This window comes from Bradyrhizobium sp. SZCCHNS30572, assembly GCF_032484415.1.
In the GTDB taxonomy this organism is placed as follows: domain Bacteria; phylum Pseudomonadota; class Alphaproteobacteria; order Rhizobiales; family Xanthobacteraceae; genus Bradyrhizobium.
The window spans coordinates 1-457663 of the sequence record NZ_JAUESY010000008.1; the positions used below are offsets into that span (position 1 = coordinate 1).

414 protein-coding genes, 1 tRNA gene, 2 other RNA genes, 5 pseudogenes and 1 riboswitch are annotated in these 457663 nt (G+C 66.2%); of the genes and pseudogenes, 183 read left to right on the plus strand and 239 right to left on the minus strand.

Annotated features, from left to right (window positions below; genetic code table 11):
* Positions 1 to 775 precede the first annotated feature (775 nt).
* Positions 776 to 1390 carry a heme-binding protein gene (locus tag QX048_RS22515; RefSeq protein ID WP_315752801.1) on the plus strand — a complete coding sequence of 205 codons (615 nt, stop codon included), beginning with the start codon at positions 776 to 778 and terminating at the stop codon, positions 1388 to 1390.
* A gap of 270 nt (positions 1391 to 1660) precedes the next feature.
* Here the strand turns inward: QX048_RS22515 and QX048_RS22520 are convergent, their stop codons facing one another.
* Together QX048_RS22520 and QX048_RS22525 are read right to left on the minus strand one after the other, a co-directional pair.
* A complete protein-coding gene (locus QX048_RS22520; protein WP_315713232.1) occupies positions 1661 to 2437 on the minus strand; it encodes a cyclase family protein in 777 nt (258 codons plus the stop codon).
* 50 nt (positions 2438 to 2487) lie between these two features.
* On the minus strand, positions 2488 to 3477 hold the full coding sequence (locus QX048_RS22525; protein ID WP_315825200.1) for a fumarylacetoacetate hydrolase family protein: 990 nt from the start codon (positions 3475 to 3477) through the stop codon (positions 2488 to 2490).
* 98 nt (positions 3478 to 3575) lie between these two features.
* On the opposite strand from QX048_RS22525, the gene QX048_RS22530 reads away from it, so the two are divergent.
* From QX048_RS22530 to QX048_RS22550, 5 genes are read left to right on the plus strand one after another with little or no spacing between them, the layout of a single operon-like run.
* Positions 3576 to 4511, plus strand: a complete 936-nt coding sequence (locus QX048_RS22530) for an ABC transporter substrate-binding protein (RefSeq protein WP_315825201.1) — start codon at positions 3576 to 3578, stop codon at positions 4509 to 4511.
* Complete coding sequence (locus QX048_RS22535) at positions 4511 to 5209, plus strand: GntR family transcriptional regulator (RefSeq protein ID WP_315825202.1); 699 nt, start codon at positions 4511 to 4513, stop codon at positions 5207 to 5209. The genes QX048_RS22530 and QX048_RS22535 overlap by 1 nt, the downstream gene beginning before the upstream one ends.
* Before the next feature lies 1 nt (position 5210).
* The gene (locus QX048_RS22540) at positions 5211 to 6014 is read left to right on the plus strand and encodes an ABC transporter ATP-binding protein (protein WP_315825203.1); all 804 of its coding nucleotides are present in this window, start codon (positions 5211 to 5213) and stop codon (positions 6012 to 6014) included.
* Positions 6011 to 6778, plus strand: a complete 768-nt coding sequence (locus QX048_RS22545; protein WP_315825204.1) for an ABC transporter permease — start codon at positions 6011 to 6013, stop codon at positions 6776 to 6778. Before QX048_RS22540 ends, QX048_RS22545 begins: the two co-directional genes overlap by 4 nt.
* A complete protein-coding gene (locus tag QX048_RS22550; RefSeq protein ID WP_315752795.1) occupies positions 6775 to 7542 on the plus strand; it encodes an ABC transporter permease in 768 nt (255 codons plus the stop codon). Before QX048_RS22545 ends, QX048_RS22550 begins: the two co-directional genes overlap by 4 nt.
* 494 nt (positions 7543 to 8036) lie before the next feature.
* Here QX048_RS22550 and QX048_RS22555 read toward each other — a convergent pair whose 3' ends face one another.
* The 11 genes from QX048_RS22555 to QX048_RS22605 form a co-directional block, all read right to left on the minus strand.
* Positions 8037 to 8216 carry a hypothetical protein gene (locus tag QX048_RS22555; protein ID WP_315825205.1) on the minus strand — a complete coding sequence of 60 codons (180 nt, stop codon included), beginning with the start codon at positions 8214 to 8216 and terminating at the stop codon, positions 8037 to 8039.
* 347 nt (positions 8217 to 8563) lie between these two features.
* Positions 8564 to 9955, minus strand: a complete 1392-nt coding sequence (locus QX048_RS22560; RefSeq protein ID WP_315825206.1) for a M20/M25/M40 family metallo-hydrolase — start codon at positions 9953 to 9955, stop codon at positions 8564 to 8566.
* Between the two features lie 126 nt (positions 9956 to 10081).
* Entirely contained in the window at positions 10082 to 10429 is a 348-nt protein-coding gene (locus tag QX048_RS22565; RefSeq protein ID WP_315825207.1) for a RidA family protein, read from the minus strand.
* A gap of 7 nt (positions 10430 to 10436) precedes the next feature.
* Complete coding sequence (locus QX048_RS22570; RefSeq protein ID WP_315825208.1) at positions 10437 to 11570, minus strand: FAD-dependent oxidoreductase; 1134 nt, start codon at positions 11568 to 11570, stop codon at positions 10437 to 10439.
* Positions 11567 to 12973: an NAD(P)/FAD-dependent oxidoreductase gene (locus QX048_RS22575; RefSeq protein WP_316191425.1), complete on the minus strand. Its 1407-nt coding sequence runs from the start codon at positions 12971 to 12973 to the stop codon at positions 11567 to 11569. Before QX048_RS22575 ends, QX048_RS22570 begins: the two co-directional genes overlap by 4 nt.
* Entirely contained in the window at positions 12970 to 13266 is a 297-nt protein-coding gene (locus tag QX048_RS22580; protein WP_315713257.1) for a (2Fe-2S)-binding protein, read from the minus strand. The genes QX048_RS22575 and QX048_RS22580 overlap by 4 nt, the downstream gene beginning before the upstream one ends.
* Positions 13267 to 13299: 33 nt before the next feature.
* Positions 13300 to 14436: an FAD-dependent oxidoreductase gene (locus QX048_RS22585; protein WP_315825210.1), complete on the minus strand. Its 1137-nt coding sequence runs from the start codon at positions 14434 to 14436 to the stop codon at positions 13300 to 13302.
* Between the two features lie 11 nt (positions 14437 to 14447).
* Entirely contained in the window at positions 14448 to 15257 is an 810-nt protein-coding gene (locus QX048_RS22590) for an ABC transporter permease (protein ID WP_315713261.1), read from the minus strand.
* Positions 15254 to 16135 carry an ABC transporter permease gene (locus tag QX048_RS22595; RefSeq protein ID WP_315713263.1) on the minus strand — a complete coding sequence of 294 codons (882 nt, stop codon included), beginning with the start codon at positions 16133 to 16135 and terminating at the stop codon, positions 15254 to 15256. Before QX048_RS22595 ends, QX048_RS22590 begins: the two co-directional genes overlap by 4 nt.
* Positions 16132 to 17175, minus strand: a complete 1044-nt coding sequence (locus QX048_RS22600) for an ABC transporter ATP-binding protein (protein WP_315713265.1) — start codon at positions 17173 to 17175, stop codon at positions 16132 to 16134. Before QX048_RS22600 ends, QX048_RS22595 begins: the two co-directional genes overlap by 4 nt.
* 116 nt (positions 17176 to 17291) lie before the next feature.
* Complete coding sequence (locus QX048_RS22605; RefSeq protein WP_315810557.1) at positions 17292 to 18323, minus strand: ABC transporter substrate-binding protein; 1032 nt, start codon at positions 18321 to 18323, stop codon at positions 17292 to 17294.
* A gap of 220 nt (positions 18324 to 18543) precedes the next feature.
* On the opposite strand from QX048_RS22605, the gene QX048_RS22610 reads away from it, so the two are divergent.
* Positions 18544 to 19473 (plus strand): LysR substrate-binding domain-containing protein, encoded by a 930-nt coding sequence (locus QX048_RS22610; protein ID WP_315810558.1) that lies wholly within the window; start codon positions 18544 to 18546, stop codon positions 19471 to 19473.
* A 124-nt stretch (positions 19474 to 19597) separates the two neighbouring features.
* Here QX048_RS22610 and QX048_RS22615 read toward each other — a convergent pair whose 3' ends face one another.
* The 4 genes from QX048_RS22615 to QX048_RS22630 form a co-directional block, all read right to left on the minus strand.
* Positions 19598 to 20584, minus strand: coding sequence for an FAD:protein FMN transferase (locus QX048_RS22615; RefSeq protein WP_315810559.1), 987 nt, complete (start codon positions 20582 to 20584; stop codon positions 19598 to 19600).
* Complete coding sequence (locus tag QX048_RS22620; RefSeq protein WP_315825211.1) at positions 20565 to 22769, minus strand: PepSY domain-containing protein; 2205 nt, start codon at positions 22767 to 22769, stop codon at positions 20565 to 20567. The genes QX048_RS22615 and QX048_RS22620 overlap by 20 nt, the downstream gene beginning before the upstream one ends.
* A 16-nt stretch (positions 22770 to 22785) precedes the next feature.
* Complete coding sequence (locus tag QX048_RS22625) at positions 22786 to 23256, minus strand: DUF2271 domain-containing protein (protein WP_315752777.1); 471 nt, start codon at positions 23254 to 23256, stop codon at positions 22786 to 22788.
* Positions 23257 to 23494: 238 nt separating this feature from the next.
* The gene (locus QX048_RS22630) at positions 23495 to 23911 is read right to left on the minus strand and encodes a PepSY domain-containing protein (protein ID WP_315825212.1); all 417 of its coding nucleotides are present in this window, start codon (positions 23909 to 23911) and stop codon (positions 23495 to 23497) included.
* A gap of 161 nt (positions 23912 to 24072) precedes the next feature.
* Here QX048_RS22630 and QX048_RS22635 point away from each other — a divergent pair, with 161 nt between their 5' ends.
* Together QX048_RS22635 and QX048_RS22640 are read left to right on the plus strand one after the other, a co-directional pair.
* Positions 24073 to 24735 carry a response regulator transcription factor gene (locus QX048_RS22635; RefSeq protein ID WP_315713274.1) on the plus strand — a complete coding sequence of 221 codons (663 nt, stop codon included), beginning with the start codon at positions 24073 to 24075 and terminating at the stop codon, positions 24733 to 24735.
* The gene (locus tag QX048_RS22640) at positions 24732 to 26057 is read left to right on the plus strand and encodes an ATP-binding protein (RefSeq protein WP_315825213.1); all 1326 of its coding nucleotides are present in this window, start codon (positions 24732 to 24734) and stop codon (positions 26055 to 26057) included. The genes QX048_RS22635 and QX048_RS22640 overlap by 4 nt, the downstream gene beginning before the upstream one ends.
* Before the next feature lie 568 nt (positions 26058 to 26625).
* Here the strand turns inward: QX048_RS22640 and QX048_RS22645 are convergent.
* The 8 genes from QX048_RS22645 to QX048_RS22680 form a co-directional block, all read right to left on the minus strand.
* Positions 26626 to 26701, minus strand: a tRNA-Lys gene (locus QX048_RS22645).
* Between the two features lie 165 nt (positions 26702 to 26866).
* Positions 26867 to 27472: a Spy/CpxP family protein refolding chaperone gene (locus QX048_RS22650; protein WP_315769039.1), complete on the minus strand. Its 606-nt coding sequence runs from the start codon at positions 27470 to 27472 to the stop codon at positions 26867 to 26869.
* A 149-nt stretch (positions 27473 to 27621) separates the two neighbouring features.
* Positions 27622 to 28947, minus strand: a complete 1326-nt coding sequence (locus QX048_RS22655) for a TRAP transporter large permease subunit (protein ID WP_315825214.1) — start codon at positions 28945 to 28947, stop codon at positions 27622 to 27624.
* Complete coding sequence (locus QX048_RS22660; protein WP_315713280.1) at positions 28944 to 29510, minus strand: TRAP transporter small permease; 567 nt, start codon at positions 29508 to 29510, stop codon at positions 28944 to 28946. The genes QX048_RS22655 and QX048_RS22660 overlap by 4 nt, the downstream gene beginning before the upstream one ends.
* Positions 29511 to 29632: 122 nt before the next feature.
* Positions 29633 to 30649, minus strand: a complete 1017-nt coding sequence (locus QX048_RS22665) for a TRAP transporter substrate-binding protein (protein ID WP_315713282.1) — start codon at positions 30647 to 30649, stop codon at positions 29633 to 29635.
* 299 nt (positions 30650 to 30948) lie between these two features.
* A complete protein-coding gene (locus QX048_RS22670; RefSeq protein WP_315769043.1) occupies positions 30949 to 32526 on the minus strand; it encodes a 2-isopropylmalate synthase in 1578 nt (525 codons plus the stop codon).
* Between the two features lie 112 nt (positions 32527 to 32638).
* Complete coding sequence (locus QX048_RS22675; RefSeq protein ID WP_284423887.1) at positions 32639 to 32764, minus strand: hypothetical protein; 126 nt, start codon at positions 32762 to 32764, stop codon at positions 32639 to 32641.
* Positions 32765 to 33074: 310 nt separating this feature from the next.
* Positions 33075 to 33320, minus strand: coding sequence for a hypothetical protein (locus tag QX048_RS22680; protein ID WP_315752770.1), 246 nt, complete (start codon positions 33318 to 33320; stop codon positions 33075 to 33077).
* A gap of 332 nt (positions 33321 to 33652) precedes the next feature.
* On the opposite strand from QX048_RS22680, the gene QX048_RS22685 reads away from it, so the two are divergent.
* Positions 33653 to 34387, plus strand: coding sequence for an alpha/beta hydrolase (locus QX048_RS22685; RefSeq protein WP_316183929.1), 735 nt, complete (start codon positions 33653 to 33655; stop codon positions 34385 to 34387).
* Between the two features lie 9 nt (positions 34388 to 34396).
* On the opposite strand, the gene QX048_RS22690 is transcribed toward QX048_RS22685, so the two are convergent.
* Positions 34397 to 34897 carry a hypothetical protein gene (locus tag QX048_RS22690; RefSeq protein ID WP_409999194.1) on the minus strand — a complete coding sequence of 167 codons (501 nt, stop codon included), beginning with the start codon at positions 34895 to 34897 and terminating at the stop codon, positions 34397 to 34399.
* A 134-nt stretch (positions 34898 to 35031) separates the two neighbouring features.
* Between QX048_RS22690 and QX048_RS22695 the strand changes: the two genes are divergently transcribed.
* From QX048_RS22695 to QX048_RS22710, 4 genes are all read left to right on the plus strand, one after another.
* Positions 35032 to 36591, plus strand: a complete 1560-nt coding sequence (locus QX048_RS22695; protein ID WP_315825216.1) for a serine hydrolase — start codon at positions 35032 to 35034, stop codon at positions 36589 to 36591.
* A gap of 249 nt (positions 36592 to 36840) precedes the next feature.
* Positions 36841 to 38292 (plus strand): HAMP domain-containing sensor histidine kinase, encoded by a 1452-nt coding sequence (locus tag QX048_RS22700; RefSeq protein ID WP_315825217.1) that lies wholly within the window; start codon positions 36841 to 36843, stop codon positions 38290 to 38292.
* A gap of 349 nt (positions 38293 to 38641) precedes the next feature.
* Positions 38642 to 40936 carry a TonB-dependent siderophore receptor gene (locus tag QX048_RS22705; protein ID WP_316159271.1) on the plus strand — a complete coding sequence of 765 codons (2295 nt, stop codon included), beginning with the start codon at positions 38642 to 38644 and terminating at the stop codon, positions 40934 to 40936.
* 17 nt (positions 40937 to 40953) lie between these two features.
* The gene (locus QX048_RS22710) at positions 40954 to 42129 is read left to right on the plus strand and encodes a PepSY-associated TM helix domain-containing protein (protein ID WP_315825218.1); all 1176 of its coding nucleotides are present in this window, start codon (positions 40954 to 40956) and stop codon (positions 42127 to 42129) included.
* Between the two features lie 10 nt (positions 42130 to 42139).
* On the opposite strand, the pseudogene QX048_RS22715 reads toward QX048_RS22710, so the two are convergent.
* Positions 42140 to 42703 (minus strand): annotated as a pseudogene (locus tag QX048_RS22715) (HXXEE domain-containing protein).
* Between the two features lie 122 nt (positions 42704 to 42825).
* On the minus strand, positions 42826 to 43116 hold the full coding sequence (locus tag QX048_RS22720; RefSeq protein WP_315713297.1) for a hypothetical protein: 291 nt from the start codon (positions 43114 to 43116) through the stop codon (positions 42826 to 42828).
* Positions 43117 to 43297: 181 nt separating this feature from the next.
* On the opposite strand from QX048_RS22720, the gene QX048_RS22725 reads away from it, so the two are divergent.
* A complete protein-coding gene (locus QX048_RS22725; protein ID WP_315825219.1) occupies positions 43298 to 43903 on the plus strand; it encodes a TetR/AcrR family transcriptional regulator in 606 nt (201 codons plus the stop codon).
* Positions 43904 to 43909: 6 nt separating this feature from the next.
* On the opposite strand, the gene QX048_RS22730 is transcribed toward QX048_RS22725, so the two are convergent.
* A complete protein-coding gene (locus QX048_RS22730; RefSeq protein WP_315825220.1) occupies positions 43910 to 44146 on the minus strand; it encodes a hypothetical protein in 237 nt (78 codons plus the stop codon).
* Positions 44147 to 44269: 123 nt separating this feature from the next.
* Between QX048_RS22730 and QX048_RS22735 the strand changes: the two genes are divergently transcribed.
* Positions 44270 to 44995, plus strand: a complete 726-nt coding sequence (locus QX048_RS22735) for a Crp/Fnr family transcriptional regulator (protein WP_315825221.1) — start codon at positions 44270 to 44272, stop codon at positions 44993 to 44995.
* A 69-nt stretch (positions 44996 to 45064) separates the two neighbouring features.
* Here QX048_RS22735 and QX048_RS22740 read toward each other — a convergent pair whose 3' ends face one another.
* The 4 genes from QX048_RS22740 to QX048_RS22755 all read right to left on the minus strand — a co-directional run bounded on the left by QX048_RS22740 (position 45065) and on the right by QX048_RS22755 (position 50016).
* Complete coding sequence (locus QX048_RS22740; protein WP_315713304.1) at positions 45065 to 45418, minus strand: hypothetical protein; 354 nt, start codon at positions 45416 to 45418, stop codon at positions 45065 to 45067.
* Between the two features lie 170 nt (positions 45419 to 45588).
* Positions 45589 to 46221 carry a CAP domain-containing protein gene (locus QX048_RS22745; RefSeq protein WP_315825222.1) on the minus strand — a complete coding sequence of 211 codons (633 nt, stop codon included), beginning with the start codon at positions 46219 to 46221 and terminating at the stop codon, positions 45589 to 45591.
* A 171-nt stretch (positions 46222 to 46392) separates the two neighbouring features.
* Positions 46393 to 47394, minus strand: a complete 1002-nt coding sequence (locus QX048_RS22750) for a transporter (RefSeq protein WP_315825223.1) — start codon at positions 47392 to 47394, stop codon at positions 46393 to 46395.
* 414 nt (positions 47395 to 47808) lie between these two features.
* Positions 47809 to 50016 carry an arylsulfatase gene (locus QX048_RS22755; RefSeq protein WP_315752760.1) on the minus strand — a complete coding sequence of 736 codons (2208 nt, stop codon included), beginning with the start codon at positions 50014 to 50016 and terminating at the stop codon, positions 47809 to 47811.
* Between QX048_RS22755 and QX048_RS22760 the strand changes: the two genes are divergently transcribed.
* On the plus strand, positions 50009 to 50266 hold the full coding sequence (locus QX048_RS22760) for a hypothetical protein (protein WP_315752759.1): 258 nt from the start codon (positions 50009 to 50011) through the stop codon (positions 50264 to 50266). The genes QX048_RS22755 and QX048_RS22760 overlap by 8 nt on opposite strands.
* Before the next feature lie 124 nt (positions 50267 to 50390).
* Here the strand turns inward: QX048_RS22760 and QX048_RS22765 are convergent, their stop codons facing one another.
* Positions 50391 to 50633 (minus strand): hypothetical protein, encoded by a 243-nt coding sequence (locus tag QX048_RS22765; protein ID WP_315713314.1) that lies wholly within the window; start codon positions 50631 to 50633, stop codon positions 50391 to 50393.
* A 330-nt stretch (positions 50634 to 50963) separates the two neighbouring features.
* Between QX048_RS22765 and QX048_RS22770 the strand changes: the two genes are divergently transcribed.
* On the plus strand, positions 50964 to 53258 hold the full coding sequence (locus QX048_RS22770) for a tetratricopeptide repeat protein (protein WP_316200746.1): 2295 nt from the start codon (positions 50964 to 50966) through the stop codon (positions 53256 to 53258).
* 120 nt (positions 53259 to 53378) lie between these two features.
* On the opposite strand, the gene QX048_RS22775 is transcribed toward QX048_RS22770, so the two are convergent.
* Positions 53379 to 53720, minus strand: a complete 342-nt coding sequence (locus QX048_RS22775; protein ID WP_315713316.1) for a YqfO family protein — start codon at positions 53718 to 53720, stop codon at positions 53379 to 53381.
* Between the two features lie 205 nt (positions 53721 to 53925).
* Here QX048_RS22775 and QX048_RS22780 point away from each other — a divergent pair, with 205 nt between their 5' ends.
* Complete coding sequence (locus QX048_RS22780; protein WP_315825225.1) at positions 53926 to 55173, plus strand: multidrug effflux MFS transporter; 1248 nt, start codon at positions 53926 to 53928, stop codon at positions 55171 to 55173.
* A 15-nt stretch (positions 55174 to 55188) separates the two neighbouring features.
* Here the strand turns inward: QX048_RS22780 and QX048_RS22785 are convergent, their stop codons facing one another.
* Complete coding sequence (locus QX048_RS22785; RefSeq protein ID WP_315825226.1) at positions 55189 to 56985, minus strand: ShlB/FhaC/HecB family hemolysin secretion/activation protein; 1797 nt, start codon at positions 56983 to 56985, stop codon at positions 55189 to 55191.
* Between the two features lie 127 nt (positions 56986 to 57112).
* On the opposite strand from QX048_RS22785, the gene QX048_RS22790 reads away from it, so the two are divergent.
* Together QX048_RS22790 and QX048_RS22795 are read left to right on the plus strand one after the other, a co-directional pair.
* Positions 57113 to 58357, plus strand: coding sequence for a FecR family protein (locus QX048_RS22790; protein ID WP_316200745.1), 1245 nt, complete (start codon positions 57113 to 57115; stop codon positions 58355 to 58357).
* 149 nt (positions 58358 to 58506) lie between these two features.
* Complete coding sequence (locus QX048_RS22795; protein ID WP_316200744.1) at positions 58507 to 61272, plus strand: EAL domain-containing protein; 2766 nt, start codon at positions 58507 to 58509, stop codon at positions 61270 to 61272.
* 252 nt (positions 61273 to 61524) lie between these two features.
* Here the strand turns inward: QX048_RS22795 and QX048_RS22800 are convergent, their stop codons facing one another.
* From QX048_RS22800 to QX048_RS22820, 5 genes are all read right to left on the minus strand, one after another.
* A complete protein-coding gene (locus tag QX048_RS22800) occupies positions 61525 to 62445 on the minus strand; it encodes a polyphosphate kinase 2 family protein (RefSeq protein WP_316200743.1) in 921 nt (306 codons plus the stop codon).
* A complete protein-coding gene (locus QX048_RS22805; protein ID WP_315825229.1) occupies positions 62442 to 63158 on the minus strand; it encodes an NUDIX hydrolase in 717 nt (238 codons plus the stop codon). The genes QX048_RS22800 and QX048_RS22805 overlap by 4 nt, the downstream gene beginning before the upstream one ends.
* Before the next feature lie 3 nt (positions 63159 to 63161).
* Positions 63162 to 64175: an ABC transporter substrate-binding protein gene (locus QX048_RS22810; protein ID WP_315825230.1), complete on the minus strand. Its 1014-nt coding sequence runs from the start codon at positions 64173 to 64175 to the stop codon at positions 63162 to 63164.
* Positions 64176 to 64397: 222 nt separating this feature from the next.
* Entirely contained in the window at positions 64398 to 65183 is a 786-nt protein-coding gene (locus QX048_RS22815; RefSeq protein ID WP_315769078.1) for an ABC transporter permease, read from the minus strand.
* A 219-nt stretch (positions 65184 to 65402) separates the two neighbouring features.
* Positions 65403 to 66209: an ABC transporter ATP-binding protein gene (locus tag QX048_RS22820; protein WP_409999198.1), complete on the minus strand. Its 807-nt coding sequence runs from the start codon at positions 66207 to 66209 to the stop codon at positions 65403 to 65405.
* 141 nt (positions 66210 to 66350) lie between these two features.
* Here QX048_RS22820 and QX048_RS22825 point away from each other — a divergent pair, with 141 nt between their 5' ends.
* A complete protein-coding gene (locus QX048_RS22825) occupies positions 66351 to 67145 on the plus strand; it encodes an ABC transporter ATP-binding protein (RefSeq protein WP_315825465.1) in 795 nt (264 codons plus the stop codon).
* Positions 67142 to 68698, plus strand: a complete 1557-nt coding sequence (locus tag QX048_RS22830; RefSeq protein WP_315825232.1) for a glycine betaine ABC transporter substrate-binding protein — start codon at positions 67142 to 67144, stop codon at positions 68696 to 68698. The genes QX048_RS22825 and QX048_RS22830 overlap by 4 nt, the downstream gene beginning before the upstream one ends.
* A gap of 133 nt (positions 68699 to 68831) precedes the next feature.
* On the opposite strand, the gene QX048_RS22835 is transcribed toward QX048_RS22830, so the two are convergent.
* A complete protein-coding gene (locus tag QX048_RS22835) occupies positions 68832 to 69029 on the minus strand; it encodes a transposase (RefSeq protein ID WP_409999195.1) in 198 nt (65 codons plus the stop codon).
* A gap of 158 nt (positions 69030 to 69187) precedes the next feature.
* Positions 69188 to 69898 (minus strand): glutamine amidotransferase-related protein, encoded by a 711-nt coding sequence (locus tag QX048_RS22840; protein ID WP_315825233.1) that lies wholly within the window; start codon positions 69896 to 69898, stop codon positions 69188 to 69190.
* 80 nt (positions 69899 to 69978) lie between these two features.
* Between QX048_RS22840 and QX048_RS22845 the strand changes: the two genes are divergently transcribed.
* Positions 69979 to 70857, plus strand: a complete 879-nt coding sequence (locus tag QX048_RS22845; RefSeq protein WP_315769082.1) for a LysR family transcriptional regulator — start codon at positions 69979 to 69981, stop codon at positions 70855 to 70857.
* A gap of 86 nt (positions 70858 to 70943) precedes the next feature.
* Here QX048_RS22845 and QX048_RS22850 read toward each other — a convergent pair whose 3' ends face one another.
* The 3 genes from QX048_RS22850 to QX048_RS22860 form a co-directional block, all read right to left on the minus strand.
* Positions 70944 to 71339 carry a rhodanese-like domain-containing protein gene (locus tag QX048_RS22850; RefSeq protein ID WP_315713332.1) on the minus strand — a complete coding sequence of 132 codons (396 nt, stop codon included), beginning with the start codon at positions 71337 to 71339 and terminating at the stop codon, positions 70944 to 70946.
* Between the two features lie 126 nt (positions 71340 to 71465).
* Complete coding sequence (locus QX048_RS22855; RefSeq protein WP_315825234.1) at positions 71466 to 73175, minus strand: sulfatase-like hydrolase/transferase; 1710 nt, start codon at positions 73173 to 73175, stop codon at positions 71466 to 71468.
* A 191-nt stretch (positions 73176 to 73366) separates the two neighbouring features.
* Complete coding sequence (locus QX048_RS22860; protein WP_315825235.1) at positions 73367 to 74299, minus strand: DUF2380 domain-containing protein; 933 nt, start codon at positions 74297 to 74299, stop codon at positions 73367 to 73369.
* 189 nt (positions 74300 to 74488) lie between these two features.
* On the opposite strand from QX048_RS22860, the gene QX048_RS22865 reads away from it, so the two are divergent.
* Both QX048_RS22865 and QX048_RS22870 read left to right on the plus strand, forming a co-directional pair.
* Positions 74489 to 75886: a histidine kinase gene (locus tag QX048_RS22865; RefSeq protein WP_315825466.1), complete on the plus strand. Its 1398-nt coding sequence runs from the start codon at positions 74489 to 74491 to the stop codon at positions 75884 to 75886.
* The gene (locus QX048_RS22870) at positions 75883 to 76524 is read left to right on the plus strand and encodes a response regulator transcription factor (RefSeq protein ID WP_315713335.1); all 642 of its coding nucleotides are present in this window, start codon (positions 75883 to 75885) and stop codon (positions 76522 to 76524) included. The genes QX048_RS22865 and QX048_RS22870 overlap by 4 nt, the downstream gene beginning before the upstream one ends.
* Before the next feature lie 31 nt (positions 76525 to 76555).
* Here QX048_RS22870 and QX048_RS22875 read toward each other — a convergent pair whose 3' ends face one another.
* Both QX048_RS22875 and QX048_RS22880 read right to left on the minus strand, forming a co-directional pair.
* Positions 76556 to 76858 (minus strand): hypothetical protein, encoded by a 303-nt coding sequence (locus tag QX048_RS22875; RefSeq protein WP_315825236.1) that lies wholly within the window; start codon positions 76856 to 76858, stop codon positions 76556 to 76558.
* Positions 76858 to 77715, minus strand: coding sequence for an SDR family oxidoreductase (locus QX048_RS22880; protein WP_316200742.1), 858 nt, complete (start codon positions 77713 to 77715; stop codon positions 76858 to 76860). The genes QX048_RS22875 and QX048_RS22880 overlap by 1 nt, the downstream gene beginning before the upstream one ends.
* A gap of 542 nt (positions 77716 to 78257) precedes the next feature.
* Between QX048_RS22880 and QX048_RS22885 the strand changes: the two genes are divergently transcribed.
* The 3 genes from QX048_RS22885 (at position 78258) to QX048_RS22895 (ending at position 82685) form a co-directional block, all read left to right on the plus strand.
* Positions 78258 to 79370: a DUF2336 domain-containing protein gene (locus QX048_RS22885; protein WP_315752746.1), complete on the plus strand. Its 1113-nt coding sequence runs from the start codon at positions 78258 to 78260 to the stop codon at positions 79368 to 79370.
* A 271-nt stretch (positions 79371 to 79641) separates the two neighbouring features.
* Positions 79642 to 79860: riboswitch (cobalamin riboswitch) on the plus strand.
* Between the two features lie 95 nt (positions 79861 to 79955).
* Positions 79956 to 82031: a TonB-dependent receptor plug domain-containing protein gene (locus QX048_RS22890; protein ID WP_315825238.1), complete on the plus strand. Its 2076-nt coding sequence runs from the start codon at positions 79956 to 79958 to the stop codon at positions 82029 to 82031.
* A 75-nt stretch (positions 82032 to 82106) separates the two neighbouring features.
* Positions 82107 to 82685: a hypothetical protein gene (locus QX048_RS22895; RefSeq protein WP_315825239.1), complete on the plus strand. Its 579-nt coding sequence runs from the start codon at positions 82107 to 82109 to the stop codon at positions 82683 to 82685.
* 85 nt (positions 82686 to 82770) lie between these two features.
* Here QX048_RS22895 and ilvC read toward each other — a convergent pair whose 3' ends face one another.
* The 7 genes from ilvC to miaA form a co-directional block, all read right to left on the minus strand.
* Positions 82771 to 83790, minus strand: a complete 1020-nt coding sequence (gene ilvC, locus QX048_RS22900; RefSeq protein ID WP_315713342.1) for a ketol-acid reductoisomerase — start codon at positions 83788 to 83790, stop codon at positions 82771 to 82773.
* A 150-nt stretch (positions 83791 to 83940) separates the two neighbouring features.
* Positions 83941 to 84543, minus strand: coding sequence for a LysE family translocator (locus QX048_RS22905; RefSeq protein WP_315713343.1), 603 nt, complete (start codon positions 84541 to 84543; stop codon positions 83941 to 83943).
* 228 nt (positions 84544 to 84771) lie between these two features.
* Complete coding sequence (locus QX048_RS22910) at positions 84772 to 85461, minus strand: class I SAM-dependent methyltransferase (protein WP_315825240.1); 690 nt, start codon at positions 85459 to 85461, stop codon at positions 84772 to 84774.
* A gap of 3 nt (positions 85462 to 85464) precedes the next feature.
* Positions 85465 to 86007 (minus strand): acetolactate synthase small subunit, encoded by a 543-nt coding sequence (ilvN, locus tag QX048_RS22915; protein WP_315713345.1) that lies wholly within the window; start codon positions 86005 to 86007, stop codon positions 85465 to 85467.
* A 214-nt stretch (positions 86008 to 86221) separates the two neighbouring features.
* The gene (locus QX048_RS22920) at positions 86222 to 87205 is read right to left on the minus strand and encodes a threonine dehydratase (protein WP_315825241.1); all 984 of its coding nucleotides are present in this window, start codon (positions 87203 to 87205) and stop codon (positions 86222 to 86224) included.
* A 215-nt stretch (positions 87206 to 87420) separates the two neighbouring features.
* Complete coding sequence (locus tag QX048_RS22925) at positions 87421 to 89190, minus strand: acetolactate synthase 3 large subunit (protein ID WP_315713347.1); 1770 nt, start codon at positions 89188 to 89190, stop codon at positions 87421 to 87423.
* Positions 89191 to 89725: 535 nt separating this feature from the next.
* Positions 89726 to 90643 (minus strand): tRNA (adenosine(37)-N6)-dimethylallyltransferase MiaA, encoded by a 918-nt coding sequence (gene miaA / locus QX048_RS22930; RefSeq protein ID WP_315825242.1) that lies wholly within the window; start codon positions 90641 to 90643, stop codon positions 89726 to 89728.
* Positions 90644 to 90646: 3 nt separating this feature from the next.
* Here miaA and serB point away from each other — a divergent pair, with 3 nt between their 5' ends.
* A complete protein-coding gene (gene serB, locus QX048_RS22935; RefSeq protein ID WP_315752739.1) occupies positions 90647 to 91537 on the plus strand; it encodes a phosphoserine phosphatase SerB in 891 nt (296 codons plus the stop codon).
* Between the two features lie 304 nt (positions 91538 to 91841).
* Here the strand turns inward: serB and QX048_RS22940 are convergent, their stop codons facing one another.
* Positions 91842 to 92003: a hypothetical protein gene (locus tag QX048_RS22940; RefSeq protein WP_315769106.1), complete on the minus strand. Its 162-nt coding sequence runs from the start codon at positions 92001 to 92003 to the stop codon at positions 91842 to 91844.
* Between the two features lie 14 nt (positions 92004 to 92017).
* Between QX048_RS22940 and QX048_RS22945 the strand changes: the two genes are divergently transcribed.
* The 6 genes from QX048_RS22945 (at position 92018) to arsH (ending at position 95620) form a co-directional block, all read left to right on the plus strand.
* Positions 92018 to 92287 (plus strand): hypothetical protein, encoded by a 270-nt coding sequence (locus QX048_RS22945; RefSeq protein ID WP_315769108.1) that lies wholly within the window; start codon positions 92018 to 92020, stop codon positions 92285 to 92287.
* Positions 92288 to 92741: 454 nt separating this feature from the next.
* The gene (locus QX048_RS22950; RefSeq protein WP_315713353.1) at positions 92742 to 93038 is read left to right on the plus strand and encodes a metalloregulator ArsR/SmtB family transcription factor; all 297 of its coding nucleotides are present in this window, start codon (positions 92742 to 92744) and stop codon (positions 93036 to 93038) included.
* Complete coding sequence (locus QX048_RS22955) at positions 93035 to 94087, plus strand: permease (RefSeq protein WP_315769109.1); 1053 nt, start codon at positions 93035 to 93037, stop codon at positions 94085 to 94087. The genes QX048_RS22950 and QX048_RS22955 overlap by 4 nt, the downstream gene beginning before the upstream one ends.
* A 16-nt stretch (positions 94088 to 94103) precedes the next feature.
* On the plus strand, positions 94104 to 94340 hold the full coding sequence (locus tag QX048_RS22960) for a thioredoxin family protein (RefSeq protein ID WP_315713355.1): 237 nt from the start codon (positions 94104 to 94106) through the stop codon (positions 94338 to 94340).
* On the plus strand, positions 94325 to 94840 hold the full coding sequence (locus tag QX048_RS22965) for a heme-binding protein (protein WP_315752734.1): 516 nt from the start codon (positions 94325 to 94327) through the stop codon (positions 94838 to 94840). Before QX048_RS22960 ends, QX048_RS22965 begins: the two co-directional genes overlap by 16 nt.
* Before the next feature lie 78 nt (positions 94841 to 94918).
* A complete protein-coding gene (arsH, locus tag QX048_RS22970) occupies positions 94919 to 95620 on the plus strand; it encodes an arsenical resistance protein ArsH (RefSeq protein ID WP_315769259.1) in 702 nt (233 codons plus the stop codon).
* A gap of 884 nt (positions 95621 to 96504) precedes the next feature.
* On the opposite strand, the gene QX048_RS22975 is transcribed toward arsH, so the two are convergent.
* From QX048_RS22975 to QX048_RS23025, 11 genes are all read right to left on the minus strand, one after another.
* Positions 96505 to 98007, minus strand: coding sequence for a Do family serine endopeptidase (locus tag QX048_RS22975; RefSeq protein WP_315752480.1), 1503 nt, complete (start codon positions 98005 to 98007; stop codon positions 96505 to 96507).
* Between the two features lie 232 nt (positions 98008 to 98239).
* Complete coding sequence (locus QX048_RS22980; protein WP_315713359.1) at positions 98240 to 98446, minus strand: DUF2065 domain-containing protein; 207 nt, start codon at positions 98444 to 98446, stop codon at positions 98240 to 98242.
* A 120-nt stretch (positions 98447 to 98566) separates the two neighbouring features.
* Positions 98567 to 99505 carry a protease modulator HflC gene (gene hflC, locus QX048_RS22985; protein ID WP_315825243.1) on the minus strand — a complete coding sequence of 313 codons (939 nt, stop codon included), beginning with the start codon at positions 99503 to 99505 and terminating at the stop codon, positions 98567 to 98569.
* Positions 99502 to 100629, minus strand: a complete 1128-nt coding sequence (hflK, locus tag QX048_RS22990; protein ID WP_315713361.1) for an FtsH protease activity modulator HflK — start codon at positions 100627 to 100629, stop codon at positions 99502 to 99504. The genes hflC and hflK overlap by 4 nt, the downstream gene beginning before the upstream one ends.
* Positions 100630 to 100879: 250 nt before the next feature.
* Positions 100880 to 101392: a dihydrofolate reductase gene (locus QX048_RS22995; protein WP_315752478.1), complete on the minus strand. Its 513-nt coding sequence runs from the start codon at positions 101390 to 101392 to the stop codon at positions 100880 to 100882.
* Complete coding sequence (locus QX048_RS23000) at positions 101389 to 101874, minus strand: GNAT family N-acetyltransferase (RefSeq protein ID WP_315825244.1); 486 nt, start codon at positions 101872 to 101874, stop codon at positions 101389 to 101391. Before QX048_RS23000 ends, QX048_RS22995 begins: the two co-directional genes overlap by 4 nt.
* Positions 101875 to 101877: 3 nt before the next feature.
* Entirely contained in the window at positions 101878 to 102672 is a 795-nt protein-coding gene (locus QX048_RS23005; protein WP_315713364.1) for a thymidylate synthase, read from the minus strand.
* 271 nt (positions 102673 to 102943) lie between these two features.
* Complete coding sequence (locus QX048_RS23010) at positions 102944 to 104458, minus strand: tripartite tricarboxylate transporter permease (protein WP_315825245.1); 1515 nt, start codon at positions 104456 to 104458, stop codon at positions 102944 to 102946.
* A 7-nt stretch (positions 104459 to 104465) separates the two neighbouring features.
* Positions 104466 to 105245, minus strand: a complete 780-nt coding sequence (locus tag QX048_RS23015) for a tripartite tricarboxylate transporter TctB family protein (RefSeq protein WP_315713366.1) — start codon at positions 105243 to 105245, stop codon at positions 104466 to 104468.
* A gap of 97 nt (positions 105246 to 105342) precedes the next feature.
* Positions 105343 to 105876 (minus strand): chromate transporter, encoded by a 534-nt coding sequence (locus tag QX048_RS23020; protein ID WP_315713367.1) that lies wholly within the window; start codon positions 105874 to 105876, stop codon positions 105343 to 105345.
* A complete protein-coding gene (locus tag QX048_RS23025) occupies positions 105873 to 106469 on the minus strand; it encodes a chromate transporter (protein WP_315713652.1) in 597 nt (198 codons plus the stop codon). Before QX048_RS23025 ends, QX048_RS23020 begins: the two co-directional genes overlap by 4 nt.
* Positions 106470 to 106563: 94 nt before the next feature.
* Here QX048_RS23025 and ssrA point away from each other — a divergent pair.
* From ssrA to QX048_RS23060, 7 genes and pseudogenes are all read left to right on the plus strand, one after another.
* Positions 106564 to 106918: a transfer-messenger RNA gene (ssrA, locus tag QX048_RS23030) on the plus strand.
* 261 nt (positions 106919 to 107179) lie between these two features.
* Complete coding sequence (locus QX048_RS23035; RefSeq protein ID WP_315752475.1) at positions 107180 to 107710, plus strand: SspB family protein; 531 nt, start codon at positions 107180 to 107182, stop codon at positions 107708 to 107710.
* Between the two features lie 96 nt (positions 107711 to 107806).
* Entirely contained in the window at positions 107807 to 109231 is a 1425-nt protein-coding gene (gene fumC, locus QX048_RS23040) for a class II fumarate hydratase (RefSeq protein WP_315713369.1), read from the plus strand.
* A 238-nt stretch (positions 109232 to 109469) separates the two neighbouring features.
* Positions 109470 to 109655, plus strand: coding sequence for a DUF4169 family protein (locus QX048_RS23045; protein ID WP_315713370.1), 186 nt, complete (start codon positions 109470 to 109472; stop codon positions 109653 to 109655).
* Complete coding sequence (locus QX048_RS23050; protein WP_315713371.1) at positions 109655 to 109942, plus strand: ribbon-helix-helix domain-containing protein; 288 nt, start codon at positions 109655 to 109657, stop codon at positions 109940 to 109942. Before QX048_RS23045 ends, QX048_RS23050 begins: the two co-directional genes overlap by 1 nt.
* 107 nt (positions 109943 to 110049) lie before the next feature.
* Positions 110050 to 110325, plus strand: coding sequence for a ferrous iron transport protein A (locus QX048_RS23055; protein ID WP_315713372.1), 276 nt, complete (start codon positions 110050 to 110052; stop codon positions 110323 to 110325).
* A gap of 20 nt (positions 110326 to 110345) precedes the next feature.
* A pseudogene (locus tag QX048_RS23060) lies at positions 110346 to 112214 on the plus strand (ferrous iron transporter B); the annotation flags it as partial.
* On the opposite strand, the gene QX048_RS23065 reads toward QX048_RS23060, so the two are convergent.
* Positions 112203 to 112991 (minus strand): NAD(P)H-dependent oxidoreductase, encoded by a 789-nt coding sequence (locus QX048_RS23065; protein WP_315713374.1) that lies wholly within the window; start codon positions 112989 to 112991, stop codon positions 112203 to 112205. The pseudogene QX048_RS23060 and the gene QX048_RS23065 sit on opposite strands and share 12 nt — an antisense overlap.
* A gap of 90 nt (positions 112992 to 113081) precedes the next feature.
* Here QX048_RS23065 and QX048_RS23070 point away from each other — a divergent pair, with 90 nt between their 5' ends.
* A complete protein-coding gene (locus QX048_RS23070; protein WP_315825246.1) occupies positions 113082 to 114005 on the plus strand; it encodes a LysR family transcriptional regulator in 924 nt (307 codons plus the stop codon).
* 1 nt (position 114006) lies between these two features.
* Here the strand turns inward: QX048_RS23070 and QX048_RS23075 are convergent, their stop codons facing one another.
* From QX048_RS23075 to QX048_RS23135, 13 genes are all read right to left on the minus strand, one after another.
* The gene (locus QX048_RS23075) at positions 114007 to 115878 is read right to left on the minus strand and encodes a bifunctional sugar phosphate isomerase/epimerase/4-hydroxyphenylpyruvate dioxygenase family protein (protein ID WP_315825247.1); all 1872 of its coding nucleotides are present in this window, start codon (positions 115876 to 115878) and stop codon (positions 114007 to 114009) included.
* On the minus strand, positions 115875 to 116612 hold the full coding sequence (locus tag QX048_RS23080) for an ABC transporter ATP-binding protein (RefSeq protein ID WP_315713377.1): 738 nt from the start codon (positions 116610 to 116612) through the stop codon (positions 115875 to 115877). Before QX048_RS23080 ends, QX048_RS23075 begins: the two co-directional genes overlap by 4 nt.
* 10 nt (positions 116613 to 116622) lie before the next feature.
* On the minus strand, positions 116623 to 117366 hold the full coding sequence (locus QX048_RS23085; protein ID WP_315825248.1) for an ABC transporter ATP-binding protein: 744 nt from the start codon (positions 117364 to 117366) through the stop codon (positions 116623 to 116625).
* On the minus strand, positions 117363 to 118361 hold the full coding sequence (locus QX048_RS23090; RefSeq protein ID WP_315713379.1) for a branched-chain amino acid ABC transporter permease: 999 nt from the start codon (positions 118359 to 118361) through the stop codon (positions 117363 to 117365). Before QX048_RS23090 ends, QX048_RS23085 begins: the two co-directional genes overlap by 4 nt.
* Entirely contained in the window at positions 118358 to 119233 is an 876-nt protein-coding gene (locus QX048_RS23095; protein ID WP_315713380.1) for a branched-chain amino acid ABC transporter permease, read from the minus strand. The genes QX048_RS23090 and QX048_RS23095 overlap by 4 nt, the downstream gene beginning before the upstream one ends.
* Positions 119234 to 119304: 71 nt before the next feature.
* A complete protein-coding gene (locus QX048_RS23100; protein ID WP_315713381.1) occupies positions 119305 to 120444 on the minus strand; it encodes an ABC transporter substrate-binding protein in 1140 nt (379 codons plus the stop codon).
* 79 nt (positions 120445 to 120523) lie between these two features.
* The gene (locus QX048_RS23105) at positions 120524 to 121405 is read right to left on the minus strand and encodes a shikimate dehydrogenase (protein WP_315713382.1); all 882 of its coding nucleotides are present in this window, start codon (positions 121403 to 121405) and stop codon (positions 120524 to 120526) included.
* Between the two features lie 121 nt (positions 121406 to 121526).
* Positions 121527 to 122468 (minus strand): LysR family transcriptional regulator, encoded by a 942-nt coding sequence (locus tag QX048_RS23110; RefSeq protein ID WP_316200741.1) that lies wholly within the window; start codon positions 122466 to 122468, stop codon positions 121527 to 121529.
* Between the two features lie 31 nt (positions 122469 to 122499).
* Positions 122500 to 126273: an AsmA-like C-terminal region-containing protein gene (locus QX048_RS23115; RefSeq protein ID WP_315752463.1), complete on the minus strand. Its 3774-nt coding sequence runs from the start codon at positions 126271 to 126273 to the stop codon at positions 122500 to 122502.
* A gap of 168 nt (positions 126274 to 126441) precedes the next feature.
* A complete protein-coding gene (locus tag QX048_RS23120) occupies positions 126442 to 127674 on the minus strand; it encodes a cytochrome P450 (RefSeq protein ID WP_315713385.1) in 1233 nt (410 codons plus the stop codon).
* Positions 127675 to 127746: 72 nt separating this feature from the next.
* Positions 127747 to 129048 carry an MFS transporter gene (locus tag QX048_RS23125; protein ID WP_315752462.1) on the minus strand — a complete coding sequence of 434 codons (1302 nt, stop codon included), beginning with the start codon at positions 129046 to 129048 and terminating at the stop codon, positions 127747 to 127749.
* Positions 129049 to 129845: 797 nt separating this feature from the next.
* Positions 129846 to 130658, minus strand: coding sequence for a class III extradiol ring-cleavage dioxygenase (locus QX048_RS23130; protein WP_316200740.1), 813 nt, complete (start codon positions 130656 to 130658; stop codon positions 129846 to 129848).
* Positions 130659 to 130872: 214 nt separating this feature from the next.
* Positions 130873 to 131307 carry a DoxX family protein gene (locus QX048_RS23135; RefSeq protein WP_316200739.1) on the minus strand — a complete coding sequence of 145 codons (435 nt, stop codon included), beginning with the start codon at positions 131305 to 131307 and terminating at the stop codon, positions 130873 to 130875.
* A 102-nt stretch (positions 131308 to 131409) separates the two neighbouring features.
* On the opposite strand from QX048_RS23135, the gene QX048_RS23140 reads away from it, so the two are divergent.
* From QX048_RS23140 to QX048_RS23155, 4 genes are all read left to right on the plus strand, one after another.
* Positions 131410 to 132327: a LysR family transcriptional regulator gene (locus QX048_RS23140; protein WP_316200738.1), complete on the plus strand. Its 918-nt coding sequence runs from the start codon at positions 131410 to 131412 to the stop codon at positions 132325 to 132327.
* A 42-nt stretch (positions 132328 to 132369) separates the two neighbouring features.
* Positions 132370 to 134073, plus strand: a complete 1704-nt coding sequence (locus tag QX048_RS23145; protein ID WP_316200737.1) for a SulP family inorganic anion transporter — start codon at positions 132370 to 132372, stop codon at positions 134071 to 134073.
* Positions 134074 to 134272: 199 nt separating this feature from the next.
* Positions 134273 to 134503 (plus strand): hypothetical protein, encoded by a 231-nt coding sequence (locus tag QX048_RS23150; protein ID WP_315713391.1) that lies wholly within the window; start codon positions 134273 to 134275, stop codon positions 134501 to 134503.
* A 267-nt stretch (positions 134504 to 134770) separates the two neighbouring features.
* Positions 134771 to 135043, plus strand: coding sequence for a GCG_CRPN prefix-to-repeats domain-containing protein (locus tag QX048_RS23155; RefSeq protein ID WP_315713392.1), 273 nt, complete (start codon positions 134771 to 134773; stop codon positions 135041 to 135043).
* A gap of 176 nt (positions 135044 to 135219) precedes the next feature.
* Here the strand turns inward: QX048_RS23155 and QX048_RS23160 are convergent, their stop codons facing one another.
* Positions 135220 to 136641 carry an FAD-binding oxidoreductase gene (locus QX048_RS23160; protein ID WP_315713393.1) on the minus strand — a complete coding sequence of 474 codons (1422 nt, stop codon included), beginning with the start codon at positions 136639 to 136641 and terminating at the stop codon, positions 135220 to 135222.
* Positions 136642 to 136713: 72 nt separating this feature from the next.
* On the opposite strand from QX048_RS23160, the gene QX048_RS23165 reads away from it, so the two are divergent.
* Positions 136714 to 137220, plus strand: a complete 507-nt coding sequence (locus tag QX048_RS23165) for a thioesterase family protein (protein ID WP_315825254.1) — start codon at positions 136714 to 136716, stop codon at positions 137218 to 137220.
* A 16-nt stretch (positions 137221 to 137236) separates the two neighbouring features.
* Here the strand turns inward: QX048_RS23165 and QX048_RS23170 are convergent, their stop codons facing one another.
* A complete protein-coding gene (locus QX048_RS23170; protein ID WP_315825255.1) occupies positions 137237 to 138775 on the minus strand; it encodes a helix-turn-helix domain-containing protein in 1539 nt (512 codons plus the stop codon).
* 159 nt (positions 138776 to 138934) lie between these two features.
* Between QX048_RS23170 and QX048_RS23175 the strand changes: the two genes are divergently transcribed.
* On the plus strand, positions 138935 to 139774 hold the full coding sequence (locus tag QX048_RS23175; RefSeq protein WP_316200736.1) for a class I SAM-dependent methyltransferase: 840 nt from the start codon (positions 138935 to 138937) through the stop codon (positions 139772 to 139774).
* 133 nt (positions 139775 to 139907) lie between these two features.
* Here the strand turns inward: QX048_RS23175 and QX048_RS23180 are convergent, their stop codons facing one another.
* Positions 139908 to 141125 (minus strand): alpha/beta hydrolase, encoded by a 1218-nt coding sequence (locus QX048_RS23180; protein WP_316191432.1) that lies wholly within the window; start codon positions 141123 to 141125, stop codon positions 139908 to 139910.
* A 282-nt stretch (positions 141126 to 141407) separates the two neighbouring features.
* Positions 141408 to 142907 carry an amidase gene (locus tag QX048_RS23185; protein WP_315825467.1) on the minus strand — a complete coding sequence of 500 codons (1500 nt, stop codon included), beginning with the start codon at positions 142905 to 142907 and terminating at the stop codon, positions 141408 to 141410.
* Between the two features lie 260 nt (positions 142908 to 143167).
* On the opposite strand from QX048_RS23185, the gene QX048_RS23190 reads away from it, so the two are divergent.
* From QX048_RS23190 to QX048_RS23205, 4 genes are all read left to right on the plus strand, one after another.
* Entirely contained in the window at positions 143168 to 144007 is an 840-nt protein-coding gene (locus QX048_RS23190) for a roadblock/LC7 domain-containing protein (RefSeq protein ID WP_315825259.1), read from the plus strand.
* Positions 144008 to 144067: 60 nt separating this feature from the next.
* Positions 144068 to 144829, plus strand: coding sequence for an MBL fold metallo-hydrolase (locus tag QX048_RS23195; RefSeq protein WP_315825260.1), 762 nt, complete (start codon positions 144068 to 144070; stop codon positions 144827 to 144829).
* Between the two features lie 64 nt (positions 144830 to 144893).
* Positions 144894 to 145595: an OmpA family protein gene (locus tag QX048_RS23200; RefSeq protein WP_315713401.1), complete on the plus strand. Its 702-nt coding sequence runs from the start codon at positions 144894 to 144896 to the stop codon at positions 145593 to 145595.
* Positions 145592 to 146236, plus strand: coding sequence for a hypothetical protein (locus tag QX048_RS23205; RefSeq protein ID WP_315713402.1), 645 nt, complete (start codon positions 145592 to 145594; stop codon positions 146234 to 146236). Before QX048_RS23200 ends, QX048_RS23205 begins: the two co-directional genes overlap by 4 nt.
* A gap of 83 nt (positions 146237 to 146319) precedes the next feature.
* On the opposite strand, the gene QX048_RS23210 is transcribed toward QX048_RS23205, so the two are convergent.
* Positions 146320 to 146493: a DUF1328 domain-containing protein gene (locus tag QX048_RS23210; protein ID WP_006614063.1), complete on the minus strand. Its 174-nt coding sequence runs from the start codon at positions 146491 to 146493 to the stop codon at positions 146320 to 146322.
* Between the two features lie 291 nt (positions 146494 to 146784).
* Here QX048_RS23210 and QX048_RS23215 point away from each other — a divergent pair, with 291 nt between their 5' ends.
* From QX048_RS23215 to QX048_RS23250, 8 genes are all read left to right on the plus strand, one after another.
* Positions 146785 to 149385, plus strand: coding sequence for an ATP-dependent helicase (locus tag QX048_RS23215; protein WP_315825261.1), 2601 nt, complete (start codon positions 146785 to 146787; stop codon positions 149383 to 149385).
* A gap of 73 nt (positions 149386 to 149458) precedes the next feature.
* Positions 149459 to 150589: a hypothetical protein gene (locus QX048_RS23220; protein ID WP_315825262.1), complete on the plus strand. Its 1131-nt coding sequence runs from the start codon at positions 149459 to 149461 to the stop codon at positions 150587 to 150589.
* 281 nt (positions 150590 to 150870) lie between these two features.
* A complete protein-coding gene (locus QX048_RS23225; RefSeq protein WP_315825263.1) occupies positions 150871 to 151797 on the plus strand; it encodes a hypothetical protein in 927 nt (308 codons plus the stop codon).
* Positions 151798 to 151948: 151 nt separating this feature from the next.
* Complete coding sequence (locus QX048_RS23230) at positions 151949 to 152365, plus strand: hypothetical protein (RefSeq protein ID WP_315713404.1); 417 nt, start codon at positions 151949 to 151951, stop codon at positions 152363 to 152365.
* A complete protein-coding gene (locus QX048_RS23235; RefSeq protein ID WP_315713405.1) occupies positions 152365 to 153036 on the plus strand; it encodes an OmpA family protein in 672 nt (223 codons plus the stop codon). Before QX048_RS23230 ends, QX048_RS23235 begins: the two co-directional genes overlap by 1 nt.
* A 243-nt stretch (positions 153037 to 153279) precedes the next feature.
* Entirely contained in the window at positions 153280 to 153831 is a 552-nt protein-coding gene (locus QX048_RS23240) for an Mpo1-like protein (protein ID WP_315825264.1), read from the plus strand.
* Entirely contained in the window at positions 153831 to 154856 is a 1026-nt protein-coding gene (locus QX048_RS23245; protein WP_315825265.1) for an NAD-dependent epimerase/dehydratase family protein, read from the plus strand. Before QX048_RS23240 ends, QX048_RS23245 begins: the two co-directional genes overlap by 1 nt.
* 41 nt (positions 154857 to 154897) lie before the next feature.
* Positions 154898 to 155521 (plus strand): isoprenylcysteine carboxylmethyltransferase family protein, encoded by a 624-nt coding sequence (locus QX048_RS23250; RefSeq protein ID WP_315752449.1) that lies wholly within the window; start codon positions 154898 to 154900, stop codon positions 155519 to 155521.
* A gap of 5 nt (positions 155522 to 155526) precedes the next feature.
* Here the strand turns inward: QX048_RS23250 and QX048_RS23255 are convergent, their stop codons facing one another.
* Both QX048_RS23255 and QX048_RS23260 read right to left on the minus strand, forming a co-directional pair.
* A complete protein-coding gene (locus QX048_RS23255; protein WP_315825266.1) occupies positions 155527 to 156573 on the minus strand; it encodes an alpha/beta fold hydrolase in 1047 nt (348 codons plus the stop codon).
* 120 nt (positions 156574 to 156693) lie between these two features.
* The gene (locus QX048_RS23260; protein ID WP_409999196.1) at positions 156694 to 157425 is read right to left on the minus strand and encodes a hypothetical protein; all 732 of its coding nucleotides are present in this window, start codon (positions 157423 to 157425) and stop codon (positions 156694 to 156696) included.
* Positions 157426 to 157709: 284 nt separating this feature from the next.
* On the opposite strand from QX048_RS23260, the gene QX048_RS23265 reads away from it, so the two are divergent.
* The gene (locus QX048_RS23265; RefSeq protein WP_315752447.1) at positions 157710 to 158630 is read left to right on the plus strand and encodes an ABC transporter ATP-binding protein; all 921 of its coding nucleotides are present in this window, start codon (positions 157710 to 157712) and stop codon (positions 158628 to 158630) included.
* Entirely contained in the window at positions 158627 to 159388 is a 762-nt protein-coding gene (locus QX048_RS23270; RefSeq protein ID WP_315713411.1) for an ABC transporter permease, read from the plus strand. Before QX048_RS23265 ends, QX048_RS23270 begins: the two co-directional genes overlap by 4 nt.
* 14 nt (positions 159389 to 159402) lie before the next feature.
* Here the strand turns inward: QX048_RS23270 and QX048_RS23275 are convergent, their stop codons facing one another.
* Positions 159403 to 159753, minus strand: a complete 351-nt coding sequence (locus QX048_RS23275) for a hypothetical protein (protein ID WP_316165961.1) — start codon at positions 159751 to 159753, stop codon at positions 159403 to 159405.
* Between the two features lie 317 nt (positions 159754 to 160070).
* On the opposite strand from QX048_RS23275, the gene QX048_RS23280 reads away from it, so the two are divergent.
* On the plus strand, positions 160071 to 160859 hold the full coding sequence (locus tag QX048_RS23280; RefSeq protein ID WP_315713413.1) for a L,D-transpeptidase: 789 nt from the start codon (positions 160071 to 160073) through the stop codon (positions 160857 to 160859).
* Positions 160860 to 160912: 53 nt separating this feature from the next.
* Here QX048_RS23280 and QX048_RS23285 read toward each other — a convergent pair whose 3' ends face one another.
* The 4 genes from QX048_RS23285 to QX048_RS23300 all read right to left on the minus strand — a co-directional run bounded on the left by QX048_RS23285 (position 160913) and on the right by QX048_RS23300 (position 167206).
* On the minus strand, positions 160913 to 161938 hold the full coding sequence (locus QX048_RS23285) for an ABC transporter permease (protein ID WP_315752444.1): 1026 nt from the start codon (positions 161936 to 161938) through the stop codon (positions 160913 to 160915).
* A gap of 12 nt (positions 161939 to 161950) precedes the next feature.
* A complete protein-coding gene (locus QX048_RS23290) occupies positions 161951 to 163453 on the minus strand; it encodes a sugar ABC transporter ATP-binding protein (protein ID WP_316165959.1) in 1503 nt (500 codons plus the stop codon).
* Between the two features lie 13 nt (positions 163454 to 163466).
* The gene (locus tag QX048_RS23295; RefSeq protein WP_315713416.1) at positions 163467 to 164420 is read right to left on the minus strand and encodes a sugar-binding protein; all 954 of its coding nucleotides are present in this window, start codon (positions 164418 to 164420) and stop codon (positions 163467 to 163469) included.
* Positions 164421 to 164926: 506 nt separating this feature from the next.
* Positions 164927 to 167206 (minus strand): fused MFS/spermidine synthase, encoded by a 2280-nt coding sequence (locus QX048_RS23300; protein ID WP_316200735.1) that lies wholly within the window; start codon positions 167204 to 167206, stop codon positions 164927 to 164929.
* A gap of 200 nt (positions 167207 to 167406) precedes the next feature.
* Here QX048_RS23300 and QX048_RS23305 point away from each other — a divergent pair, with 200 nt between their 5' ends.
* Positions 167407 to 169008 carry an NAD(P)/FAD-dependent oxidoreductase gene (locus tag QX048_RS23305; RefSeq protein WP_316191434.1) on the plus strand — a complete coding sequence of 534 codons (1602 nt, stop codon included), beginning with the start codon at positions 167407 to 167409 and terminating at the stop codon, positions 169006 to 169008.
* 175 nt (positions 169009 to 169183) lie between these two features.
* Here the strand turns inward: QX048_RS23305 and QX048_RS23310 are convergent, their stop codons facing one another.
* Positions 169184 to 169348 (minus strand): Flp family type IVb pilin, encoded by a 165-nt coding sequence (locus tag QX048_RS23310; protein WP_315713419.1) that lies wholly within the window; start codon positions 169346 to 169348, stop codon positions 169184 to 169186.
* Between the two features lie 267 nt (positions 169349 to 169615).
* Between QX048_RS23310 and QX048_RS23315 the strand changes: the two genes are divergently transcribed.
* A complete protein-coding gene (locus QX048_RS23315; protein WP_316191435.1) occupies positions 169616 to 170512 on the plus strand; it encodes a 50S ribosomal protein L11 methyltransferase in 897 nt (298 codons plus the stop codon).
* A gap of 56 nt (positions 170513 to 170568) precedes the next feature.
* Here the strand turns inward: QX048_RS23315 and QX048_RS23320 are convergent, their stop codons facing one another.
* On the minus strand, positions 170569 to 170751 hold the full coding sequence (locus tag QX048_RS23320; RefSeq protein ID WP_315713421.1) for a hypothetical protein: 183 nt from the start codon (positions 170749 to 170751) through the stop codon (positions 170569 to 170571).
* 243 nt (positions 170752 to 170994) lie between these two features.
* Between QX048_RS23320 and QX048_RS23325 the strand changes: the two genes are divergently transcribed.
* Together QX048_RS23325 and QX048_RS23330 are read left to right on the plus strand one after the other, a co-directional pair.
* The gene (locus QX048_RS23325) at positions 170995 to 172818 is read left to right on the plus strand and encodes an aminopeptidase P family protein (RefSeq protein WP_316191436.1); all 1824 of its coding nucleotides are present in this window, start codon (positions 170995 to 170997) and stop codon (positions 172816 to 172818) included.
* A 120-nt stretch (positions 172819 to 172938) separates the two neighbouring features.
* A complete protein-coding gene (locus QX048_RS23330) occupies positions 172939 to 174216 on the plus strand; it encodes a multidrug effflux MFS transporter (RefSeq protein WP_316191437.1) in 1278 nt (425 codons plus the stop codon).
* 192 nt (positions 174217 to 174408) lie between these two features.
* Here QX048_RS23330 and ligA read toward each other — a convergent pair whose 3' ends face one another.
* The 10 genes from ligA to murC all read right to left on the minus strand — a co-directional run bounded on the left by ligA (position 174409) and on the right by murC (position 189235).
* Positions 174409 to 176556 carry an NAD-dependent DNA ligase LigA gene (gene ligA / locus QX048_RS23335; protein ID WP_315713424.1) on the minus strand — a complete coding sequence of 716 codons (2148 nt, stop codon included), beginning with the start codon at positions 176554 to 176556 and terminating at the stop codon, positions 174409 to 174411.
* Between the two features lie 107 nt (positions 176557 to 176663).
* Positions 176664 to 178337 carry a DNA repair protein RecN gene (gene recN / locus QX048_RS23340; RefSeq protein ID WP_315713425.1) on the minus strand — a complete coding sequence of 558 codons (1674 nt, stop codon included), beginning with the start codon at positions 178335 to 178337 and terminating at the stop codon, positions 176664 to 176666.
* 125 nt (positions 178338 to 178462) lie between these two features.
* Positions 178463 to 179353: an outer membrane protein assembly factor BamD gene (locus QX048_RS23345; RefSeq protein ID WP_315713426.1), complete on the minus strand. Its 891-nt coding sequence runs from the start codon at positions 179351 to 179353 to the stop codon at positions 178463 to 178465.
* A 391-nt stretch (positions 179354 to 179744) separates the two neighbouring features.
* A complete protein-coding gene (gene lpxC / locus QX048_RS23350; RefSeq protein WP_315713427.1) occupies positions 179745 to 180704 on the minus strand; it encodes a UDP-3-O-acyl-N-acetylglucosamine deacetylase in 960 nt (319 codons plus the stop codon).
* A gap of 346 nt (positions 180705 to 181050) precedes the next feature.
* Complete coding sequence (gene ftsZ, locus QX048_RS23355) at positions 181051 to 182889, minus strand: cell division protein FtsZ (RefSeq protein WP_316200734.1); 1839 nt, start codon at positions 182887 to 182889, stop codon at positions 181051 to 181053.
* Between the two features lie 90 nt (positions 182890 to 182979).
* A complete protein-coding gene (ftsA, locus tag QX048_RS23360) occupies positions 182980 to 184299 on the minus strand; it encodes a cell division protein FtsA (protein ID WP_315713429.1) in 1320 nt (439 codons plus the stop codon).
* Entirely contained in the window at positions 184296 to 185345 is a 1050-nt protein-coding gene (locus QX048_RS23365) for a cell division protein FtsQ/DivIB (RefSeq protein ID WP_315825272.1), read from the minus strand. The genes ftsA and QX048_RS23365 overlap by 4 nt, the downstream gene beginning before the upstream one ends.
* Before the next feature lie 288 nt (positions 185346 to 185633).
* Positions 185634 to 186635, minus strand: coding sequence for a D-alanine--D-alanine ligase (locus QX048_RS23370; protein WP_315752434.1), 1002 nt, complete (start codon positions 186633 to 186635; stop codon positions 185634 to 185636).
* Positions 186636 to 186705: 70 nt separating this feature from the next.
* Positions 186706 to 187629 (minus strand): UDP-N-acetylmuramate dehydrogenase, encoded by a 924-nt coding sequence (murB, locus tag QX048_RS23375; RefSeq protein ID WP_315825273.1) that lies wholly within the window; start codon positions 187627 to 187629, stop codon positions 186706 to 186708.
* A gap of 202 nt (positions 187630 to 187831) precedes the next feature.
* Positions 187832 to 189235 (minus strand): UDP-N-acetylmuramate--L-alanine ligase, encoded by a 1404-nt coding sequence (gene murC, locus QX048_RS23380; protein ID WP_315825274.1) that lies wholly within the window; start codon positions 189233 to 189235, stop codon positions 187832 to 187834.
* A 358-nt stretch (positions 189236 to 189593) separates the two neighbouring features.
* Between murC and QX048_RS23385 the strand changes: the two genes are divergently transcribed.
* Positions 189594 to 190331: a carbonic anhydrase gene (locus QX048_RS23385; RefSeq protein ID WP_315769162.1), complete on the plus strand. Its 738-nt coding sequence runs from the start codon at positions 189594 to 189596 to the stop codon at positions 190329 to 190331.
* Between the two features lie 4 nt (positions 190332 to 190335).
* Here QX048_RS23385 and QX048_RS23390 read toward each other — a convergent pair whose 3' ends face one another.
* Positions 190336 to 190995, minus strand: coding sequence for a hypothetical protein (locus QX048_RS23390; RefSeq protein WP_315825275.1), 660 nt, complete (start codon positions 190993 to 190995; stop codon positions 190336 to 190338).
* 15 nt (positions 190996 to 191010) lie between these two features.
* Between QX048_RS23390 and QX048_RS23395 the strand changes: the two genes are divergently transcribed.
* Complete coding sequence (locus tag QX048_RS23395) at positions 191011 to 191223, plus strand: hypothetical protein (protein WP_315752429.1); 213 nt, start codon at positions 191011 to 191013, stop codon at positions 191221 to 191223.
* Here the strand turns inward: QX048_RS23395 and murG are convergent.
* The 9 genes from murG to rsmH form a co-directional block, all read right to left on the minus strand.
* Positions 191220 to 192323, minus strand: coding sequence for an undecaprenyldiphospho-muramoylpentapeptide beta-N-acetylglucosaminyltransferase (gene murG, locus QX048_RS23400; RefSeq protein ID WP_315825276.1), 1104 nt, complete (start codon positions 192321 to 192323; stop codon positions 191220 to 191222). The genes QX048_RS23395 and murG overlap by 4 nt on opposite strands.
* Before the next feature lie 45 nt (positions 192324 to 192368).
* Positions 192369 to 193520 carry a putative lipid II flippase FtsW gene (gene ftsW, locus QX048_RS23405; RefSeq protein ID WP_315752427.1) on the minus strand — a complete coding sequence of 384 codons (1152 nt, stop codon included), beginning with the start codon at positions 193518 to 193520 and terminating at the stop codon, positions 192369 to 192371.
* Positions 193521 to 193604: 84 nt separating this feature from the next.
* A complete protein-coding gene (gene murD / locus QX048_RS23410; RefSeq protein WP_315825277.1) occupies positions 193605 to 195005 on the minus strand; it encodes a UDP-N-acetylmuramoyl-L-alanine--D-glutamate ligase in 1401 nt (466 codons plus the stop codon).
* A gap of 1 nt (position 195006) precedes the next feature.
* The gene (gene mraY, locus QX048_RS23415; RefSeq protein ID WP_315713440.1) at positions 195007 to 196113 is read right to left on the minus strand and encodes a phospho-N-acetylmuramoyl-pentapeptide-transferase; all 1107 of its coding nucleotides are present in this window, start codon (positions 196111 to 196113) and stop codon (positions 195007 to 195009) included.
* 186 nt (positions 196114 to 196299) lie between these two features.
* Positions 196300 to 197676, minus strand: a complete 1377-nt coding sequence (murF, locus tag QX048_RS23420) for a UDP-N-acetylmuramoyl-tripeptide--D-alanyl-D-alanine ligase (RefSeq protein ID WP_315825278.1) — start codon at positions 197674 to 197676, stop codon at positions 196300 to 196302.
* Positions 197673 to 199133 carry a UDP-N-acetylmuramoyl-L-alanyl-D-glutamate--2,6-diaminopimelate ligase gene (locus QX048_RS23425; protein WP_315769170.1) on the minus strand — a complete coding sequence of 487 codons (1461 nt, stop codon included), beginning with the start codon at positions 199131 to 199133 and terminating at the stop codon, positions 197673 to 197675. The genes murF and QX048_RS23425 overlap by 4 nt, the downstream gene beginning before the upstream one ends.
* A gap of 70 nt (positions 199134 to 199203) precedes the next feature.
* Complete coding sequence (locus QX048_RS23430; RefSeq protein WP_315752422.1) at positions 199204 to 200952, minus strand: penicillin-binding protein 2; 1749 nt, start codon at positions 200950 to 200952, stop codon at positions 199204 to 199206.
* Positions 200949 to 201341: a hypothetical protein gene (locus tag QX048_RS23435; protein WP_315713444.1), complete on the minus strand. Its 393-nt coding sequence runs from the start codon at positions 201339 to 201341 to the stop codon at positions 200949 to 200951. Before QX048_RS23435 ends, QX048_RS23430 begins: the two co-directional genes overlap by 4 nt.
* 3 nt (positions 201342 to 201344) lie before the next feature.
* On the minus strand, positions 201345 to 202340 hold the full coding sequence (rsmH, locus tag QX048_RS23440; RefSeq protein ID WP_316165941.1) for a 16S rRNA (cytosine(1402)-N(4))-methyltransferase RsmH: 996 nt from the start codon (positions 202338 to 202340) through the stop codon (positions 201345 to 201347).
* Between the two features lie 555 nt (positions 202341 to 202895).
* Here rsmH and QX048_RS23445 point away from each other — a divergent pair.
* On the plus strand, positions 202896 to 203747 hold the full coding sequence (locus QX048_RS23445) for an N-acetylmuramoyl-L-alanine amidase (protein WP_315713446.1): 852 nt from the start codon (positions 202896 to 202898) through the stop codon (positions 203745 to 203747).
* A 4-nt stretch (positions 203748 to 203751) separates the two neighbouring features.
* On the opposite strand, the gene QX048_RS23450 is transcribed toward QX048_RS23445, so the two are convergent.
* Together QX048_RS23450 and QX048_RS23455 are read right to left on the minus strand one after the other, a co-directional pair.
* Complete coding sequence (locus QX048_RS23450; protein WP_315825280.1) at positions 203752 to 204996, minus strand: RNA polymerase sigma factor; 1245 nt, start codon at positions 204994 to 204996, stop codon at positions 203752 to 203754.
* Between the two features lie 34 nt (positions 204997 to 205030).
* Positions 205031 to 205384 carry a YciI family protein gene (locus tag QX048_RS23455; protein WP_315713448.1) on the minus strand — a complete coding sequence of 118 codons (354 nt, stop codon included), beginning with the start codon at positions 205382 to 205384 and terminating at the stop codon, positions 205031 to 205033.
* 139 nt (positions 205385 to 205523) lie between these two features.
* Here QX048_RS23455 and rnpB point away from each other — a divergent pair.
* Positions 205524 to 205965, plus strand: an RNA gene (gene rnpB, locus QX048_RS23460) — RNase P RNA component class A.
* A gap of 47 nt (positions 205966 to 206012) precedes the next feature.
* Here rnpB and QX048_RS23465 read toward each other — a convergent pair.
* The 3 genes from QX048_RS23465 to QX048_RS23475 form a co-directional block, all read right to left on the minus strand.
* Complete coding sequence (locus QX048_RS23465; protein WP_315752418.1) at positions 206013 to 207830, minus strand: ABC transporter ATP-binding protein; 1818 nt, start codon at positions 207828 to 207830, stop codon at positions 206013 to 206015.
* Positions 207831 to 208104: 274 nt separating this feature from the next.
* On the minus strand, positions 208105 to 209694 hold the full coding sequence (locus tag QX048_RS23470) for a DHA2 family efflux MFS transporter permease subunit (RefSeq protein ID WP_315825281.1): 1590 nt from the start codon (positions 209692 to 209694) through the stop codon (positions 208105 to 208107).
* Positions 209695 to 209893: 199 nt separating this feature from the next.
* A complete protein-coding gene (locus QX048_RS23475) occupies positions 209894 to 211222 on the minus strand; it encodes an HlyD family secretion protein (RefSeq protein ID WP_315825282.1) in 1329 nt (442 codons plus the stop codon).
* 194 nt (positions 211223 to 211416) lie between these two features.
* On the opposite strand from QX048_RS23475, the gene QX048_RS23480 reads away from it, so the two are divergent.
* The 3 genes from QX048_RS23480 (at position 211417) to QX048_RS23490 (ending at position 214444) form a co-directional block, all read left to right on the plus strand.
* Entirely contained in the window at positions 211417 to 212055 is a 639-nt protein-coding gene (locus QX048_RS23480) for a TetR/AcrR family transcriptional regulator (RefSeq protein WP_315752415.1), read from the plus strand.
* Between the two features lie 751 nt (positions 212056 to 212806).
* The gene (locus QX048_RS23485) at positions 212807 to 213382 is read left to right on the plus strand and encodes a hypothetical protein (protein WP_316159281.1); all 576 of its coding nucleotides are present in this window, start codon (positions 212807 to 212809) and stop codon (positions 213380 to 213382) included.
* Between the two features lie 312 nt (positions 213383 to 213694).
* On the plus strand, positions 213695 to 214444 hold the full coding sequence (locus QX048_RS23490; protein ID WP_315825284.1) for a hypothetical protein: 750 nt from the start codon (positions 213695 to 213697) through the stop codon (positions 214442 to 214444).
* Positions 214445 to 214889: 445 nt separating this feature from the next.
* On the opposite strand, the gene nikR is transcribed toward QX048_RS23490, so the two are convergent.
* On the minus strand, positions 214890 to 215375 hold the full coding sequence (gene nikR / locus QX048_RS23495) for a nickel-responsive transcriptional regulator NikR (protein ID WP_315825285.1): 486 nt from the start codon (positions 215373 to 215375) through the stop codon (positions 214890 to 214892).
* A gap of 198 nt (positions 215376 to 215573) precedes the next feature.
* Between nikR and QX048_RS23500 the strand changes: the two genes are divergently transcribed.
* Together QX048_RS23500 and QX048_RS23505 are read left to right on the plus strand one after the other, a co-directional pair.
* Complete coding sequence (locus tag QX048_RS23500) at positions 215574 to 217931, plus strand: TonB-dependent receptor (protein ID WP_315825286.1); 2358 nt, start codon at positions 215574 to 215576, stop codon at positions 217929 to 217931.
* A gap of 333 nt (positions 217932 to 218264) precedes the next feature.
* Positions 218265 to 218879, plus strand: coding sequence for a class I SAM-dependent methyltransferase (locus tag QX048_RS23505; RefSeq protein ID WP_315825287.1), 615 nt, complete (start codon positions 218265 to 218267; stop codon positions 218877 to 218879).
* Positions 218880 to 218980: 101 nt separating this feature from the next.
* On the opposite strand, the gene QX048_RS23510 is transcribed toward QX048_RS23505, so the two are convergent.
* Positions 218981 to 219247, minus strand: coding sequence for a hypothetical protein (locus tag QX048_RS23510; protein ID WP_315713457.1), 267 nt, complete (start codon positions 219245 to 219247; stop codon positions 218981 to 218983).
* A gap of 278 nt (positions 219248 to 219525) precedes the next feature.
* Positions 219526 to 220710 carry an extensin family protein gene (locus QX048_RS23515; RefSeq protein ID WP_315825288.1) on the minus strand — a complete coding sequence of 395 codons (1185 nt, stop codon included), beginning with the start codon at positions 220708 to 220710 and terminating at the stop codon, positions 219526 to 219528.
* Positions 220711 to 221173: 463 nt separating this feature from the next.
* Here QX048_RS23515 and QX048_RS23520 point away from each other — a divergent pair, with 463 nt between their 5' ends.
* Positions 221174 to 221929 carry a DUF2147 domain-containing protein gene (locus QX048_RS23520; protein ID WP_315825289.1) on the plus strand — a complete coding sequence of 252 codons (756 nt, stop codon included), beginning with the start codon at positions 221174 to 221176 and terminating at the stop codon, positions 221927 to 221929.
* Positions 221930 to 222007: 78 nt separating this feature from the next.
* Here QX048_RS23520 and QX048_RS23525 read toward each other — a convergent pair whose 3' ends face one another.
* Together QX048_RS23525 and QX048_RS23530 are read right to left on the minus strand one after the other, a co-directional pair.
* A complete protein-coding gene (locus tag QX048_RS23525) occupies positions 222008 to 223375 on the minus strand; it encodes an ATP-binding protein (RefSeq protein WP_315713461.1) in 1368 nt (455 codons plus the stop codon).
* Entirely contained in the window at positions 223362 to 224132 is a 771-nt protein-coding gene (locus QX048_RS23530; RefSeq protein ID WP_315713462.1) for a response regulator, read from the minus strand. The genes QX048_RS23525 and QX048_RS23530 overlap by 14 nt, the downstream gene beginning before the upstream one ends.
* A 226-nt stretch (positions 224133 to 224358) precedes the next feature.
* On the opposite strand from QX048_RS23530, the gene QX048_RS23535 reads away from it, so the two are divergent.
* Genes QX048_RS23535 through QX048_RS23545 form a run of 3 tightly spaced genes read left to right on the plus strand, consistent with a single transcriptional unit; the run spans position 224359 to position 229120 of the window.
* On the plus strand, positions 224359 to 225834 hold the full coding sequence (locus tag QX048_RS23535; RefSeq protein ID WP_315713463.1) for an efflux transporter outer membrane subunit: 1476 nt from the start codon (positions 224359 to 224361) through the stop codon (positions 225832 to 225834).
* Between the two features lie 41 nt (positions 225835 to 225875).
* A complete protein-coding gene (locus QX048_RS23540; RefSeq protein ID WP_315713464.1) occupies positions 225876 to 227159 on the plus strand; it encodes an efflux RND transporter periplasmic adaptor subunit in 1284 nt (427 codons plus the stop codon).
* Positions 227159 to 229120, plus strand: coding sequence for a MacB family efflux pump subunit (locus QX048_RS23545; RefSeq protein ID WP_315825290.1), 1962 nt, complete (start codon positions 227159 to 227161; stop codon positions 229118 to 229120). Before QX048_RS23540 ends, QX048_RS23545 begins: the two co-directional genes overlap by 1 nt.
* A gap of 46 nt (positions 229121 to 229166) precedes the next feature.
* On the opposite strand, the gene QX048_RS23550 is transcribed toward QX048_RS23545, so the two are convergent.
* Genes QX048_RS23550 through cyoA form a run of 7 tightly spaced genes read right to left on the minus strand, consistent with a single transcriptional unit; the run spans position 229167 to position 236113 of the window.
* Positions 229167 to 229700 carry a response regulator transcription factor gene (locus tag QX048_RS23550; RefSeq protein WP_315713466.1) on the minus strand — a complete coding sequence of 178 codons (534 nt, stop codon included), beginning with the start codon at positions 229698 to 229700 and terminating at the stop codon, positions 229167 to 229169.
* A complete protein-coding gene (locus tag QX048_RS23555; RefSeq protein ID WP_315752399.1) occupies positions 229690 to 231042 on the minus strand; it encodes an ATP-binding protein in 1353 nt (450 codons plus the stop codon). The genes QX048_RS23550 and QX048_RS23555 overlap by 11 nt, the downstream gene beginning before the upstream one ends.
* Positions 231043 to 231088: 46 nt before the next feature.
* A complete protein-coding gene (locus QX048_RS23560) occupies positions 231089 to 231922 on the minus strand; it encodes an SURF1 family protein (RefSeq protein ID WP_315825291.1) in 834 nt (277 codons plus the stop codon).
* Positions 231922 to 232281 (minus strand): cytochrome o ubiquinol oxidase subunit IV, encoded by a 360-nt coding sequence (gene cyoD, locus QX048_RS23565; protein WP_315752397.1) that lies wholly within the window; start codon positions 232279 to 232281, stop codon positions 231922 to 231924. Before cyoD ends, QX048_RS23560 begins: the two co-directional genes overlap by 1 nt.
* Positions 232278 to 232907, minus strand: coding sequence for a cytochrome o ubiquinol oxidase subunit III (cyoC, locus tag QX048_RS23570; RefSeq protein WP_315825292.1), 630 nt, complete (start codon positions 232905 to 232907; stop codon positions 232278 to 232280). The genes cyoD and cyoC overlap by 4 nt, the downstream gene beginning before the upstream one ends.
* Positions 232904 to 234913, minus strand: a complete 2010-nt coding sequence (gene cyoB, locus QX048_RS23575) for a cytochrome o ubiquinol oxidase subunit I (RefSeq protein WP_315825293.1) — start codon at positions 234911 to 234913, stop codon at positions 232904 to 232906. The genes cyoC and cyoB overlap by 4 nt, the downstream gene beginning before the upstream one ends.
* 24 nt (positions 234914 to 234937) lie before the next feature.
* Positions 234938 to 236113: a ubiquinol oxidase subunit II gene (gene cyoA / locus QX048_RS23580; protein ID WP_315825294.1), complete on the minus strand. Its 1176-nt coding sequence runs from the start codon at positions 236111 to 236113 to the stop codon at positions 234938 to 234940.
* 154 nt (positions 236114 to 236267) lie between these two features.
* Here cyoA and QX048_RS23585 point away from each other — a divergent pair, with 154 nt between their 5' ends.
* A complete protein-coding gene (locus tag QX048_RS23585) occupies positions 236268 to 237578 on the plus strand; it encodes an MFS transporter (protein WP_315825295.1) in 1311 nt (436 codons plus the stop codon).
* A gap of 4 nt (positions 237579 to 237582) precedes the next feature.
* Here the strand turns inward: QX048_RS23585 and QX048_RS23590 are convergent, their stop codons facing one another.
* From QX048_RS23590 to QX048_RS23620, 7 genes are all read right to left on the minus strand, one after another.
* The gene (locus tag QX048_RS23590) at positions 237583 to 239295 is read right to left on the minus strand and encodes a thiamine pyrophosphate-binding protein (RefSeq protein ID WP_315825296.1); all 1713 of its coding nucleotides are present in this window, start codon (positions 239293 to 239295) and stop codon (positions 237583 to 237585) included.
* Between the two features lie 28 nt (positions 239296 to 239323).
* Entirely contained in the window at positions 239324 to 240202 is an 879-nt protein-coding gene (locus QX048_RS23595; RefSeq protein ID WP_316200733.1) for an AEC family transporter, read from the minus strand.
* Between the two features lie 98 nt (positions 240203 to 240300).
* Positions 240301 to 241854 carry an AMP-binding protein gene (locus tag QX048_RS23600; protein ID WP_315825298.1) on the minus strand — a complete coding sequence of 518 codons (1554 nt, stop codon included), beginning with the start codon at positions 241852 to 241854 and terminating at the stop codon, positions 240301 to 240303.
* Between the two features lie 81 nt (positions 241855 to 241935).
* A complete protein-coding gene (locus QX048_RS23605) occupies positions 241936 to 242568 on the minus strand; it encodes a hypothetical protein (RefSeq protein WP_315825299.1) in 633 nt (210 codons plus the stop codon).
* Positions 242565 to 243095, minus strand: a complete 531-nt coding sequence (locus QX048_RS23610) for a c-type cytochrome (RefSeq protein WP_315713478.1) — start codon at positions 243093 to 243095, stop codon at positions 242565 to 242567. The genes QX048_RS23605 and QX048_RS23610 overlap by 4 nt, the downstream gene beginning before the upstream one ends.
* A 67-nt stretch (positions 243096 to 243162) precedes the next feature.
* Complete coding sequence (locus tag QX048_RS23615) at positions 243163 to 244941, minus strand: PQQ-dependent dehydrogenase, methanol/ethanol family (protein ID WP_315825300.1); 1779 nt, start codon at positions 244939 to 244941, stop codon at positions 243163 to 243165.
* A 91-nt stretch (positions 244942 to 245032) separates the two neighbouring features.
* Positions 245033 to 245557, minus strand: coding sequence for a copper chaperone PCu(A)C (locus tag QX048_RS23620; RefSeq protein WP_315825301.1), 525 nt, complete (start codon positions 245555 to 245557; stop codon positions 245033 to 245035).
* A 140-nt stretch (positions 245558 to 245697) separates the two neighbouring features.
* Here QX048_RS23620 and QX048_RS23625 point away from each other — a divergent pair, with 140 nt between their 5' ends.
* Positions 245698 to 246411 carry a GntR family transcriptional regulator gene (locus QX048_RS23625; protein WP_315825302.1) on the plus strand — a complete coding sequence of 238 codons (714 nt, stop codon included), beginning with the start codon at positions 245698 to 245700 and terminating at the stop codon, positions 246409 to 246411.
* 100 nt (positions 246412 to 246511) lie between these two features.
* Entirely contained in the window at positions 246512 to 247198 is a 687-nt protein-coding gene (locus QX048_RS23630) for a GntR family transcriptional regulator (RefSeq protein ID WP_315825303.1), read from the plus strand.
* Between the two features lie 121 nt (positions 247199 to 247319).
* Here the strand turns inward: QX048_RS23630 and QX048_RS23635 are convergent, their stop codons facing one another.
* The 29 genes from QX048_RS23635 to QX048_RS23775 form a co-directional block, all read right to left on the minus strand.
* Positions 247320 to 248687: a sensor histidine kinase gene (locus QX048_RS23635; RefSeq protein ID WP_315825304.1), complete on the minus strand. Its 1368-nt coding sequence runs from the start codon at positions 248685 to 248687 to the stop codon at positions 247320 to 247322.
* Positions 248662 to 250119: a sigma-54 dependent transcriptional regulator gene (locus QX048_RS23640; RefSeq protein ID WP_315713484.1), complete on the minus strand. Its 1458-nt coding sequence runs from the start codon at positions 250117 to 250119 to the stop codon at positions 248662 to 248664. The genes QX048_RS23635 and QX048_RS23640 overlap by 26 nt, the downstream gene beginning before the upstream one ends.
* A gap of 8 nt (positions 250120 to 250127) precedes the next feature.
* Positions 250128 to 251168 (minus strand): hydrogenase expression/formation protein HypE, encoded by a 1041-nt coding sequence (gene hypE / locus QX048_RS23645; RefSeq protein ID WP_315825305.1) that lies wholly within the window; start codon positions 251166 to 251168, stop codon positions 250128 to 250130.
* Positions 251165 to 252292 (minus strand): hydrogenase formation protein HypD, encoded by a 1128-nt coding sequence (hypD, locus tag QX048_RS23650; RefSeq protein WP_315825306.1) that lies wholly within the window; start codon positions 252290 to 252292, stop codon positions 251165 to 251167. Before hypD ends, hypE begins: the two co-directional genes overlap by 4 nt.
* Entirely contained in the window at positions 252289 to 252525 is a 237-nt protein-coding gene (locus QX048_RS23655; RefSeq protein WP_315713487.1) for a HypC/HybG/HupF family hydrogenase formation chaperone, read from the minus strand. The genes hypD and QX048_RS23655 overlap by 4 nt, the downstream gene beginning before the upstream one ends.
* Entirely contained in the window at positions 252525 to 254792 is a 2268-nt protein-coding gene (gene hypF, locus QX048_RS23660) for a carbamoyltransferase HypF (RefSeq protein ID WP_316191439.1), read from the minus strand. Before hypF ends, QX048_RS23655 begins: the two co-directional genes overlap by 1 nt.
* Entirely contained in the window at positions 254789 to 255766 is a 978-nt protein-coding gene (gene hypB, locus QX048_RS23665; RefSeq protein WP_316200732.1) for a hydrogenase nickel incorporation protein HypB, read from the minus strand. Before hypB ends, hypF begins: the two co-directional genes overlap by 4 nt.
* Positions 255766 to 256107, minus strand: coding sequence for a hydrogenase maturation nickel metallochaperone HypA (gene hypA / locus QX048_RS23670; RefSeq protein WP_315825309.1), 342 nt, complete (start codon positions 256105 to 256107; stop codon positions 255766 to 255768). Before hypA ends, hypB begins: the two co-directional genes overlap by 1 nt.
* Positions 256100 to 257206, minus strand: a complete 1107-nt coding sequence (locus QX048_RS23675) for a nickel-dependent hydrogenase large subunit (RefSeq protein ID WP_315825310.1) — start codon at positions 257204 to 257206, stop codon at positions 256100 to 256102. The genes hypA and QX048_RS23675 overlap by 8 nt, the downstream gene beginning before the upstream one ends.
* Positions 257203 to 257706 carry a [NiFe]-hydrogenase assembly chaperone HybE gene (gene hybE / locus QX048_RS23680; RefSeq protein WP_315825311.1) on the minus strand — a complete coding sequence of 168 codons (504 nt, stop codon included), beginning with the start codon at positions 257704 to 257706 and terminating at the stop codon, positions 257203 to 257205. The genes QX048_RS23675 and hybE overlap by 4 nt, the downstream gene beginning before the upstream one ends.
* Positions 257703 to 257915, minus strand: a complete 213-nt coding sequence (locus QX048_RS23685) for a rubredoxin (RefSeq protein WP_315752372.1) — start codon at positions 257913 to 257915, stop codon at positions 257703 to 257705. The genes hybE and QX048_RS23685 overlap by 4 nt, the downstream gene beginning before the upstream one ends.
* On the minus strand, positions 257912 to 258775 hold the full coding sequence (locus QX048_RS23690) for a hydrogenase expression/formation protein (RefSeq protein WP_315769239.1): 864 nt from the start codon (positions 258773 to 258775) through the stop codon (positions 257912 to 257914). The genes QX048_RS23685 and QX048_RS23690 overlap by 4 nt, the downstream gene beginning before the upstream one ends.
* Positions 258772 to 259218, minus strand: a complete 447-nt coding sequence (locus tag QX048_RS23695; protein WP_315769264.1) for a hydrogenase accessory protein — start codon at positions 259216 to 259218, stop codon at positions 258772 to 258774. The genes QX048_RS23690 and QX048_RS23695 overlap by 4 nt, the downstream gene beginning before the upstream one ends.
* A 237-nt stretch (positions 259219 to 259455) precedes the next feature.
* On the minus strand, positions 259456 to 259746 hold the full coding sequence (locus QX048_RS23700; protein ID WP_315825312.1) for a HypC/HybG/HupF family hydrogenase formation chaperone: 291 nt from the start codon (positions 259744 to 259746) through the stop codon (positions 259456 to 259458).
* 22 nt (positions 259747 to 259768) lie between these two features.
* On the minus strand, positions 259769 to 260356 hold the full coding sequence (locus QX048_RS23705) for a HyaD/HybD family hydrogenase maturation endopeptidase (RefSeq protein WP_315825313.1): 588 nt from the start codon (positions 260354 to 260356) through the stop codon (positions 259769 to 259771).
* Positions 260357 to 260370: 14 nt separating this feature from the next.
* The gene (cybH, locus tag QX048_RS23710; RefSeq protein ID WP_315825314.1) at positions 260371 to 261114 is read right to left on the minus strand and encodes a Ni/Fe-hydrogenase, b-type cytochrome subunit; all 744 of its coding nucleotides are present in this window, start codon (positions 261112 to 261114) and stop codon (positions 260371 to 260373) included.
* Between the two features lie 13 nt (positions 261115 to 261127).
* Positions 261128 to 262918 carry a nickel-dependent hydrogenase large subunit gene (locus QX048_RS23715; protein WP_315713498.1) on the minus strand — a complete coding sequence of 597 codons (1791 nt, stop codon included), beginning with the start codon at positions 262916 to 262918 and terminating at the stop codon, positions 261128 to 261130.
* Between the two features lie 21 nt (positions 262919 to 262939).
* A complete protein-coding gene (locus QX048_RS23720) occupies positions 262940 to 264031 on the minus strand; it encodes a hydrogenase small subunit (protein ID WP_315713499.1) in 1092 nt (363 codons plus the stop codon).
* A gap of 233 nt (positions 264032 to 264264) precedes the next feature.
* Positions 264265 to 265704, minus strand: a complete 1440-nt coding sequence (locus tag QX048_RS23725) for a nickel-dependent hydrogenase large subunit (protein WP_315825315.1) — start codon at positions 265702 to 265704, stop codon at positions 264265 to 264267.
* Positions 265701 to 266717 carry a HupU protein gene (locus QX048_RS23730; RefSeq protein ID WP_315825469.1) on the minus strand — a complete coding sequence of 339 codons (1017 nt, stop codon included), beginning with the start codon at positions 266715 to 266717 and terminating at the stop codon, positions 265701 to 265703. The genes QX048_RS23725 and QX048_RS23730 overlap by 4 nt, the downstream gene beginning before the upstream one ends.
* 15 nt (positions 266718 to 266732) lie before the next feature.
* On the minus strand, positions 266733 to 267854 hold the full coding sequence (locus QX048_RS23735) for a HoxN/HupN/NixA family nickel/cobalt transporter (RefSeq protein WP_315825316.1): 1122 nt from the start codon (positions 267852 to 267854) through the stop codon (positions 266733 to 266735).
* 176 nt (positions 267855 to 268030) lie between these two features.
* On the minus strand, positions 268031 to 269347 hold the full coding sequence (locus tag QX048_RS23740) for a trypsin-like serine protease (protein ID WP_315825317.1): 1317 nt from the start codon (positions 269345 to 269347) through the stop codon (positions 268031 to 268033).
* 147 nt (positions 269348 to 269494) lie between these two features.
* On the minus strand, positions 269495 to 270202 hold the full coding sequence (phoB, locus tag QX048_RS23745; RefSeq protein WP_315754964.1) for a phosphate regulon transcriptional regulator PhoB: 708 nt from the start codon (positions 270200 to 270202) through the stop codon (positions 269495 to 269497).
* Positions 270203 to 270218: 16 nt separating this feature from the next.
* Positions 270219 to 270935 (minus strand): phosphate signaling complex protein PhoU, encoded by a 717-nt coding sequence (phoU, locus tag QX048_RS23750; RefSeq protein WP_315713504.1) that lies wholly within the window; start codon positions 270933 to 270935, stop codon positions 270219 to 270221.
* 30 nt (positions 270936 to 270965) lie between these two features.
* Positions 270966 to 271787: a phosphate ABC transporter ATP-binding protein PstB gene (gene pstB, locus QX048_RS23755; protein WP_315713505.1), complete on the minus strand. Its 822-nt coding sequence runs from the start codon at positions 271785 to 271787 to the stop codon at positions 270966 to 270968.
* A complete protein-coding gene (pstA, locus tag QX048_RS23760) occupies positions 271784 to 272665 on the minus strand; it encodes a phosphate ABC transporter permease PstA (protein WP_315713506.1) in 882 nt (293 codons plus the stop codon). Before pstA ends, pstB begins: the two co-directional genes overlap by 4 nt.
* A 3-nt stretch (positions 272666 to 272668) precedes the next feature.
* Positions 272669 to 273667, minus strand: a complete 999-nt coding sequence (gene pstC, locus QX048_RS23765; RefSeq protein WP_315713507.1) for a phosphate ABC transporter permease subunit PstC — start codon at positions 273665 to 273667, stop codon at positions 272669 to 272671.
* 97 nt (positions 273668 to 273764) lie between these two features.
* Positions 273765 to 274775, minus strand: a complete 1011-nt coding sequence (pstS, locus tag QX048_RS23770; RefSeq protein ID WP_315713508.1) for a phosphate ABC transporter substrate-binding protein PstS — start codon at positions 274773 to 274775, stop codon at positions 273765 to 273767.
* 949 nt (positions 274776 to 275724) lie between these two features.
* Positions 275725 to 276654 carry a LysR family transcriptional regulator gene (locus QX048_RS23775; RefSeq protein WP_315752365.1) on the minus strand — a complete coding sequence of 310 codons (930 nt, stop codon included), beginning with the start codon at positions 276652 to 276654 and terminating at the stop codon, positions 275725 to 275727.
* Positions 276655 to 276771: 117 nt separating this feature from the next.
* On the opposite strand from QX048_RS23775, the gene QX048_RS23780 reads away from it, so the two are divergent.
* From QX048_RS23780 to QX048_RS23820, 9 genes and pseudogenes are all read left to right on the plus strand, one after another.
* Positions 276772 to 277098 (plus strand): Dabb family protein, encoded by a 327-nt coding sequence (locus QX048_RS23780; protein ID WP_315713510.1) that lies wholly within the window; start codon positions 276772 to 276774, stop codon positions 277096 to 277098.
* A gap of 68 nt (positions 277099 to 277166) precedes the next feature.
* A pseudogene (locus tag QX048_RS23785) lies at positions 277167 to 278069 on the plus strand (NAD(P)-dependent oxidoreductase); the annotation flags it as partial.
* Between the two features lie 13 nt (positions 278070 to 278082).
* Positions 278083 to 278967, plus strand: coding sequence for an intradiol ring-cleavage dioxygenase (locus tag QX048_RS23790; RefSeq protein ID WP_315713511.1), 885 nt, complete (start codon positions 278083 to 278085; stop codon positions 278965 to 278967).
* 63 nt (positions 278968 to 279030) lie between these two features.
* Complete coding sequence (locus QX048_RS23795; protein WP_315825470.1) at positions 279031 to 280425, plus strand: FAD-linked oxidase C-terminal domain-containing protein; 1395 nt, start codon at positions 279031 to 279033, stop codon at positions 280423 to 280425.
* Positions 280422 to 281945: a sugar ABC transporter ATP-binding protein gene (locus QX048_RS23800; RefSeq protein ID WP_315825318.1), complete on the plus strand. Its 1524-nt coding sequence runs from the start codon at positions 280422 to 280424 to the stop codon at positions 281943 to 281945. Before QX048_RS23795 ends, QX048_RS23800 begins: the two co-directional genes overlap by 4 nt.
* On the plus strand, positions 281938 to 282888 hold the full coding sequence (locus QX048_RS23805) for an ABC transporter permease (RefSeq protein WP_315713513.1): 951 nt from the start codon (positions 281938 to 281940) through the stop codon (positions 282886 to 282888). The genes QX048_RS23800 and QX048_RS23805 overlap by 8 nt, the downstream gene beginning before the upstream one ends.
* Entirely contained in the window at positions 282885 to 283862 is a 978-nt protein-coding gene (locus tag QX048_RS23810; RefSeq protein ID WP_315752361.1) for an ABC transporter permease, read from the plus strand. Before QX048_RS23805 ends, QX048_RS23810 begins: the two co-directional genes overlap by 4 nt.
* Before the next feature lie 38 nt (positions 283863 to 283900).
* The gene (locus QX048_RS23815; RefSeq protein ID WP_315713515.1) at positions 283901 to 284875 is read left to right on the plus strand and encodes a sugar ABC transporter substrate-binding protein; all 975 of its coding nucleotides are present in this window, start codon (positions 283901 to 283903) and stop codon (positions 284873 to 284875) included.
* Positions 284876 to 284941: 66 nt separating this feature from the next.
* On the plus strand, positions 284942 to 285229 hold the full coding sequence (locus tag QX048_RS23820; RefSeq protein ID WP_315752359.1) for a YciI family protein: 288 nt from the start codon (positions 284942 to 284944) through the stop codon (positions 285227 to 285229).
* A gap of 156 nt (positions 285230 to 285385) precedes the next feature.
* Here QX048_RS23820 and QX048_RS23825 read toward each other — a convergent pair whose 3' ends face one another.
* From QX048_RS23825 to QX048_RS23855, 7 genes are all read right to left on the minus strand, one after another.
* Positions 285386 to 286279: an NAD(P)-dependent oxidoreductase gene (locus QX048_RS23825; protein ID WP_315713517.1), complete on the minus strand. Its 894-nt coding sequence runs from the start codon at positions 286277 to 286279 to the stop codon at positions 285386 to 285388.
* Positions 286276 to 286680, minus strand: a complete 405-nt coding sequence (locus QX048_RS23830) for a carboxymuconolactone decarboxylase family protein (protein ID WP_315713518.1) — start codon at positions 286678 to 286680, stop codon at positions 286276 to 286278. The genes QX048_RS23825 and QX048_RS23830 overlap by 4 nt, the downstream gene beginning before the upstream one ends.
* Before the next feature lie 210 nt (positions 286681 to 286890).
* Positions 286891 to 288351: an aldehyde dehydrogenase family protein gene (locus QX048_RS23835; protein WP_315769591.1), complete on the minus strand. Its 1461-nt coding sequence runs from the start codon at positions 288349 to 288351 to the stop codon at positions 286891 to 286893.
* Between the two features lie 360 nt (positions 288352 to 288711).
* Positions 288712 to 289689: a HEAT repeat domain-containing protein gene (locus tag QX048_RS23840; protein ID WP_315825319.1), complete on the minus strand. Its 978-nt coding sequence runs from the start codon at positions 289687 to 289689 to the stop codon at positions 288712 to 288714.
* Positions 289690 to 289691: 2 nt separating this feature from the next.
* Complete coding sequence (locus QX048_RS23845; RefSeq protein ID WP_006609939.1) at positions 289692 to 289925, minus strand: ferredoxin family protein; 234 nt, start codon at positions 289923 to 289925, stop codon at positions 289692 to 289694.
* A gap of 21 nt (positions 289926 to 289946) precedes the next feature.
* Positions 289947 to 291689 (minus strand): fumarate reductase/succinate dehydrogenase flavoprotein subunit, encoded by a 1743-nt coding sequence (locus QX048_RS23850; RefSeq protein ID WP_315713521.1) that lies wholly within the window; start codon positions 291687 to 291689, stop codon positions 289947 to 289949.
* A gap of 111 nt (positions 291690 to 291800) precedes the next feature.
* Positions 291801 to 292574, minus strand: coding sequence for a ferredoxin--NADP reductase (locus tag QX048_RS23855; protein ID WP_315825320.1), 774 nt, complete (start codon positions 292572 to 292574; stop codon positions 291801 to 291803).
* Between the two features lie 254 nt (positions 292575 to 292828).
* Between QX048_RS23855 and QX048_RS23860 the strand changes: the two genes are divergently transcribed.
* From QX048_RS23860 to QX048_RS23885, 6 genes are all read left to right on the plus strand, one after another.
* On the plus strand, positions 292829 to 293119 hold the full coding sequence (locus tag QX048_RS23860) for a gamma-butyrobetaine hydroxylase-like domain-containing protein (RefSeq protein ID WP_315713523.1): 291 nt from the start codon (positions 292829 to 292831) through the stop codon (positions 293117 to 293119).
* A gap of 74 nt (positions 293120 to 293193) precedes the next feature.
* Positions 293194 to 293979, plus strand: coding sequence for a Crp/Fnr family transcriptional regulator (locus QX048_RS23865; RefSeq protein WP_315752353.1), 786 nt, complete (start codon positions 293194 to 293196; stop codon positions 293977 to 293979).
* A 163-nt stretch (positions 293980 to 294142) separates the two neighbouring features.
* Positions 294143 to 295558, plus strand: a complete 1416-nt coding sequence (locus QX048_RS23870) for an ABC transporter substrate-binding protein (RefSeq protein ID WP_315825321.1) — start codon at positions 294143 to 294145, stop codon at positions 295556 to 295558.
* Positions 295555 to 296442: an ABC transporter permease gene (locus tag QX048_RS23875; protein ID WP_315825322.1), complete on the plus strand. Its 888-nt coding sequence runs from the start codon at positions 295555 to 295557 to the stop codon at positions 296440 to 296442. Before QX048_RS23870 ends, QX048_RS23875 begins: the two co-directional genes overlap by 4 nt.
* Positions 296439 to 297311, plus strand: coding sequence for an ABC transporter ATP-binding protein (locus QX048_RS23880; protein ID WP_315825323.1), 873 nt, complete (start codon positions 296439 to 296441; stop codon positions 297309 to 297311). The genes QX048_RS23875 and QX048_RS23880 overlap by 4 nt, the downstream gene beginning before the upstream one ends.
* A 312-nt stretch (positions 297312 to 297623) precedes the next feature.
* Positions 297624 to 298382, plus strand: a complete 759-nt coding sequence (locus QX048_RS23885) for an SDR family oxidoreductase (RefSeq protein ID WP_315825324.1) — start codon at positions 297624 to 297626, stop codon at positions 298380 to 298382.
* 13 nt (positions 298383 to 298395) lie between these two features.
* Here the strand turns inward: QX048_RS23885 and QX048_RS23890 are convergent, their stop codons facing one another.
* Both QX048_RS23890 and QX048_RS23895 read right to left on the minus strand, forming a co-directional pair.
* Entirely contained in the window at positions 298396 to 299421 is a 1026-nt protein-coding gene (locus tag QX048_RS23890) for a LacI family DNA-binding transcriptional regulator (protein ID WP_315825325.1), read from the minus strand.
* 18 nt (positions 299422 to 299439) lie between these two features.
* Complete coding sequence (locus tag QX048_RS23895) at positions 299440 to 299706, minus strand: hypothetical protein (protein ID WP_315825479.1); 267 nt, start codon at positions 299704 to 299706, stop codon at positions 299440 to 299442.
* Here QX048_RS23895 and QX048_RS23900 point away from each other — a divergent pair.
* From QX048_RS23900 to QX048_RS23920, 5 genes are all read left to right on the plus strand, one after another.
* A complete protein-coding gene (locus tag QX048_RS23900) occupies positions 299645 to 300784 on the plus strand; it encodes a sugar ABC transporter substrate-binding protein (protein ID WP_315825326.1) in 1140 nt (379 codons plus the stop codon). The two genes, QX048_RS23895 and QX048_RS23900, sit on opposite strands and share 62 nt — an antisense overlap.
* Positions 300785 to 300860: 76 nt before the next feature.
* Positions 300861 to 302402, plus strand: a complete 1542-nt coding sequence (locus QX048_RS23905; protein WP_315713530.1) for a sugar ABC transporter ATP-binding protein — start codon at positions 300861 to 300863, stop codon at positions 302400 to 302402.
* Complete coding sequence (locus QX048_RS23910) at positions 302399 to 303379, plus strand: ABC transporter permease (protein WP_315713531.1); 981 nt, start codon at positions 302399 to 302401, stop codon at positions 303377 to 303379. The genes QX048_RS23905 and QX048_RS23910 overlap by 4 nt, the downstream gene beginning before the upstream one ends.
* Entirely contained in the window at positions 303376 to 304356 is a 981-nt protein-coding gene (locus QX048_RS23915; protein WP_315713532.1) for an ABC transporter permease, read from the plus strand. Before QX048_RS23910 ends, QX048_RS23915 begins: the two co-directional genes overlap by 4 nt.
* A 461-nt stretch (positions 304357 to 304817) precedes the next feature.
* A complete protein-coding gene (locus QX048_RS23920; RefSeq protein WP_316191440.1) occupies positions 304818 to 305801 on the plus strand; it encodes a phosphatase PAP2 family protein in 984 nt (327 codons plus the stop codon).
* Positions 305802 to 305875: 74 nt separating this feature from the next.
* Here QX048_RS23920 and QX048_RS23925 read toward each other — a convergent pair whose 3' ends face one another.
* The 7 genes from QX048_RS23925 to QX048_RS23955 all read right to left on the minus strand — a co-directional run bounded on the left by QX048_RS23925 (position 305876) and on the right by QX048_RS23955 (position 313761).
* Positions 305876 to 306571 carry an ABC transporter ATP-binding protein gene (locus QX048_RS23925; protein WP_315713534.1) on the minus strand — a complete coding sequence of 232 codons (696 nt, stop codon included), beginning with the start codon at positions 306569 to 306571 and terminating at the stop codon, positions 305876 to 305878.
* Positions 306571 to 307320 carry an ABC transporter ATP-binding protein gene (locus QX048_RS23930; protein WP_315752344.1) on the minus strand — a complete coding sequence of 250 codons (750 nt, stop codon included), beginning with the start codon at positions 307318 to 307320 and terminating at the stop codon, positions 306571 to 306573. Before QX048_RS23930 ends, QX048_RS23925 begins: the two co-directional genes overlap by 1 nt.
* Complete coding sequence (locus QX048_RS23935; RefSeq protein WP_315825328.1) at positions 307317 to 308609, minus strand: branched-chain amino acid ABC transporter permease; 1293 nt, start codon at positions 308607 to 308609, stop codon at positions 307317 to 307319. The genes QX048_RS23930 and QX048_RS23935 overlap by 4 nt, the downstream gene beginning before the upstream one ends.
* Positions 308606 to 309553 carry a branched-chain amino acid ABC transporter permease gene (locus tag QX048_RS23940; RefSeq protein ID WP_315752342.1) on the minus strand — a complete coding sequence of 316 codons (948 nt, stop codon included), beginning with the start codon at positions 309551 to 309553 and terminating at the stop codon, positions 308606 to 308608. Before QX048_RS23940 ends, QX048_RS23935 begins: the two co-directional genes overlap by 4 nt.
* Before the next feature lie 117 nt (positions 309554 to 309670).
* Entirely contained in the window at positions 309671 to 310903 is a 1233-nt protein-coding gene (locus QX048_RS23945; RefSeq protein WP_315825329.1) for a branched-chain amino acid ABC transporter substrate-binding protein, read from the minus strand.
* Between the two features lie 246 nt (positions 310904 to 311149).
* Positions 311150 to 312421: a serine hydrolase domain-containing protein gene (locus QX048_RS23950; protein WP_315825330.1), complete on the minus strand. Its 1272-nt coding sequence runs from the start codon at positions 312419 to 312421 to the stop codon at positions 311150 to 311152.
* A 119-nt stretch (positions 312422 to 312540) separates the two neighbouring features.
* Positions 312541 to 313761 (minus strand): ABC transporter substrate-binding protein, encoded by a 1221-nt coding sequence (locus QX048_RS23955; RefSeq protein WP_315825331.1) that lies wholly within the window; start codon positions 313759 to 313761, stop codon positions 312541 to 312543.
* Positions 313762 to 314043: 282 nt separating this feature from the next.
* On the opposite strand from QX048_RS23955, the gene QX048_RS23960 reads away from it, so the two are divergent.
* Positions 314044 to 314736 carry a TetR/AcrR family transcriptional regulator gene (locus tag QX048_RS23960; RefSeq protein ID WP_315713541.1) on the plus strand — a complete coding sequence of 231 codons (693 nt, stop codon included), beginning with the start codon at positions 314044 to 314046 and terminating at the stop codon, positions 314734 to 314736.
* A gap of 51 nt (positions 314737 to 314787) precedes the next feature.
* Positions 314788 to 316833 carry an acetoacetate--CoA ligase gene (locus tag QX048_RS23965; RefSeq protein WP_315825471.1) on the plus strand — a complete coding sequence of 682 codons (2046 nt, stop codon included), beginning with the start codon at positions 314788 to 314790 and terminating at the stop codon, positions 316831 to 316833.
* A gap of 21 nt (positions 316834 to 316854) precedes the next feature.
* Here the strand turns inward: QX048_RS23965 and QX048_RS23970 are convergent, their stop codons facing one another.
* The gene (locus QX048_RS23970) at positions 316855 to 317760 is read right to left on the minus strand and encodes a ribonuclease Z (RefSeq protein WP_315825332.1); all 906 of its coding nucleotides are present in this window, start codon (positions 317758 to 317760) and stop codon (positions 316855 to 316857) included.
* A 232-nt stretch (positions 317761 to 317992) separates the two neighbouring features.
* Here QX048_RS23970 and dinB point away from each other — a divergent pair, with 232 nt between their 5' ends.
* The 17 genes from dinB to QX048_RS24055 all read left to right on the plus strand — a co-directional run bounded on the left by dinB (position 317993) and on the right by QX048_RS24055 (position 337067).
* Complete coding sequence (dinB, locus tag QX048_RS23975; protein WP_315713544.1) at positions 317993 to 319105, plus strand: DNA polymerase IV; 1113 nt, start codon at positions 317993 to 317995, stop codon at positions 319103 to 319105.
* 164 nt (positions 319106 to 319269) lie between these two features.
* Complete coding sequence (locus tag QX048_RS23980) at positions 319270 to 320091, plus strand: sulfurtransferase/chromate resistance protein (protein WP_315825333.1); 822 nt, start codon at positions 319270 to 319272, stop codon at positions 320089 to 320091.
* A complete protein-coding gene (chrA, locus tag QX048_RS23985; protein ID WP_315825334.1) occupies positions 320088 to 321479 on the plus strand; it encodes a chromate efflux transporter in 1392 nt (463 codons plus the stop codon). Before QX048_RS23980 ends, chrA begins: the two co-directional genes overlap by 4 nt.
* A 51-nt stretch (positions 321480 to 321530) precedes the next feature.
* On the plus strand, positions 321531 to 322445 hold the full coding sequence (locus QX048_RS23990; protein WP_315752338.1) for a DUF1259 domain-containing protein: 915 nt from the start codon (positions 321531 to 321533) through the stop codon (positions 322443 to 322445).
* 262 nt (positions 322446 to 322707) lie between these two features.
* Positions 322708 to 323376, plus strand: coding sequence for a Crp/Fnr family transcriptional regulator (locus tag QX048_RS23995; RefSeq protein WP_315752481.1), 669 nt, complete (start codon positions 322708 to 322710; stop codon positions 323374 to 323376).
* A gap of 88 nt (positions 323377 to 323464) precedes the next feature.
* A complete protein-coding gene (locus tag QX048_RS24000; protein ID WP_316200731.1) occupies positions 323465 to 323668 on the plus strand; it encodes a DUF2892 domain-containing protein in 204 nt (67 codons plus the stop codon).
* A gap of 70 nt (positions 323669 to 323738) precedes the next feature.
* Positions 323739 to 324626 (plus strand): MBL fold metallo-hydrolase, encoded by an 888-nt coding sequence (locus tag QX048_RS24005; protein WP_316200730.1) that lies wholly within the window; start codon positions 323739 to 323741, stop codon positions 324624 to 324626.
* A 151-nt stretch (positions 324627 to 324777) separates the two neighbouring features.
* A complete protein-coding gene (locus QX048_RS24010) occupies positions 324778 to 325119 on the plus strand; it encodes a hypothetical protein (protein WP_316200729.1) in 342 nt (113 codons plus the stop codon).
* 177 nt (positions 325120 to 325296) lie between these two features.
* Positions 325297 to 327411 (plus strand): protein-disulfide reductase DsbD family protein, encoded by a 2115-nt coding sequence (locus QX048_RS24015; protein ID WP_315752334.1) that lies wholly within the window; start codon positions 325297 to 325299, stop codon positions 327409 to 327411.
* A complete protein-coding gene (locus QX048_RS24020) occupies positions 327408 to 328046 on the plus strand; it encodes a DsbA family protein (RefSeq protein ID WP_315752333.1) in 639 nt (212 codons plus the stop codon). The genes QX048_RS24015 and QX048_RS24020 overlap by 4 nt, the downstream gene beginning before the upstream one ends.
* A 497-nt stretch (positions 328047 to 328543) precedes the next feature.
* Positions 328544 to 329446 (plus strand): LysR substrate-binding domain-containing protein, encoded by a 903-nt coding sequence (locus QX048_RS24025; RefSeq protein WP_315713553.1) that lies wholly within the window; start codon positions 328544 to 328546, stop codon positions 329444 to 329446.
* 134 nt (positions 329447 to 329580) lie between these two features.
* Positions 329581 to 330525 carry a 5-dehydro-4-deoxyglucarate dehydratase gene (gene kdgD, locus QX048_RS24030; RefSeq protein ID WP_315825338.1) on the plus strand — a complete coding sequence of 315 codons (945 nt, stop codon included), beginning with the start codon at positions 329581 to 329583 and terminating at the stop codon, positions 330523 to 330525.
* Between the two features lie 156 nt (positions 330526 to 330681).
* Positions 330682 to 332037: a glucarate dehydratase gene (gene gudD / locus QX048_RS24035; RefSeq protein WP_315825339.1), complete on the plus strand. Its 1356-nt coding sequence runs from the start codon at positions 330682 to 330684 to the stop codon at positions 332035 to 332037.
* A 53-nt stretch (positions 332038 to 332090) separates the two neighbouring features.
* Positions 332091 to 333539, plus strand: a complete 1449-nt coding sequence (locus QX048_RS24040; protein ID WP_315713556.1) for an aldehyde dehydrogenase family protein — start codon at positions 332091 to 332093, stop codon at positions 333537 to 333539.
* Positions 333540 to 333686: 147 nt separating this feature from the next.
* Entirely contained in the window at positions 333687 to 335228 is a 1542-nt protein-coding gene (garD, locus tag QX048_RS24045; protein ID WP_315825340.1) for a galactarate dehydratase, read from the plus strand.
* A 174-nt stretch (positions 335229 to 335402) separates the two neighbouring features.
* Positions 335403 to 336197, plus strand: coding sequence for a class II aldolase/adducin family protein (locus tag QX048_RS24050; protein ID WP_315825341.1), 795 nt, complete (start codon positions 335403 to 335405; stop codon positions 336195 to 336197).
* A gap of 291 nt (positions 336198 to 336488) precedes the next feature.
* On the plus strand, positions 336489 to 337067 hold the full coding sequence (locus tag QX048_RS24055; protein WP_315825342.1) for a hypothetical protein: 579 nt from the start codon (positions 336489 to 336491) through the stop codon (positions 337065 to 337067).
* Positions 337068 to 337786: 719 nt separating this feature from the next.
* Here QX048_RS24055 and QX048_RS24060 read toward each other — a convergent pair.
* Positions 337787 to 339235 carry a PLP-dependent aminotransferase family protein gene (locus tag QX048_RS24060; RefSeq protein ID WP_315825343.1) on the minus strand — a complete coding sequence of 483 codons (1449 nt, stop codon included), beginning with the start codon at positions 339233 to 339235 and terminating at the stop codon, positions 337787 to 337789.
* 64 nt (positions 339236 to 339299) lie between these two features.
* Between QX048_RS24060 and QX048_RS24065 the strand changes: the two genes are divergently transcribed.
* Entirely contained in the window at positions 339300 to 340022 is a 723-nt protein-coding gene (locus QX048_RS24065) for a pyridoxamine 5'-phosphate oxidase family protein (RefSeq protein ID WP_315825344.1), read from the plus strand.
* A gap of 323 nt (positions 340023 to 340345) precedes the next feature.
* Here the strand turns inward: QX048_RS24065 and QX048_RS24070 are convergent, their stop codons facing one another.
* The 7 genes from QX048_RS24070 to QX048_RS24100 are packed head-to-tail and all read right to left on the minus strand — an operon-like array spanning position 340346 to position 346936.
* Positions 340346 to 341392: an ABC transporter substrate-binding protein gene (locus QX048_RS24070; protein WP_315825345.1), complete on the minus strand. Its 1047-nt coding sequence runs from the start codon at positions 341390 to 341392 to the stop codon at positions 340346 to 340348.
* On the minus strand, positions 341389 to 342561 hold the full coding sequence (locus QX048_RS24075) for an FAD-dependent oxidoreductase (RefSeq protein ID WP_315825346.1): 1173 nt from the start codon (positions 342559 to 342561) through the stop codon (positions 341389 to 341391). Before QX048_RS24075 ends, QX048_RS24070 begins: the two co-directional genes overlap by 4 nt.
* Entirely contained in the window at positions 342545 to 343939 is a 1395-nt protein-coding gene (locus QX048_RS24080; RefSeq protein WP_315825347.1) for an FAD/NAD(P)-binding oxidoreductase, read from the minus strand. The genes QX048_RS24075 and QX048_RS24080 overlap by 17 nt, the downstream gene beginning before the upstream one ends.
* Positions 343932 to 344225, minus strand: a complete 294-nt coding sequence (locus QX048_RS24085) for a (2Fe-2S)-binding protein (protein WP_315754390.1) — start codon at positions 344223 to 344225, stop codon at positions 343932 to 343934. Before QX048_RS24085 ends, QX048_RS24080 begins: the two co-directional genes overlap by 8 nt.
* Positions 344226 to 344229: 4 nt before the next feature.
* A complete protein-coding gene (locus tag QX048_RS24090; protein ID WP_315825348.1) occupies positions 344230 to 345024 on the minus strand; it encodes an ABC transporter permease in 795 nt (264 codons plus the stop codon).
* 5 nt (positions 345025 to 345029) lie between these two features.
* Positions 345030 to 345884 carry an ABC transporter permease gene (locus QX048_RS24095; RefSeq protein WP_315825349.1) on the minus strand — a complete coding sequence of 285 codons (855 nt, stop codon included), beginning with the start codon at positions 345882 to 345884 and terminating at the stop codon, positions 345030 to 345032.
* Positions 345881 to 346936: an ABC transporter ATP-binding protein gene (locus tag QX048_RS24100; RefSeq protein WP_315713567.1), complete on the minus strand. Its 1056-nt coding sequence runs from the start codon at positions 346934 to 346936 to the stop codon at positions 345881 to 345883. The genes QX048_RS24095 and QX048_RS24100 overlap by 4 nt, the downstream gene beginning before the upstream one ends.
* 176 nt (positions 346937 to 347112) lie before the next feature.
* Here QX048_RS24100 and QX048_RS24105 point away from each other — a divergent pair, with 176 nt between their 5' ends.
* Entirely contained in the window at positions 347113 to 347934 is an 822-nt protein-coding gene (locus tag QX048_RS24105; protein WP_316200747.1) for an IclR family transcriptional regulator, read from the plus strand.
* Between the two features lie 191 nt (positions 347935 to 348125).
* On the opposite strand, the gene QX048_RS24110 is transcribed toward QX048_RS24105, so the two are convergent.
* From QX048_RS24110 to QX048_RS24135, 6 genes are all read right to left on the minus strand, one after another.
* Complete coding sequence (locus QX048_RS24110) at positions 348126 to 349136, minus strand: CobW family GTP-binding protein (RefSeq protein ID WP_316193648.1); 1011 nt, start codon at positions 349134 to 349136, stop codon at positions 348126 to 348128.
* Positions 349133 to 350737 carry an amidohydrolase family protein gene (locus QX048_RS24115; protein WP_410052181.1) on the minus strand — a complete coding sequence of 535 codons (1605 nt, stop codon included), beginning with the start codon at positions 350735 to 350737 and terminating at the stop codon, positions 349133 to 349135. The genes QX048_RS24110 and QX048_RS24115 overlap by 4 nt, the downstream gene beginning before the upstream one ends.
* A gap of 229 nt (positions 350738 to 350966) precedes the next feature.
* On the minus strand, positions 350967 to 351797 hold the full coding sequence (locus QX048_RS24120; RefSeq protein ID WP_315754404.1) for an ABC transporter permease: 831 nt from the start codon (positions 351795 to 351797) through the stop codon (positions 350967 to 350969).
* Positions 351798 to 351878: 81 nt separating this feature from the next.
* A complete protein-coding gene (locus tag QX048_RS24125) occupies positions 351879 to 352910 on the minus strand; it encodes a PotD/PotF family extracellular solute-binding protein (RefSeq protein WP_315754406.1) in 1032 nt (343 codons plus the stop codon).
* A 29-nt stretch (positions 352911 to 352939) separates the two neighbouring features.
* Positions 352940 to 354004, minus strand: coding sequence for an ABC transporter ATP-binding protein (locus QX048_RS24130; protein WP_316174327.1), 1065 nt, complete (start codon positions 354002 to 354004; stop codon positions 352940 to 352942).
* Positions 354004 to 354828, minus strand: a complete 825-nt coding sequence (locus QX048_RS24135; protein WP_316174329.1) for an ABC transporter permease — start codon at positions 354826 to 354828, stop codon at positions 354004 to 354006. The genes QX048_RS24130 and QX048_RS24135 overlap by 1 nt, the downstream gene beginning before the upstream one ends.
* A gap of 454 nt (positions 354829 to 355282) precedes the next feature.
* On the opposite strand from QX048_RS24135, the gene QX048_RS24140 reads away from it, so the two are divergent.
* From QX048_RS24140 to QX048_RS24165, 6 genes are all read left to right on the plus strand, one after another.
* Positions 355283 to 356173 (plus strand): ABC transporter substrate-binding protein, encoded by an 891-nt coding sequence (locus QX048_RS24140; protein ID WP_316174330.1) that lies wholly within the window; start codon positions 355283 to 355285, stop codon positions 356171 to 356173.
* A 350-nt stretch (positions 356174 to 356523) separates the two neighbouring features.
* Complete coding sequence (locus QX048_RS24145; RefSeq protein WP_316174331.1) at positions 356524 to 358164, plus strand: amino acid ABC transporter permease/ATP-binding protein; 1641 nt, start codon at positions 356524 to 356526, stop codon at positions 358162 to 358164.
* 54 nt (positions 358165 to 358218) lie between these two features.
* Complete coding sequence (locus QX048_RS24150) at positions 358219 to 359460, plus strand: acetamidase/formamidase family protein (RefSeq protein WP_316174332.1); 1242 nt, start codon at positions 358219 to 358221, stop codon at positions 359458 to 359460.
* A gap of 281 nt (positions 359461 to 359741) precedes the next feature.
* On the plus strand, positions 359742 to 362075 hold the full coding sequence (locus QX048_RS24155; RefSeq protein ID WP_316174333.1) for an acetamidase/formamidase family protein: 2334 nt from the start codon (positions 359742 to 359744) through the stop codon (positions 362073 to 362075).
* 192 nt (positions 362076 to 362267) lie between these two features.
* Positions 362268 to 362651, plus strand: a complete 384-nt coding sequence (locus QX048_RS24160; protein ID WP_315825472.1) for a RidA family protein — start codon at positions 362268 to 362270, stop codon at positions 362649 to 362651.
* A gap of 137 nt (positions 362652 to 362788) precedes the next feature.
* Positions 362789 to 364384 carry a gamma-glutamyltransferase gene (locus QX048_RS24165; protein ID WP_315825359.1) on the plus strand — a complete coding sequence of 532 codons (1596 nt, stop codon included), beginning with the start codon at positions 362789 to 362791 and terminating at the stop codon, positions 364382 to 364384.
* A 61-nt stretch (positions 364385 to 364445) separates the two neighbouring features.
* Here the strand turns inward: QX048_RS24165 and QX048_RS24170 are convergent, their stop codons facing one another.
* Complete coding sequence (locus QX048_RS24170; protein ID WP_315825360.1) at positions 364446 to 365399, minus strand: threonine/serine dehydratase; 954 nt, start codon at positions 365397 to 365399, stop codon at positions 364446 to 364448.
* Between the two features lie 55 nt (positions 365400 to 365454).
* On the opposite strand from QX048_RS24170, the gene QX048_RS24175 reads away from it, so the two are divergent.
* Positions 365455 to 365757 (plus strand): helix-turn-helix transcriptional regulator, encoded by a 303-nt coding sequence (locus QX048_RS24175; protein WP_315754417.1) that lies wholly within the window; start codon positions 365455 to 365457, stop codon positions 365755 to 365757.
* 63 nt (positions 365758 to 365820) lie between these two features.
* On the opposite strand, the gene QX048_RS24180 is transcribed toward QX048_RS24175, so the two are convergent.
* The 4 genes from QX048_RS24180 to kynU are packed head-to-tail and all read right to left on the minus strand — an operon-like array spanning position 365821 to position 369890.
* Positions 365821 to 366942, minus strand: a complete 1122-nt coding sequence (locus tag QX048_RS24180) for a hypothetical protein (RefSeq protein ID WP_315825361.1) — start codon at positions 366940 to 366942, stop codon at positions 365821 to 365823.
* 59 nt (positions 366943 to 367001) lie between these two features.
* Positions 367002 to 367826, minus strand: coding sequence for an alpha/beta hydrolase (locus tag QX048_RS24185; protein WP_315825362.1), 825 nt, complete (start codon positions 367824 to 367826; stop codon positions 367002 to 367004).
* Positions 367827 to 367860: 34 nt separating this feature from the next.
* Complete coding sequence (gene kynA, locus QX048_RS24190; RefSeq protein WP_315825363.1) at positions 367861 to 368700, minus strand: tryptophan 2,3-dioxygenase; 840 nt, start codon at positions 368698 to 368700, stop codon at positions 367861 to 367863.
* A complete protein-coding gene (gene kynU / locus QX048_RS24195) occupies positions 368697 to 369890 on the minus strand; it encodes a kynureninase (protein ID WP_315825473.1) in 1194 nt (397 codons plus the stop codon). The genes kynA and kynU overlap by 4 nt, the downstream gene beginning before the upstream one ends.
* Positions 369891 to 370128: 238 nt before the next feature.
* Between kynU and QX048_RS24200 the strand changes: the two genes are divergently transcribed.
* Positions 370129 to 370533: a DUF4864 domain-containing protein gene (locus tag QX048_RS24200; RefSeq protein ID WP_315713584.1), complete on the plus strand. Its 405-nt coding sequence runs from the start codon at positions 370129 to 370131 to the stop codon at positions 370531 to 370533.
* A 10-nt stretch (positions 370534 to 370543) separates the two neighbouring features.
* On the opposite strand, the gene QX048_RS24205 is transcribed toward QX048_RS24200, so the two are convergent.
* The 4 genes and pseudogenes from QX048_RS24205 to QX048_RS24220 form a co-directional block, all read right to left on the minus strand.
* Positions 370544 to 370939 (minus strand): thioesterase family protein, encoded by a 396-nt coding sequence (locus tag QX048_RS24205; protein ID WP_315713585.1) that lies wholly within the window; start codon positions 370937 to 370939, stop codon positions 370544 to 370546.
* A 217-nt stretch (positions 370940 to 371156) separates the two neighbouring features.
* Positions 371157 to 371363: pseudogene (locus QX048_RS24210) on the minus strand (tautomerase family protein); the annotation flags it as partial.
* 124 nt (positions 371364 to 371487) lie between these two features.
* Positions 371488 to 373047 (minus strand): histidine--tRNA ligase, encoded by a 1560-nt coding sequence (gene hisS / locus QX048_RS24215; protein ID WP_315754427.1) that lies wholly within the window; start codon positions 373045 to 373047, stop codon positions 371488 to 371490.
* Between the two features lie 363 nt (positions 373048 to 373410).
* Positions 373411 to 374490 carry a branched-chain amino acid aminotransferase gene (locus QX048_RS24220; RefSeq protein WP_315825364.1) on the minus strand — a complete coding sequence of 360 codons (1080 nt, stop codon included), beginning with the start codon at positions 374488 to 374490 and terminating at the stop codon, positions 373411 to 373413.
* A gap of 346 nt (positions 374491 to 374836) precedes the next feature.
* Here QX048_RS24220 and QX048_RS24225 point away from each other — a divergent pair, with 346 nt between their 5' ends.
* From QX048_RS24225 to QX048_RS24235, 3 genes are all read left to right on the plus strand, one after another.
* A complete protein-coding gene (locus QX048_RS24225; protein WP_315754431.1) occupies positions 374837 to 375385 on the plus strand; it encodes a MarR family winged helix-turn-helix transcriptional regulator in 549 nt (182 codons plus the stop codon).
* On the plus strand, positions 375382 to 376113 hold the full coding sequence (locus QX048_RS24230) for a response regulator transcription factor (protein ID WP_315825365.1): 732 nt from the start codon (positions 375382 to 375384) through the stop codon (positions 376111 to 376113). Before QX048_RS24225 ends, QX048_RS24230 begins: the two co-directional genes overlap by 4 nt.
* 126 nt (positions 376114 to 376239) lie before the next feature.
* Positions 376240 to 377628 carry an ATP-binding protein gene (locus tag QX048_RS24235; RefSeq protein ID WP_315713591.1) on the plus strand — a complete coding sequence of 463 codons (1389 nt, stop codon included), beginning with the start codon at positions 376240 to 376242 and terminating at the stop codon, positions 377626 to 377628.
* A 13-nt stretch (positions 377629 to 377641) separates the two neighbouring features.
* On the opposite strand, the gene QX048_RS24240 is transcribed toward QX048_RS24235, so the two are convergent.
* The gene (locus QX048_RS24240; RefSeq protein WP_315825366.1) at positions 377642 to 378625 is read right to left on the minus strand and encodes a VOC family protein; all 984 of its coding nucleotides are present in this window, start codon (positions 378623 to 378625) and stop codon (positions 377642 to 377644) included.
* Between the two features lie 140 nt (positions 378626 to 378765).
* On the opposite strand from QX048_RS24240, the gene QX048_RS24245 reads away from it, so the two are divergent.
* The 5 genes from QX048_RS24245 to QX048_RS24265 all read left to right on the plus strand — a co-directional run bounded on the left by QX048_RS24245 (position 378766) and on the right by QX048_RS24265 (position 384332).
* A complete protein-coding gene (locus QX048_RS24245; RefSeq protein WP_315754435.1) occupies positions 378766 to 379557 on the plus strand; it encodes a DNA-binding transcriptional regulator in 792 nt (263 codons plus the stop codon).
* Positions 379558 to 379626: 69 nt separating this feature from the next.
* Complete coding sequence (locus QX048_RS24250; RefSeq protein WP_315825367.1) at positions 379627 to 381150, plus strand: bifunctional 3-(3-hydroxy-phenyl)propionate/3-hydroxycinnamic acid hydroxylase; 1524 nt, start codon at positions 379627 to 379629, stop codon at positions 381148 to 381150.
* A gap of 31 nt (positions 381151 to 381181) precedes the next feature.
* The gene (locus tag QX048_RS24255) at positions 381182 to 382033 is read left to right on the plus strand and encodes a fumarylacetoacetate hydrolase family protein (protein ID WP_316200728.1); all 852 of its coding nucleotides are present in this window, start codon (positions 381182 to 381184) and stop codon (positions 382031 to 382033) included.
* Between the two features lie 82 nt (positions 382034 to 382115).
* Entirely contained in the window at positions 382116 to 383321 is a 1206-nt protein-coding gene (locus QX048_RS24260) for an ABC transporter substrate-binding protein (protein WP_316200727.1), read from the plus strand.
* A gap of 18 nt (positions 383322 to 383339) precedes the next feature.
* A complete protein-coding gene (locus QX048_RS24265) occupies positions 383340 to 384332 on the plus strand; it encodes an NAD(P)H-quinone oxidoreductase (protein ID WP_316187097.1) in 993 nt (330 codons plus the stop codon).
* 46 nt (positions 384333 to 384378) lie between these two features.
* Here QX048_RS24265 and QX048_RS24270 read toward each other — a convergent pair whose 3' ends face one another.
* Complete coding sequence (locus QX048_RS24270; RefSeq protein WP_315754445.1) at positions 384379 to 384927, minus strand: DUF3617 domain-containing protein; 549 nt, start codon at positions 384925 to 384927, stop codon at positions 384379 to 384381.
* An 83-nt stretch (positions 384928 to 385010) separates the two neighbouring features.
* Positions 385011 to 385316, minus strand: coding sequence for a hypothetical protein (locus QX048_RS24275; protein WP_316166178.1), 306 nt, complete (start codon positions 385314 to 385316; stop codon positions 385011 to 385013).
* 168 nt (positions 385317 to 385484) lie between these two features.
* Between QX048_RS24275 and QX048_RS24280 the strand changes: the two genes are divergently transcribed.
* The 4 genes and pseudogenes from QX048_RS24280 (at position 385485) to QX048_RS24295 (ending at position 388249) form a co-directional block, all read left to right on the plus strand.
* Entirely contained in the window at positions 385485 to 385949 is a 465-nt protein-coding gene (locus QX048_RS24280; protein ID WP_315713599.1) for a hypothetical protein, read from the plus strand.
* Positions 385950 to 386081: 132 nt separating this feature from the next.
* Positions 386082 to 386786 (plus strand): annotated as a pseudogene (locus QX048_RS24285) (ribonuclease T2 family protein).
* Positions 386787 to 386920: 134 nt separating this feature from the next.
* A complete protein-coding gene (locus QX048_RS24290) occupies positions 386921 to 387781 on the plus strand; it encodes a 23S rRNA (adenine(2030)-N(6))-methyltransferase RlmJ (RefSeq protein ID WP_315713601.1) in 861 nt (286 codons plus the stop codon).
* Positions 387782 to 388033: 252 nt separating this feature from the next.
* Complete coding sequence (locus tag QX048_RS24295; RefSeq protein ID WP_006612991.1) at positions 388034 to 388249, plus strand: cold-shock protein; 216 nt, start codon at positions 388034 to 388036, stop codon at positions 388247 to 388249.
* Positions 388250 to 388505: 256 nt separating this feature from the next.
* Here QX048_RS24295 and QX048_RS24300 read toward each other — a convergent pair whose 3' ends face one another.
* Positions 388506 to 389141, minus strand: coding sequence for a porin family protein (locus tag QX048_RS24300; RefSeq protein ID WP_315713602.1), 636 nt, complete (start codon positions 389139 to 389141; stop codon positions 388506 to 388508).
* A gap of 243 nt (positions 389142 to 389384) precedes the next feature.
* Here QX048_RS24300 and uvrC point away from each other — a divergent pair, with 243 nt between their 5' ends.
* Positions 389385 to 391448, plus strand: coding sequence for an excinuclease ABC subunit UvrC (gene uvrC / locus QX048_RS24305; RefSeq protein ID WP_315825373.1), 2064 nt, complete (start codon positions 389385 to 389387; stop codon positions 391446 to 391448).
* 12 nt (positions 391449 to 391460) lie between these two features.
* Here uvrC and QX048_RS24310 read toward each other — a convergent pair whose 3' ends face one another.
* Positions 391461 to 391949 (minus strand): MarR family winged helix-turn-helix transcriptional regulator, encoded by a 489-nt coding sequence (locus QX048_RS24310; RefSeq protein WP_315713604.1) that lies wholly within the window; start codon positions 391947 to 391949, stop codon positions 391461 to 391463.
* A gap of 51 nt (positions 391950 to 392000) precedes the next feature.
* Between QX048_RS24310 and QX048_RS24315 the strand changes: the two genes are divergently transcribed.
* The 10 genes from QX048_RS24315 (at position 392001) to QX048_RS24360 (ending at position 401379) form a co-directional block, all read left to right on the plus strand.
* Positions 392001 to 392954: a zinc-binding alcohol dehydrogenase family protein gene (locus QX048_RS24315; protein ID WP_315713605.1), complete on the plus strand. Its 954-nt coding sequence runs from the start codon at positions 392001 to 392003 to the stop codon at positions 392952 to 392954.
* Between the two features lie 104 nt (positions 392955 to 393058).
* Positions 393059 to 393394, plus strand: coding sequence for a GIY-YIG nuclease family protein (locus QX048_RS24320; protein ID WP_315825374.1), 336 nt, complete (start codon positions 393059 to 393061; stop codon positions 393392 to 393394).
* Between the two features lie 255 nt (positions 393395 to 393649).
* Complete coding sequence (gene pgsA / locus QX048_RS24325) at positions 393650 to 394291, plus strand: CDP-diacylglycerol--glycerol-3-phosphate 3-phosphatidyltransferase (RefSeq protein WP_315754456.1); 642 nt, start codon at positions 393650 to 393652, stop codon at positions 394289 to 394291.
* Positions 394288 to 394539: a molybdopterin converting factor subunit 1 gene (gene moaD / locus QX048_RS24330; protein WP_315754458.1), complete on the plus strand. Its 252-nt coding sequence runs from the start codon at positions 394288 to 394290 to the stop codon at positions 394537 to 394539. Before pgsA ends, moaD begins: the two co-directional genes overlap by 4 nt.
* A 19-nt stretch (positions 394540 to 394558) precedes the next feature.
* Entirely contained in the window at positions 394559 to 395023 is a 465-nt protein-coding gene (locus tag QX048_RS24335; protein ID WP_315713609.1) for a molybdenum cofactor biosynthesis protein MoaE, read from the plus strand.
* Positions 395023 to 395988, plus strand: a complete 966-nt coding sequence (gene prmB / locus QX048_RS24340) for a 50S ribosomal protein L3 N(5)-glutamine methyltransferase (RefSeq protein WP_315825375.1) — start codon at positions 395023 to 395025, stop codon at positions 395986 to 395988. The genes QX048_RS24335 and prmB overlap by 1 nt, the downstream gene beginning before the upstream one ends.
* A 306-nt stretch (positions 395989 to 396294) precedes the next feature.
* A complete protein-coding gene (locus QX048_RS24345; protein ID WP_315754462.1) occupies positions 396295 to 397638 on the plus strand; it encodes an aspartate aminotransferase family protein in 1344 nt (447 codons plus the stop codon).
* A gap of 455 nt (positions 397639 to 398093) precedes the next feature.
* Positions 398094 to 398654 carry a phage holin family protein gene (locus QX048_RS24350; RefSeq protein WP_315825376.1) on the plus strand — a complete coding sequence of 187 codons (561 nt, stop codon included), beginning with the start codon at positions 398094 to 398096 and terminating at the stop codon, positions 398652 to 398654.
* Positions 398655 to 398970: 316 nt separating this feature from the next.
* Positions 398971 to 400509 (plus strand): EAL domain-containing protein, encoded by a 1539-nt coding sequence (locus QX048_RS24355; RefSeq protein ID WP_315825377.1) that lies wholly within the window; start codon positions 398971 to 398973, stop codon positions 400507 to 400509.
* Positions 400510 to 400524: 15 nt separating this feature from the next.
* Complete coding sequence (locus QX048_RS24360) at positions 400525 to 401379, plus strand: TIGR01459 family HAD-type hydrolase (RefSeq protein ID WP_315713614.1); 855 nt, start codon at positions 400525 to 400527, stop codon at positions 401377 to 401379.
* Between the two features lie 69 nt (positions 401380 to 401448).
* Here QX048_RS24360 and QX048_RS24365 read toward each other — a convergent pair whose 3' ends face one another.
* Positions 401449 to 401844, minus strand: a complete 396-nt coding sequence (locus QX048_RS24365) for a response regulator (protein WP_006613531.1) — start codon at positions 401842 to 401844, stop codon at positions 401449 to 401451.
* 267 nt (positions 401845 to 402111) lie between these two features.
* On the opposite strand from QX048_RS24365, the gene QX048_RS24370 reads away from it, so the two are divergent.
* From QX048_RS24370 to QX048_RS24420, 11 genes are all read left to right on the plus strand, one after another.
* Complete coding sequence (locus tag QX048_RS24370; RefSeq protein WP_315825378.1) at positions 402112 to 403092, plus strand: bifunctional riboflavin kinase/FAD synthetase; 981 nt, start codon at positions 402112 to 402114, stop codon at positions 403090 to 403092.
* 327 nt (positions 403093 to 403419) lie between these two features.
* Entirely contained in the window at positions 403420 to 406434 is a 3015-nt protein-coding gene (gene ileS, locus QX048_RS24375) for an isoleucine--tRNA ligase (RefSeq protein WP_315825379.1), read from the plus strand.
* Between the two features lie 192 nt (positions 406435 to 406626).
* Positions 406627 to 407124 (plus strand): signal peptidase II, encoded by a 498-nt coding sequence (gene lspA / locus QX048_RS24380; protein WP_315713617.1) that lies wholly within the window; start codon positions 406627 to 406629, stop codon positions 407122 to 407124.
* A 202-nt stretch (positions 407125 to 407326) separates the two neighbouring features.
* The gene (locus tag QX048_RS24385) at positions 407327 to 407992 is read left to right on the plus strand and encodes a hypothetical protein (protein ID WP_315713662.1); all 666 of its coding nucleotides are present in this window, start codon (positions 407327 to 407329) and stop codon (positions 407990 to 407992) included.
* Positions 407993 to 408159: 167 nt separating this feature from the next.
* On the plus strand, positions 408160 to 409545 hold the full coding sequence (locus QX048_RS24390; protein WP_315754473.1) for a pitrilysin family protein: 1386 nt from the start codon (positions 408160 to 408162) through the stop codon (positions 409543 to 409545).
* On the plus strand, positions 409545 to 410924 hold the full coding sequence (locus QX048_RS24395) for a pitrilysin family protein (protein WP_315825380.1): 1380 nt from the start codon (positions 409545 to 409547) through the stop codon (positions 410922 to 410924). Before QX048_RS24390 ends, QX048_RS24395 begins: the two co-directional genes overlap by 1 nt.
* A gap of 1179 nt (positions 410925 to 412103) precedes the next feature.
* The gene (gene arfB / locus QX048_RS24400; RefSeq protein WP_315825381.1) at positions 412104 to 412523 is read left to right on the plus strand and encodes an alternative ribosome rescue aminoacyl-tRNA hydrolase ArfB; all 420 of its coding nucleotides are present in this window, start codon (positions 412104 to 412106) and stop codon (positions 412521 to 412523) included.
* Between the two features lie 221 nt (positions 412524 to 412744).
* Positions 412745 to 413062 (plus strand): c-type cytochrome, encoded by a 318-nt coding sequence (locus QX048_RS24405; protein WP_315716717.1) that lies wholly within the window; start codon positions 412745 to 412747, stop codon positions 413060 to 413062.
* 1 nt (position 413063) lies between these two features.
* Positions 413064 to 413459, plus strand: a complete 396-nt coding sequence (locus tag QX048_RS24410) for a VOC family protein (protein ID WP_315716702.1) — start codon at positions 413064 to 413066, stop codon at positions 413457 to 413459.
* 49 nt (positions 413460 to 413508) lie between these two features.
* The gene (locus QX048_RS24415; RefSeq protein WP_315716701.1) at positions 413509 to 414057 is read left to right on the plus strand and encodes a gluconate 2-dehydrogenase subunit 3 family protein; all 549 of its coding nucleotides are present in this window, start codon (positions 413509 to 413511) and stop codon (positions 414055 to 414057) included.
* A 36-nt stretch (positions 414058 to 414093) separates the two neighbouring features.
* Positions 414094 to 415662 carry a GMC family oxidoreductase gene (locus tag QX048_RS24420; RefSeq protein WP_315716700.1) on the plus strand — a complete coding sequence of 523 codons (1569 nt, stop codon included), beginning with the start codon at positions 414094 to 414096 and terminating at the stop codon, positions 415660 to 415662.
* A 196-nt stretch (positions 415663 to 415858) separates the two neighbouring features.
* On the opposite strand, the gene QX048_RS24425 is transcribed toward QX048_RS24420, so the two are convergent.
* Positions 415859 to 416170: a ribbon-helix-helix domain-containing protein gene (locus QX048_RS24425; RefSeq protein ID WP_315716699.1), complete on the minus strand. Its 312-nt coding sequence runs from the start codon at positions 416168 to 416170 to the stop codon at positions 415859 to 415861.
* 198 nt (positions 416171 to 416368) lie between these two features.
* Between QX048_RS24425 and mutL the strand changes: the two genes are divergently transcribed.
* The gene (gene mutL, locus QX048_RS24430) at positions 416369 to 418222 is read left to right on the plus strand and encodes a DNA mismatch repair endonuclease MutL (RefSeq protein ID WP_315825382.1); all 1854 of its coding nucleotides are present in this window, start codon (positions 416369 to 416371) and stop codon (positions 418220 to 418222) included.
* Between the two features lie 222 nt (positions 418223 to 418444).
* Here mutL and rsmD read toward each other — a convergent pair whose 3' ends face one another.
* Positions 418445 to 418999: a 16S rRNA (guanine(966)-N(2))-methyltransferase RsmD gene (rsmD, locus tag QX048_RS24435; RefSeq protein WP_315825383.1), complete on the minus strand. Its 555-nt coding sequence runs from the start codon at positions 418997 to 418999 to the stop codon at positions 418445 to 418447.
* A 9-nt stretch (positions 419000 to 419008) separates the two neighbouring features.
* Positions 419009 to 421189, minus strand: a complete 2181-nt coding sequence (locus QX048_RS24440) for a pseudouridine synthase (RefSeq protein WP_315825384.1) — start codon at positions 421187 to 421189, stop codon at positions 419009 to 419011.
* A gap of 131 nt (positions 421190 to 421320) precedes the next feature.
* Between QX048_RS24440 and QX048_RS24445 the strand changes: the two genes are divergently transcribed.
* Complete coding sequence (locus QX048_RS24445; protein WP_315825385.1) at positions 421321 to 421767, plus strand: nucleoside deaminase; 447 nt, start codon at positions 421321 to 421323, stop codon at positions 421765 to 421767.
* A gap of 21 nt (positions 421768 to 421788) precedes the next feature.
* Here QX048_RS24445 and QX048_RS24450 read toward each other — a convergent pair whose 3' ends face one another.
* The 8 genes from QX048_RS24450 to QX048_RS24485 form a co-directional block, all read right to left on the minus strand.
* Complete coding sequence (locus QX048_RS24450) at positions 421789 to 423081, minus strand: cytochrome P450 (RefSeq protein WP_315825386.1); 1293 nt, start codon at positions 423079 to 423081, stop codon at positions 421789 to 421791.
* Entirely contained in the window at positions 423081 to 423797 is a 717-nt protein-coding gene (locus QX048_RS24455; RefSeq protein WP_316191451.1) for a class I SAM-dependent methyltransferase, read from the minus strand. The genes QX048_RS24450 and QX048_RS24455 overlap by 1 nt, the downstream gene beginning before the upstream one ends.
* The gene (locus QX048_RS24460) at positions 423794 to 424288 is read right to left on the minus strand and encodes a hypothetical protein (RefSeq protein WP_315825388.1); all 495 of its coding nucleotides are present in this window, start codon (positions 424286 to 424288) and stop codon (positions 423794 to 423796) included. The genes QX048_RS24455 and QX048_RS24460 overlap by 4 nt, the downstream gene beginning before the upstream one ends.
* A 50-nt stretch (positions 424289 to 424338) precedes the next feature.
* A complete protein-coding gene (locus QX048_RS24465) occupies positions 424339 to 427569 on the minus strand; it encodes an AAA family ATPase (protein ID WP_315825389.1) in 3231 nt (1076 codons plus the stop codon).
* Between the two features lie 116 nt (positions 427570 to 427685).
* Positions 427686 to 428969 (minus strand): phosphoribosylamine--glycine ligase, encoded by a 1284-nt coding sequence (gene purD, locus QX048_RS24470; RefSeq protein ID WP_315825390.1) that lies wholly within the window; start codon positions 428967 to 428969, stop codon positions 427686 to 427688.
* A gap of 69 nt (positions 428970 to 429038) precedes the next feature.
* Entirely contained in the window at positions 429039 to 429353 is a 315-nt protein-coding gene (locus QX048_RS24475; RefSeq protein ID WP_315716689.1) for a transcriptional regulator, read from the minus strand.
* 4 nt (positions 429354 to 429357) lie between these two features.
* The gene (locus QX048_RS24480; RefSeq protein WP_315753434.1) at positions 429358 to 429906 is read right to left on the minus strand and encodes a hypothetical protein; all 549 of its coding nucleotides are present in this window, start codon (positions 429904 to 429906) and stop codon (positions 429358 to 429360) included.
* A gap of 13 nt (positions 429907 to 429919) precedes the next feature.
* A complete protein-coding gene (locus QX048_RS24485) occupies positions 429920 to 430846 on the minus strand; it encodes an alpha/beta hydrolase (RefSeq protein ID WP_315825474.1) in 927 nt (308 codons plus the stop codon).
* Positions 430847 to 431039: 193 nt separating this feature from the next.
* Between QX048_RS24485 and xseA the strand changes: the two genes are divergently transcribed.
* On the plus strand, positions 431040 to 432656 hold the full coding sequence (gene xseA / locus QX048_RS24490) for an exodeoxyribonuclease VII large subunit (RefSeq protein ID WP_315825391.1): 1617 nt from the start codon (positions 431040 to 431042) through the stop codon (positions 432654 to 432656).
* Between the two features lie 7 nt (positions 432657 to 432663).
* Here xseA and QX048_RS24495 read toward each other — a convergent pair whose 3' ends face one another.
* Positions 432664 to 433494: a dienelactone hydrolase family protein gene (locus QX048_RS24495; protein ID WP_315716686.1), complete on the minus strand. Its 831-nt coding sequence runs from the start codon at positions 433492 to 433494 to the stop codon at positions 432664 to 432666.
* Between the two features lie 201 nt (positions 433495 to 433695).
* Between QX048_RS24495 and QX048_RS24500 the strand changes: the two genes are divergently transcribed.
* A complete protein-coding gene (locus tag QX048_RS24500) occupies positions 433696 to 433923 on the plus strand; it encodes a DUF2093 domain-containing protein (RefSeq protein WP_315716685.1) in 228 nt (75 codons plus the stop codon).
* On the opposite strand, the gene lpxK is transcribed toward QX048_RS24500, so the two are convergent.
* The 6 genes from lpxK to QX048_RS24530 are packed head-to-tail and all read right to left on the minus strand — an operon-like array spanning position 433893 to position 439460.
* Positions 433893 to 434918: a tetraacyldisaccharide 4'-kinase gene (gene lpxK, locus QX048_RS24505; protein ID WP_315825392.1), complete on the minus strand. Its 1026-nt coding sequence runs from the start codon at positions 434916 to 434918 to the stop codon at positions 433893 to 433895. The two genes, QX048_RS24500 and lpxK, sit on opposite strands and share 31 nt — an antisense overlap.
* Positions 434911 to 436218 (minus strand): 3-deoxy-D-manno-octulosonic acid transferase, encoded by a 1308-nt coding sequence (locus QX048_RS24510; RefSeq protein WP_315753428.1) that lies wholly within the window; start codon positions 436216 to 436218, stop codon positions 434911 to 434913. Before QX048_RS24510 ends, lpxK begins: the two co-directional genes overlap by 8 nt.
* Positions 436211 to 436951 (minus strand): lysophospholipid acyltransferase family protein, encoded by a 741-nt coding sequence (locus QX048_RS24515; protein WP_315716682.1) that lies wholly within the window; start codon positions 436949 to 436951, stop codon positions 436211 to 436213. The genes QX048_RS24510 and QX048_RS24515 overlap by 8 nt, the downstream gene beginning before the upstream one ends.
* 17 nt (positions 436952 to 436968) lie before the next feature.
* Positions 436969 to 437208 carry a DUF4170 domain-containing protein gene (locus tag QX048_RS24520; protein ID WP_009031572.1) on the minus strand — a complete coding sequence of 80 codons (240 nt, stop codon included), beginning with the start codon at positions 437206 to 437208 and terminating at the stop codon, positions 436969 to 436971.
* Between the two features lie 58 nt (positions 437209 to 437266).
* Entirely contained in the window at positions 437267 to 438070 is an 804-nt protein-coding gene (locus tag QX048_RS24525) for a 3'(2'),5'-bisphosphate nucleotidase CysQ (RefSeq protein ID WP_315753464.1), read from the minus strand.
* Position 438071: 1 nt separating this feature from the next.
* Positions 438072 to 439460, minus strand: coding sequence for a TldD/PmbA family protein (locus tag QX048_RS24530; RefSeq protein ID WP_409999197.1), 1389 nt, complete (start codon positions 439458 to 439460; stop codon positions 438072 to 438074).
* A gap of 284 nt (positions 439461 to 439744) precedes the next feature.
* On the opposite strand from QX048_RS24530, the gene QX048_RS24535 reads away from it, so the two are divergent.
* Positions 439745 to 440269: a DUF6101 family protein gene (locus QX048_RS24535; protein ID WP_315825394.1), complete on the plus strand. Its 525-nt coding sequence runs from the start codon at positions 439745 to 439747 to the stop codon at positions 440267 to 440269.
* Here QX048_RS24535 and ubiA read toward each other — a convergent pair whose 3' ends face one another.
* The 3 genes from ubiA to QX048_RS24550 form a co-directional block, all read right to left on the minus strand.
* Positions 440270 to 441202, minus strand: a complete 933-nt coding sequence (gene ubiA / locus QX048_RS24540) for a 4-hydroxybenzoate octaprenyltransferase (RefSeq protein ID WP_315825395.1) — start codon at positions 441200 to 441202, stop codon at positions 440270 to 440272.
* Positions 441199 to 441876, minus strand: a complete 678-nt coding sequence (locus tag QX048_RS24545) for a hypothetical protein (RefSeq protein ID WP_409998679.1) — start codon at positions 441874 to 441876, stop codon at positions 441199 to 441201. Before QX048_RS24545 ends, ubiA begins: the two co-directional genes overlap by 4 nt.
* Positions 441877 to 442142: 266 nt before the next feature.
* Positions 442143 to 442577 carry a hypothetical protein gene (locus QX048_RS24550; protein ID WP_315716677.1) on the minus strand — a complete coding sequence of 145 codons (435 nt, stop codon included), beginning with the start codon at positions 442575 to 442577 and terminating at the stop codon, positions 442143 to 442145.
* A 208-nt stretch (positions 442578 to 442785) separates the two neighbouring features.
* On the opposite strand from QX048_RS24550, the gene QX048_RS24555 reads away from it, so the two are divergent.
* The 6 genes from QX048_RS24555 to QX048_RS24580 all read left to right on the plus strand — a co-directional run bounded on the left by QX048_RS24555 (position 442786) and on the right by QX048_RS24580 (position 448760).
* Positions 442786 to 443538, plus strand: a complete 753-nt coding sequence (locus QX048_RS24555; RefSeq protein WP_315825396.1) for a 16S rRNA (uracil(1498)-N(3))-methyltransferase — start codon at positions 442786 to 442788, stop codon at positions 443536 to 443538.
* Positions 443539 to 443657: 119 nt separating this feature from the next.
* On the plus strand, positions 443658 to 444818 hold the full coding sequence (locus QX048_RS24560; protein WP_315825397.1) for an ATP phosphoribosyltransferase regulatory subunit: 1161 nt from the start codon (positions 443658 to 443660) through the stop codon (positions 444816 to 444818).
* Positions 444815 to 445792, plus strand: coding sequence for an ATP phosphoribosyltransferase (gene hisG, locus QX048_RS24565; RefSeq protein WP_315753420.1), 978 nt, complete (start codon positions 444815 to 444817; stop codon positions 445790 to 445792). Before QX048_RS24560 ends, hisG begins: the two co-directional genes overlap by 4 nt.
* Positions 445793 to 445862: 70 nt before the next feature.
* Positions 445863 to 446906 carry a glycosyltransferase family 2 protein gene (locus tag QX048_RS24570; RefSeq protein ID WP_315716673.1) on the plus strand — a complete coding sequence of 348 codons (1044 nt, stop codon included), beginning with the start codon at positions 445863 to 445865 and terminating at the stop codon, positions 446904 to 446906.
* Entirely contained in the window at positions 446903 to 447745 is an 843-nt protein-coding gene (locus tag QX048_RS24575) for a ChbG/HpnK family deacetylase (protein WP_315716672.1), read from the plus strand. The genes QX048_RS24570 and QX048_RS24575 overlap by 4 nt, the downstream gene beginning before the upstream one ends.
* Positions 447746 to 447956: 211 nt before the next feature.
* Entirely contained in the window at positions 447957 to 448760 is an 804-nt protein-coding gene (locus QX048_RS24580) for a DUF2076 domain-containing protein (protein ID WP_315716671.1), read from the plus strand.
* 88 nt (positions 448761 to 448848) lie between these two features.
* Here QX048_RS24580 and QX048_RS24585 read toward each other — a convergent pair whose 3' ends face one another.
* The gene (locus QX048_RS24585; RefSeq protein WP_315825398.1) at positions 448849 to 449640 is read right to left on the minus strand and encodes a L,D-transpeptidase; all 792 of its coding nucleotides are present in this window, start codon (positions 449638 to 449640) and stop codon (positions 448849 to 448851) included.
* Between the two features lie 307 nt (positions 449641 to 449947).
* Here QX048_RS24585 and QX048_RS24590 point away from each other — a divergent pair, with 307 nt between their 5' ends.
* Positions 449948 to 450727 (plus strand): protein phosphatase CheZ, encoded by a 780-nt coding sequence (locus QX048_RS24590; RefSeq protein WP_315716668.1) that lies wholly within the window; start codon positions 449948 to 449950, stop codon positions 450725 to 450727.
* Positions 450728 to 450839: 112 nt separating this feature from the next.
* Here QX048_RS24590 and QX048_RS24595 read toward each other — a convergent pair whose 3' ends face one another.
* Positions 450840 to 451349, minus strand: a complete 510-nt coding sequence (locus QX048_RS24595) for a hypothetical protein (RefSeq protein ID WP_315716667.1) — start codon at positions 451347 to 451349, stop codon at positions 450840 to 450842.
* A 330-nt stretch (positions 451350 to 451679) separates the two neighbouring features.
* Here QX048_RS24595 and groES point away from each other — a divergent pair, with 330 nt between their 5' ends.
* The 3 genes from groES (at position 451680) to QX048_RS24610 (ending at position 455072) form a co-directional block, all read left to right on the plus strand.
* Positions 451680 to 451976 (plus strand): co-chaperone GroES, encoded by a 297-nt coding sequence (gene groES, locus QX048_RS24600; protein WP_008961387.1) that lies wholly within the window; start codon positions 451680 to 451682, stop codon positions 451974 to 451976.
* Between the two features lie 121 nt (positions 451977 to 452097).
* On the plus strand, positions 452098 to 453741 hold the full coding sequence (gene groL, locus QX048_RS24605; protein ID WP_315716666.1) for a chaperonin GroEL: 1644 nt from the start codon (positions 452098 to 452100) through the stop codon (positions 453739 to 453741).
* A 140-nt stretch (positions 453742 to 453881) separates the two neighbouring features.
* On the plus strand, positions 453882 to 455072 hold the full coding sequence (locus QX048_RS24610) for a hypothetical protein (protein WP_315825399.1): 1191 nt from the start codon (positions 453882 to 453884) through the stop codon (positions 455070 to 455072).
* 340 nt (positions 455073 to 455412) lie between these two features.
* Here QX048_RS24610 and QX048_RS24615 read toward each other — a convergent pair whose 3' ends face one another.
* Positions 455413 to 455772, minus strand: coding sequence for an META domain-containing protein (locus tag QX048_RS24615; RefSeq protein ID WP_315825400.1), 360 nt, complete (start codon positions 455770 to 455772; stop codon positions 455413 to 455415).
* Positions 455773 to 455970: 198 nt separating this feature from the next.
* Positions 455971 to 457635, minus strand: a complete 1665-nt coding sequence (locus QX048_RS24620; protein ID WP_315825401.1) for an L-lactate permease — start codon at positions 457633 to 457635, stop codon at positions 455971 to 455973.
* Positions 457636 to 457663 lie beyond the last annotated feature (28 nt).

The window sequence follows — 457663 nt, forward strand, 5'->3', positions numbered from 1 at the left end:
GCTAGGATGGAAAACTCCAGCAGAAGCGCTTGACGAGCTGCTGTCACGAATGAAAACACTTGGTGTTGCGACCACCGATTGAGCCCGCCACCCGGCCTTCCCTGCGCGATGGGTGAACGTCTGCTCCGAGCTCTCCCCGGGGACCGGCTTGTTTGCCCCCGTCACCTGCGCAACCCGTCAGGTCGGCATCAGGCTTGGCGCCAGCATCGGGGCGCCAGGACCACACGGCTTGAACGTCCGCGAGCTGACAGTCGTCTTGCGCAAAAGCGCCTGACAGACCCGCGGCCACCGCTCCCCGCCTCAACGTATCGTGACGACGCGTACGCCCCTCTGCATGAGGCGGGATGGAGGGAGGAGAGCACATCTTCCGATAAAACGAAAGTTGGAAATTTTTACGCCGAGATCTGGACAGAGGCGATCGCGCTGAGCGCGCTGCGGAATTTTCGTTTTCGGCGCAGGCACGATCTGGATCATGAGAGGGGTTGCGGGGCGGCGCATCTTGTCGCGCCCGAGCCCGAGTCGCCCGACGGGCATGCACCGCCATCGGCACGCGCGTAGCCCGGATGAGCGCAGCGACATCCGCGGGTCCCCTACGCCTCGTGCGATCCCGGATATCGCTGCGCTCATCCGGGCGACGCTACAGTCGGGCGTCGAAGGACGACCGCAGGCGGGCAGCCGGCACGTGATCTGCCGGACCTTCGCTCGCGTTTCCTCGTTATTCAAACCTGACGGCGCAACCGCCATGACCGAGCCGACACCACCGAGGAGACGCCGCATGCTGATCTGGCTCGCAGGCGCCACCGTGCTTGTCCTCGCCGGCGCCGCCATTGCCGCAGGGCCGCTCATGAGCCGGGTCGAACATCCCAGATACGACGTCGTTTCGCGCGATGGCGACTTCGAAATCCGCGCCTATGCACCGATGATCATCGCGCAGGCCGAGGTGCAGGGCGCGCGCAAGCCGGCGATCGAGGAAGGCTTTCGCATCATCGCCGGCTACATTTTCGGCGCCAACCGTGCGAAAGCCAAGATCGCGATGACGGCACCGGTGCAGCAGCAGGCCAGCGCCACCATCGCGCCCGCCGATGGCGTCGCCAGCGACCGCTGGAGCATCAGCTTCGTGATGCCCTCGAACTGGTCGCTCGACACTCTGCCGCCGCCGGCCGATGCCCGGATCAAGCTGACGGCCCAGTCTGCGCAGCGCATGGTCGCGATCACCTTTTCGGGCTCCACCTCCGACGGCATCATCGCTGACAAGACTCGCCAACTGCGCGACTACGCGCAGCGCAAGGGGCTGACCGTCACCGGATCGCCGCTGCTCGCGTTCTACAATCCGCCCTGGACCCTGCCGATGCTGCGGCGGAACGAGGTCATGCTGGCGTGTAGTTGCTAATGCGAGATGAGAGAGAGCGGCCTGATTTTGTAGTTAAGGTCGGCTCGCAACTGTCACCACGACGCGCAACGAGCTCCCTCTCTGGCTTTGCCGAGCCCTCTCCTCGGTCATTCCGGGGCGCGCGCAGCGCGAACCCGGAATCCATCCTTCAGCACGTCGCGCGGCTCGATGGATTCCGGGCTCGTCGCGCTGGCGCGCGCCGCCCCGGAATGACGCGAAGATCAAACGCGCCAGAACCCATGTCGTGACTTCAATCGGAGATTAGCCGCCTCACCCCTCGATGATCGCCACCGCCCGCGTCCATCCGGCCGAGGCGCGCTCGATCTTGACCGGGAAACACGACACCATGAACCCCGTCGACGGCAGTTGCTCCAGATTGTGCAGCTTCTCAAGATGGCAATAGCCGATGTGGCGTCCGGCCTTGTGGCCTTCCCAGATCAGCGCGGCATCGTGGGTCTCGGCGTATCTCTGCGCGGTGAACACGAACGGCGCGTCCCAGCTCCAGCCGTCGGTGCCGGTCAGGCGCACGCCGCGCTCGAGCAGATACATCGTCGCCTCATAGCCCATGCCGCAGCCGGAATTGACGTAGTTGGCCTGGCCGAAGCGCGCGCCGGCCGAGGTATTGACGACGACGATCTCGAGCGGCGACAGCGTGTGGCCAATGCGCTTGAGCTCATCCTCGACATCCCTCGCGGTCACCACATAGCCGTCCGGGAAACGACGGAAGTCGAGCTTCACGCCCGGCTGCAGACACCACTCCAGCGGCACCTCGTCGATGGTCCAGGCGCGCTCGCCACGATTCATCGTCGGATGAAAATGCCAGGGCGCATCGAGATGCGTGCCGTTGTGGGTCGAAAGATTCACCTGCTCGACCGCCCAGCCCTGCCCGTCCGGCAGATCCTCGGCTTTCAGCCCGTCGAAGAACTGCAGCATGCGCGGCAGGCCCTGCTGATGGTCGATATAGGTGATGGTCGGATGATTGCCGGGCGGATCGGCGGGCACGTCGTTCTGCAAGGGCACGGAGATGTCGATCAGTCTGCGGGCCATGGGCGGTCCTCTCGCTTTGTCGTTATTGGTTGTTGTCGTCGGCAGCAGGATCAGACGTCCTGCCGCTCGACCTTGTTCTTCAGGATGCCGATCTTCTCGACCTCGAGCTCGATCACGTCGCCATGCTCGAGATACCAGCCGAGCTCGAGACCGCAGCCGTTGCCGACGGTGCCCGAGCCGATGAACTCGCCGGGCATCAGGGTCTCGTCCTTGCTGATATAGGCGATCAGCTCCTCGAACGAAAATAGCATGCCCTCGCTGACGCCACGCGAGCGGACCTCGCCGTTGACCCGCGCCTCCATCTTCAGGCGATAGGGATCGCCGATCTCGTCGGGGGTCACGATCCACGGCCCCATCACGTTGCCGCCGTCAAAGCTCTTGCCTTTGGAGGGGCCGAGCCGGCCGTCCATCTCGATGCGCTGCGTGTCGCGCGCGGAGAAGTCGTTGAAGATCGTGAAGCCGAAGATGTGATCGCGCGCCTTCGCGGCCGGAATATCCTTGCCCTTGCCCCTGGTGATGATGCCGAACTCCAGCTCATAGTCCATCACCTTGCTGTAGCGCGGCCATTTCACCGTCGTGTTCGGGCCACGCACGCTGAAGCGGTTGGTGATGTAGAAGATCGGGACCTTGCGATAGACCTCGGGCAATTCGCCGAGCGGCTCGGCATCGATGCGCGCGAGCTCCTGCGCGTCGCCGCGCTGCCGCGCCGCGAGCTTTCGCTGGCCGCGCGGCGCCTGCAGGATGTGCAGCGGAAACGACATGCCGTCGCGCATCTGCCGCGGCTCCGGCACCGGGGCCAGCAGCTCGGTGCCGCCGACGTCGCGCGAGAGGCTTTCGTCGCCGCCATGGCGCTCGACCAGCGCGCGTGCTGCGTCGAGCGCGGCTTCGCCGGCATCGATCAACGACAGCATCGAGCCGAACGCCGGATTGCTCTTGCCAGCGCGATCGGCGGCCGCGGCGAGGTCGAAAAGCTTGGAATCGCCGCCATGGACGACGCCGATCCGCTCCCCGCCTTCCGCCCGAAATGTCGCAAGTTTCACGCTGGCCTCCCCTTGTGTTCTGTCTGAAAATATACAAACATAGAAAATATCGATAAACAAGAGGCGTCCGAGAGACGGGCGCCCGGGGGGAGTCAAGGATGCGTCATCGGATCATCAGTGCTGCGCTCGGATCGGTGCTGGCCACGCTTGTGCTCACATCTGCGACACGCGCCGAGAAGATCCAGATCGGCTGCACCGCCACCTCGGACTGCGCCTCGGCGATGGTCGCGGTCGATGAGGGTCTCTTCAAGAAGCACGGGCTCGACGCGGAGATGGTGCTGATCGGGATCAACTCGAACATCCCCGCAGCCATCCTCTCCAACTCGATCCAGATCGGCGGGCCGACATCGACCGTGTTCCTCCAGGCCGCCGACGGTGGGCTCGACCTCGTCGCGGTCTCCGGCGCCTCGATCATGAACAAGACCTCGAACGATGCGGTCGCCGCCTTCGTGCGCAACGGCATCACCATCACTGGGCCGCAGGACTTCAAGGGCAAGAAGGTCGGCGCCCCCGGCATCGGCGCCTTCCTGCACGTGCTGTTCGTGAAATGGCTGGTCGAGAAGGGCGTCGATCCACGAAGCGTCAACTTCGTCGAGGTGACGTTTCCGACCATGGCCGACACCATCAAGTCGGGCGGCGTCGATGCGGTGCTGACGGCCGAGCCGTTCGTGACGCGCATGACCAATGCCAGCCTCGGCACGGTCGGCGCGCGCTACGCCGCCGAACTCGCCCGCACCGAGCCGATCATCTTCTATGCGGCCTCGCGCGAATGGGCCGAGAAGAACCCGGAGACGGTGAAGAAATTCCGCGCCGCCATCGCGGAGGCCGCCCCAATCGTGAACAATGATCGTGAGAAGGCCTCGGCCGCCATCGCCAAGTTCACCAAACAACCGCTGGAGCTGGTCAAGCTGACGGCGCCGAACTACGCCGAGCCGGTGCTGAAGCCCGAGCAGCTGGCGTGGTGGATCGACGTGATGTCGGCGCAGAAGATGCTGCAGACCAAGCTCGACCTCAAGACATTGATCCTCAACTGATGACGGCAACGAACCCGATCCTGCAGACTGAGCCGACGAGCGGCGACACGCTCAGCGAGCGCGCCGCCGCGCTGATCGAGCGCGACATCGTCGCCGGCATTCTGGCCCCCGGCTCGCGTCTGGGGATCGTCGAGCTCGCCAGGCGCTACGAGATCGGGCCGACGCCGCTGCGCGAGGGGCTGTCGCGGCTGGTATCGCGCGGCCTGATCGTCGGCATCGGCCAGCGCGGTTTTCGCGTCGCCGAGGTCAGCCGGGACGATCTCGTCGACATCACGCGCATGCGCACTGTCGTGGAGAAAGAGGCGCTGCGGCTGGCGATGCAGAGCGGCGACGACCAATGGGAGGCCGGCATCATCGCCGCGCTCCATCAGATGCGCCGCTACATCCAGCGCATGCAGAGCGAGTTCCGCGAAGGCGCGCCGGAGTTCGATCGCTTGCACAAGGCGTTTCACACCGCGCTGCTGGCGGCCTGCGGATCACGGCGCCTGCTCGCCGCTCATTCGGATCTCTACGACCAGGCCTATCGCTACCGCCGCGTGATGATGCGCAGCTTCGAGGATGGCAGCGGATTCATCAAGGAGCACGAGACGCTCGCCGACCTCGTGCTCGCGCGCAATGCCGCCGCGGCCCAGGCGCGGCTTGAGGCACATCTGTGCTCGACCGTCGATATCGTCTATCCGCATCCGAAGGGAGCCTGAGATGGCAGAGCCTGCCCTTGCATTGGTGCAATCATCTCCCTCGCCTGCGCGCGCGCAGATCGCCTTCGACGATGTCGCGCTGGTGCTCGGCGGCAAGACGATCATCGACACGATCAGCCTGGAGGTCGGAGCTGGCGAGATCCTGTGCGTGGTCGGCGCCTCCGGCTGCGGCAAGACCACGGCGCTGCGGCTGGCGGCCGGGCTGTACCAGCCGACCGGCGGCAGCGTGCGCTTCGAGGGCGAGGCGATGCGCGCGCCGCGGCGCGAGATCGCCGTCGTGTTCCAGGACTATGGCAAGGCGCTGCTGCCGTGGCGCACCGCCGCCGGCAACATCTCGCTGGCCTTGGAGACGATCGGAATGCCCTCCGCACAGCGCGAGGCGCGCATCGCCGAGTTGCTCGCCAAGGTCGGGCTCGCCGGCCATGCGGCCAAATATCCGACCGAGATGTCGGGCGGCATGCAGCAGCGGCTGCAGATCGCGCGCTGCCTCGCGCAGGATCCGAAGGTGCTGCTGATGGATGAGCCGTTCGGCGCGCTGGACGCGATGACGCGCCAGGGACTGCAGGACGAGATGCTGGCGCTGGTGGCGGCGACCGGCGCCACCGTCGTGTTCGTCACGCATGATCTCGAGGAGGCGATCTATCTCGGCGACCGCGTGGTCGGCCTGCTGCCGCATCCCGGCCGCGTCGGCTTGGAATTGAAGATCGGCCTGCCGCGGCCGCGCGACCAGTTGGCGACGCGCGAGCATCCGGAGTTCCTGCGGCTGCGGCGCGAGTTGTTCGACTTCATCAAGGCGAGCGAATGACGATGCCGGATCGCATCAAGCCCGTCCTGCTGCCGTTCGCGGCACTGCTCGCGTTCGAAGCTTGGATGCGGCTCGCCGGCGTGCAGAGCGACTCGCTGGCGCCGCCGAGCGCGATCGCGCTCGCCTTGCTGGGCGCGCTGACCGACGGCTCGCTGCTGGCGGCGACGCGCGACACGCTCGCCTCGGTGTTCGCCGGCCTCGCGCTCGGCGGCACCATCGGCCTCGTGCTGGGCATCGCGCTCGGCCTGTCGCCTATCTTCAACCGGCTGATGGAGGTCACGATCGAGGCGATCAGGCCCATTCCTTCAGTGGCGCTGCTGCCGATCGCGCTGATCGCGCTCGGCTTCGGCTATCGCATGGAGATCGCGATCGTCGCCTTTGCCTGCGTCTGGCCGGTGCTGATCGTGACGCGTGCCGCGGTGGGCGGCATCGAGCCGCGGCTGATCGAGGTGGCGCGCGTGCTGCGGCTGACGCAGCGCGATCGCATCAGGAAGATCGTCATCCCCGCCGCCCTGCCCCGCATCTTTCTGGCGTTCCGGCTCGCCGCCGGCATCGCGCTGATCGTCGCGGTCACGGTGGAGATCGCGATCAACCCGCTCGGCCTCGGCGCCGCCATCATGACCGCGCAGCAGGCGTTGCGGCCCGATCTGATGCTGGCCTATCTGGTATGGATCGGCGTGACCGGGTTTGCGCTCAATACCGCGCTGATGGCTGCACAACAAAGCTTGTTCGAGCGCGCGGCCGCGATGGGAGACCCCGCATGAAGTGGTCGGTCGCCGCCTGGCGCCTCGCCAGCTTCGCCGTCGCCGCCGGCATCATCGTGCTGTGGCAGTGCGCCGCCGATCAGCGGCTGATATCACCGGTGTTTCTTCCCAGCCCCGACCGCGCCTGGGCGGCGCTGCTGCGCGGCTTCACGAGCGGCGATCTCCTGACCAAGCTCACGGGCACCCTCACGCATATGGCCTATGGCTGGCTGCTCGCCTCCGCCGCCGGCATCGCGCTCGGCGCCATGATCGGCTCCTCGAAGGCGATGCGCATCTACGTCGCACCGACCCTGGAGCTGCTGCGGCCGCTGCCGGTCTCAGCGATCATTCCTGTCGCCATCGCCGTTCTTGGACTGAGCCAGGGCATGGCGCTGTTCGTGATCGCGTTCGGCTCGCTGTGGCCGCTGCTGCTCGGGACGATCCACGGCTTCGCCGCGGTCGAACCACGACTCTACGAAGTCGCGCGGGTGCTGCACATGTCGCGGCTCGCCGTGATCTTCAAGATCGCGCTGCCATCGGCGGCACCCGACATCCTCGCCGGCATGCGGCTGAGCCTCACGGTCGCGCTGATCCTCGCCGTCGTCTGCGAGATGCTCGCCGGTCTCGACGGCCTCGGCCAATGGGTGCTGCTGTCGGCGCGCTCGTTCCGCTCGGCGGATCTGTTTGCCGGCGTGATGCTGCTCGGAATCATCGGCTACACGACCGCGCTCGCGATGGGCGCGGCCGAGAGCCGGCTGCTGCGCTGGCAGCACGCGCGGCGCTGAGGCTCCGGTCGCACGCGCCCGGTCGGCGACGCGGCGTGGGGCGATCTCGATCTCACACTGTCGCGGAGATATCACCGGCTTGGAGGAGCGCGACTGGACCGAACGCCCATGGGGCCGGTTGCGGGGCCAGAGCACCACTCCCCTCCCCCCCTGAAAGAAAGAGGCCGCCGACACACGAAGTGCAGGCGGCCCAAGTCCAGGGAGGAAACGCCCCAAGAAGGGCTAGTTTTTACTTACTAGATCAGGAGAGTCGTGGGTATCCGGATGATACCGGAGGTTGTCATCGCGCTGACGGGTTCCATATCCCGACCGAGATACCGCCAGGTTGCGCCGCCTGACGCTCCTCATACCCAACAAATTCCGTGACCTTCTCGGCATTGGAGTCGACCCACTCTGCCATCGGTCCTCCTCCTGCAACGACTGCTCGCGCGGCGCGCGGACCCTCGACACCGGCGGCACGGCACAATGCGAGCCGCGGCTTGTAGGTGGCGATCTCAAAAGTCTCGAACGTTGTTGGCGAAGGTGTCCTTCAGGAACTCGTCGCCGAACATCGCATGTTCGCTCGCCGCCAAGAGCGAGACCTTCTCAGCGCCACATGGTCGGTATGACAAGATGCGCGCCATCGGACCGTTTCCGACTGAGAGCGCCAGGGCTTTGTGCAGCCTCATCGACATTGGGCGCAGGCTCGATTGCTGGCGCGTGGTCGAGCTGGATCACAGGAACCGCGGCGGGGTGTTCCGGAGCGCTGCGCTGATCGCGCGCGCAAGGGAAAGCGGAACTTGCCGAATCACTCGGCTGGTCAACGGGGTCGTGCATGTGGCAGCTCCGAGCCCTGAAGCGGCGATTACTAATCCCTTCCGAGACTAGGCGATATCAACTGCGTTAATCCATGCGCGATCTCGCCGCGTGCGGCCGATTCACCCGCAAGGCGGCGGACGACCGTGTGCTTGCCATCCGTTCGTGGCTGCTCGATGACGTCTCCCGCACTGCACGCGGAATCGTGATGGCCGTTCCGCCGGCATCAGCGCACGCGCGCGCCGACGCGGTCGAGCAGTGCCGCACCGGTGCGGATGCCATTGTAGAAGCAGTCGATCGTCATGTTCTCGTTGGGCGCGTGATTGGCCTCGTCGGCATTCGCATAGGGAACGACGAAGGCGGGAATGCCGAGGATCTTGGTGAAGACGTAGTCCGGCAGACTGCCGCCGGTGCACGGGAATTCGAGCGGTGTAAGGCCATGCGCGAGCGCGATGGCATCGCGCACGATCGCGCCAAAGGGCGAATCGAGCGGCACGCGCGACGGCAGCATGCCGCCGCGCCGGATGAACTCCACCTCCGGCGCATGGCGCTTCACATGCGCCTCCACCTTCGCCAACACGTCGTCCGGCGTCATCGCCTCGACCAGGCGGATGTCGCATTTGGCGAAGGCCTCGCAGGGCAGCACGGTCTTGCTGCCCGGTCCGCCATAACCGCCGTGCAAGCCGTTGATGGTCAGCGTCGGATGGAACATCAGACGTTCGTAGTAGCCGCGATCGGGCGGCGCATCGAGATGGCTGAGACCGAGGCTCGCCTTGGCGGCATCGAGGTCCAGCGGCAGGCGCTTCACGGCAGCAATGTCCAGCTCGCTCGGCGGCACGATTGCGTCATGCAGCCCCTCGATGGTGATCTCGCCCGCGGCATTCTTCATCGTCCCGAGCAGGTGGACCAACGTCCAGATCGGATTCGGCACGATGCCGCCGAGGTTGCCAGAATGCACGTCGCGGCTGGCGTGCTTCGCGCGCAGCTCGAACGAGCACATGCCGCGCACGCCATAGGTCATGGTCGGCCGCCCCGAGGGGTGCATCGGCCCGTCCGCGGTGACGACGAAATCGGCCTTCAGCCCGTCGCGATGCTCAGCGACGAAATCGGCGATGCGTGGGCTGCCGATCTCCTCCTCGCCTTCGAGCAGAAAGATCACATTGCAGGGCAGCTCGCCATGCACTCGGAGATGGGATTCGATCGCCATGAGCTGCGCGAAATGCTGCCCCTTGTTGTCGCCGATGCCGCGGGCATAGATGCGGCCATCGCGGATGGTCGGCTCGAACGGCGGACTCAGCCACAGCTCCAACGGATCCGGCGGCTGCACGTCGTAGTGCCCGTAGAGCAGCACGGTAGGTGCGCCCGGCTTCTTCTGCCAGCGTCCGAGCACCATCGGATGCCCGGCGGTCGCGATCGTCTCGGCGTCGAGGCCCATCTCCTGCAGCATGGCGACCAGCAGCGCGGCGACCTCGGTGATGCCGATGTTATGAGCGCTGATCGAGGGATGCCGGACATAGTCCATCACGCGGGCCAGGAAATCCTGCTTTTGATTCTCGATGTGAGCGAACACTGCCTTCAGGCCAGCAGATGGACGCGGCAGGCTACGCTCTTCATTCATGATGTCGGCTTTCGGCGCGTGCGGTGGACGGACAGGCTCATGTTCGATCGAATTGGACCGAAAAGCAAATCACGCGCGGAGCGAGCCCCGCGCGTGATCGATTGACCGCTCGATGCGGCGCGATGCTCAACCCTTGACGGCCGCGACCACGATCTCGATCAGCGCGCCGCCGCCGAGATCGGAGACGCCGACCGTGGCGCGGACCGGCAGATCGTCGCCGAAAAACGCAGTCCAGGCCGCATCCATCTCCTTCTTCTTCGACAGGTCGGTGACGAAGATCTGGCCGGAGACGACGCGCGACCTGTCGGTGCCAGCTTCCTTCAGGAAGCCGTCGATCTTGCCGAGGATGTTGCGGGTCTGCTCACCCATCGACACCGAGGTATCGTCGGCGATGGTGCCGCCGATGAAGACGAAGCCGTTGGCCTCGACGATGCGGTGGTGGATGGCGGAGCGGATCTTGCGGGTGATCGTCATCATGTCCTCATGTGGATGGTGAAGGGATGGAGTTCTGAAAGCGCGCGATGCTGAGATCGCCGATGCGCGTCTGGGTGCCGCCGTGCGCGATGAGCTCGGCCATCACCGCGCCGGCGCCGGGGCCGAGCTGGAAGCCGTGCGCCGAGAAGCCGAACTGGTGATACAGCCCGTCGTGAACGGCGCTCGGCCCGAACACCGGAATGTCGTCGCGCATGCGCGCCTCGATGCCGGCCCAGGCGCGCACGATGGTCGCGCGGCGCATCACCGCGAACAGCTCCGCGACGGTGCGCGCGCTCTCCGACAGCTTGCGCCAGTCGAGCACGGTCTCGTTGCGGTCCTGGTCGGGCGTTGCAAGATGGCCCCCGCCGATCAGCACCGTGCCGTTGGGGAACTGCTTGAACGACAGCTTGCGGCCGCGCAGGATGACGACGGGATCGATGAAGTGCGCGACGGGCGACGTGATCATCAGCATCGGCGCGATGGTCTCGACCGGCACCGGCTCGCCGCACTGTTCCGCAATGCGGCCGGCCCAGGCGCCGGCGGCATTGACCAGCACCGGCGCGGCAAAGCTCTCGGAGCCGACGTCGACATGCCAGAGCTTGCCGTCCTTGCGGATGTTCGTCGCGGCCACGCCCTCGCGAATGAGCGCGCCGAGCTGCTCCGCCTTGCGGCGGAACGCCGTCGTGGTGCGCGCAGGCTGCGCCGCGCCGTCGCGCCGCGACACCACGCCGCCCGGACAGCTCTCCGCCACCGCCGGCACGAGGCGACGCAATTCCGTGCCGTCGATCAGCTCCTCGTGGCTGAAGCCGCGTGCGTTGAGATCGGCGACGCGGGCGCGACAGGCGTCGAGCTCCGCGTCGTTCTCGGCGACCAGCACCTGGCCGAAGCTTTCGAAGCCGCAATCATCATCGACCAGGTCGCTGATGTTCCCCCAGATGCCCATCGAGCGGATCGACAGCGGAATCTCCGCGACGTCGCGCATGAGTTGGCGCACGCCGCCGGCATTGACACCGGAGGCGTGACGGCCGGCATAGTCCTTCTCGATCAGCACCGGCTTCAACCCGGCCAGGCATAGATGCAGCGCGGTCGAACAGCCGTGGATGCCGCCACCCACGATGATGGCATCCGTCTTCACCGTCATCCGCGCACCACGGCCTTGGTGGCCTCTTCGGTCTTCGGCAGGCCTGCGAGCTCCGACAGCATGATCGGCTTCACCGGCGCGCGCAGCCGGTAATAGCCGATCTCCTGCGGGGTCTTGCCGCGCGCCTCGGCCATCAGCTCGGTGACGGTGAGGCCACACAGCCTGCCCTGGCACGGTCCCATGCCGGTGCGGCGATAGGCCTTGAGCTGGTTCGGCCCGGTGGCGCCGATCGCGACGGAGTCGAGCACGTCCTTGGCGGTGATCTCCTCGCAGCGACATACGATGGTGTCGCCTTGCGGGATACGGAACTGTTTTGCCGGCTGGAACAGAACGTCGAGGAAGGTCCTGCCGCGCTCGGCGCGGGCCAGCTCCGCAGACCTATCGATGACCTTTGCGTGCGGGCGAAGCGCCTTGATCGCATCCCCGGCCGCCCGCCGGCCGCGCACCACGGCCGCCTGCGCGCCGCCAATGCCGGCGCCATCGCCGGCAATGGCGATGCCGGGAATGGAGCTGTTACCAAGGGCATCCAGCACGGGAGTCCAGCACAGCTGCAGCTCGTTCCAGCGATGCTCGACGCCGGCGGCCATCGCGAGATTCACATTGGGGACCACGCCCTGATGCAGCAGCAGCAACTCGGCCGCCAGCGTCTCGCGCCTGCCGCCCGCTGTGGCGTAGCTGACCGCCGAGAGCTTGCCCTCGCCCTCTGCCACGAGTTCGGTCACGCCGCTGGTGACGCGCACCTTCGCGCGCACCTCGCGCATCATCGCGAGCCCCTTGCCGAAATAGGGCGAGGTCAGGAACGCGAGGGCATGAGGCAGCGCCGCGATGTAGTTGGCGCGCGGGGTGGTGTCGAGAATGCGATCGATGCGGCCGCCGAGGCGCAGGATCTGCGCCGCGAGCAGCCACAGCAGCGGCCCCTGCCCGGCCAAAATCGTCGGGCAGTCAGGCACGAGGCCGGAGGATTTCAACATCGTCTGCGCCGCGCCCGCGGTCATCACGCCGGGCAGGGTCCAGCCGGGAATCGGGAACGGACGCTCCTGCGCTCCGGTCGCGATGATGACCCGCTTGGCCTTGATGAAGGCCGAGCCGCCGGCCACCGAGACGCCGATCTCGAGATTGCGATCGAGGCTCCACACCGTGGCGCGATGAATGATCTCCGCATCGCTGTCGCGCGCGGCTTTCACGAGCTGCTTGCCGGACCAATAGTCCGCGCCGAGCAGCGCTTCGCTCTTCAGAGGCGTCGCATCGATCGCACGCCAGACCTGGCCGCCAGGGCCGGCGTTCTCGTCGAGCAGCAGCGTCGACAGAGCGGCGCCAGCCGTCATCTCTGCAGCAGCGAGGCCCGCAGGACCGGCGCCGATCACCACGGCGTCATATTCATCATGCTTCGGCGCGGCGCTCATTTGCCGATCTCCCGCTTGCCCTTCTGGACTTCGATCTGCATGCCCTCGGCGACAGGCACGAGACAGCCTTGCCGGTTACCGACCCCATCGATGGTGACGAGGCAGTCGAAGCACACGCCCATCATGCAATAAGGCAGGCGCCTCGCGCCGCTGACCGCGGTGGCGCGCCGGACGTCGAGGCCGGAGGCGAGCAGCGCCGCCGACACGGAGTCACCCTCGCGCGCGGCAACCGGCTGCCCCCCGACATGGATCGTCACCGATCCCCTCGCATCACCCTCAGTTCGTTTGAACATCATCGTCTCCATGGCGCCTTGCGCCGTCATCCCTCAGTAGTAGCCACTGCCGCCCGCTCCCGCTTCGCTGTCGAAGCGGCTGGCTGTGAATGCACCGACCAGCTCCGGCTCGAGCGCGCCGTCCTTGACCATGCGCGCGATGTCGAAGGCGTGGTTCGCCGCGAGCGTCACGCCGGAATGGCAGCAGGCGACGAAGGCGCCCGGGTGGCTCTCCGACTGCTCGTAGATCGGAAAGCCGTCCTTCGGCATCACGCGGATGCCGGTCCAGCTTCTGACGACGTTGAGCCGCGCCAGATGCGGGAAGGTGCGCTGGGCGCGATCGGCCATGACCGCGTTGACGGAAAAGTTCTGCACGCGGTCGTCGAGCTCGTCCTCCTTGCTGTCGCCGATCATCACCGTGCCCTCGTCTGTCTGGCGGATCGTGGTCAACGGATGCGGCAAGAACGGCATCGTGCGCTCGGTCACGACGATCTGGCCGCGCGTCGGCCCCATCGGCGCCGACAGCCCGACCATCGGCGCCAGGGTCTGGTTGGCATTTCCTGCCGCGAGCACGACCTTCGCCGCGCGGATCTCGCCTTGCGCCGTCGTCAGCCTGAACTCACTGCCGTCCAGCGCGATCGCACCGACCGCACGCTCCGGCAGATAGTCGACGCCGAACTGCTTCATGCCGGCGTGCAGGGCGCGGAAGGTGCGCAGCGAATTCACGTGACCGTCATAAGGGCAGAAGCTGCCGCCCGAGACCTCCGGGCCGATCAGCGGCAGCATCTTCTTCACCTCGGACGCCGGCAGCATCTCCATCTGATAGTCGGCGGCGCCGACCTGGTTGTGCATGCGCGCGACGAGCTGGGTGCGCTGCTCGTACTCGGCCTCGCCGAGGGTGAGATGAAAGCCGCCGTTCTGCTGCAGCACCACGTCGAGACCGGTCTGCGCCTTCAGCTCCTCGGCGAGCTTCGGCCACGCCTTGGAGCCGCGCACCGTCCAGCCGGTGTAGGCGGGCATGCCCAGGCCCTTGCTCTGCACCCACACCAGCGCGAAGTTGGCGCGCGAGGCACGCTTGGCGATGTCGCCCTCGTCGAGCACGGCGACGCGCTGGCCGAGCCGGCCGAGCCCCCAGGCAATCGCAGAGCCGAGCAGGCCGCCGCCGACGACGGCGACGTCATAGTCTCTCATCGTAGTATCTCCTATCGTCCTGCGTCGCCGCCTTTGGCGGTGAGCACGCGGTCGAGGCCATAGACGCGATCGAGCACGATCAGGACGGTCATGGTGATCGCGATGACGCTGGCCGACACCGACGTCACCAGCGGATCGATGTTGTCCTGGATGTAGAGGAACATGCGCACCGGCAAGGTCTCGGTGCCGGGCGTCGCCAGGAACACGGTCATGGTCAGATCGTCGAACGACTGGATGAAGGCGAGCATCCAGCCGCTCACGATGCCAGGCAGGATCGCGGGCAAGGTGACGCGGCGAAACATGGTCCAGCCGTCGGCACCGAGCGAGACCGCGGCCATCTCGATCGACCGGTCCATGCCGGTCGCGGCCGCAAGCGTCAGCCGCAGCGCGAACGGAAACACCACGACGACATGGGCGATCACCAGCGCCACGAACGTGCCGCCGATGCCGACCGACGTGAAGAAGCGCAGGAAGGCGATGCCGAGCACGACGTGCGGGATCATCAAGGGCGACAGGAACAGCGCCGACAGCGCGTCACGGCCGCGGAAGCGATAGCGGCTGATCGCCAGCGCCGCCGGCACCGCGAACAAGAGCGCCACGCACGAGGACAGCGCGCCGAGCCACAGGCTCACGCCGAAGGCGTGGACGAATTCCGGATAGTCGGCGAGCGCCCTGAACCAGCGCAGCGAGAAGCTGGTGATCGGGATCGACAGAAAACCTTCGGGCGTGAACGCGACCCAGCACACGACGACGATCGGCGCCACCATGAAGACGACGAACACGGCATGGAAGATCAGCGCCAGAGGGCCGTTCCGGCTCATCGGAACACCTCCTGATAGCGGCGCTCGATCAGCGCGTTGGAGCCGACGACGATCAGGACGAGCGCGATCAGCAGCAGCACGGCGACCGCGGCGCCGAGCGGCCAGTTCAACGTATTGAGGAATTCGTCATAGGCGAGCGTCGCCGCGACCTTGAGCCTGCGGCCGCCGATGATCGCCGGCGTCGCGAACGCGCTGGCGGACAGCGAGAATACGATGATGGCGCCCGACAGCACGCCCGGCATGATCTGCGGCAGCACGATGCGGCGGACCACCGTCAGCGAGCTTGCCCCCAGCGACAGCGCCGCATTCTCGACCTGCGGATCGAGCCGCTGCAGCGCGGTCCACACCGCGAGCACCATGAACGGCATCATCGCGTGCGCCAGCGCGATCACCATGCCGGTCTCGGTGAACATGAACCTGATTGGTGACTCGATCAGGCCTGATGTCATCAGGAGCTTGTTGGCGAGCCCGTTGTTACCGCCGAACAGGAGCGCCCAGCCGAGGGTGCGCGCAACGACCGAGATCAGCAGCGGGCCGATGATCACCAGCAGGAAGAGACCCTTCCACGGCCCCTGCATGCGGTTGAGGATATAGGCCTCCGGTACGCCGAACACCGCCGTGATCAAGGTCGCCAGCACCGCGACGCGGAAGGTGCGCCAGAACATCTCCGCGTAGTAGGGATCGTCCACGATCTCGCGCCAGTTCTTCAGGATGAAGACCGGCTCGATGCCCTTGTACTGGCCCCAATCGTGGAACGACAGCATCACGGTCATCGCCAACGGGATCACGACGACGCCCAGGAACAGCATCAAGGCCGGCAGCGCCAGCGAAAGGCCGGCGCGCGTCTCCGACGAGTTGGACGCGATGGTCGCGCTCATGCTGCAGCCTTCGCGGCGCGCAGGCTCATGTCCGAGACCTGCCAGACGAGATGCACCGCTGCGCCCTGCTCCGGCTGCGGCTGGCCGTCATTCTGCCGGATCACGATGGCGGGCCCGCATTCGGTGTCGCATTGGAACAGCCAGTGATTGCCCTGGAAGATGCGGCTCGTGATGCGCCCTGCAAGCCCGGCGTCGCCGAAGTTGATGCGCTCGGGCCGGACGCTGACGGCGACGGCGCCGGCCACGCCGGCCGGTGCCGGTGCACTCCACGATCCCGCGACCAGTCTGGCCTGCCCGGAGGCGCAATCGACCGTCGCGGCAAACTCGTTGGTCTTGCCGAGAAACTGCGCGACGAAGGCGGAAGCCGGCTGCTCGTAGACCTGCTGCGGCGTGCCGATCTGCTCGATCCTGCCCTTGCTCATCACGACGATGCGGTCGGACAGCGACATCGCCTCGATCTGGTCATGGGTGACGAGGATGGTCGTGGTGCCGAGATCGCGCTGGATCTGGCGCAGCTCGATCTGCATGTCCTCGCGCAGGCGCGCATCGAGGTTGGACAGGGGCTCATCGAGCAGCAGCAGGCTCGGCCGGATCACCAGCGCGCGCGCGAGCGCCACGCGCTGCTGCTGGCCGCCGGACATGCGGCGGGGATGACGGTCCTCATAGCCGGCGAGGCCGACCAGCGCGAGCGCCGATCGCACGCGCTCCTCGCGTTCCTTGCGCGCGACTTTGCGCATCTCCAGGCCGAACGCGACGTTCTCGGCGGCGGTCATGTGAGGAAACAGCGCGTAGCTCTGGAACACGATGCCGAGGCCGCGCTTCGCCGGTGGCACTGCGACGAGATCCCTGCCCTCGAGGCGGATCGCGCCGTGTGAGGGATCGAGGAAGCCCGCGATCATCTGCAACGTGGTGGTCTTGCCGCAGCCCGAGGGGCCGAGGAACGAGATGAACTCGCCCTTGGCGACGCCGAGGCTGAACTCTTCGACGGCCGCGTTGGGGCCGAAGGATTTGCCGACGCGATCGATCTCGAGGAAGGACATGCTTTGGATCCAGATGGGCGAGGAATACTGGCGCCCCGCGCACGATGCACTTCCCTTCCCCCTTGCGGGGAAGGGAGAACACCGTCGTCAACGAGAGGCTCGCAACAAACAACCAGTCAGCGCTCGACTTCGCGATTCCAGCGCTTGGTCCATTCCTCGCGCTTTTCGTTGACCACGGTCCAATCGGGCGCATAGACCTTGGCGGCGCGTTCGCCGATCGGCGCCATCGCGCCCACGCCCTCGGGGACCACGACGGACTTCACGACCGGGCCGTAGCCATATTCCTTCAGCATCGTGAGCTGGATCTTCGGATCGAGCAGCAGCTTGATGAAGCTCGAGGCGAGCGGCGAGACCGACGGCTTGGCGATCGGACACGCCGTCGTCAGCAGGCTCACGGCCCCTTCTTTCGGATAGACGAAATCGACCGGGAAGCCGGTGTTGGCAAAGCTCTGCACGCGACCGCTGCCCCACACCGCGATGACCGCCTGCCCCGATTGGAACAGCTCGGTCATCTTGCCGGGCGACGGCTCGTAGGCCAGCACGTTGGGATTGATGTCATTCTTGAAGATCTTGAAACCGGCATCGACATTGCTCTCGCTGCCGCCGTTCATCTTCGCCAGCATCAGGAGCACGTTGAGGCCGTAGGTGTTGTTGATCGGCGGAATGACGAGCAGCTGCTTGTATTTCGGATCCTTGAGATCGTTCCACGAGGTCGGCGCGGCCCAGCCTTTCTCCGCAAACACCTTCTTGTTGTACATCAGGCCGGTGGCGACGAGGCCGATGGCGACCGCCTTGTCGTCCTTGAAGCGCGCGACCTCCAGCAGATCGCCGGGCAGTCCGGCGACCTTGTCGCAGAAGCCGAGCTGGATCGCCTGGTACATCGGGCCGTCATCGACGATCGCGACGTCGATCTGCTGGTTGCCCTTCTGCGCCTGCAGCTTGGCGAGGGTGTCGGTGGAGTTGCCAGCGACGTATTCGACCTTGACGCCGTTGGCCTGCTCGAACGGCGGGATCACCTCCTCGCGGATCGTCTTCTCGAACGAGCCGCCATAGCCGGCGACATAGAGCGTCTTCTGCTGAGCCCAGACCTGCGAGGCTGAAGCCAGAACGGCGACGCTGACCGCCATCAGGAGTTTAGGGTGCTTCATCGGACCGATCTCCATCATCTTAGATATGAGACGGTATTAAATAACCATCCCAGGGAGATCGGGCTTGGCCGATGCATCCGCAGTCCAGAAAACCCGGAGCTGACGAGCCTAAAAAACGAGCCACCCCTCACCCTGCCAAAAAAGATCGCAGCAGAGGCTTTGATCGTCCAATGAATAATGGCACCGTATTCATACGCGAATGTTATGGACGTGAGGACGTATGGCGCGGATCAACTCGCGGCAGGTCGAAGCCTTCCGGGCGATGATGCTGAGCGGCAGTGTGACGGAAGCCGCCAAGCTGATGGCGGTGACCCAGCCGGCGGTCAGCCGGCTGCTGCGCGACCTGCAGGCGCTGCTCAAGATGGAGCTGTTCGAGCGCCGCGGCACCGGCCTGGTGCCGACCGCGGCAGCGACGGCGCTCTACATGGAGGTCGAGCGCTCCTTCGTCGGGCTCGATCGCATCACCGCAGCCGCCGAGGAGATCCGTGGCCGGCGCACCGGGACGCTGCGCATTGCCGCGCTCCCCGCGCTCGCCAATGGCTATCTGCCGCGGCTCGCAGGCCACTTCCTGCAGGAACGGCCGAACCTCAACCTCGCCTTCTTCGGCGTGATCTCGCCGATCGTGATCGACTGGGTGCTGAACGCGCAATGCGACGTCGGCTTTGCCGAGGTGCCGATCGCCCATGCCGGGCTGCCGAGCATCAAGCTGCCGGCGCTGCCGCGCGTCGCCGTTCTCCCGGCAGGCCATCGGCATTGCGCGAAGACGATCTTGGTGCCGCGCGACTTCGAGGGGGAGACCTTCATCTCGCTCTCGTCAGGCTCCACCAGCCGGCATCTGATCGATCAGATCTTCCATCGCGAGGATGTCAGGCGCGTGCTGCGGGTCGAGACGACGCTGTCGGAAATCATGTGCGGGATGGTGTCGTCGGGATTGGGCGTCTCGATTTGCGATCCGTTCACCGCGCGCGAATTCGACGGCCGGGGCGTGGTGATGCGGCCATTCACGCCGCGCATCGATTTCGAATTCGCCGCGGTGTTCCCGCCGCAGCGCAGCCCCTCGCCGGTGGCGCTGGACCTCGTCGAGTCGGTGCGACAGACCCTGGAAGAGCTCGGCCGAGCATCGATCCCTGGAGAAACCGATGAAGGTTAGCTGGGCGAACCTAGAACCCGCTGATTGAGCGGCGTGTGATCTGGTCCTTGCTGAGAGCCACCAAGGCCGACGCCATCGCCACGGACCAGAACGCGGGAATGCTTGTGATTGAGAGTCTGCCGGTTTACGGGCTCATTTCCTGCCGCGCGCCCCGAGGCTCATAGAACAAGGGACCGACAGGAATCTCCAAGAACGTCTCGTTCTGCCGCTGGATGAGCAGTGCATCCAGTCCTTGCTTCTGCGCCAGCGCCTTGCCTTGCTCCGGACCGAGAACCATGAGCGCAGTGGCCCAGGCATCGGCGTCCATGCAGCTAGCGGCAACGACTGAAACTGACGCAATTCCATTTTCTACCGGACCGCCGCGCGATCGGTCCATCGTGTGAGAGAGGCGCTTTCGCCCGATATCGACCCAGCGCCGATAGTCGCCCGACGTCGCGACCGCCGCATCACGCAATTCGATCACGCCGAGCGGCCCGCGCCGTTCATAGTCAGGCGCTTCCACCGCTACGCGCCACGGGGCTCCGTCTGCCTTGGCGCCCCGCGCTTTCAACTCTCCATCGAGCCCGACCAGCGCATTGGAGACGCCGAAGATCTCAACCACGCGCATCATCTCGTCCACGGCAAAACCCTTGGCGATGCCAGAAAGATCGAGGGCGAAGTGGCTGTGTTTGCGCGCCCTTCGTCCCGGCACATCCAGTTCGAGAACAGTGTGGGTTGGTGGCAACCGCTCGCGAAGAGCCGCGCGAAGCGCTTGCGCGTCCGGCGCTGAACAGGGAGGTCCGAAACCCCAGGCATTGACGAGACTTCCGAGCCCGACGTCAAAGGCGCCGCCCGAGGCGCGTCCGATTGCAACTCCCCGCTCCAAAACCCGCATGAGTTCAATCGGCAAGGATTCCCAGGTGCCCGGCGACGCTGCATTGAGACGCATCAGGTCGCTGTCCGGCTTCCATGTGGACATCTGATGGTCGACGCAATCGACGGCGTGAGCCAATGCGGCTTCCAGCGCGGCAAGATCGGTCGACGGCGGTGCATAGAGCAGCGCCGACCAGCGCGTTCCCATGGTGGCGCCGCTCAATACATGACGGAGCAGGTCAGTAGACATCTTCAACATACCTCCCTTGGGCTTTGAGTGCGACAGGATCCAGACCGAGGGGCGCCAATACGTCCGCCACCGCCTGCATGACGTCCGCTGCCATGTCGCGCCCGCCACAGACCATGACCTGCGCCCCGTTGGCGACGAGTGCGCGCAGGCGATCGGCGTCATCGCGCAGGCGATCCTGCACATAGCCGCCGCCCTTCACGCGCGAGAAGGCAGTGGTGAGGCTCGTCAGTCGTTTCTCACCCAGCCAGCCATCGATTTCGCGCTCATAAAGAAAGTCCGAGGCAGGATCGCGCCCGCCGAAATAGAGATGCATCGGCCGGCGCCCGCCGTTGGCACGAACAAATCCTGCCAGCGGACCTATGCCGGTGCCGGCGCCGATCAGGATCACCGGTTTTCGTCCATGTGAAGGACGGAAAGCGGGGTTTGCCTTCAAGAAGGCCTCGACCTTGTCGCCCGGCTGAAGGCCGTGAAGCAGACCGGAGCAAAGTCCGCCCGGACGCTTGCGGACGCAGATTTCGACGAAGCCATCACGGGTCGAACTTGCCAACGAATAGTAGCGCGGCAAGTTGCAGTCCGGCGGCAGAATCGCGATCAAGTCGCCTGCGGCGAAGCGCGGCCAGGCATGCCCTGTGAGGCGCGCGAACATGCCGCTTCTTGGCAGCGCGAAGCGCAGCACACAGGTTGGCGCCTGCACCTCCGCGCCGTAATCGACGCGTTCGATGAGCGTCAGCGTATGAGTACGCGGCCGCTCCGGCACATGTATCAGCACAAGGTCTTCACCCATGACATCCGACAGGGCCTCGCCCCACCGTGCAAACTCTTGCCCGGACTGGCGGTCGATCGTGTCCAGCGGCATCAACGATCTCGAGCCTTTGCGCGCCAGGGCCGCTTCGACGTCGCGGGCGAATTGACAGAATTGCGGGAATTGCCGATCACCGAAGCCGAGGACTGCGACCGGAAAAGGCAGTGGCGCGGAGATCGCGTCGAGGCGTTTGAGGAACGCGCCGGCCGTCGCCGGTGCTGCGCCGTCGCCGTAGGTTGCCGTCAGCAGGAACATGCGCTGCGTCGACGGATAGGATCGTAACAAGCTGTCCATCGGAGCGACGTGAATCCTGTGCCCGTTGGCCGTCAGCGCGGCATGCAGCGTGCGGGCGAAGCCCCATGTGCTGCCGCCCTCGCTGCCGACCAGGATCACGGTGTCGGCATCTTGGGCGGGAACGTTGTCGGTGATGGGAGCGTGAGCGTGCTTCCTGCTCGACCACACCACGGCTCCGCTTAACCCGAGCAGCGGCACGCCGAGGGCGCTGACGCCGAGCAGCAATCCAAGCCACCAGAGCCCTTGCCCGGTGTGCAGCATGTAGATGAATTCGTAGATCTGCCGGGTGACCGAATTGTCCTGCCAACCCAGCAGCTCTCCACTGACCGGGTCGACGTAGCCCTCGCCTGCAGCCGTGGCTAGCTGGAAGAGATCGTTCGGATTCGCGGGGTTGGGAAACGTCAATTCACGCAGTTGGGAAAGATCGATGCCGCGCAAAGCCTGAATTTGCTCGACCGGAAGAGCTTGGCCGCGGCTTGTCACGCTCGGAAATGCGGACACCTGTGCCGTGCCGTCCGGGATCAGTCCGAACGTCGTGAGCGACAGATACAGCGCCGTCATCGCCGACAGCACGAGCCCGAAGGCCACCAGCCGACCGAGATCGGTATGCAGGCGTTGCATGCCGCCGCCGCGGGAGCAGCCGAGAATGTGCCGCCACCCGCCCATGCGCCGGGCCGTCATCTGCAGACCTGACAGCGTCAGGACAAGCATCGCGAATGCGCTCGCGCCTGCGGCCATGCGTCCGCCATCGCTCAGAAAGAACGAGCGGTGCAGGTTTGTCATCCAGCTCTCGAACGGGGAGCGCACGTAGTCCGAAACCGGCTTGCTGCTGGAAGGGTCCACCACGCTCGCGGCCGGGCCCGCTGGTCCGGAGTAGAAGGCGACGACCTTGCCGGAGGTCAGTCGCTTGATCTGCTCGACGCCAGGATATCTGTGGGCGATCCGGCCGGCGAGGTCGGCGACGCTAATGCTGTCTGGCGATATCGCACCAACTCTCTCCCAAGCCGGGATCACCGACAGCACCGCTCCGCTCAGGACAAGCACCATCAGCGGCAGGACGACGGCAAAGGCCAGGCCCCTATGAATCCAGCGCAGCATCACACCCATCCTAAGGCTACATGTCGTAAGCGAACGAGCGGATGTAGGTGCGCCCTGCCAGCGGCCGGCCTGCGCCCGCGGATGTCAGCGGAACGACCACCTCGGACGGGCTGTCGCGCATGTCCTCGGCGGCGGCGTCGATATGCAGCTTGTAGCCCGCATCGAAGAGCGCATCCGCAAGGTCGAGCGTGATTTTCAGCGTACGGCCGGCTCCGACGCTTGCGCCGGTGATGCCGTTGATATCGGCAAGGTTTCCACGAGAACTGCGCTCCCAGCCGCTGAGATGGCTGTAATATTTGGACTTGGAGCCCGCCATCCACAGCGTGCCTTTGTAAGCTCCGGTCGCGTCGGTCACGTAAAGCGCCAAATACGCGCCGTTCCCGCCGTAGTTGTTGAGCGTCGTGGTCAACGTGACAGGTCGCGCCATGGCCAGCCCGGGGGCGGTCAGCGCGGTGGTCAGGGCAAGGGCGGCAATCATCGATCTCATTTCTGTCTCCGACAGTGGCGTTTCTATCGCGCCATAACTGAATGGCGCGGCTGACGTGCTCCTGAAGGCCGATCCGATTCTGCTTCAGGTCGCCGTCAGGTTGGCGCTCTCTGCAAAAGCAAACGCCCCGCACGACGCGGGGCGCGCTAGAACGCGATGTCGCGTTCGCTCGATTCAGGCGATGTCCGTCGGTCGGGCCAGCCTTTTGCGTCCCACGATGCTCGTCGCTTCCGGACCGCTATTGAACTTGGACCTTGGGGGTCGTGCCGCCCTGAATAAGTCCGTTGGGGGGCGGCGCCGTAGGCGCGGCTGCTCGTCCTGGTCCCGACTGATCGCCTCGCCGGTCTCGGTCACCTTCATCATGATCCTTGTCGTGCTCTCCGCGTTTTTGCTTCACGCGGATCACAGCCAGAGATGCAGGATCAACCTTTGCCTCGATGGCGCGACCGCCTTCGTCCTGTCCCCTGATCTCATAGCATCCATCGTCGATCTTGATTCTGCGCACCGTCCAGCCGCGCGCTTTCGCCATTTGTTCGACCGCTTCGCGCGGCTGCCATTGCGCCATGGGCGCGCTGCAATCGTCATCATCGGCCAGCGCCATGCCGGGGGTCAGCGTCCCCAGCAGAATGGCGGCAATCAACACTGTCCTGCTCACGTTCTCTTGCTCCCGCTTCAAGGCTCCTGCCTGCCTTCTTCTTGAGCCGGATTCCTGACGTTGACCTGAAGACGCCGCGACTTTTGCTTCAGGTCAACGTCAGAATCTCCCCTATGATTATCTCTAACCTCACAGGTCGACGGGGTGGGCGGAATGACCCGATGCGGATATTGCTGATCGAAGACGACACGATTCTGGGGGCGGCAGTACGCGACCAGATTGTGTCGGATGGCCATTCCGTGGACTGGGTGACCCGCTTGGATGCGGCACGGGAATATCTTGGCACCGCGGCCTATGACCTCTTGCTCCTGGATCTCATGCTGCCGGACGGCCGCGGTATCGGACTGCTGCGCGATCGACGCGCCAAGGGCGACGTGACGCCGGTCATCATCCTAACGGCGCTTGATCAATTGTCCGACCGGATCGAAGGGCTCAACGCCGGCGCAGACGATTACATGATCAAGCCCTTCGATCTCTCGGAGCTTACGGCGCGGCTGAATGCCGTCGCTCGCCGCTATGCCGGCAATCCGAACCCGCTCATCCGAATTGGCGATCTTCAGATCGACCTGGCCGCTCGGTCGATGACGCGTGCAGGAAAGAGCATCGCCCTGACAGCGCGGGAATGGGTGCTGCTCGAGGCTTTCTTGCAGCGTCCACGGCAGGTCTTGTCCAAATCGCTGCTCGAGGAACGGCTCTATTCCTTCGGCGAGGAGATCGAGAGCAACACCATCGAGGTCCATGTCAGCCGGCTTCGCAAGAAGCTCGGACACGCCGTCATTGAGACCGTGCGAGGTCTCGGCTATCGGCTGGGAACTGCCTCATGAAAGGCCCGCGTAGTCTGCAGTGGCAGATCTCGCTGTGGCTCGGGCTCGGCGTCGCACTCCTCTGGATTGTTGCAGCCGTCGTGACCGGCCAAAGGCTGCGTCACGAAATGAACGAAGTATTCGATAGCGCGCTCGAGGAAACGGCTCAGCGGATTCTTCCACTTGCGGTGCTCGAGATCCTTGGCCGTGAGGCAGACGGCACGTCTCAGCGTATCGCTACGCTGAGGCAGCACGACGAGTACTTCACTTATGTGGTCCGTGACGAGCGCGGCACCGTCCTGCTGCGCTCGCACGGCGCCGACGACGCGATCTTTCCTCCTTTCTCCAGAATGGGGTTTGTCGACACCCCAACCCATCGAATCTACTTCGACACTGCAGTGCGAGGCACGATGACGATCGCGGTGGCGGAGCTGCTGACACATCGCCGCGAGGTCGCGAACCAGGCGCTCCTCGGGCTTGCCTGGCCGTTGGGATTGCTCATTCCCCTCAGTCTTCTCGCCGCATGGGGCGTCGTGCGCGTTTCGATGACCCCGGTCAGGCGCCTACGAAGCGACATTGAAGCGCGCGGCACCGGCGATCTGTCCTCGGTTCCAGCCGCGGGACTGCCCTCCGAGATCGGACCGATCGCCGACGCCGTGAACGGCCTCCTGGAGAAGCTTCGACGCGCCCTGGAAGCTGAGCGAAGTTTCACGGCCAATTCCGCGCACGAACTCCGTACACCGGTGGCTGCCGCGCTCGCGCAGACGCAACGGCTCATCGCCGAGACCAGGGACACCGCGGCCCGAACCCGGGCCCAGCAGATCGAGGTGGCGCTGCGGCGGCTTTCGCAATTATCTGAAAAGTTGATGCAACTCGCGAAGGCGGAGGGTGGACGGCTTCAGGGCAAGGAGACGACCGACATCGCATCGGTTCTGAAACTGGTCGTCGGGGAGATGATGCGCGATCCGGCTGCGGCCAGTCGGCTCGCCGTCAACATTCCTGCTACGCCGGTCCTTTTCGATATCGATACAGATGCCTTTGCCATTCTAGCGCGCAATCTCATTGAGAACGGCCTCAAGCACGGAGCGCCCCACGCGCCAGTCGTTGTAGCTCTTTCCAACACTGGCGTGCTGACCGTTACAAATGAGGGAACAGCCGTTCCGCCGGAGTTGCTGGAACGCTTGTCTCGCCCGTTCGAGCGTGGCAGCACCGATGCTGACGGCTCGGGGTTGGGCCTCGCCATTGCAAAAGCCATCGCCTCCGGAGTTGGGGCCGAGCTTGTCCTGACATCCCCTTTGCCTGGAGCGGAGGGCGGCTTCCAAGCGAGGTTTTCCGCGCAGTGAGTTCATGGGCGGCTCGTCTATGGTTTTTCGAGGAATTGGGAGCAGATTGGGATGTGGCAACTGGGGCCAACTAGCAGGCGGGCGGCGAATCACGCGCGCGTGGCGGCGAGCTCTTCGAGAACCGCTACGGTAGCTGTCGGGCTTCGGCTCGGCGGCGTCATCTGATTGGCCACCTCGGCGCGCGCGAGTGGCGCATCCTGGCTCCCCAACGGTCCGCAGGTCATGGCGAAGGGTCGCTTGTGTCGTTGCGGAAGAACGACGCGAGGTGCCGACACCCAGGCGTCTGATCCGTGTCGCCCATACCGGCTGGTCGGCGCCGATCCAGAGGACAAGAGTTGGGACGCCGGAGCGAACGCTCGCGGCCATGGTGCCTGAGGTGCACCCCGACGGCACCAATCAACGTTCAAAGACATTGAGGCTGGACGCCACCGAAGATCGCGGCTGGCTAGCCGTACGTCCCCTGGTTCGCCTTTCAAACTATTGAGAGCAGATTGTCGAAAAACACCGTCTGAAAAACCGTTAGTTTTTCAACCTCAGACGGTGTTTCGGCATAAGTCTTTGAAAGGCTTGGTGGGCGCACTAGGGCTCGAACCTAGGACCCGCTGATTAAGAGTCAGCTGCTCTACCAACTGAGCTATGCGCCCGGATCTTGCATCCGGAGAAAGCCTTCCGCGAGAGCCGGTCGTTTAGCAAAGCGATTCCAGGATGTCCAGCGATCCCTGAGCATTTTTCGGCACTTTCGATGCAGAAAAACCGCCGGCGGGCGGCGGTTTTCCCCAAATGAAATCAGAAGGATCGTCAAACGGCTGTCAAAGCCGCCCGGACTCGCGTTCCTCCTCGGACCAGCCCATGTGGCCCATCGGTCCCGGGCCGAAGCGATGCTCGCCGAAGCGCGGACCGTCCTCCATGCCGCCCTCGCCGCGCTCCATCCAGCGGTGATGGCGCAGACCGTCCGGTCCCATCATGCGCCCCATCGGCCGGGTCAGCATCGACAGCCGGCGCTTCTGGCCATCGTCGAGCGTCTTGTAGAGCGGGTCGGCGGCGTCGGCGACCTTCTTCATCGCATCCGCCGTGACCGCCATGGTGTCGGCACGCTCGCGCAGCCGCGCCACCGGATCGACATCCTTGTCCTGCGCCTCGTCGGCTGCCTTCATCCGCGCGTTGGCACGATCGAACCGCAGCTTGACGAGATCGCGCACCGCGCTCTCGACCGGCGGCCACAATTTCTCCTGCTCCGCCGTCAGCTTCAGGCCGGCATGGACGGAAGCGATGCGCGCATCGAGCATGGCGGCGCGATCTTCCGGATTCATGCGCGCATGATGCATGTGATCATGAAACCAGCCGCGCTGGGCGTAGACCGCGGTCGAGCCGGCGATGGCGAGCACGGCGACTGCGGCGATGGTGAACCTTCTCATGCCAACCTCCTTGGAAACTCGGATCAGCATGAGCCTGCCGTTCCGCGCCTTCAACTTACAGTTTGGACAGAGTGTACGACCTTACGAAGATGTAATTGCTTCAAATACCTTTCTGTTTTTGCAAATCAGTTTCAGTTTGTTGCCGCGCCTCAAAGCATCCCCAGCATGCGCGGCAACCACAGCGAGATTTCCGGCACGTAGGTGACGAGCGCGAGGAAACCGAGCATCGTCAGCAGCCAGGGCATGACGGCGATGGTCAGTTCGGTGATGCCCATCTTGGCGATGCCGGACGCCACGTAGAGGTTGAGCCCGACGGGCGGGTGGCACATGCCGACCTCCATGTTGACCACCATCAGGATGCCCAGATGCACCGGATGGATGCCGAGCTTGACCGCGACCGGGAACAGGATCGGCGCCATGATCAAGACGATCGAGGTCGCCTCCATCACGTTGCCGGCGAGCAGCAGGAGGATGTTGACGACCAAGAGGAACACGATCCAGTTGACGCCAGCCGCCGCCATCCAGTTGGCGATCTGCTGCGGGATGTTCTCATTGGCCATCAGGAACGAGAACAGCACGGCATTGGTGATGATGTAGAGGATCATCGCGCTCATGTTGGCCGAGCCGAGCAGCACCTTCGGCACGTCCTTCAGCGACATGTCGCGATAGACGAACACCGCGATGACGAAGGCATAGACGGCGCTGACGGCCGCGGCCTCGGTCGGCGTGAACTTGCCGGTGTAGATGCCGCCGAGCACGATCACGATCAGCAGCAGGCCCCAGACGCATTTGCGGAAGGCCGTGAAGCGCTCGGCCCAGCTCGCCCGCGGCATCCGTGGATAGTCGTTCTTCCAGGCCCGGTAGAACGTCGTGAAGCCGAGCAGGCTCGCCAGCATCAGCCCGGGGATAACCCCGGCGATGAACAGCTGACCGACGGAGGCCGAGGAGACGCGATGACCGGCCGGATCGAGCGCGATGCTGCCGCCGGTCGCGACCGCATAGACCACCATCACGATCGAGGGCGGGATCAGGATGCCGAGCGCGCCTGACGTCGTGATGACGCCGGCGCCAAAGCGCTTGGGAAAGCCCTGTTTCACCATTGCAGGCAGCATGATCGAGCCGATCGCGATCACCGTGGCCGGCGACGAGCCGGAGACGGCCGCGAACAGCGCGCAGGCCATGACGCCGGCGAGGCCCAGGCCGCCATACCAGTGTCCGACCATCGAGGTCGCGAAGTTGATCATCCTTCGGGCGACGCCGCCATGCGTCAGGAAGTTGCCGGCCAGGATGAAGAACGGGATCGCCATGATCTCGAAATTGTCGATGCCCGTGAACAATTTCAGCGCGACCGATTCGGTCGGCACGTTCGTCATGAAGAACACGAACGACAGCACCGTGAGGCCGAGCGCGATCGAGATCGGCATGCCCGTCAGCATCAGGAAGATGAGCAGGCTGAAGATGAGGAGGCTGCTCATCGCGCGGCCTCCACGCCCGTCGTCTCGATGCCCTCGACGGCCGCATGATCATGGTGCGGCAGCTCGTCGTGGCGGAGATAGTGCCAGGCGACCTGCAGGAAGCGGAAGCACATCAGATAGGAGCCGAGCGGGATGCAGAGATAGACCAGCCAGCTCGGCAGCTCCATGTCGGGCGTCACCTGGTCGGTCTGCGACAGGCCGTAGACGAACTTGGCGCCCATCGTGCCGATGATGGAGGTGAACAGCGCTCCGCACAGCAGGCCGAACAGGATGGTCACCTTGCGCAGCGATGGCCGCATCATGTTGACGACGACGTCGACGCCGACATGGATGCCCGTGCGCACGCCGTAGGCGGCGCCGAACTTGGCCATCCACACGAACATGTAGATGCAGAGCTCCTGTGCCCAGGACAGGTCGATCGGAAACAGGATGGGATAGAGGAAGGGCACGCCGACCAGATAGCGGTGCAGCACGGCCACGAAGATGATCGAGGTCGCCGCCGCGATCAGGAATGCGATCAGGATCTCCTCGAGCCGATCGAGGATGCGCAACAGAAAGCCCAAGTCCCCTCCCCCACAATCAAAACGTCCGCGGCGCTTGGCTGCGCCGTCTGCCTTCTTGCGCGCCGAGTGCTTCGCCCCCTCGGTGCGCGGGCCATTGTCCGCGCACCGCTCGTCTCACGCCATCAGTTGGTCGAGCCGCGCGTCTCCTTCAGGAACTCGTCGATCAGCGGCTGGCCGACGCGCCCCGCGACGTCCTTGTACACCGGCATCATCGCCTTGCGCATCGCCTCGTCCTGGGCCGGCGTCAGCTTGACCAGCTCGGTCTTGCCGGACTTGCGGATCTCCTCGAGCGCGTCGTCGTTCTCCTTCGCCGACTGGTTGTTGCCGTAGGCGGTCGCTTCCTTCATCGCCTTCTCGCAGGCGGCGCGGATATCCGGCGGCAGGCCGTCCCAGAACTTCTTGTTCACGACCACGACGTAGCCGATGTAGCCGTGATTGGTCAGCGTGATGTACTTCTGCACCTCGTGCATCTTCTGGGTATAGATGTTCGAGGGCGTGTTCTCCTGGCCGTCGACGACGCCGGTCTGCAGCGCCTGGTAGACTTCGGAGAAGGCCATCACCTGCGGGATGGCGCCGAGGGTGCGGAATTGCGCGTCCAGCACCTTCGAGGACTGGATGCGGAACTTCAGACCCTTGTAGTCGGCGGGATCGACGAGCTTCTTGTTGGCGCTCATCTGCTTGAAGCCGTTGTCCCAGTAGGCGAGCCCGATCATTCCCTTGGGCTCGAGCAGCTTCAGCAGCCTGGTGCCGAGCGGGCCGTCGGTCACCTTCCGCAGGGTGGCGAGGTCGGGCAGGATGTAGGGCAGATCGAACACCTCGAATTCCTTGATGCCGATCGGGCCGAACTTGGAGTTCGAAGGCGCCAGCATCTGCACCGCGCCGAGCTGCAGCGCCTCGAGCTCTTCCTTGTCCTTGTAGAGCTGCGAGTTCGGATAGACTTCGACCTTGACCTTGCCGTCGGTGTATTTCTCGGCCAGCTCCTTGAACTTGTCGGCGGCGAGGCCCTTCGGGGTGTTCGAGGCCACCACGTGGCTGAACTTGATCACGATCGGATTGTCGGCGGCGAGGGCCGGACCGGCCAGAGCGAGCACCGCGAGCGAGGCGGCGGTGGCGATCACATGGCGAAACTTGAAGTGCAAGGTGTCCTCCCGACGTTTCGGGGGACATTGCAATGACGCCCCCGCTTTGTATGCCAAGGACATTGTTAGCGGGTCGACGGCCGGAATGCCATTGACCGTTAGCCGCAGAGGCGGGGATTCCCATGCCGCAGCGCAAAAATGGTGGTGACTGTCATTCCGGGGCAGCCGCGCAAGCGGCTGAGCCCGAAATCCGAAGGTTATTGGCGCGGGCGCAAGCCAAGCTCGGGATTCCGGGTTCGACGCTGCGCGTCGCCCCGGAATGACGAAGCAAGGTTCGGCCCCAACCGACGATCGTGAACTCAGCTCGCAGCCGCAGCCGAGGCGCCCGCGCCCTGCGCCACGTCGCGCTGGCGCTTCATGACCAGCTTGTTGAGCGCCCCCAGATAGGCCTTGGCCGAGGCCACCAGCGTATCCGGATCCGCCGCGCGCGCGGTCATCGAGCGGCCGTCCTGCGACAGCCGCACCGAGACCTCGGCCTGCGCATCGGTGCCCTCGGTCACGGCATGGACCTGGTACAATTCCAGCTTGGCCTCGTGCGGCACCAGCGACTTGATGCAGTTGAAGACGGCATCGACCGGCCCGTTGCCCTCGCTCTCCTCGATCTTGGTCACGCCGTCGACGTCGAGCTTCATGGTGGCGCGCTGCGGGCCGCGGGTGCCGGCAATCACCGACAGCGACAGCAGCTTGATGCGGTCATGGGCGCTCACCATGCCCTCGTCGATCAGCGCCTCGATGTCCTCGTCATAGATGTGCTTCTTGCGGTCGGCCAAAGCCTTGAAGCGGACGAAGGCGTCCTCGACCTGGTTGCCCGCCAGCTTGTGGCCCATCTCCTCCAGCTTGTGGATGAAGGCATGGCGGCCGGAATGCTTGCCCATCACCAGCGAGGTCTGCTTCACGCCGACCGTCTCCGGCAGCATGATCTCGTAGGTCTGCGCGTTCTTCAGCATGCCGTCCTGATGGATGCCGCTCTCATGCGCGAACGCATTGCGGCCGACGATGGCCTTGTTGTACTGCACCGGGAACGAGGTCGCGGCCGAGACCACCTTGGAGGCGTGGGTGAGCTGCGTGGTGTCGATCTTGTTCCAGTACGGCAGCTTGTCGTTGCGCACGCGCATCGCCATCACGACCTCTTCCAGGGCCGCATTGCCGGCGCGCTCGCCGATGCCGTTGATGGTGCATTCGATCTGGCGGGCGCCGGCGCGCACGCCGGCCATCGAGTTGGCGACCGCCATGCCCAGGTCGTTGTGGCAATGGACCGAGAATACCGCCTTGTCGGAGTTCGGCACGCTCTCGCGCACGCGCTTGAACAGGTCGTAATACTCCTCCGGCACGGCATAGCCGACGGTATCCGGAATGTTGATGGTGGTCGCGCCGGCCCTGATCGCGGCCTCGACGCAGCGGCACAGGAAGTCGAACTCGGTACGGGTGCCGTCCTCGGACGACCATTCGACGTCGTCGGTGTGGTTGCGCGCGCGGGTCACCGAGGAGATCACCAGTTCGTAGACCTGCTGCGGGTCCATCTGCAGCTTGTACTTCATGTGCACCGGCGAGGTGGACAGGAAGGTGTGGATGCGGCCGCGCCTGGCCGGGCGGATCGCCTCGGCGCAACGGTCGATGTCCTTGGCGCCGGCGCGCGACAGGCCGCAGACCACGGCGTTCTGGGTGCGCTTGGCGATCTCGTTGACGGCCTCGAAGTCACCGTCGGAGGCGATCGGGAAGCCGGCCTCGATGATGTCGACGCCCATGCCGTCCAGCATGGCGGCGATGTTGAGCTTCTCCTCGAACGTCATGGTGGCGCCGGGGCACTGCTCGCCATCGCGCAAAGTGGTGTCGAAAATGACGACGCGGTCCTTGTCGGACTGAACGGGATTGGACATCTGCTTTCCTCGAACTTTTCGGGTGGTGCGCGTGGCTTCCAGAGGCGCTGAAGGGTGTTTCGGTGTCGAAGCAGCCCCCTGAGTGCCCAGGCGCATCCCGCCCAGCCGGCCCTCAGGGGCAGCTAAGAAGCAGAAGCTCGATCGCGCCGATCAGGTCGGCGGGCTGCAGCGCGGCGAGCGCGATCGTCCGGGCGTCTGCCCCGGCGATGGCCTCGATCTCTGCGCTGCGAATCAGCATTGCCAAACCCTTTGCGAGAACACGAAAACTGTGCGGCAAAACCGTTGACGGTTTGTTGCCGAGGTGCCCTCGACAGCGCTTTTACTGGGAATGGGAGGGTCTCGCAACGCCGAATAATGGTCAGGAGGGGTGACGTATTCGGGCAGTCCCGCGCCGCTCTCCCTATAAATCTCTCCCTATGAACAGTGTCATCCCGGGCAAGGCCGCCAACGCGCCAGCGTTGGTGAACGCCGACCCGGGATCCGTACGCCGCGGCGGATTTGGCTGGGCGAGCTGGAGCGGCCATCCTGCCTCGCAGATCTCCCTGGGGTTATGGATCCCGGATCGGCGCACGCGTGACCGCGCGCTTGTCCGGGATGACGGTGAGGGTGTGGTTGTCGGCATCTGCACCAGCACGCATTTCACGCTCCCGCGACACATCCGTGCCCGAGTTGTTCACCCGCATCGTACCCTCTTCCATCAGAGGGTGCAGGGAAGACCGGGCGTCTGCCGACACCCGCGGCCCCCGTGCGATAGAAAATGCACGGGGCAGGAACCACAGGATCGGCCAGGACATCCCGGCCTTCCCTGCGCAACGGCTTTACGGCTTACTTCGCGCTCTCCCTGGGGACCGGGCTTTCTTGCCCCCATCATCCGCACCGCTGCTTCGCGCAACGGCACGAACTTGACCTCAGCATCGGGAGGCCAGGACCACACGACTTCGCCGTCCGCAAAACGCCGGTCGTCCACCGGCGCCTCACGGCCATCGCTCCCCGCACTCCACGTATCGTGACGACGCGTACGCCCCTCTTCGATGAGGCGGGATGACGTAGAGAAGCACGTTTTCTGAAAAAAGGAAAGAGGAAATTTCGTCGAATACGAAGATCGAGCGTGTGGTACCATGACCTCATGACAAACCGCATCTTCGTCCACGGCGTGCCGGACACGCCCGCAATCTGGGGCCCGCTGATCGCGGCGCTCGGCGAGACCGTGGCAGTGCCTGCCCTGCCCGGCTTCGACGGCGATGCACCTCCGGGCTTCGCCTGCACCAAGGACGCCTACGCCGACTGGCTGGTCGCGCTGCTGGAAGCGCAGCATGCGGCGGTCGGGCCGCTCGACCTGGTCGGGCATGATTGGGGCGCGCTGCTGGTGCTGCGCGCGGCATCGCTGCGGCCGGGGCTGGTGCGCTCCTGGGCGGTCGCTGGCGGCGCACTCGATCCGGACTATCGGGGACATCGCATCGCGCGGATCTGGAATACGCCCGTGCTCGGCGAGATATTCATGGCGGTGTCGTCGCAAGCTGCCATGGCACGGATGTTCCGGCAGAGCGGATTGCCATCGGAGCTGGCGGCGCGCGAAGCCACGGCATGGCAGGCTCCGATGCGCCGGGCGATCCTCGCGCTGTATCGCTCCGCCGACGGTCTGTGCTTCAAGGGCGACTGGATCGCGCGGCTCGAACAGCTGCCGCGGCGTGGACTGGTGATCTCGGGCACACAGGATCCGTTCGTGCCGCTCGACACGCTCAGCCGGTTCGCGCAAGCGCACGGCGCGCGGCTTCATGTCGAGCCGGACGCCGGCCACTGGAGCATCGTCGAGCGGCCGCAGAGCATCGCGGCCGCGCTGCGGGCGTATTGGGCGGAATGAGCACCAGTCCTATTGCGACAGGGCTGAGACCAGCGCATCGCCGATTACATTGGCAATCTCCTGCTCGTGGCCGGGGTATGCGCGAAACACGTATTGTTGCCCGAGGAGTTGAGTTTGCTTCTCGACGTCCCAAATCCGAAGCGAGACTTTGTGACGGCCATCGCTGAGGAGCGCGGCATTGCCGACCAGCACGAGATCAAAGTGCAGATCTCGCGATTTCTCGAATTGCGGCAGCAGAATATCCGGATGACCTGGGCTTGCCATCGGGACAGGCTCTTCGACGACCCGGAGCGACGGCATTGCGTGGAATCGCGCGCGTAGCGCGCTCGTCAGAAGGGCGGCATCATCTCCCGCCTCAGGCGTCATCGCATGCAGCTCGGGCACCGCGATCACGCGTTCGCCTTCGGCCGAAGCAGGTCGCGCCAGGACCGTGAGCAGAGCCGCGACGGCAAATGCAACACCAAGAAAAACGTCATGAAAACGTCGAAGTATGCCGGCCTGCATGGTCACTTCAATCCTCATCTCAATCTACGCCCGAGCAATGGGCCGGCTCTTCGACGTGCGCGCCGGCTATCACACAATCTTTGATGGATTGCGGTCCTCTGATACCATAACCTGAAAGTCGCTCATCGGAGACATTCGACATGGCGCGTCTCAAGACCGGACTTTGGTTGTTCTCAGCGCTGCTGGTGGCCCGGCTCTTCTCCAGCGCAGCCTTCGCCGAGGACTTGAGCCTCGCCCGCTTTCCTCAATCCGACTGGGCGACCGCCACGCCTGAGGACGAAGGGATGGATTCGGCGGCCCTCGCAAAACTCGTCGCTTCCGGTAAGGCGATGAGGTTCGACAGCCTGCTGATCGCGCGCCACGGCCGGGTCGTGCTCGATGCGTCCTATGCACCGTACAACGCCGACGAGCCGCACATCATCAATTCCGCGACCAAAGCCGTGGTCTCGACGCTGATTGCGATGCTGCTCAAGGACGGCGTGCTCGACAGTCTCGATCATCCGGTGCTCGACTTCTTCAAGGATCGCAAGATCGACAATGTCGACGCGCGCAAGCAGGCGCTCACGGTGCAGCACCTGCTCAACATGACCTCCGGGTTCGACTGGGACGAGGGTTATAGCGGCGGCGCCGAGACATCCCTCTACGAGATGGGCCGGAGCCCGGATTGGGTGCAGTACATCCTTGACCGGCCGATGGCGCAAGCGCCCGGCGAGACGTTCTACTACAACAGCGGCAACTCCCATCTGCTCTCCGCGATCGTCACGAAGCTCACCGGCAAGAGCGCGGAGGATTTCGCCCAGGAGAGGCTGTTCGGGCCGCTCGGCATCACCGAGCACCCCTGGTTCAAGGATTCCATGGGAATTTCCGCCGGCGGTTTCGGGCTGGCGCTGAAGCCGCGCGACATGGCCAAGATCGGCTACCTCTATCTGCGGCGCGGCCGCTGGGGCGAGCAGCAATTGCTGCCGCCGGACTGGATCGAAGCCGTCAACCACGCCACCGTCAGCATGAATGCGAAGTTCGATCCGGGGCTCTCCTACGCCGATCAGTTCTGGGCCCTGCCGGACAAACACGTATTCATGGCGGTCGGCTACCACTGCCAGGTCATCATGGTACTGCCCGACCGCGACATCGTGGCGGTGATGACCGCGCGCGAGTTCTGTCCATTCCGCAAGCTCGCCAACACCATTTCGGCGACTGTGACATCTGACAGCGCCCTGCCTGCGGCGCCGGAAGCGGCAGCCGCGCTCGCCGCTGATGTCCGCGAGGTCGCGACGGAAACCCGAGGCCCGGTCGGAGCCGTGCCGGAGATGGCGGCTTCCATCTCGGGCAAGACCTACAGCTTCCCGCCCGGCCCGCTCGGCATCAACACGATCAAGCTGGACCTCACGGGACCGGAACCGCAGGTCACCTGGGACATCCCCTCGCGGGACCGCGCCGGAGGCACGGTGCATCTGCAGAGCCCGATCGGCCTCGATGGCCTCTATCGCAAGACCGCGCCGCCCCATCCCTGGCAGCCCTTCACCTACCGGGCCATGAAGGGCAGCTGGATCGACGCCACGACCTTCATGATCGACGCCCAGTTCATTGGCCAGGGCGAGGAGCGCAATTGGCGGCTCAGCTTCGACGGCGACAAGGTGATGTTCCGAACGAAGGGCCGCTACGGCAAGGACGTCGTGGTCGAGGGTCATGCGGCGCCATGAGTCCTCGGCGGCTCTGCGCAGCCTGACGAAAGTCGAGCGCAAATGCTGCAGCACTGATCGGCTCCGTTCGGCTGGGCGGAGACATGCCGCACGGCGAGAATTGGAACAGTTCTCATAGCGCTCTGCGTGCCGCGGGCGGCGGATGCGATCTCCCGTCGTTTTCTCAAACAGATCATCTCGTGTATGTCTGCCCTCCCGCCGAGGCTCTCACTCCGCGGCGGGGGATCGTTTTTCGATTGCGGTGGCATAATGTTGGGATTGCTGGAGCGTCTGGGTCTCCGTTTCGAGGATACCGTCGAGGAGCGGCGTTTCGTCGACCATTACGTCCGCGGCAGCACCGGCTGGACGCAGATCGCGATGCTGCTCGGCGCCCTCACCTTTGCCGGCTACACGCTGTGGGACTGGGTGCTCTATCCCGAGATCGTGCCGACCACGTTCGCGATCCGCGGCGGGACCGCCGCGCTGGTGCTGCTGCCGCTGACGGCTTTGCTGTCGACGCCGGCGCGCCGATGGGCCGAGCCGATTCACCTGGTCTATTGCGTGATCCCCGGTTGCGTGCTGCCGACGATCTACTGGGTGCTGCCGTCGGGCTTCACTTACTCCGCGGCCGGCATGATCATCGTCATCCTGTTCGTCTCCACCATGCTGCCGTTGCGCACCGGCTCCTACGCGATCTTCTGTGCAACGAGCTGGAGCGCGCTGGCGGTGGCCGAGAGTCTTGCGACCGAGCCGCTGCCGCCCGGCCTGCGCTTCATCGATCATTCGCTGGTCGGCAATGCCTGCCTGCTCTCGCTCTATGCCGTCGGCGCGCGCGAGTACCAGGCGCGCAAGCAGTTCCGCACCGCGGAGGCGCTGCAGCGGGAGAAGGAGCGCTCCGAGGCCTCGCTGCGCGATCTGCATGCCACGCAGGCCCATCTGGTGCAGGCGGAGAAGCTGGCCTCGCTCGGCCAGCTCGTCGCCGGTGTCGGCCACGAGGTCAGCACGCCGCTCGGGCTGGCGCTGACCACGTCGACGGCGATGGAAGACGACGTCGAGGCGATCGCGCGCATGCTTGGCGGCGGCCCGGTGCGGCGCTCGGATCTGGCGAGGGGCGTCGCTCGGCTGCAGCAGGGCCTGCATTTGACGACGCAGAGCCTGCACCGCGCCTCCGAGATGGTGCACAGCTTCAAGCAGGTCGCCGTCGACCAGGCCAACGAGGCGCTGCAGACCTTCGAGCTGCAGAGCTGGATGACCGATCACGTCGCCAAGCTCCGCCCGCTGCTGGCGCGCCAGGGCCTGACGGTCGTGCTCTCCTGCCCGGAGGGCATCGTGCTCACCAGCTATCCCGGTGCACTCGGACAGGTCATCAGCATCCTCGCCTTCAATGCGGCGACGCATGCCTATCCCGGCGACATCAGCGGCGTCTTCACCGTGGAGGTCGCACAGCCCGGCGACGATTCGGTGCGCATCGTCTGCGCCGATCAGGGCGTCGGCATGCGCGACCAGGTTCGCGGGCGGGTGTTCGACCCGTTCTTCACCACGCGCCGCGAGAAGGGCAATGCCGGCCTCGGCCTGCACATCGCCTTCAACCTCGTGGCATCCACACTCAGCGGCCGCATCGAGCTCGACAGCCAGCCGCAGCAGGGCACGCGCATCACGCTGGACATTCCGCTGATCGGACCAGGCAAGCCGGCCGAGCTGGAACTCACCGCCGCACAATAGGCTCGGGGCGCGCCCGCATCAACGACCGGACCCAAGCGTTGAGAGTCCTCGGTACGCAGTCCCGGAAAACGAGACCACCAGCGCTCCGTCCGCAGCTTGGGTCGGGCGCTTATCGCGCATCATATCGTGCACGATCATGGATCACTCCGCGTCGATCGTGATCATCAAATGCGCAATGCCGCAGAGACGCCGCGACCTGCGCATCTCCGAACCAATTAGAACAATTCAACACCGCATGGCTTAGAGCAATTCAATCCGGCGTGTTGTGTCTTTCGCTGCACTGCGTTGCTAGACGTCGCATCAAGCTGACCGTTCCCTCGAACGGTGCGACGTGGAAGTGCAGTAGACGATGACGAAGTGTGAAGGCCGGCGCGATGCGCGCGCTCGTACCGGCATGCGTGGCGCGATTGCGCTCGTGAGTGCTCTGACCGCAGACCTCCTCTGGTCCCCCTCTCCCGTGTTTGCGCAGGCGACGCTGCCGCCGGTGACGGTCGACGTGCCGGCGCCGAAGCGCAAGCCTGCGAGCGCCGCGCCGCAGCGCCAGGCGCGCGCGCTGCCGTCACGACGCGCGATGCCGCCGCCGCCGATGCCGACACGCGCGGAACGCGCCGCGGCAGAGGCCGTACTCCTCAACGCCGCCAAGCTCAACTACCGCGCCATGCCGAGCGCGACCACGCTGCGCAGCGGCGCCTCGCCGCTCGACACCGCGCAATCCGTCAACGTCGTGCCCGAACAGGTGATCAGGGACCAGTTGCCGCGCAACATCGACGACGCGCTCGCCAATATCAGCGGCGTCACCCAGGCCAACACGCTCGCCGGCACGCAGGACGCGGTGATGCGTCGCGGCTTCGGCGACAACCGCGACGGCTCGATCATGCGCAACGGCCTGCCGCTGGTGCAAAGCCGCAGCCTCAATGCGGCCGTGGAGAGCGTCGAGGTGCTGAAGGGCCCGGCCTCGCTGCTCTACGGCATCATGGATCCCGGCGGCATCGTCAACACCATCAGCAAGCGCCCCGAGCTTTATCAGCACGGCTCGGTGACGCTGCTCGGCTCGGCCTATGCCAACAACAGAACCGGCGCCGACGGCACGATCGACGTCACCGGCCCGATCGGCGACGGCGGCCTCGCCTATCGCTTCATCGGCTACGGCGTCAGCGAGGATTACTGGCGCAATTTCGGCCGCCATCGCGAGATGCTGGTGGCGCCGTCGCTCGCCTGGTACGGCGACACGACCACGGTCCAGCTCAACTACGAGCATCGCGAGTTCATCGCCCCGTTCGATCGCGGCACCGCCTTCATAAATGGCGCACCGCTCGCGATCCCCGCGACGCGGCGGCTCGACGAGCCCTTCAACAACACATGGGGGCAGTCCGACCTGGTCCAGGCCTCGGTCGAGCAGAAGCTCAACGACGATTGGAAGCTCACCGCGGCCTACAGCTACAACACCGAGAGCTCCAGCGCCAACCAGCTGCGCATCACCACGATCGATGCGAAGGGCAAGGAGACCCGCAGCAACGACGGCACCTGGGGCTCGCTCAGCCGGGTCAGCTACGGCACGTCCTACATCCAGGGCGCCTTCTGGCTCGGCGGCCTGCGCAACGAGGTGCTGTTCGGCGGCGACGCGCAATATCGCACGATCTATCGCCAGGACCTGATCCGCGACAAGGTCACGAGCGTGTTCAATGTCTACAACCCGGTCTACGAGCTGATCCAACCCGGCACGCTGGTCTCGGCCAGCGACAGCGACCAGACCGACAAGCTCGGCCAGTATTCGCTGTTCGTGCAGGACACGCTGCATCTCACCGACAAGCTCTCCTTCGTCGGCGGCGTGCGCTACATGGACTACGAGCAGATCGCCGGCCGCGGCCGGCCGTTCAAGGCCAATACCAACGTCGCCGCCGACACCGTGCTGCCGCTCGGCGGCGCCATCCTCAAGCTCAACGAGCAGGTGTCGCTCTACGCCAGCTACACCAAGAGCCTGAAACCGAACTCGACCATCGCGCCGCTCACGGGCGGCGTGGTGCTCGGCTCCAACATCGCACCGGAGCAAGGCACGGCGTGGGAGACCGGCTTCAAGTTCGATCTCGACAAGCGGCTGTCCGGCACCGTCGCGGTCTACGACATCGACAAGCAGAACGTGCTGGTGTCGCAGACCAATGCCAGCAACGTCGTCGAATACACCACCGCCGGCAAGGTGCGCTCGCGCGGCGCCGAGGTCGACGTCACCGGCAAGATCGCCGAGCACTGGACTATGATCGGAAGCTACGGCTACACCGATGCCAGGGTCACGGACGACCCGGTCTATCGCGGCAACCGCCTGCAGAACGTCGCGCTCAACACCGCCTCGCTCTACCTCGTCTACGATTTCGGCACGGCGCTGCCGGGCCAGCTCAGGCTCGGCGGCGGCGCGCGCTATGTCGGCGACCGGGCCGGCGACGCCGCCAACAGCTTCGTGCTGCCGTCCTACGTCGTCGCCGACGTGTTCGCGAGCTACGAGACCAAGCACCATAACCTGCCGGTGATCTACCAGCTCAACGTCAAGAACCTGTTCGACAACGTCTACTACCCCTCGGCCAACAGCGCGCTGACCGTCGCGGTTGGCGATGCGAGGCGGGTGTCGCTGTCAGCGACGGTGAAGTTCTGAGCCAAGGAGAAGCGTGCGTGACGTCCTTCAGCATCAAACCCGCGCTGCTGCAGATCCACTCTGTCCTGGGTCTTGCGGCCGCGCTGATCCTCTCCCTCTTGGGCATCACCGGCGCGATCATGGGTTTCGAGGACGAGATCCAGGCCGGTCTCAACGCCAAACTGTCCCACGTCGCGCCGCGTACGGAAGCGCCGCTTTCGCCCGCCGAGCTGGTGGCGCGGCTGCAGGCTGATCCGGCGCTCGGCAAGGTCTCCGCGATCACGCTGTCGCGGGATCCCCTGGCGGCCGTGCGCGTCCGCTTCGCGCGCAATGAGGATGGCGGCCGGCCCTCCTCGCTGCTGGTCGATCCCTATGACGGCCGCGTGCTCGGTGAGCCCCGCGGCGAGGCGTTCTTCGCCACCGTGCGGAGGCTGCATCGCTGGCTGCTGCTGCCGGGCGACGGCAACGGCGCCGGCCGCCAGATCACCGGCGCCGCGGTGCTCGGCCTCGTCGTGCTGCTGATCACGGGCGTCGTGCTGCGCTGGCCGCGCCGGGCGAGCAGCGCAGCACTCTGGCTGAAGCCGCAGCTCGGACTGAGCGGACGCGGCCTGCACCGCTCGCTGCACAGCGTGATCGGCACATGGGTGCTGCCGGTGTATCTGGTGATCGCGCTGACCGGGCTGTCCTATTCCTACGCCTGGTACAAGGACGGCCTGACCTGGCTGCTCGCGCCGGCGACATCAGGAGCGCCGATGCCGGGCAAGGCTCCGCGCGAGGGTCGCTCCGGGTCTGCGGACGCAAAGCCTGTCGCGCTCGATCTGGCCTGGTCCACGTTGCGTGAGCAGATCGGGGATCGCTTCGCGGTGATGCAGCTCACCTTGCCGGCGGGCGCCGGCGCGGCGGTGCGCGTGCGCGCCTGGCCGAGCGAGGCGCATGACGGCCGGCGCGACGAATTCCGTGTCGACGGCGCGACGGGCCGGCTGCTCGCGGCCGAGCGTTACGCCGACAAGACCGCCGGCGAGCGCGTGCTCGCCCGCATCCTGGATATCCACCGCGGCAGCATTCTCGGCTGGCCCGGCCAGCTCGCCTTCATGCTCGCCGCCGCGCTGATGCCGCTGTTCGCCGTCACGGGCACGCTGCTCTATCTGTCGCGGCGCCGCTTGCGGCGGCCGACGCAGTCGGCACGCGCTGTCCAGCTCGTTCCCGGCGAATGAGGCCGCGCGCTCAGGCTGCGGCGCGGACATGCGACGCGCGCCGGATGGCGTTGGCCGCGATGATGACGTGCAGCAGCAGCGACAGGCCGAAGCCGAGGGCGTGCTGGGCAGCCGTCGCCGGGATGGTGAGGACCGTCACGAGGCCGAGCGGAATGAACAGCACGATGCCGGTGACGAGGCCGGGATTGTAGCCACGGAAGCGCAGCGCCGGGCCGATATGGCCGAGCGAGTTGACGAGCATCAGATAGGGCGCGACCAGCGCCCAGGCCGGGCCGGCGATCCAGGCGACGTAGAGCGCAATCAGGTCGATGCCCCAGACCGCGCCGCAATTGACCTAGAGCACGTCGATCGTGGTCAGCGCCTCGCGGCCGCCGAACATCACGGTGTTGACGAAGCTGCGGAAGCGGTCGCCGGTGTGCTCCTCGACCTGGTGGATCATGTAGCCCGGCGAATGCAGGAAGATCAGCAGCAGCGCGAGCGGCCAGTCGGCCGCCAGCAGCGGTACCAGCGCCAGCAGCGCTGCGGCCATGAACACGGCACCGGCCACCCAGTGACGGAAGAGAAGGTCCAGCATCAGCGAGTGATGCGCGAGTCGGCTGATCTTGCCAAGCCGGGTTGCCCCGGACACCGCCGCGCCGGGAGGCTGCGGCGTGATGTCCTGTCGCAGCCTCCAAACCTTTCGGGGCGCGGCGCGACCTACTTGAGCAGCACCAGGCATTCGCCGGCCGGCGTGGCGTTGGCGCGGGCGGTGTCGCGATCGAACTTGCCGGCCATCACCAGCGGCCTGACACGCTCCACGATGACGTCCTTGACGACGCTGTCCGGGCCGATGGCCGGCGCGGCGACGTCGTAGATCTGCTTCGCCACGGGCGACAGCTTGGCGGCACAGCTGTCGGCGGCGGCGCGGTTGCCGGCCAGCGCGGCCTGCGACAGAAGACATTGGGAGACGGCGACGAATGTGACAAACGGGAATGCGACGCGCAGCATGGCAATCAGTCCTTCGTTCAAATGAGGTTCAGCCCGGCGCAAGCAGGCTCGGTCCGGAGCACATCCACTCAGTGTCCGGCCGCCCGCATGCGGGCTCTGATCTAACCCGAGCCGGCAGCAACGCCTACTCGATTTCGCCCGTCCGCCAGCCGAGGTCCAGACCGTGCAGCAAGCTCCTGAAATGCTTCGAAAAACCCCGGTGCAGAAGCGCACGCGGCAGACCCTCGACGTGATCTTCGAGGCAACCGCTCAACTTCTGCAGAGCGGCGGCGGCAAGGGCCTGAGCACGAACGCCATCGCCGAGCGCGCGGGCTTCTCGATCGGCACGCTCTATAGCTATTTCAGGGACAAGACCTCACTGTTGCGTGCGCTGGTGCTGCGCGAGTTCGCTCGACAGGAGGCGGAGTTCGGGGAGGCGCTGGAGGCGCATCGCGGGCTTGGACGCGAGGCGATCGTGCGCGCGGCGGTGCGCCAGGGCTTCGCCCCGTTCGCCGGCCGTCACCGTGTGCGGCGCTATCTTCTCGTCCTGTTGGGCAACGACGCGGAGCTGCAGAAGGCGCTGCACGAGATGGTGGACCGCATGACCGAACGGCTGATCGCGACGGTGGGATTGCGGAGCGAAGCGATGCCGGCCGCGCGCCGCTTCATCCTGGTCCGCGCTGCGCTGGGCCCGATCCGGGCTGCCGTCATGCGCGAACATCGCCTCGTCGGCACACGCGAGCTCGAGGACGAACTGGTGCGGCTGATGCTGTTCCTGCTGGAGCCGGATCCCGCCAAATCGTCATGAGGGCCGTCACGAGGGGCCGTCGGGCTTGGCGGCCTCCAGCCGCTCAGCGAGCTTCTTCAAGGCCTCCTCCGACGCCGGCCGGCTCTGGAACTCGCGGATGGCGCGCGACAGCTCCTGATCCGACATCGGATGAGCCGGCTGCTTGATGCGGCCGTCGGCAAGGGCGGCTGCGATGGTCTCGATATGCGGCCCCGCGCCACCGAACAATCGGCGGAGCCGGTTGAGGAACGCGATGTGGGGCACAGCTGTTCTCCCGATGCGGCGACCGGCAACCTTCGACCGCATCTGCTGACGGCGACCTTAGTCGGTAACGCCGGCTCCGTCGTCTCATTTGATACACAACCCCGCCCGGACGGTAGGATTTTCATGGATGCGGACCGGATCGTCACCAACAAGCTCAGGGAGCATTCGAAACTGTCCGGCGAGGACATCGCCGAGATCCGGAATTTCAGCTCCGCTTTGCGCGAGCTCGCCGATCAGGAGGACCTCATCCGCCAGGGCGACGAGCCGGACCGTTCCGTCGTCGTGATCTCCGGATGGGTGGCGCGCTATCACCTGCTGTCCGGCGGGCAGCGGCAGTATCTCTCCTTTCACATGCCCGGTGACTGGCCCGACGCCCAGTCGATCTTCCTCGACTGCATGGATCACGCCGTCTGCGCGATCGGGCCGGCGGTGGTGGCGAGCGTTGCGCACAAGGAGCTGACCCGCGCGATCAGCCGGCGGCCGACGCTCGGCTTTGCGATCTGGCGCGAGACGCTGATCGATGCGTCGATCTTCCGCGAGGCCATCACCAACAACAGCGCGCGGAGCAAGCCGGCGCGCATGGCGCACATGTTCTGCGAGCTGTTCTATCGCGCCCGCGCGCTCGGCCATGTCCGGCACGATCAGTTGCGGCTGCCGGTCAGCCTGGTGCAGCTCGGCGAGGCACTGGGCATCGCGATCGCGACGGTCAACCGCACGCTGGTCGAGCTGCGCGCCAGCCGCGCTGTCGATTTCCGCAGCGGCCTGCTGACGGTGCACGACTGGACGCGGCTATGCGCGATCGGCGAGTTCGATCCCAGCTATCTGCACCTGAAGAAGCAGCCGCGCTGAGGCACAGGTCTCAGCGCGGCCACTCACGTGGGCTCGCGACTCCCACCTTTAACGGTTGCGCGCGTCAGCTCAGGCGACCTTGGTGATGAGCTTGACCACGTAGGCGTAGGGCCCGTTCGGGCTCTTCTCGGCGATCCAGGCGCAGTGCCAGTCGGAGCCGTAGCGCAAGCCCGTGTCCCATCCCGAGCCGCCGCCGTGCTCGTTGTCCCACGACCAGGCCTTGCGGTCCTTCTGAGGATCGGAGGGGAAGCTGCTGCCGCTGTAGACGGAGATCTGCCCCTGCTGCGCGCGGAACGGCGAGTTCGTGCTCCACTTGAGCCACAGATTGCCCTGCTCCTCGTAGGACGTGAGCGACCATTGGTAGGACGCCGAGACGGTCTGCGGATTGGTGCTGGTGGCCGAGGTCTGCTCAATGACTGCCATGATGGTCTCCTTACAAAATGAGATGAAAAATCTTCACAATAGTGGCTGCCCAAAAGACAACCATTGATTGTATATCTGATAAAGCTCACCCCGACAACGTGCGCTGTTCGCACAACGCCGTGATCGCGCGGCAGGCGTGGCGTCCAGCCGAGGCCCACCGATCCCCGCACTCAGATGCAGAGACCGATCACCTTGATGCTGAGGTGGCAGTCCTTGGAGGCGGACGCCGGCGGCTTGGCGCCCCAGCGCGTCGCCGGCTTGGCGTCGCCTTTCGCGGATCGGGTCGCGGCCTGCGCGACGACGGCCTTGGCCTTGCTCTTCGGAGCGCCCTTCGGCCTGTCGGTCTCGTAGTCGCCCGCGATCACCATCGCCCAATAGGTGCGCTTGCCGCTGGCGTTCTTTGCGCTGGCGATGCCGACCTTGGTCGCCTTGGGAAGCAGCAGGTTCTTGCGGTGCCCCGCCGAGTTGATCCACTGCCCCAGCGTCTTGTCGAAATTGTCGTAGCCATAGGCGATGTTCTCGGCCGCGCGGCCGGCCTTCGACGGAGCCACACGGCGGGTGAAGGGACCGAGCACCTCGTGGCTGAGATCGTCCTTGTCGGCCATCGCGCGCGCTTGCTCCATCGCGATGCGGTCGAGCGTCGCGTCGCGCGTCACGCGGCCTTCGCCATGCGCGAGCCGAAACGCCGAGATCTGATCGGCCGGCGCGGAGTCGCCGGCAAATGCCGCATGGGCCGACAGCGCCAGCAGCGCTGCAACCAAAACCGCGCGAAAGCCGCGCAACGTGAAACGAAGCTCCCGCATGCTAGGACACGTGCTCATCAATCCGGAGTAGGTAACGGTCGCTCGATCCCGCTTTGATCCGAAGCGACGGACGTGCTGGACCGCCGCGGAACCACCCGATATGACAATGCCGGAATTCAGTCCAATGCGGGCGGTCGATACTTCTCTATTCTATTTCGACACTTTTCTATTCTATTTCGACACTTTGTGCCAAGTCGGCGCAATCGTGCTGGCGGGCGCGGCCTCCGAGATCGAGAACGTCAGCCACGTGTTCCAGCCCGACGGCCGGTTGGCGGCGTCGAACTCGCCATATCCCTTCAGCCCCAGGAACGCCTGATTGCTGCCGATCTGGAAAATATATCCGATCTGCGGGCCAACGCCGAGGACGCGCGAGCGGAAGCCGCCGAGAGCGGCGGGCTGACCGAAGTCGTCGGTAATCTGCTGATAGGCGTAGCCAACGAAACCGACGAAGACCTGCTTCGACAGGAACTGCGACACGCCCCAGTCGAGATGGAAATCGATGCCGCTCTGGTACCGGGTATCGGGATTCTTGAAATTGTAGGTCAAGCCCCCGACGGCCGAAAATTCCGTGCCGGTCGCCGGGTTCAAATAAGTGTAGCCGCCGCCAAAGTCGATGGCGCCGTGACCGATGCCGATATTGGCCAGCCGGTTCCGACTGTAGTCGCCGACGGGAATATCGCCGGCGCCGTAGACCATGGTGTTGTGGACGCCGTTATTCCACTTCAGCTTCACGGTCGGATAGAGATCTCCGTAAGAGACGAGTGCGTCTTCGAGGAATCCGGTGCGCGTGCTGACGATCGGACCGGCAACCGTCGTCAACGTACCGGCGATGCTCGCGGAATTTCTGCCGTAGACGCTGGCCAGCGTCGCCGACAACTGGCCGCCGAGTACGGGCGTCGCAAACGTGTAGGTCGGCGCGATGAACATCAGATCGGCCTGGCCGCGCAAAGCCAGATTGAGATCGATGTTGACGGTTGGAGAAAATCGTCCGACCTGGAACTCGCGCGACGCCGCGGCCGCGCCTGAGGCACCCACGCTCGTATGGTAGTAGATGGCAGCCACCGACCAGCCCGGCGTGGCAGGCGTTGCGGCGAGGCTGCCGTACAATCCCGGCAGCCAGAACGAGATGCCGCTCTCATCGGCATGGGCGACCAGAGGCGAAAAAGAAGCCACCGCGGCGGACGCGAAAACGCCGCTCAGCCACAATCGCAGGAAGCCGGACCTGCGTCCCGATCTATCGCGCTGCAATCGTAATCCCCCCACGCTCCCATTTCAGGCGGCATGCCTGAGTTGTCGTCGACGACTACGGCTTGTCGTCGCTCATCCCCCGTCCGGTCTTGTCGTAGACATTGAAAAACTCGTCCGACATGATCGTAGCGATGCCACTTATGGGTACCTCGGTCAGATCTTTCTCAAGCGTCTTGATCCGGAACTTCCACCCGAGAACCTCGGCTCCACGGTGCTTGCATTCTGCCCGACGGCCCCCCCTCAGCTTGAGGCCAGAAGGATCGTCGCCAGATTGGCTATTTGCATTGCACGCTCCTTCTCAAGGGACCGATCACTGACCTGGCGAGCACGAAGAGCGCATCAATCGGACAGTCCTTTCTTCAAAGCCGCTGCCTTGCGGGCTTGGACGGCTTCTTCATTGTCGGCCTTCTTCATACCCACTAGATCGATCGTCACCTTGCCGATCTTGCCTGTGAACTTGAACGGCACCTTGTAGGCCTCGGTAACAGGTGTGCCTTCATCGGCACCGACGTCTGCGCCTTCGTCCGCGGAGTAGAAGCAGCATTGGGTTCGTTCGATCCGGCCGGTCGCGACGGTCTTTCCGTTCACGAGGATCGTACCCACGCCACCCTTGCCCAGGCCGCCACCGTCATAAGCGAACTCAAAGCGCAGTGCGGCTTTGCCTGCCGGAAGAGCCTGCTTGGCGGTTACGGTGTATCGCTGCAGACCGAGAAAATTATACGTGTAGGTCGGCTTTCCGTCCTTCAGGTAGAAGGTCCAGCCACCGAACCGTCCGGCCTGAGCGATGATGACGCCATTGGCTCCGCCCTTCGGGATGTCCAGATCGGCAGTAATGGCGTGCGATTGGTTCTTCAGGTTGATGAAGACATTCTCCGTCATCCCGATCATGCCTTCGTAAACCGTCAGGCTGGTGCGGCCCGCCATCAGGTCGGGACGTCCGACCAGCGCCGCGTTGGTGCGCTCCAGGGTGCGGTCGTCGAGCGGCAGCACGTTGTATTTCACTGCTTCCTTCAGGAACAGCTCCTGCATCTCCTTCAGCTTGTCCGGATTTTTGGCAGCCAGATCGTTGCTCAGGCTGAAGTCCGATCGCGCATCGTAAAGCTCCCAGATATCCTGCTGGAGCGGCCGCCGCGGCTTGGTTTCCCAAGCCGCCCGGTGCACAGTGCCGGCAAGCCAGCCGTCGCTGTAGATCGCGCGGTTGCCGAAGATTTCGAAATACTGCGTCACATGTCTGCTCGGCGCCTTGGCGTCGGCAAAGCTGTAGGCCATGCTTACGCCTTCAATGGGAGTCTGGACCGTTCCATTTACGCTCTTGGGCTCAGGCAGCTTCGCTGCTTCGAGAATGGTCGGCACGATGTCGATGACGTGATGCCACTGCGGACGAAGCTCACCTTTCGCCGCGATCCCCTTCGGCCAATGGACGACCATGCCGTTGCGGGTGCCGCCATAGCTCGAGGCCACTTGCTTGGTCCAGGTAAACGGAGTGTCGCCAGCGACCGCCCAGCCGGCCGCGTAATGGCCGTAGGTGTTGGGACCGCCGAGTTCGTCATAGTGCTTCAAGACGTCCTGGACGGTTTCCTGCACTCCATTGAAATAGGTCATCTCGTTGTACAGGCCGTTCGCGCCGCCTTCGGCGCTCGCGCCGTTGTCGCCGACGATGTAGAAGATCAACGTATTGTCGAGTTGGCCCGTTGCCTTGATGGCGTCGATCAGGCGGCCGATCTCGGTGTCGGTGTATTCGCCAAATCCGGCGAATACTTCCATCTGGCGCACGAACAGCTTCTTCTCGTCAGCGCTCAGCTTGTCCCAGTCCTGGATGGCGTCCGGCTTCGGGGCGAGCTTGGTATCGGGTGGCACCACGCCGAGCTTGATCTGCCGCGCCAACGTCTCCTCGCGCAGCTTGTCCCAACCCTGATCGAACTTGCCCTTGTACTTGGCGATCCATTCTTTGGGCACCTGATGCGGGGCATGGGTGGCGCCGGGTGCAAAATACATGAAGAACGGCTTGTCCGGCGTCAGCGATTTCTCCGACCGCATCCAGTCGATCGCCTTGTCGGTCATGTCGGTCATGAAATGATAGTTCGGGTCCGTCGACGGCTCGACCTGGGTCATGCCATCGTAGATCAGCGGCGCCCATTGATTGGTTTCGCCGCCCATGAAGCCATAGAACTTGTCGAAGCCCTGGCGCGTCGGCCAGCGGTCGGTCGGGCCAGAGGGACTGACCTCCCATGCCGCGGTCTCGTGATTTTTGCCGAAATGCGCCGTGCTGTAGCCGTTCAACCGCAGCATCTCCGCGACGGACGCGACATTGTTGGGACGCTGACCGGTCTGTCCCGGGAAGGACGTCGCGGTTTCCGCGATCGAACCGAAATTGTTCATGTGATGGTTGCGGCCGCTGAGCAGCGCCGCGCGGGTCGGCGAACAAAGCGCCGTGGTGTGAAACTCGTTGTAGCGGAGACCCTCGTTGGCGAGGCGGTCGACCGTCGGCATCCTGATCGGGCCGCCAAATGCGCTCGACTGGCCGAAGCCCATGTCGTCGATGAGCACGATCAGTACATTGGGTGCACCGGCCGGCGCCTTGACTTCAAACCGCGGCGGCGGCGGCGCATCGCGCGCATCGAATACGGTGCTGTGTGGAGGGTTCGGTTCAGGAATCGGCAGAACCGATCGCTCGGTCGGCAACACAGCACTCGGCGGCGCCGACTGTTGGGCCAATGCTGGAAGCACGAGTAGCGTCGTCAACGACAGCACCGACGCAGCCAACTTCATTCGCTTCATGATCACTGCCTTTGGATGAGACAATTGACAAATGAGACAATTGACACGGCTTCTCGCTGCCGGAACGATCCTGCCCGCAAACCGCGCGGGCAATGACGTTCGGCCGGCCCAACCGGCTCGCGGAGAGCGATAATTCTATAATTCTAGCGTCTGCCGACGCGATTGACCGGCCCGCCTCGATTCATCGGCGTTCCCCGCACGCGCACGCCTGGGGCCACCACGGCGCGCGCCACCGGGCGGGGCCGCAGCACGACGCCGGGCCTGACGACGCAGCCGACGGGATACTCGACATACTGACAATACACCACGGCACTTGCCCTTTCGGTGCTCGCGGCTACGAACCCCGTCACCAGCAACAGCCCTGTCAGGGCAACTGATAATTTCATCTTGGCATCCTCCCATCAGATAATTCATCATCGGCCCCTTCCGGGAGGCACACCTTGATGCAGGTCAAGCAACCTTGGCAGACATTCCTGCATGTGCGGAGATGACCGACGGAGCAGCTTGATCGCAAGCTCACCAATTTGGGGCGTGAGGTACAAGCGTTGACACGCAGGCCGCCAAAAGCCGGCACGAAGGGACCGCGGAAGGGATCCGCCGCGGCCCCATCACCGGCTGCGCCGGCGGATCGGCTTGCTTCCGGCGAAACGGCCTTCTCCAGGCGCGCGATCTGGATAGCAGTAGCGGTCACGATCGCGCTCGTGCTGGTGGTCGGCATGGTTTTTCATCTCCTCAAGGCCGACGGACCGGCCTCCACGGCGCAGGCCCCATTCGTCGCCACCTATGTGGGCAGCGAAAGCTGCGCCGGCTGCCATCAGGCGGAAGCCAAATTATGGGATATTTCGCAGCACAAGGCCGCGATGGCGCACGCGACCGACAAGACGGTGCTCGGCGATTTCAACAAGAGCTTCGACTACTTCGGTGTGCATTCCCGCCTCTTCCGCGATGGCGGAAAATTCATGGTCGAAACCGACGGGCCCGACGGCAAGCTTGCCGTGTTTGAGGTGAAGTACACGTTCGGTGTCGATCCGCTGCAACAATATCTCGTCGAGTTTCCAGATGGGCGCATCCAGGCGCTGCCGATCGCATGGGACGGCCGGCCCAAGGACAAAGGCGGCCAGCGCTGGTTCCATCTCCATCCCGAGGAAGAGATCAAGCATGACGACGTCCTGCACTGGACCAAGCTGAACCAAAACTGGAACTTCATGTGCGCGGAATGCCACTCGACCGGCGTGCGCAAGCATTACGACGCCGCGACGGATCGCTTCGCGACGACATGGGCCGAAATCAGCGTCGGTTGCGAGACCTGTCACGGTCAGGGCTCCGCCCACGCCGCCTGGGCTCATGACAAGCAACGCTGGTGGCCGTTCGGCAAGCACGAGGATCCGAGCAAGGGATTGCTGGTCCGTTTCGACGAACGGCGCGGCGTCACCTGGCCGATCGATCCGCGGAGCGGAAATGCGACGCGTTCAGCCGCGCCGGCCGCGTTGCGAAAGGAGATCGAGACGTGCGGGCTATGCCACGCGCGCCGTGCCGGCTTCAGCGAGGACTGGGCACCCGGTCAATCGCTGTCCCAGACCCATATTGTCGAGGCGCTCGCGCGGACCACTTATCATGCCGATGGCCAGATCCGCGATGTGGAGGAGCCCTACAACTATACGCCGTTCAAGCAGAGCAAGATGTTTGCCGCCGGCGTGACCTGCAGCGATTGTCACGAGCCGCATGGCGCAAAGCTCCGAGCCTCCGGCGAAGGCGTTTGCCTACAATGCCATGCGTCCGAAAAATACGCCGATGCGAAGCATCGCCATCACGCGGGCGCCGATCCGGCGCCGACCTGCATGTCGTGCCACATGCCGGCGCGCACCTATATGCAGATCGACCTGCGTCACGATCACGCCTTCCGCGTTCCGCGCCCTGATCTTTCGGTCGAGCTGGGGACCCCGAACGCCTGCAACGACTGCCACAGCGACAAGCCGGCGCAATGGGCCGCCGCCGCGATCGAGCAATGGTTCGGGCCCGACCGAAAGGGCTTCCAGACCTATGGGCCCGCGTTCCGCGCAGCACGCAGCGACCAGGCCGACGCCGCCGCGCTGCTTGGCCTTCTGGCCGCGGACAGGAACGCGCCGGCCGTGGCGCGTGCGAGCGCGCTCGGCGAACTCGCCTCGCGCATCGCTCCGGCGAGCATTGCGGCCGCACGGGCAGCCCTGGCCGATCCCGATCCCATGGTGCGGATCGGCGCGCTGGACATGCTGGAAAACGTGCCTGCCGGCCAGATCTGGCCGCTGGTTTCGCCGCTGCTCACCGATCCCGTGCGTGGCGTGCGGATCAGGGTCGCCTCCCTGCTCGCTTCCGTTCCGACCGCAAGCCAGCCGCTGCCCGATCGCGCACGCTTCGATCGGGCGGCACACGAATTCATCACGGCGCAGCGCGCCAATGCCGAACGGCCCGAGGCCCGCACTGCACTGGCAAACTTCCTGGCCTTGCGCGGACAGACCGGGGACGCAGAGACCGAGTACAAGGCAGCCCTCAGGCTCAGCCCGCACTATGCGGCGGCGGCCATCAATCTGGCCGACCTCTATCGCCAAATTGGCCGCGACGGCGACGGAGAAACCGTTCTGCGCGGAGCAATTGCGGCATCACCTACCGACGCGACCGCGCATCACGCACTCGGCCTGACCTTGACCCGGCTGAAGCGGCACGACGAGGCGCTCGCCGAGTTGCGCAGAGCAACCGAACTCGAACCGGGTCGCGCACGCTATATCTATGTCTACGCGGTGGCGCTGCATTCCGGCGGGCGAGCCGACGAGGCAATGACGGTCCTAAAGGAAGCTCTGGAAAGCCATCCCAATGATAGGGACGTGCTGTCCGCTCTGGTTTCGCTCAGCCGCGCGACAGGCGATGCAAGGGCGGCGCTGGGCTACGCCGAAAGGCTCGCAATCATGACACCGGACGACCGGAATCTGGCGGCGTTCATCGGCGAGATCAGGCGGCAGATTGACAAGCCAAACTAAGATAGCTGGCTCTCCTGCTTGAGCTCACAAAGGGCGCCCGAGAACCTCGAATGGAGCGAGCGCGAAATCGACGCTGAAATGACCAGGGACGCAACAAAGTCGAACGGCTCCTCAATGAGATCAAGCACTGTCGGCGGATCGCAACGCAACCACCTCGATCGGGTAGACATCGATCGCCGGCTCCTCATAGGGATGCGCAGCGCGGATCGCCTGTAGCACGGCTTTCAGCCGGTCCTCGGCGCAGACGGTCTCGATGCGCTCCTCCTCGACCGTCTCGAGCTGGCCGACCGCGCCGACGGCCGGGTTGGCGCCTGCCAGCGGACGAAACCGGCCCACGCCCTTCGCAGTAAACGAACAGTGGTCGTAATTGCCGATGCGGCCGGCGCCGGCCTCGCCCATCGCGCGGCGCACGGCGTCGCCCGCCGCTTCAGGGACATAGACGACGATCTTGTAGGTCTTCATGCTGGCCTGGATCCGGACGTCGATCACACGGCCGTTACCATCGCGTCGCCGCTGGCGCAATTTTCAGCGGGTCACAACCGGTCACAATCGCGAAAGCGCCGGCGCCGGTGACCAGCCATTCCGAAACACGCCTTGTGCGGCGCAGCAAACCCGATACTTATCGGTGATCTCTCCCGCATTCTCAACACCATGGAAGGCCCGCGCCTTGGCTGATACCAGTGCCGACACCATCGAGATCGTCCGTCACCGGCCGATGGGCTTCACCGAATTCGTCATCGTGGTCGCGGCGATCATGGCGCTCAATCCGCTGGCGATGGACATGATGCTGCCGGCGCTGCCGAACATCGGCGCCTCGTTCCATATCGACGTCGCCAACCGGCTGCAGACGGTGCTGACGGCGTTCGTAATCGGCTTCGGTCTCGGCCAGTTCGTGATCGGCCCGCTGTCCGACAGCTTCGGCCGGCGCCCGGTGCTGATCGGCGGTATGGTGCTGTATGCGGTCGCCAGCCTGTTCGCGATCGCCGCGCCGTCCTTCGAGATGCTGCTGCTGGCGCGCGCGCTGGAAGGTCTCGGCACCGCGGCGACGCGGGTGATCGCGACCTCGATCGTGCGCGACTGCTATGCCGGCCGCCGCATGGCGAGCGTCGTCTCGCTGGCGATGATGGTGTTCATCGCCATTCCCGTGATCGCGCCGTCGTTCGGCCAGGCGGTGATGCTGCTGACGCAGTGGCGCGGCATCTTCGTCGTGCTGACCTTGTACGGCATCGTCACGCTGCTGTGGACCGCCGCACGGCTGCCCGAGACGCTGCCGGAGAGCGAGCGCAAGCCGTTCTCGGTCAAAGAGATCGTCGGGGCCTTCCGCAACACCCTCACCAATCGTCAGACGCTGGGCTATGCGCTCGCCGCGAGCGGCATCTTCGGCGCCGTGCTCGGCTACGTGCTGTCTTCGCAGCAACTGTTCACCGGCGTCTACCATCTCGGCCACTACTTCCCGCTCGCCTTCGCGGCGATCGCGGTGACCATCGCGGTGGCCGGCTTCCTCAACGCCCGCCTCGTCGGCCGGCTCGGCATGCGCATGATCTCGCACGGCGCGCTGGTCGGCAGCGTCGTCATCGCGCTGGCCTGCTTCAGCGCGGCGGTTCTCGGCATGCTGCCGCTGTGGCTGTTCATGACGCTGTCGGCCGGCATGATGTTCTCGTTCGGCCTGATGTTCGCGAACTTCACAGCGCTGGCGATGGAGCCGCAGCGCGCCAATGCCGGCACCGCGTCTTCGCTCTACGGCTCGATCACGACCCTGCTCGGCATGGCCGCCGGCGCCGTCGTCGGCCAGGCGTTCGACGGCACGGCATTGCCGTTCGCCGCGGGCTTCCTGGCCTGCACGACGAGCGCGCTCGTCATCGTGCTGATCACCGAGAAGGGCCGGCTGTTCCACGGCCAAGGCAAGCCGGTCTGACCGCCGCCGAGGTCCTCAAATGCACGGCCCCTGCCCGCGCTGCGGGCACAGCTTCAGCACGCTCGACAGCGTCAACAGCAGACGCGCGCTGCGCGTCGTGTTGCCCGGCGCGCGATAGCTGAGCGGCGCGGCGACGCCGAGATCGGCGCGCCAGTCGTTCGGGAAGGTAAAGCGCACCCCGGCACCCGCCGAGGTCAGCGCCACTCCGTCGGACGGCCGGAAGCCGTCGTTCCAGGCGAGCCCGGCATCGAAGAAGCTGTAGAGCTGATAGCTCGTGAGATACTGCCAGTTCGGTTTCTGCTCGAAGCGGACCTCGAACGTGCCGGCGACGCCATTGTCGCCGCTGATCTCGGCGCTGCCATAGCCGCGGCCATAGGCGAGGCCGCCGAGATAGAACTGCTGCGAATTGTACAGCGGACCCGAGGCGAGCTGGCCGGCGGCGGCGAGCTTCAGCGACCACGCCTCGGACAAGGTCTGATAGCGCGCGAACCAGCCGTTGAAGACCGAGAAGCTCGGCGAGGCGCCGGCGCGCGAGGCGAGGGGATCGTCGAGCGGCGTCGCCCCGAACGCGTTCAGGCCCTGCCGGTAGGCCAGCGTCAGGTAGCTGTCGCCGCCGACATCATCCTTCCAGCGGTAGTCGGCGGTGAAGGTCAGCGTCCGGATGCGATCGCGATACCAGATGCCGAACAGGTCGCGCTCGGTCACGTCGCTGAAGGCGGCCGCGAGATTCAGTTTCAGCGAGGCGCGCTGCGACTGGATCGGCGCGATACCGCCGCGCAGCTCGAGCGTCTCGGTCACCGTGTTGTCGTTGAACAGCCGTCTCCGGTCGCCCGGCCGGACCTCGCTGTAAAGCGCGGAGGCGCCGACATAGGCGCCGTCGGTGCCGACCGGCACCTCATAGGACAGCCGGCCGAACGCGAGCTGGCGCGGATCTCCCGGCGTCGTCGACAGGTTGGCGGTGAGCGTGTCGCCCGGCAGCAGATAGGAATTGAAGGCGGCCGTGGCGTAGTTCTGCCAGGGACCGACGGTCGACGAGCCGAGATTGTCGACGCCAGCGAAGCCGTAGACGTGCCAGGTCTGCAGCTCGATCACCAGGCGGAACCGACCGGTGGTGCCGCCGATCTCCTCCAGCGCGGAATCGACCAGACGGACGCCGCCGCGGCCGTTGATCAGCAGCAACTGCCGCTCCAGTGTCGCGAGCCGGGACGGCTGCTCGGCCAGCACCGGGCCGAGCATCGGCCTGATGCCGAACTCTTCCGCGCCGGCGCCCTTCAAGGTCACCTCGGTGATGCTGCCTTCGATGATCTGGATGCGCACCCGGCCATCATGGATGTCCTGCGGCGGTATGATCGCACGGCTGAGATGGTAGCCGGCGGCGCGGTACTGATCGCTGATCGCGGTCGTGATCGCCGCGAGGTCGGCCTGCGACACCGGCTTGCCGAGATAGGGCTGATAGCTCGCGGCGAGCTGCTCGGCGGGCAGCGCGGACGCCCCCGTCAGCGTGACGCCGCGCATGGTGAACAAGGGCTTGCGATCGCCGCCGCCCTGGGGCGCGAATTGCGGCGCACGCGGCCGCGGCGGCGGCTGCGTCGACCGCGACTGCTGCTCGTCGAAATATCGCTCGGTCTGCCGCGGATCGAAGCTCGGCTGGCCGACCTGCTGCGCATGGGCCGTTGCTGCAAACAGCAACGCCGACAGGGAAATGCCGGCGGCGATCGCGGTTCCGTGCAGCCGTCGCGAGCCGTGCGGTACGGCCGCGAAGTCGCGCCAACCCGCAGTCCTCCCAGTTCCGTCGACACAACCAGCGCGCATGCCTCGTTTTTAGTTTGTTAAGGTCAACGAAGCGTAAATGCGTGAGGAAAACACGGCTGCAACTCCTAAGGGTCTCTTGAAACATTTCGATTAGTTTCAAAAGCCGCCAACGATGCGAGTTCGTGCCATGTCATCCAAGCGCTTCCTGATACCGGGACTGATCGCCGCGTGCCTTTTCGGTGCGATGCCGGCCGCATTCGCGGCCGACGGTGAGCCGTGGCTGGTGAGCAAATCGTCCGGTGAGGTCTGGGTCACCACCCAGGGCGCAGCGCAGGTCTCGCTCGGTCGCGAGGACCCGCTGAAGCCAGGCGATACGATCCGCACCGGGCCGACCGGCCGCGTCCGCCTGACCCGCGGCGCCGAGACGATCGTGATCGCGCCGAACTCCGAGGTCGGCCTGCCCGCCGCGCCCAAGGACGGCATGGCGACGACCATCCTGCAGCGCGCCGGCTCGATCCTGCTCGACGTCGAGAAACGCAACGTCCAGCATTTCGAGGTCGAGACGCCCTATCTCGCCGCCGTGGTCAAGGGCACGCAGTTCAGCGTCACGATCTCAGGCCGCAGCACCAAGGTCGAGGTCAGCCGCGGCCAGGTGCAGGTGTCGGATTTCAAGACCGGCCAGATCGCCCAGGTGATGCCCGGTCAGGCCGCCACCGCCTTTGCGACCGGCCGCGCCGGCCTGAGCCTGTCCGGCGCCGGCACCTTCAGCCCGATCGAGCAGGGCCGCCCGCGCGCCTCCACGATCGATCGTGTTCCGGTGCCGCGCGACGGCCTGCAGGCGCCGCGCGAGGCCAAGGGCAGCGTGATCCACGCGCTGAACGCCGACGGCTCGGCCGCGCGCCCCGGTACAACGGTCGCCGCTCAGCAGCATTCTGCGGCCGCCTTCGGCAGCGCAAAGCCCGGCGTGGTGCGGATCTCGTCATCGATCGGCGAGGTCAACCTGAACATCCAGAAGGCGACACGCGGCCTCGCCCACGGCGCCCACACGCCGGCCGCCGGTGGAGGGCGAAGCACCGCCTGGAATGATGCGCGCGGCAACAGCGGCAATGCGACGGGCAACTCGGCCACCGCAAGCGGCACGTCGGGAGATTCCTCGATAGCAGCCGCCGTCACCGCGGCGGTCGGTTCGCCAAGCGGATCCGCCAGCGCCAATGCCGCCGGAAATGGCGACGCCGGCAACGGCAACGCCAACGGTGGCAGCCGCGGCAGCAACAATGGCGGCAATGGCAACGGCAACAACGGCCAGGGCAACAGCGGCAACGGTAACAGCGGTAACGGAAATAGCGGCAACGGTAACGGCAACAGCGGCGACCATGGCAATGGCAATCATGGCAACGGCAATGCCCACGCTTACGGCCACAGCAAGAATTAGGGAGTCCCGATCGAGCGTAACGCCTGCGTCATGCGTCGTCATGGGGGAGCTCGGGCTTGCAGGGTTCCATGGCTCTGCGGTCGGAGCGGGATGAAGTTGGGATCACGAACGCGGGCGTCAACGTGGCACGCAGACATTCGGGAGAGGGCATGCTCAGGCGGTTCATGCCGCATATTCTGGTGGTCGTTGCGCTGCTGACGGTCGGCCTGTCCGGCAGCCACGAGTTGTTGAGCAACGCCCTCGTCGATCTGCGCTTACGCCTCGACAATCGCCCCGCCAGCGGCGAGATCGCGGTCGTCGCGATCGACCCGCGCTCGATCGAAGCCATCGGCGTCTGGCCGTGGCCGCGGACCCAGCATGCGCATCTGCTCGAGCAGTTGCAGCGGGCCGGCGTCCGCGACGTCGCCTTCGACGTGGATTTCAGCACGCCGTCCGACGCGGCCGGCGATCAGGCCTTCCTGACCGCGCTCCAGAATGCCAAGAGCTCGGTCGTGCTGCCCACCTTCAGGCAGCTCGCTGCGGCGGGGAAGGACACCGCCATTCACCTCAACCGGCCGCTGCCGCAGTTCGAGCAGCTCGCATGGTCGGCCTTCGTGAACATCGAAGTGGCGCGCGATGGCCGCGTCAGAAGCTACGCTTTCGGCGAATATTGCGAGACCGGCGGCGCGAAAACTTTCCTGCAATCCATGGGTGCGTTCCTCGCCGGCAGCGATGCGGTCAAGGACAGCTCTTTCCTGGTCGACTACGGCATCGATCTGTCGTCGCTGCCCCGGGTTTCGTATGTCGATGTCGTCCGCGGCGACGCGGCGGCGCTGTCCAGGCTCAAGGACAAGCGGGTGATCGTCGGCGCGACCGCCATCGAGCTCGGTGACTATTACAGCGTGCCGAACGGCCGCGTTCTGCCCGGCGTCATGCTGCAGGCGCTGGCGGCCGAGTCCATCATTCAGCACCGCACCCTGCTGTCGACGTCGACGACGGCCGCCGTAGGCGGCCTGCTGCTGATCGTCATCATCATGCTGGCGAGCTGGCGGCACCTCTCGGCGGCGCGGCGCGCGCTGCTGATCGCCATGATCAGCGTCCTGATCGAGGCCGTGGCGCTGCTGCTGCACGACCGCTACGCCCTGGTGCTCGACACCTCGCTGCTGCAGATCGCGCTGGTCGCCTATCTCGCGGCCACGGCCCTCGACGAGATCGGCTTCCGCGGCCTGCTGCGGCACGTCGCCGAGAGCCGTTTCGAGCGTATCGCGATGTCGATCGGCGACGGGCTGGTCTGTACCGACCGCGACCGGCGCATCACGGTGTGGAATCCGGGCGCGGTCGCGATCTTCGGCTATGGCGCCGACGAGATCATCGGCCAGCCCTTCGCGCGCCTGCGCGCCGACGGCAGCGATACGCATGACCTGTTTCCGCAGCAGGAGGCGGCGCTGCCGGCGACGTTGCTGCCCGGCGGAGCCACGATCGAGTTCGACGGCCGCCGCAAGGACGGCGAGGTGTTTCCGGTCGAGGCGAGCTTCTCCGCCTGGCAGGGCGCCGACGGCCTGCAATATGGCGTGATCCTGCGCGACGTCTCGGTGCGCAAGCGCAAGGCGGAGCGCATTCGTTACCTCGCCGAGCACGACACGCTGACCGGCCTGGTCAACCGCAACACGCTGCAGAGCGAGCTCGCCGCCATGATCGAGACCGCGGATGCCGCGGCCGACCAGGTCGCGCTGCTGGTGATCGGGCTCGATGCCTTCCAGCGCATCAACGACACGCTTGGCCACGCCTACGGCGACAGTGTCTTGCGCGCGGCGGCCGAGCGGCTCCGCACCGAGATCGGCGGCATGGGCCGCGTCGCCCGGCTCAGCGGCGACGAGTTCGCCGTCGCCATTCCCTGCTCCGCCGTCGGCGGCACCGTGGCCGAGCTCGCCGATCATCTGTCGCATTTGTTCGAGGCGCCGCTGGACGCGGGCACGCGCCAGCAGCGCGTCAAGGTCACCCTCGGCATCGCGGTGCATCCCGAGGGCGGGCACTCGGCAGACGAGCTGCTCAGCAATGCCCACCTTGCCCTCTGTCGCGCCAAGATGGACCGGCGGGGCAGCCATGTGCTGTTCGAGAGCGCCATCCGCCACGAGCTCGAACAGAGATTGACGTTGGAGGCCGAGCTTGCGCTCGCCGTCGAGCGGAACGAATTCGAGCTGTTCTACCAGCCGCAAGTGGAGCTGTTGAGCGGCCGCGTGATCGGCGCCGAGGCGCTGATCCGCTGGCGTCACCCCACCCGCGGCCTCGTGCCTCCCGGTGATTTCATTCCGGTCGTCAACACCTCGCATCTGTCCGAGGCGGTTGCGACCTGGGTCATGGCGACCGCCTGCCGGCAGGCGCGGGAGTGGCAGCTCGCCGGCCACGACATCCGCGTCGGCGTCAACCTCTCGCCGTCCCAGTTCCAGTCCGGCGACCTCGCGGCCTTCGTCAGCAAGCTGCTCACGTCGACCGGCCTGTCGCCGCGCCTGCTCGAGCTCGAAGTCACCGAGGACATCCTGCTGCACGACGAACCCGGCGTGCTGCAGACGTTCAACCGGCTGCAGGCGCTCGGCGTCAGCCTGGTGTTCGACGATTTCGGTACCGGCTATGCGAGCCTGAGCTACCTGAAGAAATTCCCGCTCGACGGCCTGAAGATCGACCGCTCCTTCGTACGCGACGTGCTGACCCAGGCCGACGACGCGGCCATCGTCGGCTCGACGGTCAGCCTGAGCAAGCAGCTCGGGCTGTCCGTGATCGCCGAGGGCATCGAGAACGCGGCGACGGCCGAGTTCCTGCTCCGGCTCGGCTGCGAGCAGGGCCAAGGCTATCACTTCGGCAAGCCGATGCCGGCGGCGGATTTCACGCAGCGGTTCCTCGCGGCGGACGACGAGATACGCCAAGCCGGCGCGGCGTGACGCTCAGGTCTCACGCTCGAAGCCAACGCAGGTCAACCGCTCTCTCCGCCGTCATTCCGGGGCGCGCGCAGCGCGAGCCCGGAATCCATCGCCACAGGCGGTCGTTGGTGACAACGGCGCGCTGTTGCACGGACCTTGCCCCATCGCAGGCGATCGAGGTTATGGATTCCGGGCTCGCGCTGCGCGCGCCCCGGAATGACGAGAGAGTGCAGGTGCGCCTCGGCTTCTCGCCTCAGCCCGCGCCTTACGCCCTCACCCTTTCTTCCCGCCCTTGCCTTCGCTCTCGAGCGCCTTGCGCACCGCCTTGAACTCCTCGCGCGAGCCGGCATCGACGCGCGGGAAGTGCAGATCCAGGCTTTCCAGCGCGGCGACGATGGTCGAGCCAATGACGACACGGGCGAACCATTTGTGATCGGCCGGCACGACGTGCCAGGGCGCGTAGGGCGTCGAGGTGTGGCGCACGATATCCTGATAGACCGCCTGGTAGCGATGCCACTTCGCGCGCTCGGTGATGTCGCCCATCGAGAACTTCCAGTTCTTCGCCGGCTCCTCCAGCCGGTCGAGGAAGCGCGCGCGCTGCTCCTCCTTGGAGATGTTGAGGAAGAACTTCAGGATCACGGTGCCGTTGCGCGACAAGTAACGCTCGAAGGCGCAGATGTCCTCGAAGCGCTCGCGCCAGATGTTCTTGGTGACCAGCCTCGGCGGCAGCTTCTCGGCCTTGAGGATCTCCGGATGCACCCGCGTGACCAGGCATTCCTCGTAGTAGGAACGGTTGAAGATGCCGATGCGGCCACGCTCGGGGAGCGCGATGGCGCTGCGCCACATGAAGTCGTGGTCCAGCTCCTTGGAGGTCGGCTGCTTGAACGAGGTGACCTCGCAGCCCTGCGGATTGACGCCCTCGAAGATGCTCTTGATCGCGCTGTCCTTGCCAGAGGCGTCCATGCCCTGCAGCAGCACCAGCACCGACCAGCGGTCCTGTGCATAAAGCCTTTCCTGAAAATCGGCGAGCCGCGTCCGATTCTGCTCGATGATCGCCTCGCCCTCCTCCTTGGCGAGGCCGCCCTTGACCTTTGTCTTGTGCGATTTGAGGTGAAACTTGTGCCCGCCATCGATCCGGAACGGCGAGATGAAACCATCGAGCTCATCGCCCAGCGTGCGCGGTTTCTTGCTCATGAGGACGGCTCTCCGGGGCTGAATTGCGTTTCGAGGAAGGCGGTCACGAAGCGCGGCATCGCCGCAGTCAGATCATTCCGGCTTCGAACCAGCCGTATCGAGCAGAGTTCCGGCTCGTCCTGAACCGCGAGATTGGCCTCGATGCGGCGCTGCAGAGCCTCGCCCACGTCAGAGGCGTCGAGCACGCGCATCAGCGCGATCGACGCGCCGGTCACGACACAGTCCCAATGCGCCGCGGCCTGATAGTCCGATGGCGCGAGTCCCGTCTCCTCCTCGACCTCGCGCGCGACGTTGGCGGCGAGATCGAGCACGCCGTCGCTGACGTCGGCGAGATCCGGCGTGCCGGCGGGAAAATACAGCCGGCCGGCATTGGCGGTATGCGCGCCCATCTCGCCGAGCACGAAGGCGCCGTCGGCGGCACGCAGCGCGCCCATGCCGAAGCCGTTGAAGGCGGTGCGATCCGGAAAGCCCCAGTCGCGCCACGCCAGCAGGCTGGCGAAATCGGTCTCGAAATAGCTCGCGGTGAACCGGCTATCCGCGAAGCGCGGGTTGCGCCCGAGCAGCACGCGGCCGTTCCACAGGCCCGGCCTGGCGCGCCGGCATTCGGCGAAATGCGCCGCGATGTCGTCGCGGCGCTGTTTCGCGAACGGCCAGTCCCACGGCTCGACCTTGAGGTCGAGCGTGGTGACGCGGTGGATGACGACGTCCGTCATCCGCTATTTCGCCTCCTTCGCCTGTTCGACGAACTTGTTGGTGAAGGTCTTGCTGACGTCGACATTGGCCTTGGCGACATCGGGCGAGCCGGTGCTGAACACGGCGAGCACAGCGTCGGCGCCCTTCGGATCCATCTTGCCGGTCTGCGAGTACATCGGGATGGTGTTCTTGAGCGCCGCGAGATACAGCGCCTTGTCCTTGCCGACGAGTTCCTCCGGCATCTTCGCCATGATTTCCTCCGGCGTGTGCGAATGGATCCAGCCCAGCGTCGCCACGATGGCGTTGGTCAGCGCCTGCGTCTCCTTGTCATGGCCGGCGATCCAAGCCGCGGTCGAATACAGCGCGCCGCCGGGATACTCGCCGCCGAACACCTCCAGCGTGTCGTGCTGGGTGCGGGTATCGCTGAGGATCTTGAGGTCCGGATGCTTGCCCTGCAGCACGGTGACCGAGGGATCGAGCATGACGGCCGCATCGATCTGGCCCTGCTCCATCGCGGCCACCGCGGTGGCGCCGAGACCGACGCCGATCACCGCGGTGCCCGACGGATCGAGACCGTTCTTCTTCAGCATGTACTTTAGGAAGAAGTCGGTCGAGGAGCCCGGCGCGCTGACGCCGACCTTCTTGCCGGCGAGATCCTTGACCGAGCTGATCTCCTTGTTGTGCGACGGCGCCACCACCAGCACGAGACCGGGATAGCGGTCGTAGACGACGAAGGACTGCATCTCCTGCTTCTTGGCCGCGAGATTGACGCAGTGATCGAAATAGCCGGAGACGACGTCGGCGCTGCCGCCGAGCACGGCCTTCAGCGCATCCGAGCCGCCCTTGAGGTCGACCAGCTCGACCTCGAGCCCGGCCTTCTCGTATTCGCCGAGCTGCTTGGCCAGCACGGTCGGCAGATAGCACAGGCAGGCGCCGCCCCCAATTGCGATCGTGACCTTGGTGGCAGCGCTGGCGAGACCAGTGCTCAACGTCAGCGCCAGCAGCGCGCCGGTGACCCGGCTCAACATCTTGTTCATGTGTTTCCTCCGTTCATGTTGTCAGTCAGGTTGGGCATGTCGGCGTAGATTGAGAAGGCCGCCCAAAACTCCGCTGTCGTCCCTGCGAAAGCAGGGACCCATACCGCGTGATGTTCCGGTTGGAAAAGACTGGTCGTCCCGCGTGCCACAAACGCCGCCCTGTGGTTATGGGTCCCCGCTTTCGCGGGGACGACAGCGGCGGGTGGCGCAGCAGCCCGGCCATCATCGGCCCTCGGCGGCGTCAGGCCGCCACACCAGCAGCCGCCGCTCCACAAGCGTGACGCAGATGTCGATCAGGATGACGAATGCCGACAGCACGAACATGCCGGCGAAGACGCCGGCGACGTCGAAGATGCCTTCGGCCTGCTGGATCAGATAGCCGAGGCCGGCCGCGGAGCCGAGATATTCGCCGACGACAGCGCCGACGACGGCGAAGCCGACCGACGTGTGCAGCGACGAGAACATCCACGACAGCGCCGACGGCCAATAGACGTGGCGCATCAGTTGCCGCTCGCTCATGCCGAGCATGCGGGCGTTGTCGCGCACCACGGTCGAGACCTCCTTCACGCCCTGATAGACGTTGAAGAACACGATGAAGAACACCAAGGTCACGCCGAGCGCGACCTTGGACCAGATGCCGAGCCCCAGCCACAGCGTGAAGATCGGCGCCAGCACCACGCGCGGCAGCGCATTGGCCATCTTGACGTAGGGATCGAACACGGCGGCGACCAGCGGCTTGCGCGCGAACCAGAAGCCGACCAGCACGCCGCCGAGCGAGCCGATCGCGAACGCCAGGATCGACTCCCACAAGGTGATCGCGAGGTGCTTCCAGATGGCCCCGGTGGCGAACCATTTGATCACCTGCGCGAACACGTCGACCGGATTGGAGAAGAAGAACGGCGGAAGCCAGATGCGCCCGAACACGGGCACGGTGGCGAGCAGTTGCCACAGCGCAATCGCGACGACCGCGACCAGCAATTGCAGCGCGAGCAGACCGAGACGCGACATTACGCTACTCCGCGCCCGCGGTGACAGAGACAAAGCGCGAGCCGCACACGCCGCTCCGCTCCCTCCCCCCTTGTGGGGGAAGGCTGGGGAGGGGGGTACTCCAACCAACAGTCTTTCCGGGGTACCCCCCTCCCCGACCCTCCCCCACAAGGGGGGAGGGAGTGCACTGTCCAAGTGGAAACAGCGAGGCTCTCATGATCGAACGAGTCACTGCTCCCATCACACCGCCTCCGCCTGCTTGTAGGTCTTCTCGACCTCCGCCTTCAGCGTTTGCCAGATCTCGCGATGCAGCTCGTGGAACTCGTGCTTCATGCGCACCTCGAAGATGTCGCGCGGACGCGGCAGGGTCACGTGCCAGTCGCCGATGATGCGCGAGGCCGGGCCGGCCGACATGATGACGACGCGGTCGGCGAGCGCGATCGCCTCCTCGAGATCGTGGGTCACGAACAGCACCGCCTTGCGGTCGGCATTCCAGAGATCGAGCAGCAGATTGCCCATGATCTGCCGCGTCTGCGCGTCCAGTGGCCCGAACGGCTCGTCCATCAGGATGATGCGCGGATTGCGGATCAGCACCTGGGCGAGGCCCACGCGCTTGCGCTGGCCGCCCGACAGCATATGCGGATAGCGGTTGCCGAATGCGCCGAGGCCGACCGAGGTCAGCCATTGCTGTGCCTTGGCGGCCGCATCTTTCGACGGCGTGCCCGCGACCTCGAGCCCGATCGCGACGTTCTCCAGCGCGGTCTTCCACGGGAACAGCGCATCGGCCTGGAACAGGTAGCCGGCGTCGCGATTGAGGCCGGCCAGAGGCTGGCCGAAGATGCGCACATGGCCGGCGGCCGGCTTCAGCAGTCCGGCCGCCACGTTGAGAAGGGTGGATTTGCCGCAGCCGGTCGGCCCGACGATGGCGACGAACTCGCCATCGGCGACGCTGAGATCCGCCGTCTCGACGGCGGTGTAGGTGCGTCCGCCGGCGAGACGGAATGCCACCGTCGTTCGCTCCAGCGCGACCGCGGCGGCGGTGGGCATCGTCACGTCCAAGTTCCTCCCCCGAGAATGGCCGGGACGGCTTAGCCGCTTGCGCGGCGAAGTTCAACGCGGCGGCCGGACGTGCTAGGTCGTCTGACTGAGCCCAAGGCCAACCTTAAGGCCAACATTCCGCAAGGCCGCATGCCGCGCACGCCGTTCATCGTCTACACCAACGTCCGCAAGAGTTTCGCCGGCCCGGCAGGCGCCGTGACCGCGGTCGACTGCGTCTCGCTGGAGATCGCCGAGGGTGAGTTCCTGGCGATCGTGGGCGGCTCCGGCTCGGGCAAGACCACACTGCTGCGGCTGACCAACCGCCTGATCGAGCTGGACGGCGGCGCGATCCGGATTGCCGGCGAGGATATCGCCGGCCTCGATCCTGTCAGCCTGCGTCGCCGGGTTGGCACCGTGTTCCAGAGCGGGGCGCTGTTTCCGCACATGACGGTTGCCGCCAATATCGGCATCACCCCCAGGCTGCTGGGTACGCCCGCGAACGAGATCGCCGCCCGTGTCGACGAGCTGCTCGACCTCGTGCGGCTCGACCGCAAGGCGCATCGCGACCGGCTGCCGCACGAGCTGTCGGGCGGCCAGCGCCAGCGCGTCGGCGTCGCCCGCGCGCTCGCGGCGCGGCCGAAGATCGTGCTGATGGACGAGCCGTTCGGCGCGCTCGATCCGCTGACGCGTGATGCGCTCGGCAGCGACTACCGCGCCCTGCATGAGCAGTTCGCTCTGACCACGATCATGATCACGCACGACATCACCGAGGCGCTGCTGCTCGCCGACCGCATCGCGGTGATGCGCGGCGGACGCCTGATCGAGATCGGCACGCCGGCCGAGCTCGCGGCCAGCCGCGACCCCTACGTGATGGAGCTGATGACGACGCCGCGCCGGCAGGCGGCGCGGCTGGCCGCGCTGCTGCCCGAAAGCGGCACAGTATGAGCGCACTGTCCGATCCACGCTTCACCGAGGCGCTGTCGCATCTCACGGATTATCTCGGCAGCCATCTGCGCGTGAGCCTCGCCGCGCTGGCGCTCGGCCTTGCCGTGAGCTTTCCGCTGGCGCTGCTCGCACGCAATCGCCCTGCCCTGCGCAATCTGCTGCTCGGCGTCGCCAGCGTGGTGCAGACGGTGCCGGGACTGGCGCTGCTGGCGCTGTTCTATCCGCTGCTCCTGGCGCTGACGGCACTCACCTTGCGCTGGTTCGGGCTCTCGTTCTCGGCCTTCGGCTTCCTGCCGGCCATGCTGGCGCTGGCGCTGTATTCGATGCTGCCGGTGCTGCGCAACACCATCACCGGGCTGAACGGCGTCGACGCAAGCCTGATCGAGGCCGCCAAAGGCGTCGGGATGACCGAGCGCCAGGCGCTGACGATGGTGGAGCTGCCGCTGGCGCTGCCGGTGATCATGGCTGGCATCCGCACCGCTGCGGTGTGGGTGATCGGCACCGCGACCTTGTCGACACCGATCGGCCAGACCTCGCTCGGCAACTACATCTTTGCAGGTTTGCAGACCCAGAACTGGGTGCTGGTCGTGTTCGGCTGCATTGCCGCCGCCGTGCTGGCGCTTGCCATCGATCAGTTGCTGGCGCTGATCGAGGATGGCCTGCGCAGGCGCAGCCGTGCCCGTGTCGGGCTTGGCACCGCAACCATCGCGCTCATGGTCGGCGCGAGTCTCCTGCCCTCGCTGGCCGGCGGCTCGGCGCGCTACGTGATCGGCGCCAAGACCTTTACCGAGCAATATGTGCTGTCGGCCTTGATCAGCGAGCGGCTGCAGGCAGCCGGTCTCTCGGCGACGACACGCGCCGGGCTTGGCTCCAGCGTGATCTATGAGGCACTGAAGAACGGCGACATCGACGCCTACGTCGATTACTCCGGCACGCTGTGGACCAACCAGTTTCACCACAAGGAGCAGTTGCCGCGCGCCGCGCTGCTCGATGCACTGAAGCAGGGTCTCGCCAAGGACAAGGTCACCCTGCTCGGCGAGCTCGGCTTCGAGAATGCCTACGCGCTGGTGATGCCGCGCAAGACGGCCGAGGCGCTCGGCATCCGCTCGATCGCCGACCTCGCGCGCCACGCCAGCGACATGTCGATCGCCGGCGACTACGAGTTCTTCTCGCGCCCGGAATGGGCGGCCCTGCGCGACGCCTATGGCCTCGCCTTCCGCGCCCAGCGCCAGATGCAGCCCGACTTCATGTATGCCGCGGCCGCCTCCGGCGAGGTCGACGTCATCGCCGGCTACACCAGCGACGGCCTGATTGCGAAATATGATCTCGTCGTGCTCGACGATCCCAAGCAGGCGATCCCGCCTTACGACGCGATCCTGCTGCTGTCGCCGAAGCGAGCCGAGGACCGCGCGTTGCAGGATGCGTTACGACCGCTGCTCGGCCGCATCGACATCGCGACCATGCAGCAGGCCAATCTGCGCGCCTCCGGCAGTGACGCGGAGTCCTCGCCGCCGGCGGTGGCGCGCTGGCTGTGGAGCAAGATGTCGAAGTAGGCCCCACAGTCTCGCCGCGTCATTGTGAGCGCAGCGAAGCAATCCAGGGCGTCACGAGGACTCTGGATTGCTTCGGCTCGCTCGCAACGACGGTGGTGGTTGGCGCAACCTCCACACGCACTAGGGTCAGGACTCATTGATCGAGCCAGAAGATAACAGTTGCCGCGATACAGATGGCGCTGAAGAATGTGTGAGCGCAGCGGTCGTAACGCATGGAGAGACGTCGCCAGTCCTTAAGTCCGGCGAACATATTCTCGACCTTGTGACGCTGCCGATACAGGGATTTGCAATATGTTAGGGCGACCTGCGCCCAGCCCGCGGCGGAATGCAAGGCTCTATTCCTCGCTTAGCGAGAGCCGCTCGGAAGGCATCGCTGTCATAGCCCCTTGTCGGCGATCAGAGTCTCAGCCTCTGGCAAGCGAGGAGAGACCAGAGCCGCACCTTACGATATTGCGTCGAACGGATTGCCGACATCGCGAGAACCGCACCTCATCGGTTAGATTCCATCGCAGCCCTCATAAACTCCAGGATCACCGGGTGAGGCTGGGTGACGCTCGAAGTCAGCTGAGGTACATAGAGAGTAGCAATGAAGAAGCGATGCGCAGGGATAGTCAGAATCCTCGCTTCGCCGGATGCGTCCGTGCCAATGATTCTCAATCCTGCGTCATGTAGCTTCTGCTGATGCTCCGGGTTCAGTCCGAAATTGCAGTAGTACTGCTCGCGTGGATTCTTCCCCCCGTAGATCGCATCTGCGAGGCTGCCCGGCTCGATTTTGACTTCCATCGTCTGCCCCACGAGCGAGCACGATAATGGTGTGATGAAGAGGTTGGAGGCGTAGGGATCATATTCGGCGTGCGCGGCGTCTTCGAAGCCCATGACATTGCGACTGTATTCGATCACAACGTGCTGGCAGCCCCCGCAAGTCCCCAAGAGCGGAACGCCGCTCTCGCGCGCGTAACGAATTGCATTGATGGCTCCGAGAAGGCTCTTGTATGGGCTCCCGGGAACAATCCAGATCGCATCAAAACGCCGAAGCTGTTCGGCTGCCCCGGCCTCCAGCTGGACGGTTGAGATCCATTCCGCCGTAATTCGTCCCTCCAGCGTCAGCCGAGCATGCTCAATCGCATCGTTGGTTGCGGTGTGAGGCAGGAAGGAAGGGGTGAATTCGCCAACAAGCGCAATCGCTATGGCGTCGGACATGATCGCTCTCCGGCTGTAGTTCCGCCTTGTAAGAGCATGCCGGTCATGTATATGTAAAATTACTTCGACAGCAGCTGCATATGACAATTACTAATATATCTCTCGCTCACCTTCGGGTGCTCAGCAGCGTCGTGGATTGCGGCACCTTCTCGGCTGCAGCCACAGAGATCGGCCTCACCCAGTCAGGGGTCAGCCAAAGCATCAAGCATTTAGAGGCGGTATTGGGCGGGCAGCTGCTTATAAGGCATCGTGACGGAATCAGAATCACCGAACTTGGTCGGGCAGTGCTCGCCGACGCCCGGGCTGCACTTCAAGCCGTCGAACGCATTCGACAAACCTGCAGCGCGGTCAATGGATTGCTCGCGGGGCATATACGCATCGGCAGTGTATCGAGCGTTGCAGCGCGGCTTCTGCCGGCTCGACTCGCGGAGTTCAAAAGGATGTACCCACGCATCACGGTCAGTCTGATCGAGGGGACCGATGCGGAAGTTTGCGAATGGGTTGAGAAAGACATCATTGATCTCGGCCTGACGGGAGAGACGACGCCGGCGGTGCAGCCCATCGTCATCATGGAGGATGAATTTGTTGTCGTCGTCGCATCAGACCATCGTCTTGCCAGCCGGGGGCAAATTAGCCTGACAGATGCGGCCGACGAGCCATTTTTGATGTCCGCGTCCGGCTGCGAGCCCGCCATTCGTCAAATATTCGATCAAGCTAAGATCAATCCGCCGATTGTGCTGCGGGTGCGAGATGCCGAAGCGCTCGTAAACATGGTCAGCCAAGATATCGGCATAACCATCATGCCACAGCTCGCCATTCCCGCCGATAGCAGGGCCATTGCACAGATTTCCATTAAACCGCGTCGTAGGCGTCAAGTCTTTGCGATCACGAGAAGTGGCGCTCCCAAAGTGCCGGCGGCAGAGAGATTGAAGGCCATGCTTTCGAATACGAAAGGTTGAAGCCGGCCATCTCCCTGTGGGATTGAGCCGCTCGCCCGAGCGTTCTGTCGGTTAAATGGGTCCTGACCCTAGTGAGCAGTTTACGCTTACATCCCCGGTTCGATCGGCTTCTCCACCGCGCCGCCATTGTCGGCCCAGTCCTTGAAGCCGCCCACGTTGAACACCTTGTCGTAGCCGAGGTCTTTCAGCGCCTTGCCCGCCAGCGCGGCACGGCCGCCGGAGGCGCAGTACAGAATGACGCTCTTGTCTTTGCTGAAATTCTTGTCGTGATAGGGCGAGTCCGGATCGGCGCGAAATTCGAGCATGCCGCGCGAGACGTGGTGCGCGCCTTCGATCTTGCCGCTCTTCTCGACCTCCGGCGCATCGCGCACGTCGAGGACGAGCGTGTTGCCCTTGCCGATCATCGCCTGCGCCTCGGCCGGCGTGATCTTGGGGACCACCGCGTTGGCGGCGGCCATCAGTTCTTTGACGGATGTGGACATGTCGAACCTCTCGCTTACACGGAGCGCACGGGGTAGCCCAACGCGGCCGTTCCGACAATCCTCCCATGGAATGACGGATCGATCGCAATCCCGTGAAGCCACCGACCCGTCGCGGGCGGTGAGAGTCTAGAGCCCCCGGATCAGCTCGGCATCGATCAGCATGCGGTTGAAGCGGCGCGCCTCGGCGCCGTCGCCGCAGGCGTAGAACACGCCCTTGCAGCGGAGCATGATGTCCTTCTGCTCGGCGAAGGACGGATCGAGCGGAATGCCGGCCGCCTCCAAGGTGACCAGCGGCAGATAGGCGGCGTCGATCCGGTCCATCACGACCGCGCTCTGGCGCGGCTCGAAATTGACGGCATCGACGGCGTAATAGGTCTGATAATAGCGCGGATCATAGCTTTCGAGCTTCTCGCCGATGCCGGCCTCGTCGAGCTTGGGATCGAGAATGTGCGGCGAGAACTCCGGCTGGTGATCGCCGTAGCGCACGATCAGGAACGGCTGGTCGCCGAAGCGCTTCTTCAGGCTGGCGAGGAAGCGCTGATAGTCCGTCGCGCTCATCGCCTGGCGGCGCAGATACTCATCGATCGAAGGCACGTTGCCGGGCGCGCGCCAGGACGGCGTCAGGTCGGGCCGGAACGTCGTCTCCCACGGGAAATGGTTGGCGGCGAGATAGACGAACATGAACAGCGGCTTTCCGCGCGGCCGGTGCTGCATCAGATCGAGCGCGGCATCGTAGAAGAAGCCGTCGGGCTCGACGCCCTTGGCGCCGAGATCGCGCGCGTCGAGGAAGCGGTCGACGCCGACCGTGGTCTGGAAGCTGCGCGCGCTCATGAAGGCGCCCTGCGCGGGATAGAGCGACACCGTGTCGTAGCCGCAATTGCGCAGCGCCAGCGGCAGGCCGCGCTCGACCCGGCCGGACGCGATCCGCGTCACGAAATAGGCGAAGCGGCCGAACGAGCGCGACGACAGGCCGGCGAGCACGTTGTACTCGGTGAACCAGCTCGGCCCACCATTGCTCTCGGCCATGAACTGCCGCGCCTTGCCGTCGAACGACTTGAAATGGCTGCCATAGCCCGCTGGTACCTTGATGCCTGGCGCCGAGCGGATGTCGAAGCTGGATTCGTCGTGGATCAGCACGATGTTCGGCCGGCGCGCGGCCGGATGACAGGAATCCGGGACAAAGGCAGCCAGACTTCGATCAGCGGTGGCGTCGGATTCCATGAAGCCGTTGGCGAGGAAGTCCGACACCGCCGTGACGCCGGAGCGGGCGAATTTCGACAGATAGCCGTCGTCATAATAGCCACGCCAGGTCTCGTCGCGCCAGTTGAGCGAATACAACGTGAGCGCAGCAAGGCAGGCGAGCTTGCCGGCCAGCGCCGGCAGCCGCGCGATCCGGAACGGGTCGGCCCACCACAGCAGCCCCATCAGCGGCAGCACGACGGCGGCCGCCACCAGCACCGACAGCTTCAGGTTCGGGAAGATCGTGAACAGGAACGCCGCGCTGTCGTGGTCGATCAGCATCACGTCGACGAAGTTCGCCGTCATCTGGACCACGGCGTGCTTGAGCTGCGACAGCAGCACCAGCACCACGACCATGGTCAGCGCCAGCGCGCCGGACACCGCAGGCCGCCGCAGCAGCACCAGCCAGAAGCCGTTCAGGATGCCCCAGGCCAGCACGAAGCCGAGCCGCGAGCCGAAATCGGTCTCGGTGTGCAGCATCAGGGCCAGCGCCGCGACATGCGGCGCGGCGACGGCGGACAGCCGGACCGCCGCGGAGCGCGTTGCGCTCGCCGCGGCGAGCGTGGTGATCGGTTGGTCGTTCGGGGTCAGTGACATCAGGCGATCGAAAGCAGGCGCCCTTCGTCGGCGCATGCCGACAGATCAAGGAAGGCTATCCTGTCATCCGACCGTAATGAAATCGTCACAAATCACAACAGCCCGGATTTGCACGGAGGGCGACGTGTCGTCTCGCGCCGCGACGAGAGGTGGCATCACTGCCGTCCTCGCGTACCGATCCTCGCCCTTTTTCAATTCTGGGTAACGGTCTCGAGCAGCCGCTCGCGCACCAGACGCACCGCGCCGCGGCTCCAGGAATAATTGGCGCCGAGGCGCAATCCGCTGTCACCGGCGGCGACGAGCGCGCCACTGTCGGCCTGGCGGACACGAAAGCCGATGATGTATTCGGTGCGGCCGATCCGCCGGACGATGCCGAGCAGCGATTGCTGGGCGCCGACGGCGCGGGCCGCCCTCGCTTCGCAATCGTCGCACTCACGCACCGGCTGCCCCAGCTTGATCTCGCCGGCCGCGTCCACCAGGCGATAGCGCCCGGACTGCGCCAGCAACTGCCGCACCGCGTCGGTCGCCTCCCGCAGCCCCTTCTGGTCGGATTCGGTCTCGCCGAGCGCGGCGCCCGCGCTGGTGTCGTCGAGCTCGAACGGCAGCAGCGCCAGCCGGATCGGCTCCGGCGGCGCCAGTGCGTCACGGACCTGGCGCGAGACGAACATCTCGGCGCGCTGCCAAGCCTCGTCACTGTCGCCGCGGAAGGTGAAGATCTTGTCGAACAGGACCCGATGGGAGGCGACGTCGATGGCCGATGCGCGCGCCCACTGCACCAGGGTGGAGAGCTTCTGGACTCCACCGGTGATCACGACGGTGGCGCCGGCCGCGGCCGCCATCTGCAGCCGGGCCTCCGGGGACGCATCGGTCGGACAGGACGGTGCGCAGGACGGGCTGACCGGCCGCAGCCGCGCGTCGGCGGCGACGTCGCGGCGGAGCGCGGCGATGAACGCATCCAGCCGCCGCTGATGCGCTGCGGTCTGATCGACCGGCTCGCCAGACGTGTCGAGATAGCTGAAATCGTCGACCAGCACGGCCGGGACATCGGCGGAGGCGGCGCGGACCGGGCCGGCCGCGAAGGCAAGCGCGAGAACGAGACAACGGACGACGCGACGGTTCGACATGGGATCCCCCTGCAACGATGTCTGGCGGTCGGAAGCTAGACGCCGCCGTGCCATCGCCGCAGCGGCCACGGTCCCGGCGAGGCACGGGAAAAATTCACGACCGCACCGTCCACCGGGCCGCGGCGCTTTTGGCCCGGACGGTTCTGCCGTTAAATGCCGGCCGGCTGGGCTGTCATGGACACACCGAAGATGTGGACCCGCTACGACCTCAAATACCGCCTGACCCTGCGCATCTCGGTGGTCTCGGCGCTGTGCTTCGCGGCGATCTGCGCCTATGTGCTGTTCGACATCGACCGCTCGGTGCATGTACGCAATGAGCGGATCGCCGAGATCACGGCCCGGACGCTGCAATTGCAGCAAAGCAAGATGCATTGGGTCGCCAGTCCGCCGGCCGGCTTTCCCGACCTCGATGCGGTCGCGGCGGCGGCGATGCGACCGGGCCTGTGCATCGCCTATCGCGGCGTCGACGGCGTGATCGTGCAGCGCATCTGCGGCGGCGCCGAGGCGCAGACGGACGATCCGCCCCGCGCCTTCGCGATGCTGTATCGGCGGCTGTTCGATCCGGGCCGCGAAGCGGCACGGCCGGTCAGGTTTCGCGACGAAACGACGGGCGATGCCGTCGTCTGGATCGACGCCGGCGTCATGACCGCCGACGCCTGGCGCGAGCTCAGCCGGCTGCTGCCGGTGCTCGGGACGGCGCTGGTGCTGCTGTGCGCGCTGGCCTACGCCGCGCTGGCCCGCGCGCTGCGCCCTACCCGGCTGATCCGCACCGGGCTGGAGCGGATCGCCGCCAACGATCTGTCGGCGCGGCTGCCGCCGTTCGACCTCGCCGAGCTCTCGGCGATCCGCGCTGCCTTCAACCAGCTCGCCGAGGGGCTGGAGACGGCGCTGGCCCAGCGCGGCGAATTGACCCGGCGCCTGATCGCCTTGGAGGACGACGAGCGCCGCCACCTGGCGCGCGAGCTGCATGACGAATTCGGCCAGTCGCTGGCGGCGATCCGGGCGCTCGCGGCATCGATCCGTCACAGCGCGGCGCAGGATTGCCCCGCTCTGGTCGGCGAATGCGACGGCATCGCGCGCACCGCGAGCGACATGATGGAGCAATTGCGCGGCGCGCTGATGCGGCTGCGCCCGCCGGACGTCGACGAGCTCGGCCTCGCCGGCAGCCTGGAGGGCCTCGTCGCCGGCTGGAACAGGCGCCAGCACGGCCGCACCGTTTTCGAGATCAGCCTGTCGGGCGACGTCGACCGACTGCCGGGCATCATCGCCACCAATATCTACCGCATCGCGCAGGAGGCGCTCACCAATGCCGTCAAACACGCCGACGCGACGCGGGTGCGGTTGCAGTTGACGCTTCAGGAGGGGCCGGTCAGCGCGACCCTGCTCACCGTCGAAGACGACGGTCTTCTCGGCGAAGCTCCCGACAAGCCGGGCATGGGCCTGCTCGGCATGGGCGAGCGCGTCGCCTCGATGGGAGGCCAGATGAGCTTCGCCGCCACCTCCGGCGGCGCGCGCCTCCACGTCGAGATTCCGGTCCCGGCCCTCTCGCCTGCGCCGACCCAGCCGGAAACGGCATGTGCGGCATGACGACCCCCGCCGGCACCATCCTGCTGGTCGACGACCATGCCGTGGTCCGCGAGGGCTACAGGTCGATGCTGCAGAAGCAGCCGGGGCTGCGCGTGGTCGCCGAAGCCGCCGATGGCGCCGAAGCCTACCGGCTGTTCAAGGAGGTCAGGCCCGATCTCGTCATCATGGACCTGACCATGCCGGGCGTCGGCGGCATCGAGGGCATCCGCCGCATCCGGCAATGGGATCGCGGCGCGCGCATCCTCGTCTTCACCATGCATGAGAATGCCGGCTTCGCGGTGCAGGCGATCCGCGCCGGCGCCCGCGGCTATGTCACCAAGAGCAGCCCGCCGGAGACGCTCGTGCGCGCCGTCATGGACGTGCTCGCAGGCCGCATCGCGATCAGCCCCGACATCGATCACGAGCTCGCGCTCAGCCGCCTCGCCGGCGAGCGCGCGGCCGCCGACGTCCTGTCCGCGCGCGAGTTCGAGGTGATGCAGATGCTGCTCGCCGAACGCACCACCGACGAGATCGCGTCAGCGTTGCATCTCAGCCCGAAGACGGTCGCCAACCTGCACTCGCTGATCAAGGACAAGCTCGGCGTGGCCAGCGACATCGAGCTGGTGCGGCTGGCGCTGCGGCAGGGCCTGCTGACCTGAGCCCGCAGGGCTTACATCCCCGCAAGGATTGTCAGGAGTCGCCAGCGTTGCCCTGCGGCGTCGCTGCCGCTTCCGGCGCCGTGACCGGATCGTCGATCAGGTGAAATGCGCGCCCGAGCCGGCGCTGCACGCTCATCACGGCGCGGTCGACGTCGCTGATCAGGCTGTCGCCGAGAACGACGTGCGGGATCTCCCAGTTGCGGCCGCTGCGCACGTCGAGCGCATGAACGGCCGGCACACGTGCCGTCTCGCAGCCCGGCTGCGCGCGAAGTTCCTCCTCGACCAGGCGGGTCAGCTCCGCCTGGGTCTTGCCGATGGTCGTCATCGCCGGCATCAGGGCCTGATCGCGGGCATCAGGCCGAGCCGCTTGGCGATGATGCGATCGACGGTCCGTTTCGGAAGCACCCGCACGATCCATTGCCTCATGGCATCGGGCGCGATCTCGTAGCGCACCTTGGGCGCCGGCAAGGTCAAGGCGTCGGCCACCCGCGCGGCGATGGTCTCGGCCGGCAGCCCGGACTGGCCGAGATGCAGCATGAAGGCGCGGATCTTCTGCAGCGCCGGGAAGAACGGCGAGGCCTGATACGGCGACAGGTCGACTTCGTCGGCCTTGGCCCAGATCGGCGTCTTCACCGCGCCCGGCGCGATGACGATGACGTCGATCCCGAACAGCATCAGCTCACGGCGCAGGCTCTCGGACAGCCCTTCGACCGCATGCTTGGAGGTCGAATAGGGCGCCATCAGCGGGTTGCCGTTGCGGCCCGCGACTGAGCTGATCATCACGATCCGGCCGCGCTCTCCCGTCATGGCTGGATCGGCCCCGAGCAGCGGCGCGAACGCCTGGGTCGCGATGACCGGGCCGATGACGTTGACCTCCATCTGATGGCGGAACTGCGCGATCGGCAGCTCCGTCACGGGACCGGCGACGGCGATGCCGGCATTGTTGACGAGACCGGCGAGCGTCTCGCCCTTGAGCGCCGCTCGCACCTCGCCGGCGGCCGCGTTCACCACCGCCTCGTCGGTCACGTCGAACAGCAGCGGCATGAAGTTGGCGCCGAGCTCGCCGCGCAGACGGTCTGCGTCGGCCTGCTTGCGAACGCTGCCGAACACGCGAAAGCCGCGCGCGAGCAGGAGCTTCGAACAGGCGAACCCGATGCCGGTGGATGCGCCGGTGACGACGACGGATTTCATGGTGACCTCAACGATTTGCGCGGCGATTATCGCACGAGATGCGGCAGGATGCTGGCGCTGATTTTTCGCGCGAGGTCATCGCCCGCCGAGCCTGCCCCGGAACATCGGGTGACGCCACGCATCGCACGGCGCGTCGGCAAAATGGCCGCGGCAAGAATGGGATTTAAGTTTCAAGGCTTGGGAGGATGACAGCTGACGTGAGATCGAGGGCAGCGAGCAAGTTGGATGAAGGAAGGTTTGTGACCTTATGAGATCATTAACCTTTCCGCTTCGCTGGCCTGTCGTCGCCGCGTCTGCGGGGAGGTGTTCGCACCTCATTCCATCGCCTGTCCGGCGAATCTCCGGAAGACCGGGCTCCAGCCCGTCATCCCCCCTATATGTATCGTCTTAATTTTCCGTATCCGTGTTTCTCCGGAGTACTACGCCTTCGGCCCCTAACGCATTGTTATCGCCCGTGCCGAAAACTGCTCCGGCCGAAAGCCTTGCAGCGGATCACAATCGCGTTGCTGTCGCTCCGGCAATCCGGACAAACGAGCGCGATCGTGTCACAGCCAGAACAGCTTCCGCCTTCAGAAGACTCCATCATCACCGAACTCGAAGAGGCCGTCCGCAGCGGCACCTCGGCGAAGCGCGTCAACACGCTGCGCCAGGTCACCAACCTGTTCCTGCATGACGGCGAACGCCTCAGCGAGGACCAGATCAAGGTATTCGACAACGTGCTGTGCATGCTGGTCTCGCGGGTCGAGACCCGCGCGCGAGCCGAGCTCAGCAAGCATCTCGCGCCGGTCGACTACGCGCCCGTCGAATTGATCCAGCAGCTCGCCCGCGACGACGAGATCTCGGTGGCCGAGAACGTGCTGATGCACTCGAGCCGGCTCACCGAGCATACGCTGGTGGAGGTCGCGGCGACCAAGGGCCAGGATCACCTGATGGCGATCTCCAGCCGTCCGCATCTGACCGAGGCGGTGACCGACATCATCGTCGACCGCGGCGAGCGCCGGGTGATCCGCAAGCTCGCCAACAACCAGACCGCGCGCTTCTCCGAGTCCGGCTATTCCGGGATGATGGCGCATGCCGAGGACGACGACGAATTGTCCGAGATCATCGGGCTGCGCGTCGACCTGCCCACCAAGCACCTGCGCGACCTCCTGCGCCGCGCGACCGAAGCCGTGCGCGCCAGGCTGATGGCCTCGGCGCCGCCGGCGTTGCAACAGGAGATCAAGAAGATCCTCAAGGCGATCGCCGACGTTGCGCGCAGCGACGGCGGCCTGGTCGGGCGCGACTTCACGCTGGCCGAAGAGGCCGTCAAGCGCATGAAGGGGCTGAACGAGCTCAACGATGCCGCCATCGCCTTCTTCGCCGAAACCCGCCGCTTCGGCGAGGTTTCCGCCGCACTCGGCCTGCTCAACAACGTCCCGACCGAGATGATGGCCAAGGTGCTCGAAGGCCCGCGCACCGATATCGTGCTGATCCCTTGCCGTGCCGCCGGGCTGGCCTGGTCGGTGGTGGCGAAAATCCTGACCCACCGGCCGATCAAGCACGCCATCGACAGCGACACGCTCAAGCTCGCGGAACGCGACTACGGCCGCCTGTCGCTCGACACCGCCCAGCGCACGCTGCGATTCTGGATGGTGCACAACAAGGTCGAGAAGTGAGCGGGTGCTCACAAGGCGCAATCCTCATCAGCAACGACTCGCACTCCGCTGTCGTCCCTGCGAACGCAGGGACCCATACCGCGTGATGTGAATTGGCGGAAAATGTCTTGATCGTCGTCCTTCGCCACACGACCGCCGGTGGCTATGGGTCCCTGCGTTCGCACGGACGACAGCTATGGTTGTCGCAGGCGGCCGGGCATCACCGAGCCGACCGGCCAGCGTTATCGCCAGGAGATCGCCCGGCGCCGGATTGACTTTGGTGCGTCCGCACTCCTACGGTGATCGCGACGGTGCCCCTCGACCGGGGCTCAAAAGGGAATGCGGTGCCGGATGCGTCTCGCAAGGGACGTGACCGAAGGCCGCAGCTGCCCCCGCAACTGTAAGCGGCGAATCTCGCGTCAAAGGCCACTGGGAAATCTCGGTCCCGGGAAGGCGACGTGGAGGTGACGACCCGCGAGCCAGGAGACCTGCCGTCAGCCGTGGTCACACGCGAGGATGCCGGTCGGGGCGTTATTGGCATCGTTTTCAGGCAGGCCTGCAAAGGGCTGCATGAGACCTCGTTCGCGGTGACGTGCCACTGACGTCATGCCGAGGTTCCTCGTGTCCCCCGTTCCCCATGCCAGGCGCAGTCGCGCCCTTCTGTCGTCGTTCTGCGTCCTCTCGTCATTCGCCCTGCTCGGCCCCTCGCCCACAGCAGCGCAGCAATCCGCCTCCCCCGACCTTCTGCCCCCGGTTGAGGTCGACCCGCCGCGCGAGCCGATCGCTCAAAAACCAGCCATCCCCCGCAGAACCGGCAACGCCCCGCATCAGCAGGTGCCGGCGGCAAAGCCGGCCGCGCCAGCCGGAACCCCCGTCGCCGTCAGCCCGACCGGCGTCGTCACGCCAGTGGCCCACGTCGCGAATGCGATCACCGTGGTGACCGACAAGGACATCGCCGCGCAGCAGGCCCGCACCGTGCCGGACATCCTGAGCACGATCCCCGGATTGAACGTGGTGCAGGCCGGCGGCCCGGGCGGCCAGACCAACGTCTTCATGCGCGGCACCAACGCCAATCACACCAAGCTCTTCATCGACGGCATCGACGTCGGCGATGTCACCAACGGCAATGGCGCGTTCGATTTCGCGCATCTGCTCGCCGCCGACATCCAGCAGTTCGAGGTGCTGCGCGGGCCGCAGAGCGGGCTCTACGGCTCGGATGCGATCGGCGGGGTGATCTCGGTGATCACGCGCAAGGGCGAGGGCCCGGCGCGCGCGACCGCCTCGGTCGAGAGCGGCTCGTTCAAGACCTTCAACCAGTCAGCCGGCGTCAGCGGCTCACAAAACAATATCAACTACGCGATCAATGTCGCGCATCTGCACGCCGGCGACGTTCCGGTGACCCCGTGGCAGCTGCTGCCTGCGGGGCAGAAGGCGATCGGCAATGCCTACGACAACGTCACCGCCTCGGCCAAGCTGGGCGTCGACCTCAACGAGGCCTGGACGCTGAACTCGGTGATTCGATACACCGACGCGACGCTGCTGTTCACCGGCGACAGCGGCTTTCCGAGCTTTCCCGACGCGGCCCAGAGCAACCACACCGTCCACCAGCTTGCAACACGCCAGGAAGCCGTGTGGTCGCTGCTCGGCGGCCGCATCCGGAACTACTTCGGCGTCAACTATGTGAACGACCGGTCGTCCGACCTGACGGCTGGCAACCCGGTGGCGGCGGTCGCGACCGGCGAGCGCATCAAGTATGACTGGCACGCGGTGACCGAGCTGGCGCCGCATAACAATCTCGTCGTCGGCCTGGAGCAGCAGACCGAGCGGCTGAAGACCGCCGACCTCTCGGCCGAGAATGGCAACAAGGCCGGCTTCGTCGAGCTGCAGACCGAGTTCGTGAAGCGCTGGTTCGTGGTGGCGAGCCTGCGCAACGACGTCAACGACCAGTTCGGCGGCCATGGCACCTACCGGATCGCGCCGGCGGTGATCCTGCCGGTGACCGAGACCAAGCTGAAGGCGAGCTACGGCACCGGCTTCAAGGCACCGACCCTGAGCCAGTTGCACCAGGATTTTCCGGCGTTCAACTTCTTCGCCAATCCCAACCTCCGGCCGGAGCAGAGCACCGGCTACGACGCCGGCTTCGAGCAGCCGCTGTTCGACGATCGTCTCCGCTTCGGCGCGACCTACTTCCACAACAGCATCACCGACTTGATCAATTTCAACGCGACCTTCACCTCCTACGCCAATGTCGGCCTCGCGACCACCGAAGGCACCGAGAGCTTCGTGACCGCTGATCTCACCGACCGGATCTCGCTGCGTGCGGACTACACGTTCACCCGCGCGGTCGATGCGGCCACCGGCCTGCAGCTGTTGCGGCGGCCGAAGGAGAAATGGAGCGCCACCGCGACATGGGGGCCGATCGATGCGCTGACGCTGTCAGCGACGCTGCTGCACATCGGCGACTGGCTCGACGTCAGCCGCGACGGCATGACCACCGGCCTCGTCGCGCCCGGCTATACGGTCGTCAACCTGCGCAGCGACTACGCGCTGTCCGACCAGGTCAAGCTGTTCGGCCGGATCGACAACCTCTTCAACCATCACTACCAGAACCCGACCGGATTCCTCGCGCCGGGCTTCGGCGTGTTCGGCGGCATCCGGGTGGCGAGCTTCGGCGTGCAGTGACGCCGCCGACCAACCTCCCGGCGGCTGACAGAAGCTGCCGAAATGGACTACAATCGCAACAGAAGGAGATGTTCCATGACTCTCGACGTCCTCGCCCGGCCTGGTTCCGAGGCTCGCCTCGCGCCCGTTCCGCAACGGCATGCCGCTGCGTTCTGCTTCGCGCTGCTGACAGGGGCCTGCGCGCTGGCAAGCTTCGTGTTCGCCTGCGCGACGCCGTTTGCGGCCTTCGCCGTGATCGCCGCCGCCATGCTGCCGCTGCGCGCGGCGCTGCCGGTGATGCTCGGCGCCTGGCTGGTCAACCAGGGCATCGGCTTCGGCGCCCTGCACTATCCGGTCGATGCCAACACCCTGGCCTGGGGCGCCATGATCGGCGTCGCGGCGCTCAGCGCCACCGTTGTGGCCCGCATGGCCCTGGCGACCTTGCGCACAGCACCAGCGACGGTTGCGCTTGCTGTCGCGCTCCTCAGTGCCTACGCCGCCTATGAGCTGGTGCTGCTGGCCGCCACGCCGGCACTCGGCGGCGCCGCGAGCTTCGCGCTCCCGATCGTCGCCCGCCTCGGCCTGACCAGCGCCGCCTGGCTCGTCGGCCTCGTCGCCGTCAGCGAGATCGTCCGCCTGCTGACGCCGGTGGCGTCGCGCCGCGCGGCGTCCTGAACGCGCCGGCGGGCCTTCAACGACCCCAAACAGAAACGGCGGGCCTCTGCCCGCCGTTTTCATTTCTCGGTTTCGCCGCAAGACCTCAGTTCTTGCTCTTGTCGACCAGCGCGCCCTTCTTGATCCAGGGCATCATGTCGCGCAGGCGGGCGCCGACTTCCTCGATCGGGTGCTGGGCAAGCTTGGCGCGGGTCGCCTTGAACGAGGTCTGGTTGACCTTGTTCTCCAGCATCCAGTCGCGCGCGAAGCGGCCTGACTGGATGTCGTCGAGCACGCGCTTCATCTCGGCCTTGGTCTCCGGCGTGATGATGCGCGGGCCGGTGACGTACTCGCCGTATTCGGCGGTGTTGGAGATCGAGTAGTTCATGTTGGCGATGCCGCCTTCATAGATCAGGTCGACGATCAGCTTGACCTCATGCAGGCACTCGAAATAGGCCATCTCCGGCGCGTAGCCGGCCTCGGTCAGCGTCTCGTAGCCGGCCTTGATCAGCTCGACCAGGCCGCCGCACAGCACCGCCTGTTCGCCGAACAGGTCGGTCTCGCACTCTTCCTTGAACGTGGTCTCGATGATGCCGGCGCGGCCGCCGCCGATCGCCGAGGCGTAGGACAGGCCGAGGTCATGGGCATTGCCCGAGGAGTCCTTGGCGATCGCGATCAGGCAGGGCACGCCGCCGCCGCGCTGGTACTCCGAGCGGACGGTGTGGCCGGGGCCCTTCGGCGCGATCATCAGCACGTCGAGATCGGCGCGCGGATCGAGCAGGTTGAAGTGGACGTTGAGGCCGTGCGCGAACACCAGCGCGGCGCCCTGCTTCATGTTGTCGTGCAGGTGCTCGCGGTAGATGTCGCCCTGCAGCTCGTCCGGGGTCAGCATCATCACGAGGTCGGCCCACTTCGCGGCCTCGGCGACTTCCATCACCTTGAAGCCGGCGCCTTCGGCCTTCTTGGCGGAGGCCGAGCCCTTGCGCAGCGCGATCGCGACGTCCTTGACGCCGGAATCCTTCAGGTTGAGCGCGTGGGCGTGGCCCTGGCTGCCATAGCCGACGATGACGACCTTCTTGCCCTTGATCAGGTTCAGATCGGCGTCGCGATCGTAGTAGACACGCATTGTCGTTTCCTCTTTGAGATGGCCGGAATTGGCTGGAAAGTCAGACGCTTGGGTGAGGCACGGGCGGCTGCGCCCGGACGAAATCCGGCCCGTGTCTAGAGCATTTTGGCCCTGCTTGGAAACCCCGATCTCGCATGGCGGCAGTCTCCCTCATGCGTCCATGAACACGGGATAGAGCGAGGCCAGGAGCAGCACCGCCATCAGGATGTTGAAGGCGCGGACCGCGCGCTCGGAGCTGAGCAGCGGCCGCAGCGCGGTGCCGAATAAGGTCCAGGTGATGGTCGAGGCGACCGCCATCACGAAGCTGATCGCGACCTGCAGCGCCACGTTGGCCGGAAAGCTGGCGATCGCGGCATAGGCGGTGATGGTGCTGATCACCATCACCCAGCCCTTGGCGTTGACCCATTGGAACAGCGCCGCGCCCCAGAACGACATCGGGCCGCGCGGCTTGGCGTCGTCAGGCTCGGCCGATCCTGACAAGGCGATGGCGACCGCGAGGTAGATCAGATAGGCCGCGCCGAGATATTTCAGCACGTCCTGCAGCAGGGGATAGCGGATGAACACCGTCGCGAGGCCGAAGCCGACCGCGCCGACCATGAAGGCGAAGCCGAAGCTGACGCCCATCATGTGCGGCACCGTGCGGCGGAAGCCATGGGTCACGCCCGATGACAGCAGCATGATGTTGTTCGGCCCGGGCGTGAACGCCATCACGAAGGCGAAGGTGACAAAGGCGATGAGGAGCTGCTGGGACATCTAATGAGCTCCTGCCACACGACGACTTTTCACCCTCCCCTGGAGGGGGAGGGGCGCCTCACATCGTGCGAAGCAACGATGTGAGGCGGGGTGGGGTGATCTCTCCACGCGCGAGCTTTTGCGGCGGCCCACCCCACCCCGATCGCGCATTGCATGGGCGATCGACCCTCCCCCTCCAGGGGAGGGTGGCAGCGTGGCCACCTCACCGTCGTGCAAAAACATCAGCGCCTAGCCCTGCCCCGCCGGCTTCTGCAGCACGTAGGTGGCGTGCATCGGCGCATGGTAGTCGGCGGAGACCGTGACGAAGCCGACCTCGGCCAGCATGCGCTCCATCACCCAGGCGAAGGTCGAGTTCTCGTCGCGCATGTGGGTGATGACGCTGTCGCGGGCGAGGTCGTGGTTCTTGATGTTGAAATCCGCCCACTGCTCGACCGAGCGCTCGACGCCGTCGGGCATGCTGACATAGACGATGTCGCGCAGGAAGAACTGCGCGCCCGGCTTCAGCGCCGCGAAGATGCGCGCCAGCGCCACCGCCTTCCAGAAGTCCGGCAGATGATGCAGCGTGAACTCGCTGGCGATCAGGTCATACGAGTTCGGCTCATAGGCGAACGACAGCAGCCCCGCCGAATGCATCCGCACCGCGGTCCGGCGGTCGCGGGTGTAGATCCGGGTCAGCGCCAGCATCGCCGGCGAGATGTCGATGGCGTCGACGACGGCGCCCATCAGCGCCGCCTCGGTCGCCAGCACGCCGTTGCCGCAGCCGATGTCCGCCACCCGCCAGCCCGGCTTGACGCCGAGCATCTTCAGAGCAGCGCGCGCGCGCTCGTCGGCATCATCGCCCGAGCCGTAGATCGAGGCGACGGCATGATCGAGCCCGATCCGGTTGCGTTCGTTGTAGTACCAGTCGCGCGCCAGCATGGCTCACATCCCTTCCGATCCCCGCCCGATCGCCGCAATGCCGGTCCTGGCGACTTCCACCAGGCCGAGCGGACGCATCAGATCGATGAATTGCGTGATCTTGTCGGTATTGCCTGTGATCTCGAACACGAAGCTTTCCGTCGTGGCGTCGATCACCCGGGCGCGGAACGCATCCGCCAGCCGCAGCGCCTCGACCCGCGGCTCGCCGGTGCCGCGCACCTTGACCATCGCGAGTTCGCGCTCGATCGCGCGCTTGGTCAGCGTCATGTCGACGACGCGGTAGACCGGGATCATGCGGTCGAGCTGGTGCTTGATCTGCTGGATCACCATCGGCGTGCCGGTGGTGACGATGGTGATGCGCGAGAGGTGCTTCTGGCTCTCGGTCTCGGAGACGGTGAGGCTCTCGATGTTGTAGCCGCGGCCCGAGAACAGGCCGATGACGCGCGCGAGCACGCCCGGCTCGTTCTGCACCAGCACCGCCAGCGTGTGCGTCTCGTTCGGATCGTGACGGTCTTCGAGGAAATAGGCTGACGCTGGCTGGTTCATTGGTGTCCCCGTGATAGTTCAACCGTCATGGCCGGGCATAGCAGTCTGCCTTGCGCAGACTGCGTAAACTTGTCTGCGCTCCCGGCCCTCCACGTCGAGCGTCGAGCGCGCGGTTCGTGGATGCCCGGGCCTTCGCCGCGCCGAAGCGGCTTCGGCCGCGCAGGCGGGTCAAGCCCGGGCATGACAGCGGTGTTTGTGGCGAGTTGCGAGCTCCTCATGCGGCCCCCGCTTCGGCATGCGTGGCCGCCGGCAGCACCCAGCGCCTGAACAGGTCGAGATCGATGTTGCCGCCCGTGAGCACCAGGCCGACGCGCTTGCCGGCGAGCCTGCCCTTTTCCTGCAAGGCCGCCGCAAGCGGTGCCGCGCCGGCACCTTCGGCGAGATTGTGGGTGTCGGTCCAGAGAATGCGCACGGCCTCGGCGATCTCGGCGTCGCTGACCTGCACGATGCGCGAGGCGCCTTTCAGGATGATGGCGAGCGCATCGGCATCCGGGCTGCGCGTCGCGAGACCATCGGCGTGGGTGTCGGCACTGTTGGTCGTCACCACCGTCCGCGCGGCGAACGACAGCGCGTAGGACGGCGCCTCGGTCGACTGCACGCCGACGATCTCGGTCTTCAAGCCCAAGAGATCGCGCGCCAGGATGCAGCCGCAGATGCCGGAGCCCTGCCCGATCGAGACGTAGAGCACATCGAGGTCGGGCGCCGTGCGGAACAGCTCCAGCGCGTAGGTCGCGACGCCGCGCACGAGATCGCGATGGAACGACGGCACCATGTGCAGGCCGTCGCGCGCCGCATGGCGGCCGGCCTCCTCGCGCGCCTCTTGGAAGTCGCTGCCGTGCTCGATCAGCTCGGCGCCGAACGCCGCCATCGCGCGGTTCTTCTCGGCCGAGTTGCCACGCGGCACGTAGATCGTCACCGGCAGGCCGTTGCGACGGCCGGCAAACGCGACGCTCTGCCCATGATTGCCGCGCGTCGCGGTGATCAGGCCGCGGACGTCCGGCCGCGTGCGCTTGAGGTTGTCGACATAGACCAGCCCGCCGCGCACCTTGAAGGCGCCGACCGGCGTGTGGTTCTCGTGCTTCACGACGACCCCGGTCCCCAGCCGCGCCGCCAGCAACGGCCACGCATGCGCCGGCGTCGCCGGCACCGCGGCGCCGACGATGGCATGGGCGGCTTCGAGCTCAGCGAGGGTGAACATGAGAACTCCCTGACGCATGGGCACAATGCGGCCGCGCAAGCAGATGAGCTCCCTCGCCCCGCTTGCAGGGAGAGGGAGATTCTCCGCGAGGCCGACTGCGTGGAGAGGCCCCCTCACCCGACGCTGCGCGTCGACCTCTCCCCGCAAGCGGGGAGAGGTTAAGAGAGAGACTGCCGGACGCGCGTGCCATCACCGCACCATCAAACCTATCAGACTCACACCAGCGCCTTGCCGCCCGCGAACGCGGCGGCCGGATCGCTCGCCTCCGCCGGCAGGATCATCTCGTTATGCGCCTTGCCCGACGGAATCATCGGGAAGCAGTTTTCGAGCGCCGCGACGCGGCAGTCGAACAGCACCGGCTTCTTGACCGAGATCATCTCCTTGATCGCGCCGTCGAGATCGCCGGGCTTGCTCACCTGCAATCCGACGCCGCCATAGGCCTCGGCGAGCTTGACGAAATCCGGCAGCGCCTCCGAGTAGGAGTGCGACAGGCGGTTGCCGTGCAGCAGCTGCTGCCACTGCCGCACCATGCCCATGTACTGGTTGTTGAGGATGAAGATCTTGACCGGCAGCTCGTACTGCACGGCCGTCGACATCTCCTGCATCGTCATCTGCACCGAGGCGTCGCCGCCGATGTCGATGACGAGGCTGTCGGGATGGGCGACCTGGACGCCGATCGCGGCCGGCAGGCCGTAGCCCATGGTGCCGAGACCGCCCGAGGTCATCCAGCGGTGCGGTTCCTCGAAGCCGTAGAACTGCGCCGCCCACATCTGGTGCTGGCCGACCTCGGTCGTGATGTAGGTGTCGCGGCCGCGCGTCAGCTCGAACAGCCGCTGGATCGCGTATTGCGGCATGATGACGTCGCGGTTCGGCCGGTAGGCCAGCGAGTTGCGCGCGCGCCAGACGGCGATCTCCTGCCACCACGACTTGATGTCGGGCTTCTTCGCCTCGGCCCTGAACACCTGCAGGATGTCGGCGAGCACGTCGCCGCAATCGCCGATGATCGGCACGTCGACGCGGATGTTCTTGTTGATCGAGGACGGATCGATGTCGATGTGGATCTTCTTCGAGCCGGGCGAGAACGCATCGGTGCGCCCGGTGATGCGGTCATCGAAGCGCGCGCCGACGCACAGCATGACGTCGCAATCATGCATCGCCATGTTGGCCTCGTAGGTGCCGTGCATGCCGAGCATGCCGAGCCAATTGGTGCCCGACGCCGGATAGGCGCCCAATCCCATCAGCGTCGAGGTGATCGGGAAGCCCGTGACCTCGACCAGCTCGCGCAACAGCCGCGAGGCCTCCGGCCCCGAATTGATGACGCCGCCCCCGGAATAGATCACCGGCCGCTTGGCGCCCGCCAGCAGCGCCACGGCTTTGCGGATCTGCATCGCGTCGCCCTTCACGCGCGGCGAGTAGGAGATGTGGACGTCGGACTTGCGCGGCGGATGATAGGTGCCGGTGGCGAACTGCACATCCTTCGGCACGTCGACGACGACCGGTCCCGGACGGCCCGTGGTCGCGACATAGAACGCCTCGTGCAGCACCTTGGCGAGATCGTTGACGTTGCGGACCAGCCAGTTGTGCTTGGTGCAGGGCCGGGTGATGCCGACGGTGTCGCACTCCTGGAACGCGTCGTTGCCGATCAGATGCGTCGGCACCTGGCCGGTGATGCAGACCAGCGGGATCGAATCCATCAGCGCGTCCGCCAGCGGCGTCACCATGTTGGTGGCGCCGGGGCCCGAGGTCACCAGCACGACGCCCGGCCTGCCGGTCGAGCGCGCATAGCCTTCGGCGGCGTGGCCAGCGCCCTGCTCGTGGCGGACCAGGATGTGCTCGACCTCGCTCTGCTGGAAGATCTCGTCATAGATCGGAAGCACCGCGCCGCCAGGATAGCCGAAGAGGTGCTGCACGCCGTGGTCGATGAGCGCGCGCACGATCATCGCGGCGCCGGTCATCTGGTTCGGATCGTGGCTCTTGTCGGTCATGGTGGGCTCCGGATCGCTTCTGTCAGCGGCTGGTCGGTCTTGGTCAGTCGGTTTTGGTCAGTCGGTTTTGGTCACTTGGGTCAGGGTCATTTCGGTCGGATCGCTGGCTTCCAGGCAATAAAAAAGGGCCCTGGAAGGCCCTGCGCACCGCTCGGAATTTGGATGGCCGCTAGCCATCCCCGGCGGTGCGCCTGGGTACGACGGCGATAAGGAGGATGGAAATAAAGTTGCGCATGATGCCGAGCGAGCTTCCCAAAGGTTGCGCGAAACATAGCCGGCGATGCCCCAATGTCAAGGCAAAGCCGGCCCGTCAGCGCGATTTTGCGATGTTAACGCGGAATTTTCCGTTCGGCGAGCGGTAATTTGGCGGTTGGCCTCCGAAACGAGGCAATAGGCTGGATGAGAGTACGGGCTCCATCTCCAAACGAGGTCGTCATTCCGGGGCGCCCGGAGGGCGAGCCCGGAATCCATACTCACGATCGTGGTTATGGATTCCGGGCCCATCGCTTCGCGATGTCCCGGAATGACGATGCGGCTAGAGTTTGACGACCCATCCCTTTGCCGCCTCCGGGCTCATCCACTCGAACTCCGGCAGTTGGTGTCGAAACCAGGTGAACTGCCGCTTGGCATAATGGCGGGTGTCGGCCTTGCCGATGGCGGCCGCCTCCTCCCGCGTGATCTCCCCTCTGATATAGCGGATCAGCGCCGGCACGCCGTGGGCCTTCATCGCCGGCAGCAGCGGATCGAGGCCGCGCGCGGCCAGCCGCTCGACCTCCTGCACCGCGCCGCGCTCCAGCATCAGATCGAACCGTGCATCGATCCGCGCATACAGCGCCTCGCGCTCCGGAGCGATGAACAGCGCCCGATAGCTGCCCTCCGGCAGCAGCGGCGGAGTGGCCTCGGCATGCCAGTCGGCCAATGGCCGACCCGTCGCCTCGATCACCTCCAGCGCCCGGGCCACGCGGGCGCGGTCGCGGACGTTCAGCCGCGCGGCCGCCGCCGGATCGCGTCGCGCCAGCTCGGCATGCAAGGCCTCGACGCCGTCGCGATCGAGCCTGAGACGCGCCGCGTCGCGCACCTCATCCGGCACGGGCGGCACCGCGGACAGCCCTGATGTCAGCGCCTTGAAATACAGGCCAGTGCCACCGATAAAGATCGGCAGCCGCCCGGCCCGTTGCACCTCGCCCAGGATCTCCGCGGCATCCCGGACATAATGGCCGGCCGAGTAGTTCACGCTGGCATCGACATGGCCGTAGAGCCGGTGCGGCACGGTGGCCTCTTCGTCGCAGGTCGGCCTTGCCGTCAGCACCCTCAGATCGCGGTAGACCTGCATGGAATCGGTGTTGATGACGACCCCGCCCGCTTTTTGCGCAAGTTCCATCGCCAGCGCCGACTTGCCGCTGGCGGTCGGCCCTGCGATAAGCACCGCTTTGTTGATCCCTGGCAAAGTCACCTGATGTCTCTCGTCGCCACCTTCATCTGCAATCCCGCCGATCCCGCGCTTGATACCACGATCGTGGAGGCCTTCCTGGCCGTTCTGCCCTCGCCGGGCACGCCGCGCTGGCTGTTCGACGAGGTCGCGATCGACATCCCCTTCGCCCACGACGGCGAGGTCCACAAGCTCGAGGCGCGTCTGCGCGACCTGCGCGGCGACATGCCGATCGACATCGTCGTGCAGGCGGAAGCCGTCAGGCGCAAGAAGCTTTTCCTCGCCGACATGGACAGCACCATGATCGGGCAGGAATGCATCGACGAACTCGCCGATTTCGCCGGGCTGAAGCCGCGCGTCGCCGCCATCACCGAGCGCGCCATGCGCGGCGAGATCGCGTTCGAGCCGGCGTTGCGCGAACGCGTCGCATTGCTGAAGGACCTGCCGGTGAGCGTCGTCGACGAAGTCCTGACCAAGCGCATCAAGCTGACGCCGGGCGGCCGTCATCTGGTGATGACCATGCGCGCCAACGGCGCCTATACCTGCCTGATCTCCGGCGGCTTCACGCTGTTCACCAGCGCCATCGCGGCCAAGATCGGCTTCCAGGAGAACCGCGCCAACGAGCTCATCATCGATGGCGGCAAGCTCACGGGCGAGGTGCGCGAGCCGATCATCGGCCGCGACGCCAAGCTCGCCACCCTGATCGAGCTGCGCGAGGCGTTCGATCTCGACGAGATCGACACCCTGGCGGTCGGCGACGGCGCCAACGACCTCGGCATGATCGAGGCGGCCGGTCTCGGCGTCGCCTATCACGCCAAGCCTGCGGTCTCGGCCGCAGCCTCGGCCCGCATCGACCACGGCGACCTCACCGCTCTGCTCTATGCCCAGGGCTACACGCGCGATCAGTTCGTCGACTGACGAGACTGCGGCCGCGCGGCAGGCCAATAGCCGCGCGAGCCTTTGCGCAATACAGCGCCCTCCCCTGGTTGTGAGAGAGGACGCGTTCATGGGCAGCCGCGATCCCGTCATTGCGAGGGCAGCGGTTTTGCGAACGCTCGAAGATCGCAATCGCATTGCTCCTGTGCGAATCGCCGCCCAAGCAAAGCCGTTACCAAAGCCCTGCCTTCATCGGCTCTCGATCAGCGCATCATCAGGATTTTGTTTCAATCCAGCGCACTCGCACGCAACTCCATTCCAATCTCATTTCAGATCGCAAATCAGATCATTCGCCTTCCGCATCAAGGCGGGACGCGAACTGCCATTTTAACCGCATCACCAATCCATGAATTGTCAAATCATGCTGCAGCGCATATAAAGCTGACAACGCTAGGGAGTGTCCAAGGAAGCGAAAGCGATTGCAGGCCATGCAATCGATCATCGTCACAGAAGGACCTCCCGATGACCATCAAGCACATCATTCCCGGCTCTCTTCTTGCCCTCGCGCTGCTGAGCGGCGCCGCCGTTGCCGGCGAGCTGCCGAGCTACGAAGTCGGCGCGCTGCCGGCCACCCCGCACCAACTCTCCGTCGTCGGTGCATCCGCCGCGCAGCAGACCATTGCGGTGAATGCCGACAGCGCCGCCTCGCCGCACCAGCTCGCCGTGCTCACCCAGCACCACCGCAGCGCTGCGCTCGTCGCTCCGATCACCGTGGGCAGCGTCCGCAACTAGGCAACGCGGGCAACCCATCGTCGGATAGGTAGCGCGCGTCTCGCCGAGCGAGGCCGCGCTCCCTGTTCGAGATAACGCGTGGCGTCGCGCGTGGTAAAGATCCCGGACATCCGCGCCGGGCAGCCCAGACGCCCAGCCCGCTGCACCTATTGGGTCTTCGACGCCAACGCTCTCCGCCTCCGTACCCGGCGCGGCGGCCGCGTCGTCGAGCCCAGCCGCACAGTCACATTCCGGCCGCCGGCGGCAAGACCATCCTGCGCGTGAATTGACCCGACGCCAGCCGGCTCGCCCGATTTCCCAACCGGGATCTCGCAGGGCGTCGCCGCGCGGGCCACGCATCACCAGCCATTATCAGCCTGACGCCACGCGCCGCGCCGATGGCCGGTCAAATCGCACATCCGCAATCATTATATGCGCTATTGCGCAAATACGAAAATACGAATATATTGCCGCCATGTCCGATCCCGTCCCGCTGCTCGCCGCTCTGGCCGAGCCGACTCGTCTCGCCGCCCTGCGCATCCTTTGGGACGGCGGCGAGCACTGCGTCTGCGAGCTCATGCGGCAGCTCCGAGCCAGCGCATCGCGCATGAGCCGGCACATGTCCGCCCTCAAGGCCGCCGGTCTCGTCATCGACCGGCGTGACGCCCAGTGGGTCCGGTATCGGCTGAGCCCTGACCTGACGCCCGATCGCCGCGCCATCCTCGACGCCGTCATGGCGGCCATGCCTGAGCCGAACAGGAGTGCAGCATGAAAACCGAAGCTTCGACCTATCCTGACGGGTCGGCATCGGCTGTGATCTGGATCATCGCGACGGCAGCTGCGATCGCATTGTGGTTCGCGGTCTACTGGCAGCTGGAAGCGTTCTCGGCATGGCTGGTATCGTCGCTGCCGGTGTCCCGCGACAGCCATCTGGAAGAAGCCGCGCGGTTCTTCGTGTTCGACGCGCCCAAGGTCCTGATGCTGATGACGCTGGTCGTGTTCGGCATGGGCGTCGTGCGCAGCTTTTTTTCAGCCGAGCGAACTCGCGCATTGCTCGCCGGCAAGCGCGAGGGCCTCGGCAATGTCGCGGCTGCGATCCTCGGCGTATTCACTCCCTTCTGCTCGTGCTCGGCGGTGCCGCTCTTCGTCGGCTTCGTCTCGGCTGGCGTCCCACTCGGCGTGACCTTCTCGTTCCTGATCGCGGCGCCAATGGTGAACGAGGTCGCGCTCGGCCTGCTGTTCGCGCTGGTCGGCTGGAGGATCGCCGCGATCTATCTGGCCTTCGGCCTGGCGGTCGCGATCGTGGCGGGATGGATCATCGGACGCCTGCATCTCGAAGGCTGGCTCGAGGCATGGGTTCGCAACGTGCGCGCGGGACAGGCGGATCTGCAGCCGGATTCGCCGACCGCCGCCGATCGGATCCGGGCCGGGATCGATGCGGTGCGCGACATCGTCGGCCGCGTCTGGGCATGGATCATCATTGGCATCGCGGCGGGCGCATTCATTCACGGCTATGTCCCGAACGACCTGCTCGCCTCGATCATGGGCAAGGACCAATGGTGGTCCGTGCCGGCCGTGGTGCTGATCGGCGTGCCGATGTACGCCAACGCTGCGGGCATCATTCCGGTCGTCGAGGCGCTGCTCGGCAAGGGTGCGGCGCTGGGAACGGTGCTCGCCTTCATGATGAGCGTCATCGCGCTTTCGTTTCCCGAGATGCTCATTCTGCGCAAGGTGCTGACGCTCCGGCTGATCGCTGTCTTCGCGGGCGTCGTCGCCGCCGGCATCGTCGCCGTCGGCTATCTCTTCAACGCCCTGTTCTGATGAAAGGACAAGCCCCATGAAGAACGTCAAGATTCTCGGCTCCGGCTGCAAGCGCTGTGTTCAGACCGCAGCAATGGCCTCCTCTGAAGCAAGCAAGCTCGGCATCGAGATCGAGCTGGAAAAGATCACGGACTTCGCCGACATCGCCCGGTTCGGCATCGCCTCGACGCCGGGCGTGGTGATCGACGGCAAAGTCGTCCATGCGGGCGGGCTGCCGAAGGCCGAGGACATGGCGAAATGGCTGTCGGCGTGATGGCGTTGCGTCCGCTGCTCGCAGCGGTCCTCCTGCTCGGCCCGGCTGTCGTGGCGCGCGCCGACGAACCGACGTGGACGCGGCGCATCATCGCGCCGGACACGGCGCTCAAAGCGGCACAGGCGGCGCTCGCGGAGTGCCGCAAACGCGGCTGGCAGGCTGCCGTGACCGTGAGCGATCCGTCGGGGCTCGCGCTGGTCACCCTGCGCGACCGTTTCGCCGGCTGGCATACCCTTGAGGCCGCGACGGGCAAGGCGAGGACGGCCGCGAGCTGGCGCGAGGCGACGAGCACGCTCGCAGCCCGGCTGGCACGACCGGACGCCGCGGAGCGGGCCATCGTCAACGTTCCCGGCGTTGTCATGGTCGGCGGCGGCATGCCAATAGAGGCCGCTGGCCAGCAGGTCGGAGCGATCGGCGTATCCGGCGCGCCCGGAGGCGACAACGACGACATCTGCGCGAAGGCCGGCATCGAAGCCGTCGCTGCGGACATCGCGTTCTGAGCGCTTGTACCGGCGTATCGCGAACGAGGACGGCCAACGCCGATCATTTTGCCGGAGGATACCGCGTTGTCTGACACGATGCCTCAATTGGACGAAACCTCATTCCGTGCCATCGACCGCGCGAAGCTGCTGGAGCCTGCGCTCTCCTCCCACCCTCCGCGAATCCTGCTGCTCTACGGATCGCTCCGGCAACGCTCGTTCAGCCGGCTGCTGACCGAGGAAGCGGCGCGCATTCTCGTGCGCTTCGGCGCGGAGACTCGGACTTTCGATCCGCGCGGCTTGCCGCTGGTCGACGACGCCGAGCCGGACCATCCGAAGGTCCGCGAGCTGCGCGATCTCGTGACCTGGTGCGAAGGCATGGTGTGGTGCTCGCCGGAGCGGCACGGCGCGATGACCGGTGTGATCAAGACCCAGATCGACTGGATCCCGCTGTCGCTCGGCGCCGTCCGGCCGACGCAGGGCAAGACGCTGGCGGTGATGCAGGTTTCTGGCGGCTCGCAGTCGTTCAACGCGGTCAATCAGCTTCGGGTGCTCGGCCGCTGGATGCGCCTGATCACCATTCCGAACCAGTCCTCGGTGCCCAAGGCCTTCGCGGAGTTCGACGACGCGGACCGCATGAAGCCGTCCCCCTATTACGATCGCCTCGTCGACGTGATGGAAGAGCTGGTCAAGTTCACGCTGCTGACGCGCGACCGCGCCGACTATCTGGTCGACCGCTATTCCGAGCGCAAGGAGAATGCCGAGGCGCTGTCGCAGCGGGTCAATCAGCGGTCGCTCTGAGCCGGCGCTCCCGGGAGTTCGCGGATGGCGGCCACCAACTTCTGATAAAAATAATTACCTTGCGTATTTACGGAATTCATGATTGTATCCGCGCATCCCGCCTCACTGCGGAGGGGCGTTGCGCGCGATCGTCACGACACGCGAGGCGGGGAGCGATGGCCGCGAGAGATCGCAGCGTCTTCTCACGAGGGCGCGGACGAACGATCGCTTGCGGACGTGAAGTCGCAGCGTCCTGACACCCCGATGCTGGTGTCACGTTCGCGACGGCGCTGAAGCGCCGCGCGGACAATGGTGGCCAACAAGCCCGGCGCACCAGGGAGACTGCGTATAAGCGTGAAGACCGTCGCGCAGGGAATGCCGGTTGAATCGGCTTTGCCTGTGGTACCTGCCGCCTGCATTTTTTTTCGCAGGCGGGCCATGGGTGAGGCCTTCACCCGGCATTCCCTGCGCCCTCTGCATTCTCGCGAGGGACGAACTGATCGCAGGCCTCGGGCGCGATGCGCCGCGAGACTGCAAAGCTATGTCGATCGCTGTTTGAGCCGTGAATTCGCCTTGCGAACCGTCGTCGTCCCGGACAAGCCACGGCGCGCGCCAGCGCGTCGGGGCGCCGATCCGGGATCCATACGCCGCGGCCGTCGTGACGAGCAAACAGCCAATGATCAGCCCGCCCCAAACTGCTCCCTGGGGGCTATGGTCCCGGCTCGAGGCCGGGACGACAGCGGAGTGTGGAGCTGCCGCAGGGTGGGCAAAGCAGCGCCCGCAGGCGCAGCGTGCCCACCACCGTGCCGCGAGCTCGGAGCCGGATGGGTGGGCGCGGCGCGGGAGAGAGCGCCTTAGCAGGCGCACCTCACGGCGCGCCTTTGCCCACCCTACTGCATCGTGCCCTACTGCAGGCTCAACGCCACGAAGCGCAGCTCGCCGTCGGCGTTGGAGACGAGCAGCAGCACCGACTTCTTGCCGTCCTTCTTGAGCTGGTCGACGCGCTTCTTGATATCGGCGCCCGAGGTCACCGCCTCCTGGGCGACCTCGACGATGACGTCGCCGGCCGACAGCCGCTTCTCGGCGGCGTCGGAGGCCTGGTCAACACCGGTGACGACGACGCCCTTGACGCTGTCCTTGATCTTGTAGCGGGCGCGCAGGTCCTTCGACAACGCGGCGAGATCGAGCCCGAGCGCCTTCTGGGTCACCGGCTTCTCGGCCGGCTCGTCCTTCTTGATCGCCGCCTGCTGCACCTTCTCGGTGTCCTCGAGCCGGCCGAGCTTGACCTTGAGCGTCTGCTCCTGGCCCTTGCGGATGACGATGACGTCGACCTCCTTGCCGACGGCGGTGTCGGCGACGATGCGCGACAGGTCCTTCGGCTCCTTGATGTCATGGCCGTCGAACTTGACGACGACGTCGCCCGGCTCGATGCCGGCCGGCTTGGCCGGTCCCTTGTCGTCGACGCCGGCGACCAGCGCGCCGCGCGCCGGCTTGATGTTGAGGCTCTCCGCGATCTCGTCGGTGACGCCCTGGATGCGCACGCCGAGCCAGCCGCGGCGCAGCTCGCCGAACTGGCGCAACTGGTCGACGACGCCGGCCACGGTCTTCGAGGGCACCGCGAAGCCGATGCCGATCGAGCCGCCCGACGGCGAGATGATCAGCGTGTTGACGCCGATGACCTCGCCCTCGAGGTTGAACAGCGGGCCGCCGGAATTACCGCGGTTGATGGCGGCGTCGGTCTGGATGTAGCTGTCATAGGGCCCCGACGAGATGTCGCGGTTCTTGGCCGAGACGATGCCGGCGGTGACGGTGCCGCCGAGACTGAACGGGTTGCCGATCGCGACCACCCAGTCGCCCAGCCGCAGCTTGTCGGAGTCGCCGAACTTGACCACCGTCAGCGGCCGCGGCGGCTTGAACTTGAGCACCGCAAGGTCGGTCTTCTTGTCGACGCCGACCAGCTCGGCCTTGATCTTGGTGCCGTCGTTGAGGATCACGTTGATCTCATCGGCATCGGCAATGACGTGGTTGTTGGTGACGACAACGCCCGAGTCGTCGACGATGAAGCCCGAGCCCAGCGAGTTGGTGCGGCGCGGCGAGTTGTCGGCACCGCCCCGGCCGCCCGGACCGCCGCGGCGGTTCTTGAAGAAATCGTCGAAGAACTCCTCGAACGGCGAGCCGGGCGGCACCTGCGGATTGGCGTTCCGCCCCTCGGACGAGCCGCCCTTGGGCTCGACAGTTTGCGAGGTCGAGATGTTGACGACGGCGTCGATCACCTTTTCGGCGACATCGGCGATCCCCTCCGGCCCCCGCGCCGAGGCCGGGGCCGGCGCGAGCGCCCAGCCCGCGGCAAGGACCGCCGCGGTCAGGATCGGGCGCAGTCGACGGCTGAAAGCAAGGGTTGCGGTCATCGGGCGGATCTCCAGAAAAGTCGGCAAATTCAACTGTTACAGTGCGCCGGAACCGGCGGGGGACGCAAGCACGCCGGATCGGACCGCAGATTCATCATTGAGGGCGACCTAATACGGCAAAATGGCGCAGCCATCGCCTCACAATGGCGTTGGCCGGGCAGCAGACCGTCATTGCAGCGGTCGCGCCTCGTTCCTGTGCGACGGGGCACGCAAACGCACGACAATCCACCGCTCAGATCGGCCGCCGGATCACCCAGATCAGGACCAGGCCGGCCACCGCCGAGCCGATGCCGACTGCGCGCAGCACGTTGTCGGGCGTGGTCATCGCGGTCTTCATGGCCCGCCGCATCCACTCCGGACTGGCCGCGAACAACAGGCCTTCGAGCACGAACAGGATACCTAATCCGATGAGGAAATCGGAAAACGCAATGGACCTCATCGGACCCGGACCTCCCGTTCGATCTTCTTGATATGTAACGGGGCGAAGCAACGGCTTCGCCCCCTCCATGTCAACTCTTATTCGCCCCGATCAACGGCCCCGGCATCGAGGCAGGCGCCATCAGGGCTTGGGCGCCGGCACCGCGACGGCCGCCGTCGAGCTGGCGGTGGACGGCGTCTCCCCCGCCGGCTTCCCCGAGGGGTTGGCGAAGTAGCGGAAGAACTCCGAATCGGGCCGCAGCAGGAAGCGGGTGTCGCCGGATTTCAGACCGTTCTCATACGCCGCCATCGAGCGGTAGAAAGCGAAGAAGTCGCGGTCCTTGCTGTAGGCCTCGGCGAACAGCCGGTTGCGTTCGGCATCGCCGGCGCCGCGGGTCTGCTCCGCCTGCGAGTTGGCCTCGGCGACGATCACGGTGGCCTCGCGATCGGCCTTGGACCTGATCTCCTGGGCCTTCTGGCCGCCGAGCGCCCGGAACTCCTCGGCCTCGCGCTGCCGCTCGGTCTTCATCCGGTTGTAAACCGCCTGGCTGTTGGCCTCCGGCAGGTCGGCGCGACGGATTCGGACGTCCACCACCTGGATGCCATAGGCGTCGGCCTCCTTGTCGAGCTGATCGCGGATCTTGCGCATCAGCGCCTCGCGCTCGTCGCGCACGACTTGCGTGAAGGTGACCTCGCCGAGCACGCGGCGCAGCGCGGCGTTCAGCAGCGTGCCGAGCTGGACGTTGGCGGTCTGGATCGAACCGACGCTCTGGTAGAACTGCAGCGCGTTCTTGATCTTGTAGCGCGCGAAGGCGTCGACCACGAGTCGCTTCTGGTCGAACGCGATCACCTCCTGCGAGGGGTTCTCGAGGTCGAGGATGCGCTTGTCGATCGAGATCACGTTGTCGATGAACGGTGCCTTGAAGTTCAGACCGGGCTCCGTGACGACGTCGACCGGCTTGCCGAACCGCACCACCAGCGCCTGCTCGGTCTGGTTCACGGTGAACAGCGAGCTGTAGCCGATGACGACGAGCACGAGCACGGCGACGAGCGCGACGATGCCTGCAACGGGGGACCTCATCGGACGCCTCCCTGCTGAGCGGCCGGCGCCGGACGGCGCGGCAAGAGATCGCCGAGCGGCAGCAGCGGCACGGGGCCGCCGGTGGCGCCGCTGTCGAGCACGAGCTTCTCCGAGCCACCGAGCACGCGCTCCATGGTCTCGAGATAGATCCGTTCGCGGGTCACGTCGGGCGCCTTCTTGTACTCGTCATAGACCTTGAGGAAGCGCGCGCTCTGGCCCTTGGCCTCGGCGATCGCCTGCTCCTTGTAGCCCTCGGCGACCTGCAGGATCTGCGCGGCACGACCGCGCGCATCCGGCACCACCTTGTTGGCGTAGGTCTGGGCTTCGTTCTGGAGACGCTCGAGGTCGGCACGCGCCGCCTGGACGTCGCGGAATGCCTCGATCACCTGGGCCGGCGGATCGACCTTCTGCATCTGCACCTGGGTGATCTGGATTCCGGAGCCGTAATTGTCGAGCGTCTTCTGCATCAGTTCCTGCACGTTCTGCTCGATCACGGTGCGGGCACCGGTGAGGATCGGCTGGATGTTGGAGCGGCCGATCACCTCGCGCATCGCGCTCTCGGCCACCGCCTTCACGGTGCCCTCGGGGTTCTGGATGTTGAACAGGAAGTCGGCCGCGCCCTTCGGCTTGATGCGCCAGAGCACGGTGACGTCGACGTCGACGATGTTCTCGTCGCCGGTCAGCATCAGGCTTTCCTCGGGGACATCGCGACCGCCGCGGCCGCGCCGGCCGGGATCGTCATTGGCGGTGATGCCGATCGAGATCGAGTTGACGCGCAGCGCCTTGGGCAGCAGCACGGTCTCGATCGGGTAAGGCAGGTGATAGCGCAGGCCCGGCTGCTCATCACGGACATATTTGCCGAAGCGCAGCACGACGCCGAGCTCCTCGGACTGCACGCGGTAGATGCCGGAGGCGAGCCAGATGATGATGGCGCCGAGCACGATCAGGAGCACGCCCGCAGTGCCGAAACCGCCGCCCGGCACGAACTGCTGCAGCCGGTCCTGGCCGCGCCGCAGAAGATCTTCCAGGTCGGGCGGCCTTGGACCGACCGGTTGCGGTCCCGAGCCCCAGGGCCCCTTCGGACCCTGACCCCACGGGCCTCCGCCCTGATTCTTCCACGCCATCGATCGATCTCCTCCGAGAGGCTGAGTGTACACCAACGCCGGCCCCGACGGTCGCCGGGTTATAAGGGACGGCCCCGCCCCTTACAACGTAGCGCTCCAGCTAAGCCCGAACCGGGTTTTGTCAATGTAAACAGGGTCGGAAGCGCCGGTTTGCCGCGGCCTCAGCTCCGCCACGCCGTCAAACTGCGCGACTTCATCATTAACGGATGGTCTTGAGGGGGCCGACGCGTCGATCCGACCGGCGAAACGCTCACCGCCGCCGGCGATAGGTGACGTAGGAGAATTCGGCCTGATCGTCGGGCCCCGAGGCATGGCGCTCCCGCGCCACCTCTTCCCATTGGGCCGGGTCGATCGCCGGAAACACGGTATCGCCAGGCGGGCTCGCATGCACCTCGGTGATCTCCAGCCGGTCGGCGACCGGCATCGTCGCAGCAAAGAGCTCGGTGCCTCCGATGACCGCGATCTCCGCGGCTGAACGCCGCAGCGCATCACCACGCGCGATGCCGAGCGCTTCATCGACGGTATGGGTCACGATCGCGCCCGGCGCGCGAAACTCGGCATCGCGGGTGACGACGATGTTGGTGCGGCCCGGCAGCGGCCGGCGCGGAAACGAGACGAAGGTCTTGCGGCCCATCACGATCGGGCGGCCCATGGTCATCGCCTTGAAGCGCTGCATGTCGCTCTTCTGCCGCCACGGGATCGCACCGGCGGCGCCGATGATGCCGTTGTCGGCGACCGCGACGATCAGCACGATCTCGATCACGGCGCCCTCTCCGCCAGTTGAGCCAGAGCTTCGCCGGTCACCTTGCATAGCGTCCACTCGTCCATGAGCTCGGCGCCGAGCGATTTGTAGAAAGTGATGGAAGGAGCATTCCAGTCGAGCACCGACCATTGCAGCCGCGCCCAGCCCTTTTCGACGCAGGTCCGCGCGAGGTGACCGAGCAAGGCCTGGCCGATGCCATTGCGGCGAAACGCCGGCCGCACGAACAGGTCTTCGATATAGATCCCTGGCTTGCCGGCAAACGTGGAGAAATTGACGAACCAGACCGCGAAGCCCGCCACCGCGCCGTTCCATTCGGCGAGATCGCAGAACAGCGTCGGGTGCTCACAGAACAGCGCGCCGGCGATGCCGGCCTCGCTCGCGCCGACCTCGTGCGATAGCTTCTCGTAGTCGGCGAGCTCCCGGATCAGCGCGAATACGCTTCCGATGTCGTCAGGCCGGGCGCTACGGATCGAAACCGGCATGCGTCAGACCGCGACCTCGGCCTTGATATGCGGATGCGGATCGTAGCCGGCGAGCGCGAAGTCCTCGTAGCGGAAGCCGAAGATGTCCTTGACGTCCGGATTGAGCGTCATGGTCGGCAGCGGACGGGGCGCGCGCGTGAGCTGCAGGCGCGCCTGCTCGATATGGTTGGAATAGAGATGCACGTCGCCGAAGGAGTGCACGAATTCGCCGGGCTTCAATCCCGTCACCTGCGCCGCCATCATCGTCAGCAGCGCATAGGATGCGATGTTGAAGGGCACGCCGAGGAAGACGTCGGCCGAGCGCTGGTAGAGCTGGCACGACAATCTGCCGTTCACGACATAGAACTGGAACAGGCAGTGGCACGGCGGCAGCGCCATCTTCTCGACGTCGGCCGGGTTCCAGGCCGTCACGATCAGCCGGCGCGAATCCGGATTGCGCCTGATCATGTCGATCACGTTCGTGATCTGGTCGATATGACCGCCGTCCGGCGTCGGCCACGAGCGCCACTGATAGCCGTAGACGGGGCCGAGATCGCCATTGGCGTCGGCCCACTCGTCCCAGATGGTGACGCCGTTGTCGTGCAGATATTTGATGTTGGTGTCGCCCTTCAGGAACCACAGCAGTTCGTGCACGATCGCCTTGAGCGGCAGCCGCTTGGTGGTCACCAGCGGAAAGCCGGCCGCAAGGTTGAAGCGCATCTGGTGGCCGAACACCGACAGCGTGCCGGTGCCGGTGCGGTCGTGCTTCTCGGCGCCGTCGGACAGGATGCGTTCGAGCAGGTCGTGATACTGGTGCATGGTGCGCGCTGGCGGCCTTTCGCAGAAGGCGGCGAATTTAACGACAGGGATCGCCCGGCCCTAGCCTCGACTCGGCCCGGCCGCTAATTATACCCTGAAAAATGTCGGCCACCGCTGCAAACGACAAGGGCGGAACCGCACGTTCCGCCCCCCCTCCCGATCCATGGCCGTTCCGTACCCAGCTCGCGTGCTTGAGGACCGCGGACCATTTGACGATCTCGCCCTTCACCAGCGTCCCGAGCGCCTCCGGCGTCCGGTCCGCCGACGCAGGTCAGCCTTCGCTCTCCACGAAGACCTCGTCGCGCTTGCGGCGCAACGTCGGCAGCACCGCCAGCACCAACAGCCCCGCCGCGATCGCGAGCAGCACGGCCGACAGCGGCCGCGTCAGGAACACCGACCAGTCGCCGCGCGAGATCAGCAGCGCCCGGCGCAGGTTCTCCTCCATCAACGGGCCCAGCACCATGCCGAGCAACAGCGGCGCCGGCTCGAAATCATGCTTGATCAGCCAGTAGCCGACGAGGCCGAACGCGCCCGCCAGGACGACGTCGACCGGCGCGTTGTTGACCGAATAGATGCCGATCGCGCAGAAGATCACGATCGACGGGAACATCAGCCGGTATGGCACGCGCAAGAGCCGCACCCAGATGCCGACCAGCGGCAGGTTGATGATGATCAGCATGAGATTACCGATCCACATCGAGGCGATCATGCCCCAGACCAGATCGGGCTGCTTCTGCATCACCTGCGGGCCCGGCACGATGCCGTGGATGGTCATCGCGCCGACCATCAGCGCCATGACCGCATTCGGCGGAATGCCGAGCGTCAGCAGCGGAATGAAAGAGGTCTGCGCCGCCGCATTATTGGCGCTCTCCGGCGCCGCGACGCCCTCGATCGCACCGCGACCGAACCGCGACGGATCTCGCGCGATCTTCTTCTCCAGCGTATAGGCCGCGAACGAGGCGATCACCGCACCTCCGCCCGGCAGGATGCCTAGGATTGAACCGAGCACCGTGCCGCGCAGGATCGCCGGCGCGGAGTCCTTAAGATCCTTCCTGGTTGGCATCAGGCCGGTGATCTTCTTCTGCACGAGGTCGCGGTCCATCTCCGCGCCGGCATCGAGATTGCGAATGATCTCGGCAAAGCCGAACACGCCCATCGCGACGGTGGCAAAGCCCAGGCCGTCGGCGAGCTCGGGAATATTGAAGGCCATGCGCGAGACGCCGGTCTCGATGTCCGAGCCGACCGTCGACAGCAGCAGGCCGAGCACGATCATTGCGATCGCCTTCAGCACCGAGCCCTTCGCCAGCACGACTGCGAAGATCAGGCCCAGCACCATCAGCGAGAAATACTCGGCCGGGCCGAACGCCAGCGCGAGCTTGGTCAACGGCGCGCCGAGGATCGCAATCAGCACGGTGGCAACGCAGCCGGCGAAGAATGAGCCGATCGCGGCAATCGCCAGCGCTGGACCGGCACGGCCCTGCTTCGCCATCTGGAAGCCGTCGAGCGCGGTCACCACCGACGTCGCCTCGCCGGGAATGTTGACCAGGATGGACGTCGTCGAGCCGCCATACTGGGCGCCGTAGTAGATGCCGGCCAGCATGATCAGCGCGCCGACCGGCGGCAGGCCGAAGGTGATCGGCAGCAACATCGCGACGGTGGCGATGGTCCCGATGCCCGGGAGAACGCCGACCAGCGTGCCGACCAGCGCGCCGATCAGGCACATCAGCAGATTGATTGGCGACAACGCGACGGCGAAACCGTGGGCGAGATTTGCAAACAGATCCATCACGCCCTCACTGCAAAAGGAAACGCGGCAACAGCGGCATCGGCAACCCCAGCACGTAGGGGAACAGCAGCGCGCAGCCGCCGGTCAGGCAGATGCCGACGATCAGGGCCTCGCGCCAGCGCGTCTCGGGGCTGCCGATCGCCGCGATCAGGAAGCTTGCAAGCCCCGTGACCAATAGTCCGAGCGGGCGAATGGAGACGGCGAAGGTCAGGATCGCGAGCGAGACGAACAGCGGTCCGCGCCAGTGATAGGTCGCAAGCTGCGCGCCTTCACTCACGACGCCGATCACGGCCACGGCAGCTCCGAGCCCTAGCAGCAGCAGACCGAACATCCGCGGCGCAGTTCCGGCACCGAACGAGAAGCCGCGCATGCCCTGCAGGTCGCTGGAGGCCCACAACGCGAACAGCGCGATCGCCATCAGCACGACGCCGCCGAAATAGTCCTGCGGCGCGCGTGGACGTACCATGAATGTGAACACCGCGACCGCGATCAGCGGATAGGTGTAGATGAGAGCCAGCAGAACATCGGAAGACAGCGAGGTCTTGCCGCTTGCGGCATATTGCTGCGCCAGGCTCGGGATCGCCATTGACAAGGCCGACGCATGGGCTCCAATGACCTGCAGCGGACCGCGTCCGGAGAGTGGACCTACAAGACCGGCCAAGGCGATCAGCAGTTCGATGATCTGTGGCGCGAAGGCAAGGACCAGAATGATCGATGCGCCGGTCACGCTGCGGGCGGCCGACATGCCCGCCGTTTCGCCCGACAATTGGCCCGTGGTCTCGGCCATGCCTCGCCCTCCCCGATCGGCCTTGATGGCCGGCACTGTTTTCGTTCGGCGGCCCGGAGCAAACCGGTCGCGCTTCTATTTTGCCTAGCGACTTTCCCTAGAGAAGGCCAGCAAAACCAAGACAGCCGCCCGCGGCGAGCAGCCAGAGCGGATTGAGTCGCGTCATAGATGCAACGACTGCGGCAAGGACCGTCAGCGCGAACGCCCGCCACGTCTGGTCGGAAGCCTGACCGAGAATCCATGCGCTCGCCGCCATCAAGCCGATCGACAACGGCACCAGCGTCGCCTGCAGCATGGCGGGCCAGCGCGCATCCCGCGCATTCGAGAGCCAGCGGCTGACAAAATAGGAGAGCACGGCGGTGGGACCGCACATCGCGATCGTCGCGACCGCCGCACCTGCCACGCCTGCGACCGAATAGCCGATCAGGGTGACGATCAGAACGTTGGGCCCGGGCGACAATTGCGAGAGTGCGAACAGATCGGCGAACTGTTTGTCCGTCATCCAGTGCCGGGCCTCGACTGCAACACGTTGCAGTTCGGGAATCGCCGCCACTGCGCCGCCAACCGCAAACAGCGAGATCAACGCAAAGGTCCAGAACAGCTGGAACAACGGATTGTCGTCCCCGCTCATCGTGCCGACCGCGTCTTGGCATAGGTGACGGCTAGGCTGAGCGGCACGGCCACCAGCAGAACCTCCTGAAGCGGCAGGCGCGCCAGCCCGATCGCCACGAACACGCCAGCCACGACGGCAACGCCCGCCACGTCGCTCTTCTTCAGGAGCGGCGAGATCATGCGAAACACCACCGACGCCAGCAGACCCACGGCCACGCAGGACACGCCTGCAAGCGCCCGTCGCCACGTGTCGGCTTGTCCAAAATGACCGTAGATGGCACCGAGAGAGGTAATCAGCAGCATCGGTGGTCCGAGCAGGCCTGCAAAGGCAGCGATTCCACCCGCGACACCGCGCAATCGCGCGCCGAACACCACGGAGAAATTCACGATGTTCGGTCCGGGCAGGAAATGACAGAGCGCGAAGGTCGCGTTGAACTCCTCCGCCGTCATCCAGTGATGCTCATCGACGATCGCACGCCGCGCGAACACCAGCACGCCGCCGAAGCCCGACAGCGACATTTTCGCGAATGCGAAGAAGAGCGTGCGGAGGCTGGGCGGGTGTCTGGCGATGTCGGCAGCGGGAGAGGCAACCTGCGCAGCTTCGGGAGGCATGCCGCACTGTAGGAGGACGAAAACCAGACTGCCAAGGTCGAACCAGAGGTTCCCAGCAGCCGCCCACATTTTTGTCGCGCGCCGCGGCGTTTCGGCCCTGTGCATCCGCCGGCCGGCGGCCTATATAGGGGGTGCCGGCTTGCCGGCTATGGAAATAAATCGCCGTCGAAATAAACCATTCGGACCCGGGGGCGGTACCCGGCGCCTCCACCAAAGCCCACCGACGGATGGGTTTTGGCGGGGGCGAAATAGGATCGACGAGGGCGTAAAGGGCGAGCTTTTTCCCGGTATTGTTCCGCCGTTATCGGGCTACTGCAATAGTTGCCAACGACAACTTTGCTCCGGTTGCTCAGGCTGCGTAACGCAGTTTGAAAGACCACCTTAAAGTCCTAACGGGTTAAGCTCCGTTAGGCGGGGTTCGGAGGCACCTGGCAACAGAAGCCTCCACTTTCACTTGCCCCGCTTTGGCCGGTCTCCCCGTCGCGGGCCGTGCTGTCCCCAGTTTTTTGGCGCGTCATCCGTTCATTCCTCCGTTGACCGGACTTCCGCCAGCTTCTACCCGTTCCCATATCTGGCGATCGACCGGCATGGCTGCTGACCTCGGCACCGATGCCGGGTACGATGTGACTGACGCGAGTCGGGAATGCTGCTGCCTGCCGGGCGCGGCCGCTCGACACGTCGGGCGCAGCCCTCACGATACAGGACCGATCATGGCGACGGATCATATTCGATACGATGTGCTGGCGCGCGACGCGTTGCGCGGGGTGCTGCGCCGGGTGCTGACCGACGCTGCTGCCCATGGTCTCCCGGGCGAGCATCATTTCTTCATCACCTTCGTGTCCAAGGCCGAGGGCGTGAAGCTGTCGCCGCGGCTGCTCGCGCAATATCCGGAGGAGATGACGATCATCCTGCAACACCAGTTCTGGGATCTGGTGGTTTCGGAGGATCGGTTCGAGGTCGGCCTGTCGTTCGGCGGCATCCCTGAGCGCCTCGTGGTGCCGTTCCACGCGATCAAGAGCTTCTTCGATCCGTCGGTGCAATTCGGACTGCAGTTCGAGCCGTCGGAGGCGATTGCCGAGACGCCGCCAGCTCCGAAGCTGCCGGCCGCACCGGCGCCATCGGCCATCGCCGGTCCGCAGCCTGCGACACCGGCCGAGACCAGCGACGACAAGCCGCTCCCGCCAGCCTCGCCGGGAGAAGGCGCCGAGGTCGTGCGCCTGGACCGTTTCCGCAAGAAGTAGGCGCATTCGCCGCGCGCGGAACGCCGGTTGGACCACGAGATTGAAGCATGCTTGAACCGGTCGACGCCGGTTCACCACCAATCATGGGCATGCTTCATGGCACATTCAGCAAATCCATCATCGCACGGAGCGACGCGCACGGAGACCGACAGCTTCGGCCCGATCGAGGTCGCCGCCGATCGCTATTGGGGCGCGCAGACCGAGCGCAGCCGTCAGAATTTCCGCATCGGCCACGACCGCATGCCGATCGGCATCGTGCACGCGCTTGCGCTGGTGAAGATGGCCGCGGCCCAGACCAACCGCGAGCTCGGCCAGCTCGAGCCGCGCATGGCGGACGCCATCGTCCAAGCGGCGCAGGAGGTCATCGACGGCAAGCTCGACGACCACTTTCCGCTGGTCGTCTGGCAGACCGGCTCGGGCACCCAGAGCAACATGAACCTCAACGAGGTGATCGCCAATCGCGCCAGCGAGCTGCTGGGGGGCGAGCGCGGCACCAAGAAGCCCGTTCATCCGAACGACCACGTCAACATGAGCCAGTCGTCCAACGACTCGTTCCCGACCGCGATGCACATCGCCGCAGCGCGCGCGATCTCGGGCCATCTGGTGCCGGCGCTGTCGGAGCTGCTGGCGGCATTGCGCGCCAAGCAGGAGGCGTTCGCGGACATCGTCAAGATCGGCCGCACCCACACCCAGGACGCCACGCCGCTCACGCTGGGGCAGGAGTTCTCCGGCTACGCCGCGCAGGTCGAGAGCGCGATCGCAAGAATCGAGATTGCGGCGCGGGATCTCCTGCCGCTGGCGCAGGGCGGCACCGCCGTGGGCACCGGCCTGAACGCGGATCCGAAGTTCGCAAAGCTGTTCGCCAAGCATGTTGCCGACATCACCGGCCTGCCCTTCACCAGCGCGGCCAACAAATTCGAGGCGCTCGCGTCCAACGACGCCTATGTGTACACCCATGGTGCGCTGAATGCGGCGGCCGCCGGCCTGTTCAAGATCGCTAACGACATCCGCTTCCTCGGCTCAGGCCCGCGCTCCGGATTGGGAGAATTGATCCTGCCGGAGAACGAGCCGGGCTCCTCGATCATGCCGGGCAAGGTGAACCCGACGCAGTGCGAAGCGCTCACGATGGTGTGTTGCCAGGTGTTCGGCAATCACACGGCGATCACCATGGGCGGCAGTCAGGGTCATTTCGAACTGAACGTCTACAAACCATTGCTTTCACATTGCATGATGCAGTCCATACAATTACTAGGTGATTCAGCACGTTCATTCAGCGAACATTGCGTAACCGGTATTCAGGCCGACGCTGCTCGCATTCGCGAGCTGATGGAGCGCTCGCTGATGCTGGTGACAGCGCTTGCGCCGAAGATCGGCTACGACAACGCTGCCAAGGTCGCGAAATCAGCGCATCAGCGCGGCACCACGCTGAAACAAGAGGCCTTGCGGCTCGGTCTCGTCTCCGAGGACGAATTCGACCGCCTCGTTCAACCCGAGAGGATGACAAGGCCGGGGCGAGCGTAGCGGTAGCCCCGTAGTACTACGGGGGGTGATGCAATTCTCGCTGTTAACCCCTAAAGGATACTCTCGACTACAAGTTCTGCTGCGTTTGTTGAGTAAACAAATCCCGCTCGCAACGACGCGAATGGCCATCGAACTATCAGGGAGCGATGACATGATTGTCTGGAGAACGCCTGGGCTCATCCGCGCAATGCGCATGCTCTCGTCGCGACGTTCGATGGCTTAGATGATTGGAGCAAGCATGGGTGATGTCATCAACTTGAAGCGTTTCAGAAAGCGCGTGGAGCGCGATCAGGAAGCGAAGGTCGCCGAAAGCAACCGCGCTCGCTTCGGCAGGACGAAGTCCGAACGCGCAACTGACGCCCAACGCGACAAGCGCGCGAACGAATTACTCGATCAACATCGTATCAATGGCGAGGACGCGTGATGAAGTCGCCCGTCGTAAAACGTTCAATCGTGGTCGCAGGCCACAAGACCAGCGTCAGCCTCGAAGAGGCCTTCTGGAACGGCATGAAGGAGATTTCGGGTCTCCGTAACATGACCCTGTCCGAGCTGGTCGGAGAGATCGACAACAATCGCCAGCAGGGCAACCTGTCCTCGGCGATCCGGCTGTTCGTGCTCGACCACTTCAAGAGCCGCGCCGCAGCGTCTTCAGGCCTCGAGCCGAAGGCGGCGGTGGACACCCGGCACACGGCAGCCGCCGCGGCTCCTTGAGGCAGATCAGACGGCGATCCGCCCGGCCTGTTTAAAATCGCTCTAAGATGCCGCGGCATTTAACATGCCGCGCTTGACCTCTTGGCACGCGATTGAAAATACAGGCTATGAGCGAAATTTGCGATACAAGGCCGCCTCAGCCGCTCGGTCTCGCCCGGCGAGGCTATACCGGAACAATCCAGCATCTGGCTGCGGGCGGCGCGAGCTCGTCCCTGCCGGACGTCGAATTGGAGAGCCGGCTGATCGAACTGGGCTTCGTCGAGGGCGCCCGGGTCGAAATCCTGCATGAGGGGATCGTCGGGCGCGATCCGATCGCCGTGCGTGTCGACAACATCACCGTCGCGGTCCGCCGGCGCGAGGCCATGGCCGTCATCGTGGCATAGGCCGCGCGGAAAGCGTCGTCATGGAAAGCCCTCTGCTGCATCTGGCCCTGGTGGGTACGCCCAACAGCGGCAAGACCTCGCTGTTCAACGCGCTGACGGGAAGCCGCCAGAAGGTCGCGAACTATCCCGGGGTCACGGTCGAGCGCAAAGAGGGCGCCTTCGTCACCCCGCAGGGCCGCCAGGTCTCGCTGGTCGACCTGCCCGGCACCTATTCCTTGCGCGGTCGCAGCCCTGACGAGGAAATCACCAGGGATTTCGTGCTGGGACGTGCCACCGGCGAGGTCCTGCCCGACCTGGTGTTGTGCGTTGCCGACTCCACCAACCTCAGGTTGACGATCCGGCTGCTGCTCGAGCTCAAGAGCACCGGCCGGCCGCTGGCGCTCGTGCTCAACATGTTCGACATCGCCAAGCGGCGCGGCGTAACGGTCGACGTCTCCGCGCTGTCGCAGGCGCTGGGCGTGCCGGTCGTGACGTCGATCGCCGTGCGCAAGGGCGGCACCGACGACCTGCTGCGGCTGACCGACGAGCTCCTGGCCCAGGCGGCCGCGGCCACCGGAGAGCGCGCCAACACCTGGCGTCCCCTCACGGTCCCGGAGCTGCGCGCCACCCAGCGCGAGGCCGACCGTATCATCGCGGAGACGGTCAGCCTGCCCGAGCGGCCCGATACCTGGACCGCCCGGATCGATGCCATCGCGCTGCATCCGGTCGGCGGCCTGCTGATCCTGCTGGCGATCCTGTTCGTGATGTTTCAGGGGGTGTTCGCCTGGGCCCAGCCGCTGATGCAGGTGCTATCGGCGGCTTTTGATGCGCTCGGCCAGCTCGTTCACGACGAGCTTCCCGAAGGCCTGCTGCAGAGCTTCCTGCAGAACGGGGTGATCTCCGGCGTCGGCAGCGTCATCGTCTTCCTGCCGCAGATCATCATCATCTTCCTGTTCATCCTGCTCCTGGAAGATTTCGGCTACATGGCGCGCGCGGCGTTCCTGATGGACCGCATCATGGGCGGCGCCGGGCTGCATGGCCGCGCCTTCATCCCGCTGCTCTCGAGCTTTGCCTGCGCCATTCCCGGCATCATGGCGACGCGCGTGATCGACAACCGGCGCGACCGGCTCACCACGATCCTGATCGCGCCGCTGATGACCTGCTCGGCGCGGATCCCGGTCTATACGCTGATCATTTCGGCCTTCATCCCGCCGACCAAGATCTGGGGCCTGGTCAACCTGCAGGGCCTGGTGATGTTCGGGCTCTACGCCGCCGGGATCATCAGCGCGCTGCTGGTGTCGTTCCTGGTCAAGTTCTTCCTGATGCGCGACTACCAGCCGGCGCCGTTCATGCTGGAGCTGCCGGACTACAAGATGCCGCGGTTGCGCAGCATCGCGATCGGCGTCTACACCCGCGCCAAGATGTTCTTGCAGCGCGCCGGCACCACGATCTTCTCGATGATGGTGCTGATCTGGTTCCTGGCGTCGTTCCCGCAGCCGCCGGAGGGCGCGACCGAGCCCGCGATCAATTACAGCCTCGCGGCGATGATCGGCCAGGCGATCGCCCCCCTGCTCTCGCCGGTCGGCTTCAACTGGCAGATCGCGGTGGCGCTGGTACCCGGCATGGCCGCCCGCGAAGTCGCAGTCGCCGCGCTCGGCACCGTCTATGCGATCGAAGGCGGCAAGGAGGCCGCCGAGCAGATCGGACAGGTGCTGGCCAGCAAATGGAGCCTCGCCACGGCGCTGGCGCTGCTCGCCTGGTACATTTTCGCCCCGCAATGCGCCTCGACGCTCGCCGTCATCCGCCGAGAAACCGGCAGCTGGCGCTGGATGGCTGTCACCTTCTTCTACATGTTCGCGCTGGCCTATGCGGCGGCGTTCGCGACCTACCACATCGCGTCAGCGCGCGGCGTCGACATGCAGCGCGAAGCCGCGCGCGTCCGGCGCGCCGAGCTCAGGACGAAGCTGCATCGACGGGATCAGATAGTCGCCGTGGTTCTGCCGCCGGTACGGAATCGGCTGATCCGTGAACAGCGTCCGCATCCGCGCGCGCAGTCGGTCAGCGATCTCAACAAATCCGGCCTCGTCGATCCGGCTCGCCTTGTGCGCCACGAAGGCCGGCAGCACGTCGAAGCCGGGATAGAACAGGATGCCATGGTTGATCGGAAACAGGAGATCGTCGATCGGCCCGTTGATGCCGCGCGCCGAATAGTGCTCCTCCCAGCCGCCGGTGGTCACGACCAGCATCGCGCGCTTGCCGGCAAACACACCCTCGCCATAGCGGTTGCCCCAGCGCTTGTCGCTGTGCTCGCCGACACCATAGGTGAAGCCGTAGGAATACACCCGGTCGACCCAGCCCTTGAGAATCGCGGGCATCGTGAACCACCACAGCGGGAACTGCAGGATGACCGCGTCGGCCCACAAGAGCTTCTCTTGTTCGGCCCTGACGTCGTCAGTGAGCGTGTGCGTCTTGAAGGCCTCGCCCGACGCGGTGGCAACGTTGAGGCGCGCATCCGGCGGCAGTTGCGGAAAGTCGGCGCGATCCGCAGCCGCCTTCCAGCCGATCGCATAGAGATCCGAGACCCTGACCTGATGGCCTTGAGATTCGAGCTCGGCAACCGTGACGTCGCGTAGGGCACCGTTGAGCGAGCGGGGGTCGGGGTGGGCGAAGACGAGCAGCACATTCATGGCCTTGATCCCTTTGCTGGAACAGCCGGAACATAGACGCGCGCCCACCTATCCACTATATGGCATATATCGATAACATTATGCTGATTTATGGATAAGTCAGGCATCAGCCTCATCAACATGCGCAGTTTCGTCCGGGTTGCCGAGCGCGGCAGCCTGTCGGCCGTGGCGCGCGAGCTCGGGCTGGGCCAATCCACCATCTCGCGTCACCTTCAGGAATTGGAGGATGCGACCGGCGTGCCGCTGCTCAGCCGCACCACCCGGCGCGTGACCCTGACCGACGAAGGCAGCCGCTATTACGCGAACTGCGTCCAGATCCTCCGCCTGATCGACCAGGCCGGCGACGAGGCACGCGGTGCGCGTGGCGCCGCCGCCGGCACGATCCGGATCTCCTGTACGGCGGCCTTCGGGATCCTGCACATCACGCGGCTCGTCTTCGCGTTCCAGGATCGCTACCCGGACATCGCGATCGATCTCAATTTGACCGACGAGCGCATCGACCTCGTGCGGGAGGGTGTCGACATCGCACTGCGTCTCGCTCCGCTCACCGACAGTTCTCTGAAGCTGCGGTCGCTCGGCTACTCGCACCGGCTTCTTGTCGCCTCGCCGGACTATCTGGCGAAACGCGGCACGCCGCGCACGCCGCAGGAGCTGATCGGGCATGACGGCATCCGCATGACCAACGTCGCGGGCAGCGAGTCGCTCGTCGTCATGGGACCCGACGGAGAACGCCATGAGGTGCCGTTCAGAGGCTGCTTCCGCACCAATCACGGACTCGCGGTTCGAGAGGCCGTGCTGTCCGGGCGCGGAATCGGCGGGAGCCATGCGTGGCTGGTCGACGACCTCATCGCGGCTGGCAGGCTGACGGTCATCCTGCCCGACCACCGTCTGCCATCGACTCCCCTCAACATGCTGATCGTCCCGGAGCGCGCCGGCATCGCGCGCGTGCGGCTGCTGATCGACTATCTCGCCGAGGAGATCGTCGGCCTGCCCGGCATCCGGCCCGAGCCCTGAGCTAAAGCCGCGGCATCGCGTCCGGCCGTACCTCGCGGGCCTGCGCGGCCAGCCGGATCGCGGCATTGGCCGCACCGAAGCCCTGATAGTTGCGCCGCTGCACGATCTCGAAGAAGAAGCGCTCCTCGAAGATATGGGTGTAGACTTGGAAGAACTCGGCGTCGCCGTCGCGGTCGTACAGGATCTCGTTGGCACGGAGCGCTGCGATCGTCTCGGGCGCAAGATCATACTTGGCTTCGAGATCGTCGTAATAGTTGTCGGGAATGTCGAGGAAGCCGGCACCACGGGCGCGCATCTCGGCCACGGCCGCGAAGATGTCGTCGCAGGAGAACGCGATGTGCTGGACGCCGGAGCCGAAGAACTCGGAGATGAAGCGCGACGACAAGGTGCGCGTCGCCGTGGAGCCGTTGAGGATGAAGCGCAGGCTGCGATCGCCGTTGACGATCGCCTGGCTCTGCACGAGGCCTCTGGGATCGGCGATCTCCATCTGCGGCAGGCGGGAGAAGTCGATCAGCCCGGCATAGAACAGCAGCCAGGACAGCATCTCCTCATGCGGCATCGACTGGGCGATGTGATCGACCGCGACGAGACGGTCGGTGCTCTTGTCGCTGGCGACGGCTTCGAAATCGACGTCCCAGTGCCGCCCGTGGGTATCCAGGAAGTACAGCAGGCTGCCGCCGACACCATGGATCGCCGGGATCTCCAGCTCGCCCGGCCCGACCGGCTGGGTGAAGGTGCGCGTCTTCAAGGACTGCGCCCGCGCCATGGCACGAGCGGCACTGTCGACGTCCAGCGCCAACGCGCAGACACCAGCCCCATGCGTGACGTAGTGTGAATGCGCAAAACTGGCCGGCTCGCAGTTGATCACCAACTCGATTGCGCCCTGGGACCAGCGCTGCACCGCCTTGCTGCGATGACGCCCCGTCTTGCGGAAGCCAAGCTGTCCGAACAGTCTCGCCAGAGACTCCGCTTTGTCCTCGCTGACCGCGAACTCGACGAAGCCGATGCCGTGGCTCTTGACCCGAGGCTCGAAGCGCGCGGCCGATGACGCCGGCGTCTTTCCAGCGAGGTCGTCCTGCAACAGCAGCAGCGAGCGCATGCCATCGAGCGCGGTGCGCGGCGCCGAGCCGGCGCGGAACTGATCGTTGAAGATCTCCAGCGACAGCGGCCCGGAATAGCCGGTCGCGGCGACCGCCTCCATGAACGCGCCTACCGGCAGATCGCCCTGCCCCGGAAAACTGCGAAAATGCCGGCTCCAGGACAGCACATCCAGTTCGAGCTTCGGCGCATCGGCAAGCTGCACCAGGAAAATCTTGTCGGCCGGAATCGCGCGGATCGCGTTGGTCGGCAGCGCCGGCGCCAGCGCATGAAAGCTGTCGAGGATGACGCCGATCGCCTTGTGATCGGCGCGGCGGACGATTTCCCAGGCATCGCGATAGTCATGGACGTGGCGGCCCCAGGCCAGCGCCTCGTAGCCGACGCGCAAGCCGCGCTTCGCGGCGCGCTCGCCGAGCTCGTGGAAATCGGCGGCGGCCCGGTCGATGCCGCCGAGCGAGGCCGGCGACACGCTGCTGCAGATCAGCAGCAGATCGGTGCCGAGTTCCTGCATCAGGTCGAACTTGCGCTCGGCGCGGATGAAGTTGCGCGCGCGCTGCGGCTCCGGCATGCCCTCGAAATCGCGGAACGGCTGATAGGCGCAGATCGCAAGTCCGAGGTCGCGGCACATCTGCCCGATCTCGCGCGGCCGCATCCCGAACGCGACGAGATCGTTCTCGAAGATCTCGACCGTATCGAAGCCGGCGGCGGCGATCGCCTTGAGCTTCTCGTCGAGCGCGCCTGAGATGGAGACCGTTGCGATCGAGCGCTGGTTCATGCCGCCGTCTCCTCCATCGCGCCGCCCAGGAACAGCTGGCCGATGCGCGGATCGGCCAGCACGCGGTCGGCCTTGTCGATGATGCGGGTGCGGCCGAGCTCGAGCACGATGCCGTAGTCGGAGATCTCCAGCGCCGAGCGCGCATTCTGCTCGATCAGGAGCACCGAGACGCCGCGGTCGCGCAATTGTTTCAGCATGTCGAAGGTCTGCTGCACCATCAAGGGCGACAGGCCGATGGAGGGCTCGTCGATCAGCACGAGCTGCGGCTCGAGCAGAAGCCCGCGCGCGATTTCGAGCTGCTTCTGCTCGCCGCCTGACAGGGTCGAGGCCTGCCGGTCCGCCTTCCTGCGCAGCACGGGAAAGACGTCGAGCGCCGCCTCGACACGGGCGGCCAGATCGAACTCGCGCGGTGCGGCCACGCCGCCGAGCTCGATATTGTGACGGACCGACAGCTCGCCGAAAATGTTGCGGCCCTGCGGGATGTAGCAGATGCCGGCGCCGAGCAGCGCGCGCTGGCTCAAGCCGGTGACGTCGCGGCCCTTGAAGACCACCTTGCCTTCGCGCAGCTTGAGCAGGCCGAAGATCGCCTTGAACACGGTCGACTTGCCGGCGCCGTTCGGACCGATGACGGTGGTGATCGAGCCCGCCGGCACCGAGAAGGTCGTGCCGTTGAGGATCGTCATCTTGCCGTAGCCGCCGACGAGGTTCTGGACGTCGAGAATGGGATCGCTCATCGCCGTCTCCTCAATGTCCGAGATAGGCTTCGATCACGGCCGGGTTGGCCCTGATCTCGTCGGGCTTGCCGATCGCCAGCACCTTGCCCTCCGCCATCACCATGACGCGCGAGCACAGCGACATCACGAACTCCATGTTGTGCTCGATCACCACGAAGGTGGCGCGGCGTTCGCGGTTGATCGCGATCAGCCGCTCCTTGAGGTCGCCCAGCATGGTCGGGTTGACGCCGCCTGCAGGCTCGTCGAGCAGCACCAGCCGCGGGCCGCCCATGAAGGCCATGGCGGCATCGAGCAGCTTCTGCTGACCATAGGACAAGCCACCGGCCGGCTCGTTGGCGAGATGCTCAAGCTTGAAGAAGCCGATCATCTGATCGGCCGTCTCCGTGAGCCCCGCATCCGACGGGCCGAACAGGCGCGACAGCATGCTGCCGCGATGCTCCTGGCCCGCGAGGATCAGATTGTCGCGCACCGACAGTTTCGGGAACACCTGCAGCAGCTGAAATGTGCGGCTGACGCCGAGGCGGTTCAGCTCGGACGGGCGCTGGCCGGTGACGAGCTTGCCGTCGACCCTGACCTCGCCCGCGCTCGGCACCAGCTGGCCGAGGATGCAGTTGAACAAGGTCGACTTGCCGCAGCCGTTGGGGCCGATGAGACCGAGGATTTCGCCCTCGTGCACGTCGAAGCTGACGCCGTTGACGGCGGTGATTCCGCCGAAGCTCTTCTTGACGTCGCGTACGTCGAGAACTGCGGTCATCGCACGGCCTCCAGCTTGGACTGAGCCGCGGCCCGCAACGCGGACGCCGCCTGGGTTCGCCGTGAGCTGAGATAGCGGTCGAGGATGCCGAGAATGCCGCTCGGCGAATAGATCAGCAGCACGATCACGGCGGCCGCATAGAGCATCAGATAATAGCCTTCCGCGAAGCGCAGCCACTCCGGCAGCAGCACCGCGATCATGGCGCCGAGGAACGGTCCCAGCATGAAGCCGGCCCCGCCGACGATGACCATCATCAGGAGGTCGAGCGAGAGCTGCAGGTTGAACGGTACGGGATCGACATATTGCGTCAGCGGCGCATAGAGCACGCCGGAGATGCCGCCGAGCACCGAGCCGATCGCGAACGCCATCAGCGTATAGCGGCGCGTGTCGATGCCGAGCGATTGCGCCCGGATCGGATTTTCGCGCAGCGCCATGAAGGCGCGGCCCCAGGGCGAGCGGATCAGCCACCACATCGCGAGCGTCACGAGGCCGAGGGAGCCGAGACAGAGATAGTAGAACGGCAGCGGCTTGCGGGTCGGGAAGCCGAAGATGTCGGGACGTGGAATGTTGCTGATGCCGTAGATGCCGTTGGTGAGCCAGCTCTCGTTGCGGAACACCAGGAACGCCAGCGTCGAAAACGCGAGCGTGACGAAGGCGAGATAGTGATGCTGAACGCGCAGCGCCGGATAGCCGAGGAGCCAGCCGACGATGAAGCAGATCAAGATGACGAGGCCGAGCGCGGCAATCAGCGGCCAGCCATGCGTGGTCAGGATCGCCGCCCCATAGGCGCCAATGCCGACGAAGGCGCCCTGCGCCAGCGACACCTGCCCGGCGTAGCCAAGCGTAAGGTTCAATCCCATCGCTGCGATGGTCATCACCGCCCACTGGCTCAGGATGTACAGGCCGTAGCGGTTGAAGTTCATCGGGATGATGATCAGACCCGCAATGACCACGACGGCCAGCGCGACGAGAAGCAGTCTGCTGTGCTTGCTCATACCGTACGCTCCTCGGCGCGTCCGAGCAGGCCCTGCGGCCGGAACAGGATGACAAGGATCAGCAGCACCATCGGAACGGCGGCGCGATACTGGGTGGAGACGTAGGCCGCGGCGAGGTTGTCAACGACGCCGATCAGGAGACCGCCGGCGATGGCACCGCGCACCTGGTTGAAGCCGCCAACGATCGCGGCGATGAACGCCGCCTGCCCGAGCACCTCGCCGCTGGAGAACTTCGCGAGATAGATCGGCGTGATCAGCAGCGACGCCAGCGCGACCAGCACGGCATTGATCAGGAAGGTCAGGAGGATCATACGCTCGACGGGCACGCCGATGATGCGCGCCACCGTGGGATTCTGCGCGGCCGCCTGCATCTGATGGCCGAGCGAGGTGCGGTTCAACAGCGTGGTCAATCCGATGACCGCGAGGATCGCGACGGCGAGCACGCCGAGGCTCTGCAGCGAAATCGCCCGGCCCAGGACGGTGACGTCACCTACCGGCACGATCGAAGGGAAAGGCGAGGCCTCGGCGCTGAAGAACTGCTTCACCGCCTCCTTGATCCCGACCGCCAGCGCCATGGTGGCGATCGCCAGCGGCAGCACGCCATGCCGCAGCATCGGATCGACCAGCAGCATCTTGAAGGCGAGACCGAGCAGAAGTGCCGACAACAGGATGCCGACGAGAACCGCGAGCCAGAACGGCGCGCCGAGATGCATCACCGCGAGCATCAGGAAGGCCGGCAGCATCACGAACTCGCCCTGGGCGAAGTTGATGGTCTGCGAGGTCTGCCACAGCAAGGTGAAGCCGACGGCAACGAGCGCGTAGATGGCGCCGGTGGCGAGACCCGCCACGATCAGGTCGAGCAGATTGGACATCGTTTCCCCCTAAGCCTTTGGGTGACGGCGGCACTGGCATCCCCTCCGGCGCCGCCGGTCGACCGTTGTCCTCAGTTGAGCTTCGGCAGCACCTGCTTGACGACCTGCTTGCCTTCGACCACCTCGACCAGGAAGCCCTGGCGATCGATGTCGCCATTCTGATCGAAGGTGACGTCCATCAGGATGTTCGGCTCGGCCGATGTCTTGATGGTCAGGCCGTGCAGCGTATCGGCAAACGCCTTGGAGTCGACCTTGCCCATCTTCTCGGTCGTGGCCTTGACCATGTAGATGGCGAGATAGCCCTTCAGGCCGTTATGGTCGGGCACGTAGTTGTACTTCTTCACGAAGCGGTCGCGGAACGCCTTGATGGCCTCGACCGGCGCATCGGTGGTGAGGCCGACATGGCCGCGAGCCCCGTTGGCCGCATCACCGGCGAGCTCGATGACCTTCTGGCCGACCAGCGTGGTCTCGCCGATCAGCGGCGCCGTCACGCCCTGGCGCTTGATCTCCTTGAGGATGCGCGCGCTCTCTTCCTCGTTGACATAGATGAAGACGGCATCCGGCGCGGCCGCCTTGATCTTGCTGACGTCGGCGGCGAAGTCGGCCTGGCCGGCTTCGGTCGACAGGTCGGCCGCGACCTTGATGCCGAGGCGGTTGAACTCCTTGGTGATGACGTCGCGTCCGCCGCGGCCGAAGTCGTTGTTGACCCAAACCACCGCCACCGACTTCGCCTTGATCTCGTCGTTGATGTACTTGGCGACCTTCGGCATCGACGATTGCTGGCCGAACGAGGTGCGGAACAGGAACTTGTTGCCGGCCTGCGTCAGCTCGGCCGCCTCGCCGCCCATGATCTGCGTGATGCCGGCTTCGGCCGCCAGCGGCGCCGTCACCTTCACCGATCCGGAATAGCCGGGCCCGAGCAGCACATAGGGCTCGGCGTCGAGCGCCTTCTGCACCTGGGCACGGGCGACGCCGGGGTTCGACTGCGAGTCGGCGTGGCTCACCTCGATCTTGCGGCCGAGAATGCCGCCCTTGGCGTTGATCTCCTCGACCGCGAGGTCGATGCCGTTCTTCCAGTTGGTGCCGACGGTCGCGCCACCGCCGGACAGCTCGGCGACGTTGGCGATCTTGATGGGGGCACCGGACTGCGCGTAGGCGGCTCCGGACAGCAGCACGGCCGAGCACAGTCCGGCCAGGATGATCGATCTCACGTTGTTTCCTCCTCTGCTTTAAACGCTTGTTTGCGTTTCTTGCTTGAACGACTTGTTCCGCCGCGTATTGGCGGTCGGCTCAGGCGGCGTCAACCGCCGGATATCTCTCCGCCATGTGATTGTCGAAGGCCGCCCCCATCGCCTCGGTCGAAGGCACAAGGTCGGTGAACAATTCGAAGGCGTCCGCGGCCTGGTAAATCGCGAGCTCGCGGCCGAGCAGGACCTGAGCGCCCTTGGCCCTGGCGGCTTTCAGCAGCGGAGTCCAGAGCGGAGAATAGACCGCGTCGGCGACCCAGAGGTCGGCACGCAGCAAGTGATCCGGCACCGGCGTACCGCGGTTCGGCAGCATCCCGATCGGTGTGCCGTTGACGACAGCCACCGCTCCCTGAAGCGCGTCTTCGACGCTGTCGACGACAGTCACCGTGGTGCCGGCAGGCAGCAGGCTCGCGAGCTTCGCGGCGCGCGCCCGCTCGGTGTCATAGATCCGCAGCCCAGCGACTTTGAGGTTCGCAAGTGCGAAGGCAATCGCCTTGCCGACTCCGCCGGCCCCGATCAGCGCCACGACGCCGCGATGGCTCTGGCTGACCAGCGGCGCCACCGCGCGCTCGAAGCCGGTGGTATCGGTGTTGTGGCCGATCAGCCGGCCGTCGCGGACGACGACGGTATTCACGGCGCCCATCGCCGCCGCCTTCGGCGCCAGCTCGTCGAGCAGCTCGACCACGGCTTCCTTGTAGGGATAGGTCACGTTGACGCCGGCAAAGCCGAGCCGGCGCACGCCCTCCAGCAGCATCGCCAGTCCGGCACGATCCGCGCCGGCGACCTCGATCAGCTGATAATGGCAGCGCACGCCGAGCGCCGCCGCGGCGTGCTCATGCATGGCGGGAGAGGCCGAATGCGCGATCGGGGCACCGATCAAGCCGGTCAGGAATTTTCGGGCTTTGAGCGCGGAAAGATCAGGCACGTTCGCTTTTGTCTCTTGCTGCTGTGACGTGCGAGCGCCGCACGCGCGGATTTCGTTGCAGACGATAGCGCGTCCGCTCGCTAACACAATTACTCAAATATCGGCTGAACCTAACATCATGTTATTTTTTGCCGCCACCGGATTTCGCCGGTTTGGCCACCTGACGTCGGCCGGGCTCCAGCGCGCGCATCTCCGCGCGCAAGCAGTCGATGAAGTGTTCGGCGTAGAGCGACAGCGGCGTACCGCGCTTGACCGCGATGTAGGTGTCGAACCGCGTCGGCTCGGCGATCTTGATCAACTCAATGCCGGGATAGCCGCCATGCGCGACCGTGAACTGGTCGATCACAGCGATGCCGAGCCCGGCCTTCACCAGCGCGCAGACTGTGGTGCCAAAGCGCGCCTTGATCGAGATATTGTAGCTGAGTTTGTTGCGCGCGAAGATCTCGGCCATGATCCGGCCGTAGGGGTCGTTGGGATCGATGCCGATCAGCGGATAGCGCGTCATCTCGGCAGCCGAGACCTGTTTGCGGCCGGCGAGCTCGTGTCCCGGCGGCACGATGCAGAACAATTCGCCTGAGGCCAGCGGCAGGAATTCGAGCCCGGAATGATCGAGCCGGTAGCTCATCGCCACGCACTCGCCCTTTCCCAGCATCAGATAGTCGATCGCCTCCTCGATCTTGAGGACGTTGATGTCGATGCCCAAATCAGGATAGCGGCGGCGGACGCGCTCGATCGCGCGCGGCACCATCACCTGGGAGATGCTGGGCACCGAGCCGACGCGCAGTTCCGACAGCGCGCCACGGCCGATGTTGGAGATGATGTAGCTGAGATCGTCGACCTTCTCGTAGACGCTGTTGATCTGCTCGAAGATGTTCTGCGCCTCGGGCGTCGGGAAGTAGCGGCCGTTCTGGCGCTGGAAGAAGCGGATGCCGAGCGAGCGCTCGGTGTATTTCACCAGACGGCTGACGCCCGGTGCCGACACCTTTAGCAGGCGCGCGGCGCCGTTGATGGTGCCCGTCACCATGACCGCGCGAATGACCTCGACCTGTCGCAAGGTCATCATCGGCGCGGTCTCCGCACGCCGTCAGCCGGCATCATGGACTGCCCGGCGGCGTCAGCACGACCGGCGGACGCGGCACCGGCCGTGGGCGCGGCGGCAGCGCACCCGGCGCGGGCTTGATCTCGACCGGCGGCGGCAAGGGCGCGACCTGCGGCTGGCTCGATGCCATCGGTGCCGCCGGCTGAGGCGCAGGGGCGGGAGCCGAGAGCGGCGGGGTCAGCGGCGGCACGACGGCGCGCGGACCACCGAGCTTGGTGCGCGGCTCGCGCCGCGGATCACGACCGGGCAGCGGCACGTCGGCCGCGCTCGGTGCCGCCGGGCCAGCCTCGGGTGCACCGGGCAGCGACGCCGTCGACGACGGATAGGCCGGCGGCACCTCGCCGCGCGCGATCGCATCCAGCCGCCGCGTCTCGCGATCGATGGCACGCACCGCCAGCCACGACGACAGCGAGGTGACGTCGACCGCGCGCGTCAGCGCCTCGGACGTCCCGACCACGAACAGCTGGATCTCGGGACGGCTATTGGCATTGCCGACCGTGCTCGTGCTCAGGCTGACGCGAATGTCGGCCTGATCGGCCGGAATGTCGAAGCCACCGGAGACGATGGCACGGGCGCCCTGCGCTTCGAGCGTGGTGGCGCCGACACGCAGCCGGCCATCGCGGATGATGAAGGGGATCTGCGCAGCCGTGACCGGCAACGTCCCCGATGCCAGCACCGGCTCGATCACCTGCCGCAACTTGCCGTCGTCGCTCACCTGGCCTGCGTCGGCCGCGCGCAACGCCGCATCGAACGCCCGCGGGTCGAGATTGGGGAGCGCCGCATTGTCAAGCGTCACCGTGCCATTGCCCGAGAGCGCATTGATCATTGCCTGCACGCTGCGTCCTTCGGCGGCGAGCGTCATCTGCGCCGAAACCTTGCCGGCCGGCATCTTCAGGCTGTGATAGCGTAGCGCGTTGCCGTCAATACCGGCCAACTCGACGCGGCCGTTCAGGACGAGACCATTCGCGTTGGAGCGCGCATCCACGGTCGCGTTGACGTCGCCGCCGCCGAGCTTGCCCTTGAGATTCTCGATGGTCAGCGACTGGCCGTCGCTCTTGATGGCGCCGCCCAGCGGACGCAGATCAGTGCCGTTCAGAATGGCGCCGCTGAGGGCCTGAAACGAGACGCGTCCGCGCCATCCCTTCAAGAGACCGGCGCCCAAAGGCTCGGCCGACTCACGCCCGGCCCCGCCGATCAGCACCGAGAACACTTGCGGCACGTCGAGCGCGTCCAGCCCGAGTTCGCCGTCGATCTGCTTGTCGTCATCGAGCACCAGCGCGAGCCGGCCACGCAGCCGCGATCCGCCGACCGTGCTGTCGATGTCGTCGAGCGTCACGCGATTGTTGGAAAGACCAAGACGGCCGAACAGCCGGATGTTCTGCGCCGCCGGATCCTGCGGCTTCAATCCGAACAACGGCGACAGGTTGGCGCTGCGCAGGCGCAGATTGACGTTGGCCTTGGCGGTGTCGCCCCAGGGATCGACGGAGCCTTGCGCATCGCCATCGAGACCGGCGCCTGACAGCTTCGCATTCACCCGCAGCGGCGTCCGCCAGCTGCCGGTCACGCTGGCGTCGAACTGGGCCGGACCGTTGCCCGCCGCCGCGACGCGATCGAGTCCGAGCAGCGCCAGCACGGCACTGCCCTGCTCCGACGACACCCGGCTCTCGATTCCAAGCTCGGTTCGATCGATCGCATCGAGCTCGAAGCTGCGCAGCGCCGCCGCCGACGGTTTTGCCGTCAGCGTCGCCGAGCCCTTGAGTTGCGGCGCGTCGAGATCGAGCACCGCCTTGGCCTGGCTGCGATCGGCATTGGCCGGATCCTTGGCGAGATCGAGCGTGAGCTTCAGCCGGGCGGCACCGGCAGGCGTGCCGAGCGCATCGAAGCGGGCGGCGATCTGCGGCGCCAGCGGCTGCACCAGCGCAGTGATCTCCTTGAGCGAGCCGGCCATCGAGGTCACCACCAGCCGCCCGGTTGCATCGGCGCGATCGAACCGGCCGGAGCCCTCGCTCGTCACGCCGCTGCTTTGGCCGAACTTGATCTGGTCGATGGCGATGGTCTTGGGATCGTAGGAAAAGCGCGCGGTGAGCGGACGCAGCTCCTGGCCGCTGAGCTTGGCGCGGCCGACGTCCAGCGCCACGCTGGCCTCCGCCGGCCACTCGCCGGTAACGCCGACCAGCGAACGGGTCACGGCCATCGCCGCGTCGAGATCGAGCCGATCGCCCTTCAGCACCGCCTCGAAACGCGAGCCCGGCCCCGCTGGCCGGTTGACGAGGGCGACGCGTCCATCAACGGAGCCGCCGTCGATGTCGGCCTTGAGGCTGTCGATCGCGACCCGCTCCGGCGCCACGTTGAGGTCGCCACGCAGCCGCAGCGGACGCTGCGTGCGATAGCTGCTGTCGCTGCGGCCCTGCAGCCAGGCCACCAGCGTGTCGGGCTCCGACGATTCGAGATCAAGCGCGCCGGTGAAGCCCGATGTGACCGAGGTCGAGATGCCGATGGTCCGGAAGGTCAGCCGTGTCGAGCCGGGCGCGCGCAGATCGACCTTTTCGAGGCTCCATGCCGAAGGCTCGTTGTGGAGGTCGGCAGTAAAGTTCTGCACCGGGCGGCCGGAAAGCATGATCTGCTCGGTCGCGAACTGCACGTTGGCCGGCATCGGCAGGGTCGGCAGTTGTGCGATCCAATTGCGCAGCGCCGGCAGCACCAGCGCGGGCGCGATCGCCCGTCGATCCTTGATGTCGTCACCGCCGGCCAGGAGCTTGTCGGCATCGAGCTGGCGTGCGGACAGTGAGGCTTTCAGCACGGGGGCGGCGCCGAAACGGACGTCGCCGCTGCCCGCGAATTTGAGCGAGCGATCCTCCTGGCCGAAGCTGACCTCGATCTGGTCGAGCTTGGCCGACGCCTGGTCGCCGACGATCTTGGTGGCGATGCGCCAAGGCGTCGCGCCGGCCTGGTTCAGCGGACCCGCCTTGGCCTGTTGAGCCTGCTTTGCGGATGGCTCCTTCACAGGCTGGGCGGGCTTGTCGTTGTCGGCGCCCTGCTCCTTCGGGGGCGACGACAGCGTCAGCGCGCCCTCGAACTTCGGCGAGCGGTTGGGGAAGCTGATGAGGCCTTCGATGTCGGCCATCACGGGACGCTCGCCCGGGTCGATGTTGAGGTGGACGCGCAGGCCGTTGGAGTCCTTGTCCTGGCTCGACGACACCCGGAACGGGTAGCGGCCGCCGCGGATCGACACCGCGCCATCGCCGCGCAGCGAACCGGCCAGCGAACGCACGTCGCCGGAGAAGACGATGTCGGTCAGTTCCAGCGTCGAGCGGCTGGCCGCGTCGTGCAGCGCGACACGGCCGGTGAGGTTGAGCCGGTCGATGGCGAGCGCGGCCAGATCGAAGCGGCCGGAGGCTGCCGGCAGGTCGACCTGACCCTTGGCATCGAGGCCGAGATCGGCCGCCATGCCGCCGATGGTAAGCTCGTTCGCCCGCCACTGCCCCCGCATGAGGTCGCCGAGGCTGAATTCGACGTCGAGCTTGTCGGCGCGCAGCTTGCCGAGGTGGTTGGCGCCGCCGAAGGTGACCTGGCGCAGCCGCAGCGTCGGCGTCGGCAAAAGCCGTGCGTCCAGCGCACCGGCGACCCGCACGGGCACGCCAATGATCTTGCCCGCCTCGGCCTCGAACTGCGGCCGGAACTGGTTCCAGTCGACGAAGTACGGGCCGATCAGCGCAGCAAGGAGCGCAAGGATGAAGGCAATCGCCAAGCCGAGCAGGGTCGTCTGCACGGGGTCTCCCTCAAAGGACAACGCTCCGGCGTCCCAACCTTAAAACCAATGCGGCCGCGGCCCACTGGCATCGATACCGGAGCGCTGCATCATATAGGATTAAGTATGGCGAAGTCACAGCGCTGTCGGTCTTTCCGGGGCGTTGGACAACTCCGTTGACGAAGATGGTTACCAGTGGGCCGGCAGCCGTTTGAGGCCGCGCAGCACGAAGGTCGGCCGCCAGTCCGGGTTGTCCGGATCGTCCAGCTTCAGCTCCGGCAGCCGCCGCAGCAGGGTTCCGATGGCGATCTCGGCCTCGATCCGGGCAAGCTGCGCGCCCAGGCAATGATGGATGCCGCCGCCGAACGACAGCGGCTTCACGTTTGGCCTGGTGATATCGAGCTGCTCCGGATTGTCCGGATACACCGCGGGATCGCGGTTGGCCGAGCCGAGCAGACACAGCACGCTCTCGCCCGCAGGAATCCGCCGGCCGCCGAGATCCTCGATATCCTCGAGCGCGACCCGCCCGGTGAGCTGCACCGAGGAATCGTAGCGCAGGAATTCCTCGATCGCGTTCGTGATCAGCTCCGGCCGCGCCTTCAAGAGCGCCAGCTGCTCCGGGTTGCGGTGCAGCGCCAGCAGGCCGTTGCCGATCAGGTTGACCGTGGTCTCGTGTCCCGCGCCGAACAGCAGGATGATGTTGGCGGTCAGTTCCTCATGGCTGAGCTTGGCACCGTCCTCCTCGGCCTGCAGCAGCTGCGTCGTCAGGTCGTCGCCCGGATGTTTCCGGCGCAGCTCGAACAGGTGCTGGAAATACGCCTTGGACACGGCATTGCCGGCATTGCCCTCGGCAATCTCGGCCTTGGACAGCGGCACCGGCTCGAGCAGGCGGCCGCCCTCGCGCGAGCTCTTGTAGAACGCCTCGCGATGCTCCTCGGGAATCCCAAGCATGTCGCAGATGACGGTGACCGGCAGCTTGAACGCGAAGTCCTCGATCAGATCCATCCGGCCCTGCGGAATCACCGCGTCGAGCGTGCGGTCGACGATCTCCTGGATGCGCGGCCGCATGTCCTCGACCCGCCGCGCCGTGAACGCCTTCACGACGAGGCCGCGCAGCCGGGTGTGGTCCGGCGGGTCCTGCTGCAGCATCCAATGCCGCATGCTTTGGAACACCGGCTCCTGCATGATGTCGGGGCCGTAGCGCCGAATCGAACGCGCGACGAAGTCCTTGCCGAAGCGCTTATCGCGCAGCACTAGGCTCGATTCCGCGTGCCGGCTGGCGAGGAACGCGCCGAACGGCGTCACATGCATCGGATCGTTGTCGCGCAGTTGCGCATAGAAGGGATAGGGATCGCGGATGAACTCCGGCGACAGCGGATTGAACAGCGGCGCGGCCTTGGCGGCCTGGACATGCTCGTTCATGGGGTTCCTCTCCCTGGATTGGCCGATTAGCTCACGGCCGCGGCGCGATGGCAAGTCGGCCCCGATCACACATCATGCCGCCGCCCCCGCCGTCTTTAACCTGTGCAACTGGCCGGCGACGAGGCGGACCCGGCGGGGGGCCGCGATCCAGATCGCCGCCGCCGAGACGAAGGCGCCGAGGAAGGCGATCACGAAGCCCGGCGTGTAGCTCAGGGTGTAGTCATACAGCACGCCGGTCACCCACGGCCCCGCTGCGCCGCCGCACAGCCCGATCAACATCAGCGTTCCGAAGATGCTGCCGAAATGCGCCCCCTGGAATATTTCCAGCGCGACCGCGCCCATCACCGAGGTCAGGCCGTAGCCCAGCGCGCCCTGCGTCGCCACCATGACGTAGATCAGCACCAGCGACGGCGCGGCCTTGAGCGCGATCAGCGCGGCGAAGCAGATCGCGAAGCCGAGACAGCCTAATCCCCACACCGCCTCGCGCCCCAGGCGATCCGACAAATGGCCGAGTGCGATCTGGCCGGGTATCCCGAGCAGGCTGACGGCCCCGAGCGCCCACACCGCGACGCTCGAGCTGAAGCCGATCTCGAGCAGGTATTTCGTCTGGTGCACCTGCACCGCGTACCAGACATAGAGCCCGAAGAAATAGCCCAGCGCGAGCCACCAGAACCGGCCCGTGCGCAGCGCGCGCGACAACGTCCAGTCGGTGCCGGCCCAGGCGGCGTCGACGACGTTGGAGACCGGCTTGGCCGCGTGGGCGAGCGGCGCGGCGTCGCCGTCGGGGCGCAGGCCGATCTCCTCCGGCTTCTTGCGCAGCAAGAGATTGATCGGCGCCAGCACGACCAGCACGACGATGCCCATCGCGGTGCAGGCCGTGCGCCAGTTGGTCTGCGCGATCATGTGCTGCACCCACGGCAACAGCGTCATCGAGCCGACGCCGACGCCGGCGAAGGCGATGCCGATCGCCAGCCCGCGGCGGCGAATGAACCAGTTCGGCAGGAACAAGGACTGGCCGGAATAGCCAAGGCAGACGCTGCCGGCGCCGACCATCACGCCGATGGTGAGGTACAGATGCCAGGGCTGCGTGGTCAGCGGCGCGAGCAGGAGACCGCCGGCCATCAGCACGACGCCGAGCTCCATTACGGCCCGCGGGCCGGTGCGATCCATCAGCCGTCCGATCAGCGGACTGACGATTCCGGAGGCAACGAAGCCGAACGAGAACGCGCCGGCGGTGACGCCGCGGTCCCAGCCGAATTCGGCGAGAACAGGCGGATAGAACAGCGAGAACGCCGTGCGTGCATTGACGCCGACGGCCATCGTCACGAAAGTCACGGCGACGATGACCCACCCATAAAAGAACGGCAGGCGCATTGTTGTTTCACTCCCTGGTGCATCCTTCGCATCATCTGCATGCGGAGGGGTCAAGGATTTTCTACGCCGCGCCATCCCGTGTCAGTTACCTCCGAGGTCATGTGTGCGGCGCACAGATTGGAGGCAGCTCCTCTCCTCCGTCATGGCGAGCGCAGCGAAGCAATCCAGACTCGTGCCGCGGAGAGATTCTGGATTGCTTCGCTGCGCTCGCAATGACGATTGTGGCGATAGCTTGAATCCATCGATCGAACAGACGCGCGTCTGCAATTCCGCGGCATGACATGCCCGGGCTGTGCAACGTCCGTTCACCCTCATCAATCAGGAGGGCGCAGGGAAGGCCGGGCGCTGGCCGCGCCCGTGGCCCGCCTGCTCAAAAAATGCAGGCGGCAGGTACCACAGGTTCAGCCGAGATCGCCCGGCCCTCCCTGCGCGATAGTCTTCACGCTTATATGCAGGCTTCCTGGCGCTCGGCTTGTTGGCCGCCATGCGCGACAACGCGTTTCACGCGTTGCGCGGTGATACCAGCGTCGAGGTATCAGAACCCTGCAACTTCACGTCCGCAAGAGCTTCGTTCGTCCGCACATCGAAAGGACATGCTGCGAGTTCTCGCGGCCACCGCTCCCCGCCTCGCGTGTCGTGACGATCGCGCGCAACGCCCCTCCGCAAGTGAGGCGGGATGCGCGGAAGGATCGCGGTGATTTGCCCGACGACGCAAGCGAAATCGTCTGCGACAAAGTAACCCGTCGGGCAAAATGAGCCCGACGGGCAGATGCAGATCGAACTAACAAGTCAACGGCTCACGCCGCAGCCTTCGCCTCGTCTGCGCCGTGGAACGCATACACGTCCATGCGCAGCACGCCGTAATTGGCGCTGTTGTGCAGGCGCTCCACGCGGGCGCCCTCGCCGGCGGCGCCGAGCGCGGCGAACAGCGGCAGGAAGTGCTCGTCGGTCGGATGGTTGTCGCGCGCGTGCGGGGCGAGACGGCGGTAGTCGACGAGATCATCGACGCGGCCCTCGATCGCGGCCTGGTGCACCCAGTCGGCGAAGTCGACCACCCAGGACGGCGCGGGATCGTCGATGTCGAGCCGGCGCTTGCGGAACTCGCCGAGATTGTGGGTGAAGCTGCCGCTGCCGATGATCAGCACGCCCTCCTCGCGCAGCGGCGCCAGCGCACGGCCGAGCGCGAGATGATGCGCAGGGCCCTGCTCGGTCTGGATCGAGAGCTGCAGCACCGGAATGTCGGCCTGCGGGTACATCAGGAGCAGCGGCACCCAGGCGCCGTGATCGAGGCCGCGCTCGCGGTCGATGCCGACCGGCAGGCCGGCCGCCTGCAACCGCGCCGCGACGGCCTGCGCGAGATCGGGCGCCCCCGGCGCGGGATAGCGCAACTGATAGAGCTCACGGGGAAAGCCGTAGAAGTCGTAGATGGTCTCGTTGGAGGCCACCGCATTGACGGCGGGGATGTCGGTCTCCCAATGCGCCGAGATCACCAGGATCGCCTTCGGCCGCGGCAGGCTGCCGCCGAGGCCGACGAGGAAGTCACGGGCGGCCGAATCCGTGAGCGGCAGCATCGGCGAGCCGTGCGACAGGAAGATGCTGGGCAGGGTCATGTCATGGCTCCTCGGGCGATATAGGGATGTCCACCTGTCAACCCAACCCACAGCCGTCGTCCCTGCGAAAGCAGGGACCCATACCGCGTGATCAGCATTTGAGGCAGGCTGCGCGTCGACCAGCGTGCTCGACCCAAGTCCGCTTGTGGTTATGGGTCCCCGCGTTCGCGGGGACGACACTGAGATTGTCGCGGCAGTCAACCAACCATGACGATCAGTGTGCGCTGCGGAGTTGACCGCCGGCAAGGCCGCTGCGAAGGCTGCCCAGCGCATAGGCGCCGTCGCCGAGCAGGGCCTGGATCACCAGCGTGACGGCCCAGAACGCCGGATACTCCCAGCCGCCCTTCGGATTGTTGAAGAAGAACCCGGCAGAGCCATGCACGGTGAAGATGGCGCCGAGCAGGATCGGCACGGCGGCGAGCGCGACCCAGCGGGTGGCGATGCCGAGGATCAGGGCAATGCCGGCCAGGATCTCGACGGCGATCACGAGATAGGCCAGCTCGGGCGGCAGGCCGATGCTGCCGAAGAACTTTGCGGTGCCGGCCGGGCTGAAGACGAACAGCTTGAGGCTGGCATGGGCCAGGAACAGCCCGCCGAGAGTGAGGCGGAGCAGGAGCGCGGCATAAGGCGCAGTACGGGAATCGATCATCGGGACCTCCGTGGGGACTTCCCGCCATATGGATCATTTCCCCTCAGACGATAATCCGCTACAATGGAAAATAAGTTCACACTCCAAGAGTGAGATGATCCAGTGTTGGACCGGCTGACCGGACTGGAGGTGCTCTCGAAGGTGGCCGGCTGCGGAAGCCTGTCGGGCGCGGCCCGCGTGCTCGGCATGTCGCCGACCATGGTGACAAAACACCTCGCGGCGCTGGAGACGCGACTCGGCACCAAGCTGTTTCACCGCACCACGCGCCGGCTGACCATCACCGAGGCCGGACGCCGCTATCTCGACCTTGCCGAGCGCGTGCTCGGCGACTTCGAGGCGGCCGAGAGCGCGATCGCGGCCGACCGCGTCGAGCCGCGCGGGCTGTTGCGCCTCAATGTCCCGCTCGCCTTCGGCACGCGCCAGATCGCGCCGCTGCTCGCCGGCTTCGCCGCGCTCTATCCCGGCGTCAGCGTCGAGCTCGGCCTCAACGACCGGCTGGTCGACCTGATCGAGGAAGGCTGGGATATCGCGATCCGCATCGGCACGCTCAAGGACTCCAGCCTGGTGGCGCGGCGGCTGGCGCCGTGCCGGATGATGGTGTGCGCCGCGCCGTCCTATCTCGCCGTGCATGGGACACCGCGCACCACGGCCGATCTCGCCGGTCACAACTGCCTCGGCTATACGCTGGCGGCGGCCGGCCCGTCGCGCTGGCGCATGGGCGGCAAAGCCGCGGTCGATGTCACCGTGAGCGGCAATCTGCGCGCCAACAATGGCGATGCGCTGCTCGCGGCGGCGTTGGCCGGACAGGGCGTGATCTACCAGCCGACCTTCATCGTCGGCGACGACATCCGCGCGGGCCGGCTGGTGCCGCTGACGCTCGAGGTGCCGCCCTCGGACCTGCTGGCGGTGCACGCCGTCTATCTGCCGGACCGCACGCCGTCGGCCAAGGTGCGCGCCTTCATCGACCACCTCGCCGCGGCGTTCGCGCCGGAGCCGCCCTGGGATCGCGATCTTGCGTGAGCGGACGAACAACTCGACCGTGATGCGCTCGGAGGCATCGACATGATCGAGCAACCACGCCACGACGGCAACCATCATTGGCCGATGCTCCGCTCGCTGCGAGGCTGGCGGATCAGCGCCCTGCCCGCCGATCTCGCCGCCGGATTGACGCTGGCGGCGATCGCGATCCCCGAGCAGATGGCGACCGCCAAGCTCGGCGGCTTCACGCCCGAGACCGGCTTCTTCGCCTTCATGGCGGGATCGCTGGGGTTCGCGCTGTTCGGCGCCAACCGCTTCCTGTCCTGCGGCGCCGATTCCACGATCACGCCGATCTTCGCCGGCGGCCTGGCGCTGCTCGCGGCCAGCGGCACGCTTGAATACGGCAGCCTCGCTGCGGCGCTGGCGCTGCTGGTCGGGGTCATGCTGGTGCTGGCCGGCGGCTTCAGGCTCGGCGGCATCGCCAACCTGCTGTCGGTGCCGGTCACCGTGGGCTTCCTGGCCGGCATCGCCGTGCACATCATCGTCTCGCAATTGCCGGGCGTGCTCGGCCTGCCGTCACCGAACGGGCCAACGCTGGCGCGGATCGCCACCCTCGCTGGCGAACTCGGCAAGGCCAACGGGTACACGATGCTCATCGGCTTCGGCGCTCTCGCGACCATCACGGTCTGCGAGCGGATCAGCGCCCGCATTCCCGGCGCGCTGATCGCGCTTACGGCCTCGACCTTGTTCGTGCTCTCGGCCGGGCTGCGGGGACGCGGCGTGCCCGTCATCGGCGAGATCGCCGGCACGGTGCCGATGCCGTCCGTGCCGCTGATCGGGCCGGAACAATGGGCGAAGCTGGTTCCGCTCGCCTTCCTGATCGCGGTCGTGGTGATGGTGCAGACGTCGGCGACGACGCGCTCCTTCCCTTCCGATCCCGACCGCGCGGCCGACGTCGACCGCGACTTCCTCGGCGCCGGTGCCGGCAGCCTGCTGGCCGGATTGTTCGGCGCGTTTCCGGTCAATGCGAGTCCACCGCGCACCGGCATCGTGGTCGAGACCGGCGGCCGGTCGCAGGTCGCGGGCCTGCTCGCCGCTGGGATCGTGCTGCTGCTCGTGCTGTTCGGAGCCCGGCTGCTTGCGAACGTCCCGGAGGCAGCGCTCGGCGGCGTGCTGCTGTTCGTCGCGCTGCGCATCATCCGCGTCGCGCAGATCACAAGCGTCTATCGTGCGTCGAAGGGCGAGTTCCTGCTCATCCTGGCCACCGCGGTGGCCATCGTCGCACTGCCGATCGAGCAGGGCGTCGCGCTCGGCATCGCGCTGTCGCTGCTGCACGGCATCTGGAGCACGACGCGCGCCCACCTCATCGCCTTCCAACGCGTGCCGGACACGACGATCTGGTGGCCGGCGCATCCGCAGATCAAGGGCGAGGAACTGTCCGACATCGCCGTGGTCGGCTTCCAGGCCCCGCTCAGCTTCCTCAATGCGGCGACGTTCCGCGCCGACATGCAGCGCCTGCTGCGCAGCCGCAAGCCGCGGTTGGTGGTGTTCGAGGCCAGCGCCATCGTCGAGATCGATTTCACCGCCGCGCAGACCCTGCGCGACGTGATCCATATCTGCAACGAGGCCGGTATCGTGTTCGCGGTGGCGCGGCTGGAGTCGCTGCGGGCCCAGGCGGCCTTCGAACGGTTCGGCCTGTACGATGTGCTGCCCCGGGAGCGCGTGTTCCACAGCGTCGATCACGCGCTGCGGAAGCTGCGCAGCAGTGCCTCGGATGTGCACGCTTGAGGGAATGGCGGCACGAGCGCCGCCGTGGTCGACGACGACCCCGGCGCCAGGCGGACGCTTGCGCTCTGCGCAGTGACCTCGTGATACAAACCGTTACACGTTGCGGCGACGGTCGACATATGCCCGCTAAATTCATCGGCGAGACAACCGCCTCACGAGGCCCGGCGCGTCGGCCGCGGCGAGAGAGGAATCATCGATCATGCACAAGCTGCTTCCGCTGCTGTTGATAGTCATCTCCAGCACGACCGCCCAGGCTCAGGACAGGAGCGCCATGCGCCAGGCCTGCGGCGACGATGTGCGCACGCTCTGTACTGGAATCATGCCGGGCGGCGGCCGCATCAAGCAATGCATGATCGAGAAGTTCGACAAGCTCTCCGACGGCTGCAGGACGGCGCTGAAGGACGCAAAGGCGCAGCAAGGCGGAAAATGATGCTGCCTGCGACGAAAGCCAGCGGGACACGCCGCCGATCGTTCATGTTCCTTGCAGCGAATGTCTGCTAGAAGACCGCACGATGGCATCGACACTGCAGCGATGCGCCACATGATCGGCAGAGCTGCATCGGGCGACCGGCGTCGTGGAGAGCTCTATGGTACTGGGAAGAGGTTTCGCGACCTCGAAAAAATTGCGAAACCAAAATTTGCCCGACGACGTCTAAGGACTGCACTGCTTCGAAACCAACGAGAGGACCGCACTGCAATGCGCAATCTGTTCACCTCCGCCCTGCTCGCCGCGACCGTCATGTTGGGCGCGTCGGCCGCGCAGGCCTTCACGCTGCCGGCCCAGCCGGCTGCTCCGGACAGCAATGTCGAGCGCGTCGCCGGCGGCTGTGGTCCCGGCTGGTTCCCCGACCGCTGGGGCCGCTGCCGGCCCGCCCCGCGCGTCTATCGCCCCTACGGCTACGGCGTCTACGGCCCGCGCACCTGCTGGGTGCGGCCGACCCCGTGGGGACCGCGCCGCGTCTGCCGTTGATCTGCACGGAAACAAAGCGCCGCCGCGTGTCGAACGCGGCGGCGTTTTCTATTTGGTGAATCGTGATGCATTCCGACATCTCCCGCGAGCTGGGAGATGTGAGCAGCGGCCCTATGTGAGCAGCGGGCCTGCACGCCGAACCCAAATCCGAAACCCAGCTCGGCTTGGATTGCCAATCAGCGCGCCGGGATGATCTTGCCTGGATTGAAGATGTTCTGCGGATCGAGCGCCTGCTTCACCGCGCGCATCGCATCGAGCGCTTCCGGGCCGAGCTCGGACTCGAGATATTTCTGCTTGCCCTGGCCGATGCCGTGCTCGCCGGTGCAGGTGCCGCCCATGGCCTGCGCGCGCTCGACGAGGCGATGCATGAACTCGTCGCCGCGGGCCATCTCGTCGGCGTCGTCGACGTCGCACATCAAGGAGCAGTGGAAATTGCCGTCGCCGACATGGCCGACGATCGGTGAGGTCAGCCTGAGACGCGCGAGGTCCTCCTCGGTCTCGGTGACGCAGTCCGCGAGCCTGGAGATCGGCACGCAGACATCGGTCGCGACCACGCCGACACCGGGCCGGATCGCCTTCACGGACCAATAGGCATCGTGACGCGCCTGCCACAGCTTGGTGCGATCCTCCGGCTTGGTGGTCCAGGCGAAGTCGCCGCCGCCGCACTCCCTGGCGATCTCGGCAAAGTTCTTCGACTGCTCGGCGACCTCGGCCTCGCTGCCGTGAAACTCCAAGAGCAGCAGCGGCGTCTCCGGCAGGGTCAGCTTGGAATAGGCGTTGCAGGCCCTGACCTGCGCCGCATTGAGCAGCTCGATGCGCGCCACCGGAATGCCGGTCTGGATCGCGAGGATCGTCGCCTGGCAGGCGCCGCGCACGGTCTCGAACGAGCACGACGCCGCGGCGATGGTCTCGGGAATGCCGCGCAGCCGGATGGTCATCTCGCAGATGATGCCGAGCGTGCCCTCGGCGCCGATGAACAGGTGCGTCAAATCGTAGCCGGCCGCGGACTTCTTGGCGCGGGTGCCGGTCTTGATGATCTCGCCGTCGCCGCGCACGACCTTCAGCGCCAGCACGTTCTCGCGGATGGTGCCGTAGCGCACCGCATTGGTGCCGGAGGCCCGCGTCGACGCCATGCCGCCGAGGGATGCGTCGGCGCCGGGATCGATCGGAAAGAACAGGCCCTGGTCGCGCAGATATTCGTTCAAGGTCTTGCGGGTGATGCCGGGCTGGATCACGCAGTCGAGGTCCTCGGCATGCACCTCCAGCACCTTGTTCATATCGCGCATGTCGATGCAGATGCCGCCGGCCGGCGCATTGACCTGGCCCTCCAGCGAGGTGCCGGTGCCGAACGGAATGATCGGCACGCCCTTTGGCGCACAGATGCGGACGACGTCCTGGATGTCGGCGGTCTCCTGCGCCAGCACCACGCCATCCGGCGGCTGCGTCGGCAGCCAGGTCGTGGTATGGCCATGTTGCTCGCGCACGGCCTGCGAGGTGATGAGGCGGTTGCCGAAGCGGGCCGCGAGTGCGTCGAGCGCGCTCTTGAGCGCCTCCGGCGCGGGCCGCTTCAAATCGTGATGGGGGATCGTCGTCGCCACTGCTTCCTCCGAAAGTTGGGCGGACCGTGGCAAAGGACGCAACAGGGGTCAAGGGAGCAAACGGAAGAGCCGATGAGCGATAATGCAGTGCCCATACAAGCCGGCGCGGGGCCGTTCCTGTCGTCCATCATGCAGATCGAGCCGCAATGGATCGACTACAACGGCCATCTCAACATGGCCTATTACAACGTGATGTTCGACCGCGCGATCGACCAGCTATGGGCCGAGCTCGGCATCGGACCGGCCTACATGAAGGAACGGCAGGGCTCGACCTTCATCACGGAGTGCCACGTGCGCTATTTGCGCGAGATCCATCTGGGTGATCCGGTGCAGGTCGCGGTCTGGCTGATCGGTGCCGACGAGAAGCGGCTGCACACGTTCGAGGAGCTCCGCCACGCCGACGAAGGCTGGATCTCGGCGAGTTCGGAGGGCATGTCGGTGCATATCGACATGACCAAGCGCAAGGTCGCGCCGTTTCCGCCGGACATCCAGGCCAACATCGCCCGCGTGCTGCAGGCGCATGCCGCGCTGCCGCAGCCCGACGGGCTCGGCTGCGCCATCGGCATGCCGAAGAGATGACGGTGACCGGCCGCCGCTACGCCGGCAGGCCGGCGTCGGACAATCCCTCGAATACCCGGGCCGAATAGGCGTCCGGTAGCGGCGGCATGCCGCGCTGGACCTCGGCCAGGGTCAGGTCCGGATAGCCGGCACGCAGCGCCTGCAGACTGCGCAGGGCCGCGGATCGCTCGCCCGCCAGCACGTGGGACGGGCACATGGTCCGGTGCACCCACAGCGACGACGGGTGCTCGCGGAGGCCGCGCTGCTGCCAGCGCGCCGCCTCCGCGTAGGTCCCGGCGGCGAAATGCGCGCAGCCGATTCCAATGATGGCGTTGAAGGCGAGCGGGTCCTGCGGCGCGAGATCCAGCGCAATCCGAAAGCGCTCGATCGCCGACACGGCATCGCCGCGATAGACATCGAGCCAGCCGCTGCGGCTCCAGGCCCAGGCGGCACCGCCATCCAGCGCGAGCGCCCGACCCACCACCTGCTCGGCCTCGGCGAGCTCATCCAGCAAGGTGAGCGCGTTGCCGAGCACGCACAGCACGGTCGCATCCGCGAGCTCGGTCGGCACGCGCTGCGCCAGGGCGCGACCAAGCTGCCGGTCCTGCCCGGGCGCGGTGCCGAAATGATAGACCGCGCGCTGGCCGTAGGCCCAGGCCGCGAGCGCCGTGGCCAGGGCATGGCGGGGATCGCGGGCGATGGCCTGATGCAGCAGCTCGAGCGCACTGCGGTTGCCGTCGGCGTCGAGCGACAGCACGCCGGGCATGGCGCGCAGCGCGAGATCCTGCGCGGTCAGATCCTCATCCGGTTTGCGCAGCGCCCGATCGATCTCGGCGCGGCGCAGGCTTTGCAGCAGCGACGCCGCCACGCGGGCGGCCAACCGTTCGTGACCGTCGGCCTCCCACCGCAGCATGACCTCGCCGCGATGCGCCCATATCAGCCCGCCGCTGTCCTGGTCGATCAGCTGCAGCAGCAGCCGTGACGCGCCATCCCGACCCTGGAGCGACGCGTTCATGCGGTAGCGCGCCGCGCGCGGCTGGATCGTCACGGCAAATCCCGCGCGGGTCAGCGCCAGCGTGAGCTCGGCCGCGAGGTCGTCCGCCAGCTCGCGCACGCTCGGATCGGTGGCGATCATGGCGAAGGCAATGGTCGGCCGATCGCGCACCGGCGCAATGGTGGTGCGCGACGCGGCGAGCTGCGCCATCAAGACCGCCTGCCGCTTCAGGGTTTCCGACGGCGTCTCGCCGTGGCAGCGACGATAGCCGGCGGCGAAGCGGCCGTAATGCGGGAAGCCGCAGCGCAGCGCGACGTCCATCACCTTCCCGCCGGCGCGCCCCTGCAGAAACTCGACGCGGGCGCGCGCGTAGCCGATCTCCTGCCGGACCATTTGCGGCGACCGGCCGATCGACCTGACGAACTGGCGCTGCAAGGTCCGTCCGGAAACGCCGGCAATCTTCGCCAGATCGGCCAGCGTCCAGCGCCGCCCGAGGTCGTCGTGCATCGCTTCGAGCGCGCGGCGCACGCTGCGTGGCAAAGGCTGCCGCGCCGCCAGGGGAACCTGATCTCCGTCCATCATGCGACGACGTCCAATTGCCTATGGGTCATCGGCGGCGCTCGAAAAGTTCACGATCCGGATGGCCGTGTCGCGATCTGGATAGCGCTGCCCGAGGCCTGCCGCGTACGTCTCCACACACCAGCGCGCGCAACAGCGCTGCATTCTCCGGAGGAGACCATCATGACCGCATCAGCTGCAATTCAGGCCGGCGTGACCGCAGAGCCGGATTTCACCGCGCTCAAGGCACGCCAGCACAGCGCGTGGTCGTCCGGCGACTACGCCATCGTCGGCAACACGCTGCAGATCGTCGGCGAGGAACTCTGCGAGGAGCTTGACATCCGCGCCGGCCAGAAGGTGCTCGACGTGGCCGCCGGCAACGGCAACGTCACATTGGCTGCGGCGCGGCGCTGGTGCAACGTCGTCTCGACCGACTACGTGCCTGCCCTGCTCGACCGCGGGCGCCAGCGTGCCGCCGCCGACGGCCTGTCCGTGCAGTTCCAGGAGGCCGATGCCGAGGCGCTTCCGTTCGGCGATGGCACATTCGACGTGGTGGTCTCGACATTCGGCGTGATGTTCACGCCCCGGCAGGAGCGCGCCGCCGCCGAGCTCACCCGGGTGTGCCGCAGCGGCGGCAAGATCGGCCTGGCCAATTGGACCCCCGACGGCTTCATCGGCCAGTTGTTCAAGACGCTCGGCAAATATCTGCCACCGCCCGCCGGCGCCAGATCGCCGGCGCTGTGGGGCACCGAGGCACGCATCCGAGAGATGTTCGCCGATGCCACCGACATTCGCTGCCATCGGCGTCATTTCGCGATGCGCTACCGCTCGCCTGAGCATTTCGTCGACGTGTTCAAGACCTACTATGGTCCGGTGCTCAAGGCCTTCGCTGCGCTTGATGGCGACCGCCAGGCCGATCTCAAGCGCGACATGCTGGCCCTGATCGGGACGCTCAATCGCGCCGAGGACGGCACGATGGTGGTGCCGTCGGAGTATCTCGAAGTGGTCATCATCAAACGCTGAGATCGTCAGCTCTGCACCACCCAGTCGGGCAGGCGCGCGAACCAGGGCTGCGCCTGTTCGAGCTGGCGGGCGGGCTGCAGCAGCCTCGTCTCGTCGCCGAGCCGGCCCATGCGGGCGCGCCTGCGTCCCGCGCTCAGCTCCCGCCGGCCGCCCTCTTCTTCGCAGCACCGGACTTGGCGACGCGCGCCTTCGCGGCGCGCGGCTTGGGACTGGTGGCCCTGACCGCCAAGCGGGCCTGCGGCCGAATGCGGTAGCGTCCCGACCCCACCGGATCGCGGTTGCTGACCTGGTTCTGCGGCACGCCCTGCAGCACCTGGACGATGTCGTCGCGGACCACCGGGAAGATCCGGTAATACTGGTGCTGCTGCGGGTCCTGCTCGAACGTCGTCACATCCGAGCAATCGATCGCGGTGACCTTGTCGCTGACGCTGCCCATGTTGTCGGGACCGTCGCTGCCGAGCCGCGGACCGTTGAATTTCGTGCCCGCGCTCAGCGTATTGAGCACCCAATCCTTGGTCGAGTGATAGACCGTGACGCTGCTCGCGGTGCGCGGCAGATATTTCAGCTTCGCCGGGTCGTCGAACGCGTCCGCGTCCTCGTCGGCCGCCGCGAGCACGACCTTGTCGAAGGTCCTGCGCAATCCGGTCAGGGACGGCTGCGTCCCGCCCATCCGCACCATCGCCGGAACGCCGCCGGCCATGGCCGCGCCGGCGACCGGGTCGGGCATCTGCATCAAGGCCTGCAACGCGTTGCGCAGGACATAGACGCCCATGCTGTGACAGATGAGATGAATGCTCTGGTTGCAGCGTTCACTCTCGGGCAGCCCGTCGACGAAATCATAGAGCCGCCGCAGCGTGCGTGCCACGGCCGGGCCGGATGCCGCCGCCGTCTTGCGATCGTGCTGGTAGTCCACAAAGGGCAGCGGCACGCCGACCAGCGAGGCGACCGACGGCCAACTGAACACGAACATGTTGGCGTCGATCCCGTAGAACGCCGAGATCCACCCGGCGCGTTCGATCGAGTCGACGAAGCTGTTGCTGAAGCCGTGAATGAACGCCAGCGTCGGCCGCGCCTTCGCCAGCATGTCGGTGCGCAGGGCGCCGAAGATCGTATTGCTGCCGAGGACCGCACGGGAGCCTTGCGGAAAGATCAGTTGCTCGTCCTCGACATGAAGCGATCCAGGCACCAGGGCATAACTCGATGCCTGCAGATCGACCGCGATCTCGGCCCGGCCATACCTGATGTTCAAGCCGTTGACGGGACCGAGCTCGGAGCTGAACCCGGTAATCTGATTCGTGCCTTCAGCCGTGATCGGTTGCCTGTTGGTCGCGAAATAGACTGTGACGTTCATGATCCCGCCCTCTGAAAGTATCGCCAACGTGCATGGCACGGCACCGGACCAGCGGACCGTCGGAAGCGACGCGGAGTAGTTTCCGCACGACGGCAGCGACGTGCGATGTGCCGGGTCCGAAGAACGTGGCCGTCCGAAGAACGTCGCCGAGCCGGCGCGGCTTAGGCGACCGCGCTCCACCTAAGATAGAACACCACAAACAGCGCGCACGCAATCGCGATGGACGTGCACGGCGTCGTGCGACGCACGACCGCGCCGCTCGAACCGGCCCGCCGGGTGTGGTCAGCTCTGCATCACCCAGTCCGGCAGGCGCGCGAACCAGGGCTGCGCCTGCTCGAGCTGGCGGGCGAGCTGCAGCAGCCTCGTCTCGTCGCCGAGCCGGCCCACGAACTGCACGCCGAGCGGCAGGCCGTCGGCGGTCCAGTGCAGCGGCACGCTCATCGCCGGCGTGCCCGTGAGATTGGCGAGCTGCGTGAACGGGACATATTGCAGGCTGTCGCGGGCGATCTTGTCGATCATGCCGTCGAGCAGGCCCCAGCGCGTCATCAGCCCGAGCAGGCCGATGCGGTCGAGCATGTCGAGCAGGGTCTGCTCGGCGGTGCTCGGATCGCCCTCGCCGTGCCGGATTGGCGGATGCGCGAGCGTCGGCGTCAGCAGCAGGTCGTAGCGGGCATGGAAGCGCGCGAGCGCCCGCGCGAACTCGTTCCATTTCAAGAGCTGCGTCGTCAGCGCGCCGGCCGAGATCGCGCCGCCGAGCGTCGACAGCACCCGCGTCAGCAGCTCGAACTCCTCGCGCCTGGCGCCCTTGCCGCGCGCGTCGGCGACCAGCGCCGCGACCTGGCCGAAATAGATGTGCAGGAACGCTGTCGCGAGCGCGGCGCCATCGATGTCGGGCGAGGCCTCCTCGACCTCGTGACCAAGGCCCTGCAGCAGCTTCACGGCGTTGTCGACCGCAAGCTTCGCCTCGGCATGCACTTCGGTCCCGATCGGCGACGCCACCGTGTAGCCGATGCGCAGGCGGCCGGGATCGCGGGCTACCGCGTTGGCGTAGACCACGCCGGGCTCGGCGGTGAGAAAGGGATCACCGGGCTCGCCGCCCGCGATGACGTCGAGCGCGAGCGCGGTGTCGCGGACGCTGCGCGACAACACGCCCTCGCTGGATGCGCCGAACCAGTACTCGCCGAAGCCGGGCCCTGACGAGATCAGCCCGCGCGATGGCTTCAGGCCGAACAGGCCGCAGCAGGCGGCGGGAATGCGGATCGAGCCGCCGCCGTCATTGCCGGCGGCCATCGGCACGACGCCCGAAGCGACCGCCGCCGCAGCGCCGCCGCTGGAGCCGCCGGGCGTATGTGCGGGATTCCAGGGGTTGCTGACGCGGCCGAAGGCGCGGGAGTCGCTGACGCCCTTCAGCGCGAGCTCCGGCAGGTTGGTCTTGCCGAAGATTACGAGGCCGGCCTCGAGATACCGCCTCACGACCGAGGCATGCTCGCCGGCGACGAATCCGGATAGCGCCTTGCTGCCATAGGCCGTCGGCAGGCCCGCATAGTCCTGGGCGCAGTCCTTGATCAGGAACGGTACGCCGGTGAGCGGGCCGTTGGCGGGCTTGGCGAGCTGCGCGCGGGCCTCGCGCTCCATCAGCCTGCAGACGGCGTTGGTCCTCGGCTGGGCCCGCTCGTTCTGCGCCAGCGCGAGCTGCAGCAGCTCCGCCGCATGGGTCTCGCCGCCCTTCACCGCGGCGGCAAGCGCCGTCGCATCGCGCTGCACATAGTCCCGGACGTTCACATTGCCCTCCCCGCGCCGCCATTCGTCGCCGTGATCGTAGCTGATTCTGGCTGCGACCGAGGCGCAGTTGCGCCGAACGCGGCGGCAATACGGCGCATTGGCGGCAATCGTGGCCACACGATGATCTGCTGCGGTCGACTTGAGGGCGGGATTACGCAGTCTGGTCCTGATTTTAGTTAATTTGATTCAGATCATTCGTCCTGTCCCTTGCACCGACCTAACCTTATGCATCGTTAGTTGCGTAGAGTGACGAGAGAGCGATGGGACGCCTCGCAAGCCTGCTGAGCCGAGCGCACGGTCCGCATGAGGATGCGGCAGCCCTGCCCGTGACCACCGCCGACTACTTCATCCTGCTGTCGCGCGCGATGGAGAGCCTGCCGGATTCCACCCCCGAACGCCGCGCCGAAGTCTACCAGTCGGCCCGCCAGGCGCTGGTGACCCAGTTGCAGGCGATGGATCCGCCGGTCTCGCGATCACGCATCAAGGCCGAGCAGCGCGCGCTCGACGATGCGGTTGATACGATCGAGACACGCGCGCTGACGGCGCCGGACGGCAGTCCGGAACAGACGACGACGCTGGTCCCGGATGACCCGCTGTATCCCTCCTTCGTTACTGCACAAATCGACATTCCGACCGCTTCCGTTTCAACAGCTCAAGATGATGACCAGGACCCCGCCATGGCTCAAACCCAGTTTCATTCCAAGTTTGCCCCGCGCGCCGTCGAGGAGAAGCCGATGTCACGACTCGATGAAATCAACCGGGTTCTGCGCAAGCTGCAGAGCGACTCGTTCGGGGTCGAGGCCTGCGCGCTGATCTCGGAGGACGGGCTGATGATCGCGAGCGTGCTCGCGGCCGACATGGAGGAGACGCGGGTTGCCGGCATGACCGCGACCTTGCTGTCGCTCGGCGGCCGCGCCGCCATGGAGCTCGGCCGCAGCCATCTGCAGGAGGTCATCATCCGCGGCGAGTCCGGCTATGCCGTGCTGGTCAGCGCCGGCCGCGGCGCGCTGCTGCTCGCGCTCACCAACGAGAACAGCAAGCTCGGGCTGACCTTCTTCGACATGCGCGAAGCCGTCAGATCGCTGCAGAAGGTACTGTAGCGCACCGTCGTCCAATGAGCCGGCGCGCTGCGATGGCGCGGCGCCGGCGGGAGTAGTTTCATGGCCAATACCGTCCTCTACGACGACGGCGTTCACAAGAACATTCTGCTGGAGGATTTCGGCGCCGGCGACCACGCGGTGCAGGCGAACCAGCATCTGATCATCCACGACCGCGTCGGCATGCTGCTCGATCCGGGCGGCCACAAGGTCTATTCCAGGGTGCTCAGCGAGACCTTCAGCGAGCTCTCGGGCGGGCGGCTGAAATATCTGTTCCTGTCGCACCAGGATCCCGACATCGTCGCGGCGATCAACGGCTGGCTGATGACGACCGACGCCGACGCCTACATCTCCGAGCTGTGGACCCGCTTCGTGCCGCATTTCGGCTTCGACCACATCGTTGCCCACCGGCTGAAGCCGATCCCCGACGAGGGCATGGTGTTCGATCTCGCGGGCAGCAGGCTGTACGCGCTGCCGGCGCACTTCCTGCACAGTGAGGGCAATTTCCAGCTCTACGATCCGATCTCGAAGATCCTCTATAGCGGCGACCTCGGCGCCTCGATCGGCGTCGACTACACCGTCGTGCGCGACTTCAAGGCGCATACGCGCTTCATGGAGGGCTTTCACCGGCGCTACATGGTCTCCAACCGCGTCATGAAGGCGTGGGCGCAGATGGTCAGCACGCTCGACATCGAGATCATCGCCCCGCAGCACGGCGCGCTGCTTCCGGATGCTACGATGTCGCGCCAGTTCATCGCGTGGTGCGCGGGGCTCGAATGCGGCATCGACCTGATCACGCCGAAATTCAAGGTGCCCGTGGGCTGACATGCTGGCGCCCTCCCCGAACTCCGCTCTGCCTTCGACCGCCATGCGCATCGATGCGTGCACCGTGGCCGGCGAGGAGGCGCCGGTCTGGCTCGCCGCGGCCTTCGCCGTCGCCGGCACGCTGATCGCCGTCATGTCGGCAGCGCTCTGGCAGCAAGGCACCGCCACGCCGCCGGTCGCGACGGCCGCAATGCCGGTGACGGCCGTGCCGCAGCGCGACGCCCCCGTTGCCGACGCGGCACCCAAGCGACGGGAGGCGCGGATCGTCGACCCGGCACCGGTCGCGACGCCGCCGATGCCGCCCGCGATCGCTCCCGCCGTGATCGCTCCACCGACACCGCCGGTCGCCCCGGCAGCGCCCCCGGAGCCCCAGACACCCGCGAAGCCCTCCGCCGAGTGCTTCGCGCCGCTGGCGGTCGGCTTCGAGCGCGGCAGCGCACGACCGAACCCTGCCGACATGAAGCGGTCGCTGGCGATCCTGCAACGCGCGCTCGCGCGCCACGGTGAGGCGACCATCATCATCGAGGGGCATACCGATGCCAGCGGCACCGAGGATCTGAACGTGCTGCTCAGCTATTCGCGCGCCAAGGAGATCGCGGCCCAGTTGAAGCGCGAGGGCCTCCCCGCGCAGCGGATGTCGGTGCGCGCGGCCGGCGCCGGCGAGGCGCGCGGCGATGCCCAGGCGGTCGCGGGCGACCGCAAGGCCGTGCTGCGCATTGCGGGCGTCGATGATTGCAGTCAACTCACAGCGACGAAGCGACCATGACGATCTATGCCATCGTGAGCGGCCTCGGCGCCGCCATTCTGCTCTTGACCTCGGGCTATCTGTTCGGCGCCCGCCAGGGCGCGCTGTCCCGCGAGCTGTTGCGCCGGCAGGTGCAGATGCAGGCGGCCAGCCTCGACCAGTTGCAGGAGCAGAGCAGCCACGACGCCATCGAGCGGGAGACCAGCCTGCGCAGCGCGATCGAAGATGTGCTGGCGCCGCTGGTCGAGCGTGAGCGCATCTCGCTGGATCTGGCGCAGCTCGCGAGCCGGCCGGGCCGGCGCCGCGAGCTGGTGCCGCTGCTCGACCGCATCGCCGAAGTCGGCCGCTTCCAGACCGTGCTGCTCACCAACGAGGAAGGCTTGCCGCTCGCGGCCAATACGACCGCACACCGCACCGAGCAGCTTGCGGCGGCGGCGACGCGGCTTGCGCTCGTGGCGGAGAAGATCGCCGACGAGACCCACATCGCGCCGTTGTCGGTGATGCTGCGCGACGCCTCGGAGGCGACGACGCTGTGCCGGATCTTCCGCGTGCAGGACCAGACGCTCACTCTGACCGCGCTCTCCAACGATACGCGCCTCGCCTCCGTGGCGCTCGATCCCGCCCTCGCCAAGGTGCAGGTCGCGCTGACGGCCCCGGCCTGACACCTCCTCAAAACGCAAAGGGCGCCGCACCTCTTGCGAGGCACTGCGCCCTTCGCCGACCTCATTGTCAGGGATGAGGCCGACTACACGCGGCTGCGGCCGCGGGCGAGGCCCACGACGGCCGAAACCAGAAACAGCACGATGGCGATGAAGAAGATGATCTTGGCGATCTCGATCGACGCACCGGCGATGCCGCCGAAGCCGAGGATGCCGGCGATCAATGCGATAACCAGGAAGGTGACAACCCAGCCTAACATGACACGACCTCTGTCTCTCGATTGCGGTTCAAAGCGACGCGGAGCTTGCGCCGTTGCCAGGACAATCGTGGCTCGGAACAAAGGTTCCGGGCGCGCGGGCCGCTAAAAATTCGCGATTTGCCGGAACAAACGCCCATCGAAGCTGGAGCGGCGTCCGTCTGCCCCGAATTAGGGCTGTAAAATGCCCCCGCCGGCCCCATATAGCCGTCAATCCCTGCTATGAGGGCTCCTTCCTGCAGACCTCGTGATGCCGTCATATGATGCCATCCGAGGGACGAGACTGATTCGCTGATGACCGAGCCCAACCGCGTGAGCCCCTTTCCTGCGCCTGACCACCAGCCCGTTGCCGGCGGCATCGCCGCGCGCGCCCGCGCCGCCGCGACCGGTGGCGCGCGCTATCTGGCCGGCCTCAATCCGGAGCAGCGCGAGGCGGTCGAAACGCTCGATGGCCCGGTGCTCGTGCTCGCCGGCGCAGGCACCGGCAAGACCCGTGTGCTGACCACGCGCATCGCGCATATCCTGAGCCAAGGCCGCGCCCGGCCGAGCGAGATCCTGTCGGTGACCTTCACCAACAAGGCCGCACGCGAGATGAAGACGCGGCTTGCCGAGATGCTCGGACAGGCGGTCGAGGGCATGCCCTGGCTCGGCACCTTCCACTCGATCTCCGGCCGCATCCTGCGCAGCCATGCCGAGCTGGTGCAGCTCAAGTCCAATTTCACCGTGCTCGACGTCGATGACCAGATCCGCCTGCTCAAGCAGTTGCTGCAAGCCGAGAACATCGACGACAAGCGCTGGCCGGCGCGCATGCTGGCCGGCCTGATCGACGGCTGGAAGAACCGCGGCCTGGCGCCGTCCCAGGTGCCTTCGGGCGAGGCCGCCGTGTTCGCCAACGGCAAGGGCGGCAAGCTCTATGCGAGCTACCAGGAACGGCTGAAGATCCTCAACGCCGCCGATTTCGGCGACCTGCTGCTGGAGAGCATCCGGCTGTTCCGCGAGAACCCTGACGTGCTGCGGCAATATCAGAGCCGCTTCAAGTTCATCCTGGTCGACGAGTATCAGGACACCAACGTCGCGCAATATCTGTGGCTGCGGCTGCTGTCGCAGGCGCCGAGTTCGTCGCGTGCCGTCGCCCCATCCTCCGTCATTCCGGGGCGGCTCGAAGAGCCGAACCCGGAATCCCGCGCTGAGGATAACCAACTGCGAGATTCCGGGTTCGCACCTGGCGGTGCGCCCCGGAATGACGACGCCGCGCAGGGCGCCACGCCGCCGCTCAAGAACATCTGCTGCGTCGGCGACGACGATCAGTCGATCTATGGCTGGCGCGGCGCCGAGGTCGACAACATCCTGCGCTTCGAGCACGACTTCCCCGGCGCCAAGGTCATTCGCCTCGAGCGCAACTACCGCTCCACCGGGCACATCCTCGCCGCCGCCTCGCACCTCATCACCCACAATGAAGGCCGGCTCGGCAAGACCTTGCATACCGAGGACGTCGAGGGCGAGAAGGTCACCGTCACCGGCGCCTGGGATTCCGAGGAGGAAGCGCGCGGCATCGGCGAGGAGATCGAGGAGCTGCAGCGCAAGGGCGAGCATCTCAACGACATCGCGATCCTGGTGCGCGCGTCCTACCAGATGCGCGAGTTCGAAGACCGCTTCGTCACGCTCGGCCTGCCCTATCGCGTGATCGGCGGCCCGCGCTTCTACGAGCGCGCCGAGATCCGCGACGCGCTGGCCTATTTGCGCGTCATCAACTCGCCGGCCGACGACCTCGCCTTCGAGCGCATCGTCAACGTGCCCAAGCGCGGGCTCGGTGATGCCACGGTGCAGATGCTGCACGACCACGCCCGCAAGCGCCGCATCCCGCTGTTCGAGGCGGCGCGCGCGGTGGTCGAGACCGACGAGCTGAAGCCGAAGGCGCGCGGCTCGCTGCGCGGGCTGATCCTGCAGTTCGAGCGCTGGCGCGCCCAGCGCGAGGTGACGCCGCATACCGAGCTCGCCGAGATCGTGCTCGACGAGAGCGGCTACACCGAGATGTGGCAGAAGGACCGCTCGGCCGATGCGGCCGGGCGACTGGACAACCTCAAGGAGCTCGTCCGCTCGATGGAGGAGTTCGAGAACCTGCACGGCTTCCTCGAGCACATCTCGCTGGTGATGGACCGCGAGGGCGCGGCCGACGAGGAAGCGGTGTCGCTGATGACCTTGCATTCGGCCAAGGGGCTGGAGTTCGACAACGTGTTCCTGCCGGGCTGGGAGGAAGGGCTATTCCCGAGCCAGCGCACGCTTGACGAGCAGGGCCGCGCCGGGCTGGAAGAGGAGCGCCGCCTCGCCCATGTCGGCCTGACCCGCGCGCGGCGCCGCGCCAAGATCTATTTCGCCACCAACCGCCGCATCCACGGCACCTGGACCACCACGATCCCGTCGCGCTTTCTCGACGAGCTGCCCGCGGCGAGCGTCGAGATCACCGAGTCGAAGGGCGGCTCGGGCTGGGGCGGCGCCGGGGGCTACGGCCCGTCGCGCTTCGACAACGTGGAATCGTTCGGATCGAGCTATTCCACGCCGGGCTGGCAGCGCGCGCAGGCACGTCGGCCGGGCGCAGCGCGCGGTTCGTCGGAGGGCGGCTTCAAGGAAGAGCCGTCGCCGTTCTCGGGCCGTGATCCGTTCGGCAGCGGCTTCGGCGGTCATTTCGGCCGTGGCAAGCGCGGACCGATGACCATCGAGGGCGAGCTGGCGGCGAAATCCACCGGCACGACATCCGAATTCGCCCTCGACGACCGCGTCTTCCATCAGAAGTTCGGCTATGGCCGCGTCGTCAAGATCGACGGCAACAAGCTGACCATCGCCTTCGACAAGGCCGGCGAAAAGCACGTCGTCGACAGCTTCGTGCAGCGGGCGTGACCCCGCGCGAGCGGCGGTGCTTGCTGAAGTTCGGGCCTAAAGCTATGATTGTAAAATTTCATGGCATAGCTCCATGGCTGCACCTTTCACGCCGAATGACATTATTGCGTTGGCCGTCGATGCCGAGCGAGGGACGGCTCCGGAGCTGATCATCGGCAGCTTCAAGCGACTGGTTCAGGAGTATGCCTTCCAGAGCGCCCATTGTGATCCGGACGAACGGCTGAGTGTTGCTGCCGAGCATGCCGGATACCTCACGACCCGGAGCGGGTCCTGGACGGTCTACGTACCTTGGCCGCTTGCGTTTGCATTCCCCAGCGCGATCACCCTCGACGGGCTCGTCAGCGTGGCGGAACGAAGCATGTTGGAGGGACGCGGGAACGTCGTCTTGTCCGGCTCCACGACGTTCGCTGGACGGGTGGCCGCGCTGGGGGATGTCGACCTTGCCCAATACATCTTCGACGATGGCAGCGAGATCGCCAATCGTGTCGAACGTCTCATGCGTCGTGATGGTCCGACCATTCTGGTTCGGGTCAAATTCGATCGAGAGTATCAGGCTCCGTGGGAAGACCTCATCACCGCGTTGGGTCGGCTGCGTTCGCTGGCGACCGAAAGCGAGCGGATCAAGCTCGACTTCGTCGACGGCGTCACGCCATTTGGCGTGATGCCGGTATCGAACGTCGTGCTGCCTTCCGATCCGTCCGATCGGAGCAAGGGTGCGGCCAGCCGCAGCTTCGTCTTCCAGGAGGCCGTGCTCACAGCCGACGGCAACCCGCCCTGGCCGCTGGTCGTCCCCGAGGAGCTTCTGCGCTATCTCAAGTTTCTGCTCCGCGACATGTTGGCTCACCGACAGGCGGGCAAGCTCGTCAAAGCGCTCAAGCGCGCGCTCTCCTTGACCCGAATTCTGGGTTTGGCGGAGCTAGGAGACCGCGCCGAGGCCGTGCTAGCCTCACGTTCTGCGGCCGGACTGGCGCAGGAGAGCTGCATGGCGGAACTCGAAGCGCTCTGGCCCTACCTGAATGCCGATCAGCAGGCACGTCTCGATGCCAGCTTGAAGGAAAAGAAAGGACTAGCAGCTAGCATTGTGGAAAGTAAGGGACTACCTACTCAGTGCTCGTCTCTGATCGATGAGCTGATGGAGAAAGTGAAGCAGTTTCTCGCTCATGAGGGCGTCTCTTTCGCGTCCTGGGCAGATGGTGGGTCATGACCGCAGGTGCCAAGATCGAGCAGCTCCTCGAACTGACCGGCACGCCTCCCGAACGGCGCGCGGGGGCGCGGAAGAACTACAACAGCCTCGTTGAACGCGAGGGCGAACAGGCCATCGACCAGCGCATCGCGGAGTTCGAGGCGATGCATTCTCAGGTGACGGCGTGGCGGGAAAGCCGGCGTCCAGCGGCAGCCGCAGCGACCGCGTCCGCCGACGTTCGCCAGCCGACCAGGACGAGACATGACGTCGGCTCACATGTTGCAGCTCCGGCATTCCTGAACATGCTCGCCCGCGAGAAACTGCTGGCCAGGCGGCTGGAAGGCTATATCGACGCGCTGATGGTTCACGTCGATCATCTTTGGGCCTCGCAGCGGCTCGCCGATATCGACCAGATCGCCACGCTGGGACGAGAGGCGGGATTCCTCACGATCGAACCGGCCAATCCATTCGGAACCAACCGGCTGTTTTCGGCACGAACGTCGGCCAATCTCGTCCGGTTGATCGAAGCGCTGGCAGACAAGGGGCCGTCGAACGCCGAACACTCTCTGTTCGAGAAGATCGAAGATCTCGTTCGATCGATCGAGAGCGCAAGCCCCGTGCTGGCGATCCGGCGCATCGATACTGACCAGACACTTTCCGGTCTGGGCAGGATTGCCGCTTTCGCGAACGATCTGGTCCCCGATGCGATCTTCACGCTGAATCGCGGCGGCGCCTCCGTGGGGCGGTTCGTCAAGGAGTATCTGCGGCTGGACATTCCCGTCATCCCCCTCGAGGGTGACAGCACCGGCGTGAGATTGGCGTCCAGCTTCATCGGCCCTCCCGTCCTGTTCAAGCCGCTGGTGATCGATGATGTCGCACGCAGCGGTCGCACGGTGGCTCAGGCGTTCGATTGGATCGGTCAGAACTACCCGTCGGCAGCTCCCAGGGCCACGACCATCGCCGCATCCTTGGACGCTATCGAGCTCGTGGGCCAGGCCTGTCTGCTGACGTCGAACCCGATGGAGCACGGAGCGATCGAGCTGCCATATGATCCGCATGCCGGCTTCGCGATCGAAACGCTCGGGCGATACACGGTCTATGTCTTTGGCGCCAACGCCACGTCCCCCGAAAACCGCCTGGTGGTTTCGACGGACATCGTCGACAAGCTCGTTGCCGAGCAGGGACGGCTCTTCGCCGAGATGGATCGCGTCCTGAAATCCACTTTTTGACCGACGATCGCTCCAGAGGCCGGTCATTTGCAGCCGAACGCGCCTGCTGAACGTCTCCGAGACTGGCAGATTTGGCCGCTTCATCAACGTCCCACAGCTTCGCCGCTGTTAGGCCTTGACCGTGGCAGCTCGCGTCGTATGAGATGACTGCATGGTCCGGGGATACATTCTGTTGAGTGTTGCGGTCGCGCTGTGTGTGCCCTCGCTGGCGGCGGCGCAGACGATGAGCTTTGGCGATTCCGCGGGGCTGATCGCGTCGAGCTGCGGCGCCGACATCACCGCCAATTGCCGCGGCGTCAATCTCGACTCCAACCGCCTCAAGGAATGCCTCTCGCGCAACCAGGACGTCGTCTCCGCGCAGTGCAAGGCGACCTATTTCAAGGCGTTCGAGGCGATCCAGAAGCGCATCGCGGCACGGGTCACGGTCGCCAACGCCTGCCAGCGCGAGATCGTCAAGCTGTGTGGCGGCTCCACGAAGGAGACGAGCAAATCGATCCCGTGCCTGATGACGGCCAACGGCGTGAGCGCGCGGTGTCAGCAGGCGATGGGCGAAGCGGGGTATCGCTGATGCGGCGGACCGCGAGATCATTGCTGTCAGGGCCGATCGTGGCTTCGCTGATGGCCGCGAGCGCGCCCGCTTGGTCGCAGGAGCCGGGTCGCGAGGACATCGTGCGCCAGCTCGGCCGCTTCGAAACCGCACCCACGCTGGATCTGCCGGCGCTGAAGCAGCAGACGCAGGAGCGTTCCAGGTCGCGCGGGCGCAACGAGCCACCGCCGCAGAAGCGTCCGCCGATCGCGCCGGAGCTGATGAATCTGCCGGCCTTCAACGTCGACATCCAGTTCGACGTGGACACGCCGATCGTGCGCCCGGAATCGTACCAGACCGTCGGGCGGATCGCCGATGCGATGGTGTATTCCGATCTGCTGCCCTACACCTTCCTGATCGTCGGCCATGTCGAGGCCAACGGCAAGCGCGAGGCCAACGTCATCCTGAGCCAGCGCCGCGCCGACGCGATCCGCGACATCCTGGCGAACACCTTCAAGATCTCGGTCAAGCGGCTGCAATCGATCGGACTTGGCGAGGAGCAGTTGCTCGACCCGTCCAAGCCGACCGCCGCCGTCAATCAGCAGATCCAGATCATCCCGATCGCAAAGACCGTAGAAGAGGCCGCGCCGCCGCCTTCGGCCCCTGCCCCGGCAGCGCCCCACAAGCAGGCCCCGCGCAAGCATCGCAGTTGATGCAATTGAGACCTGCGCTGAGGCCATGAACCCAGCGCGCTGCAGGTGCGACTGTTGTCTCAGCAGGTTGCCGATACGCTATTCCCGACAGGCGCCAATGGAACCTGTTTTCAAGTCGGGTCGCGCGGCAATGCTGCTGGGCCGTGATTGCCGGGTTTGTCGATGCAGCCGCTTGATGGTATAGCCCCCTCTTTGCGGCCGTCGATTGAGCGACGGTCGATCTCATTGACGAGCGAGCCAGCCATGAACGCCATGTTCCGACGCCAGATGGTCGACTACGTCGAATACCATCGCGATCCGCGCAACGGCCTGATGCATGTGTTCGGGATCATCCTGTTGTTCCTGGGCGCCGTGCTGCCCCTGAGCTTGTGGCATTTCGACGCGTTCGGCATCCGGATCGGCCTCGGCGCCGTGCTGGCGCTGCCCGTCCTACTCTACTGGCTGCTGCTCGATGCCGCACTCGGGGCCGGCATCCTGGCCTTCGCCGTTCTGTTCCTTGCTGCGGCCATGATGATCGCCGATCACGTCCATGGCGTCGCCTTCTGGGCGCTGTTTGCCGCGCTCATCATCTTCGGCTTTGTCTCGCAGGCCGTGGGCCACAAGGTGTTCGAGCGCAACAATCCATCTCTGCTGGATCATCCGGCGCATCTCTTTCTCGGTCCGATGTTCGTGATGGCGAAATTGTACATGGCGTTGGGTCTGCGGCCTTCGGTGTCCGACCTCATCGCGCCGGACTGGTCGCCGGATCGGCTCGCATCGGACCGGCTTCAAGGCGATCAGCACTCGCGCCCCTAATGAAAGTCCTCGTCACCGGCGGCAGCGGTTTCATCGGCCATCACCTCGTCTCTGCGCTCGCGACGCGGGGCGCGGAGGTGCGTGTGCTCGATATTCGCTGCCCCAGCCACATGATCGCTGACGTCGAGTACATCGAAGGCTCGGTGCTCGATGCGGGCCTGGTGAAGCAGGCGGTCGCCGGCGTCGATCAGGTCTATCATCTGGCTGGACTGCCCGGCATGTGGATGCCGGACCGCGAGGACTTCTACCGCGTCAATTGCGTGGGCACGGAGACGGTGCTGGCGGCGGCGCGCGCCGGCCGGGTGCGCCGGTTCCTGCACTGTTCGACCGAATCCATCCTGTTCAACTATCCCGGCTCGACCGGCGCCGCATCGGCACCGACCGCACCGCCGGCCGAGGCGATGCCGGGCGCCTATACGCGCTCCAAGGCGCTGGCGGAGGCCCGCGCCATGGCCGCCGCGGCGGACGGCTTCCCCGTCGTGGTGGGCACGCCGACAATGCCGATCGGGCCGCACGACAGCAACCTGACACCGCCCTCGCAGATGCTGCGGCACTTCCTGGACAGCCGGCTCCAGCTCTATCTCGACTTCGTCGTCAACCTGGTCGACGTCCGCGACGTCGCGGACGGCCTGATCCTGGCGATGGAGCGCGGCAAGGTCGGCGGCCGCTACGTGTTCGGCGGCGAGAGCCTGCGTCTCAGCCGGATCCTCGATCTCATGGCGGCGATCAGCGGCCGCAAACATGTCGCGGTCGCCGTGCCCGGCCGGCTGGCCGAGCTGTCGGCGGGCATGCTCGAGCTCGTCTCCGATCACCTCACCAAGCGCTGCCCGTCCGGCACCGCCGAGGGGGTGCGGATCGCCCGCGCGGCCTCGGATCTGTCGATCGACAGGGCCAAACGCGAGCTCGGCTACGTCCCGCGCCCGATCGAGCCGACCTTGCGCGAGACGATCGGCTTTCTGCTCGGTTCCGAGCCGGGAAAGCGGCTCGACGGTAAACAACACCCTTTTCGCACCGCGGCCGAATAGCTAAGAGCAGCCGGTCCCAGGTCTCATAACGGTTCCAACACATGTCCGGCGATGCCAGCCCCATCTCGTCGTTTGCGTTCAGCGGATGGACCACCACCTGGCCCACCTCGCTGCTGGCCATCATCTGGCTGATCTGGCTCGCGAGCTGGGTCGGCGCCTCGTTCTGGTCGGGGCAGACCCGCAAGCATGTGACGGTGATCAAGACCAGCCGCTATCACGCGCTGATCGTGCTCGGCGGCATCCTGTTCACGCCGTGGACCTCGCGCCTGCTCGGCGAGAAACCGTTCTGGACTCCCGGTGAGACCGGCGTCTACCTGCTGACCGTCGTCACCCTGGCCGGCATCGCCTTCACTTGGTGGGCGCGCATCCATCTCGGCCGCTTCTGGTCCAACGCGATCACCCACAAGGAAGGCCACAAGGTCATCGACACCGGCCCCTACGGCATGGTCCGTCACCCCATCTATACCGGGCTGATCCTCGGCATGATCGCCACCGGCATCGCGGTGGGCACGGTGACCGCCGTGCTGGGCGCCGTCCTGATCTCGCTCGGGATGGCCTGGAAGGCAAAGATGGAAGAGGTCTTCCTCGCGCAGGAGCTCGGGCCGGATTACGTCACCTACCGGCAGCGCGTGCCGATGATCATTCCGTTCCTGCCGCCGGGCTAGAGCGCTCAGCGTCTGGCCTGGGCTTCCGAAGGCGGCTGCGGCGACTGGTTTGCCGCCTGCGGCAGCAGGTGGCGCGGCAGGATGATGCGCTGGCCGGGGACCAACGGCTGGGTGGCGAGGCCGCGGTTGGATTGCTGGAGCGCCCAGAGCGGAACGTGATAATTGGTGGCGATCTGGTCCAGGGTCTCGCCCGGCCGTACCGCCAGAGCAGTGCCGCTGTCCCACAGCTCCACGGAGGCTTTCGGCGGCACCAAATAGCGCAGCGGCACCGGCTCCGCGTCGGCGGTGGCCGAGGTCTGCGACAATTGGCTGATCATGGTGACCAATTGGGCGTGCACGTCCTCCATCTTGTCGATGTTGATGTGCGTGACCTCATCATGATCCTTCATGTCGAAGCTGGCGTAGTGACCGCGAAAGCCGGGCTCCGGCTTGACGTCGCCGCCGCCGAGAATGTTGTCGGACAGGAACAGGTTGATGAAGCGCTGCACGTTGGGCGGCACGCTCTTGGTCGCATGCGCCGGATCGACGGTGACGACGAGGGCAACCGGGATGTTCTGCTCCTGCAGCGTGATCGCGATGCGGACGCTGCACAGCCCGCCCATCGAATGGCCGATCAGCACGATCGGGCCCGGCTCCTGGCGGTAGTTCTTGGCCACCTGGAGCGCGATCAGGTCGCACAGCGTGAATTCATAGACACTGGCCCGGTAGCCGGCCTGCTCGATCTTTTCGGCCAGACGATCCATCCCGGTCGAGAACAGCGGCCCGAGCGCGCCGCGGAACAGGTACACCCGCGGCGGCGGCAGCGGCTGGCTGATCTCGGGCGGCGCAGTCGGTACGGCGCGGATCGCCGCGGGGGTTGCTGCCGGGGATGCCTTGGCGGATCTGGTCGGCGCGGGGGCGGACGCAGCGCCGGGCTGGGCGGCCCGCGAGATGCTTGGGGCGGCAAGTCCGGCGAGGAAAGGTGCGGTGACGAGGATCGCGAGCAGTCTCCTGCCGGCAGCCACCTTGGCTGGACCGAGCCACCGCCTCGCGATTCGCGCCACGCTGGTCATTCGCGCTCCCGGGAAAGCTCTCGGCTGAGATCAAGCAGGGTCATATCCCTCCCTGCCATACCGTTTGTCGCCGCCGAATGGGAGCATTTTGGGGCGCGCGCCCAGTGGCGCGGCCGCCGACTACCGGTAGCCGGTCACGTTGGCCGCGCGCTGCGGCGCGGCCATGCGCGTCGGCGGCGCCGCCGGGCGGCCGCGGCCGCCGAACACCACGCCATCGATGGCACCGATCACCTTCTGCTGCATGATCTGGTTCTTCTCGATCGTGACGTGGCCGACACCGGGAACCGACTGGACGTCGACATTCTCGAGCTTGCCGCGGAAGCCGTCGTCGCGGCGGACCGGCTCGCCGGCACCGCTGGCGATGTAGAAATTGATGTAGCGCTCGGCGTTGCCGCCGACGAGCTTGGTCTTGAACACCGAATCGAGCCCGATCGCGAGCTTCACCGGCACCCCGAGCTGGCCGAGCTTGTTGATCATGTCCGGCAGCGCGGTCGCGCCGGAGGAATGGCCCACCAGGATGATGGTCTTGATCCGGCCGGCGCGATAGGCGGCAGCCGCTTCGTCGGCGAGCGACGACCACGACACGAAATTGGCGACCGTGTTCGGAATGCCCTGCGAATCCAGCTTGGCGGCGATGTCGTCGAGCCCGAGCGAGAAGATGTTGAGCACGCCGCGCAGCAGATAGACATGCGTGGTGCTGGCGGCGCTTGCGGCCGCCGGGCTCGGTGCCGCCCGGACCGATCCGGTGCCGAGCGGCAGAGCCAGCGCAACGGCCAGCGCCACCATGCCAAAGCAGCGCGCCGAGAGGCTGCGCTTGAAGGTGGGTCGAACGGTGCTGGCGCGTGCCGTCATCGGTCCTTCTCCGCGGCGGAAATGTCGAGACGGCGCGACCGTACCCAAGATGCTCGCGGACGCAACATCGTCGGACATCGCAAGGCGGCGTTCCTCCTCAGACGTGGCTGAGCGGCAACACTCAGCCATATCGGCCACGGAAAAGCCCAACAAGCGACATGATCGAGGGCGGCGCGCACGATTGCGCGAACGCATCGCCGTCCCTATCTGAGCGCTTCGCCTGCGCCCCCTCCTCCGCGCAGCTCCCCCGCTCTTTATCGAATCCCTCGCATCGAATCCCCGTGATGGCTCCCGTCATTTCCGTTACCGGCCTGTCGAAGACCTATTCCTCGGGCTTCACCTCGCTCAACAATGTCGATCTCGCGATCGAGCGGGGCGAGATCTTCGCGCTGCTCGGGCCCAACGGCGCGGGCAAGACGACTCTGATCAGCATCATCTGCGGCATCGTCAATGCGTCCGCGGGCAAGGTCGCGGTCGGCGGCCACGACATCAACCGCGACTACCGTGCCGCACGGGCGCTGATCGGGCTGGTGCCGCAGGAGCTGCACACCGATTCGTTCGAGACCGTATGGGCCACGGTCAGCTTCAGCCGGGGGCTGTTCGGCAAGCCGAAGAACCCCGCCCTGATCGAGAAGATCCTCAAGGACCTGTCGCTCTGGGACAAGAAGGACGCCAAGATCATCACGCTCTCCGGCGGCATGAAGCGCCGCGTGATGATCGCGAAGGCGCTCTCGCACGAGCCGCAGGTGCTGTTCCTGGACGAGCCGACCGCGGGCGTCGACGTCGAGCTGCGTAAGGGGATGTGGGACGTCGTGCGCGAGCTGAAGGCCGCCGGCGTCACCATCATTCTCACCACGCACTACATCGAGGAAGCCGAGGAGATGGCCGATCGCGTCGGCGTCATCAACAAGGGCGAGATCGTGCTGGTCGAGGACAAGGCCAAGCTGATGGCGAAGCTCGGCCGGAAGCGGCTGAGCCTGCATCTGCAACACCGGATCGAGACCATCCCCGAGACGCTCGCGCCCTATCATCTGGCGCTGTCGGACGACGGCTGGCGGCTCGCCTATGACTACGATACCAAGGGCGAGCGCACCGGCATCACCAGCCTGCTCGGCGATCTCAGGACCGCCGGCATCCGCTTCGTCGATCTCGAGACCAAGCAATCATCCCTTGAAGACATCTTCGTGAGCCTGGTGCGGCAATGAATTTTCGCGCGGTCGCCGCAATCTACAAGTTCGAAATGGCGCGCACCTGGCGCACGCTGCTGCAGAGCATCGTGTCGCCCGTCGTGTCGACGTCGCTCTACTTCGTGGTGTTCGGCGCCGCGATCGGCTCGCGCATCAGCCACGTCGAGGGCGTCAGCTACGGCACCTTCATTGTGCCCGGCCTCGTGATGCTGTCCGTGCTGACCCAGAGCATCTCCAACGCCTCGTTCGGGATCTACTTCCCGAAATTCATCGGCACGATCTACGAGATCCTCTCGGCGCCGATCTCGCATTTCGAGATCGTGCTCGGCTATGTCGGCGCGGCCGCGACGAAATCCATCATTCTCGGGCTGATCATCCTCGCGACCGCCGGGCTGTTCGTGCCGCTGCACATCCAGCATCCGGTGTGGATGCTGTCGTTCCTGGTGCTGACGGCCGTGACCTTCAGCCTGTTCGGCTTCATCATCGGCATCTGGGCCGACGGCTTCGAGAAGCTGCAGATGGTCCCGATGCTGGTGGTGACGCCGCTCACGTTCCTCGGCGGCAGCTTCTACTCGGTCAACATGCTGCCGCCGACCTGGCATTCGATCGCGCTGCTCAACCCGGTGGTCTACCTGATCTCGGGCTTTCGCTGGAGCTTCTACGAGATCGCCGACGTCAGGGTGGAAATCAGCGTCGGCGTGACGCTGCTGTTCCTGGCGATCTGCATGACGATCATCTGGTGGATCTTCAAGACGGGCTACCGGCTCAAGCATTGAGCCGGCGCCTCAACTCAGCGGTAGCAGTGGAAGCGGCCGTAGCCGTCGCGGTATCCCCGGCAGTGATAGTGCCGGTGGTAATAAGAGCGGTGCGGAATGCCGAGCACGCCTTCGACGGCGCCCACGGCTCCGCCGACGCCGGCACCAACCGCGCCGCCGACGACGCCGCCCACCGGACCGGCGATGCGGTTGCCTTCGTGCGCCCCTTCGTGGGCGCCACGGATAATGCCCTGGGCATGGGCGAATTGCGGCAGCGCCAGCCAGGCCAGCGCCAGGACGACCAGCGCGAGCGCAGCCAGCAGATAGGTCAGCTTCTGCGGCGCGCGATCATCGAGCACCGCCGTCTTGGCCTTCATCGTCAACATTTTGAGTCCTGGGAACCGCATGGGGGAATCCTTGAAACGCGGATGCGGCCAAAAAGTTGCGCGGTCGTGACGAATTGCACCGATTAGAGAGGTCCCAAAACGCCGGAATGAAAGACCATCCGCGGTCGCGAAAATGTCAGCGCCGATGAACGCGGGGAGCCTTTGTCCTGGTCCTGCCCGACATTAAGGTTGAGGCTGCCCTCGGCTGGAACAAAGCCGGCAATTCCGACATAGTGCAGGCCGAGGCGATGACCTGGGCGTTAAAGTCCCGTTTTGAGGTCTCTCCACAGTCGAGGGCCCTGGAGGCCAGAGGTTAGATGCGTACCATCCTTTTTGCAGTTGCCGGCTTCGCCTTTCTGTCGGCCACGCCGGCTCTGGCCAAGATCGACATCACGGTCGACAAGAACAGCCAGATCATGACGGTCGCCGTCGATGGCGTCGAGCGCTATCGATGGCCAGTCTCGACCGGCATTCCCTCACGGGAAACGCCGAATGGCTCGTTCCGCGCCTTCCGCATGGAGGCCGATCATTTTTCCAAGGAATTCGACGACGCACCGATGCCGCATTCGATCTTCTTCACGAAGGTCGGTCACGCGATTCACGGCACGGATTCGGAGGGCCGGCTCGGCACCCCCGCGTCTCACGGCTGCGTCCGGCTGTCGAAGGCGAATGCCACGACGCTCTACGACCTGGTGCAAAAGGACGGCGTGCTCAACACCACGGTGACCCTGACCGGCTCGGCCGAGGTGGCGCTGGCGCGCAATCCACGCCGCGGCACCGCTGTTGCCCGCCGCGACGTGCCGCAGCAGTATGATGACAGTGGCGAGCCGGTCGTGCTGACGCCGCAGCCACAGATGCTGCCCGGACGCCAGGTCGTTCCGCAGCAGCGGCCCGATGACGGCTACATCTATCCCGCCGACGGCAGCGACAACGGCGTGCGTTATCCGGCGCCGCGCGGCACGGCCCGGCGCGTCTATGACGCCCAGGCCTATCCGCAGCAGCAGCAGTACGATTACCAAAACGGCAATCCGAGCTACGCGCAGCCGCGCTATTACCAGCCGCGCTCTTATTATCAGCCGCGCGGCTACTACACCTATCAGGACTGATCGCGCATTGATCCTCGCGGCCGGGCGCTGTTGCGCAGCGCATCGGCGCCTCCTCACTCGGCGTTGACCCGCTCGAGCGAGGCGGACGCGCGATCGGCGCTGGCCTGCCCGCGGGCCGTCGGCATGCGCGCGCGCCGCTGCACGAAATACTGATCGGCCAGCACGCCGATCAGGATCACCGTGCCCATCACGGCGAAATTGAGCGAGCTCGGGATGCCCAGCAGATTGACCAGGTTCTGCAGCATCTGCAGCAGGATTGTGCCGAGCACGACGCCGATGACCGAGCCCTCGCCGCCGCGCAGCGAACAGCCCCCGAGCACCGCTGCGGCGATCGCATAGAGCTCGTAGAACGAGCCGTGTACCGCCGGCGAGATCGAGCGGGTGTACATCGCCAGCAGGACCGCGGCGAGCGCCGTCAGGGCGCCGCAGATCACATAGGCCGCGATCGTCACCCGATCGGACCGGATGCCGGAGTAGCGCGCCGCCTCCTCGTTCTTGCCGACCGCGTAGAAATAGCGGCCGTACACCGAGCGGTGCAGCACCAGCCAGGCGATGCCGGCCACGATGGCGAGCGCCACGACGCTATGCGGCAGTGGAAAGCCGAGGACATCGGTGCGGCCGGCGGCCAACCATTCCAGCGCCGGGAAGCTCGCGCCGTAGCCGAAGCCGGCCGTGGCATCCTCGGTGTAATAACGGGCCGCGCCGCGATAGATCAAAAGTCCGCACAGGGTCACCACGAAGGGCTGGATGCGCATCTTGGTCACCAGCGTGCCGTGGACCATGCCGATGGCGACGCCGCCGGCGAGGATGAGGAACAAGGCGGCGACCCAGTCGACGTCCCGGTTGACGATGAGGTCGATGAACAGCACGCCGAGCAACGCGATCACCGAGCCCACGGCGAGCTCGATGCCGCCAACGATGATGACGAAGGCCTCGGCGATCGAGAAGATTCCGAACATGCCGACCTGGTTGGCGGTATTGGAGAGGTTGCCGACCAGCAGGAAGCGCGGGTTGATGAAGGCGACGACGGCGCCGACCACCAGGATCAGGATCAGCAGGCTGAGATCTTTTTTCTGCACGGGCGCCCTCGCTCAGACGGTATGGCCGACGGCGAGCTGAAGCACGTTGTGCTCGCTGAACTCGTTGCGGGCCAGGAAGCCCGAAATCATGCCTTCATGCATCACGGCGATCCGGTCGCTCACCCCGATCACCTCCTCCATGTCGCTCGAGATCATCAGGATCGCGACGCCGGAATCCGCCAGCCGCCGCAGCATGTCGTAGATCTCCTGCTTGGCGCCGACATCGATGCCCCGGGTCGGCTCGTCGAAGATCAAGACCTTTGGCCGCATCGACAGCCATTTGGCGAGCACGACCTTCTGCTGGTTGCCGCCGGACAAGGTGCCGACCGAGACCTTGACGTCGGACGCCCGGATCTTGAGCCGTTCGCGCTGCCGGTCGGCATTCTCGGTCTCACGCCTGATGTCGACAAGTCCAAAGCTGAGATAGGAGGCGAGATCCGGCAGCGAGATATTCTCGGCGATCGACAGGTCGAGCAGCAGGCCGCAGGCCTTGCGGTCTTCCGGAATGAGATAGATGCCGCGATCGATCGCCGCGCGCGGCGTCGAGATGCGGATCGGCTCGCCCTCCAGGCTGATGCCCCCGGCCAGCAGCGGCTCGACGCCGAAGATGCCGCGCGCGAGCTCGGTGCGGCCGGAGCCGACGAGACCTGCAAGCCCGAGGATCTCGCCGCGCCGGAGCTGCAGGCTGACGGCCTGGTTGGGATAGGTCGCGGTCACGGCCTCCACCACGTCGAGCACGGCCTCGCCGGGCGGCGCGGCCGGCGGCACGTAGAGTGACCGCAGGTCCCGGCCGATCATCAGCCGGATCATCGCGGCAGGACTGAGCTCGTCCCGCGTGAGCGCGCCAACCATGCGGCCGTCGCGCAGCACGATCGCGCGATCGGCGCATTGCATGACTTCGTTCAAGCGATGCGTGATGAAGATGACGCTGACCCCGCCCGCCTTCAGGCCGGCGATGACCTGCATCAGCCGCTCGGTTTCCGACAGCGTCAGGCTGGAGGTCGGCTCGTCCATGATCACGCAGCGCGCATCGAGCGACAAAGCCTTCATGATCTCGACCAGCTGGCGCTGCGCCAAAGACAGCTCGGCAAGCGGCGTCTCCGGCTCGAAATCGGCCCCGAGGCGCGCGATCAGCGGGCGCACCCTGGCTCGCAGCGTCGCCCGGTCGATCAGCCGCAGCGGACCGCCATAGACCGGCTCGCGGCCGATGAAGACGTTGCCTGCGACATCGAGATTGTCGAACAGGTTCAGCTCCTGGTGGACGAAGGCGATGCCGGACGCGATCGCGTCCGCCACCGTGTAGCTGGTCCGCGCCGTGCCATCGATCCGGATCGTGCCGCTGCTCGGCTCGACGACGCCGCCGAGCACGCGCATCAAGGTCGACTTGCCGGCGCCGTTCTCGCCGACCAGGGCGATCACCTCGCCGGGCGCGACCGACAGGCTGGCGTGGTCGAGCGCGACCACGCCAGGATAGGTCTTGCCGATGTCGATCAGCTCGAGGAAGGGCTCGCGCACGCCGGCCGTCGCGCTACTTCTTCAGCATCTGCTTCATCTGCGCCATGAAGTCGTCGACGTTCGACTTCTCGATCACCTTGCCGGGCACGATGATGATGCCGTTCGCCGGCACGCCCGACTTGTCGCCCTCAACAACCTTCGCCATCAGCTTCATGCCCTGATAGCCCCACTCGAACGGCTGCTGCACGACGGTGCCCTCGATCGCGCCGTCCTTGACACCGCCGAGCGTGATCGGATCCTCGTCGAAGCCGATGATCTTGATCTTGCCGAGCTTGCCGGCCTCCTTCAGCACCTCATAGATGCGCGGGGTGTTGTAGGAATAGAAACCGACCAGGCAGCTCACGTCCGGCATCGCTGCCAGGATGTCCTCGACATTGCGCTTGGCCCGGGTCTGGTCGATCTCGTCGCCGCGCACGTCGACCAGTTCGACCTTCGATCCCTTGATGGTCTCCTTCACGCCTTCGATGCGCTCGCGAGCGTTGTCAGCCCCGAGCAGGCCGACGAAGCCGACACATTTGCCGCCGTTCGGGAGCGCCTTCAGCATCAGCTTGCCGGCATCCTTGCCGAGCTCGGTATTGGAGGAGCCGATATAGGCGATGCGTTTGGATTGCGGGGCGTCGCTGTCGGTGGTGAAGAGCACCGTCTGTGCGGCAATCTTGTTGAGGTGCTCAGTCTGGTTCTTCGGATCGACGGCACTCACCATGATTCCGGCGGCCCCGGCCGCGACGAGGTCATCCAGCATCCGCTGCTGCACGGCGGCTGCCGCCTGCTCGGGATATTTGAGCTGCAGGTTGTAATTGGGCAGCTCGCCCTGCGCCTTCTTCACGCCGGCCTCGGCGATCTTCCAGAAGTCGGAGGCACCATTGACGACGAAGGCGAGGACCTTCTTGTCCGCGGCTCCCGCGGAGCCGAGACCGAGCGCCATCGACAACAAGGCAGACGCACCGGCAATCCAAAGACGCTTCATTGAACCCCTCCCATGTGAAGCCGGCCTGCTTTGATGCGGCCGGCATTTTGTAGTCGAACGATATCTAGTCGCGAACAGTCGTCTCTCGTCCGAACCGCTGGCTCCGCCCGGACGAACAGCACCTCGATCTGGACAGCGTCCGCGCGATCGTTCGCTCAGGGCAAGACGACCAGACCGGTCCCTCACCGCTCAGTTTGCGATCGAGCTCGACTGCGCGTGCGTGCCCCAACCCACCCATTCGAAGACGCGCAAAGTACCGGCTTCAAATGAGGGGCGCACCTCAAGGTAGCATGGTCATGACGGGCACGCAACAGAGGCCCGCACAGAAAGCGCGAAACCACTGCGTTTTGCGATGCGGTACAGCAAAGTCGGTGATCAGACGCTCGAGAAATCGATGCGGCAATGCAACCGAGGCCCGCCGCTGACGAGGCGCGCACCTCTTTGGGCGCAGACGCCATCATCACGGCGATCCGGGCCCGGCGACGTCGAACGGCGGCAGTGCCCTGTTACTCGCCGTCGCGCAGCCGCCGATACACCGCGCCGAGAATGTTCGAATAATCGTCGGTCCAGACCCGTTCGCCGTCGGTCGGCTCGGTTTCGGTCCACTTGTCCGAGGAGGCCAGCTTGCCGACGTCGGCGTCCTCGCGCGCGCTGATGACGACGTCGGTGGAGAAGATGTACTCGTCGTCGCGACCGGAGTCCTCGTTGTAGACCCAGCTCTTCAGGTCGTTGGCGTCGGCGATGCCGACGACGACGCTCTCCAGCTCCAGATGGCGATTGGAGACGTGCATCACGACGGCGCCCTGCGGCGCCAGCTTCGCCTTGTAGATCGCCATCGCCTCCTCCGTCGCCAGATGGATCGGAATCGCATCCGAGGAATAGGCGTCGACGATGATCAGATCGTAGGCGCCGTCCGGTTCCTTGGCAAAGGTCAGCCGGGCATCGCCGATGACGGGCTTGATGTCCGGCGCGCAGTTCCTGATGTAGCTGAAATATTTCGTGTCGCTGGCGGTGTCGACCATGGTCTGATCGATCTCGAAGAATTTCCAGCTCTCGCCAGGCTCGGCTGCGCATGTGAGCGTGCCGGCGCCGACGCCGATGACGGCGACCTTGAGCGGCGCGCCCTTGCGCTTCCGGATCGCGGTGATGGCGCGGCCGATGCCGCCGTCCTTGTGATAGTAGGTGATCGGCTCGGGCCGCCCCGTCACCTTGGAGCCATCGGCGTTGAGATATTTCTGCGCGCCGTGAATGGTCGTGCCGTGCATCAGCACGTGGTAGTGCCCGTCCGATGTCACCACGATCTTGTGCACGCCGAAGAAGCTGCGCACCGTCTCGACGCGGCCGTCATCGGCCGGATAGGCGCGGATCAGGACGAGCGCGAGCGCGGCCGTCGCGAACACCTTCCAGCGGCCACCGTTCAGCAGCAGAGCGAGCAGCGCTGCGAGCACACCCACGGCGCCCGCGACATAGACGCGGTGGTCCTCGAGATAGGTCGTGACCTTACCGGTCATGCCGGCGGGCACCAGCAGCGCGACGGCGATGACCGCGAGCGGGAGCCAGTACCAGCGCGTGATCCCGGGCAAGCGCTCGTTGGCCGCGGGCCGGCACAGCGCCGCCAGCGCCAGCAGGATCGGATATTCGGCAACCCATGAGAAGGTGAAGGGGGCGATCAAGCCGGCGAACAGGCCGCCGACCATGCCACCGAACGACAGCGCGACATAGAAGCCGGTGAGATATTTGGCCGGCGGGCGCGTGCGCGCGAGCTCGCCATGGCAGGCCATGGCGATGATGAAGAAGCAGAGCTGGTGACCGCCGAGCGTGAGCGCGAGATTCTGCTCGCCGCCGAAGGCGAGCAGCACGACGACGCCGGCGATCGCCAGCGGCTGCAGCGCCAGCATCCATTTGTGCGGCAGCAGCGGCCGCGACTGGAACACCAGCACCCAAGTCAGCAGATAGAGCGACAGCGGCAGCACCCACAGCAAGGGGGCGGCCGCGACGTCGGTGGAGATGTGCGCGGTCACCGCGATCAGCAGGCCGGAGGGCACCGCGGCCAGGAAAATCCAGCGCAGGCGCAGCAGCCAGCGTGGCGCCGGCGCATGGCTGTCGCCGGTGTGCAGCAGGCTCGTCACGATCACGGGCGACCGCAACAGCAGGACGCCGCAGCCGGCGATCAGCGCGATCAGGAGGCCATAGCCGACGGTCCAGATCAGGTTCTGCATGCGCAGGCTGAAGATCGGCTCGATCAGCAGAGGATAGGACAGCAGCGCCAGAAAGCTGCCGATGTTCGACGACGCATAGAGGAAATACGGGTCGGGCGCGGCCGGATGACCCGTGCGCACGAACCACGCCTGCAGCAGCGGATTGTTGGCGGCGAGCGCGAAAAACGGCAGGCCGATCGACACGGTGAACAGGCCAAGCAGCCACAGCCCGTAGCCCGAGGTCGGCGGATCGCCCCAGCTACTCGCGATCGACAGCGGCAAGCCCAGGATGGCGAAACCGAGCAGCAGCAGATGAATCGCGATCGGCAGCACCCGGCTGCGGAGCTGGGTGAGAAAATGCGCATAGGCGTAGCCCGCCAGCAGCAGGGTCTGGAAGAACACCATCGCCACCGACCACACCGCCGGCGAGCCGCCGAGTCGCGGCAGCACCATCTTGGTGAACAGCGGCTGCACCGAGAACAACAGCAGCGCGCTGACGAAAATGGCGGCGGTATAGACGACGAGCACCAGCCGGTTGCGTGCGGCGGAGGGCTGAGCGACGGCGGCGGGCGAGGCGATTGAGGTCATGACAACTCCGGCAGCAGCGCGGCCGGCATCAGATGCCGAGGCCGGACCGCGATGAGCAGACGAGACATAGCGGATCGCAGGGCGGTATGGCGAGCAGCTGAGGCAAAATGGAGTTTTCCTTGACGTCGCAGCCTTCCGGCGCGACAGCACCAGCCGAGGTTCCCGGTGCGGGCCATTAAACAGGACTTCTTGAAGCTGACATGAATGAAACCGACGTCATCATCATCGGCGCGGGCCACAACGGCCTGACCTGTGCGGCCTATCTCGCCATGGCGGGCCTGCGCGTGCATGTGGTCGAGCGTCGCAAGGTGGTCGGCGGCGCTGCGGTGACCGAGGAGTTTCATCCGGGCTTCCGCAACTCCGTCGCGTCCTACACGGTGAGCCTGCTCAATCCGCGCGTCATCTCCGACCTGAAGCTGCACGAGCACGGGCTCGAGATCGTCGAGCGCCGGGCACAGAACTTCCTGCCCTCGCCGGACGGTCGCCATCTGCTGACGGGCGAGGGCCGCACGCTGGCTTCGGTTGCGCGGCTGAGCCAGCGCGACGCCGACGCGATCGGCCCGTTCTCGGCCCGGCTCGAGGCGATCGCGGATGTGCTGCGCAGCCTCGTGCTGCGGGCGCCACCGAATCTGGTCGCCCAGTTCGGGCTGTCGGCGATCCGCGAGGCGTTCAACGCGCTCGGCACCGCCAACACCCTGCGCGCACTGTCGCTGGAGCAGCAGCGCGACCTGCTCGACCTTTTCACGCGCTCGGCCGGCGAGATGCTCGACGAGATCTTCGAGACCGACCTGGTGAAGGCGCTGTTCGGCTTCGATGCCATCGTCGGCAACTATGCCAGCCCCTACGCTGCCGGCTCGGCCTATGTGATGCTGCATCACGCCTTCGGCGAGGTGAACGGCAAGAAGGGCGTCTGGGGCCATGCGATCGGCGGGATGGGCGCGATCACGCAGGCGATGGCCGGGTGCCTGAAAGAGCTGGGAACGCTGGTCGAGGTCGAGGCCGGCGTGCGCGAGGTGATCGTCGAGCGCGACCGCGCGGTCGGCATCGTGCTCGAGGATGGCCGCACCATCCGCGCCCGCCATGTCGTCGCCAACGTGAACCCGAAGCTGCTGTATACGCGCCTGGTGCCGGCCGGTGCCGTGCCCGAGCCGTTCCTGAGCCGCATCCGGAACTGGCGCTGCGGTTCGGGCACGTTCCGCATGAACGTGGCGCTCGACCGGCTGCCCTCGTTCAGCGCGCTGCCGGGCGAAGGCGACCATCTGTCCGCGGGAATCATCCTTGGCCCGAGCCTCGGCTACATGGACCAGGCCTATCTCGACGCGCGGGCGCATGGCTGGAGCCGCGATCCCGTGGTCGAACTGCTGATCCCCTCCACGCTCGACCCGACGCTGGCTCCCGCGGGCCGGCACGTCGCCAGCCTGTTCTGCCAGCATGTCGCGCCCGAGCTGCCGGACGGCCGCTCCTGGGACAATCATCGCGACGAGGTCGCCGACCTCATGATCGCGACCGTCGACCGCTATGCGCCGGGCTTTGCGGCCAGCGTGCTCGGCCGGCAGGTGCTGTCACCGCTCGACCTCGAACGCCAGTTCGGGCTGATCGGTGGCGACATCTTCCACGGTGCGCTGACCTTGAACCAGTTGTTCTCGGCCCGCCCCATGCTCGGTCACGCCGACTATCGCTCGCCGCTGAAGGGGCTCTACCATTGCGGCTCGGGCAGCCACCCCGGTGGCGGCGTCACCGGCGCCCCCGGCCACAATGCGGCCCAGGCGATCCTGGCGGACCATCGCGCTTTGTTCGGCTGAGGATAAGGGGTGGAAAGGCGCGGCACACCCGTGTGGACAAGCGGTGGATCAACCGCCAAAGAAGCAGTGCACGGCCCTGTGGATATGCTGTGGACCCGGCGTTCGATACGCCCTCTCAAGAGCAGAAAAACCGGGCGCTGAGACCCGGTTCTTCGAGGACGCCGCGGCGGGCGGATTACTTCAGCGACGTGTTGATCGATTCGAACTTGCTGCTGAGCGAGCTGCCCAGGCCGTTGACGGCGGCAATGATCGCCAGCGAGATGCCCGCTGCAATCAGGCCGTATTCGATGGCTGTGGCGCCGGATTCATCACGCAAGAACTTCGACAGAATGGACTTCATCTGAACCTCGTTTCCCAACCCAGGAACCGAGGATCATCCGGTTCCCATGACGGGAAAATTAGGGGCCAGGACCCTAAAGTCGGGATAATGCCCCCAGTTCAAGTTGCAGAGATTCTTCGCTGCAATTGAACCTCAACTTTTATTCGGATCAGGAAAGGCATTATACAACCGCCGGATGCGCAGATCCGGCCAGATTGCGGTCCTATCGCTTGCGTTGGCAGGCAATTCCCTTAACCACGCCGTCAAATCTCGCCAGGATCCACCTTGATGACCTCAACGACCACGCCCGCCACCCACAAGGCCAGCTTCACGGTTGCCGATGAAGCGACCGCCCGCCCGGCGGTCGACGTCCTGACCGAGGTGTTCTTCGAGGGCGACGCGGCGGTGGCGGCGTTCGAGCGTCCGGACGGGCGCTGGGACGTCACGGTTCATTTTGCCGACCCGCCCGACCAGGCGCTGGTGCGCGAGTTGGTCGGCGGGGCGGCAGGCTCCGACGTGGCCCAGACCCTGGCGTTCGAGGTCGTCGAGGCCAAGGACTGGGTCAAGGCCAGCCTGGACGACCTCGTTCCGGTGCCGGCCGGCCGCTTCATGGTCCATGGCAGCCATGACCGGCAGCGGGTGCCCGGCAACAAGCTCGGGATCGAGATCGAGGCGGCGCTCGCCTTCGGCACCGGCCACCACGGCACCACCCGCGGCTGCCTGCTGCTGCTCGATCACGTGCTCAAGGCGCGCGCGCCGCGACGGGTGCTCGACCTCGGCACCGGAACCGGCGTGCTCGCCATCGCCGCCGCCAAGGCGACGCACCGGTCCGTGCTGGCGAGCGACATCGATGCGCCCTCGGTCATGGTGGCGCGGGAGAACGCCCAGCTCAACGGCGCAGGCCCCCTGGTCCGGGTCATCCGCGCCACCGGCTTCGCCGCCCCGGACTTTGCCCGGTGCGGCCCGTTCGACCTGGTGCTGGCGAATATCCTGGCCAACCCGCTGCGCCAGCTGGCCGCGCCGATGCTGCGCCACCTCGCGCCTGGAGCCTTCGTGATCCTGTCGGGCCTGTTGACCCCGCAGGCACGCGCCGTCCGCGCCGCCTATCGTGCTCGCGGCCTGGTTCCGATCCGGCATTTGAGAATCGAGGGGTGGAGCAGCCTGTTGCTGCAGAAGCAGCAGTAAGGCGGATCAGCTCGCGGCGTGGATCGAACCTGCACGCTGGTGCGGCAAGCTCGCGACTACGTCTTCGGCTGGCTCTGCTGGGAGGTGGAGTCGGACTGATTACGCGAGGCACGTCGACCGCGCGGCGCAACGAGACGATTGACGAGATCGGCCAGCGCGCTGCGCGGCTTCTCGGCCGGTGCGGACGCCGGTCCGCTTGGCGCGGGCGCCGATAGTTTTTCGAAGGTAAAAGCAGGCATCGTGCATCCCCTCGCCGTTGAGTTGAGGCACTCCCCGGATCATGCGACCGACCGTGGATGATCTTTACGATCGCGGTCGTCACGTCCATACGTTTCCTCGCCGCACCTCTTTCGGATGACTGGCATGCGACAGCAAATCTTTTTGCACAGGCGAATGCAAGGAGATTCTTCGTGCACTGCACTGTCGGCTGAAGGAGTATTCGTCGCCGACGCGGCAGGATCCACTTCTAAAGTATGAGACCGATGTTCGAAGCTCTGTTCCAGACGTTCGAAGAACCCGAAACCGGAGTGGCGCTGACCGCGCGGCTGGCCGCGCTCCGCGAAGAGCTGGCCAGGCGCAAGCTCACCGGATTCATCGTGCCTCGGGCCGACCAGCAGCAGAACGAATATGTGCCGCCATCGGAGGAAAGGCTGGCATGGCTGACCGGCTTCACCGGCTCGGCCGGCCTCGCGATCGTGCTGCCGCAGGCAGCCGCGATATTCGTCGACGGCCGCTATACGCTGCAGGCCGGCAAGCAGGTCGACGGCAAGGCCTGGATGGTGGAATCGCTGATCGAGCCGCCGCCCGAGAGTTGGCTGACGCGACACCTGCAGAGCGGTGACCGCGTCGGCTTCGATCCGTGGCTGCATACGACGGCCGCGGCCGAACGCCTGGCCGCCGCTTGCGCCAAGGCGGGCGCGGAGCTGGTGCCGGTCGAGCGCAACCCGGTCGACAGCATCTGGACCGAACGGCCGCTGCCGCCGCTCGGCGCCGTCTCCATCCACGGCGCGGAATTGTCCGGCGAGAGCGAGGCGGACAAGCTCGGCCGGATCCGCCAGGAGATCGAGCGCCTCGGGGTCGAGGCGCTGGTGCTGTCCGATTCCCACAACGTCGCCTGGACCTTCAACATCCGCGGCGCCGACGTCTCGCACACGCCGCTGCCGCTGTCCTATGCGCTGGTGCCCAAGGCCGGACGTCCGACGATCTTCATCGATTCCCGCAAGCTCTCGAACCTGACGCGCGATCATCTCGAGCAGAGCGCTGATGTGGCGGAGCCGGACACGCTGACACTGCGCCTGAGCGAGCTCGCACAATCCGGCGCAGCCGTCGCGCTCGACAGCGCCACGGCCGCCGATGCCCTGACGCGGCTGATCCAGGGCGCCGGCGGCAAGGCGGTGCGCGGCGCCGATCCGGTCAGCCTGCTCAAGGCCGCCAAGAACGCGGTGGAGATCGACGGCACGCGGCGCGCCCATCAGCGCGATGCGGTGGCGCTGGCGCGCTTTCTCGCCTTCATCGATCGCGAGGCGCCGAAGGGCACGTTGACCGAGATCGATGCGGTCGAGGCGCTGGAGAGCTTTCGCCGCGACACCGGCGCACTCAGGGACGTCTCGTTCCCGACCATCTCGGGCACCGGTCCCAACGGCGCCATCGTGCATTATCGCGTCACCCGCAAGAGCAACCGCCGCATCATGCCGGGTGATCTGCTGCTGATCGATTCCGGCGCGCAATATCAGGACGGCACCACTGACGTCACCCGCACGATCGCCGTGGGCGCGCCGACCGAGGAGATGCGCGACCGCTTCACCCGCGTGCTGCGCGGCCACCTCGCGATCGCACGCGCGATCTTCCCCGACGGCACCACCGGTGCGCAGCTCGACACCCTGGCGCGGCAGTTCCTGTGGCAGGCGGGCATCGATTTCGAGCACGGCACCGGCCACGGCGTCGGCAGCTATCTGTCCGTGCACGAGGGGCCCGCGCGCATCTCGAAGCTCGGCACGGCGCCACTGAAGCGCGGCATGATCCTGTCCAACGAGCCCGGCTACTACAAGACCGACGCCTTCGGCATCCGCATCGAGAACCTTGAGCTCGTTGTGGCGAAGGACGTCGCGGGCGCGGAGAAGCCGATGAACGGCTTCGAGGCGCTGACCCTGGCGCCGATCGACCGCCGCCTGATCGATGTCGTCATGCTGACCGCCGAGGAACGGGCATGGCTCGACGCCTATCATGCCCGGGTCAGGGAAACCGTCCGTGCAGCGCTCGACGACAGCGACCAGCGCTGGCTCGATCAGGCGACTGCGCCACTGTAGTCATCCGGACTGTCCAGCTACGAACTGTCCCGCTGCCCGCATGGGCGCATGCCGAAACAGGCATTTCCGCGAAGCGGAAGGCCGCTACAGTCAGGGCGTTCACCCGATTTGAGCGGCACCATGCATGGAATGATCAGCAGACCGCCCGGGGCGGCGCCACCGCGCGCCGTCCCCTCGCGCACCGTGCTGGTCCTCCTGGTCGTGATGACCGGGCTGGCGCCGATCTCGCTATACCTGCTGGTGCCGGCCCTGCCGCTGCTCGCGACCACGTTCGGGCGCGACGCCTCCGTGGTGCAGATGACGGTGTCGTTCTACATGGCCGGCATCGCGATCTCGCAGCTGCTGCTCGGGCCGCTGTCGGACCGCTTCGGCCGCCGCCCCGTGATGCTCGCAGGGCTCGTGCTGTCGATCGTCGCGAGCGTCAGCTGCATCTTCGCCGACACCCTGCCCCAGCTGATCGCGGCGCGCTTCTTCCAGGCGCTCGGCGGCGCCAGCGGCATGGTGATCAGCCGCGCCATCATCCGCGATCTCTATCCGCGCGAGCGCATCGGGGCGATGATCAGCCTCGTCGTCGCGGTCATGATGATCGCGCAGATGCTGTCGCCGCTGACCGGCGGCCTGATCGAGATCGCGTTCGGCTGGCACGCCATCTTCTACGTCGTCGCCGCGCTGTCGATCGTGATCGCGATCGCCGTGACCATGGCGCTGCCGGAGACCCGCCCTGCCCGCGTCGAAGACGCGAGCTTCAGCCGCGACGTCGCCATGCTGGTGAAGAGCCGCGCCTTCCTCGGCTACATGCTGTGCCAGGTGCTGGCCTCGCAGATCATCTTCGCCTTCGCCGGCGGCGGGCCGTATATCGTCGAGGTGCAGATGGGCCGCTCCTCGGCGGAGTATGGCGCGTGGTTTGCGACCACGGGCTTCGCCTATTTCGTCGGCAACCTGTTCTGCGTGCGCTACGCGCCGCGCCATTCGCTCGATCGGCTGATCTGGTTCGGATTGGGACTGCAGCTCACCAGCGCCGCGCTGAACTTCACCTGGAGCCTGTTCGGCGTCAACCAGGTGCCTTCGGTGCTGTTCGGCACGCAGATGCTGCTGATGTTCGCCAATGCCGCCGTGATGGCGAACTCCGCCGCCGGCGCCATCAGCGTCCGGCCGGGCGCGGCGGGCACCGCCTCCGGCGCGATGGGCTTCCTGCAGATGGGCGTGGGCGCGCTGACGTCGCAGCTCGGCGCCTGGCTCGGCGGCCATTTCAGCAGCACGCTGCCGCTGACGTCAGCGATGCTCACCCTGTCCCTCGCCTGCGCCTGCAGCATGATCTTCCTGGTTCCGCGCACGCAGATGAAGGTGACGAAGGAGCTGATCGAGACGGCGGAAGAGGACGAAGCCGGGGTAATGTGAGGGAGGTGCGTGAGCGACTGCACGACCGCGCGTCACTGTCGGCGTCATACCCGCGCAGGCGGGTATCCAGCAGGCCGAGGCGTCCCGGCTCCATGACAAATGCCTCTGGAATACTGGATCATCCGCTTTCGCGGATGATGACAACTGTTGGTGTCGCATCCAGCGTCTGTCGCAACCAACACCGCGGAGCAGCTACTCCCCGATCAGCTGCAGCCACTCGTCCTCGGTGAGCACCTGCACGCCGTGCTTCTGCGCGTCCTTCAGCTTTGATCCCGCGCCGGGACCGGCGACGACGTAGTCCGTCTTCTTCGACACCGAGCCCGAGACTTTCGCGCCGAGCCGCTCGGCGGTCGCCTTGGCTTCATCGCGCGTCATCTTTTCCAGCGTGCCGGTGAACACCACGGTCTTGGTCGCGATCGGCGAATTGCGCTTCGGCTTCTCCGCGTCGAGGATCTTCACCTCTTTCGTCAGCCGCTCGACGATGCCGCGATTATGGTCCTCGCCGAAATAGGCGGCGACGCTCTTGATCACGGTGTCGCCGATCTGGTCGAGCGCATCCATCTCCGCGATCGCCTCCTCGTCGCCGTTGGCGACCTTGAGACAGGCTTCGTGGAACGCATCCCAGGAGCCGTAGCCCCGCGCCAACGCCAGCGCCGTGGTCTCGCCGACATGGCGCATGCCGAGCGCAAAGATGAAGCGCTCCAGCGCGATCTCGCGCCGGGCGTCGATGGCATTGAAGAGATTGCGCACCGAGGTCTCGCCATAGCCCTCAATCTCCTCGAGCTTCAGCTTGGCGTTGCGCGCGGCCAGCGTGAAGATGTCGGCGGGCTCCTTGACCCAGCCCTGGTCGAAGAAGAATTGGATCTGCTTCTCGCCCAGGCCGTCGATGTCGAAAGCGCGGCGCGAGGCGAACAGCTTGAGGTGCTCGATCTTCTGGAACGGACAGGCGAACTCGCCGGTGCAGCGGGCGCGCGAGCCCTCCTCGCCGGTCGCAATCTCCTCCCGCACGACGTCGGTATGCAGCGGGCACGGGCACGTCTTGGGGAAATGGAATTCCTTGGCGTTCTTCGGCCGCTTGTCGATCAGGACGTCGACCACCTGTGGGATGACGTCGCCAGCGCGCTGGATCACGACGGTGTCGCCGATCCGGATGTCGCGGCCCTCGCGCAGAACCTCGCCCTTGTTGCCGATCCCCTTGATGTAGTCCTCATTGTGCAGCGTCACGTTCTGCACGATGACGCCGCCGACTCCGACCGGCTCAAGCTTGCCGACCGGCGTGAACGAGCCGGTGCGGCCGACCTGGATCTCGATGTCCTTGAGCACGGTCATGGCGCGCTCGGCCGGAAACTTGTGCGCGATGCCCCAACGCGGCGTGCGTGACACGAAGCCGAGCCGCTCCTGCCAGTCGATGCGGTCGACCTTGTAGACGACGCCGTCGATGTCGTAGTCGAGCTCGGCACGCTGTTCCTCGATGTGGCGATGGAACGCGATCAGTTCCTCCACCGAGTGGCAGAGCCTGGTGAGCGGATTGGTCGTGAAGCCGCAGCGTTCGAACCATTTGATCATGCCGCTCTGCGTCTCCGCCGGCATCGCGCTCATTTCGCCCCAGGCATAGGCGAAGAAGCCGAGGGGACGCGAGGCGGTGATGGCCGGATCCTTCTGCCGCAGCGAGCCTGCGGCGGAGTTGCGCGGGTTGGCGAAGATGGTGTCGCCCGCTTCCTTCTGGCGCTCGTTGAGCGCGAGGAAGGCCTGCTTGGTCATGTAGACCTCGCCGCGCACTTCGCAGATGTCGGGCAGGTTGCGGCCGTGCAGCTTGTGCGGCACGTCCTTCAGGGTGCGGATGTTGGCGGTGACGTCCTCCCCCTCGGCGCCGTCGCCACGCGTCGCGGCGGTGACCAGCTCGCCGCCCTCGTAGCGCAGCGACATCGACAGCCCGTCGATCTTCGGCTCGGCCGAAAAATCGATGCGATCGTCGGCAAGCTTGAGGAAGCGCGCAATGCGGCCGACGAAGTCGCGCACGTCCTCCTCGGCGAAGGCGTTGTCGAGCGACAGCATCGGCACCGCGTGCCGCACTTTCTTGAACCGGCCGGAGGGCGCGGCACCGACCTTCTGCGACGGAGACTCGCTGCTGACGAGCTCGGGGAAACGCTTCTCGATCGCATTGAAGCGGCGACGCAGCTCGTCATAGGCGGCGTCCGAGATCTTCGGCGCGTCATCCTGATAATAGAGCCTGTCGTGGGTCTCGAGCTCCAGCGCCAGCCGTTTCCATTCCACCTTGGCCTGGGCCTTGGTGAGATCGGCAACGTCGACGGGCTGCTTCGGTTTTGCTGTCTTGGGCATGCGTATGATCTGCTCGTCGTTGCGGGACGGCCCGGAGGCCGTTCCGAAACGACGGTGTACACAATGCGCACGCCGGAGCCAAAGCGTTCGGCCCGCTCCGTTTCCAGCTACGCCGCCGCAGCCTCCAGCAGCCGGTCGGCGGCGGCGCGGGCTTCGGCGGTGACCTCGGCGCCGGCCAGCATGCGGGCGATCTCCTCGCGGCGGTGCAGGGTGGCGAGCGTGTTGACCCGGGTGACGACACGCTTGCCGCGATCCAGCGCATCCTTGGAAATCAGGAGATGCTGGTCCGCCCTGGCCGCGACCTGCGGCGCATGGGTCACGGCCATCACCTGAACCCCGTGCGCGAGCCGCGCCAGCCGGGCGCCGATGGCATCCGCGACCGCGCCGCCAACGCCCGTGTCGATCTCGTCGAACACCAAGGTCGGCGCCGAGCCGCGGTCGGACAGCACGACCTTGAGCGCCAGCAGGAACCGCGACAGCTCGCCGCCCGAGGCGACCTTCATCATCGGGCCCGGCCGCGTGCCCGGATTGGTCTGGACCCAGAACTCGACACGGTCGATGCCCTCCGGCCCCGGCGCCTCGGCGTCGCTGTCGACCTGGGTCATGAACTTGGCGCGCTCCAGCTTGAGCGGGGCGAGTTCGGCATGGACGGCCCGGTTCAGCTTCTCCGCTGACTTGGTCCGCGCCGCCGACAGCTTGGCCGCCGCCGCGGCATAGCGCGCATCGGCTGTTGCCGCCGCCGCCTCCAGCTTCTTCAACTGCTCGGCGCCGGCATCGATCAGGACGACATCCGCGGCATATTTGGCAGCCAAGGCCGCCAGCCCATCCACCGGCGTCGAATATTTGCGTGCAGCCGCGCGCAGCGCGAACAGCCGCTCCTCGATGCGCTCCAGCTCCAGCGGATCGAAATCGGTGGCCGCGAGCGCCACCGTCAGATGCTGATCGGCCTCCTCCAGGGCGTTGATCGCCGAATCGATCGCCTTCACCGCCGGATCGACCAGCGCGGGCGAGCTGACCGCGCGTCGCTCCAGCCGGCGAACGGCCGCGGCCAGCGCGGCGATCGGCGACTGGTTGCCGCTGACCGCATCCTGCGCGTCGCGCAGATCGCCTGCGATCTTCTCGCCCTGCATCATGGCCGTGCGGCGGGCGGCGAGCTGCGTCTCCTCGCCCTCCTTCGGCGCCAGCTTCTTCAGCTCGTCCGAGGCATGCCGCAGATAGTCGGCCTCGCGGGCCGCGCGCTCCATGCCCGCCCGGTGCTCGTCGAGCGCCGTGACCGCGGTCCGGCGGGCCGCCCAGAGGGCCTCGACCGCGGCGACGTCCTTCTCCAGGCCCGCAAAGGCATCCAGCAGCCGGCGGTGGGTGGCGGCATCGACCAGCGCACGTTCATCATGCTGGCCATGGATCTCGACCAGGGTGGCGCCGATCGCTTTCAGCGTCTGCACGCTGACCGACTGGTCGTTGATGAAGGCGCGGGTGCGGCCGTCGCCGAACTGGACGCGGCGCAGGATCATCTCGCCATTGGCATCCAGGCCGTTGGCGGCGAGGATCCTGGCCGCGGGATGATCCTTGCCGATCTCGAACACGGCCGTGACCTGCCCCTGGTCGGCCCCGTGGCGCACCAGGCTGGCGTCGCCGCGACCGCCGAGCGCGAGAGCGAAGGCGTCCAGCAGGATCGACTTGCCGGCACCGGTCTCGCCGGTCAGCACCGCAAGTCCATGGGAGAATTCGAGATCGAGTCGTTCGATCAGGACGATGTCACGGATCGACAGTCGCGCCAGCATGGAACCGAAGTCCTTCGTAACGGGGCGGAACGCCCCTGAGCGAACGACTCGATGCTAGCAGCAAATAGAGAACAAAACAAGAATATAGAACAAAGCCAGATCAAACGAGCGATCCGGCCGATTGCTCAGCCCAGGCCGAGCTTCTTGAAGGCGCGCGAGATGTAGGAGCCCTTGTTCTCCTCGGGCTCGACGCCGCCCGACTTCACGAGATTGTAGGCGTCCTTGTACCACTTGCTGTCGGGGAAATTGTGCCCGAGCACGGCCGCCGCGGTCTGGGCCTCGCCGACGATGCCGATCGTCATGTAGGCCTCGGTCAGGCGATACAGCGCTTCCTCGACGTGCCGCGTGGTCTGATACTGCGTCACCACCGCCTTGAAGCGGTTGATGGCGGCCGTGTAGTCGCGCTTCTGCATGTAATAGCGGCCGACATCCATTTCCTTGCCGGCGAGCTGGTCGCGGGCGCCCTCCATCTTGGCCTTGGCATTGGTGGCGTATTCGGAGGTCGGATATTTACGCACCACCTCTTCGAGGGAGGCGATGGCCTTCTCGGTCCGGCCCTGGTCGCGGCTGATGTCCGGGATCTGGTCGTAATGCGAGGCAGCAATCAGGTATTGCGCATAGGCCGCGTCCGGGCTGCCCGGGTGCAGGGTCACGTAGCGGGTGGCGGCGCCGATGCAGCCATCGTAGTCGCCGGCCTGATAGGAGGCGTAGGCCGACATCAGCAGCGATTTGCGGGCCCAGTCGGAATAAGGATGCTGGCGGTCGACCTCCTCGAACTTCTTGGTCGCGCCTTTGACGTCCTTCTTCTCGTTCATCAGGTACAAGCCCTCATTGTAGAGCTTGTCCGCGGGCTCATCGACGAAGGTATCGTCCTTGGCGAGGAACTTGTCCCAGAGTCCGCCGGTGCCGCAGCCGCTCAACGGCAGCGCCAGCAGGATCAGCGACGCGGCGAGCCGGAGCCGGCCGATGCTTGCTGCGGGATGACGGAGGTCGCGCGTGAGACGCTGTATCGACATGCTTCTTTGGAACCCGATGCCTGTGATCTGATCTACGCCGTGCACCATGAAGGTCGCTTCATGACCGCGAAGGAAGAGCCCCGCCAGTGGCACGCATCACGCGGCCCCGGCCTCTCTAGCCGAAAACACTTCATCAACCAACCGCATAGGAAGCCAATCCGCCCGGATTAAGGCAACACCGAGGCTGCCGCCACGCATCATGGTTACCGCTGAAGAAGCCGTTGGAAAACATCGAAATGCCGATGATCCAGCCACGGAGAAGACGTGGCCAGTAACAAACATTGACAAAAAAGCAGCCGGAAAAAACCAAACGAAGTCGAAAGCAAAGCTCCCGGCAATGTCGCGCGTCGCGCAACCCCGTCGACGGATCAGCCGAGCGGCAGGACGGCGCTCAGGACACGTCCGGGCCGTAGGCCGGCGCGACCATGCCACCGACCATGCCGCCAACGACCTCCGCGGCCACGCGGGGACGCCGCACGGTCTCGCCTTCGACGATCCGCCAAGCCGTGCGATCCGCCATCAGAGCAGTCAGCACCGCATGGTTGAGCTTGTGACCGCCACGGACCGACCGATAGGTTCCGAGCATCGGCAAGCCGGCCAGCGCCAGATCGCCGATTGCATCCAGCACCTTGTGGCGGGCGCATTCGTCGGCGTAGCGCAGACCTTCGGGATTGAGCAGCCGGTCCTCGTCGAACACAAGCGTGTTGTCGAAGGACGAACCGAGCGCGAAGCCGGCGCTCCACAGCCGCGACACGTCGCTCATGCAGCCGAAGGTGCGGGCGCGGGCGATCTCGCGGCGGAAGCGCTCGGGGCTGAGCTCGAAATGATAGGCTTGGCGGCCGATCACGGGGTTGGTGAAATCGATTTCGGCTTCGACCCAGAAGCCGGAGCTGTTGGGACGCAGCTCGCCCGTGGAGGCGCCGATGGTCACCTGGACCGGCTTGAGCACCTGAATGTAGCGCCGCGGAGCCGACTGATTGACGATCCCGGCCTGGTCGATGGCAGCGACGAACGGTGCCGCACTGCCATCCATGATCGGAACCTCGGGACCATCGACCTCGATCAGCGCATTGTCGACACCCATGCCGCGCAGCGCGGCGAGAACATGCTCGGCGGTGGACACCAGCGGACCGTTGCGGTCACCGAGCACCGTCGCCAACTCGGTGGCGATCACCGAGCCGAAGGACGCCTGGACCTCGCGGTCGGCGCCATCGAGGCCGGTGCGGAGGAACACGATCCCCGCATCGATCGGCGCAGGCCCGATCGTCAGGCTGACAGGCGCGCCAGAGTGGACGCCTACACCGGTGACGGTGGCTTGCGAACGAAGCGTTGTTTGCCGGCTGAATTTCATCGACGATCGCCCAAGACCCCGCCTGATCCCTCGTCAGCCCGCCCCTCGCGAACCGACTCACTTTCAGGCATCCCCAAGTCACGGCAGAACTTAACGAGAGCCCCAAAGAGCGCCAACTCACGCTTCTTTACGGATTGTTACCCCATCTCTGCCGTATTCGCGCCAACCCTTAACCAAACTGGAACGAGGCCTTAACCCTCCCGGTTCCCGATCTAAACACCGAAAGAATAATTAATCATTTAAAATCAGTTAGTTGAACGGCAATCACGGAGCCCCGGCGGCCCATGGAAAAGGCCCGGCTCTCGCGAGCCGGGCCTGTTCAGCACCATCAGGGCTGTAACAATTCTCAGGTTGCCTGCCGGCGGAGGAAGGCCGGGATATCCAAATGGTCGTCTCCCTGTGGCGCCGGGGACACAGGCGCAGGACGGCCATGGACGTCCAGACCCTGCGGCGCGGGACGGCGGGCATATTCCGAGACAGGCGATTCGTGGCTCGCAACCTGCTGAGCAACGTTCCGCTGCGGCTTACGTTCCGGCAGGGGCGGCATCTGCGGCATGGCAGGACCCGCGGTCCGCACCGGCAGCGGCGGCTCGGCGTCCTCGTCCCGGCGGCCGAGACCGACATTGGCGAGACGCTGCAGCAGCGACATTCGGGTCTTCTGCGGATGCTCGTCGCCCTCGTCGCCCCTCGCCTGACGGATCTCGGCCTGGGCCGGCATCGGCAGGTCCTCGAACTTGGGCATGCGCGGCGCGCGGACCGGAACCCGCTCAGCGGCCTGGGGAATGAAGGTCTCGGGCGGGGCCGCCGGCTCGATCGGAGCCGCGCGCTGCACCTCGGGCTCCGGGAACAGGGACGGCTTCTGCGCAATCGGGCGGACCGTCACGTCGCCATAAGAGGCTGCCGGCGCCGGGGCAGCCGAGGGCGCGGGCTCGCTTGCCATTGCGGCTGCAACGGCGGCCAGCGTGTCGCGCTCGAGATTCGGCGCCGGACGCGGCGCAGGCGCCATCGGCGCGGGCGCCGCGGCGGCGACGGCCGGAGCCTGCGACGCCTGCTGCTCGAGCTTGGCGGCGCGTTCAGCCAGGCGCTGATTGTCGGCGCGCAGGCGCGCAGTCAGATCGGCGAGGCGGCTTTCAGGGAGACCCGCGGCAGCGGTCGGGGCGGCGGCAATCGGAGCGACAGCCGCCGCCGGCTGTGAGGTCGTGACGTTCCGGTTGAACTGCGCCTGCTCGATGCCGGTCGCGACCACCGAGACCCGAATCAGCCCGTCGAGCGATTCGTCGAAGGTGGCGCCGACGATGATGTTGGCGTCCTGGTCGACCTCCTCGCGGATACGGGTCGCAGCTTCGTCGACCTCGAACAGCGTGAGATCCTTGCCGCCGGTGATCGAGATCAGGAGGCCGCGCGCGCCCTTCATCGACGAATCGTCGATCAGCGGGTTGGCGATGGCGGCTTCGGCGGCAGTGAGCGCGCGCTTGTCGCCGGAGGCTTCGCCGGTGCCCATCATCGCCTTGCCCATCTCACGCATAACAGCGCGGACGTCGGCGAAGTCGAGGTTGATCAGGCCTTCCTTGACCATCAGGTCGGTGATGCAGGCGACGCCGGAATAGAGCACCTGGTCGGCCATCGCGAAGGCGTCGGCGAAGGTGGTCTTCTCGTTGGCGACCCGGAACAGGTTCTGGTTCGGGATGATCAGCAGCGTGTCGACGACCTTGTGCAGCTCGGAGATGCCCGACTCCGCGGTGCGCATGCGGCGCGCGCCCTCGAAGTGGAACGGCTTGGTGACGACGCCCACGGTGAGAATGTTCATCTCGCGCGCGGTCTTGGCAATGACCGGAGCTGCACCGGTGCCCGTTCCGCCACCCATGCCGGCGGTCACGAACACCATGTTGGCGCCCGAGAGATGATCGCGGATCTCGTCGATCACCTCCTGCGCGGCGGCGGCGCCGACGTCCGGCTGCGAGCCGGCGCCGAGGCCTTGGGTCACCTGCGTGCCCATCTGGATGATGCGCTGAGCCTTGGACATGGTCAGCGCCTGCGCGTCGGTATTGGCGACCACGAAGTCCACCCCCTGCAGGCCGGCCGTGATCATGTTGTTGACGGCGTTGCCGCCCGCGCCGCCGACACCGAACACGGTGATCCGGGGCTTCAGCTCGTGGATATCAGGAGGGGTAATAGTGAGTGCCATGATTGCCTCTCGATCACGCGCGGGTGGGTTCGCCCCGGCCGCCGGCCGCGGTTGGTGTTGTTGAAAATCGCATGGGGTGGAAACCGGTCATCAGAAGCCCTCGCGTAGCCATCGTCCGACCTTTCCGAAGTAGCCGTCGGTTCCTGTCCCGACCTGCCGCGTATGCCGCGGTTCGACGTGTTCCAGGTGCGCGTATTGCGGATAGACCAGAAGCCCGGTGGGCACCGCGAAGGCGGCGTTCTTGGCCTCGTTGGGGAGACGGCCGAAACCGAGCGGACGGCCGACGCGCACCGGGCGGTCGAGGATCCGGGTCGCAAGCTCGACCAGCCCCGTCAGCTGGGAGGCGCCTCCGCTAAGGACGACGCGCGCCTTGGGTTCTGCCGCAAAGGGCGAATCCTTCAGCCGGTCGCGGACCATTTCAAAAATCTCCTCTGCGCGGTGCCTGACGATGTTCGCGATGGTGGCGCGGGACACGATCTGCGGAACATCCCGCTCGTTGTCACCGGCCGTCGGAACAGACATCAACTCACGCGCGTCGGACCCGCCAGTCAGCACCGTGCCATATAACGTCTTGATTCGCTCGGCATCTGCAATGCACGCTGATAGTCCGCGCGCAAGATCCATGGTCACGTGATGCCCGCCGAGCGCAAAACCGGAGGCATGGACGAAGCGGCCGCCGGAATAGATCGCGATCGTCGTGGTGCCGGCCCCCATTTCGACCACCGCCGCGCCGAGATCGGCCTCGTCGTCGGTCAGCACCGACAACCCGGCAACATACGGGCTTGCCGCCATGGCCTCGACGTTGAGATGGCAACGCTCCACCACGAGCATCAGGTTCTTGGCCACGGTGGCGTCGGTCGTGACCACGTTCATGTCGACGCCGAACTGCCGCGCCAGCATGCCGCGGGGGTCGCGGATGCCCTTCACGCCATCGAGCGTGTAGCCGACGGGCAAGGCATGCAGCACCGCGCGCCCGTCGCCGGTGGCGTGGTGCATGCCGGTTGAGGTCACGCGGCTGACATCGGCCTGGGTCACGGCGCCGCCGCGAATGTCCGAAGTGGCCTCGATCAGATGGCCCATGACGCGGCCGCCGGCGACCGGCAGCAGCACGGACTCGACCCGCACCTTGGCCATGCGCTCGGCAAGCGCGACCGCCTGCCGCACGGCCTGCTCGCATTCGACGGGATCGACGACGGCGCCCGCCTTGACGCCGCGCGACTGGATCTGGCTGTAGCCGATCAGCTCGACCGTGTGGGTGCGGCCGCGCAGCGCGTCGCTGGGCGGCGCCGGCTTCAGCCGCGCGATCATGCAGGCGATCTTGCTGGTGCCGACATCGAGAGAGGCCACAAGCGCGGTGCGCTTCTGGCCCATCGGGCGCGTCTTCGGAGTCTGGCGATCGAAGCCGGTCATGCGTCACCGGCCTTCTTCTTGGACTTCTTGTCCTTGAACAGCTCGTCGTGCGCCTTCGCTGCGTCCTCGGACAGTTGCACCGTCAGCCGGTCCGACAGCCGCAAGTCGATGGCGACGATGTCGCGCGAGAACAGCTTGTCGTCCTGGTCGAGCTGGGTCAGGGTCGCGAGCGCATTACCGACATCGTGCTCGGGCAGGCGAATATCGAGGCCGTCCTTGGTCCGCAGGTTCCAGCGACGCTCGCCGACGAACACGGCGGCCTTGGTGACCGCGCGCACCTGCGGGTAGCGGGCGAGCAGCGCCAGGAAATCACGCGCCCGGCTTTCGGCTCCCTTGCCGACCACGAGCGGCAGGGTCAGGAAACGGCGCGAGACATATTGCTCGAGCACGGCGCCGTCCTCGGCGATGACCGAGAGGCGGCCCTCCTGCTGCCAGAGCGCGAACGCCTTGCGCTCGACGACGTCGATCTGGAGCTGGTTCGGAAAGAACTTCTGCACCGTGGCGTCGGCGATCCAGGGGTTGGCCTTGAGCCTGTCGCGCACGGCGGCGGCATCGAGGAACAGCAACGAGGAGCGGCCGGTGACGCCGCCGACGGCGAGGATCTCGTCCTGGGTGAGCTGCTTACGGCCATTGATCGCCACGGCCGTGATGCGGAAGCCGGCCGCATTGGCCAGGGCATTGCGGGTGTCGGACAGGGCCGCGCTGACGTCCTGGGCGTGGCCGCCCTTGACGATGCCGAGCCAGACGCTGCCGAACAAGAGCACCACGGTCGCCACGGTGCCGAGCCGGCGCGGCAAATAGCGCTCGACGAGTTCGACCACGCGCGGCGGCGCCTCGCGCTCGACCATCGGCGCGCGCGCGGCCTGCATCGACGCCAGATCTCTTCGGCTCGACCGCCTGCCTTGCTTCGTGCCGCCGTGCGCGAAGCGGATACGCGGAAGGCGGGCCGAGACATACTCGCGCAGCAGGATTGCCGCGCCAAGGGCAGCGGCTTTCAGGTTCGCTTGAGGCCTCTGCGATCGAGCGAGGCGTCCTGCACCATCCATTGCACGAGCTCATCAAACTGTTGCGCCCGCAGATACTCGCGGACCCACGCCTGCGCTCCCGGCCGGCCGGAGGCTGGTGACGTCGCGATGCGTGACGTCACGACCCGGCAGCCGAGCACCACTGAGGCGCCAGCGTTAACCTTCGGACGTCCTGGTAAACAAAAAGTAAAATCGGTCCGGAGAGACGAATTTTTTCTCCGATTTATGAGGACCTTGCCCGGAATTCTTAAGCATTTTACGGGTTACAGGAACCACCGGGAGACGCCGGGCCGGGTTCCTGCGGGGCGTCTACCGAACGCCGGATCGACGGCTGCGCCCCTCCGCCAAGGCGATCTGCTGATTGAGGAAATCGACAAAAGCGATCCCCTGCGCCGCGAGCGCCTTGGGATACAGCGAGGCCGCGGTCAGCCCGGGCAGCGTATTGGTCTCGAGATAAACGGGACCATTGGCCGAGACGATGAAGTCGGTCCGCGAATAGCCGCCGCAGGACAGCGCGCGATGCGCCTTGATCGCCTCCGTCTGCAGCGCGGCCGTCACCTCCGGACTGAAGCGGCCGGGACAGATCTCCTTCGTCGCCGCGGCGAGGTACTTCGCGAAATAGTTGAAGGCGCCGTCGGCGGGGAGGATCTCGATCGGCGGCAGCGCGATCAGCGAGCCGTCTACCTGTTCGAGCACGCCGCAGGTGGCTTCCGTTCCGGTGACGAACGGCTCGATCAGATACTCCTCGGTCGCGGCCGCCGCTTTGACGGCAACGAGGTCCTGGCTGGCGTTGACGAAGATCAGCCCAAAACTCGATCCGTCCTTCACCGGCTTGGCGATCAGCCGGCCGTAGCGCGCCAGCGCCGCTTCGGCGTCATCGAACGCGACGCCCTCGGCCGCTGTGACCCCGCCGAGCACGGCGAAGCGCTTGGCGGCAACCTTGTCGAAGGCGAGGTGCGAGGCGGCCGAGCTCGAGCCGGTGAACGGCACGCCGCGAAGCTCGCACATCAGTTGAAGCTCGCCATTCTCCGCCCGGCCGCCGTGGAGACCGAGCACCAGAACCCGATCCTCGGCCCTGGCGCGATCGAGCGCCTCGGCGAGCGTGCCGATACTCTCACCATCGGCGGTGAACGGCTCCTCGAACGGCTTGGCATGAGCCGTGAGCGCCGGGCCGCTCGCCTGATGCACCGTGTCGTCGGCCTCCCAGAACCAGAGGTCAGCCTCGGGCAGCGCGGCATGCAGCGCTTTGGCGCTGGCGACCGAGACGAGGCGCTCCTTGTTGGAGCCGCCGAACAAAATCGTGGTGCGCATCAATGTCTTCTCGGTTGATCTCACAACCGCAGTCGCGATTGCGCTGACGTCACTTGAGCAGGCGGGGCGATCAGCTCGCCTTGACTCCGATCCGCTTGATTTCCCACTGCAACTCGATGCCCGAACTCGCCTTGACCCGCTCGCGCACGGTCTCGCCAAGAGTCTCGATGTCGTCAGCGGTGGCGTTGCCGGTGTTGATGAGGAAGTTGCAGTGCATTTCTGAAACCTGGGCGCCGCCGACCTTGAGACCGCGGCAGCCTGCGGCATCGACCAGCTTCCAGGCGGAATGTCCCGGCGGATTCTTGAAGGTCGAGCCGCCGGTCTTCTCGCGGATCGGCTGCGCCGTCTCACGATGCGCCTGCACCTCGGCCATGCGCGCCCGGATCGCCTCAGGCGCCGACGGCGTGCCGCGGAAGCGCGCTACCGTGAAGATCAGCGACGGATCGACGCCGCTCGCGCGATAGGTGAACTTCATCTCGGCATTGTCGAAGCGGTGCGTCTTGCCATGGCGGTCAATCGCGATCGCCTCGACCAGGATGTCCTTTGTCTCGCCGCCATTGGCGCCGGCATTCATCCGCAGCGCGCCGCCGATCGTGCCAGGAATACCGAACAGGAATTCCAGGCCCGCGAGATTGGCCGACGCCGCGATCTCGGCGACGCGCTTGTCGAGCGCGGCGGTGCCGGCGGTCACGATGTCGCCCTCCGCCTTGACCTCGCCGAACGCGCGCGGCGCCAGCCGGATCACGACGCCCGGCACGCCGCCGTCGCGCACGATCAGGTTGGAGCCGACGCCGATGACGTAGAGCGGCAGATCACTGGACAGGTTCTTGAGGAAGTAGGCGAGGTCGTCAGCATCCGCCGGCGTGAACAGCACCTGCGCCGGTCCGCCGACGCGAAACCAGGTGAGAGGCGCGAGACTCTCGTTGGCGAGGAGCCGCCCGCGCAGCTCCGGCATTGCGGCTTTGAGCTCGGGCGTAATGTCGGGGAAACTCACGCGGCTGCTCTCACATCGTGCGCCGACATCGTCAGGGTCGGCACGCACTCTCCGTTCCCTCCCCCCTTGTGGGGGAGGGTCAGGGAGGGGGGTGAGCCCCAGGCGCCGGCGCTCGTGGTCCCCCCCTCTCCACCTCTCCCCCACAAGGGGGGAGAGAGCAGAGTATGCCGCGTAGCTGCCAGCTCGCCCAACGACACAGCCCTCATCCCAGCGCCTTCAACTCACCGGGCAGCGCGTAGGCCCATTGCGTGATGTTGCCGGCACCGAGGCACACGACCAGGTCACCGGGCTTGGCGAGACCCTTGACGATGCCGGCGAGATCGGCGGCCTTCGGCAGCGGCACCACGTCGCGATGGCCGTGGGCGCGCAGGCCCAGAACGAAGTGATCGCGATCGATGCCCTCGATCGGCGCCTCGCCGGCCGGATAGACGTCGGCAACGACGACCGCATCGGCGTCGTTGAAGCAGGTGCAGAACTCCTCGAACAGCGATTGCAGCCGGGTGTAGCGATGCGGCTGCACCACGGCGAAGACCTTGCCATTGGTGGATTCGCGCGCCGCCTTCAGTACCGCCGCGATCTCGACCGGATGGTGACCGTAGTCATCGATCACGGTGACGCCATTCCACTCGCCGGTGCGGGTGAAGCGGCGCTTGACGCCGCCGAAGCCGGCAATCGCCTTGCGGATGGCCTCGTCGGACAGGCCGAGCTCGCGCGCGACCGCGATCGCCGCCGTTGCGTTCGAGGCATTGTGCCGGCCTGGCATCGGCAGCGCGATGTCGGCAATCTCGTGCGTCTCACCGCTCTTGCGGTCGCGGAACACGACCTTGAACGACGAGCCGCCGCCCATCGGCGCGAGGTCGACAAGGCGGACATCGGCTTGCGGGTTCACACCGTAGGTGATGATGCGGCGGTCCTCGATCTTTCCGACCAGCGTTTGCACCACCGGATGATCGATGCACATCACGGCGAAGCCGTAGAACGGCACGTTCTCGACGAAGGCGCGGAAGGCGTCCTGCACGGCCTCGAAGGTCTTGAAGTGATCGAGATGCTCGGGATCGACATTGGTGACGATCGCGACATCCGCCGGCAGCTTCAGGAAGGTGCCGTCGCTCTCGTCGGCCTCGACCACCATCCATTCGCCGGCGCCAAGCCGCGCGTTGGTGCCATAGGCATTGATGATGCCGCCATTGATGACGGTCGGATCGAGACCGCCGGCATCGAGCAGCGCCGCGACCATCGATGTCGTCGTGGTCTTGCCATGGGTGCCGGCGATGGCGACGCAGCTCTTCAGCCGCATCAGCTCGGCCAGCATCTCGGCACGCCGGACGACGGGAATGCGCTGGGCGCGCGCCGCCATCAGCTCGGGATTGTCGCGCTTGATGGCGGTCGAGACGACGACGACGTCGGCACCCGCGACGTTCTCGGCCTTGTGGCCGACGCTGACGGTGATGCCCTTCTCGCGCAGGCGTGCGACGTTCGCATTGTCCGAGGCGTCCGAGCCCTGCACCGTATAGCCGAGATTGCACAGCACCTCGGCGATGCCGCTCATGCCGATGCCGCCGATCCCGACGAAGTGGATGGGTCCGATCTCGCGCGGCAGTCTCATGGGGGCATCTCGTCTCAAGGGTTCCGGGCGCCCGGCGGGAGGGAGCGGCCGCGAATCATCAGCTCTTCTTGCAAGACATGACCGACCTGGACAAGTCCGGCCAGGCCGTAAGAACTGCCAAATTCGCAGCCGTTCGCCCGATTTTGGCCGATTTTGGCAGCCCAGCCGGCGCGATCGGCCATGAGTTCCCGCTCGATCCCACCTTTCACAAATTGTTAAGCGCGATCCCACGCTGCCCCCTCCCAACAGGATACCTGCAATTTTTGCGCGCTCACCGCGTCAGTTCGCGTGGCATGAGTAGCGGGCGGCCGGCGTGCCGGGCACGCATATTTCAATCTTTGATGGAGAACCCTCGCCGATGTGCTCGCTGTGTGAAACGCACCCTCCCGTATTGTCCCGGCGCCGGCTGCTCGGCGGCGGCGCAGTGCTGGCTGCCGCGGCGGTCGGCGCACTTCCGGCGTTTGCCAAAGAAGCCAAGCAGGCGAGCGACAGCGCGATGCCCCCCAACGCCATCTCTCCGGACGACGCGATGAAGCGCATCGTCGATGGCAACGCGCGCTACGTCGCCGGCAACCTCGACAACAAGGATTTCTCGGCCGGCCGGGCAGCGCGCGCCGCGGCCCAATACCCGATCGCCGCGATCGTGAGCTGCGCCGATGCCCGGGTCGCCCCCGAGCTGGTGTTCGATCAAGCGCCCGGTGAGCTGTTCGTGGTCCGGGTCGCCGGCAATTTCGTCAACGACGACGGTCTCGCCAGCCTCGAATATGGCGTCAAGTTCCTCGGCACGCCTCTCGTGCTGGTGCTCGGTCACAGCGGCTGCGGCGCCATCGATGCGACGATCAAGGTACTCAAGGACGGCACCAAGCTGCCAGGCCACTTGCCCGCACTGATCAATGCGCTCAAACCCGGCGTCGAGGCTGCGATCGCGAAGAAGCCGCAGGATCTGCTGGCCGAAGCCACTGCGGAGAACGTGCGCAGCAACGTCCGGCGCCTGTCGACCGCCAAGCCGATTGTCGGCCGCATGGTCGCCGAAGGAAAGGTGAAGATTGTGGGCGGCATCTATGACATCGGCACCGGCCGGGTCACGATGATCTGACGCCTCAAGCTGGCCGCAGCACGCGATCCGCACGCGCGGCTGCGGCCGCGAGCCAACACACTTGGTGGCAGAACCAGGCCTCCACGGAGGCCACGAAACCCGGCGTCAGTATCAGATGCCGGCGCCCGTCGGCGAAGCGCAGCAGACCGCGCCCCTCCATGGTCGTCAGCAGGTTGCGGATATGGGAGCGCGAGACGCCGAGCGAGGTCGCAAGCTCCGCCGTCGAAATCGCGACGGCCTCGCGCCCAACGGCGGACCGGGCGACGAGCGTCAGCGCCAGATGGATGCCGCTGTCGTGCTCGTCGGTCCAGGCGAGATCGGGAAATCCCGTCAGGGGCCGATTGTCGCGGCACAGCCAGCTCGCACATTGCCGGATCGTCTCCGCATAGAACGCGGCGTCATCCTGCAGACGAAGGCTCAGTCCGCCGGCATGCGTCAATCGGGCGTGGCAATCCAGATGCATGGCAAGCCAGCCTCGCAGCCCCTCGAGGATGACGGGGCCGGGCACCAGGTAGCGGATACGAGCATCCTCGGGATCGCGCTCGACGGTCACCAGCGACAGACCGCGCAACACCGCGACGAACGCCGCCGTCTGCCGCGGACCCGGCAGCCGCCTCTGCAGGCGTGTCAGGGTCGGCCGCTCGACCGGCTTGCGCGCCGACATGTGCATCATCACGATGTGCGCAGCGATTTCCGTCGGAGCGCGCTGACCGAACAGCTTGATCATCAGGCGTTGACCGCGCAGCGGCGCAATCAGCTGGTCGCAAAATCCGACGAGCACAGGCACAAAGGACGGATGGCGCCGCAAGTGCATCGGATGATCGTCAAGCAGGACAGCGCCATCGTCGGAGCTCCGGTTCATCATGGGATCACCGTGCGCTTGCGCGACTAGAGCGCCGCCGTCCTGATCACGAGATCGGCCAGCCGTTCCGCGGCATCGAGCCGCCCGGCTGTGCGCGCAGCCTGGGCCATCGCAGCGAGACGCGTCGGCTCGGCGGCGAGCGCCGAGATCTCGGAGGCCAGCCTGTCGGAGGTGAATTCGCTCTGCACGATCCGGATCGCGGCGCTCGCGTCCGACAGCACGCCGGCATTCGCGAACTGGTCCTGGTCGATGGCGCCCGGTAGCGGCACCAGGATCGAGGGCCGGCCGATCGCGGCGAGCTCGGCCACGGTGCCGGCGCCGGAACGCGAGATCACGAGGTGATTGGCGGCGAGCCGCGCCGGCAGGTCGGTGAAGAAGGGTTGCAGATCGGCATTGATCTTGAGCCGGTCATAGACCGCGCGCACCCGCGCCATGTCCTCCTGGCGCACCTGCTGGGTCAGCACCAGACGGCCCCACAGCGCCGGCTCCAGCCGCTCGATCGCGCCGGGCACGATGTCGCTCATGATGCGCGCGCCCTGGCTGCCGCCGACGACGAGCAACCGCAGCGGCCCGGCGGTCTCCGGCGGGACATAGGGCACGTCCGCGGCTTCGAGGATTGCAGGTCGCATCGGGGTGCCGACCGTGGTCGTCTTGCCGGCCAGCGCGGGATCGCGGTCGAGCACGCCCGGCAACGAGGTTGCAATCGCCTTCACATGCGCGGACAGGAAACGATTGGCGCGGCCGAGCACGGCATTGGCGTCGTGGATCAGGCTGGGCACGCCGGCGAGGCGCGCCGCCAGCAGCGGCGGCACGGTCGGATAGCCGCCGAAGCCGATCACGGCCGCGGGCTTGAGCCGCCGCATCAGGTTGAAGGCCGCGATGGTGCCGGTGCCGAGCAGCAGCGCGGTGCGCGCGAGCGCGACCGGCGAGCGGCTGCGCACCGTCTCGCTCGGCACCACGTCGATCATGTCCTTGGTGAACAGGCCGCTGTAGCGCAGCGCGCGCGCGTCGGTGACGAGACGGACGCGATAGCCGCGCCTGATCAGCTCGACGCCGAGCGCTTCAGCCGGAAACAGATGGCCGCCGGTGCCGCCGGCCGCGAGCAGAATGAGAGGCGCGGTTGAGGTCATGCGCGCTTGTTTACAGGCAATGTCTCGTCATTGCGAGCCAGCAGCCTAAGCGTAATTGCGCAGCGCGCCGGCTGCGTCGCCGGCCTCGAGCTCCATCCGCGGCCGCTGTCGGGTCAGCGCCAGCATCATGCCGACGCCATAGGCCAGCGACACGATCGAGGAGCCACCGTAGGAGATGAAGGGCAAGGTCATGCCCTTGGCCGGGATCAACTGCAGATTGACCGAGATGTTGATGGCCGCCTGGATACCGAACAGGATCGCGAGGCCCGAGGCCGCGAAGCGCGCAAAGCTATCCTCGGTCGCATAGGCGCGCGACAGCGTGCGGATCACGATGAACGCAAACAGCGCGACCAGCGCCAGGCACAGGATGATGCCGAACTCCTCGGCAGCGACCGCGAACACGAAATCGGTGTGGCTGTCCGGCAGGCTGCGCTTGGCGATGCCCTCGCCCGGCCCCAGCCCGAACCAGCCGCCGTTGGAGAACGCCTCCATCGCGGTGTCGACCTGGAAGGTGTCGCCGGAGGCCGGGTTCATGAAGCGCTTGATGCGGCCGGCGACGTGCGGGACCAAGAGATAGGCGCCGAACAGGCCGGTGGCGGCGGCGCCCGCGAGGCCCGCAACCCAGATCATGCGCATGCCGGCGATGAAGAACAGCGAGCCCCAGACCATCAGGATCAGCATGGTCTGGCCGAAATCCGGCTCCATCACCAGGAGCGACACCAGCATCAGCAGCAGCACCAACGCCATCGTGGTCGCCGGCATGTCGGGCCGCCGCGCGGATTCCGAGAACAGCCAGGCGGAAACGACGACGAAGGCCGGCTTCGCCGCCTCGGACGCCTGGATGTTGACGCCGATCAGCGTGATCCAGCGCCGCGAGCCCTTCACCTCCGGGCCGATCGCGAGCGTCAGCACGATCAGCACGATGGCGATCGTGAACACCACCAGCGCGCTGCGCCGGATCTGGCGCGGCGACAGGAAGGAAACGCCGATCAGCACGATGAACGACGGCAGCAGGAACAGGACGTGGCGGTTGAAGAAGTGGAACGGATCGAGCCCGATCCGAGTCGCCACCGGCGGGCTGGCCGCGAGCGACAGGATCACCCCGCACAGCATCAGCGCGAGGATGGAGCCGAGCAGCGGCTTGTCGACCGTCCACCACCAGTCGGACAGCGGATTGCGTTCTTCACGGGAGAGCATCGGGCGTCCACCTGAGCCGAGTGTCAGCCCATTGGCACCCAGGATGGTTATCGAAGGGTTAAGAAAATCGCTGGCAACGCTGCCTCAGGCCACCCGCTCCACGCCCGGTAGCGCTTGCACCAGGTCGCGGAAATGCGTGCCGCGGATTTCGAAGTTGCGGAACTGGTCGAAGGAGGCGCAGGCCGGCGACAGCAGCACCACGACATCCTTCAATCCCGAGGCCTCCGCATCGGCGGCCGCCTGGGAGACCGCGACCTCCAGCGTGCCGGACATGTCGTGCGGCACCTTGTCGCCCAGCGTGCCAGCGAACTCCGCGGCCGCCTCGCCGATCAGATAGGCCTTGCGGATGCGCGGGAAGAAACCCGCGAGGCTGGTGATGCCGCCGGCCTTCGGTTTGCCGCCGGCGATCCAGAAGATGTCGGCGAAGGACGACAATGCGTGCGCGGTCGCGTCTGCGTTGGTGCCCTTGGAGTCGTTCACGAACAGCACGTTGCCGCGACGGCCGACCTGCTCCATGCGATGCGCCAGGCCCGGGAAGCTGCGCAGCCCCTGCTGCAGCACGTCCTCCTTCACACCGATCGCGAGCGCCGCGGCGGCGGCGCAGGCCGCATTCTGAGCATTGTGCTGGCCGCGCAGCGAGCCGATGCCGCCAAGCCGGGCGACCTCGCTGCGGGCCCCGCCTGCACTGCACACAATCGTCTCGTGCTCGACATACAGCCCGTCCGCCAGCGGGTTCTTCACCGAGATGCGCACGACGCGCTTGCCGGCCCGGTCGAGCCGGTCGGCGATCGCGCGCGAAAAACCGTCGTCGACGCCGACGATCGCGGAGCCCTTGGACTGGACATTCGCCACCAAGCGCTCCTTTACGGCCGCGTAGTTCTCGATCGTGCCATGCCGGTCGATGTGGTCCTCGCTGACATTGAGCAGGATGCCGACGCTCGGATCGAGCGATGGTGTCAGGTCGATCTGGTAGGACGACATCTCGATGACGTGGACGCGGCCCATGCGCGGCGGCTCGAGGGACAGGATCGCGGTGCCGATATTGCCGCCCATCTGGGTGTCGTAGCCGGCGACGCGCATCAGATGCGCGATCAACGCCGTCGTGGTCGATTTGCCGTTGGTGCCGGTGATCGCGACGAACAGCGCATCCGGCGCGTGCCCCCTGCGCTCGCGGCAGAACAGCTCGATGTCGCCGATCACCTCGACCCCGGCCTCGCGCGCCTTCAACACGCTCCAATGCGGCACGGGATGGGTCAGCGGCACGCCCGGCGCCAGCACCAGCGCGGCGAAGTTCGCCCAGGAGACGGTGCGCAAATCGGCGGTGATGAAACCCGCCTTCGCCGCTTCCGTCATCCGATCGGCGCCGTCGTCGGCCGCGATCACTTCGGCGCCGCCGGCCCGCAGGGCACGACACGAGGCCAGCCCCGAGCCGCCGAGCCCGAACACGGCGACGGTCTTTCCAGCAAATGCGGTGACGGGGATCATGTCAGCGCAGCTTCAGCGTCGAGAGACCGACCAGCGCCAGCATCACCGAGATGATCCAGAACCGGATCACGATCTGCGGCTCGGTCCAGCCGAGCTGCTCGAAATGGTGGTGGATCGGCGCCATCTTGAATATGCGCTTGCCGGTCAGCTTGAACGAGGCGACCTGCACGATCACCGACACGGCCTCCAGCACGAACAGGCCGCCGATGACAGCCAGCACGATCTCGTGCTTCACCGCGACCGCGATCGATCCGAGCATGCCGCCGAGCGCCAGCGAGCCGGTGTCGCCCATGAAGATCGACGCCGGCGGGGCGTTGAACCAGAGAAAGCCAAGGCCCGCGCCGAGCACCGCGCCGCACAGCACGGCAAGCTCACCAGTGCCCGCGACATAGTGGATCTGCAGGTAGTCCGAGAACACCGCATTGCCGGCGAGATAGGCGATCAGGCCGAAGCTGGCGGAGGCGATCATCACCGGCACGATTGCCAGGCCGTCGAGCCCGTCGGTCAGGTTCACGGCATTGCCGGCGCCGACGATGACGAACGCTCCGAAGATGACATAGAGCCAGCCGAACTTGATCACCAGATCCTTGAAGAACGGAATGGCAAGCCCGGTCGAGGACGGATCGCGCCCGAGCCGCACCAGCGCGTAACAGGCGACCAGAGCGATCGCAGCCTCGATCAGCAGCCGCAGTCTGCCGGCAAAGCCGGAATGCGACTGCTTGGTCACCTTCAGATAATCGTCATAGAAGCCGACGAAGCCGAAGCCGAGCGTCACCGCGAGCACGATCCAAACATAGGGGTTGAGCGGATTGGCCCACAGCACGGTGGAGACGACGAGGCCCGACAGGATCATCAAGCCGCCCATCGTAGGCGTGCCCTTCTTGCTGATGATGTGCGATTGCGGGCCGTCGGTGCGGATCGGCTGGCCCTTGCCCTGGCGCAGGCGAAGATGATCGATGATCCAGGGCCCGAACAGGAACACGAACAGCGCCCCGGTGACGACGGCGCCGCCCGTACGGAACGTGATGTAGCGGAACACGTTCAGCAATCCGCGAAAGACGGACAGGCTCGGAAACGTATTCGTCAGCTCGATCAACCAGTAGAACATCCAACCCGCCTATGCCGCCTCACCGAGACCGCGAACACGAATTCGGTCGCGAATCCGGTCCAGCCTCTTTTAACCATGATCGGGGCCGGGTGCGAATCATAGCCCGGCGGAATGACCCATCCGGCATGACCGCTTCGACCACCAGTGGAAAATATCCTTCTGCCGCGCCGCGATATCGCCCGATTTTCAAGTGGGCCGCTGCAGCGCCGCGGCGAGCTTCGACACGAACTTGTTGACCCAGAAGATCTTCTTGCTGCCCTTGATGACGACGACGTCGCCCGGCGCAAGCAGCGCCGCGACCCGACCGGGATCCAGAGTCACCGGATCCTCATGCCAGCCGAGCCGCTTCGCGTGAGGCAGGCTGTCGAACAGGTGACGCATCAGCGGACCGACGCAATAGACGCCGTCGACCCCCGCGAGATGAGCGACCATCCCCTGATGATAGGCCGGCGCCTCGTCGCCGAGTTCGAGCATGTCGCCGATGATGGCGATCCGCCGTCCCCGCACCGGTCGCGCCTGCAGACTGTCGAGCGCCGCCGCCATGCTGGCCGGGTTGCCATTGAAGCTGTCGTCGATCAGAACAATGTCGCCGACGGTCTGCTCGACGCCACGGCCGGTCATGATGCCGACATCGCCGAGCGTCGGCGCGAGCAGCGCTGGATTGAGCCCGGCCGCTGCGATGGAGGCGAGCGCCGCCAGCGCATTGTGCAGGCGATGCGGCGCACCCGGCGTCAGCGTGAAGGCGACGCGGCGACCGGCGATGTCGGCGCTCACATCCCAGGTCTCGCCGCGCGAGTCGTGCGAGAGCTCGCGGACGTCAGCGCCGCCACCGAAGCGGATCACCTTGCCGGTCCATTCCGGTGCTGCGAGATCGGCCGGCAATACGAGGACGCCGTCGGCCGGCAGCCCAAGCGCGATCGAGACCTTCTCTTTCCTGATCGCTTCCAGGCTGCCGAGCTTCTCCAGATGCACCGGCTGCACATTCACGACCAGCGCCACCGTCGGCTGCGACAGCTCCGTCAGCCGCGCGATCTCGCCTTTTTGATTCATGCCCATCTCGACGACCCACACCGAAGCGGAGGGATCGGCGTTGCACAGCGTCAGCGGTACGCCCCAGAAATTGTTGAAGCTCGACGGACTCGCAGAGGCACCGGGATAGGCGGCGATGAACTCCTTGGTCGAGGTCTTGCCGGCGCTGCCGGTCAACCCGATCACCGGGCCATGGAAGCGCGCCCGCGCGGAGCGCGCCAGCGCCCACAGCCCATCGATCAGCGTGTCCGGCACCACGAGCTGCGGCACCGTGATCCCATCGATCCTGTGGGGAACGATCATCGCCACCGCGCCGGCCGCTTCGGCATTCGCCGCGAACTCCCAGCCGTCGCGGCTGGAGGCGAAGCTCGATACGAAGCCGCCACTCGGCGTGCCACTCAGTGCCACGAACAGGCTGCCGGGCTTCACCGCGCGACTGTCCTGCGTGACGAAGTCGATCGGGGTCTCCGGGTAGTCGCCGGCGAGGCCGAGCGCGCGCGCCGCCTCTGCCACGGTCCACAGCGCCTTCGTCATGATGTCCTCGCTGCCAACGCGTCCGCGACCGCTTCATGATCGCTGAAATGCAGAATAGTGCTGCCGATGATCTGTCCGGTCTCATGGCCCTTGCCGGCGATCACGAGCGCATCGCCGGGCTGCAGCTCGCCGATCGCGACGCGGATTGCCTCCGTTCGGTCGCCGATCTCACGCGCACCGGGTACGGCGGCCAGGATTGCAGCGCGGATCGCAGCCGGATCCTCGCTGCGCGGATTGTCATCGGTGATGATGACACTGTCGGCCTCTTCGGCGGCGATCGCGCCCATCAAGGGGCGCTTGCCGGTGTCACGGTCGCCGCCGGCGCCGAACACGACGACGAGCTTTCGCGGAGCATAGGGCCGCAGCGCATGCAGCGCCTTGGCGAGCGCATCCGGCTTGTGCGCGTAGTCGATGAAAATGGGTGCGCCATTGTGCTCGCCGACCAGCTCGAGCCGGCCCTTGGCGCCCTCGAGCTGCTCGAGCGATTCGAACACCGCTTGCGGATCGCTGCCGGTGCCGATCGCGAGGCCCGCCGCGACCAGCGCGTTCTCGATCTGAAACGCGCCGACCAGCGGCAGGCGGACCGCATGCATGCGGCCGCAATGCTGGATCTGGAGCTGCTGCGCAAAGCCGTCGATTGCAACGGCCACGAGGCGAATGCCCTCGCCTGCACCGTCGCCATGCGTCCCCACCGTCATCAGGCGAAGACCGCGCGTCTGCGCCGCAGCGATGACTTCCGGCGAGCACTCATGATCGGCCGAGATCACCGCAGGCCCGCCCGGCGGCACGAGATCGCGGAACAGCCTCAGCTTGGCGTTGAGGTAGTGCGCGATGTCCGGATGATAGTCCATGTGGTCGCGCGACAGGTTCGTGAACCCGCCGGCCGAGACCCTGACACCGTCGAGCCTGAACTGATCGAGCCCGTGCGACGAAGCCTCGAACGCTAGATGGGTGACGCCATCCTGCGTGATCTCGTCGATCTGCCGATGCAGCGCGATCGGATCTGGCGTCGTCAGCGAGCCGTAGACGGTGCGCTTGTCCGACACCAGCCCGACGGTGCCGATGCTGGCCGAGCTGTGGCCGAGGCGCTGCCAGATCTGGCGCGTGAAGGCCGCGACCGACGTCTTGCCGCTGGTGCCGGTGACGGCGGCAATCGTCGCCGGCTGGCGCGGATAGAACCGGGACGAAGCGAGCGCGAGTGCCCGCCGCGGGTTCGGCAGCGCGATGAATGGAACGGCCAGCCCTGTTCCAGGGCCCGCCGCACCGGCCACGGCGACCGCACCGGCCGCGATTGCCGCCGCAATAAAGCGGGAGCCATCGGTCTTGGTGCCGGAGAGTGCAAAAAACAGGTCGCCGGGCCGCACGGCTCGGCTGTCGACGGCGAGGCCGGATATCTCGACTGCGGCGATGGGAGCGTCGAGCGTCGCCTGATCGCCCAGGAGGTCGTGAAGTTTCATCCTGGTTCCGTGCCAGTCCTGGCCCCGCCCGGGATGGCGGCAGCTCCAAAGCCTGCGATTCGACGACGGCTTACTGTGTCAGCCGCGATGCCGCAAGAATTTGGCGGTCGGACGGCGGGAGGTCGAAACGGGGCTCAATTCCCAGCAGCGGCCCGATCCGGGAGATCACGTTGCCAGCGGTCGGCACCGCGTTCCAGCCCGAGGTGATGAAGCCATAGGTTTCCTTCAGCGGCTGCGGCTCGTCCAGCATGATCAGGAGCTGGTATTTTGGCTTGTCCGCCGGGATCACGGCGGTGAAGAGGGTCAGCACCTTCTTCTTGGCGTAGCGGCCGTTGATCACCTTCTCGGCGGTGCCGGTCTTGCCGCCGATGTAGTAGCCCTTCACGTCGGCCTTGCGCGCGGTGCCGACCTCGGCGTTCAGACGCATCAGATACCGCATCTTCTCCGAGGTCTCCGGCTTGATCACGCGCTTGGCGACCTGCATCGCCTCTGCCTCGGTGCGCTTCATGAAAGTCGGCGGGATCAGATAGCCGCCATTGACTAGCGCACTGACGCCCATCACACCCTGCAGCGGCGCCACCGCCATGCCGTGACCGAACGCGATCGTGACCGTGTTCAATTCGCCCCAGCGCTTGGGCAGGATCGGCGAGGCGCTCTCAGGCAGCTCGGTGCGCAACCGGTCGAACTGGCCCATCTTGCGCAGGAACGCCTTGTGCGCTTCCACGCCCTGCGTCAACGCGATCCTGGCGGCGCCGACGTTGGACGAGAAGTAGAACACTTCCTTCATGTTGAGGAAGCGGCCCTTCGGCTCGTCGTCATGAATCGCGAACTTGCCGTAGTGCAGCGGCCCGCGTGCATCCCACAGCGAATTGAGATCATATTTGCCGGTGTCGAGCGCCATTGCCAGGGTGAACGCCTTGAAGGTCGAGCCCATCTCGTACACGCCCGTGGTCAGGCGGTTGATCCGGTCGGGATCGTGCGCTTCCTTCGGGTTGTTGGGATCAAAATCCGGCAGCGACACCATGGCGATGATCTCGCCTGTCCTGACATTGACGACGAGACCGGAAGCTGCCTTGGCCTTGAACTTGTCCTTGGCCTTGAGCAGTTCGTCGCGCAGCGCGTGCTCGACGCGCAGATCGACCGAGAGCTCGATTGGGCGCTGCAGGCGATCGGTGGCGAAGCCGGCGCGATGCAGGTCGGCAAGGCCCTGATTGTCGAGCCACTTCTCCATGCCGGCGATGCCCTGGTTGTCGATGTTCACCAGGCCGATCAGATGGGCCACCTCGTTGCCGGTCGGATAGACGCGCTTGTTCTCGCGCAGGAAGCCGATGCCCGGCAGGCCGAGGCGATGAATGTCCTGCTGCTGCTTCGGCGTCATCTCGCGCTTCAACCAGACGAAACCCTTGCGTGACAGCAGTCGGTCGCGGACCTCGCCCGTATCGAGATCCGGCAATGTCGCCGTCAGAAGCTCGATTGCCTCGTCCTTGTCGATGAGGCGACGCGGCTCGGCGAACAGGCTCGGCGTCTTCACGTCGGTGGCGAGAACGGCGCCGTTGCGGTCGACGATATCGGGGCGCGCGGTGGCGATGGCGTCCTGCTGCGCGGCGCGCCGCGCGCTCGGACCATCCGAGCCGATCGCGAACATCACGAGGCGGCCGCCGATGACCGCGTAGACGGCAGCAAAGGCAATGATCGCGAGGCCGACTCGCGCGCGCGCCTTGGCAGTCCGATCGACATCGCGCCCATACAGCAGCGTGCGCACCAGACGTTGCCGCCAGGGTTCCTGCGGCTTGACGTCGGGCCGAAGCTGATCGGTCATTGCTGATCCTCCGGGCGACGCACCGACCCGGTCACGGGGGGCTCTTCGTTGATCGCGTCGATCGCATCGATCATCGATCCGATCGGATCCGGATTGTCCGGTCGCGCAAATCGCGGCGGCCGCTCCGGCAGATTCTTCAGGCTGTCGTATTGTGTGGCGTTGAGCGGCTTCAGCGGCAGATGCCGCTCGACCAGCCCTTGCAGCCGCAGCGGCGCGTCGAGCTTGGCCCATTCCGCGCGCAACACTGCGATGGCCTCGCGCTGCTCGCGGATCTCGGCGCGCAATTGCAGCACGCGCTCGACCCGCGCCGTGGAGTCCATCTTGATGCGATAGACATAGGCCGCCGCGAAGATCAGCGAGCAGATCACGACGAGATGCAGGAGGCGCATCGGTCACCCTCCTCGCAGGACATCGGCCAGCCGCGGCCAGGGCGACGAGGATGCCGAAGCGTGCGCCGGCGCCGCCGTGCGCTCGGCACCGCGCAGCTTGGCGGACCGCGCCCGCGGATTGGCTTCGGTCTCAGCCTCCGCGGCCACGACCGGCTTGCGGTTGAGCAACTGGAAGCTCGGTGCCTCCTGCGCGATCTCGGGCAGATGGCGCGAGCCGCCGCCGGTCCTGCTGCGCTCGGCGAGGAACGTCTTGACGATGCGGTCCTCGAGCGAATGGAACGAGACGACCGCCAGCCGGCCGCCCGGCGCCAGCACGCGCTCCGCTGCCGACAGCGCCTGTTCGAGCTCGTCCAGCTCCTCATTGACGAGAATCCGCAGCGCCTGGAACGTGCGCGTCGCCGGATGGATGTCGCCAGGCTTGGATCTCACCACGCGCGCGACGATGTCGGCGAGTTGCCGCGTCGTCGTGATCGGCTGTTCCTTGCGCGCGGCGACGATGGCCCGCGCCACGGCGCGGGAGTGCCGCTCTTCGCCAAAGATGTAGATGACGTCGGCCAAAGCGCGCTCGGCAGCGTTGGCGACGACATCGGCGGCCGTCGGTCCCGTGCCGCCCATCCGCATGTCGAGCGGGCCGTCGAACCTGAACGAGAAGCCGCGCGCGGCGGAGTCGAGCTGCATCGAGGAAACGCCGACATCCATCACGATGCCATCGACATGCGCAAGGCCTCGCGATGCACAGATGTCGGCCAATGCCGAGAAACGGTTCTCGACCAGCGTCAGGCGACCGCCCGCCTCAGTGAGGAGACCTGCGCCGCCGGCGATTGCGGTGCTGTCGCGATCGATCCCGATGACGTGTGTTCCCGCCGTTGCCAGGATCAGGCGCGTATAGCCACCGGCGCCAAAGGTCGCATCGACGTAGGTTCCGCCGCCGCGTGGCGCCAGCATCTCGACCGCTTCGGGGCCGAGCACCGGGATGTGTCGCTGGTCAGCCGTGCTCACCCGGCCGCTCCGCACGCGCGCCGTTGCTTCAGACTGACTTTGGTTGGCAGCGAGCCCATCGCGCCCTCGATCCTCGCGCCCCGTCAATTCGCCAAGCCATCTCCCGGGACGCTCCGTCATCCGTCGCGCCGTCACGACATCAGCAGCACGATCCGGCCATGTCGAGATCCTCGATCCGACAGCGATCGCGCGGCGCCGGAGCGCCCCGGAACCGCTTTCGATCGTGATCTGCCGTGCAGGACCTTGCATCGTGGCGGCTTGCCGTCCCGAAAGCCGGCTTGGCTCTTCACCACTCAGTAACGGCGTTTAGCGTTAACAAACCGTTGATGGTCTGTGGCGGATGTTGGGCACTTGGACCGCGAGGCGGAGCTGCCCGGTAGACCTTTCGTCCTGCTCGCCGCCGTGCCGTTCGGCGGACCGGCGATCGCGATACAACGGTCCGCTCAATAGCGAGGGCTCGCATGCGATTTCGATTGCGGCTGGGTCATGTAAAAGAGTAGTGCCTGCCCATATCCGGTTTGAGCCACCGCCGCCGCCGTCCGCTTCGAGTCGTTCATGCCAAGTCCCTCCGACAAGCCGGAATCGAAGCGTCCTCGTGCGCTGCAGATCCCCAAAGGCGTTTCCAACCTGCCGGTCTTCACGCCGGACTCGTCGGTTGCCTCCGACGTGATCCCGTCGGCCAATTTCGGCGAGCGCAAGGGTGGGCGCCAGCCGGACATGATCATTCTTCATTACACCGGCATGCCGGATGTCGAAGGGGCGATCACCAAGCTGTGCACCGCCGGCAGCGAGGTCTCCGCGCATTACGTCGTGCTCGAGGACGGACGCATCGTCCAGTGCGTGCCGGAGGCCTTGCGCGCTTGGCACGCGGGTCTCTCGTCATGGGACGGCGAGGAGGACATCAATTCCTGCTCGATCGGCATAGAGATCGTCAATCGCGGCCACGATTGGGGCTATCCGGATTTCCCACCGCGGCAGATCGCGGCGGTCATCGCGCTGTGCCGGGGCATCATGCTCCGCCGCAATGTCCCGGCGCATCGCGTGCTCGGGCATTCCGACGTGGCACCCGCGCGCAAGAAGGATCCGGGTGAGAAATTCCCATGGCATTCGCTGGCGAATTCGGGGGTGGGCCACTGGGTGCAGCCGGCGGCGATCACCAAGGGCGAGACGCTGAAGCTCGGCAGCATCGGCGACGACGTCAAGGGCTTGCAGAAGGCGCTCGCCAAATACGGCTATGGCGTGCCGATCACGGGTAAATTCGACGGCATCACCATGGACGTCGTCACCGCGTTCCAGCGGCACTTCCGCCCCGAAAAGATCGACGGTATCGCCGACCGCTCGACCTTGTGGACGTTGCATGCGCTGCTGACGAGCCTGCCGGCCGAGGATCAGGCGCCGCGCGTCTGACACGTCAGGGCTCCACATCGAGCTCACCGAGCCGCCGTGCATAGAGACGCTTGAGCGGCGCGAGCTGCGTGGCTGCGCTCGCCTCGCGGTAGGCGGCGCGCGCCTCATCGCGCCGACCGAGCCGCCGCAGAAGGTCTGCCCGCACCGCCGGCAGCAGATCGTACTGCTTCAATCCGCCGCGCGCGGCCAGCGCATCGACCAGTGCCAGCGCCCGCGCCGGGCCGTCGACCATCGAGACAGCGGCCGCATGATTGAGCTCGATCACAGGCGATGGCGCGATCCGCAGCAGAACCTCGTAGAGCCCCACGATCTGCCGCCAATCCGTTTCAGCGTAGCTGGCGGCCTGAGCATGAAGCGCGGCAATCGCGGCCTGGACCGTATAGGGCTGCGGGAGCCCCTTCATGCCCAGGGCCTGTTCGACCAGCCCAAGCCCTTCGGCGATCTGCTCACGATTCCACAGCGAGCGGTCCTGCTCCTCCAGCAGGACGATGTCGCCCGCCGCATTGGTACGGCCGGCGCGCCGCGCATCGTGCAGCAGCATCAACGCGAGCAGGCCCTTGATGTCGCGCGCCTCCGGCATCAAGCCAAGCAGCAGGCGACCCAGCCGGATCGCCTCGCGCGCGAGATCCTCGCGAATCAGCTCGGTGCCTGAGGTCGCGAGATAGCCCTCGGTGAACACCAGATAGATCACGGTCAGGACGCCGCGCAGCCGCTCCTCGAGCGCATCGCGTCCCGGCACCTCGTAGGGAATGCCGGCGAGGCGGATCTTCTGCTTGGCGCGCACCAGGCGCTGCGCCATCGCCTCCTCGCCGGTGACAAGTGCGCGGGCGACCTCGGCGGTGGTGAGGCCGCAGACCGTGCGCAGCGTCAGCGCCACCTGGACCTCCGGCGCGAACGACGGATGGCAGCAGGTGAAGATCAGCCGCAGCATGTCGTCGTCGAGATCGGCCGGCGCGTCGGCGTCGTCGTTGGCGGCATCACGCTCGATGGCGTGAACGATCTCCGCCTCCTTGTCGCGAAAATTGCTCCGCCGCCGGATCCGGTCGATCGCCTTGTTGCGGGCGACATTGACCAGCCACGCCCGCGGGTTGGCGGGGGCGTCGGACCCCCGCCATTTGAGCAGCGCCGCAGCGAACGCATCCTGCAGCACGTCCTCGGCCAGATCGAAGTCACCGACGAGCCGGATCAAGGTCGCGAGTGCGCGGCCGGCCTCATCGCGGAACACCTTGTCGATCGCATCAGGCGTCATCGGTGACCCTTCTCGGCCGCGAGCCGCACCGGTCTCAATGATTATATTGCCAGACCGGCCGCACCTCGATCGAGCCAAAACGGGCGCCGGGAATCCGCGCGGCAATCCCGATCGCCTCGTCGAGATTCTTGGCCTCGATCATGTAGTAGCCGCCGAGCTGCTCGCGGGTCTCGGCGAACGGACCGTCGGTAGTGAGGATCTTGCCGTCGCGCACCCGCACGGTCGTCGACGTCGTCGTCGGCTGCAGCCGGTCGCCGCCCTTGTAATTGCCGCTCGAGATGATCGACTGGGTGAAGGTCTGGTACTCCGCCAGCATCTTGCCCTCGGCCTCCTTCTCCATCTTCGCGTAGTCGACTTCGTTCTGGTAGATCATCAACAGATATTGCATCGAACTTGCTCCCTTGTTTCGGCCGGATCGCCGACATCCAGTCGAATGGCGCGCTCACGTAACGACACGCCCAGGATAATATTTTTGCAGGCGCAGCGATGGCTTGACCTGATGGCCGGGAAGCCCCATTCAAGCTGCGTCAGTCGGCCGGACGGCCGCTCCGGCAGGCGCCGAAAGGCCGCCGGGGAGGAAAGTCCGGGCTCCATCGACATGCGGTGCCGGATAACGTCCGGCGGGGGCGACCCCAGGGATAGTGCCACAGAGAACGAACCGCTTCCTCCCGCGAGGGAGGCGAGTAAGGGTGAAAAGGTGCGGTAAGAGCGCACCGCGGGGCCGGCAACGGAACCGGCATGGTAAACCCCACCGGGAGCAAAACCGAATAGGGACGGCCACGCGGAGACAATCGCCAAGGCAGATGATGCCAAGGCGATGACGTCCGCGGGAGCGATGTCAGGCTCGCCGTCCGGGTAGGTTGCCCGAGGTCGCGCGCAAGCGCGATCCCAGAGGAATGGCCGTCACGTATCGTCATGCGCAAGCATCACGGTGCCCTACAGAACCCGGCTTACAGGCCGGCTGATATGTTCATGAGGGGCTCGGCGCAGCAGCGCCGGGCCCCTCACCATTTTTGTCAACCGGCGGCCGAGAGCTGGCCGAACTCGGTGGCCTGGCGCTCGAACAGGCTGCGATAGAGTCCGCCGGGTCTGCCAACCAGCGTGGCGTGGCTGCCCTGCTCGACGATACGGCCGCGGTCGAACACCAGGATGCGATCGAGGCTGCGGACGGTCGCCAGCCGATGCGCGATCACGATCGCCGTCCTGCCCTTCATCAGCCGCTCCATCGCCTCCTGGATCAGCGCCTCGGATTCCGAATCGAGGCTCGAGGTCGCCTCGTCCAGGATCAGCACCCGCGCGTCCGCCAGGAACGCCCGCGCCAGCGCGACCCGCTGCCGCTCGCCGCCCGACAGCTTGACGCCGCGCTCGCCGACCAGCGTGCCGTAGCCCTTGGGCAGGCGCGTGATGAACTCATGCGCGTTGGCGAGCCGCGCCGCCTGCTCGATCTCGGCCTGGCTGGCGCCAGGACGGCCATAGGCGATGTTCTCGGCCAGCGAGCGGTGGAACAGGATCGGCTCCTGCTGCACGATCGCGATCTGGCTGCGCAGCGAGTCCTGCGTGGCATGCGCGATGTCCTGCCCGTCGATGAGGATGCGGCCGCCGCCAACGTCGTAGAGCCGCTGCACCAGCTTGACGAAGGTCGTCTTGCCGGAGCCGGAGCGCCCGACGAGGCCGATCCGCTCGCCCGGCCGGATGTCCACCGAGAGCCGGTCATACAGCGGGGTGCGATGGCCGCCATAATGAAACGTCACCGCATCGAACACGATGTGCCCACCGGTCACCGCGATCGGCCTGGCGTCCTTGGCATCGATGATGCCGATCGGCTCGCTGTGGATCGCCACCAGCTCGTCCATGTCGTTGACCGCGCGCTGCAGGTTGTTGATATGCATGCCGACGTCACGCAGATACGCATGGATGACGTAGTAGCTCGTCAGCACATAGGTGACGTCGCCTGGCGAGGCCTTGCCCGCCATCCACAGCAGCACGGCGCCGCCGATCACCGAGGAGCGCAGGCACAGCAGCACGCCGAGCTGCACGGCCGCCGTCGTGTTGTAGCGCAGCCAGGTTCGGTTGACGCGACGGCTCCAACGGCTGACGACGCGCATCAGCCGGCCGTCCTCGCGGGCTTCCGCCCCGAACGACTTGACCACCGCATTGCAGCTCAGCGCGTCCGCCAGCGTGCCGCCGACCTTGGTATCCCAGGCGTTGGAGATCCGTGCGGCCGGGGCGATGTAGCGGGTCGAGAACACGACCGTCATCGCGACATAGAGCGCCGCCCCGACGGCGATCACGCCGCCCAGCGCGCCCCAGTGCAGGCCGAGCAGCACCATCGAGCCCAGCAACACCGAGAGCGACGGCAGCAGCGCCAGCAGGATGGTGTCGTTGTAGAGGTCGAGCGCCCACATGCCCCGGGTGATCTTGCGCACCGTGGAGCCGGCGAAGCTGTTGGCGTGCCAGTCGGTCGAGAAGCGCTGCACGCGTACGAATGCGTCGCGCGCCACGTCGGACATGATACGCAGGGTGAACGGCACGATCAGTTGCAGGCCCGACAATCGCAGCACGATCGAGGCGAAGCCAAGGGCTACGATGGCGGCGAACGCCACCAGCGCGCTGTGCCGTGCATCGGCATTGCCTGGGCCCAGGGTGAGCGCATCGACCAGCCGGCCGGAGAACAGCGGCATGAACAGATCGGCAGCGGTGGCGCCCAGCAGCGCGCACGCAATGCCGAGCGTCATGCGTGGCTGCTTCAGCCAGTGGCGGGTCACGAACGGGATCACGACGCGGATCGCGGCGGGACGCTTGTCGGCCTTCAGGCCGGAGACGTCGACGGTCATGGCATCATCCGGCCGCGCTCGCAGCGCCAGCCGGCTCCAAATAGTGCAGACGCGACGCGGCGCGCGGTCTGCGGATGAGTAACTCAGGCGTTGGGAAGTTAAGCGATGGTGCTCAAAGCGAGCGGCCGAACACCAGAACAGGCATCGAGCGGGTGCATGCGATCTGCAGATGCGATGTGGTCATGCAAATCTCCCCGGTTCGAGCAACAATTCTTGTTCCATACCATCGACGGTATGATTTGGCAACCCGCGGCACGCGCAGGAGCCGCTCACGTCAATGTGCGTCGCCGCCGCCCGCCATCGGCGAGCTCGGCTTGTTGAGCAGCATCACCATGAAGCTGAGCGCGATGTAGAAGCAGGTCAGCATGAAGAACGCATCGCCATAGCCCATCACGACGGCCTGGCGATGCACGATCTGCGACAGCTGCTTCATCGCCATCAGCGCCGAGTCGCCCATGCCCTGCAGCTTCTGCTGCAGCATGTTGAGGGTCTCGACCGCGGTGGCATTGCCCCAGTTGACGCGCTCGTGGAGGCGGGAAATGTGCAGGTCGGTGCGGTCGTTCAGCACCTGGTTGATGACGGCGAGGCCGACGGCGCCGCCGAGATTGCGCATCAGGTTGAACAGGCCGGATGCATTCTTGACCCGGTCCGGCGCTAGGGTGCCGAGCGCGATGTTGTTGGTCGGCACCATCGCGAACATCATGCCGACGCCGCGCAGCACTTGCGGCAGGAAAAGCTCCCAGAAGTCGTAGTCGCGGGTGATGCCGGTCATCTGGTAGGAGCCGATCGCGAAGATCACGAGGCCGAACGCGATCATCAGGCGCATGTCGATCTTCAGCATCAGGCGGCCGACCACCGGCGCCATCAGGAACATGGTGACGCCGGAGACGAACATCGTCTCGCCGATCATCAGGGCGCTGTAGCCGCGAACTTCAGCGAGATAGCGCGGATAGATGTAGGTCAGGCCGTAGAGGCCGATGCCGATGCAGAACTGCAGGAGGCAGCCGACCGCGAAGTTGCGGTTGCCGAAAGCGAAGAGGTCGACGATCGGCTCGTCGGCCGTCAGCACCCGCCAGAAGAAGGCGACCGCCGACACCGCGCAGATCGCGGCGAAGATCGCGACCGACGTGTCCTGCAGCCACTCATATTGCGGCCCCTCCTCCAGCACATATTCCAGCGAGCCGAGGAAGCCGGCCATGAACAGCAGGCCCCACCAGTCGAAGCGGTCGAGCAGCTCGAAATGCGGCTCGTCGAAATCCACCAGCGCCAGCACGCCTGTCGTGATGACGATGCCCGGCACGATGTTGACGAAGAACAGCCAGTGCCACGACATCGCGTCGGTGATGTAGCCGCCGACCGTGGGACCCACCGTCGGCGCCAGCGTCGCGACCAGGCCGATGATCGGACCGACGATGTGGAATTTGGTGCGCGGGAACACCGTGTAGGCCGAGGCGAACACGGTCGGAATCATGCCGGCGCCGAGGAAGCCCTGCAGCGCGCGCCACACGATCATCTGCTCGATCGACGAGGCGAAGCCGCACAGGAAGCTCGAGATGGTGAAGCCGGCCGCCGAAATCGCGAACAACAGCCGCGTGCCGAGCGCGCGCGACAGGAAGCCGGACAAGGGAATCGCGATCACCTCGGCGATCAGATAGGCCGTCTGCACCCACGACACTTCGCTGGAGCTCGCCGACAGTCCGGCCTGGATCTCGCTCAGCGACGCCGAGACGATCTGGATGTCCAGGATCGCCATGAACATGCCGAACACCATGATCAGGAAAGCAAACAGCCGCCGCGGCGCGATGCGATCGGCCGGCGCCGCCGGCGCGCTCATGCTGGGATTGGCTGTCGTTGCGGTGGCCATGGTGTTGTTCGCTGTCGAGAGAGCACGACCGCCGCGGCATCTTCGGTGCACTCCCCTCCCCCTTGCAGGGAGGGGTCGGGGGTGGGGGTCCCCAACGGCGGTCTCGCGCGGAGACCCCCCACCCCAACCCTCCCCCACAAGGGGGGAGGGAGTTCACTGCCGATGACGCGAAAGCCAACGCGATCGCATCATTCACTAACTACTTCCCCTGCACCGTCGCCGATGCGTCAATGTCGGCTTCGGTGTCGGCATCCTTGGCGTCGGTGGTGTCGACGGTGACGTAGACCGACATGCCGGCGCGCAGCAGGTTTTGCCGCGCCACCTCCTTCGGCACGCGGATGCGCACGGGCAGGCGCTGCACGATCTTGGTGAAGTTCCCGGTGGCGTTGTCCGGCGGCAGCAGGGTGAACACCGAGCCCGCGGCCGGCGAGATGCTGTCGACCACGCCCTTGAAGCCGCGTGCGCCATAGGCGTCGACCTTGATCGTGACCAGCTGGCCCGGACGGATGCGCCTGAGCTGGGTTTCCTTGAAGTTCGCGTCGATGAAGACGTCGTCGAGCGGCACGACGTTGCCGAGCCGCTGGCCGACCGCGACGAAGTCGCCGGTGTTGACGAGACGGTTGGAGAAGGTGCCGTCGACCGGCGCGCGCACGGTGGCGAATTCGAGATCGCGCTCGGCCTTTGCAAGCGATGTCTTCAGCTCGGCGAGCTGCGCCTGGGCCTCGACCTGCTGCGCCTTCGTCACCTCGACATTGTCGCGCGCGGCGTCGTACGCGGCACGGGCGGCGCGGACCGCCGCCATGCCCTGGTCGCGCGCGGCTTCCGACTGCTCGAAGGTCGCATGCGAGGCAAAACCCTTGCTGCTCAGCGCCTGCTGGCGCTCATAGTCGAGCCCGGCGCGCTTCATCGCGGCTTCGGATGAGGTGAGATTGGCCTGCGCCTGCTCGGCGGCACTCTGCTGTGCGGCGACCTGGCGACCGATGCGCGCGATCGTCGCCTCCTGCGTGGCGATCTTGGTGCGGGCGGCGTCGACCGCGATCTTGTAGTCGCCGTCGTCGATGCGGAAGATCACGTCGCCCTTGCGAACCACCGAATTGTCCCGCGGCACGATCTCCTGGATGTGCCCGGAGACGCGCGCGCCCAGCATGGTGTTGTTGGCGCGGACGTAGGAATCGTCGGTCGAGACCATGAAGCGGCCGACCAGATAATAGTGCGTGGCATAGCCGGCGGCGGCGAGCGCGAGCAGTACGCCGATGCCCGCCAGCACGCGCTTGCGTTTGCCGGATTTCGGAGCGGCGGCGGGCGCGGCTTGCGGCTTCGCGCCCGTGGGAGCGCCGGCCGGCGCCGGCCGTTCAAGCGGCGCCTCGGTGCTGACGTCGGCCTTCGGGTCAGCCGGCTTGGCATCAACCGGCTTGCGCTGTGCCGCGTCGCTGGCCTGCGGCCGGACCGGCTCAGACCTCGTCTGTTCCAGCGTTTCCTCAGCGTCCGGACGGCGCGCCCGCACAGCCTGATCTCTCGCAGCGGCCATCAGAGACTCCCACCCATGACAGCGGGGCCGCTCAGGCCCCGAAAATCGAAAATCCCGACCGAACCGTTCGGTCAATCCACATCTATCATTGACCGAACCGTTCGGTCAATCTATATCTTCGCTACCGCAACATATCCGCGCAGATGCTTTTGTGACGTTGGCACCGGCCAAATCTTCGGGAACAGCCTAAACCAATGATTGAGCCGTACCAAAACACCACCCAGGCGACGACGGACGACGATTCCTCGAAGCGTCGGCAAATCCTCGAGGGCGCCCGCAAGGTGTTCATGGACATGGGCTTCGACGGCGCCAGCATGGGCGAGATCGCGCGCGTCGCCGGCGTCTCCAAGGGCACGCTGTACGTCTACTTCGCCGACAAATTCCGCCTGTTCGAGGCGATCGTCGAAGAGGAGAGCGTGCATCGGGGCGCCTCGAATTTCAGCTTCGACCCGGATCGCGATGCCGCGACCGTGCTCAGCGAGTTCGGCAAGGCCTGGATCGCGGTGGTCTGCCGGCCGGGCGGCGGATCGGCGATCCGTACCGTAATGGCGATCGCCGAGCGGATGCCGGACGTCGGCCGCCGCTACTACGAGTGCGTGCTCAACGGCACGATCAGCCGGCTGGCGGCCTATCTGCAGGCCCGTGTCGACGCCGGCGAGCTCGCCATCGACGACTGCCATCTGGCGGCCTCGCAATTCCAGCAGATGTGCCAGGCCACGCTGTTCCTGCCCTTCATCTTCCAGGCCGAGCCGGCCCCCTCGCCCGACCGCGTTCACAAGGTCATCGCCAGCGCCGTAGGCATGTTCCTCGCCCACTATGGCGTCAAGAACTGAGGACGGGCCGCGGATGGCGGCATCTGCGGCTCTGTTCTCACCAGCATCGGGCATGCGCTTTCCTTCTCGCGACGGATGACGTCCGAGCTTGGCGTCCGGATCACCCTCGAATCGATCGGAGGGTGCAGGGAAGGCCGGGCGCTGGCCGCGCCCGTGGCCCGCCTGCTCAAAAAAATGCAGGCGGCAGGTACCACAGGTTCAGCCGAGATCACCCGGCCCTCCCTGCGCGATGGGCTTACGATTTATACGTAGTCTCCCCGGTGTCCGGGCTTGTTAGCCACCGTCATCAGCGCGATGCGCCGGGCATCGTCGCCAACTTGACGCCAGCATCGGGGCGCCAGGACCATACGACTTCACCGTCCTGCCGGTCGCGTTCGTCCGCTCGCGATTTCAGCGCGCTGCGCGCCGACAGGCCACCGCTCCCCGCCTCCAACGCTCGTGACGACCGCGAAACGTCCCTCTTCGATCGAGGCGGGATGGCGGTAGACAACCATGAAATTCGGAAAAATGGAAGATCAAAATTTTTGCGCGAGGGACTGGACAGGGCAAATCAGTTTGATCGGGCAAACGAAATCGAATTCTGCGCGCAGCCGGCTTTAACCGCGCGCGACCGCAGCAGCAGCGGGCGACGATACCTCGGCGCCGTATCCGCGGAAGGAGCCTAGCGTCCGAGAAGGGTCGCGAGCCGACCTTGCAAGCGGTTGCGGATTGGGGCAATCGAAGCTCGGCAGCCGCGCATCCTGGGCCTACCATGTCAAAGTTCTTCGCTATGGAATCCGTCGGATCTCCCTGGGGTGACTACGGCGATATTCTTTTGAACGGCCTCGTTGAAGCGACCGAGTGCGTCGGGCCGCCGATCATCCGCATCTTGCGCACTGGCCCATATGTGCCGCCGATGACCCAGCCATTCGGCTTCATCATCGTCACCGACGAATTTCGACGTGACCTTGAACGCAGCCAGTTGACTGGCTTTGACTTCGAGCAGACTCAGTATGGGAAAGTCGTCCGCCTCGATTGGCAGACTTGGAGCACGGACACCAATGAGCCGATGTCGTATCCCGAGACAGGCGAACCAGAGGACTACATTTTGGGATGCCCCCACGACCCCACTCTTCTGGCGCAGATGCCTCGGTTGTGGGCTCTCGCCGTCCGGCCTACGCCCGAATTGCAGGTCCAGGGCACACATTCCTTCCGCGCAGATCGACATCCGGGCACGGACATCGCTCGTGAGCATACGCTCCATTGGGTAAGCGAGCGTATGAAGGTTTGGCTCGAAAGATCGTCGGCGGCGAGATGGATTGCGTTTCGTTCGATAAGGCCGCGATGAACAATGTCCGCTTCGGGACAAAATGGGATTCTGGTCGCAACAGCGGCGGAATATCTTCTGTCGTGAATGCACCAGTTGACGCGCTTCAGGATTAAACCTTCCCCGCCGCTGCCAAAGTACCTGCGGCAGCTCGTACCATTGTCATCACCGGCCGCAGCCGCGGGTGATGATGCAACGGCGCCGTATCTGCGGCCGGAGCCTCGAGCCCGAGATGGGCCAAAGGCGGAAGACAAGCCGTGCAACAATCAGCCGACGTGTCATATCATGCGGTGACGATTGACTTGGGTGAGAGTTTGCAGGAGCTACCGGAACATGCGACGCGACGGGACTCTGTTGAAGCGATATCGGGCGGGTGAGTTCGATCAGGTTTGGCGAGAAATTCGCACCTACCCAAGTATTGAAGGTGAGTTCCGCGAGGAAGTGATGGAGATCGCCGATGCGACCATGCAACGGGTCGTCCAAAACGCCGACCTCGTCGCCTCGCGATTGCAGGCCATTGGCTGGCAGGTCCTATCATCTCAAGATCAGGGTCTTCGGACACCACCGAAATCGAGCGACGAGGCGGTTTTCTCTCGCATTGTCGAGATGTCCGGAGCACCGATTCCACCAACCCTTCTGGCATTCTGGCGTGTCGTTGGTGGAATCAACTGGGTGTGGGACTACAGATCCGAGGATCGTCCGCCGGATCTTGGGTTTGATTTGCCGTCTGAGGAACACGACGCCCTATGCATAGATGCGCCCTCCATCGTTACGGATCTGTTCGATGAATGGATTTATCAGAAGGCAGACACGGAACGAGATCACGAGCATCAGCTGAGTATCGTCTTGGCACCGGACTATCTGCACAAGGCAAACATCAGCGGAGGCAGTCCATATTGCGTCCTGGTGCCATTTCTCGGTGCCGACCCGTTGTTCTCTGACGAGCGACATGGATTGCCGTTCCTCGACTATTTGCGCCTTGCATTCCGTTGGGCAGGCTTTCCCGGTCTCGATCGGCATTCAGCTCGCAGCGATGTGCGGGATTTCATAGCCAGATTCGGAAAAGATCTGCTTCCCTTCTGAGGCTCGACCGGGTCAACGGGCGCGGGCGCGAATGCAGGAGTTGTAGGGCAGGCAGAGCAGCCGCCTGCAGGACGGTCGCGTGCCCGCCATCGCTCCGCGCAGGAGATTGCGGAATGGTGGGCACGGCGCGCGGCGCATCGCGTCTGATCATTGACATCGCGGGCGCGCCTTTGCCCACCCTACCCTGTCGTCATTGCGAGCGTCAGCGAAGCGACACAGGGGCGGCACGAAAGGTCTGGATTGCTTCGTCGCTGCGCTCCTCGCAATGACGATCGGGGCAGCTATCGCGCCACACACTTGCTGTCATCGCCCGGCCTCGACCGGGCGATCCAGTACGCCGAGACGGCGATGATCCCATAGAGAGGCCGCGACGTACTGGATATCCCGCTGCGCGGGTTATGAGGACGGAGGATTTGGCAGGCGGCGTGCCCTATCGTCTTCCGTGTTACCTCTTCCCGCTCTTCGTGCTGTGGGAATGCGAATGGCTGTGGCTGTGACTATGGCTATGCGCGTGCCCATGGCCTTGCGCCGCCTCGACCGGCATCATCGCGACGTGGCCGTGGCGGACGCCGCGTTCGGCGATGACGTGGTCGGCGAAGGCCTTGACCTCGCGGCGCTCGCCCTTGAGCACGGTGACCTCGAGGCAGCTCTCCTGGTCGATGTGGACGTGCAGGGTCGCCTGGGCGAGACCGGAATGGTCGTGCGCCTCCTGCGTCAGGCGCTTCGGCAGTTCGCGCGCAGCGTGATCGTAGACGTAGCTCAGCGTCGCGATGCAATGGCGGCTGTCGCTGGCGCCGGCGTCAACCGTTTCGAGGCCGCTGCGCAGCAGATCGCGAAACGCCTCCGAGCGGTTGTCGTAGCCGCGCCGGGCCATGAAGGCGTCGACCTCGGCGAGCAGATCGTCGTCGATCGTGATCGTCAGGCGCTGCATGTCCCGTCTCCCTGAGCTGCGCGGCAAGCGCCTATCCACCAGATGAGTATGATGTATTCACGTTGACATCATACCGGTGTCACCTTAGCGTTCTTTAACACTCGACAGTGGGGCGATCCAAGCGAGCATGCCGCGGGCCAACGAAGGCGCGCGGCAGTTGACGATGCATGCCCTGTGGCGAGCTCTAGGGGCGTGACGATGCGGTGGCGTGGGGCGAGTGTTGGCGTGCTGATGGCGGCATTGGCGCAGCAGGCAAACGCCCATCCGGAACGGGCCCCTGCCGAGTTGCCGACGGTCGACGTGGACGCCCCCCGACGCACGGCCAAGCCGAAGCTGCAGGTCCGGCGCGCGGCGCAGCGGCCGAAGCCGGGCACGGCCGGTGCGACCGTGCATGTGATGCCGGCCGCCACGGCCGCGGCTGCACCGTCCGGCGCGCCCAATGTCGGCTCCGGCCCGGCGCGGCCGCAGGACATGGCGAGCGAGGTCGTGATATCCGGCGAGGAGATCAACGCCCGCCCGGCCACGCGGCCCGGCGAGGTGCTGGAAGCGGTGCCCGGCCTGATCGTCACGCAGCATTCCGGCGAAGGCAAAGCCAACCAGTATTTTCTGCGGGGCTATAATCTCGACCACGGCACCGACCTCGCGCTCCATGTCGACGACGTGCCGGTCAACATGCGCACCCATGCCCACGGCCAGGGCTATGCCGATCTCAACTGGCTGATGCCGGAGACGATCGGCCGTGTCGACGTGCGCAAGGGGCCCTACTTCGCCGACGAAGGCGACTTCGCCTCGGTCGGCAGCGTCCATATCGGCCTGATCGACAGCGTGCCGAAGGCGATCGCGCAGATGACGGCGGGCAGCTTCGGCTATCGCCGCTTCTTCGGCATGGACTCTGTGCATGTCGGCGACGGTCATCTGCTGATCGCGGGCGAGGCCGGCCGCTATGACGGGCCATGGACCACGCCCGATGATGCCAAGAAGCTCAACGGGCTGATGCGCTACTCGCAGGGCACCGCGACCGACGGCTTCTCGATCACCGGCATGGCCTATGCGAACAGCTGGACCTCGACCGACCAGGTGCCGGAACGCGCCATCACCTCGGGCGATCTCGGCCGCTACGACGCATACGATCCGACGGACGGCGGTAAGACCAACCGCTTCGCGCTGTCGGGCCGCATCGCCGGCACCGACGTGGCCGGCTCGTGGAAGGCCAACGCCTATGTGGTGAAGAGCCAGCTCGATCTCTACAACAACTTCACCTACGCACTCAGCAACCCCACCTATGGCGACCAGTTCCACCAGCACGACGATCGGCTGATGCTCGGGGCCAATGCGTCGCGCACCTTGAACGGCAGCTTTGCCGGCCGACCGATGGAGACGACGTTCGGCGTCCAGACGCGCTACGACGACATCGCGCTGGCGCTGACCAACACCCGTCAGCGCGTGTTGCTCTCCGACATCGATCCATTGAGCACCGGCGTCGTTCGCGCCGACAAGGTCGGCGAAGGCAGCGTCGGGATCTACGTCGAGAACACCGTGCGCTGGACCGACTGGCTGCGCACCACGGTCGGCTATCGCGGCGATTATTACCAGACCCACGTCTATTCGCTGACCAACGGCAACAACACCGGCGACGCCGCAGCCAGCCTCGGCAGTCCGAAATTCCGGATGGTGATCGGGCCGTTCGACAAGACCGAGTTCTTCGTCGGCGCCGGCTACGGCATGCACAGCAACGACGCCCGCGGCGCCACCACCACGGACGATCCGGCTGCGCCGGGCACCAGGATCGACTCCTCGCCCCTTCTGGTGCGCACCAAGGGCGCCGAGGTCGGCGTGCGCACGCGCATCGTCCCCGGACTCGACTCGTCGCTGAGCGTGTTCATGCTCAACCAGGATTCCGAGATCCTGTTCTCGGGCGATGCCGGCAACACCGAGGCGAGCCGGCCGAGCCGGCGCTACGGCTTCGAGTTCACCAACCACTATCGCCCGGCGTCGTGGATCGACATCGACGCCGACCTCGCGATGACGCATGCCCGCTTCGTCGGCACCGACGACGGCCAAGCCGACGCCTATAACCAGCTCGTCCTGGCCAACGCGCCGGCCGAGGTGCTGCGCGGCAATGCGCCAGGCAACTACATCCCCAACGCGCCGGCGATGATCGCGTCGGCCGGCATCACGCTCGGCGAGAAGACCGGCTGGTTCGGCGGTCTGCGCTGGCGCTATCTCGGCTCCACGCCGCTGACCGAGGACAACTACTTCCGCTCGACCGCCACCAGCGTGTTCAACGGCCGCATCGGCTTCCGCGACACCAATGGCTGGCGCATCCAGCTCGACGTGCTGAACCTGCTCAACACCAAGGCCAGCCAGATCTCCTACGGCTACGGCTCGCTGCTGCCGACCGACCAGCTCTACCAGGCGTGCTACGGCTCATCGGCCTCCCCGTTGCCGCCCCCGCCGGTGCCGCCGGCCCAGGTCTGCCAGACCGGCGTGATGGACCGCGTGCTGCACCCGATCGAGCCGCTGACGTTTCGGGTGACGGTGGCGGGGACGTTTTGAGGCGGAGCTTGCTAGGTCTCACGCCCTCTCCTCGCGGACGGTGAACTCCCCTCCCCCTTGCGGGGAGGGGTTGGGGGTGGGGGACCACGAGTCCCGCTGTTCGTGATGGAGAGTCGATCTATCAAGAACACTGGAGAATCATCGCGCGCGTCGAACGACCGCAGTCGAACGCGTGAAATCGTTCACGCGTGAAGTGTGCCCCATGGAACGTTCAGCGCGTGGGGACCCCCACCCCCGACCCCTCCCCGCAAGGGGGAGGGGACTCACCGCCGGCTGGGCAAGAGTTCGAGCCGTCGCGTGCTATAATGTGTGCCTCTTCTCGGGACCGAAACCATGTCCGACCGCACCACCCATTGGCAGAACGTCTACACCACCAAGGCCGAGACCGAGGTGAGCTGGTACCAGGACGACCCGGCGACGTCGCTGCGGATGATCCGCGAGGCCGGTGCGACACCGACATCGCGGATCATCGACATCGGTGGCGGCGCCTCGCGGCTGGTCGATGCGCTGCTCGCGGCCGGCTACGGCGCGCTCGCCGTGCTCGACATCTCCGACGCGGCACTGGCGACGGCGCGCCGCAGGCTTGGCGCGGCGGCGGCCGGGGTGACGTGGATCGCCTCCGACGTCACCACCTGGACGCCGGACGCGCGCTACGATGTCTGGCACGACCGGGCCGCCTTCCATTTCCTCACCGCGCCCGAAGACCGCGCCGCCTATGTCGACCGCCTGCGCGCGGCCGTGGTGACCGGCGGGGCCGTCATCATCGGCACGTTCGCGCCCGATGGTCCGGAGAGGTGCAGCGGACTGCCGGTCGTCCGCTACGACGCCCACGGACTGGCCGCTGCGCTGGGTCCTGCTTTCACGCTGGAGGACAGTTGCACCGAGGTGCATCGCACGCCATGGGACTCGACGCAGCAGTTCCAGTTCTGCCGCTTCCGCGCCGGTTAGAGCATGATCCGGAAAAGTGGAAACCGGTTTTCCGAAAAGATCATGCTCAAACAAGGAGATGAGATCATGATGCGATTCCGTGGAATCGCATCATGATCTAGTCAGCAGCACAGAGGCGGGCCATCCGACACGACGAGAACCTCGGTGTCGGCATCCTCGCTGCGCGCGGCATCCTCCGCTCCACCAGCCGACGTCTCGCTCTCCGGCGGCGTGCGCCAGGGAATCGGCTTCGGCGGCATCCGCTCCAGACGCTGTGCATCGGCGACGGCGCGGCGTGCCGTCTTCAGCGAGCGGCAGACCAGCACGGCCTGCTCGGCGGTGCCGACCTCGAAGCCCGCCCCAATCGCCTTGATGCGATACGATGCCATCTCCGCCTCTCCCAATCCGGCAGCAACCAGAACCCCGCGCGCCTTGTTCCTGGCGACTGTGGCAGGTCTAGTGTCGGCCAAAGGCGGACGGCAAAACTGGTCAACGGACTCCTAATCCGCAGCGCGTGACGTCGGGGTTTCCGTTTCGGGGCGGGACAGAGCGCGGTCAGGCGCGGCTGACGGCGAAAGAAATCCACAGCCGCGCACAGGAATGGCGAATGGCGAGCAGGTGATCGTCCCGATCCCGATTCGCTACTCGCTGTTCCCTATTCGCCCTCTCAATAGTCCCGGAATTCGTCTTCCTCGTTGATCAGCTGGCCGATGCTGCGCGGCTGCTTGCGCGACGGGATCGAGCTGGTCACGTCGGGCTCGCGCTGGCCGTAGCCATAGCGCCGCTGCTGCGCACGTGCCGCCACCGCCTCGCCGGATTGCGCGGCTGGCTGGCAGATCATGCGGCGGCTGGCGCGGCGCATCAGGTCCACATGGATGTGGTCGTAGTGATAGACGTTGGAGCCGGGCGCCAGCACGGTGGTGAACTGCTGGCACGCCCCGCCCTGGATGTCGCGCAGAAAGCCCTGCTCCTCCGGCAGGCCGATCCAGCCGTCCTTGACGCTGATGCGGCGGCCGTCGGCGAGCGTGAAGGCGGCGATGTCGAGCGCGTTGCCGAAGGCATGCTCGGAAATGTGCGCGCTCGGATTGCCGTTCATGCCGCGGCAGGAATAGGCCGAGATCTGCTTGATCTCGACGACCTTGGTGCCGAACCAGCGCTGGGCTGCCGGCTGCACCGACTCCGCGATCCAGCGGTCGAGTGCCGAGACGATCGGACAGGCGAGCGTCGCGGTCGGCTTCACCGCGACCGGGCCGACGGTGCCGACCGGATCGCGCGACGGTCCGAGCCGCGGCGGCGGTTCCTGCTGCGGATAGGCGGTGCGAGCGGCCGGCTGACCGCGATAGGGCGAATAGGCCGCGTCGGCCGGCTGATCGACGTCGTCCTCGCCGACCGGCGGCTCGAGCTGCAGTGGCGCGCCGGGAGGGGCGCCATGGGACGGCGATGCCGAATTCGGATAGGCCGCGCTCGACGCGGGATAGGCCGGCTGCGGCGCGGCCTGCGGCTGATAGGTCGCGGGCGGGGCGTAGCGTTGCGGCGGCTGGTTGATCGGCCAGCGCGGCTGGCCGCCGATCGCGGCCGGTGGACGCAGGCTTTCATCGGCGAAGCCATAGCTCGTGGTCGCTTCGCCGAGCGCCGCCACCTTCAGCGGATAGTCGGCGCCGCACATGCCGGGGCCGGAGATCGGATTGATGCGGACGATATCCGCGCTCTCCTTCACCGCGCCCGATTTCAGGCAGGCGATCTCGGCCTCGGCCCGCCACGGCTCGCGCTCCTGGAAGAATCCACGGCCGCAACCCGCAAGCGAGACAAGGACGATGGAGCCGACGAGATACAAACGAACTCCGCGCGTCATATGCAGAGGTTTGCGGCAATTTGCTTAAGGACCTGTCAATGCCGTCCATTTACGGCGCGCAAACCATCGTGACGTGAAAGGCAGTCCATTTACGGGGAAGCGACAACCGCGCTGTCTTTTTTGCCGATGCCGATCGGATATGTGTGGCGCGCGCTTTGCGGAGCAGGCGTCAAGCGCGAGCGCACGCCAGGTGCGCGAGATGCGAAACGGGAGCGGTCCCATGAGCCTTGCCGATCGGCTGAGCATGGTGGTCACGTATGTCGTGTTTGCATTCGTCGGCGCGATCATCGTCGGGATGATCTGATCGCTGCGATCCGACCTCGATCGATTGACGGGCCGCGGTGGGCCGCGTGCGGCCCCAGCCGCATTGCCTTTTCGGCTGTGACCCTTGTCACAGATCGCGCCGTCACCCGCGTCTAAGAGTTCCCTCCAGGTTCACGACGCCGTCCGAGGGAGCTCATTCATGAAGACCGTGTATCTGGCCGCAGCAGCCGTTCTGATCGCGAGCAGCGCCGCGCAGGCCGGCAGCTCGATCGCGTTCAATTTCGACGGACACAAGATCCGCGTCACCGTGCCGCGCAACTGCCAGTCGCTGTCCTGCCTGCAGGTGTCCGGCATCGACCTCAGCGGGCTGAAATCATCCAAGCTCGACGATGACGATGCGCCGGCGGGCAGCGCGCCTGCGGCCGGCGCTCCGGCCCCCGCTGTCGCGGCGCCCGTGGCGGCTCCGCCGGTCGTCAACGCGCCGGCGCCCGCCGCCACCGCGCCAGCCCCTGCATCGCCCACTGCCGCTGCGCCATCCACGACCGTGCAGATGCCGGTGCCGCCGGCGCCGGTCGCGGCGACCGCGCCTGCTCCACAGCCAGCCCCGGCACCCGCGCCGGTCACGGTTGCCGCGGCGCCTGCCGCAGTTCAGCCGGCGCCGGCAGCCGATCCGAACTCGCCGCTCGGGCTGTGGGCCACCGAGGGCGGCAAGGGCAATGTCGTGATCGAGCCGTGCGGCGCCAACATCTGCGGCTTTGCCGAGAAGACGCGGGAGAAGATCCTGATCAACATGAAGCCGAAGGACAGCAAATGGGTCGGCCGCATCCACGATCCGGACGGCGGCGGCAACTACGACTCCACCGTGGTGCTCAAGAATCCGAACACGCTGCGGGTCCAGGGCTGCGCCTTCGGCGGCCTGTTCTGCGGCGGACAGACCTGGAAGCGCGTGAGCTGATTGCCGTCCCTCGACATCGGCGAACGCAAAGGCCCCGCCGGGATCAGCACCGGCGGGGTTTCCTCCTCGTGGCGTCTGCTACGCCACCTTGGCGGGGATCGCCGCGGGCATCGCGAGGCGCAGCGGCAGCGACAGCCGTACCCGCAGGCCGCGCGGGGCGTTGGGCATCAGCGCGATGCCGCCGTCATGCTTCTTCATGATCTCCTGCGCGATCGACAGCCCGAGGCCGAAGCCGCCGGCCGAGCGCGCCTGGTCGAGCTTGACGAACGGCTCCAGCGCGCGCGCCTGCAGCGCCTGCGGAATGCCCGGACCGTCATCGGCGACCTCGATCGCGATCATGCCGTCGGCCAGGGTCGACAGGCTGACCACGACCTCGCTGCCGTGCTTGACCGCGTTCTCGACCACGTTGGTGACGGCGCGCGACAGCGCCCGCGCCCGGCCCTCGCAGACCAGCCGCGACGGTCCATCGAAGCTGACGGCGTGGCCGACATCGGCGAAGTCGCAGCAGATCGTCTCGAGCAGGCTCGCCAGCTCGATCCGCGCCGGCTGCTCCGCCTTGGTGTCGTCGCGCAGGTAATCGAGCGTCTCGTCGAGCATGCGGCTGACCTGGTCGATGTCGCGCAGCATCGCGCTGCGCATCTCGCCCTGAGCGATGCGCTCCGAGCGCAGCCGGAGCCGCGTCAGCGGCGTGCGCAGGTCGTGGCTTATCGCCGCCAGCATGCGCGTGCGGTCGTCGAGCAGCGCGCGGATGCGCGCCTGCATCTCGTTCAGCGCCTCGGCGACCTGGGCGATCTCCCTTGGCCCGCGCCGGCTCAGCGGCTCCTGCGCGCCCGGCGAGCGGCCGAATGCGGCCGCGGCGCGCGCCATCTCCGACAGCGGCCGGATGATCGCCCGCGCCGCGTAGATCGACAGCAGCACGCCCAGGATCAGGATGAGAAACAGGAACACCGCCGTCGGCTTCAGCACCATCGACCAGAATTCGAGGCGCGGCACGTCGTCGAACACCAGCGCACGCTCGCCGTCGACCTGGACGATGATCTGGGTCGGCGGCGCCGCACCATAGCCGACGCCGTGGAGCAAGGTGACGTCACGCAGCACGCTGAGCTGACGGCGGGCCAGCCGCGAGGTCCATGGCACGTCCCTGACCGGCTTGGCGAGCAGCGTCAGCGAGGTCAGCGGCACCAGCTCGACCTGGATGCCGGAGCTGCGCAGGCTCGACAGGCTGCTCTCGACGGCCACGGGGTCGTTCGCGGCGCGGACGAAGTGCACCGCCTCGGCGACGCGCGCGATGCCGTAGGCCGGCGATTCCTGCTCGTCGGGCGGATCGAGAAACAGCAGCGCGGCCGCGATCATCAGCACCATGCCGAACAGCACCGACAGCGACGCCAAGGTCACGATCTGCGTGGTGAGGCCGAGGCGCGGGCACGGCTTGCTATCTGGCGTCATCGATGGTCTCGACTCTTGGCGTGAACACATAGCCGCCGAGGCGCACGGTCTTGATCAGGGACCAACTGCGCGCGCCCGGCTCGATCTTCTGCCGGATACGGCTGATATGGACGTCGATGCTGCGCTCGACCGGCCCGGCCTGCCCGCCGTGCGCAAGCTCGATCAGTTGCTCGCGCGACAGCACGCGGCCGGCATTGCGGCAGAACGCCAGCAGGATGTCGAACTCGGCGCTGGTCAGCGTGATCTTGACGCGGTCGGGATCGAACAGCGTGCGCGTCGCCGGCTCGATGCGCCAGCCGTCGAACGTCATCGGCGCCTGCCGCGCCGCGATCACGGCGGGATGCAATTGCGACCGGCGCAGCAGCGCGCGGATACGCGCCACCAGCTCGCGCGGATTGAACGGCTTGACGACATAGTCGTCGGCGCCGAGCTCGAGGCCGAGGATGCGGTCGATGTCCTCGCCTTTTGCGGTCACCATGATGATCGGCACGGTCGAGATCTGGCGCAGGCGGCGGCAGATGCTCATGCCGTCGTCGTCCGGCAGCATCACGTCGAGCATGATGAGGTCGACCTGCTCGCGCTGCAAGAGGTCGTTCATCGCGGCCGCGGAGGACACGAAGCGCGGCGCGAAGCCGTGCTCCTGCAACAGCTCGGTGAGCAGCGCCGCAATCTCCCGGTCATCTTCGACGCAGAGAATGCGCGCGGCTGCCGGTATGTTCGCGTCTGCGGACACGGCGGTATCGTGTGACGACATCATGCGCGGAACATGGTCGATTTGAGTCCAAAAGAACAGCCCGAAGCGAGGTCCGATCGTGGCGAAAGTAAGCTGTATTGTTAAGGCGGAAACATTTCTTCACGCGACTTAATCCTGCGCAATCGTTAACCTGCCTAGGCTCCGCGCATCAAACAAACACGGGGAAGTCCTGCGGCGTGGCCGACCAGCCGGCGCGGCCTCCTTTCGAACCGCGATAGTATCAGCCGCCGTGAAGCCCGTCCTGCTCGCACTCTGCCTCGCCACGCCGCTGCTCGCCGGCTGCGCCGTCGGCCCCGATTACGTGACGCCTGAGTTCGGCGTGCCGAAGCGCTGGAGCAGCGACCGCAATCGGCCGGCGCAGACGCTGAAGCTCGCGCATTGGTGGCGCAACCTCAATGATGACCTGCTCGATCAACTGATCAGCGAGGCGGTTGCCGGCAATCTCGACGTCGCCGCCGCCAAGGCGCGCATCCGCGAGGCGCGGGCGACGCAGCGCCAGGCCATCGGCGCGCTGTTTCCCACAGTGAGCGGCACCGGCACGGCAACGGAGACCCGCAGCGCCGGCAGCTCGACGAGCGGCATCGCGATCGCTCCGACCACCTACAGCCAGTACCAGGCCGGCTTCGATTCGAGCTGGGAGCTGGATCTGTTCGGCGCCAACCGCCGTGCGGTCGAGGCGGCGACCTACGGCGTCGATGCCGCCGAGGACGATCTGCGCGCGACCTTGCTGACGCTGCTCGGCGACGTCGCCTCCAACTACATCGATGCCCGCGCCTACCAGGCGCGAGCGGCGCTGGCGCGGCGCACTGCCGCCTCGCAGCGCGAGACCGCGGCGCTGACCGAGCGCAAGCAGAATGCCGGCTCTGCCTCGGCCGTCGACACCGCCAAGGCGAGCGCGCTGGCCGCCAGCACCGAAGCAACCATCCCGACCTATGAGAGCAGCTATCAGCAGGCCGTGCATCGGCTCGGCGTCCTGCTCGGCCGCGACCCGACGGCCCTGAATCTCCGCCTGTCGCGTGCGACGCCGATCCCATCGCCGCGCCTGCCGCTGCCGAAGGGCATCCCGGCCGACGTGCTGGTCATGCGGCCCGACGTGCGCAAGGCCGAACGGCAGCTCGCGCAGTTCACCGCGAAGATCGGCCAAGCCACCGCCGCGCTGTACCCGGATGTCAGCCTGACCGGCACGGTCTCGACCACGGCGCTGAAGCTCGGCGATCTCGGCAAGAGCTCGACGATCGGCTGGTCGATCGGCCCGAGCGTCTCGGTGCCGATCTTCAACGGCGGCAAGCTGCAGGCCGCCGTCGAGGTCGCGGAAGCGCAGCGCGACGAATACCACGTCGCCTGGCGCAGCGCGGTGCTGAGCGCGCTCGAAGACGTCGAGAACGCCATCGTGAGCCTCGGCCAGGAGCGCATTCGCATCCGCAGCCTGAGCGAGTCGGCGCAGCGCTACGGCGAGGCCGCGCGGCTGTCGCGCTCGCTCTACCAGACCGGCTCCAGCACGTTCCTCGACGTGCTCGATGCCGAGCGCTCGCAATTCACCGCCGAGGACAGCCTGCTCGCGAGCCGCGCTACGCTCGCGAAGAACTACGTGGCGCTGGCCAAGGCGCTGGGCGGCGGTTGGACCGCAGCGATCGACAGCTCGCTGCCCGAGGTCGTCGACAGCGGCACCGGCCCGCATCTCGCACAGGCCGTCGCGCCCAAATAATCTACGATCTGAACTTCAAAAAGTGCCTCCGAAGTGATCCGATGAACGCACCCTTATCCCACATGCCCCGACCGGTCGCGGTCGATGGCGGCCTCGCGCCGGCGCCGAAGCCGAAGCGGCCACGCCGCTGGCCGCTGCTGATCGCCGGAGCGCTCGTCGTTCTGGCCGCCGCGATCGTGCTGGTCATGAGGCTGACCAGCAATCCCAACGCCAATCTCGTCACCGCGCCCGTCACGACCGGCGACATCGAGCAGACCGTGCTCGCCACCGGCACGCTGAAGCCGGTCAAGCTTGTGGCGGTCGGCGCCCAGGCGTCGGGACGGCTGGTCGCGCTCAACGTCAAGCTGGGACAGAAGGTCAGGGCCGGCGATCTGATCGCCGAGATCGACTCGCTGACGCAGCAGAACACGCTGCGCACCAACGAGGCGAGCCTGCGGAGCGTGCGGGCACAGCGTGACGAGAAGGTCGCCACCCTGGCGCTGGCCGAGGCGAACCTGGCGCGGCAGCAGGTCACGCTGGCGCAGAAGGCCTCGTCGCGCGCCGACTACGACAGTGCCGAGGCGACCGTCAAACAGACCCAGGCCCAGATCGCGCAACTCGACGCGCAAATCGTCGAGGCCGAGGTCGCGATCGAGACCGCGCGCGTCAACCTCGGCTACACCAAGATCACGGCCCCGATCGACGGCACCGTGCTGTCGATCGTCACCCAGCAGGGCCAGACCGTGAATGCGGTGCAGTCGGCGCCGACCATCGTCGTGCTCGGCCAGGTCGAGACGATGACCGTGCGGGTGGAGATTTCCGAGGCCGATGTCGTCAAGGTCAGGCCCGGACAGAACGTCTACTTCACCGTGCTGGGCGAGCCCGATCATCGCTACGAAGGCACGCTCGGGTCGATCGAGCCGGCGCCCGAATCGATCAAGAGCGATTCGAGCTTCTCGTCGAGCACGACGACCACGTCGAGCAGCAGCTCCTCCTCGTCCACCACGTCCTCCGCGATCTACTACAATGGCGTGTTCGATATCGCCAATCCGGACGGGCGGCTGATGACCTACATGACGGCCGAGGTCCACATCCTGCTCGGCGAGGCCCGCAAGGTCCCGACCATTCCGTCGTCCGCGCTTGGCAACGCCAATCCCGATGGCAGCTACACGGTGCGCGTGCTGACCGGCGCAGGAACGCTGGAGAAGCGCACCATTCGCGTCGGCCTCAACAACAAGATCCGGGCCGAGGTGCAGTCCGGCCTGCGCGAGGGCGAGCGGGTCGTGATCTCGGCGCCCGAGGAGGGCACGAAGCGAACCGTGATGCCCCCGCCCGGAGGCGCGTGATGACGGAGGTCCTGATCGACCTGCAGAATGTCGGGAGGCGCTACGCGTCCGGCGAAGGCACGGTCCATGCTTTGCGTGGCGTCGACCTCCAGATCGCGCGCGGGGAGATGGTGGCGATCATCGGCCAGTCGGGCTCCGGCAAGTCGACGCTGATGAACATTCTGGGCTGCCTCGACCGCCCGACATCCGGCAGCTACCGGATCGCCGGCCGCGAGATGGGCTCGCTCGATCCGGACGAACTGGCGGCGTTGCGGCGCGAGCATTTCGGCTTCATCTTCCAGCGCTACCATCTGCTGGGCGAACTCAGCGCCGCCGACAATGCCGAGGTGCCTGCGGTCTATGCCGGGCTCGGCCCGGCGGCACGCCACCGCAAGGCCGAGGCGCTGCTGCAGCGGCTCGGCATGGGCAGCCGTACCGACCACAAGCCGGGTCAGCTCTCGGGCGGCCAGCAGCAGCGGGTCTCGATCGCCCGCGCGCTGGTCAACGATCCCGACGTGATCCTGGCCGACGAGCCGACCGGCGCGCTCGACCGCGCCAGCGGCGAGGAGGTGCTGCGCATCCTCGACGAGATCAGCGCCTCCGGGCGCACCGTCATCATCGTCACGCACGATCCGAGCGTCGCGCAGCGCGCCCGGCGCATCATCGAGATCGAGGACGGCCGCGTCATTTCAGACCGGCTCAATCCGCGGACTTCGGAACCCGCGCCAGCCGCAGCGACCGAAGACCACTCCGCCCCGGCGGCGTCGTGGTGGCGCAGCCAGCTCGACCGTTTCCGCGAGGCCGCGCGGATGGCGCTGCTCGCCATGAATGCGCACCGGATGCGCGCATTCCTCACCATGCTCGGCATCATCATCGGCGTCGCCTCGGTCGTGCTGGTGCTGGCGCTCGGCAAGGGCTCGCAGGCCAAGGTGCTGAAGGACATCAACCGGCTCGGCACCAACACGCTGGAATTCTTTCCCGGCAAGGATTTCGGCGATACGCGCTCCAGCAAGATCAGGACGCTGGTGCTCGCCGATGCCAAGGTCATGGCGCAGCAGCCTTATGTCGATGCGATCTCGCCGACGGTCTCGACCACCAGCACGCTGCGGTTCGGCGCGATCGAGGTCAGCGCCCAGATCTCCGGCGTCGGCGAGCAGTATTTCCGGGTCAAGAACACCGAGCTTGCCGAAGGCAGCTATCTCGATGCCGATACCGTGCGCTCCTACGCCCAGGACGCCGTGATCGACGACAATGCGCGCAAGGCGCTGTTTCCCGATCCCGACGTCAGTCCGCTCGGCAGCGTGGTCCTGATCGGCAAGGTGCCCTGCCGCGTCGTCGGCATCACCAAGCAGCAGCAGGCCGGCTTCGGCTCCAGCTCCACGCCGATCGTGTACCTGCCCTACACGACCGTGCAGGCGCGCTTCCTCGGCAACCAGGTGCTGCGCAGCATCAGCGTCCGCGTCGACGAGGCGACGCCGATGGCGGCGGCCGAGCGTGCCGCAACGGCGCTGCTGACGGCGCGGCACAATGCCAAGGATTTCTTCGTCCTCAACACCGATGACATCCGCAAGACCGTCGAAAGCACGACGCAGGTGCTGACCCTGCTGGTGGCGGCCATCGCCGTGATCTCGCTCTTGGTCGGCGGCATCGGCGTCATGAACATCATGCTGGTGTCGGTGTCGGAGCGCGTCGGCGAGATCGGGGTGCGCATGGCGGTCGGCGCCCGCCGCAGCGACATCCTGATGCAGTTCCTGATCGAGGCGGTGCTGGTCTGCCTGCTGGGCGGTGCGCTGGGCCTTGCGCTCGCGGTCGGCTTCGGCACGGTCTTCAACGCGCTCGACGTCGGCTTCCAGCTGATCTATTCGCCGCTCGCCATGGTCGGCGCCGCCGTCACGTCGATGGCGATCGGCATCGGCTTCGGCTACATGCCCGCCCGCAGCGCCTCGCGGCTCGATCCGGCAACGGCTCTGGCAAGGGAGTAGGTCGGAAAGAATGAGCTCCACTCCTCCGGACAACAACCGGATCGATCTACTTCACCGGGCGCTTCTCCAGCTTGCGCGCGAGCGTCCGGCGATGCATGCCGAGCCTCCTCGCAGCTTCGGAGATGTTGAAGTCGGTCTCGATCAGGGTCTGGTGGATGCGCTCCCATTCCAGCGTCTTGATCGAGGTGGAGCGCTCCGCCAGGGCCACTTGCGCGTTGCCCTGCGCCTTGCGGAACGCCTCCTCGATGTCGTCGGTGTTCGACGGCTTGGCCAGATAGTGGCAGGCGCCGAGCTTGATCGCCTCGACAGCAGTGGCGATGCTGGCAAAGCCGGTCAGCACCACGATCAGCATCTCCGGATCGTGCGCATGCAGCTTCTCGACGCAGACGAGGCCGGAAGCCCCGCCGAGCTTGAGATCGACGACGGCATAACCGAACGTCTTCTCCTTGAGGATCTCGTCGACGTCCTCGAGCGAGCCGGCGACGACGGCCTCGTAGCCGCGCCGTTCGAACGAGCGCTTCAGGGTGCGTGCAAAACCGTCATCGTCCTCGACGATCAGGAGGGACAGGTCATTCGCCATCGCGCTCTCCAATGACAAGCGTCGACAACGGCAGTGACAGCCGGACGGTCGCTCCACGTCCCCGGTGGTTCCAGGCGGAAACGCTGCCGCCCAGCTTGCGGATCACGTTGACCACCAGGAAAAGGCCCAGGCCGCGGCCCGGACGGCCCTTGCTCGACTGATAGGGACGTCCGAGTTGCCCCAGCATCGCCGGATCAAAACCCGGCCCGCGATCGCTGACGCTGAGCAGCAGCTGATCACCATCTCGTTCGACCACGAACTCCACCCACTCGCGCGAGACTTCGAACGCGTTGTCGAGCACGTTGACGATCGCCTGCTTCAGGGCGACGTCGGAGACGATCGCCGGATCCGAGCCGAACTCGTTGCGGAACATCAGATTGCGCGCCGAGCGCGCCGCGCTCCATTCGGCGACCAACGTCGTCAGGAACGCCTTCAACGTCGTCGGCGCCGAGCCTTCGCCGCGCGCCTGACCGGCCGAGACCAGGATGTCAGTCACGATCGACTTGCAGCGCTGCACCGCCGCTTCCATTTCGGTGAAATCCTCCGCGAGCGTCGGATCGGCAGAGATCACGGTCATGCGGCGCCAATCGTTCAGGATGACCGAGATCGACGCCAGCGGCGTACCAAGCTCATGCGCGGCGCCTGAGGCGAGCAGGCCCATGCGGATGATGTGATCCTGCTCGACGGCGTGCTGGCGCAGATCGGCGAGTTTGGCGTCGCGCTCGCGCAGGTTCCGGTTGATGCGGGTGACGAAGACGACGAGCAGCACGGCGTCGAGCATGAAGCCGACGAACATGCCGGTGATGTGCAGGGTGAAGGCATCGCTGACATGATGCTGCGGCAGTTGCAGCGGGCGGTACTCGATGGTGAGCCAGATGAAGCTGAGCACCGTCAGCGCGACCAGCGACCAGGACGAACGCGCGTCGAGCAGCACGGCCCCCAGCGTCACCTGCAGCAGATAGAGACACGTGAACGGGTTCGACGCGCCGCCGGTGAGATAGAGCTCCGATGTCAACGCCACCACGTCGAGCATCAGCGCGATCAGCAAATGGCGATTGCCGACGTCGTCGCGCCTGCGCAGCCAGATATGGCTGGCGATGTTGAGCGCCACCAGCGCGCAGATGATCGCCGCCATCGGCAGCACCGGCAGCGCAATGCCGAACCAGGTGGTCACGAAGCCGATGGTGACGATCTGGCCGACCACGGCGATCCAGCGCAGCTGGATCAGCAGCACCATGTTCTTGCGGTTGGTCGCGTCCTTGGTCGGCAGCGGCGCGTTGATCTCGGGTGTGGCGATCGCGGCCACGACTCCGAACGGCAAATTGGGGGCCTCGCTGCTCATGAGGGCCCGTCCGATCTCCGCCGGCAGAACGGCAGGCGTCGATCGCTCAAGACGCCGTCCCGCATCCACCCATGTCCTGCCGCTGCTGATCCCATTCCACATCCTGCGCTGCCGGCGCGCCGGGCTCACGCTGCGCGCGGCGGAGCCGCTGCAGCCCGGCGCCGGCCAGCATGAGGGCCAATGTAAACCAGGTCAGCGCGTAAACCAGATGGTTGTTCGGAAACGAGATCACGGTGAGTCCGCCGATTGGAAGTCCGCCAGGATTCGGGGTCGCATCGGCATCGACGAAGAATGGTGCGACGTCGGACAGACCGCGCGCCGCCGCGATCGCCGCGACGTCACGTGAATACCAGCGATTCCCCGCGGGATCGTTGTGGCGCAGGAAGCCGCCGCCAGGCTCGGAGATCCGCAGCAGTCCGGTCACGCTGACCGTGCCATTCGGGTTCCCGGCGCTGCGGCTTGCGGGGTCGCGGCGATCCGCGGGCACGAAGCCACGATTGACGAGCACGGCGCCGCCGGCGGTCTGCAGCGGCGTCACCACCCAATAGCCGGAGCCCTCGACCGTCAGCGCCTGGACCAGCGTCTCGCGGTCGTTGAGGAAGCGGCCGCTCAACGTTATCAGCTTGTACTCGTCGTCGTTGCGATCGATGGCCGGCCAATCCGCCGGGCTCGGCGCCGGCACGGGCGCGGCATGAACGCGGTGCTCGACGCGATCGATCAGGTCGAGCTTCCAGGCCCGCCGCTCGATCTGCCAGACGCCCAGCGCCAGCAACATCGCGACGCAGGCAACCCACGCCGCACCGATCGCGAGCCGCAGCGCGCCGGATCGCCCGCGGCTGGCCTCGTCGCGTTCCCCTGCCCCGTCGGCAGGAGCTGACATCACGGCGTCTGGCCCATCTCGTGCACCGGCATCATGTTGGTGGTCAGGTGATGCATGACCCAGAGCGAGCCGCTGAGCGCGATCACCACCATGATGATGGTGAAGATCAGCGCCATCATGGTCCAGCCGCCCTCGGCCTTGGTGTTCATGTGCAGGAAGAAGATCATGTGGACGACGACCTGCACGGCCGCGAATGCCATGATGATCAGCGCCGTGGCCTGCTTGTCGAGCGAGCCGTTCATGACCAGCAGAAACGGAATCGCCGTCAGGACGACGGAGGCGCCGAAGCCGATCAGTTGGCCCGAGCGCGTGCCGGCATGGTCGTCCGCCGAACCGTGCGCATGTGCATCAGAGCTCATCGAAGCATCCCCATCAGATAGACGAAGGTGAAGACACCAATCCAGATCACGTCGAGGAAGTGCCAGAACATGCTGAGGCAGACCAGCCGGCGGCGGTTGGCCTCGATCAGGCCGTGGGTCCCGACCTGCACCATCAGGGTGACCAGCCAGACCAGACCGAACGTCACATGCAGGCCGTGGGTTCCAACCAGCGTGAAGAACGACGACAGGAAGGCGCTGCGCTGCGGCGTCGCGCCCTCGTGGATCATGTGCGCGAACTCGGTCAGCTCGATACCGAGGAAGGCGAGGCCGAACAGCCCGGTCACCACGAGCCATGCCTGCATCGCGCCAACGCGGTTCCGCTGCATCGACAGCATCGCGAAGCCATAGGTGAGCGACGACAGCAGCAGGAACGAGGTGTTGACCGCGACCAGCGACAGGTCGAACAGATCCTTCGGCGCCGGCCCGGCGGCGTACCTGGCGCCGAGCACGCCATAGACGGCAAACAGGATCGCAAAGATGAGACAGTCGCTCATCAGATAGATCCAGAAGCCGAGCATCGTGCTGCTGCCTTCGGGATGCTCGTGCTCATCGACGACATAGAAGACCGGCTCCCCGGCCTTCATCGTGCCCATCGCAACGGTCATGACTTGGCTCCTGCCACGAGCAGCTTGGTGCGCGCGCGCTCGACGCTTACGACCTCATCGGCCGGGATGTGGAAGCTGCGGTGATAGTTGAAGGTGTGGCCGATCGCGACCGCGAGCAGCGCGACGAAGCTGCCTGCCGCCATCCACCACATGTACCAGATCAGTCCGAATGCCATGGTGGTGCTGAGGCCCGCCAGAATCACGCCGGTACCGGTGTTGCTCGGCATGTGGATCGCCTTGAAGCCGGCGAGCGGACGCGCGTAACCGCGGCGCTTCATGTCCCACCAGGCATCGTTGTCGTGGACGACGGGCGTGAAGGCGAAGTTGTAGGCCGGCGGCGGCGACGACGTCGCCCATTCCAGGGTGCGCGCATTCCAGGGATCGCCGGAGACGTCGGCGAGCTGCTCGCGGCGGAGGATGCTGACCGCGATCTGGATCAGGAAGCTCGCGATGCCCAGCAGGATCAGGAACGCGCCGATGCCGGCGATGATGAACCATATCTGCAGGCTCGGATCGTCGAAGGTGCGCAGCCGACGGGTCACGCCCATCAGGCCGAGCACGTAGAGCGGCATGAAGGCGAAGTAGAAGCCCACCGTCCAGAACCAGAACGACATCTTGCCCCAGAACGGATCGAGCCTGAAGCCGAACGCCTTGGGGAACCAGTAGGCGATGCCGGCGAACAGGCCGAACAGCACGCCGCCGATGATCACGTTGTGGAAATGCGCGACCAGGAACAGGCTGTTGTGCAAGACGAAGTCGGCCGGCGGCACGGCGAGCAGCACGCCGGTCATGCCGCCGATCACGAAGGTCAGCATGAAGGCGACCGTCCACATCATCGGCAGCTCGAAGCGGATGCGGCCGCGATACATCGTGAACAGCCAGTTGAACATCTTCGCGCCGGTCGGGATCGAGATGATCATCGTGGTGATGCCGAAGAACGAGTTCACGCTGGCGCCGGAGCCCATCGTGAAGAAGTGGTGCAGCCAGACCAGGTAGGACAGGATGGTGATGACGACGGTGGCGTAGACCATCGAGGCGTAGCCGAACAGCCTCTTGCCCGAGAAGGTCGAGGTCACCTCGGAGAAGATGCCGAAGGCCGGCAGGATGAGGATGTAGACCTCCGGATGGCCCCAGATCCAGATGAGGTTGACATACATCATCGGATCGCCGCCGAAATCATTGGTGAAGAAGTTGGTTCCGACGTAGCGATCGAGCGATAGCAGCGCCAGCACCGCCGTCAGCACCGGGAAGGAGGCGACGATCAGCACGTTGGTGCACAGCGAGGTCCAGGTGAAGACTGGCATCTTCATCATGGTCATGCCGGGCGCGCGCATCTTGACGATGGTGCAGATCAGGTTGACGCCGGACAACAGCGTACCGACGCCGGCGACCTGCAGGGCCCAGATGTAATAGTCGACGCCGACATCCGGACTGTAGGAGAGGTTCGACAGCGGCGGATAGGCCAGCCAGCCGGTGCGCGCGAACTCGCCGACGAACAGCGAGCACATCACCAGAACGGCGCCCGACGTGGTCATCCAGAAGCTGAAATTGTTGAGGAACGGGAACGACACGTCGCGTGCGCCGATCTGCAGCGGCACGACATAGTTCATCAGGCCGGTGACCAGCGGCATCGCCACGAAGAAGATCATGATCACGCCGTGCGCCGTGAACACCTGATCATAATGGTGCGAGTTGAGATAACCTTCGGAGCCGTTGAAGGCGATCGCCTGCTGCAGCCGCATCATCAGCGCATCGGCGAAGCCGCGCAGCAGCATGACGATGCCGAGCACCATGTACATGATTCCGATGCGCTTGTGGTCGACGGTCGTGAACCACTCCTTCCAGAGATAGCCCCACAGCCGGAAATAGGTGATGGCGCCGAACAGCGTGAGGCCGCCGAGCGCGACCATCGCGAAGGTGCCGACGATGATCGGCTCGTGCAACGGCAGCGACTCCAGCGTCAACCGGCCGAAGATGAACCTGGTGAGATTGGCAGTGTCGAACATGATGTGACCCTCACGAATCCGACGTCACGAATCCGATTTGGAGGTTGTTCCCGTGATGAAGGTTGCCTTGGACGGCCGCAGCAGGCCGGGCCGCTCCAATCCACGGCCCTGCAGCGGCGCCCAGTCGAGCGGCGCCAGGACCGTCGGCGAGGAATCGTCGGCCATCCGCGTGACCTGATCGCCAGGCAGGCAGACGCCGCCCACAACGAAGCTCGGCTCGGCACCGAACACGGCGCCGCGGCCGGCGAACTTGTCGTAGGCGAGCGGCAGCGTGTTGCGGACGCCGGCCATGCCCATGCCGCCTCTCGCGTCGATCGCCATCATCTCGCTCATGCACATCTTGCCGGGCTCGACGCACATGTTGAGGATGGCGCGAAACAGGTCGCTATCCACCGATGCGTAGTAGCGGACTGGCTCGTTCGCGCTGGGACGCTCCAGCTTGAGATAGTCCGGCTTGCCAAGCCCGGCACCGCTGGCCTTGGCCTTCTCGATCCAACCGGCGAATTCGACATCAGACAGGCCATGAAAGGCAAAGCGCATGCCGGAGAAGCCGGCGCCGCTGTAGTTCGCCGAGAAGCCGCGATAGACGCCGGGCTTGTTGATGACGGCGTGCAGCCGGCTCTGCATGCCCGGCATCGCATAGATCTGGCCGGCGAGCGCGGGGATGTAGAACGAGTTCATCACCGACGACGAGGTGATCCTGAAATCGAGCGGCCGGTTCACCGGCGCCGCAAGCTCGTTGAGGCTGGCGATGCCATATTCGGGATAGATGAACAGCCACTTCCAATCGAGCGCGACGACGTCGACCTCGAGCGACTTGTCCTGCGGCGTCACCGCGCGCTCGGCGGAGATGCGCCCGAGCGTGCGATAGGGATCGAGCAGATGCGTGCCCATCCACGTCACCGCGCCCAGGCAGATGATGATGAGCAGCGGCGCCGCCCAGATCAGAAGCTCGAGCTGGGTGGAGTGATCCCAATCCGGCGTGTAGGCCGCCGCCTGGTTCGACTGGCGGTAGCGCCAGGCCACGATGGCGGTTGCCGCCATCACCGGCACCACGATCAGCAGCATCAGCACGGTTGCGATGATCACGAGATCGCGTTGCTGGGCGGCCACGTCACCGGAGGGCGAGAGCACGACCAGATTGCAGCCTCCGAGCGCGAGCCCCAGCGGCAGCAGTGCCAAGAATTTCCAGTAACGCACGCTCAACCTCGTCGCACGGCGGATCTCTGAACGAGGCCTCACGTAGCGACCGGACGACACGGCCGACATTGGACAATTTGTCCAATACCGGAGCGGCGCCGAGGACGACAATTACGGGGCGACAATAGAGTATGAGAGGACTGCAGGCAGCGCGATGACACAGGCAGCGGCGACCGCCGACGGCGAAACCCATCTCTCCCGCACGCATGAGGCGCATCCGGGCGAGATCGCGATCGGCGTGATCATCGGGCGCACGTCGGAATTCTTCGACTTCTTCGTCTATGCCATCGCCTCGGTGATCGTGTTTCCGCGCCTCGTGTTTCCGTTCGCCGACGAGCTGACGCAGACCCTGTATTCGTTCGCGCTGTTCGCGCTCGCCTTCATCGCACGCCCGTTCGGCAGCGTGATCTTCATGGCGATCGACCGCCGCTACGGCAAGAGCGCCAAGCTGATCACCGCATTGTTCCTGCTCGGCACCTCGACCGTCGCGATCGCGTTCCTGCCGAGCTACCACACCGTCGGCGCCGCGGCGATCTGGCTGCTGGCGCTGGCGCGAATCGGCCAGGGCCTCGCCTGGGGCGGCGCCTGGGACGGCCTCGCCTCGCTGCTCGCCATGAATGCGCCGGAGCACCAGCGCGGCTGGTATGCGATGATCCCGCAGCTCGGCGCGCCGCTCGGGCTGATCGTCGCCAGCGTCCTGTTCGCGTTCTTCGTCGGTTATCTCTCCGCGGCCGACTTCTTCGACTGGGGCTGGCGCTACCCGTTTTTCGTGGCGTTTGCCATCAACGTCGTGGCGCTGTTCGCGCGGCTGCGCATGGTCGTGACGCCGGAATATGACGAGCTGTTCCAGTCGCGTGAATTGCAGCCGGCACGCGTCGCCACCACGATTCGGCACGAGGGTCGCAACATCGTGATCGGCGCCTTCGCGCCGCTCGCGAGCTTTGCGCTGTTCCACATGGTGACGGTGTTTCCGCTGTCCTGGGTGTTCCTCTTCACCAAGGAGACCCCGGCGCGCTTCCTGCTTATCGAGGCCGGCGGCGCCGTGTTCGGCGTCGTCGCGATCGTGGTGTCCGGCATGCTGGCCGACCGCATCGGGCGCAAGTCGCTCCTGATCAGCTCGGCGATCGCGATCGCGGTGTTCTCCGGCTTCGCGCCGCAACTGCTCGACGCCGGCCCGGTCGGCGAGACCATCTACATGGTGCTCGGCTTCATCCTGCTCGGCCTGTCGTTCGGCCAGTCCTCGGGCGCGATCGCCGCCAACTTCGCGCGCACCTATCGCTACACGGCCTCGGCCCTGACCGCCGACCTCGCCTGGCTGTTCGGCGCCGGCTTCGCGCCGCTGGCGGCATTGGTGCTGGCCGCCAATCTCGGCCTGATTTCGGCCGGCGGTTATCTCTTGTCCGGCGCCGTCTGCACCCTGCTCGCGCTTTGGCTCAGCGCGCCGCGGCAGATCCAGCAGGTGTAGGGCGCTACGAGCCCCGCCACTTCCGTTCCGCCTCGTCCCACGCCGCGAGCGGCTGCAGGTCCGGCACCCAGGCGAGTCCTGTCTTGGCATCCGACGACACCGCTTCCGGCGTGACGACCATGTCGAGCAGCGCCGGGCGGTTGGCCAGCGCGCGCTGGATCGCGGGGCCGAGCTGCTCCGCGGTCTCGACGCGCTCGGCATGCATGCCGAAGGCGCGCGCCATCGCCGCGTGATCGGCAAATTGTAGCCTGGTGCCGACCACCTTGCCATGGGTGACGGTCTGGTCGTGGACCTCGATCTGCCAGGCGCCGTTGTTGGCGACGACGATCAGCACCGGCGCCTTGTGGCGCACCGCGGTGTCGACCTCGATCGCGTTGAAGCCGAACGCGCCGTCGCCGGTCGCGACCACCACCGGCTTGTCTGGATAGGCCAGGCTCGCGGCAATGCCATAGGGCACGCCGATGCCGATACAGCCGAACGGGCCGGGATCGAGCATCAGGGGCGCGCTCAGGCCGACGCGGGCGAAGGACAGGAAATCACCGCCGTCGGTGATGACCACGGCGTCATTGCCGATCGCGTCCTGAATGGCCGAGAGCACGCGATTCGGATGCAACCGGCCGTCGGAGCCGGCCAGCGCCGTCGCCATGCTCTGCTTCAGCTTGGTCGCGCGCTCCTGATGCGCCGCCCGCAGTCTTGCAGCCCATTGCCGATCGACGGCCGACTCGCGATTGCCCGCCAGCGACACCATCGCGTGCAAGGTCTCCGCTGGTGTCGCCAGGATCTCGGCCGCACCGCGACGGTTGTCGCGCAGCTCGCTGGCGGTGTCGCTGATGCGGACGAATTTGGCGTCCTTGAACACAGCCGGGGAGCCGTAGGCGAGCTGGAAGTCGAGCCGGCGGCCGACCGTCAGCACGACATCGGCATCGCCCATCACGGCGCCGCGCATGGCGCCGACCACCGAGGGGTGATCGTCGGGCACGAGCCCCCTGCTCTCGCCGGTGTCGAGATAGACGGCGCCGAGCCGGTCGAGCAGCGCGATCAGCTCAGGCCCGGCGCCGCGCGCGCCGCGACCGGAGATGACGAGCACGCGGCGCGCCGACCACAACAGCTCGACCGCCTTCTCGACCTCGGCCGGATCAGGCCGTGTCGCCGCGCGCGGCTTCGGCGCGAGATGCTCCTCGAGTTGCAGCGCCTTCGGAACGATGCCGCGCAAAGTATCCACCGGGAAATCGATGAAGACGGGCCCGGGCTCGCCGCCGTCGCCGAAGGCGCTGGAGATCGCCTCGTCGAGCTCCTGCAGCACCAGCGACGGCTCGCGCACGGTGCGCGCATAGCGCGTAATCGAGCGCACGAGCTGGCTGTGATCCATGTCCTGCAGGCCGCCGCGGTTCTCCTGCGGCCGCGGATTGCCGCCCGAGATCACCAGCACCGGCGCGCGCGAGACATGGGCATTGGCGATGCCGGTGATCGCGTTGGTCATGCCCGGCCCGGCGGTGACCAGCGCGACGCCGAGCTCGCCGGTGAGCTCCGCATGCGCCTGCGCCATGTGCACGGCGGCGCGCTCGTCGCGCACGTCGATGATGCGGATGCCTTCCGCGTCCAGCCGCATCCAAATCGGCATGATGTGGCCGCCGCACAGCGCGAACACGCGGCTGACGCCGCGGCGCTTGAGCAGGCGGGCGATCAGATCGGCGGCACTGTCGGGAGAGATCTTCATCTGACGACTCCTGCGGATGGTGACGTGATCAGCCCGGCGCGAGCCAGGCCACGAGCAGCGAGACAGTGAGGACGGCGAAGATGTGTGAAACGAGAATCGAGCCGGAGGTGACGCCGGCCTCCAGGCCGTAGAGCTTGGCGATCGTGAATGGTCCCGAGCCGATCGGCAGCGCGCTCAGGATCACGGCCGAATGCGACCACAGCGGCGGCATCGAGAACACGTGAAAGGCGAGCAGCGCGGTCACCGCCGGCTGCATCACGAGCTTCAGCGAGACGAGGATGACGATCGAGGTCGCATCGCGCGTCGCGACGCGCTCCTGTGCCAGGAACAGCCCGATGCAGACCAGCGCGGCCGGCGAGGCTGCGCCGCCGAGCAAGGTCGTGAAGCTGAGGAACGGCGCCGGCAGTGAGAATCCGCTGAGGCCGACCGCGAGCCCGGCGACGGGCGCGATGAACAACGGGCTGGTCAGCAGCGAACGGGCCACCTTGGCGACCGTCGCGCCCAGCGTGGCGCCCTTCTGCAGATCCATCTCGACGACCACGATCGCGAACAGGAACAGCACGCAGGCCGTGAACAGGGTGGCGATGATCGAGGCCGGCGCGCTGTCCGGACCGAACACCAGGAGGCACATCGGAATGCCCATGAAGCCGACATTGCTGTAGCCGGCGTCCAGCCCCTCGATGCTGGCGTTCGCAATGCGCCGGCCGCGCAGACGGCTGATCACGAAGCCGGTCGCGAACGTCGCGGCGATGCCGCCGCAGAACGCGCCGATGAAGCCGAACTGGCTGACCTGCTCGACGCCGATCTTGGACATCGCGGTGAAGATCAGGGCCGGCAGCGCCAGATAGACGGCAAAACGGTTTGAGATTGTCGGTCGCGGTGCGATCGAACACGCCGAACCAGCCACACAGGAATCCGGTCAGGATCAGCGCGAAGATCGGAAGGGCGGAATTGAGGACGGCCTGCATCGCAACTACATATCAGACCGTAAGCCATTGCAGCGACTCACTGCGAGAATCTCTTCTTCAGCTCGCGATGCAGGATCTTGCCCGTCGCGTTGCGCGGCATCTCGGCGTCGGTGATGAAGGCGTAGGAGCGCGGCCGCTTGAAGCCGGCGAGTCGTTCTTTCGCCCATTCGACCAGGTCGCTCTCCTTCACCGCCATGCCGTCGCGCGCCACGATCACGGCATGGACCCGCTCGCCCCATTTGTCGTCGGGCAGGCCGATCACGGCGATGTCCTTGACGGCCGGATGGGCCCCGACCTGCGCTTCGACCTCGGAGGGATAGATGTTCTCGCCGCCCGAGATGATCATGTTGCTCTTGCGGTCGGCGAGATGGATGTAGCCGTCGGCATCGCGGCGCGCCATGTCGCCGACCGAGCAGTAGTCACCGCGGAACGCCTCCGCGGTCTTCTCCGGCAGGCGCCAATAGCAGTCGAAGGTGTGCGCGTTCGACGAATAGAGCTCGCCCGCCTCGCCGTCCGGCACCTCGTGGCCGGCCTCGTCGAGGATGCGGATCGGTGCGGCGCCGACACACTCGCGCCCGACCGAGCCGGGCTTGGTGAACTGCTCATGCGGATGCAGCATGGTGACCCAGCCGGTCTCGGTCGCGCCATAGAGCTCGTAGAGCCCGGACTTCGGAAACATCTCCATCACCTCGCGCTTGGTCTCCGGGCGGGCCGGCGCCGAGGAGATCATCAGCTTGGTGACCGCGCTGAAATCGTGCTGCGCACGCACCCCGCGTGGCAGGTCGAGCATCATGATGTAGTGCGTCGGCACCAGCGAGGTGAAGGTCGAGCCGCCGTCGGCAAGCGTCGTCACGGCGTGTTCGGGATCGAAACTCTTGCGCGAATAGATCGAGTTGACGCCGCCGATATAGCCGAACGCGCCGAAGAAGTTCAGCGAGTTGGCATGGCACATCGGCATCACCAGCAGCGCGCCGTCGTTGCGGCTCAGCTTCAGTTCGATCTCGGTGACCATCGACAAGAGGACGGCGCTGCGATGGCTGCGCAGCACGCCCTTGGGCTTGCCGGTGGTGCCGGAGGTGTACATCAACGTCCAGGGATCGGACAGCGCGACCTGCTGGTCCGGCTCGCGGTCCGCAGCCGCGGCGATGACGTCCTCGTAGCCGCGATAGCCTGCCGGACGCGGCCTGGTGCCAAAGTGGATGAAGCGGTCGTCGGCGATGCCGAGATCCTTGCGCGTCTCCTCGACCAGGCCCACGAGTTCGTCCTGCACGATGACAGCGGCCGCTTCGGCATTCTGCACGATGAACTGCATCTCGGGCGCGGTGAGGCGGAAATTGATCGGCAGCGCCACCAGGCCGGCCTTGGCCGTGGCCGCATAGATCTCGCACCATTCGACACAATTGTAGGCAAGGATCGCAACCCGATCGCCCTTGGCAAGGCCGAGCCCGAGCAGCGCGTTTGCGAGCCGGCACGCGCGCTCGTTCCACAGCGCAAAGCTCATCGCACGTTCGAGATCTCGGGCACCTGTGCGCTCCGGCGACATGCGCGCATGGGCCGACAGCATCTGCCCGAAATTCAAGAGATCCCTCATCGTCGTTTCCTCCCGGCAACCGGGTTCACGACGCCGACTGGCGCGCGCCTCCAGCGGAGCGCGATGAAGGTCGGCGGCGGATTAGTTGATATCCTTGGTGATCCGCACCAGCGTCTGATCGACGAAGCTCTTGGCGTCCTGATCCGGCTTGCGGAACAGCTCGCGCTCGACCGTCAGGGTCCGGCCGGGCACCGTCTTCTTGCAGACCTCGCGCAGGAACACGCCCCCGACGGGCTGCTCGCCTGCGGTCGGCTGCTGCTCCTTGCACTCCCAGCCCTCGGCGCCATAGCGCGACTTCACCTGGTTGCCGAGCAGGAACGCCTTCTTGCGAATATAGAGCCGCGCCTTCGGATCGGTCTCGATCGTCAGGCCGGTGACGGTGCCCTTGTCGTCGACCAGGACCGTCAGCAGCACGGGATGACCGGCCACCTTTGTGCCGTCCTGGCTGGTCTCCGGATCGAAATCGAAGCGCACCGCGTGCCGCGCCTGCTCGTCCGCGGGACAGTCGCGCCATGCCGACCACGCATTGAGCTTGCGATTCGGATCCTTGGCGCAAGTCAGATTGACATAGCCCTGATCGGGCAGGTCGCCGACCGGCATGCCGACGGTGATGTCACGCAGATCGTAGTTCGGCACCGCCTGCGCGGAGGCCGCGTGCATCACGAACGACAGCACGAACGTGGCGAAGATCGCAGCGCAGGTCGACCGCTTCATTTCGATGGCTCGCTTGCAGGCTTGGTGGCATTCGCCTTGTAGATATCGCAGACCCGCGACGTGTTGCCGAAGAAGGCGGTGCACTCGTCGTAGGTCGGCTCGCCGCGCCCCTTGATGTGCGCGAGCACGTAGTCTGCGACCGCCTCGATGTCGTTCGGCCGCAGGAACACGCCGCCTTCCGGCGGCATGCGCTCGCCGACATCCTGGCGGCTCATGCCGTAGCACTTCGCCGTGTCATAGGAGCCGCGCGCGAAGTACGGCATGCCCGTCCCGGGCCGGCCGCAGGTCACGGTCTCGATGATCTGGTCACGAGTGAGCTGCGTCCTGCGCAGCGACAGCGCGTCGCCGCCATAGCCACCACCGCCATTGCCGTGCCATTTGTGGCAGCCGACGCAGTTCGCGCGCTTGAACACGGCCTTGCCGGCCTCGGTCGGATCCGCCGGCGCCGCGGACTGCGCCAACGCGAGCGAAGCGGAGCCGAGGACGAGAGCCGACGTCACGGCGAACGTGATCGCACTGAGTTTCATCTGATCTTCTTGTCGAACAGGGGATAGGAGGCGGAGCGGAGGCCATGCCTCCGCTCCGCAGCCGACTTCACAGCGAGAAGACGTAGAGCATCGAGCCGGGCTGGATCTTCTTCAGCTCGGGCGTGGATTCGATGAACCACTTGTCCCAGGCGCCGCCGAGACCGACCAGGATCGCGACATACTGCTTGCCGTCGACCGAGAACGTCACGGGAGGCGCATTGACGCCGCCACCGGTGTTGAACTCCCACAGCTTCTGCAGGGTCTTGGCATCGAGCGCCATCACCTCGCCCGAGGGCTGGCCGGTGAAGACGAGGTCAGGCGTCGACAGCATGCCGCCGAGATTCGGGAACGGCGTCTCCATCTTGCCGGCGATCTTGCCGGTGGTGACGTCGATCGCGGTCACGCTGCCCGTGATCTTGAACGGCTGGCTCGGTCCGCCGCCGGTCCAGAACTCGCGCGGCTTCAGCTTGTCCTTGGTCGCTTCTTCCACGGTGATCCGGTTGCAGCTCTCGATGACAGGGATGTACCAGAGCTTCAGGTCCGGATTGTACGAGGTCGGCGGCCAGTTCTTGCCGCCCATGTTGCCTGGGCAGATGTCCGCGACCTTGTTCTCACGATGCGGCGACACCGACGCATTGTAGCGCTGCACCGGGTTCTTCGGATCATACTCGATCGGCTTGCCGGTCTCGGCATCGAGCCCCTTGGTCCAGGTCACCTTCTTGACGAAGGGAAGGCCCCAGATGAACTTGCCGCTGGTGCGGTCGATCGCATAGGCAAAGCCGTTGCGGTCGGCCTCGAGCGCGAGCTTCAGGGTGGAGCCGTTCGGCGCGGGCACATCGACCAGGACATTCTCGGCGACGCTGTCATAGTCGAAGGGATCGTTCGGCGTGTGCTGATAGTGCCACTTGATCTTGCCGGTGTTGGCATCGAGCGCCAGCGAACTGTCGGTGTAGAGGTTGTCGCCCGGACGATAGGCGTTGTCCCAGTCCGGACCGGGATTGCCGACGCCCCAGATGATGGTGTCGGTCGCCGGGTCGTAGGTCCCGGTCACCCAGGTCGAGCCGCCGCCGGCCGCGGCCGCGTCGTTGCTGTCCTTCCAGGTCTCGCTGCCCGGCTCGCCCTTCCCCGGAATGGTGTGAGTGCGCCAGACCTCCTTCTGCGTGCCGAGATCGGTCGCCGCGATCCAGCCGCGGATGCCGTATTCGGCGCCGGCCACGCCCGAGATCGCCATGTTCTTCACGATCAGCGGCGCACCGGTGATCACCTCGCCCTTGTCGGGATCGGCGACCTGGCGCTGCCAGGCGACCTGTCCGGTCTCCTTGTTGGTCGCGATCAGGCGGCCGTCGAGCGTGTGCGAAATGACGAGATTGCCCCACAGCGCGACGCCGCGATTGTCGACGCCGCAGCAGGCGATCGCACCGGCCCAGTCGTGATCCGTCTTCGGATCCATCTTCCAGACCAGTTGGCCTTTGCCACCGCGCGCGTCGATCTTGTAGACCGAGCCCCAGCCGTCGGTGACGTAGATCATGCCGTTCTCGACGATCGGCGTGCCTTCGAGACCGCCGTGGCTCCAGATGCCGCCGCCCTCGACGCCGCCGAGATGCATCGTCCAGGCGACCTTCAGGTTCTTGACGTTATCCTTGTTGATCTCCTTCAGCGCCGAGAACCGTGTGCCCGAGTAGTTCTTATGATGGTGCAGCCAGTTGCCGGCTTCGTTGTCGGCGTTGAGAAGCCGTTCGGGGGTCATCTCGTCGGCGGCCTGCGCCGGCGATGCAAGCTGGAAACAAGCGAAGGCTGCGCTGGCCAGCAGCACCGCCCGCAGGGTCGACCTGACGTTAGTCCTCATCGTTTCCTTCTCCCATTATATTGATTATGAGTTCGAGCGAATACCGCTCCGCCAAGCGCGACGGCGGAGGGCAGCAGGCGACAAACACGCTTCAAGGGGACTTGCGAACCTCGACCTCCGTTTCGATGGATCCTGCTTTCTGGAACACGATCGTGCAGGTGAAGCGCTGGCCTGGCTCGAGCGGCTCCCGCGTCTGCAGCAGCATCACGTGATAGGCGGTCGGCAGCAGCACCAGCGTGCTGCCCGCGGCAATTGGAATGTTGGGAATGGAGCGCATCGCCGGCGCGCCTTCGCCGCGGTCGACGGTGTGCCGCTCCGAAAAATTGGCGATCGGACAACGCACGCGCATCAACGCTTCCGGCGCGCTCGTGTCATTCTTGATCGTGATCAGCAACGGGATGTCGCGTCCCACCTCGGGCGCCGCCGGCACCCACGCATCCGACAGGGTCAGGCCTTCTCCGGCCACCCCGAGCGCAGGCGCCATCGCTGCAACCGACGCCACAGAGGCCGCCAGCAATGCGCGCGAGACCGCCGGCATCACGCCGGCGCGCACGCTGCCCTCCGAGCGCGCGGACCAAACCTGATCGCGCTCCAGACTGGTCGGATCTTCCGACAACGGAGTCCCTCCCCTATATGGCCGCCTCTTTAACTTGCCCTAGGGCGGCGCCCTTTTTTGAATTCGTACTCTGAATTCGAATACGTCGCAAATGGATTTTCTGTCTTGACATGCTAATGTCCGGCAAAATGTGATGACCCATGCGAATCGTGCCCGCCGCTCCCTCTCTGGTCGACCAGGTCGTCGAAGCCATCACTGACGAGATCGTCAGCGGCGTTCTCGCGCCGGGCTCGCGGCTGATCCAGGACGATCTGGCCCAGGCTTACGGAGTGTCGCGCCAGCCGGTTCAGCAGGCGCTGATCCTGCTGCGCGGCTGCGGGCTGGTGCAGAGCGCGCCGGGCCGCGGGTTGATCGTGGCGCCGCTCGACCCCGGCTTCGTCCGGGACCTCTATGAGATGCGGGCAGTGCTCGAAGGCCTCGCGGCGCGACTGGCCGCCGAGCGGGCGAGCGATCGCGCTGCGCGCGAAGGTCCGGCCTACATCGCGGCCGGCTACGAGGCGGTGAAGAGCGGGCTCGTCAACCGCAAGATCGAGACCGACATCGCCTTCCATCGCTTCCTCGGCGACCTCTCCGGCAACGCGCTGATCGGCGAGACGATGGCACCGCATTGGCCGTGCCTGAAGCGGGTGATGTTCGACGTGCTGCAGAAGGAGCAGAGCATGTCACGGATGGTCTGGGACGAGCATGAGGACATTCTTGCAGCCGTCATCGAGGGCCGCAGCGCCGAGGCCGAACGGCTGAGCCGGGAGCACATTTCGCGCGCGGCCAGCGTGTTCATCCATCACCTCGAAATCCAGCAGGACAGCAAGTCCAAGCAGCGGCGGACGCTCACTGCGCGGAAATTCCCGCTATGACTCCGTTCAAACCGACAGCGGCCGCAATGCGAGCGCTGGGCTCCGGCACGGCAGCCTCGCATTCGCGACCGGACATCACACCTGATCCCGTGGAGGCCGTGTGCCGCCGCTGAAGACCCAGCCGAGCCTGACCGAACGCGTCTACGAGCGCATTCTCTCCGACATCGTCGGCGGGGAGTTGCCGGAATCTGCCCGCCTCATCCAGGACGATCTGGCCCGCGACCTCGGCGTCTCGCGCCAGCCGGTGCAGCAGGCCCTGCTGCTGCTGCGCAATCAGGGCTTTGTGCGCGAGGCGCCGGGCCGCGGCCTGGAAGTCGCGCCGATCGACACCGACTTCATCCGCAACCTCTATGAAATACGCGCGGTCGCCGAGGGCCTCGCCTGCCGGCTCGCGGCGACCCGCGGCGCCAAGCGAGCGGCCGAGGAAGGCCCGAATTTGATCGAGCAGGGCCGGCGCGCCGAGCGCGAGCATTCGGTCGAGAAGCTGATCGAGGCCGACGTCAGGTTTCATGAATTCCTCTACGAGATCTCCGGCAACTCCGTCATCCAGGACACCACCCTGCCGCATTGGCTGCATCTGCGCCGGCTGATGGGCGAGGTGCTGATGCGCGACGAGACGCCGCGGCGGATCTGGGATCAGCATGAGGACATCCTGCGGGCGGTGATCGCGGGCGATGCGCAGACAGCCGAGGATCTTGCCAGGCAGCACATCACGCGAACCGCAACCGTGCTGCTGGCGCGGTTGACCAATCAGCGCGAGCGCGTGCCGGTCGCAACGGCGTCCTGATCACCTCGGGCTTGGCTTCTGCCCGCAACATCCGACGGCACCGCCGTCAGGAACCCCAGCATCGTTTCGAAGGGATACCCAGCATCCCACTTCAGCGTCGGCAGCAGCGCCGCCGCTATGGTCAAGCCGCCGGCAAGCTGAAAGAGAACGTGGCGCCGCCCTGCGGCTCGTTGCTGGCCAACAGCTCGCCGCCGTGCTCGCGGACGATGCCGTAGCTGATCCACAGCCCGAGCCCCGTCCCCTCCCCGACGCGCTTGGTCGTGAAGAACGGCTCGAAGATGTGGGTCAGATGATCCTTGTCGATGCCCGGGCCGTTATCGGTGATGCGAAAGGCGATCTCGCTGCCCTGGCGCGCCACCGCGACCAGAAGGCGCGGCAGGTCGGTCGATCGCATCGCGTCGATCGCGTTCTCCACGAGGTTGACGATCACCTGATGCAGCTGGCCTTCGTTGCCCAAGATCCACAGATCCGGCTCGACCTCGATCTGGATGTCGACACGATGCTGCTTGGTGCGCCCTGCCCACAGCACGGCCGTATTGATCAGTCGCTCGATGTTGACGCGCTCGACCTCGCCGAGCTTCGAGAACGACAGGCGGCGCAGGTTCTTGACGATCTCGCTGATGCGCACCGCGCCTTCCACCGTGCCGTCGATCAGCGGCCCGAAATCCTCGAGGATGGCGTCGATCCTCAGATCCGAGCGAAGCGCGGCGATGTCCTCGCTGACCGGCTGCTCATGGATGGCATCGAGATAGCCGACCAGCGAGGTGCGGTAGCGCATCAGGGTGTGGATGTTGCCATAGACGAAGCTGATCGGATTGTTCAGCTCGTGGGCCACGCCGGCGACGAGCCGGCCGAGGCTCGCCATCTTCTCCTGCTCGACCAATTGCCGCTGCGCCCGCTGCAACTCCTGATGCGCCTTGTGCAGGGCCTCATAGGCGCGGCGCAGCTCGCCGATCGGACGGCCCGTCAGCACGACGCCGATGAAGCGGCCGCGATGGTCATGCCGCGGCGAGCTGTTGATCGCGAACAGATCGGAGCTGACGCCGGCTGCCGCGGCAAAGCGCAATTCACCGTCGACCACATCGGCGCTGCTGCGCGGCTTCAGCAGCGAGGCGAGCTTGGGCCGATGATCGGGATCGATCATCTCGGCGATATCGCGACCGGCGATGTCGGCCAAGGCCCGTCCCGATGTCTGCAGGAATGCGGAGTTGGCCTGCTGTACCGTGCCCCCGGCGTCGCAGACGACCAGGATGTCGGAGACGGACTCGATGACGTTGGTGACGAAGGCCTGGGCTTCCTCGAGCTCGGCGTTCTTGTGCTCGAGATCGACCTCGTAGCGCAGCAGGTCGGAATAGACCTCGTCCATCTTGCGGATCACTTCGATCCACACGCCTTCGCGCTCGCTGTCGAGTTCGAGCGTACTGCTGCTCGCGATCAGCTTGAGCAGCGTGTCAGCCCCGGACTCAGGAGAGTGAGTGGCCTTTGCCATGTTTCTTCAGATCGTATCTCGACAATTTGTTCCGGAGCCCCACCCTTGACAGGCCGAGCTCGCTGGCGACGCGACTGATGTTACCATCATATTTCTCCAGACAGTGAACGATGATGGTCTTTTCAAGATCCTCGACCCTGTCCTTCAGGCTCCCGGAACCGTTGAGCTTGCCATTGGCGATCGCGGGCGCGGCGCGGCGGCCGTTGCGCCGGCCGGCGAACGGCGGACAGCGCAGTTCGTCGGCATCGGCCAGCACGGCCATGCGCTGGATCTCGTTCTGCAACTCGCGAACATTGCCGGGCCAGTGATAGCGGGAGAATTCCTCCAGCGCCGCCGGTGCGAACCGCAGATGCGGCCGGTTGAACGATGTCTTCACCGCCGACAGCACGCCCTCGGCGATCAGCGGAATATCCATCGGACGCTCGCGCAAGGACGGCATGTGCACCGGAAACGCGGCGAGCCGGTAGTACAGATCGCGGCGGAAGCGGCCGGCTTCGACTTCGGCCTCGAGATCCCGGTTGGTGGCCGCGACCACGCGCACGTCGACCTGGCGCACGCGCTGCGCGCCGAGCGGCCGGATCTCGCTCTCCTGCAGCACGCGCAGCAACTTGACCTGAAAGGCGGGGGATGTCTCGCCGATCTCGTCGAGAAAGATGGTGCCGCCGTCGGCGACCTCGAACAGGCCGATGCGGTCCTGATAGGCGCCGGTGAACGCGCCCTTCTTGCAGCCGAACAGCTCGCTCTCGAGCAGCTCATCGGGCAGCGCGCCGCAATTCTCGACCACGAAGGCCTTGGTGGCGCGCGCAGAGCCATAGTGAATCGCACGCGCCAGGAGCTCCTTGCCGGTGCCGGATTCGCCGGTGATCAAGACCGAGATGTCGTAGTCGGCGGCGCGCCGGCCGAGCTCGATCACGTTGCGCATCGGGCTCGCCGCCGAATGCACGATGCGGTCGAAATCATAGAGCTGCTTGGCGGCGCCGCGCTTGACCGACACCACCTTCTTGATGTGGGCCGGCGTGGCCTTCACGTCGACGCCGGCGGTCTCCGTCTCCTTCTGCAGCCGGTACAACTGCACGGCCTCGCGGACGATCTCGATCAGGCGATCCGGCTGCCAGGGCTTTGTGATGTACTGATAGATGCCGGCCTCGTTGAGGCCGGCGATGATGTCCTCGGAGTCCGAATAGCCGGAGATGATCATCCTGACAGGGTCGGGCCACATCTCGCGCACGCGCTTCAGGAAGCTGACGCCGGATTCCTGCGGCATGCGCTGGTCGCAGATCACGGCGTGCACGATCTCGCCTTCGAGCAGCTTCTCCGCGTCGTTCGTGTTGCCGGCACACAAGACCTCGAAGTCCTGGTTGAGGACGCGGCGCAGCGCCTCCTGCGACCGGACCTCGTCATCCACGACCAGTATCGTTCCCTGGATCCCCATCGCGCGTCTCAGCAGATCCGCGGCAACTGCTCGCCGGACAGCCAGTCGACGATACGGCCGCCGCCGAAGCTCGTCGCCATCTGGACGAAGCGGTGATCATCGGCCACCGCTTCGCCGATGTCAGCCGCATCGCGGCCGAGCGGATGCGCCCTCATGGCGGCGAGCACGGCGCCGGCCAGCTCCGGCGCGACCACCGCGACGAGCTTGCCCTCATTGGCGACGTGGAGCGGATCGAGCCCGAGCAGCTCGCAGGCGGCAGCGACCGCAGGCTTCACCGGAATCGCTTCCTCCTGCAGACGGAAGCCGAGATTGGACTGCTGCGCGATCTCGTTCATCGTGGCCGCAACCCCGCCGCGCGTGGGATCGCGCATCAGCCGGATGCCGGCGCCGCCGGCTGCAACCATGTCGGCGACGAGCCCGTGCAGCGAGGCCGAGTCGGAGATGATCTCGGTGTCGAAGGTGAGGTTCTGCCGCCGCGACATGATCGCCACGCCGTGATCACCGAGGCTGCCGGACAACAGCACGCGGTCGCCGGGCCTGGCCTTGTCGGCCGAGAGATCGAGGCCGTCCGGCAGCACGCCGACGCCGGCGGTGGAAATGAACACGCCATCCGCCTTGCCGCGCTCGACCACCTTGGTGTCGCCGGTGATGATCGCAATGCCCGCCTCGCGCGCCGCCTCGCCCATCGCATCGGCGATCCGTTTCAGGTCGGAAAACGCAAACCCCTCCTCGATGATGAAGCTCGCCGACAGATACAGCGGCCTGGCGCCGGCCATGGCGATGTCGTTGACCGTGCCGTGCACCGCCAGCGAGCCGATATTGCCGCCGGGGAAGAACAGCGGCGAGACCACATAGCCGTCGGTCGTCATCACCATGCGGCCGGCGGCGACGTCGAACGCCGACTGGTCGTTGCCACGCGCCAGCCATTCATTGCCGAACGCCTCGTGGAACAGGCCGGCAATCAGTTGCGCCATCGCGCGACCGCCGGCGCCATGCGAGAGATCGACGCAGCCGTTCTTCATGTCGAGCCGGCGCTGATGCATGCTCATGATGCAAGCCTCCGCTGATGGTCGCGGAAGCGGCCATAGGTCCAATGCGCCGCGCAGGCACCTTCCGACGACACCATGCAGGAGCCGATCGGCGTCTCCGGCGTGCAGGCGGTGCCGAACAGCCGGCAGTCCACCGGCTTCTTCAGGCCGCGCAGAATGGCCGGACATTCGCAGGCCGGATTGTCGGCCACAACCAGCTCGGACATGGCAAAGCGCAGCTCGGCGTCGAGATGCGCGAAGGCGGGCCGCAGTTTCAATGCGCTCGCCGGAATGCTGCCGAGGCCGCGCCATTCGAACTGGTCGCGCAGTTCGAAGATCTCGGCGACCTCGCGGATGGCGCGCTGGTTGCCGCTGGCGGTGACGGCGCGACGGTACTGGTTCTCCACCTCGTGGCGGCCGTCATTGACCTGCTCGATCAGCATCAGGATCGCCTGCATCATGTCGAGCGGCTCGAAGCCCGCGATCACGACGGGCTTGCCATCATCGCGCGCGAACGGCGCGTAGGGCTCGGTGCCGATCACGGTCGAGACATGCGCCGGCCCGACGAAGCCGTCGATCTCGACCGTGTCGTCGCTGTCGAGGATCGCGCGCATCGCCGGCGGTGTCAGCACGTGGTTGCAGAACACGGTGAAGTTCGACAGCTGCTTCTTCTCGGCGGCCCGGATCATCACGGCGGTCGGGGGCGTCGTGGTCTCGAAGCCGATGGCGAAGAACACCACCTCGCGACCAGGATTCTGCTCGGCCAGCGCGATCGCATCCAGCGTCGAATACACCATGCGGATGTCGGCGCCGCGCGCTTTCGCCTTGAGCAGCGAGGACCCGCGCGAGCCCGGCACGCGCATCAGGTCGCCATAAACGCAGAGGATGACCTCGGGCCGTTCGGCCAGCGCGGTCGCCATATCGATGCGCCCGGCCGGCAGCACGCAGACCGGACAGCCGGGGCCATGGATCATGCGCACATTGTCGGGCAGCATGTCCTCGAGGCCATAGCGCGCGATCGCATGGGTATGGCCGCCGCAGAACTCCATGAAGCGATAGGCGCGCGCCGGCTCGGCCTTGGCGCGGATGGCGCGCGCAAGACCCGTCGCCAGCTCCTTGTCGCGAAACTCGTCGGCATATTTCATGGTCTGACCTCCGCCACAGCCTCGCCCATCTGCCGGAGCAGGTCGAGCGTCTCGCGCGCCTCCTCCGGATCGATCTTGGCCAGCGCGTGGCCGACATGAAGAATGACGTAGTCGCCGACGGCGATCTCCTCGATCAGCGCGACCGAGACCTCCTTGCTGACACCGTCGATCGAGACGATCGCCATGTCGTCAGGTAGAAGCTTGATCACCTCGGCAGGAATGGCCAGGCACATCAGACGGTCCCTCCAGACATCATGTTGTTTTGTGTGAGATGCAGACCGGCCACCCAGGCCTGCCCGAGGCTGAGGCCGCCGTCATTGGGCGGCAGACGGCGCGGCAGCAGCGGATCGAGGCCTGCGGACCGGCAGCCGCGCACGATCTGTTCGGCCAGATGCGCATTGAGAAAACAGCCGCCGCTCAGCACGATCGTACCGATGCCGGTCGCACGCGAGGCTCTCACGATCCAGTCGACGCAGGCCGCGGCCAACGTGCCGTGAAACAGCCCCGCGGCTTCGACGGCGTCGAGATCACGCGCGATCAGATGCGCGAGCAGCGGCCGCAGCGACAGCACGCCATCGGCAATGGTCCAGCCGCGCTCCAGCGCTGCCGGTTCGCGCACCAGCGCCTCCAGCTTCATGGCCGCCTCGCCTTCGTAGCTCTGCACCGTGGTGACACCGAGCAGTCCGGCCACGGCATCGAACAGCCGGCCGGCGCTGGTGGTGACCGGAGCATCGGCACGATCCAGCAGCATGGAGATGTTGCGCGACTGTGTCTGGGCCGCGAAACGCCGCCCGATCTCGTCACCGCGACCGATGTCGTGCAGCACGGACGCCGCCATCCGCCACGGCTCCCGTGCGGCCCGGTCGCCGCCCGGCATCTTCAACGGTGCGAGATGGCCGACGCGCCGGAAGCCCGCGCCGTCGCAGGACAGCAGCTCACCGCCCCAGGCGCCGCCATCGCTGCCATAGCCGTAGCCATCCAGCACCAGCGCGAGGGCGGGGCTGGTCACGCCATGCTCGGCCATGACGGAGGCCGCATGCGCCTGGTGATGCTGCACCGGCAGCGTCGGCAGACCGTGTGCCTGCGCGAACCGCGTCGACGCCATGTCCGGATGCAGGTCATGAGCGATCGCGACCGGCTGGACATCGAGGATGGCGGTGAGATGCGCAATCGTCTCCTCGAAGAAGCGGATCGCCGCCGCCGTGTCGAGATCTCCGAGATGCTGCGACACGAACGCCTCGTCGCCGCGCGTCACCGTCACCGTCGCCTTCAGCTGAGCGCCGACCGCGAGCACCGGCGGCATGGTGCGCGCGAGCCGGATCGGCTCCGGAACATAGCCGCGCGCACGCCTGACGAAGCGGGGAACGCCGGCCACGACGGCAAGCACGGAATCGTCGGCTCGGATGACGATGTCCCGGTCGTGGGTGACGATCAGATCCGCAATGCCGGCAAGATCCGCGAGCGCCTCGGCGTTGTCGGTCAGCAGCGGCTCCCCGCTCGGATTGGCGCTGGTGCAGACCAGCGCCCATGGTCCGTCGGCAGCCACGCGGCGGCCCGCCTCCAGCACATGGAAGATCAGATGATGCAGCGGAGCGACCGGCAGCATCACCCCGATCTTTGCGAGCCCTGGTGCGACCGAGGACGCAACACGCTGGCGTGAGCGCAACAGCACGATCGGCCGCGCCCCCCGCTCCAGCAGCGCGCGCTCAGGCGCATCGATCTCGGCAATCTCAGTTGCGGCGTCGGCCGTGGCCAACATCACGGCAAACGGCTTGCCGTCGCGCTGCTTACGCGCGCGCAGCCGCCGGACCGCCTGCTCATCCTGGGCGTCACAGAGCAGCTGATAGCCGCCGAGACCCTTGATGGCGACGATCCTGCCATTCGCGAGCGCGGCGGCAATATCATCGATGCCATGGCTGAGCCGCGGACCGCAGCGCGGACACGAGATCGCCTCGGCATGAAAGCGGCGCCCTGCAGGATCTTCGTAGTCGGACCGACACGCCTCACACATCGGAAAGTGCTTCATCGCCGTGGACACGCGATCGTAAGGCAGGCGCTCGGCGATGGTGAAGCGGGGGCCGCAATGGGTGCAGTTGACAAAAGGATAGAGATGGAAGCGGCTGCCGGGATCGAACAGCTCGGCCAGGCATGCGGCACAGGTGGCGGCGTCCGGCACGATCCGCGTCGTGACGCGCCCGCCCACGCTCCCGGCGATCCGGAAGCCCGTGCCGATACCGGCCGCGATCGGCTCGACGGCGATGTCGTCGATGCGCGCCAGCGGCGGCGTCTGCCGCGGCAGGGACTCGACGAATTCGGCGACCTCGTCGCCCTCGACCTCGATCAGCACGCCATCAGCATCGTTGGCGACGAAGCCGCCGAGCCGATGGCGGGTTGCCAGACCATAGACATAGGGACGAAAGCCGACGCCCTGCACGGCCCCGCGGACGCGGAGCCGGAGGCACGTATGGTTCGCCGCCGATGTCCGGCCGGGCGTGCTCATCCCCGCACCGCGTTCGCTGCGCCCGCCCGCATCCGCTCAGACTGCTTCCTGATCCAGGCGTAGAACGCCGAAAGGCCCTCGCCTGTCTTCGCGGAGATCGTCAGTACCTCGATCTTCGGATTGACTCGGCGGGCATATTCGATCGTCTGCGCAAGATCGAAATCGAGCACCGGCGCCAGATCGATCTTGTTGATGAGCATCAGCGATGACGCTGCAAACATGTCGGGATATTTGAGCGGTTTGTCCTCGCCCTCGGTGGTCGAGAACACGACGATCTTGCAGGCCTCGCCGAGATCGAAGGCGGCCGGACATACGAGGTTGCCGACATTCTCGATGAACAGCAGCCCGCCGCGCAGTGACGGCAGCCGGCCAAAGGCTTCGCCGACCATGGCCGCGTCGAGATGACAGCCCTTGCCGGTGTTGATCTGGATCGCCGGCACGCCGGTGGCGCGGATGCGCTCGGCATCGTTGGAGGTCTGCTGGTCGCCCTCGATCACCGCGACGGGCCGACTCTGCTTGAGATCGGAGACGGCGCGGACCAGCAGCGAGGTCTTGCCGGCGCCCGGGCTGGAAACGAAGTTGAATGCCAGCACGTCATGCGCGGCGAAGCGCGCGCGGTTTTCTGCCGCGAGCCGGTTGTTCTTGCCGAGAATGTCGCGTTCGATCTGGATGATGCGCCCGCTGGAGAGGCCGGCAACCTCCTGCCCGGCCGGATTGACCGAACAGTCGACGTGGTCGGCAGCATGATCATGTTGATGATCATGCGCGCGACCGTGATCATGCGGGTCATCATCGTGATGGTGAGCATGCTCGTGAACATGATCATGATGATGATGGCCGTGATGGTGATGATGTCCGGACTGATCATGGCTGTGATCGTGTCCATGAGCCTGATGATGCTTACCGTGATCGTGATGATGATCACCGGATTCGACGGAGGGCTTGCCGTCGCTGCAGCCACACACCGTGCACATTACTCGACCTCCAGCTCCTTGACCCGCATGTCCTCACCGCCCGTGACCTGCAGCTGATGACTGCCGCAGGCCGGACAAGACTGATAGCGTTGACTGATCTCGACGCCGTGCGAGCAGCCCAGGCACCATGCCGTGCCCGGCTGTTCGATGATCTCGAGCGCTGCCCCGTGCAACAGGGTCTTCGCGGTCACCGCCTCGAAACAGAATCGCAGCGCCTCCGGCGCGACATGGCTGAGCGCACCGATCTCCAACCACACGGTCTTCACCGTGGAGAAAGCGCCCTTACGTGCCTCCTGCTCGACGATCTCGACGATGCCTTCGCACAACGCCATCTCATGCATCGGCCATCCCCCGGAACGCCAGGTGATAGCCGACGCAGGGATCGAACGATCCGACCATCGTATGGATGGCCTGGCGATCGACGGTGCCGCGCAGCGCAACCCCCGTGAGGCTCCTCACGACAGGACCGCGCGGGTGAAAATTCCATTCCGTCGGCGCCAGATACTCGAAACGCGAGACCGCGCCGTGCGCATCCAGCTCGATCGCGTGATGCAGCCGGCCGCGCGCGCATTCGACTGCGGCGCCGCCGCGCCGCGACCCGAGCGCGTAGCTTGCGACGGCATGCGGATCGGCCGCCTGGTCCTCCGCCTCGCCGGTCTCGATCCAGCGGAACAGCTCGGCAATCTCAGCGATCTTGGCTGAGAGGCGTTCGACGGGACCAGCCGATGCCAATTGATGGCGCTCCGCATAGCGGGCCCAGACTCCGGTCTCCGGAACGCGGCCGTCGAGCTCGGGAGCCTCAGCAAAGGCAGATCCCACGTCGATCAATTGCGTGACGATGGCGCCATCATCGGCGGCCGACAGGATGTCATGCTCGGCCGGCATGTGCCTCCATCCTCCATCATCGGCGGCCTTCCGGGCCGCGTCCATCATCGATGCAAGCGGAGTTCCCGGCAGAACCGGCTCCGCTGGCAAGCCTATGCCCAGAGCCACCATGCCCGTCTTGATCTGAGACAAGGTTGCAGCGCGAGATTGCTGCGGGGCATCAGCGCCGGAATGCATCTGCAGCGACGCAACCGCTTGCAACAACCGTTGTGTCAGCGGGGCCGCATTGCGATTGTCCGCCATTGAAGCAATCAGCAGACCGCGCATGAGTTCTGCGAAGCGTTCCGTCAGCACCGCCTGGATCCGACGATGATGCGTCGACGGCTTCGCCTGCTCGCCGCGCGCCGCTTCCAGCGCCGAGAGCAGCGCGACCTGATGCGCACCGGCGCACAGCGAGAACAGCCGCGGCAGGGCCGCAAGCAGCATCTCGGCCGGCTTGCCGGCGAACAGCCGTCCCAGCGGCGGCCGCGTGCGCGGCTGAATGTCGACGCCTGTGATCCGCCGATCGGCGACCGACAGCGTCACGTCGATGCGGTTGCGAAAGCCGAGGGTCATGCGCGGCCCTCGGAGAGGGTGCCGCGCAGGAACGCGCGGCGATCGATCGTGCTCGACGCCTTCGCGGCGCGCTTGGACAACGCCTCGTCCTCAGGTGCCGCCGTCAGCGCGGCGAGCGCGGCCTCCGCCGCCGCACGCGCCGCGGCCATGTCCGCGAACTCGAACATCGGCGAGAACAGCGAGCAGCTCGCGATCCGCCCGATCCCGGCGATATCGCCGATCGTGAACTCGAACGAGCCGGCCGGAAGCACGATCTTGACGACGGATCCCGCGGAGTCCTGGGCGGCCGGAGTGACCACGTTCATGAACCAGGGCGTGACGACGATGCCGAGGATGCGGCCCTCAACCACCGAAAATCCGATCGCCTCGACGTCGAGCGCGTCGTGATAGATCGGCAGCTCGCGCATCGCACGCGCGCCGATCCCACGATAGACGCCGGCGAGACGCTCGCCCCACGCGACCGGCGTGACGTCAGACGTGCCCTGCGCGTCCGCGCTCATTGCTCGACCACCATGAACTTGGTCTTCGGCGCGTCGCAGTTCGGGCAATGCCAGTCGTCCGGCAGCGCCGCGAATGGCGTGCCCGGCGCAATCTGGGCGACGCCGTCACCGTCGGCCGGATCGTAGCGCGTCCAGCAGATGCCGCACTCCAACAGCGCGTCATCAGCGAGATCGCTGCGGACACCGTAATTCTCGAAGCCGCCGTTCATGTGAAATAGGCCTCGATGATCTGGGTCAGGCGCTCGGCCGAATCCTCGAAATCCTCGGCTGCAGCGAGCGCGACCACCGGCACGCCGCCGACTTCGAGGGTGTCGAGAATGATCGTATCCATGGCGTTGAAGAATTGCACCGACCAGACATGGCGGATGCCGGTCGCAAGCACGCGGCAGGTGCCGTAGCCGCGCGACATCAACTGGATCGGGCCGTTGCCGAGCGTCTGCTGCATGAAGCTCATGTCGGCCGGGCTCATCGGCAGCAGCGTGAAGTTGATGGTCTGCGAGCGCTGGCCCGGTCGCCAGGACAGCGCGCGCTCGCGGATCTCGGCGAGCACCGGCAGCGCGTTCATCGTGCCCTCGGGCACCGGTCCGATCGCGATGTCATTTGCGGTCAGGTCGGCGGCCGCGCGCGACACGATCTCCGGCACGGCGCCGACTTCGATGTAGTCGTGGCGCTCATCCGCTTCCAGCCGCACCCGCCAGATGCCGGCGAGCACCGATTCCTGGATCTGGGCCAGCGTCCCGTCGGGAAGAGCCACGACGCCCGCAACCTCGCCCTCGCCCAGCACGTCGTCGATCAGCCGCCGCTCGAGATCGTTGAGGCCTTCGAGACGGAATAATTGCGTCGGTGCGCCGGCCGTCTGCGCCGCGGTGGCGGATGCAATCGTCGACAGCAGTTCGACCGCGCGCGGACAGCTCCGCGCCAGCGCTTCCGAGTCGAGCGAGGCCAGCTTGGCCAGCGCTCCGGAGGCGGTCAGCCCCTTGTGGGAGGTATCGAGCGCCTCTTCGCCGATCGGAAAGATGTTGACCGGCTCCTCGGCTCCTTCAGGCGCGATCCAGAATCCCGGCTTCATCGCTCCACTCCCGCAGGCTGATGGACTGGGACGATGCTGGCAACGACCGCCGCCGTCGCGCCCTGCGGCCGGTCGATCAGCCGCGAGATGCGATCGACATAAACCGACCAGTCCTGGATCTTGGCGATCAGGCCGAGCGTCTCTCCCCCGCGGCACAGGATCAGGCTCGGCTGCACACGCACGCCGAATCGCGCCCCGATCTCGGCCTCCGCTTCGCGCGCGACGACCGCGCCGCGCAGCCGGCCCTGAAACGCCGTGATCAGCTCCGGCAGCACGATGGCCACGTCCAGTGCCTCTGGAAACCGCGCGGGATCCCCGGCCGACAGCAGCACGGCGACAAGCCCGGCGCAATCAGCCTCGGAGAGAAAGGCATCGACGGTGCCCGTATCGACCTCCGGCAACCCGCCTCGCGCGCGCGCGGGGTCACGCTGCTGCATTTCCATCGGTGTTTCTCCCTGACCAGTTATCGTTGCCATATTCCCCATGATCAGCAATCGACGTGCCAGACGCCCACGCGGGGCCAGGAATGCTCAAGGCATTGAAATATATTAAGTTTTTATTGCAACTAAAGGATTGCGCGAGAAATTGGAAAGGTGCTTTCCAGGCAAGGCCTGCAAACTTACTTCGTATATGGAAATCTTGTTATCAGTAATTTGGCGCCGCCCGAGGGCATGACGCCGCTACCGCAGATGCTCCGGAAGCTCCGGCTCGCGCCCGATCAGATCCGCGAAGAAGTCATCGCAATTCTCGCCGTTCACGGCCGCCTGCAGGCCGCGCAGCGCCTCGCCGATCAGCCGCGCTTCCTCATCATCGAGCAGGCGAACGGCATTGTCGATATAGACGAGCACCCTGGCTCCGACCGGCGGATTCGACAGCAACAGCACCGAGACGCGGCGCTCCTCGCCGTCGAAGCTGCACAGCGCCGAGACGCCATCGGTCTCCAGGATTGTCATCGGCAGGCCAAGACACATGGCGGATTCCCTCGCGGCGCGGTCAATCGGCCGTGCGCGCCCCCAGTTCGTAGCTGTGATGGTCGATGTCGTTCGCGAGCAGGCGTTCGTCGCCGGCGAGCGGTGCACGCCGCGACACGGCCGGCGAGCCCCATTCCGCCAGCAGGGCGCAGGCCAGCTCGATCGCCGGCGCGATCTGCGCACGAACCGGCGCCGTCAGCGGACCGCCCCAATCCTCGAGGTCGAGCGGCTGGCAGCCGATCAGCGCAAGCCGCTGCGGATAGCGGCCGAGCAGGTCGGCCGCGCTCAGTACTTCCTGGAAGCCCGTCTGGTGGAGGCTCATCTTCTTGGCGCCGGTGAAGCGCGGCACCTCGTCGTCGCGGACGAGCTTGAGCTCGCCCGGCACCAGGCCATAGTCGATGGCGTCGAACACGATCAGGCCGTCGGCTTCCTCGACATAGTTGACGAGGTAAAGTCCCTGCGTGCCGCCATCGAGGATCGTGACATTGTCGGGCACGGTGAAGCGGCGGTGGAATTCCTCCACCACCCGCACGCCAAAGCCTTCGTCCGCCCAGAGAATGTTGCCGATCCCGAGCACCAGAATGCGATCGCGCCCGCGCTCATCGACCATGCCGGCCCCCCCTGCTACTCGCGGAACTGCCGCTCGCCCGAGATCATCGAGGAGATGATGCTCTGACGTGACATGATGTCTTCGCGAATGGCGGCATAGACGTGCACCATCACGAAGGTGACCAGCGCCCACATCCCGAGATGATGCCAGGTGTGGACGTCCTGGCTGTTCGGCCAGATCGCGAACACCCAACCGAACAATTTGTGCTGCCAGCTGTCGATGCCGGTGCCTTCCGAATAGAGCGCAAAGCCGGTGATGATCATGAAGGTCACGAACAGCGTGAAGCCGGTAAACATGGCTGTCTGCGCCAGGGGATTATGGCCGACATACATCTTCGGCTCACGCTCGAGGAAAGCGTACCAGCGGATCTCGTGCAGCACCTCCTTCCAGAACTGCTTGCGGTGCACCGGAATGTAGAAGATCTGCCGGGAGTGGTGGTTGCCGACGAAGGCCCAGAAGATGCGGGCAAGGAAGAACACCGCCAGCACCTGTCCGGCCGCGAAATGGGCAAAGCGGATGTAGCCCATCACGAAATTCGCCGACGCCTCGCCTTCGACGCTGGGGAGCGGAGTCCCGATCAGATAGCCGGTGATCATCAGCACGACGATCGCGAACGCATTCACCCAATGGCAGATGCGCACCGGTGCTTCGTACACATAGACCGTGGGCCGGCCGACCACGTGTTCACCGGCGGCGTCGGCCGCGATCGCCGCAAGGTTGGGCTCTGCCTCGGCGGGACGTGCAATGGCATCCATCATGGTGCGTCTCCCACTACCTGACCGTGACCGTCGCCATTTGCTGGCCGTCCGGGCTCATCACGTGGGTCGAGCACGCGAGGCACGGATCGAACGAATGGATCGTGCGCAGGATCTCCAGCGGCTTCTCCGGATCCGCCATCGGCGTATCCATCAGGGAGGCCTCGAAGGCGCCGATATTGCCCTTGGGATCGCGCGGCGAGCCGTTCCAGGTCGTCGGCACGACACACTGGTAGTTGTCGATCTTGGTGTCCTTGATCTTGATCCAGTGCGCCAGCGCGCCGCGCGGCGCCTCGGTGAAGCCGTAGCCCTTGGCCTCCTTCGGCCAGCTCTCCGGCTTCCACTTCTCGATGTTCGCGGTCGAGGAATCGCCGGCCTTGATGCGTGCCACCAACTTGTCCTGGAAGTAGCGCATCTGGTTCGCCGCCCATTCGCATTCGAGCGCCCGTGCCGCGGTGCGGCCAAGCGTGGAGAACAGCGCTGTGACCGGCAGGTTCAGCGTCTTCAGAAGCCTGTCGGTCGGCTCCTTGAACTCCGGTCGCCCTTGCGCATAACCAATGATGTAGCGCGCCAGCGGTCCGACCTCGACCGCGTTGCCGCGCCAGCGCGGCGCCTTGATCCAGGAATATTTTCCGCCCTCGTCGAGCTCCTTGATGTCCGTCTTGGTGCCCTTGGCGTTGGGGCCGAGCTGGTAGTTCGGCTCAGTGACGCCGTCCCAGGGATGCAGCCCCTTGCTCTCGTCGGGATATTTGTACCAGGAGTGGGTGACGAACTCCTGGATCTGCTCGGGGTCGCCGTGATCGATCGGCAGGATCTCGTTCAGATTCCCGTTGAGGATCACGCCACGCGGCAGCTTGAGATTCTTCCCTGAATAATCGTTCGCATTCTCCGGAATGTCGCCGTAGGACATCACGTTCTTGCCGGAGAGACCGCCGCCATAGAGCCAGTCCTTGTAGAAGGAGCCGATCGCCGCCACGTCGGGCAGATAGACCTTCTGCACGAACTCGATCGAGCGATCGATGATCGAGGAGACGAGGTTCAGCCGCTCCATGTTGATCGCACCGACCGCGCCGGTGCCGTCGACATTGATCGCACACGGCACGCCGCCGACCAGCCAGTTCGGATGCGGGTTCTTACCGCCGTAGATGGTGTGGATCTTGACGATCTCCTTCTGGAAGTCGAGCGCTTCCAGATAGTGCGCCACCGCCATCAGGTTCGCCTCCGGCGGCAGCTTGTAGGCCGCATGACCCCAATAGGCGTTCTTGAACGGACCGAGCTGACCGGACTCGACGAACTTGGTCAGCCGGATCTGCAGGTCCTTGAAATAGCCCGGCGAGGACAGCGGCCAGTCCGAGACCGACTGCGCCAGCGCCGAGGTCGCCTTTGGATCGGCCTTGAGCGCCGAGACCACGTCGACCCAGTCGAGCGCATGCAGATGATAGAAGTGCACGAGGTGATCGTGCACCTGCAGGCAGAGCTGCATGATGTTGCGGATCGAGTTGGCATTATCGGGGATCATGATCCCCAGCGCGTTCTCGACCGCGCGGACCGAGGTCAGCGCGTGCGTGCCGGTGCAGACGCCGCAGATCCGCTCGGTGAAGGCCCAGGCGTCGCGCGGATCGCGGTTCCGCAGGATGGTCTCGATGCCGCGCCACATGGTGCCGGTCGAGACCGCGTTGCGGATCACGTTATTGGAATCGACATTCACCTCGACGCGCAGATGGCCCTCGATGCGCGTCAGCGGATCGACGACGACACGCTTGCCGGAATTGTCGAGATTGAAGCCGTTGGGAGTCTGGATGCCCATCGTTGCCTGCCCTGAATTCGATTAATGATCTTGCTTGGCGTCGTCGCGCTTGCCGGCGAGCCGCTTCACGGCCGTCACCGCCGCGTGCGCCGCAACCGCTGCGCCCACCGTGCCCGCGGCCACCATGCCGACCTGGTCGGCGTTGTGCTCGATGCCGAACTGCTTGATGTTGGTGAGGCGGTCGTAGAACGAGCCCTTGTCCCAGAAGCCGTCCTCCGAGCAGCCGATGCAGCCGTGACCGGACTGGATCGGGAACGACACGCCGCCGTTCCAGCGCACCGTCGAGCAGGCGTTGTAGGTGGTCGGGCCCTTGCAGCCCATCTTGTAGAGGCAGTAGCCCTTGCGCGCGGCCTCGTCGTCCCACTCCTCGACGAACTGGCCGGCGTCGAAATGCGGTCGGCGATAGCACTTGTCGTGGATACGCTGTGAGTAGAACATCTTCGGCCGGCCCTGGCGGTCGAGCTCGGGCAGCTTGCCGAACGTGGTGATGAAGGTGACGACGCCGGTCATGACCTCGGCGATCGGCGGGCAGCCCGGCACCTTGATGATCGGCTTGTTGGTGATGACCTTGTCGATCGGCGTCGCCTGCGTCGGATTCGGCTTCGCCGCCTGCACGCAGCCCCAGGACGCGCAGGCGCCCCAGGCGATGATCGCCATGGCGTCCTCGGCCATCATCTTGAGCTTCTCGACGAACGGCTTGCCGCCATCGATGCAGAACATGCCGCCCTCGTTCAGCGGCGGATTGCCCTCGACCGCAAGAATGTACTGTCCCTTGTACTTCGCACGCGTCTCTTCGAGGATGGCCTCCGCCTGGTGGCCGGCCGCCGCCATGATGGTGTCGTCATAGTCGAGCGAGATCATCGACAGCACGGCATCCTTCACCAGCGGATGCGCCGAGCGGATGAAGCTCTCCGAGCAACACGTGCATTCGAGCCCGTGCATCCAGATGACGGGCGTGCGCGGCTTGGTCTCCAGCGCATTGGCGATGCGGCTGGCCGCGAGCGGCCCGAGGCCGAGGCTCGTTGCGGTGAGGCTGCAGAACTTGTGAAAGCTGCGCCGCGTGATGCCCTGACGCCTGATGACGCTGTAAAAAGTTTCCGTTGCCGCGCCCATGAGTCCTCCCCTGACATCGCGTTGGCGATCATCTGATCGCGTTCTGGCGAGAAGGACAGCAAGATGCGGGCCAGCATCACGGCTGGATTTGAATCATAATGATTTCAGATGCTTGAGGCGGTGCGATCGCAGCGACGGAGCCTTCGGTGGTGGATCGCGCGCGATAATCGGAAATCACGCGCTTTGCACCGACAAGCTTGTTTCCGCTTGCTGCCTGCCTGTGTGCAGCGCGCTCAATGGGCCGTGCAGACCATGCAGGGATCGAACGACCGCACGACGTGCTGAATGCCGACCGCACGCGCGCCGGCAGTGCCGACCTCGGTGCCGACCAGCGCCTGTTCGAGCGGGCCCGCTACCCCATCCGCGTCGCGCGGAGAGAAATTCCAGCTCGTCGGCGCGATGATCTGATAACGCTCGATCCGGCCGGAGCGCACCGCGAGCCAGTGGCCGAGGCTGCCGCGCGCAGCTTCCACGAGCCCGACGAAATTGCCGTCGGCCGCGCTGGCGCTGCTGTCGCAGAACGGCTCGTTGAGACGCAGCCCCTTGATCCAGTGCTCGATCGACAGCGCGAGCCGCGCAGTTTCGATCAGCCGGGCGATGACACGATTGCGGACATTGCTGCGACCGCTCGCGAGCAGCGCGGTGATCAACGGCTGACCGTCGATGGCCTGCCTTGCGAGAGCGCCGACCTCGACCGGTTCTCCCGCAAGACGCGGCGCCTTGCACCAGCTATAGGCGTCGGCTTTGTCGGCATCGGGCACGGTGCGGCTCTCGGCCGGATCGAGCGACGTATCGTGCATCCAGGCGTGCGAGACGTCCTCGGTGATGCCGTCCGACGGCAAAGCGTGGACCTCGCCGCTGCTCGTGCGGACACCAGCGCGAAAACGAGCCCCATTGAAATCGTGATACGCGCCGAAGCTCATCAAGAGACCGGGTCCGCTGCCGAGGTCGGCCAGCGCGAGCGCATCGGCCAGCCGAAGGAAATGCGCGAAGTCGCCGGCGCGGCCCTCCCGCCAACGGTCGAGCTCGTCCGATGTCGACAAGGCGAGCACGTTCTCCAGCTTGTCGGCAAACACGACGCGTTCAAGGAAACCGCGAAACGACGCCGCGATCGCGTTGAGCCGCACGCGCTCGCCGAGCTCGATCGCGCGCGTCGTCCCGCCTGGCTGGAAGGCGAGACTGTGCGGCCATTTGCCGGCGATCAGGCCCATGATCTCGAGCAGCCGCGCGCGGGCAGGCAACGCATCGCGGGCCGCGCTGCCCTTCGTGGCCGCGAAGCGCTCGGCCGTAGCCGAATGCCAGGCATGCGAGGCGTAGACGTCGCGGGCGAAGTCCGGCATGAAGAAGATGTAGAAATGCGTCAGATGGTCGGCTGCGTTCTCGGCCGCGTGCGCGATGTTGGCCGCGAGGACGCCGTTTGGCGCTGCCGCAATACCCATGGCCTGGCGCAACGCCGCGGCGGCGGCGATCGATTGCGACACCGAGCAGATGCCGCAGATTCGCGGTGCGATCACCAGGGCGTCCAGCGACGGCCGCCCCTCCAGGATCTGCTCGAAGCCGCGATAGAGCGGCGCCGTCACCTCCGCCCTCGTGACGCGACCGCTCTCGATATCGAGCCTGACCTCGAGATCGCCTTCGACACGATTGAACGGTCCGACCGTGATCCGCGTCATGGACGGCGCTTGTCGCCGGCACGGCCCGGCGGCACCACGACATGATCCGCCGTCGCATTGACTCGGACGCGACGCGGCGTGGCCGATTTCGACAGCGCTGCGAGCGCGACGAACCAGGCCTTGGGCATGTCGGTCGGAAGCCCCACGGGAATGCCGGCGAGCTTGGCCGTCTGCAGATAGTTCTGCGCGCTCTCGAAGCCCGGCGAGGTGCAGGCGATGCAGGCGTAGCCGCCCTTGGTGCAGGAGCCGCCGCCGTTCCACGAGCGCTGATTGCAGTCGCCGACCGCTTGCGTCGCGCGGCAGCCGAGATGCTCCATCAGGCAGCCGCGCTCCGACATCGTCTCCGCGCTCGCCTTGAACTCGTAGAACTCGTTGCGCGAGCAGCCGTGATGCGCCAGGTGATTGGCGATGAAGGTCGGACGGCCGACTGCGTCGAGGCCGTCTGCCGACAGATCGCCCGAGGTGAGCGCCAGCAGGCTTTCCATCATCCAACCCGGATGCGGCGCACAGCCTGCGACGTTGATCACCGGCAGCCCGCGTTTCGAGCGGAAGCCCGCGCCGAGCGCGCCGCCGATGTCGCTGCCCTCGAACTGCAATCCGACCGCATCGGTCGGGTTGATGCCGGCAGCAGGAATGCCGCCATAGGCGGCGCAACTGCCGACGGCAACGACGTAGTCGGCCAGCGGCGCCAGATCGAGCAGCCAGTGATAGATCGAGCGGTTGGTGCCGGCGAGCATGTTGAAGCGGCCGGTCAGGCCAGGTCCGCGCGCCACCGAGCCTTCGAGCACCAGCAGATCGAGCCGCTCGCGACCGTCGCGGATCGCCTCCAACAGCTCCAGGACCTCGTCCCCTGTCTGCTCGCTGACGGAGGGATGCCACACCAGATCGATGCCGGATTGGCGCAATTCGTCGAACCAGCCGGACGCGCCGCTTTCCAGGATCGACATGGTGCAGCCGCCGCAGCTCGCACCCTGCAGCCATAGCATCCTGATCGTTCCCTCAGAGCCGACCATCATAAGGCCCCGCTCCTAGCCCGTCTTAAGCGTTCCGCTTCGTATCACCGGCGGGTTTAGCGCCCCCGCATGAACACTGGCAAGCGCTTCCCCGGGCATAGCCTCGGAACCGCGCTGGCTGCGACCGAGCAGCATGGCGATCGCCCAGATCAGTCCGAACAGGCCAATCGCGACGATCCCGAGATTGGCGACATCGTCGCCCAGCGCGGTGGCGACCCTCGTCCATCCCCCGGTCAGGCCAAGCCGCGGCGCCAACAGCGTGATCGCCTCGAAGCCGCCGATCACCAGCGCGATCGCGACAGAGGCGCCGGTGATCACGAGGTTATAGCGCAGCTTGCGTGCGGGATCGGTCAGCGCCCAGCGATAGGCGCCGACCATCAGCATGCTGTCGGCGGTGTCGACGGTGGCCATCGCCGCCGCGAACAGCGCCGGAAACACCAGCACGTGCGCAAGACTCGCGCCGCGCGCGGCCTCGGTCGCCGACAGGCTGAGAAGCCCGATCTCGCTCGCAGTGTCGAAGCCGAGACCGAACAGGAAACCGAGCGGATACATGTGCCAGGCGCGTCCCACCAGGCGGAGCACGGGGCGCAGCAGGCGGATGAGGATGCCCCGTCCGGGGCTTCCGGCGGTTTCCATCTCGGACTGCGGCTGTGCGGCGCGGCGCCAGAGGTTCACGAACAGAATGAGGTTCGCCAACGCGATCAGCAGCAGGAAGCCGGCCGACACCGACGTGCCGATGACGCCGCCGATCGCCCTGATCGCGCTCTCTTCATCCAGGAGGTCGGCGCCGGCGATGAGGCTCACGACGATGGTGGCGATGACGACGACGCTGGAATGGCCGAGCGCAAAATACAGGCCGGCGGCGCGCGGGGCGCTACCGTCCTGCACCAGCTTCCGCACGACGTTGTCGATCGCCGCGATGTGATCCGCATCGACCGCATGGCGCAGTCCGAGCAGCCAGGCCAGCATCGCGGTGCCGACGATGGCGGGCCGGTCGGCGTAGAGCGCGAACGCCCAGGCCCAGGCGAGCGCGTTGGCGGCGACCAGCCCGCCGACGAGCGCAACGTTGCGGCCGGGCTGCGATCGCCACCACAGCAGCCGAGGGGCACGAGGATGATCAATTTGAACAATCGTCATACTCGGACTATAGCAAGAGCCAGGCCAGTTCGGTAAAGCCCCCCGCTGCAGGCAAAAGCTGCAGGAAAACGTGGGCGGCCCTTCCCGGATTGCCCTCTCGCTTGGCAACCCGCTATCCAGTCACGCACAGATCATGACCAGCGGCGGGACATCTTCTTCTCTCGCCCCTCCTTCGCTCACCGCGCCGAGGCACTCTGTGCCGCGATCTCGCGCCGCACGACCGTCTCGAACTGGCTCGCGGGGGCGGCGAACATCAGCCGGGTCTCCTCGTGGAACGCCGAGAAGATGCCGACCACGGCAGGCTGCCCACCGACCTCGGCGAGGATCGGCGAGCCCGAATAGCCGAAATTGGCCAGGCAATGCACTGTCAGCAGCGTCCCGTCCCTGGTCATGCCGGCGCTGCAATTGCGCTGGCCGGTCGGCGAATAGCGCCGCTCCTGACCATAGCCGATCTCGGAGATGGTGCCGGCCGATGTCGCAGCCTGCAATTCCTCGCGCGTCAGCGCCTTGACCGCGACCGGCTTCGACGGCAGCGCGTCCTTCAGCACGATCAACGCCCAATCGGCGGGCGAGCGGTCGAGCGACCACCTGTCGTGCTGGATCGGGACAAAGTCCGGCGCCACGATCAGCTTGTCGGCGACCGACGATGCCGCCGGCGTGCCCCGGTTCATGCCGGCCAGGAAGCGGACGTTGCCGGGGCTGACCTGCGCCACGCCGTTGAACACGCAATGCGCCGCGGTGAGCACGACGCGCGGCGCGACCAGCGTGCCGGTGCACCAGCCGCCGCTCGAGTATTGCGCGACGGTGACGACGCCGATCGACGACGCCGGCCAGGAGGTGGGATCGACGACCTCGCCGATGTGGCGATCGAGCCCGAGCAGTTGCTCCGGACGCGGAGTGGCAATGCCCGCATCCGCCGATTCCGGTTTCGGCTGCCAGGACGCAATGGCGCTCTGGGCCTGGACGCGCTGCGGCTCGGTCAACTTGACCCGCTGCACGTCGCGGCCGGCCGATCGCACGCCGTTGCGGCCGGCCATCACCAGCCAGGCATAACCCTGCACGACGTCCTGCTTCGCGCCACGGCCGTCGAGCAGCATCAGGCCGAGCATGTATTGCGACTGCGCAAAGCCCTGCGCCGCCGCGCGGCTGAACCAGCGACTGGCTTCGCCGTAGTTCGAGGCAACACCCTCGCCATTGACGTAGGCGATGCCGAGATAATGTTGCGCGACGGCGAGCCCCTGATCGGCGGCCTTGCGGTACCAGGCCAGCGCCTCGCTCGGATTACGCGGCACGCCCCAGCCGAACGCCTGCATGAAGCCGACGTCGAACTGCGCCCGCGCATCGCCCTTGGCGGCCAGCGGCAGCAGCCGTCGCATCGCCGCCGCATGCTGCCCGTTGCCTGCCGCCGCGACCGCGTCTTCGAGCTCGGCGGCCGGGGCGCCCGCCGCGCCGCCGAGCAGCACGGCAAGAGATATGATGATGGTCTTGATCAAGGGCGTCCGCTGGGACCGAAACATCGTGACGGGCCACGAAGCAGACACGATCAAGACGGCGGCGGCGTGGCGGAAAGCGGACCGCGATCTCCTCAATCGGGCCGCCTCGCGCCTCACACCTGCTTCGTGCTCACGCCGGATCGCCCCTTACACCTGCTCGCTCTTGGCGAAGCGGTCATCGAGCGCATAACCGGCGCCGCGCACCGTGCGGATCGGGTCCTGCTCGCGGCCGGGATTGAGCAGCTTGCGCAGGCGGCCGATATGGACGTCGACGGTGCGCTCGTCGATGTAGATGTCGCGGCCCCAGACGCTGTCGAGCAGCTGTTCGCGGCTGAACACGCGGCCGGGGTGCTCGAGGAAGAATTCGAGCAGGCGGTATTCGGTCGGGCCGAGATCGATCGGCCGCCCCGAGCGCGCCACGCGGCGCTTCTCGCGGTCGAGCTCGATGTCGCCATAGGACAGCACGGTCGCCAGCCGCTCCGGGCTCGCCCGCCGCAGTAGGCCTTTCACGCGCGCCAGGAGCTCCGGCACCGAGAACGGCTTGACGATGTAGTCGTCGGCGCCAGTGGCGAGTCCGCGCACGCGCTCGCTCTCCTCGCCGCGCGCCGTCAGCATGATGATCGGCAGTTGCCGGGTCTCGGAGCGGGCGCGCAGGCGGCGGCACAGTTCGATGCCGGAGAGGCCCGGCAGCATCCAGTCGAGCACGACGAGATCCGGAACGCGCTCCTTGAGCCGCGTGTCGGCCTCGTCGCCGCGCGCCACGGTCTCGACCTCGTAGCCTTCGGCCTCGAGGTTGTAGCGCAGCAGCGTCGTCAGCGCCTCCTCGTCCTCCACCACCAGAATTCGGGCGCCCATGTCTGAACCGTCTCTCTTAGTTACCGGGAATCGTCGATGCGAAGCTCGTCATGTCGCCCTTCGGGCGCTTGTCCATGATCTGCTGGCCTTCGATCATATAGAACACCGTCTCGGCGATGTTGGTCGCGTGATCGCCGATCCGCTCGATGTTCTTGGCGCAGAACATCAGGTGGATGCAGAACGAGATGTTGCGCGGATCCTCCATCATGTAGGTCAGGAGCTCGCGGAACAGCGACGTGCAGATCGCGTCGACCTCCTCGTCGCCCTTCCACACCGTCATCGCCGCCGGCAGGTCATGCGCGGCATAGGCGTCCAGCACCGTCTTGACCTGCGACTGCACCAGATCGGTCATGTGCTCGAGGCCGCGGATCAGCTTCAGCGGATGGAAGTCGCTTTCCAGCGCCGCGACGCGCTTGCCGATGTTCTTGGCGAGGTCGCCGATGCGCTCCAGATCGGTCGCCACGCGCATCGCGCCGACGATCTCGCGCAGGTCGACCGCCATCGGCTGGCGACGGGCGATCGTGAGCACGGCGCGCTCCTCGATGATGCGCTGCAGCTTGTCGACCTCGGCGTCGGTGGCGACCACCTTCTGGCCGAGCGCGATGTCGCGCCGCACCAGCGCATCGACGGAATCGACGATCAGCCGCTCCGCGAGGCCGCCCATCTCCGATACCAGACGGGTGAGGTCCTGCAGATCGCTGTCGAACGCCTTGGCGGTATGTTCACTGGCCATGATGATCTCCTGAAGACAATGTCGTCGGCGTCAGCCGAACCGGCCGGTGATGTAATCCTGGGTCCGCCGATCACTCGGCGAGGTGAAGATCTTGCTGGTGTCGTCGAACTCGATCAGCTCGCCGAGATACATGAAGGCGGTCTTGTCGGAGACGCGCGCCGCCTGCTGCATGTTATGCGTCACGATGGCGATCGTATAGTTTTCGGCGAGCTCCTGGATCAGCTCCTCGACCTTGGCGGTCGAGATCGGATCGAGCGCCGAGCACGGCTCGTCGAACAAGATCACCTCCGGCCGGACCGCCACGGTGCGCGCGATGCACAGTCGCTGCTGCTGGCCGCCGGACAGCGACAGGCCCGAGGCGTTGAGCTTGTCCTTGACCTCGTTCCACAGCGCGCCGCCGCGCAGCGCCTTCTCGACCCGGTCGTCCATCTCCGACTTGGAGATCTTCTCATAGAGGCGGATGCCGAAGGCGATGTTCTCGTAGATCGTCATCGGGAACGGCGTCGGCTTCTGGAACACCATGCCGACCCGGGCGCGCAGCAGATTCAGATCGAGCTTGGGATCGAGGATGTTGGTGTTGTCGAGCATCAGCTGCCCGGTCGCGCGCTGGCCCGGATAGAGATCGTACATCCGGTTGAAGATGCGCAGCAGCGTGGACTTGCCGCAGCCGGACGGGCCGATGAACGCGGTGACGCGGTTGGTGCCCAGCGACAGGTTGATGTTCTTCAGCGCGTGATGGTCGCCGTAGTAGAAGTTGAGGTTGCGCGCAGTCACCTTGGCCGGCGCATCCGGAAGCGCCTTGCCGTGAAGAGCGTGATTGGGCTGACTGACGGAGACGGACAGTTCGGTCATTTGGTGTTCCTCTCGGCGCCGAGAATGCGTGCACCGATGTTCAGGGCGAGCACGGCCAGAGTGATGAGAAGGGCTCCGCTCCAGGCCAGTTGTTTCCAGTAGGCATAAGGGCTCTGGACGAAATTGTTGATGGTGACGGGCAGGTTCGCCATCGTCTTGGAAAGGTTGAGGCTCCAGAACTGGTTCGACAGCGCGGTGAACAGCAGAGGCGCGGTCTCGCCGGCGACGCGGGCGGTCGCCAGCAGCACGCCGGTGATGAGGCCCGAGCGCGCCGCCCGATAGGCGATGCGGCGGATCACCAGCGAGCGCGGCAGGCCGAGCGCAGACGCCGCCTCGCGCAGCGGGTTGGGCACGAGCAGCAGCATGTCCTCGGTGGTGCGCAGCACCACCGGGATCACGATGACCGCCAATGCAAGGGAACCCGCGAGTGCCGAGAAGCCGCCCATCGGCACCACGACCGCACCATAGATGAACAGGCCGATGATGATCGAGGGCGCCGACAGCAGGATGTCGTTGATGAAGCGGATCACCGAGGTCAGGCGGTCGTTGCGGCCGTATTCGGCGAGATAGGTGCCGGCAAACAGGCCGAGCGGCGCGCCGATGCCGACGCCGATGATCGTCATGATCAAGGAGCCGACGATGGCGTTGCGCAGGCCGCCTTCGCTGGAGCCGGGCGGTGGCGTGTCGGCGGCAAAAACCTGCAGGCTGAGGCCGGCGAGTCCGTTATAGAACAGCGTGAACAGGATCAGCGCCAGCCAGGTGACGCCGAACATCGCGGCGGCAACGCAGAGGCCGCGGATCACGATGTCTCTGCGGCGCCGGCGCGCATAGATCGGATTGACCGGCGCATCGAGTGTAAGCGTGTCAGCGCTGGACATGGCTTATTTTCCCGCCTTGGCTTCGAGCCGCATGAGCATCAGCCGCGCGCTCGCCAGCACGAAGAAGGTGAGCACGAACAGCAGCAGGCCGAGCAGGATCAGGCTCGACTGGTGCAGCCCGTCGCTCTCCTGGAATTCGGAGGCGATGGCGGCCGAGATCGTGGTGCCCGGTGCGAAGATCGAGGATGAGATCCGGAACGAGTTGCCGATGATGAAGGTCACCGCCATCGTTTCGCCGAGCGCACGTCCCAGCGCCAGCATGACGCCGCCGATCACGCCGACACGGGTGTAGGGAATGACGACGCTGCGCACGACCTCCCAGGTGGTGCAGCCGACCCCGTAGGCGGCTTCCTTCAGCACCGGCGGGACCGTCTTGAACACGTCGACCGAGATCGAGGTGATGAACGGCAGCACCATGATCGCCAGGATCAGCGAGGCGTTGAACAGGCTGAGATAGGACGGCGGACCGGCGAAGATGTCCTGCAGCACGGGGATGCCGGCGCAGAGATTGATCATGAACGGCTGGAACGTATAGGCCAGGAACGGCCCCAGCACGAAGAAGCCCCACATGCCGTAGATGATCGAAGGAATGCCGGCGAGCAGCTCGATGGCAAGTCCGATCGGACGGCGCAGCCATTGCGGGCACAGCTCGGTGAGGAAGATCGCAATGCCCAGACCGACCGGAATGGCGATCAGCATCGCGATGAAGGACGTGACCAAGGTGCCGTAGATCGGGCCGAGCGCCCCGAGCACCGGCGGATCGGCCGACGGCGCCCAGCGCCGCGTCCACAGGAATTCGAAGCCATATTCTCTCATGGCCGGCCATGCGCCGACGATGAGCGACAGGATGATGCCGCCCAGGATCAACAGGACGGAGATCGCGGACAGCCGCGTGATCCAATAGAAGGTCACGTCGCCGAGCTTGAAGGCGCTGAGCGCGCGTGCCCGGTCATAGGGTCCGGCAGCAGCCGCGATATCGCTGACTTCGGTCTGAACCGCCATCTCTGCCAATTCTGCCCCCTGTTCCTTGGACACGCCTCAACCCCGGTAGCGCCCCTCCCCCGGAGGCCGGGAGAGGGGGATTTTCGATACGTCCGGATCAGCTCTTGATGTCGGCCGACCAGGTCTTCTCGATCAGCTTCACGACGCTGTCGGGCATCGGGATGTAGTCGAGCTCCTCAGCCATCTTGGCGCCCTTCTCGAACGACCACTTGAAGAACTTGATGGCTTCGCCGGACGCCGCCTTGTCGGCCGGCTCCTTGTGCATCAGGATGAAGGTCGCCGCCGTCATCGGCCAGGACTTGTCGCCGGGCTGGTTGGCGAGGATCACGTAGTAGCCCGGGGCCTTGGCCCAGTCGGCATTCGCGGCCGCGGCCTGGAAGGCCTCGACGGTCGGCTGCACGGTCTTGCCGGCCTTGTTGATCATGCCGGTGTAGGTGAGCTTGTTCTGCTTGGCATAGGCGTACTCGACATAGCCGATCGAGTTCTTGGTCTGGCCGATGTTGCCGGACACACCCTCGTTGCCCTTGGCGCCGACACCGACCGGCCACTCGACGGCGGTGTTGAAGCCGATCTTGCTCTTCCAGTCGGCGCTCACCTCGGAGAGGTAGTAGGTGAAGTTGAAGGTCGTGCCCGAACCGTCGGAGCGGCGCACCACGGCAATCGCGTCGGACGGCAGCTTGACGTTGGGGTTCAGCTTCTTGATCGCGGCGTCATCCCACTTGGTGATCTTGCCAAGATAGATGTTGGCGAGCGTCTCGCCGTCCAGCACCATCTCGCCCGGCTTCACGCCCTCGAGGTTGACGACCGGCACGATGCCGCCCATCACCATCGGCCACTGCACCAGGCCGTCCTTCTCGAGCTGCTCGGCCTTGAGCGGCGCATCGGTGGCGCCGAAGGTGACGGTCTTGGCCTGGATCTGCTTGATGCCGCCGCCGGAGCCGATCGACTGATAGTTCAGACCGTTGCCGGTCTCCTTCTTGTAGGCGTCGGCCCACTTGGAATAGATCGGGAACGGGAACGTCGCGCCCGCACCGGTGATGTCGGCAGCGAACGCCGACGTCGATGCGGCGACCAAGCCGGCAGCGACGATAGCTTTGATGAAATTCATAGCTGGTCTCCATGCTTGGGAAGCGAAGCGCCATCTGCGCCCGATTGCGCTTCCCCGGCCGCTTTACGGGGCCTCAGTGTGGCTTTTATAAAGGTTCGATGACAGTCGGATGACAGTCACAAGCCGTTGATAATTCTAGGTATTTAGATTTTTATCCGAGTTTTTACGGATCGAGGGCGGTCGTTCGGGGAGGCATCGCCCCTGGCCTTTCGCAAGCATCGCTCAATCAAGATGGGCCTCCTTTGCCCGTGTCGCCCGCCGCACCTTTCGGTGTCGTCCCGGCCTTGCGCAGGGACCCATAGCCACCGGCGGATGTGGCCGGGCGGGATCGGTCGACCATCGTGCCTCGCACGCCTCCCTGGAGTTTTCGGTCCCGGATCGGCGCACGCGGTGCGCGCTTGTCCGGGACGACGCCATGAGGATTGGGTTGGCGCCGTTGGCCAACGAGACACGATCTCGCCGTCTCGCGGCTGGTGAGACCCGAGTGATGCATTCGTCGTGTCCCTCTGAACAACAAGAGGGCGCGAGGAAGGCCGGACCTCGGCTGAGGCCCGTGGCCCGCCTGCTCAAAAGAATGCAGGCGGCAGGTACCACAGGTACAGCCGGACAGACCCGGCCTTCCCCGCGCGACGGTGTTAACGGTGTCCTTCGTGCTCTCCCTGGGGATCGGCTTTCTTGCCCCCATCGCCCGCGCGTGCCGTCAAGCAACGACCACGGACTTGACCTCAGCATCGAGAGGCCAGGACCACACGACTTCGCCGTCCGTGCCGCCTGCGCTCGTCTGGCACAGCCGTCACGTCCATCGCAGCCCGCCTCCACGTTCGTGACGACGCGTACGTCCCTCTGCTCGAGGCGGGTTGCACGCAAGAGACCACGATTTCCGAAAAATAGCAAGATAATTATTTTTCTCAGAACATGATCCGCCCTCCCCCCGCACGCGGGCATCGGCTCAATCCGGCTTGGGCGGCTCGATCCAGATCCCCGGGTCGGAATGGGCGCGGATGTGGTCGACGAGGAAATCGGCGAACACCCTGATCTTGGCCGGAAGCCTGACGCGGTTCTGGTAGGCGATGTTCATCGTCAAGAGCGGCAGCTCCCAGTCGAGCAGGACCGGCACCAGCCTGCCGGCCAGAATGTCGCTCTGCACGATGTAGAGCGGCTGGATCAGGATGCCGAGCCCGGCAAGCGCCGCCCCCTTGATCACCTGGCCGTCATTGCTGTCGAGCGTCGGCGCGATCCGAATGCTCTGGGCTGTCGCGCCGTTGCGCAGGGACAGGGAATACGGATCATTGGCAAGATTGTAGATCAGCATGTCGTGGCGCACGAGATCACCGGGAACGACGGGACAGCCACGGCTCGCGAGATAGGACGGCGCCGCCGCCAGCACGCGCCGCATCTGCCCGATGCGACGGACGACGATGCCCGAGTCCGGCTCATGCTCGCGGGTGCGGATCGCCACGTCGATGCCCGCCTCAATGAAATCCGGATAGCGGTTGGCGGCGATGATCTGCAGGTTCAGCTTCGGATACATCGCGCGGAACGCCGGCAGCATCGGCGCGAGATAGATCGTCGCGAACGACAGCGAGCTGGTGACGCGCAGCATGCCCTGCGGCGACAGCGCGCGATCGCTGACGGCATCCTCGGCCTCGGCCAGCTCGTTGAGCAGCGGGCCGCAGCGCTGCAGCAGCTCCTGCCCGGCTTCGGTCAGCCAGAGACGGCGCGTGTTGCGCTCGATCAGGCGCACCGCGAGCCGTTCCTCCAGCGCGCTGAGATGCCGGCTCGCCGCGGCGTTGGACATCCGTAAGGACTCGGCGGCCTTGGACAGGCTGCCCAGCTCGGCCGTCCGGGAAAACACCTCGAGCTGGAGCAGACGGTCCATTGTTACGCTGAGCGGAAAACAGAGTTACAATTTTTGGCCTTTATTTCCATTTCCTGCAAGGCAAAATCGTCCGACAAGAACAAAGCCCAAGAACAAAGCTCAGGTGAGGACGCTGGAATGACGGGGCCGATCAGGCACATCGTGATGTGGCGGCTGCGCGCCGAGACGGCCGCCGAGCGCGCGGCGGCCCGGCTCAAGGTCAAAACCCTGTTCGAGGGCCTCAAGGGCCGCATCGACGGCCTGACCCACATCGAGGTCGGTCTCGATGTCAGCGACGTCGACTATGCCTGCGACGTCGTCCTGTTCTCCGAATTTGCCAGCAGCGCCGCGCTGCGGGCCTATGCCTCGCATCCCGAGCACCTGCGCGTGCGCGAGGAGCTCGGCGACCTCAGGATCGGCCGCTTCCAGGTCGATTATCCCATCGCTGCAGCGCCCCGCGCGTGACGGAGGCGTTCACCTTCGACGGCCTGCCCGGCCGCGGGCCCGGCACGTGAAGCAAGCAACGGACGGCATCGATGTCATTTCCTGATAAGCGCCTCGCCTTCATCGGCATCGGCAAGATCGGCCTGCCGATCGCGGCGCGGCTTGCCAAGGCCGGCTATGACGTCACCGCGTTCGATCCCAACGCCGCCCGGCTCGATGAGGCACGTGCGCTCGGCATGGCCGCCGCGTCGTCCGCGACGGAGGCGGTGCGCGACCATGCCGTGGTCATCTCGTCGCTGCCCGACGACGCCGCACTGCGCGCGGCGATGCTCGGCAGCAACGGACTGATCGCAGCCATGGCGACCGGCGCGATCCTGATCGAGACCAGCACCGTGGGCGTCGATGCGTCGAGCGAGGTCGATGCCGCCACGGCCGCCCGCGACGTCGCTTATCTGCGCACGCCGATCTCCGGCAATGCCAGCATCGCCCACACCGGCGAGCTGACCTGCTTCGTATCCGGACCGAAAGCGGCCTTCGCGCGGATCACGCCGCTGCTGGCAAGCTTCACACGCGCGCAGACCTATCTGGGTGCGGCGGAAGAGGCACGCTACGCCAAGCTCGCCGTCAACCTGATGATCGCGACGACCGCGGCGATGATGGCCGAGAGCCTCGCATTGGCACGCAAGGGCGGCATCGCCTGGCCGGACATCTTGCAGGTGCTGCACGACAGCGCGGTCGCCTCGCCGATGGTGAAGTACAAGACCGCGCCGCTGCTGGCACGCGACTTTGCCGCCACGTTCTCCTGCGCGCAGATGGCCAAGGATCTCGATCTCATTCTCGGCGCCGGCCACGCCGTCGGCGTGCCGCTGCAGCTCGCGGCGCAGGTGCGCGAGACCTATGCCGCGCTGATCGCACAGGGCGATGCCGCAACCGACTTCCTCGCCACCGTCCGGCATGTCGAACGGCTGTCCGGGCTCGGCGAGCCCCTCTGAAAGGAGCCGCCTCTTGCGCAACTTCAACGAGACCACGATCACAGATGCCGTGCTCGAACGCCTGGCGGGCGCGCGTGATGCGCGGATCAAACAGGTCAGCGCGGCGCTGGTGCGCCATCTCCATGCCTTCGTGCGCGAGGTCCGTCCGACCCAGCAGGAATGGGAATACGGGATCGACTTCCTGACCCGCACCGGCCGGATGTGCGACGACAAGCGCCAGGAGTTCATCCTGTTGTCGGACACGCTCGGCGTTTCGATGCTGGTCGACGCCATCAATCATCCGGTGCCGGAAGGCGCCACCGAGACCACGGTGCTCGGCCCCTTCTTCGTCCAGGCGGCGCCGGAACGCGCCAACGGCGACGACATCTCGGGCCCGATGAAGGGCGATCCGCTGCTGGTGACCGGCTCGGTGTCGAGCGCGGACGGCGCGCCGCTCGCAGGCGCCGTGGTCGACGTCTGGCACTCCGACGACGACGGCTATTACGACGTTCAACGACTCGAGCAGATCGGCGATCTCGCCATGCGCGCGCGCTTCCACACCGACGGCGACGGCCGCTTCCATTTCTGGTCGATCAAGCCCGCCGCCTATCCGATCCCCAATGACGGGCCGGTCGGCGACATGCTGGCAGCGCAGGGACGGCATCCGTGGCGGCCGGCACATGTGCATTTCATGATCTCGGCGCCGGGCTTCGAACGGCTGGTGACGCATGTGTTCGTCGCCGGTGATCAGTATCTCGATTCCGACGTCGTGTTCGGCGTCAAGGACAGCCTGATCCGCGACTTCGCGCGCTGCCCGCCGGGTCGTGCGCCAGATGGCCGCATGGTGGCGCAGGGATATTTCCATCTCAACTATGATTTCGGCCTGAAACGGCTTGCGGAGCGCGCCAATCGGGTTTGAGCTGAGCGGACGACAAGGACCGTCAAGAGTCCGGTATCGTCGAGGAAGCGGACGGGAGGAATGATGGAGTTGCGGGTCGGCACCGGTGCATTGGCCGAGCGGCTTTCGAGCCTGATCGGGCCACGCGCGAGTCTTGCGCGCGGCGTGCTGGATCAGCACGGCCGGAGCGAGTCGTACTATCCGGCGATGCCGCCCGACATCGTCGTGTTTCCCGAGACGACGCAGGAGGTCGCCGACATCGTCAGGCTGTGCGCCGAGGCCGGCATGCCGATCGTGCCGTTCGGCGCCGGCACGTCGCTCGAAGGCAACGCTGCGGCTGTCGCGGGTGGGGTCTGTTTCGACTTCGCCCGCATGAACGAGGTGCTGGCCGTGCACGACGCCGACATGGACGTCGTGGTGCAGCCCGGCATCACGCGCAAGCAGCTCAATGCGGAGCTGCGCACGACCGGCCTGTTCTTTCCGATCGATCCCGGCGCGGACGCCTCGATCGGCGGCATGAGTTCGACCCGCGCCTCCGGCACCATGGCGGTGCGCTACGGCACCATGAAGGACAACGTCCTCGCATTGGAGGTGGTTCTGGCCGACGGCAGGGTGATCCGCACCGCGAAGCGTGCGCGCAAATCCGCCGCCGGCTACGACCTGACCCGGCTGTTCGTCGGCGCGGAGGGGACGCTCGGCGTGATCACCGAGATCACGCTGAAGCTGCATCCCGTGCCGCAGGCGATCTCGGCCGCGACCTGCAGCTTCCCCACCCTGCATGACGCGGTCGACACCGCGATCACGCTGATCCAGTCGGCCGTCCCCGCCGCCCGCATCGAGCTCGTCGACGACGTCATGATGCGCGGCATCAACGCCTATTCCAAGCTCGGCTACCGGGAGACGCCGACCCTGTTCCTGGAATTCCACGGCTCCGAGGCCGCCGTCGCCGAGCAGGCGCAGACCGCCGAAGCGATCGCGACCGAGCATGGCGGCCGCGGCTTCGCCTGGGCGAAGGCGGCCGAGGACCGCAGCCGGCTGTGGCACGCGCGCGACAACACGCTGTATGCCGGACTGGGCCTGCGGCCCGGCGCGCGCGCCGTCATCACCGATGTCTGCGTGCCGATCTCGCGGCTGGCCGAATGCCTGACCGAGACGCACCGGGACGCCGACGTCAACGGTTTCCTTGCGCCGATCGTCGGCCATGTCGGCGACGGCAACTTCCACATGCTGATCCTGGTCGATCCCAACGATGAGAACGAGCTCGCCGGCGCCAAGGCGCTGCAGGCGCGCATGGTGGCGCGCGCGATCGCGATGGACGGCACCTGCACCGGCGAGCACGGCATCGGCCTCGGCAAGGTCGACTATCTCCGGGACGAGCTCGGCGAGGCCGTCGCGGTGATGCGCGCCATCAAGGCCGCGCTCGATCCCGAGGGCCTGATGAATCCGGGCAAGATCTTTGCCGGCGGAGCGCAGCCATGAGCGCGGCAGCCGCCACCGCAGCTCCATCGCCCGCGCCGCTGCTGGAGCTACGCGGCATCAGCAAGTCGTTTCCCGGCGTCAAGGCGCTGGACGACGTCTCGTTCGCCATCTACCCGGGCGAGGTCCACATGCTGCTCGGCGAGAACGGCGCCGGCAAGTCCAGCCTGATGAAGGTGCTGTGCGGCGCCTACAGCGCCGATGCGGGCGAGATCACCTACAAGGGCGAGAAGGTCGAGATATCATCGACGGCCGACGCGCAGAAGCTCGGCATCGCCGTCATCTTCCAGGAATTCTCGCTGGTGCCGTTCCTCGACATCGCGCAGAACATCTATCTCGGCCGCGAACCCAGAGGCCGGCTCCCCGGCACCATCGATCGCCGCAAGATCCTGGCCGACGCCAAGCGCGTGCTCGACAGCATCGGTTTCGACATCGATCCCTCTGTCATCGTCGACACGCTCGGCGTCGCGCAGCAGCAGATGGTCGAGATCGCCAAGGCGATCAGCCAGAACGCGCGGATCCTTGTGATGGACGAACCGACCGCGGCGCTGTCCGACCGCGAGGCGGAGCTGCTGTTCGCACTGATCAGGCGGCTGAAGGCGGACGGCGTCGCCATCGTCTACATCTCGCACCGCATGGCCGAGGTGTTCGCGCTCGGCGACCGCATCACCGTGCTGCGCGACGGCCGCCGCATCGACGATATCAGGCCCGCCGACGTCACCCCCGACCAGCTCGTGCGCATGATGGTCGGGCGCACTATCGACATGAGCTATCCACGCCATTTCGCGGCAACGCCCGGCGAGCTCGTGCTCGAGGTCAGGGGACTGAGCGCGCCGACCGGCATTGCCGACATCAACATCGAGGTGCGGCGGGGCGAGATCGTCGGCCTGTGCGGTCTCGTCGGCTCCGGCCGCACCGAGGTGGCGCGCGCGATCTTCGGCGCCGATCCCGTCAGCGAAGGCGAGATCATCTTCGACGGCAAGCCGATCGCGGGCGAGCCCGACATCGCGGCCCGCCGCGGCATCGCGCTGATCCCCGAGAGCCGCAAGAGCGAGGGCCTGGCGCTGCTGCGCTCGGTCGGCGACAACCTCGTGGTCTCGGCGCTGAAGAAGCTGTTTCCCAGCGGGCTCTACGATCCCCGCGGCGCACAGCGCACGGCGGACGGGCTGATCCGGCAATTGCGCATCGCAACACCGAATGCGCGGCAGACGGTCGGCCTGCTCTCCGGCGGCAACCAGCAGAAGGTCGTGATCGGCAAGTGGCTGGCGGCAGGCGCCAGGCTGTTCATCTTCGACGAGCCGACGCGCGGCATCGACGTCGGCGCCAAGTCCGAGATCTTCGCGCTGATCGACCGGCTGGTCGCCGATGGCGCGGCCGCGCTGATGATCTCGTCCGAGCAGATCGAGATCTGCCACGTCTGCGACCGCGCCTATGTCATGCGCGAAGGCCGCATCGCCGGGCACCTGGCGCGCAGCGAGCTGACCGAGGAGAATATCGTGCGACTGGGGATGCATGATGAGTGACGCCACCATCGTCGCGCCGCTCCGAACGCTGCAGCGCATCCCGGGCGTGGCGATCGTGCTGGTGCTGTTGATCGCGCTGTTCGGCGCGATCGCGCCGGGCTTCCTGTCGGCCGCGAACCTGTCCAACGTGCTGGTGCAGTCGACGATCCTGACCATGCTCGCGCTGCCGATGACCCTGATCATCATGACCGAAGGGCTCGACCTGTCGATGGGCGCGGTGCTGACGCTGACCTCGCTCTGCGTCGCCATCGTCTCGCTCGCGACCAAGTCCGTGCTGCTGGGCCTCGGCGCCGCGGTGCTGGTCGGCACGGCGTTCGGCACCGTCAATGGCTGGCTGGTCGCGATCGTCGGGATTCCGCCGTTCGTGGCGACGCTCGCCACGCTCGGCATGGCGCAGGGCCTGTCGCTGATCGTGAGCGACGGCCAGAGCGTGGTCGGCATTCCCCACGGCGTGCGCGACATCTATTCGGCGACGCTGCTCGGCATCCCCGTGCCGATCGTGATGGGGCTTTTGACCTACGCTGCGTTTCACGGCCTGCTCTATCACACCAGGTTCGGCACCTACATCTTCGCGCTCGGCGGCAATCGCGAAGCGCTGCGCTATGCCGGCCTGTCGCCGACACGACTCCTGATCGCGGTCTACGCGATCGGCGGCACGATGGCGGGCATCGCCGGTCTGCTGATGACCGCGCGGATGAATTCGGGACATCCGACCGCAGGGCTCGGAATGGAGTTCGACGCCATCGCGGCGGTCGCGGTCGGCGGCACCTCGTTCGAGCGCGGCAATGGCTGGCTGCTCGGCACCGTGCTCGGCGTCGTCGCCGTCGGCGTGCTGCGCAACGGGCTCAATTTGGTGTCGCTGCCGTCCTCGGTGCAGGTTGCCAGCGTCGGCGCGCTGGTCATCATCGCGATGTTCCTCGACGGCCTGCGGAGCCGGTCATGACCGACATCGCCAAGGACACGCTGCCGCCGCCGCGCTCGCTCCTGTCGCAGAACGCCGCGCAGGTGTTCTATCGGATGCTCGCCGCGCTGCTGATCTGCGCGGCGCTGACCGTGCTGAGCGACTCCTTCCTCAGCCTGGGCAACATCCTCAACGTGCTCAGGCAGGCGAGCCTGACCTTCTTCATCGCCTCCGGCCTCACCCTGGTGGTGCTGACCGCCGGCCTCGATCTGTCGGTCGGCGCCAACGTTGCCTTGTCGGCGTGTCTCGCCGGCACCGTGATCCATCAGACCGGCTCGCCCGCACTCGGGATCCTGACCGGGCTGCTCGCCGGCGGCAGCGTCGGCTTCCTCAATGGCTTCATGGTCACGGCGCTGCGCATCCCCTCCTTCATCGCCACCTACGGCATGCTCTGGGTGCTGAACGGCGTCACCTACTGGTACATGGCGGGCGAGACGATCCACGGCTTTCCCGCGGGCTTCCGCCAGATCGGCAGCGGCTATCTGCTCGGGCTGCCGATCCCGGTCTATCTGCTGCTGGTGTTCCTCGCGATCGGAACGTTCTTCGCGCAACGCACGATCTGGGGCCAGGAGATCTACGCGATCGGCGCCAATCCGGTCGCGGCCCGGTTGTCCGGCATTCCGGTCGCGCGCCGGCTGCTGCTCGTCTACACCGTCTCCGGCACCATGGCCGGGCTCGCCTCCATCATCTTCCTGTCGCGGCTCAACTCCGCCGAAGCCGACATCGGCGAGAGCCTGACCTTGCCGGCCATTGCCGCGGTGCTGATCGGCGGCACCTCGCTGTTCGGCGGCGTCGGCACGGTGTTCGGCACCTTCATCGGCGCCCTGATCCTGACGCTGGTGCTGAACGGCATGAACCTGCTCGCGATCAGCGCCAACTGGCAGCCGCTCGTCACCGGAATCATCGTGATCGTCGCCGTCTGGCTCGACATGAAGACCCGGCGCCGGGCGCAATGAACCTGGAAGACAACCAAAAAACGAGGGAAGGAAACGACATGCAACAAAGGATCACGCGCTGTCTCGCTCTGTCACTTCTGATCGCCGCAGGCGCGACGCAGGCCCGCGCCGACGGCGAGACCATCGCCGTCTTCACCAAGAACCAGACCAATCCGTTCTTCCAGACGGTGCGCGTCGGCGCCGACAACATGGCGAAGGTCCTCAACGCCAAGATCCTGCACTACATCCCGACCAAGCCGGACTCGATCCCCGAGCAGCTCAGCCAGATCGAGGACGTCGTGGTGAAGAAGCCGAGCGCGATCGTGTTCACGCCGGTCGACTACAAGGCGATGGTGCCCGGGGTCGAGAAGATCAACGACGCCAAGATCCCCGTCGTCAACATCACCGACCGCTCCGCCGGCGGCAAGTTCGTCGCCTTCGTCGGCGCCGACGACTACAGCCTGGGCCTTGAGACCGGACGTTTCCTGCTCAAGACGCTCGGCGGCAAGGGCAACATCGTCATCATCGAAGGCGTCAAGGGCTCGCTGACCAATGTCGACCGCGTCCGCGGCTTCAACGACGCGCTCAAGGAGAACCCCGGCGCCAAGCTGCTGGCGTCGCAGCCCGGCAACTATCAGCGCCTGCAGGCCCTGCAGGTGATGGAGAACCTGATGCAGTCCAATGCGCAGATCGACGGCGTGCTCGCCGCCAACGACGCCATGGCGGTCGGCGCGATCGAGGCGCTGGACGGCGCCGACCGCAAGGCGCAGGTGATCGGCATCAACGGCACCAAGGAGGCGATCGACGCCATCAAGTCCGGCAAGCTGCTCGCCAGCGGCGACTACAACGGCTTCGCCCAAGGCTGCCTCGGCACCATGATGGCCGTCCGCGCATTGCGCGGCCAGCCCGTCATCAACGAGATCGTGCTGAAGCCGACCGTCATCACCAAGGACAACTATCAGCCGTTCGACGTGACGCTGGAGCAGCGCACCTGCCCGAGCTTCGAGGATGCAGGCAAGCTCAGCGCGAAATAGGATCAGCCATCAGTCGGGAAGCAGGCCGGCACGCAGCCGTCCTGCTTCACTTTGCGGAGAGAATTCATGCTGTTTGCGATTCACGCGCTCGACAAGCGGGACGCGCTGCCGGTCCGGCTTGCCAACTACGACGCGCACAAGGCCTATCTCGGCGACAGCGCCCGCCTGCCCGTCACCATCGTGATGTCCGGCCCGCTCGTCTCCGACGATGGTTCGACGATGATCGGAAGCCTGTTCCTGGTCGAGGCTCCCGGCCGCGCCGAGGTCGAAGCGTTCAACCGCGCCGACCCGTTTGCCGCGGCCGGGATCTGGGAGAAGGTGACGATCACCGGGTTCCTGCGGCGCCAGGGTTAATCCGACTGCGTCACGCGGATCTCAGCAGTTGCAGTTTCCGCCGTCACCCGGAATCTGGAAATTGTCAGGTGTGGACGCAAAACAATCTCGAGATTCCGGGTTCAAGGCCCGCGGCCTTGCCCCGGAATGACGGTGGTTGCGACGCAGTAGCACCAGTCACCCCTTCAGCTCGACGCCGGCCAGCGCCTCGCTCAGCTTCGCCAGCGCGGTGTGATCCTGCCCGGGTCCGAGCATCCCCTGCGCGCTGGCGCTGAGCTCGCGGCAGAGGTTGGAGAACGGCGCGGCGACGCCGGCGGCACGCGCGACCTCGAGCGCGATCGACAGGTCCTTCACCATCAGGTCGAGCCCGAAGCCGCTGTTGAATTGGCGCGACAGCACGAACTGCTTGAACTTCTTCTGCGTCGAGTTGTTCATGCCGGTCGAGGCGTTGAGCACGTCGGTCATCAGGCCGGGGTCGATGCCGAACTGCTGGCCGATCAGCAGCGCCTCGACGCCGATCAGGAAGCCGCCGGCCGAGACGAGGTTGTTGAGCGCCTTCATCGCCTGGCCCGAGCCGAGGCCGCCGATGCGGTGGATCGTGGTGCCCATGGCGCGCAGCAGCGGCTCGACGCGGTCGAGCGCGCCCGGCTCGCCGCCGGCCATGATCGCGAGCTCGCCGGTCACGGCGCGCGGCACGCCGCCGCTGACGGGCGCGTCGAGCATGGTGACGCCGAGCGGGGCGAGATCGGCGGCGATCGCCTGCGTCGCCGACGGCGCGCCGGAGCTCATGTCGATGACGATGTGATCGCGCGTCAGGCCGGCGCGCAGTGCGCCGACGGCCTCCGCGACATGTTTGCTGGTCGGCAGCATCGTGATGATGACATCCGCCTGCCCCGCCGCGGCCGCGAGGTCGCCGGCCTCGACACCGCCAACCTTGGCGACAAATTCCGCAGCCCGCCCGGGCACGGCGTCATTGACGGCGACCGCAAAGCCGGCGCCGAGCAGGCGCGCGGCCATCGGCCAGCCCATGTTGCCGATGCCGACGAACAGGACCTTTTGCGGCGCGCTCATGCGCCGTCCTTCTTGGCGATGGCACCCTCCGCGACCAGCACCTCATGCGCGGCCTTGAACGCCTCGAGGCCCGCGGGAATGCCGCAATAGACGGTCGCGTGCAGCAGGATCTCCTTGATCTCGTCGACCGTGACGCCGTTGGTGAGCGCGCCCTTGACGTGCAGCTTCAGCTCGCTCGGCTTGCTGAGCGCGGTCAGCATCGCGAGATTGATGATGCTGCGGGTGCGGCGATCCAGCCCTGGCCGGGTCCAGGCATAGCCCCAGCACATTTCGGTGGTGATGTGCTGGAAGGCCATCATGAAGTCGTCGGCCTTGGCGAGGCTGCCATCGACATAGGCCGCGCCGAGCACCTCGCGGCGCACCTTCAGGCCCTTCTCGAACAGTTCTTTTTCGTCGCTCATCCGCTCGTCTCCTTCTGCAAACCCTGATGTCATCTCGTTGTTTGAGCATGATCTCCGCGCAAACGCCTTCGGCGTTTGTCGCGAGGGAAAACCGGCTTCCACTTTTCCGGATCATGCTCTGGCGCCTCGCCGCGCGGACTGACAACAACAACGCCGGGCGGCGTTGTCAGTGACGTCCGCACGGCGGAATTGATCGGAGATGCGAATCCGCTAGCCGTGCTTGACGATCAGGGTCTTCATCGCGGCAAGCTCGTACAGCGCCTCGAAACCCTTCTCGCGGCCGTGTCCCGATTTCTTCATGCCGCCGAACGGCAGCTCGATGCCGCCGCCGGCGCCGTAGCCATTGACGAACATCTGGCCGACCTTGACCTTGCGCGCGACGCGCATCGCTCGCGAGCCGTCGCCCGACCAGACGCCGGCGACCAGGCCGAAATCGGTGGCGTTGGCGAGCCTGACGGCGTCGGCCTCGTCGTCGAACGGCATCGCCGCCAGCACCGGACCGAACACCTCCTCGCGCGCCAGCTCGGAGTCGCGCGCGACGTGCTGATACAGCGCCGGCGCCACATAGAAGCCCTCGCTCGGCACGCCCTCGGCGATCCTGCCGGTCGCCACGCGCCTGGCGCCGCCGCTTTCGGCACGCGCCAGCATGTTTTCGATCCGCGTCTTCTGGACCGCGCTGATGACCGGACCAAGATCGAGATCCATCTCCGGCGTGCCGGCCGTGATCTTCTCGAAGCGGAGCGTGAGGTCGGCCAGGAAGCGGTCCCAGATCGAGCGCTCCACCAGCACGCGCGAGCCGGCCGAGCAGGTCTGGCCAGCGTTCTGCACGATCGCCGCGGCCACCGAGGTCAGCGCGGCATCGAGATCGGCGTCGGCGAACACGATCTGCGGCGACTTGCCGCCGAGTTCGAGCGTGCAGCCGATGTGGTTCCTCGCGGCCGCCGTCTGCACGAGCGTGCCGACCTCCGGGCTGCCGGTGAAGGAGATGAAATCGATGCCGTCATGCGCCGACAGCGCCGCACCCGCCTCCTCGCCAAGACCCGGCACGACATTGATCGCACCGGCCGGGAAGCCGGCTTCCGCCGCGAGCTCGGCAAGACGCAGCGGCACCAGACAGGCCTCCTCGGCCGGCTTGATCACGGTCGCGTTGCCCATCGCCAGCGCCGGCGCGACGGTGCGACCGAACATCTGGCCCGGATAGTTCCAGGGAATGATGTGGCCGGTGACGCCGAGCGGCTCGTACACCGTGGTGACGAAGAAGCCGTCGAGGAACGGGATGGTGTCGCCATGCACCTTGTCGGCGGCGCCGCCGTAATATTCGAAATAGCGCGCGACGGCGACGACGTCCGCCTTGGCCTGCTTCATCGGCTTGCCGGTATCGGCCGCTTCGAGCTTCGCGAGCTCCTCGGCATTGTCCTCGACGAGGCGGCCGAGCTTCGACAACAGGCGCCCGCGGTCCACCGCGGCGAGCCGGCCCCACGGGCCTTCCAGCGCGCGGCGCGCCGCCGCCACGGCAAGATCGATGTCGGCCGCGTCACCGGCGGCAATCGAGGCGATCACCTGTCCGGTCGCCGGCGCCAGCATCGCAATGGTGCGGCCCGACTGCGCGGGCTGCCACTTGTTCTCGATGAAGACGCCCTTGGCGGCAGGCAGTTTGACATTGGCGTTCATGGCAGCTCTCCGACTTCCTTTGCAGCTCGTCCGCGGGTCATATCAGACCTCGGCACGGCGCATCCCCTCGCGGCCGCGCGACAGCCGGTCGGCAATGGAGGCGTGTCACCAGGGCCGGACTGACCGGCCCCTCTCTCCGTTTGCGCTGCAGCGGTCATGATGCCCGATGGATGCGTCCGACGTTTCTGTCAGACAATCCGGGAGCCGTCCAGAACGGGACGTGGGGCGCACGAGAACGTGCGGCGCGCGGCCCTGCGGGGCTCGCGCGCGATCGGCCGCGACATGATCGTCGCAAGGCTCGTCATCTGGCTGACCGCCCGGTCCGCCATGCGGTCGGGAACGCTCGTGGCCGGCGCGCGATTACGCGCCGGTTCTCGCCTTGCTCGCCGCGATCTGGTGCAGCGCCCATCTCGCATTCTTGCGCACGTCGGGATCGAGATCGTCGGCGACCAGCGCGAGGTACGGCTCGCCGTCGGGCGCAGCGATCTCGCCGAGCGCAGCCGCCGCCTCCTTGCGCAGATTGGCCTGCTCGTGGGTGATGCATTGGCCGATCGGCCGCACCGCATGCGGCACCTTCATGCGTCCGAGGCTGCGGATCGCCTTCAGGCGCACCTGCCAGAACTCATCCGCCAGGCAGGCGATCAACGGATCGGCGGCGACTGCACCATTGACGTTGAGCCCGAGCGTCTCGGCCGCCATCTCCCGCACCATCCAGTCGGAATCCTTGAGCGCGCGTGTGATGGTCTCCGCGGCGATCTTCATGTGCGAGAAGGCGAGCGCGCTGACCGCCGCGCGCCGGACATGCGCATCGGGATCACTGATCAGCGCCGTCAGCGCCGGAATCGACTCCTCGAGCTTGAGGAAGCCGATGACGCCGATCGCCTGCACGCGGACCGCGGCATCCGGATCCTGCAGCGCCTCCAGCGCCGGCTTGAGCGTGTCCTTGCGCCGCAGCTCCTTCAGCGCGCGCAACGCGCCCATCCGGACGAAGGCGTGGGCATGCTTCACCAGCGGCAGGATGGCGTCGGCCGAAGCGGGATCCTTGAACTCGGCGAGACTGTCGGCGGCTGCCGATGCAACGATCCGCTCGGGATCAACGAGCAATTGGACCAGCGCCTCCGCCGCCTCCGGCCCGTCGAACTCGCCGAGCGCCATGGCGACCTGCTGGCGCACGCCGGCGTCGGGATCGGCGACCATCTTCGCCAGATGCGCGACCGCGGCGGGATCGCCGGAATGTCCCAACGCGATGATCGCGACCCGCCGCTCCGCCGGATCGGCGGCGCCGAGCCGCTCGTCGGCGTCGTCGAGATCGTCGTAGGATTCGAACGGGCTCGACATGATCACCTCAACAGATAGGGAATGTTGACGGTGACGGCACCGGTCGGGCAATCCGCCTCGCAGGGCATGCAGTACCAGCATTCATCATAGGCCATGAAGGCCTTGCCGGTCATGTCGCTGATCCGGAGCACATCGAGCGGGCAGACGTCGACGCAGACCGTGCAGCCCTTGTCGGCGATGCATTTGGCGTCGTCAACGACGACCGGGACCGACGTCTGATAGGTCGCAAGAGGCATGTCTCGTTCTCCTTCTGATCGTCAGGCGCTGGCGCGGATGCGCTGCTTGTCGTAGAGGTCCTTCTCATCGTCCGCGATCGGCACGACATAGGGCTGCACCGCCCGCTTCTCGCTGGTCATGCGGCCGTCCAGCTTGCTCAGCAGCGTGTGACAGAACCAGTTCTCGTTGTCCTTCTCCGGAAAATCGGTGCGCCAGTGATAGAGCCCCCAACGGCTCTCCTCGCGGAACAGCGAGGCATGGGCGGCCATGTCCGCGCAATCCATGATCGACTGTACCTCCAGTGCGCGCAGCAGTTCATGCGCGTTGCGTGCGATCATGCGCTCCTGCATGTCCTCGCGGACCTCGGCGAGCCGGCGCATCCCGAGCTCGTACTTCCGCGTCACCTTCGGCGGCTGCAGATAGTCGTTGACCAGGCGCCGCGTCTTGTACTCGATCTGGTTCGGCGGAATGCCATCCTCGCGCTTGGTCGGCGCAAGCACGCGCTCGCGCTCCAGCGCGATCTCGGCGGCATCGATGTCGCCGAAATCATGATTGTCGGCGAACTCCATCGCGTCGAGCCCGGCGAACGAACCGTTGGTGAATGCGCCCAACATATAGTTGTGCGGAACGCTGGCCATGTCGCCGGCCGCATAGAGCCCGGGGACGGTCGTGCGGGCATTGTCGTCGACGAACACGCCCGACGCGCTGTGGCCGGAGCAGAAGCCGATCTCCGAGATGTGCATCTCGATCGATTCCTTGCGGTAGTCGACGCCGCGGCCCTCCTGAAACAGCCCCCGCGTGGGCCGCTCGACCTTGTGCAGGGTGTGCTCGATCTCCTCGATGGTCTTGTCGTGCAGGTGCTTGAGCTGCAGGAACACCGGCCCCTTGCCGGACAGCAGCTCGTTGTAGAATTCCAGCATCATCTGGCCCGACCAATAGTCGCATTCGATGAAGCGGCGATCCTCGTTGTTGGCGGTATAGGCGCCGAAGGGACCGGCGACATAGGCGCAGGCCGGACCGTTGTAGTCCTTGATCAGCGGATTGATCTGGAAGCATTCGAGATTGGCGAGCGCCGCGCCCGCGTGATAGGCCATCGCATAGCCATCGCCGGAATTGGCCGCATTCTCATAGGTGCCGAACATGTAGCCCGAGGTCGGCAGGCCGAGCCGTCCCGCCGCGCCCATGCACAGGATGACGGCCTTGGCCTTGATCACCAGCATTTCGGCGGTGCGGGTGTTGACGCTGACGGCGCCGGCGATGCGGCCATCGCTCGACTTCAAGAGCCGCGTCGCCATGTAGCGGTTGGAGATCAGGATGCGTGCGCGGCGCAGTTGCCGGTACAGCGCCTTCTTGACGGTCTCGCCGTTCGGCATCGGCAGCACGTAGGTGCCGATGTGGTGCACCTTCTTGACGGCATAGTCGCCGTTCTCGTTCTTGAGGAAGCGGATACCGAAGCTGTCGAGCTCCTCGATGATCCCGTAGCAGCTCTGGGCGTATTTGTAGACCGCCTTCTGATCGACGATGCCGTCATTGGCGATCGTGATCTCCTTGGTGTATTGCTCCGGCGTTGCATAGCCGGGGATGACGGCGTTGTTCAGGCCGTCCATGCCCATCGAGATCGCGCCGGAGCGCTTGACGTTCGCCTTCTCCAGCAGAACGACGTTCGCCTTGGGATTCTTCAACTTGGCCTTCAGGGCAGCCATCGGACCGGCGGTGCCGCCGCCGATCACCAGCACGTCGCAGGACACCTCCGAGAGGCCGTCGACGATCTCATCCATTGCCATTCTAAGCTCCTGCTTGGCCGGGGTCACACCGGTCCGGATCAGACTTGTTCAGCGGGGCACCCGGCGATAGCAATTAGTTGTCGCCTGAGCGCATTTCTTCGCGCCGGCCAGTCAGCGCTCGACGAACGCCTTCTCGACCACGAAATGGCCGGGCGTGCTGTGGTTGCCTTCGACGAAGCCGCGCCCCTCCAGCATGACCTGGAGCTCGGCCAACATCGCCGGGCTGCCGCAGAGCATGATGCGGTCGGTCTCGACATCGAGGTCGGGCCCGCCGATGTCGGCGAACATCTGCCCCGATGCGATCAGGTCGGTGATGCGGCCCCGGTTGCGGAACGGCTCGCGGGTCACCGTGGGATAATGAAGCAGCCGGTTCCGGACCAGCGGTCCAAAGAATTCGTGGCCGCGCAGGCCATCGACGAGCTGCTCGCCATAGGCGAGCTCCGAGACCTGGCGGCAGCCATGGGCCAGCACGATGGTCTCGTAGGTCTCGTAGATGTCGGGATCCTTGACCAGGCTGGCGAACGGCGCCAGCCCGGTGCCGGTCGACAGCAGCAGCAGACGCCTGCCCGGAATCAGGTTGCCCGCGATCAGCGTTCCCGTCGCCTTGCGCCCCACCAGGATGCGATCGCCCTCTTTGATCTTCTGCAGCCGGGAGGTCAGCGGCCCGTCCGCCACCTTGATGCTGAAGAATTCCAGCTCCTCCTCGTGATTGGCGCTCGCCATGCTGTAGGCGCGCATCAGCGGCCGGCCGTCGACCTCGAGCCCGATCATCGCGAACTGGCCGTTCTGGAAGCGGAAGCCGGGATCCCGCGTGGCGGTGAAGCTGAACAGCGAATCGGTCCAGTGCCGGACCGACAACACCGTCTCGGTCTGAAAAGCGCTCATCGTCGTCTCCTGAGGCGCGGGGCGCGCCGTGTGGCGGTTGCTGACGACGATGTCGCGGAAACGGCGCGGTTCGGCAATTTCGAACGCGCCGCGGCGGTGGATTAGTTGCAAAGATTGTTCCGCGGGAAGGCGAGCGCGCGGCAACGAAGCACCTCGCGCTCCACATTCCGTCGAACAAGGCAATTAGTTGCTGGGGGCCCCGGTCCGTCTCCCCTAGCGTGACGACGCCGGCTTCGGCACAACCAGGAGGCGCCATGATTCCAGCCGATACCCTCAACAGCGAAGTCAGTCCCGACCTGGCGTCGTTACGGCTGCGGAATGCCGGCGGCGCTCCCGCGGAGCTGTCCGCCGAACGGCTGCGGCTGTCCTGCATGTGCGCGCATTGCAGGCGGGCCCGCCTCGACGGCCGCTTCCCGGCGCAGTTTCCCGGGATCGGCATCGTCGGGGTCGGAGATCTCGGTTACGGCTTGAACATCGCGTTTTCCGACGGCCACAATCGCGGCATCTATCCGAAATCATACCTTTGGGAACTCGTTGCCGCCTGAGGTGCGTCGCGCGGTGACGGATGGCACGAACATTGCTCCGCTTCTGATCAGTATGATCAATGCGGAGGCAAGACATGTTGCTGCAGGCAGCCAAATCAGCTGCGGACGCCGTGCCCTCTCCCATGACGTCAGCGCGCGCGGTGACCAGTTCGTCGCTCCTGCTCACCGAAAGCCAGCAATCCATCGGCGGCCCGCCGTCGCTGATCGAAAGGCTCAGCCTGCGCGAGCGTGAGCAGGTGCTCAAGCAGGGCCGCCGCAAGGTGCTGAACCGCGGCCAGACGCTGTTCAGCCAGGGCGCCAGGCACGACGGCATCTTCCTGGTCGAGAGCGGCCGCATCCGCGTGTTCTATACGTCGCCGCAGGGGCGCGAGATCACGCTGGCCTATTGGCATGTCGGCAATTTCGTCGGCGGTCCCGAGGTGTTCGACACCGGCGTGCATCAATGGTCCGGCATCGCCGCCAGCAATGCCAGCGTGATCCAGCTTCCCGGCAAGGAGCTGCGAACGCTGGTGGCGGAGATCCCCAATCTCGCGATCGGACTGATCGAAGGGTTGAGCTTCAAGGGAAAATGCTACTCCGCCCTGGCCCAAATGCTGGGGACGCGTTCGATCACCGAGCGGCTCGCTCATCTGCTGCTGCATCTCGTCGACCTCTATGGCGTGGATGATCCCGACGGCAAGGTCATTGCCGCGGCCTTCACCCATGCCGACATCGCCCACATGGTCGGGGCGACGCGGCAGTGGGTGACGATCAGCCTCAAGCGGATGCAGGAAAAGAATATCGTCCGCACCAGGCGTTCGCAGATCGTGGTCTGCCGGCCCGACGTCCTGGACGAGATGCGCGGCCAGGCCGCGGATTAGCCGGCCTGCTCATGCAAGCGGCTGTCATGAGCGAAATTGCCCAAGGAGTACGCAACCGGATTTTGACGGCAACTAATCCACCCGCTGCCGAACTCCGGATTTGCGCTCGTGGACGCGGCCTTCATCATGGCGCCATCAGCCATCCAACCGAACGGGGATGAGAATGGTCCGCTGCCGTCACGCGCTCTTGCTATCCGTCACCTGTCTGTCCCTGATCGCGGCGCAGCCCGTCGCAGCAGAGACAGTCACGATCGGCATAGGCACCCAGGACACCACGACCAACACGGTGACGGCCGGCACCATCGTGCGGCAGCTTCACCTGCTGGAGAAGTATCTGCCCAAGGACGGCAAATACGCCAACATCAAGTTCGAGATCGAGTGGCAGAACTTCACCTCCGGTCCGCCCGTCACCAACGGGATGATGGCGAACAAGCTGCAGTTCGGCATGATGGGCGACTACCCGCTGATCGTGAACGGCTTCACCTTCGAGAACAATCCCGAGAGCAAGAGCCGGCTGATCGCCGTCGCCGCCTACAGCCTCGCCGGCTCCGGCAACGGCATCGTCGTTCACAAGGACTCGCCCTACTACGAACTCTCCGACCTCAAGGGCAAGCTGGTCAGCGTGCCGTTCGGCTCGGCCGCACACGGCATGGTGCTGAAGGCGCTTCAGGACGGCGGCTATCCGGCGGATTTCTTCCAGCTGGTGAGCCAGACGCCGGAGGTCGGCTCGACCAACCTGCAGGAAAAGAAGATCGACGCGCACGCCGATTTCGTGCCGTTCGCGGAACTGCTGCCGTTCCGCGGCTTTGCGCGCAAGATCTTCGACGGCGTCCAGACCAACCTGCCGACATTCCATGGCGTCGTCGTCCGCACCGACTTCGCGGAAAAATATCCCGAGGTCGTCATCGCCTATGTCAAGGCGGTGATCGCCGCCAACCAGTGGCTGCGCCAGGATCCGAAAGCGGCGGCCGAAAAGATCCAGGAATGGACCGGGATCAACAAGGAGGTCGTCTACATCTTCCTCGGCCCCGGCGGCAACATGACCACGGATCCGACGATCAAGCCGGCGCTGGTGGATGCCGCCGCAACCGACGTCAAGGTGTTGCAGAGCCTCGGCCGCATGAAAGAGTTCGATCCGAAGACATGGGTCGACGACAGCTACATCCGCAAGGCCTATGCCGAGCTGAAGCTGGACTACGACAAGGATCTCGCAAGCACCGCGAACTACGAAATCTCCGGCGAGGACAAGTTCTGCAACAGGCCGATCACCGAGCCGCGCAAGGCCGGCGAGGTCTGGGTCGACGGCGAGGGCATCATAGCCTTCAGCAGCGCGACCTGCACGCTCGGCGCCTATGCCGACTACAAGGCCAAGGGCAAGAAGATCAACGTCGCCTACGTCTTCGACACCGCGCGCGGCATCAAGCTGTTCGCCGACCAGGCGTTCTTCGCCGCGGCCAATGGCGAGATCGCGCCGTTCCTGCTGAAGAAGGATGCCGAGGCCTATGCCGCCAAGATCGGCGGCAAGGTGATGGGACTTGATGACGCCGTGAAGCTGGCGGTCGCGGGAGGCAAGACTTGAGCAGCCCCGCTTTGATGACATCCCCCGACCAGGCCGCGGTGACCGCCGCGCCTGGCACCGCGATCCCGCCGAGCCGTCCGGACGTCTCCGCCCGCGCGGCACGCTGGTTCCGGCTGAACCAGGACAGGCTGCAGTCGGTGCTGATCGGCACCGCGTCGCTGATCCTGTTCCTGATCGGCTGGCACCTGCTGACGACCTACCGCGTCGTCTTCTTCGTGAAGTTCACCAACGTGCCGGCGCCGCTGGCCGTCTATGCGAGCTTCACCAAGGCGATCCACGATCCGAAATTCCTGATGCACATCCTGCTCAGTTGCCGCCGGATCTTCATCGGGTTCTCGCTGGCCGCACTGGTCGGCGTGCCGCTCGGCCTGATCATGGGCCGCTTCAGGCTGGTGCACGAGATCGTGTTTCCGGTCGCCGAGGTGCTGCGTCCGATCCCGGCGATCGCCTGGGTCCCGATGGCGATCATGCTGTGGCCGACCAACGAGCAGAGCATCGTCTTCATCACCTTTCTCGGCTCGTTCTTTCCGATCCTGGTCAACACGCTGCACGGCATGACACTGGTCGACCCCGTGCTGGTGCGGGCCGCCAAGTGCCTCGGCGCGCGGGAGACCGCGATCTTCCGCGAGGTCTATTTCCCGGCGTCGCTGCCGCACATCTTTACCGGCCTCACCGTCGGCATGGGCGTCGCATGGGTGTCGCTGATCGCGGCCGAGATGATCTCGGGGCAGTTCGGCATCGGCTACTTCACCTGGGAAGCGTATTCGCTGGTCCAGTATGCCGACATCGCGCTCGGGATGATCGCGATCGGCGTGCTCGGGCTCGGCTCGAGCCTCGTGATCCGCGCAGCCGGACAGTTGGTGATGCCCTGGAGGTCGCGATGAGCCAAGCCACAGCGGATACGAGACAGGGCCATATCGAGGTCTGCAACTTCGCCCTGAGCTACGAGACCATCGACGGCGCCGTCGAGGCCGTCACCGACACCCAGATCCACGTCGAGCCTGGTGAGTTCGTCTCGATCGTCGGACCGTCGGGTTGCGGCAAGTCGACACTGCTCAACGCCGTCGCGGGTTTCCTCAAACCCACCAGCGGCGTCGTCACGGTCGACGGCCATGCCGTGACGGGTCCGAGCGCCGAGCGCGGCATGGTGTTCCAGCAATATTCGCTGTTTCCCTGGAAGACGGTGCGCGAGAACGTCGAGTTCGGGCTGAAGATGCGCGGCATGCCGAAGTTCGAGCGCGCACGCGCGGCGCGCACTCTGCTCGGGCTCGCCGGCCTCGAGGCGTTCGAGAACCATTATCCCGAGCGCCTCTCCGGCGGCATGAAGCAGCGCGTCGGCATCGTGCGCGCGCTCGCCACCGGTCCCAAGGTGCTGCTGCTCGACGAGCCGTTCGGCGCGCTCGACGCGCAGACCCGCATCATCATGCAGCAGATCCTCACCAACATGTGGCAGCGGCTGAAGATCTCGGTGCTGTTCGTCACCCACGACATCGACGAGGCGATCTTCCTGTCCGACCGCGTCTACTGCATGACCGCGCGCCCGGGCTCGATCAAGGCCGAAATCCAGATCCCGCTCGAGCGCCCACGCCAGCAAGCGATGATGATGTCGTCGGAATTCCTGGCGCTGCGGCGCGGGCTGATGTCGCTGATCCGCGAGGAAAGCCTGAAGGCGATGGGCGGCGAGATCACCGATCTCGGCATGCAGGGACTGAGTATCGAGCTGCAGGGTCAGTCGATCGCTGAAATCCTCTGAGGCGCTCGACCCGCGACGTCCGCTCCAGCTACGCCCGAAAGCGCCCGATGGTCGCACCCGGGCAGCGCATCAGTGCTGGCGTCCCTGCCGGTCCTGACGCAGAATGCCGGAAAGCCAAACAAGGACATCGCAGGGGGAGCGCCCGGATCCGTCGGCATCGACATCGGGCGCGAGAGTTGCTCGCAGGCGCACACGAAGGGGTCCAGGCGAACGCGCACCGGCTGTGCATCGCACGGCACGGACGACGTTCGAGATCCTGCCAGTGTCGCCGTCGGGCGCGGCTGCTCTCCAGGCGCAACTGAGAGGAAGCCAATGCAGGGCACCATCTTTCCAAGCCTCAAGGATCGGGCCGTCCTCGTGACCGGCGGCGGCTCCGGCATCGGGGAAGCGATCGTGCGCAATTTCCTCGGCCAAGGCGCGCGTGTCGGATTCATCGACATCGATCTGGAGGCGTCGCAGCAGCTGCTGGCGAGCCTGCCTGCGGAGGCCAAGGTGCACTTCGAGCATGCCGACCTTCGCGACATCGGTGCGCTGAGGGCCGCGGTCGACGGCGCCCGTGCGGCGCTGGGGCCGATCACCATTCTGGTGAACAACGCCGCGCGTGACGACCGCCACGCGATCGAGGACGTCACGCCGGACTATTGGGACGAGCGCATCGCCGTGAACCTCAAACATCAGTTCTTCGCGGCCCAGGCGGTCGCGCCGGACATGATCCAGGCCGGAGGCGGCGCGATCGTCAATCTCGGTTCGGTGAGCTGGGTGCTCGGCCAGGGCAACATGCCCTGCTACACCACGGCGAAGTCGGCGATCCAGGGACTGACCCGCGCCCTCGCCCGCGATCTCGGACCCAGCAACGTGCGGGTCAATTCCATTCTTCCGGGCTGGATCATGACCGAGCGGCAGCAGAGACTCTGGCTGACGCCCGAGGGCGAGGCCGAGCTCATGCGCCGCCAATGCCTCAAGCGCAAGCTCGTGCCGGACGACATCGCCCGCGTGGTGCTGTTCTTCGCCGCCGACGACAGCGGCGCCTGCACCAACCAGAACTACATCGTCGACGGCGGCTGGGCCTGAGGCTCGACCATCATCACGAAGCCACGAGGTGCGGTCCGGTGCTGCCGCGTGCGACGATCTCGAAGCCGAGGTCGATCCGCCGCGTTCTCGGCCGCTTGCCGGTGGCGATCACCTGAAGCACCAGTTCGGACGCCACGCGCCCCATGTCGGCGCGCGGCGTCAGCACGGTCGACAGCGGCGGATTGGAGGCCGCCGCGAATTCCAGGTCGTTGAAGCCGATCAGCGAGATCCGGCGCGGGACCTCCAGCCCCGCCTGCTGGCAGGCGAATAGCGCACCAAGCGCGATGTTGTCATCGCAGCAGAAGATCGCATCGGGAGCTTCGCTCGCGAGCATCTCCTCGGTCAGCTTCCGCCCCAGCGAGATCGTCGCCTGCGCCGGCAGCCAGGCCACCAGCGACGTGCCATCCAGCCCCGCTTCGGCCAGCGCCGCACGATACCCCTCGAGCCGGGCGCGGGCCCGGTCGTCGCGCTGTCCCGAGAGATAGGCGATCCGCCGATGTCCCAGCTCGATCAGGAAGCGGGTCGCGGCGTAGCCGCCCTGGCGCTGCGAAAGTCCGACATTCAGATCGATCGGATCGTCGGTCAGCTCGAATGTCTGCACCACCGGAATCCGCGAACGTTCGAGAACGCGCCGCGCGGCCCGCGTCTGGTTCACTCCGACCAGGATCAGCGCCTCGATGTTCTGGCCCAGCAAGGTCCTGATCGCGCCCTCTTCCTCCTCCGCCGAGTAGCGGCTGCTGACGACGACGGGGCGAAAGCCGAGCGGCAGCAGGGTGTCGTAGATCGCCTGCAGGTAGTCCGCGAAGATGCCGTTGGAGAGCGACGACACGACGATGCCGATCGAATGCGTGCGGGTCGAGGCGAGCCGGCTCGCCGCGAAGTTCGGCACATAGGCCAGCCTGTCGACCGCGGCATCGATCCGCTTGCGCAACTCCGGCGACACCATATCGGGCCGCCGCAGCGCCCGCGACACAGTGACAGCGCTGACATGGGCGATGCGCGCGACGTCCTCCAGCGTGGTGCGACGCTTCTGAGACATGATCCTTGCAACATTGATTCACGCGGATTTGTCCGAACCATATTCATGACATGCGGCCGGCCGCTTGGCAAAAGCCGCGCGACGGTAATTGACAGCGCTGTCATTGATCAGTAACGCTTGGCGGGTCGAGACGACGAGCAATGCTCGCACAACCTCCGGAAACAAAGAGGCGTCTCGCACATGCGTCATTGATTTGGCGCCACAACAACAGGGGAGGTCACGAATGTCGTCCAAGTCGATGAGGGCGCGATGCCTTGCCACTTGTGCATCGCTGGTGTTGGTCACGGCGTTTGCCGGCAAGGCGCTGGCGGAGCCGGAGATGGTCAAGGGACCGGCGACCGAGCCTGAATGCATGGTGCCGTGGACCACGGACACCAAGTTCTTCAAGTTTCCGGCCAAGAAGGGCCCGTACCGCATCGCACTGGCGAACGGCTACATCGCCAATACCTGGCGCATCCAGATGATCCAGACCGCGAAGGCCTATGCGGCGCAGCCGGAGGTCAAGGCCAAGCTGAAGGAATTCAAGGTCGTCTCGACCGGCGAGGACGTACCGGCCCAGATATCGGCAATCAACAACTTCATCGATTCCGGCTATGACGCCATCGTCGTCAACGCGCAGAACCCGACCGCGTTCGGGCCGGTGATCAAGCGCGCCAAGCAGGCCGGCGTGATCCTCGTCGCCTTCGACAACATCCTCGCGACGGAAGATGCGATCAACGTCAATGTCGACCAGAAGGGTCTCGGCGAACTCTGGGCGAAGTGGCTGGTCAAGAACGTGCCCGGCGGCGGCAAGGTGCTCGAGGTGCGCGGCGTCGCCGGCACCTCGGTCGACACCGATCGGCACAACGGCTTCCACTCCGTTCTCGATGCCTCCGGCAAGAAGTGGCAGGTCACCGAGGTCGTCGGCAAATGGGACGACGGCGTCGCCCAGAAGGCCACGGCGGATGCGATCGCGACCAATGGCCCGTTCGATGCGATCTCCGGCCAGGGCGGCGACACCGGCATCGTGCAGGCCATGCTCGACGCCAAGCACAAGATGGTGCCGTTCGGCGGCGAGACCGAAAACGGCTTCCGCAAGTTCTGCGCCGCCAAGGCGTCCGAAGGCCTGAAATGCTCTTCCGCCGGTACCGGACCTGCGCAGGTCGCGGTCGCGATCAAGGTCGCGCTCGCCGCGTTGGAAGGCAAGGTGGTGCCGCAATCGGTCAAGCTGCCGCTCGCCGTCGTCGAAGATCCGAACTTCAAGAAGGATCAGGACTACTTCCCGGCCCAGTCCGACAACTTCTTCGTCGGCAACTCCTTCCCGACCTGCGGCATCAACTTCACGGCGCAGGAGATCATGGGTCAGTCGAAGGAAAATCAATAGGCCGGTGTGATCGCTGGTCCGCGAGTTCTCTCGCGGCCAGCCCGTCCCTATTGACCAAACGACTGAGGGAGCAAGCATGATCGCGGCCGAGCCGCTGTTTCGCGCCGAAGGACTGTCCAAGCGCTACGGCGGCGTGATCGCTCTCGACGGTGCGGACCTGGAGGTCCATCCCGGCCGCATCCACGCCATTCTCGGCGAGAACGGCGCCGGCAAGTCGACGCTGATCAAGCTGATGGTCGGCGTGGTCGCGCCGGACGAAGGCCGGATGACGCTTGAAGGACGCGCGGTCGCCTTCAGCGGTCCCTCCGCCGCGAACGATGCCGGCGTCGTCTGCATCTTCCAGGAGCTGTCGCTGATCCCCGACCTGTCGGTCGCCGACAACATCATGATCTCGCATCCGCCGACGCGGTTCGGCATGATCGACCGGCGCGCCCAGCGCCGACTTGCCGAGGAGGCGCTGCACCGCGCCGGCGCCAGCGACATTCATCCGCGCGCGCTGGTGAAGGACCTGCCGCTGTCGCGCCGCCAGATGGTCGAGATCGCGAAAGCGCTGTCGCGGCAGCCGAAGATCCTGATCCTCGACGAGGCAACCTCGGCGCTGACCGCTTCCGACGTGACCAAGGTGTTCAAGGTGCTGAAGCGCCTGCGCAGCGAGGGGCTGGCGCTGCTCTACATCTCCCATCGCATGCACGAGATCGCGGAGCTCGCCGACGATTGCAGCGTGTTCCGCAACGGCCGCCGCATCTCGACCTTCCCGGCCGGCACCAAGACGGATGCCGAAGTGATCGAGCTGATGATCGGCCGCGAGTACAAGCATGCCTTCCCGGAAAAGCCGCCGCGCAAGACCGATGGGCGGCCGCCCGCGCTGCAATGCAGGAGCATCAGTTGGGGCGACCGGCTGAAGGACATCTCGTTCTCGCTGCAGGCCGGCGAGATCATCGGTCTCGGCGGGCTCGACGGCCAGGGCCAGCGCGAGCTGCTGCTGGCGCTGTTCGGCGTGCTGCGCGACTGTCGCGGCGACATTCTGATCGACGGCAACAAGGTGACGATCGACAGCCCCGTCACCGCCAAGTCGGAGCGCATCGGCCTCGCGCTCATTCCGGAGGACCGCAAGACCGAAGGACTGATGCTGCCGATGTCGGTGCGCGACAATCTCTCGGCCGCCGCCTTCGACCGGTTCGCGACATTCGGCATCATCGACCGGCAGCGGCAATCGATGCTGATCGAGGAGATGATCCGCCTGATCGAGATCAAGACCGCCTCCCCCGATCTCGCCGTCAGCGCGCTCTCCGGCGGCAACCAGCAGAAGGTCGTGATCGCGAAATGGCTGATGAACAAGCCGCGCATCATCCTGCTCAATGATCCGACGCGCGGCATCGATGTCGGCACCAAGCAGGAGATCTACCGGCTGCTGCGCCGGCTTGCCGACGAGGGCGCCGCGATCCTGCTCTATTCGACCGACTATGACGAGCTGATCGGCTGCTGCGACCGCGTGCTGGTGATGTACGATGGCGCGATCAGGCGCGAGCTCGCGGGCGCCGAGATCACCGAGCGCGCGCTGGTCAGCAGTGCGCTCAATGTCGACGAAGGCGAGCGAGCGGAAGCGAGTCTGGCATGACCGAGTGGCGGTACTGGCTCTCCGAACAGCGCGGCACCCTGCTCGCGATCGGGATCTTCGTCGCGATGTTCCTGCTCTATGCGACCAATCATCCGGCCGGCTTCAGCGCCAACATGGTGCAGACCGCGGCCAACAAGGCGACGCTGCTGGCCTTTGTCGCGATGGCGCAGGCGATCGTGGTGATCACCGCCGGCATCGATCTGTCCGTCGGCATGATCCTGACCCTGACCAACTGCCTCGCATCCTGGATCGTGGTCGGCACCGCCACCGAGACCGCGCTCGGCGTGGCCGGCGTGCTCGGCACCGGCATCGTCTGCGGCATGATAAACGGCGCGATCGTGATCTTCGGGCGCCTGCAGCCGATCGTGACGACGATCGCCACCGGGGCGATGTACTACGGCATCGCGCTGTTCCTGCGGCCCAATCCCGGCGGATCCGTCAACGAGACGCTGGCGGATGCCTTGACGGGAAGATTGTTCGGCGTGCTGCCCACGAGCCTCGTGGCACTGGCTGCGGCGGCGCTGCTGATCTGGGTACCCTATAGCCGCTCGGTCATCGGCCGCGCCGCGTTCGCGACCGGCTCCTCCGAGGTCGCAGCCTACATGTCCGGCGCGCCGATCCGCGCGGCCAAGTTTGTCGCCTACACCTTGGCTGGCCTGTTGTCGGCGATCGGCGGCCTGTTCCTGACGTTCTTCTCCTACACGGGCGAAGCCGCCTATGCGAGCGGCAATGCCTACACGCTGTTCTCGATCGCGGCCGTGGTGCTCGGCGGCGTATCGCTGATGGGCGGACGCGGCAGCGCGATCGGGGCGATCTTCGGCGCGCTCGCCTTCCGCACCATCGGCGATCTGCTGTTCGTGTTCGATTTCGATCCGCTGTGGCAGCCGCTGTTCCAGGGTCTCGTGCTGATGCTCGCGGTCTCGATCGGCGCGTTCGGTCTGGTGCGGGTGCGCAATCGGCTGGAGTGGTTCGGATGAGCGACGCAACGGCACCACGACCGACCCATCGCGGGATCGCCATGCTGCGTCGGATCGATCCGGCGGTGGCGGCCTCGTTCGGCTGCATCCTGCTGCTGCTGCTGGTGGGCAGCCTCTATTCGCGCAGCTTCCTGTCGCCGGATTATCTGCTGCAGCAGTTGAAGGTCGCGAGCTTCCTGGGCGTGATCGCCACCGGCATGATGCTGGTGATCCTGCTCGGCCAGATCGATCTCTCGGTGCCCTGGGTTGTCACGACGGGCGCGATGATGGCCTGCGCGGCGGCCGCCCATGGCACGACCGGCGCCATCATCGCGATTCCCTGCGGCATTCTCTGCGGAGCCGCCATCGGTCTCCTGAACGGCATCGGCGTCGCCTATCTGCGCATTCCCTCGATGATCATCACCCTGGCGACCAACGCGGTCGCGCAAGGGCTGATGGTCGCCTACACCGGAGGCTTCGCGCCGCAGGATTCCGCCTCCAAGGCGATGCGCTATCTCGCCACCGGCAATATCGTGCCCGGCCTTCCCAACGCGGTGCTGGTGTGGGCGATCATCGGCGGCGCCGCGATCTGGCTGCTGTCGCGGACCACGTTTGGCCGCGCCATCTATGCCATCGGCAATCGCGAGCGCGCGGCCTATCTCTCAGGGATCGATACACGCCGCATCACCATGCTGGCGTTCGCGCTGTCCGGCGCCCTCTCCGCCTGCGGCGGCGTTCTGCTCGCGGGCTACGCCTCGAAGGCGGCGCAGTCGATGGGCGACGCTTATCTGCTGCCCTCGATCGCGGCCGTCGTGCTCGGCGGCACGCACATCCTCGGCGGCCGCGGCAGCTATCTCGGCACCGTCGCCGGCGTCGTGCTGATCACCCTGCTGCAATCCATTCTGTCGGTGATGCAGATCAGCGAGGCCGGTCGCCAACTGATCTACGGCGCGGTGATCATCCTGATGCTCCTGATCTACGGCCGCCAGAAGCTGTGATGCATGCGACGTCGCGACGGACTTTGCTGACGGCGACCACCTCTCGCGCAAGCCCGCGAGCGATCGGCCGCTGACCCCACAGCACCACCACAAGTAGCTCGCCCGCAACGACTGGCGAAGCCCTTCAAACCAAAGCTGCCTCGGATTCGCTCTCGGTCTCTTCTCACCGATTCACCCGCTTTCTATGGGCGCGAAGGCGGCCTCATCGCCGAATGTGCTTTCCTGTCCGGCACAACCGAAACAGGGTTCCAGGCTACGCTTGATTAAGCATCGTTGCACGGTATCTGCGTATTTTACCCGCCGAGGTTGATTTATTGGCCCGACCGGCCGTAACAAGACACCGACGGGAAACAAATCGAAATCCATTTGAAATGTGAGAGCGGACGACAATGTCGGACACCGCAGCCGGTGGTCTATTGCCTGATCTCAGCCGCCGCTGGCTCCCCTGGACAAAGAGCGTCTTGCAACGGGCGCATGACAGCGAGGATGCCGCGACGGCCTGGGCCGTGTTCCGGTTCAACTGGGCTGTCATGACAGCTCTTTGGGTGCTGTTCGGACTGTGCCTGATCTTCACGGATTTTCGCATCGAACCCGTCGGCTACATCATCGTGCTATCGACATCGGCCATCTATGGTGTCATCGGCTACGCCAACGCACGGTCGGCGCGGCGTGCCAAACCCTGGATGTTCTCATTCCTGACGGGAATGGCCCAGACCACACTGGCATCCACCGTGCTGGCATCACTGTCCTACATTGCGACGGCCGCCAACCTGCCGCTTCAGGACGCCAACCTGCTCGCCCTCGATCGCGCCCTTGGCTTCGACTTTCGCGACTACTTGTCGTTCGTCAATGACCGCCCCTGGGCCGTCCTGAGCCTCGCGTTCGGCTATCGATCCATTTCCTGGACGATCTGCATCATCGTCGTGGCCCTTCCCTTGCTGGGCCACTATCGCCGGTTCGCGGAGTTCAACCTCGCGATCAGCCTGACGCTGGCGCTGACCTGCATCATCACCTTGTTTGTCCCTGCACTCGGCGTGTATCACGCGTTGGAGCTGCCGCCGTCCGCCTACGCAAACCTCATCCCGCAGGCCTATTTCGACACGGCGCGCGAGGTGCCCCTGGTTCGCGATGGGACGCTGCGCCTGTTGGATACCAGCCATCTCGCGGGGATCGTGACCTTTCCGAGCTTTCACGCGGCAGCCGCGGTCCTCGACGGCTGGGCATTGTGGTCATTGCGCTGGTTGCGACCGTTCAATGTCCTGATCCACGGCGCGATGCTGCTCTCGACCCCAATCGGCGGCGGACATTTCCTCGTCGACATGATCGCCGGCATCGCGATCGCGACGGCGTCGATCTGCATCGCGCGCCTTGTTGCCCTGAGGCTACGCGAACGCCACGCCACGTTTCCGCGCCGCATGCTGCGACATCCATTGCCTCAGACCTGAAGGATTTGGACAAGGCGGGTGTCTGTGGCACATCCGCCAGAGCTGCATCGGCGAAAACGTGCCGGCGGCTCCTCTCATACTTCGAGCCACTCCTGCCGGACCGCGGTGTTGGCCTTGAGCTGATCCGGTGTCCCTTCGAACACGACGCGGCCGTGGCCCATGACATAGACGCGTTTCGAAATGCGCATCGCGATCGAGAGCTTCTGCTCGACGAGCAGGATCGCGACGCCCGCCGCTGCGATCCGGGCAATCAGATCGCCGACCTGCTGCACGATCAGCGGCGCCAGACCTTCGGTGGGCTCGTCGATCATGATCAGGTCAGGGTCGCCCATCAGCGTGCGGCAGGTGGTCAGCATCTGCTTCTCGCCGCCCGACAGCACACCCGCAGGCGTATCGGCGCGCGCGGCGAGATTGGGAAACATGTCGAGCATGTCCTGAAGGCGCCACTTCCCCGGCCGCCGCGTGTCCTTGATGCCGAGCACGAGGTTTTGCCGAACGGTGAGGCTCGGGAAGATGTCACGGTGTTCAGGCACATAGCCGAGCCCAAGGCGCGCGATCTTGTAGCTCGGCAAGCCGGCAATGTCCCGGCCCTTGAAGCGGATCGTCCCCTGCGGACTGACCTCGCCCATGATCGCCTTCACGGTGGTCGAGCGGCCGACGCCGTTGCGGCCGAGCAGGCTCACCACTTCGCCGGCGGCGACGTCGAGGTCGACGCCCTGCAGAATATGGCTCTTGCCGTAGTAGGCGTGGAGGTTCCTGACCTCGAGCATCAGTGGGCCTCCTCGCCGAGATAGGCTTCCCTCACCTTCGGGTCGCGACGGATCTCCTCCGGCGTGCCCGACGCGATGATGTGGCCATAGACCAGCACCGAGATGCGATCGGCGAGACCGAATACCACGCTCATGTCGTGCTCGACGATCACCAGCGTCCGCCCCTCGGTGAGCCGCCGGATCAACGAGACCGCGCGCTCGGTCTCCGCGTGACTCATCCCGGCGGTCGGCTCGTCGAGCATGACGACCGTCGCGCCGCTCGCGATGGTGACGCCGATCTCCAGCTCGCGCTGCTCGGCATAGGTCAACAACCCCGCGGGAATGTCACGCCGATGCGTGAGATGGATGTCATCGAGGATCTGGGCGGTCCGCTCGCGCACCTCCGGCAGGCTGTCGACGTTCTTCCAGAACGCGTAGCGATGTCCGGTCGCCCACAGCACGGCGCATCGGACGTTCTCCCACACGGTCATGCGAGCGAACACGTTGGTGACCTGGAACGAGCGCGACAAGCCGCGCCGATTGATCTCGAACGGCCGCAGGCCGGAGATGAGCGTGCCGTTCAGCCTCACCTCGCCGGAGGTCGGCCTGATGTGTCCGCTGATCAGGTTGAACGTCGTGGACTTGCCGGCGCCGTTCGGGCCGATGATGGCGTGGCGCTCGCCCTTGGTGACGCTGAGATTGAGGTCGCGGATGACGCCGACATTGCCGAAGCGCTTTTCGACGGCGCGAACTTCGATCGCTGCGGTCATGCCAGATACCCCCGATCACGCGCCACGGTGGCGGCCCTGTCCCAGGCTCCGGCGATCCGCTGCCACGTCGACCGCGCGACAAAGAAGCCGGCGACCACCAGAATCGCGGCGACGCCCCATGTCGCCGGCGATTGCGGATTGAAGGCCACGCCGAACAGGTTGATGGCGTCACCACCCGAATAGCGCGCGACCGTCTCGATGGTCAGGATGACGCCGTAGGCGAGCGCCGCGGTCGGCACGACCGCAACGAGATAGGACGGGATCACCATTCCGAGCGTTCCGGCACGGACCAGCGGCCGGTGCATCATCAGCAGACCGGCAATGCCACCGGGTGAGAACATGACGATGCCGATGAAGATGATGCCAAAGTAGAGCTGCCATACGCTGGTGAGGCTCGTCAGCCCGAGCTGGAGATAGGTCACCAGGATCGCGCCGAGGATCGGACCGAAGAAGTAGGCCGTCCCGCCGATGAAGGTCGCGAACAGCACCAGGCCCGACTGGATTGCACCGAGATAGGCGGAATTCGCGATCTCGAAGCTGATCGCCGCGAGGCCGCCCGCGACGCCGGCGAAGAATCCGGCAAAACAATAGGCGAGATAGCGGACGACGTGCGGGTCGTAGCCGATGAACTGGACCCGTTCGGGATTGTCGCGCACCGCATTGCTGATCCGCCCCAGGGGCGTCCGGGTCAGCGCATACATCGCGATTGCCGACAGCACCAGCCAGAACGCGATCAGGTAATAGACCTGCAGCTGCGGCCCGAAGGTCCAGCCAAACATGCGCGGCAGAGCGGTGCGGTCCGTGGTGATGCCGGCTTCGCCGCCAAACACCGAGCGCAGGATCAGCGACGACGACGCCACGAGCTCGCCGATGCCGAGCGAGATCATCGCAAACACCGTGCCGGCGCGCTTGGTCATGACCCAGCCGAGGATGATCGCGAAGGCGAGGCCGCCCAGCCCGCCGAACAGCGGAATGAAGGGCAGCGGAATCGGCCAGCCATGCGCCACCACCGCATTCATCATGTGACAGGCCGCGAAGCCGCCCAGGCCGTAGTGAACCGCGTGACCGAACGACAGCAATCCGGTCTGACCGAGGAGGATGTTGTAGGAGAGCACGAAGACGATCGCGATCCCGATGAGGCTGAACGAGGTCAGCGATCCGCCCGAATTGAAGAGCAGCGGCAGCACGATCAGCGCCGCCACGCCGATCACCCAGACGGCATAGAAGCGGAGACGGGATCCGGCGGGCTTTGCCGCGAGACGAGACGCGGAGGTCACTGCTGCGGTCATGATTCGCGAGTCCCCATCAGGCCCACGGGGCGCACGATCAGGACGAGCACCAGCAGCAGGTAGGGAACGATCGGCGCGACCTGCGCGATCGTCACGTTCCAGATGTCGGTGAGCACCGATGGCCCGGCGGATGGATCGAGCGGGCCGAAGGCGCTTGCCAGCGAGCCGTTCAGCGCGACGGCGAAGGTCTGCACCAGGCCGATCACCAGCGAAGCGATGAAGGCGCCCGGCAGCGAGCCCAGGCCGCCGAACACGATCACCACGAACAGGATCGGCCCGAGCGCCGCGGCCATGTCGGATTGCGTCACCAGAGCGGGACCGGCGATGACGCCGGCGAGACCGGCCAGCGCGCTGCCGACCCCGAACACCACCATGAACACGCGTCCGACATTGTGGCCGAGATGGCCCACCATGTGGGGATGGGTCAGCGCCGCCTGAACGATCAGGCCGACCCTGGTGCGCTTGAGCACGATCAGCAGCGCCACGAAGATCGTCACCGACACCGCCAGCATGAACAGCTTGTAGGCCGGATAGTTGGTCGAGAAGATCGTGAACGCGGGAAAGTCCAGCAGCGCCGGGACGCGATAGTCGAGCGGCGTCTTGCCCCAGATCATCGAGACGACTTCCTCGATCGCGAATGCAAGGCCGAAGGTCAGCAGCAGCTCGGCGACGTGGCCATGCTTGTGCGTGTTGCGGAGCCCGTAGCGCTCGACGGCCATGCCGATGGCCCCGACGAGGAGCGGCGCCAGCAGCAGGGCCGGCCAGAAGCCGACCCATTTCGTGAGCTGGAAGCCGAAGAAGGCGCCGAGCATGTAGAAGCTGGCGTGAGCAAAATTGAGCACCCCCATCATGCTGAAGATGACGGTCAGCCCGCTCGACAGCAGGAACAGCAGCATGCCGAACAGCACGCCGTTGAGGGTCGAAATGACGATGAGTTCAAGCACGGCGCACTCGCGAATGTCCCGGGCTTCAATGCCCTGCCGCTCATTTTCTGACGGACCGACGCACGGCCGGCGCCACTTCCCGCACGCTGACCTCGTGCGGGAAGCCGGCGCGGATCGTTACGGGCGCGCCATCTTGCACGTCGTCGACACCATGGCCTGGGGCGTATCGACCCTGGAGACCAGGTGCCATCCCCAGCCGGTGTTCTCCTCGTCGAACGGCTCGTTCGCCGCGAGCTTGCCGAAGGACGAGACGTAGATCGGCTGCAAGAACTGGTGATCATCCTTGCGCATGAAGCCGGTGCCGCCATCCAGCACCTCGAGCTTGAGGTCCTCCAGCGCGGCCGCGACCTTCACCGGATCGATGGAGTTGGCCTTCTCGGCCGCCGCCTTGAACATGCGCATCTCGTTGACCGCCCGCGGATACCACAGCGACATGTTGACCTTGGCGCGGAACGCCTTCTCGTAGTCCATCGCAGCCTGATGGCCCGAATTGGCGAAGCCTTCGGTCAGCTGGAAGACCTGATGATCCAGGTCCGTCTGCTTGATGGCGGTCGGGCCGCCGGCGCCGCCCGCATAGTAGGTGTACCAGTTGACCTTCAGGCCGGCATCCGCGGCGGCCTTGAGCAGCAGCGCGATGTCCTGGCCCCAATTGCCGGTGATGACGCTGTCGGCGCCGGACGCCTTGATCTTCGCAATGTAGGGCGAGAAGTCCGTGATCTTCAGCAGCGGATGCAGCTCGTCGCCGACGATCTGGACGTCGGGTCGCTTCGCCGCCAGCATCTTGCGCGCATCGCTGCGGACCGACTGGCCGAACGAATAGTCCTGATTGATCAGATACACCTTCTTGATGGAAGGGATGTCCTTCATGTAGTTGGTGAGCGCCTCCATCTTGATGTCCGAGCTGGCGTCCCAGCGGAAATGCCAGTAGCTGCATTTCTCGTTGGTCATGCTCGGATCGACGGCGGCATAGTTGAAGTACAGCACTTCCTTGCCGGGGTTGCGCGTGTTGTGCTTGTTGACGAAATCCTCCAGCGCGAGCCCGACGGATGATCCGTTGCCTTGCGTGATGTAGCGGACGCCGGCGTCGATCGCCTTCTGGGCCTGGATCAGGCTCTCTTGAGGATTGGTCTTATTGTCGAACGGCACGATCTCGACCTTGTGGCCGAGAATGCCGCCCTTGGCGTTGAGCTCGTCGGCCAGGTATTGGAACGTCTTCAGGCCACCCTCGCCGATGCTGGCGCCGCCGCCGGACAGCGGATCGATATAGCCGATCTTGACGGTGTCTTCGGCCTGCGCGGCATGACCGAGCATCGGGACGATCAGGGCAATGGCTAAAGTTAACTTGCGCATAGTCTTGTTTCCTCGCTGGCTGTCGACTTCAGTCGATCGATACGCATGATCGCGCAATTTGAAGAAGCACTGAGCAGAATAACGGCCGGATGACAAGCTCGGCATGACGTGAACGCCAGTTGCAGCTCCGGCAATGTGGAGGACAGGCCGCCCGCCGCCGATCGGACGTTTCATTCGGCGGAATGTTGGCGTCCACATCTTGGACGAACCCGCCGGGCACCCGGGGGGTGACAAGCGCTGCCCCGTTCATGTCGCTTGTTCCGCAAGCTGGGACAGCGCGGCGTAGGTTCCACGCTGATAGACAGGAAGAGCACGGCGGCCGGCAGCACCGCGCCCAGTGGCAATCGTGGCCCCTGTTCCCGCCGAGACCGGCACGTGATGCTGCATCAGATAGATCATGATCAGGTCATTGACGGGATCGGCCTGCCACCAGGTGCCGAAGATGCCCGGCCAGGTGATCGTGCCCGGTGCGCCACAGGCATAGGGATTGCCGGCGGCATCCTCGACGATCGCAAGCCCTAGCCCAAATCCGCAGGTCTGCCACAGCGGCATGCCGGCGAAGGGAATCTGGCGCTGCGCGTCAATCAGCCGGTTGGTGCGCATCAGGTTGACGGTTTCGGGCCGCAACAGCCTGACGCCGTCCAGCTCGCCGCGTCCGAGCAGCATGCGCGCGAACCGATGATAATCGGGCGCGGACGAGATCAGCCCGCCGCCGCCCGGCGTATAGGACGGCGGCTCGTCATACATGACCGGCTCGACCTTCGCGAGCCGCCCCGCCGTCTCGTCATGTCCGTACAGGCTCGCCAGACGATCTCGCTTGGCGTGCGGCAACCAGAAATCGCTGTCGACCATGCCGAGCGGCGCGAAGATGCGCTCCTGTAGCACCTGCCGAAGCGGCCTGCCTGCGACCCGGCCGATCAGGAAGCCGAGCACGTCGGTCGAATGACCGTAGTGGAAGCAGTCGCCGGGCTGATACGCCAGCGGCAGCGTGCCGAGCGCCGCGAGCCATTCGTCGGGCGTCGACCGGTTCATCGCGGGATCGCCGAGCGCGCGCTCATAGGCGACCTTCAACGGGCCTTCCGAGAAGAACGCGTAGGCGATGCCCGAGCGGTGCGTGAGCAGATCCTCGATGTTGATCGCGCGCCGGGCGGGCACGGTCTCGTCGAGCGGGCCGGCGGCGTCGCGCAGGACCCGCAGATCGGCGAGCTCCGGAATCCAGCGGGAGATCGGGTCGGCCAAGGCGATCCTGCCTTCCTCGACCAGCATCATCGCCGCCACCGAGGTGATCGGCTTGGTCATCGACGCGATCCGGAACAACGTATCCGGGCGCATCGGGCTCCTGGTTTCGACATCGCGCCAGCCGATCGTCTCGGCATGAACGATCTCGCCGCCGCGCGAGGTGAGAGACACGATGCCTGCGAGCTCGCCGCGATCGACGAATTCGGCGAGTGCCGGGCCGATCGCTGCAAGCGCCGCAGGATCGAAGCCCCGACGGCGGCGGACGGCTTCACTGGTCATGAGCGGCGCTCCGACGGACAGAGTTCAGTTCTCGGCGCCGGCCGGCGCGGATGACGGAGAGACAGCAGGGTATCCTGGCGTGCAAGCGACGCTCGGTCAGGCCATGGCCGACGAGAGGATTAGTCCGCCTTGACGTCGTCGGTCAGAATCGGACCCGATATGATCCAGCGCTGACCGTCGAATTTCATCATCTGGAATTGCTTGCTGATACGGTAGTCATCGGGAGTTGTCGTCACCGACATCCCCGGCAGCCCGAGATCGGGAACGAGGCCCTTGATGCTGGTCGCCTGCTTCATGATGTTGGCGCGCGTCAGCTCGTCGCCGCATTGCCTGAGAATGTGGACGAGCAGGGCCGCCGTCGAGTAGCCATAGGTCGCAAAGCCGCTGTTGGCGTCCTCGCCGGGTGCGTATTTCGCCATGAACGCCTTGTAGCGCTTCATGCCCTCGTCATCGGCCCATTGCGGATCGAGCGGATCCTTGCCGTAGGCGACCGAGATGATGCCCTTGGCATTCTCGAGCCCTGCGGGCACGAGCACCTGACCGACCGCCGTCGCGTTGACCTCCAGGATGTGGACGGGCTTCCAGCCAAGCTCGGCGGCCTTCCTGATCGATTGCGCCGCGAATTTCGGCGTCGACATGTTGTAGAACAGATCGGCACCTGAGGCCTTGAGCGTCACCAGCTGGGAATCGATCGTCGGATCGGACAGCTCGTAGGACATCTCTTTCACGATCATGCCGGCCTTGGCGCCGAGCCCGTCCTTCAGCCCCTTGACGTAGTCTTTGCCGAGGTCGTCGTTCTGATACAGGATGCCGATCTTCGCGTTCGGGTGGTTCTCCAGAATGTATCTGGCGTAGATGTGCGCTTCCGACTGGTAGTTCGGGTTGGCGGAGATCGTCCACGGAAAGTTCTTGGGATCGGTGAAGCGGGACGCTCCGCTTCCCGCCAGAAGCTGCGGAACGCCCTTGCCGTTCAGATATTTCTGGACCGCAGCGTTCGGTGGCGTGCCGATGATCTGGAACGTGGTCAGCACCTCGTCGCTTTCGACCAGCTTGCGCACCTGCTCGACGGTCTTCGGCGGGCTGTAGGCGTCGTCATACTGGATGAGGTTGATCTTGCGCCCGTTGACGCCGCCCTGCTCGTTGATCATGCGGATATAGGCCGCTTCCGCCTTGCCGATGGCTCCGAAAGCGGAAGCCGGCCCGCTGAGCGGGTTCGTCTGGCCGATCTTGATCTCGGTGTCGGTGGCGCCGACGTCGTATTTCTTCTGCGCGAACGCCGGGGCGGAAAGGGCCACGCCGAGCATCAGCAGGGCAGCCCCCGTCGACTCGATCCGTGTCATGTGTCCTCCCGTGAGCGGCTGATCCATGGCCAGCCGATTGTCTTTGATGATGTCCGCGCACGACGAGACTGGCAGCGCGTTGCCCGCCGCCCGATCGTCGACCGTTCTCCATCAGGTCTCCGAGACCTACCGTCCGGCCGGCCGACGGTCAAGTTCATTCATTTAGCGCTAAATGAAAATGTTGGAAGCCCGAAGTCCTGCTTGACCGGGCGCGCCCACCCCCTCATCGTCAAACACCAACGGCGCCGTTCCTGTCTGCGCCGATCAGGGACCACGGAGAGCATGCCAGCACAGCCGAAATCCGAGGGACGCCGCACGCGCGCGGAACAGCGCGCGACGACGGTGAAGCTGATCCTCGACACCAGCGAGGAGCTGTTCGCGCAGCTCGGCTATTTCGGCGTGACGATCAAGGATGTGGCCGACAGGATGGGCATCCATCCTGCGCTGATCCATTACTACTTCGAGGGCAAGAGGGCGTTGTTCGATGCCGTGTTCGAACGCCGCATGGAATATGCTGTCACGGTGCGCACGGCCGGGCTGGATGCCTACGAGGCCAAGGTCGGAGATCGTCCGACCGTTGAAGGCGCGCTGCGTGCCTATTATGACGGCGCGTTCGACGTCTACGTCAACGAAGAGGACAACTGGCGACACTTCGGCCGCATCTTCGCGCAGGTCGCCAACGCGCCGGGCTATGGCGTGGAGATGATGGACACCTATCTCGATCCCATGGTGCTGCGTCTCATCGGGCTGCTGCAGAAGGCGTTGCCCGACGCCACGCCTGAGGACCTGTTCTGGAGCTTCCAGTTCACCTCCGGCGCCTACTCGCTGATCCTGTCACGGACCGGCCGGATCGACCGCCTGTCCGGCGGCCTGTGCAAGTCCGACGATTTCGCCGCGGTCCGCGAGCGGTTCGTGACCTTCATGGCCGGGGGCTTCAACGCGCTCTACAAGCGGCGGAAGCAGAAGTCGAAATGAGCGCCTCTTGGCGTCTCCTGGCCGTACCATGCAAACAAGCCGGAACGAATGATGATAGCTCCCTACGTCCCGCAAATGGCTCTCTATCGGCAATGGCTGAGGGACAATCGCGGCCTCCACTTCGAGAACTTCGAGCAGATGCGGCAATGGTCCATCCGCGACCTCGACGGATTCTGGCGCAGCATCTGGGACTACTATGAACTGCAGTCGCCGACCGCGTTTTCGACCGTCCTGGGCAAGCGCACGATGCCGGGAGCGGTCTGGTTTCCGGGCGCTTCGGTCAACTACGCCCAGCAAGTCTTTCGTCACGTCGGAGCCGCCGATGCGGCGGGCCTGCCTGCGATCATCAGCAGTCACGAGGACGGCAGGCTCACGGAGACGACCTGGCCCGAGCTCCGGCGAAAGGCAGCCGCCCTGGCGCTGCATCTGCGCGAGCAAGGCATAGCGCCCGGCGACCGGGTCGCCGCCTATCTGCCCAATATACCCGAAGCCATCATCGCGTTTCTCGCTTCGGCGAGCATTGGCGCGATCTGGAGCGTCTGCGCGCCCGACATGGCCGCGCCCGCCGTGATCGACCGGTTCAAGCAGATCGAACCCAAGGTGCTGATCGCCTGCGATGCGGTCACCTATGCCGGCCGCCGGCACGATCGCCGCGGTGTCATCGAGGAGCTGCGCCGGTCGTTGCCGACACTCGGCCACGTCATCCTGCACAGTGACGATGCCGGCGCGCCGGTGAGCGGCGGGGTTCGTCTCTCGGACGTTCTGGCAATAACGAGCCCTGGCGTCGATGCCTTCGAACCGGAGTGGCTTCCGTTCGATCATCCGCTCTGGATCGTCTACTCGAGCGGCACCACCGGGCTGCCGAAGCCGATCGTGCATGGTCACGGCGGCATCATCATCGTCACTCTGGCCCTGCTCGGGCTGCACAACGACATCGGCTGCTCCTATCAGCCCAATTCGTTCGGCGAGCGCTATCACTGGTACAGCTCGACCGGCTGGATCATGTGGAACAACCAGGTCGGCGCGCTCCTGAACGGCACCACGTGCTGCGTCTTCGACGGCAGCCCCGCCGGGCCGAAGGATCGTCCGGACTGGACCACGCTGTGGCGATTCGTGGCGAATTCGAAATCCACCTTCTTCGGTGCGGGCGCGGCGTTCTTCGCGAGCTGCGTCAAGGCGGAGATCAACCTGACCGACGCGGGCGATCTGTCCCGTCTGCGTTGCCTCGGGTCCACCGGCTCGCCGCTCAGCGCCGACACGCAGGCCTGGTTCGATCTGCGGTTCGCGGCGCTGTCGCAGGTCAATGGCAGCCGGGCGCAGGCGCAAATGTGGTGGGCCAACATCTCGGGCGGCACCGATTTCGCCGGCGCCTTCATCGGCGGCAACCGCGAATTGCCGCAGGTGCCCGGAACGATGCAGTGCCGCGTGCTCGGAGCAGCGGTCGAGGCCTTCAACGACCAGGGCAAGCCTGTCATCGGCGAGGTCGGAGAGCTCGTCTGCACCGCGCCGATGCCGTCGATGCCGCTGCGGTTCTGGAACGACGCGGGGAATGTCCGCTATCTCGCGAGCTATTTCGACGCCTTCGAGACGCGCGAGGGCGGGCCGGTCTGGCGGCACGGCGACTGGCTCAAGGTCGATCCGGACGGCTCCTGCGTGATCTATGGCCGCAGCGACGCGACCATCAATCGCCACGGGCTGCGCATGGGGACGAGCGAATTGTACTCGGCCATCGAAGCGCTGCCGGAGATCCTGGATTCGCTGGTCGTCGATCTCGAATATCTCGGCCGAGACAGCTACATGCCGCTGTTCGTGGTGCTGCGCGACGGCGTCGCGCTCGATGCGGCGATGAAGCGGAAGATCAACATGGCGGTGGAAGCCAGCCTGTCGCGACGCTTCGTGCCTGACGACATCTTCGCGGTTGCCGAGATTCCGCGCACGCTGTCCGGCAAGAAGCAGGAGCTCCCGATCAAGAAGCTCCTGCTCGGGCAGCCGCTCGACAAGGTCATCAACCGCGATGCGATGGCCAATCCCGATTGCCTCGACTGGTACATCACGTTCGCCCAGAGCCGTTTGCAGAGCGGCTCGGGGGCGACGTAGCAGACGTACCCGAGCGAGCCGCTAGACCACCAGCCGGTCGAAATCGATCGCGACACGGCTTTCAGGAAAGATCTCCCGCGCCTCGGCGAGGATCTCCTCGTCGGGATAGCGGCCGGAGATGTGGTTCAGGACGAGCTGCCTGACGTTGCTGGACGCCGCCAGCCCGGCGGCCTCCGCGGCCGTCAGGTGGCCGTAGTCGCGAGCCATGGCCGAATCGCGCCGGAGGAAGGTCGCCTCGATCACGAGCATGTCCGCGTCGCGGACGTGCTCGTGCAGACCCTCGGTCGTTTCCGCATCGCCGGCGATGACGAGCTTCTTCGCCCCCTGCGGAGGCCCCAGAACATCCTCGGGATCGATGGTTCGGCCGTCCTCCAGCGTGACCGGCCGGCCCTCCGCCAATGCCTTCCGCACGGGCCCATCAGGCACCGCGAGCGCTGCCAGACGATCTGGCTTCAGATGACGGCGCGCTCGACTCACAAATGCGAAGCCGAAGCTGTCGGTGTCGCGGTGCCGGACGGGAAAGCAGTTGATCGTAAACTCGCCGGCGTCGAGAACCTCCCCGCGCCTGAGCGGAACGAGCTCGAGCGAGATCGGCGCGCGGCCCTCGCCCCACAGCCCCGCGAGCATTCGGACCACCACATCGAGCGTCTCGGGGCCGCCGTGGACGCGCATGATGTCAGCGCTCCTGCGCAGCCGCAGGGTGGAAAACAGCCCGGGAATGCCGAGGACATGGTCGAAATGGCCGTGGGTGAGCAGGATCCGATCGAGCCGGCGAAAGCCTGCCCCACTGCGGAGCAGCTGACGCTGGGTCCCCTCGCCGCAATCGACGAGAATGCGATGCCGGCCTGCTCGAACGAGAAGGCCGGGATGATTGCGGTCCGCCGACGGAACGCTCGACGAGGTCCCCAGGAAAGTGAGCTCGAACATCACAGCTGCTTCAGGCCCATGGTCGCAACGTCGTGAGCGGCTTTGACGGCAGGTCCCGGCTGCGTTGCTTCGTCTCGATCACGGTCGGCGATCCCTTCTCATGAGCGTGCTTCCGTCGTCGCCGATTGAAGGCTGAGGGAGACCGACGTCGCAACGTCTTTGTAAGGGACGTTGTTGGCAGCCAGCACTTGGCTGTGCAGACTTCATCGCCGCGCTCTGATAGAGCTTGGCCATGCCAAGCTCCGGCCCGGAACAGGATGGCGCGCCGACGGCCATTCGCAAGATCATCCACATCGACATGGATGCATTCTACGCGTCGGTCGAGCAGCGGGACAATCCCGAGCTGCGCGGCAAGCCCGTGGCCGTCGGGGGATCGCGCGAGCGCGGCGTGGTGGCAGCCGCAAGCTACGAGGCTCGGGCGTTCGGCGTGCGCTCGGCCATGCCGTCGGTGACGGCAAAGCGCCAGTGCCCGCACCTGATCTTCGTCAAGCCGCGCTTCGAGGTCTACAAGGCCATCAGCCAGCAGATCCGCGCCATCTTCGCCGAGCACACGCCGATCATCGAACCTCTGTCGCTGGACGAGGCCTATCTGGACGTCACCGAAAACCTGCAAGGCATCCCGCTGGCACGCGACATCGCCTTGCAGATCCGGGCCAAGATCAAGGCCGAGACCGGGCTCAATGCCTCCGCGGGAGTCTCCTACAACAAGTTCCTCGCCAAGCTGGCCTCGGACCATCGCAAGCCCAATGGGCAATACGTCATTTCGCCGGAGATGGGTCCGGCCTTTGTGGAGGGGCTGCCGGTCGGCAGGTTTCACGGCATCGGCCCGGCGACCGCAGCGAAATTCAACGCGCTCGGAATTCATACCGGGCTCGACATCCGCAACCAGACCCTGCCCTTCCTCCAGCAGCACTTCGGCAAGGCCGGCCACCACTACTATTGGATCTCGCGCGGCATCGACAATCGCCCGGTCCGAGCCAATCGCATCCGCAAATCAGTCGGCGCCGAAAACACCTTCTCGACCGACCTGACCGACTTCGAGCCGATGCTGGCGGAGCTGCAGCCGCTGATCGACAAGGTCTGGCAGCATTGCGAAACCAGCGGCAACAGGGGCCGGACGGTCACGCTGAAGGTCAAGTTCGCGGACTTCGAAATCATCACACGCAGCAGGTCCATCGCCAACCTGGTCGCGAGCCGGGAGGATCTGGCACGCTTGTCCGTCGCGCTCCTTCAGAGCGAGATGCCCCTGGCCAAGCCGGTGCGGCTCCTCGGCGTCTCGCTGTCATCCTTGCAGCAGCAAGACATCGCAATCGCAGTGGAAGCCCAGCTGCCCCTGCTGATCTGAGGCGGGTCGACCCCAATGGCGACCGCGGCGGTCCCCGATCGTTCCAGCACAGGGATGGGTTGACAGCCGAACAATCGAGCGCTTTATTCTGCGGCACGGGGATGTGCGATCTCCCCGCGAGGCGACATGCCCAAGAATCGCGTCCTAGTCACCAAGGGCGCAGCATGTCATCATCATACACCTCGATCTCACCCGAAAAATTGTCTCGACTGATCGGCACGGCGACCTCGCCACGGCTCGTCGACGTGCGTGTCGACGAGGATTTCGCCGCCGACCCACGCCTCATCCCCGGCGCCGTCAGGCGCTCCCATCTCGACGTCCAGCAATGGGCACCGAGCTTCACCGGCCAATCGGTTGTCGTGATCTGCCAGAAAGGCAAGAAGCTGAGCGAAGGCACCGCGGCCTGGCTCCGGTGCAGCAACGTCGCAGCCGAGGTCCTCGAGGGCGGCCACGTCGGCTGGACGGAGTCCCAACTCCCGACCGTGCCGGCCGACAGAATTCCGAGCAGGGACGACCGCGGCCGCACTGTCTGGGTCACGCGATCACGTCCCAAGATCGACCGCATCGCCTGTCCATGGCTGATCCGTCGCTTCGTCGATCCCGCCGCAGTCTTCCTGTTCGTGACGCCGGCCGAAGTCGAAGCGGTCGCCGAGCGTTTCCAAGCCACTCCCTTCGACATCGAGAATGTCTTCTGGAGCCACCGCGGCGAGCTTTGCACCTTCGACGTCATGGTCGAGGAGCTCGGTCTGCGGACACCACCCTTGGAACGACTCGCCACGCTGGTGCGGGCCGCGGATACGGCGCGACTTGATCTCTCGCCCGAGGCTCCTGGCCTCCTTGCCGCTTCACTCGGTCTGTCGCGAATGTACGACGACGATCTGGAGCAGTTGAGCGCGGGGCTGCTGCTCTATGATGCCTTCTACCGCTGGTGCCGGGACGCCACGAAGGAGGCGCACAACTGGCCGTCCAGCAAGGTGAAGTCATGACGGACCTCGTAGCATCGCGGAAGCCGGTTGCGGCCGAGCACGCCCATGGCATCTCCTTCAACGACGCGCTTCTCGTGTGGATCCGGGTGGCCTGTCTGAGTTTCGGCGGCCCCGCCGGCCAGATCGCGGTCATGCATCGCATCCTCGTCGAGGAGAAGAACTGGATCTCGGAGAGCCGCTTCCTGCACGCCCTGAACTACTGCATGCTGCTGCCGGGACCCGAGGCGCAGCAGCTTGCGACCTATATCGGCTGGCTGCTGCACCGGACCACCGGCGGCATCGTTGCGGGCACACTTTTCATTCTGCCCGGCATTTTCGCCATCATGGGCCTCAGCTACATCTATGCGGCCTATGGCAATGTCGGCGTCGTCGAAGCCTTGTTCTTCGGCCTCAAGGCGGCCGTGCTGGCGATCGTGATCCAGGCCGTCGTCCGCGTCGGCAAGCGCGCGCTACGCAATCGGATCATGATCGGACTGGCGGCCGCAGCCTTCGTCGCGATCTTCTTCTTCCGCGCGCCGTTTCCGATCATCATCATTGCTGCCGGAGTCATCGGCTTCGTCGGAGCCCGCCTCGGCCGGCCGGAATTCGCAGCCCTCGAACACGGCGGCAAGAACGCCGGCGCGATCGACAGCATGCTCGGCGAGGCCGTGCCGGATCACGTCCGTCCGAACGCTTCGCGCGCGCTGCGCGTGGCGGCCGTCTGGCTCGCGATCTGGCTCGCCCCCGTCTTCGCACTGCTGATCCTGCTCGGGCCGAACGACGTCTTCGGTCAGATCGCTATCTTCTTCAGCAAGATGGCGATGGTGACGTTCGGCGGCGCCTACGCCGTGCTCGCCTACGTCGCGCAACAGGCCGCGGAGTACTATCACTGGGTTGCTCCGCGCGAGATGCTCGACGGCCTCGGCATGGCTGAGACGACTCCCGGTCCCCTGATCATGGTCGTCCAGTTCGTGGGCTTCATGGCCGCGTTCCGCGGCGCGAGCGGGCTGTCTCCCATGCTCGCCGGCACGCTGGGCGGACTGCTGGCGACGTGGGTGACGTTCGCGCCCTGCTTTCTCTGGATCTTCGTCGGCGCGCCCTACATCGAGGCGTTGCGGGGAAACAAGGCGCTCGGCGGCGCGCTCTCGGCCATCACCGCCGCCGTCGTCGGCGTGATTCTCAATCTCTCGATCTGGTTCGCGCTGCACACCCTCTTCCGCGAGACCTTTCCGATCCAGGGATTCGGACTGTCATTCGACGCGCCCCGGCCGATGAGCATCGACCTGCCGGCCGTTGTCCTGTCGGTTGCGGCCGCCACGGCCATTTTCCGCTTCAACGTGGGAATGCTCGTCGTGCTCGCCGCCTCGTGCATCGCGGGCATCCTGATGCGCTTTGCGGGCGTCATCTGAGAGCACGCTGCGACGGAACACGGGGCAGTGCCAGACCAAAAGGAGCGAACGATGAGAAGCACGATCTGGAGTCTGTTGGGCCTCGGCGCCTGCCTCCTCGCACACGGCGCCGGACCGATTGTCTCGACGGCGCGCGCACAGGACATCGATTGGCAGAAGGTCGACGAGACATTGGGCCGGAAGCCGTCCGTGGCGGGAGACGTCCGCCGGTACGGCTTCCCGCGCACCGATCTCTCGGTGACCCTGGACGGCGTAACCATCAGGCCGGCGCTCGCGCTCGGCGGCTGGGTCGCGTTCAAGCCGGCGCATGGCGCCACCATGATCATGGGCGATCTCGTCCTGCTAGAATCAGAGATCAACCCGGTGATGGCGAAGATGATCGCCGGCGGGCTCGAAATCAGCGCCGTGCACAACCATCTGCTCCGCGCGAGCCCAGCAACGTCCTACATGCATGTCGTCGGTCACGGAGATCCGGTCAAACTCGCGTCCGCCATCCGCGACGCCCTCGCCGACAGCAAGACACCGTTGACGGTTGCGGCGTCGCCGACCACGCCGCCGCCGGCCATCGATCTCGACACGGCACAGCTCGATCAGATCCTGGCGGTCAAAGGACAGGCCAATGGCGGAGTCTATCAGTTCAGCGTGCCGCGACGCGATCCCATCGTCGAGGGCGGACTATCCTTGTCTCCCGTCGCGGCGATGGGCGTCGCGACGGGCATCAACTTCCAGCCTACCGGCGCAGGCAAGGCCGCCGTCACCGGTGACTTCGTGCTGAGCGGGGAGGAGGTGAACCCCGTGATCCGGACGCTCCGTGCCCACGGCATCGAGGTCACGGCGCTGCATAGTCACATGCTGGACGAACACCCCCGCCTCTTCTTCATGCACTTCTGGGCGAACGATGATGCGATCAAGCTCGCCAAGGGTTTGCGGGCGGCGCTCGACAAAACGGCAAGCACCAAGAGCTAAGAGCAAAGAGCCAGGAAAGGCGCGGTCCGAGAGTGTGCGGGCCTTGCTCTGTTGGCAGGTGCGACAACCTTTTGGTCTGGCCCACCTGCAACTTCGCATGCGTGAGACGCCGATCGGTTGCAAGGCAACGCGCTGCCGGAGTCCATGCGAGCTCTCTCGTGGTGCCGAAGATTGGGGACGGGGGGCAGATCCCGTCCCTCGACCCACGCGCGATCCTATGGCAAGTCTGGACGACGCCGATGTGGCGCAGCCGGATGTCGTGATGTCGTCGAAGCAGGACTGGACGCTCGCTTTCCCGCCGTTGCGGCAATTGCCGGAGGAGATCTTCGCGCAGTTGCGCGAGGCCAGCCTCATTGTCGAGCTTCCGGAAGGCAGCCGGATCTTCGGCCCCGGCCAGGCGCCGGACTCCTTCCTGCTGCTGCTGGACGGGACCATCCGCGTGCAGCAGACGTCCGAGTCCGGCCGCGAGATCGTGCTCTACCGCGTCCAGGCAGGCGAGAGCTGCGCGCTGACCACGGCCTGCCTGATGGGTTACGAGGAATACCAGGCCGAGGGCATCGCGGAAACCCGGATCCGTGCCGTGGCGATCCCGCGCGCGCTGTTCGACCGGCTGATCGCCAGCTCGCGCGAATTCCGCCAGTTCGTCTTCACCGCGTTCAGCCGCCGTGTCACCAATCTCTTCCGCATCATCGAGGAAGTCGCGTTCGAGCGGATCGATGTGCGGCTCGCGCAGAAGCTTCTGGATCTCGCCGGGGCGAAGCAGCAGATCGCTGCGACGCATCAGGAGCTCGCCAACGAGCTCGGCAGCGCGCGCGAGGTCATCAGCCGGCAGCTCAATGAATTCGCAAGGCGCGGCTGGTTGCGAATGGCTCGCGGAATCGTCGAGATCACCGACAGACCGGCGCTCGTCCAGCTGGCCCAGCATGGCTAGGAACCGGCGTCTCTTGGTGACTTAGTTACATACCCGCGCAATGTCCCGCTCTATCGTCTGCATCATCGCAAGCCAAAGGGAGCGCGACATGACACAGAACATTGGCAAGATCGACCGGCTGCTCAGGATCATCGTCGGACTCGCCATCCTCAGTCTCACGGTCGTAGGGCCGCACACCTTGTGGGGCCTTCTGGGCCTGATCCCGCTCGGCACCGCACTGACCGGCTGGTGCCCGCCCTACGCGATGCTCGGCATCAATACCTGCGGAACGAAGTCCAATCCGACGTCTTAGACCGTTCTGGACGACAAAACGGGGCGTGGGCGGCGATGCCGCCCCAGAGCCAAATCGTGGAGCAGCAGCCATGTCCTATCCAATCGATCTCGGCGTGCAGCCGAAGGTGGCCGGATTCTTCGATCCTGACACCAGCACGATCAGCTACGTGGTGAAGGACCCGTCATCGCCGTCCTGCGCGATCGTCGATCCCGTCCTCGACATCGACTACGCGGCCGGCCGCATCAGCACCCGTTCCGCCGACATGCTGATCGACTACGTGAAGATCAACGGCCTCAGGCCAGAGTGGCTGATCGAAACGCATGCGCATGCGGATCATCTCTCCGCTGCGCCCTATATCCAGGACAAGCTCGACGGCAAGATCGGCATCGGCGAACATATCCTGACCGTGCAGGAGACCTTCGGCAAGGTCTTCAACGAGGGCACGGAGTTTCGCCGCGACGGCAGCCAGTTCGACCGGCTGTTCAAGGATGGCGACACCTATCAGGTTGGACAGATGACGGCCTTCGTGATGCACACGCCCGGCCATACGCCGGCCTGTGCCACACATGTGATGGGCGATGCCGCTTTCGTCGGCGACACCCTGTTCATGCCCGACGGGGGAACGGCGCGGGCCGACTTTCCAGGCGGCAATGCGCGCACGCTGTTTCGCTCGATCCGGAAGATCCTTGAAACGCTGCCGCGCGAGACCCGGCTGTTCATGTGTCATGACTATGCCCCCAACGACCGCGCGGTGCGCTGGGAAACGACCGTCGGCGAGGAGCGGCTCCACAACATCCACGCGCGAGACGGGATGACCGAGAACGAGTTCGTCGCGCTCCGCGAGGCGCGCGACAAGACGCTCGGCATGCCGCGCCTGATCATTCCATCACTTCAGGTCAACATCCGCGCCGGACATCTGCCTCCCGCGGACGCGACGGGAAAGACATTCCTGAAGGTACCGATCAACGTACTTTGAGAACCACTCGCTTTGCTCACGCGATGCCGGCTTGGCCGCGAGTTCGCGGTGTCACGAAGATGTCAGTTGCCAAGAGCGGCCGGTCTGCGCGACCAGTCCGAGCTGGAGAAGTTGATCCAAGATGAGGCGTGCTGATTTCGAGATGCCAGCGATGACACGCCGCCTGATAGCGGCGCTAGTCGCGCTCGTCTTGAGTCTGGCGCCTCTGCTCGGAACGTTCGAGGTTGCAACGGCAGACGCCGGCGCCGGTGCGCGCCAATGGTCCCGAACGACCACGAGCGCGCCCAAGCCCTGCAGGAAGGCCGTCATCCCGGGCATGATCAACACGTGTCCGTTTGCCGCGGCTGGTCTGACCGCCGTCCCGGCGAGCGACAGTGCGGCGGCGCAGCCGGTTGCCGCCTCCCGGACGCTGTCCTGGCGCCCCTATGACGAGGCGCTGACAACGCAATGCGACGCGTCCTCGCCCTACCGTCCCCCCTGTCGCCACGCCTGATCCTTCCGTCGTCATCGGCTTACGGGCCGCGTAACGTCGCGACTTGAGCGGACGAATATCCACCATCGATCGTGCGTCGTGCAGGTCGGCTTAAGGTGCCCATTGCCAGGCGCGCCTTGCGCCGGGTCGCGCAGCGCAACTGCCACGCAATGCACGATCAGCGCGCGGGAGATCATCATGTCCATCCGTCATCTTGGCCGGCTCGCATGGCTGCTCGGCCTGCTCCATCTTGCGGCGACGACCGCTGTCGCGGGCGAGCTGCGCCCGCAGGCGAACGTCGACACGCGCCTGCTGGTCGGCGACGTCACGCGAGCAGACGGCGGCCCGGCCGCGGCATGGGCCGGACTGGATGTCAGGCTGGATGCAGGCTGGCACACCTATTGGCGCTCACCCGGCGATGCCGGCGCGCCACCCGAATTCGACTGGAGCGGCTCACGCAACGTCGCCGATGTCACCGTCGAATGGCCGGCGCCGAGCCGCTTCAGCGAGCAGGATATCGACACGTTCGGCTACGCTGAGCACGTGCTGTTTCCGTTGCGCGTGCGGCTCGAGGATGGAGCGGCGCCCGCACATCTCACACTGAAAACGGTGCTGTTCGTCTGCTCGGTCATCTGCACCCAGCAGGAGGCCCATCTCGAGGCCGACATCCCCGCCGTCTCGCACCGGCCGAACGATCAGGCGCTGATCGACGAATGGCGGCAGAGCGTCCCCCGCGCGAGCTCGCCGGGGCTCTCCATCACGGCGTTGCGCATCGATCGGCAACCAAAGCCGCATCTGCAGCTCGAGGCGCATGCGACGCCGCCACTGCACGCGCCCGACGTCTTCCTTGATGGGAACGATGCCGTGTCCGGCGGCCGTCCCCAGGTGAGCCCGATGTCGGACGGCGGCGTACGGATCACCGTGCCGGTGCAAGGCTTCGATCAGGCCGGTCCGGGACAACGCCTGCGGGTCACCCTGGTCGATGGCGACCGATCGATCGAGGCCATGCTTCCGGTGGATGCCGATCAAGCTGCTCGCGCTTCTGCGGCCAAAGCAGCCACACCGGCACCGCGTCCTTCGGCGGCATCGATCTGGACCATGCTCGGCGTGGCCCTGCTCGGCGGCTTCATCCTCAACTTCATGCCCTGCGTGTTTCCGGTGTTGTCGCTGAAGCTCGTTTCGCTGGTCGATCACGATCCCGCACACGCGCCCTCGCCGCGCCGGGCATTCCTGGCGACGGCGGCCGGCATCGTCGCCTCGTTCGTGACACTTGCCACCGTCCTCTCCGCACTCAAGGCCGCGGGCGCCGAGGTCGGCTGGGGCTTGCAGTTTCAGCAGCCCGCTTTCCTCATCGCGATGATCATCGTGCTCGCGGCATTCGGTGCCAACCTGCTCGGCCTGTTCGAGATCAGCCTGCCGTGGTGGATCGCCGGCCGCCTTGGCAACGCCGCAAGCCACAGGACGATGGCAGGTCATGCCATCAACGGCTTCGTCATGACGCTGCTGGCCACGCCGTGCTCCGCGCCGTTCGTCGGGACCGCCGTCGCTTTTGCGCTGTCGCAGGCCGCACCGCAAATCCTGCTGGTGTTCACCACGCTCGGGCTCGGCATGGCTGCGCCATATCTGTCTCTGGCCGCGGCGCCAGGCCTTGCCGCACTCTTCCCGCGGCCCGGCCGCTGGATGCTGAAGCTGCGCGTGCTTGCAGCGCTCGCGATGGCGGCGACCGCGCTATGGCTGCTGATCGTGCTCGCCGACATCAGTGGACCCTCGACTGCGGCCGTCCTTGCCGCTGCGCTGCTCGTCCCCGCTCTGATCATGGCGTCGCTCCGTTTCCCGTTGCGGCGAACGATCGCCGGAGCCGGCCTCGCCGGCACGATCGGACTGGCGCTGATCGCCGCCACCTCCGTCAAGCAGCCGGACGGCGCAAGCCGGCCGGCCGGAATCGCCTGGCAGCCGCTGGTGCCCGCCGAGATCACGGCGCAGGTGCGGGCCGGTCACACGGTCTTCGTCGACATCGGCGCCAGCTGGTGCGTCACCTGCAAGGTCAACGAGAAGCTCGTGCTCGACAGCACGGCCGTGCGCAGCCGACTGGCGTCGGGCGTCGTTGCCGTCAAGGCGGACTGGACCTCACCCAGCGACGCGATCGCGACCTATCTCCGATCCTTTGGCCGCTACGGCCTGCCGTTCAACGTCGTGTTCGGCCCCGGAGCTCCTAACGGCATCCTGCTCCCCGAACTGCTGACGCCGCAGACCGTGCTGGACGCCATCGACACCGCCTCGACCATCCCTCATCAGGAGAACGACAAGTCATGACCACGAAGACCTTTGCCGCATCGATCGCCATGCTGCTGCTGTTGACTGCGGCCATCCTGCCGATCCAGTCTCGCGCCGAGGACGACGACACCGACATTCTGAGCGAAGCGCGCATCCTGCACGATCCCGCCATCCCTGCTGTCGGAAACGCCGAGGGCGACATCACGATCGTCGAGTATTTCGACTATCAGTGTCCGTATTGCCGCAAGATCAGCCCGGAGCTCGCCAAGGTGGTTCGCGACGACGGTCACGTCCGTCTCGTCTTCAAGGATTGGCCGATCTTCGGCGGCGCCTCGATCTACGCGGCACGCCTCACCCTGGCGGCGAGATATCAGGACAAGTTCGCCGAGGCCCATGAGGCGCTGATCTCGCTCAATGAGAAGCTGTCCGAGGCCAAGGTCGATGCGGCGCTCAGCGGTGCCGGAATCGACCTCGCCCGCGCCAAGGCCGACCTCGCGGCCAAGCACGCCGACATCGACGCCGTGCTCGCGCGCAATCACGAGCAGGCCACGGGCCTCGGCTTCCGCGGCACGCCGGCCTTCATCATCGGCCATTTCCGCATCCCCGGCGTCCCCAATGCACAGGCTTTCAAGCAGGCCATTGCGGATGCCCGCGCTGCTGCATCCGCCAAGTGAGCAGGCACCTGACGCTCGCCATGGACAGCCGCAGCGCCGCGCCCGCAACGTGCGGCTCAGTAGCTGGCCACAACGGAGAAGGAGATCTCGTTCCGGACGTTTGGGACAGCGGAGCTTCCTGATTCACTTCCGCGATAGGATAGAGTGAGGTCGTGATGCGGTTGGCCGGCACGGTCAGGCCGATCTCGGCATTGGCGAGGTGGCAGCCGGGGTCGTCGGCCGCGGCATGGCCGGCGATGCGCGGCGCACGCCGCGGGCGTATTGCATTGCAGATGTCAACATGTGCGCGGGCACCACGGCGGCCGGCGACTCGGGATTGCATCATCGCTTCGCTCCGCGCATGACGGCCGCGGCAGGCAGTGGCCCCGCCTGATGCGAACCGCCGAGCTGGGCGCGTCTGCCAAGCCGCGGCCGATGATCCCGCCAACATTCCCACGGCACCCAATCGATGCTACCAAGCCCGCACAATCCGCCGTATCCATGCCGAGGACGCATCGATGTTCGACCTCAACCAGCTGCGCTGCTTCGTCACCGTGGCCGAGGAGCTGCATTTCGGCCGCGCCGCGATCCGGCTCAACATGACGCAGCCGCCGCTGTCGCGGCAGATCCAGGTGCTGGAGCACATCATCGATGCGGTGCTGCTGGAGCGCACCAGCCGCTCGGTCAAGCTGACGCCGGCCGGGCGCAGCTTTTTGCCCGAGGCGCGGCGCATCCTGAAAATGGCCGAGAGCGCCGCCCAGGTGGCGCAGCGCATTGCCAGCGGCAAGAGCGGCTCGCTCAAGATCGGCTTCACCGCGGCCGCGGCTTACAGCTTCCTGCCCGATCTGGTCGCCGCCTGCCGCAGCGAGCTTCCAGAAGCCGATCTGTCGCTGAAGGAAATGGTCTCCGGCGACCAGATCGAGGCGCTGGCCTCCGGCCAGATCGACGCCGGCCTGCTGCGGCCGCCGATCGCGCGCCCCGAATTCGCCACCCGCCGCGTCGTCGCCGAGCCGCTCTGCGCCGCGCTGCCGCGCCGCCATCGTCTCGCCTCCGCCGAGGCCGTGTCGATCCGTGATTTCGACGGCCAGAACTTCATCATGTATTCGCAGACCGAGGCGCGCTATTTCCACGATCTCCTGGTGTCGCAGTTCATGCGTGCAGAGGTGCTGCCCCGCTACGTGCAGCATCTGAGCCAGATCCACTCGATCCTGGCGATGGTGCGCGCCGGCCTCGGGCTTGCGATCGTGCCCGAAGCTGCCTCCAGCCTGAAGATCGCCGATGTCCGGCTGCGGCCGCTGAAGCTGCGCAACCCGACGCCGGCCGAGCTGTTCCTGGTCTGGCGGCGCGATCACGACAATCCGCTGCTGCCGGCACTGGTCGAGCTGGCCGGCAATCTCGCCGTGCAGCACGCGGAAGATTGATATCTGATCCGCATCAATCGATACCGTCATTGGCTTGGACCGGCATCGAACTTGGTCCTACGACATCGCCCGGGGGAATGCGCGCCGGCGCCGGCCGCGCCCGTTCCCAAGGACATTCGTGAAGGACCCGCGCGATGAGCAAGATGACCCCGACGGAAATGGCTGCGAAGATCGGCAGCGGCCTGCTCTCCTTCCCCGTGACGCCGTTCAAGGCCGACTATTCGTTCGACGAGGCCACCTATCGCGCCAACATGGACTGGCTGTGCGGCTATGACGTCGCGGGCCTGTTCGCTGCCGGCGGCACCGGCGAGTTCTTCTCGCTGACCGCGGCCGAGGTGCCGGAGGTGGTCAAGGTCGCGGTCGACGAGACCAAGGGCCGCGTGCCCGTGCTCGCTGGCACCGGCTACGGCACCGCGATCGCGCGCGAGATCGCGATTGGCGCCGAGAAGGCCGGCGCCGACGGCCTCCTGCTGCTGCCGCCCTATCTGATGCATGCCGAGCAGGACGGCCTCGCCGCCCATGTCGAGGCGGTCTGCAAATCGGTCAAGATCGGCGTCATCGTCTACAATCGCGACAACGCCATCCTGCAGCCGGACACCCTGGCACGGCTGTGCGAGCGCTGCCCGAACCTGGTCGGCTACAAGGACGGCATCGGCGACATCGAGCTGATGACCCGTGTCTACACCAGGATGGGCGACCGCCTGACCTATATCGGCGGCCTGCCGACCGCCGAGACCTTCGCCCTGCCCTATCTCGACATGGGCGTGACGACCTACTCCTCGGCCGTGTTCAACTTCGTGCCGGAGTTCGCGACGAACTTCTATGCCGCAGTGCGCAAGCGCGACCACGCCACCATCCAGGCCGGATTGAAGGATTTCATTTTGCCGCTGATCGCGATACGCAACCGCAAGAAGGGCTACGCGGTCTCGATCATCAAGGCCGGCATGAAGGTGATCGGCCGCGATTCCGGCCCTGTCCGCCTGCCGCTGACCGATCTGACCGCGGAGGAGATGGCGGAGCTGACGGCGCTGGTGAAGGCGCTGCCGGGCGCCGTCTCGGCACAGCAGGCGGCGGAGTGATCTTGCTGTCATTCCGGGGCAAGGCCGCAAGGCCTTGAACCCGGAATCTCCGAGTTGATGGATAAGAAGAGACGCAAGCCAATCTCTGGATTCCGGGTTCAGCCCTGACGGGCTGCCCCGGAATGACGGAGATAGGAAGAAGACCGGGAGGAGCACATGAGTCACGCAGCCACCAGCACCGGAATCTCCGGCGCGCCGATCGTCACCGGCATGGAGGTCATTCCGGTGGCCGGCCGTGACAGCATGCTGCTCAATCTCAGCGGCGCGCATGGGCCGTTCTTCACCCGCAACCTCGTCATCCTCACCGACAATGCCGGCCACACTGGCGTCGGCGAGGTGCCCGGCGGAGAGAAGATCCGGCAGACGCTGGAGGATGCGAAGAGCCTGATCGTGGGCAGGAGCATCGGCGCCTGTAACACCATCCTCGCCACGATGCGTACCGCCTTCGCCGATCGTGACGCCGGTGGCCGCGGCAAGCAGACCTTCGATCTGCGCGTCATGATCCATGCGGTGACCGCAGTCGAATCCGCGCTGCTCGACCTGCTCGGCCAGCATCTCGGCCTGCCGGTGGCGGCCCTGCTCGGCGAAGGCCAGCAGCGCGCCTCCGTCGAGGCGCTCGGCTATCTGTTCTTCATCGGCGACCGCAAAAAGACCGACCTGCCCTACGCCACCGGCGAGCGCGAGAAGGACGGCTGGTATACGCTGCGACATCAGGAGGCGATGACGCCCGAAGCTGTGGTGCGGCTCGCCGAGGCGACGCACGACGCCTATGGCTTCGCCGACTTCAAGCTGAAGGGCGGCGTGCTCAAGGGCGAAGCCGAGATCGAGGCGGTGACCGCCATCGCAAAACGCTTCCCGCAGGCGCGCGTTACGCTCGACCCCAACGGCGCCTGGTCGCTCGATGAAGCGATCCGGCTGTGCAAGGACATGCACGGCATCCTGGCCTATGCCGAGGACCCCTGCGGCGCCGAGGCCGGCTTCTCCGGCCGCGAGATCATGGCCGAGTTCCGCCGCGCCACGGGCCTGCCGACCGCGACCAACATGATCGCCACCGACTGGCGGCAGCTCAGCCATGCGCTGCGGCTCGGGGCGGTCGACATTCCCTTGGCCGACCCCCATTTCTGGACCATGCAGGGCTCGGTGCGCGTCGCCCAGACCTGCCGCGACAATGGTCTGACCTGGGGTTCGCACTCCAACAACCATTTCGACATTTCGCTGGCGATGTTCACCCACGTGGCCGCCGCTGCGCCGGGCAAGGTCACCGCCATCGACACCCACTGGATCTGGCAGGACGGCCAGGCGCTGACCAAGGCGCCGCTGCAGATCAAGGGCGGCAGGATCGCCGTGCCCGAGCAACCTGGGCTCGGTGTCGAGGTTGACCGCGGCGCCATCGAAAAGGCCCATGCGCTGTACAAGAGCCACGGGCTCGGTGCACGCGACGACGCCGTCGCAATGCAGTATCTGATCCCCGGCTGGACCTTCGACGACAAGCGCCCCTGTCTCGTGCGATGACGGGGGCGATCGGTTAGATTGTCCGAGCAATCGCGCAAAGTCTGGAGAACAACATGAACGCGATCCTCAAGAATTTCATCGCCGGCGAGTGGGTCGACGGCAGCGGGGTGACCCGCAACATCAACCCGTCCAACACCAACGACGTCGTCGGCGAATACGCCAAGGCCGACAAGGCGCAGACCGAGAAGGCGATCGCCGCCGCCAAGGCCGCCTTCCCGGCCTGGTCGCGCTCGACGCCGCAGGAGCGCTATGACGCGCTCAACAAGATCTCGGCGGAGATCCTGTCGCGCAAGGAAGAGCTCGGCCGCCTGCTGGCGCGCGAGGAGGGCAAGACGCTGCCGGAGGGCATCGGCGAGGTCGCCCGTGCCGGCCAGATCTTTGCGTTCTTTGCCGGCGAGGCGCTGCGCCTCACCGGCGAGAAGGGCGCCTCGGTCCGTCCGGGCCTCGACGTCGAGATCACCCGCGAGGCCGTCGGCGTCGTCGGCATGATCACGCCCTGGAATTTCCCGATCGCGATCCCCGCCTGGAAGATCGCGCCCGCGCTCTGCTACGGCAACACGGTCGTGTTCAAGCCGGCGGAGCTGGTGCCCGGCTCGGCGCATGCGCTGTCCGAGATCATCGCGCGCTCCGGCCTTCCCGCCGGCGTCTTCAACCTCGTCGTCGGCTCCGGCTCGGTGGTCGGCCAGACCCTGCTCGAGCATCCGGATGTTCACGCGATCTCCTTCACCGGCTCGGTCGGCACGGGGCGCAAGATCGCGCAGGCCTGCGTGCTGTCGAACCCGATGAAGAAGTTCCAGCTGGAGATGGGCGGCAAGAATCCGATGGTCGTGCTCGACGATGCCGACGTCAAGGTCGCGGTCGAAGCCTGTGTCAACGGCTCCTATTTCTCGACCGGCCAACGCTGCACGGCGTCCTCGCGCCTGATCGTCACCGAGGGCATCCACGACAAGTTCGTCGCGGCGATGACCGAGCGGCTCAAGGGCCTTGTGGTCGATGACGCCGTCAAGCAGGGCACCCATATCGGCCCGGTGGTCGACGCCAACCAGCTCGAGCAGGATCAGCGCTATCTCAAGATCGGCCAGGACGAAGGCGCCAAGCTCACCTGGGGCGGCGAGCTGCTCAACCGCGAGACGCCCGGCTTCTACATGCAGCCAGCGCTGTTCACCGAGGCCACCAACGCGATGCGCATTGCCCGCGAGGAGATCTTCGGACCGGTCGCCTGCGTCATCCGCGCCAAGAACTACGACGAGGCGCTGGCGATCGCCAACGACACCGAGTTCGGCCTCGCGGCCGGCGTCTGCACCACCAGCCTGAAATACGCCTCGCACTTCAAGCGCAACAGCGAGGCCGGCATGGTGATGGTCAATTTGCCGACCGCCGGCGTCGACTATCACGTCCCGTTCGGCGGCCGCAAAGGCTCGAGCTACGGCGCCCGCGAGCAGGGCTCCTACGCGCGGGAATTCTACACGACGGTGAAGACGGCCTACACCTTCCCGGTGTGAGCCTCGTCCGCCGTGAGCTAACAGACGGGCCGCATCGACGGTCCACTCCCTCTCCCCGTTCTTACGGGGAGAGGGGATGAAAGAAGGAAGTAGGCGGGCACGGCGCTCCGCGCCTTTGCCCACCCACCGGAGCGGAACGGAGCCAGCATGAACCAGCAGGTCGTCGCCAACCAGGAGCCCCGCATCATCAAGCTCAACGCGCGCGACAACGTCGCGATCGTGGTGAACGATTTCGGCCTGCCTGCCGGCACCAAATTTCCCGATGGCCTGACGCTGAGGAGCTTCGTCCCGCAGGGCCACAAGACCGCACTGGTCGACATCGCCGAGGGCGCGCCGATCGTCCGCTACGGCGAGATCATCGGCTATGCGAAGTCGCCGATCGCATCCGGCGAATGGGTGGACGAGGCTCGCATCGACATGCCTGAGGCTCCTGCCCTCGATCAGCTCGAAATCTCCACCGCGGTGCCGGGGCCGCTGCCGCCGCTCGAAGGCTACACCTTCGAAGGCTATCGCAATCGCGACGGCTCGGTCGGCACCCGCAACGTGCTGGGCATCTCGACCTCGGTCCAATGCGTCAAGGGCACACTGGAATTCGCGATCAAGCGCATCAAGAGCGAGCTGCTGCCGAAGTACCCGAACGTCGATGACGTCGTCGCGCTCACCCACGCCTATGGCTGCGGCGTCGCGATCACGGCGCCAGATGCCGTGGTGCCGATCCGAACCCTGCAGAACCTCGCACTGAACCCGAATTTCGGCGGCGAGATCCTGGTCGTCGGCCTCGGCTGCGAGAAGCTCGCGCCGGAGCGGCTGCTGCCGGAGGGCACTGAAGACTCGATCGTCCGCATGCAGGACGAAGCGTTCGACGGCTTCGGCGCCATCGTCGACGCCATCATGACCCAGGCCGACCGTCGCCTCGCCGACCTCAACAAGCGCAAGCGCGAGACCTGCCCGGCGTCCGATCTCGTCATCGGCCTGCAATGCGGCGGCAGCGATGCGTTCTCTGGCGTCACCGCCAACCCTGCAGTGGGCTTCGCCGCCGACCTGCTGGTCCGTGCCGGCGCCACCGTGATGTTCTCGGAGGTGACCGAGGTTCGCGACGCGATCCAATTGCTGACCCGGCGCGCCATCAACGAGGACGTCGGCCGCGCGCTGATCCGTGAGATGGACTGGTACGATTCCTATCTCGCGCGCGGCGGCGCCGATCGCAGCGCCAACACGACGCCCGGCAACAAGAAGGGCGGCCTCGCCAACATCGTCGAGAAGTCGCTGGGCTCGATCGTGAAGTCGGGCTCCGGTCCGATCCACGGCGTGCTGGCGCCGGGCGAGAAGGCCAGGCAAAAGGGCATGCTGTTCGCGGCAACGCCGGCCTCCGACTTCATCTGTGGCACCTTGCAGCTCGCATCCGGCATGACCTTGCAGGTGTTCACCACGGGCCGCGGTACGCCCTACGGCCTTGCGGCGGCGCCCGTCATCAAGGTCGCGACCCGCAGCGAGTTGGCGCGCCGCTGGAAGGATCTGATCGACTTCGACGCTGGCCGCATCGCCACCGGCGAGATGACGATCGAGGAAACCGGCTGGGAGTTGTTCAAGCTGATCCTCGAGGTCGCGAGCGGCCGCATCAAGCCGTGGTCGGATCGCTGGGGCATCCACAACGATCTGACCTTGTTCAATCCGGCTCCGGTGACCTGAGGGAGCGCTCACCCTGCCATGCCAATTGCCTCGCTCAAACCTCTCCCCGTCATTGCGAGCGAAGCGAAGCAATCCAGGGTCCCGCCCACCATCCTGGATTGCTTCGCTTCGCTCGCAACGACGCGTATGTTGAAGCAACGAGCCTAGACAACGAAGGCCGGGAGGAAGAGCCAGATGTCCAGCTTCAGCCGCTTCGCCGCGATTGCCGTAGCAGCCTTCCTCCTCTCCGCCGGCCCTTCCCGCGCCCAAGACGCCATCCCTGGTGTTCCCCGCGAGTTGCTCGAGGACATCGCGACCGGCAGCCGCATCCTCGCCGATCTCGGCGTCGTCGACGCCTTCGGCCATGTCAGCGCGCGGCATCCCACCAATCCGCACCACTTCCTGATGGCACGCTCGATCGCGCCGGCGCAGGTCACAGCCAATGACATCATGGAGTTCGACGAGAACGGCGAGCCGGTCGATGCGAGGAACCGTGCGGTCTTCCTCGAACGCTTCATCCATGCCGAGATCTACAAGGCCCGTCCGGACGTCAACGCCGTGGTACACACGCATTCGCCCGGCGTCGTGCCGTTCAGCGTCAGCCATACACCCTTGAAGCCGCTGTATCACAACGCCGCCTTCCTCGGCACCGGCGCGCCGGTATGGGACATCGGCAAGGAGTTCGGCGCCACCAACATGCTGGTCAGCAACAATGTGATCGGCAAATCGCTGGCGGCCACGCTTGGCGACAAATCGGTGGTGCTGATGCGCGGCCACGGCGACGTCGCGGTTGGACCGTCGGTCAAGGCCGCCGTGTTCCGCGCCTACTACACCGACGTCAATGCGAAGCTGCAGGCGCAGGCGATCGGGCTCGGCAGCGACGTCACCTATCTCAGCGCCGAGGAGGCCGCCAAGGCCGACGCAGTCAACATGGTGATCATGGACCGCGCCTGGGCGCTGTGGAAGCAGAAGGCGCAGTCGGCGAAATAGTCCCGGAGATTGGAGATCATTCCGGGGCAGCGCCGCCCCGGATTCCTGTGACGCGCCGAGCCCGCTGCACCGCGCCTTCCGTCTCGACATGGAGCGCGAGCGAGTGCGCGGCGTGCGCACGGAACTTTCCATTCCTTTTGCGGTATCGACCGACCACCCGTGCCGTACAGCGCCGGGCTTGCGCTGGCGCGATGTACCCTGCCGCAACGGCGTCCGACCTCTTTTTGCCGCAAAGCTGACACATCGCTTAACCTCTCGCGCCGTCATGATTCCTACAGGCTCACCCCGCGGATGCCCCTGCATTTTCCTCGTCTTGCTGCCTTTGCGCTCGGTCTCTTCCTGGGTACGCCCTGCCTGGCTCAGCAGCCGATGCCGGTGACGAGCTCGCCGGAGGAGCGGCCCGACATCGATCTCTACGCGCTGATGTCCGGCACCTGCCGGACCGCGAAGGTCGACGGCCGCGAATTTTCCTGCAAGACGGTGGCGTTCTTTCACAGCGAGAAGGGGCGCGCCCATTTCACCGTCGCGCTCGACGATCCCGCTGACGAGAGCCACATCATCGCGTTCTCCGGCATCAATGGCCGCAGGTCGATCCAGAACGTCTACGAACTGCCGATCGACAGGATGCTGCTGAATTCCAAGCATCGCCCGAAGGTCGATGGCATTCCGGTGCCGGTGACGAAGAGCTCGGCCGGCATGTGCCGTCAGGTCGGCAACTTCGCGATGCTCAAGGTCACGAGCGTGACCTGCTCCGCCAAGGACGACAGCGGCCGCGCCTATGAGCTGCAGTTCGTCTCCGACGGCACGCCCATCACCTTGCGCCGGGTGCGCCAGACGATGACGAACGCCGAGCACAATCCCTATGAATGAGCGCGTCGCGATTGCGGCGACCGCGCGCATCCGCGTCGCCTGACGCGCATCTGCTCCAATCCGCATCTCGAACAGCCATGAACATGAGGGCGCGTTCTCGCGGCAGATGATGCCCGAGGCTTACGATCCGTCTCGCCCTCGGAAGTGCAAAGGGCGCAGGGAATGCCGGGTGAAGGCCTCACCCATGGCCCGCCTGCGGAAAGAAATGCAGGCGGCAGGTACCACAGGCAAAGCCGGTTCAACCCGGCATTCCCTGCGCGATGGTCTTCACGCTTATACGCAGTCTCCCTGGTGCGCCGGGCTTGTTGGCCACCATTGCGACAATGCACTCGCGCGCATTGCGCGTGATACCAGCATCGGGGTATCAGGACGCTGCGACTTCACGTCCGCGCATCGCCGTTCGTCCGCACGCCTGACAGCATGCTGCGGCAACAGCGCGGCCATCGCATCCCCACCTCGCGTGTCGTGACGATCGCGCGCTACGCCCCTCTGCGGTGAGGCGGGATGCGCTACCAAAGCACGATTTTCGAAAAAACGAAAGAAGAAAATGCAGGCGCGCGATCGGTCGTCAAGAGCGCGTTGAACGAACTGAACAAAATCCAGACCGGCGCGTTGCGCGCGACACGCAAGCGGAGCCTCTGTGTAGATTCCCGGAAGCTCATGGCCCTGCTGATTTGCCCGACGTGCCGGCTCGGCCACACTCGCGGCATCGATGATGCTCAGCGCGGGCGCGCCGCCGCGCCCAGGATGTCCTGGGTGGCGCGCCCGAGCCGCCTGGCGGCATCGGCGAGATCCTTCGCCGCAAAGCCCGAATAGCCCAGGATGAAACCGTCGGGCCCGCGCTGCACGATCCGCGCATCCGACAGCAGCCGGCATTCGATGCCGGCGCGGTCGCGGATCAGTTTCGCCGTGCCCTTCGGCGCTGCCGGCGGCAAGGTCGCCAGCAGATGCAGTCCTTGCGACGGCGCGGCCAGTTGCAGGCTGCCTTTGCCGTGCTTGGCGAGCGCCTCGGCGACGACGTCGCGCGCCTGGCGATAGCGCGGGCGCAGCCGCCGCATGTGGGCTGCGAGCACGCCGTCGGCCATCAGGTCGGCCAGAGCGTCCTGCATGAAGGCCGGAGGAAACCGGTCCTGCGCCGCGCGCGCAGCGACGACCCGCGCGACCAGCGCCGGCGGCACCACGAGGTAGCCGAGCCGCAGTCCCGCGAACAGCGTCTTGCCGAAGGTGCCGAGATAGATGACGCGCTCGCCGCCGATTCCGGCCAGCGCCGTCAGCGGCGGGCCGGCAAAGCGGTACTCGCTGTCGTAGTCGTCCTCGAAGATGTAGGCGTCCGCCCTGCGCGCCCAGTCGAGCAGCGCGATGCGCCGCGCCATGCTCATCGCAACGCCGGTCGGAAACTGATGCGATGGCGTCACGTAGGCGGCCTTGGCCGCCATGTACGCCGCCTCGCCCGAGCTCACTATGATTCCTTCATCATCGACGGGCACCGGGACCAGCTTCGCGCCGGTCGTCCTCAACGTATGGCGCGAGGCGACATAGCCCGGATCCTCGAACCAGACGGGATCGCCCGGCGCAAGCAACGCGTCGATGCACAGCCGCAAGCCATGCTGGGTGCCGCTCACGATGAGAATGCAGCTTGGGTCGCAGCGTACGCCCCGACTGGCGGCAAGGTAGTGCGCGACCTGGCTGCGCAGATGCAGGCTGCCGCGCGGATCGCCATAGCCGAGCTCATCCGGCGCGGCGCGGGCGATGCGGCGACGGCTGGCCGCGGCGAGTCGCCGCAAGAGCACGGGATCGACCAGCGTGCAGCCGAGCGCGAACGGCCGGCGCGGCGGAATGCGGATGTCCAGCTCGGCAACTGGTGCGGCGACCTGCGGTGCGGGCAGCCGTGCCGCGACATAGGTGCCGGCGCCGTGGCGCGCCTCGACCAGGCCATCCGACAGCAGCGCCTCATAGGCTGCGACGATCGCGTTGCGGCGAACACCGAGCTGCTCGGCGAGCCCGCGCGTCGAAGGCAGACGAAGGCCGGGCGCGAGCAGGCCGTCGACGATGCCGGTGCGCAGCGCGCCGTGCACCTGCCGCGACTGGCTGCGGATGGTGCGGTCGAGCCGGATCGGCAGCGCCAGCACGTCGTCGCGGCGCCGCGAAGTGGTTGTCTGCTTTCGCATCGAAGTGGAACTCCCGGCAACCACTTTGCCATGGCATGACGTCGACGGAAACAGGAGACTGACGATGTCCGAGCAACAGATGCCGAGCTATCCCGTCGACGACACCAACCGGGTCAAGCGGCGGCATCAGCGCGCCCATTACGATCATGCGACCGTCCATGCCCTGCTCGACTCCGCAACGCTGTGCCACGTCTCCTATGTCATCGACGGCCAGCCCTATTGCACGCCGACGCTGTATTGGCGCGAGGCAACGACGCTGTATTGGCACGGCTCGAGCGCCAGCCGCATGTTGCGCAGCCTGTCCGAGGGACAGCCGGCCTGTCTCACCGTCACCCATCTCGACGGCCTGGTGCTGGCGCGCAGCGCCTTCCATCACTCGGCTGACTATCGCTCGGTGATGGCGTTCGGCCATGCCCGGCTGATCGAGGATCAGGCGGAGAAGGAGCGCGCGCTGGTGATGATGGTCGATCGGCTGTTTCCCGGCCGCACTGCGAGTCTGCGCCCGACCACCGAGCAGGAGCTCAAGGCCACGTCGGTCGTGACCATGGAGATCGAAAAGGCATCGGCGAAGATCCGCGCCGCGGGCGTCATCGACGATGAGGAGGACTACGCGCTGCCGATCTATAGCGAGCGCATTCCGGTGCAGACCCTGATCGGGTCGCCGGAGCCCGATGGCCGATTGCCGCCGGGCGTCACCCGTCCCGCGACGCTGTCAGGTTTCAGCGCCGGACGGCGGCTCGATGAGGCGCTGACGGAGGCGTATGCGACGAGCTATCCGGCGGGGTAATGCGCGTAGCTACCACGCGATCCGAGGGTGCCTTGCGCAACCCTGGATCGCCTCGTCGCTACACTCCTCGCAATGACGATCGGAGCAGGCGTAGCGCCACTTTCCGTCATCGCCCGGCTCGACCGGGCGATCCGGTACGCCGAGACGGCCGTGATGGCATCGAGAGCAGCGGCGGACTGGATATCCCGCTTTGGCGGGGTATGACGATGGAACTGCAAACGCGCTGGCTCCCCGGCCGTCATCGCGAGCGCCAGCGAAGCGATCCAGGGCCGCATGAAAGGTCTGAATCGCTTCGCTCGCAATGACGACGGAACGAAGCCTGCCTACCGCTCGATCATCCTGTTCCAGCGCGTATTCCATTCGGGGCGCCTGGCGTTGATGACGTCCCAGTCGAGCGTGATCGCGCTCTTCATGTAGCCGTGGAAGGTCGCGAGCTTCTGCTCGGCCGCCGGCGTCGTGGCTTTCGCGGTGGTGTTGGACGGCACGATGTTGCCGGCGGCCAGCGCCTTGGCCTGCGCTTCCGGCGACAGCAGATAGGCGGCGAGCTTCTGCGATAGCTCCGCTTCCGAGTTGTTGGCGATGACGCATTCGGCGACCATCAGCACGACCGAGCCTTCCTTCGGCTGCGCATACTCGACCGGGATGCCCTTCTCCTTCAAGGTCGACACCGCGGTCGGCGTCAGCGGGAAGATCGCGGCCTCGCCGGTCTGCACCATCTCGGAGATCTTGGCCGAGTTCGGAATGTATTCGAGCACGTTCTTGCCGATCGTGTCGGGAAACGCCTTGAAGCCCGGCCCGACATTGGCCTCGCTGCCGCCGTTGATACGGTTGATCATCAGGAAGGCGTGCAGGCCGAAGGTCGAGACCGAGGCCGACTGGAACACGACCTTGTCCTTGAACTTGGGATCGGCGAGATCGAGCCAGGAGGTCGGCACCGCCCAGCCCTTCTCGTCGAACAGCTTCTTGTTGTAGGCAAGGCCGGTCATGCCGATGTCGATGCCGGCGGCGATGTCGTCCTTGAGTCGCGCGAACGGCTCGAGCTGGCCGAGCGCCTCGCTCGGCTTCAGCTTCTCGCACAGACCAAGGCCGGCGGCGCGGATCATCACGCCGTCGTCGAGAAACATCACGTGCATCTGCGGCTTGTCTTTGGCCGCGATCGCCTTGGCGAGGATCTCCGACGAGGTGCCGGGCACGACGACGATCTTGACGTCGTTGGCCTTCTCGAAGTCCGGAAACACCGCCTGCGTATAGGTGCGCTCGAAATTGCCGCCGTTCATGCCGACATAGAGCGTCTTGGTTTCCGCATGCGCGGCCGATGCAGCGAGCATGAGTGCAAAGGCTGGGCCGAGCGTGGCGCGAGCATCGATCATGGCGAGGTCTCCTTCGATCCTGTCGTCATTGCTGCTTGAGAGGCATCGCCCGGCTGCGATGCGGGTGAGAAACGAGTGATGGCGAAGGCCGCGATCGGCGTCGAGGTCTCGCCGTCGCGCACCAGCTCGGCCAGCACCTCGCCGACCCCCGGCGCGATCTGGAAGCCGGCGCCAGAGAAGCCGAAGGCGTGGACGAGTCCCGGCGTCGTCGCGCTCGGCCCGATCACCGGATTGCGGTCGGGCATCGTCGCCTCGGTGCCGCTCCAGAACCGGATCGCCTGGGCATGGCGCAGCGGGCCGAACAGCTCGCTGGCGCGCTGCATGATGGCAAGCACGCCGTCGCTGCGCGGGCGCGAATAGTCGGGATCGGCGAGCGGCGCGGCGCGCTCGCCGCCGACGACGACGTTGCCGCGCGTAACCTGCCGCGCGTAGATGCCGCCGCCCTCGATGCCGATGTTGACGCCGAGAAATAGATCGAGCGGCTCGGTCACGATCATCGACGGATAGGTGCGCTCCAGCGGCACGGGCTCGTCGAACGCGCGCGCCAAGCCGTCGGCCCAGGCGCCGGCGCTGTTGATCACGGTACGCGTCCTGATGGCGACGTCACCGGCTTCCAGCGCAAAACCCTCGAACGTCCTGGTGGCGCCCGTAACCTCCGTGTTCTCCAGCACCTCGGCGCCGGCGCGACGCGCCGCTGCGGCGAAGGCGGTGGCGACCAGCCGTGGATTGGCGTGGCCGTCGCCAGGACAGAATGAGCCGCCCACGACGCCGCCCGCGATGCCGAAGCGCTCGTGCAGTTGATTGTGGCCGATCAGCTCGAGAGCGAGCCCGAACGGCGCGACCTCGGCGGCGTAGCGCTCCAGGCTCGCCATGTCCGCAGGCGTCCGCGCGAGCTTGAGATGGCCGGAGCGCAGGAACTCGCCGTCGATGCCGATGAGCTGCGCGAGCCGCGGCCAGATCGCATGCGCCCGCTGCGACAGCGGCAGTTGCTCGGGCGGGCGGCCCTGGCGGCGCACGCCGCCATAGTTCACGCCGCTCGCCTGAGCGCCGCAGAAGCCCTTGTCGAGCAGCGTGACGGAGAAGCCCATGCCGCGCAGCACCAGCGCGGCGGAGCTGCCGACCAGCCCGCCGCCGACGATCGCGACATCGCAGTCAATGCGCCGGGTCATGCCGCCTCTCGTCGAGCGACAGGCTGGCAGCCAGCGGGATCGGCTTGATCGGCGCCTGCGCGCGCAGCCGGCCGACAGCGCCGATGTCGCGGCGCGTCTGCGCAGCCAAGAGCTCCGCGGCGGCCGCGCCGCACATGCGGCCCTGGCAGCGGCCCATGCCGATGCGCGTCACCGCCTTCAGGCGATTGATCTCGGTGAGCGAGAAATCCCTGATCGCGCGCCGCGCCTCGCCGGCATCGATCTCCTCGCAGCGGCACAGCAGCGTGTCATCGGCGATGTCGCCCGCCCAATGCGATGGATAGGGAAAGGCGGCTTCGAGCCCATCGCGCAGGCGATCGATCCGCGCCAGCGCATGTTCGAGGGTGGCGGCGCGCACCGAATCATGCGGCAGGCCCCGATCCTCCAACAATGCCAGCGCGGCCCGCTCGCCGGCGGCTTCCGCGGCATCGGCGCCGGCGATGCGGGCGCCGTCGCCGGCGAGGTACACGCCCGCGATGCTGCTGCGGCCACTGGCGTCGCGAACCGGACGATGCGCGCGGTCGCGCGCATCGAAGCCAAAGGCGCAGCCGGCGAGATCAGCAACCTGAGTCTCCGAGCGCAGACCGAGGCCGTAGCCGACGCCGTCGCAGGCGATCGCGTGTTCGCGCCCGCCAGCCCGATAGACGATGCGCGCCACCCTGCCCTTGCCCTCGATCCGGAGCCGGGAGACGCCGAACCGCACGCGCGTGCCGCGCAGCGTCAACTCCACCGCCATGCGCAACCCACGCAGCACGATGCCCGGCGCGAGCGGCAACGCGCGCAGCAGATTGAGCTTCGCAGACAAGGGCGCCGCGTCGAGCACGGCGGCAACGTCGACGCCGGCCTTCATGTATTGCCAGGCGACCAGATAGAGCAGCGGGCCGGAGCCAGCGAACACCACGCGCCGGCCGATCGCACAGCCCTGCGCCTTCAGCGCGATCTGCGCGCCGCCGAGCGTGAACACGCCCGGCAGGGTCCAGCCGGGGATCGGCAGCACGCGATCGGTCGCCCCGGTCGCGAGGATCAGCCCGTCATAGCTGACCCGCCGGCTGATACCCCCACGCAAGATGTCGGCCGCGCCGTCGCGCAGATTCCACAGCAGCGTGTTTGACTGATAGTCGATTGCGGAGCCGAGCGCCGCAAAGTCGTGATGCAGCCGCGTGGCCTTCGAAGCCTCCGAGCCGTAGCGCGCCGTGGCATCGCGGCCGTCGGGACTCAGCGGCTGGCGATAGATCTGGCCGCCGCAGGCGTGGCCTTCATCGACCACGATCGGCCGCAGGCCGGCCGCGACCAATGTCATCGCGGCGCGGATGCCGGCCGGGCCGGCGCCGACGATCAGGGGCGATGCGCGCTCAGCCATGGCCGCGCCCTCGTCGTGTGATGATGTCCATGCCTTCGGTAAGCGGCGTCGTGCAGGCGCGCAGCCGCTCACCGCTCGCGAGCTGCACCCAGCAGTCCTGGCACGCGCCCATCTGGCAGAAGCCGGCCCGTGGCGCGGCGGAAAACTCGCTGTAGCGAAGCCGGTCGACCTGGCAGAGCATGGCCGTCAGCACGGTGTCGCCGGCGCGGCCGACGCAGGGCACGCCATCGATCGCGAAGGAGATGACGGCGCTGTCGTTGCGGACGAGACGATGCAACAGCGGCATGGTGTCAGCCCTGCCCCACGAGGATCTTGTCGAGGCCGAAGATGCGGTCGAGCAGCAGCATCGCCGCCGCCGTCACCGCGATCATCAGCGCCGATACGGCGGCCATCATCGGATCAATCGATTCGGTCGCGTACATGTACATGCGCACCGGCAGGGTGATCGTGGCGGGCGAGGTGATGAAGATCGACATCGTGAGTTCGTCGAAGGAGTTGATGAAGGCAAGCAGCCAGCCGCCGGTGATGCCGGGCAAAATCATCGGCACGGTGATGCGGCGGAACACGATCCAGCCGGAAGCGCCCAGGGTCACCGCCGCCTGCTCGGCGCTGAGGTCGAGGCCGGACAGGGCGGCCAGAACCAAGCGGAGCACATAAGGCGTGACGACGACAATGTGACCTGCGGTCAGCCACGGCAGGCTGCCGGTGGCGCCGAGCAGCGCGAACAGCCGCAGCAGCGCAACGCCGAGCACGAGATGCGGGATCATCAGGGGCGACAGGAACAGCGCGTTCAGCGCCGCGCGGCCGCGGAAGTCGTAGCGATCGAGCGCGAGGCCGGCGGCGACCGCGAGCACGACCGCAATCGTCGCGGCTGTTGCGGCAACCCACAGGCTGTTGAGGAAGGAGGCGACGAAATCCGGATGCGCGAACACGGCCGTGAACCAGCGCAGCGAGACCTGCGTGGTCGGCAATGTCAACGTGTTGGCCGGCGTGAACGCGACGAGGCAGATCACGATGAGCGGCGCCAGCACGAAGCCAGTGACGAGCGCATGAAAGACCAGGGCGATCGGACCGTTGTGGCGCATGCCGCTCACCCCAACATCCGCCTGGCGCGCGCCTCGACGACGCGCTGATAGGCCAGCATGATGACGAGATTGATCACCAGCACGAGAATCGCGATGGCGGCCCCCAGCGGCCAGTTCAGCTCGTGCATGTATTCGTCATAGACCAGCGTCGCCGCCATCTTCAGCCGCCGGCCGCCGAGCAGCGCGGGGATCGCGAAGGCCGAGGCCGAAAGTCCGAACACCACCAGGCTGCCCGACAGCAGCCCCATCGTCACCTGCGGCAGCACTACGCGGCGCAGCGCCGTGAAGCGCGAGGCGCCGAGCGTCCAGGCGGCGGCCTCGACCATCGGATCGAGCTTCTGCAGCGAGGTCCAGACCGGGATGACCATGAACGGCAGCATCACATGGACGAGCGCGATGACGATGGCCGTCTCGGTGTAGAGGATCCTGACCGTGCCGAGCCCGAGCGCACGGAAGGCCTCGTTGACGAGGCCCGTGGGGCCGAGCAGCATGCTCCAGCCAAAGGCGCGCACCACGACCGAAACCAGCAGCGGGCCGATGATCGCGAGCAGGAACGCCGAGCGCCAGGGCTCGCGCATGCGCGCCAGGATGTAGGCCTCGGGCGCGCCGATCACGGCGCAGATCAGCGTGGTCAGCGCGGCGAGCCGCAGCGTGCGCCAGAAGATATTGAGAAAGTAGCCGTCGGAGAGGATGCCGATGTAGTGCGCCAGCGTGGTCTCGTCCTTGACGCCGGTCGCGGCGTCATAGACGTGGAACGACAGCGCCAGGGTGAGCCCGAGCGGCACGACCACCAATGCGGTGAACAGCAGCGCGCCCGGCGCCGCCAGCAGCCATGGTGTCGTCGCGCGCGTGCCGCTCATGCCGACTGCGCTCCGTCGGGCTTCGACGCGCGTGCGCTGGCGCTGCTCCAGGCGAGACCGACCTGATCGCCCTCGCACGCCGGCTCCTCGCCCGCATTGGGCAGGGCGACGCCGATCAATCCGGCGGGCGTCTCCACGGTGAAGAACCAGGTGCTGCCGAGGAAAAAGCGCGCTCTGATGCGGCCGTCGAGCACGCCGGCGCCGGGAGTTGTCAGGCCGATCTTCTCCGGCCGGATCGCGAGCACGGCGGCCGTGCCGTCGGTGAGGTCAGCCCCCTCGCACGGCAGCAGGCGCCCGCCGATCTCGACGCCCCCGTTGCGCCGCACGCCGGACAGCCGGTTCATCTTGCCGACGAAGGAGGAGATGAACGGCGTCACCGGATTTTCGTAGAGCCGATAGGGCGCGTCGATCTGCATGATGCGGCCCTGCTCCATCACCACCACGCGATCGCTCATCGACAGCGCCTCGCTCTGGTCGTGCGTCACCATGATCGTGGTGGTGCCGACGCGCTGCTGGATGCCGCGCAGCTCGAACTGCATCTCCTCGCGCAGCTTGGCGTCGAGATTGGACAAGGGCTCGTCGAGCAGCAGCACCGGCGGATCGATGACGAGCGCGCGCGCCACCGCGACGCGCTGACGCTGCCCGCCGGAGAGCTGGCGTGGATAGCGGTCGGCGAGCGCGGCGAGTTGCACCAGCGCCAGCGCCTGTTTGACGCGCGCCTCGCGCTCGGCCCTGATCACCTTGCGCATTTCGAGTCCGAAGGCGACGTTCTGCGCCACCGTCATGTGAGGAAACAGCGCGTAGCTCTGGAACACGATGCCGAGGCCGCGGCGATCGGGCTTCTCGTGGGTGATGTCGCGACCGTCGAGCGTGATGCGCCCCGACGTCGGCTCGACCAGGCCGGCGATCATCTGCAGCGTCGTGGTCTTGCCGCAGCCGGAGGGGCCGAGCAGCGAGATGAACTCGCCCTTGGCGACGCTGAGATTGACGTCGCTGACCGCAGCGACATCGCCGTAGAGCTTCGTCAAACCGTCCAGCGTCAGGAAACCCATGCGTCCTCGCGCGGGAGGCTTCCTGTCATCGCCCGGGATTGCCGCCCTGGGGCTCTTTCATGCCGGCGGGCCACGCAGACGGTCAATCATGAATTCCGATATCCTGAATTTATCTATCTGATATTCTGCTATATGAAATCCATGTGACGAATTCGACGCCAACATTCACCGATCAGATGACGACAGCCGACACCGATTCGTCCTCCAGCCTTCGCCGGGCCCTGAAGCTGCTCCGCATCCTCGCCGAGGGCGACCCCGACGGGCTGCGGCTGAAGGACATCGCGGAGACCGCGGGCTGCAGCCAGCCGACCGCGCACCGCATGCTGCAGGACCTCGTGGCGGAGGGCTTTGCCGAGCAGGCCGCCGGCAAGCGCTATCGCCTGGCGCTCGACTTCTACGTGCTCGCCGCACGCGCCGGCCAAGCCAGCGGCCTGCGCGAGGCGGCGCGGCCGGCGCTGCTGCGGCTGTCGGCGACCTTGAGCGACACGATCTTCCTTTTGGTGCGCAACGGCTTCGATGCGGTCTGCCTCGACCGCGTCGAAGGACCGTTTCCGATCCGCTCCTTCACCGGCGACATCGGCGGCAAGGTGCCGCTCGGGCTTGGCCAGGGCAGCCTCGCGATTCTCGCCAACCTGCCCGAGGACGAGCAGGAGGCCGTGATCCGCTTCAACATCCCGCGCCTGCTCGATCGCGGCTTCCTCGACGAGGCCTCGCTGCGCAGTGCGCTGGCGCAGGTACGCGCGCAAGGCTGGGTCAACACCAGCACCGGCCTCATTCCCGGCATGGCCGGCGTCGGCGTGCCCGTGCTCGACGCGCAGGGCCGCGCGGTGGCGGCGCTCAGCGTGGGCACGCTGGCGGAGCGGCTGAACGCGGACCGGCTGCCGCATGTGGTGAAGATCCTGCAGGGCGAGGCGCAGGTGCTGGACGGCAAGCTCAACCCGTTCGACGTGGCTTTGCGCTATCCATCACGGAGCTTGAGCACGATCGGGGGAAGCTGATTCTTCTCTATCGCAACCACCGTCATTCCGGGGCAAGGCCGCAGGCCTTGAACCCGGAATCCCGACGTTGCCTTGCGTTCGTTTCCAACAATCTCGAGATTCCGAGCTCAATCGCGCACACGCCGTCGCGTGTGCACGATTGCCCCGGAATGACGCCAAGTCCTCTTGTGCTGTCCAACCGAGACAACCGCCTAGGTCACCCACTCCGCGCGGATGCCGCCCCTCGCTGCTCCGCGCTCGGGCTCCCGCCAGGAGAACGTGAACAACCCCATCGGCTCGACCTGTTCGAGCTCATCGCGGGCAATGTCGCGCGCGATCACGACGATGAAGGGCGCCGGCGGTTTCTCGGCCGTCAATTGCCGCGGCGGCGAGAACACCGTGCCGACACTTTCGACCAGCAGCGGCCGCGGCGCCTCGTGGATCTTCACCAGGCCCTTGATCCGCAGCAGGCGCTCGCCGAGCCGGCCCGCGACGTTGTCCAGCCAACTGGCGAGATCGGCATAGCCGATCTCATGGCGCGGCCGGACCAGGCAGAGCGCGAGGCGCGGATGCGCGGCGGCGAGATCAGGCGCGACGTCGCGCAGCGGCGGGGACGCCGTAAGCGGCGCAAAGGCCGCCGACACCACAGCGGCGCGATCCGCGTTGGCGACGGCCTTCGCGACTGGATTGAGCTGCGCGATCACCACCGGCGCATCGGTCAGCCCCTCCGGCGCAAGATCCGCCTTGGTTGCAATGATCCGATGTGCCGCGGCCCATTGGGCCGCGGCCTCCTCGAACGTCGCGACGTCCAGGCCGCGCGTGAGATCGTAGGTCGCGACGACGGCGACGCGCATGCGGTGCTCGGCCAAGGTCGCGAGCTGGCGCAGCACCGGTCCTGGCATCGACAGGCCCGAGGTCTCCAGGATGATCCGGCGCAACGGCGGCAGGCCGGCGGGCCGCGGCGCCATGATCAGGCGGTCGATGGTGAAGGCGAGATCGCTGCCGACCTGGCAGCAGACGCAGCCGTTCGACAGCATCGCCAGCGGCACGTCATCGCCGCTCTCGCGCAGCAGCACGCCATCGAGCCCGACCTCGCCGGCCTCGTTGACGATCACGGCCGTGTCGGACGCCGTCTCCGCGCTCAGCACGTCGCGCAGCAGCGACGTCTTGCCCGATCCGAGGAAGCCGGTGAGGACGAAGAAGTCGATGATGCCGACGCTCATGGCGCCGCGGCATCCTTGTCTTTGTCCTTGGTCGCGTATTTCTCCGGCACGTCGCTCTCCCAGCTCGCCTTGACGAGCTCACGGACGTCGGCGAGCAGCTCCTCGGTGTCGTAGATGATGCCGTCCTTGATCGTGAATTTCAGGCCGCGATGCCACTCGACTGCATTGGTCGCATCGTTGAAGCGCATCGCGCCGGTGCCGTAGAGCAGCTTGAAATCGGTCAGCGGATTGTGGTCGTGGACCAGCATGTCGGCGCGCATGCCGATGTCGATGGTGCCGATCTCGTCCTGCAGCCCGCAGAGTGCTGCGCCCTGCGATGTCGCCGAGCGGATCACCTCCAGCGGATGGAAGCCCGCCTCCTGCAGCAGCTCCAGCTCACGGACATAGCCGAAGCCGAAGATCTGGTAGATGAAGCCGGAATCCGAGCCGGTGCAGACCCGGCCGCCGCGGTTCTTGTACTCGTTGATGAACGCCATCCAGAGCCGGTAGTTCTCCTTCCACTCGATCTCGTTCTGGGTCGACCAGCGATACCAGTACGAGCCGTGGCCGCCGCGCTGCGGCGTGAAGTAGTCCCACATCGACCTCCAAGTGTACTCCTTGTGCCAATAGGCCTGGCGCGCCCGCATCAGGTCGCGGTTGGCGTCGTAGATCGTGAAGGTCGGCACGAAGGTGAAACCGATCTCCAGGAACTGCTCCAGCACCTCGTTCCACTTGGCCGAGCCGGGCTCGGCGCCCTGCTTGAACATCTGCCCCGAGACCGAGAAGCGGAAATATTCATCGGTGTAGTTGTAGTCGAGCGGGAAGTTCTGGATCACGCGGTCTTCGAACAGCGCCTCCGGCAGGCCGTAATAATGCTCCGCGCTCGTCAGGCCCCACTTCGCCGTGGTCAGCGCATTCATGCGCGACACCGCCATCTGGGCGTGATGGCAGCCGGTGCGCAGGCCGATCTGTTTGCACTCGTCGAGCGCGGCTTCCATGATCGCGGGCGGCGCGCCGAAGAACTTGATGCCGTCGGCGCCGCGCTCCTTGACCTGACGCAGCCAGGTGCGCCCCTGCTCCGGCGTGTAGATCGTCTTGACCATGTCGTTGACGGCCGGGAAATAGGCATAGGCGAGCAGCCGCGGCGCGGCGATCGTGTTGTTCTCGGCGCGCTCTTTCTGGTCGAGCATCCAGGACAGCCCGTTCATCGAGCCCATCTCGCGCACCGTGGTGACGCCATGCGCCAGCCAGAGCTTGTAGACGTAGTCGACCGGCGGCACCCAGCCATTGGCGGAGTGATAGGCAACGCCGGCATGGGCGTGGCAGTCGACGAAGCCCGGCGTCACCCATTTTCCGCGACAGTCGATCTCGTGATCGGCCGGTTCGCCAGCGTTGCCGGCATAGCCATAGCCGACGACCTTCTTGATGCTGACGATACGCCCGTTCTCGACGATGATGTCGACGGGCCCGATCGGCGGCGCGCCGGTGCCGTCGATCACGGTCGCGCTGCGCAGCGCCAGCCGCTTGAACGGCCCGATCCCGCGATCCCGCGTCGTCGCCTTCGGCACGATCGGCGCCGCGCCCTTGTTCCGGATGAAGGCGAGCTCATCGCCAGGGAGCATCTGTTCCGTCACGACGGCGTGTCCTCCATTTGAGACCGTAGGGTGGGCAAAGCGCAGCGTGCCCACCATGCGTCTGCTTTCTTCCAAGATGGTGGGCACAGCGCTGCGCGCCTTTGCCCACCCTACGCATCGTCTTCCCGTCATTGCGAGCGGAGCGAAGCAATCCAGGGCCAGGAAGCAAGTCTGGATTGCTTCGTCGCTGCGCTTCTCGCAATGACGCCGTCTACCGTCACCCCGCCCTGTACTTCCGCGCGAACGCGACGCTGCCGAACACCGTGAAGGCCATGGTCACCGCCAGCAGCATGAAGGCGAGGGCGGCGCCCATCGGCCAGTTGTTGCCGCGCACGAACTGGTCGTACACGGCAGGCGCCATCATCTTGAATCGCGGGCCGCCGAGAAGCACCGCCGTTGCATAGGTGTTCATGCACAAAACGAACACCAGGATCGAGCCGGCGGCGACGCCGGGACCCGACAGCGGCAGGATCACCCGCCAGAACACGCGCGCGCCGGAGGCGCCGAGATTGGCGGCGGCATATTCGAGGTCGCGGGGGATGCTCTCGATGACCGCGGACAGCGTCAGGATCATGTAGGGCAGCACGACGGCGATGATGCCGATGATGACCGCCTTGGTCGTGTACATGATCTCCAGCGGCGCGGAGATCAGGCCGAGCTTCATCAGAACCGTGTTGACGAGCCCGTCGCGCGCGAACAGCGCCATCCAGCCGGCCGAGCGCACGACATTGCCGACCAGCAGCGGAAACAGGGTCGCGATGACGACCAGGCTCTTCCAGCGGCTCTCCATGCGGCCGAGCCAATAGGCCGCCGGAAAGGCGAGAATCAGCGTGAGCAAAGTACACAGCAGCGCGATGCCCAGCGTGGCCAGGATGATCTGCTGGTAGTACGGATCGGTCGCGGCCTTGACGTAGTTGTCCGGCGACAGCGCCTGCACCATCAGCTGGGTCGGGCTGAACTGGTTGAGCGAGATCCGGAACATCAGGATCATCGGCCCGACCAGCAGCGCCAGGACCAGCAGACAGGCAGGAACGACCAGCAGCGCCATCGCGCGAGCTCCGATTGCAGATAAGCGGCGCATCGGCCGCGTGCTCCTGCGGCCGGTGCCGCAGGAGCGAGGTTTTGAGGCTCAGGCCTTGAACTCCTTGTTCCAGAAGTCGAGCGTGCGCTGCGCACGCCCGGCGGCGTAGGCATAATCCGGCTTCAGCAGCCGCGCGCGCTCGGCCTCGGTCAGGCTGACCTGCTTGGCGAGATCCTCCGGCAGCGGCGCATCGGTGACCGTCGGGACATAGCCCATCTTGTCGGCGAAGCCGCCTTGCGCCTTGGCGTCCAGCATCGCGTCGAGATAGGCGAAACCGCCGGCCTTGTTCTTGGCGTTCTTCGGCACCGCGGCCTGGAACACGATCGCCGGCGTGCCTTCCTTCGGCACGACATGGGCGAGCGGAATGCCGGACTTCTTCCACATGAAGCCGCGGGCAAGCCACATCGTGGTGATCCAGACCTCCTCCGACTTCAGCGCCGCCGCCAGCGCCTCGTTCGAAGGATAGATCTTCACGTCGAGCGAGCGCCATTCCATCAGCTTCTTCTCGGCCGGATCGAGATTGCTGACGCCGCCGCCGCCGGCGAGCGCCGCGGCCAGCGTGTTGTTGGGATAGAGGATGTCGGCGAGACCGATGCGGCCGCGCCATTTCGGATCCCACAGATCGGCGAAGGATTGCGGCGGCGTCTTCACCTGGTTGGTGTTGTAGAGGATGACCTGCGCCGAATAGATGTGCGGGATCGCGATGTCGCTCTTGAGCTCCGGGAACACCTTGTCGAGCCGCTTCACCTGGGCTGCATCGACCTTTTCGAACACGTCCGACTGCGACACGATGTAGGTATCGTTGTCGGACAGGCACGACACGTCCATCGAGCCGCGGCGACTCTGTCGCTCGGCCAGCAGCTTGGTCTTGCGCGGATCGGCGTTGGCGACGTCCTGCACGATCTCGAACCCCTTCGGCGTCATGATCGGCTTATCGATGATGTCGGAGAGCAACTGGCCGTAGTCGCCGCCCCAGGTGCCGACCACGACCTGTCCGCCTTCGGCGCGGGCAGTGGGCATGCCGGAGGCCAGCGCGGCGACGCCGGCGCTGGCGGAGAGAAAATGTCGTCGCGAAATCATGGGAGAACCTCTCGCTGTGGATGGATGCGTTACGAAGATGTCTGCGGCACGAGACGCGGGACCTTGCGGTCCCACTGCAGGGACACGGGATCGTTCGGTTTGAGTGTTGCCAGCGGCTCGCTCGCGTCGGGCGTTGGCCTGACGGCCACCAGCGTCTCGTCGCCGATCGCCACCACATATTCGCTCTGCGCGCCCATATAGGTGATCGCCAGCACGCGGCCGCGCACCTCGCCGGACTCACCGGCCACCACTGCAATGCGTTCAGGCCGCAGCGCGAAAGCATCGGCATCGTCGCGCTCGCCGCTGGCGACATCGACCGGCAACAGCAGGCCGCCGCTGGTACGGAAGTTATTGGCGTCCGCACGCCGACCCGCCACGATGTTGCAGCGACCGACGAAGTCGGCGACGAACGCATCCTTCGGGGAATCGTACAGCTCCTGCGGCGTGCCGATCTGGCGGACGCGGCCGCCCTCCATGACCACGAGGCGGTCGGCCATGGTCAGCGCCTCCTCGCGGTCATGGGTCACCATCAAGGTGGTCAGGCCGAGCCGTTGCTGCAGCGCGCGGATCTCGAGCCGCACCTCGGCGCGCAGCTTGGCATCGAGGTTGGACAACGGCTCGTCGAGCAGGAAGATGCGCGGATTGACCACCAGCGCCCGTGCCAGCGCGACGCGCTGCTGCTGGCCGCCCGACAATTGCCGCGGCAGCCGGTCGGCGAGATGCGACAGCCGCACCAGCCTGAGCGCCTCCTCGATCTTCGTCTTGCGCTCGGCCGCACTGATGCCGCGCATCTCCAGGCCAAAGCCGACATTGTCGGCCGCGCTCATGTGCGGAAACAGCGCGTAGGACTGGAACACCATGCCGGTCGCACGCTTGTAGGCCGGCAGATGCGTCACGTCCTCGCGGTCGAACAGCACGCGGCCGCTCGTGGGCGGCAGGAAGCCCGCGACCATGCGCAAGGTGGTCGTCTTACCGCAGCCGGAGGGTCCGAGCAGCGCGACCAGCTCGCCCTCGCCGACGGCGAGATCGAGCCCCTCCACGCCGATCGACGTCCCGAAGCGCTTGGTCAGCTTCTCCAGGGTGAGCTGCGCCATCACACCACCCGCGACAGCTTGACGAAGCGGTCGGTCACCACCATCAGAATTCCAACCAGCGCGATCTGCACCGTGGCGACCGCGGCGAGCGTCGGATCGATACGGAATTCGAGGTAGTTCAGCATCGCAACCGGCAAGGTGATCCGGCCGGGACCGACCAGCAGCATCGACAGATCGAGATTCTCGAAGCTCTGGATGAACGAGAACATCGCCGCCGCGACGATGCCGGAGCGCATCATCGGCAGGGTGATACGGCGGAACACCGTGAACGGGCTGGCGCCGAGATTGGCGGCGGCCTCCTCGGCGGCACGGTCGAGCCCCTGCAGGCTGGCGACCACGAGCCGCACCGTCCACGGAATCGCCAGCAGCGTATGCGCGGCGACGAGGCCTTCCGTAGTTGCCTTGATGTCGCGGTCGAGCAGGTCCTCGGCGAGCACATAGAACATGTAGAGGCCGGAGCCGGCGACGACGCCGGGCACGGCCAGCGGCGCCAGCAGGAACGACGACAGCGCCTGGCGGCCACGGAACTCGCCCCGCACGATGGCAAGCGCCGCCGCAGTGCCAATGGGCACGCCGATCGCGGTCGCGAGCAGCGCGACCTGGAAGCTGGTCACGAGGCCACGCAGAAATTCCGGCTTGCTCAGCGCGTTCGAGTACCATTTCAGCGACAGGCCCGGCGGCGGAAAGCTCACGATCTCCTGCGCGAAGAAGCTGGTCACGACGATCATGACGACGGGCGCGAAGATGACGGCATAGGCTGTGACGATCAGTGTCCGCACTGCGAAATGGCCGAGTGATATTTGTCCCGTAAAACGGAACGGCATTGCAGACACCTCAACAAACAGATCAGCAACTTGTGCGGCGGCATCGTAGTCGGGAGCTCCGCTGCCGCCAAGCCTGTGCCACGAGTTATCGCAATGCACATTCGCATGGGCGCAGCGACGCGGCGATCCTGACGCGTGATGCGGCGGCAGCGCCATCTTGGCGCTAGCCCCGTGCGCACGTGAAACCGTCGCCGGCGCGCTCGATTTCCGACTTTCGGAATCTTCGAGGACCGAGCAGGCGGACTTGACGCCTGCGCGACGGTCCGTCGCAACGGCGCGGATTTGAGCAATGCGTGCTCAATTCTTGCACCGGCACGATCCAATATTTTGTGCGCCCACGGACAAGCCATCCGCGCAGGCCCGCACCTAAGCTTGCCTTCGAGCTTGGACCGGGGCGACGGCACCAATGCACCGCCGGACCAGCGCGACATCATCGTTCGAAGGAGCTGGCAACATGCAGACGAGGCTATTCACCGGAGCGCGGCGGGCGTGGCTTGCCGCGCTCGGTGTCATCATCGCGGCGGGACTTCTCGCCCCCATCGACGCGCAGGCGGCGACGCCCGGGGGCTGCGCGGCGCTGAAGGAGAAATATCCGGACTGGAAGGGCAAGACGCTGGTCAACGCGATCAATCCGCACACGCCGGGCTATGAGTCGATCGACCCGAAAGACCCGAGCAAATATGTCGGCTTCGACATCGATCTCGGCGAGGCCATCGGCGACTGTCTCGGCTTCAAGCTGACCTACAAGCCGGTGACCTTCGCCGCGCTGCTGACGACCTTGGCGAGCGGCCAGGCCGACATCGTCATCTCCGACATCTACGCCACCAAGGAGCGCGCCAAGGCCGCCGACTTCATCACCTACTCCAAGGTGTTCGACGGCGTGCTGGTCGCCAAGGGCAACCCGAAGGGCATCAACGGCATCAACCTGTCGATGTGCGGCGCGGCCGCGGCCGAGAACACCGGCTACGTCGAGGTGCCGCTGATCCAGGATCTCGCGCCGAAATGCAAGGAAGCCGGAAAGCCTGAGCCGACGATCCAGCTCTACGACAACAACGCCAACTGTATCCAAGCCATCCTGGCGGGGCGCGCCGACACCTATGTCAACGACGTCAACACCGTCGACCAGGCGGTGAAGGCTTATCCGGACAAGCTGGAAAAGGCGATCGCGGTCACCATCCCCTATTCGGTCGGCATCGCCGTTCCCAAGGACAAGCCGAAGTTCCGCGACGCCGTCATGGCCGCGCTGATCGAGGTGCAGAAGGAAGGCATCCATCAGGAGCTGCTGAAGAAGTGGCAGCTCGATCCGGCGAACTTCAAGGAGCCGGATATTCTCACGGCGGACTAACAGGCGCTCCGTTCGAAGGCGGATCTGTCGCCGCAGAGACAGTGCGCTCCCCTCCCCCCACGCGAAGCGGAGCTTCGCTAGGCGGGGAGGGGTCGGGGGTGGGGGTCCACACGAAGACTCTTTGCTGGGTACCCCCCTCCCCAGCCCTCCCCCACAAGGGGGGAGGGAGCGCACCAGTTCCGCGGCGACACATGCGTGAGCCACCTTCGTAGCTGACGATCTCAGCACCGCTGAGAGCACCATCTTCGTAGGGTGGGCAAAGCGAAGCGTGCCCACCGTCTTTCTTCCCGAACACCGCGGTGGGCACGGCGCTCCGCGCCTTTGCCCACCCTACATAGCCAGGCCGACTGATGTCCCTCTTCCTGCATTATCTCAGCATGCCGTATCTGCTGCAGGGCATCGAGCTGACCCTTCAGGTCACCGCGCTCGGCCTGATCGGCGGACTAATCCTCGGCCTCGTCCTCGCGGCCATGCAGCTAAGCCGGTTCTGGCTGCTGGCGGCGATCGCACGCGGCTACACCGTGATCTTCCGCGGCACACCCCTGATCCTGCAGATGGTGTTCGCCTACGACGCGCTGCCGCATATCGGCATCAAGCTGCCGGCGGTGCTGGCGGCGGGCCTCGCACTCGCCTGCAACGAGGCGCCGTTCATCGCCGAGATGCTGCGCTCCGGCGTGCTCGGCGTCGATCGCGGCCAGCTCCTGGCCGGCCAGGCGCTCGGCATGACGCCATCAGTGCTGATGCGCCGCATCATCGCGCCGCAGGCGATCCGCACCATGATCCCCGCCTTCGGCAACGAGGCGGTGAGCGCGCTGAAGAACTCCTCGCTCGCCTCCGTCATCGCGGTGCAGGAATTGACCTTGCGTTCGACGCAGCTCGCGTCGTCCACCTTCGACTTCTTCTCGATCTTCTTCGCCTCGGGTCTCATCTATCTCGTGCTGACCGGCGCGATCAGCGTCATCCAGCTCGCGCTGGAATGGCTGCTCGATCTCGACCGCACGGCGAAGCAGCGCAAGCTGGCGGACTACCTTGCGCTATTGCTACCTTGGCGCCGCATCGGCCACGCGACGAAGCTGGGACTCGCCGAGAAAACAGCCCCTGCCATCGAGGCCGCGCCGCCGGAGCCCGCCGAACTGAAAGAAACGCCGCCGCTAGCGCTGTCGATCGAGGATCGCGCCAGGCGCGCGGCGACGGTCGCCCGCAACAATGTCGCCGTCGAGGTCACCGGGCTGCGCAAGGCCTATGACGGCCACACCGTGCTCGACGGGCTCGATCTCACCGTGCGCATCGGCGAGGTGATCGCGCTGCTCGGCCCCTCAGGCTCCGGCAAGAGCACGCTGCTCCGCTGCATCAATCACCTGGAGAACTGGGATTCCGGTGAGATCCGCGTCGGCGGCCGCCAGCTCGGCTTTGACGAGGCCGGCCGCAAGCTGTCGCCGCGCGCGATCGCCAATGAGCGCGCCAACGTCGGCGTCGGCATGGTGTTCCAGCAGTTCAACCTGTTCGGCCATCTCACCGCGAAGGAGAATGTCGCAGGTCCCTTGCGCTGGGTGCACGGCCTGGGCCGCTTCGAGGCCGAGCGCCGCGCGGCGGAGCTGCTCGACCGCGTCGGCCTGTCGCATCGCGCCGATGCGCTGCCGCGCCATCTGTCCGGAGGCCAGCAGCAGCGCGTGGCGATTGCCCGCGCGCTGGCGCCGAACCCGAGCGTGCTGCTGCTGGACGAGCCGACCTCAGCGCTCGATCCCGAGCTCGTGGGCGAGGTGTTGGAGGTGATCCGCCGGCTCGCCATCGACGATGGGCTCACCATGATCATTTCCACGCATCAGATCCGCTTCGCCGACGAGGTCGCCGACCGCGTCGCCTTCCTCAACGGCGGCGTGATCCTCGAAGAGGGACCGGCGCACGATGTGCTGACCAACCCGCGCCATCCGCTGACCGCGCGCTTCCTCTCGGTGATGGACGCCGAGCGGCCGAAGGACGCGGTGGCATGAGCCCGCTCCACCGAATTCTCAACATCCTCGATCTCTGAGCAAAGAGGCCCTCGCATGAAGCACCATCTGCTGCCGGTGTCCAACAAGACCGTTCACTGGGGTTATTTCTCCAAGGTGGTGACACCCGCGCTTACCTTGCGCTCCGGCGACCGCGCCACGATCGAGACGCTGACGCATCACGCCAACGATGACTACGAGCGCATGATCAAGGACGATCCCGGCGCCGAGAGCGTGTTCGAGTGGACGAAGGAGCACAAGGCCGTGGCGCGGCGCGGCTCCGGTCCGACCGAGGGCCCGTTCATCCGCGGCTCCGGCGAAGGCATCGGCGTGCATCTGCTGACCGGACCGGTCGCGATCGAAGGCGCCGAGCCCGGCGACGTGCTGGAGGTGCGGATCCTCGACATCAGGCCGCGGCCGAGCCAATGCGGCTGCCATGCCGGCAGATGCTTCGGCTCCAACGCCGCCGCCAATTGGGGCTTTCACTATCACGACCTGATCGAGGAGCCGAAGCCGCGCGAGGTCGTCACCATCTTCGAGCTGGACACCGCGGGGGAGCCGTTCGCCAGGGCGGTCTACAACTACGTCTGGACGCCGCAGACCGACCCCGACGGCATCGTGCATCCGACCATCGACTATCCCGGCGTGCCGGTCGATCACTCGACGATCAGGAAGCGGGAGAACATCCTGCCGAATATAAAGGTGCCGGCGCGGCTGCATTTCGGCACCATGGGCCTCGCGCCCTCCGAGGCCGACTACGTCTCCTCCATCCCGCCGAGCTACACCGGCGGCAACATCGACGACTGGCGCATCGGCAAGGGCGCGAGGATGTACTATCCGGTCGCCGTGCCCGGCGCCTATTTCTCGGTCGGCGATCCTCATGCCGCGCAAGGTGACAGCGAGCTCGGCGGCACCGCGATCGAGACCTCGCTCACCGGCGACTTCGAGTTCATCCTGCACAAGAAGAACGATCTCGGCGGCACCCAGCTCGAGGGCCTGACCCATCCGCTGCTGGAGACCGATCAGGCGTGGTCGGTCTACGGCTTCACCTATCCGAACTACCTCGCCGAACTCGGCGCCAATGCGCAGACCGAGATCGCCAACCATTCCAGCCTCGACCGCGCCATGCGCGACGCCTTCCGCAAGCTGCGCCGCTTCCTGATGACGGTGCATCATCTCAGCGAGGACGAGGCGATCTCGCTGTTGTCGGTCGGCGCCGATTTCGGCGTCACCCAGGTGGTGGACGCCAATTGGGGCGTGCATGGCACGATCCGCAAGAACGTGTTCCGGTGTGAGTGAGGTCGACGTCGGGCACCCTCTCGCCCAGCGCAAGGTGCGCTCCCTCCCCCGCTTGCGGGGGAGGGTCGGGGTGGGGGCGCCCCAAGCGACACCGCCGCTGTGGACCCCCACCCCTCCCCGCAAGGGGGAGGGGAACAGACCGCGCGCGCGGCGACAGCCCCAGCGACAACGACACCAGGAGCCGACGACTGACGCGCACCGAAACGCCGATGCCAAAACGACAAACGGTCAAGCTCATCTGGCACGGGGGTTGCTTCGCGTTCCCGGACCCGGGGCGTGCCATGAGTTTTCGTCCGTTCACCAGCGAATCCTATGCAAGGGACGAACGCCCTGAAGCGTGGCGCGACGTGCTGAATGCGGTCGGGCTGCAGCCCGCGGCGAAGACGCCATTCTATGATGGCCATGCCACCGCCTCGCATCGCCATGCGCCGGGCATCGCGCTCTCGCGGCTGTCGGCCGGCGCGCAGGTGGTCACTGCGGTTCCGCAGCCCCACGAAGACCTGCCGATCGTGCTGCTGGCGATCGAGGACGGCGCCGTGCTCCGGAGCGGCGACAGCCACCGCATCGTGCCCGCGGGGCATCTGATGCTGCTGCCGCGCACGGGAGACTGGGGGATCGCCTTCCAGCGCGACCTGCGCGCGATCGTGCTGTCGGTGACGGCGGACGCCCTGCATGGCCGCATCAGCGGCAAGCTGAAATTGGCCAGGCCCCAGGTGATCGCGCCGAGCGGTCTTGCCGACGTGGTCTGCCGCACCATCGAGGCCACCGCGCGGGCGCTCGAAACCCTCAGCGATGCCGAATGGAGCACGGTCGCACAGAGCCTGGTCGATCTGCTGCTGACGCTCGCCCATCAACAAGCGGTGCCGGCAACGGAGGCCGGCAGCAGCGCGACGCAGGCCGCGATCCTTCACCGGATCTGCCAGACCATCGAGCGGCGGCTCGACGATGCCGAACTGACGCCGGCGCGGGTGGCCCAGGCCGAAGGCATCTCAGAGCGCTATCTGCAGAAATTGTTCGAAGGCGCTGGTGATAATTTCAGTCACTACGTGAGGGAACGGCGGCTGCAGCGGGCCTGGACCGACCTGTCCAATCCGGCCGAAGCCAACCATTCGATCTCGGAGATCGCCTATCGCTACGGCTTCGCCGATTCGGCACATTTCAGCCGCAGCTTCCGCGCCCGCTTCGGCCTGTCGCCGCGCGAGTTCCGGCAGCAGAAGGCCGAGCAGGCGATCACGTCGGCGACTCCGCGCGGCCAGCGCGGCTGGCCGCAGGATGCGCTGGCGCAGCAGCGCGTCTGCGAGAGGCCGGCGTCAACCAGGAGCGACATCGCCCTACCCGCGCCGGCCAACGACCAGGATGCGCGGCGGCATCACCATCATCTCGCGGTGTCGGCCGAACGGGTGCATTGGGGCTATTTCAGCCGCTCGCTGCCGCCGCAGATCGAAATCGCATCCGGCGACACGATCACGGTGGAGACGCTGACCCAGCATGCCTCCGATGATCCCGAGCTGATGATCGCAGGCGATGCCGCTGCGCTCAGCGTGTTCGGCTGGACCAAGGCCAAGAAGAACGTCGACCGCCGCGGCGCCGGTCCGATGGACGCCAGCGTGTTCGGCCGCGGCGCCGGCGAAGGCTTTGGCGTCCACATCTGCACCGGCCCGGTCGCGATCAAGGACGCGCAGCCCGGCGACGTGCTCGAAGTTCGCATCCTCGACATCGTGCCGCGGCCAAGCAAGAGCAGGACGCATGAAGGCCGTGTGTTCGGCTCCAGCGTCGCGGCGTGGTGGGGCTATCACTACAACGAACTGATTGCAGCACCGGCGCCGCGCGAGGCGGTGACGATCTACGAGATCTTTGCCGGCGATCCCGAGCCGCATGCGCGCGCGCTCTATTCCTACCGCTGGGAGCCGCAGACCGATCCGGCCGGAGTCGTCCACGCGACCTACGACTATCCCGGTGTGCCGGTGGCGCCCGGCAGCATCAAGCGCCGCCACGGCGTGCTCGACAACATCCGCATTCCGCTGCGGCCGCATTTCGGCGTGATCGCGGTGGCGCCGCGCGAGGTCGACTTCGTCGATTCGATTCCGCCGTCCTATTTCGGCGGCAATCTTGACAATTGGCGGCTGGGCAAGGGCGCGACCGTGTATCTCCCCGTCGCGGTTCCCGGCGCGCTGCTGTCGGTCGGCGACCCCCACGCCACGCAAGGCGACGGCGAGCTCGGCGGCACGGCGATCGAATGCTCGATGACTGGCACGTTCCAGGTCATCCTGCACAAGAAGGCGCAGCTCGCGGGGAAGCCGTTCGCCGATCTCTCTTACCCGCTGATCGAGACCGCGACCGACTGGGTGCTGACCGGCTTCAGCCACCCGAACTATCTCGCCGAGTTCGGCGCGCAAGGCCAAAGCGAGGTCTACGCGACCTCCTCGCTCGACCTCGCGATGAAGGATGCCTTCCGCAAGATGCGCCGCTTCCTGATGCACATCAAAGGCCTCAGCGAGGACGAGGCGGTCGCGCTGATGTCGGCGGCGGTGGACTTCGGCGTCACGCAGGTCGTCGACGGCAATTGGGGCGTGCACGCGATCCTGAGCAAGCGGCTGTTCGAGGATGCGGGCTGACTCTCGATCCAATCGCTGCGTCCCGGAATTCCGTCATTGCGAGCGAAGCGACTTGTCCGCCGAAGCTCGAAGAGCGAAGGCGGAAGCAATCCAGGGCGTCACGCTCGGCCCTGGATTGCTTCGTCGCTTCGCTCCTCGCAATGACGACTAATGTTGTGTTTCGAGCGAAGCCCCGAACAAAGGACCATCCCTATGCAGTTCCACATGATCTCCGGTGCGACCAGGCCGGTGGCGCCGTTCAGCCACGCGGTCGAAACCGACGGCTTCGTGTTCGTCACCGGCCAGATGCCGGACTCGCCGGAGGCGCCGGGCGTGCTGCCGGAGGGGATCGTGCATCAGACGAAGGCGGTGATGCAGAACTTGAAGTACATCCTCCAAGGTCTCAACCTTGGCCTCGAACATATTGTGATGTCTCGGATTTACCTGACCGAGTTCAAGCGGGATTACGCGGCGATGAATGAAACCTATCGTTCATTCTTCCCGCCGGACCGGCTGCCGGCCCGCACCTGTGTCGGCGTCACCGGTCTTGCCTATGACGCGCTGATCGAGATCGATCTGGTCTGCCGAAGACCATAGTACCCATTGGTAAACATCTCCTCAACGCGAGGCCCCGTCATTCGATCCGGGCTGGGGAGCGTCCCGCTGTTGCCGATTGTGTGCCGAGGCCCGGCGGTGTCAATTCGCCGGACCATCAGGCGGGATCGGGGAGTGCCATGCCGTATCAGTTTTCCAATCGTCAGCAGATCCGCAAGCCGGCGGTGACCAGCAAGGGCGGCATTGTCGCGGCGCAGTCACGGCGCGCCGCCGAGGTCGGGGCCGAGGTGCTGGCCGCGGGAGGCGACTGCGTCGATGCCGTGGTGGCGACCGGCTTTGCGCTCGGCGTGCTCGAGCCGTGGATGAGCGGCCTCGGCGGCGGCGGCGCCATGCTGCTGTACCGCGCCAGGGACAACCACGTCGAGGTGATCGACTACGGCATGCGCGCGCCCGACAGCCTTGATGCCGCGGACTATCCGCTGGCCAATGACGGCAGCGTCGCGGCCGACATCTTTCCCTGGCCCCGCGTCAAGGACGACCGCAATCTGCACGGCCCCGGCGCGATCGCAGTGCCCGGCGTCGTCGCGGGCATGGAGGCGGCGCATCGCCGCTACGCGCGGCTGCCGTGGCAGGATCTCGTCACGCCGAGCGTGAAGCTCGCCGCCGAGGGCTTGCTGGTGGACTGGTGGACCACCGTGATGATCTCGAGCTGCGCCGCCGACCTGCGCCGCTATCCCGGCAGCGCCGCGGCCTATCTGAAGGATGGCTTGCCGCCGAATCCGCAATGGGGCGCCAAGGCGGTGACGCGGCTGCCGCAGGAGCAGCTGAAGGCGACGCTGGCACATCTTGCCAGCGCCGGCGCGCGCGACTTCTACCGCGGCGACATCGCCCGCTCGCTGACTCGCGACATCCAGGCCGCCGGCGGCGCGCTCTCGGTGGATGACCTCGCCGCGTTCGAGGCGCATGTCCGCGATCCCCTGCGCATCCCCTATCGCGGCGGCACGGTGTTCGCGACGCCGGAGCTGACGGCCGGCCCGACGCTGGCTCACGCGCTGCGGCTGATGCAGGCGCGCGTGACGGCATCGGGCAAGGCGCCGGATGCAAGCACGTTCATCGCCTATGCCGAGGCGGTGCAGTCGGCGTACCGCGAACGGCTGAACGACATGGGCGATGCGCCTGGCAAGCGCGCGCTCGGCGCCGAATATCTCGCGCCGGCCTGCACCACGCACTATTCGGTGGTGGACCGCGACGGCAACATGGCGGCGGTGACGCAGACGCTGCTGTCGGGCTTCGGCTCGAAATTCCAGGCGCCGCAGAGCGGCATCATGATGAACAACGGCATCATGTGGTTCGACCCGACGCCCGGCACGACGAACTCGCTGGCTCCGGGCAAGCGCTGCCTCACCAACTACACGCCGGTGGTGGCGCAGGCCGCCGATGGCCGTCGCCTCGCCCTCGGCGCCTCCGGCGGCCGCCGCATCCTGCCCGCCGTGGCACAGATGCTGTCCTTCGTGATGGACTTTGGCATGGATCTCGATACGGCGATCCACCAGCCGCGCATCGACGCCAGCGAAGGTGACGTGGTCGGCGCCGACACCCGGCTGCCGGCGGAGGTGATGGACGTGCTGACAGCGAAGTTCGAGACCGTGCCGGCGCCGCTGCAAACCATGCCGATGAAATTCGCCTGCCCCAGCATCGTGCTGCGCCAGGGCGACGTGAACAGCGGCGCGACGGAAATCTTCCACGCCTGGGGCGATGCGGTGGCGGAGCGGTGAGGAGGTCCGGGGGCCCGACGCGTCGCGCGCTCCTACCACGGCAAGTTCGTCGACCCTTTCCTCAATTCTCGAAATTCACGGCGGTGGTGTTCGCGCCGCAGATCAAGATCGCGACGCGTTCGGCTGGTGCAGGACGATAAACGCCGGACAGCAACGCGGCAAAGGCCGCGGCTCCGCCGGGCTCGGTGACGATGCGCAACGCCGTCCAGAGCGCTTGCTGCGCGGCGCGGATGGCGTCGTCGCTGACGACCGCGACATCCGGCGCGGCAAAGCGTTGGACAATGGGAAACACCCGCGCGCCGATCCGGCGTGGTGCGAGGCTGTCAGCGGCGATGCCACCGGCCGGCGCATCGACCGGATGCCCTGCCGCCAGCGCGTCGCGCAACGTCGGCGCGCCCTCGGGTTCCACCGCCACAACCTTGACGCGCCCCTCATACCAAGCGGCGATGCCGGCAATCAGCCCGCCGCCGCCGACAGCAACCAGCAGCGTGTCGATCTCGGGCGCGTCGCGCTCGATCTCCAAGCCGACCGTCCCCTGCCCCAGCATGGTCTCGGGCTGGTCGAAGGCGTGGATCGGCATCGCACCCGTGGCCGCAACATGCCGTTCGCTCGAAGCAAGCGCATCGGCGTAGCGATCGCCGCCGACATGAATATCCGCGCCGCAACGCCGGATGAGATCGATCTTCGACGGCGAGGCGATGCTCGGCACGAAGATCGCCGCCTTGCGGCCGAGACGCTGGGCTGCCAGCGCCACCGCGACGCCGTGATTGCCGCCCGACGCCGCGGCCACGCCCGCTTCGGGCACCTCGCGCATCAGGAGATTGGCGAATGCGCCGCGCGCCTTGAACGAGCCGCCATGCTGCATGAATTCGAGCTTGAGCCGCAACGGGCGAGCCGAGAGACCGACGTCGCCGCCCGCGATCGTGATCAGCGGTGTGTGCCGGACATGGGGCCTGATGAGTTCGTGGGTCGCGGCGATCCGCTCCCGCGTAAACGCCGTGGACGTTTCCGACATGCCGCACCTCTCCTGCGCATCTTGACACAGCTTAGCTAATTGGCAAAGTTACAAAATGGCTCCCGACCTCGTGTTTCGCGCCCTGGCCAACGACAAGCGGCTGCAGATCCTGGAATGGCTGCGTGATCCCGCGCGGCATTTCCCGCCGCAGCGCGACGGTGACTTGGTCAAGGATGGCGTCTGCGGGCTCTTCATCGCCGACAAGCTCAGCGTATCGGCACCGACGCTTAGCGAGCACATGCGCGTGCTGACGGCCGCAGGGCTCGTGAAGGCCAAGCGCGCCAAGGGCTGGACCTTCTACAAGCGCGACGAACAAGGCCTCAAGACAGCGCGACGGCTGCTCACCGCCGCACTCTAGACCTGGCGAGAGGCGTGACGAACGCTCTCATTGGGCGGACGCTCGGCAGCCGCGCTAGCACTGTCATACGGTCGGCGGTGACGGCACGGCGATTTGCGGAAAGCTTGCCCGCAAGAAGGCCCGCATACGGGAGCGGAACGCGGCCACGTTCAAGCCAACGAGCGCAAGCCCGATCAAGCCGCCGACGAGCAACGTCGGCAAGGACCAGGTCTGGCCCCCCACTGCGGCGAGCGCCGGACCGAACAAGCCGGCTGCGACCACCACGACAGCAATGCAGCTCGCCGGCGCCAGACAGATGTCCCACCCGATGACGGAACGCTCGGTTGCGTCGACATGCAGCCTGCCGACGACGAGGGGAATCTGAATCAGAATCAATCCGCGCGGCCGCAGCCAGATCACACGATGCCTCTCGTCCCAGTAGACGGTGCAGGTGCTGAGCTTGACTCTCCTGCCCGCCGCCAGTTCGGATTGAAGAACAAATCGATCCCGCTCCCATCCGATCCGCAGGAAGGCTCCGAGATAGGGCCGGTAGAGGGCCATGATTGCGATCAGGTCGAAAATCACAGTGCCAAACAGCAAAGGCGCGAGCCAGGACGGCAGATCGACCGGGGTGGGAGCCGCAGACGGAGGATCGTGAGGCTGAAGAGATGGACGTCCGACCTGGTTCGGCACGGGTCCGGCAAAGCCGCGGATCTCCAGGCGCAGGATCACGCTGTCAGACGGGTCGTAGCAAATCCGGACGTAAGCACCGGGCGTGAGCGGGCCGCCGCGGGCCGCCGTCGCGTGGAAGCCCTCAATGAGATCCATGTCCGAATATTGGAACGGCACGCCCGACACCGTGAACGACTCGCTCGGACGCCGCGCGAGCGGCCCCGGCGTGAACTGCTCGACGGGCCCCTCGACCATCCGGCATTCGCCGCTCGCGGCCAGCCTGTGATGACGGTGATAGGGGACGAAGGTCAACGCAAAGGCCCCAACGGTCCAAATCGTCGCGAACACGACCGGGCCATAGCGCACGACATTCGACTTCGGGAGATACGGAATTCCTAGAGCTTGCAGCCCGCGGGGAAGCGCCGCGAGAAGTCCGGTCAGAACGATGAAGAGCAGGCCGGTCGCGGGAATCCACGAGGCCATGAAACCCGCGTCGAGGACATCGAAGACCTTCACGAACTGATCAGGCGTCATCGCTTCAGGCTCACTCTCGACCAGCAGTCTCTGCAATTGCGAACGGCGGCACCGACATCCTATCCGACCAGTGCCGTCATCAACGCGCTGTCCGCATCCGCCAGATCGTCGATCACGTCGAAATGGTGCCGGTCCGGCGCCTCGACATAAGCCGTGGATGCGCCAAGCCCCATCCAGATATTGGCGAGCAGCTGAGCCTGGCGGCGGAATTCGTTGCGCTCGGCGCCGCCAACCCAGGCAGTGACCTTGACGTGATCGATCGGCACCAGCAGCGCGGGGCTCTCCTTCGCAGCCGTGGCGTCGTCGATATGCAGCGTGTCGTTCATCGCGGTCCGTTGCAGCGGGCGCAGATCGTGCAGGCCGGAGAGCGAGACCACGCTGGTGATGCGCCCCTGTCGCTCCGGCGACAGCGGCGCGCCGCGGCAGATCATGCGGCTGACGAGATGGCCGCCGGCGGAATGCCCGGTCAGTGCCACCGGCCCGCCGACCTCGTCCATCGCCCGCGCGATCGCCTGCGCGACATCGGTCGAAATGTTGGCGAGGCCGACCTCGGGGCACAGCCGGTAGGACGGCATCGCCACGGCATGGCCGCGCGCGATCGCGCCTTGCGCGAGGTGCGACCAGAAGCTCTTGTCCAGCCGCATCCAGTAACCGCCATGCACGAACACGACGAGGCCCTTCGGCTTGCCCTCGGGCAGGAACAGATCGAGGCGCTGCCGCTCATGCGCGCCATACGCGATGTCGAGCTTGGCACGGCCCTGCCCCACCATGTCGGCGCGATAGCTCTCCGCCGGCGCCACCCACAGCCCGGGCCAGCGCTCGCCGCCGGCGATGTTCGGGCCGTTGGCGTAAGCGTTGTCCCAGTCCTTGACGGCATAGAGCATGAGGATCTCCTGATCGATTGATGTGCGCGCGGGCTCACAGCCCGGTGCGCAGCTTCCAGAGTTCGGGGAACAGCACGATCTCCAGCATCTTGCGCAGATAGTTGACGCCGCTGGTGCCCCCGGTGCCGGTCTTGAAGCCGATGATACGCTCCACCGTGGTGACGTGGTTGAAGCGCCAGCGGCGGAAATAATCCTCGAAATCGACCAGCTTCTCGGCGAGCTCATACAGCTCCCAATGCCGCTGCGGCTCGCGATAGACGCTGGTCCAGGCGGCCGCGACCTCCGCGCTCTCAGCGCGCGTGCCGCGCCAGTCGGTGCGCTGGCCGTCGGCGCCGATGAAGAAGCCGCGCCGCGCCAGCAGACGCAGCGCTTCGTCGTACAGGCTGGGCTTCGCCAGGATCGCTTCCAGCTCGGCGGTCAGCTCCGGATGATGGGCATGCGGGCGCAGCATCGCGAGATTGCGGTTGCCGAGCAGGAATTCGATCGAACGATACTGGAACGATTGGAAGCCGGAGGACTCGCCGAGCTTGTCGCGGAACAGCGTGTACTCGCTCGGCGTCATCGTGCGCAGCACGTCCCAGGCGCCGTTGAGCTGCTCGAAGATGCGTGACACCCGCGTCAGCATCTTGAACGCCGGCTGCACGTCGTCTTTGGCGATCGCGGCCATCGCCGCCTTGATCTCGTGGATCGCGAGCTTCATCCACAATTCGGAGGTCTGGTGCTGGATGATGAACAGCAGCTCGTCATGCGCGGTCGAGAGCGGCGCCTGCGCATCGAGCAGGCGATCCAGCATCAGATAGTCGCCATAGGACATCCGACCCTTGAAGTTCATCCGCGCACCCTCGGTGGCGGGATCGTAGGGCGCGCTGCTCACGTCACGAGCTCCTTCTGGCGATAGTCGGGCCTGTCCCACAGACTGTTGTCGAGGACCTCCGCGAGGATGCCCACGGCGCCGCGCACCTCGGCCTCGCCGATATAGAGCGGCGTGAAGCCGAAGCGCAGCGCGTCCGGCGCGCGGAAGTCGCCGATCACGCCGCGCGCGATCAGCGCGCGCATGATCGCATAGCCGTCCGGGTGGCGGAACGACACCTGGCTACCGCGCTGCGTCGCATCACGCGGTGACGCCAAGGTCAGCGACGGACAGCGCTTCTCGACCTCGGCGATGAACAATTCCGACAGCGCGATCGAAGCCGCGCGCACGTCCGGCATCGACACGCCGTCCCAGGCGTCGAGCGCGGCATCGAGCGCGGCGAGCGCAATGATCGGCGGCGTGCCGATGCGCATGCGCTCGATGCCGCCGCCGGGGCGGTAGTCGAGATCGAAGGCGAACGGCGCCTCGTGCCCCATCCAGCCGGACAACGCCGGCGGCGCGATGTCTGCGTAACGCGGCGCGACATAGATGAAGGCCGGCGCGCCGGGACCGCCATTGAGATATTTGTAGGTGCAGCCGACCGCGAAGTCGGCATCCGCGCCCGCGAGATCCACCGGCACAGCGCCGGCGGAATGCGCGAGGTCCCACACCGTGAGCGCGCCGGCCGCGTGCGCCTTCTTCGTCAGCGCGGCCATGTCGTGCATGCGGCCGGTGCGGTAATCCACCTCGGTCAGCATCAGCACTGCGACGCTGTCGTCGATCGCCGCCTCCACCTGCTCGGGCTCGACCACCTTCAAGGTGGCGCGGTCGCCGAGCATGCGGACCAGGCCCTGCGCCATATAGAGATCGGACGGGAAGTTGCCGCTGTCGGACAGGATCACGCGGCGGCCCGGATTGAGCGACAGCGCCGCGGCGAGCGCCTGATACACCTTGATCGAGAGCGTATCGCCCATCACGACCGTGCCGGGCGCGGCCCCGATCAGCCGGGCGATGCGATCGCCGACCCGGCGCGGCTGCACCATCCATCCGGCGGTGTTCCAGCCGCGGATCAGCTCCTGTCCCCACTCCGCTTCGATCATGCGGCCAACGCGGGCGGGCACGGCCGACGGCAGCGCGCCGAGCGAATTGCCATCGAGATAGATGACCCCTTCAGGTATCGTGAAGAGCGATCGGGTCCTGGAAAAATCGGTCATGCGGCTCCTGCTTCGTTCACGGCCTGAATGCATGATTCGCGCCGGGTCGGGCCAGATCAAGCCGGTCCCATCGCGACCGGCACCGCGCGGGCCGCATGGCTCGCGAAGACGTGACGATGGCGACACAATCCAGCCGGTCGATCGCCGCCGGCCGGTGACATTGACGCGCCACGGCAGGCTTGTCACGGGCGGCGCGTGGCGCATGATAGATCGATCTGAACTGCCGATGGAGCCCAACATGCGCATTCTGGTGCCGCTCGTCCTGCTGATGGCGCTGCTGATGCACCCTGCCGAGGCTGCCGACGCCAGCGCGGCGCAGAGCGTCATTCGCGCCCAGGAACAGGCTTTGGCGCGCGACGACGGAGCGACCGCCTATGCCCAAGCCGCGCCGGAGATCCAGGCGCTGTTTCCGAGCGTCGAGATCTTCATGAGCATGGTCAAAAGCGGCTATCCGCCGGTCTATCGCCATCGCAGCTTCGAATTCGGCGCCGCGCAGGTCGAGGACGGCAGCATCGCGCAGCGCGTGCACATCGTCGATGCCGAAGGCGAGGCGTGGGAGGCTCTGTACACGTTGCGGACCCAGCCCGACGGCAGCCTCAGGATCACCGGCTGTTCGCTGTTGAAGACGGGCCAGTCGGTCTAGCGCTGAGCGGCTACGTCACGCCGAAGCGCTTCTTGAACTGCTCGACATTGATGAGGCCGCGGCCGTGGCGGCCGTCGCCGATCTTCACGTCGCCATGATAGGCCTCGACCGAGAAGCGGATGACGCGGCGCTCGACCTCGATCACCTCGGCGACCGTGCGGATGGTCGCGCCGACCGGCGAGGCCGCGAGATGGCGGACGTTGACCTCGGTGCCGACCGTAACCCAGCCCGGCGGCAGCGCCGGGTTGATGGCGTCGCCCGACGTCATCTCCATCTCCAGGATCATCATCGGCGTCGCATAGACCATCGGCATGTGCGGCACGAAATGCCCGACGGTGCGCTCCGGCGGCACCACCAGCAGACGCTCGGCGCGCATGCCCGGCTTGATGATCTCACGTGCGTCCATGGCTGCTCCGAACTGTGCTGTCGTCCCGGACAAGCGCGCGGCACGCGCGCGCCGATCCGGGATCCATACGCCGTGGCGGTCGTGATGGGCGAAGGGCCAATGACCAGCGTGCCTCGAGCCGCTCCCTTGGGGGTATGGGTCCCGGCGTTCGCCGGGACGACCGCGGTGATCGTCGAGACAGATGTCATAGCCTCGCTTTCGCCAGGACGACGGCCAACTACTTCTTCTGCTCGGCCAGGCGCTCGACGAAGGTCTTGCCGCCCTTCATCTTGTGCGTCAGCGGCGCCTCGTTGATCTGGATCACCACCGCTTCCGGATCGACGCCGAGATGCGTCACCAGCGCCTTGGTGATATCGCGCATCATGTTGGCCTTCTGCTCGTCGGTGCGGCCGGCGGCCATGCTCACGGTGATCTCGGGCATTCGTTGCTCCCTGTTGTTGTCTCTGCTGCGTCATCGCCGGGCTTGCCCCGGCGATCCATCTTCTGAAATCGATGGCGTCGTTTGAAGAGATGGATACGCGGGTCTAGCCCGCGTATGACGAGTCTTGTTATCCCCAGCTCACGTCGTGGCGCGCGAGCACCTCGCGGACGCCGGCGACCAGTTCGTCCTCCTTGGCTGAGAATTGCGCCGGGCGGCTCTCGCGCCATTCCTGGTTGGAGGCGATCGCGGCGGCCGCCTTGGCGCCCTCGATCAGGTCCTTGATCTGCACCTCGCCACGCGCCTTCTCGTCCGAGCCCTGGATGATGACGCAGGGCGCGTTGCGGCGGTCGGCATATTTGAGCTGGTTGCCCATGTTCTTCGGATTGCCGAGATAGAGCTCGGCGCGGATGCCGTGATTGCGCAGGGTCGACACCATCTTCTGATAGTCGGCGACGCGGTCGCGGTCGAACACGGTGACGACCACGGGCCCGAAGGCGGGGCGCGTGTCGAGCTTGCCGAGCAAGGTCAGCGCCGCCTGCAGGCGCGACACGCCGATGGAGAATCCGGTCGCCGGCACCGGCTCGCCGCGGAAGCGCGAGACGAGACCATCATAGCGCCCGCCGCCGCCGACCGAGCCGAAGCGCACCGGACGGCCCTTCTCGTCCTTGGTCTCGAGCAGGAGTTCGACTTCGTAGACAGGGCCGGTGTAGTATTCGAGACCACGGACGACGGAGGGTTCGACGCGGACGCGGCTGTAACCGTAACCGGCCGCGCTGCACAGCCTGGCGATCTCGGTCAGCTCGTTGACGCCTTCCACATAGGCCGGCGAGGACATGAACAATTTCTGCTGAGCAACGCTCGCCAAGACCTGGGCGTTGAACTGCAGATCCTGCTCCTCACCTTGGATTTGCGGCTCCGCGACCTTCATCTCGAAGAAGGCCAACAGGGCGTCGATCTGACTTTCAGTCAGGCCCGCGCCCTTGGTGAAATCACCCTTGCCGACCTCGCCGCCGTCCCAGCGGCCCTCGCCGAGCAGCTTCTTGATCTCTGAAATCGGAAACTTGTCGGCCTTGTCGATTGCCCTGAGCACCGTCAGCCGACGGCCCACGTGCTCATCACCGCCGATGCCGATCGCATCCATCACGCCATCGAGCACCTTGCGGTTGTTCACCTTCACGACATACGAGCCGCGCGGAATCCCCAGCGCCTCCATCGCATCCGCCGCCATCATGCACATCTCGGCGTCCGCCGCCGGCGAGCCGGAGCCGACCGTGTCGGCGTCGAACTGCATGAACTGGCGGAAGCGGCCAGGGCCGGGCTTCTCGTTGCGGAAAACGTAGCCGGCGCGATAGCTGCGATACGGCTTTGGCAGCGCGTCGAAATTCTCGGCCACGTAGCGCGCGAGCGGCGCGGTCAGGTCGTAGCGCAGCGAGATCCACTGCTCGTCATCGTCCTGGAACGAGAACACGCCCTCGTTCGGACGATCCTGGTCGGGCAGGAACTTGCCGAGCGCGTCGGTGTATTCGAACGCCGGCGTCTCCACCGGCTCGAAGCCGTAGCGCTCGTAGACGGCGCGGATCTTCTCGACCATCTCGCGCGTGGCGGCGATCGCCGCGGGGCCGCGATCCTCCAGCCCGCGCGGCAGCCGCGCCTTCAGCTTCTGGGGTTTCTTGGGTTTGTCGGACATCTGGGACCGGAACGTAGGGCGGGCAAAGCGCAGCGTGCCCACGGCTGACAAAGACCGGAACGGTAGGCACGGCCCGCTGTCGCGGTCCTTTGCCCACCCTACGGGATGGAATGCGTTGGCTCGGTTGGTAGCAGTCAGGGCGGGGTGCGGCAACCCGAAGCAGGGTTGGGCCCGGGGCGCGCTGGCTCGGCTGCGGCCTGTGAATTTGAGCCGAGCATTCGCTCCGATTGCGGTGCGCCCCCTCCCCCTTGCGGGGAGGGGTTGGGGGTGGGGGTCCACACGGGCAGTCTTTGCTGGGACCCCCACCCCCGACCCCTCCCCGCAAGGGGGAGGGGAGTCGACCGTCCGTGGGGCGCCCAGCCCCTACTTCACATCCCGGATCCAATGATGCGGATCGGGGCTGCGGCCGTACTGGATGTCGACGAGCTGCTTGCGCAGGCCCATGGCGACCGGGCCGGCCTCGCCGCCGTTGATCAGGACCTCGCCGCTCGCCGAGCACACCTTGCCGATCGGCGAGATCACCGCGGCGGTGCCGCAGGCGAACGCCTCCTTCAGCTTGCCGCTCTTGGCGTCCGCCCGCCACTGGTCGATCGAGTACGCCTCCTCGCGCACCTCGCGGCCGGCGTCGCGCGCCAGCTTGATGATGGAATCGCGGGTGATGCCGGGCAGGATGGTGCCGAGCGGCGGCGTCGACAGCGAGCCGTCGTCGAACACGAAGAACACGTTCATGCCGCCAAGCTCCTCGACATAGCGGCGCTCGATCGCGTCCAGGAACACGACCTGGTCGCAGCCATGCGCGATCGCCTCGGCCTGCGCCTTGAGGCTCGCGGCATAATTGCCGCCGCATTTGACGCCGCCCGTGCCGCCGACCGCGGCGCGGGTGTAGTTCTCCGAGACCCAGATCGAGACCGGCGCCGCGCCGCCCTTGAAATAGGAGCCGACCGGCGAGGCGATCACCGCGAAGATGTATTCCGCCGACGGCTTCACGCCGAGGAACACCTCGTTGGCGATCATGAACGGGCGCAGATACAGGCTGCCCTCGCCGCCCGGGATCCAGGCGCGGTCGATGCGGACGAGTTGCTCCACCGCCTCGATGAAGACCGCCTGGGGCAGTTGCGCCATCGCCATGCGCTCGGCCGAATTCCAGAACCGCTTGGCATTGGCATCGGGGCGGAACAGGTTCACGCCGCCATCGTCGCGCTTATAGGCCTTCAGGCCCTCGAAGATCTCCTGCGCATAATGCAGGACGGCTGCGGCCGGATCGAGCGGGAAGTTGGCGCGGGATTCGACCCGCGCGCTGTGCCAGCCCTTGTCCTGGCTGTACTGGACCACGGCCATGTGATCGGTGAACACCCGGCCGAAGCCCGGGTTGGCGAGCTTGGCCGCGCGCTCCTGGTCGGAGGTCGGGTTCGTCGTCGGCTTGATGTCGAATGTCAAAGTCATGTCCTTGCTTCCCCCGCTCTGATCGCCATTCGCGAGTTCTGGCGCCGCCCCGTCCGATCGGGCCAGTCGGCTTTCTGAATTTCGGACCTGCCGCGACCGGCTTTGAGCCGGTCACCGGGCAAGCATGCCACCACAGGACATGCTTTTGCGCCCGGCGGAAGTCCAGTATGGTTTGCCGAAATGCCGCTCGACATCACACGGTTGTTCGATACGTCGCCCAAGGATGCCCGTCGGGGTTGCCTACGGCCCGTTGAGACACGCCTGGAGACCATTGCCCGCCGATGAAACGATCTAAAATTTCGCAGCGGGCGATTGTTTTGTAACATTGAACCGCAGAAACGTCAATATGGCTGACATAAATTTCTCGTCTCCGACGTTGAGCCCCGAGCTGCGCGCGGCTGAGCCCTCCGCGACGGCCGGCGAGCCGCTGCGCTGGGACATCATCGAGCTCTTGTTCTTCGCCTATCGCGACTTCGTGGGCGATGCCGACCACGAGCTGGAGGCGTTCGGATTCGGCCGCGCGCATCACCGCGTGATGCATTTCGTCACACGCTATCCCGGCCTGAAGGTCGCCGATCTGCTCGACGTTCTGCGCATCACCAAGCAGTCGCTCGGCCGCGTGCTCAAGCAGCTGCTGGACGAGGGCTACATCGTGCAGAAGACGGGCAACAACGACCGCCGCCAGCGCCTTCTTTTCGCCACGCCGAAGGGCGAGGCGCTGGTCGCCAAGCTGGCTGGGCTGCAGACGCGGCGCATCGATCATGCGCTGGAGCAGATCGGGCCGGCCGGCGCCGAAAAGGTCCGGCAGTTCCTGCGCGCGATGATCGATCGCGACGATCCGGACAAGGTGCTGGAAGCCATCTTCAAGACGCCTGTCGCCGCCGCCAAGGAGTGACCGTGACGATCGCCGCCATCGCACCGCATCCGCCGCAGACGCCGGCCGACGATGCACCGCATCTCCTGCTCGTCGACGACGACCGCCGTATCCGCGATCTGTTGTCGCGCTTCCTGCGCGGCGAAGGCTATCGCGTCACCACGGCGGCGAGCGCAAGCGATGCTCGCGCCAAGCTCACCGGGCTGCATTTCGATCTCCTGATCCTCGACGTGATGATGCCCGGCGAAAGCGGCTTCGACCTCGCCCGCTTCATCCGCACGCAATCGTCGGTGCCGATCGTGATGCTGACCGCGCGCGCTGAGCCCGACAGCCGCATCGAGGGCCTGCAGCTCGGCGCCGACGACTACGTGGCAAAGCCTTTCGAACCGAGAGAGCTCGCGCTGCGCATCGGCAACATCCTCAAGCGCGCCGCGCCGCCGCCGGCGGAGGAAGTCGTCGAGCAGATCGCGTTCGGCCCGTTCGTCTATCATCTGGCGCGCGGCGAGCTGAAGCAGGGCGAGGAGATCGTCCACCTCACCGACCGCGAGCGCGAGATGCTGCGCATCCTCGCCAATGCCCGCGGCGAGACCGTGCCGCGCGGCGCGCTGACCGGCAACGGCACCGTCAACGAGCGCGCCGTCGACGTCCAGATCAACCGCCTGCGCCGCAAGCTGGAGAGCGATCCGGCCAACCCGCTGTTCCTGCAAGCCGTGCGCGGCATCGGCTATCGGCTGATGGTGACGGGCTGAGGCGGTGCAGGTGAAGGTCTCGACGTCATTGCGAGCGCGACGAAGCAATCCAGAGGCCCGCGATGACTCTGGATTGCTTCGTCGCTTCGCTCCTCGCAATGACGGAAGCAGCGAGGGCGTCCCAGCATGAGCACGCTCGACACCGGCCTCACCCTCATCCGCACCGCATCCCGCCGCGTCTCGCGCGCCAACAGCATCGTCGGCAACGCGTTCAAGGGCTGGATGCCGACCGGCCTCTATGCGCGCGCGCTGCTGATCATGATCGTGCCGATGGTGATCCTGCAGACGGTGGTCGCGGGCGTGTTCATGGAGCGGCACTGGAACACGGTGACACGACGCCTCTCCGCCGCAGTGGTGCAGGACGTCGCCGCGCTGATCGACATCTACAAGGGCTATCCGCAGGACAAGGACCGCACCATGCTGCGCCGGATCGCGCAGCAGCGGCTCAACCTTGTGGTCGACTTCCTGCCGGCCGGCGACATGCCGCCGCCGGGGCCAAAACCGTTCTTCAACCTGCTCGATCAGTCGCTGTCGAGCCAGATCGGCCGCCAGATCAGCCGTCCGTTCTGGATCGACACCGTCGGCCGCTCCAACCTGGTCGAGATCCGCATCGCGCTCGATGATGCCGTGATGCGCGTGTTCGCGCAGCGCGGCGCGGCCTATGCGTCGAACACCGACATCTTCCTGTTCTGGATGGTCGGGACGTCGTCGATCCTGCTGATCGTCTCGGTGCTGTTCCTGCGCAACCAGATCAAGCCGATCCTGCGGCTCGCCGACGCCGCCGAGAGCTTCGGCAAAGGCCGCGAGGTGCCGAACTTCCGGCCGCGCGGCGCGCGCGAGGTGCGGCGTGCGGCGCACGCCTTCCTGGAGATGAAGGCGCGCATCGAGCGCACCCTGGAGCAGCGCACGGCGATGCTGGCCGGCGTCAGCCACGATCTGCGCACCATCCTGACGCGCTTCAAGCTGGAGCTGGCGCTGCTCGGCGACAGTCCCGAGATCGACGCCATGCGCAAGGACGTCGACGAGATGTCGCACATGCTCGAGGATTATCTCGCCTTCGCGCGTGGCGACAATGGCGAGATCGCGCAGCCGACCGACATCTCCAATGCGCTGGAAGAGCTGCGGAGCGACGCCGAGCGCAACGGCCATTCCGCCACGGTATCGTTCCACGGCCTGCCGGTGGTGACCGTGAAGCCGCAGGCGCTGAAGCGCTGCCTCGGCAACCTCGTCTCGAATGCCGCCCGCCATGCCGACGCGATCGCCATCACCGGCCATCGCGACCACCGCTACCTCACCATCACCGTCGACGATGACGGCCCGGGCATCCCGGCCGACATGCGCGAGGAGGTGTTCAAGCCATTCCTGCGCCTCGACGACGCGCGCAACCAGGACGAGGGCGGCACCGGCCTCGGCCTCGCCATCGCCCGCGACATCGCCCGCTCCCATGGCGGCGACATCACCCTTGGCGACAGCCCGATGGGCGGGTTGCGGGCGAGCGTGCGCATTCCGGTGTAGCGCGCCGCATAGCTCATTCCTGCGCGATCACCGCGTCGAGCCAGGCGCAGTTCAGCGGCGGAACGCGTGGGTCCGGCACACGGACGCCGCGTGCGGCGGCGGACAGCCGCATGTCACGCATGCGCTTGCGCTGCTCGTCCGGCAGGTACAATCGCTCGTGCCCCCACAGCGACGGGCCGTCGAAGGTCTCATGCGGCTGCCACGTCGCGGGATCGATCACCCGGCCGCCCCAGCCATATTCGATGAAGAAGCCGGAGGGGGTGTTGACGTAGAACGAGGTCATGTGGTCGTTGGTGTGACGGCCCAGCGTGTAGGCCACGCGCCCGTCGTCGAGCTGTGCCAGGTCGTAGCCCTGGCCGACGTCGTCGAGACTACCTAGTTCCACCATGAAGTGATGCAGTGTGCGGCGACCGGAGCCGACCATCGCGAAGCTGTGGTGACGGCCGTTGACGTGGAAGAAATAGAGCTTGTACGGCGTCAGGCCGAAGTCGGACACCTTGAAGCCGAGCAGGTCGCGATAGAACCGCAGCAGCGGCTCGACGTCCTCGACGTTGAGCACGACGTGCCCCATGCCGAGCGGCCCGGTGCGAAAGCCGGAGATCGGACGTCCCGGCCTGAAGGGATCCGAGGCGACGGCGGCCCCCCAGAACACCTCGATCGTGTTGCCGGCGGGATCCTGAAAGCAGATCAGCTCGCTGACATGACGCTCGTCGGCCAGTGCCTGCGAACCGCGGGCCACCTTCACGCCGTTGTCGTCGAGACGGCTCGCGAGCCGCGCGAGCGCGGCAGCGTCGCCGACCTCCCAGCCCATGACGGCGAGCCCGCCATCGCCGCTGCCATCGACGATCAGCCGCTGCTTGCGATCATCCATCCGATAGGCCTGCACGCTGGCCGCGCGATCCACGCGCTGCATCCCGAGGAGCTTGGTCGCCATGCGTCCCCACTGCTCCGCTTGGGACGACTTGATGCCGATGTAACCGAGCGCCGTTATTTCCATCTTGTTTTCTCCCGAAAGGCGCGGGCGGAATTTCGTATCAGCTCCGCGCGGTCCTGCAGTAGACTGCCGCCCCTGCATCCGGCTCGCGTTCTCAAGACGGTATCGGCGGACGGAAACGAAGAACAGGGAGGATTTTCCAAGTGTCCAAGCAACGGACGCGATCTCCGCAGGCCCGTCCTGCGGAGGGTGTCCGCGCCTTCAAGCGGGGGCTCGACGTGCTGCGCGCGGTCAATCGGTCCGGGGGCATTCGCGCCGGCGACGTGGCGCGCCAGCTCGATCTGCCGCGGCCCACGGTCTATCGGTTGCTCGAAACACTCGAGGAACTCGGCTATGTCGCGCGCAGCGCCAGCGACGACCGCTTCCGGGTCACGCGCCACGCGTTGAGCCTCGGCGACGGCTATGATCCCGGCATCTTCATCTGCCAGGTCGCCGCGCCCTATCTCGCCGAGCTCAGCCGCAGCCTGATCTGGCCGGTCGATCTGTCGACTTATGAGAACGGCGCGATGGTCATCCAGGAGACCACGCATGCGCGCAGCCCGCTCTCGATCGACCGCAGCATGATCGGCAAGCGGCTGCCGATGCTGCACACCTCGGCCGGCCGGGCCTATCTGGCCGCCTGCCCGCCCGCAGAGCGGGACCTCATCATCAACCATCTGCGACGCATCGAGGATGCCGAGGACCTCTTCTTCCTGGCGCCCGAGCGGCTGCAGCGCATGATAACGGAAACGTCCCAGCGCGGCTATGCGATCCGCAACGAGGGCGAATTCAATCCGAAGACGTCGTCGATCGCGGTGCCGATCGTGCGGGGCGACGTCGTGTTCGGCTGCATTTCGATCATCTGGATCCGCTCCGCCATGACCCTCGAGGAGGCTGTCGCTCAGTACGCGGCCCCATTGCGCGACGCCGCGGCCGCGATCCCCGTCCAGGCCTGAGCGTCCGCTGCGCGGACAGTTCGTGACCGCGCCTTGAAGGTGCGAGGCGGTTGCGGAACAGATGCGGCCATGAGCAACATGGTCGCACATTCCGGAAGCTTCGACGTCGTCATCGTCGGTCGCGGGCCCGTGGGCTCGACGCTCGCCAACCTGCTCGGCCTGTGCGGCATCCGCACGCTGATCCTGGAGCGCGAAGCCAAGGCCTATCATTTGCCTCGCGCGGTGCATTTCGACGACGAATGCATGCGCGTGTTCCAGACCATCGGCCTTGCCGACGCCATCCTGCCCCACCTTACATTGAGTCCCGGCATGCGCTTCGTCGATGCGGGGGGACGATTGCTGCTCGACTGGCCGCGCCCCAGCGAGTCGACCGCGATGGGCTGGAATCTGAGCTACCGCTTTCACCAGCCCGATCTCGAAGCCGTGCTCAACACCGGCCTGGAGCGCTGGCCTCATGTCGAGCTGCGCACGCGCTGTGATGTCTTCGCGCTCGAGCAGGACCGCGAGGGGGCGCGCGTTCGCTATGAGGACCTCGGCACCGGCCGGCTCGTCGACATCTCCTGCGCCTATGTCATCGGCTGCGACGGTGCACGTTCGCTGGTGCGCCGCTTCATCGGCTCGGCGCTGGACGATCTCGGCTTTCACGAGCGCTGGCTCGTCTGCGACGTGCTGCTGAGGGAGGAGCGGCCCGATCTCGGCGATTTCAGCGTCCAGCACTGCAACCCGCAGCGTCCCGCAACCTATATTCGCGGCACCGGCAACCGGCGCCGGTGGGAGATCACGGTTCATCCCGACGAGGACGCGGTCGAGATCACCCAACCGGCGCGCGTGTGGGAGCTGCTCTCGCCCTGGCTCCGGCCCGCAGAGGCCGAGATCGAACGCGCCGCCGTCTACACATTCCACTCCGCGGTCGCCCAGCAATGGCGTGCCGGACGGTTCCTGCTCGCAGGCGATTCCGCGCATCAGACCCCGCCTTTCCTCGGTCAGGGCATGTGTGCCGGCATTCGCGACGCAGCCAACCTCGCATGGAAGCTGGCGCTTGTGATTGCCGGGAAGGCGACGCCTGATCTTCTCGACACCTATCAGAGTGAGCGCGCGCCGCATGTGCGCGAATTCATCGAGCTCGCGATCCGGCTGGGTGGGCTGATCAACACCAAGGCGGTCGAGGCGGCGCTTGCGACCGGCACGGCACAGGGCGACGGCCAGCTCAAGCTCGACGTGCAGAAGCCAGTGCTCGGCCCGGGCCTTGCCTGCGGCGAACGCAGCATGACGGGAAAGCTGGCGCCGCAATTCCGCAGCCGTGATCACGGCCGCAGCGACGACCGCGTCGGCTATCGCTTCGCGCTGCTATGCCGGTCCGGTCTCGGGACCGCAATGATCGAGCAGCATCATGCCCGCCTGACGGCCGCCGACGTCGCCGTCATTTGCGGCGAGGAAGCTGGCGGCCTCGACGGCTGGCTCGATCAGCACGGCTTCGACGCCGTGCTGATGCGCCCCGACCGCTACATCCTGGGTGCTGTCCGCACGGGCCAAGATCCCGCGGCGCTGTTGTCAGGCCTCGCCTTCCTCGCACCGCCGCCGAGCGCGGCCTGAGCGTTTCCGTTCTTTTTGAGAGGGTTCACGTATGAAGCTGGTTTCCTTTGTGATCGACGGGCGTCCCGGATACGGCGCCGTGAAGGGAGACGGTGTCGTCGACCTCGGCCGGCGGCTGCCGGCGAAGAGCCTGCGCGCGCTGCTCGAGGCGGATGCGCTTCGCGACGCCGCCGCGCTGCTCACCTCCGAACAGCCCGACTATCCGCTCGATGCGATCACCTTCGCGCCCGTCATCCCCGATCCCGGCAAGATCATCTGCGTCGGCCTGAACTATCGCGACCACGTCGCCGAGACCGGACGAACGGTCACCGAGAAGCCCGCGCTGTTCGCGCGCTTTCCGACCAGCCAGGTCGGACATCTGCAACCGGTCATTCGCCCTGGTGTCTCCGATCATTTCGACTATGAGGGCGAACTCGCGCTCGTGATCGGGAAAGCCGGCCGGCATGTCCGGCGCGAGGACGCGCTCACGCACATCGCCGGCTATTCCTGCTACAATGAAGGCAGCATCCGCGACTGGCAACGCCACACGTCGCAATTCCTGTCGGGCAAGAGCTTCGACCGGTCCGGCGCATTCGGCCCCTGGCTGGTCACCGCCGACGAAATTCCCGACCCGTCCAAGCTGACGCTGCAGACCCGCCTCAATGGCGAGACCGTGCAGCGGACCACCACGGATCTCCTCATCACCGACGTGCCCGATCTGATCGTCTATTGCTCGACGATCATGACCTTGCTGCCGGGGGACGTGATCGTCACCGGCACGCCGGGAGGCGTCGGCTTCAAGCGCACCCCGCCTCTGTTCATGAAGCCCGGCGATACGGTCGAGGTCGAGATCTCGGGCATCGGCGTGCTGCGCAATCCCGTGACTGCCGAACTGGAAGCCTGACGTTTCCGCCTCGCGGAGAACCGCGAGGCGCACCAATCAAACACGACAAAAAGCCAAATCTTCAAATCCGGGGAGGATCATCATGTCGCGCTGTCTCAGATCCAGCATCGCTGGCCTGCTACTGCTTGCAAGCTCATCCGCGCAGGCCGAAATCAAGGGGGGTGCCATCCGTATCGGTGTGCTCACCGACATGACCGGCATCTTCGCGACCGCGATGGGGCCCGGCTCGGTGGAAGCGGCCCGGATGGCCGCTGAGGAATTTGGCGGTAAGATCAACGGCAGGCCGATCGAAATCCTTCAGGCCGACCATCAGAACAAGCCGGATATCGCGGTCGCGATCGCCCGGCGCTGGTTCGAGCAGGACGGTGTGCAGGCGATCGCCGACGGCGGCAGCTCCGGCGCGGCCCTTGGCGTCCAGGAACTGGTGCGCAGCAACGGCAAGATCTTTCTCATCTCCGGGGCCGGCGCCAATCAGCTCACCGACGAGGCCTGCGCCCCGACCTCGGTGCAATGGACGCACGACGCCTATTCGACCGCGACAGCCGTCGTCTCGGGCATCATGCAGACCAGCAAGGAGCCGTGGTTCTTCATCACCGGCGACTACGCGTTCGGCCATTCGGTCGAGGCGACCGCGCGCGCCCGCATCGCCGAGCTCGGCGGCACGGTCGCCGGCAGCGTCAAGGCGCAGCTCGGCACGCCGGATTACGGCTCGTTCCTGCTGCAGGCCCAGGCCTCCGGCGCCAAGATCCTGGCGCTCAACGTCGCCGGCGACAATGCCACGGCCATCAAGCAGGCCGAGGAATTCGGGCTTGCGGCCCAGGGCATGAAGATCGTGCCGATGTCGTTCCAGAACGTCGACATCGAAGCCATCGGCCTCAAGGCGACGCAGGGCGATCTCATCGTCACCAGCTTCTTCGAGGATGCCTCCCCCGCCGCGCGCCGCTTCTCCGACGCGTTCTACGCGCGCCGGAAGGCGATGCCGTCACAGATCCAGGCCGGGGTCTATTCGGCCGTGCGGCACTATCTGCAGGCGGTGAAGGATGCCGACAGCGACGACGGCGCAACGGTGATGGTCCGGATGAAGGCCACGCCGGTCTCGGATGCCTATGCGGACCACGGCCAGATCCGCGACGACCAGCGCATGGTGCACGACCTGTATCTGGTCCAGGTCAAGACCCCCGCCGAATCGAAGCGCCCCTGGGACTTCGTCAAGCTGGTGACGAAGATCGCCCCCGATCAGGCGTTTCGCCCGCTCGACCGCAGCAAGTGCAGCCTGGTCGGCAAGTGAGCACATGAGCGACCAAGCATGATTCCGGACGATCAGCGCGCCGTCATCATCACCGCCGCGGGCGGCCCGGAGGTCCTGTCGGAGCGACAGGACTGGCCGGTCCCGCGCCTCGGACCAGACGATGTGCTGATCGAGGTCGCAGCCGCCGGCATCAACCGTCATGACTGCAACCAGCGCGCTGCCGGGCCGTCGCGGGAGCCCAATCCCATACCGGGATTGGAAGCCTCGGGGCGCATCGTGGCCTGCGGCGCCAACGTTTCCCCGGAACGGCTGGGTAGAGCGGTGATCGCACTGACCGACGGCGGTTCATACGCGCAATACGTCGCCACCGATCAGCATCTTGCACTGGACTTGCCGAGCGGCCTCGACTTGATCCAAGGCGCCGGCCTACCCGAAGCGCTGTTCACGACCTGGTTCAATTTCTTCGAGCTGATGCGCATGATGCCCGGCGAGACCGCCCTGATTCATGGCGGAAGCAGCGGCGTCGGCACGATCGCGATCCAGCTCCTGCGCGCGCTGGGTCATCCCGTCATGGCCACCGCCGGCACCGCAGAGAAGCGCGCCCTGGCACTCGGGCTCGGCTGCAGCGCCGTGTTCGACTATGCCGATCCCGATCTCGCCGAGCAGATCCGCGCGGCGACGGGGAAGCGCGGGGTCGACTGCATCCTCGACACCTCCGCCGGCGCTCACATTGCGCAGGACCTTGCGGCGCTCGCGATGGGCGGACGGATCGCCCTGCTCTCGGCCGGACATGGCAAGGAGCTGGCGGTGCCGCTGCGCAGCCTGATGGCGCGCCGGGCCAGCATCACCGGCGCATTCCTGCGGTCGACGTCACTCGATATCAAACGCCGCCTCGCAAGCGAGCTGCGGCAGCGCATCTCGTCCCTGCTCGGAACGGCCATTCGGCCGCACATCGACAGCACCTATCGCCTGTCCGAGGCAGCCGATGCGCACGAACGCATGGAGACGGGCCGGCACATCGGGAAGATCATGCTCAACGTCCGCGAATGAGCGACGATCCACGTCGCTGCGCCCGCCACGCGCAACGAGCGCCCGCCTACTGCTTCACGCCCGGGATCAGGGCCTTCAGCTTGGCCATGTCCTTGACGTTCATCTTCATGCCGCCGGGCATCACGATGTCCCCGGGCTTCTGGTCGGGCTTGCAGGCGCCGAGCCATCTGGCCTCGATCGTCATCGCGGTGTCCTTCACCCCGGTGCCGGCGGCGCCGCCCGTGACGCGCGACATCGTCTTCACCGTATAGGCCGAGTTGAAGTCGCCGGTGATGTCGGCATGCGACGTCGTATTGATGCCGCCGAAATTGCAGACCGAATCGGAGACGTAGCCGGTCGCGGTCTTCTGGATGTCCTGCTTGGAGCAGACCTGCTGCGCCATCGGCGAGGCGAAGTTGTTCATCTCCTTGTCGGTGGCCGCGTCGGTGCAGTGCTGCATCGTCGCCTCCGGCAGCTGACCGCCGGATCTGATCATCTTCAGCTCCCACAGGCCGGCCTTGCGCACCGGTAGGTCGACGGCCCGTGCCTCATGGCTCGCGGTCACGCCCAGGAGGCAGCAGGCCAACAGCCCAATTGCGATGCGTGTGCAGGTCATATGCCCCGTTCCGGCTCGTTGATCGATGCCGGAGCGAATGCCGCAGAAAAATGGCAATTGGGAGAACGGCAGTTGATGGAAGGTCAGTACAGCGTCCGCAGCGGCCGCTGCGCCGAGCCATAGGGCACCCAGCGGCAGGCGAACGAAACGTAGCCACCGTAGCGCGCATCGACGGCGCGGAACTTCGCGACCTTGCCGTAGGAGGCGCAATGATCGACCGCGAGCTGGCGCGCATCCGTGGTCTGGGCCAGCTGGAAGGCGATGATGCCGCCGGTGTCGTTGCCCTTGAAGGGCGGCACCACGTCGGCCTGGGCGGATGCCGCAACCAGCACCATCCCAGTGGCCACGAGGCCTGCAGTCTTCACGAATCCGGCCATCAGCGTCCGCATTGCATTCTCCTCGATCTGGCCCGCCATTCTAAAGGTCCTGTCCGGTCAAGAAAAGAACACCGGCCTCGCGTTAACAGGACTAATCGTGGAGTGTTGCCGCGTTGCACTTGACCTCCTGTGGCCGCCGCGGCACGGTCCACGCTCCCGGATCAGCCTTGCGGACGGCCCATGCGCGACTTCAGCTCACCTTTCAAGATGTTCGGCGCCGCCTGTGGCGCGCTGCTTGCCGCCATCGTCGCCACCGCCCCGGCTCAGGCCGCCAACCCGCTCGAGATGAACTTCTGGTTGTCCGGTCCGAAATATGAAGGCCGGGTCGCGCCTTGCGAGGCGGCCATTCCGACCATCGTCTCGCGATTCCAGGACAAGGAGAGCACCTTCTGGAATTCCTCGCTGACGATCACCGGCGTCGCCAATGTCCATGAGATCGCCTTCCGGCCCTGGCAGTCCGACAACATTCCGCGTCGCTTCTGCACCGGCAGCGTGATGATCAGCGACGGCAAGGCGCGCACCGTCAACTTCTCGATCATCGAGGATGGCGGCTTCGCCGGCTATGACCAGGGCGTCGAGTTCTGCGTCGTCGGCCTCGATCGCAACTGGGCCTTCAATCCGGCCTGCCGCGCCGCCAAGCCCTGATTCGCCTTTCCCGGCGTATCGGCCGCTCGCGCGGGCGGCCGGCTGACGAATGGCTGCCTCGGGGCAGCCATTTTTGTTCTTGAAATGTTCCAGCGCACTGGTAGGCTCCTGGCATTGTCCGGGGAGTACGCCATGTTCGATTGCCTGTGCCGACCTGCCGTCCTGTTGTCCAGAACGATCGCCTGCTTTGCCCTCTTGCTCGGCGTGCTCACGGCTGGCGCCGCCGAGGCGCAGGACCGCCGCCAGAATGCGCCGGGCGCGTTCGACTTCTACGTTCTCTCGTTGTCGTGGTCGCCCTCGTACTGCGCCGAAGCCGAGGAGCGCGGCGGTCGCGGCAGCCGGTCCCAGCAATGCAGCGGCCGACCGTAATCGTTCGTCGTGCACGGGCTGTGGCCGCAATACGAGAACGGCTACCCCGAATATTGCGAGCAGCCGGCGCCGCGCCTGCCGCGCAACATCATGACCTCGATGCTCGACCTGATGCCGGCGCCGGGCCTGATCTACAACGAGTGGGACAAGCACGGCACCTGCGCCGGCGTGTCGGCGAAGGCCTATTTCGAAGCCATCCGCAAGGCCCGCGCCGCCATCAAGATCCCCCCGGAATTCCTCGATCTCGCGGAGGCCAAGACGGTGGCGCCAGCGGCGATCGAGGAGGCCTTCATCAAGGCCAACCCCAAGCTCACGACATCGGGCATTGCCGTCACCTGCAATCGCACCAGGCTGAGCGAGGTCCGGATCTGTCTGTCGAAGGATCTGGAGTTTCGCAACTGCGACGAGATCGACCGGCAGGCCTGCCGGCGCGACGAGGTCAACATGCCGCCGGTCCGCGGCGGCTAGCGGCTGCGAATCGGGGCGACGCAGCGCGTCGGCCTGCGGCGCCTCCTGCGGCGGCGCTCATCCGCGGCTCTCCGGAGGGCATCCGGCGCATCGACGGGGTACCCTTTTGACGCGGAACGGCGTAACCGGATGGCATGAACTACCGACATGCCTTCCACGCCGGCGGCTTCGCCGACGTCATCAAGCACATCGTGCTGACGCGCATCCTGGTCTACCTCCAGGAGAAGCCCGCCGCGTTCCGGGTGATCGACACCCATGCCGGCGCCGGCCTGTATGACCTCACCGGCGACGAGGCGACGCGCAGCGGCGAGTACCTCACCGGCATCGCCCGCGTGCTGCAGGCGCGGCTGTCCGACCAGGCCTATGCGCTGGTCCAGCCCTATCTGGATATCGTCCGATCGTTCAATCCCAAGGCCGAGCTGGTCGCCTATCCCGGCTCGCCGCTGATCGCGCGCGCGCTGCTGCGGCCGCAGGACCGCATGACCCTGTGCGAGCTCGCGCCGATCCCCCGCAAGCAGTTGATCGATCAGTTGCGCCGCGACACCCAGGCCCGTGTCGTCGATCTCGACGGCTGGGTCGCCCTGCCCGCCTTCGTGCCGCCGAACGAGCGCCGGGGCGTGGTGCTGATCGATCCGGCGTTCGAGGCGAAGGATGAGTTCGAGCGGCTCGCCGATCGCTTCGCCGCGGCCTTCGCGAAGTGGACCACCGGTATCTACGTGCTGTGGTATCCCGCCAAGAGCCGGCGTGCGACGGAAGAGCTGAGCGATCGTGTCGCGGCGCTCGCAGCCGCGGCCAAGCCGCCGGGCAAGGTGCTGCGGATCGAGTTCAGTGTTGCGCCGCAGATCGAAGGCGAGGCGCTCACCTCGACCGGGCTGCTGATCGTCAACCCGCCCTGGACATTACATGACGAGCTGAAGCTCATCCTGCAGGAACTGCAGAAGCCCCTCGGCCAAGGCGGCGCGGCGCGCTTCCGACTCGAATTCCCCAAAGCTTGAAACGGCGACTGGTCGAAAAGCCGTAGTCAATCGGCGCGGAACCGTATTATTGTGTCAGATTGTAAGACTGGCTTTACGTTCCGCTTCCGCGAATGGTTGCGGCGGGGTGATCAAGGCCTAACAAGATCCGGCGATCCGGCGCGGCGAGCGCTGGGCGTTAAGGTGGCCAACGCTTTCCGATCAAAGTGATGTCCGGTCGGACGCTGCGCAGGGCGCGCAGTGGAGGAAGCATTGCGGGGGAGGAGTTTCCCGATGGCCATGACTGGGACGGTCAAGTTCTTCAACGGCGAACGCGGCTACGGCTTCATCAAGCCGGACGACGGTGGACGCGACGTGTTCGTGCACATCACGGCGGTGGAGCGCGCGGGCCTGAAGGACCTGACCGAAGGACAGCGGATCAGCTTCGAGGTCGAGCCGGACAAGAAGGGCAAGGGCCCGAAAGCGGTGAACCTGGTGCTGTCGTCTTAGGGCGAGCCCGCCTGGCGGTGGTTCACGCGCCGGCATGATTGCAGCCGGGCGCGCCTCGACGCCACCTCTTCGCTGGTTTGGAAGCTGTCGGCAGCGCCTGCTCGCGTGCACAGCATTGCCGGCTCGTACGTGCAGGCCGCGCGCAGTGATGCGCGCCTGCCAGATTGCACAGAGCGCTCCGACAAAAAAATCCCGGCCACGCGAGCGGCCGGGAGGTTGTCGTTGGACGTTTCTTCTTCCTATTCCCTCGTTGCCATCAGAAGTGGAAGTTGATGCCTGCGCGCACAATTCCAAACCGATAGTCGTTCTTCGCCCCCGTGATCACGAAATTGCTGCTGTCGAGATCGACGTAGAGATACTCGATCTTGGCGGTCCAGTTCTGTGCCAGACCGAACTCGGTGCCGGCACCGAGCGTCCAGCCCACCGTGGTGTGCGATTCCGAAAGACCGAAGGTCTCGGCGCGCAGGCCGCCAAAGGCGAGGCCGCCGGTGCCGTAGAACAGGATGTTGTTGAAGGCGTAGCCGGCGCGGCCGCGCAATGTGCCGAACCACGGGTTCGAGAACTTCCACGGGGCGAAGGTGTCATTGGCGCCGGTCAGGTTGATGTCGCCCTCGGCGCCGAACACCCACGGGCCGTTCTGCCAATTGTAACCCGCGGTCAGGCCGCCGGTGAGACCGGACGGCTTGGTCGGGTTGTTGCCGACGGTGCCCCATTCATAGCCCAGCGTGCCGCCGAGGTAGGGCCCGGCCCAGCTGTAGGCGTTGAGGGGCTGGTTCACGGTATAGGGCGCGCCGCGCCCGTAGCCGAGATCCGCCGCCTGGGCCGAGACCGATCCGAGAGCCGCCGCGCCCAAGCCCGCCGCGGCGGCAGCACCGACCAAGAACCTGTTCATCGCTCACTCCACGCCACTCGCCGTCACCCGCCGGAGCCTGCGCCGCGCGACTGTGGTGCGCGGGCCGGCGTGGTTACGGAACTCTCGCTTCTTTCGTGAGCATTTATCGAGAGTTTTAGGTTAAGCCGTTGTTAAGCCGGGTTACCCGGCCATTAACGTGCTTAACGAAGCGTTACCGCCCTGCCCTGTGCATGGCGCCATCGCAAGCTGGCGAGACGGCGCGGCAGCGCTTAGTTTGCGGACATGACCACCCACAGCTCCGATCCACCCAAGGCGCCGACGCCCCCGAGCCGGCGTGGCGCGGCCGACCTGCCGCCCGAGACCATCGACACGCCCGACCTCGATCCCGCCGCATCGGCTGCGGACGAGGACGATGACGGCCGGCTGCCGGAGCTGGCCGAGGAGAGCCTGGAGGCGGTCGGCGAAGGTCCGCTTGCGATCGGCCACGCGGCGATCGAGAACGCGGTGCGGCTGGCGCCGACCTCGCCGGGCGTCTACCGCATGCTCAACGCGGCGCACGACGTGCTCTATGTCGGCAAGGCCAAGAACGTCAAAAAGCGCTTGTCGTCCTATGCGCGTGCCAACGCGCCGCTGCCGGCGCGCATCCTGCGCATGATCGCAGCCACCGTGACGGTCGAGATCGTCTCCACCACCACGGAGACCGAGGCGCTGCTGCTCGAAGCGAACCTCATCAAGCAGCTCAAGCCGCGCTTTAACGTGCAGCTGCGCGACGACAAGTCGTTTCCCTATATTCTCATCACCGGCGACCATTGGGCGCCGCAGATCCTCAAGCACCGCGGCGCGCAGTCCAGGCCGGGGCGCTATTTCGGTCCGTTCGCCTCGGCCGGTGCCGTCAACCGCACCATCACGGCGCTGCAGCGCGCCTTCCTGATCCGCTCCTGCACCGACTCGTTCTTCGAGAGCCGCACCCGCCCCTGCCTGCTGCACCAGATCCGCCGCTGCGCCGGGCCCTGCACCCAGGAGATCGACTTCCCCGGCTACACCGAGCTGGTGCGCGAGGCGACCGACTTCCTGTCCGGACGCAGCCAGGCGGTGAAGGCGCTGCTGGCGGCCGAAATGGAGAAGGCGTCGGGCGAGCTCGAATTCGAGACTGCCGCCGTCTATCGCGACCGCCTCGCGGCGCTGTCGGCGATCTCCTCGCAGCAGGGCATCAATCCGCGCACGGTCGAGGAAGCCGACGTGTTCGCCATCCACCAGGAGGGCGGCTATTCCTGCGTCGAGGTGTTCTTCTTCCGCACCGGGCAGAACTGGGGCAACCGCGCCTACTTCCCGCGCGCGGAGAAGAGCTATCTGCCGGAGGAGGTGCTGTCGGCGTTCATCACGCAGTTCTACGACGAAAAGCCGCCGCCGAAGCTGATCCTGCTGTCGCACGAGATCGAGGAAGCCGAGTTGCTCGCCGAGGCGCTGTGCGTCAAGGCCGGCCACAAGGTCGAGGTGTCCTGCCCGAAGCGCGGCGAGAAGAAGGACCTCGTCATCCATGCGCTGACCAATGCGCGCGAGGCGCTGGGCCGCAAGCTCGCGGACACCGCAACGCAGAGCCGCCTCTTGGAGGCGATGACGACGACGCTCGGTCTGCCGCAGGTCCCGAAGCGCATCGAGGTCTACGACAACAGCCACATCCAGGGCACCAACGCGGTCGGCGCGATGATCGTCGCCGGCCCCGACGGCTTCATGAAGAACCAGTACCGCAAGTTCAACATCAAGTCGGAAGGGCTGACGCCCGGCGACGACTACGCGATGATGAAGGAGGTGCTGCAGCGCCGCTTCAAGCGGCTGGTGTCACCGTCGGAGAAGGATGTCGCCCGCGCGGCCAAGGAGGACGACGTGCCGCAATGGCCGGACCTCGTCATCATCGACGGCGGCCGCGGCCAGCTCAATGCCGTTCGCGAGATCTTCACCGAGCTCGGCGTCACCAATGTCGCGCTGATGTCGGTCGCCAAGGGCCCCGATCGCGACGCCGGCCGCGAGACGCTGTTCATCCCGGAGCGGGAGGCGATCAAGCTCGAGCCGCGCGACCCCGTGCTGTATTTCATCCAGCGGCTGCGCGACGAGGCACATCGCTTCGTCATCGGCTCGCACCGCAAGCTGCGCAAGAAGGACATCCGCGAGGCCGGCCTGCAGGAGATCCCCGGCATCGGCCCGTCGCGCAAGCGCGCGCTGCTGCACCATTTCGGCACCCTGAAGGAGATCGAACGCGCCTCGATCGCCGATCTCGGCAAGGTGCCGGGCGTGAGCGCCGAAAGCGCGCGGAAGATTTTCGAGTATTTTCACAGCAACGCGAGCTGAGCCGATCGCGGCTCAAGCCGCAGCCGGCGGCTCCTGCTTCACCGCATCGGCGAACTTCCGCATCAGCCGCACCAGCTCATCCACATCGCGGATCTCCCAGCTTTCGAAGATGGCGCGGCCGATCCGCTCGCGCGCAGCGTCGACGAGGTCGGTCATGGCCTTGCCCTTCGGCGTGATCACCGCCTCGCGCACCCGCCGGTCCGCGGCGCTGGCCTGGCGTGCCACCAGCCCGAGGCTCTCGAGCTTGGCGACCTGGCGGCTGACGGTGGTGTAGTCGCGCCCGACCCGATCCGCCATCTCGACCACACCGATCGGGCCAAATCGCTCGATTCCGACCAGCAGCGGAAACAGCGCGCGGTCGAGCGCGATGCCGGCTTCCCTGATCAGCGCCTCGTCGCGCTGCGGCCGGTTCATCACGGCCACAATGTCGAGCAGCGCCCCGTGCAGGACGCGGAGCTGCTCACTTATATGTGTATTTTGCACATTATTCCTTGGCGACATCAGTCCCTCCGGATATATGTGCATTATACACATATAATCCGGAGCTCCACCATGAAAGCCGCTATTGTCCAGAAAGCCGGGCAGCCGCCGGTCTACGCCGATTTCGCCAACCCGATCGCTGCTCCTGACGAGCATCTGATCACCGTGACCGCCGCAGCGATCAGCCAGATCACCAAGGCCCGCGCCTCCGGCACGCACTACAGCTCAACCGGCGCGTTTCCCTTTGTGGCTGGGATCGATGGCGTCGGCCGCTGTGAGGACGGCAGCCGGGTCTACTTCGTGCTTCCCAGGGCCCCCCATGGCGGCATGGCCGAAAAGACGGTGGTGCCGAAGGCGCGATGCCTCGCCTTGCCCGATGATCTCGATGACGTCACCGCGGCGGCAATCGCCAATCCTGGCCTGTCGTCCTGGGCGGCGCTGCGCGAGCGCGCACACCTCCGCGCCGGCGACACCGTGCTGATCAATGGCGCCACTGGAACGTCCGGTCGGCTCGCGGTTCAGATCGCCAAGCATCTCGGTGCGGCCAAGGTGATCGCGACCGGGCGCAACGCCGCGACGCTGCAATCCCTGACCGCGCTCGGCGCCGACGCGGTCATTCCCCTGGTCGGCGATGGCGACGCGCTGGAGGAACGTTTCAAGCCCCATTTCGCCGGGGGTGTCGACGTCGTGCTCGACTATCTCTGGGGCGCCAGCGCCGAGCGGCTGCTGATGGCAGCGGCCAAGGCGGGCGCGGAGGCGAGACCGATCCGATTCGTCCAGATCGGCTCCATCAGCAGCGGCGACATCACCCTGCCGAGCGCGGTGCTGCGCGCATCAGCCATCGAATTGATGGGCAGCGGCATCGGCAGCATTCCGCTCGAGCGTCTGATCGCGCTCACCGGTGAGTTGTTGCAGGCGGCCATCCCTGCCCGGCTCGAGATCGCGGCCGATCCGATCCCGCTGAACGCGATCGAACGCAATTGGGCCAGGGATGATGCCACCCGCCGCGTCGTGCTCACCATGTGAAAGCCGGGACAGCAAAAAAACGACGAGTTGGCAGGCTGTCGGCAAAAACAATTTACCCGGATAAAAATATACGCTAATTACCCGGGTTAAAGTGGAGCCCCACCATGACCCCCGACCAGCGCAAGGCGGCCGTCGCCGCCTATAAGGAACGCAAGACACCTGCCGGCATCTTCGCCGTGACCTGCGCCGCCACCGGCCAGCGCTGGGTCGGCTGCGCGCCGGATCTCGACAAAATCCAGAACCGGCTGTGGTTCACCCTGCGCCAGGGCGGCCACCGCCGCGGCGGGTTGCAGGCGGCCTGGGCCGCCCATGGCGAAGGGTCGTTCAGCCTGGAGGTGATCGAGACCTTCGACGACGAAACGCTGACCTTTGTGCGCGACCGCGTGTTCGCGGAACGCCAGGCGCATTGGTGCGCGGTGCATGGCGCGGAGGCGATCTGAGGCTTTCGCTCAAGCCTTCGCGCAGCCGTCACTGCACCGCAACAAGGTCCCAGCCGTGCGTCGCGCCCGCCGATCTGCGCACTGGCGCGACCGCGTCCGGTTGCTTAATGAAGCGTTGCGGGTCGCGTTGCCGCATGCGCAAGAGTTCCTATCTCCGCAAGACTTCGTTGCGATTCGCGTCATATCTGCGTCATCCTGCCGAAGCGGCTCGGCTCGGAGGTTGACGTCCGAACGGCGGCAGTATTGGTACACCGGATGAATATTGCGACCACACGCGTGCCCAGCAAGACGTCGACGTCCCTGCCGAACATCCTGACCTATACGCGCATCGCCGCGATACCGGTCGTGGTCGGCTGCATCTACGCGCAGTCGGTCTGGATGTATCCTTTGTGGCTCCGCTGGGTCGCCGTCGCGGTGTTCATTGCGGCTGGGATCACCGACTATCTCGACGGTCATTTCGCGCGGATCTGGAACCAGCAATCGGCATTCGGCCGTATGCTCGATCCGATCGCCGACAAGCTTCTGGTCGCCTCCTGCCTGCTGATGCTGGCCGCCGACAGCACCATCCAGAACTGGTCGCTGTGGGCGGCCATCGTGATCCTGTGCCGCGAGATCCTGGTGTCGGGCCTGCGCGAATATCTCGCCGCGCTGCGCGTCTCGGTGCCGGTGACCAAGGTCGCCAAATGGAAGACCACGATGCAACTGGTGGCAATCGGCTTCCTGCTCGCGGGCGAGGCCGGCGATGCGGCGGTCGCCCAGATCTCGACGGCCGTTGGCCCGATCGTGAGCGGGATCGGAATTTGGCTGCTCGGCTTGTCGGCGGTCTTCACCATCTACACCGGCTACGACTATTTCCGCGCCGGCATCCACCACCTCATCGAGGCGGACTCGCGATGAAGGTGAAGTATTTCGCCTGGGTGCGCGAGCGCGTCGGCAAGGCCGAGGAGACGATCGAGCCGCCGGCGGACGTGCGCACGGTCAGCGAGCTGATCGCCTGGCTCACCACGCGCGGCGAGGGCTACGCCTATGCGTTCGAGAGGCCGAAGGTGATCCGCACCGCGATCGACCAGACCCATGTGCAGCCGGATGCGGCCATCGCCGGCGCCCGCGAGATCGCGTTCTTCCCGCCGATGACCGGCGGCTGACGTAACGGAATATCTGTCCATGACCGCGATCGTCACCGTCCGCGTGCAGCAAGAGGATTTCGACACCGCGGCCGAGATCGCAGCCCTCAGCCATGGCCGCACCGACATCGGCGCCGTCGTCAGCTTCTCCGGCCTGTGCCGCGGCAACGACCATGACACGCCGATCAGCGCACTGACGCTCGAGCACTATCCAGGGATGGCGGAAGCCGAGATCATGCGCCATGCCGAGCAGGCGATGGCGCGCTGGCCGCTGCAGGGCATGACCGTGATTCACCGCTTCGGCCGGATACGGCCGGGCGAGAACATCGTGCTGGTGGTGACCGCATCCAGCCACCGTCAGGCGGCGTTCGAGGCGGCTGAGTTCCTGATGGATTATCTCAAGACCAACGCGCCGTTCTGGAAGCGCGAGGAAACCGAGAACGGCGGCAGCTGGGTCGAGGCCAAGAGCCACGACGATGCCGCCGCGGCGCGCTGGAAGTCGTGATGGCGAAGAAGGTCAAGACGGCAGCACCGCGCAAGGCGGCGGCGCCGAAGCTCCCGAAGGTCAATGCGGGCGAGCTGGCGAGCCTGCTCGACTACCTGCGCTACGCGGTGAGCTGCTTCCAGAACGCCGATCTGGTGTTTGCGCACGGCACCACCGATCCGGTGTCGGAGGCCGCCTTCCTGATCGGCGAGGCGCTGCATCTGCGCCCCGATCAGTTCGAGAGCTTCGTCACGGCCCGGGTCACCGCGGCCGAAGGCAAGACGATCCTCGACCTGATCACGGCGCGAATCACCACGAGGAAGCCGGCGGCCTATCTGGTCAACAAGGTCTATATGCGCGGCCTGCCGTTCTACGTCGACGAGCGCGTCATCGTGCCGCGCTCGTTCATCGGCGAGCTGCTGGAGACGCATTTCGGCGGCGCCGAAGCCGACGGCACCTCGCTGATCGACGATCCGCTGGCCGTGGACAGCGTGCTGGACCTCTGCACCGGCTCTGGGTGCCTGGCGATCCTGGCCAGCCGCCACTTCCCCAATGCGGTGATCGACGCCGTCGACATCTCCAAGGATGCGCTCGCCGTTGCGGCGAAGAACGTCGCCGACTACGACCTCGGCGAGCGCATCTCGCTGCACCGCGGTGACCTGTTCGCACCGCTCAGCCAGCGCCGTTACGATCTCATCATCACCAACCCGCCCTATGTCGACGCCGAGGGCATGGCCGGCCTGCCTCGGGAATGCCGCGCCGAGCCGACGCTGGCCTTCGACGGCGGCACCGACGGGCTCGACATCATCCATCGCATCCTCAGCCAGGCGCGCGACCACCTGACTGCGGAGGGAGGGTTGTTGTGCGAGGTCGGGCGCGACCGTCCGCAGATCGAGGCGGCCTATCCCGACCTGCCGCTGCTCTGGCTCGACACCGAGGACTCCGAGGGCGAGGTGTTCTGGATCACCGCGCGCGATCTCGTCTGAGACGCGGCTGCCCGAGGCACACCGGCGCGGTTGGCGCGAAATGACGCAGCGACTTCCAATATGCGGCACAATCTGCTGCTGCCGTGCAGAATCCGCTCACCAGGGCAGCGGGAACGCTGGACCTTTGACATTTCCGTCCGTCCGCGAAGCTGATAGCTTGGCGGCGGCCCGGATCAGCGGCTGACAACGTCGGCGCACGCATTCAGGCCCATCAAGCACGATCCGTTTCGGCAAGCTTTTCTGGCACCGGTTCGCCACCTTTCCGGATCATGCTGCCGCCGTCGCACAACCGTCCGAGAGGTCCCCATGCTGGACAAGAGCCCCCGCCCCGCCGTCACCGTTCCGAATGATCTTGCCGCGCATTGGATGCCGTTCACCGCGAACCGCGCCTTCAAGAAGAACCCGCGCCTGCTCGCCGGTGCCAAGGACATGCACTACATCACCGTCGATGGCCGCAAGATCATCGACGCCGCCGCCGGCATGTGGTGCTGCAACGCCGGTCACGGCCGCAGCCAGATCGCCGAGGCGATCGGCCAGCAGGCCGCGGCGCTCGACTACGCGCCGCCGTTCCAGTTCGGCATTCCCCAGGCGTTCGAGCTGGCCAACCGCATCGCTGATCTCGCGCCCGCCGGCCTCGACCACGTGTTCTTCTGCAACTCCGGCTCGGAGGCAGCCGACACCGCGCTGAAGATGGCGCTCGCCTATCACCAGATCAACGGCCAGGGCAGCCGGACCCGCCTGATCGGCCGCGTCCGCGGCTATCACGGCGTCGGCTTCGGCGGCACCTCGGTCGGCGGCATCGTCAACAACCGCAAGCTGTTCGGCACCTTGCTGACCGGCGTCGACCACATCCCGGCGACCTATGACCGCGAGAAGCAGGCCTTCACCAAGGGCGAGCCGGAATATGGCGCGCACTTCGCCGACGAGCTCGAGAACCTCGTCAACCTGCACGGCGCCAACACCATCGCCGCCGTGATCGTCGAGCCGATGGCTGGCTCGACCGGCGTGATCCCGGCGCCGAAGGGCTATCTCAAGCGGCTGCGCGAGATCACCCAGAAGCACGGCATCCTGCTGATCTTCGACGAGGTCATCACCGGCTTCGGCCGCCTCGGCTACGCCTTCGCCGCCGAGCGCTACGGCGTGACGCCTGACCTTCTCACCTTCGCCAAGGGCGTCACCAATGGCGCGGCACCGATGGGCGGCGTGCTGGTGCGCGACACCATCCACGACGCCTTCATGAGCGGCCCCGAGCACATGGTGGAGTTCACCCACGGCTACACCTATTCGGCGCATCCGATCGCCTGCGCGGCCGGCCTCGCCACGCTCGACATCTATCGCGACGACAAGCTGTTCGAGCACGCCCGCGCGATCGAGCCGAAATTCGCCGACGCCGTGATGTCGCTCAAGGGCCTGCCCAACGTGCTGGACATCCGCACGGTTGGTCTCACCGCCGGCATCGACCTCGCGCCGCTGCCCGACGCGGCTGGCAAGCGCGGCTACTCCGCGATGGAGACCGCCTTCCACAACAACGACCTGATGCTGCGCATCGCCGGTGACACGCTGGCGCTGACCCCGCCGCTGATCGTCAGCGAGGATCAGGTCGGCGAAATCATCGAGAAGGTCGGCAAGGTCATCAAGGCCGTGGCGTAAGCCGCGCGCGGACATCGTCAGCCAACAACAATGGCGGCCCCGGTGGCCGCCATTTCCTTATCTGGACTGCTTCCCAGCAGCGGTCATTCCGGGGCAATCGTCAACGCGGCCACGCGTTGGCGATTGAACCCGGAATCTCGTACTTGTTGGGAAGGGACGCGAGACAATATCGGGATTCCGGGTTCAAGGCCTGCGGCCTTGCCCCGGAATAACGTTGGTTGGCATAGCTATTCATACGGTCTCGCTCTGGCTCCGCATCGGTCATGCGCCGCCATCACCTTATGAAGTCCGCTCCTACCCGGCGTGTGGGAGAGCATCCCCGATCGCAAATAGCTTGCCCTGCAAGGATTGCCGCAGAACGGCACGCCTGATTGCCGGGAACCTTCGCAAATCCTCCACGTTCATGTCGCGAGCCGGCGGTTTGCGCGCGGCGAGCGGATTGTCGGAGGACGCGCATGCTTGCACCGCCAGGAGAGCTGCTGCGATTGGGGCTCGAACAGAGGCTCAACCGCGTCAAGCGCGCCACCCAATCCTACATTCGGGATCGCGCCCGGCAGGCCACCGGAACGGTGACGTCCTACGCCGTCGCCGCCGGGCTGTTCGCCACCGCGGGCATCTTCCTGATCGCCGCCTGCATCGTCGGATTGACCGCGCTGTTCCGCTGGGTGGAAATGACCTACGGCCTGTTCACCGCGTTCGCGGTTGTCGGCGGCATCCTGATCGCGCTGGCGGCGATCTGCGCGATCGTCGCGGCAGTGAAGCTCCGCAGCCCTTCGCCGCACTATCCGTCGCTCTCCAGCCGGCTGCGCGTGGCGATCGCAGCGCCCGTGGCCCGGGAACCCGACGCGGACGAGATCGATCCCGACACCATCCCCTTGGCACCGTCATCGACCTCCACGAACCACGCGAGCGGAGTTGCGGGCGCACTCGGACGGATCAACGTACCCGTCGGTGTCGCCGTTGCGGCACTGCTGCTCGGCGTGGCCGCCCTGCGCCGGCGTCACCGCAGCACGTGAGCCCGCCCGGACAGCGGCAGGCGCGGTTCGACGGACATCGAAGAATCACCGGCTCAATTGAGCTGCTAAGCAACACGCGTTGATCAGCTCATGGCACCGCGCGCATGTCTAAACATGTCTGGAATCCGCGAAGCGCTTCCCCCGGTGTTCTACGGATCGGCAACACTACGATGGCACTCCGCTTTCCCACGTGAACTTGCGTAAATGACACGCAGACGAGAAATCATCGGCGTCTCCCGGTATTTGAATCCCGCCCACTATCCTCGCGAATCAACAGAAGTGCTAAGGTTGCGTTCGGTTGGGAGCGTCGCCAAGCATGATCCGTATCTCCACGATTTTCGTTGCCATTTGTATGGTTCTGGTCGCGGCCTCGCTCGGCCTGATCCTGTATTCGGTGGCCGGTATCAGTGGCTCGGAATCCGCGATCGTAGCGCTTGCCGCACTGACGTTCCTGATTCTCTACAATGCCGTATCGATGCGACTGCGCGACCGCACCGACATCGGCAGCCAGATAGCCGATCTGTCGCGCGGCACCGCCGACCTCGCGCGTCAGGTCGCCGAGTTCGGCCGCCGCCTGTCGGCGGTGGAGGGACGCATCGTGTCGTCGAGCTCGGTCAGCGCCGATCGCCTGCAAGGGGTCATCGGCGAGATCAACGAGCTCGGCGGACTGATGAAGCAGCTCGCCGTCACCGTGGCCCAGCACGAGGACCTGATCGCGGCCATCCCGCCGGCAACACCGCCGGGAGCTGGGGCCGGCACGGTTCGCGACGCCGATCGCCCGCTCCCGGCGACCGCTTCCTCCAGCGGCGCGCTCGAGATGAACGCGCTGCCGCCGCGCGGCGTCGAGCAGAAGGTGGCCGAGACCTCCGGCACGTTCAGCGCGGCACCGGCTGCCGCCCCCCTGCCGCCCAAACCGCAGGCCCCGGCGGTCACGGCCGTGCCGCGCAGCCAGCCGCAGATCCTCGCCGCCGTCAAAGGCGCGATCGAGGACAACCGCCTCGACATCTATCTGCAGCCGCTGGTGACGCTGCCACAGCGCAAGGTGCGCTTCTACGAGGCGGTGACCAGGCTTCGCGACGAGCGCGACCAGGTGGTCGCGGCCGAGGACTTCATCGGCATCGCGGAAGCCGCCGGCCTGGTCGGGCGCATCGACCACATGGTTCTGCTTCGCTGCGTCCAGGTGCTGCGCCGCCTGATGGTTCGCAACAAGGACGTCGGCATCTTCTGCAACATCTCCTCGGCGACGCTCAGCAGCCCTGCAAACTTTTCGCAATGCCTCGATTTCCTCGAAGCGAATCGCGCCCTGGCGCCGTCCTTCGTGCTCGAATTCAAGCAGTCGACCCTTCGCAGCCTCGGTCCGACCGGGACCGAGCATCTCGCGGCCCTGGCACAGCGCGGCTACCGCTTCTCGATCGACCATGTCACCGACCTCCGGTTCGAGCCGCGCGAGCTCGCCGATCGCGGAGTCCGCTTCATCAAGGTCCCGGCCGCGCTGCTGCTCGACCCGAAGCAGAGCTCGGCCTCCGACATTCACCCGACCGATCTCTCCGATCTGCTGGGCCGCTTCGGCATCGACCTGATCGCCGAGCGGATCGAAGGTGAGAACAGCGTCGTCGACCTGCTCGACTACGACGTCCGCTTCGGCCAGGGCTTCCTGTTCGCGCCGCCCCGCCCATTGCGACCCGAGGGCGCATCTGCTACCGGCGAGGCCGCCGCCGGCCCATCGGGCGGGCAGGACATCAAGATTCAGGACCCCAATGCCGCCGGCACCACCTCTCTCGACGCGTCACACACCAATGCTCCGACGCGCAGCGGCAATGCCGCCCTCGCCCGCCGTGCCGCCGGGACCCTCTGAGATCAGCCGGCTGCCATGACCGTTCTCCGCTTCGAAGAGCGGCTGCGCGATCTGGTCGGCCGCAAGCAGGTGCTGCTGAGCGACATCTGGGGCGTGGTCCATAACGGGCTGGAGTCCTTCCCCGACGCCTGCGACGCGCTGCACCACTTTCGCCGCCAGGGCGGTACGGTGATCCTGATCACCAACGCACCCCGGCCGGCCGATTCGGTCCAGCGCCAGTTGCGCAAGCTCGGCGTCGCCGACGAGGTCTACAGCGCCATCGTCTCCTCCGGCGACCTGACCCGCCACTACGTGGCCGATCATCCCGGCGGCAAGGTGTTCTGGCTCGGCCCCGAGCGCGACAATTCCATTCATCGCGGTCTCGACCTGGCGCTGTCGCCGCTCGAAGAAGCGTCCTACATCATCTGCACCGGCCTCTACGACGACGAGACCGAGACCGCCGAGGACTACCGGCCGATGCTGCTGCGCGCCCGCGAGCGCAAGCTGCCGCTGATCTGCGCCAATCCGGACATCGTGGTCGAGCGCGGCGACCGGCTGATCTACTGCGCCGGCGCCATCGCCGAGCTCTACCGCGAGCTCGGCGGCGAGGTGATCTTCTACGGTAAGCCGCACCGGCCAATCTACGAGCGGGCCATGATGCTGGCCGAGCAGCACGCCGGCCGGCCGGTCGCGCGCGAGGAGGTGCTGGCGATCGGCGATTCCGTCCGAACCGATCTCGCCGGCGCGCACGGCTTCGGCATCGACTGCCTGTTCGTGACCCGCGGCATCCATTCCGAGGAGTTCGCCGGCGTCGAGCAGCTCGACCCGGCCTCTATCAAGGAGCTGTTCGGCCATCCGCCGCGCGCCCTGATGCGCGAATTGAAGTGGTGAACGGATCCTGAAACGCAAAACGCCCGGCCGAGTGCCGGGCGTCTTTCGTTGGAGTGGATCAGGCGGGCGTCAGGCCGTCGCCATGTCCGGGAACACCGCGTCGATCTTGGTCTTCAAGGTCGCGGCATTGAACGGCTTGACGATGTAGTTGTTCACGCCGGCCTTCTTGGCCGCGATCACGTTCTCGGTCTTGGATTCCGCCGTGATCATGATGAACGGCGTGGTCGCCAGGTTCGGATCGGCGCGGACCTCGCGGAGCAGGTCGTAGCCGGTCATCGGCTCCATGTTCCAGTCGGAGATCACGAGGCCGTATTTCTTGGCGCGCATCTTGTTGAGGGCCATCGAGCCGTCGCTGGCATCGTCGATGTCCTCGAAACCGATCTGCTTGAGAAGATTCCTGATGATACGGATCATGGTGCTGTAATCGTCGACGACGAGCACCGGCATCGTCAAATCAACCGCCATCTTGACTCCCCCAGACGCGAACACAACGCGCAGACTGTTACAAAAAAGCTCATGCGGCACGGGTCGTAACCGACCCCGCCATCCGCTTTCAGCAGTAGCATCAGCCGTTAAACAGCGCGTTAACTGCGCTGCGGCTGCATGTCGCTATTGCTGCGCTGCATGAGCGGAGGAACCCCTTCGGCTTGACTTCGCGGGGCCGGCCGCCCACCGTCACGGCAACCACCGTCCGCCGGTAGCCCACCGAAATCCGCGAGATATTTCCGTCACATGCCCGATTTCAAGATCATCCGCGATTCCACCCCGCCGTCGGACATCCTCAAGGGCGCGGTGGTGGCGATGGGCAATTTCGACGGCGTTCATCTCGGCCACCGGGCCGTGATCGAGGCGGCGATCGAGATGGGCAAGGCCAAGGGGCGCCCGGCGCTGGCGCTGACCTTCGAGCCGCATCCGCGGCGCTTCTTCAGCCCCAATACCCCGCAGTTCCGCCTGACCGACGAGACCGCCAAGCTGCGACTCCTGGCCGGAACCGGCCTTGCCGGCGCCGTGGTCATGGCCTTCGACAAGGCCCGCGCCCAGACCTCGGCGCAGGATTTCATTCACCATGACCTGATCGGGCGGCTCGGGATCACCGGAATCGCGGTCGGCTACGACTTTCATTTCGGCAAGGGCCGCGTCGGCTCGCCCAGCCTGCTCGCCAACGAGGCCCCCAAGCTCGGCATCGAGGTCGACATCCAGGCCCATGTCGACATCGACGAGCGGCCGGTGTCCTCCACCGCGATCCGCGAAGCGCTGGCGGAGGGCCAGGTCAGCGAGGCGACCGCGATGCTCGGCGGCCCCTGGTTCGTGAGCTCCGAGGTCATCCACGGCGAGAAGCGCGGCCGCGATCTCGGCTACCCCACCGCCAACATGCGGCTCGATCGCGATTGCGGGCTGCGCCACGGCATCTATGCCGTCCGGGTCGGTCGCGGCCGCGGCGCTGGGCGGGTGCTGATCGACGGCGTCGCCAATTTCGGCCGCCGGCCGACCTTCGACAACGGCGCGCCGCTGCTCGAGACCTTCCTGTTCGACTTCAAGGACAGCCTCTATGGCGAGGTCCTGGACGTCGCCTTCATCGGCTTCATCCGCGAGGAGGCCAAATTCAGCTCAATCGAGGCCCTGATCCGGCAGATGGACGACGACAGCGCCAGGGCCCGCGCTTTGCTGGCGGCCGATCCCGGCCTTTTCCCCCGGCTCGGCGAGATCGGCTGATCCTCCTGCTCCATCGGTGACGTCATTCCGGGCAGCCCGCCAGGGCTGAACCCGGAATCTCGAGATTCCGGGTTCGATGCTAGCGCATCGCCCCGGAATGACGCTGAACGACGATCCCGTAGCGTTGCTGCCGCAGGATCGCTTTGCGATTCCGCAGTCCGGCTGCTATGAGGAGGCCCCATGTTGATACGGCGCATCATCGGCATTAGCGGCCCGGCTTCCGCCTGAGCTTTGAGCTCGGCGCAAGACCGGGATGTCTCTGCTCGTTCCGCCGCCCGCGATCGAAATCGCGTCTCAGCGCCTCATCTCTCAGCCAGCCAGATCACGATGTCCGAAAAGCCGCAAAAGCCCGACGCCCAAAAATCCGACGCCAAGGACTATTCCAAAACCCTCTACCTGCCGCAGACGGAATTCCCGATGCGCGCCGGCCTGCCGCAGCGCGAGCCGGAGATCCTGAAATATTGGAGCGACATCGACCTCTACGGCAAGCTGCGCGACACCGCCAAGAACAGGCCGAAATTCGTCCTGCACGACGGCCCGCCCTATGCCAACGGCAACATCCACATCGGGCACGCGCTGAACAAGATCCTCAAGGACGTCGTGACCAAGAGCCAGCAGATGCTCGGCCACGATTCCAACTACGTGCCCGGCTGGGACTGCCACGGCCTGCCCATCGAGTGGAAGATCGAGGAGGAGAACTACCGCAAGAAGGGCAAGACCAAGCCCGACTTCCGCGACTCCGCCGCCATGGTCGCGTTCCGCAAGGAATGCCGCGCCTATGCCGAGCACTGGCTCAACGTGCAGCGCGAGGAGTTCAAGCGTCTCGGCGTGATCGGCGACTGGGATCATCCCTACGCCACCATGACCTATCCGGCCGAGGCGCAGATCGCCCGCGAGCTGATGAAGTTCGCCGCCAACGGCACGCTGTATCGCGGCTCGAAGCCGGTGATGTGGAGCGTGGTCGAGAAGACCGCGCTCGCCGAGGCCGAGGTCGAGTACGAGGACTATCAGTCCGACACGGTGTGGGTGAAGTTTCCGGTGACATCGCCGGCGCATGGCGCGCTCGCGGGCGCCTCGGTGGTGATCTGGACCACCACGCCCTGGACCCTGCCCGGCAACCGCGCCATCTCGTTCTCGCCGAAGATCGCCTACGGCCTCTATGAGGTCACGGACGCGCCGGCAGACAATTGGGCCAAGACCGGTGACAAGCTGATCCTGGCCGACGCGCTGGCCGACAGCGTGTTCAAGCAGGCGCGCGTCACGAGCTACAACAAGCTGCGCGACATCCCCGGCGACACGCTCGACGCCGTCGAATGCGCCCATCCGCTGAAAGGTCTCGCCGGCGGCTATAATTTCGTCGTCCCGCTGCTGCCCGGCGACCACGTCACCGACGACACCGGCACCGGCTTCGTGCACACCGCGCCCGGCCACGGCCGCGAGGACTTCGACGTCTGGATGGCGCATGCGCGCGAGCTCGACGGCCGGGGCATCGCAACCACCATCCCCTACACCGTCGACGAGAACGGCGCGCTGACCGACCACGCGCCGGGCTTCACAGGAAAACGCGTCATCAACGACAAGGGCGAGAAGGGCGACGCCAACGAGGCCGTCATCAAGGCGCTGACGGATGCCGGCATGCTGCTCGCGCGCGGCCGGCTCAAGCACCAGTACCCGCATTCCTGGCGCTCCAAGAAGCCGGTGATCTTTCGCAACACGCCGCAATGGTTCATCGCGATGGACAAGGACATCGCGGACCAAGGTCAGGCGAAGTCCGGGGATACGCTGCGTGCCCGCGCGCTGCGCGCGATCTCGGTCACGCAATGGGTGCCGGCCGCCGGCCAGAACCGCATCACCGGCATGATCGCCAACCGTCCGGATTGGGTGATCTCGCGCCAGCGCGCCTGGGGCGTACCGATCGCGGTGTTCGTGCGCGAGACCGGCGACGGCTCCGCCGAGATCCTGCAGGACGAGACCGTCAACACCCGCATCACTGAGGCCTTTGCCAAGGAAGGCGCCGACGCCTGGTACGCCGACGGCGCACGCGAGCGCTTCCTCGGGTCCCGCGCCAACGAGGACTGGAACAAGGTCGACGACATCTGCGACGTCTGGTTCGATTCCGGCTCGACCCACGCCTTCGTGCTCGAAGACCCCGTGCACTTCCCCGGCCTCGCCGGCATCAGGCGCAAGGTCGATGGCGGCCAGGACACGGTGATGTATCTCGAAGGCAGTGACCAGCACCGCGGCTGGTTCCACTCGTCGCTGCTGGAGAGCTGCGGCACCCGCGGCCGCGCGCCTTACGACGTCGTGCTGACGCACGGCTTCACGCTCGACGAGAACGGCCGCAAGATGTCGAAGTCGCTCGGCAACACCGTCGAGCCGCAGAAGGTGATCAAGGAGTCCGGCGCCGACATCCTGCGCCTCTGGGTCTGCGCCACCGACTATGCCGACGACCAGCGCATCGGCCCGGAGATCCTCAAGAACACCATCGAGACCTACCGCAAGCTGCGCAACAGCATCCGCTGGATGCTCGGCACCCTGCATCACTACAAGCGCAGCGACGCCGTGGCGTTTGCCGACATGCCGGAGCTGGAGCGCTTGATGCTGCATCAGCTCTCGCAGCAGGCCGAGGTCATCAGCCGCGCCTACGCCGCGTTCGACTACAAGACCGTGATCGCGAGCCTGGCTGCGTTCATGAACACGGAGCTGTCGGCGTTCTATTTCGACATCCGCAAGGACACGCTGTATTGCGACCCGCCGTCGTCGGTGGCGCGCAAGGCGGCGCTGACCGCGATCGACCTGATCTGCGATGCCGTCCTGAAATGGCTGGCGCCGGTGCTCTCCTTCACCACCGACGAGGCGTGGCGGATGTACAGGCCCGACGCAGAGCCGTCGGTGCATCTGACGCTGTTCCCGGAGGCGATGGACCAATACCGCGACGATGCGCTTGCCGCGAAGTGGGAGACGATCCGCAACGTCAGGCGCGTCGTCACCGGCGCGTTGGAGCTCGCCCGCGCCGCCAAGACCATCGGCTCCTCGCTCGAAGCCTCGCCGGTCATCTACGTCGCCGACCGCGCGCTGCTCGGCACCTTGTTCGACACCGATCTCGCCGAGGTCTGCATCACCTCGAACTACGAGGTCCGCGAGGGTGACGCCCCGGCCGATGCGTTCCGGCTCGATGCGGTGCCGGGCGTGGCGGTCGTCGTCGAGAAGGCCGTGGGCAAGAAGTGCGCCCGCTCCTGGAAGATCCTGGAGAGCGTCGGCGACGACCCTGAGTACCCGGACGTTTCCCCGCGCGACGCGCAAGCGCTGCGCGAGTGGAAGGCGCTCGGGGTCGGTATGTGACGCGTGATCGCGCGACACCCACAACTGTCGTCCCGGCGAACGCCGGGACCCATAACCACCGGCGTTCATGTTGACGAAGGACGATGACCCAGACTTTCTCCGCCAACACACATCACGCGGTATGGGTCCCGGCGTTCGCCGGGACGACAGCGGTATTTGCCGCGAGTTGCTTGGCATGATCGCGCTCACCCCATGACCCCCCGCCTCCGCCTCGGCCTCATCGCCGGCTTCGCCACCCTGGTCATCGACCAGGCCTCCAAGCTGTGGCTGCTGTACGTGTTCGACCTGCCCAACCGCGGCACCGTCAAGATCACCCCGTTCTTCGACCTCTACCTCGCCTGGAACATCGGCATCAGCTTCGGCTGGCTGCAGAGTGAGAGCACGCTGGCGCAATATGGACTGATGGCGGTGAAGGCCGTCGCGGTGATCGCCCTCGCCATCTGGATGGCGCGTGCGGAAAGCAAGCTGGCGACGGCGTCGCTCGGCCTGATCATCGGCGGCGCCATCGGCAACGGCATCGACCGGCTGGCCTATGGCGCGGTGGTCGATTTCGCGTTGTTCCACATCCAGATCGGCGGCACGGTTTACAACTGGTACATCTTCAACATGGCCGACGTGGCGATCGTTGCCGGGGTGGCGGGCCTGCTATATGACTCCTTCTTCGGGGCCCCCGCCGCAAAAGCGCCCTGATCCGGGTCGATACCGGCCGGTGCCGATCCTGGGTCAAGAGCCTGATGATCTTCACGTTTTCGAGATCGGCGCGATGCCTGGACGGCCCCCCGTCGAATCGAGGATCGCAATCGGTGGGTCGCGGCCGGTTCGTCGGAGCACGAGCACTGGACAAGCGAGGACAGGGAAAGCCATGCGCAAGACCGAAGTCAGCGGCCGGATCATGACCCACGCGGCCATTCGCGTCCTGCGGCTGTCCGCCGTTGCGCTCGGCATTGGCCTCGTCATGGCCGCCGGCGCCGCCCGTGCCCAGGACGACGAGGAAGACGACAAGACCTTCGAAGAGAAGATCATCGACAATCTGATGCGCGGTCTCGGCGGCACCAACATGGAGACGCCCTCCATCGAATACCGCGAGCGGTCGCCTTTGGTGGTACCGCCCAAGCTCGATCTGCCGCCCCCCGCCGCCGCGGCGCAGGCGACCGCGCCAAACTGGCCGAAGGACCCCGACGAGCAGCAACGCCGGGCCGCGGCCGCCGCGCGCAAGAAGGAAAACAGGGATCCGGTCAATGCGGCCCGTCCGCTGACCCCGGCCGAGATGAAGATGGGGCGGACGGCCGCCGCCAAGCCGACTGAGCCGATTCAGCCCGGCGTGGCCAACAACCCGATGATGAGCCCGTCGCAGCTCGGCTTCAAAGGCGGCCTGTTCGGCATGTTCAAGGGCAGCGACAGCGAAACCAAGCCGTTCACCAGCGAGCCGCAGCGCGAGAGCCTGACCCAGCCGCCGCCCGGCTATCAGACGCCGTCGCCGAGCTATGCCTATGGCACCGGCAAGCAGGAGCCGATCGGCGGCAAGCAGCTGGACATCATGACCGGCAAGGAACGGTGACGGCGGCAGCCGTTCGCCCGGAGATGCCGGCTTCGCTGGCGTTAGCGAAATTTAATGTCTCGCGGCGGCACGATGTCGCCGTTTTGTGACGCCGGGCCCCGTCCGGCGCGGTGTAGCATGCTGCGCTCAAACCCGATCGCCCCGCCCCGCGGGCCTTCAGAAGGATCATGATGTCCTCGCACCGGTTCATTCCCGTCGCCGCCGCGCTCGTCTCCCTCATCGCGTTCACGGCGGGCGCTTCGGCGCAAACGACGTTCGCCTCCGAGCCCCCCGCCAGCTTCACCCTCCCCAACGGCCTGCAGGTCGTCGTGATCCAGGATCACCGCACGCCGGTGGTGACGCAGATGATCTGGTACAAGGTCGGCTCCGCCGACGAGACGCCCGGCAAGTCGGGCCTGGCGCACTTCCTCGAACATCTGATGTTCAAGGGCACCGAGAAGCATCCCGCCGGCGAGTTCTCCAAGACGGTGCTGAAGATCGGCGGCAATGAGAACGCCTTCACCTCGGTCGACTACACCGGCTATTTCCAGCGCGTGCCGCGCGATCAATTGCCGAAGATGATGGAGTTCGAGGCCGACCGCATGACCGGCCTCGTGCTGAAGGACGAGAACGTGCTGCCCGAGCGCGACGTGGTGCTCGAAGAGTACAACATGCGCGTCGCCAACTCGCCGGAAGCCCGTCTCAACGAGCAGATCATGGCGGCGCTGTACGTCAACCACCCCTATGGCCGCCCGGTGATCGGCTGGCGGCCGGAGATCGAGAAGCTCGGCCGTGAGGATGCGCTGGCGTTCTATCGCCGCTTCTACGCGCCCAACAATGCTATCCTGGTGATCGCCGGCGACACCGACGCCAAGGAAGTGCGCCCGCTCGTGGAGCAGACCTTCGCCAAGATTCCCGCGCAACCCGACATCCCCGCGCGCCGGTTGCGGCCGCAGGAGCCCGAGCCGGTGGCGCCGCGCACGGTCACGCTGGCCGACCCGCATGTCGAGCAGCCCTCGATGCGCCGCTTCTATCTGGTGCCCTCGGCCACCACCGCGGCCCCCGGGCAGTCGGCCGCGCTGGATGTGTTGGCGCAACTGATGGGTAGCGGCAGCAACTCCTATCTCTACCGTGCGCTCGTCGTCGACAAGCCGCTCGCGGTCAATGCCAGCGCGTCCTATCAGGGCACGTCGCTCGATCCGAGCCAGTTCTCGATCGCGGTCGCGCCGCGTCCGGGCGTCGATTTCGCCCAGGTCGAGGCTGTCGTCGACAGCGTCATCGCCGAGATCGCGCAAAACCCGGTCCGCGCCGAGGATCTCGAACGCGTCAAGACGCAGCTCATCGCCGAGGCGATCTACGCCAATGACAACCAGGCCACCATGGCACGCTGGTATGGTGGCGGCCTCACCACCGGATTGAGCATCGAGGACATCCGGAGCTGGCCCGACCGCATCCGTGCCGTGACCGCCGAGCAGGTGCGCGCCGCCGCGCAGACCTGGCTGCAGAAGAAGCGCTCGGTCACCGGCTATCTGATCAAGGACAATGCGGCCAAGCGCGAGGAGAAGCGGTCGTGATGAACACAATGACCTTCGCCCGCCGCTTCGCCTGCGTTGTCGCCGTCGGCGCCGCCGCGCTCACAATCGTTCCTGCCGCCCATGCGGCGACCAAGATCCAGCACCTGGTGTCGCCCGGCGGCATCGAAGCCTGGTTCGTGCAGGACGCCACCGTGCCGCTGATCGCGATGGAATATGCGTTCCAGGGCGGCGCCTCGCAGGACCCCGTCGGCAAGCCCGGCGTCGGCAATCTCGTGGCCGACCTGCTCGACGAAGGCTCCGGCGATCTCGACTCCAAGACCTTCCACGAGCGGCTCGACCGCCGCGCCATCGAGCTGAGCTTCCAGATCTCGCGCGATCAATTCCGCGGCTCGCTGCGCATGCTGCGCGACAACAAGGACGAGGCGTTCGAGCTGCTGCGCACCGCGCTGACCTCGCCGCATTTCGACAGCGCCGACGTCGAGCGCATCCGCTCGCAGGTGATCTCCGGCCTGCGCCGCGAGACCACCAATCCGAGCTCGCTGGCGGGCCGCAAGTTCCTCGAGCTTGCCTTCCCCAACCACCCCTACGGCCGTCCGGCGAACGGCACGCTGGACAGCGTGCCGACCATCACCGTCGACGATCTCAAGGCCTATGTCGGCCGCGTGCTCGCCAAGGACACGCTGAAGGTCGCGGTTGTCGGCGACGTCGACCCGGCCACGCTCGGCAAGCTCCTCGATCAGACCTTCGGCAGCCTGCCGGCCAAGGCCACCTTGACGCCGGTGCCCGACGTCGTCGCCACCATGCCGCCGCAGCGCGCGCTCGTGCCGCTCGACGTGCCGCAGACCGTGATCACCTTCGGCGGTCCCGGCATCCGCCGCCACGACCCGAACTTCATGGCGGCCTATGTGGTCAACCACATCCTCGGCGGCGGCGGCCTGTCGTCGCGGCTCTACAAGGAGGTGCGCGAGAAGCGCGGCCTCGCCTACTCCGTCTACGACGCGCTGCTGTGGATGGATCATTCGGCGCTGTTCATCGGCAACACCGCCACCCGCTTCGACCGCGCCGGCGAGACCATCGCGGCCGTCGAGCAGGAGATCCGCCGCATGGCCGAGGAAGGCCCGACCCAGCAGGAGCTCGACGAGGCCAAGTCCTACATCAACGGCTCGCAGATGCTGGCGCTCGACACCTCCTCCAAGCTGGCGCAGGCGATGCTGCAATATCAGCTCGACAAGATGCCGATCGACTACATCGAGAAGCGCAGCGAGATCGTCAACGCCGTCACCCTGGACGACGCGAAGAAGGCGGCGAAGCAGCTCTGGAGCCAGGGCCTGCTCACGGCCGTCGTCGGCCGCACCCCGCAGGCCGCCGCCGAACCGTCCCAGGCGCCGGCCACGGCCCCGGTGACCAAGACGAACTGAGCGGGGCGCGGAGCTTCTCTCCTACGAGCACGTTGTTAGTTGCTCGGCATGCCCGGGCTTGTCCCGGGCATCTACGTCGTTCCGAGGACGCTGGGCCACGTGGATGGCCGGGCCTTCGCTGCGCCGAAGCGGCTTCGGCCGCGCAGGCGGGACAAGCCCGGCCATGACGAACGATCGTGGCCAACCACCGCTGGCGCCACAAAAACAGTGTCGTCCCGGCCTTGAGCCGGGACCCATACCCCCAGGGCGATGTTTGAGGCAGCTTGGTCATTGGCATCTGCCGCCCCACCTCGGCTGCGGCGAATGGGTCCCGAGTCGGCGCCGTCAGCCAGGCTTCGCGTCGCTGACGGCTTGCCCGGGACGAGCGCGGGAGGACCGCGCGATGACTTCCGATAAAAATAATATTCTTGCTATTTTTCGGAATTCATGATTTGATCCGCCCATCCCGTCTCACTGCGGAGGGGCGTTGCGCGCGATCGTCACGACACGCGAGGCGGGGAGCGGTGGCCGCGAGAGATCGCAGCGTCTTCTCACGAGGACGCGGACGAACGATGTCTTGCGGACGTGAAGTCGCAGCGTCCTGATACCCCGATGCTGGTATCACGCGCTGATGCGCAAGCATCATGCGCAATGGTGGCCAACACGCCCGGCGCACCAGGGAGACTGCGTATAAGCGTGAAGCCCATCGCGCGGGGAATGCCGGGATGCCTCGGCTGAACCTGTGGTACCTGCCGCCTGCATTTTTTTCGCAGGCGGGCCATGGGTGCGGCCAGCGCCCGGCATTCCCCGCGCCCTCTGCATGCTCGCGAGGGACGAACTGATCGCAGACCTCGGGCATCAGATGCCGCGAGAACGCGCTGACATGTCGTCACCTGCGGCCGCTGTTTGAACCGTGAATCCGCCTCGCACACCGCTGTCGTCCCGGACAAGCTGCGACGCGCGCCAGCGCGGCGCAGATCCGGCACCCATACGCCGCAGCCGACGTGAGGCGGGAGGTGTCAGCGGCCAGCCTGCCCCAAACTGCTCCCTGGGGTTATGGATCCCGGCGTTCGCCGGGATGACAGTGGAGATTCTGGCGGCGGTCTCGGGCCGCCAACCGCGCCTCGCCATGACGCCCCGCGCACACCTCCCCTAAACCCGCTATGGTGGGCGCGAAAACCTCGATTCCACTGGTGCCCCATGCTGCGGATCTCCCGCGACCTCGCCATCAACGAAGACGACATCGAGATCTCGTTCGTCCGCGCCTCCGGCCCCGGCGGCCAGAACGTCAACAAGCTGTCGACCGCGGCGCAGCTGCGCTTCGACACGACCCGGATCACCCTGCCGGAGGACGCCGCCGCACGGCTGGCGCGGCTCGCCGGACAGCGCATGACCAAGAACGGCGTCATCGTCATCCAGGCCGAACGCTTCCGCACCCAGGAGCGCAACAAGGCCGATGCGATCGAGCGTCTCGTCACGCTGTTGAAGGAGGCGATGATCCGGCCGAAGGTGCGGCGCCCGACCAAGCCGACCTTCGGCTCCAAGCAGCGCCGGCTCGAAGGCAAGAAGATCCGCAGCGACGTCAAGGCGGGACGCGGTGGGCGCCGCTTCGACGATTAGTCCGCAACGCTGACATATCCTGCGACTGGACAAGTCCTGCGCACGCTTTGTTCCGGCCGAAACAGCCCGCTACTACCACGGCGCTCTCGCTGCGACCTAGTCTCATCAAAAATGATGAGAGAGGATCGATGTCGGGACGGCGTACGGCGCAAGAGCTGCTGATTGTTTTTGGACTAGGATGGTGCGGCGCAGTCCTGAGCACCACGATTGCATCGGCGCAGATGGCCTTGCCGTCGCCCAAGCCTGCCGACGGCGCGACCTTGTTCAAGCAGCAATGCGGCGTCTGCCATACGCTGAGCAGCGCCGAGCCGATGCGCCAGGGGCCGCCGCTGTCGAAGGTCGTCGGCCGCCGCGCCGGCTCCGTCGAAGGCTTCCGCTATTCGGCCGGCTTCGCGAAAGCTGATTTCACCTGGGACGAGACCAAGCTCGATGCCTGGCTGACCAACCCGCAAGAGCTGATCCCCGGCGCCGTGATGGCGTATCGCCAGGCCAAGCCCGACGTGCGCGCCGCGATCATCAACTACCTGAAGGACAATTGAGATGGCCAAACCCGTTCATTCCATGATCCGGGTGCTCGACGAGGCCAAGGCGCTCGACTTCTACAAGCGCGCCTTCGGCCTGGAGATATCAGACAATCTGCGCTTCGACGGCTTCGCGCTGATCTATCTGCGCCATCCGTCGTCGCCCTTCGAGGTCGAGCTCACCGTCAACTACGACCGCAAGGAGCCGTATACGCTCGGTGACGGCTACGGCCATCTCGCTGTCGTGGTCGACGATCTCGATGCCGAGCATGCCCGTTTCGAGCGCGAGAACCTGGCACCAGGCCCGTTGCGCGATTTCAAGCACAATGGTGCGACACTCGCGCGCTTCTTCTTCGTCACAGATCCCGACGGCTACAAGATCGAGGTCATCCAGCGCGGCGGCCGCTTCGGATGAGCCGCTGACCACGAAAATACACCAAACAAAAACCCAACGGAGGATACCCATGAGAGAAGTCGATCGCCGCAACAAATACGACCGCCGCGTCTTTCTCAAGGGCGCGGCCTCGACCGTGCCGGCCGCAGCCGTGGCTTCCGCGACCGGCCTCGGCATTGCCGATGCCTGGGCGGAGGATGCCAAGGCGCTGACGCCGGCCACCCTGAAGACACTCGTGAAGGTCGCGCGCGACATCTATCCGCACGACTTCCTCGCCGACCGCTACTACATCACCGCGGTCAAGCCGTGGGACGGCAAGGCCGCGGAAGATGCCGCCGTGAAGGCAATGATCAATGACGGCGTCGCCCGGCTCGACCAGGACGCGCGTGACCGCCACAAGGTGCCTTACGCTCAGGTGCCGTGGGAGGCCGACCGCGTCGCGCTGCTCCAGGGCATCGAGCAGACGACCTTCTTCAAGACGCTCCGCGGCGACCTCGTGGTGTCGCTCTACAATCAGAAGGAGCTCTGGCCGAAGTTCGGCTACGAGGGCTCCTCCGCCGAGCATGGCGGCTACATCAACCGTGGCTTCTCCGACATCGACTGGCTGCCGAAAGCCTGACGCCGGCGAACAACAGAAAACACGGAGGAAACCACCATGGCAAAATTCGACCAGAACGATTCAAGCGTCGTCGTCATCATCGGCTCGGGAGCCGGCGGCGGCACGCTCGGCAACGAGCTCGCGCAGAAGGGCATCAAGGTCGTCATTCTCGAGGCGGGCAATCGCTACGAGATTCCCGACTTCATCAACGACGAATGGGAGAGCTTCACCCAGCTCGCCTGGACCGACATGCGCACGACATCCGGGACCTGGCGCGTGGCGAAGGACTTCGCCAACCTGCCGGCCTGGATCGTCAAGGCGGTCGGCGGCTCGACCGTGCACTGGGCCGGCGCCTCGCTGCGCTTCGATGAGCACGAGTTCAAGGCCCGCACCACCTATGGCGCGCTGCCCGGCGCGAGCCTGTTGGACTGGCCGGTGACGCTCGCCGAAATGGAACCGTGGTACGCCAAGGCCGAGTTCAAGATGGGCGTCACCCGCACCAACGACATTCCGGGCCTACCCGGCAACAACAATTTCAAGGTGCTCGAAGCCGGCGCCCGGAAGATCGGCTACAAGACCGTGCACACCGGCAACATGGCGATCAACTCGCAGCCGCGCGACGGCCGCGGCGCCTGCCAGCAGATCGGCTTCTGCTTCCAGGGCTGCAAGTCCGGTGCGAAATGGTCGACCCTGTACACCGAGATCCCGAAGGGCGAGGCCACCGGCAATCTCGAGGTGCGGCCCAACAGCATGGCGATCAAGATCGAGCATGACGCCTCGGGCAAGGTCACCGGCGTGGTCTATGCCGACGGTCAGGGCAAGATGCAGTTGCAGAAGGCCCGTATCGTCGCCGTCGCCGGCAACTCGATCGAGAGCCCGCGGCTTCTGCTCAACAGCGCCTCGAACATGTTCCCGGATGGACTTGCCAACTCCTCCGGCCAGGTGGGGCGCAACTACATGCGGCACATGACCGGCAGCGTCTATGCGACGTTCGAGAACCCGGTGCACATGTATCGCGGGACCACCATGGCCGGCATCGTCCGCGACGAGGCGGCGTTCAATCCGAAGCGCGGCTTCGTCGGCGGCTACGAGATGGAGACGCTCTCGCTCGGCCTGCCGTTCATGGCCGCGTTCCTCAATCCCGGCGCCTGGGGCCGCAGCTTCACGGCGGCGATGGAGACCTATCCGCGCATGGCCGGCATGTGGCTGGTCGGCGAGGACATGCCGCAGGAGACCAACCGCATCACGCTCGATCCTGTCGCCAAGGACAAGTTCGGCATGCCGGTCGCCTCAGTGCATTTCGACGATCATCCCAACGACGTCGCGATGCGCGCCCACGCCTACAAGCAGGGCTCGGCGATCTACGAGGCGGTCGGCGCAACCGTGACCTACCCGACCACGCCCTACCCCTCGACGCACAATCTCGGCACCAACCGGATGAGCGAGAAGGCCAAGGACGGCGTCGTCAACAAGTTTGGCCAGACCCACGACGTCAAGAACCTGTTCGTCTCAGACGGCAGCCAGTTCACTACGGGGGCTGCGTGCAATCCGACACTCACCATCGTGGCGCTGGCGATCCGCCAGGCGGACTACATTGCTGGCGCGATGCAGAAGAAGGAGATCTGATGGGCAAGTCCTTGCTGTGTTGAGTACACGGCTTGCGACGATGACGGTCAGCGCCTCCCCCGCTCGCGGGGGAGGTCGCATCGCATCGAAGATGCGATGCGGGTGGGGGAACGCTGCGGCGGGACTGCCGCTGTGGCGCCCCCACCCTCGCCCTCCCCCGCAAGCGGGGGAGGGAGACAAGACAGCGGGGCCGTGGCTACTCGGCCGCGTCCATGATCGCCGCCGCGGTAAATTCCGGCAGCGTCGCAGTCGCCTTTGCCCGATAGATCAGACAGGAGCAGCGCAGCAGCGACGCAAAATTCTTCACCTCGCCGTGATGGTCGAGCACCTCGGCGTACAGCGTGGTCACGAACTTGGCGAGGCTCATGCCTTCCTTGGCGGCGATCTCCTCGAGCGTGTCCCAGAACGCCATTTCGAGCCGGATCGACGTGCTATGGCCGCCGATCCGCAACGAGCGGGTCTGCGACTCATAATCGCGCTGAGGCTGGTGTGCGAACAGATGGCACATGGGCTTCCTCCGGCTGATCGTTATTTTTGCGAAACGATATACTGGCCCCGCCCGCCTCACAATCCCGTTGGAGAAGGTTGCTTTTCTCTGCCGCAGCGCATGAAAAAAGCTATTCTCACCCCACATTTGCAACGTGACCGCCGCAGCGCCGCGCGCCTTCAATATCCAAGCCAGCCAGCTTTCAAGTTCGTTCGCACCATGCCCGTCCGCCAGCTTCCCGAACAGATCGTCAACCGCATCGCCGCCGGCGAGGTGGTTGAGCGGCCGGCGAGCGTCGTCAAGGAGCTGGTCGAGAACGCGATCGATGCCGGCGCGAGCCGCATCGACATCTTCACCGACGGTGGCGGCCGGCGAAAGATCGCGATCACCGACGACGGTGGCGGCATGACGGCGGCCGATCTTGCGCTCGCGGTCGAGCGCCACGCGACATCGAAGCTCGACGACGAGGACCTGCTGCAGATCCGCACCCTCGGGTTCCGCGGCGAGGCGCTGCCCTCGATCGGCTCGGTGGCGCGGCTGTCGATCACGACGCGGCACAGGAGCGAGCCGCATGCCTGGGCGCTCGCGGTCGATTGCGGCGACAAGTCGCCGATCGTGCCGGCCGCGCTGAACCAGGGCACCCGCGTCGAGGTCGCCGATCTCTTCCACGCCACGCCGGCCCGGCTGAAGTTCCTCAAGACCGACCGCACCGAGGCCGAGGCGATCCGCGAGGTGGTGCGGCGGCTGGCGATGGCGCGGCCCGACATCGCCTTCACGCTCGCCGGCGAGGAGCGCGCGCCGGTGACCTGGGCCGCCGCGCTGCCCGGCGCGCCGGGCCAGCTGACGCGGCTCGGCGACATCCTCGGCGCCGACTTCCGCAGCCATGCGATCGCCGTGCGCAGCGAGCGCGATTATGTCGTGGTCGAAGGCTTCGCAGCGGCCCCGGCGCTGACGCGCGCCAATGCGCTTGGGCAGTATCTGTTCGTCAACGGCCGCCCGGTGCGCGACAAGCTGATCCTCGGCGCCGTGCGCGCAGCCTACGCCGACTATCTGCCGCGCGACCGCCATCCTGTCGTGGCGCTGTTCGTCACACTCGATCCGCGCGAGGTCGACGCCAACGTGCATCCGGCCAAGACCGAGGTGCGCTTTCGCAATGCCGGCCTGGTGCGCGCGCTGATCATCCACGCGTTGAAGGAAGGTCTCGCCCGCGAAGGCCGCCGCACCGCGGCCAATGACGGCGGCGCGACCATCGCCGCGTTCCGCCCGGCCTTCGCGCCACCGCGGCCCAACGTCGGTCCGATGAATTGGGACTGGCAGCGCTCGCCGTCGGCGCCGGTGATGCCGCATTTCGGCGGCTCCGTCCCTGCGGCGGCGCCCTCACCAGATCTCGGGTCGTTCGGGCTTGCGGAATCCTCTCAAGCGGCCTTCGACGTCGGCACGCCCCGCGCCGATCTTCGTCTGCACGAGCAGCCGGCCGCGCCCGACCTGCTCGACCGTCCGCTCGGCGCTGCGCGCACCCAGATCCACGACACCTACATCGTGGCGCAGACCCGCGACGGCCTCGTCATCGTCGACCAGCACGCCGCCCATGAGCGCATCGTCTATGAGCGGCTCAAGGCCTCGCTCGCGGCGCATGGTGTGCAGCGGCAGATCCTGCTGATCCCGGACATCGTCGAGCTCGATGAAGCCACCGTCGAGACGCTGCTCGCGCGGACTGATGAGCTTGCCTCATTCGGCCTCGCGATCGAATCGTTCGGTCCTGGCGCGGTCGCGGTGCGCGAGACGCCGTCGCTGCTCGGCAAGATCAATGCGGCGGGGCTGCTGCGCGATCTCGCCGAGCACATGGAGGAATGGGGCGAGGCGCTGCCGCTGGAGCGCCGCCTGATGCACGTCGCCGCCACCATGGCCTGCCACGGCTCGGTGCGCGCCGGCCGCCGCCTCAAGCCGGAGGAGATGAACGCGCTGTTGCGCGAGATGGAGGACACGCCCAACTCCGGCCAGTGCAATCACGGCCGCCCGACCTATGTCGAGCTCAAGCTCGCCGATGTCGAGAAGCTGTTCGGAAGGAGGTAGGAGACGACCTGGCGATCGACGAGGAATGGCACGACGGCAGATACAAACGAGCTGTTGTCCCGGGCAAGCCGCAGCGGCGCCAAGCGCCGCGAAGGCGCAGACCCGGGACCCATACGCCGCAGCAGACGTAAGGGAAAAGATCGACGTGGCGAGCAGCACGCATCCCAACGTGATCCTGTGGTTATGGGCCCCTGCGCTCGCCTGGGCGACACCGAGCGAGGATCAGGCGCTACGCAAGAACACAAATTCGGTGTCGTCATAGGCGCGGCGCTCGAGCTCTTCGAACCCCTCGGGCGCCTTGAACGCGGCGGCCTTGGACTCTTCCACCACGAGCAGCGCCGATGGCACCAGCCAGCCGCCGTCGCGCAACGAGGCCAGCGCCTTCTCGGCCAGGCCCTTGCCATAGGGCGGATCGAGAAACACCAGCGAGAACGGCTCGACCGGGCGCGCCGGACCGAGATTGGTGGCATCGCGGCGGTAGACCTTGGTGACACCGCCGAGGCCGAGCGCCTCGACATTGTTGCGCAGCAGCGCCCTTGCCTCGGCGCCGTTGTCGACGAACAGAGTGAACGCTGCGCCGCGCGAGACAGCCTCGATGCCGAGCGCGCCGGTGCCGGCAAACAGATCGAGGACGCGTGCGCCCTCGATCGGATCCTCGTAGGCGTGGACGAGGATGTTGAACAGCGCCTCGCGCAGCCGGTCCTGCGTCGGCCGGATGTCGCGCGAGGCGGGCGAGGCGATGTTGCGGCCCTTCAGCCGTCCACCGACGACACGCATCGCACCACCCTACTCGTCCTGCGGCGTGATATCGCGCTTGCCGTGATAGCCGCGCTTCGGCCGCCGCGGCGGCCCGGGGAAACGCGCCTCGGCCTCGTGGCGCTCGCGCGCCTCCTCGCTGCCGGTGCGCTGGACCAGCACGCGCCGGCCCTTGCGGTCGGCAACGACCTCGCGCTTCGGCTTGGGCTTCGGATCGGGCAACGGCTCGCGACTACCCTTGCCGGCCGGACCGAGATCGGCGCCCGACTGCGCGATGATCTTCTCGCCGAGTTGCTCGCGCAGCACCCGCGTCTTGACCTCCTGCACCTCGCCCTCGGGCAGCTCCAGCAGCTGGAACGGACCGTAGGAGACGCGGATCAGGCGGTTCACCTCGAGGCCGAGATGGGCGAGCACGTTCCGCACCTCGCGGTTCTTCCCTTCGCGGATCGCAACGACCAGCCAGACATTGGCGCCCTGGTCGCGCTCCAGCGTCGCTTCGATCGGGCCGTATTTCACGCCGTCGACCTCGACGCCTGCGGCGAGCTGGTCGAGCTGCGCCTGCGTAATCTCGCCATGGGCGCGGACACGATAGCGGCGTGTCCAGCCGGTGTCCGGCAGTTCGAGCACGCGCGCCAGCCCGCCGTCATTGGTGAGCAGCAGCAGCCCCTCGGTGTTGAAATCGAGCCGGCCGATCGAGATCAGGCGCGGCAGGCCTTCGGGCAGATTGTCGAACACCGTCGGGCGCCCCTCGGGGTCGCTGTGCGTCGTCATCAGCCCGCGCGGCTTGTGATAGAGAAACAGCCGCGTGCGCTCACGCTCCGGCAACGGCGCGCCGTCGACCTGGATCACGTCGTTCTCGGTGACGTCGAGCGCCGGCGAGTTGATGATGCGGCCGTTCACGGTGACGCGGCCCTGCGTCACCATCTCCTCGGCATCACGGCGCGAGGCGAGGCCGGCACGCGCCAGCACCTTGGCGATGCGCTCGCCAGCCTTGCCGGGCTTCGGCGCCTCGTCGGACACGACGCGCTTGGTCCGCTTGTCGGTCTCGGGCTTGCGCTCGCGATACGGACCGCGGCCGCCGAACGCCGGACGCTTGGCGAAGACCCGGCTCTCGTCCTCATTGTCGCGACGCGGCCGGTCGGCGAAATCACCGCCCCGACCTTCGCCACGCGGATGCTCCTGCCACTCGCTGCGACCTTCGGGACGTTGGCGCGGGCGATCGAACTTGCGGTCGTCGCCGCGATCGCGCGGCCGGTCGAATTTCGGACGGTCGGATGTGGGCCGGTCGAACTTGGGACGGTCCCCGCGTGGCCGATCGGAGGCGGAACGGTCGAACTTCGGACGATCGAATTTGGGGCGATCCTCGCGTGGGCGATCGGACTTGGGACGGTCGAACTTGGGACGGTCGAAGCTGCGCGCACCATCGCGGGGCGGGCGGGCGCTGCGCTCCGGTCGATCGCCGCCCTCACGCTTCTGCCACGGCTTGGACTCGCCGCGGGCCGGACGGTCGCCGAATTCCTTGCGCGGACCGCGCGGACCGGCGCCGAATTTGCGCTCGCCGCGATCGCCGTCAGCGCCGCGGGAAAATGTCTTCTCGCCGCCGAACTTCCGCTCCGGCCGATCGCCACGCGGCGGCCGGTCACCGAAGCTGCGCTCGGTGCGCGGACGGTCGCTGCGATCGCGGGCGCCCCCGCTGCGCGGCGTATAGGGGCGCTTCTCACCGTCACGCTCGCGCGGCGCGTAGGGCTTGCGTTCGCCGAACTTGCGCTCGGAGGATCGCGCCGCCGGACGGGCCTCGTCGCGATCCGTGCGCGGCGCGTAGGGACGCTTGCCGCCGCCACCCGCGTCGCGGTCGAATTTCGGCCGGTCGCCGCGCGGCTTGAAGGCGCGCTTCTCGCCGTTCTCACCCCGCGGCGGACGCGCGGCAAACGGACGGTCGCCGCGCGGACGCTCATCGCGGTTGAAGCGCGGCTTTTCGCCAAAGGATTTGCGCGGCGCATCGCCGTCGTCGCGGCGGCGCGGTGCACGGCCCTCGTCGAACGAGCGCTTGCCCTTGGCCCCCGCCGCCTTGTCGCCGAAGCCGCGTTTGGCGAACTTCTTCTCCGGGCCGCGCGCAGCGCCCGAGCGTCCCTTAGTCCCTTCGGAACGCCCTCGCGGGGCGCCGCCGCGGCGGCCGCGGGAATCGTTGTCTTTGTCGGTGTCGCGGGGCATGAAGGTCTCACTTTGAGGTGCGGGACGTCGCGTGGTACGCGCGCTCTGAGCAGCGCCTGTCACGCGGGAAATCGAGGTCCGGTTTTGCTGAAGGGCGATGCAGTACCAGACTTATCCGGGCATTACGAGCCATGAACGCTCCTTCTTTCATGGATCTGGCGTTGAAAGCGGCCGAATCGGCCGCAATTTCCGGCGAGGTGCCGATCGGCTGCGTCGTGGTGCGGGACAACGTGGTCATCGCCACCGCCGCCAACCGCACTCTGACCGACCGCGACCCCACCGCCCATGCCGAGGTCCTGGCGCTGCGCCAGGCCGCGCAGGCGATCGGCAGCGAGCGGCTGGTCGATTGCGACCTCTACGTCACGCTGGAACCGTGCACGATGTGCGCTGGCGCCATCTCCTTCGCCCGCGTCCGCCGGCTGTATTATGGGGCCGCCGATCCCAAGGGCGGCGCCGTCGAATCCGGCGTGCGGTTCTTCTGCCAGCCCACCTGCCACCACGCGCCGGAGGTCTATTCGGCCGTCGGCGAGCAACAGGCGTCGCAGATGCTGAAGGACTTCTTCAAGGCGCGGCGCTGACGAGGCCTCGCCCCGGCCGCATCATTCGCGAAAGCGGATGTGGATGGGAAGGCTGCTGACCCCGCTCATGAACGGCGACTCGACCCGGCGCACCCGTCCGGCGAGCGCGATATGCGACGTACGACGGAGCAGCTCCGCGAACACCGCGCGCATCTGCATCCGCGCCAGCTGCAGCCCCATGCAGACATGCGGACCGCGGCCGAAGGCGATATGCGGATTCGGACTGCGATCGATCCGGAACGTGCCGGCGTCGTCGAACATGGCTTCGTCGCGGTTGCCGGAATGAAAGAACAAGGCCAGCGCCTCGCCCTCGCGAATGACCTGGCCGGCGACCTCGGTGTCGCCGACCGCCGTCCGCATGAAATGGCGCACCGGCGTGGTCCAGCGCAGCATCTCCTCGATCGCCGGATCGAGCAGCTCAGGCTCGGCGCGCAACCGCGCGAGCTGGCCCGGGTCCGCGAGCAGCGCCTCGAGCCCGCCGGCCAAAGCGAGCGAGGTGGTGTCGTGGCCGGCCGTCACCAGCAGGATGAAATAGGAGATCAGCTCGTAATGCGGCATTGCGGCGCCATGCGGCGCGCTCTCTGCGATCAGGCTGGCGAGATCGTCGCGCGGGCTGGCGCGGCGGTCGGCGACCACGGCTTCGAAGTAGTCGCGCAGCGCCAGCATGGCCATGCGCATGGTGTCGCCGGGCGCCTCGGCAAAACGCCGCTGCGGATCCTCGGCGGCCACGAACCCCTGGGCGAGCCGGGCAAGCCGTGCGTCATCGGCTTCGGGCGTGCCCAGCATGCGACCGATGACGCGGAAGGTGAAAGGCAGCGCGACGTCGCGTGCGAAATCGCAAGCATCACCGCGCACGGCAACCCGGTCGAGGATCTCGGCAGCCCATTGCGTCAGCCAGCTCTCCATCGCGCGCAGAGCCGGCGGCGCGAAGGCGCCCTGGATGACCGCGCGATAGGCGGCGTGATCCGGGGCATCCATCTCGGTGAGGCTGCGGACGGCCTGCGGCTTGCCGGTGACCCGCTGCAGCACGGCCTCCGAGGCTTCGCTGGCAAGATAGGTGCGGGGTCCCGCAGCGAAATCCCTGCTCCGCGTCTCGATCGCGACGATGTCGGCGTAGCGCGTGACGGCCCAGAACGGACGCACGCCCGGGCGCTCGACCCAGTGCAGCGGCGCATGCTGGCGCAACAGTGCGCAGGCCCGTTCAAGCCGCAAGGGGCTGGCGTGACCTTTCGAGGAGATCAGCACATCCACCGCGCGCGCGATCGCGGCAGCGTGTCGACCGGGCTTGGATGAGAGCAACGGAGCTGCGGACATCAGTGCGACGGATCGCCGTCCGAGACGGCCGCCTCGGGTCTGCGGCGCACCAGCAGGGTGAACTCCTTCATGCCGTAACCGCCGATGACCTCGACCGGCGCGGCAAACTCGCGCTCACAATGGGCCGCCCAGATCTCCGGCGTGGTCCGGTACAGCCGCGCCGTCGCGGCATCGGAGGCCTCGTCATCGTCACCGTGGGCCCGCATGAAGTTGACGCCGAAGCCGCGGCGGCTGGTGGCGAACATCTGCCGCAACAGGCCCTTGATGTAACTCTCCCAGGCCTGGCGCGGATAGCCGACATTGACGTTCATGATGCCGGACGCGACCGAGTAGTCGGCGATGCGCGGGCTCTCCGCGGCAACGAGGAAACGCCGCTGCGGGCCAGCAAAGCGCCGACGGGCGCGGCTGATCATGGCGCGCGACAGATCGATGCCGAGATAGTCGATCTCGCAGGTCGGATAGCGCGCAGCCAGAAAGGGCACCAGCGCGCCATAGCCACAGCCGATGTCGTTGAGGCTGAACGGCGCCGACGCATCGCACAGCTTCATCAGCTGCACGAAGCGCAGGCCCTGCGTCGCCTCGCATGACCAGTCGACGCCCCGCGGCGTCGCGCCATGACGCGCGACGCATGCGGTGTAGTAGGCATCGACGTCGGAGCAAATGGCCTGAATAGAAGGAGCCTTTTGTCCGGCGCCGTCGCCTGCGGTCAGGCTCATTTTTTGCCGCGCTTCTGAACACGCCTGGTGCGAGCAACTTCGGCCAGGTTCTGACGCGCCTCTCGTCCGGGAGTGGTCGGTATCGAAACGATCACATGCGTTTCGAGCGAGAACACGACCGGACGGCCTTGCGTAACCGTCACCCGAGGATCGTCCGCTGCCGAATGGCAGACAATCGAAACAGGAAGCGGCTTCTCGGATTCCAGGTCGTCCTTGAACGCCCGGATGACACGGTCGTGACCATTCACGCCATCAAGATCGGAGGGATAGGTCCTGAGGTGTTCCAAGAAACGGTACCACCGGCGACGCTCAGTCCAATCCTGCGGCACGATCCCCAGCAAAGCGAACGATTGCTGCAAGTCATGCTGCAGTGAAAAAACTCCAAACTCGCGCTGCAGCTCGACCATTTCCGGCAAAGCTTCAGCCTCGAAACGCCTGTTCAACTGCACAAGAATATCGAGCGTAGTACTGTCTTTAATCATCATCCCCATGCGCCCAGCCTCCTAATAATGCTTCATGGAAAGCGGGCATACTGCACGGGTCATCTAGTACCTTCAAGAGAGGATCGGCACGCTATCAACATGGGTTTGTAGACCTCGGCACCCGAGACTTCCAGTAGGCGCTCGGCGTCGAGCAGCGATCCGACAGCTTCTGCGTCGTTCCGAAAATCGGAGTCGGACGAACTGATCAAACATCGCAGCAGCACCGCGTGGAGTTCACCGATCCTATCCGTCCTGCGTCGGGCGATGACGCTGGCTTCCTCAGCAACGTCGCGTGCACCACGGAGGTCTCCTGCGCGATAAAGGACGTCAGCCAGATCGCTCATCATGCGCGCTTCGAACTCGAGACCTGCCCTGGCGCGCCTCGAGTACTCGATCGCTTCCCTGAGATCATACGCGGCGTGAGTGAAATCGCCTGCAGCCGCCCGAGCAAGACCAGCCCCTGCCAACGCCTGCACCCGAATGTACGGCATGCCCGACGCTTCAGCGATCTGAAGCAGCTCGGCAGAGTGCAGAGCTGCGGCTTCAGCACGACCTTGCCATCGAGCAAACTCAACAGCGGCAAAGTGCGGGATAAAACGGACCACCGGAGCCAACTGTTCGGGAGGGGTATTCAACAGTTCGAAAAGCTGAATTTCGAGCTCAGCGAAACAGCCGAGCTGGACCAGGATTCGCGTCCTGAGGCACTTGATCCAATATTCAACATCGAATCCCAGGATCTGATTTGGCGTCAGCCCCAGGGTTACACTACTGTCAAAACCACCTTGGTTAGCGATCGTCGCCTGCGCCGTGTTCGCCGCTGCTAGCGCGTCTCGTGCTCTCCCCGACAGCAGAAGCGCCTGCGCCAGCATGGCGTTGACGGTCGCATAGCGGCCGACATCGCCCTCCTCCGAGGTCAGCTTGACCGCATTCTGCACGAGGTTGACGTAGTCGTCGGCTGCGCCGGTCGAGGCGAGGACGCGGCCGTAAGCGCCGAGCAGGATCGGCTCGTGCATCTTGTCCGAGGAGCGCGCATAGCGCAGCGCCTCCTCGGCGAAAGGCCTCACCTCCTCGGCCGAGATGCCCTCCCGCCATCCGCAATTGAGGATCTGGCCGCTGGCAAGCGCCCTGAGGCGATCGACGTGCTCGGATGGCGGCACCGTCTGCAGCATGGAGCGGATCTTTTTCCAAAGCCGCAGTGCCTCGGCCGTATTGGTGCGGCCGATCCAGCGCGCCGCGCGCTGCAGATGCTCGACGGCCTGCATGGTCTGGCCGGCGAATTCGTAGTGCGAGGCGATCAGGGCGGCGAACTCGTCCTGCGTGCCCCAATCCAGCGCCTCGATCGCCTTGGCCACGGCCACGTGCACGCCGCTCAGGCGCGAGCGCAGCTGCATGGCATAGGCCACCTCCTGGATCAGCGGATGGCGGAAGGCGAGCACGCCCATGTCGAACGGCGGCAGATCATAGAGAAGATCGGCATGCCTCAGTTGTGCGAGCGCGTCGAACAGGTCCGCCTCGCTGAGCCCCACGACAGGCTTGAGCACGGCGAGCGCGACCGAGCGGCCGATCACAGCCGCTGTTTCCAGGACGCTCTTGGCGGTCTCGCTCAGACGGTCGATGCGGGCCGCTACCACGGCATGCACCGTCGGCGGCAGCGGAATCGGGCCGATCCCGCCCTTCAGCCGATAGGCGCCGCGCTCACCCTCGAACCCGCCGCTCTCGGAGACCGCGCTCGCCAGCTCCTCGAGGAAGAAGGGATTGCCCTGCGCGCGCTCGATGATGTCGCCGACCAGCGCCTCGAGCGATGCGTCGTCGCCGAAGACGCCGCGCAGCAGTTTGCGCGCCTCGGCGGATGCGAGCGGCACGATGTGCAGCTCGTGAAACGGAGCCCGCTGCATGAAGGACGCGGCAAAACCAGGCCTGTAGTTCACGACCAGCAGCGTCTTGGTGCCGATCGAGGCCTCCGCGAGCGCCTCGACGAACTCCTCGCTGGCCTCGTCGAGCCAATGCAGGTCCTCGATCATGATCACCACGGCGCCATCCGCCGGCGCCGAGCGGAACAACGTCTTGAACACGTTGAGGAGACGCGTCTTGAACACGCCCGGATCGAGCCGAAGCGCAGGACGAGACGGATCGGCAAGGCTCATGAAGTCCAGCAGCAGCACCAGCGCCGTATCGGGAATGCCGAGGGCCTCGAGTCTGTCGACCACGCGCTGTCGCGACACCTCGACGGGCTCCTTCGCCCGGATGCCGAAGAAGTCGCGCAACAATTCGAGCACCGGCTGGAACGGGGTGGCGCGGCCATGTGCCAGCACGCGCGCCTCGTAGACGCGAATGCCCTGGCGGCGACAGTGCTCGGCGAACTCGAAGCACAGCCGGCTCTTGCCGATGCCGGCCTCGCCGACGATGCCGACCACAGCGCCACGCGCCGCCAGGACGTCGTCGAGCTCGCGTTCGAGCACCGCAAGCTGAGCGTTGCGCCCGATCAGCGGCAACAGGCGTTGGCCGCTGCGGAAGACGTCGCTCGCCGGCGCGTTCAGGCGGCCGATCAGCTTGTAGATCGACACCGGCGAGGCAATGCCGCGCAGCGTGCGGGTGCCGAGCGGCTCGGCTTCGACGAACTGCCTGGCGCCGGTGTAGGTCTCCTTGCTGATGAGGATGGTCCCTGGCTCGGCCATGTGCTCCAGACGATTGGCCAGATGCACGTTGGCGCCGGCCGCATCGTAGGTCTGGTACATGCTGTTCTCGACGACCTGGACGATCACCTCGCCGGTGTGCAGTCCGACGCGGACCTGCAGATGCGGATCCGCCAGGCGGGCGATCGAGTCCTGCATCGCGAGCGCACCGAGGCAGCCACGCACGGCGTGATCCTCGTGCGGCACCGGCGCGCCGAACAGGGCCATGACGCCGTCGCCCTGTGTCTTGTTGACGACGCCGTCATAGCGGTGGACGGCCTCTTTCATGAGGTTGAGGACCGGATCGAGCCGTTGCATCGCGAGTTCGGGATCGCCGAGACTATCGATGAGCTGGGTCGAGTCGCGAATGTCGGCAAACAGGATGGTGAGTCGCTTGCGCTCACCGCCCTTGCTGCTCAGGGTCCGTAGCACCCGCTGGGCGTTCTGATCCGGCTGAGCCAGCCGGCCCGGCAACGGCGCGCCGCATTGGCCGCAGAAGCGATTCGACGGGCTGTTGGTCTGGTTGCACGCCTCACATCTGAGGCTGAGCGGCTCGCCGCACCGGTCGCACGAGGCTCTCCCGGGCTGATTCTGCCTGCCGCACCGCGCGCATTCCATGGCCCCTCCGTTCCACGGCGGAACTGATTCATCCCATCACGGCATGAGTCTATGGAACTGCCACAATTCTCGCGGGAAAAATAGCCTTGCGGGGCCGACTGCGGCGATCACGATGCTCAGCCCCGACCGCTTTCCTGCGCCACCGCCTGCCAGGCAATGTCGCGCCGGCAGAAGCCGTCAGCCCATTTGATGCGGTCGACGGCCTGATAGGCCCGCGCCTGAGCCTCGGCGACGCTCTTTCCCGACGCGCAGACATTGAGGACGCGCCCACCATTGGCGAGAATGGCGCCGTCCTTCGCCACCGTGCCGGCGTGGAAGATCTCCACGCCCTCGATCCTCGCGGCATCGTCGAGTCCCTCGATGACACCACCCTTCGCGTAGTCGCCGGGATAGCCCTTCGCGGCCATGACCACGGTGACGGCGGCGTCGGGAAACCAGCGCAGGTCGAAATTCTTCAACTGCCCATCGCAGGCGGCCAGCATGGCGGGCACGAGATCCGACATCATCCGCAGCATCAGCACCTGACATTCCGGATCGCCGAAGCGCACGTTGTATTCGAACAGCTTCGGCCCCTGAGCCGTCAGCATCAGGCCGGCATAGAGAATGCCCTTGAAGGGTGTGCCCCGGGCGCTCATCCCGGCAATGGTCGGCTGAATGATCTGATTCATGATCTCGTCATGAATCTCCTGCGTCACGAACGGCGTCGGCGAATACGCTCCCATGCCGCCGGTGTTCGGTCCCTGGTCGTGATCGAACACCCGCTTGTGGTCCTGGGCGGAGGCCAGCGGTATCGCGGTCTCACCGTCGCACAGCGCGAAGAACGACACCTCCCGTCCTTCGAGAAACTCCTCGATGACGACCTCGGCGCCAGCGACGCCAAAGCCGCCCTCGAACATCATCTTGATGGCGTCCTCGGCCTCGGCAACCGTCTTGGCCACGACGACACCCTTGCCGGCCGCGAGTCCGTCTGCCTTGACGACGATCGGAGCGCCGTGCTCGCGGACATAAGCGAGCGCCTCGGGGGCATTGTCGAAGCGGCAGTAGGCGCCGGTCGGGATGTCGTATTCGGCGCAGAGATCCTTGGTGTATCCCTTGGAGCCCTCGAGCTTGGCGGCGAGCCTGGATGGGCCGAACGCCTTGATGCCGGCAGCCTCGAGATCATCGACGATGCCGGCGGCGAGCGGCGTCTCGGGGCCGACCACCACCAGATCCACCTTGTTCGCCCGGCAGAAGGCGATCACCGCCGCATGATCGGCGACGTCGAGCGCGACACATTCGGCCTCCTTGGCGATCCCGGCATTGCCGGGTGCGCACCACAGCTTGGTGAGCAGCGGCGAGCCGGTAATCTTCCAGGCGAGCGCGTGCTCACGGCCGCCGGAACCAAGGAGCAGAATGTTCATCGTCGATGCCGTCGCAGGGGTGGGCCAATTTGGACGCCCCAATTGCCCGGCCCTCGCAACGGAGTCAAATCATGGCTCCGGCGGCTTCGCGGCAGCGCCGGCAATGATGCCCTGCAGGTTCGCGACATAGCGGGCGAAGGCCGCACGGCCGGCCGCGGTCGCCGTGACCGTGGTCTGCGGCTTCTTGCCGACGAAGGCCTTGTCCACGGCGACGTAGCCGGCGCGCGCCAGCGTGTCGATATGCGCGCCGAGATTGCCGTCGGTGGCGCCGGTCAGCTTCTTCAGCCGGACGAATTCCAGCCCGGCCACGGCAGGCAGGGCATTCAGCGCCGCCATGATCTTCAGCCGCAGCGGTTGGTGGATGATCTCGTCGAGCTCCGCCAAACCGTCAGCTCCGCCGCATCCACAAGCCGCCGAGAACCAGGCCACCGCCATTGACGAACGCCATCCACAACGGGAAAGCCTTGCCGATGAAGAGGTAGCCGACCAGGGTCAACGCGGTGACGCAAAGGCCGAACACCGTGAACGCCGCGCCGAACCACAAGCCGGCGAGGCCGTAGAACAGCATGAAATAGATCGGCCAGAATGCGCCCATCTCGCGCGGTCCGAAATGGCCGATCGCTTCGACGAAGAAGCCGAACGCAAAGAACATGACGAAGGCGAGCAGCGCCCGGAGATCGAAGCTGCGTACGCCGGAACGCGCCTTCTCCGTCGCGCCCAACCCCAGCGACCCGGCCAGACCGAGGACATAGACCGATAGCCAGGCCTTGTCCGCGTAATTGGGCGCGAGATAGGTCACGAGATTGCCGGCGAAGACGAGAACGCCCCAGAGGATCATCAGCAGGCTCGACAGCCGATAGATCTGCGACTGCCGCACGCGCTTCGTCACATCCTCGATGTCGCTGAGCGCCCGCGCGGCTTCCAGGCTGTCGATCATGCGGTTTGGACCTCTAGTGCGTCGCCACGTCCTCGGCGATCGCGCTCACCGCCTGCGGCGCCGACACGATCTCCATGTGATTGACGCCAGCGATCAGCTTCACGTCAACGCCCGGCACGACGGCGTGCACCGCATCTGCATATTTGTCGGCGAGCATCAGCTCGTCATCGGCGCCGGCGATGACGGTCACCGGGTGCTTCGCCGCAGTGAAATCGGCCTTGTAGCCACGGGTCGCGAAATTGCGGAACAGCCGGTAGCTGTAGGTCGGCGCCAGGAATTTCTCCGAGTTCGGCCTGACAGCAAAGGCCAGCACAGGCAGTGCCTCGCAACACGGCATGCCGATGCGCCTGAGCACGCCGAGCGCCAGGATGCGCGGAATGTCGGGACCGGCCCAGCCGCCCGAATTCTCCCGGTTGGTCGGCGCGTCGTAACCCAGATAGGGCGCGAGCAGCACGGTGCGCGTGAACAGATCCTGGATCGGGGCGCTCGCCGCGCGCAGCGCGAAGCCGCCGCCAGCCGAATGGCCGAGCAACACGATCGGTTGGGCCGGAATCGACCTCCTGACCTCGGCGACGAGGTCGGCGAGATCGTCTTCGAGCTGTCCGAGATGGCCGATGTCGCCGCGGGTGCCGGAACCGCCATGGCCGCGAATGTCGGGCGCGAAGGTATCGATGCCGCGCGCCGCCAACGCATCGGCAAGGGCATGCACGGCGACGCTGGAGCCGGAGGAGCCGTGGACCACGATGGCGACCTTGCCGACAGCCGTTCCGCGCGCCGGGTAGTGGCGATAGGCGAGCTCGGTGCCATCGCGGGCACTGAAGCGCTGCAGGCCGGGCATGGTGCTGCGGTCGACCTGGCCGGCCGTCTCCGAGATCGACTTGAGCTCGGGCGGGCGCACCAGTGGCGTCGCGATCATCGCAGCCAGGGCCAAAGCGAGCATGCCCAAGAGGCAGAGCCCCCATCCTAGGACCCGAAACAGGAACTTCGCGCCGCGTCGCACGCTGTCCTCCAGCTTTCTGCATTTTACAGAGTACTCTGTATTATAGAGTTATCGAAAGGGCAATGGCTTGATTGGCGGCGGACGCGGAAAGCCCCTACCTTGGCTGCTGCTCCCTGAACCGAATCAAACAGCGATGCCGCCTGCGGAAGCCTTGCCCAACGCGCCCGAATTCACCGTCACCGAGCTGTCCTCGGCGCTGAAGCGCACGGTCGAGGACCAGTTCGGCCATGTCCGGGTGCGCGGCGAAATCACCGGCTTTCGCGGGCCGCATTCCTCGGGGCATTGCTATTTCGCGCTCAAGGACGAGAGCGCCAAGATCGAGGCGGTGATCTGGAAGGGCGTGCATGGCCGCATGCGCTTCAAGCCCCAGGAGGGGCTCGAGGTGATCGCCACCGGCAAGCTCACCACCTATCCGAACTCGTCGAAATACCAGATCGTCATCGAGGCGCTGGAGCCGGCCGGGATCGGCGCGCTGATGGCGCTGATGGAGGAGCGCAAGCGGAAGCTCGGGGCCGAAGGACTGTTCGATCCCGCACGCAAGCAACTGCTGCCATGGCTGCCCGAGGTGATCGGCGTGGTCACCTCGCCGACCGGGGCCGTCATCCGCGACATCCTGCACCGGCTCGAGGACCGCTTTCCTCGCCGCGTGCTGGTCTGGCCCGTGAAGGTGCAGGGCGAAGGCTCGGCCGAGCAGGTTGCCGCCGCGATTCGTGGCTTCAACGATTTGCCGCAGGATGGCCCGATCCCGCGGCCCGACGTGCTGATCGTCGCGCGCGGCGGCGGCTCGCTGGAGGACCTGTGGTCGTTCAACGAGGAGATCGTGGTCCGCGCCGCGGCCGAGAGCATGATCCCGCTGATCTCGGCGGTCGGCCACGAGACCGACGTGACCTTGATCGATTTCGCCGCCGACAAACGTGCGCCAACGCCGACCGCAGCCGCGGAAATGGCGGTGCCGGTGCGCAGCGAGCTGATGCAGGAGGTCGCAAGCCTCGCGCGCCGCGTCGGCGTCTGCTGGCAGCGCAGCCAGGAGAGCCGGCGCAACGAGCTGCGCGCCGCCGCGCGCGCCCTGCCCGGCCCTAGCGATCTGCTCGCCATTCCCAGGCAGCGGCTGGATTCGGCGGCCGCCAACCTGCCACGCGCGCTGAAGACCAACACGCATGTACACTTTCGCCAATTCGCGGCGGCGAGCGCCAAGCTCACTCTGCGCGTGCTGCACGCGCAGATCGCGCAATCACGCCATCGTCTCATCGCGTCGTCCGAGCGGCTGTCGCTGTCGTCGCGCGGCCAGTTGCACCGGCGGCGCGAGCGATTCGAGGCGCTCGACGCCCGCTTCAAGGCCTCGCGCCAAGCCTACGCCCAGGCCAAGCGCCAGGCCATCGGTCGCGAGCGCGACCGAACCGAACGTCTTGCCGAGCGGGCCCGGCGCGCGTTGCTGACCCAGCTTCAGCGCCTGTCGGCCCGCGTCGGCCAGAACGAGAAGCTCCTCACCGCGCTGTCCTATCGCAGCGTGCTGGCCCGTGGATTTGCCCTGGTGCGTGACGAGACCGGCCACCCGCTGCACCATGCCGCGAGCATCGGTCCGGGCGCCGCGCTCTCGATCGAATTTGCGGACGGCAAGGTCGCGGCCACGGCGGGCGCGGACCGCCCGCTTCCGCCGGCAGCGCCGTCATCGCCGAAACCTGCGCGCGAGGCCAAGCCTTCGGCACCGAAGCGCACGCCCGATCCCGCCGACCAAGGCAGCCTCTTCTGAGTGGCCTTCAGCGCGCCAGCCAATCGGCCACGAGCTTCTGCGCATCGGCGCGCGCCTCGGGATCCGAGCCGACATGGCCGCGCTCGGGCGCCCCGGCGTCGGATCCCGCGACCTGATGCAGCGGCAGGTTCACACGATCGAAATCGTGATAGGCGCCGGGATAGATGACGATGCGGGTCAGCGCGCTGCGGCCGCGCGCGCCATCGATCATCTGCCGGCATGCGGGCGGCGAATAGACGTCGTCCAGGCCGCCGATCAGCACCAATGTCGGGACGCGCGTGCTCCAGCCGAGGCCGGACGAGGCGCGGCAATCCGGATAGAACGCCACCGCCGAGCGAAAATCCGGCGAGACATGCTCGGGCAATTGCGGGCGCACCGCCCACAACAGCGCGCTCGCGCCGGCCGCCCAGCCGACCAGGCTGACCCGGTCGGGCATCGCCCAGGCTTGCTCGGCCAACCATTTCTGCGCGATCACGATGTCGGCGACACGCTCGCGCCGGCCGCTGATACGACGCTCCTTGACGCGGCATTGCGGGCCCAGCCCGCGCGAGCCGTAGCTGTCCGGCAGCAGGACGGCCTTGCCGTCCCTGACGAGTTCCTCGGCCCAGTCGCGATAGCGCGGCAGCACCGGCTCCGAGCGGCCGGAAAGCCCGCCGCAGCCGTGGAGCGCGACGACGACCGGAAACGGGCCGGCCCCCTTCGGCCGGTAGAGCTGGGCGTGCAGCACATAGCTTCCCGAGGGGATCTCGACCGCGACGGGCGCTGGCAACGGCTCTGCCAAGGCTGGAAACGCCGTGGCGCAGAGCAGTGAGACGACGATGGCGACGAGGGAGCGCATCAAACCAGCCGGGCGGGACAAGCGGCGGATATCGCAATCTAGCTAGCACGGAGTTTCGAGCAGAAGCATCACAAATCAGTGGGTTTGCGCGGGGGGACAGCGTCCCCCATCTATGCTAGGAAATCATCGAAATTCGGCCTTTCGTGTGCGCGCGGCGCCCGCGTAGGGGGACTTCACGTCAAGGAATTGGAGATCGCGGACGTGCTCAACAAGTTTGGTCCCTCGGGCCAGGGCGAGGCGCAGGTGCAGTATCTGGATGGCGATTTCCGGGTGATCTCACCGGGAAGCTATGTGCGCTGCGCGGTCACCGATGTGCGGATTCCGCTGGACGAGCTGAAGTATTGGAGTGTCGATCTGCAGGAAGCCTACGCCCTGCCGAGCGCCGTGCTGCAGCGGCATTATCCTGGCGCATTGAAGGCCAACGGCTGATCTTTGCGCTTCGCTGACAGCCGTTGCACAACCAGCGCGCGCAACGCGGCGAGATCGTCGAACTGCAGTGTGACCGGGAATGCCATGACATCGGGCGCGGCCTCGTGGCCGCGGAACCGCACGAGATCCTTTTCCGTGGTCACCAGGGCAAATCCATCACGTCTGGCTTCATTGGCGAGGGCTACGACGTCGCCCGCCGTGAACGGGTGGTGATCCGGAAAGGTACGCTCGCGCCTGACGTCGAGACCAGCGCCGCGAAGGGTGCGGAAGAAGCGGGCGGGGTCGCCGATCCCGGCAAACGCCAGCAACGGCCTGCCCCGCAGCGCCGCAACGATCTGCGGATCTGGCTGCAACGCGGCTGAAAACACCGGCTTGCCGGCCGACAACACATGTGAGGCGACCGCCTCGCTGGCTCGGCCGCTGCCGATCACGACCAATGCGTCGGTGCGCGCCAGTTGCGGCGGCAGCGGCGCGCGCAATGGTCCGGCGGGAAACACCTCGGCATTGCCGAGGCCGCGCGCGCCGTCGATCACGATCAGCGCGAGATCCTTCGTGATCGACGGATTCTGGAAGCCATCGTCCATCAGGATGACGGTGGCGCCTTGCGCCTTGACGAGACCGATGCCGTCGGCGCGATTGCGCGCCACGACGACCGGCACCCGCGCGGCCATCATCAGCGGCTCGTCGCCGACATCGGCAGCCTCATGGACCGCAGGATCGACGACGACGGGACCGCCCAGCCGGCCGCCATAGCCACGGCTCAGCACCACCGGCCGCTCGCCGAGGTCACGCAGAATATCCGTCAGCGCCAGCACGGTCGGCGTCTTGCCGGCTCCGCCGACGTGGAAATTACCGACGCAGATCACCGGCAGGCCGGCATCGACGCCGCCTTGCGCCATCCGGCGTGCGGCAACGGCGCCGTAGAGTGTCGAGAGCGGAGACAGCAGACGCGATTGCCAGGAGGCCGGCCGATGCCAGAAGGCCGGCTCACGCATCGCCGGCGGCCCCCATCTCGAGCCTGACCTGCAACAGATACGGCTCGAGCGCTGACAGCGTCCGCTCCAGCGCGCCACCGAGCTGATCGACCACCCGCGTTCCTGCCGCAACCAGGCTGTTGCCGGCTGCGGGATCAGCGAGCAGTTGCCGGAGTTGGCGGATCAGCGCCTCCTGATCGTGGGCGAGCCTGGCTCCCCCGGCTTTGTCCAGCGACTCATAGACGTCGGTGAAGTTGAACACGTGCGGCCCGTGCACGATGGCCGCACCCAGCTTGACGGCCTCGATCGGATTCTGGCCGCCATGCTCGACCAGCGAGCCGCCCATGAACACGACCGGCGCCAGCCGGTAGAACAGGCCGAGCTCACCCATCGTGTCGGCGACGTAGATGTCGGTGCCGGCGAGCGGCTGTTCCTCCCGCGACCGCAAGGCGCCCCGCAGGCCGGCACTTGCGACGAGCTCGGCGACCGCCGGGCCGCGATGCGGATGGCGCGGCACGATCACGGTGAGCAGCGACGGATAGGACACCGACAAGGCCCTGTGGGCCGCAATCAGGATCTCGTCCTCGCCGGGATGCGTGGAGGCGGCGACGACGACCGGACGGCCGCGCGTCATCGCCGTGAGCCGATCGAGCTTCGCCGGATCGGCGGGCGGCGCCGGCACGTCGAGCTTGAGATTGCCGGTGGTGATGACGTTGCGCGCGCCGAGCGCGGCGAACCGGTCGGCATCCGCCTGCGACTGCGTCAGGAAGAGATCAAAGCGTCCGAGCAAGGCGGAGATGGTGCCGGACATGCGGCGCCAGCGCGGGAACGAGCGCGGCGACATGCGGCCGTTGATCACCACCATCGGCACCCGCCGCGAGGCGCCGGCGAGGATGAGATTCGGCCAGAGGTCCGACTCGATGAACAGCCCGAGCGAGGGACGCCAATGATCGAGAAACCGCTCCACGAAGCGCGGCGTGTCATAGGGCACGTATTGGTGGATCACGTCGGGCGGGAAGCGCTTGGCCACGATGGCGGCCGACGTCACGGTGCCGGACGTGATGAGGATGCGGATGTTGAGCTCACGCAGCCGCTCGATCAGCGCCGCCGCCGCCAGCACCTCGCCGACGCTGGCACCGTGAATCCAGACCAGCGGACCCAGCGGGCGCGTGTCATGGCTCAGGCCGCGCCGCTCGTCGGTCCGCTCGGGATCCTCCTTGCCATGCTTGAGCCGCTGTCTGATCAGTGCCGGCGCAAGCGGCACCGCCGCCGAGGACAACCCGCGGTAGACACGCAGGGCCATCGGCAGGGGGCTAGGCACTCGATGCTCCCGACGCGACCGGCGGAGGACAGGCCTCGGGACGGCCGACGATCTCATAGGCGCGGCGCATGCATTCGTTCAGCGTCGCCTCGAGGTCGAGACGTGCCTCTTCCATCATCGCGGCGTCGGCATCGCGCGGCACGTTGATTTCCTTGATTCCCACCAATGCGCCGCGGCCGAATGGCAAATTGATGGTGGTGCTGTCCCAGTTCTTCAGGCGGATGAAGCGGCTCGTGACCATTGCGAACGGCATGATCGGACGTCCTGATTCGCGCGCGAGCATGATGATGCCGAGACCCGCAATCCGCGCCCGCTTCGGCACATCGGCGGTCGATGCAACATTATAGTTGTCTTCGAGCGCCCGCACCATCTCCTTGAACGCCCCCACCCCGCCTTTCCGGTGGAAGGAGGAGCCATGATCGCCGGAGCCGCGGATGGTTCCGATGCCGAGCCGCTCGGCGGCGATCGCGTTGAACTCGCCGTCGCGATGCCGGGAGATCAGCACCTTGGCGCGATAGCTCGGCTTGTTCTTGATGAAGGGGGTGAGCAGATGCTGGCCGTGCCAGAACGCGAAGATCGCCGGCATCTGCGGCTCGACGATGTCGTAGACCTCCGGCGGCTCATAGGTGAAGCGGTTGGTCAGCCACACCAGCCGCAGGTACTCGGCCGCGAGAAACCCGACGGCGCGCTGGAACCAGCCGCTACGCAGCGTATTACGGATCAGATGTTTCAAGTCGCGAGCTTTGCGTCTTACTTCGCATCCTGACCGGGATCGAGCAGCCGGTGCAGGTGAACGATGAAATAGCGCATGTGGGCGTTGTCGACCGTCATCTGCGCCTTGGCTCGCCAGGCGGCGTGGGCCGCCGCGTAGTTCGGATAGACGCCGACGATATCGACCTTGTCGAGATCCTTGAATTCGTTCTTGTCGAGATTGATGAGCTCGCCGCCGATCACGAGGTGAAGGAGCTGCTGCGAGGCGCTATCTGTCATCGGTATCGTTTCCTAGTCAACGCCTTGCAGGCGACGTGGAGGGTGCGATCCAGGGCGTTCAGTCCGGCGGTAACCTGCGATACTGCGCGACGATGTCGGCATGTCGGTCGCGGCCCGCTGCCACCAGCACCCCGTGCACCACCTCCGGACGATTATAGAGGATCGCCTCGCCGGACAACGCGGTCATTTTACCCCCCGCTTCCTGCACGATCAAATGAGCCGCCGCAAGATCCCAATCGCGGCTTTGCCCGCCTGCAAAAGCGGCATCGAGCCCGCCATGCGCGACACGGCAAAGGCGCAGCGCCAATGATCCGATTCGCGGATGGAGTTCAATCCGCGCAGAATCCGGAGCCAGCCGCTCAACCAACGGTTTTGGACCGGCCACGCGCGAGAATTCGAGCTCTCGTCCGGGCGCCACCCGAACCGGCTGTTCGTTCAACGTGGTGCCGCTACCGCGGGCGGCGAAGAAGAACTCCTCGCTGACCGGGACATGCACGGCGGCGAGTATCGGCGCACCGTGCTCGACCAGCGCAACGCTCACGCACCAGTCGTTGCGGCCGCCGAGATAGGACCGCGTGCCGTCGATCGGATCGACGATCCAGACTCGCGACCGGCCGAGTCTTTCCCGATCATCCGCGCTTTCCTCGGACAGCCAGCCGTAATCCGGCGTTGCGGATCGCAGCCTGCGTTCGAGCAGTGCATTGACCGCCATGTCGGCTTCGGAGACGGGCGACGACGCCCCCTTGGTCCATTTGCGCAGCTCCGTTCCGAACATCGAACGTGCGAGCTCGCCGGCTTCGCGGACCGCCTCCTTCAGGAGCCTGGCGTCTGCCGCGAGGCTGGTCTCGTTCGGTTTCTCGATCTCATCGTCCGCCAAGCGTCAATCCTTCGATGCGCACCGTCGGCGCATTGAGGCCATAGCGGAATTCCAGATCGCTGGCGGGCGTCATCGACTTGAATATCTCGAACAGATGCCCGGCGATCGTCACCTCGCTCACGGCATAGCCGATCTCGCCATTCTCGATCCAGAAGCCGGACGCGCCGCGACTGTAGTCCCCGGTGACGCCGTTGACGCCCGAGCCGATCAGGTCGGTAACGTAGAAGCCCTGCTTGATGTCCGAGATCAGCTCCTTGGCTGTCACGACGCCGGCTTCGAGATGCAGATTGAACGGACCGGGCGAAGGCGACGACGACACGCCGCGATGGGCGTGGCCGGTCGTCACCATGCCGAGCTCGCGCGCGGTGCCCGAGTCCAGCAGCCACGTCGTCAGCACGCCATCGTCGACCAGCGCGGTCTGCTTCACCTTCACGCCCTCGGCGTCGAACGGCTGCGACCGCAGTCCGCGCTTGCGCAGCGGATCATCGATGATGCGGATGCCCTTGGCGAAGAGCTGCGCGCCGAGCTTGTCCTTGAGGAAGCTGGTCTTGCGCGCAATCGAGGCGCCGTTGATGGCGCCGACCAGATGTCCGACCAGCGAGCCGGACACGCGGGGATCGAATACCACCGGCACCTGGCACGTCGCAACCTTGCGCGGATTGGCGCGCGCCACCGCGCGTTCGCCAGCGCTGCGCCCGACGGCCGCGGGCGCCAGCAGGTCGGCGCCGTGCGGAGCCGCCGTGTAGTCGTAGTCGCGCTCCATCCCGGTGCCTTCGCCGGAAATGGCGGTCGTCGAGATGCTCTGGCTCGAACGCAGATAGGCGCCGTGAAAACCGTCGCTCGTGACCAGCACCATGCCGCCGATGCCGGTCGAGGCCGACGCACCACCGGACTTCGTCACGCCCTTCACGCCGAGCGCGGCGGCCTCCGCCTCCTGGGCACGGCGCTCCAGCTCTGCGGTCGAGGGAATCTGCGGATCGAGCAGGTCGAGCTCGGGAATATCGCGCGCCAGCAGCGCCGGATCGGCGAGGCCGACATATTGGTCGTCAGGCGCCACCCGCGCCATCGCCACGGCCCGCTCGGCCAGCCGCGCCACGCCGTCCCCGCTGACGTCGTTGGTCGACACCACGGCCTGGCGCTTGCCGACGAGAACGCGCAGGCCGACATCGTCGCCTTCCGAGCGCTCGGATTCCTCGACTCGCCCGTCACGGACCTCGACGCCTTGCGAGATGCCGCGCACCGCGATGGCATCGGCGGCATCGGCGCCGGCCTTCCTCGCGGCTTCCACCAGCCGCTCGGCGAGCGTTCGCAGGGCGGACTGGTCGAGCAGATCTGATTGGGCTGATGTCGACGATGAGGCTGGGGAAGAGGTCACGAACACGATCCGATCGATGTCAGGTGGGCGGCGAAGACGGCTCAATCCAAACGAAATGTGGCCTGTTCACGCCGACTTCAAGCAGGACGGCAGACGGCACATCGGATTGTCGGCAAATCGGCAAGGTCTCGTCAATCATGCGGGGCAAGCGCTTGTCAATCATGACGGTGAGAGGATCATGCGTGAGATCTGATTAACCAGGCTTGTTAAGCCGATACGGGCGATCCACGTGGCAAGGTCACACGCATCGACCGGGAGCATAATCCCGGCGGGGAGACCAAGCCGTGAGGCGTCAAACAGCAACAGGCGGAAGCAATTCCGCTGGGTCGGGCCGCGTCCTGCGGCTCGACCCTCTTTCCCTGCCCGTCTCGTACAGCGCGCACGATACCCGTGCTGATGGCGGGATCCGGCAGATCGAATTGCACCGGGAGCGCGTGGTCCTGCGTCGTGCCGTCAGCGGCATGCGCATGGCCCTGAACCTCCGCGTCAGCGACTTCCTCGGCATCGGCGTGCGCGAAATCGACGCCACGCAGGTGATGCTGGTGCTCGTCCACCGCGACCCCTCCCTGACCATCCCGCTCTGCGTCAGCGACGACCAGAACGAGATCGTTGCTGCGTGGGCGATGTGGAGCGAGACGTTCGCGCTGCCGCAGTTGCAGGACGCGCGCCGCGAGGCCACGCCGCGCCGCCGCCGCCGCAACGCGATCCGCTCGCGCCGCCCGCGCTTCCTGATGCGCCGCCGTGTCGGCTGCCAGCTCAATCCGGCCTCGGTCCATCGCGGCGAGCGCGAGATCATCGCGCGCAACTGATCAGGTTGCGCGCAGCACGGCATCGACCAGCAGCCCTGCGAACATCAGCAGCCCAGCATCGCGGTTCGACTTGAACACCCGCAGGCACAGCGCCGGATCGGCGATATCCAGACGCCAGATCTGCCAGCCGAGATGCGCGGCAAAGCCCGCGAGCCCGAGCCACGCCGCGACATGCACATGGGCGGTCGCGAAGGCGGCCCCTATCAGCATGACGGCCAAACCGTAGAAGACGACCAGCGCCAGATGGGTGCGCTCGGCAAACAGGCGCGCGGTCGACTTGATGCCGATCAGCGCGTCATCCTCGGCGTCCTGATGTGCGTAGATCGTGTCATAGGCGATCACCCACGAGATCGACCCGGCGTAGAGCAGCAGCGCGGTTGCATCGATGCGGCCGAACGCAACCGCAAATCCCATCAGCGCGCCCCACGAGAAGGCGAGACCCAGCACGACCTGCGGCCACCAGGTGACACGCTTCATGAACGGATAGATCGCGACGATCAGCAACGAGGCGATGCCGGTGGCGATTGCGAACCGGTTGAACTGTAGCAGCACAACCAAGCCGATCAGGGCCTGCGCCACCAGGAAGGCGAGCGCCTGCTTCACGCCGACCTGCCCGGCCGGAATCGGTCGCGAACGGGTGCGCTCCACCTTGGCGTCGAGATCGCGGTCAGTGATGTCGTTCCAGGTGCAGCCGGCGCCACGCATGACGAACGCGCCGACGAAATAGAGCCCGATCCACGCAGGCAGCATGGACAGATCCCCGCCGATCCCGGCCGCCAGAGCGGCCGACCACCAGCACGGCATCAGCAGCAGCCAGGATCCGATCGGGCGATCGAAGCGGGCGAGCCGCAGGTAAGGCCGGCTCCACACCGGCGCCAGCGTGTCGACCCAGTTGCCGGTCGCGTCAGCAACGCGGACGGCGGTCGTGCTCATCGGGTGAGAACGTTGCCAGTCATGGTGTCGAAGGCGGAACCGCCCTTCTTCGTCGTGTTGGCCTCAGGCAGCGCAGCCGACGAGCCCAGCACGTCGCTCAGGCTCGGAGCCGCGGGCCTTCCGGCCCCCGACTGCATCTGCGCCGCCACGGCACAGACCTTCTTTTCCAGCGCGTCGGTGTTCTTGTGACCGGCCTTCAGCTGATCGGAGATCTGCTGGGGGATGCCGCAGCTCGCCGCATGCGCCTCGACATATTTGATCATCTTCACTTCGGCCTTGCCGAAATTGGCGATCAGCTTGCAGGCCTCGTCAGGCGAGGCCTTGCGGTCGCTCGCGGCCTTGATCAGCTTGCCGCGACGCTCGGCTTCCTCGCGCAGCGGCATGAACTCCTTCATGCAGCTCTCCGGCGGGCCACCCTGCGGCGCGGCTCCCATCGGGGCCGGCTGGAAGCCGCCACCGCCACCGCCGCCGAACGCCGAGGCGCCTGGACTGGGGAACGGACTTGCCGGGGCTGCGGCCCGGGTCGGCGCCGCACCGTTGATGGGTGGAAACGGCGAATTGCTGGTCTGGGCCTGGCCAGGCATCGGCGCGGGAAACGAGCTCTGCGCGAAGACCTGCCCTGTGGAGAGCACCAGCGCGGCAATGGCGAGCGGCATGAAAGACTGGCGGACGATCAAGGCTGGTTCTCCGGCAAGACCAAGAATCCTCAACACTTCCGGATGAAAGCACGATCCGATCCGGGGCTTTTACGATTCTCGCCCGTCCAGCACAACCGCGGATTTGATCACATCCGCGGCGCAGAGACGCAGCCGGGTTCCAACCGGCGCGGAGGCCCAAAACGAGGCCCTTCCCGAACGTCGGAGCCCAAAAATCCGTTCACTCCGCGCCCTCGCCCACCTGGTCAAGCCGGAGTCGCCAGTTCAGCGGCCGGCGGGACGGTTCACGTCGCCGTGCACACCTTGCGCATCACGGCCAGGGTGTTTTCGTGATTCGCCTTCAACTGATCGGTGATCTTGGCGGGGATTCCACATAGCGAGGCATGCGCGACGGCGTAGTCGATCATCTTGGTCTGGGCGAGCTCGTAGTCATGCACCAGCTGACAGGCCTCGCCGGGCGCAAAGCGCCGCTCGGTCGCCGCCTTGAGCAGCTTGGCCCGGCGGGCGGTCTCGTCCCGCAGCGGGGTAAACTCCTTCAGGCAGGTCTCGGGCGGGCGGAAGCCAGCCACGCCGGCACCGCCCGGAACCGCGGGGGCCGCCCGTTGCGGCGGCGCGGCGACCGCCTTGTCATCGGCCCGGGACGGCGCGGCGACCATCACCGCGATGATCGCGACCAGCGCCCAGATCGCAAGCGCCGAAGTCGAATGTCTCAAGATCAAGGCCGTTCTCCGCATCGAGGCTTACGGAATCGTCGGATGTCCGTCCCGGGGGACGACCGGCGGGATCGAAACGGTAAAATCTGTCGACAGCACGGCCGAAAGGCGCCATCGCCGATATCCGATACAACACCACGTGACGGCTCTTCCGGCTTTGCGGCTGGCGCGTGGGTCCGGTAAGCAACGTCCATCATCGGCTCCGCTTCGCTCCATGCCCGCATACGACTTCAACGCCCCGCGCCTGTTCGTCGACGCGCCCCTGCAGGAGGGAGGCTCGGTCGCGCTCGACCGCAACCAGGGAAATTATCTCGGCAACGTCCTGCGCCTTGGCGCCGGCGATCACGTGCTGGCCTTCAACGGCCGCGACGGCGAATGGCGGGCCGTGATCGAGGGCCGCAAGCGGCCGGATGGCCTGACGATCCAGCAGCAGAGCCGGCCGCAGGATCAGCTGCCGGACATCGCCTACGTCTTCGCACCGCTCAAGCACGCGCGGCTGGACTACATGGTGCAGAAGGCGGTCGAGATGGGCGCCGCGCGGCTGGAGCCGGTGATCACCCGTCGCACCCAGGTGTCGCGCGTGAATGGCGAGCGCATGCGCGCCAACGTGGTCGAGGCCGCCGAGCAATGCGGCATCCTCAGCCTCGCCGACGTCAAGGACCCGGTGCCGCTGGAGCGCTTCCTCGCGCAGCGGCAACCCGAGCGGCTGCTGGTGTTCTGCGACGAGGCGGCCGAACTGGCCGATCCGCTGCAGGCCCTGCGCGGCGGCCAGAATGCGGCCGGCATCGACCTGCTGATCGGACCGGAGGGCGGTTTCGCCGACGATGAACGGACGCTGCTGCTGCGCCAGCCGCATGTGATCAGGTTGCCCCTGGGCCCACGCATCCTGCGCGCGGATACGGCCGGCGTTGCCGCCCTCGCCGTAATTCAGGCGACGCTCGGAGACTGGGCCGGAGCCCGCGGTTAAGGCATCCGACCAATTGTGGCGCGCCGCGGCCATTCCCAGTCGAAACCGTCAAACGGCCATGCTAAGGGGCAGCCGCCGCTTCCAGCGGGCGCCCAAGCCACTTTGGAACTCGAATCGACATGACCGGACCCGCTCCGACCGGACCCGCCGCGTGGGCGGACACGCTGCTGCAATCCTTCGCCCAGGCCGGCTATGAGCGGGCCGAGCCGGCGATCCTGCAGCCGGCCGAGCCGTTCCTCGACCTCTCCGGGGAGGACATCCGCAAGAGCCTCTATCTGACCAGCGACGCCGCTGGCGAAGAGCTGTGCCTGCGCCCCGACCTGACCATTCCCGTCGCCCGTGACTACCTCGCCTCGGCCCGCGCCGGGCAGCCGGCCGGCTTCAGCTACCTTGGTCCAGTATTTCGCTACCGCGAGGGCCGCCCGAGCGAGTTCCTGCAGGCCGGGATCGAATCGTTCGGCCGCCAGGACCGGCCCGCTGCCGATGCCGAGATGCTGGCGCTGGCGATCGAGGCGACCGCGACCGCCGGCCTTGCCGCGGTGGATATCCGCACCGGCGACGTCGCGCTGTTCACGGCCTTGATCGACGCTCTCGATCTCTATCCGGTCTGGCGGCGGCGGCTGATCAAGGACTTCAACCGCAAGCGCACCCTGGCGCAGGACCTCGAGCGGCTGGCAATCGCCTCGGTGGCACCGCGCAACGAGTATGAGGGCGTGCTCGCTGCTCTGGCCGGCTCCGACCGCAAGGCGGCGCTCGCTCTGGTCACCGACCTGATGTCGATTGCCGGCGCAACCGCCGTCGGCGGCCGCACGGTGGCGGAGATCGCCGACCGCTTCCTCGAGCAGTCCACCCTCAAGAGCGGGGCGCTGCCGCGTGACGCGCTGGACCGCATCAAGCGCTTCCTCGCCATCAGCGGCAGCCCGACCGAAGCCGTCCAGCAGCTTCGCGCCCTCGCCGCCGATGCCAAGCTCGACATCTCGGCCGCGATCGACGCGCTGGAGGCCCGCGCCGGCTTCATGGCCCAGCGCGGCATCGACATCGCCAAGGTGCGCTTCGCCACGTCGTTCGGCCGCGGCCTCGACTACTACACCGGTTTCGAGTTCGAGCTGCATCATCCTGACAATGGCGACGAGCCGCTGGTCGCGGGCGGCCGTTATGACGGCCTGCTGAGCCAGCTCGGCGCCGCCGAGTCGATTCCGGCCGTCGGCTTCTCGATCTGGATCGAGCGCCTGGCCCAGAGCAGCGCCGTGGGCAAGTCCCCGGTCGGGAGAGCATCATGAGCGGCCCCCTCGTCCTTGCCGTTCCCTCCAAGGGACGTCTGCAGGAGAATGCCGAAGCCTTCTTCGGCCGCGCCGGGCTGAACCTGTCCAAGCCCGGCGGCGCGCGCGACTATCGCGGCACCATCGCAGGTCTCGACAATGTCGAGATCGCCTATCTCTCTGCGAGTGAGATCGCCTCGCAACTGGCGCGCGGCAGCGTGCATCTCGGCGTCACCGGCGAGGACCTCGTGCGCGAGAGCATCACCGATGCCGACAAGCGCGTGCTGCTGATCGATACGCTCGGCTTCGGCGGCGCCAACGTGGTCGTCGCGGTGCCGCAGGCCTGGATCGACGTTCGGACCATGGCCGATCTCGACGACGTCACCACCGGTTTTCGCGCCCAGCACAATCGCCGGATGCGCGTCGCCACCAAGTACATCAACCTGACGCGCAGCTTCTTCGCCGCCCACGGCATCGTCGATTACCGCATCGTCGAGAGCGCCGGCGCCACCGAGGGCGCGCCCGCGGTCGGCACGGCCGAGCTGATCGTCGACATCACCAGCACCGGCTCGACGCTCGCCGCCAACGGGCTGAAGGTGCTGGACGACGGCGTGATCCTGCGCAGCCAGGCCAACCTGGTCGCCTCGCGCGACGCCGACTGGTCGGAGGGTCCGCGCGAGAGCGCCCGGATCATTCTCGACCACATCCATGCCCGCGCCCGCGCCAGCAAATACCGCGAGGTCCGCACCCGCTTCAAAGGGTGCGACGCAGCAATGCTGACCGAGGCGCACAACCGTTTCGGCGTCGTGGCGCCGTTCGGCGGCCCGACCTCGTCCGGCATGCTCACCCTGCACTGCCCGCCGGCGCAGATCTACGCGCTCGGCAGCTTTCTGCGCACGCATGGTGCCGAGACCGTCTCGGTCGCCTCGCTCGACTACGTGCTCGACCGCGAGAATCCGCTGTTTGCCCGCCTCGAGGCCTTCCTGCGATCATAAATCGCCGTTCATCGTAGCGACAGGTGAGCGCGACTACCATATGTTGGTAGGAGAACGAGGACTCTGAGCGATGCTGGGAACTGACGTGTCCGACCTGACCACGACCGCGGCCGACGCCGCGTCGCAGGGACTGTCGATCGTTATCCCCGTCTATAACGAGGGCGCGGGACTGACGGCGCTGCACGAGCGGCTGAATAATCTCGCACGCACCCTGCGTCAGCGCTTCGGTCTCGCCTGTGAGCTCGTTTATGTCGACGATGGCAGCCGCGACAACACGCTCGCGATTGCCCGCACCCTGCAGGCCGATGCGCTCGATGTGCAGGTCGTGTCGCTGTCGCGCAATTTCGGCAAGGAGGCCGCGCTGATGGCCGGCCTCGATCATGCCCGGCGCGGCGCGGTGCTGTTCATGGACGGCGACGGCCAGCATCCGCCGGCCCTGGTCGAGCAACTCGTCACGCACTGGATCAAGGACGGCTACGACGTCGTCTATACCGCCAAGGCGCATCGCGACAACGAGCCGTTCCTGCGCCGGGTCGCCGTTCACGGCTTCTACGCGCTCATCAACTGGGGGGCGCGGCAGAAGATTCCGGAGGATGCCGGCGACTTCCGCCTGCTCTCGCCGCGCGCGGTGGCCGCGCTACGGCAGCTGCCCGAGCGCAACCGCTTCTTCAAGGGCCTGGCGAGCTGGATCGGCTTCCGTCAGATCCGCGTCGACTATGAGCCAGCGGCCCGCGCCCATGGCGTCACGACCTTCAACCTGACCGGCCTGCTAGGCCTGTCGATCGAAGGTCTCACCTCGTTCTCGGTCGCGCCCTTGCGCTTCGCCAGTCTGCTCGGAATCCTGCTGGCCTCGGCCGCGTTCCTGTTCGGCCTCTCGATCCTCTGGGAGACCTTCACAACCGGCAAATCGGTGCCTGGCTATCCCTCGCTGATGGTCGGCCTGATGACGATCGGCGGCGTGCAGCTGATCATGATCGGCATCATGGGCGAGTATATCGGCAAGATCCTGTCCGAGCTGAAGGCGCGTCCGATCTACTTCGTCGCCGAGCACAGCGAGAAGCGTGCAGCGCTCGATGCACGGAGCGACGGCGCCGAGAGGAACGCCGCCGAATGAGCGCGACGCCGCACCGGCGCATCTGGCTGTGCGCCGACGACTATGGCATCAGCCCCGGGGTCAACAGCGCCATCCGCGACCTGATCGCGCGCGGTCGGCTGAACGCCACCTCGGTGATGACGGTGGGCGCCGCGATCGGACGCGACGAGGTGACGGAGCTGACCAAGGTCGCGTCGGACAGCCCGCGTTGCGCCATCGGCCTGCACGTCACGCTGACCGCGCCATTCCGGCCCCTCACCATGCACTTCCGCCCGTCGGAGGGCGGCATGTTCCTGCCCTTTCCCAAGCTGCTGCGCGCCGGAATGTCCCGCCGGCTCGATCCCGAGCTGATCCGCGCCGAGGTGCTGGTGCAGCTTGCGGCGTTCGGCGAGCTGTTCGGCCGCGCCCCGGATTTCGTCGACGGCCATCAGCACGCCCAGCTCTATCCGCAGGTGCGCGAGGGCTTCCTCGCCGCGGTCAAGGAAGCCGCGCCGGCGGCCTGGGTGCGTCAGGGGGGGCGGAACGTGCCGCTGATGCAGCGGCTGACGGCACCGAAGGCGCTGCTGCTGGACGTCCTGAGCGCCCAATTCCGCCGTCATGCCAAGCGGGCCGAGATCGCCTTCAATCCTGCCTTCGCCGGCGCCTACGACTTCAGCAAGACCTCGGATTTCGCCACGTTGATGGACGGCTTCCTGGAGGAGCTGCCCGAGGACGGGCTGGTGATGTGCCACCCCGGCTTCGTCGACGACGTCCTGATCGAGCTCGATCCCTTGACCGTCCAGCGCGAGCACGAGCACGCCTATCTCGCCGGCGAGCATTTTCCAGCGCTGCTCGACCGCCGGCGGATGACGCTGGCCTGAACGGATCTTGCGGGTCTGCGACGAACAAAAGGCCGCCCGGCTGCGTTCCTCCTGTAGTGCGGGCAACATCGAGGTCCAAAACGCTGCGCAAGCCCGAGAGACGCTGTGTCGCATACGGAAATTTAATCCGCGCCCCGGCTGGCCGGGCCACAAAGTCCCCCTAAATCTTGGCCGCGCTTGGCCGGAACAAGGCAAGCGGCAGGAGAACGACATGACACCGCAAGAACGCCAACTCATCGACGATCTGTTCGACCGGCTTGCCAAGTTGGAGAGTGCACCGCGTGATCCGGAGGCCGCCGCCGCCATCGCCCAGGCGCTGCAGCGGGCTCCCAATGCCGTCTACGCGCTGGTGCAGACGGTGCTGGTGCAGGACGAAGCCTTGAAGCGCGCCAATGCCCGCATCGAGGAGCTGCAGCACGCCCAGGCCCCGCAGCAGGCCCAGTCCGGCGGCTTCCTCGATTCGATGCGCGACAGCATCTTCGGCTCGGGCAGCCGCGGTTCGGTCCCCAACGTGCCGCCGCCGTCGCAGAGCCGACCGGTCTGGAACAGCGGTCAGGCGATGCCCCCGGGCTACCAGGGCCAGCCCGGCTATCCCGGTCAGCCCGGCCCTTACGATCAGGGCGGCTTCGGCCAGCCGCGTGGCGGCATGTTCGGCGGTGGAGGCGGCTCGTTCCTCGGAACGGCGGCGGCCGCTGCGGCGGGCATGGTCGGCGGCTCGCTGCTGCTCGGCGGCATCCGCTCGATGATGGGCGGCGGGTCGCATCAGGCGTTCGGTGACACCACGATCATCGAGGAGCGCGGCGGTGGTGCCGGCCCGTGGAGCGGCGACCAGTCCAGCGGCTCGCTGGCGCGCGACGCCGGTCTCGACGACATCGGCCGTTCGGGCGGCGACGGTGGCCGTGCCGGCCTGTTCGACCAGGCGAACTATGACGACAGCGGCAATGACAACGACGCGGCCGACTTCGACGCTGATGACGGCTATGGCGACGACGACGGTGGCAGCGACTACGCTTGATGCTCCCAGGTCGCAGCGAACTGAAGAATGCGAAAGGCCGCCCCACGGGCGGCCTTTTTCAGTTGCGGATGTCGTGCAGCGGCGGTCGTCAGAGCACGATGACCCGAGCACCGACGTTCACGCGGCCATAGAGGTCGATGACATCCTCGTTGCGCATCCGGATACAGCCTGACGAAACGTTGGTGCCGATCGTCCATGGCTCGTTCGAACCGTGGATCCGATACAGCGACGAGCCGAGATACATCGCGCGTGCGCCGAGCGGGTTCTGCGGTCCGCCCTCCATGTGCCGCGGCAGGTCGGGCCGGCGCGCGAGCATTTCCGGCGGCGGCGTCCAGTCCGGCCATTCGCGCTTGGCCGAGATCGTCTTCACGCCCGACCAGGTGAAGCCGGGGCGGCCGACGCCGATGCCATAGCGGAGCGCCCTGCCCTCGCCCTGAACCAGATAGAGGAACTTGTTCGGCGTATCGATGACGATCGTGCCCGGCCGTTCTTTGCCGTCGTAGTCAACGATCTGTTTCTCGTATTTCGGATCGAGCGGCCGCTGCGTCTGCTCATAGGCCTCCTCATCCGGTACTCCCTGCTGCGGGACCATGCCCGGCGCCAGCCGCTGCGGCTCGTAGTAGGACGGCTGCTGCTGGTACATCGGCTGTCCCGGCGGAGGCGCGCCGCGGCCGCCTTGCGGATCCCCGAACAGGAATTCGATGAAGCCGCCACCCATGCGCGAGCGTTCGACATAGGCGGTGCGCACCGGCGCGGACTGCTGCGGCGGCCCGCTGTAAATCACGGTCGGCTGCTGAAATCCCTGGGCCGCAGCCCGATCCAGACCTGAATGGAATGCGCATGCGCCGGCCAGCAGCGCTGTGGAGAATGATTTGAACATCGACGTACTCTGTACTGTTTCGTCTGGAGACTGTTCGTCGCGCGAGGCGGCAACGCCGCCGCGTATCGTCAATAAAGAGCAAAACCCGATCGCTTTGGTAAACGCGGGAGGCGCCGGGATTCACCATCGCTGCATACGTCGGCGGTTTTGATCGCTAGCGTTTATTTTGCGTGAAGGCCGGCGGAGCGTGGTTAATAGTTGACGCACGATGCACGCCAGCGTTGCCCAACGGCGGTTCCTGGCGTGAACGCGATGTTAAATAGCCTCTGCGTAGAACTGATCCGAGCAAAAGGTCAGGGATACTATCATGGCTGTTCGCAAGCGTTTCCGTATCGAAGAAGCAATCGTCGGCCATATGCCGGAGCCTGAATTCGTGGGCGGCGAGATCGGCCCCAACCACAAGGAAATCATGGACGAGCTGCGCGCGATCCGCTCCCAGATGGCCAATGCGATCCGCAGCGGCGGCAGCAACACGGCAAACGCCGCCATCGAAGAGTCCGCCGCACGCGAGGTCGCCGAAGCGCGCGCGCTGCTCGAGACCTATCGCGCCCAGATCGAGCAGTGCGAAAAGCTCAAGGTCGAGCTCGACCTGATCCACGACGCGATCAACCGCACCAAGGGCGAGATCGCGACCCTCCATGCCAAGAGCTTCAACGGCGAGGAGATGGCCAAGGTCAACGGCGAGCTCGGCGCGGTCGTCGGCGGCACCGAGCAGGCGACGCAGCAGATCCTGGAAGCCGCGGAGGCGATCGACCAGGCCGCCAGCGCGCTGTCCAAGGTGGACTCGGCCGACCAGCAGAAGATCCTGAGCGAAGAGATCCAGGAGCGCGTGGTCTCGATCTTCGAGGCCTGCAACTTCCAGGACCTGACCGGTCAGCGCATCAACAAGGTCATGACCACGATGAAGTTCATCGAGCACCACATCGTGGTGATGATGGACATCTGGGGCGGCGTCGACGCCATCAAGGCGCATACGCCGCCGATCGTCGACCACCGCGAGGGCGACGCCCGGCTGCTGAACGGCCCGAAGGCGGAAGGCGACGTCGGCCACGCTTCGCAGGACGACATCGACGCGATGTTCAACTGACCTCGGCCAGTCCCAGCGACCGCTCCAGGCAACGTCACCATACAGGAACGCCGGCGCTATCGCCGGCGTTTTTCGTTCGACTCTCGACCTTTGCGGGATGTTCGCCCGGATCTCAGGCGCGCGGTCCGCAGCGGACGTAGACCATCGTCTGGTAACGGGTCGCCGCATCCTTGTCGACGAAGCGGGTGATCAGCACACGGCCGTCGAAGGAGACGACCTCGCGGTCCTGCTCGCCGCCGGGCGGTCCGGCCGGGCCGATGTAGTTCTTGCCGCTGGCCGATCCCTTCAAGCGCAGTTCCTGGGGAGTCGCCTGGTCGGCTAGGTGCATCACGACACCACCGGACGTGCCTGCCCCGATGACGTAGGGCTGTTTGCACTGCGCCAAAGCCATCTTTTCGGTGCGCGGGCGGTCATTCGGGTTGTTGTAGGCGGCAAGCCCCCATTTGCCCACGAGATCCTCGGCGCGAATCGTGGCCGGCACCTCGGGCTCGACCGGCGCCTCGGTCTGCTGCATGGGGGTCGACGGCGACAGGCTGAAGCCCGTGCACGCTCCCAGAAGCATCGTGAGCGCTGACGCGATCGCGAGATTGGCAACCGGCCGCGCGCACCGTGAACTCGTCATGGCATCCCCTTAGGAACAAGATCATGGCTGCCCCGTCCGGCAACCAAGCGCAAAACGCTCGTCAGAGCAATGACGTCGGATGACGACGCCGCTCCACTAACATGTCTGGCCCGGGACAACATCCCCTAACAGCCTCAAGAACGGCTTAACGGCTGGCCGTTGCTTGACAGGAACAGCCGCAAGCCATATTTCCCCGAGCGGTCTTTAGCACTCGGAGGGCGGGATTGCTAAGGCTGCGAGCCAGTTGGCGCCAAGTGGGCGTTCAATGTGGCCGCATTCAGATTTCCTCCGACAGCAACACTTATCCAAGCACCCCAAAAGGGATCCGTCATGGCCAAATCGAAGTTTCGTCCCCTGCACGACCGCGTCGTGGTTAAGCGCATCGACGCCGAAGAGAAGACCAAGGGCGGCATCATCATTCCCGACAGCGCCAAGGAAAAGCCCTCGCAGGGCGAAGTCGTCGCCGTCGGCCCGGGCGGCCGCGACGAGAGCGGCAAGCTGATCCCGATCGACGTCAAGGTCGGCGACCGCGTGCTGTTCGGCAAGTGGTCCGGCACCGAGGTCAAGCTGGACGGCGAGGAACTCCTGATCATGAAGGAGTCCGACATCATGGGCGTCGTCGCCTGATCCCGACCTGTCGGGGGCGGCGATCAGCCGCCCCGGGCGAAAATGCTCTGCAACCTCGTTCCGGCGACAGACGGGCGATCACGCCCCTCGCCGTCGAGGTCTACTCCAGGAGAATTCTGAAATGGCAGCCAAGGACGTCAAATTCGCCGGCGACGCACGCGACCGCATGCTGCGCGGCGTCGACATTCTCGCCAACGCCGTCAAGGTGACGCTCGGCCCGAAGGGCCGCAATGTCGTCATCGAGAAGAGCTTCGGCGCTCCGCGCATCACCAAGGACGGCGTCACCGTCGCCAAGGAGATCGAGCTGGAGGACAAGTTCGAGAACATGGGCGCGCAGATGCTGCGCGAGGTCGCCTCCAAGACCAACGACACCGCCGGTGACGGCACCACCACCGCGACCGTGCTGGCCCAGGCCATCGTGCGCGAGGGCGCCAAGGCGGTTGCCGCCGGCATGAACCCGATGGACCTCAAGCGCGGCATCGACATCGCGGTGGCCGCCGTGATCAAGGACATCGAGAAGCGCGCCAAGCCGGTCGCCTCGTCCTCCGAGGTCGCCCAGGTCGGCACCATCTCCGCCAACGGCGACGCCGCGATCGGCAAGATGATCGCCCAGGCGATGCAGAAGGTCGGCAACGAGGGCGTCATCACGGTCGAGGAGAACAAGTCGCTCGATACCGAGGTCGACATCGTCGAAGGCATGAAGTTCGACCGGGGCTATCTCTCGCCCTACTTCGTCACCAATGCCGAGAAGATGACCGCCGAGCTGGACGACGTCTACGTGCTCCTGCACGAGAAGAAGCTGTCGGGCCTGCAGGCCATGCTGCCGGTGCTCGAAGCCGTGGTGCAGTCGGGCCGCCCGCTGCTGATCATCGCCGAGGACGTCGAGGGCGAAGCGCTGGCGACGCTGGTCGTCAACCGCCTGCGCGGCGGCCTCAAGGTCGCCGCCGTCAAGGCGCCGGGCTTCGGTGATCGCCGCAAGGCCATGCTCGAGGACATCGCGATCCTGACCGGTGGTCAGCTGATCTCGGAAGATCTCGGCATGAAGCTCGAGAACGTCACGATCAAGATGCTCGGCCGCGCCAAGAAGGTCGTGATCGACAAGGAGAACACCACGATCGTCAACGGCGCCGGCAAGAAGGCCGACATCGAGTCGCGCGTCGGCCAGATCAAGGCGCAGATCGAGGAGACCACCTCGGACTACGACCGTGAGAAGCTGCAGGAGCGTCTGGCCAAGCTCGCCGGCGGCGTCGCGGTGATCCGCGTCGGCGGCGCGACCGAGATCGAGGTCAAGGAGAAGAAGGACCGCGTCGAGGACGCCCTCAACGCGACCCGCGCTGCGGTGCAGGAAGGCATCGTCCCTGGTGGCGGCGTGGCGCTGCTGCGCGCCAAGAAGGCCGTCGGCCGCATCACCAACGCCAATTCGGACGTTCAGGCCGGCATCAACATCGTGCTGAAGGCGCTCGAGGCTCCGATTCGCCAGATCTCCGAGAACGCCGGCGTCGAAGGTTCGATCGTGGTCGGCAAGATCCTGGACGAGAAGTCCGAGACGTTCGGCTTCGACGCGCAGACCGAGGATTATGTCGATATGGTCGCCAAGGGCATCATCGACCCGGCCAAGGTGGTCCGCACCGCGCTGCAGGACGCCTCGTCGGTCGCAGGCCTCCTGGTCACCACCGAGGCCATGGTCGCCGAGCTGCCGAAGGATGCTGCTCCGGCGATGCCGGCCGGCGGCGGCATGGGTGGCATGGGCGGCATGGGCTTCTGAGCCCTGCTTTCGACATCTCACATTCAGGAAGGCCGCCTCCGGGCGGCCTTCTTTTTGGCCGAGTGTCCGCACCGGGGGTGCAGCGACCGCAAATCGGCGCTACAGCTTAAAGCCGATTCTGCTCCCACAAGGATTTTCAGATGCGCGCGATTTTGCTTGCGCTGGCCGTGATTGCAGCGGCCGCGCCGGAACTCGGTTGGGCCCAGAGCAAGAGCGGGACCAAGGCCCCCGCCAACGAGACTCGGTATTTTACCGCGATCGACGGCCTGATGGACGGCAATGCCGACGTGATCCTGAAGGAGACGCGCCAGGGCAAGACCGTCACCGCCGCCACGCTCGACGTCTGCTATCCCGTCGCAAAGAATTCGGATCGCAAGGACCGCTTCGTGGTCAGCCTCACCGTCAATGGCCAGACCTTGACCGGTGCGACCCAGAGCAACGGCGCCAAGGAGCCGGTCACGGTGAAGCTGAATCGCAAGCCGACCGGCGACACGTTCGAGTTCCGCGGACAGATCGCGATCGGCAAGACCGTCACCGAGGTGGCGTCGACCGACAATTCCGACGTCAGCGAGAAAGAGTTCCAGGAGAGCCAGTCGAGCGACGACGGCATCAGCGCCCAGCCGAAGGACTTCACTGACGTCTCGCCCGAGGCGATCTCGGTCCGGCTCAAGCTAGACGCGGTGACCGACTTCCTCAAGAGCCTGAAGGGCGAGAACGTCGAAGTTTCGCTGTCGAGCCTCATCGTGAGCTGCGACGCACTGCGCGCGGGCGAGCAGACCATCAGCATGACCGTCGACCCCGAACGAGCCGGCGCGCTGATCGCGAAGGCGCGGACCATGAACGGCGTCGTCACTGCCGGCTGGACCGCCGGCACGGTCGAGATGGACCGCACCATCCGCTTTGCGGCGGCCGACTGGCGCGACGGTGACAAGATCAACAAGGACAAGCTGGCGGGCGCCATCTCCGACGTGCTGGCCAAGACCTACAATGCCAAGCCGACGAGTGCGGCGTGGAATCCGGTCAGCGGCAAGCTGAAGCTGACGTTGAAGCGGCCGAGCCAGCTGATGCCGGCGCTCGAGCTGACCGACGTCATCGAGGTCACCGGCCTCGTCTCGGCGGACAAGCCGGGCGGCGCCGACGCGCTGATGCTCTGGATCAGCAGCCCGACGACGACCACCATCGATGAGGCCTCGAGCGCCAAGCTGATCCTGTCGGACGAATCCTCGGGCGACGAGGAAGGCGACACGCGGGATGATGGCGGCGCCATCGACGAGCTGGCGAAGGCCTTCAAGGCCAAGCGCTGGGATGCGGACAACTCGGTCTGGAAGTAAGGCGAGCCATGACGGCATGGCGCCGCGATCTCAGATGCCACCCTCCCCTGGAGGGGGAGGGTCGATCGCGCGCGAAGCGGGCGAGCGGGGTGACGCCGCGGGCACCGGGGCACGTGGAGAGATCACCCCACCCCGCCTCCCATTCGCTGCGCTCATGAGAGGCGCCCCTCCCCCTCCAGGGGAGGGTGACCGCGGGGCAGACCTCAAGGGTGCACACTGCGGAAGCGCGAGCGTGCGCAAGGCTGTTTGCTCAAATCATGATGCGGAAAGTGGAACGCATCATGCTCGAGCTTGAGCCCTCGACAGTCCCCACCAGGACTTTGGAAACGGCCGTCTCGGCTCAATTGGTGTTGAGCCGGAAGCGCAGCGTCTTCGGTCCGATGAAGATGATCAGGTCGCCCTGACGCTTCCAGTTCGTCACCGCGCTCAGCGCCGCGATCAGTTCGTCGTCAGCCTGCGCGCGCGCCACCGGGCAGTTGCGGTCCTCGATCTTGCCGGCGATGAACACGATGGTGTTGCCGGCGACCGAGAACTGCCCCTTGCCGCCCTTGCACCACAGCTCGAGCACAGCATCACCGTTGTCGCCGATGTCGAGATCCGGCACCCGCTTCGAGCCCGGCTGCGGCAGCGCATCCAGCGTCATCTCCATGCCGAAGGGAAATTCCTCCGCCGAGGCGGCGGCAAGGGGCACGGCCGACATCAACAGGGCCGCAGCCAGTTTGGCGCAAGCTCGCTTCACTACTCGCATCGTTCCTCTCGACACATCATCACGTGCAGGGCTCGCCTCTTAAGCGATCGGCCCGGCGACCGCCAGCACGGCTCCCGCACAAATGTGTTCCAAACATAGCAAGCCCCGCGCCGCAGCTACGGCGCGGGGCTTTTGTCGCTGCCGGTGTTGCTACTTCAGCACCATCGCCGTGAACGGATAGACATAGGCCTGCAAGGTGACGAACAGGCCGACCAGACAGGCCAGCACGATCGAATGCAGGAAGACGTAGCGCAGGATCGAGCTCTCGTGGCCGTACCAGTTGGTGGCGGTCGAGGCGACGACGATCGACTGCGCATCGATCATCTTGCCCATGACACCGCCGGAGGAGTTGGCGGCCGCCATCAGGACAGGGGACAGGCCGAGCTGCTCGGAGGTGATCTTCTGCAGGTTTCCGAACAGCACGTTCGAGGCCGTATCCGATCCCGTCAGCGCCACGCCCAACCAGCCGAGCAAGGTGCCGAAGAACGGATAGAGCACGCCTGTCGCGGCGAAGGCCAAGCCGAGCGTGGCATCGACGCCGGACAGCCGGGTCAGCGTGCCGATCGCGAGCATCGCCGAGATCGTGATCAGCGAGATCGCGCAGAGACGGATGGTGCGGCCGTATTCCGCGATCAGCTTGCCCGGTCCGACACCCATCAGGAAGCCGGAGATGATCGCGGCGATCAGCATGCCGGTGCCGGTGAAGGTCAGGTAGGTGAACGAGAACACCGCGCCTTCCGGCGTCGGCTTCGCAGCCACCGGCGGCATCTTGTTGATCAGCTTGTCGAGCTCGGGCACCGGATAGTTCCAGGTGAAGATCGAGTTCGCCCAGGCCTTGAAGGCGCCGTTGCCCCAGATCAGCATGATGACGCAGACGATGATCCAGGGCAGCAGCGCGCCCCAGAGCTCGGCTTGCGTCAGCGGCGTGCGGTCCAGCGGCTTCGCCGCCGTCATCGTGGCGGCCGATTCGTCACGCCCGCGCAACGCTGGCGACAGCCACAGCTGCTTGGGCTGCCAGACCTTGAGGAACAGGATCAGCGCGCCCATCGAGATCAGCGAGGCGCCGATGTCGACGATCCACGGATTGATGTAGTTCGAGATCAGGAATTGCGGCACCGCGAAGGAGACGCCGGTGACCAGGATCGCCGGCCAGATGTCCTTCATGCCCTTCCAGCCCGCGAACGCCCAGATCACCCAGAACGGCACGATCAGCGAGAACACCGGCAGCTGCCGGCCGACCATCGCGCCGAGGATGTAAGGGTCGAGACCGGTGACCGAGGCGAGGCCCTGGATCGGCGTGCCAAGCGCGCCATAGGCGACCGGGGCGGTGTTGGCGATCAGCGACAGGCCGGAGGCCGCGAGCGGCGAGAAGCCGAGACCGATCAGCACGGCACCGGTGATCGCCACCGGGGTGCCGAAGCCGGACGCGCCCTCGAAGAACGCGCCGAAGGAGAAGGCGACCAGCAACAGTTGCAGCCGCCGGTCCTCCGTGACGCCACCGATGGCGCGCTTCAGAAGCTCGAACCGTCCGGTGGAAACCGTGACCTGGTAGAGGAAGATGACGTTCAGGACGATCCAGCCGATCGGAAAGAACCCGGTGATGACGCCCAGAAACGTCGCGCGCAGCGACATGTTGGCCGGCATCGTGAAGACGAAGATCGTGATCAGGTTGGTCAGGATCACGGCGATGATCGCCGCGATGTGTGCCTTGACCTTGCCACTGGCGATCAGCACCAGCAGCGTCACCACCGGGACGGCCGCGGCCAGCGTCGACAGCGCCGGGCTCCCCAACGGGTCGTAGATTTGATTCCACATCGTGACTTCTCCCCCCACGTTCTTGTTG

Bases quoted from the DNA above. Each gene is read 5' to 3' on its own strand.
- QX048_RS22515 (WP_315752801.1), top strand. From the start codon at position 776: ATGCTGATCTGGCTCGCAGGCGCCACCGTGCTTGTCCTCGCCGGCGCC.
- QX048_RS22520 (WP_315713232.1), bottom strand. From the start codon at position 2,437: ATGGCCCGCAGACTGATCGACATCTCCGTGCCCTTGCAGAACGACGTG.
- QX048_RS22530 (WP_315825201.1), top strand. From the start codon at position 3,576: ATGCGTCATCGGATCATCAGTGCTGCGCTCGGATCGGTGCTGGCCACG.
- QX048_RS22535 (WP_315825202.1), top strand. From the start codon at position 4,511: ATGACGGCAACGAACCCGATCCTGCAGACTGAGCCGACGAGCGGCGAC.
- QX048_RS22540 (WP_315825203.1), top strand. From the start codon at position 5,211: ATGGCAGAGCCTGCCCTTGCATTGGTGCAATCATCTCCCTCGCCTGCG.
- QX048_RS22545 (WP_315825204.1), top strand. From the start codon at position 6,011: ATGACGATGCCGGATCGCATCAAGCCCGTCCTGCTGCCGTTCGCGGCA.
- QX048_RS22550 (WP_315752795.1), top strand. From the start codon at position 6,775: ATGAAGTGGTCGGTCGCCGCCTGGCGCCTCGCCAGCTTCGCCGTCGCC.
- QX048_RS22555 (WP_315825205.1), bottom strand. From the start codon at position 8,216: ATGTCGATGAGGCTGCACAAAGCCCTGGCGCTCTCAGTCGGAAACGGT.
- QX048_RS22560 (WP_315825206.1), bottom strand. From the start codon at position 9,955: ATGAATGAAGAGCGTAGCCTGCCGCGTCCATCTGCTGGCCTGAAGGCA.
- QX048_RS22565 (WP_315825207.1), bottom strand. From the start codon at position 10,429: ATGACGATCACCCGCAAGATCCGCTCCGCCATCCACCACCGCATCGTC.
- QX048_RS22570 (WP_315825208.1), bottom strand. From the start codon at position 11,570: ATGACGGTGAAGACGGATGCCATCATCGTGGGTGGCGGCATCCACGGC.
- QX048_RS22575 (WP_316191425.1), bottom strand. From the start codon at position 12,973: ATGAGCGCCGCGCCGAAGCATGATGAATATGACGCCGTGGTGATCGGC.
- QX048_RS22580 (WP_315713257.1), bottom strand. From the start codon at position 13,266: ATGTTCAAACGAACTGAGGGTGATGCGAGGGGATCGGTGACGATCCAT.
- QX048_RS22585 (WP_315825210.1), bottom strand. From the start codon at position 14,436: ATGAGAGACTATGACGTCGCCGTCGTCGGCGGCGGCCTGCTCGGCTCT.
- QX048_RS22590 (WP_315713261.1), bottom strand. From the start codon at position 15,257: ATGAGCCGGAACGGCCCTCTGGCGCTGATCTTCCATGCCGTGTTCGTC.
- QX048_RS22595 (WP_315713263.1), bottom strand. From the start codon at position 16,135: ATGAGCGCGACCATCGCGTCCAACTCGTCGGAGACGCGCGCCGGCCTT.
- QX048_RS22600 (WP_315713265.1), bottom strand. From the start codon at position 17,175: ATGTCCTTCCTCGAGATCGATCGCGTCGGCAAATCCTTCGGCCCCAAC.
- QX048_RS22605 (WP_315810557.1), bottom strand. From the start codon at position 18,323: ATGAAGCACCCTAAACTCCTGATGGCGGTCAGCGTCGCCGTTCTGGCT.
- QX048_RS22610 (WP_315810558.1), top strand. From the start codon at position 18,544: ATGGCGCGGATCAACTCGCGGCAGGTCGAAGCCTTCCGGGCGATGATG.
- QX048_RS22615 (WP_315810559.1), bottom strand. From the start codon at position 20,584: ATGTTGAAGATGTCTACTGACCTGCTCCGTCATGTATTGAGCGGCGCC.
- QX048_RS22620 (WP_315825211.1), bottom strand. From the start codon at position 22,769: ATGCTGCGCTGGATTCATAGGGGCCTGGCCTTTGCCGTCGTCCTGCCG.
- QX048_RS22625 (WP_315752777.1), bottom strand. From the start codon at position 23,256: ATGAGATCGATGATTGCCGCCCTTGCCCTGACCACCGCGCTGACCGCC.
- QX048_RS22635 (WP_315713274.1), top strand. From the start codon at position 24,073: ATGCGGATATTGCTGATCGAAGACGACACGATTCTGGGGGCGGCAGTA.
- QX048_RS22640 (WP_315825213.1), top strand. From the start codon at position 24,732: ATGAAAGGCCCGCGTAGTCTGCAGTGGCAGATCTCGCTGTGGCTCGGG.
- QX048_RS22650 (WP_315769039.1), bottom strand. From the start codon at position 27,472: ATGAGAAGGTTCACCATCGCCGCAGTCGCCGTGCTCGCCATCGCCGGC.
- QX048_RS22655 (WP_315825214.1), bottom strand. From the start codon at position 28,947: ATGAGCAGCCTCCTCATCTTCAGCCTGCTCATCTTCCTGATGCTGACG.
- QX048_RS22670 (WP_315769043.1), bottom strand. From the start codon at position 32,526: ATGTCCAATCCCGTTCAGTCCGACAAGGACCGCGTCGTCATTTTCGAC.
- QX048_RS22675 (WP_284423887.1), bottom strand. From the start codon at position 32,764: ATGCTGATTCGCAGCGCAGAGATCGAGGCCATCGCCGGGGCAGACGCC.
- QX048_RS22680 (WP_315752770.1), bottom strand. From the start codon at position 33,320: ATGTCCTGGCCGATCCTGTGGTTCCTGCCCCGTGCATTTTCTATCGCA.
- QX048_RS22685 (WP_316183929.1), top strand. From the start codon at position 33,653: ATGACAAACCGCATCTTCGTCCACGGCGTGCCGGACACGCCCGCAATC.
- QX048_RS22695 (WP_315825216.1), top strand. From the start codon at position 35,032: ATGGCGCGTCTCAAGACCGGACTTTGGTTGTTCTCAGCGCTGCTGGTG.
- QX048_RS22700 (WP_315825217.1), top strand. From the start codon at position 36,841: ATGTTGGGATTGCTGGAGCGTCTGGGTCTCCGTTTCGAGGATACCGTC.
- QX048_RS22705 (WP_316159271.1), top strand. From the start codon at position 38,642: ATGACGAAGTGTGAAGGCCGGCGCGATGCGCGCGCTCGTACCGGCATG.
- QX048_RS22720 (WP_315713297.1), bottom strand. From the start codon at position 43,116: ATGCTGCGCGTCGCATTCCCGTTTGTCACATTCGTCGCCGTCTCCCAA.
- QX048_RS22725 (WP_315825219.1), top strand. From the start codon at position 43,298: ATGCTTCGAAAAACCCCGGTGCAGAAGCGCACGCGGCAGACCCTCGAC.
- QX048_RS22735 (WP_315825221.1), top strand. From the start codon at position 44,270: ATGGATGCGGACCGGATCGTCACCAACAAGCTCAGGGAGCATTCGAAA.
- QX048_RS22740 (WP_315713304.1), bottom strand. From the start codon at position 45,418: ATGGCAGTCATTGAGCAGACCTCGGCCACCAGCACCAATCCGCAGACC.
- QX048_RS22745 (WP_315825222.1), bottom strand. From the start codon at position 46,221: ATGCGGGAGCTTCGTTTCACGTTGCGCGGCTTTCGCGCGGTTTTGGTT.
- QX048_RS22760 (WP_315752759.1), top strand. From the start codon at position 50,009: ATGAGCACGATCAGTACATTGGGTGCACCGGCCGGCGCCTTGACTTCA.
- QX048_RS22765 (WP_315713314.1), bottom strand. From the start codon at position 50,633: ATGAAATTATCAGTTGCCCTGACAGGGCTGTTGCTGGTGACGGGGTTC.
- QX048_RS22770 (WP_316200746.1), top strand. From the start codon at position 50,964: ATGGTTTTTCATCTCCTCAAGGCCGACGGACCGGCCTCCACGGCGCAG.
- QX048_RS22775 (WP_315713316.1), bottom strand. From the start codon at position 53,720: ATGAAGACCTACAAGATCGTCGTCTATGTCCCTGAAGCGGCGGGCGAC.
- QX048_RS22785 (WP_315825226.1), bottom strand. From the start codon at position 56,985: ATGCGCGCTGGTTGTGTCGACGGAACTGGGAGGACTGCGGGTTGGCGC.
- QX048_RS22790 (WP_316200745.1), top strand. From the start codon at position 57,113: ATGTCATCCAAGCGCTTCCTGATACCGGGACTGATCGCCGCGTGCCTT.
- QX048_RS22795 (WP_316200744.1), top strand. From the start codon at position 58,507: ATGCTCAGGCGGTTCATGCCGCATATTCTGGTGGTCGTTGCGCTGCTG.
- QX048_RS22800 (WP_316200743.1), bottom strand. From the start codon at position 62,445: ATGAGCAAGAAACCGCGCACGCTGGGCGATGAGCTCGATGGTTTCATC.
- QX048_RS22805 (WP_315825229.1), bottom strand. From the start codon at position 63,158: ATGACGGACGTCGTCATCCACCGCGTCACCACGCTCGACCTCAAGGTC.
- QX048_RS22810 (WP_315825230.1), bottom strand. From the start codon at position 64,175: ATGAACAAGATGTTGAGCCGGGTCACCGGCGCGCTGCTGGCGCTGACG.
- QX048_RS22815 (WP_315769078.1), bottom strand. From the start codon at position 65,183: ATGTCGCGTCTCGGTCTGCTCGCGCTGCAATTGCTGGTCGCGGTCGTC.
- QX048_RS22820 (WP_409999198.1), bottom strand. From the start codon at position 66,209: ATGCCCACCGCCGCCGCGGTCGCGCTGGAGCGAACGACGGTGGCATTC.
- QX048_RS22825 (WP_315825465.1), top strand. From the start codon at position 66,351: ATGCCGCGCACGCCGTTCATCGTCTACACCAACGTCCGCAAGAGTTTC.
- QX048_RS22830 (WP_315825232.1), top strand. From the start codon at position 67,142: ATGAGCGCACTGTCCGATCCACGCTTCACCGAGGCGCTGTCGCATCTC.
- QX048_RS22840 (WP_315825233.1), bottom strand. From the start codon at position 69,898: ATGTCCGACGCCATAGCGATTGCGCTTGTTGGCGAATTCACCCCTTCC.
- QX048_RS22845 (WP_315769082.1), top strand. From the start codon at position 69,979: ATGACAATTACTAATATATCTCTCGCTCACCTTCGGGTGCTCAGCAGC.
- QX048_RS22850 (WP_315713332.1), bottom strand. From the start codon at position 71,339: ATGTCCACATCCGTCAAAGAACTGATGGCCGCCGCCAACGCGGTGGTC.
- QX048_RS22855 (WP_315825234.1), bottom strand. From the start codon at position 73,175: ATGTCACTGACCCCGAACGACCAACCGATCACCACGCTCGCCGCGGCG.
- QX048_RS22860 (WP_315825235.1), bottom strand. From the start codon at position 74,299: ATGTCGAACCGTCGCGTCGTCCGTTGTCTCGTTCTCGCGCTTGCCTTC.
- QX048_RS22865 (WP_315825466.1), top strand. From the start codon at position 74,489: ATGTGGACCCGCTACGACCTCAAATACCGCCTGACCCTGCGCATCTCG.
- QX048_RS22870 (WP_315713335.1), top strand. From the start codon at position 75,883: ATGACGACCCCCGCCGGCACCATCCTGCTGGTCGACGACCATGCCGTG.
- QX048_RS22875 (WP_315825236.1), bottom strand. From the start codon at position 76,858: ATGCCGGCGATGACGACCATCGGCAAGACCCAGGCGGAGCTGACCCGC.
- QX048_RS22880 (WP_316200742.1), bottom strand. From the start codon at position 77,715: ATGAAATCCGTCGTCGTCACCGGCGCATCCACCGGCATCGGGTTCGCC.
- QX048_RS22890 (WP_315825238.1), top strand. From the start codon at position 79,956: ATGCCGAGGTTCCTCGTGTCCCCCGTTCCCCATGCCAGGCGCAGTCGC.
- QX048_RS22895 (WP_315825239.1), top strand. From the start codon at position 82,107: ATGACTCTCGACGTCCTCGCCCGGCCTGGTTCCGAGGCTCGCCTCGCG.
- ilvC (WP_315713342.1), bottom strand. From the start codon at position 83,790: ATGCGTGTCTACTACGATCGCGACGCCGATCTGAACCTGATCAAGGGC.
- QX048_RS22905 (WP_315713343.1), bottom strand. From the start codon at position 84,543: ATGTCCCAGCAGCTCCTCATCGCCTTTGTCACCTTCGCCTTCGTGATG.
- QX048_RS22910 (WP_315825240.1), bottom strand. From the start codon at position 85,461: ATGCTGGCGCGCGACTGGTACTACAACGAACGCAACCGGATCGGGCTC.
- ilvN (WP_315713345.1), bottom strand. From the start codon at position 86,007: ATGAACCAGCCAGCGTCAGCCTATTTCCTCGAAGACCGTCACGATCCG.
- QX048_RS22920 (WP_315825241.1), bottom strand. From the start codon at position 87,205: ATGTTCACCCTCGCTGAGCTCGAAGCCGCCCATGCCATCGTCGGCGCC.
- QX048_RS22925 (WP_315713347.1), bottom strand. From the start codon at position 89,190: ATGACCGACAAGAGCCACGATCCGAACCAGATGACCGGCGCCGCGATG.
- serB (WP_315752739.1), top strand. From the start codon at position 90,647: ATGTCTCTCGTCGCCACCTTCATCTGCAATCCCGCCGATCCCGCGCTT.
- QX048_RS22945 (WP_315769108.1), top strand. From the start codon at position 92,018: ATGACCATCAAGCACATCATTCCCGGCTCTCTTCTTGCCCTCGCGCTG.
- QX048_RS22950 (WP_315713353.1), top strand. From the start codon at position 92,742: ATGTCCGATCCCGTCCCGCTGCTCGCCGCTCTGGCCGAGCCGACTCGT.
- QX048_RS22955 (WP_315769109.1), top strand. From the start codon at position 93,035: ATGAAAACCGAAGCTTCGACCTATCCTGACGGGTCGGCATCGGCTGTG.
- QX048_RS22960 (WP_315713355.1), top strand. From the start codon at position 94,104: ATGAAGAACGTCAAGATTCTCGGCTCCGGCTGCAAGCGCTGTGTTCAG.
- QX048_RS22965 (WP_315752734.1), top strand. From the start codon at position 94,325: ATGGCTGTCGGCGTGATGGCGTTGCGTCCGCTGCTCGCAGCGGTCCTC.
- arsH (WP_315769259.1), top strand. From the start codon at position 94,919: ATGCCTCAATTGGACGAAACCTCATTCCGTGCCATCGACCGCGCGAAG.
- QX048_RS22975 (WP_315752480.1), bottom strand. From the start codon at position 98,007: ATGACCGCAACCCTTGCTTTCAGCCGTCGACTGCGCCCGATCCTGACC.
- QX048_RS22980 (WP_315713359.1), bottom strand. From the start codon at position 98,446: ATGAGGTCCATTGCGTTTTCCGATTTCCTCATCGGATTAGGTATCCTG.
- hflC (WP_315825243.1), bottom strand. From the start codon at position 99,505: ATGAGGTCCCCCGTTGCAGGCATCGTCGCGCTCGTCGCCGTGCTCGTG.
- hflK (WP_315713361.1), bottom strand. From the start codon at position 100,629: ATGGCGTGGAAGAATCAGGGCGGAGGCCCGTGGGGTCAGGGTCCGAAG.
- QX048_RS23000 (WP_315825244.1), bottom strand. From the start codon at position 101,874: ATGCCGGTTTCGATCCGTAGCGCCCGGCCTGACGACATCGGAAGCGTA.
- QX048_RS23005 (WP_315713364.1), bottom strand. From the start codon at position 102,672: ATGCACCAGTATCACGACCTGCTCGAACGCATCCTGTCCGACGGCGCC.
- QX048_RS23010 (WP_315825245.1), bottom strand. From the start codon at position 104,458: ATGGATCTGTTTGCAAATCTCGCCCACGGTTTCGCCGTCGCGTTGTCG.
- QX048_RS23015 (WP_315713366.1), bottom strand. From the start codon at position 105,245: ATGGCCGAGACCACGGGCCAATTGTCGGGCGAAACGGCGGGCATGTCG.
- QX048_RS23020 (WP_315713367.1), bottom strand. From the start codon at position 105,876: ATGAGCGGGGACGACAATCCGTTGTTCCAGCTGTTCTGGACCTTTGCG.
- QX048_RS23025 (WP_315713652.1), bottom strand. From the start codon at position 106,469: ATGCCTCCCGAAGCTGCGCAGGTTGCCTCTCCCGCTGCCGACATCGCC.
- QX048_RS23035 (WP_315752475.1), top strand. From the start codon at position 107,180: ATGGCGACGGATCATATTCGATACGATGTGCTGGCGCGCGACGCGTTG.
- fumC (WP_315713369.1), top strand. From the start codon at position 107,807: ATGGCACATTCAGCAAATCCATCATCGCACGGAGCGACGCGCACGGAG.
- QX048_RS23045 (WP_315713370.1), top strand. From the start codon at position 109,470: ATGGGTGATGTCATCAACTTGAAGCGTTTCAGAAAGCGCGTGGAGCGC.
- QX048_RS23050 (WP_315713371.1), top strand. From the start codon at position 109,655: ATGAAGTCGCCCGTCGTAAAACGTTCAATCGTGGTCGCAGGCCACAAG.
- QX048_RS23055 (WP_315713372.1), top strand. From the start codon at position 110,050: ATGAGCGAAATTTGCGATACAAGGCCGCCTCAGCCGCTCGGTCTCGCC.
- QX048_RS23065 (WP_315713374.1), bottom strand. From the start codon at position 112,991: ATGAATGTGCTGCTCGTCTTCGCCCACCCCGACCCCCGCTCGCTCAAC.
- QX048_RS23070 (WP_315825246.1), top strand. From the start codon at position 113,082: ATGGATAAGTCAGGCATCAGCCTCATCAACATGCGCAGTTTCGTCCGG.
- QX048_RS23075 (WP_315825247.1), bottom strand. From the start codon at position 115,878: ATGAACCAGCGCTCGATCGCAACGGTCTCCATCTCAGGCGCGCTCGAC.
- QX048_RS23080 (WP_315713377.1), bottom strand. From the start codon at position 116,612: ATGAGCGATCCCATTCTCGACGTCCAGAACCTCGTCGGCGGCTACGGC.
- QX048_RS23085 (WP_315825248.1), bottom strand. From the start codon at position 117,366: ATGACCGCAGTTCTCGACGTACGCGACGTCAAGAAGAGCTTCGGCGGA.
- QX048_RS23090 (WP_315713379.1), bottom strand. From the start codon at position 118,361: ATGAGCAAGCACAGCAGACTGCTTCTCGTCGCGCTGGCCGTCGTGGTC.
- QX048_RS23095 (WP_315713380.1), bottom strand. From the start codon at position 119,233: ATGTCCAATCTGCTCGACCTGATCGTGGCGGGTCTCGCCACCGGCGCC.
- QX048_RS23110 (WP_316200741.1), bottom strand. From the start codon at position 122,468: ATGATGACCTTGCGACAGGTCGAGGTCATTCGCGCGGTCATGGTGACG.
- QX048_RS23120 (WP_315713385.1), bottom strand. From the start codon at position 127,674: ATGAACGAGCATGTCCAGGCCGCCAAGGCCGCGCCGCTGTTCAATCCG.
- QX048_RS23125 (WP_315752462.1), bottom strand. From the start codon at position 129,048: ATGCGCCTGCCGTTCTTTTATGGGTGGGTCATCGTCGCCGTGACTTTC.
- QX048_RS23130 (WP_316200740.1), bottom strand. From the start codon at position 130,658: ATGACCCTGCCCAGCATCTTCCTGTCGCACGGCTCGCCGATGCTGCCG.
- QX048_RS23135 (WP_316200739.1), bottom strand. From the start codon at position 131,307: ATGATCGATTCCCGTACTGCGCCTTATGCCGCGCTCCTGCTCCGCCTC.
- QX048_RS23145 (WP_316200737.1), top strand. From the start codon at position 132,370: ATGATCGAGCAACCACGCCACGACGGCAACCATCATTGGCCGATGCTC.
- QX048_RS23150 (WP_315713391.1), top strand. From the start codon at position 134,273: ATGCACAAGCTGCTTCCGCTGCTGTTGATAGTCATCTCCAGCACGACC.
- QX048_RS23155 (WP_315713392.1), top strand. From the start codon at position 134,771: ATGCGCAATCTGTTCACCTCCGCCCTGCTCGCCGCGACCGTCATGTTG.
- QX048_RS23165 (WP_315825254.1), top strand. From the start codon at position 136,714: ATGAGCGATAATGCAGTGCCCATACAAGCCGGCGCGGGGCCGTTCCTG.
- QX048_RS23170 (WP_315825255.1), bottom strand. From the start codon at position 138,775: ATGATGGACGGAGATCAGGTTCCCCTGGCGGCGCGGCAGCCTTTGCCA.
- QX048_RS23175 (WP_316200736.1), top strand. From the start codon at position 138,935: ATGACCGCATCAGCTGCAATTCAGGCCGGCGTGACCGCAGAGCCGGAT.
- QX048_RS23180 (WP_316191432.1), bottom strand. From the start codon at position 141,125: ATGAACGTCACAGTCTATTTCGCGACCAACAGGCAACCGATCACGGCT.
- QX048_RS23190 (WP_315825259.1), top strand. From the start codon at position 143,168: ATGGGACGCCTCGCAAGCCTGCTGAGCCGAGCGCACGGTCCGCATGAG.
- QX048_RS23195 (WP_315825260.1), top strand. From the start codon at position 144,068: ATGGCCAATACCGTCCTCTACGACGACGGCGTTCACAAGAACATTCTG.
- QX048_RS23205 (WP_315713402.1), top strand. From the start codon at position 145,592: ATGACGATCTATGCCATCGTGAGCGGCCTCGGCGCCGCCATTCTGCTC.
- QX048_RS23210 (WP_006614063.1), bottom strand. From the start codon at position 146,493: ATGTTAGGCTGGGTTGTCACCTTCCTGGTTATCGCATTGATCGCCGGC.
- QX048_RS23215 (WP_315825261.1), top strand. From the start codon at position 146,785: ATGACCGAGCCCAACCGCGTGAGCCCCTTTCCTGCGCCTGACCACCAG.
- QX048_RS23220 (WP_315825262.1), top strand. From the start codon at position 149,459: ATGGCTGCACCTTTCACGCCGAATGACATTATTGCGTTGGCCGTCGAT.
- QX048_RS23225 (WP_315825263.1), top strand. From the start codon at position 150,871: ATGCTCGCCCGCGAGAAACTGCTGGCCAGGCGGCTGGAAGGCTATATC.
- QX048_RS23230 (WP_315713404.1), top strand. From the start codon at position 151,949: ATGGTCCGGGGATACATTCTGTTGAGTGTTGCGGTCGCGCTGTGTGTG.
- QX048_RS23235 (WP_315713405.1), top strand. From the start codon at position 152,365: ATGCGGCGGACCGCGAGATCATTGCTGTCAGGGCCGATCGTGGCTTCG.
- QX048_RS23240 (WP_315825264.1), top strand. From the start codon at position 153,280: ATGAACGCCATGTTCCGACGCCAGATGGTCGACTACGTCGAATACCAT.
- QX048_RS23245 (WP_315825265.1), top strand. From the start codon at position 153,831: ATGAAAGTCCTCGTCACCGGCGGCAGCGGTTTCATCGGCCATCACCTC.
- QX048_RS23250 (WP_315752449.1), top strand. From the start codon at position 154,898: ATGTCCGGCGATGCCAGCCCCATCTCGTCGTTTGCGTTCAGCGGATGG.
- QX048_RS23255 (WP_315825266.1), bottom strand. From the start codon at position 156,573: ATGACCAGCGTGGCGCGAATCGCGAGGCGGTGGCTCGGTCCAGCCAAG.
- QX048_RS23260 (WP_409999196.1), bottom strand. From the start codon at position 157,425: ATGACGGCACGCGCCAGCACCGTTCGACCCACCTTCAAGCGCAGCCTC.
- QX048_RS23265 (WP_315752447.1), top strand. From the start codon at position 157,710: ATGGCTCCCGTCATTTCCGTTACCGGCCTGTCGAAGACCTATTCCTCG.
- QX048_RS23270 (WP_315713411.1), top strand. From the start codon at position 158,627: ATGAATTTTCGCGCGGTCGCCGCAATCTACAAGTTCGAAATGGCGCGC.
- QX048_RS23275 (WP_316165961.1), bottom strand. From the start codon at position 159,753: ATGTTGACGATGAAGGCCAAGACGGCGGTGCTCGATGATCGCGCGCCG.
- QX048_RS23280 (WP_315713413.1), top strand. From the start codon at position 160,071: ATGCGTACCATCCTTTTTGCAGTTGCCGGCTTCGCCTTTCTGTCGGCC.
- QX048_RS23295 (WP_315713416.1), bottom strand. From the start codon at position 164,420: ATGAAGCGTCTTTGGATTGCCGGTGCGTCTGCCTTGTTGTCGATGGCG.
- QX048_RS23300 (WP_316200735.1), bottom strand. From the start codon at position 167,206: ATGACCTCAATCGCCTCGCCCGCCGCCGTCGCTCAGCCCTCCGCCGCA.
- QX048_RS23305 (WP_316191434.1), top strand. From the start codon at position 167,407: ATGAATGAAACCGACGTCATCATCATCGGCGCGGGCCACAACGGCCTG.
- QX048_RS23310 (WP_315713419.1), bottom strand. From the start codon at position 169,348: ATGAAGTCCATTCTGTCGAAGTTCTTGCGTGATGAATCCGGCGCCACA.
- QX048_RS23315 (WP_316191435.1), top strand. From the start codon at position 169,616: ATGACCTCAACGACCACGCCCGCCACCCACAAGGCCAGCTTCACGGTT.
- QX048_RS23320 (WP_315713421.1), bottom strand. From the start codon at position 170,751: ATGCCTGCTTTTACCTTCGAAAAACTATCGGCGCCCGCGCCAAGCGGA.
- QX048_RS23325 (WP_316191436.1), top strand. From the start codon at position 170,995: ATGTTCGAAGCTCTGTTCCAGACGTTCGAAGAACCCGAAACCGGAGTG.
- QX048_RS23330 (WP_316191437.1), top strand. From the start codon at position 172,939: ATGCATGGAATGATCAGCAGACCGCCCGGGGCGGCGCCACCGCGCGCC.
- ligA (WP_315713424.1), bottom strand. From the start codon at position 176,556: ATGCCCAAGACAGCAAAACCGAAGCAGCCCGTCGACGTTGCCGATCTC.
- recN (WP_315713425.1), bottom strand. From the start codon at position 178,337: ATGCTGGCGCGACTGTCGATCCGTGACATCGTCCTGATCGAACGACTC.
- QX048_RS23345 (WP_315713426.1), bottom strand. From the start codon at position 179,353: ATGTCGATACAGCGTCTCACGCGCGACCTCCGTCATCCCGCAGCAAGC.
- lpxC (WP_315713427.1), bottom strand. From the start codon at position 180,704: ATGAAATTCAGCCGGCAAACAACGCTTCGTTCGCAAGCCACCGTCACC.
- ftsZ (WP_316200734.1), bottom strand. From the start codon at position 182,889: ATGGCACTCACTATTACCCCTCCTGATATCCACGAGCTGAAGCCCCGG.
- ftsA (WP_315713429.1), bottom strand. From the start codon at position 184,299: ATGACCGGCTTCGATCGCCAGACTCCGAAGACGCGCCCGATGGGCCAG.
- QX048_RS23365 (WP_315825272.1), bottom strand. From the start codon at position 185,345: ATGGATGGTGCAGGACGCCTCGCTCGATCGCAGAGGCCTCAAGCGAAC.
- QX048_RS23370 (WP_315752434.1), bottom strand. From the start codon at position 186,635: ATGCGCACCACGATTTTGTTCGGCGGCTCCAACAAGGAGCGCCTCGTC.
- murC (WP_315825274.1), bottom strand. From the start codon at position 189,235: ATGAGACTGCCGCGCGAGATCGGACCCATCCACTTCGTCGGGATCGGC.
- QX048_RS23385 (WP_315769162.1), top strand. From the start codon at position 189,594: ATGTGCTCGCTGTGTGAAACGCACCCTCCCGTATTGTCCCGGCGCCGG.
- QX048_RS23390 (WP_315825275.1), bottom strand. From the start codon at position 190,995: ATGTCGGCGCGCAAGCCGGTCGAGCGGCCGACCCTGACACGCCTGCAG.
- murG (WP_315825276.1), bottom strand. From the start codon at position 192,323: ATGACCTCAACCGCGCCTCTCATTCTGCTCGCGGCCGGCGGCACCGGC.
- ftsW (WP_315752427.1), bottom strand. From the start codon at position 193,520: ATGCTCTCCCGTGAAGAACGCAATCCGCTGTCCGACTGGTGGTGGACG.
- murD (WP_315825277.1), bottom strand. From the start codon at position 195,005: ATGATCCCCGTCACCGCATTTGCTGGAAAGACCGTCGCCGTGTTCGGG.
- mraY (WP_315713440.1), bottom strand. From the start codon at position 196,113: ATGTTCTACTGGTTGATCGAGCTGACGAATACGTTTCCGAGCCTGTCC.
- murF (WP_315825278.1), bottom strand. From the start codon at position 197,676: ATGACGAAGGCGCTGTGGACCGTGGCAGAGGCGGCGCGCGCGCTCGGC.
- QX048_RS23425 (WP_315769170.1), bottom strand. From the start codon at position 199,133: ATGAAACTTCACGACCTCCTGGGCGATCAGGCGACGCTCGACGCTCCC.
- QX048_RS23430 (WP_315752422.1), bottom strand. From the start codon at position 200,952: ATGACCGATCAGCTTCGGCCCGACGTCAAGCCGCAGGAACCCTGGCGG.
- QX048_RS23435 (WP_315713444.1), bottom strand. From the start codon at position 201,341: ATGCGCCTCCTGCATCTCGTCGTGATCTGCTCGCTGATCTTCGCGGCG.
- QX048_RS23445 (WP_315713446.1), top strand. From the start codon at position 202,896: ATGCCAAGTCCCTCCGACAAGCCGGAATCGAAGCGTCCTCGTGCGCTG.
- QX048_RS23450 (WP_315825280.1), bottom strand. From the start codon at position 204,996: ATGACGCCTGATGCGATCGACAAGGTGTTCCGCGATGAGGCCGGCCGC.
- QX048_RS23455 (WP_315713448.1), bottom strand. From the start codon at position 205,384: ATGCAATATCTGTTGATGATCTACCAGAACGAAGTCGACTACGCGAAG.
- QX048_RS23465 (WP_315752418.1), bottom strand. From the start codon at position 207,830: ATGACCGTCGACGTCTCCGGCCTGAAGGCCGACAAGCGTCCCGCCGCG.
- QX048_RS23470 (WP_315825281.1), bottom strand. From the start codon at position 209,694: ATGGCCACCGCAACGACAGCCAATCCCAGCATGAGCGCGCCGGCGGCG.
- QX048_RS23475 (WP_315825282.1), bottom strand. From the start codon at position 211,222: ATGGCCGCTGCGAGAGATCAGGCTGTGCGGGCGCGCCGTCCGGACGCT.
- QX048_RS23480 (WP_315752415.1), top strand. From the start codon at position 211,417: ATGATTGAGCCGTACCAAAACACCACCCAGGCGACGACGGACGACGAT.
- QX048_RS23485 (WP_316159281.1), top strand. From the start codon at position 212,807: ATGTCAAAGTTCTTCGCTATGGAATCCGTCGGATCTCCCTGGGGTGAC.
- QX048_RS23490 (WP_315825284.1), top strand. From the start codon at position 213,695: ATGCGACGCGACGGGACTCTGTTGAAGCGATATCGGGCGGGTGAGTTC.
- nikR (WP_315825285.1), bottom strand. From the start codon at position 215,375: ATGCAGCGCCTGACGATCACGATCGACGACGATCTGCTCGCCGAGGTC.
- QX048_RS23500 (WP_315825286.1), top strand. From the start codon at position 215,574: ATGCGGTGGCGTGGGGCGAGTGTTGGCGTGCTGATGGCGGCATTGGCG.
- QX048_RS23505 (WP_315825287.1), top strand. From the start codon at position 218,265: ATGTCCGACCGCACCACCCATTGGCAGAACGTCTACACCACCAAGGCC.
- QX048_RS23510 (WP_315713457.1), bottom strand. From the start codon at position 219,247: ATGGCATCGTATCGCATCAAGGCGATTGGGGCGGGCTTCGAGGTCGGC.
- QX048_RS23515 (WP_315825288.1), bottom strand. From the start codon at position 220,710: ATGACGCGCGGAGTTCGTTTGTATCTCGTCGGCTCCATCGTCCTTGTC.
- QX048_RS23520 (WP_315825289.1), top strand. From the start codon at position 221,174: ATGAAGACCGTGTATCTGGCCGCAGCAGCCGTTCTGATCGCGAGCAGC.
- QX048_RS23525 (WP_315713461.1), bottom strand. From the start codon at position 223,375: ATGACGCCAGATAGCAAGCCGTGCCCGCGCCTCGGCCTCACCACGCAG.
- QX048_RS23530 (WP_315713462.1), bottom strand. From the start codon at position 224,132: ATGATGTCGTCACACGATACCGCCGTGTCCGCAGACGCGAACATACCG.
- QX048_RS23540 (WP_315713464.1), top strand. From the start codon at position 225,876: ATGAACGCACCCTTATCCCACATGCCCCGACCGGTCGCGGTCGATGGC.
- QX048_RS23545 (WP_315825290.1), top strand. From the start codon at position 227,159: ATGACGGAGGTCCTGATCGACCTGCAGAATGTCGGGAGGCGCTACGCG.
- QX048_RS23550 (WP_315713466.1), bottom strand. From the start codon at position 229,700: ATGGCGAATGACCTGTCCCTCCTGATCGTCGAGGACGATGACGGTTTT.
- QX048_RS23555 (WP_315752399.1), bottom strand. From the start codon at position 231,042: ATGAGCAGCGAGGCCCCCAATTTGCCGTTCGGAGTCGTGGCCGCGATC.
- QX048_RS23560 (WP_315825291.1), bottom strand. From the start codon at position 231,922: ATGTCAGCTCCTGCCGACGGGGCAGGGGAACGCGACGAGGCCAGCCGC.
- cyoD (WP_315752397.1), bottom strand. From the start codon at position 232,281: ATGAGCTCTGATGCACATGCGCACGGTTCGGCGGACGACCATGCCGGC.
- cyoC (WP_315825292.1), bottom strand. From the start codon at position 232,907: ATGACCGTTGCGATGGGCACGATGAAGGCCGGGGAGCCGGTCTTCTAT.
- cyoB (WP_315825293.1), bottom strand. From the start codon at position 234,913: ATGTTCGACACTGCCAATCTCACCAGGTTCATCTTCGGCCGGTTGACG.
- QX048_RS23585 (WP_315825295.1), top strand. From the start codon at position 236,268: ATGACACAGGCAGCGGCGACCGCCGACGGCGAAACCCATCTCTCCCGC.
- QX048_RS23590 (WP_315825296.1), bottom strand. From the start codon at position 239,295: ATGAAGATCTCTCCCGACAGTGCCGCCGATCTGATCGCCCGCCTGCTC.
- QX048_RS23600 (WP_315825298.1), bottom strand. From the start codon at position 241,854: ATGAGGGATCTCTTGAATTTCGGGCAGATGCTGTCGGCCCATGCGCGC.
- QX048_RS23605 (WP_315825299.1), bottom strand. From the start codon at position 242,568: ATGAAGCGGTCGACCTGCGCTGCGATCTTCGCCACGTTCGTGCTGTCG.
- QX048_RS23610 (WP_315713478.1), bottom strand. From the start codon at position 243,095: ATGAAACTCAGTGCGATCACGTTCGCCGTGACGTCGGCTCTCGTCCTC.
- QX048_RS23615 (WP_315825300.1), bottom strand. From the start codon at position 244,941: ATGAGGACTAACGTCAGGTCGACCCTGCGGGCGGTGCTGCTGGCCAGC.
- QX048_RS23625 (WP_315825302.1), top strand. From the start codon at position 245,698: ATGCGAATCGTGCCCGCCGCTCCCTCTCTGGTCGACCAGGTCGTCGAA.
- QX048_RS23635 (WP_315825304.1), bottom strand. From the start codon at position 248,687: ATGGCAAAGGCCACTCACTCTCCTGAGTCCGGGGCTGACACGCTGCTC.
- QX048_RS23640 (WP_315713484.1), bottom strand. From the start codon at position 250,119: ATGGGGATCCAGGGAACGATACTGGTCGTGGATGACGAGGTCCGGTCG.
- hypE (WP_315825305.1), bottom strand. From the start codon at position 251,168: ATGAGCATGCATCAGCGCCGGCTCGACATGAAGAACGGCTGCGTCGAT.
- hypD (WP_315825306.1), bottom strand. From the start codon at position 252,292: ATGAAATATGCCGACGAGTTTCGCGACAAGGAGCTGGCGACGGGTCTT.
- QX048_RS23655 (WP_315713487.1), bottom strand. From the start codon at position 252,525: ATGTGCCTGGCCATTCCTGCCGAGGTGATCAAGCTTCTACCTGACGAC.
- hypF (WP_316191439.1), bottom strand. From the start codon at position 254,792: ATGAGCACGCCCGGCCGGACATCGGCGGCGAACCATACGTGCCTCCGG.
- hypB (WP_316200732.1), bottom strand. From the start codon at position 255,766: ATGTGCACGGTGTGTGGCTGCAGCGACGGCAAGCCCTCCGTCGAATCC.
- hypA (WP_315825309.1), bottom strand. From the start codon at position 256,107: ATGCATGAGATGGCGTTGTGCGAAGGCATCGTCGAGATCGTCGAGCAG.
- QX048_RS23675 (WP_315825310.1), bottom strand. From the start codon at position 257,206: ATGACCCTCGGCTTTCGCAACCGCATCGACGTGACGCTGTCGGTCGCC.
- hybE (WP_315825311.1), bottom strand. From the start codon at position 257,706: ATGAGCGCGGACGCGCAGGGCACGTCTGACGTCACGCCGGTCGCGTGG.
- QX048_RS23685 (WP_315752372.1), bottom strand. From the start codon at position 257,915: ATGAACGGCGGCTTCGAGAATTACGGTGTCCGCAGCGATCTCGCTGAT.
- QX048_RS23690 (WP_315769239.1), bottom strand. From the start codon at position 258,775: ATGAAGCCGGGATTCTGGATCGCGCCTGAAGGAGCCGAGGAGCCGGTC.
- QX048_RS23695 (WP_315769264.1), bottom strand. From the start codon at position 259,218: ATGGAAATGCAGCAGCGTGACCCCGCGCGCGCGCGAGGCGGGTTGCCG.
- QX048_RS23700 (WP_315825312.1), bottom strand. From the start codon at position 259,746: ATGTGTCTTGGCCTGCCGATGACAATCCTGGAGACCGATGGCGTCTCG.
- QX048_RS23705 (WP_315825313.1), bottom strand. From the start codon at position 260,356: ATGGTCGATGAGCGCGGGCGCGATCGCATTCTGGTGCTCGGGATCGGC.
- cybH (WP_315825314.1), bottom strand. From the start codon at position 261,114: ATGATGGATGCCATTGCACGTCCCGCCGAGGCAGAGCCCAACCTTGCG.
- QX048_RS23715 (WP_315713498.1), bottom strand. From the start codon at position 262,918: ATGGGCATCCAGACTCCCAACGGCTTCAATCTCGACAATTCCGGCAAG.
- QX048_RS23720 (WP_315713499.1), bottom strand. From the start codon at position 264,031: ATGGGCGCGGCAACGGAAACTTTTTACAGCGTCATCAGGCGTCAGGGC.
- QX048_RS23725 (WP_315825315.1), bottom strand. From the start codon at position 265,704: ATGACGCGGATCACGGTCGGACCGTTCAATCGTGTCGAAGGCGATCTC.
- QX048_RS23730 (WP_315825469.1), bottom strand. From the start codon at position 266,717: ATGGTCGGCTCTGAGGGAACGATCAGGATGCTATGGCTGCAGGGTGCG.
- QX048_RS23735 (WP_315825316.1), bottom strand. From the start codon at position 267,854: ATGACGATTGTTCAAATTGATCATCCTCGTGCCCCTCGGCTGCTGTGG.
- phoB (WP_315754964.1), bottom strand. From the start codon at position 270,202: ATGGGCGCCCGAATTCTGGTGGTGGAGGACGAGGAGGCGCTGACGACG.
- phoU (WP_315713504.1), bottom strand. From the start codon at position 270,935: ATGGCCAGTGAACATACCGCCAAGGCGTTCGACAGCGATCTGCAGGAC.
- pstB (WP_315713505.1), bottom strand. From the start codon at position 271,787: ATGACCGAACTGTCCGTCTCCGTCAGTCAGCCCAATCACGCTCTTCAC.
- pstA (WP_315713506.1), bottom strand. From the start codon at position 272,665: ATGTCCAGCGCTGACACGCTTACACTCGATGCGCCGGTCAATCCGATC.
- pstC (WP_315713507.1), bottom strand. From the start codon at position 273,667: ATGGCGGTTCAGACCGAAGTCAGCGATATCGCGGCTGCTGCCGGACCC.
- pstS (WP_315713508.1), bottom strand. From the start codon at position 274,775: ATGAATTTCATCAAAGCTATCGTCGCTGCCGGCTTGGTCGCCGCATCG.
- QX048_RS23775 (WP_315752365.1), bottom strand. From the start codon at position 276,654: ATGGACCGTCTGCTCCAGCTCGAGGTGTTTTCCCGGACGGCCGAGCTG.
- QX048_RS23780 (WP_315713510.1), top strand. From the start codon at position 276,772: ATGACGGGGCCGATCAGGCACATCGTGATGTGGCGGCTGCGCGCCGAG.
- QX048_RS23795 (WP_315825470.1), top strand. From the start codon at position 279,031: ATGGAGTTGCGGGTCGGCACCGGTGCATTGGCCGAGCGGCTTTCGAGC.
- QX048_RS23800 (WP_315825318.1), top strand. From the start codon at position 280,422: ATGAGCGCGGCAGCCGCCACCGCAGCTCCATCGCCCGCGCCGCTGCTG.
- QX048_RS23805 (WP_315713513.1), top strand. From the start codon at position 281,938: ATGAGTGACGCCACCATCGTCGCGCCGCTCCGAACGCTGCAGCGCATC.
- QX048_RS23810 (WP_315752361.1), top strand. From the start codon at position 282,885: ATGACCGACATCGCCAAGGACACGCTGCCGCCGCCGCGCTCGCTCCTG.
- QX048_RS23815 (WP_315713515.1), top strand. From the start codon at position 283,901: ATGCAACAAAGGATCACGCGCTGTCTCGCTCTGTCACTTCTGATCGCC.
- QX048_RS23820 (WP_315752359.1), top strand. From the start codon at position 284,942: ATGCTGTTTGCGATTCACGCGCTCGACAAGCGGGACGCGCTGCCGGTC.
- QX048_RS23825 (WP_315713517.1), bottom strand. From the start codon at position 286,279: ATGAGCGCGCCGCAAAAGGTCCTGTTCGTCGGCATCGGCAACATGGGC.
- QX048_RS23830 (WP_315713518.1), bottom strand. From the start codon at position 286,680: ATGAGCGACGAAAAAGAACTGTTCGAGAAGGGCCTGAAGGTGCGCCGC.
- QX048_RS23835 (WP_315769591.1), bottom strand. From the start codon at position 288,351: ATGAACGCCAATGTCAAACTGCCTGCCGCCAAGGGCGTCTTCATCGAG.
- QX048_RS23840 (WP_315825319.1), bottom strand. From the start codon at position 289,689: ATGTCGAGCCCGTTCGAATCCTACGACGATCTCGACGACGCCGACGAG.
- QX048_RS23845 (WP_006609939.1), bottom strand. From the start codon at position 289,925: ATGCCTCTTGCGACCTATCAGACGTCGGTCCCGGTCGTCGTTGACGAC.
- QX048_RS23850 (WP_315713521.1), bottom strand. From the start codon at position 291,689: ATGGCAATGGATGAGATCGTCGACGGCCTCTCGGAGGTGTCCTGCGAC.
- QX048_RS23855 (WP_315825320.1), bottom strand. From the start codon at position 292,574: ATGAGCGCTTTTCAGACCGAGACGGTGTTGTCGGTCCGGCACTGGACC.
- QX048_RS23860 (WP_315713523.1), top strand. From the start codon at position 292,829: ATGATTCCAGCCGATACCCTCAACAGCGAAGTCAGTCCCGACCTGGCG.
- QX048_RS23865 (WP_315752353.1), top strand. From the start codon at position 293,194: ATGTTGCTGCAGGCAGCCAAATCAGCTGCGGACGCCGTGCCCTCTCCC.
- QX048_RS23870 (WP_315825321.1), top strand. From the start codon at position 294,143: ATGGTCCGCTGCCGTCACGCGCTCTTGCTATCCGTCACCTGTCTGTCC.
- QX048_RS23880 (WP_315825323.1), top strand. From the start codon at position 296,439: ATGAGCCAAGCCACAGCGGATACGAGACAGGGCCATATCGAGGTCTGC.
- QX048_RS23885 (WP_315825324.1), top strand. From the start codon at position 297,624: ATGCAGGGCACCATCTTTCCAAGCCTCAAGGATCGGGCCGTCCTCGTG.
- QX048_RS23890 (WP_315825325.1), bottom strand. From the start codon at position 299,421: ATGTCTCAGAAGCGTCGCACCACGCTGGAGGACGTCGCGCGCATCGCC.
- QX048_RS23900 (WP_315825326.1), top strand. From the start codon at position 299,645: ATGTCGTCCAAGTCGATGAGGGCGCGATGCCTTGCCACTTGTGCATCG.
- QX048_RS23905 (WP_315713530.1), top strand. From the start codon at position 300,861: ATGATCGCGGCCGAGCCGCTGTTTCGCGCCGAAGGACTGTCCAAGCGC.
- QX048_RS23910 (WP_315713531.1), top strand. From the start codon at position 302,399: ATGACCGAGTGGCGGTACTGGCTCTCCGAACAGCGCGGCACCCTGCTC.
- QX048_RS23915 (WP_315713532.1), top strand. From the start codon at position 303,376: ATGAGCGACGCAACGGCACCACGACCGACCCATCGCGGGATCGCCATG.
- QX048_RS23925 (WP_315713534.1), bottom strand. From the start codon at position 306,571: ATGCTCGAGGTCAGGAACCTCCACGCCTACTACGGCAAGAGCCATATT.
- QX048_RS23930 (WP_315752344.1), bottom strand. From the start codon at position 307,320: ATGACCGCAGCGATCGAAGTTCGCGCCGTCGAAAAGCGCTTCGGCAAT.
- QX048_RS23935 (WP_315825328.1), bottom strand. From the start codon at position 308,609: ATGACCGCAGCAGTGACCTCCGCGTCTCGTCTCGCGGCAAAGCCCGCC.
- QX048_RS23945 (WP_315825329.1), bottom strand. From the start codon at position 310,903: ATGCGCAAGTTAACTTTAGCCATTGCCCTGATCGTCCCGATGCTCGGT.
- QX048_RS23950 (WP_315825330.1), bottom strand. From the start codon at position 312,421: ATGACCAGTGAAGCCGTCCGCCGCCGTCGGGGCTTCGATCCTGCGGCG.
- QX048_RS23955 (WP_315825331.1), bottom strand. From the start codon at position 313,761: ATGACACGGATCGAGTCGACGGGGGCTGCCCTGCTGATGCTCGGCGTG.
- QX048_RS23960 (WP_315713541.1), top strand. From the start codon at position 314,044: ATGCCAGCACAGCCGAAATCCGAGGGACGCCGCACGCGCGCGGAACAG.
- QX048_RS23965 (WP_315825471.1), top strand. From the start codon at position 314,788: ATGATAGCTCCCTACGTCCCGCAAATGGCTCTCTATCGGCAATGGCTG.
- QX048_RS23970 (WP_315825332.1), bottom strand. From the start codon at position 317,760: ATGTTCGAGCTCACTTTCCTGGGGACCTCGTCGAGCGTTCCGTCGGCG.
- dinB (WP_315713544.1), top strand. From the start codon at position 317,993: ATGCCAAGCTCCGGCCCGGAACAGGATGGCGCGCCGACGGCCATTCGC.
- QX048_RS23980 (WP_315825333.1), top strand. From the start codon at position 319,270: ATGTCATCATCATACACCTCGATCTCACCCGAAAAATTGTCTCGACTG.
- chrA (WP_315825334.1), top strand. From the start codon at position 320,088: ATGACGGACCTCGTAGCATCGCGGAAGCCGGTTGCGGCCGAGCACGCC.
- QX048_RS23990 (WP_315752338.1), top strand. From the start codon at position 321,531: ATGAGAAGCACGATCTGGAGTCTGTTGGGCCTCGGCGCCTGCCTCCTC.
- QX048_RS23995 (WP_315752481.1), top strand. From the start codon at position 322,708: ATGTCGTCGAAGCAGGACTGGACGCTCGCTTTCCCGCCGTTGCGGCAA.
- QX048_RS24000 (WP_316200731.1), top strand. From the start codon at position 323,465: ATGACACAGAACATTGGCAAGATCGACCGGCTGCTCAGGATCATCGTC.
- QX048_RS24005 (WP_316200730.1), top strand. From the start codon at position 323,739: ATGTCCTATCCAATCGATCTCGGCGTGCAGCCGAAGGTGGCCGGATTC.
- QX048_RS24010 (WP_316200729.1), top strand. From the start codon at position 324,778: ATGACACGCCGCCTGATAGCGGCGCTAGTCGCGCTCGTCTTGAGTCTG.
- QX048_RS24015 (WP_315752334.1), top strand. From the start codon at position 325,297: ATGTCCATCCGTCATCTTGGCCGGCTCGCATGGCTGCTCGGCCTGCTC.
- QX048_RS24020 (WP_315752333.1), top strand. From the start codon at position 327,408: ATGACCACGAAGACCTTTGCCGCATCGATCGCCATGCTGCTGCTGTTG.
- QX048_RS24025 (WP_315713553.1), top strand. From the start codon at position 328,544: ATGTTCGACCTCAACCAGCTGCGCTGCTTCGTCACCGTGGCCGAGGAG.
- kdgD (WP_315825338.1), top strand. From the start codon at position 329,581: ATGAGCAAGATGACCCCGACGGAAATGGCTGCGAAGATCGGCAGCGGC.
- gudD (WP_315825339.1), top strand. From the start codon at position 330,682: ATGAGTCACGCAGCCACCAGCACCGGAATCTCCGGCGCGCCGATCGTC.
- QX048_RS24040 (WP_315713556.1), top strand. From the start codon at position 332,091: ATGAACGCGATCCTCAAGAATTTCATCGCCGGCGAGTGGGTCGACGGC.
- garD (WP_315825340.1), top strand. From the start codon at position 333,687: ATGAACCAGCAGGTCGTCGCCAACCAGGAGCCCCGCATCATCAAGCTC.
- QX048_RS24050 (WP_315825341.1), top strand. From the start codon at position 335,403: ATGTCCAGCTTCAGCCGCTTCGCCGCGATTGCCGTAGCAGCCTTCCTC.
- QX048_RS24055 (WP_315825342.1), top strand. From the start codon at position 336,489: ATGCCCCTGCATTTTCCTCGTCTTGCTGCCTTTGCGCTCGGTCTCTTC.
- QX048_RS24060 (WP_315825343.1), bottom strand. From the start codon at position 339,235: ATGCGAAAGCAGACAACCACTTCGCGGCGCCGCGACGACGTGCTGGCG.
- QX048_RS24065 (WP_315825344.1), top strand. From the start codon at position 339,300: ATGTCCGAGCAACAGATGCCGAGCTATCCCGTCGACGACACCAACCGG.
- QX048_RS24070 (WP_315825345.1), bottom strand. From the start codon at position 341,392: ATGATCGATGCTCGCGCCACGCTCGGCCCAGCCTTTGCACTCATGCTC.
- QX048_RS24075 (WP_315825346.1), bottom strand. From the start codon at position 342,561: ATGACCCGGCGCATTGACTGCGATGTCGCGATCGTCGGCGGCGGGCTG.
- QX048_RS24080 (WP_315825347.1), bottom strand. From the start codon at position 343,939: ATGGCTGAGCGCGCATCGCCCCTGATCGTCGGCGCCGGCCCGGCCGGC.
- QX048_RS24085 (WP_315754390.1), bottom strand. From the start codon at position 344,225: ATGCCGCTGTTGCATCGTCTCGTCCGCAACGACAGCGCCGTCATCTCC.
- QX048_RS24090 (WP_315825348.1), bottom strand. From the start codon at position 345,024: ATGCGCCACAACGGTCCGATCGCCCTGGTCTTTCATGCGCTCGTCACT.
- QX048_RS24095 (WP_315825349.1), bottom strand. From the start codon at position 345,884: ATGAGCGGCACGCGCGCGACGACACCATGGCTGCTGGCGGCGCCGGGC.
- QX048_RS24100 (WP_315713567.1), bottom strand. From the start codon at position 346,936: ATGGGTTTCCTGACGCTGGACGGTTTGACGAAGCTCTACGGCGATGTC.
- QX048_RS24105 (WP_316200747.1), top strand. From the start codon at position 347,113: ATGACGACAGCCGACACCGATTCGTCCTCCAGCCTTCGCCGGGCCCTG.
- QX048_RS24110 (WP_316193648.1), bottom strand. From the start codon at position 349,136: ATGAGCGTCGGCATCATCGACTTCTTCGTCCTCACCGGCTTCCTCGGA.
- QX048_RS24115 (WP_410052181.1), bottom strand. From the start codon at position 350,737: ATGCTCCCTGGCGATGAGCTCGCCTTCATCCGGAACAAGGGCGCGGCG.
- QX048_RS24120 (WP_315754404.1), bottom strand. From the start codon at position 351,797: ATGGCGCTGCTGGTCGTTCCTGCCTGTCTGCTGGTCCTGGCGCTGCTG.
- QX048_RS24125 (WP_315754406.1), bottom strand. From the start codon at position 352,910: ATGATTTCGCGACGACATTTTCTCTCCGCCAGCGCCGGCGTCGCCGCG.
- QX048_RS24130 (WP_316174327.1), bottom strand. From the start codon at position 354,004: ATGGCGCAGCTCACCCTGGAGAAGCTGACCAAGCGCTTCGGGACGTCG.
- QX048_RS24135 (WP_316174329.1), bottom strand. From the start codon at position 354,828: ATGCCGTTCCGTTTTACGGGACAAATATCACTCGGCCATTTCGCAGTG.
- QX048_RS24140 (WP_316174330.1), top strand. From the start codon at position 355,283: ATGCAGACGAGGCTATTCACCGGAGCGCGGCGGGCGTGGCTTGCCGCG.
- QX048_RS24145 (WP_316174331.1), top strand. From the start codon at position 356,524: ATGTCCCTCTTCCTGCATTATCTCAGCATGCCGTATCTGCTGCAGGGC.
- QX048_RS24150 (WP_316174332.1), top strand. From the start codon at position 358,219: ATGAAGCACCATCTGCTGCCGGTGTCCAACAAGACCGTTCACTGGGGT.
- QX048_RS24155 (WP_316174333.1), top strand. From the start codon at position 359,742: ATGAGTTTTCGTCCGTTCACCAGCGAATCCTATGCAAGGGACGAACGC.
- QX048_RS24160 (WP_315825472.1), top strand. From the start codon at position 362,268: ATGCAGTTCCACATGATCTCCGGTGCGACCAGGCCGGTGGCGCCGTTC.
- QX048_RS24165 (WP_315825359.1), top strand. From the start codon at position 362,789: ATGCCGTATCAGTTTTCCAATCGTCAGCAGATCCGCAAGCCGGCGGTG.
- QX048_RS24170 (WP_315825360.1), bottom strand. From the start codon at position 365,399: ATGTCGGAAACGTCCACGGCGTTTACGCGGGAGCGGATCGCCGCGACC.
- QX048_RS24175 (WP_315754417.1), top strand. From the start codon at position 365,455: ATGGCTCCCGACCTCGTGTTTCGCGCCCTGGCCAACGACAAGCGGCTG.
- QX048_RS24180 (WP_315825361.1), bottom strand. From the start codon at position 366,942: ATGACGCCTGATCAGTTCGTGAAGGTCTTCGATGTCCTCGACGCGGGT.
- QX048_RS24185 (WP_315825362.1), bottom strand. From the start codon at position 367,826: ATGCTCTATGCCGTCAAGGACTGGGACAACGCTTACGCCAACGGCCCG.
- kynU (WP_315825473.1), bottom strand. From the start codon at position 369,890: ATGACCGATTTTTCCAGGACCCGATCGCTCTTCACGATACCTGAAGGG.
- QX048_RS24200 (WP_315713584.1), top strand. From the start codon at position 370,129: ATGCGCATTCTGGTGCCGCTCGTCCTGCTGATGGCGCTGCTGATGCAC.
- QX048_RS24205 (WP_315713585.1), bottom strand. From the start codon at position 370,939: ATGGACGCACGTGAGATCATCAAGCCGGGCATGCGCGCCGAGCGTCTG.
- hisS (WP_315754427.1), bottom strand. From the start codon at position 373,047: ATGTCCGACAAACCCAAGAAACCCCAGAAGCTGAAGGCGCGGCTGCCG.
- QX048_RS24220 (WP_315825364.1), bottom strand. From the start codon at position 374,490: ATGACTTTGACATTCGACATCAAGCCGACGACGAACCCGACCTCCGAC.
- QX048_RS24225 (WP_315754431.1), top strand. From the start codon at position 374,837: ATGGCTGACATAAATTTCTCGTCTCCGACGTTGAGCCCCGAGCTGCGC.
- QX048_RS24235 (WP_315713591.1), top strand. From the start codon at position 376,240: ATGAGCACGCTCGACACCGGCCTCACCCTCATCCGCACCGCATCCCGC.
- QX048_RS24240 (WP_315825366.1), bottom strand. From the start codon at position 378,625: ATGGAAATAACGGCGCTCGGTTACATCGGCATCAAGTCGTCCCAAGCG.
- QX048_RS24250 (WP_315825367.1), top strand. From the start codon at position 379,627: ATGAGCAACATGGTCGCACATTCCGGAAGCTTCGACGTCGTCATCGTC.
- QX048_RS24255 (WP_316200728.1), top strand. From the start codon at position 381,182: ATGAAGCTGGTTTCCTTTGTGATCGACGGGCGTCCCGGATACGGCGCC.
- QX048_RS24260 (WP_316200727.1), top strand. From the start codon at position 382,116: ATGTCGCGCTGTCTCAGATCCAGCATCGCTGGCCTGCTACTGCTTGCA.
- QX048_RS24265 (WP_316187097.1), top strand. From the start codon at position 383,340: ATGATTCCGGACGATCAGCGCGCCGTCATCATCACCGCCGCGGGCGGC.
- QX048_RS24270 (WP_315754445.1), bottom strand. From the start codon at position 384,927: ATGACCTGCACACGCATCGCAATTGGGCTGTTGGCCTGCTGCCTCCTG.
- QX048_RS24275 (WP_316166178.1), bottom strand. From the start codon at position 385,316: ATGCGGACGCTGATGGCCGGATTCGTGAAGACTGCAGGCCTCGTGGCC.
- QX048_RS24280 (WP_315713599.1), top strand. From the start codon at position 385,485: ATGCGCGACTTCAGCTCACCTTTCAAGATGTTCGGCGCCGCCTGTGGC.
- QX048_RS24290 (WP_315713601.1), top strand. From the start codon at position 386,921: ATGAACTACCGACATGCCTTCCACGCCGGCGGCTTCGCCGACGTCATC.
- QX048_RS24295 (WP_006612991.1), top strand. From the start codon at position 388,034: ATGGCCATGACTGGGACGGTCAAGTTCTTCAACGGCGAACGCGGCTAC.
- QX048_RS24300 (WP_315713602.1), bottom strand. From the start codon at position 389,141: ATGAACAGGTTCTTGGTCGGTGCTGCCGCCGCGGCGGGCTTGGGCGCG.
- uvrC (WP_315825373.1), top strand. From the start codon at position 389,385: ATGACCACCCACAGCTCCGATCCACCCAAGGCGCCGACGCCCCCGAGC.
- QX048_RS24310 (WP_315713604.1), bottom strand. From the start codon at position 391,949: ATGTCGCCAAGGAATAATGTGCAAAATACACATATAAGTGAGCAGCTC.
- QX048_RS24315 (WP_315713605.1), top strand. From the start codon at position 392,001: ATGAAAGCCGCTATTGTCCAGAAAGCCGGGCAGCCGCCGGTCTACGCC.
- QX048_RS24320 (WP_315825374.1), top strand. From the start codon at position 393,059: ATGACCCCCGACCAGCGCAAGGCGGCCGTCGCCGCCTATAAGGAACGC.
- pgsA (WP_315754456.1), top strand. From the start codon at position 393,650: ATGAATATTGCGACCACACGCGTGCCCAGCAAGACGTCGACGTCCCTG.
- moaD (WP_315754458.1), top strand. From the start codon at position 394,288: ATGAAGGTGAAGTATTTCGCCTGGGTGCGCGAGCGCGTCGGCAAGGCC.
- QX048_RS24335 (WP_315713609.1), top strand. From the start codon at position 394,559: ATGACCGCGATCGTCACCGTCCGCGTGCAGCAAGAGGATTTCGACACC.
- prmB (WP_315825375.1), top strand. From the start codon at position 395,023: ATGGCGAAGAAGGTCAAGACGGCAGCACCGCGCAAGGCGGCGGCGCCG.
- QX048_RS24345 (WP_315754462.1), top strand. From the start codon at position 396,295: ATGCTGGACAAGAGCCCCCGCCCCGCCGTCACCGTTCCGAATGATCTT.
- QX048_RS24350 (WP_315825376.1), top strand. From the start codon at position 398,094: ATGCTTGCACCGCCAGGAGAGCTGCTGCGATTGGGGCTCGAACAGAGG.
- QX048_RS24355 (WP_315825377.1), top strand. From the start codon at position 398,971: ATGATCCGTATCTCCACGATTTTCGTTGCCATTTGTATGGTTCTGGTC.
- QX048_RS24360 (WP_315713614.1), top strand. From the start codon at position 400,525: ATGACCGTTCTCCGCTTCGAAGAGCGGCTGCGCGATCTGGTCGGCCGC.
- QX048_RS24365 (WP_006613531.1), bottom strand. From the start codon at position 401,844: ATGGCGGTTGATTTGACGATGCCGGTGCTCGTCGTCGACGATTACAGC.
- QX048_RS24370 (WP_315825378.1), top strand. From the start codon at position 402,112: ATGCCCGATTTCAAGATCATCCGCGATTCCACCCCGCCGTCGGACATC.
- ileS (WP_315825379.1), top strand. From the start codon at position 403,420: ATGTCCGAAAAGCCGCAAAAGCCCGACGCCCAAAAATCCGACGCCAAG.
- lspA (WP_315713617.1), top strand. From the start codon at position 406,627: ATGACCCCCCGCCTCCGCCTCGGCCTCATCGCCGGCTTCGCCACCCTG.
- QX048_RS24385 (WP_315713662.1), top strand. From the start codon at position 407,327: ATGACCCACGCGGCCATTCGCGTCCTGCGGCTGTCCGCCGTTGCGCTC.
- QX048_RS24390 (WP_315754473.1), top strand. From the start codon at position 408,160: ATGATGTCCTCGCACCGGTTCATTCCCGTCGCCGCCGCGCTCGTCTCC.
- QX048_RS24395 (WP_315825380.1), top strand. From the start codon at position 409,545: ATGAACACAATGACCTTCGCCCGCCGCTTCGCCTGCGTTGTCGCCGTC.
- arfB (WP_315825381.1), top strand. From the start codon at position 412,104: ATGCTGCGGATCTCCCGCGACCTCGCCATCAACGAAGACGACATCGAG.
- QX048_RS24405 (WP_315716717.1), top strand. From the start codon at position 412,745: ATGGCCTTGCCGTCGCCCAAGCCTGCCGACGGCGCGACCTTGTTCAAG.
- QX048_RS24410 (WP_315716702.1), top strand. From the start codon at position 413,064: ATGGCCAAACCCGTTCATTCCATGATCCGGGTGCTCGACGAGGCCAAG.
- QX048_RS24415 (WP_315716701.1), top strand. From the start codon at position 413,509: ATGAGAGAAGTCGATCGCCGCAACAAATACGACCGCCGCGTCTTTCTC.
- QX048_RS24420 (WP_315716700.1), top strand. From the start codon at position 414,094: ATGGCAAAATTCGACCAGAACGATTCAAGCGTCGTCGTCATCATCGGC.
- QX048_RS24425 (WP_315716699.1), bottom strand. From the start codon at position 416,170: ATGTGCCATCTGTTCGCACACCAGCCTCAGCGCGATTATGAGTCGCAG.
- mutL (WP_315825382.1), top strand. From the start codon at position 416,369: ATGCCCGTCCGCCAGCTTCCCGAACAGATCGTCAACCGCATCGCCGCC.
- rsmD (WP_315825383.1), bottom strand. From the start codon at position 418,999: ATGCGTGTCGTCGGTGGACGGCTGAAGGGCCGCAACATCGCCTCGCCC.
- QX048_RS24440 (WP_315825384.1), bottom strand. From the start codon at position 421,189: ATGCCCCGCGACACCGACAAAGACAACGATTCCCGCGGCCGCCGCGGC.
- QX048_RS24445 (WP_315825385.1), top strand. From the start codon at position 421,321: ATGAACGCTCCTTCTTTCATGGATCTGGCGTTGAAAGCGGCCGAATCG.
- QX048_RS24450 (WP_315825386.1), bottom strand. From the start codon at position 423,081: ATGTCCGCAGCTCCGTTGCTCTCATCCAAGCCCGGTCGACACGCTGCC.
- QX048_RS24455 (WP_316191451.1), bottom strand. From the start codon at position 423,797: ATGAGCCTGACCGCAGGCGACGGCGCCGGACAAAAGGCTCCTTCTATT.
- QX048_RS24460 (WP_315825388.1), bottom strand. From the start codon at position 424,288: ATGGGGATGATGATTAAAGACAGTACTACGCTCGATATTCTTGTGCAG.
- QX048_RS24465 (WP_315825389.1), bottom strand. From the start codon at position 427,569: ATGGAATGCGCGCGGTGCGGCAGGCAGAATCAGCCCGGGAGAGCCTCG.
- purD (WP_315825390.1), bottom strand. From the start codon at position 428,969: ATGAACATTCTGCTCCTTGGTTCCGGCGGCCGTGAGCACGCGCTCGCC.
- QX048_RS24480 (WP_315753434.1), bottom strand. From the start codon at position 429,906: ATGATCGACAGCCTGGAAGCCGCGCGGGCGCTCAGCGACATCGAGGAT.
- QX048_RS24485 (WP_315825474.1), bottom strand. From the start codon at position 430,846: ATGCTCGCTTTGGCCCTGGCTGCGATGATCGCGACGCCACTGGTGCGC.
- xseA (WP_315825391.1), top strand. From the start codon at position 431,040: ATGCCGCCTGCGGAAGCCTTGCCCAACGCGCCCGAATTCACCGTCACC.
- QX048_RS24495 (WP_315716686.1), bottom strand. From the start codon at position 433,494: ATGCGCTCCCTCGTCGCCATCGTCGTCTCACTGCTCTGCGCCACGGCG.
- lpxK (WP_315825392.1), bottom strand. From the start codon at position 434,918: ATGCGTGAGCCGGCCTTCTGGCATCGGCCGGCCTCCTGGCAATCGCGT.
- QX048_RS24520 (WP_009031572.1), bottom strand. From the start codon at position 437,208: ATGACAGATAGCGCCTCGCAGCAGCTCCTTCACCTCGTGATCGGCGGC.
- ubiA (WP_315825395.1), bottom strand. From the start codon at position 441,202: ATGAGCACGACCGCCGTCCGCGTTGCTGACGCGACCGGCAACTGGGTC.
- QX048_RS24555 (WP_315825396.1), top strand. From the start codon at position 442,786: ATGCCCGCATACGACTTCAACGCCCCGCGCCTGTTCGTCGACGCGCCC.
- QX048_RS24560 (WP_315825397.1), top strand. From the start codon at position 443,658: ATGACCGGACCCGCTCCGACCGGACCCGCCGCGTGGGCGGACACGCTG.
- hisG (WP_315753420.1), top strand. From the start codon at position 444,815: ATGAGCGGCCCCCTCGTCCTTGCCGTTCCCTCCAAGGGACGTCTGCAG.
- QX048_RS24570 (WP_315716673.1), top strand. From the start codon at position 445,863: ATGCTGGGAACTGACGTGTCCGACCTGACCACGACCGCGGCCGACGCC.
- QX048_RS24575 (WP_315716672.1), top strand. From the start codon at position 446,903: ATGAGCGCGACGCCGCACCGGCGCATCTGGCTGTGCGCCGACGACTAT.
- QX048_RS24580 (WP_315716671.1), top strand. From the start codon at position 447,957: ATGACACCGCAAGAACGCCAACTCATCGACGATCTGTTCGACCGGCTT.
- QX048_RS24585 (WP_315825398.1), bottom strand. From the start codon at position 449,640: ATGTTCAAATCATTCTCCACAGCGCTGCTGGCCGGCGCATGCGCATTC.
- QX048_RS24590 (WP_315716668.1), top strand. From the start codon at position 449,948: ATGGCTGTTCGCAAGCGTTTCCGTATCGAAGAAGCAATCGTCGGCCAT.
- QX048_RS24595 (WP_315716667.1), bottom strand. From the start codon at position 451,349: ATGACGAGTTCACGGTGCGCGCGGCCGGTTGCCAATCTCGCGATCGCG.
- groES (WP_008961387.1), top strand. From the start codon at position 451,680: ATGGCCAAATCGAAGTTTCGTCCCCTGCACGACCGCGTCGTGGTTAAG.
- groL (WP_315716666.1), top strand. From the start codon at position 452,098: ATGGCAGCCAAGGACGTCAAATTCGCCGGCGACGCACGCGACCGCATG.
- QX048_RS24610 (WP_315825399.1), top strand. From the start codon at position 453,882: ATGCGCGCGATTTTGCTTGCGCTGGCCGTGATTGCAGCGGCCGCGCCG.
- QX048_RS24615 (WP_315825400.1), bottom strand. From the start codon at position 455,772: ATGTCGGCCGTGCCCCTTGCCGCCGCCTCGGCGGAGGAATTTCCCTTC.
- QX048_RS24620 (WP_315825401.1), bottom strand. From the start codon at position 457,635: ATGTGGAATCAAATCTACGACCCGTTGGGGAGCCCGGCGCTGTCGACG.